This is a genomic window from Salmonella sp. A29-2 (assembly GCF_020150755.1).
Taxonomy (GTDB): domain Bacteria; phylum Pseudomonadota; class Gammaproteobacteria; order Enterobacterales; family Enterobacteriaceae; genus Salmonella; species Salmonella enterica.
Genome location: NZ_CP083731.1, coordinates 1441791 through 1903163, shown reverse-complemented (window position 1 = coordinate 1903163; position 461373 = coordinate 1441791). Strand labels below are relative to the sequence as shown.

435 protein-coding genes, 6 tRNA genes, 10 pseudogenes, 2 riboswitches and 1 other annotated feature (1 of these 454 cut by a window edge) are annotated in these 461373 nt (G+C 52.4%); of the genes and pseudogenes, 144 read left to right on the top strand and 307 right to left on the bottom strand.

The annotated features are described in order from the left end of the window. Positions 1 to 226: 226 nt before the first annotated feature. Positions 227 to 532 (bottom strand): annotated as a pseudogene (locus tag K8W53_RS09170) (integrase domain-containing protein); the annotation flags it as partial. Positions 533 to 608: 76 nt separating this feature from the next. Here K8W53_RS09170 and K8W53_RS09165 point away from each other — a divergent pair. Continuing rightward, entirely contained in the window at positions 609 to 818 is a 210-nt protein-coding gene (locus tag K8W53_RS09165) for a hypothetical protein (protein WP_058700200.1), read from the top strand. Between the two features lie 517 nt (positions 819 to 1335). On the opposite strand, the gene K8W53_RS09160 is transcribed toward K8W53_RS09165, so the two are convergent. From K8W53_RS09160 to K8W53_RS09140, 5 genes are all read right to left on the bottom strand, one after another. After that, a complete protein-coding gene (locus K8W53_RS09160; RefSeq protein ID WP_023226663.1) occupies positions 1336 to 1557 on the bottom strand; it encodes a helix-turn-helix domain-containing protein in 222 nt (73 codons plus the stop codon). Continuing rightward, a complete protein-coding gene (locus K8W53_RS09155) occupies positions 1554 to 2015 on the bottom strand; it encodes a hypothetical protein (RefSeq protein ID WP_052939446.1) in 462 nt (153 codons plus the stop codon). The genes K8W53_RS09160 and K8W53_RS09155 overlap by 4 nt, the downstream gene beginning before the upstream one ends. Before the next feature lie 805 nt (positions 2016 to 2820). Next, positions 2821 to 4083, bottom strand: a complete 1263-nt coding sequence (locus K8W53_RS09150; RefSeq protein ID WP_052939413.1) for a tyrosine-type recombinase/integrase — start codon at positions 4081 to 4083, stop codon at positions 2821 to 2823. A 166-nt stretch (positions 4084 to 4249) separates the two neighbouring features. After that, positions 4250 to 4325 (bottom strand) — tRNA-Asn (locus K8W53_RS09145). A gap of 140 nt (positions 4326 to 4465) precedes the next feature. After that, entirely contained in the window at positions 4466 to 5923 is a 1458-nt protein-coding gene (locus tag K8W53_RS09140) for an EmmdR/YeeO family multidrug/toxin efflux MATE transporter (protein WP_023223821.1), read from the bottom strand. Positions 5924 to 6082: 159 nt separating this feature from the next. Between K8W53_RS09140 and K8W53_RS09135 the strand changes: the two genes are divergently transcribed. Together K8W53_RS09135 and K8W53_RS09130 are read left to right on the top strand one after the other, a co-directional pair. Continuing rightward, positions 6083 to 6158: transfer RNA gene (locus tag K8W53_RS09135), tRNA-Asn, on the top strand. Positions 6159 to 6323: 165 nt separating this feature from the next. Next, entirely contained in the window at positions 6324 to 6626 is a 303-nt protein-coding gene (locus tag K8W53_RS09130; protein ID WP_023223822.1) for an Arm DNA-binding domain-containing protein, read from the top strand. An 18-nt stretch (positions 6627 to 6644) separates the two neighbouring features. Here K8W53_RS09130 and arsB read toward each other — a convergent pair whose 3' ends face one another. Genes arsB through K8W53_RS09105 form a run of 5 tightly spaced genes read right to left on the bottom strand, consistent with a single transcriptional unit; the run spans position 6645 to position 10759 of the window. Further along, complete coding sequence (gene arsB / locus K8W53_RS09125) at positions 6645 to 7694, bottom strand: ACR3 family arsenite efflux transporter (protein WP_001276038.1); 1050 nt, start codon at positions 7692 to 7694, stop codon at positions 6645 to 6647. Between the two features lie 17 nt (positions 7695 to 7711). Further along, positions 7712 to 9472, bottom strand: coding sequence for an arsenical pump-driving ATPase (arsA, locus tag K8W53_RS09120; RefSeq protein ID WP_058654903.1), 1761 nt, complete (start codon positions 9470 to 9472; stop codon positions 7712 to 7714). Between the two features lie 43 nt (positions 9473 to 9515). Further along, complete coding sequence (gene arsD, locus K8W53_RS09115) at positions 9516 to 9878, bottom strand: arsenite efflux transporter metallochaperone ArsD (RefSeq protein ID WP_000849418.1); 363 nt, start codon at positions 9876 to 9878, stop codon at positions 9516 to 9518. Between the two features lie 33 nt (positions 9879 to 9911). Beyond that, entirely contained in the window at positions 9912 to 10388 is a 477-nt protein-coding gene (locus tag K8W53_RS09110) for an arsenate reductase ArsC (protein ID WP_023223824.1), read from the bottom strand. Continuing rightward, positions 10385 to 10759 carry an ArsR/SmtB family transcription factor gene (locus K8W53_RS09105; protein WP_023223825.1) on the bottom strand — a complete coding sequence of 125 codons (375 nt, stop codon included), beginning with the start codon at positions 10757 to 10759 and terminating at the stop codon, positions 10385 to 10387. The genes K8W53_RS09110 and K8W53_RS09105 overlap by 4 nt, the downstream gene beginning before the upstream one ends. 413 nt (positions 10760 to 11172) lie before the next feature. On the opposite strand from K8W53_RS09105, the gene K8W53_RS23970 reads away from it, so the two are divergent. After that, positions 11173 to 11358 carry an Arm DNA-binding domain-containing protein gene (locus tag K8W53_RS23970; protein WP_001624696.1) on the top strand — a complete coding sequence of 62 codons (186 nt, stop codon included), beginning with the start codon at positions 11173 to 11175 and terminating at the stop codon, positions 11356 to 11358. 149 nt (positions 11359 to 11507) lie between these two features. On the opposite strand, the gene ldtA is transcribed toward K8W53_RS23970, so the two are convergent. The 23 genes from ldtA to pduF all read right to left on the bottom strand — a co-directional run bounded on the left by ldtA (position 11508) and on the right by pduF (position 31533). Next, positions 11508 to 12437, bottom strand: coding sequence for a L,D-transpeptidase (gene ldtA / locus K8W53_RS09100; protein ID WP_001252816.1), 930 nt, complete (start codon positions 12435 to 12437; stop codon positions 11508 to 11510). A gap of 77 nt (positions 12438 to 12514) precedes the next feature. Further along, complete coding sequence (gene cobT, locus K8W53_RS09095; RefSeq protein ID WP_023224567.1) at positions 12515 to 13585, bottom strand: nicotinate-nucleotide--dimethylbenzimidazole phosphoribosyltransferase; 1071 nt, start codon at positions 13583 to 13585, stop codon at positions 12515 to 12517. Positions 13586 to 13611: 26 nt separating this feature from the next. Continuing rightward, positions 13612 to 14355 (bottom strand): adenosylcobinamide-GDP ribazoletransferase, encoded by a 744-nt coding sequence (cobS, locus tag K8W53_RS09090; protein ID WP_023224568.1) that lies wholly within the window; start codon positions 14353 to 14355, stop codon positions 13612 to 13614. Next, complete coding sequence (cobU, locus tag K8W53_RS09085) at positions 14352 to 14897, bottom strand: bifunctional adenosylcobinamide kinase/adenosylcobinamide-phosphate guanylyltransferase (protein WP_000973193.1); 546 nt, start codon at positions 14895 to 14897, stop codon at positions 14352 to 14354. Before cobU ends, cobS begins: the two co-directional genes overlap by 4 nt. Further along, entirely contained in the window at positions 14894 to 16414 is a 1521-nt protein-coding gene (locus K8W53_RS09080; RefSeq protein WP_023224569.1) for a cobyric acid synthase, read from the bottom strand. The genes cobU and K8W53_RS09080 overlap by 4 nt, the downstream gene beginning before the upstream one ends. Further along, positions 16411 to 17226 (bottom strand): energy-coupling factor ABC transporter ATP-binding protein, encoded by an 816-nt coding sequence (locus tag K8W53_RS09075; protein ID WP_001808107.1) that lies wholly within the window; start codon positions 17224 to 17226, stop codon positions 16411 to 16413. Before K8W53_RS09075 ends, K8W53_RS09080 begins: the two co-directional genes overlap by 4 nt. Before the next feature lie 8 nt (positions 17227 to 17234). Next, complete coding sequence (locus tag K8W53_RS09070; protein ID WP_000147137.1) at positions 17235 to 17912, bottom strand: energy-coupling factor ABC transporter transmembrane protein; 678 nt, start codon at positions 17910 to 17912, stop codon at positions 17235 to 17237. Then, positions 17899 to 18180 carry an energy-coupling factor ABC transporter substrate-binding protein gene (locus tag K8W53_RS09065; RefSeq protein WP_000753212.1) on the bottom strand — a complete coding sequence of 94 codons (282 nt, stop codon included), beginning with the start codon at positions 18178 to 18180 and terminating at the stop codon, positions 17899 to 17901. Before K8W53_RS09065 ends, K8W53_RS09070 begins: the two co-directional genes overlap by 14 nt. Before the next feature lies 1 nt (position 18181). Continuing rightward, positions 18182 to 18919 carry a cobalt ECF transporter S component CbiM gene (gene cbiM, locus K8W53_RS09060; RefSeq protein ID WP_000764336.1) on the bottom strand — a complete coding sequence of 246 codons (738 nt, stop codon included), beginning with the start codon at positions 18917 to 18919 and terminating at the stop codon, positions 18182 to 18184. Then, entirely contained in the window at positions 18916 to 19629 is a 714-nt protein-coding gene (locus K8W53_RS09055) for a cobalt-factor II C(20)-methyltransferase (RefSeq protein WP_001013552.1), read from the bottom strand. Before K8W53_RS09055 ends, cbiM begins: the two co-directional genes overlap by 4 nt. Continuing rightward, positions 19626 to 20420, bottom strand: coding sequence for a sirohydrochlorin cobaltochelatase (gene cbiK, locus K8W53_RS09050; RefSeq protein ID WP_000709784.1), 795 nt, complete (start codon positions 20418 to 20420; stop codon positions 19626 to 19628). Before cbiK ends, K8W53_RS09055 begins: the two co-directional genes overlap by 4 nt. Positions 20421 to 20422: 2 nt before the next feature. Further along, positions 20423 to 21214: a cobalt-precorrin-6A reductase gene (locus K8W53_RS09045; protein ID WP_001001983.1), complete on the bottom strand. Its 792-nt coding sequence runs from the start codon at positions 21212 to 21214 to the stop codon at positions 20423 to 20425. Beyond that, complete coding sequence (locus K8W53_RS09040) at positions 21211 to 21936, bottom strand: precorrin-3B C(17)-methyltransferase (RefSeq protein WP_023224774.1); 726 nt, start codon at positions 21934 to 21936, stop codon at positions 21211 to 21213. Before K8W53_RS09040 ends, K8W53_RS09045 begins: the two co-directional genes overlap by 4 nt. Continuing rightward, positions 21936 to 22991: a cobalt-precorrin 5A hydrolase gene (gene cbiG, locus K8W53_RS09035; RefSeq protein WP_001098914.1), complete on the bottom strand. Its 1056-nt coding sequence runs from the start codon at positions 22989 to 22991 to the stop codon at positions 21936 to 21938. Before cbiG ends, K8W53_RS09040 begins: the two co-directional genes overlap by 1 nt. Continuing rightward, entirely contained in the window at positions 22972 to 23745 is a 774-nt protein-coding gene (locus tag K8W53_RS09030) for a cobalt-precorrin-4 methyltransferase (RefSeq protein ID WP_023219321.1), read from the bottom strand. Before K8W53_RS09030 ends, cbiG begins: the two co-directional genes overlap by 20 nt. Further along, entirely contained in the window at positions 23729 to 24307 is a 579-nt protein-coding gene (locus tag K8W53_RS09025) for a decarboxylating cobalt-precorrin-6B (C(15))-methyltransferase (protein WP_023224775.1), read from the bottom strand. Before K8W53_RS09025 ends, K8W53_RS09030 begins: the two co-directional genes overlap by 17 nt. After that, positions 24297 to 24902, bottom strand: coding sequence for a cobalt-precorrin-7 (C(5))-methyltransferase (locus K8W53_RS09020; RefSeq protein WP_000958833.1), 606 nt, complete (start codon positions 24900 to 24902; stop codon positions 24297 to 24299). The genes K8W53_RS09025 and K8W53_RS09020 overlap by 11 nt, the downstream gene beginning before the upstream one ends. Further along, complete coding sequence (gene cbiD, locus K8W53_RS09015; protein ID WP_023224776.1) at positions 24896 to 26035, bottom strand: cobalt-precorrin-5B (C(1))-methyltransferase CbiD; 1140 nt, start codon at positions 26033 to 26035, stop codon at positions 24896 to 24898. The genes K8W53_RS09020 and cbiD overlap by 7 nt, the downstream gene beginning before the upstream one ends. Further along, positions 26035 to 26667 (bottom strand): cobalt-precorrin-8 methylmutase, encoded by a 633-nt coding sequence (locus K8W53_RS09010; RefSeq protein WP_023224777.1) that lies wholly within the window; start codon positions 26665 to 26667, stop codon positions 26035 to 26037. The genes cbiD and K8W53_RS09010 overlap by 1 nt, the downstream gene beginning before the upstream one ends. 10 nt (positions 26668 to 26677) lie before the next feature. Then, positions 26678 to 27637 (bottom strand): adenosylcobinamide-phosphate synthase CbiB, encoded by a 960-nt coding sequence (gene cbiB / locus K8W53_RS09005; RefSeq protein WP_000153647.1) that lies wholly within the window; start codon positions 27635 to 27637, stop codon positions 26678 to 26680. Continuing rightward, on the bottom strand, positions 27634 to 29013 hold the full coding sequence (locus tag K8W53_RS09000; RefSeq protein ID WP_023224778.1) for a cobyrinate a,c-diamide synthase: 1380 nt from the start codon (positions 29011 to 29013) through the stop codon (positions 27634 to 27636). Before K8W53_RS09000 ends, cbiB begins: the two co-directional genes overlap by 4 nt. Positions 29014 to 29109: 96 nt before the next feature. Next, positions 29110 to 29285, bottom strand: a riboswitch (cobalamin riboswitch). Positions 29286 to 29610: 325 nt separating this feature from the next. Further along, entirely contained in the window at positions 29611 to 30522 is a 912-nt protein-coding gene (gene pocR / locus K8W53_RS08995) for a transcriptional regulator PocR (protein ID WP_023205654.1), read from the bottom strand. 216 nt (positions 30523 to 30738) lie between these two features. Then, positions 30739 to 31533, bottom strand: a complete 795-nt coding sequence (gene pduF / locus K8W53_RS08990; RefSeq protein WP_001000023.1) for a propanediol diffusion facilitator PduF — start codon at positions 31531 to 31533, stop codon at positions 30739 to 30741. Positions 31534 to 32057: 524 nt separating this feature from the next. Between pduF and pduA the strand changes: the two genes are divergently transcribed. From pduA to pduX, 21 genes are all read left to right on the top strand, one after another. Beyond that, positions 32058 to 32342, top strand: a complete 285-nt coding sequence (gene pduA / locus K8W53_RS08985) for a propanediol utilization microcompartment protein PduA (protein WP_001183618.1) — start codon at positions 32058 to 32060, stop codon at positions 32340 to 32342. Beyond that, positions 32339 to 33151, top strand: a complete 813-nt coding sequence (gene pduB / locus K8W53_RS08980; RefSeq protein WP_000097500.1) for a propanediol utilization microcompartment protein PduB — start codon at positions 32339 to 32341, stop codon at positions 33149 to 33151. Before pduA ends, pduB begins: the two co-directional genes overlap by 4 nt. 18 nt (positions 33152 to 33169) lie before the next feature. Then, on the top strand, positions 33170 to 34834 hold the full coding sequence (gene pduC, locus K8W53_RS08975) for a propanediol dehydratase large subunit PduC (protein ID WP_001256896.1): 1665 nt from the start codon (positions 33170 to 33172) through the stop codon (positions 34832 to 34834). 10 nt (positions 34835 to 34844) lie between these two features. After that, on the top strand, positions 34845 to 35519 hold the full coding sequence (pduD, locus tag K8W53_RS08970) for a propanediol dehydratase medium subunit PduD (RefSeq protein ID WP_000405049.1): 675 nt from the start codon (positions 34845 to 34847) through the stop codon (positions 35517 to 35519). Between the two features lie 14 nt (positions 35520 to 35533). Then, the gene (gene pduE / locus K8W53_RS08965) at positions 35534 to 36055 is read left to right on the top strand and encodes a propanediol dehydratase small subunit PduE (protein ID WP_001090597.1); all 522 of its coding nucleotides are present in this window, start codon (positions 35534 to 35536) and stop codon (positions 36053 to 36055) included. A 15-nt stretch (positions 36056 to 36070) separates the two neighbouring features. After that, positions 36071 to 37903, top strand: a complete 1833-nt coding sequence (pduG, locus tag K8W53_RS08960) for a propanediol dehydratase reactivase alpha subunit PduG (RefSeq protein WP_023195868.1) — start codon at positions 36071 to 36073, stop codon at positions 37901 to 37903. Further along, on the top strand, positions 37893 to 38243 hold the full coding sequence (pduH, locus tag K8W53_RS08955; RefSeq protein ID WP_000377964.1) for a propanediol dehydratase reactivase beta subunit PduH: 351 nt from the start codon (positions 37893 to 37895) through the stop codon (positions 38241 to 38243). Before pduG ends, pduH begins: the two co-directional genes overlap by 11 nt. 18 nt (positions 38244 to 38261) lie before the next feature. After that, the gene (gene pduJ / locus K8W53_RS08950; protein ID WP_001057755.1) at positions 38262 to 38537 is read left to right on the top strand and encodes a propanediol utilization microcompartment protein PduJ; all 276 of its coding nucleotides are present in this window, start codon (positions 38262 to 38264) and stop codon (positions 38535 to 38537) included. A gap of 3 nt (positions 38538 to 38540) precedes the next feature. Then, entirely contained in the window at positions 38541 to 39023 is a 483-nt protein-coding gene (gene pduK, locus K8W53_RS08945) for a propanediol utilization microcompartment protein PduK (protein WP_001284384.1), read from the top strand. Continuing rightward, a complete protein-coding gene (locus K8W53_RS08940) occupies positions 39023 to 39655 on the top strand; it encodes a phosphate propanoyltransferase (protein WP_000356733.1) in 633 nt (210 codons plus the stop codon). Before pduK ends, K8W53_RS08940 begins: the two co-directional genes overlap by 1 nt. Beyond that, the gene (pduM, locus tag K8W53_RS08935; RefSeq protein ID WP_001012966.1) at positions 39652 to 40143 is read left to right on the top strand and encodes a propanediol utilization microcompartment protein PduM; all 492 of its coding nucleotides are present in this window, start codon (positions 39652 to 39654) and stop codon (positions 40141 to 40143) included. The genes K8W53_RS08940 and pduM overlap by 4 nt, the downstream gene beginning before the upstream one ends. 3 nt (positions 40144 to 40146) lie before the next feature. Continuing rightward, a complete protein-coding gene (gene pduN, locus K8W53_RS08930; protein WP_000549825.1) occupies positions 40147 to 40422 on the top strand; it encodes a propanediol utilization microcompartment protein PduN in 276 nt (91 codons plus the stop codon). Positions 40423 to 40431: 9 nt separating this feature from the next. Next, the gene (pduO, locus tag K8W53_RS08925) at positions 40432 to 41442 is read left to right on the top strand and encodes a two-domain cob(I)yrinic acid a,c-diamide adenosyltransferase PduO (protein ID WP_052939416.1); all 1011 of its coding nucleotides are present in this window, start codon (positions 40432 to 40434) and stop codon (positions 41440 to 41442) included. Further along, positions 41439 to 42833 (top strand): CoA-acylating propionaldehyde dehydrogenase PduP, encoded by a 1395-nt coding sequence (gene pduP, locus K8W53_RS08920; RefSeq protein WP_023224247.1) that lies wholly within the window; start codon positions 41439 to 41441, stop codon positions 42831 to 42833. Before pduO ends, pduP begins: the two co-directional genes overlap by 4 nt. A gap of 11 nt (positions 42834 to 42844) precedes the next feature. Beyond that, complete coding sequence (gene pduQ / locus K8W53_RS08915) at positions 42845 to 43957, top strand: 1-propanol dehydrogenase PduQ (protein ID WP_052939417.1); 1113 nt, start codon at positions 42845 to 42847, stop codon at positions 43955 to 43957. Continuing rightward, the gene (gene pduS / locus K8W53_RS08910; RefSeq protein WP_052939418.1) at positions 43954 to 45309 is read left to right on the top strand and encodes a cobalamin reductase PduS; all 1356 of its coding nucleotides are present in this window, start codon (positions 43954 to 43956) and stop codon (positions 45307 to 45309) included. The genes pduQ and pduS overlap by 4 nt, the downstream gene beginning before the upstream one ends. A 2-nt stretch (positions 45310 to 45311) precedes the next feature. Then, positions 45312 to 45866, top strand: coding sequence for a propanediol utilization microcompartment protein PduT (gene pduT / locus K8W53_RS08905; protein ID WP_000075772.1), 555 nt, complete (start codon positions 45312 to 45314; stop codon positions 45864 to 45866). Continuing rightward, positions 45866 to 46216: a propanediol utilization microcompartment protein PduU gene (gene pduU / locus K8W53_RS08900; protein ID WP_000441103.1), complete on the top strand. Its 351-nt coding sequence runs from the start codon at positions 45866 to 45868 to the stop codon at positions 46214 to 46216. Before pduT ends, pduU begins: the two co-directional genes overlap by 1 nt. 4 nt (positions 46217 to 46220) lie before the next feature. Next, positions 46221 to 46673 carry a propanediol utilization protein PduV gene (gene pduV, locus K8W53_RS08895; RefSeq protein ID WP_000826278.1) on the top strand — a complete coding sequence of 151 codons (453 nt, stop codon included), beginning with the start codon at positions 46221 to 46223 and terminating at the stop codon, positions 46671 to 46673. Further along, a complete protein-coding gene (pduW, locus tag K8W53_RS08890; protein ID WP_000120647.1) occupies positions 46658 to 47872 on the top strand; it encodes a propanediol utilization propionate kinase PduW in 1215 nt (404 codons plus the stop codon). Before pduV ends, pduW begins: the two co-directional genes overlap by 16 nt. Positions 47873 to 47965: 93 nt before the next feature. Continuing rightward, positions 47966 to 48832: an L-threonine kinase PduX gene (gene pduX, locus K8W53_RS08885; protein ID WP_133177176.1), complete on the top strand. Its 867-nt coding sequence runs from the start codon at positions 47966 to 47968 to the stop codon at positions 48830 to 48832. A gap of 33 nt (positions 48833 to 48865) precedes the next feature. Here pduX and K8W53_RS08880 read toward each other — a convergent pair whose 3' ends face one another. The 8 genes and pseudogenes from K8W53_RS08880 to K8W53_RS08845 all read right to left on the bottom strand — a co-directional run. Beyond that, positions 48866 to 49201 carry a DUF496 family protein gene (locus K8W53_RS08880; RefSeq protein WP_000450405.1) on the bottom strand — a complete coding sequence of 112 codons (336 nt, stop codon included), beginning with the start codon at positions 49199 to 49201 and terminating at the stop codon, positions 48866 to 48868. 244 nt (positions 49202 to 49445) lie between these two features. Beyond that, the gene (locus K8W53_RS08875; RefSeq protein ID WP_001200858.1) at positions 49446 to 50504 is read right to left on the bottom strand and encodes an FUSC family protein; all 1059 of its coding nucleotides are present in this window, start codon (positions 50502 to 50504) and stop codon (positions 49446 to 49448) included. Between the two features lie 118 nt (positions 50505 to 50622). Continuing rightward, a complete protein-coding gene (gene sbmC, locus K8W53_RS08870) occupies positions 50623 to 51090 on the bottom strand; it encodes a DNA gyrase inhibitor SbmC (protein ID WP_000384326.1) in 468 nt (155 codons plus the stop codon). Between the two features lie 150 nt (positions 51091 to 51240). Further along, positions 51241 to 52413 (bottom strand): serine-type D-Ala-D-Ala carboxypeptidase DacD, encoded by a 1173-nt coding sequence (gene dacD, locus K8W53_RS08865; protein ID WP_000925044.1) that lies wholly within the window; start codon positions 52411 to 52413, stop codon positions 51241 to 51243. A gap of 123 nt (positions 52414 to 52536) precedes the next feature. Further along, positions 52537 to 53301, bottom strand: a complete 765-nt coding sequence (gene phsC / locus K8W53_RS08860) for a thiosulfate reductase cytochrome B subunit (protein WP_001092545.1) — start codon at positions 53299 to 53301, stop codon at positions 52537 to 52539. Then, complete coding sequence (gene phsB, locus K8W53_RS08855) at positions 53298 to 53876, bottom strand: thiosulfate reductase electron transport protein PhsB (RefSeq protein WP_001016242.1); 579 nt, start codon at positions 53874 to 53876, stop codon at positions 53298 to 53300. Before phsB ends, phsC begins: the two co-directional genes overlap by 4 nt. A gap of 14 nt (positions 53877 to 53890) precedes the next feature. Continuing rightward, the gene (gene phsA / locus K8W53_RS08850) at positions 53891 to 56167 is read right to left on the bottom strand and encodes a thiosulfate reductase PhsA (protein ID WP_052939419.1); all 2277 of its coding nucleotides are present in this window, start codon (positions 56165 to 56167) and stop codon (positions 53891 to 53893) included. A 259-nt stretch (positions 56168 to 56426) separates the two neighbouring features. Next, positions 56427 to 56519: pseudogene (locus tag K8W53_RS08845) on the bottom strand (heavy metal-binding domain-containing protein); the annotation flags it as partial. Between the two features lie 266 nt (positions 56520 to 56785). Between K8W53_RS08845 and sopA the strand changes: the two are divergent. After that, the gene (gene sopA / locus K8W53_RS08840) at positions 56786 to 59134 is read left to right on the top strand and encodes an SPI-1 type III secretion system effector HECT-type E3 ubiquitin transferase SopA (RefSeq protein ID WP_052939420.1); all 2349 of its coding nucleotides are present in this window, start codon (positions 56786 to 56788) and stop codon (positions 59132 to 59134) included. Between the two features lie 129 nt (positions 59135 to 59263). Here the strand turns inward: sopA and K8W53_RS08835 are convergent. After that, a pseudogene (locus tag K8W53_RS08835) lies at positions 59264 to 59341 on the bottom strand (hypothetical protein); the annotation flags it as partial. Positions 59342 to 59476: 135 nt separating this feature from the next. Here K8W53_RS08835 and sbcB point away from each other — a divergent pair. Further along, positions 59477 to 60907 (top strand): exodeoxyribonuclease I, encoded by a 1431-nt coding sequence (gene sbcB, locus K8W53_RS08830; protein ID WP_052939421.1) that lies wholly within the window; start codon positions 59477 to 59479, stop codon positions 60905 to 60907. 131 nt (positions 60908 to 61038) lie between these two features. Here the strand turns inward: sbcB and plaP are convergent, their stop codons facing one another. From plaP to K8W53_RS08810, 4 genes are all read right to left on the bottom strand, one after another. After that, positions 61039 to 62397 carry a putrescine/proton symporter PlaP gene (gene plaP / locus K8W53_RS08825; RefSeq protein WP_001519005.1) on the bottom strand — a complete coding sequence of 453 codons (1359 nt, stop codon included), beginning with the start codon at positions 62395 to 62397 and terminating at the stop codon, positions 61039 to 61041. Beyond that, complete coding sequence (gene yoeI / locus K8W53_RS08820; protein WP_096335044.1) at positions 62387 to 62449, bottom strand: membrane protein YoeI; 63 nt, start codon at positions 62447 to 62449, stop codon at positions 62387 to 62389. Before yoeI ends, plaP begins: the two co-directional genes overlap by 11 nt. Before the next feature lie 233 nt (positions 62450 to 62682). Continuing rightward, positions 62683 to 63597: a LysR family transcriptional regulator gene (locus K8W53_RS08815; RefSeq protein ID WP_023224239.1), complete on the bottom strand. Its 915-nt coding sequence runs from the start codon at positions 63595 to 63597 to the stop codon at positions 62683 to 62685. A gap of 45 nt (positions 63598 to 63642) precedes the next feature. Then, positions 63643 to 64467 (bottom strand): SDR family oxidoreductase, encoded by an 825-nt coding sequence (locus K8W53_RS08810; RefSeq protein ID WP_000754712.1) that lies wholly within the window; start codon positions 64465 to 64467, stop codon positions 63643 to 63645. A gap of 162 nt (positions 64468 to 64629) precedes the next feature. Here K8W53_RS08810 and hisL point away from each other — a divergent pair, with 162 nt between their 5' ends. From hisL to hisIE, 9 genes are all read left to right on the top strand, one after another. Then, on the top strand, positions 64630 to 64680 hold the full coding sequence (hisL, locus tag K8W53_RS08805) for a his operon leader peptide (protein ID WP_001364200.1): 51 nt from the start codon (positions 64630 to 64632) through the stop codon (positions 64678 to 64680). Next, positions 64656 to 64779 (top strand) — a sequence feature (His leader region). (Overlaps the previous gene by 25 nt.) Before the next feature lie 46 nt (positions 64780 to 64825). Further along, on the top strand, positions 64826 to 65725 hold the full coding sequence (hisG, locus tag K8W53_RS08800; protein ID WP_000886600.1) for an ATP phosphoribosyltransferase: 900 nt from the start codon (positions 64826 to 64828) through the stop codon (positions 65723 to 65725). A 102-nt stretch (positions 65726 to 65827) separates the two neighbouring features. Then, positions 65828 to 67132 carry a histidinol dehydrogenase gene (gene hisD, locus K8W53_RS08795; protein WP_023224423.1) on the top strand — a complete coding sequence of 435 codons (1305 nt, stop codon included), beginning with the start codon at positions 65828 to 65830 and terminating at the stop codon, positions 67130 to 67132. Continuing rightward, entirely contained in the window at positions 67129 to 68208 is a 1080-nt protein-coding gene (hisC, locus tag K8W53_RS08790) for a histidinol-phosphate transaminase (RefSeq protein ID WP_052939422.1), read from the top strand. The genes hisD and hisC overlap by 4 nt, the downstream gene beginning before the upstream one ends. Beyond that, positions 68205 to 69272 carry a bifunctional histidinol-phosphatase/imidazoleglycerol-phosphate dehydratase HisB gene (gene hisB, locus K8W53_RS08785; protein ID WP_000080051.1) on the top strand — a complete coding sequence of 356 codons (1068 nt, stop codon included), beginning with the start codon at positions 68205 to 68207 and terminating at the stop codon, positions 69270 to 69272. The genes hisC and hisB overlap by 4 nt, the downstream gene beginning before the upstream one ends. After that, positions 69272 to 69862: an imidazole glycerol phosphate synthase subunit HisH gene (gene hisH, locus K8W53_RS08780; RefSeq protein ID WP_001103591.1), complete on the top strand. Its 591-nt coding sequence runs from the start codon at positions 69272 to 69274 to the stop codon at positions 69860 to 69862. The genes hisB and hisH overlap by 1 nt, the downstream gene beginning before the upstream one ends. Further along, entirely contained in the window at positions 69862 to 70599 is a 738-nt protein-coding gene (gene hisA / locus K8W53_RS08775; RefSeq protein ID WP_000586409.1) for a 1-(5-phosphoribosyl)-5-[(5-phosphoribosylamino)methylideneamino]imidazole-4-carboxamide isomerase, read from the top strand. Before hisH ends, hisA begins: the two co-directional genes overlap by 1 nt. Further along, positions 70581 to 71357, top strand: a complete 777-nt coding sequence (hisF, locus tag K8W53_RS08770; RefSeq protein ID WP_000880125.1) for an imidazole glycerol phosphate synthase subunit HisF — start codon at positions 70581 to 70583, stop codon at positions 71355 to 71357. Before hisA ends, hisF begins: the two co-directional genes overlap by 19 nt. Further along, the gene (gene hisIE, locus K8W53_RS08765; protein ID WP_000954846.1) at positions 71351 to 71962 is read left to right on the top strand and encodes a bifunctional phosphoribosyl-AMP cyclohydrolase/phosphoribosyl-ATP diphosphatase HisIE; all 612 of its coding nucleotides are present in this window, start codon (positions 71351 to 71353) and stop codon (positions 71960 to 71962) included. The genes hisF and hisIE overlap by 7 nt, the downstream gene beginning before the upstream one ends. Positions 71963 to 72042: 80 nt before the next feature. On the opposite strand, the gene wzzB is transcribed toward hisIE, so the two are convergent. From wzzB to K8W53_RS08550, 43 genes and pseudogenes are all read right to left on the bottom strand, one after another. Next, positions 72043 to 73026, bottom strand: coding sequence for an LPS O-antigen chain length determinant protein WzzB (gene wzzB / locus K8W53_RS08760; RefSeq protein ID WP_000215266.1), 984 nt, complete (start codon positions 73024 to 73026; stop codon positions 72043 to 72045). A gap of 142 nt (positions 73027 to 73168) precedes the next feature. Continuing rightward, on the bottom strand, positions 73169 to 74335 hold the full coding sequence (gene ugd, locus K8W53_RS08755) for a UDP-glucose 6-dehydrogenase (RefSeq protein ID WP_000704825.1): 1167 nt from the start codon (positions 74333 to 74335) through the stop codon (positions 73169 to 73171). Positions 74336 to 74571: 236 nt separating this feature from the next. After that, positions 74572 to 75978, bottom strand: a complete 1407-nt coding sequence (gene gndA, locus K8W53_RS08750) for an NADP-dependent phosphogluconate dehydrogenase (RefSeq protein ID WP_000043532.1) — start codon at positions 75976 to 75978, stop codon at positions 74572 to 74574. A 163-nt stretch (positions 75979 to 76141) separates the two neighbouring features. Beyond that, positions 76142 to 77572, bottom strand: coding sequence for an undecaprenyl-phosphate galactose phosphotransferase (locus K8W53_RS08745; RefSeq protein WP_000373565.1), 1431 nt, complete (start codon positions 77570 to 77572; stop codon positions 76142 to 76144). Between the two features lie 78 nt (positions 77573 to 77650). Then, positions 77651 to 79087: a phosphomannomutase gene (locus tag K8W53_RS08740; RefSeq protein WP_052939423.1), complete on the bottom strand. Its 1437-nt coding sequence runs from the start codon at positions 79085 to 79087 to the stop codon at positions 77651 to 77653. 7 nt (positions 79088 to 79094) lie between these two features. Then, the gene (locus K8W53_RS08735) at positions 79095 to 80516 is read right to left on the bottom strand and encodes a mannose-1-phosphate guanylyltransferase/mannose-6-phosphate isomerase (RefSeq protein WP_000040079.1); all 1422 of its coding nucleotides are present in this window, start codon (positions 80514 to 80516) and stop codon (positions 79095 to 79097) included. A 14-nt stretch (positions 80517 to 80530) separates the two neighbouring features. Further along, a complete protein-coding gene (locus K8W53_RS08730; protein ID WP_001529342.1) occupies positions 80531 to 81688 on the bottom strand; it encodes a glycosyltransferase family 4 protein in 1158 nt (385 codons plus the stop codon). Beyond that, entirely contained in the window at positions 81675 to 82685 is a 1011-nt protein-coding gene (locus K8W53_RS08725) for a glycosyltransferase family 4 protein (protein WP_001060529.1), read from the bottom strand. Before K8W53_RS08725 ends, K8W53_RS08730 begins: the two co-directional genes overlap by 14 nt. After that, positions 82685 to 83884 (bottom strand): O-antigen polymerase, encoded by a 1200-nt coding sequence (locus tag K8W53_RS08720; protein WP_052939424.1) that lies wholly within the window; start codon positions 83882 to 83884, stop codon positions 82685 to 82687. Before K8W53_RS08720 ends, K8W53_RS08725 begins: the two co-directional genes overlap by 1 nt. Before the next feature lie 93 nt (positions 83885 to 83977). Beyond that, positions 83978 to 85021, bottom strand: coding sequence for a glycosyltransferase family 2 protein (locus tag K8W53_RS08715; RefSeq protein WP_001100430.1), 1044 nt, complete (start codon positions 85019 to 85021; stop codon positions 83978 to 83980). A gap of 1 nt (position 85022) precedes the next feature. Further along, a complete protein-coding gene (locus K8W53_RS08710) occupies positions 85023 to 85637 on the bottom strand; it encodes an acyltransferase (protein WP_023224551.1) in 615 nt (204 codons plus the stop codon). 46 nt (positions 85638 to 85683) lie between these two features. Beyond that, entirely contained in the window at positions 85684 to 86646 is a 963-nt protein-coding gene (locus K8W53_RS08705; protein WP_023224550.1) for a glycosyltransferase family 2 protein, read from the bottom strand. Then, positions 86639 to 87979 (bottom strand): hypothetical protein, encoded by a 1341-nt coding sequence (locus K8W53_RS08700; protein WP_023224549.1) that lies wholly within the window; start codon positions 87977 to 87979, stop codon positions 86639 to 86641. Before K8W53_RS08700 ends, K8W53_RS08705 begins: the two co-directional genes overlap by 8 nt. Then, positions 87979 to 88860, bottom strand: coding sequence for a CDP-abequose synthase (rfbJ, locus tag K8W53_RS08695; protein ID WP_000887842.1), 882 nt, complete (start codon positions 88858 to 88860; stop codon positions 87979 to 87981). Before rfbJ ends, K8W53_RS08700 begins: the two co-directional genes overlap by 1 nt. Before the next feature lie 13 nt (positions 88861 to 88873). Further along, on the bottom strand, positions 88874 to 90187 hold the full coding sequence (rfbH, locus tag K8W53_RS08690) for a lipopolysaccharide biosynthesis protein RfbH (protein ID WP_000126351.1): 1314 nt from the start codon (positions 90185 to 90187) through the stop codon (positions 88874 to 88876). A gap of 26 nt (positions 90188 to 90213) precedes the next feature. Beyond that, complete coding sequence (gene rfbG, locus K8W53_RS08685; RefSeq protein WP_000565903.1) at positions 90214 to 91293, bottom strand: CDP-glucose 4,6-dehydratase; 1080 nt, start codon at positions 91291 to 91293, stop codon at positions 90214 to 90216. Between the two features lie 4 nt (positions 91294 to 91297). Continuing rightward, positions 91298 to 92071 carry a glucose-1-phosphate cytidylyltransferase gene (gene rfbF, locus K8W53_RS08680; protein WP_052939425.1) on the bottom strand — a complete coding sequence of 258 codons (774 nt, stop codon included), beginning with the start codon at positions 92069 to 92071 and terminating at the stop codon, positions 91298 to 91300. Then, a pseudogene (locus K8W53_RS08675) lies at positions 92068 to 93061 on the bottom strand (CDP-6-deoxy-delta-3,4-glucoseen reductase). Before K8W53_RS08675 ends, rfbF begins: the two are co-directional and overlap by 4 nt. Positions 93062 to 93066: 5 nt before the next feature. Next, positions 93067 to 93618 (bottom strand): dTDP-4-dehydrorhamnose 3,5-epimerase, encoded by a 552-nt coding sequence (rfbC, locus tag K8W53_RS08670; protein ID WP_000973713.1) that lies wholly within the window; start codon positions 93616 to 93618, stop codon positions 93067 to 93069. Next, positions 93619 to 94497, bottom strand: coding sequence for a glucose-1-phosphate thymidylyltransferase RfbA (gene rfbA / locus K8W53_RS08665; RefSeq protein WP_023224546.1), 879 nt, complete (start codon positions 94495 to 94497; stop codon positions 93619 to 93621). Between the two features lie 47 nt (positions 94498 to 94544). After that, a complete protein-coding gene (gene rfbD / locus K8W53_RS08660) occupies positions 94545 to 95444 on the bottom strand; it encodes a dTDP-4-dehydrorhamnose reductase (protein WP_001023659.1) in 900 nt (299 codons plus the stop codon). After that, on the bottom strand, positions 95444 to 96529 hold the full coding sequence (gene rfbB, locus K8W53_RS08655) for a dTDP-glucose 4,6-dehydratase (RefSeq protein WP_000697846.1): 1086 nt from the start codon (positions 96527 to 96529) through the stop codon (positions 95444 to 95446). The genes rfbD and rfbB overlap by 1 nt, the downstream gene beginning before the upstream one ends. Before the next feature lie 376 nt (positions 96530 to 96905). Beyond that, positions 96906 to 97799, bottom strand: a complete 894-nt coding sequence (gene galF, locus K8W53_RS08650) for a GalU regulator GalF (RefSeq protein WP_000981469.1) — start codon at positions 97797 to 97799, stop codon at positions 96906 to 96908. Positions 97800 to 97976: 177 nt separating this feature from the next. Then, positions 97977 to 99380 carry a colanic acid biosynthesis protein WcaM gene (gene wcaM, locus K8W53_RS08645; protein ID WP_023224545.1) on the bottom strand — a complete coding sequence of 468 codons (1404 nt, stop codon included), beginning with the start codon at positions 99378 to 99380 and terminating at the stop codon, positions 97977 to 97979. Between the two features lie 10 nt (positions 99381 to 99390). Beyond that, complete coding sequence (gene wcaL, locus K8W53_RS08640; protein ID WP_023224544.1) at positions 99391 to 100611, bottom strand: colanic acid biosynthesis glycosyltransferase WcaL; 1221 nt, start codon at positions 100609 to 100611, stop codon at positions 99391 to 99393. After that, complete coding sequence (gene wcaK, locus K8W53_RS08635; protein WP_023224543.1) at positions 100608 to 101888, bottom strand: colanic acid biosynthesis pyruvyl transferase WcaK; 1281 nt, start codon at positions 101886 to 101888, stop codon at positions 100608 to 100610. The genes wcaL and wcaK overlap by 4 nt, the downstream gene beginning before the upstream one ends. A 21-nt stretch (positions 101889 to 101909) precedes the next feature. Beyond that, the gene (wzxC, locus tag K8W53_RS08630; protein ID WP_000058679.1) at positions 101910 to 103388 is read right to left on the bottom strand and encodes a colanic acid undecaprenyl disphosphate flippase WzxC; all 1479 of its coding nucleotides are present in this window, start codon (positions 103386 to 103388) and stop codon (positions 101910 to 101912) included. Positions 103389 to 103489: 101 nt separating this feature from the next. After that, positions 103490 to 104884 (bottom strand): undecaprenyl-phosphate glucose phosphotransferase, encoded by a 1395-nt coding sequence (wcaJ, locus tag K8W53_RS08625; RefSeq protein WP_000183163.1) that lies wholly within the window; start codon positions 104882 to 104884, stop codon positions 103490 to 103492. A gap of 53 nt (positions 104885 to 104937) precedes the next feature. Next, a complete protein-coding gene (cpsG, locus tag K8W53_RS08620) occupies positions 104938 to 106308 on the bottom strand; it encodes a colanic acid biosynthesis phosphomannomutase CpsG (RefSeq protein ID WP_023224542.1) in 1371 nt (456 codons plus the stop codon). A gap of 110 nt (positions 106309 to 106418) precedes the next feature. Next, complete coding sequence (cpsB, locus tag K8W53_RS08615) at positions 106419 to 107861, bottom strand: mannose-1-phosphate guanyltransferase (RefSeq protein ID WP_000605946.1); 1443 nt, start codon at positions 107859 to 107861, stop codon at positions 106419 to 106421. Continuing rightward, entirely contained in the window at positions 107858 to 109081 is a 1224-nt protein-coding gene (gene wcaI, locus K8W53_RS08610) for a colanic acid biosynthesis fucosyltransferase WcaI (protein WP_052939426.1), read from the bottom strand. Before wcaI ends, cpsB begins: the two co-directional genes overlap by 4 nt. Then, on the bottom strand, positions 109078 to 109551 hold the full coding sequence (locus K8W53_RS08605; RefSeq protein WP_052939427.1) for a GDP-mannose mannosyl hydrolase: 474 nt from the start codon (positions 109549 to 109551) through the stop codon (positions 109078 to 109080). The genes wcaI and K8W53_RS08605 overlap by 4 nt, the downstream gene beginning before the upstream one ends. Before the next feature lie 2 nt (positions 109552 to 109553). Continuing rightward, positions 109554 to 110519: a GDP-L-fucose synthase gene (fcl, locus tag K8W53_RS08600; RefSeq protein WP_001041704.1), complete on the bottom strand. Its 966-nt coding sequence runs from the start codon at positions 110517 to 110519 to the stop codon at positions 109554 to 109556. Positions 110520 to 110521: 2 nt separating this feature from the next. Next, positions 110522 to 111643 carry a GDP-mannose 4,6-dehydratase gene (gene gmd, locus K8W53_RS08595; protein WP_000048160.1) on the bottom strand — a complete coding sequence of 374 codons (1122 nt, stop codon included), beginning with the start codon at positions 111641 to 111643 and terminating at the stop codon, positions 110522 to 110524. 23 nt (positions 111644 to 111666) lie between these two features. Continuing rightward, positions 111667 to 112221, bottom strand: coding sequence for a colanic acid biosynthesis acetyltransferase WcaF (gene wcaF / locus K8W53_RS08590; RefSeq protein WP_023224539.1), 555 nt, complete (start codon positions 112219 to 112221; stop codon positions 111667 to 111669). A gap of 15 nt (positions 112222 to 112236) precedes the next feature. After that, positions 112237 to 112983 (bottom strand): colanic acid biosynthesis glycosyltransferase WcaE, encoded by a 747-nt coding sequence (gene wcaE, locus K8W53_RS08585; RefSeq protein ID WP_052939428.1) that lies wholly within the window; start codon positions 112981 to 112983, stop codon positions 112237 to 112239. Between the two features lie 12 nt (positions 112984 to 112995). After that, complete coding sequence (gene wcaD, locus K8W53_RS08580; protein WP_000091392.1) at positions 112996 to 114210, bottom strand: colanic acid polymerase WcaD; 1215 nt, start codon at positions 114208 to 114210, stop codon at positions 112996 to 112998. Continuing rightward, positions 114185 to 115402 carry a colanic acid biosynthesis glycosyltransferase WcaC gene (gene wcaC / locus K8W53_RS08575; RefSeq protein WP_052939429.1) on the bottom strand — a complete coding sequence of 406 codons (1218 nt, stop codon included), beginning with the start codon at positions 115400 to 115402 and terminating at the stop codon, positions 114185 to 114187. The genes wcaD and wcaC overlap by 26 nt, the downstream gene beginning before the upstream one ends. Continuing rightward, positions 115399 to 115887, bottom strand: a complete 489-nt coding sequence (gene wcaB / locus K8W53_RS08570) for a colanic acid biosynthesis acetyltransferase WcaB (RefSeq protein ID WP_000888725.1) — start codon at positions 115885 to 115887, stop codon at positions 115399 to 115401. The genes wcaC and wcaB overlap by 4 nt, the downstream gene beginning before the upstream one ends. A gap of 2 nt (positions 115888 to 115889) precedes the next feature. Next, the gene (gene wcaA, locus K8W53_RS08565; protein ID WP_000205695.1) at positions 115890 to 116732 is read right to left on the bottom strand and encodes a colanic acid biosynthesis glycosyltransferase WcaA; all 843 of its coding nucleotides are present in this window, start codon (positions 116730 to 116732) and stop codon (positions 115890 to 115892) included. An 86-nt stretch (positions 116733 to 116818) separates the two neighbouring features. Next, complete coding sequence (gene wzc / locus K8W53_RS08560) at positions 116819 to 118978, bottom strand: tyrosine-protein kinase Wzc (RefSeq protein ID WP_000137220.1); 2160 nt, start codon at positions 118976 to 118978, stop codon at positions 116819 to 116821. Beyond that, a complete protein-coding gene (wzb, locus tag K8W53_RS08555) occupies positions 118975 to 119424 on the bottom strand; it encodes a low molecular weight protein-tyrosine-phosphatase Wzb (protein ID WP_000482224.1) in 450 nt (149 codons plus the stop codon). The genes wzc and wzb overlap by 4 nt, the downstream gene beginning before the upstream one ends. A 5-nt stretch (positions 119425 to 119429) precedes the next feature. Beyond that, a complete protein-coding gene (locus K8W53_RS08550; RefSeq protein ID WP_000978077.1) occupies positions 119430 to 120569 on the bottom strand; it encodes a polysaccharide export protein in 1140 nt (379 codons plus the stop codon). Between the two features lie 674 nt (positions 120570 to 121243). Here K8W53_RS08550 and K8W53_RS08545 point away from each other — a divergent pair. After that, positions 121244 to 122824 (top strand): TerC family protein, encoded by a 1581-nt coding sequence (locus K8W53_RS08545; protein ID WP_000454714.1) that lies wholly within the window; start codon positions 121244 to 121246, stop codon positions 122822 to 122824. An 85-nt stretch (positions 122825 to 122909) separates the two neighbouring features. Here K8W53_RS08545 and asmA read toward each other — a convergent pair whose 3' ends face one another. From asmA to udk, 3 genes are all read right to left on the bottom strand, one after another. Then, on the bottom strand, positions 122910 to 124766 hold the full coding sequence (gene asmA / locus K8W53_RS08540; protein WP_023224533.1) for an outer membrane assembly protein AsmA: 1857 nt from the start codon (positions 124764 to 124766) through the stop codon (positions 122910 to 122912). A gap of 38 nt (positions 124767 to 124804) precedes the next feature. Further along, the gene (gene dcd / locus K8W53_RS08535; protein ID WP_001234783.1) at positions 124805 to 125386 is read right to left on the bottom strand and encodes a dCTP deaminase; all 582 of its coding nucleotides are present in this window, start codon (positions 125384 to 125386) and stop codon (positions 124805 to 124807) included. Positions 125387 to 125476: 90 nt separating this feature from the next. Then, the gene (gene udk / locus K8W53_RS08530) at positions 125477 to 126118 is read right to left on the bottom strand and encodes a uridine kinase (protein WP_000132082.1); all 642 of its coding nucleotides are present in this window, start codon (positions 126116 to 126118) and stop codon (positions 125477 to 125479) included. Positions 126119 to 126448: 330 nt separating this feature from the next. Here udk and K8W53_RS08525 point away from each other — a divergent pair, with 330 nt between their 5' ends. Continuing rightward, positions 126449 to 129439 (top strand): MASE1 domain-containing protein, encoded by a 2991-nt coding sequence (locus K8W53_RS08525; protein WP_052939430.1) that lies wholly within the window; start codon positions 126449 to 126451, stop codon positions 129437 to 129439. On the opposite strand, the gene alkA is transcribed toward K8W53_RS08525, so the two are convergent. Further along, positions 129407 to 130276, bottom strand: coding sequence for a DNA-3-methyladenine glycosylase 2 (gene alkA / locus K8W53_RS08520; RefSeq protein WP_023224531.1), 870 nt, complete (start codon positions 130274 to 130276; stop codon positions 129407 to 129409). The genes K8W53_RS08525 and alkA overlap by 33 nt on opposite strands. Before the next feature lie 133 nt (positions 130277 to 130409). On the opposite strand from alkA, the gene yegD reads away from it, so the two are divergent. Next, on the top strand, positions 130410 to 131762 hold the full coding sequence (yegD, locus tag K8W53_RS08515; RefSeq protein ID WP_000469637.1) for a molecular chaperone: 1353 nt from the start codon (positions 130410 to 130412) through the stop codon (positions 131760 to 131762). Between the two features lie 95 nt (positions 131763 to 131857). Here the strand turns inward: yegD and K8W53_RS08510 are convergent, their stop codons facing one another. Beyond that, positions 131858 to 131917 carry a type I toxin-antitoxin system Ibs family toxin gene (locus K8W53_RS08510; RefSeq protein ID WP_105887528.1) on the bottom strand — a complete coding sequence of 20 codons (60 nt, stop codon included), beginning with the start codon at positions 131915 to 131917 and terminating at the stop codon, positions 131858 to 131860. Positions 131918 to 132199: 282 nt separating this feature from the next. Between K8W53_RS08510 and mdtA the strand changes: the two genes are divergently transcribed. The 10 genes from mdtA (at position 132200) to K8W53_RS08460 (ending at position 148208) form a co-directional block, all read left to right on the top strand. Beyond that, the gene (gene mdtA, locus K8W53_RS08505) at positions 132200 to 133441 is read left to right on the top strand and encodes a multidrug efflux RND transporter subunit MdtA (RefSeq protein WP_000678816.1); all 1242 of its coding nucleotides are present in this window, start codon (positions 132200 to 132202) and stop codon (positions 133439 to 133441) included. After that, a complete protein-coding gene (mdtB, locus tag K8W53_RS08500; RefSeq protein WP_052939431.1) occupies positions 133441 to 136563 on the top strand; it encodes a multidrug efflux RND transporter permease subunit MdtB in 3123 nt (1040 codons plus the stop codon). The genes mdtA and mdtB overlap by 1 nt, the downstream gene beginning before the upstream one ends. After that, a complete protein-coding gene (gene mdtC / locus K8W53_RS08495; RefSeq protein WP_023224593.1) occupies positions 136564 to 139644 on the top strand; it encodes a multidrug efflux RND transporter permease subunit MdtC in 3081 nt (1026 codons plus the stop codon). Then, entirely contained in the window at positions 139641 to 141053 is a 1413-nt protein-coding gene (locus tag K8W53_RS08490) for an MFS transporter (RefSeq protein WP_000137818.1), read from the top strand. Before mdtC ends, K8W53_RS08490 begins: the two co-directional genes overlap by 4 nt. Continuing rightward, complete coding sequence (gene baeS, locus K8W53_RS08485) at positions 141053 to 142456, top strand: two-component system sensor histidine kinase BaeS (RefSeq protein ID WP_052939432.1); 1404 nt, start codon at positions 141053 to 141055, stop codon at positions 142454 to 142456. The genes K8W53_RS08490 and baeS overlap by 1 nt, the downstream gene beginning before the upstream one ends. Next, positions 142453 to 143175, top strand: coding sequence for a two-component system response regulator BaeR (baeR, locus tag K8W53_RS08480; RefSeq protein ID WP_000137854.1), 723 nt, complete (start codon positions 142453 to 142455; stop codon positions 143173 to 143175). Before baeS ends, baeR begins: the two co-directional genes overlap by 4 nt. 268 nt (positions 143176 to 143443) lie before the next feature. Continuing rightward, positions 143444 to 144646 (top strand): PcfJ domain-containing protein, encoded by a 1203-nt coding sequence (locus K8W53_RS08475; RefSeq protein WP_023224589.1) that lies wholly within the window; start codon positions 143444 to 143446, stop codon positions 144644 to 144646. Next, a complete protein-coding gene (locus K8W53_RS08470; RefSeq protein ID WP_052939433.1) occupies positions 144646 to 145362 on the top strand; it encodes a DUF1266 domain-containing protein in 717 nt (238 codons plus the stop codon). The genes K8W53_RS08475 and K8W53_RS08470 overlap by 1 nt, the downstream gene beginning before the upstream one ends. Positions 145363 to 145372: 10 nt before the next feature. Then, the gene (locus K8W53_RS08465) at positions 145373 to 147484 is read left to right on the top strand and encodes a DUF4034 domain-containing protein (RefSeq protein WP_001650030.1); all 2112 of its coding nucleotides are present in this window, start codon (positions 145373 to 145375) and stop codon (positions 147482 to 147484) included. 4 nt (positions 147485 to 147488) lie between these two features. After that, entirely contained in the window at positions 147489 to 148208 is a 720-nt protein-coding gene (locus tag K8W53_RS08460; RefSeq protein ID WP_000586675.1) for a tetratricopeptide repeat protein, read from the top strand. Positions 148209 to 148338: 130 nt separating this feature from the next. Here the strand turns inward: K8W53_RS08460 and K8W53_RS08455 are convergent, their stop codons facing one another. From K8W53_RS08455 to K8W53_RS08430, 7 genes and pseudogenes are all read right to left on the bottom strand, one after another. Beyond that, complete coding sequence (locus K8W53_RS08455) at positions 148339 to 149019, bottom strand: hypothetical protein (RefSeq protein WP_052939434.1); 681 nt, start codon at positions 149017 to 149019, stop codon at positions 148339 to 148341. 95 nt (positions 149020 to 149114) lie between these two features. Next, positions 149115 to 149780 (bottom strand): hypothetical protein, encoded by a 666-nt coding sequence (locus K8W53_RS08450; RefSeq protein ID WP_023224587.1) that lies wholly within the window; start codon positions 149778 to 149780, stop codon positions 149115 to 149117. Between the two features lie 461 nt (positions 149781 to 150241). After that, positions 150242 to 150527 (bottom strand): annotated as a pseudogene (locus K8W53_RS08445) (ISAs1 family transposase); the annotation flags it as partial. Between the two features lie 390 nt (positions 150528 to 150917). Continuing rightward, positions 150918 to 151361 (bottom strand): hypothetical protein, encoded by a 444-nt coding sequence (locus K8W53_RS08440; RefSeq protein WP_000646714.1) that lies wholly within the window; start codon positions 151359 to 151361, stop codon positions 150918 to 150920. A 551-nt stretch (positions 151362 to 151912) separates the two neighbouring features. Further along, positions 151913 to 152332, bottom strand: coding sequence for a hypothetical protein (locus K8W53_RS08435; RefSeq protein ID WP_000502180.1), 420 nt, complete (start codon positions 152330 to 152332; stop codon positions 151913 to 151915). 428 nt (positions 152333 to 152760) lie between these two features. Next, a pseudogene (locus K8W53_RS23965) lies at positions 152761 to 152958 on the bottom strand (hypothetical protein). Positions 152959 to 152982: 24 nt separating this feature from the next. Next, the gene (locus tag K8W53_RS08430) at positions 152983 to 153600 is read right to left on the bottom strand and encodes a hypothetical protein (RefSeq protein ID WP_001650044.1); all 618 of its coding nucleotides are present in this window, start codon (positions 153598 to 153600) and stop codon (positions 152983 to 152985) included. 163 nt (positions 153601 to 153763) lie between these two features. On the opposite strand from K8W53_RS08430, the gene yegQ reads away from it, so the two are divergent. After that, positions 153764 to 155125 (top strand): tRNA 5-hydroxyuridine modification protein YegQ, encoded by a 1362-nt coding sequence (yegQ, locus tag K8W53_RS08425; protein ID WP_052939447.1) that lies wholly within the window; start codon positions 153764 to 153766, stop codon positions 155123 to 155125. 450 nt (positions 155126 to 155575) lie between these two features. Next, positions 155576 to 156622: a type III secretion system effector arginine glycosyltransferase SseK2 gene (gene sseK2, locus K8W53_RS08420; protein WP_077908720.1), complete on the top strand. Its 1047-nt coding sequence runs from the start codon at positions 155576 to 155578 to the stop codon at positions 156620 to 156622. A gap of 35 nt (positions 156623 to 156657) precedes the next feature. On the opposite strand, the gene K8W53_RS08415 is transcribed toward sseK2, so the two are convergent. Together K8W53_RS08415 and steD are read right to left on the bottom strand one after the other, a co-directional pair. Beyond that, on the bottom strand, positions 156658 to 157074 hold the full coding sequence (locus K8W53_RS08415; protein WP_001555792.1) for a CesT family type III secretion system chaperone: 417 nt from the start codon (positions 157072 to 157074) through the stop codon (positions 156658 to 156660). Positions 157075 to 157195: 121 nt separating this feature from the next. Then, positions 157196 to 157531 carry a type III secretion system effector SteD gene (gene steD / locus K8W53_RS08410; protein WP_031607508.1) on the bottom strand — a complete coding sequence of 112 codons (336 nt, stop codon included), beginning with the start codon at positions 157529 to 157531 and terminating at the stop codon, positions 157196 to 157198. Positions 157532 to 158095: 564 nt separating this feature from the next. Here steD and yegS point away from each other — a divergent pair. Beyond that, on the top strand, positions 158096 to 158995 hold the full coding sequence (gene yegS, locus K8W53_RS08405; RefSeq protein ID WP_001273393.1) for a lipid kinase YegS: 900 nt from the start codon (positions 158096 to 158098) through the stop codon (positions 158993 to 158995). Between the two features lie 52 nt (positions 158996 to 159047). Here yegS and fbaB read toward each other — a convergent pair whose 3' ends face one another. After that, entirely contained in the window at positions 159048 to 160100 is a 1053-nt protein-coding gene (gene fbaB, locus K8W53_RS08400) for a class I fructose-bisphosphate aldolase (RefSeq protein ID WP_000129590.1), read from the bottom strand. A gap of 253 nt (positions 160101 to 160353) precedes the next feature. On the opposite strand from fbaB, the gene K8W53_RS08395 reads away from it, so the two are divergent. From K8W53_RS08395 to K8W53_RS08385, 3 genes are read left to right on the top strand one after another with little or no spacing between them, the layout of a single operon-like run. Continuing rightward, positions 160354 to 161625 (top strand): nucleoside permease, encoded by a 1272-nt coding sequence (locus tag K8W53_RS08395; RefSeq protein WP_000858692.1) that lies wholly within the window; start codon positions 160354 to 160356, stop codon positions 161623 to 161625. Further along, entirely contained in the window at positions 161622 to 162626 is a 1005-nt protein-coding gene (locus K8W53_RS08390; RefSeq protein WP_000642793.1) for an ADP-ribosylglycohydrolase family protein, read from the top strand. The genes K8W53_RS08395 and K8W53_RS08390 overlap by 4 nt, the downstream gene beginning before the upstream one ends. Further along, the gene (locus K8W53_RS08385; RefSeq protein ID WP_001012667.1) at positions 162623 to 163588 is read left to right on the top strand and encodes a PfkB family carbohydrate kinase; all 966 of its coding nucleotides are present in this window, start codon (positions 162623 to 162625) and stop codon (positions 163586 to 163588) included. The genes K8W53_RS08390 and K8W53_RS08385 overlap by 4 nt, the downstream gene beginning before the upstream one ends. Here K8W53_RS08385 and K8W53_RS08380 read toward each other — a convergent pair. The 3 genes from K8W53_RS08380 to thiM are packed head-to-tail and all read right to left on the bottom strand — an operon-like array spanning position 163562 to position 165928. Beyond that, entirely contained in the window at positions 163562 to 164308 is a 747-nt protein-coding gene (locus tag K8W53_RS08380) for a GntR family transcriptional regulator (protein ID WP_000434057.1), read from the bottom strand. The genes K8W53_RS08385 and K8W53_RS08380 overlap by 27 nt on opposite strands. Positions 164309 to 164343: 35 nt before the next feature. Next, positions 164344 to 165144 (bottom strand): bifunctional hydroxymethylpyrimidine kinase/phosphomethylpyrimidine kinase, encoded by an 801-nt coding sequence (gene thiD / locus K8W53_RS08375; RefSeq protein WP_001188957.1) that lies wholly within the window; start codon positions 165142 to 165144, stop codon positions 164344 to 164346. Next, positions 165131 to 165928, bottom strand: a complete 798-nt coding sequence (gene thiM, locus K8W53_RS08370) for a hydroxyethylthiazole kinase (RefSeq protein ID WP_023218961.1) — start codon at positions 165926 to 165928, stop codon at positions 165131 to 165133. Before thiM ends, thiD begins: the two co-directional genes overlap by 14 nt. A 31-nt stretch (positions 165929 to 165959) precedes the next feature. After that, positions 165960 to 166056: riboswitch (TPP riboswitch) on the bottom strand. Between the two features lie 281 nt (positions 166057 to 166337). Here thiM and rcnB point away from each other — a divergent pair. Next, a complete protein-coding gene (gene rcnB / locus K8W53_RS08365; RefSeq protein WP_023224585.1) occupies positions 166338 to 166652 on the top strand; it encodes a Ni(II)/Co(II) efflux transporter accessory subunit RcnB in 315 nt (104 codons plus the stop codon). Between the two features lie 41 nt (positions 166653 to 166693). Here rcnB and K8W53_RS08360 read toward each other — a convergent pair whose 3' ends face one another. The 6 genes from K8W53_RS08360 to apbC form a co-directional block, all read right to left on the bottom strand. Beyond that, a complete protein-coding gene (locus tag K8W53_RS08360) occupies positions 166694 to 167701 on the bottom strand; it encodes a fimbrial protein (RefSeq protein ID WP_058654906.1) in 1008 nt (335 codons plus the stop codon). Positions 167702 to 167709: 8 nt separating this feature from the next. Next, complete coding sequence (locus K8W53_RS08355) at positions 167710 to 170190, bottom strand: fimbrial biogenesis outer membrane usher protein (protein ID WP_052939437.1); 2481 nt, start codon at positions 170188 to 170190, stop codon at positions 167710 to 167712. Between the two features lie 12 nt (positions 170191 to 170202). Next, positions 170203 to 170883, bottom strand: coding sequence for a fimbria/pilus periplasmic chaperone (locus K8W53_RS08350; protein ID WP_017441993.1), 681 nt, complete (start codon positions 170881 to 170883; stop codon positions 170203 to 170205). Positions 170884 to 170929: 46 nt separating this feature from the next. Then, positions 170930 to 171475, bottom strand: coding sequence for a fimbrial protein (locus tag K8W53_RS08345; protein WP_017441994.1), 546 nt, complete (start codon positions 171473 to 171475; stop codon positions 170930 to 170932). Positions 171476 to 171753: 278 nt separating this feature from the next. Beyond that, a complete protein-coding gene (locus K8W53_RS08340; RefSeq protein ID WP_001543027.1) occupies positions 171754 to 172035 on the bottom strand; it encodes a DUF2574 family protein in 282 nt (93 codons plus the stop codon). A 266-nt stretch (positions 172036 to 172301) separates the two neighbouring features. Then, the gene (gene apbC, locus K8W53_RS08335; RefSeq protein WP_023224582.1) at positions 172302 to 173411 is read right to left on the bottom strand and encodes an iron-sulfur cluster carrier protein ApbC; all 1110 of its coding nucleotides are present in this window, start codon (positions 173409 to 173411) and stop codon (positions 172302 to 172304) included. A 164-nt stretch (positions 173412 to 173575) separates the two neighbouring features. Here apbC and metG point away from each other — a divergent pair, with 164 nt between their 5' ends. From metG to K8W53_RS08320, 3 genes are all read left to right on the top strand, one after another. Continuing rightward, on the top strand, positions 173576 to 175609 hold the full coding sequence (gene metG / locus K8W53_RS08330; RefSeq protein WP_000195330.1) for a methionine--tRNA ligase: 2034 nt from the start codon (positions 173576 to 173578) through the stop codon (positions 175607 to 175609). Between the two features lie 240 nt (positions 175610 to 175849). Continuing rightward, a complete protein-coding gene (locus K8W53_RS08325; protein ID WP_000703137.1) occupies positions 175850 to 176308 on the top strand; it encodes a YehR family lipoprotein in 459 nt (152 codons plus the stop codon). A 171-nt stretch (positions 176309 to 176479) separates the two neighbouring features. Then, entirely contained in the window at positions 176480 to 177010 is a 531-nt protein-coding gene (locus K8W53_RS08320) for a YehR family lipoprotein (protein ID WP_023224581.1), read from the top strand. A gap of 56 nt (positions 177011 to 177066) precedes the next feature. On the opposite strand, the gene K8W53_RS08315 is transcribed toward K8W53_RS08320, so the two are convergent. Genes K8W53_RS08315 through K8W53_RS08305 form a run of 3 tightly spaced genes read right to left on the bottom strand, consistent with a single transcriptional unit; the run spans position 177067 to position 179982 of the window. Beyond that, positions 177067 to 177534: a DUF1456 family protein gene (locus tag K8W53_RS08315; protein ID WP_000950413.1), complete on the bottom strand. Its 468-nt coding sequence runs from the start codon at positions 177532 to 177534 to the stop codon at positions 177067 to 177069. A gap of 46 nt (positions 177535 to 177580) precedes the next feature. Next, a complete protein-coding gene (gene btsR / locus K8W53_RS08310; protein WP_000598637.1) occupies positions 177581 to 178300 on the bottom strand; it encodes a two-component system response regulator BtsR in 720 nt (239 codons plus the stop codon). Further along, positions 178297 to 179982, bottom strand: coding sequence for a sensor histidine kinase (locus tag K8W53_RS08305; protein ID WP_000272850.1), 1686 nt, complete (start codon positions 179980 to 179982; stop codon positions 178297 to 178299). Before K8W53_RS08305 ends, btsR begins: the two co-directional genes overlap by 4 nt. A 222-nt stretch (positions 179983 to 180204) precedes the next feature. Here K8W53_RS08305 and mlrA point away from each other — a divergent pair, with 222 nt between their 5' ends. After that, positions 180205 to 180936, top strand: coding sequence for an HTH-type transcriptional regulator MlrA (gene mlrA, locus K8W53_RS08300; protein ID WP_023224580.1), 732 nt, complete (start codon positions 180205 to 180207; stop codon positions 180934 to 180936). A gap of 59 nt (positions 180937 to 180995) precedes the next feature. Continuing rightward, a complete protein-coding gene (locus tag K8W53_RS08295; protein WP_001261696.1) occupies positions 180996 to 181103 on the top strand; it encodes a protein YohO in 108 nt (35 codons plus the stop codon). On the opposite strand, the gene K8W53_RS08290 is transcribed toward K8W53_RS08295, so the two are convergent. The 5 genes from K8W53_RS08290 to bglX form a co-directional block, all read right to left on the bottom strand. Further along, the gene (locus tag K8W53_RS08290; protein WP_000824854.1) at positions 181084 to 181815 is read right to left on the bottom strand and encodes an ABC transporter permease; all 732 of its coding nucleotides are present in this window, start codon (positions 181813 to 181815) and stop codon (positions 181084 to 181086) included. The genes K8W53_RS08295 and K8W53_RS08290 overlap by 20 nt on opposite strands. Next, complete coding sequence (locus tag K8W53_RS08285; protein WP_023224579.1) at positions 181799 to 182746, bottom strand: ABC transporter ATP-binding protein; 948 nt, start codon at positions 182744 to 182746, stop codon at positions 181799 to 181801. Before K8W53_RS08285 ends, K8W53_RS08290 begins: the two co-directional genes overlap by 17 nt. Continuing rightward, positions 182739 to 183908 (bottom strand): ABC transporter permease, encoded by a 1170-nt coding sequence (locus tag K8W53_RS08280; RefSeq protein ID WP_052939438.1) that lies wholly within the window; start codon positions 183906 to 183908, stop codon positions 182739 to 182741. Before K8W53_RS08280 ends, K8W53_RS08285 begins: the two co-directional genes overlap by 8 nt. A 3-nt stretch (positions 183909 to 183911) precedes the next feature. Further along, complete coding sequence (locus K8W53_RS08275; protein ID WP_000155869.1) at positions 183912 to 184829, bottom strand: ABC transporter substrate-binding protein; 918 nt, start codon at positions 184827 to 184829, stop codon at positions 183912 to 183914. Between the two features lie 180 nt (positions 184830 to 185009). Further along, positions 185010 to 187307 (bottom strand): beta-glucosidase BglX, encoded by a 2298-nt coding sequence (gene bglX / locus K8W53_RS08270; protein ID WP_023224576.1) that lies wholly within the window; start codon positions 187305 to 187307, stop codon positions 185010 to 185012. 266 nt (positions 187308 to 187573) lie between these two features. On the opposite strand from bglX, the gene dld reads away from it, so the two are divergent. After that, positions 187574 to 189304, top strand: a complete 1731-nt coding sequence (gene dld / locus K8W53_RS08265; protein WP_000095234.1) for a D-lactate dehydrogenase — start codon at positions 187574 to 187576, stop codon at positions 189302 to 189304. Between the two features lie 57 nt (positions 189305 to 189361). Here the strand turns inward: dld and pbpG are convergent, their stop codons facing one another. Both pbpG and K8W53_RS08255 read right to left on the bottom strand, forming a co-directional pair. Continuing rightward, positions 189362 to 190309, bottom strand: coding sequence for a D-alanyl-D-alanine endopeptidase (gene pbpG / locus K8W53_RS08260; protein ID WP_052939439.1), 948 nt, complete (start codon positions 190307 to 190309; stop codon positions 189362 to 189364). Between the two features lie 165 nt (positions 190310 to 190474). Next, positions 190475 to 191062: a Yip1 family protein gene (locus K8W53_RS08255; protein WP_001017057.1), complete on the bottom strand. Its 588-nt coding sequence runs from the start codon at positions 191060 to 191062 to the stop codon at positions 190475 to 190477. Positions 191063 to 191220: 158 nt separating this feature from the next. On the opposite strand from K8W53_RS08255, the gene K8W53_RS08250 reads away from it, so the two are divergent. Then, complete coding sequence (locus tag K8W53_RS08250; RefSeq protein ID WP_001523476.1) at positions 191221 to 191790, top strand: DedA family protein; 570 nt, start codon at positions 191221 to 191223, stop codon at positions 191788 to 191790. A 48-nt stretch (positions 191791 to 191838) separates the two neighbouring features. On the opposite strand, the gene K8W53_RS08245 is transcribed toward K8W53_RS08250, so the two are convergent. Together K8W53_RS08245 and mdtQ are read right to left on the bottom strand one after the other, a co-directional pair. Beyond that, the gene (locus tag K8W53_RS08245) at positions 191839 to 192600 is read right to left on the bottom strand and encodes an SDR family oxidoreductase (RefSeq protein ID WP_023224573.1); all 762 of its coding nucleotides are present in this window, start codon (positions 192598 to 192600) and stop codon (positions 191839 to 191841) included. A gap of 65 nt (positions 192601 to 192665) precedes the next feature. Further along, positions 192666 to 194102 (bottom strand): multidrug resistance outer membrane protein MdtQ, encoded by a 1437-nt coding sequence (gene mdtQ / locus K8W53_RS08240; protein ID WP_042949018.1) that lies wholly within the window; start codon positions 194100 to 194102, stop codon positions 192666 to 192668. Between the two features lie 317 nt (positions 194103 to 194419). On the opposite strand from mdtQ, the gene yohP reads away from it, so the two are divergent. Next, entirely contained in the window at positions 194420 to 194503 is an 84-nt protein-coding gene (yohP, locus tag K8W53_RS23960; protein WP_000698460.1) for a small membrane protein YohP, read from the top strand. Between the two features lie 57 nt (positions 194504 to 194560). Here yohP and dusC read toward each other — a convergent pair whose 3' ends face one another. The 6 genes from dusC to K8W53_RS08205 form a co-directional block, all read right to left on the bottom strand. Continuing rightward, entirely contained in the window at positions 194561 to 195499 is a 939-nt protein-coding gene (gene dusC / locus K8W53_RS08230) for a tRNA dihydrouridine(16) synthase DusC (RefSeq protein WP_023201579.1), read from the bottom strand. 108 nt (positions 195500 to 195607) lie between these two features. Beyond that, positions 195608 to 196801, bottom strand: a complete 1194-nt coding sequence (locus K8W53_RS08225; protein ID WP_023224572.1) for a 3-hydroxybenzoate 6-monooxygenase — start codon at positions 196799 to 196801, stop codon at positions 195608 to 195610. Positions 196802 to 196815: 14 nt separating this feature from the next. Beyond that, a complete protein-coding gene (maiA, locus tag K8W53_RS08220; RefSeq protein ID WP_000781195.1) occupies positions 196816 to 197460 on the bottom strand; it encodes a maleylacetoacetate isomerase in 645 nt (214 codons plus the stop codon). 8 nt (positions 197461 to 197468) lie between these two features. Continuing rightward, positions 197469 to 198170 carry a fumarylacetoacetate hydrolase family protein gene (locus K8W53_RS08215; RefSeq protein WP_000170626.1) on the bottom strand — a complete coding sequence of 234 codons (702 nt, stop codon included), beginning with the start codon at positions 198168 to 198170 and terminating at the stop codon, positions 197469 to 197471. Between the two features lie 15 nt (positions 198171 to 198185). Continuing rightward, positions 198186 to 199223, bottom strand: coding sequence for a gentisate 1,2-dioxygenase (gene gtdA / locus K8W53_RS08210; protein ID WP_001289853.1), 1038 nt, complete (start codon positions 199221 to 199223; stop codon positions 198186 to 198188). A gap of 11 nt (positions 199224 to 199234) precedes the next feature. Then, positions 199235 to 200593 carry an MFS transporter gene (locus K8W53_RS08205; protein ID WP_023223813.1) on the bottom strand — a complete coding sequence of 453 codons (1359 nt, stop codon included), beginning with the start codon at positions 200591 to 200593 and terminating at the stop codon, positions 199235 to 199237. Between the two features lie 125 nt (positions 200594 to 200718). On the opposite strand from K8W53_RS08205, the gene K8W53_RS08200 reads away from it, so the two are divergent. From K8W53_RS08200 to preA, 8 genes are all read left to right on the top strand, one after another. Beyond that, positions 200719 to 201627, top strand: a complete 909-nt coding sequence (locus tag K8W53_RS08200; RefSeq protein WP_000024658.1) for a LysR substrate-binding domain-containing protein — start codon at positions 200719 to 200721, stop codon at positions 201625 to 201627. A 131-nt stretch (positions 201628 to 201758) separates the two neighbouring features. Then, complete coding sequence (locus tag K8W53_RS08195; protein ID WP_000045719.1) at positions 201759 to 202157, top strand: CidA/LrgA family protein; 399 nt, start codon at positions 201759 to 201761, stop codon at positions 202155 to 202157. Next, positions 202154 to 202849, top strand: coding sequence for a CidB/LrgB family autolysis modulator (locus K8W53_RS08190; protein ID WP_023195580.1), 696 nt, complete (start codon positions 202154 to 202156; stop codon positions 202847 to 202849). The genes K8W53_RS08195 and K8W53_RS08190 overlap by 4 nt, the downstream gene beginning before the upstream one ends. Positions 202850 to 203002: 153 nt before the next feature. Beyond that, on the top strand, positions 203003 to 203887 hold the full coding sequence (gene cdd, locus K8W53_RS08185; protein WP_000553526.1) for a cytidine deaminase: 885 nt from the start codon (positions 203003 to 203005) through the stop codon (positions 203885 to 203887). A 176-nt stretch (positions 203888 to 204063) separates the two neighbouring features. Next, positions 204064 to 204783, top strand: a complete 720-nt coding sequence (gene sanA, locus K8W53_RS08180; protein ID WP_000920081.1) for an outer membrane permeability protein SanA — start codon at positions 204064 to 204066, stop codon at positions 204781 to 204783. Then, complete coding sequence (locus tag K8W53_RS08175; RefSeq protein ID WP_000605187.1) at positions 204780 to 205025, top strand: DUF2542 family protein; 246 nt, start codon at positions 204780 to 204782, stop codon at positions 205023 to 205025. Before sanA ends, K8W53_RS08175 begins: the two co-directional genes overlap by 4 nt. 204 nt (positions 205026 to 205229) lie before the next feature. After that, positions 205230 to 206471 (top strand): NAD(P)-dependent oxidoreductase, encoded by a 1242-nt coding sequence (locus K8W53_RS08170; protein WP_001136405.1) that lies wholly within the window; start codon positions 205230 to 205232, stop codon positions 206469 to 206471. Next, positions 206465 to 207700, top strand: a complete 1236-nt coding sequence (gene preA / locus K8W53_RS08165) for an NAD-dependent dihydropyrimidine dehydrogenase subunit PreA (RefSeq protein ID WP_000956095.1) — start codon at positions 206465 to 206467, stop codon at positions 207698 to 207700. Before K8W53_RS08170 ends, preA begins: the two co-directional genes overlap by 7 nt. A 74-nt stretch (positions 207701 to 207774) precedes the next feature. Here the strand turns inward: preA and mglC are convergent, their stop codons facing one another. From mglC to folE, 6 genes are all read right to left on the bottom strand, one after another. Further along, positions 207775 to 208785 (bottom strand): galactose/methyl galactoside ABC transporter permease MglC, encoded by a 1011-nt coding sequence (gene mglC / locus K8W53_RS08160; RefSeq protein WP_001275101.1) that lies wholly within the window; start codon positions 208783 to 208785, stop codon positions 207775 to 207777. A 15-nt stretch (positions 208786 to 208800) separates the two neighbouring features. Then, positions 208801 to 210321, bottom strand: a complete 1521-nt coding sequence (gene mglA, locus K8W53_RS08155) for a galactose/methyl galactoside ABC transporter ATP-binding protein MglA (RefSeq protein ID WP_023207067.1) — start codon at positions 210319 to 210321, stop codon at positions 208801 to 208803. A 133-nt stretch (positions 210322 to 210454) separates the two neighbouring features. Then, complete coding sequence (gene mglB / locus K8W53_RS08150; protein WP_001036942.1) at positions 210455 to 211453, bottom strand: galactose/glucose ABC transporter substrate-binding protein MglB; 999 nt, start codon at positions 211451 to 211453, stop codon at positions 210455 to 210457. Between the two features lie 498 nt (positions 211454 to 211951). Beyond that, entirely contained in the window at positions 211952 to 212974 is a 1023-nt protein-coding gene (galS, locus tag K8W53_RS08145) for an HTH-type transcriptional regulator GalS (protein WP_000628634.1), read from the bottom strand. 149 nt (positions 212975 to 213123) lie between these two features. Next, positions 213124 to 214266 (bottom strand): DUF418 domain-containing protein YeiB, encoded by a 1143-nt coding sequence (gene yeiB, locus K8W53_RS08140; protein ID WP_023224104.1) that lies wholly within the window; start codon positions 214264 to 214266, stop codon positions 213124 to 213126. A 14-nt stretch (positions 214267 to 214280) separates the two neighbouring features. Further along, on the bottom strand, positions 214281 to 214949 hold the full coding sequence (gene folE / locus K8W53_RS08135; RefSeq protein WP_001139611.1) for a GTP cyclohydrolase I FolE: 669 nt from the start codon (positions 214947 to 214949) through the stop codon (positions 214281 to 214283). Between the two features lie 329 nt (positions 214950 to 215278). Between folE and fghA the strand changes: the two genes are divergently transcribed. Beyond that, positions 215279 to 216136 carry an S-formylglutathione hydrolase gene (gene fghA, locus K8W53_RS08130; RefSeq protein WP_000425488.1) on the top strand — a complete coding sequence of 286 codons (858 nt, stop codon included), beginning with the start codon at positions 215279 to 215281 and terminating at the stop codon, positions 216134 to 216136. Here the strand turns inward: fghA and K8W53_RS08125 are convergent. Together K8W53_RS08125 and K8W53_RS08120 are read right to left on the bottom strand one after the other, a co-directional pair. Next, on the bottom strand, positions 216125 to 216514 hold the full coding sequence (locus K8W53_RS08125) for a helix-turn-helix domain-containing protein (protein ID WP_000876817.1): 390 nt from the start codon (positions 216512 to 216514) through the stop codon (positions 216125 to 216127). The genes fghA and K8W53_RS08125 overlap by 12 nt on opposite strands. Before the next feature lie 4 nt (positions 216515 to 216518). Further along, a complete protein-coding gene (locus K8W53_RS08120) occupies positions 216519 to 217886 on the bottom strand; it encodes an L-serine ammonia-lyase (RefSeq protein ID WP_052939441.1) in 1368 nt (455 codons plus the stop codon). A 216-nt stretch (positions 217887 to 218102) separates the two neighbouring features. On the opposite strand from K8W53_RS08120, the gene serB reads away from it, so the two are divergent. Then, entirely contained in the window at positions 218103 to 218990 is an 888-nt protein-coding gene (gene serB, locus K8W53_RS08115; RefSeq protein WP_000022914.1) for a phosphoserine phosphatase SerB, read from the top strand. 32 nt (positions 218991 to 219022) lie between these two features. Then, the gene (locus tag K8W53_RS08110) at positions 219023 to 220345 is read left to right on the top strand and encodes an MFS transporter (protein WP_023224101.1); all 1323 of its coding nucleotides are present in this window, start codon (positions 219023 to 219025) and stop codon (positions 220343 to 220345) included. Positions 220346 to 220388: 43 nt separating this feature from the next. Here K8W53_RS08110 and cirA read toward each other — a convergent pair whose 3' ends face one another. The 3 genes from cirA to yieE all read right to left on the bottom strand — a co-directional run bounded on the left by cirA (position 220389) and on the right by yieE (position 225248). Then, positions 220389 to 222380 (bottom strand): catecholate siderophore receptor CirA, encoded by a 1992-nt coding sequence (cirA, locus tag K8W53_RS08105; RefSeq protein ID WP_000488252.1) that lies wholly within the window; start codon positions 222378 to 222380, stop codon positions 220389 to 220391. A 345-nt stretch (positions 222381 to 222725) separates the two neighbouring features. Then, positions 222726 to 224195: a lysine-specific permease gene (gene lysP, locus K8W53_RS08100; RefSeq protein WP_000534999.1), complete on the bottom strand. Its 1470-nt coding sequence runs from the start codon at positions 224193 to 224195 to the stop codon at positions 222726 to 222728. A 189-nt stretch (positions 224196 to 224384) separates the two neighbouring features. Beyond that, positions 224385 to 225248 (bottom strand): DNA-binding transcriptional regulator YeiE, encoded by an 864-nt coding sequence (yieE, locus tag K8W53_RS08095; protein WP_000548316.1) that lies wholly within the window; start codon positions 225246 to 225248, stop codon positions 224385 to 224387. A gap of 120 nt (positions 225249 to 225368) precedes the next feature. Between yieE and K8W53_RS08090 the strand changes: the two genes are divergently transcribed. Then, a complete protein-coding gene (locus tag K8W53_RS08090) occupies positions 225369 to 226418 on the top strand; it encodes a YeiH family protein (RefSeq protein WP_000137966.1) in 1050 nt (349 codons plus the stop codon). A 78-nt stretch (positions 226419 to 226496) separates the two neighbouring features. Beyond that, the gene (nfo, locus tag K8W53_RS08085) at positions 226497 to 227354 is read left to right on the top strand and encodes a deoxyribonuclease IV (RefSeq protein ID WP_023224099.1); all 858 of its coding nucleotides are present in this window, start codon (positions 226497 to 226499) and stop codon (positions 227352 to 227354) included. 64 nt (positions 227355 to 227418) lie between these two features. Here the strand turns inward: nfo and fruA are convergent, their stop codons facing one another. The 3 genes from fruA to fruB are packed head-to-tail and all read right to left on the bottom strand — an operon-like array spanning position 227419 to position 231192. After that, positions 227419 to 229107: a PTS fructose transporter subunit IIBC gene (fruA, locus tag K8W53_RS08080; protein WP_000854408.1), complete on the bottom strand. Its 1689-nt coding sequence runs from the start codon at positions 229105 to 229107 to the stop codon at positions 227419 to 227421. Positions 229108 to 229123: 16 nt separating this feature from the next. After that, entirely contained in the window at positions 229124 to 230062 is a 939-nt protein-coding gene (fruK, locus tag K8W53_RS08075; RefSeq protein ID WP_000091249.1) for a 1-phosphofructokinase, read from the bottom strand. After that, complete coding sequence (gene fruB, locus K8W53_RS08070) at positions 230062 to 231192, bottom strand: fused PTS fructose transporter subunit IIA/HPr protein (RefSeq protein WP_000487287.1); 1131 nt, start codon at positions 231190 to 231192, stop codon at positions 230062 to 230064. Before fruB ends, fruK begins: the two co-directional genes overlap by 1 nt. A gap of 369 nt (positions 231193 to 231561) precedes the next feature. On the opposite strand from fruB, the gene setB reads away from it, so the two are divergent. Then, positions 231562 to 232743, top strand: coding sequence for a sugar efflux transporter SetB (setB, locus tag K8W53_RS08065; protein ID WP_000551926.1), 1182 nt, complete (start codon positions 231562 to 231564; stop codon positions 232741 to 232743). Positions 232744 to 232807: 64 nt separating this feature from the next. Here the strand turns inward: setB and K8W53_RS08060 are convergent, their stop codons facing one another. The 3 genes from K8W53_RS08060 to K8W53_RS08050 all read right to left on the bottom strand — a co-directional run bounded on the left by K8W53_RS08060 (position 232808) and on the right by K8W53_RS08050 (position 234239). Further along, the gene (locus K8W53_RS08060; protein WP_023224387.1) at positions 232808 to 233473 is read right to left on the bottom strand and encodes a GNVR domain-containing protein; all 666 of its coding nucleotides are present in this window, start codon (positions 233471 to 233473) and stop codon (positions 232808 to 232810) included. 1 nt (position 233474) lies between these two features. Further along, positions 233475 to 233597, bottom strand: a complete 123-nt coding sequence (locus K8W53_RS08055; protein ID WP_001519564.1) for a membrane protein — start codon at positions 233595 to 233597, stop codon at positions 233475 to 233477. A gap of 387 nt (positions 233598 to 233984) precedes the next feature. Continuing rightward, the gene (locus tag K8W53_RS08050; RefSeq protein WP_010989043.1) at positions 233985 to 234239 is read right to left on the bottom strand and encodes a YkgJ family cysteine cluster protein; all 255 of its coding nucleotides are present in this window, start codon (positions 234237 to 234239) and stop codon (positions 233985 to 233987) included. A 323-nt stretch (positions 234240 to 234562) separates the two neighbouring features. Here K8W53_RS08050 and yeiP point away from each other — a divergent pair, with 323 nt between their 5' ends. The 9 genes from yeiP to yejF all read left to right on the top strand — a co-directional run bounded on the left by yeiP (position 234563) and on the right by yejF (position 245582). After that, the gene (gene yeiP, locus K8W53_RS08045) at positions 234563 to 235135 is read left to right on the top strand and encodes an elongation factor P-like protein YeiP (protein ID WP_001136822.1); all 573 of its coding nucleotides are present in this window, start codon (positions 234563 to 234565) and stop codon (positions 235133 to 235135) included. Between the two features lie 211 nt (positions 235136 to 235346). Further along, positions 235347 to 236333, top strand: a complete 987-nt coding sequence (locus K8W53_RS08040) for a CobW family GTP-binding protein (protein ID WP_023224388.1) — start codon at positions 235347 to 235349, stop codon at positions 236331 to 236333. 29 nt (positions 236334 to 236362) lie between these two features. Next, positions 236363 to 237082, top strand: a complete 720-nt coding sequence (locus K8W53_RS08035; protein WP_000178095.1) for a phosphatase PAP2 family protein — start codon at positions 236363 to 236365, stop codon at positions 237080 to 237082. 413 nt (positions 237083 to 237495) lie between these two features. Continuing rightward, the gene (gene mepS / locus K8W53_RS08030; protein ID WP_000241015.1) at positions 237496 to 238068 is read left to right on the top strand and encodes a bifunctional murein DD-endopeptidase/murein LD-carboxypeptidase; all 573 of its coding nucleotides are present in this window, start codon (positions 237496 to 237498) and stop codon (positions 238066 to 238068) included. Between the two features lie 325 nt (positions 238069 to 238393). Beyond that, positions 238394 to 239950: a cyclic di-GMP phosphodiesterase gene (locus tag K8W53_RS08025; RefSeq protein ID WP_000957763.1), complete on the top strand. Its 1557-nt coding sequence runs from the start codon at positions 238394 to 238396 to the stop codon at positions 239948 to 239950. Between the two features lie 106 nt (positions 239951 to 240056). Next, positions 240057 to 241862, top strand: a complete 1806-nt coding sequence (locus K8W53_RS08020) for an extracellular solute-binding protein (protein WP_000561742.1) — start codon at positions 240057 to 240059, stop codon at positions 241860 to 241862. Positions 241863 to 241871: 9 nt separating this feature from the next. Next, complete coding sequence (locus K8W53_RS08015) at positions 241872 to 242966, top strand: microcin C ABC transporter permease YejB (RefSeq protein ID WP_023224391.1); 1095 nt, start codon at positions 241872 to 241874, stop codon at positions 242964 to 242966. After that, positions 242966 to 243991: an ABC transporter permease gene (locus K8W53_RS08010; protein WP_001137761.1), complete on the top strand. Its 1026-nt coding sequence runs from the start codon at positions 242966 to 242968 to the stop codon at positions 243989 to 243991. The genes K8W53_RS08015 and K8W53_RS08010 overlap by 1 nt, the downstream gene beginning before the upstream one ends. A gap of 1 nt (position 243992) precedes the next feature. Further along, positions 243993 to 245582: a microcin C ABC transporter ATP-binding protein YejF gene (yejF, locus tag K8W53_RS08005; protein ID WP_000203619.1), complete on the top strand. Its 1590-nt coding sequence runs from the start codon at positions 243993 to 243995 to the stop codon at positions 245580 to 245582. Between the two features lie 3 nt (positions 245583 to 245585). Here the strand turns inward: yejF and K8W53_RS08000 are convergent, their stop codons facing one another. The 3 genes from K8W53_RS08000 to rsuA all read right to left on the bottom strand — a co-directional run bounded on the left by K8W53_RS08000 (position 245586) and on the right by rsuA (position 248234). Further along, positions 245586 to 245930: a YejG family protein gene (locus K8W53_RS08000; RefSeq protein ID WP_001094639.1), complete on the bottom strand. Its 345-nt coding sequence runs from the start codon at positions 245928 to 245930 to the stop codon at positions 245586 to 245588. A gap of 390 nt (positions 245931 to 246320) precedes the next feature. Further along, a complete protein-coding gene (locus tag K8W53_RS07995) occupies positions 246321 to 247511 on the bottom strand; it encodes a Bcr/CflA family multidrug efflux MFS transporter (RefSeq protein ID WP_000213349.1) in 1191 nt (396 codons plus the stop codon). A 27-nt stretch (positions 247512 to 247538) separates the two neighbouring features. Continuing rightward, on the bottom strand, positions 247539 to 248234 hold the full coding sequence (gene rsuA, locus K8W53_RS07990; protein WP_001234836.1) for a 16S rRNA pseudouridine(516) synthase RsuA: 696 nt from the start codon (positions 248232 to 248234) through the stop codon (positions 247539 to 247541). A 151-nt stretch (positions 248235 to 248385) separates the two neighbouring features. Between rsuA and K8W53_RS07985 the strand changes: the two genes are divergently transcribed. Then, complete coding sequence (locus K8W53_RS07985) at positions 248386 to 250146, top strand: DEAD/DEAH box helicase (RefSeq protein ID WP_000578121.1); 1761 nt, start codon at positions 248386 to 248388, stop codon at positions 250144 to 250146. Between the two features lie 124 nt (positions 250147 to 250270). Next, positions 250271 to 250555 carry a 50S ribosomal protein L25 gene (rplY, locus tag K8W53_RS07980; RefSeq protein ID WP_000494192.1) on the top strand — a complete coding sequence of 95 codons (285 nt, stop codon included), beginning with the start codon at positions 250271 to 250273 and terminating at the stop codon, positions 250553 to 250555. Positions 250556 to 250663: 108 nt separating this feature from the next. Here the strand turns inward: rplY and K8W53_RS07975 are convergent, their stop codons facing one another. Beyond that, positions 250664 to 251284 carry a hypothetical protein gene (locus K8W53_RS07975; protein WP_000033429.1) on the bottom strand — a complete coding sequence of 207 codons (621 nt, stop codon included), beginning with the start codon at positions 251282 to 251284 and terminating at the stop codon, positions 250664 to 250666. Between the two features lie 27 nt (positions 251285 to 251311). After that, positions 251312 to 252319, bottom strand: a complete 1008-nt coding sequence (gene yejK, locus K8W53_RS07970; protein ID WP_058654896.1) for a nucleoid-associated protein YejK — start codon at positions 252317 to 252319, stop codon at positions 251312 to 251314. A 179-nt stretch (positions 252320 to 252498) separates the two neighbouring features. On the opposite strand from yejK, the gene K8W53_RS07965 reads away from it, so the two are divergent. From K8W53_RS07965 to K8W53_RS07945, 5 genes and pseudogenes are all read left to right on the top strand, one after another. Further along, the gene (locus K8W53_RS07965) at positions 252499 to 252726 is read left to right on the top strand and encodes a YejL family protein (protein ID WP_001135904.1); all 228 of its coding nucleotides are present in this window, start codon (positions 252499 to 252501) and stop codon (positions 252724 to 252726) included. Positions 252727 to 252757: 31 nt separating this feature from the next. Next, the gene (gene yejM, locus K8W53_RS07960) at positions 252758 to 254518 is read left to right on the top strand and encodes an LPS biosynthesis-modulating metalloenzyme YejM (RefSeq protein WP_000256155.1); all 1761 of its coding nucleotides are present in this window, start codon (positions 252758 to 252760) and stop codon (positions 254516 to 254518) included. A 73-nt stretch (positions 254519 to 254591) separates the two neighbouring features. Next, positions 254592 to 254668, top strand: a tRNA-Pro gene (locus tag K8W53_RS07955). Beyond that, positions 254624 to 254716 (top strand): annotated as a pseudogene (locus tag K8W53_RS07950) (hypothetical protein); the annotation flags it as partial. The gene K8W53_RS07955 and the pseudogene K8W53_RS07950, both read left to right, overlap by 45 nt. Further along, positions 254710 to 254913 (top strand): putative MsgA-like virulence protein, encoded by a 204-nt coding sequence (locus K8W53_RS07945; protein ID WP_023224394.1) that lies wholly within the window; start codon positions 254710 to 254712, stop codon positions 254911 to 254913. The pseudogene K8W53_RS07950 and the gene K8W53_RS07945, both read left to right, overlap by 7 nt. A 191-nt stretch (positions 254914 to 255104) precedes the next feature. Here K8W53_RS07945 and pagL read toward each other — a convergent pair whose 3' ends face one another. Then, positions 255105 to 255668, bottom strand: a complete 564-nt coding sequence (pagL, locus tag K8W53_RS07940) for a lipid A 3-O-deacylase PagL (protein ID WP_161400183.1) — start codon at positions 255666 to 255668, stop codon at positions 255105 to 255107. An 817-nt stretch (positions 255669 to 256485) separates the two neighbouring features. On the opposite strand from pagL, the gene narP reads away from it, so the two are divergent. Further along, positions 256486 to 257133: a nitrate/nitrite response regulator protein NarP gene (gene narP / locus K8W53_RS07935; RefSeq protein ID WP_001115500.1), complete on the top strand. Its 648-nt coding sequence runs from the start codon at positions 256486 to 256488 to the stop codon at positions 257131 to 257133. Between the two features lie 43 nt (positions 257134 to 257176). Here narP and K8W53_RS07930 read toward each other — a convergent pair whose 3' ends face one another. The 15 genes from K8W53_RS07930 to napF form a co-directional block, all read right to left on the bottom strand. Then, complete coding sequence (locus tag K8W53_RS07930) at positions 257177 to 258220, bottom strand: cytochrome c-type biogenesis protein CcmH (RefSeq protein ID WP_058655112.1); 1044 nt, start codon at positions 258218 to 258220, stop codon at positions 257177 to 257179. Next, on the bottom strand, positions 258217 to 258774 hold the full coding sequence (gene dsbE / locus K8W53_RS07925; RefSeq protein ID WP_001533716.1) for a thiol:disulfide interchange protein DsbE: 558 nt from the start codon (positions 258772 to 258774) through the stop codon (positions 258217 to 258219). Before dsbE ends, K8W53_RS07930 begins: the two co-directional genes overlap by 4 nt. Next, positions 258771 to 260702: a heme lyase CcmF/NrfE family subunit gene (locus K8W53_RS07920; protein ID WP_000982525.1), complete on the bottom strand. Its 1932-nt coding sequence runs from the start codon at positions 260700 to 260702 to the stop codon at positions 258771 to 258773. The genes dsbE and K8W53_RS07920 overlap by 4 nt, the downstream gene beginning before the upstream one ends. Next, a complete protein-coding gene (ccmE, locus tag K8W53_RS07915; protein ID WP_001053618.1) occupies positions 260699 to 261178 on the bottom strand; it encodes a cytochrome c maturation protein CcmE in 480 nt (159 codons plus the stop codon). The genes K8W53_RS07920 and ccmE overlap by 4 nt, the downstream gene beginning before the upstream one ends. After that, complete coding sequence (ccmD, locus tag K8W53_RS07910) at positions 261175 to 261387, bottom strand: heme exporter protein CcmD (protein WP_000074110.1); 213 nt, start codon at positions 261385 to 261387, stop codon at positions 261175 to 261177. The genes ccmE and ccmD overlap by 4 nt, the downstream gene beginning before the upstream one ends. Next, positions 261384 to 262121, bottom strand: coding sequence for a heme ABC transporter permease (locus K8W53_RS07905; RefSeq protein WP_072643080.1), 738 nt, complete (start codon positions 262119 to 262121; stop codon positions 261384 to 261386). Before K8W53_RS07905 ends, ccmD begins: the two co-directional genes overlap by 4 nt. A 51-nt stretch (positions 262122 to 262172) precedes the next feature. After that, entirely contained in the window at positions 262173 to 262832 is a 660-nt protein-coding gene (gene ccmB / locus K8W53_RS07900; RefSeq protein ID WP_000990036.1) for a heme exporter protein CcmB, read from the bottom strand. Next, complete coding sequence (gene ccmA, locus K8W53_RS07895) at positions 262829 to 263446, bottom strand: cytochrome c biogenesis heme-transporting ATPase CcmA (RefSeq protein ID WP_071667785.1); 618 nt, start codon at positions 263444 to 263446, stop codon at positions 262829 to 262831. The genes ccmB and ccmA overlap by 4 nt, the downstream gene beginning before the upstream one ends. Positions 263447 to 263466: 20 nt before the next feature. Next, positions 263467 to 264069: a cytochrome c-type protein NapC gene (napC, locus tag K8W53_RS07890; RefSeq protein ID WP_000431778.1), complete on the bottom strand. Its 603-nt coding sequence runs from the start codon at positions 264067 to 264069 to the stop codon at positions 263467 to 263469. A 9-nt stretch (positions 264070 to 264078) separates the two neighbouring features. Further along, complete coding sequence (gene napB / locus K8W53_RS07885; RefSeq protein ID WP_000835182.1) at positions 264079 to 264528, bottom strand: nitrate reductase cytochrome c-type subunit; 450 nt, start codon at positions 264526 to 264528, stop codon at positions 264079 to 264081. A gap of 115 nt (positions 264529 to 264643) precedes the next feature. Next, entirely contained in the window at positions 264644 to 265513 is an 870-nt protein-coding gene (napH, locus tag K8W53_RS07880) for a quinol dehydrogenase ferredoxin subunit NapH (RefSeq protein ID WP_023224382.1), read from the bottom strand. After that, the gene (gene napG, locus K8W53_RS07875; RefSeq protein WP_023224383.1) at positions 265500 to 266195 is read right to left on the bottom strand and encodes a ferredoxin-type protein NapG; all 696 of its coding nucleotides are present in this window, start codon (positions 266193 to 266195) and stop codon (positions 265500 to 265502) included. The genes napH and napG overlap by 14 nt, the downstream gene beginning before the upstream one ends. A gap of 6 nt (positions 266196 to 266201) precedes the next feature. Beyond that, positions 266202 to 268688, bottom strand: a complete 2487-nt coding sequence (gene napA, locus K8W53_RS07870; RefSeq protein WP_000778097.1) for a nitrate reductase catalytic subunit NapA — start codon at positions 268686 to 268688, stop codon at positions 266202 to 266204. Next, complete coding sequence (gene napD, locus K8W53_RS07865; protein WP_001260058.1) at positions 268685 to 268948, bottom strand: chaperone NapD; 264 nt, start codon at positions 268946 to 268948, stop codon at positions 268685 to 268687. The genes napA and napD overlap by 4 nt, the downstream gene beginning before the upstream one ends. Next, positions 268938 to 269429: a ferredoxin-type protein NapF gene (napF, locus tag K8W53_RS07860; RefSeq protein WP_052939448.1), complete on the bottom strand. Its 492-nt coding sequence runs from the start codon at positions 269427 to 269429 to the stop codon at positions 268938 to 268940. The genes napD and napF overlap by 11 nt, the downstream gene beginning before the upstream one ends. Before the next feature lie 413 nt (positions 269430 to 269842). Between napF and eco the strand changes: the two genes are divergently transcribed. Next, complete coding sequence (eco, locus tag K8W53_RS07855) at positions 269843 to 270337, top strand: serine protease inhibitor ecotin (protein WP_001550295.1); 495 nt, start codon at positions 269843 to 269845, stop codon at positions 270335 to 270337. A gap of 199 nt (positions 270338 to 270536) precedes the next feature. Here the strand turns inward: eco and K8W53_RS07850 are convergent, their stop codons facing one another. From K8W53_RS07850 to K8W53_RS07830, 5 genes are all read right to left on the bottom strand, one after another. After that, positions 270537 to 272180 (bottom strand): multidrug ABC transporter permease/ATP-binding protein, encoded by a 1644-nt coding sequence (locus tag K8W53_RS07850; protein ID WP_023224385.1) that lies wholly within the window; start codon positions 272178 to 272180, stop codon positions 270537 to 270539. Between the two features lie 75 nt (positions 272181 to 272255). Beyond that, the gene (alkB, locus tag K8W53_RS07845) at positions 272256 to 272906 is read right to left on the bottom strand and encodes a DNA oxidative demethylase AlkB (RefSeq protein ID WP_023212363.1); all 651 of its coding nucleotides are present in this window, start codon (positions 272904 to 272906) and stop codon (positions 272256 to 272258) included. A 2-nt stretch (positions 272907 to 272908) separates the two neighbouring features. Continuing rightward, on the bottom strand, positions 272909 to 273970 hold the full coding sequence (gene ada, locus K8W53_RS07840; RefSeq protein WP_000975972.1) for a bifunctional DNA-binding transcriptional regulator/O6-methylguanine-DNA methyltransferase Ada: 1062 nt from the start codon (positions 273968 to 273970) through the stop codon (positions 272909 to 272911). Between the two features lie 80 nt (positions 273971 to 274050). Beyond that, positions 274051 to 275103: an FAD:protein FMN transferase ApbE gene (apbE, locus tag K8W53_RS07835; RefSeq protein WP_000784307.1), complete on the bottom strand. Its 1053-nt coding sequence runs from the start codon at positions 275101 to 275103 to the stop codon at positions 274051 to 274053. A gap of 114 nt (positions 275104 to 275217) precedes the next feature. After that, entirely contained in the window at positions 275218 to 276354 is a 1137-nt protein-coding gene (locus K8W53_RS07830) for a porin OmpC (RefSeq protein ID WP_000865526.1), read from the bottom strand. Between the two features lie 727 nt (positions 276355 to 277081). Here K8W53_RS07830 and rcsD point away from each other — a divergent pair. Continuing rightward, entirely contained in the window at positions 277082 to 279751 is a 2670-nt protein-coding gene (gene rcsD, locus K8W53_RS07825) for a phosphotransferase RcsD (protein WP_000083205.1), read from the top strand. 16 nt (positions 279752 to 279767) lie between these two features. Further along, positions 279768 to 280418 carry a response regulator transcription factor RcsB gene (gene rcsB, locus K8W53_RS07820; protein ID WP_001061919.1) on the top strand — a complete coding sequence of 217 codons (651 nt, stop codon included), beginning with the start codon at positions 279768 to 279770 and terminating at the stop codon, positions 280416 to 280418. Positions 280419 to 280520: 102 nt separating this feature from the next. On the opposite strand, the gene rcsC is transcribed toward rcsB, so the two are convergent. The 4 genes from rcsC to K8W53_RS07800 form a co-directional block, all read right to left on the bottom strand. Continuing rightward, a complete protein-coding gene (gene rcsC, locus K8W53_RS07815) occupies positions 280521 to 283367 on the bottom strand; it encodes a two-component system sensor histidine kinase RcsC (RefSeq protein WP_000876075.1) in 2847 nt (948 codons plus the stop codon). A gap of 117 nt (positions 283368 to 283484) precedes the next feature. Further along, complete coding sequence (gene gyrA / locus K8W53_RS07810) at positions 283485 to 286121, bottom strand: DNA topoisomerase (ATP-hydrolyzing) subunit A (protein WP_001281216.1); 2637 nt, start codon at positions 286119 to 286121, stop codon at positions 283485 to 283487. Between the two features lie 409 nt (positions 286122 to 286530). Continuing rightward, positions 286531 to 287733, bottom strand: a complete 1203-nt coding sequence (locus K8W53_RS07805; RefSeq protein ID WP_000705581.1) for a mandelate racemase/muconate lactonizing enzyme family protein — start codon at positions 287731 to 287733, stop codon at positions 286531 to 286533. Between the two features lie 14 nt (positions 287734 to 287747). Beyond that, entirely contained in the window at positions 287748 to 289073 is a 1326-nt protein-coding gene (locus K8W53_RS07800) for an MFS transporter (RefSeq protein WP_000098078.1), read from the bottom strand. A 49-nt stretch (positions 289074 to 289122) separates the two neighbouring features. On the opposite strand from K8W53_RS07800, the gene K8W53_RS07795 reads away from it, so the two are divergent. The 5 genes from K8W53_RS07795 (at position 289123) to yfaE (ending at position 294956) form a co-directional block, all read left to right on the top strand. After that, positions 289123 to 290007, top strand: coding sequence for a GntR family transcriptional regulator (locus K8W53_RS07795; RefSeq protein WP_000944714.1), 885 nt, complete (start codon positions 289123 to 289125; stop codon positions 290005 to 290007). An 82-nt stretch (positions 290008 to 290089) separates the two neighbouring features. Beyond that, on the top strand, positions 290090 to 290818 hold the full coding sequence (gene ubiG, locus K8W53_RS07790) for a bifunctional 2-polyprenyl-6-hydroxyphenol methylase/3-demethylubiquinol 3-O-methyltransferase UbiG (RefSeq protein WP_001091009.1): 729 nt from the start codon (positions 290090 to 290092) through the stop codon (positions 290816 to 290818). Between the two features lie 355 nt (positions 290819 to 291173). Then, positions 291174 to 293459, top strand: a complete 2286-nt coding sequence (gene nrdA, locus K8W53_RS07785) for a class 1a ribonucleoside-diphosphate reductase subunit alpha (protein WP_001076494.1) — start codon at positions 291174 to 291176, stop codon at positions 293457 to 293459. 112 nt (positions 293460 to 293571) lie between these two features. Continuing rightward, complete coding sequence (gene nrdB / locus K8W53_RS07780; protein ID WP_000332026.1) at positions 293572 to 294702, top strand: class Ia ribonucleoside-diphosphate reductase subunit beta; 1131 nt, start codon at positions 293572 to 293574, stop codon at positions 294700 to 294702. Beyond that, positions 294702 to 294956, top strand: a complete 255-nt coding sequence (yfaE, locus tag K8W53_RS07775) for a ferredoxin-like diferric-tyrosyl radical cofactor maintenance protein YfaE (protein ID WP_000533921.1) — start codon at positions 294702 to 294704, stop codon at positions 294954 to 294956. Before nrdB ends, yfaE begins: the two co-directional genes overlap by 1 nt. A gap of 1 nt (position 294957) precedes the next feature. On the opposite strand, the gene K8W53_RS07770 is transcribed toward yfaE, so the two are convergent. Continuing rightward, positions 294958 to 296148: an MFS transporter gene (locus K8W53_RS07770; protein ID WP_039520738.1), complete on the bottom strand. Its 1191-nt coding sequence runs from the start codon at positions 296146 to 296148 to the stop codon at positions 294958 to 294960. Between the two features lie 161 nt (positions 296149 to 296309). Here K8W53_RS07770 and K8W53_RS07765 point away from each other — a divergent pair, with 161 nt between their 5' ends. After that, positions 296310 to 297188: a LysR family transcriptional regulator gene (locus K8W53_RS07765; protein ID WP_023224207.1), complete on the top strand. Its 879-nt coding sequence runs from the start codon at positions 296310 to 296312 to the stop codon at positions 297186 to 297188. A gap of 115 nt (positions 297189 to 297303) precedes the next feature. Here the strand turns inward: K8W53_RS07765 and glpQ are convergent, their stop codons facing one another. Both glpQ and glpT read right to left on the bottom strand, forming a co-directional pair. Continuing rightward, positions 297304 to 298374, bottom strand: coding sequence for a glycerophosphodiester phosphodiesterase (glpQ, locus tag K8W53_RS07760; RefSeq protein ID WP_000858952.1), 1071 nt, complete (start codon positions 298372 to 298374; stop codon positions 297304 to 297306). A gap of 4 nt (positions 298375 to 298378) precedes the next feature. Further along, positions 298379 to 299737, bottom strand: coding sequence for a glycerol-3-phosphate transporter (gene glpT, locus K8W53_RS07755; RefSeq protein WP_000948739.1), 1359 nt, complete (start codon positions 299735 to 299737; stop codon positions 298379 to 298381). Between the two features lie 272 nt (positions 299738 to 300009). Here glpT and glpA point away from each other — a divergent pair, with 272 nt between their 5' ends. The 4 genes from glpA (at position 300010) to sseL (ending at position 305522) form a co-directional block, all read left to right on the top strand. Next, positions 300010 to 301638, top strand: a complete 1629-nt coding sequence (gene glpA / locus K8W53_RS07750) for an anaerobic glycerol-3-phosphate dehydrogenase subunit A (protein ID WP_023195766.1) — start codon at positions 300010 to 300012, stop codon at positions 301636 to 301638. Next, positions 301628 to 302887: a glycerol-3-phosphate dehydrogenase subunit GlpB gene (gene glpB / locus K8W53_RS07745; protein WP_023224210.1), complete on the top strand. Its 1260-nt coding sequence runs from the start codon at positions 301628 to 301630 to the stop codon at positions 302885 to 302887. Before glpA ends, glpB begins: the two co-directional genes overlap by 11 nt. Next, positions 302884 to 304074, top strand: coding sequence for an anaerobic glycerol-3-phosphate dehydrogenase subunit GlpC (glpC, locus tag K8W53_RS07740; protein WP_001285726.1), 1191 nt, complete (start codon positions 302884 to 302886; stop codon positions 304072 to 304074). The genes glpB and glpC overlap by 4 nt, the downstream gene beginning before the upstream one ends. A gap of 425 nt (positions 304075 to 304499) precedes the next feature. Then, complete coding sequence (sseL, locus tag K8W53_RS07735; protein ID WP_023224211.1) at positions 304500 to 305522, top strand: SPI-2 type III secretion system effector deubiquitinase SseL; 1023 nt, start codon at positions 304500 to 304502, stop codon at positions 305520 to 305522. Between the two features lie 233 nt (positions 305523 to 305755). On the opposite strand, the gene K8W53_RS07730 is transcribed toward sseL, so the two are convergent. From K8W53_RS07730 to K8W53_RS07700, 7 genes are all read right to left on the bottom strand, one after another. Continuing rightward, positions 305756 to 305932: a competence damage-inducible protein A gene (locus tag K8W53_RS07730; protein WP_023203574.1), complete on the bottom strand. Its 177-nt coding sequence runs from the start codon at positions 305930 to 305932 to the stop codon at positions 305756 to 305758. Between the two features lie 5 nt (positions 305933 to 305937). After that, entirely contained in the window at positions 305938 to 306741 is an 804-nt protein-coding gene (gene yfaU / locus K8W53_RS07725; RefSeq protein WP_000992941.1) for a 2-keto-3-deoxy-L-rhamnonate aldolase, read from the bottom strand. A 25-nt stretch (positions 306742 to 306766) separates the two neighbouring features. After that, the gene (locus tag K8W53_RS07720; protein WP_000028931.1) at positions 306767 to 308056 is read right to left on the bottom strand and encodes an MFS transporter; all 1290 of its coding nucleotides are present in this window, start codon (positions 308054 to 308056) and stop codon (positions 306767 to 306769) included. 55 nt (positions 308057 to 308111) lie between these two features. Further along, positions 308112 to 309317, bottom strand: coding sequence for an L-rhamnonate dehydratase (gene rhmD / locus K8W53_RS07715; protein ID WP_001530644.1), 1206 nt, complete (start codon positions 309315 to 309317; stop codon positions 308112 to 308114). 13 nt (positions 309318 to 309330) lie between these two features. Beyond that, entirely contained in the window at positions 309331 to 310113 is a 783-nt protein-coding gene (locus tag K8W53_RS07710; protein ID WP_000894173.1) for an IclR family transcriptional regulator, read from the bottom strand. A 249-nt stretch (positions 310114 to 310362) separates the two neighbouring features. Next, on the bottom strand, positions 310363 to 311559 hold the full coding sequence (locus K8W53_RS07705) for a nicotinamide mononucleotide deamidase-related protein YfaY (protein WP_023223908.1): 1197 nt from the start codon (positions 311557 to 311559) through the stop codon (positions 310363 to 310365). Between the two features lie 114 nt (positions 311560 to 311673). Further along, on the bottom strand, positions 311674 to 312216 hold the full coding sequence (locus K8W53_RS07700; protein ID WP_001670658.1) for a YfaZ family protein: 543 nt from the start codon (positions 312214 to 312216) through the stop codon (positions 311674 to 311676). Between the two features lie 278 nt (positions 312217 to 312494). Between K8W53_RS07700 and nudI the strand changes: the two genes are divergently transcribed. Then, positions 312495 to 312920 (top strand): nucleoside triphosphatase NudI, encoded by a 426-nt coding sequence (nudI, locus tag K8W53_RS07695; protein ID WP_001249905.1) that lies wholly within the window; start codon positions 312495 to 312497, stop codon positions 312918 to 312920. 44 nt (positions 312921 to 312964) lie between these two features. Here the strand turns inward: nudI and pmrG are convergent, their stop codons facing one another. Continuing rightward, complete coding sequence (gene pmrG, locus K8W53_RS07690; RefSeq protein ID WP_000879258.1) at positions 312965 to 313570, bottom strand: lipopolysaccharide core heptose(II)-phosphate phosphatase PmrG; 606 nt, start codon at positions 313568 to 313570, stop codon at positions 312965 to 312967. Between the two features lie 298 nt (positions 313571 to 313868). On the opposite strand from pmrG, the gene arnB reads away from it, so the two are divergent. The 7 genes from arnB to arnF are packed head-to-tail and all read left to right on the top strand — an operon-like array spanning position 313869 to position 321221. Continuing rightward, positions 313869 to 315008, top strand: a complete 1140-nt coding sequence (gene arnB, locus K8W53_RS07685; RefSeq protein ID WP_052939450.1) for a UDP-4-amino-4-deoxy-L-arabinose aminotransferase — start codon at positions 313869 to 313871, stop codon at positions 315006 to 315008. 2 nt (positions 315009 to 315010) lie between these two features. Further along, positions 315011 to 315994: an undecaprenyl-phosphate 4-deoxy-4-formamido-L-arabinose transferase gene (gene arnC, locus K8W53_RS07680; RefSeq protein WP_000458893.1), complete on the top strand. Its 984-nt coding sequence runs from the start codon at positions 315011 to 315013 to the stop codon at positions 315992 to 315994. Continuing rightward, positions 315991 to 317973, top strand: coding sequence for a bifunctional UDP-4-amino-4-deoxy-L-arabinose formyltransferase/UDP-glucuronic acid oxidase ArnA (gene arnA, locus K8W53_RS07675; protein ID WP_052939451.1), 1983 nt, complete (start codon positions 315991 to 315993; stop codon positions 317971 to 317973). The genes arnC and arnA overlap by 4 nt, the downstream gene beginning before the upstream one ends. Then, complete coding sequence (arnD, locus tag K8W53_RS07670) at positions 317970 to 318869, top strand: 4-deoxy-4-formamido-L-arabinose-phosphoundecaprenol deformylase (RefSeq protein WP_000169760.1); 900 nt, start codon at positions 317970 to 317972, stop codon at positions 318867 to 318869. Before arnA ends, arnD begins: the two co-directional genes overlap by 4 nt. Further along, on the top strand, positions 318866 to 320512 hold the full coding sequence (gene arnT, locus K8W53_RS07665) for a lipid IV(A) 4-amino-4-deoxy-L-arabinosyltransferase (RefSeq protein WP_052939452.1): 1647 nt from the start codon (positions 318866 to 318868) through the stop codon (positions 320510 to 320512). Before arnD ends, arnT begins: the two co-directional genes overlap by 4 nt. Further along, the gene (gene arnE, locus K8W53_RS07660; RefSeq protein WP_000580685.1) at positions 320509 to 320844 is read left to right on the top strand and encodes a 4-amino-4-deoxy-L-arabinose-phosphoundecaprenol flippase subunit ArnE; all 336 of its coding nucleotides are present in this window, start codon (positions 320509 to 320511) and stop codon (positions 320842 to 320844) included. Before arnT ends, arnE begins: the two co-directional genes overlap by 4 nt. After that, the gene (arnF, locus tag K8W53_RS07655) at positions 320844 to 321221 is read left to right on the top strand and encodes a 4-amino-4-deoxy-L-arabinose-phosphoundecaprenol flippase subunit ArnF (RefSeq protein WP_000538692.1); all 378 of its coding nucleotides are present in this window, start codon (positions 320844 to 320846) and stop codon (positions 321219 to 321221) included. The genes arnE and arnF overlap by 1 nt, the downstream gene beginning before the upstream one ends. On the opposite strand, the gene pmrD is transcribed toward arnF, so the two are convergent. The 9 genes from pmrD to K8W53_RS07610 form a co-directional block, all read right to left on the bottom strand. Beyond that, positions 321216 to 321473, bottom strand: coding sequence for a signal transduction protein PmrD (gene pmrD, locus K8W53_RS07650; RefSeq protein WP_000455132.1), 258 nt, complete (start codon positions 321471 to 321473; stop codon positions 321216 to 321218). The genes arnF and pmrD overlap by 6 nt on opposite strands. Before the next feature lie 97 nt (positions 321474 to 321570). Next, on the bottom strand, positions 321571 to 322938 hold the full coding sequence (gene menE, locus K8W53_RS07645; RefSeq protein ID WP_000144654.1) for an o-succinylbenzoate--CoA ligase: 1368 nt from the start codon (positions 322936 to 322938) through the stop codon (positions 321571 to 321573). Next, on the bottom strand, positions 322935 to 323897 hold the full coding sequence (gene menC, locus K8W53_RS07640; RefSeq protein WP_058654682.1) for an o-succinylbenzoate synthase: 963 nt from the start codon (positions 323895 to 323897) through the stop codon (positions 322935 to 322937). The genes menE and menC overlap by 4 nt, the downstream gene beginning before the upstream one ends. Next, positions 323897 to 324754 (bottom strand): 1,4-dihydroxy-2-naphthoyl-CoA synthase, encoded by an 858-nt coding sequence (menB, locus tag K8W53_RS07635; RefSeq protein WP_000640013.1) that lies wholly within the window; start codon positions 324752 to 324754, stop codon positions 323897 to 323899. Before menB ends, menC begins: the two co-directional genes overlap by 1 nt. A gap of 14 nt (positions 324755 to 324768) precedes the next feature. After that, positions 324769 to 325527, bottom strand: coding sequence for a 2-succinyl-6-hydroxy-2,4-cyclohexadiene-1-carboxylate synthase (menH, locus tag K8W53_RS07630; protein WP_000979137.1), 759 nt, complete (start codon positions 325525 to 325527; stop codon positions 324769 to 324771). Beyond that, on the bottom strand, positions 325524 to 327194 hold the full coding sequence (gene menD, locus K8W53_RS07625) for a 2-succinyl-5-enolpyruvyl-6-hydroxy-3-cyclohexene-1-carboxylic-acid synthase (RefSeq protein WP_000116391.1): 1671 nt from the start codon (positions 327192 to 327194) through the stop codon (positions 325524 to 325526). Before menD ends, menH begins: the two co-directional genes overlap by 4 nt. Positions 327195 to 327279: 85 nt before the next feature. Then, the gene (menF, locus tag K8W53_RS07620; protein ID WP_000555676.1) at positions 327280 to 328575 is read right to left on the bottom strand and encodes an isochorismate synthase MenF; all 1296 of its coding nucleotides are present in this window, start codon (positions 328573 to 328575) and stop codon (positions 327280 to 327282) included. Between the two features lie 100 nt (positions 328576 to 328675). Further along, positions 328676 to 328981, bottom strand: a complete 306-nt coding sequence (gene elaB, locus K8W53_RS07615; protein ID WP_001519663.1) for a stress response protein ElaB — start codon at positions 328979 to 328981, stop codon at positions 328676 to 328678. Between the two features lie 54 nt (positions 328982 to 329035). After that, positions 329036 to 329497, bottom strand: a complete 462-nt coding sequence (locus K8W53_RS07610; RefSeq protein ID WP_000568155.1) for a GNAT family N-acetyltransferase — start codon at positions 329495 to 329497, stop codon at positions 329036 to 329038. Between the two features lie 60 nt (positions 329498 to 329557). Here K8W53_RS07610 and rbn point away from each other — a divergent pair, with 60 nt between their 5' ends. Both rbn and K8W53_RS07600 read left to right on the top strand, forming a co-directional pair. Next, positions 329558 to 330475 (top strand): ribonuclease BN, encoded by a 918-nt coding sequence (gene rbn, locus K8W53_RS07605; protein ID WP_000419093.1) that lies wholly within the window; start codon positions 329558 to 329560, stop codon positions 330473 to 330475. A 65-nt stretch (positions 330476 to 330540) separates the two neighbouring features. Then, on the top strand, positions 330541 to 331542 hold the full coding sequence (locus K8W53_RS07600; RefSeq protein ID WP_000368558.1) for a chemotaxis protein: 1002 nt from the start codon (positions 330541 to 330543) through the stop codon (positions 331540 to 331542). Positions 331543 to 331582: 40 nt separating this feature from the next. On the opposite strand, the gene K8W53_RS07595 is transcribed toward K8W53_RS07600, so the two are convergent. From K8W53_RS07595 to lrhA, 17 genes are all read right to left on the bottom strand, one after another. Then, complete coding sequence (locus K8W53_RS07595; RefSeq protein ID WP_023195611.1) at positions 331583 to 333397, bottom strand: vWA domain-containing protein; 1815 nt, start codon at positions 333395 to 333397, stop codon at positions 331583 to 331585. A 701-nt stretch (positions 333398 to 334098) separates the two neighbouring features. Further along, complete coding sequence (locus K8W53_RS07590) at positions 334099 to 342759, bottom strand: autotransporter-associated beta strand repeat-containing protein (protein ID WP_064507094.1); 8661 nt, start codon at positions 342757 to 342759, stop codon at positions 334099 to 334101. A 608-nt stretch (positions 342760 to 343367) separates the two neighbouring features. Then, complete coding sequence (nuoN, locus tag K8W53_RS07585) at positions 343368 to 344825, bottom strand: NADH-quinone oxidoreductase subunit NuoN (RefSeq protein WP_000156667.1); 1458 nt, start codon at positions 344823 to 344825, stop codon at positions 343368 to 343370. Between the two features lie 6 nt (positions 344826 to 344831). Beyond that, positions 344832 to 346361 carry an NADH-quinone oxidoreductase subunit M gene (gene nuoM / locus K8W53_RS07580; RefSeq protein ID WP_000926428.1) on the bottom strand — a complete coding sequence of 510 codons (1530 nt, stop codon included), beginning with the start codon at positions 346359 to 346361 and terminating at the stop codon, positions 344832 to 344834. 76 nt (positions 346362 to 346437) lie between these two features. Further along, entirely contained in the window at positions 346438 to 348279 is a 1842-nt protein-coding gene (gene nuoL, locus K8W53_RS07575) for an NADH-quinone oxidoreductase subunit L (protein ID WP_001056582.1), read from the bottom strand. Next, on the bottom strand, positions 348276 to 348578 hold the full coding sequence (nuoK, locus tag K8W53_RS07570; protein ID WP_000612687.1) for an NADH-quinone oxidoreductase subunit NuoK: 303 nt from the start codon (positions 348576 to 348578) through the stop codon (positions 348276 to 348278). Before nuoK ends, nuoL begins: the two co-directional genes overlap by 4 nt. Next, positions 348575 to 349129, bottom strand: a complete 555-nt coding sequence (gene nuoJ, locus K8W53_RS07565) for an NADH-quinone oxidoreductase subunit J (protein WP_000393522.1) — start codon at positions 349127 to 349129, stop codon at positions 348575 to 348577. Before nuoJ ends, nuoK begins: the two co-directional genes overlap by 4 nt. Before the next feature lie 10 nt (positions 349130 to 349139). Further along, positions 349140 to 349682, bottom strand: coding sequence for an NADH-quinone oxidoreductase subunit NuoI (gene nuoI / locus K8W53_RS07560; protein WP_000172747.1), 543 nt, complete (start codon positions 349680 to 349682; stop codon positions 349140 to 349142). Positions 349683 to 349696: 14 nt separating this feature from the next. Next, positions 349697 to 350674 (bottom strand): NADH-quinone oxidoreductase subunit NuoH, encoded by a 978-nt coding sequence (gene nuoH / locus K8W53_RS07555; RefSeq protein WP_000118515.1) that lies wholly within the window; start codon positions 350672 to 350674, stop codon positions 349697 to 349699. Next, the gene (gene nuoG / locus K8W53_RS07550) at positions 350671 to 353397 is read right to left on the bottom strand and encodes an NADH-quinone oxidoreductase subunit NuoG (RefSeq protein WP_023225012.1); all 2727 of its coding nucleotides are present in this window, start codon (positions 353395 to 353397) and stop codon (positions 350671 to 350673) included. Before nuoG ends, nuoH begins: the two co-directional genes overlap by 4 nt. Positions 353398 to 353427: 30 nt before the next feature. Further along, the gene (nuoF, locus tag K8W53_RS07545) at positions 353428 to 354765 is read right to left on the bottom strand and encodes an NADH-quinone oxidoreductase subunit NuoF (RefSeq protein ID WP_000800048.1); all 1338 of its coding nucleotides are present in this window, start codon (positions 354763 to 354765) and stop codon (positions 353428 to 353430) included. After that, positions 354762 to 355262 (bottom strand): NADH-quinone oxidoreductase subunit NuoE, encoded by a 501-nt coding sequence (gene nuoE / locus K8W53_RS07540; RefSeq protein WP_000545038.1) that lies wholly within the window; start codon positions 355260 to 355262, stop codon positions 354762 to 354764. The genes nuoF and nuoE overlap by 4 nt, the downstream gene beginning before the upstream one ends. Before the next feature lie 2 nt (positions 355263 to 355264). After that, positions 355265 to 357067 carry an NADH-quinone oxidoreductase subunit C/D gene (gene nuoC, locus K8W53_RS07535; RefSeq protein WP_000247855.1) on the bottom strand — a complete coding sequence of 601 codons (1803 nt, stop codon included), beginning with the start codon at positions 357065 to 357067 and terminating at the stop codon, positions 355265 to 355267. Between the two features lie 86 nt (positions 357068 to 357153). After that, positions 357154 to 357816 (bottom strand): NADH-quinone oxidoreductase subunit NuoB, encoded by a 663-nt coding sequence (gene nuoB / locus K8W53_RS07530; protein WP_000386728.1) that lies wholly within the window; start codon positions 357814 to 357816, stop codon positions 357154 to 357156. Between the two features lie 15 nt (positions 357817 to 357831). After that, positions 357832 to 358275 carry an NADH-quinone oxidoreductase subunit NuoA gene (nuoA, locus tag K8W53_RS07525; RefSeq protein WP_000062993.1) on the bottom strand — a complete coding sequence of 148 codons (444 nt, stop codon included), beginning with the start codon at positions 358273 to 358275 and terminating at the stop codon, positions 357832 to 357834. 394 nt (positions 358276 to 358669) lie between these two features. After that, positions 358670 to 358822 carry an STM2329 family putative cytoplasmic protein gene (locus K8W53_RS07520; protein ID WP_001121022.1) on the bottom strand — a complete coding sequence of 51 codons (153 nt, stop codon included), beginning with the start codon at positions 358820 to 358822 and terminating at the stop codon, positions 358670 to 358672. A 79-nt stretch (positions 358823 to 358901) separates the two neighbouring features. Next, complete coding sequence (gene lrhA / locus K8W53_RS07515) at positions 358902 to 359840, bottom strand: transcriptional regulator LrhA (protein WP_000606288.1); 939 nt, start codon at positions 359838 to 359840, stop codon at positions 358902 to 358904. A 931-nt stretch (positions 359841 to 360771) separates the two neighbouring features. Between lrhA and alaA the strand changes: the two genes are divergently transcribed. Together alaA and yfbR are read left to right on the top strand one after the other, a co-directional pair. Continuing rightward, on the top strand, positions 360772 to 361986 hold the full coding sequence (gene alaA, locus K8W53_RS07510; protein WP_000074540.1) for an alanine transaminase AlaA: 1215 nt from the start codon (positions 360772 to 360774) through the stop codon (positions 361984 to 361986). A 93-nt stretch (positions 361987 to 362079) separates the two neighbouring features. Continuing rightward, positions 362080 to 362679, top strand: a complete 600-nt coding sequence (yfbR, locus tag K8W53_RS07505; RefSeq protein WP_000813882.1) for a 5'-deoxynucleotidase — start codon at positions 362080 to 362082, stop codon at positions 362677 to 362679. A 90-nt stretch (positions 362680 to 362769) separates the two neighbouring features. Here yfbR and K8W53_RS07500 read toward each other — a convergent pair whose 3' ends face one another. The 4 genes from K8W53_RS07500 to yfbV form a co-directional block, all read right to left on the bottom strand. Then, positions 362770 to 364596: an SLC13 family permease gene (locus tag K8W53_RS07500; RefSeq protein ID WP_001012857.1), complete on the bottom strand. Its 1827-nt coding sequence runs from the start codon at positions 364594 to 364596 to the stop codon at positions 362770 to 362772. A 76-nt stretch (positions 364597 to 364672) separates the two neighbouring features. Then, positions 364673 to 365350: a sugar phosphatase gene (locus K8W53_RS07495; protein WP_001555201.1), complete on the bottom strand. Its 678-nt coding sequence runs from the start codon at positions 365348 to 365350 to the stop codon at positions 364673 to 364675. Then, positions 365343 to 365837, bottom strand: coding sequence for a YfbU family protein (locus K8W53_RS07490; RefSeq protein ID WP_000426135.1), 495 nt, complete (start codon positions 365835 to 365837; stop codon positions 365343 to 365345). The genes K8W53_RS07495 and K8W53_RS07490 overlap by 8 nt, the downstream gene beginning before the upstream one ends. Positions 365838 to 365919: 82 nt before the next feature. Then, a complete protein-coding gene (gene yfbV, locus K8W53_RS07485; protein ID WP_000106617.1) occupies positions 365920 to 366375 on the bottom strand; it encodes a terminus macrodomain insulation protein YfbV in 456 nt (151 codons plus the stop codon). A 339-nt stretch (positions 366376 to 366714) separates the two neighbouring features. On the opposite strand from yfbV, the gene ackA reads away from it, so the two are divergent. The 3 genes from ackA to yfcC all read left to right on the top strand — a co-directional run bounded on the left by ackA (position 366715) and on the right by yfcC (position 371876). Continuing rightward, positions 366715 to 367917, top strand: a complete 1203-nt coding sequence (gene ackA, locus K8W53_RS07480; RefSeq protein WP_000095689.1) for an acetate kinase — start codon at positions 366715 to 366717, stop codon at positions 367915 to 367917. Positions 367918 to 367993: 76 nt separating this feature from the next. Further along, a complete protein-coding gene (gene pta / locus K8W53_RS07475; protein WP_000086692.1) occupies positions 367994 to 370138 on the top strand; it encodes a phosphate acetyltransferase in 2145 nt (714 codons plus the stop codon). 217 nt (positions 370139 to 370355) lie between these two features. After that, positions 370356 to 371876, top strand: a complete 1521-nt coding sequence (gene yfcC, locus K8W53_RS07470) for a putative basic amino acid antiporter YfcC (RefSeq protein WP_023223772.1) — start codon at positions 370356 to 370358, stop codon at positions 371874 to 371876. A 48-nt stretch (positions 371877 to 371924) separates the two neighbouring features. Here yfcC and K8W53_RS07465 read toward each other — a convergent pair whose 3' ends face one another. The 5 genes from K8W53_RS07465 to K8W53_RS07445 all read right to left on the bottom strand — a co-directional run bounded on the left by K8W53_RS07465 (position 371925) and on the right by K8W53_RS07445 (position 375906). Continuing rightward, positions 371925 to 372878, bottom strand: coding sequence for a transketolase family protein (locus tag K8W53_RS07465; RefSeq protein WP_000593026.1), 954 nt, complete (start codon positions 372876 to 372878; stop codon positions 371925 to 371927). Further along, the gene (locus K8W53_RS07460) at positions 372871 to 373701 is read right to left on the bottom strand and encodes a transketolase (RefSeq protein WP_001103267.1); all 831 of its coding nucleotides are present in this window, start codon (positions 373699 to 373701) and stop codon (positions 372871 to 372873) included. The genes K8W53_RS07465 and K8W53_RS07460 overlap by 8 nt, the downstream gene beginning before the upstream one ends. After that, entirely contained in the window at positions 373698 to 375089 is a 1392-nt protein-coding gene (locus K8W53_RS07455) for a PTS ascorbate transporter subunit IIC (RefSeq protein ID WP_001522266.1), read from the bottom strand. The genes K8W53_RS07460 and K8W53_RS07455 overlap by 4 nt, the downstream gene beginning before the upstream one ends. 20 nt (positions 375090 to 375109) lie before the next feature. Beyond that, positions 375110 to 375382 (bottom strand): PTS sugar transporter subunit IIB, encoded by a 273-nt coding sequence (locus K8W53_RS07450; RefSeq protein WP_000699818.1) that lies wholly within the window; start codon positions 375380 to 375382, stop codon positions 375110 to 375112. Between the two features lie 80 nt (positions 375383 to 375462). Beyond that, positions 375463 to 375906: a PTS sugar transporter subunit IIA gene (locus tag K8W53_RS07445; RefSeq protein WP_000901810.1), complete on the bottom strand. Its 444-nt coding sequence runs from the start codon at positions 375904 to 375906 to the stop codon at positions 375463 to 375465. A gap of 252 nt (positions 375907 to 376158) precedes the next feature. Between K8W53_RS07445 and K8W53_RS07440 the strand changes: the two genes are divergently transcribed. After that, the gene (locus K8W53_RS07440) at positions 376159 to 377178 is read left to right on the top strand and encodes a LacI family DNA-binding transcriptional regulator (RefSeq protein WP_000026949.1); all 1020 of its coding nucleotides are present in this window, start codon (positions 376159 to 376161) and stop codon (positions 377176 to 377178) included. A gap of 5 nt (positions 377179 to 377183) precedes the next feature. Here K8W53_RS07440 and yfcD read toward each other — a convergent pair whose 3' ends face one another. The 3 genes from yfcD to yfcF are packed head-to-tail and all read right to left on the bottom strand — an operon-like array spanning position 377184 to position 379046. Beyond that, positions 377184 to 377738, bottom strand: a complete 555-nt coding sequence (gene yfcD / locus K8W53_RS07435; RefSeq protein WP_000230214.1) for an NUDIX hydrolase YfcD — start codon at positions 377736 to 377738, stop codon at positions 377184 to 377186. Between the two features lie 56 nt (positions 377739 to 377794). Continuing rightward, positions 377795 to 378346, bottom strand: coding sequence for a phosphodiesterase (gene yfcE / locus K8W53_RS07430; RefSeq protein ID WP_000772458.1), 552 nt, complete (start codon positions 378344 to 378346; stop codon positions 377795 to 377797). A gap of 55 nt (positions 378347 to 378401) precedes the next feature. Next, entirely contained in the window at positions 378402 to 379046 is a 645-nt protein-coding gene (gene yfcF, locus K8W53_RS07425) for a glutathione transferase (protein WP_000043010.1), read from the bottom strand. Positions 379047 to 379188: 142 nt separating this feature from the next. Here yfcF and yfcG point away from each other — a divergent pair, with 142 nt between their 5' ends. Beyond that, positions 379189 to 379836: a GSH-dependent disulfide bond oxidoreductase gene (gene yfcG / locus K8W53_RS07420; protein WP_023223771.1), complete on the top strand. Its 648-nt coding sequence runs from the start codon at positions 379189 to 379191 to the stop codon at positions 379834 to 379836. Positions 379837 to 379961: 125 nt separating this feature from the next. After that, positions 379962 to 380855 carry a TIGR01777 family oxidoreductase gene (locus tag K8W53_RS07415; protein WP_001166274.1) on the top strand — a complete coding sequence of 298 codons (894 nt, stop codon included), beginning with the start codon at positions 379962 to 379964 and terminating at the stop codon, positions 380853 to 380855. Between the two features lie 51 nt (positions 380856 to 380906). Here the strand turns inward: K8W53_RS07415 and hisP are convergent, their stop codons facing one another. The 10 genes from hisP to K8W53_RS07365 all read right to left on the bottom strand — a co-directional run bounded on the left by hisP (position 380907) and on the right by K8W53_RS07365 (position 391436). Next, a complete protein-coding gene (gene hisP, locus K8W53_RS07410) occupies positions 380907 to 381680 on the bottom strand; it encodes a histidine ABC transporter ATP-binding protein HisP (protein ID WP_001293591.1) in 774 nt (257 codons plus the stop codon). A 13-nt stretch (positions 381681 to 381693) separates the two neighbouring features. After that, positions 381694 to 382401 (bottom strand): histidine ABC transporter permease HisM, encoded by a 708-nt coding sequence (hisM, locus tag K8W53_RS07405; protein ID WP_000569771.1) that lies wholly within the window; start codon positions 382399 to 382401, stop codon positions 381694 to 381696. Beyond that, complete coding sequence (locus K8W53_RS07400) at positions 382398 to 383084, bottom strand: histidine ABC transporter permease HisQ (RefSeq protein WP_000965498.1); 687 nt, start codon at positions 383082 to 383084, stop codon at positions 382398 to 382400. Before K8W53_RS07400 ends, hisM begins: the two co-directional genes overlap by 4 nt. A 180-nt stretch (positions 383085 to 383264) precedes the next feature. Continuing rightward, the gene (hisJ, locus tag K8W53_RS07395; RefSeq protein ID WP_023223770.1) at positions 383265 to 384047 is read right to left on the bottom strand and encodes a histidine ABC transporter substrate-binding protein HisJ; all 783 of its coding nucleotides are present in this window, start codon (positions 384045 to 384047) and stop codon (positions 383265 to 383267) included. Between the two features lie 237 nt (positions 384048 to 384284). Next, a complete protein-coding gene (argT, locus tag K8W53_RS07390) occupies positions 384285 to 385067 on the bottom strand; it encodes a lysine/arginine/ornithine ABC transporter substrate-binding protein ArgT (protein WP_000754418.1) in 783 nt (260 codons plus the stop codon). A gap of 288 nt (positions 385068 to 385355) precedes the next feature. Next, a complete protein-coding gene (locus tag K8W53_RS07385) occupies positions 385356 to 385925 on the bottom strand; it encodes a UbiX family flavin prenyltransferase (protein WP_000825680.1) in 570 nt (189 codons plus the stop codon). 26 nt (positions 385926 to 385951) lie between these two features. Then, on the bottom strand, positions 385952 to 387358 hold the full coding sequence (locus tag K8W53_RS07380) for an amino acid permease (protein ID WP_023223769.1): 1407 nt from the start codon (positions 387356 to 387358) through the stop codon (positions 385952 to 385954). 63 nt (positions 387359 to 387421) lie between these two features. Beyond that, positions 387422 to 388525, bottom strand: a complete 1104-nt coding sequence (locus K8W53_RS07375) for an alanine/ornithine racemase family PLP-dependent enzyme (protein WP_000281907.1) — start codon at positions 388523 to 388525, stop codon at positions 387422 to 387424. Position 388526: 1 nt separating this feature from the next. Next, positions 388527 to 389948, bottom strand: coding sequence for an APC family permease (locus K8W53_RS07370; protein ID WP_000072512.1), 1422 nt, complete (start codon positions 389946 to 389948; stop codon positions 388527 to 388529). Positions 389949 to 390038: 90 nt separating this feature from the next. Next, positions 390039 to 391436: a diaminopimelate decarboxylase family protein gene (locus tag K8W53_RS07365; RefSeq protein WP_023223768.1), complete on the bottom strand. Its 1398-nt coding sequence runs from the start codon at positions 391434 to 391436 to the stop codon at positions 390039 to 390041. Positions 391437 to 391646: 210 nt separating this feature from the next. Between K8W53_RS07365 and K8W53_RS07360 the strand changes: the two genes are divergently transcribed. Next, on the top strand, positions 391647 to 393074 hold the full coding sequence (locus tag K8W53_RS07360) for a sigma-54 interaction domain-containing protein (protein ID WP_000168923.1): 1428 nt from the start codon (positions 391647 to 391649) through the stop codon (positions 393072 to 393074). A gap of 35 nt (positions 393075 to 393109) precedes the next feature. Here the strand turns inward: K8W53_RS07360 and purF are convergent, their stop codons facing one another. From purF to pdxB, 9 genes are all read right to left on the bottom strand, one after another. Continuing rightward, the gene (purF, locus tag K8W53_RS07355; RefSeq protein ID WP_000334205.1) at positions 393110 to 394627 is read right to left on the bottom strand and encodes an amidophosphoribosyltransferase; all 1518 of its coding nucleotides are present in this window, start codon (positions 394625 to 394627) and stop codon (positions 393110 to 393112) included. A 37-nt stretch (positions 394628 to 394664) separates the two neighbouring features. Then, positions 394665 to 395153, bottom strand: coding sequence for a colicin V production protein (cvpA, locus tag K8W53_RS07350; RefSeq protein ID WP_000262102.1), 489 nt, complete (start codon positions 395151 to 395153; stop codon positions 394665 to 394667). Positions 395154 to 395463: 310 nt separating this feature from the next. Beyond that, positions 395464 to 396138, bottom strand: coding sequence for a cell division protein DedD (gene dedD / locus K8W53_RS07345; protein WP_000157037.1), 675 nt, complete (start codon positions 396136 to 396138; stop codon positions 395464 to 395466). Continuing rightward, positions 396128 to 397396 (bottom strand): bifunctional tetrahydrofolate synthase/dihydrofolate synthase, encoded by a 1269-nt coding sequence (gene folC, locus K8W53_RS07340; RefSeq protein WP_023223767.1) that lies wholly within the window; start codon positions 397394 to 397396, stop codon positions 396128 to 396130. Before folC ends, dedD begins: the two co-directional genes overlap by 11 nt. Positions 397397 to 397463: 67 nt before the next feature. Then, positions 397464 to 398378, bottom strand: coding sequence for an acetyl-CoA carboxylase, carboxyltransferase subunit beta (accD, locus tag K8W53_RS07335; protein WP_000118383.1), 915 nt, complete (start codon positions 398376 to 398378; stop codon positions 397464 to 397466). A gap of 149 nt (positions 398379 to 398527) precedes the next feature. Beyond that, positions 398528 to 399187 carry a DedA family protein gene (locus K8W53_RS07330; protein ID WP_000364318.1) on the bottom strand — a complete coding sequence of 220 codons (660 nt, stop codon included), beginning with the start codon at positions 399185 to 399187 and terminating at the stop codon, positions 398528 to 398530. Between the two features lie 48 nt (positions 399188 to 399235). Beyond that, positions 399236 to 400048, bottom strand: a complete 813-nt coding sequence (truA, locus tag K8W53_RS07325; RefSeq protein WP_000016631.1) for a tRNA pseudouridine(38-40) synthase TruA — start codon at positions 400046 to 400048, stop codon at positions 399236 to 399238. Further along, positions 400048 to 401061: an aspartate-semialdehyde dehydrogenase gene (locus tag K8W53_RS07320; protein ID WP_001634998.1), complete on the bottom strand. Its 1014-nt coding sequence runs from the start codon at positions 401059 to 401061 to the stop codon at positions 400048 to 400050. The genes truA and K8W53_RS07320 overlap by 1 nt, the downstream gene beginning before the upstream one ends. Positions 401062 to 401128: 67 nt before the next feature. Beyond that, positions 401129 to 402265, bottom strand: a complete 1137-nt coding sequence (gene pdxB / locus K8W53_RS07315) for a 4-phosphoerythronate dehydrogenase PdxB (protein ID WP_000699176.1) — start codon at positions 402263 to 402265, stop codon at positions 401129 to 401131. 103 nt (positions 402266 to 402368) lie between these two features. Between pdxB and flk the strand changes: the two genes are divergently transcribed. Further along, complete coding sequence (gene flk / locus K8W53_RS07310; RefSeq protein WP_000553395.1) at positions 402369 to 403370, top strand: flagella biosynthesis regulator Flk; 1002 nt, start codon at positions 402369 to 402371, stop codon at positions 403368 to 403370. On the opposite strand, the gene K8W53_RS07305 is transcribed toward flk, so the two are convergent. Next, on the bottom strand, positions 403367 to 404545 hold the full coding sequence (locus K8W53_RS07305; protein ID WP_023223766.1) for an MFS transporter: 1179 nt from the start codon (positions 404543 to 404545) through the stop codon (positions 403367 to 403369). The two genes, flk and K8W53_RS07305, sit on opposite strands and share 4 nt — an antisense overlap. A gap of 179 nt (positions 404546 to 404724) precedes the next feature. Continuing rightward, the gene (locus K8W53_RS07300) at positions 404725 to 405099 is read right to left on the bottom strand and encodes a hypothetical protein (RefSeq protein ID WP_001051266.1); all 375 of its coding nucleotides are present in this window, start codon (positions 405097 to 405099) and stop codon (positions 404725 to 404727) included. 172 nt (positions 405100 to 405271) lie between these two features. Here K8W53_RS07300 and K8W53_RS07295 point away from each other — a divergent pair. From K8W53_RS07295 to K8W53_RS07285, 3 genes and pseudogenes are all read left to right on the top strand, one after another. Continuing rightward, positions 405272 to 405403, top strand: a pseudogene (locus K8W53_RS07295) (helix-turn-helix domain-containing protein); the annotation flags it as partial. Continuing rightward, a pseudogene (locus K8W53_RS07290) lies at positions 405349 to 405666 on the top strand (hypothetical protein); the annotation flags it as partial. The pseudogenes K8W53_RS07295 and K8W53_RS07290, both read left to right, overlap by 55 nt. After that, positions 405666 to 406184 (top strand): YbjP/YqhG family protein, encoded by a 519-nt coding sequence (locus tag K8W53_RS07285; protein ID WP_017441451.1) that lies wholly within the window; start codon positions 405666 to 405668, stop codon positions 406182 to 406184. The pseudogene K8W53_RS07290 and the gene K8W53_RS07285, both read left to right, overlap by 1 nt. 66 nt (positions 406185 to 406250) lie before the next feature. On the opposite strand, the gene K8W53_RS07280 is transcribed toward K8W53_RS07285, so the two are convergent. Next, positions 406251 to 406907 (bottom strand): CPBP family intramembrane glutamic endopeptidase, encoded by a 657-nt coding sequence (locus K8W53_RS07280; RefSeq protein ID WP_001142914.1) that lies wholly within the window; start codon positions 406905 to 406907, stop codon positions 406251 to 406253. Between the two features lie 97 nt (positions 406908 to 407004). Beyond that, positions 407005 to 408219, bottom strand: a complete 1215-nt coding sequence (fabB, locus tag K8W53_RS07275) for a beta-ketoacyl-ACP synthase I (RefSeq protein ID WP_000817161.1) — start codon at positions 408217 to 408219, stop codon at positions 407005 to 407007. 159 nt (positions 408220 to 408378) lie between these two features. Between fabB and mnmC the strand changes: the two genes are divergently transcribed. Next, positions 408379 to 410379 carry a bifunctional tRNA (5-methylaminomethyl-2-thiouridine)(34)-methyltransferase MnmD/FAD-dependent 5-carboxymethylaminomethyl-2-thiouridine(34) oxidoreductase MnmC gene (gene mnmC / locus K8W53_RS07270; protein ID WP_023223764.1) on the top strand — a complete coding sequence of 667 codons (2001 nt, stop codon included), beginning with the start codon at positions 408379 to 408381 and terminating at the stop codon, positions 410377 to 410379. A gap of 51 nt (positions 410380 to 410430) precedes the next feature. Here mnmC and K8W53_RS07265 read toward each other — a convergent pair whose 3' ends face one another. Genes K8W53_RS07265 through prmB form a run of 6 tightly spaced genes read right to left on the bottom strand, consistent with a single transcriptional unit; the run spans position 410431 to position 414977 of the window. After that, on the bottom strand, positions 410431 to 410706 hold the full coding sequence (locus K8W53_RS07265; RefSeq protein WP_000559749.1) for a YfcL family protein: 276 nt from the start codon (positions 410704 to 410706) through the stop codon (positions 410431 to 410433). 32 nt (positions 410707 to 410738) lie between these two features. Beyond that, complete coding sequence (locus K8W53_RS07260) at positions 410739 to 411287, bottom strand: elongation factor P hydroxylase (protein ID WP_001066345.1); 549 nt, start codon at positions 411285 to 411287, stop codon at positions 410739 to 410741. Beyond that, complete coding sequence (locus tag K8W53_RS07255) at positions 411287 to 412096, bottom strand: sulfite exporter TauE/SafE family protein (protein WP_000368599.1); 810 nt, start codon at positions 412094 to 412096, stop codon at positions 411287 to 411289. The genes K8W53_RS07260 and K8W53_RS07255 overlap by 1 nt, the downstream gene beginning before the upstream one ends. Continuing rightward, entirely contained in the window at positions 412096 to 412920 is an 825-nt protein-coding gene (gene mepA / locus K8W53_RS07250) for a penicillin-insensitive murein endopeptidase (protein ID WP_000750429.1), read from the bottom strand. The genes K8W53_RS07255 and mepA overlap by 1 nt, the downstream gene beginning before the upstream one ends. Before the next feature lie 3 nt (positions 412921 to 412923). Continuing rightward, positions 412924 to 414009, bottom strand: coding sequence for a chorismate synthase (gene aroC, locus K8W53_RS07245; protein ID WP_000918457.1), 1086 nt, complete (start codon positions 414007 to 414009; stop codon positions 412924 to 412926). Between the two features lie 35 nt (positions 414010 to 414044). Further along, entirely contained in the window at positions 414045 to 414977 is a 933-nt protein-coding gene (gene prmB / locus K8W53_RS07240) for a 50S ribosomal protein L3 N(5)-glutamine methyltransferase (protein WP_001542449.1), read from the bottom strand. 165 nt (positions 414978 to 415142) lie between these two features. Here prmB and smrB point away from each other — a divergent pair, with 165 nt between their 5' ends. Beyond that, entirely contained in the window at positions 415143 to 415694 is a 552-nt protein-coding gene (smrB, locus tag K8W53_RS07235) for an endonuclease SmrB (RefSeq protein ID WP_000730794.1), read from the top strand. 99 nt (positions 415695 to 415793) lie between these two features. Here smrB and sixA read toward each other — a convergent pair whose 3' ends face one another. The 4 genes from sixA to K8W53_RS07215 all read right to left on the bottom strand — a co-directional run bounded on the left by sixA (position 415794) and on the right by K8W53_RS07215 (position 420407). Continuing rightward, positions 415794 to 416279: a phosphohistidine phosphatase SixA gene (gene sixA / locus K8W53_RS07230; protein ID WP_001195800.1), complete on the bottom strand. Its 486-nt coding sequence runs from the start codon at positions 416277 to 416279 to the stop codon at positions 415794 to 415796. 208 nt (positions 416280 to 416487) lie between these two features. Then, positions 416488 to 418635 carry a fatty acid oxidation complex subunit alpha FadJ gene (fadJ, locus tag K8W53_RS07225; RefSeq protein WP_000214135.1) on the bottom strand — a complete coding sequence of 716 codons (2148 nt, stop codon included), beginning with the start codon at positions 418633 to 418635 and terminating at the stop codon, positions 416488 to 416490. Then, positions 418635 to 419945: an acetyl-CoA C-acyltransferase FadI gene (gene fadI / locus K8W53_RS07220; protein ID WP_052939460.1), complete on the bottom strand. Its 1311-nt coding sequence runs from the start codon at positions 419943 to 419945 to the stop codon at positions 418635 to 418637. The genes fadJ and fadI overlap by 1 nt, the downstream gene beginning before the upstream one ends. Before the next feature lie 177 nt (positions 419946 to 420122). Next, a complete protein-coding gene (locus tag K8W53_RS07215; protein ID WP_000030904.1) occupies positions 420123 to 420407 on the bottom strand; it encodes a YfcZ/YiiS family protein in 285 nt (94 codons plus the stop codon). A gap of 370 nt (positions 420408 to 420777) precedes the next feature. On the opposite strand from K8W53_RS07215, the gene fadL reads away from it, so the two are divergent. Beyond that, positions 420778 to 422085 (top strand): long-chain fatty acid transporter FadL, encoded by a 1308-nt coding sequence (gene fadL, locus K8W53_RS07210; protein ID WP_023231219.1) that lies wholly within the window; start codon positions 420778 to 420780, stop codon positions 422083 to 422085. A gap of 60 nt (positions 422086 to 422145) precedes the next feature. Here fadL and mlaA read toward each other — a convergent pair whose 3' ends face one another. Then, the gene (gene mlaA / locus K8W53_RS07205; protein ID WP_000776787.1) at positions 422146 to 422901 is read right to left on the bottom strand and encodes a phospholipid-binding lipoprotein MlaA; all 756 of its coding nucleotides are present in this window, start codon (positions 422899 to 422901) and stop codon (positions 422146 to 422148) included. Between the two features lie 288 nt (positions 422902 to 423189). On the opposite strand from mlaA, the gene K8W53_RS07200 reads away from it, so the two are divergent. From K8W53_RS07200 to K8W53_RS07190, 3 genes are all read left to right on the top strand, one after another. Next, positions 423190 to 424131, top strand: coding sequence for a formate/nitrite transporter family protein (locus tag K8W53_RS07200; RefSeq protein ID WP_000377779.1), 942 nt, complete (start codon positions 423190 to 423192; stop codon positions 424129 to 424131). A 75-nt stretch (positions 424132 to 424206) separates the two neighbouring features. Continuing rightward, positions 424207 to 424281, top strand: a tRNA-Arg gene (locus tag K8W53_RS07195). Between the two features lie 163 nt (positions 424282 to 424444). Continuing rightward, complete coding sequence (locus K8W53_RS07190) at positions 424445 to 425614, top strand: tyrosine-type recombinase/integrase (protein WP_001749026.1); 1170 nt, start codon at positions 424445 to 424447, stop codon at positions 425612 to 425614. A gap of 62 nt (positions 425615 to 425676) precedes the next feature. Here the strand turns inward: K8W53_RS07190 and K8W53_RS07185 are convergent, their stop codons facing one another. From K8W53_RS07185 to K8W53_RS07175, 3 genes and pseudogenes are all read right to left on the bottom strand, one after another. Continuing rightward, the gene (locus K8W53_RS07185) at positions 425677 to 427533 is read right to left on the bottom strand and encodes a phage head-binding domain-containing protein (protein WP_061371595.1); all 1857 of its coding nucleotides are present in this window, start codon (positions 427531 to 427533) and stop codon (positions 425677 to 425679) included. A gap of 100 nt (positions 427534 to 427633) precedes the next feature. After that, positions 427634 to 428513, bottom strand: a pseudogene (locus K8W53_RS07180) (P22AR C-terminal domain-containing protein). 232 nt (positions 428514 to 428745) lie between these two features. Next, on the bottom strand, positions 428746 to 428886 hold the full coding sequence (locus tag K8W53_RS07175) for an Arc family DNA-binding protein (RefSeq protein WP_000865490.1): 141 nt from the start codon (positions 428884 to 428886) through the stop codon (positions 428746 to 428748). Between the two features lie 105 nt (positions 428887 to 428991). Between K8W53_RS07175 and K8W53_RS07170 the strand changes: the two genes are divergently transcribed. Genes K8W53_RS07170 through K8W53_RS07155 form a run of 4 tightly spaced genes read left to right on the top strand, consistent with a single transcriptional unit; the run spans position 428992 to position 430345 of the window. Beyond that, positions 428992 to 429240, top strand: a complete 249-nt coding sequence (locus K8W53_RS07170; protein ID WP_021514397.1) for an Arc family DNA-binding protein — start codon at positions 428992 to 428994, stop codon at positions 429238 to 429240. Between the two features lie 2 nt (positions 429241 to 429242). Next, the gene (locus tag K8W53_RS07165) at positions 429243 to 429521 is read left to right on the top strand and encodes a hypothetical protein (protein WP_000132668.1); all 279 of its coding nucleotides are present in this window, start codon (positions 429243 to 429245) and stop codon (positions 429519 to 429521) included. 7 nt (positions 429522 to 429528) lie between these two features. Then, positions 429529 to 430089, top strand: a complete 561-nt coding sequence (locus K8W53_RS07160; RefSeq protein ID WP_023150349.1) for a hypothetical protein — start codon at positions 429529 to 429531, stop codon at positions 430087 to 430089. A 28-nt stretch (positions 430090 to 430117) separates the two neighbouring features. Then, positions 430118 to 430345 (top strand): hypothetical protein, encoded by a 228-nt coding sequence (locus tag K8W53_RS07155; protein ID WP_042019175.1) that lies wholly within the window; start codon positions 430118 to 430120, stop codon positions 430343 to 430345. On the opposite strand, the gene K8W53_RS07150 is transcribed toward K8W53_RS07155, so the two are convergent. The 37 genes from K8W53_RS07150 to K8W53_RS06965 all read right to left on the bottom strand — a co-directional run bounded on the left by K8W53_RS07150 (position 430342) and on the right by K8W53_RS06965 (position 455860). Beyond that, positions 430342 to 432465 carry a hypothetical protein gene (locus K8W53_RS07150; protein WP_080195632.1) on the bottom strand — a complete coding sequence of 708 codons (2124 nt, stop codon included), beginning with the start codon at positions 432463 to 432465 and terminating at the stop codon, positions 430342 to 430344. The genes K8W53_RS07155 and K8W53_RS07150 overlap by 4 nt on opposite strands. Further along, positions 432450 to 433799, bottom strand: coding sequence for a DNA transfer protein (locus K8W53_RS07145; protein WP_033555246.1), 1350 nt, complete (start codon positions 433797 to 433799; stop codon positions 432450 to 432452). The genes K8W53_RS07150 and K8W53_RS07145 overlap by 16 nt, the downstream gene beginning before the upstream one ends. 10 nt (positions 433800 to 433809) lie before the next feature. Continuing rightward, positions 433810 to 434502 carry a hypothetical protein gene (locus tag K8W53_RS07140; protein WP_004015040.1) on the bottom strand — a complete coding sequence of 231 codons (693 nt, stop codon included), beginning with the start codon at positions 434500 to 434502 and terminating at the stop codon, positions 433810 to 433812. A 2-nt stretch (positions 434503 to 434504) separates the two neighbouring features. Further along, a complete protein-coding gene (locus K8W53_RS07135) occupies positions 434505 to 434960 on the bottom strand; it encodes a DUF2824 family protein (RefSeq protein ID WP_000627703.1) in 456 nt (151 codons plus the stop codon). Continuing rightward, a complete protein-coding gene (locus tag K8W53_RS07130; RefSeq protein WP_000774920.1) occupies positions 434960 to 435661 on the bottom strand; it encodes a hypothetical protein in 702 nt (233 codons plus the stop codon). Before K8W53_RS07130 ends, K8W53_RS07135 begins: the two co-directional genes overlap by 1 nt. A 3-nt stretch (positions 435662 to 435664) precedes the next feature. Then, positions 435665 to 437083, bottom strand: a complete 1419-nt coding sequence (locus K8W53_RS07125) for a packaged DNA stabilization protein gp10 (protein ID WP_001750868.1) — start codon at positions 437081 to 437083, stop codon at positions 435665 to 435667. Then, positions 437043 to 437543, bottom strand: a complete 501-nt coding sequence (locus tag K8W53_RS07120; protein ID WP_001166097.1) for a packaged DNA stabilization gp4 family protein — start codon at positions 437541 to 437543, stop codon at positions 437043 to 437045. The genes K8W53_RS07125 and K8W53_RS07120 overlap by 41 nt, the downstream gene beginning before the upstream one ends. Next, positions 437527 to 438087, bottom strand: coding sequence for a hypothetical protein (locus K8W53_RS07115; protein WP_000538672.1), 561 nt, complete (start codon positions 438085 to 438087; stop codon positions 437527 to 437529). Before K8W53_RS07115 ends, K8W53_RS07120 begins: the two co-directional genes overlap by 17 nt. Before the next feature lie 40 nt (positions 438088 to 438127). Then, positions 438128 to 439423 carry a P22 phage major capsid protein family protein gene (locus K8W53_RS07110; RefSeq protein WP_052909388.1) on the bottom strand — a complete coding sequence of 432 codons (1296 nt, stop codon included), beginning with the start codon at positions 439421 to 439423 and terminating at the stop codon, positions 438128 to 438130. Continuing rightward, positions 439423 to 440334 carry a scaffolding protein gene (locus tag K8W53_RS07105; RefSeq protein ID WP_052940620.1) on the bottom strand — a complete coding sequence of 304 codons (912 nt, stop codon included), beginning with the start codon at positions 440332 to 440334 and terminating at the stop codon, positions 439423 to 439425. Before K8W53_RS07105 ends, K8W53_RS07110 begins: the two co-directional genes overlap by 1 nt. 13 nt (positions 440335 to 440347) lie before the next feature. Next, complete coding sequence (locus K8W53_RS07100) at positions 440348 to 442525, bottom strand: portal protein (RefSeq protein ID WP_058654737.1); 2178 nt, start codon at positions 442523 to 442525, stop codon at positions 440348 to 440350. Next, positions 442525 to 444024, bottom strand: a complete 1500-nt coding sequence (locus K8W53_RS07095; protein WP_058654739.1) for a terminase large subunit — start codon at positions 444022 to 444024, stop codon at positions 442525 to 442527. Before K8W53_RS07095 ends, K8W53_RS07100 begins: the two co-directional genes overlap by 1 nt. Then, positions 444002 to 444490, bottom strand: coding sequence for a DNA-packaging protein (locus K8W53_RS07090; RefSeq protein ID WP_000729924.1), 489 nt, complete (start codon positions 444488 to 444490; stop codon positions 444002 to 444004). Before K8W53_RS07090 ends, K8W53_RS07095 begins: the two co-directional genes overlap by 23 nt. 3 nt (positions 444491 to 444493) lie before the next feature. Beyond that, complete coding sequence (locus tag K8W53_RS07085) at positions 444494 to 444898, bottom strand: hypothetical protein (RefSeq protein ID WP_015995317.1); 405 nt, start codon at positions 444896 to 444898, stop codon at positions 444494 to 444496. A 2-nt stretch (positions 444899 to 444900) separates the two neighbouring features. Continuing rightward, positions 444901 to 445143, bottom strand: coding sequence for a DUF2560 family protein (locus K8W53_RS07080; protein ID WP_000808100.1), 243 nt, complete (start codon positions 445141 to 445143; stop codon positions 444901 to 444903). Positions 445144 to 445503: 360 nt separating this feature from the next. After that, a complete protein-coding gene (locus K8W53_RS07075) occupies positions 445504 to 446190 on the bottom strand; it encodes a Rha family transcriptional regulator (RefSeq protein WP_016048832.1) in 687 nt (228 codons plus the stop codon). 212 nt (positions 446191 to 446402) lie between these two features. Further along, a complete protein-coding gene (locus K8W53_RS23840) occupies positions 446403 to 446870 on the bottom strand; it encodes a lysis protein (protein ID WP_058654742.1) in 468 nt (155 codons plus the stop codon). A gap of 88 nt (positions 446871 to 446958) precedes the next feature. Beyond that, positions 446959 to 447456 (bottom strand): lysozyme RrrD, encoded by a 498-nt coding sequence (gene rrrD, locus K8W53_RS07060; RefSeq protein WP_023205065.1) that lies wholly within the window; start codon positions 447454 to 447456, stop codon positions 446959 to 446961. After that, positions 447434 to 447637: a phage holin family protein gene (locus K8W53_RS07055; RefSeq protein WP_023135295.1), complete on the bottom strand. Its 204-nt coding sequence runs from the start codon at positions 447635 to 447637 to the stop codon at positions 447434 to 447436. Before K8W53_RS07055 ends, rrrD begins: the two co-directional genes overlap by 23 nt. 245 nt (positions 447638 to 447882) lie before the next feature. After that, positions 447883 to 447958, bottom strand: a tRNA-Thr gene (locus tag K8W53_RS07050). Between the two features lie 8 nt (positions 447959 to 447966). Then, positions 447967 to 448038: transfer RNA gene (locus tag K8W53_RS07045), tRNA-Asn, on the bottom strand. Between the two features lie 63 nt (positions 448039 to 448101). Beyond that, positions 448102 to 448620 carry an antiterminator Q family protein gene (locus K8W53_RS07040; protein ID WP_058654744.1) on the bottom strand — a complete coding sequence of 173 codons (519 nt, stop codon included), beginning with the start codon at positions 448618 to 448620 and terminating at the stop codon, positions 448102 to 448104. After that, on the bottom strand, positions 448617 to 448796 hold the full coding sequence (locus K8W53_RS07035; RefSeq protein WP_001650242.1) for a hypothetical protein: 180 nt from the start codon (positions 448794 to 448796) through the stop codon (positions 448617 to 448619). Before K8W53_RS07035 ends, K8W53_RS07040 begins: the two co-directional genes overlap by 4 nt. Next, on the bottom strand, positions 448777 to 448980 hold the full coding sequence (locus K8W53_RS07030; protein WP_000149880.1) for a phage NinH family protein: 204 nt from the start codon (positions 448978 to 448980) through the stop codon (positions 448777 to 448779). Before K8W53_RS07030 ends, K8W53_RS07035 begins: the two co-directional genes overlap by 20 nt. Continuing rightward, a complete protein-coding gene (locus tag K8W53_RS07025) occupies positions 448977 to 449201 on the bottom strand; it encodes a hypothetical protein (RefSeq protein WP_000036319.1) in 225 nt (74 codons plus the stop codon). The genes K8W53_RS07030 and K8W53_RS07025 overlap by 4 nt, the downstream gene beginning before the upstream one ends. After that, a complete protein-coding gene (locus K8W53_RS07020) occupies positions 449198 to 449803 on the bottom strand; it encodes a recombination protein NinG (RefSeq protein WP_063809526.1) in 606 nt (201 codons plus the stop codon). Before K8W53_RS07020 ends, K8W53_RS07025 begins: the two co-directional genes overlap by 4 nt. Next, a complete protein-coding gene (locus K8W53_RS07015) occupies positions 449796 to 449972 on the bottom strand; it encodes a protein NinF (RefSeq protein ID WP_000950941.1) in 177 nt (58 codons plus the stop codon). The genes K8W53_RS07020 and K8W53_RS07015 overlap by 8 nt, the downstream gene beginning before the upstream one ends. Continuing rightward, positions 449965 to 450909, bottom strand: coding sequence for a DNA cytosine methyltransferase (locus K8W53_RS07010; protein WP_063809525.1), 945 nt, complete (start codon positions 450907 to 450909; stop codon positions 449965 to 449967). The genes K8W53_RS07015 and K8W53_RS07010 overlap by 8 nt, the downstream gene beginning before the upstream one ends. A gap of 2 nt (positions 450910 to 450911) precedes the next feature. Next, positions 450912 to 451088 carry a NinE family protein gene (locus K8W53_RS07005; protein WP_023228651.1) on the bottom strand — a complete coding sequence of 59 codons (177 nt, stop codon included), beginning with the start codon at positions 451086 to 451088 and terminating at the stop codon, positions 450912 to 450914. Beyond that, complete coding sequence (gene ninD / locus K8W53_RS07000; protein WP_000679702.1) at positions 451055 to 451228, bottom strand: protein NinD; 174 nt, start codon at positions 451226 to 451228, stop codon at positions 451055 to 451057. The genes K8W53_RS07005 and ninD overlap by 34 nt, the downstream gene beginning before the upstream one ends. Then, positions 451225 to 451662, bottom strand: a complete 438-nt coding sequence (locus K8W53_RS06995; RefSeq protein ID WP_000736922.1) for a recombination protein NinB — start codon at positions 451660 to 451662, stop codon at positions 451225 to 451227. Before K8W53_RS06995 ends, ninD begins: the two co-directional genes overlap by 4 nt. Before the next feature lie 77 nt (positions 451663 to 451739). Next, a complete protein-coding gene (locus tag K8W53_RS06990; protein ID WP_080195638.1) occupies positions 451740 to 453620 on the bottom strand; it encodes a toprim domain-containing protein in 1881 nt (626 codons plus the stop codon). After that, entirely contained in the window at positions 453617 to 454114 is a 498-nt protein-coding gene (locus tag K8W53_RS06985; RefSeq protein ID WP_223533969.1) for an NUMOD4 motif-containing HNH endonuclease, read from the bottom strand. Before K8W53_RS06985 ends, K8W53_RS06990 begins: the two co-directional genes overlap by 4 nt. A gap of 107 nt (positions 454115 to 454221) precedes the next feature. After that, positions 454222 to 455070 (bottom strand): replication protein, encoded by an 849-nt coding sequence (locus K8W53_RS06980; protein WP_079917462.1) that lies wholly within the window; start codon positions 455068 to 455070, stop codon positions 454222 to 454224. Further along, entirely contained in the window at positions 455057 to 455218 is a 162-nt protein-coding gene (locus K8W53_RS06975; protein WP_176208616.1) for a hypothetical protein, read from the bottom strand. Before K8W53_RS06975 ends, K8W53_RS06980 begins: the two co-directional genes overlap by 14 nt. A 34-nt stretch (positions 455219 to 455252) precedes the next feature. After that, positions 455253 to 455534, bottom strand: coding sequence for a CII family transcriptional regulator (locus K8W53_RS06970; RefSeq protein WP_080195633.1), 282 nt, complete (start codon positions 455532 to 455534; stop codon positions 455253 to 455255). A gap of 110 nt (positions 455535 to 455644) precedes the next feature. Beyond that, the gene (locus K8W53_RS06965; RefSeq protein ID WP_000182204.1) at positions 455645 to 455860 is read right to left on the bottom strand and encodes a transcriptional regulator; all 216 of its coding nucleotides are present in this window, start codon (positions 455858 to 455860) and stop codon (positions 455645 to 455647) included. 110 nt (positions 455861 to 455970) lie between these two features. Between K8W53_RS06965 and K8W53_RS06960 the strand changes: the two genes are divergently transcribed. Together K8W53_RS06960 and K8W53_RS06955 are read left to right on the top strand one after the other, a co-directional pair. Further along, the gene (locus tag K8W53_RS06960; RefSeq protein WP_000712403.1) at positions 455971 to 456660 is read left to right on the top strand and encodes an XRE family transcriptional regulator; all 690 of its coding nucleotides are present in this window, start codon (positions 455971 to 455973) and stop codon (positions 456658 to 456660) included. An 88-nt stretch (positions 456661 to 456748) separates the two neighbouring features. After that, the gene (locus K8W53_RS06955) at positions 456749 to 457672 is read left to right on the top strand and encodes a hypothetical protein (protein ID WP_080195634.1); all 924 of its coding nucleotides are present in this window, start codon (positions 456749 to 456751) and stop codon (positions 457670 to 457672) included. A 35-nt stretch (positions 457673 to 457707) separates the two neighbouring features. On the opposite strand, the gene K8W53_RS23835 is transcribed toward K8W53_RS06955, so the two are convergent. The 4 genes from K8W53_RS23835 to K8W53_RS23955 all read right to left on the bottom strand — a co-directional run bounded on the left by K8W53_RS23835 (position 457708) and on the right by K8W53_RS23955 (position 460185). Continuing rightward, positions 457708 to 457842, bottom strand: a complete 135-nt coding sequence (locus tag K8W53_RS23835; protein WP_258204019.1) for a hypothetical protein — start codon at positions 457840 to 457842, stop codon at positions 457708 to 457710. A gap of 81 nt (positions 457843 to 457923) precedes the next feature. Next, positions 457924 to 459459: an IS66 family transposase gene (gene tnpC / locus K8W53_RS06950; protein WP_001000406.1), complete on the bottom strand. Its 1536-nt coding sequence runs from the start codon at positions 459457 to 459459 to the stop codon at positions 457924 to 457926. Between the two features lie 49 nt (positions 459460 to 459508). Continuing rightward, positions 459509 to 459856 carry an IS66 family insertion sequence element accessory protein TnpB gene (gene tnpB, locus K8W53_RS06945; RefSeq protein WP_000609174.1) on the bottom strand — a complete coding sequence of 116 codons (348 nt, stop codon included), beginning with the start codon at positions 459854 to 459856 and terminating at the stop codon, positions 459509 to 459511. After that, positions 459853 to 460185, bottom strand: coding sequence for a transposase (locus K8W53_RS23955; RefSeq protein WP_050586387.1), 333 nt, complete (start codon positions 460183 to 460185; stop codon positions 459853 to 459855). Before K8W53_RS23955 ends, tnpB begins: the two co-directional genes overlap by 4 nt. A gap of 549 nt (positions 460186 to 460734) precedes the next feature. Here K8W53_RS23955 and K8W53_RS06935 point away from each other — a divergent pair. After that, complete coding sequence (locus K8W53_RS06935) at positions 460735 to 461037, top strand: regulator (RefSeq protein WP_080195636.1); 303 nt, start codon at positions 460735 to 460737, stop codon at positions 461035 to 461037. 20 nt (positions 461038 to 461057) lie between these two features. On the opposite strand, the gene K8W53_RS06930 is transcribed toward K8W53_RS06935, so the two are convergent. Continuing rightward, positions 461058 to 461373: the 3' portion of a super-infection exclusion protein B gene (locus tag K8W53_RS06930; RefSeq protein ID WP_080195637.1), read on the bottom strand. The gene runs 263 nt beyond the window's last position; 316 of the gene's 579 nt are visible here — the last part of the coding sequence; its start codon lies beyond the right edge, outside the window; the stop codon is at positions 461058 to 461060.

Sequence of the window (461373 nt, the reverse complement as noted above, 5' to 3'; positions counted from 1 at the left end):
AACTCTATTTCAAGGGGCATACTGTATAAATTTTCATTGATTCTGGATAATTAGCCGAGACGCGTCTGATACAGCTGTAATTGAGGATCGAGGGGCGCTGAGGGATAAACACACCTATGCCTTCCTTAAAAGTACCTTTACCTTGTGCGTCATGCTCGGCACAAAGAGAAGCAGTGAAGGATGTTGTCACGAAGTAACATTTTATCTCGTATCATTCATGAAAATGCTATTCCTCACGCCCATACACCTGTTTAACCCAGCGCCCACGTCCGTCGCCATGCCCCAAGTCCATCGCCACCATTGCCAGTGCCTCTTTCCTGCTGAACCCCTGCGCCAGATAGTGATGAATGGCATCCTGTGCCCACGCATAACGCAGCGAATGCGGGGAATATGCGCCAGTCAGACCCATACGCGCCGCCTGGTTGTGCCAGTAGTCCATCGCGCTTTTCAGATCCGGCTTGTCGATTAGCCGGTTATTACGGCTTTCAGCAATAGCCAACGCATTATCCAGTGCCTTTTTGACTGCGCCAGAACGATACCTTCACGCCGGAGTGGCAGTTTGTTGAGGTATAGGGAGTTTCAGACTGTACGCGGTACAGGCTGCCTGCGTGAGCAGTGGATTCTCCGGGGCGTCAGCCCCCCTCGGTATCGATCTTTTTCTCCTCTTTCTTGCTGACAGCGGCCCCAAAAAAGGCGTGTCAGATTCGGAAATGAGCGCCGGAACCCCAAAAACAGGGGCATGGCGCGGTGTGGTGGTTGTGCGTCACTTTGTCGCTCTGCGCGACGAAAGTGACGCACTGGTCGGGTGCAGTGCGTGAAAGATCGCGGATTCTGGTGCAGTTTTACGGTCACGCGGCAGCAAATGCCTTGCGGCAAATGCAGGCCGCAGCCCGTAAAAGTTAAAGGCGCTGGTAGTCAGCAGAAGTGAGTCAGCCGGATAGTTTCGGCAACGTTAATGCATCAGCCAGTAAGGGCCGACGGCGTAAGGTGGTGGCGGTGGATCTGTCTTGTGTAGGAACTTCTGGCCTCTGGCGCAGATGCTTTTGCGTCCCGGTGTTTTCAGAGGTATGCACCGGTAAAGGGAGGTTTAGCCATACTGACAATGTCAGGCGCTTCTTTCAGGCCGGAAGCGTCAAGGGCGCCCGAAGGCATTAGTGCAGGAGGGAGATTACGCCATTATTTATGGCGCAGAAAGAGGAAACTCATTTTTTTTGAAAAAAGAGTTTCCTCTTGATTTTTGCATTATTTTATAAATGAAAACTGACGCGCTTCGCTTGTCTTCTCCCGATCTTCCGCCAGCAAAGCTGACAGAAGATCGGGAGAGCCGGTTTAGCTTCAACGGTATTCCGGCTTACGGTAACGTGACGGCCAGATTTGTTCGGGCGCAACGCCTAACTTTTCAGCTATCAGTCTCTCACCTTTGGGCCAGTGCCTTATCAGTGCATTCGCCAGCGTGGAGGATGCCAGCCCCGCTTGACGGGAAAGTGCAGAAAGCGACGTTCCCCGCTTTTTCAGCGCCGCGATGATGTCGGCGGGATGCCAGTCTTGTAACATCATGCGGCCACCTCGTCGATAAACTTCACGCCGTCGGCAGTACGCAACCAGCGCGGGGTTTTCATTTCCGCAGCGAAGTAGCTGAACAGATCAAACAGCAACCAACTGAGGAATTTCTCCGTTTCAGAGGAAAATCCCTGTCCTGCCAGCGTTTGGGTCAGGGCAAGGCAGTAGTTACAAAGCTCTGTGCATTCAGGCCCAAACCGGGGGGAACTCGCCGGAAGAGTATCAACGGTCAGGCTTTCAACAAGATGGGGAGGGACAGGTTCTAACAGCGTGGGCTGTAGCAGCGTCAGAGCGGCGTTGAGTCTGCCGCAGAGCGCCATTTTTAACGCTATATCTTTACTTTCAATCAGGGTTTCGGCGAAGTTTTCGCAGTGGTCGGCAAGAACGGTGAAGTCCGTGGCGGCATTGAAGGGAACTGCAAGTAACGGGTGTGTTTCGGTGGGGATCGTAGCCATAATGGCAGCCTCTTTGTGTGGTTTTGCAAACCTCACCAGACCGCTGTCAAACGGGGTGGTGAGACGTAACAGGGTTGACAGACCGGCCACAAAGAAACCGGCGAGCGCGAACGCTCCCCCGCTACGCCCCACCATAATATGGACGTAACTCGGTTCATTACGGACACAAAAAAACCGCATTAAAAAATGAGCGGCTGTCCGCTTCGTGGTTCAGGCTGTCAAACCCGGCACCCGCTTTTGCAGGTACGGGTGAAAGATACCGCGATTAGCTGCCAACATCAAGAGACACTCTGGAAGGCCGATCGCAGAAAATAAAAAACCCTGCTGGTGAGGCAGGGTTCTCTATTTTTTTTCGCTCTCAGGCTGCGGATGGCGGCCTGAGCGGCGTTGCGTGATAATACAATCCTAGCGGAGTAAGTTTAACCCGCTTTGTTTCCCGTTGCAAACAAACGCTCCCGGTCTTTATAATGCCAGACGCTGGGGTTATCACGCTTCAGGCCAGACCGATTTCAAGCCCTGACTGCCGGACGGGTGGTGCCGCAGGCAGTGCCCCGGTCTGGAGCGTGATAATACAATCCTAGCAGATGTAATCCTGCACCGACAGGCAGTGTAAGGGTAAGATGCAGGCGTTGCGCTCCTTTCAAAAGGAGAGCGGATGGACATGTTGATGCGTAAGCTGATTGTGCTCATCGCCGTGCTGGAGCTTTTATTGGCTCTGCTGCGGCTGATTGATCTGCTGAAGTAATTCACGGATTGAAACGCACTTAAGGGGGAACACCCATTCCCCCTTTAACAAAAATTTCTATTACGATGCTTTTTTCAGCCTATTGGCAAACTGATACGGTGAAATATACCCGCTAGTATTTGCGTCCAGATAATCCGCCCACCATTGCATCATCGCAATCCGTTCTTCCAGATACTCGGCCTTATGAATATAGGCAGCCCGCACGCTGTTTCTTTCCTGATGGCTCATCTGCTTTTCAATGGCTTCTTTACTCCACAGCCCTGACTCACTCAGCGCACTACACGCCATTGCCCGGAAGCCGTGACCGCAGATGTCTTTTTTGGTGTCGTAGCCCATCACGCGTAACGCTTTGTTAATGGTATTGTCGCTCATGCATTTATCCTGATCGTATTCGCCGGGGAAGATAAACGTCAGATGACCAGAGAGCGCTTCAATTTGCTTTAAGACAGCAATAGCCTGATCGGACAGCGGAACGATGTGCTGTGTTTTCATTTTTGTACCGCGATGAGAAAATTTGACGTTCTCGATCTGCTCCCGTTCTTCCGGGATTACCCATAACTTCTGCTGCCAGTCGATTTCACTCCAGCGGGCAAAGCGCAGTTCGCTGGAGCGCACGAAAAACAGCAGCGATAATTTAAGGGCATAGCGTGTCAGCAGCCTGCCGGGGTAGCTATCCGTCCGGGATAACAGTTCAGGCAGCTTCTCAAGGGGCAGGGCCGGGTAATGCTGCGTTTCCGGCGGCGTAAATTCACCGTCCAGATCCAGCGCCGGGTTTGATTTGATTAGCTGCTTTTTCACCGCATAGCGCATGATCTCCGTGACGTAGTTTTTCAGCCGTGCGGTGATCTCCAGAAAGCCTTTGCTCTCGACCTTGCGCAAGGTAAACAGCAAATCTTCCGTGACGATCTGATCGATGAATTTGTCCCCGATATCCGGGAAAACATACATTTCCAGCCTGCGCCGGATGGTCATCGCATAATGTTCAGACCAGCGTCGGTGATCGGCGTGCCAGTTCATGGCGATCTGGCGGAAGGTATGTCCGTTTTTCTTTTTCTGCTGAGCAATCTTCTTATCAGCGGCAGGATCGGCCCCTTCACGCACTCTGGCGCGTGCGGCATCACGTAGCTGACGCGCTTTGAACAGGGAAACATCCGGGTAGGGGCCAAAAGCCAGCTTTTTCTCTTTGCCATCGACGCGGTACTTCATGTACCAGAGTTTTGAGCCGTTGGGTTTGATCAGCAGGTAGAGTCCTGAACTGTCGGTAATTTTGAAGGATTTCTCGGTGGGTTTGATCTTGCGGATAGCGGTATCGGTTAATGCCATAGGAGGGGGCTCCATTTACTCAACGAACCGTGAGGCCCCGATTAAGCCCCCAAAAACCATGGATGTCAAAAAACCCGGTAAACCTTCTCAGGTCAACCGGGTAAAGATAAGTTATTGTTTTTTTTAAACGTCTCCGGACTCGCTGGGATATCCCGAAACTAAAATTTGGCTCCTCTGACTGGACTCGAACCAGTGACATACGGATTAACAGTCCGCCGTTCTACCGACTGAACTACAGAGGAATCGTTTGAACGGGGCGAATATTAACGAGGTGCCCCTGGCTTGTCAAAGCCTGTTTTCACAAAAAAAGTTCGTTTGCTGCTTTATTCCACACTTCGGTTAAAATTCACCGTTTCCTGATGATTTTCACAGCAAAAAGCGCTTACTCCCTCTTTACGCGCGGGTATCTCCACAGCCAGCGCCCGCTTACCAGACGCCAGTAAAACAGTGCGCCGCGCACGGCCCAGTCAAGAAACATCCCCAGCCAAACCCCTACAACCCCCATACCCAGCACAATACCAAGCGTATACCCTGCCACAACGCGACAGCCCCACATCCCCAGCATCGATACCCACATCGCAAATCGCACATCGCGCGCGCCTTTAAAACCCGACGGCAGCACCCACGCGGCCGCCCAAATTGGCATAAAGGCAGCATTAAGCCAGAGCAGAACTTTCACTACCTCTTTTACGTCCTGCTCCTGGGTATAAAATGAGGCAAACAGACCCGCGAACGGCGCCGTCCCCCAGGCGATTGCCGTAAGTACGATAGTCGACATCCAGAATACATGGCGCAATTGACGCTCTGCCTGACCAATTTGCCCGGTACCAAGACGCTTACCGGTGATAATAGTCGACGCCGAACCAAGGGCGTTACCCGGCAGGTTGATAAGCGCCGCCACGGAAAAGGCAATAAAGTTACCCGCGATAACGTTAGTGCCCATTCCGGCGACAAACATTTGCGTCAGTAGTTTGCCACCGTTGAACAGCACTGATTCAATGCTCGCCGGAATACCGATACCCATCACTTCCCAGATAATGCCGAAATTCAGCGGCTTCAGATAGCTTTTCAGCGGAATGCGCAGCGCCGGATTAAAACCAATCATCAGCACCCAAATAATCGCTACCGCGCCGATGTAGCGCGAAATGGTTAATCCCAACCCCGCGCCGGCAAAACCCAGCCCTTGCCAGGAGAAAGCCCCGTAAATCAGGATGCTGCTGATGATAATATTGAGTATGTTCATCCCGCCGTTAATCATCAACGGGATTTTCGTATTCCCTGCCCCACGCAGCGCGCCGCTACCGATTAGCGCAATTGCCGCAGCCGGATAACTCAGCACCGTCAGTTCAAGGTACGTTAACGCCAGCCCCTTTACTTCTGGCGTCGCCTCGCCTGCGACAATATTAATAATTTCACTGCCGAAATAATGAATGACCACTACCAGCACAACGGCAAATAGCGTCATAATCACCAGCGACTGGCGCGCCGCCGCCCTTGCCCGTCGCCTGTCGCGCTTGCCCAGGCTAAAGGCAACCACCACCGTAGTACCAAGATCGATAGCCGCAAAAAAAGCCATAATTACCATATTAAAACTGTCGGCAAGCCCCACGCCCGCCATTGCTTCCTTGCCCAGCCAACTGACGAGAAAAGTACTGAGCACGCCCATTAGCAAAACACAGGTATTTTCCAGAAAAATGGGGATAGCAAGTGGGGTGATTTCACGCCAGAACAACACTTTGTAGCTCTTGCGTTTGGCATACCAGGGCGTACGGACGACAGCCTGGCGTAAGGCAGTGGAGACGTTCAAAATGGACCTTAAAGAAGAGAGTTGAAACCACATTTCAATAATGAGCGAGAAATCGTAAGGCTGCAAAGCTTTTTGCAGAAAAAATGTCTGCAAATGCAACAAAGTGATGAGATAACCCGCAATCGAATCTGTAAGAGGTTAAATGGGGTTTGACAAAAATTTTTCCGCCGCTAATATACGACCCCACACGATTCCTCTGTAGTTCAGTCGGTAGAACGGCGGACTGTTAATCCGTATGTCACTGGTTCGAGTCCAGTCAGAGGAGCCAGATTTTAGTTTCGGGACATCCTGGTGAGTCCGGAGACGTTTAAAAAACAAGAAGTTATCTTTACCCGGTTGACCTGATAAGGTTTGCCGGGTTTTTTGACACCCATAGTTTTTGGGGACTTAATCGGGGGCCTCACGGTTCGTTGAGAAAATGAAGCCCCCTCCGATGGCATTAACCGATACCGCTATCCGCAAGATCAAACCCACCGAGAAATCCTTCAAGATTACCGACAGTTCAGGACTCTACCTGCTGATCAAACCTAACGGCTCGAAACTCTGGTACATGAAGTACCGCATTGGCGGGAAAGAGAAGAAGCTGGCTTTTGGCCCCTATGCGGTGAAAAAACAGTTAATCAGGTCGAACCCTGCGCGAAATCTGGATGGTGAGTTCACGCCGCCTGAAACACAGCATTACCCGGCCCTGCCCCTTGAGAAACTGCCTGAATGTTTGCCGCGAACGGATAATTAGAGAGGGATAATATCTCCGCTAAGCTCTCTCATACCACCCTTTCGAACGATTCACCACCCGCACAACCAGCAGCATCACCGGCACCTCAATGAGCACCCCAACCACGGTCGCCAGCGCCGCACCGGAATGAAAACCAAACAGGCTAATTGCCGCTGCGACAGCCAGTTCAAAGAAGTTCGATGCGCCGATCAGGCTGGATGGACAGGCAATATTGTGCTTTTCGCCCACCAGTCGATTCAACCCATAGGCCAGTGCCGAGTTAAACAGCACCTGAATCAGAATTGGCACCGCCAGCAGGGCAATGACCAGCGGCTGTTGCAGAATGGCTTCGCCCTGAAACGCAAACAGTAACACCAGCGTTGCCAGTAATGCCGCCATTGACCACGGGCCGATTTTCGTCAGCGCATTATCGAATGCCGCTTGTCCCTTGCGTAGCAGGGCCTTACGCCAGAGCTGGGCCAGAATAACCGGCACAACGATGTACAGTACCACGGAGGTTAACAGGGTGGCCCACGGCACGATGATTGAGGACAAGCCGAGCAGCAGCCCAACAATCGGCGCAAAGGCGAAAATCATGATGGCATCGTTCAGCGCCACCTGCGACAGCGTGAAATAAGGGTCGCCGTTGGTGAGTCGGCTCCAGACAAACACCATTGCCGTACAGGGCGCGGCGGCCAGCAGAATAAGCCCGGCAATGTAGCTGTCAAGTTGATCGGCTGGCAGCCACGGCGCAAATAAATAACGGATAAACAGCCAGCCGAGCAGCGCCATTGAGAATGGTTTAACCAGCCAGTTGATAAACAACGTTACGCCGATCCCGCGCCAGTGCGCTTTGACCTGACCCAGCGCCCCAAAATCAATGCGCAGCAGCATAGGAATAATCATTACCCAGATAAGTAAACCGACCGGCAAATTGACGCGGGCAATCTCCAGACCGCCGATAACGCGAAAGACGCCCGGCATTACCTGCCCGAGCAGAATACCGATGGCGATGCAGAGCGCAACCCAGACGCTCAGGTAACGTTCAAACAGGTTCATGGCCGGAGCGGCCTGGGTTTGTGCGGACATAGCAGACTCCTTTGGGTTTATTTTCCCGTTGTGCTCAGTTGTAGTGAACGCTCAACGCCGACAGGCTCTTCCGCCTGTAGCGGCACCAGCGCACAGCGTCGGGCATGGTGGGTACAAACGGCATCAATCTGCGACCGTTCGCGTTCGGCACGCTGGCGCAGCAGCGGCGATGTAGTCGGCGTATTGATCAGGCTGTTATTAATGACCCAGCCCCACGGTTCAATCCCCGCGCGACGCAGGTCGTCCTGCAAATGAGCGGCTTCCAGCACCGGCGTGGTTTCCGCCAGCGTGGCGATGAGAACTTTCGTCTGCTCGCTGTCCTGCAGGCGCATCATGGGCGTCAGTACGGGCTGACCGTGCTCACCGGCCAGTCGGGCAATCTCACGGTGGTAAGCGCCGGTGGCGTCAAGCAGTAGCAATGTATGGCCGGTTGGCGCTGTATCCATAACGACAAACTGCTTACCCGCTTCCTGAATGATGCGTGAAAAAGCCTGAAACACGGCAATTTCTTCCGTACAGGGAGAACGCAGATCTTCTTCAAGAACGGCACGCCCCTGTTCGTCGAGGTTTTTACCCTGCTCAGCCATCACCTGCTGCCGGTAACGCTCGGTTTCAGCCTGCGGGTCGATACGGCTGACGCTCAGACCGTCGAATGAGCCGTCCAGCGTGTCAGTCAGGTGCGCCGCCGGATCGGATGTGGACAGGTGAACAGGATAGCCGCGACGAGCCAGTTCAACGGCAATCGCCGCTGCCAGCGTAGTTTTCCCCACGCCGCCTTTGCCCATCAGCATGATCAGGCCATGTCCCTGCGACGCGAATCCGTCGATCAGTGATGACAACGAAGGAAGATCTACGGGGGAGATATCTCCGACTTCCGCCGGGGTGCCAGTTGAACTGTCGTCCAACAGACCCCGTAATGCCGCCAGCCCCACCATATTGAACGGTTTTAACGGCAGGCGATCGCAGGGCAATGCGCGCAGGTTATCAGGTAAATGTTGCAGCGCCTGTTGTTCACGCTGATACAATGCCTGCGCCAGCTTATCGCGTGCGGTTTCCTGCTCAGGCAACAGGCCGTTAATGACCAGATACTGCTGCGTCAGACCGATGGCGGCCAGTTCGTCATAGGTACGCGATACTTCTTTCAGCGTTGCGGTTTGTGCTCTGGCGACCAGCACCATCCGCGTCAGTTCCGCATTCGCCAGTGCGTCTACGGCGGCGCGATACTGGCTGCGCTGTTTTTCCAGCCCGGCCAGCGGGCCGAGACAGGACGCACCGTGCTGGCTGTTGTCGAGATAACCGCTCCATGCGCCGGGCAGTTGCAGCATTCGTAGCGTATGTCCGGTTGGCGCGGTGTCGAACACAATATGATCGTACTCATTGCGCAGTTGCTGATTAGTCAGCAGCGCGGTGAATTCGTCAAAGGCGGCAATCTCGGTGGTACAGGCACCGGAGAGCTGTTCCTCAATACCCGCCACGATATCGTCCGGCAGAATTCCACGCACCGGTCCAACAATGCGTTCACGGTATACCGCTGCGGCAGCAGATGGATCGACTTCCAGCGCAGCCAGTCCGTTGACCGCTGCAATCGGGGTTATCTGATGACCGATAGTCTGTTCAAATACCTGCGCCACATTGGAAGCCGGATCGGTGCTGACCAACAGTACACGTTTGCCAGAGGCGGTCAGATGAATCGCGGTAGCACAGGCCAGCGATGTTTTACCCACACCGCCTTTACCGGTAAAAAACAAAAAGGGGGGCACCTGCCGAAGCATCAGCATAAAAAAGACTCCTTTAAATTAAATAAAGCGGGAAATCAGTCCATCAGCAGCACTTATCGCCACCGCAACAGGAGGAAGTCGCTGGCGTAAAACTCGAATAGACGGTAAGCCCCATCCAGCGCGCCAGTTCCTCTCTGCGAGGGTAACGACCAGCCAGTGCGACTTCACCATCCACCAGAATCAGCGGTAGCGCCTCTTTGCCGGAACGGGCCAGAAAGCCTTTAACGATTTCGTTCTGTGCGAAGAGCAATGGTTGCTGTGCCAGATTGAAACGCTCAATATTGACGCCCTGCGTTCTGGCCCACTCAAAATCAGCGGCGAACGCTACCAGCGCCGGATCGGTTTCCGGGCCACAGACACCGGAAGAACAGCATAAAGCGGGATCGAAAATCTGAATCGTCTTCATTTGACTCTCCATCAATTATTGAAATACAGGTCGTTAAAAAATTTCGCCAATACGATCCAGTTCGACTTTCAGACGAGCGCGATCGTGCAGCAATTCATTCAGCGGTAGCGCCAGAAAGGCTTCAATACGCGCACGTAATGTCTGGTAAGCAGTGACAAAAGCCGCATCGATTTCGGCATCGCTACCGGTAGCATGAGCCGGATCGTCAACGCCCCAATGGGTACGCATCACGTTACCGAGCCAGGCCGGACAGGTTTCTCCGGCAGCGTTTGAACAGACTGTCACGACAATATCCGACGTCTGCGGCAGGCCATCCCACGATTTGCTGAAATAACCTTCTGTTGAAATACCTTCCCGCGCCAACAACGCCAGTGCTCGGGGATGTACGTAACCCGCCGGGTGACTGCCTGCGCTCATGGCGCGCCATCCGGCTGGAGCCAGATGGTTAAACGTGGCTTCGGCCAGCACGGAACGGCAGGAGTTGCCGGTACAGAGAAAAAGTACGTTCATGATTTACTCTTTTTCGTGGTGTTGAGTGGGGGTAAAACGGCTTCTGAGCAGGAAGAAGCCGAACGAAAATCCGCGCATTGTTCCGGGTGGCCTGAGCAGCACTCCTCGGTCAGCCAGCCGATTAAATCCAGCATCAGTGGGATGTTGGCACGATAACGCTGGTAACGACCTTCCTGTTCTACCGTCAGCATCCCGGCTTGCGTCAGCGCCTTTAAATGAAACGATAAGTTAGTCGGCGGGATATCCAGCGTTGAAGCGATCTCCCCGGCAACCATGCCCTCGGTACCCATTTTTATCAGTAGGCGATATACGTCCAGACGTACACTGGAGGAGAGGGATTCAAAGATGGTTGTGGCAGTTTGTTTGTTCATAATGTGGGGCGGCCCTCTATGATTCAATATTTCAATCATTATTGAATAATCGAATTAATTCAAGTATCCGTTAATAATATCTAGTGGAAATGGCAAGATGGGGGGAAATAATCCCACTTTTAAAATGTGATAAAAATCACATTCTTAGTGCATCATTACGATCGGGGCTTTTATAAGGGCCTTATTTTGAATTTAGAAAATAAATATTTTATTATTCAATGAGATAAAAAACGCACCCAGTCAGAGGAGCCAAATTCCTGTTTTCAGGCATCTCAGCATGTCTTAATAGTATTTTGATTCAGAGAGTTAGCGTAGAAAACTGTCTCAGTGCATATTGATTTATCTCTCCGCATCGGGACAAATTGGTGGTCTGATTTGGGGTCATTTCAGTTAGATAAAGGAGTGATCACCACATGCCCCTTACTGACAGTAAAATCCGCGCTACTAAACCTTCACCAACTCCCTTTAAACTGACCGCTTCTCACGGTCTGTATCTGCTTGTCAGTCCGGGCGGTTCATGCCTCTGGTATCTCAAATATCATTTCGACCGAAAAGAATACTCGGCGCGGTGGATAAGAGAGCCTTGCAGACGCATATGAAAAACCTCCGGCGATGCCGGAGAAAAGATTTATGACTTTGAGCTTAATCGGAGGGCTAGCGGTTCGTTGAGAAAATGAAGCCCCTGCCATGACACTCACTACTAATACAGATACTCCAGCCCATGAAAACCAGCAATGCGACAGGATATTTAAAGGCCAGGCCTGCCCGCGCTAATGTTGACCGGCATTCCGGAACGGCGCTCCAGCACCTCATTAACCCGCGAAGTATCAACGTCATCCCCTTTGATAAACGTGCGCAGCACTGGCGTAACGGGCAATGGAACTTTTTTGTCTGACTCAAATTCAGCACGGTTGCGAGAAAGCGGTTCGTGTACCTCCAGCCAACGACTGCCATCCGGCTCTACCGAAAATTTAACGGGCCTGTCGATAATCTGAACGCGGGTTCCTACAGGAACATGGTCGAATAAATATTTAATATCGTCATTGCGTAAACGGATACAGCCCTGACTGACGCGAAGGCCAATGCCAAAGTTAGCGTTAGTGCCATGGATGGCATATAACCTGCCGATATATATTGCGTATAGCCCCATAGGGTTATCCGGCCCCGCAGGCACCATCGCGGGCAGCGTTTTTCCCTCTTTAGCATATTCCCGACGCGTATTAGCCGTTGGCACCCAAACCGGGCCATCTTGTTTGCGTTCAACCGCAGTTACCCAGTTGCGCGGCGTTTCACGGCCAGCCTGACCAATACCAATAGGTAGCACCTCAACCGTATTCGTGCCTGCGGGATAATAATAAAGGCGCATCTCGGCGACGTTTACCACAATACCTTCACGAACGGTGTCAGGCAGAATCAACTGCTGCGGCACCACCAGTGTGGAACCAGACTGAGGTAAAAACACATCCACGCCGGGATTCGCTTCAAGCATATTACTCAGCCCCTGACCGTAGCGGGCGGCAAATGACTCTAAGGGCTGAGTATTGTTCTGCGGTACGGCGATTGTGACAGGCTGTCCTACCAGACGACTGCCTTCGGGCGGCAACGGATAGCTTATAGCCAGCGAGAAATGGCTTACCAACAAGACGAAAAACGGAAAAAAAGGTGTGATACGACGCATTATATCCCTTCCTTTGTCGCGGCAGGTGTGCGTTAAGTATAGCTTTTTTCTCACATGGCTGGTGTTGTGCGCCCGGGTTATGTTGCGTTTGCGTTCCCCTCCGGCAGGACAATATTACTGGCCGCCAACTCCCCCATGTTGTGGAACATGGCGCACGCGGCTTCCACGATCGGCATCGCCAGCGCCGCGCCGCTTCCTTCACCTAACCGCATCGCCATATGCAAATAGGGTTCCATAGACAAATGCGCGAGCGCGATGCGGGCACCCTTTTCCGCCGAAAAGTGCGACGGGATCAGATAAGGTCTCACCGCAGGCGCAATCTGACAGGCCGCCAGCGCTGCCGAGTAGGAAAGAAAGCCATCCAGCAATACGGGTAAGCCACACCTTGCCGCACCAAGCATCACGCCGGTCATCCCGACCAGATCGAAACCACCCACCTTCGACAACACATCAATGCCATCGCGCGGATTGGGCTGATTAATCGCAATCGCCCGCCGCACGACGTCCACTTTATTATCGATGCGGGAAGGCGGAAGATTCGCGCCAATCCCCACCACCTCTTTTGCATCACTTCCTGTAAAAACGCTGACCATCGCGGCGGCTGGCGTGGTGTTCGCCATTCCCAGCTCCCCTACGCCAAATAAGGTCACGCCGCGTTGCGCCAGGCCGCAGGTGTAGCGGGAAACCTCCAGCAAAAGCGCTTCAGCCTGCGAGCGACTCATCGCCGGGCCAACGGCAATATTTCCGCAGCCGCGCGCGACGCGCATATCAACTACGCCAGGAATAGGTTCGGCATCAATACCGACATCAATGACATGCACCTTCGCACCGGCCTGAGCGGCAAGCACGCATACGCCGGTTGTTCCCCGCGTCATATTCGCCGCCTGAATCGCCGTCACGATTTTGGGCGAAACCGCTACGCCTTCATCCCAGACGCCATGGTCGGCGCACATCACCAGCACCGCCTTTTCACCCACCTGCGGCGTACCGTTAAGACCCGGCATTCCCGCGAGCTGAACGGCTAAGGTTTCCAGTCTGCCCAGGCTGCCCGGCGGTTTGAGCAGGCCGTCAATATGTTGCTGCGCACGCGCCATCGCCTCGGCGTCCGGCGCAGGAATGTCACGGAGTAAAGCGTGTAGTGTCTGCATAAGATGTCTCGTCCGTAATAATCGGCTCATAACAGAGCCAGCAGAAAGATCAGTTCGCCAAGTTCGATCGCCGCGCCCAGCGTATCGCCGGTTTGACCGCCAAGCGTACGTTTAAGCAACTGGCCAAGGATGAAAATCGCCGCGCATGTGACCACCATTGCGGCCAGTCCTTGCATACCAGGCAGTAATACCGTGGCGACGATTACCGCCAATCCCAGAGTAATGCAGGTTTGCCGTCCGCTGACTTTACCGATAAATACATTGCCAAGCCCCTCTTCACGGGCGTAGCGATGACGGTACATCAATAAAACGGCGCTGCCGCGTCCGGCCGCACAGGCCGCCGCCAACGCCGCCAACATTGGCGTTCCACGTAACGCCAGTTCGCTGACCACCAGAATTTTTGCCAGTAGCACAAAAATAAGCGCCAGCCCGCCATGGGTTCCCAGACGACTATCGCGCATAATCTCCAGCATTCGCTCACGACGGCGCGCGGAAAAAATGCCATCGCAGGTATCGGCCAACCCATCCAGGTGAAAACCACCGGTCAGCAGCGCCAGCGCCAGAATACAGAACAACGCCGCTAGCGGAATACCGCACCAGGATTGCAGGAGGATGAAAATCAGGCCGCTTACGCCCCCCAGAATCAACCCGATAAAGGGAAACATCACGATCCCACGCGAATACTGCTCGAAATCCAGTCCCTGCGACCAGCGTGACGGCACGGGCAAGCGGCTAATAAAAGCGAGCATGGCCCAAAACAGCTTACTCATTTAATTTTGACTCCAATACCTGAGACTACCAGCCAGACCTCATCCGCCGCTGCCGCCAGTCGTTGGTTGACCCGACCGGCAATATCACGAAAATGGCGCGCCAGACGGTTTTCCGGGACGATCCCCATTCCCACCTCATTTGTCACCAGTACCACTTTCGCCGGGCAGCGCTGGCAGGCTGCAATTAAAATCTGAATTTCATCGTCAATGGCGCGCTCCATCGCCGCGTAATCCCACTGTTCGGGATCGTTCTCGCCTCCCAGCGCAAACAGCAGATTCGTCACCATGGTGGTAATACATTCCAGCAAAATCGCGTCGTCAGGGGCAAGATCCGCGGTAATCAACGTATCAAGATGCCGCCAGCATTCTGCGGTCCGCCAGTGTGCCGGCCTGCCATCTTTATGATGCTGAATTCTCGCCGCCATCTCGTCATCAAGAATCTGCGAGGTGGCGATATACAGTACCTGCGGCGCATCGCCAATTAAGGTTTCAGCATGACGGCTTTTACCACTACGCGCCCCGCCCGTCACCAGAATCATCATACCGGCTCCTGATGTTGTTGCATGATGGTATAAATTTTATCAATATCAATATGTTGCCGCATCGCTTCCGCCAGCAGATCAAATTGCCGCGCTTTATGCTCCGCATAACAAAAAGTCGTTTCCCACGGCGTAAGTCCTTTTCGCGCCCGTAACCCATTGACCACCGCACGGGTAAACGCATCGCTGTCAAACAGGCCGTGAAGGTAAGTGCCAAACGCCAGTCCATCGGCGGTGACCGCGCCATCCGCCACAGAGCATCCATTTTTCTGTAACGTCATGGCCGTACAGCATCCTTCCTGTAGCACCGTTTCCCCCATGTGAATTTCATAACCGCGTACCGGTAGCCCCGCCGCGGCAGCCAGCCAGCCGGGCAGCTCGCCTGACATTGTCGCGTTAACCTGCGTCGTGGTTTTATCCTGTGCAAAGCGAGTGATTGTATTAAGCAGCCCCAGGCCCGGCTGCGTACCCAGCTCCGACTCCACCTCATCCACAATGGTGTCGCCCAGCATCTGGTAGCCGCCGCAAATCCCCATCACCGGCACGCCCTGCCGATGTGTCTGCAATACCGCATCCGCCATCCCGCTTTCGCGCAGCCAGGCGAGGTCGCTCAGCGTATTCTTACTGCCCGGCAGGATCACCAAATCAACGTCTGCCAACGCTTCCGGGCGGCGAATATAGCGTATGCGCACATCCGGCTGCGCCGCCAGAGCGTTAAAATCCGTAAAGTTAGAAATATGTGGCAGTTGCACAATGGCAATAGTGATATCACGGGGGGCGTTACCGCGATATTTATCGTTTTGCAGCGCGACGCCATCTTCATCTTCCAGATCCACATCCAGCCATGGCATCACTCCCAGGACCGGGACGCCGGTAAGCGATTCGATTTGTTCGATACCGGAATAGAGTAGCGCCACGTCGCCGCGGAATTTGTTGATAATGACGCCCTTTACTCTGTCACGCTCCTGTTTATGCAGCAGCGCCAGCGTGCCATAAATAGCGGCGAATACGCCGCCCCGGTCGATATCCGCCACCAGAATAACCGGACACTGGGCCATTTCCGCCATTCCCATATTGACGATATCGCGATCGCGCAGATTGATTTCCGCCGGGCTTCCGGCGCCTTCCAGCACAATAACGTCATATTCCTGCGCCAGGCTGTTATAGACCGCAAGGATTTGCTCACGCAAACGCGGTTTATAGTCATGGTAACTCACCGCATCCATATTGGTCGCCACTTTCCCCATCAGCACGACCTGCGCCTGGCGATCGCTGGTCGGTTTGAGCAGCACCGGATTCATACGCACATCTGGCGTGATCCCCGCGGCTTCCGCCTGAAAAATTTGCGCCCGCCCCATCTCTTTACCATCCGGCGTAATACCAGAATTAAGCGCCATATTTTGCGATTTAAACGGCGCGGTACGCAGACCATCCTGATAAAAAATGCGGCATAAACCCGCCGCCAGCACACTTTTGCCGACGTCGGATGCCGTCCCCTGCAACATAACTGCCTGCGTCATGACGCCTCCCTGAATACGCACTTTTGCATTCGATGAAAAAACTCCGTTTCTGTTTTACACAGCGGCAGTCCCAGTTGAGTATGAAGTTTGACCAGCCAGGGCTGGGTTAGCCCCGCTTGTTCCATCGCTTCCGTACACGCGAAAACCTCGCCAGGCGCGCCATGCGTCAGGATCTGGCCCTGGCGTAATACGTATACGGCATCGCTAATTTCATAAATAAGATCGATATCATGGCTGGAGATAATGACATGATTTCCCTGCGCCACAATCCGCCTGATGATAGCAATCATCTGAGTGCGCCCTGCGGGATCGAGACCAGCAGTGGGTTCATCCAGCAATAGATAGCGCGCCTGTAGCACCAGCGCTCCGGCGATAGCCACACGTTTTTTTTGCCCATGACTCAAACACTGAATGGGCTGATGGCGAAAATGTTGGGCGTCAACCAGCGTTAGCGCCTCGTCGACGCGGCGCGTGATTTCCGCCTCCGGCACCCCCAAATTACGTAAACTAAACGCAATGTCGCTATCGATATCAGTATAAAAAATCTGCTGTTCAGGGTCCTGAAAAACCGTCGCAACTTGCTGGCGCAGCGCCAGTAGTCCGCGCTTGCTGTAATCCAGCGGTTTTCCCTGCCACAACACGGCCCCTTTTTGCGGACGCAACAGGCCGCTCAGGTTCATAAAAAGCGTAGACTTCCCACAGCCGTTGGCACCCACCAAACCGGTAACAGGCGAGAGCGAAAAATCCAGATTTAACCCTTTAAGTACCGGCTCATCCTGATAACGAAACCACAGGTCTGAAGTGGCAAGCATAATAGTCCTTACAGGTGAAAATCACCCTGATACAGTTTGATATCCAGCGTGGTAGTCATTTGCTGATAACGCATTAACACCCGCGTAAACAGGAGTCCAGCCAGCATTGCCAGAGATCGATAGCCGTTCGGCAGGCTGCAATAACCAAAACGCAGCGTTTGCGCGCGACGAATTGCCACCGCCTCATCCAGAAGAATAAAGAGAAAGCGCCACGTTAACAGGATTTGCTCGGTAAGCAGGCGTGGAATATGCGCGCGCTTAAGCAAGCTAATTAACTGCGGAAACGGTAGGTTCATCACCAGCCACAACGTCGCGGACAGCGCCGTCAGGCTACGCCAGAACGTTTCATTCGCCGTAACCACGCCCGCACGGGTAATCCCGATCCAGTACGGCCCGACAGAGATGCCAGCCAGCAGCATTTGCGGCTCGCGGCTGATGCTGAAGATAATCGTTATCACGCCGACCAACAAAAATCCAAAAGGTATCGCCATCCATCGACACCAGCGCCAGAGGGATATGCGCAATAGCCAACAGCTCAATCCGGCAATGATCAGCAGCTCAATGCCCTGCCCTACAGGCGGCAGAACAAACGCCAGTATCATCATCGCCAGCCACAGCAAAAACTTGCGCTGCGGCGCAACGTGTGCCCAGCGGCTTTGATAGCTGAGTCGATCAAGCCCGGTCATCACGGCGTTGTTTACCTTTGCAATACCCCAGGATATAAAAAATCACCGCCGCGCCAAGAGAGCCCTGAAGGGTAAACAGCAGGCTTTCAATTTCACCGCTGGCAGGTTCATATAACGGCTGAAACCAGGGTTTATACTGCGGCGCAATAGCCTGAATCTGGCTTTCCGCTTCGCCGTCTGAACCGCCATATTCACCGCCATGGTTAATAAAAAACGGCAGAATCACCAGCGCCACCACCATCGCTAACAACATCAACGTTTTTTTCATTTTAATGTCCTTGTACGGTAATCACTTGCCGTTTGGTTAACTGGTCATAAATCATGACGGTTAATAAACCTTCGGCAATGGCGACAGGAATCTGTGTGAGGCAGAAAATCCCCATAAACTTCACAACAGACCCTGTCGCTCCGGCATGGGGATCGGGAAACGCAACGCCAAGCTGGACTGAAGTCACAAAATAGGTCGCCAAATCCGCCAGCATCGCGCACAGAAAAACGGCGACATCACGGCGCAGTCCGGCACGGCAGGCCATTTTCCACACCAGATAACCGACAACCGGGCCAATCACCGCCATCGACATTCCATTTGCGCCAAGCGTCGTCAGGCCGCCGTGCGCCAGCAATAGCGCCTGAAACAACAGCACAACCGCGCCGAGAATCGCCACCACCCCGGGCCCGAACAAGATAACCGCCAGACCAACGCCGGTCGGATGTGAACAACTCCCCGTTACCGACGGAATTTTGAGCGCGGACAGGACAAAAATAAACGCGCCGCACAGCGCCAGCAGTACCTTCTGATGATTATCCTCCTGCACAATACGCCGTAAGCGCACCAGCCCATACCACAAGCAGGGTAAAAACAGTAACCACCAGGCCAGCGCCCACACTGGCGGTAAAAAGCCCTCCATGATATGCATCGCAAACGCCTGTTGCGGGACAACCATCAGCAATAGCGCTGCAGCCAGTCCACTGAAAGACAACTGTCGAAGCTGCTGTTCAAGTTTCATTCTGCATACTCCCACTGTTTATTGACCAGAATGGTCGAAAAATAGGGCAACGGTCGATCATCGTTGACCTCGTGGAGATGGCGCCAGCACTGCTCGCCGGGCAGTGTGGCCTCGGACATCATTAAGGCGCATTCCAGCAGGCCAGCCTGCGCCAGCAAAGCTTTAATACGGGCGAACCGGCCATACACTTTCATCAACACCAGGCTATCATGCTGTTGTAGCGCCTGGGCTATTTCCGCTTCCGGCGCGGTACAAGAAATAACCGCCAGCGATTGCCGTTCTATGGCGAGCGGCATTTTCGCGCGGGCGGCTATCGCGGCGAAGGACGTGACGCCGGGGACAATCTCCAGCCACTCCGGGCAGCCGATTCGCTGGAGTAAAAAAATCCAGGTACTGAATAGCATCGCATCGCCCAGGGTAATAAAACCGACCTGTTTACCTGCTTCCACCTCTGCGGTAAGCGCGGCGGCAACCTCGTTCCAGACCGCTTCTTTCTCGGCGCCGTCAGCGCTCATAGGGAAATGGCAACAACGTACTTCCGTCTGCTCGCCGAGATAGTCGCGCACAATCGACAGCGCCAGACTATCGCCCCCCTTACGACCGGCGGGCGCATACAGAATGTCCAGCGAGCCAAGAATCCGCGCTGCGCGGACGGTTATCAGGTCGGGCGCGCCTGGCCCGGTGCTTAATGCGTATAATTTACCGTTCATGCCGCCTCCTCTACCGCCATGTTCAGCGCCTGGTGCAAATGCGCGACAAACATCGCCCGGATAGCCGGGTTTTCTCCCAGCCCGCTCAGCCACGGCGTCGCCGGAATGCCCGCCGCGTTAAAGCGCATTTTCCATGAGTCGCCGTCGTCTGAAGCCATATCATTAATGGCGTGATCGCCCGCCACCAGCATTAATGGCATCAAATGTACGCCGGTGACGCCTTCGTCACGCAGGCTGTCGATCAGAATGTCGACCTCCGGGTAGCTTTCTACGGCGCCGACGCGCGCCGGGAAGCGCTGCGCGGTCATCATATGATCGAGACAGGCATAAGCTGCGAATGCGTGATGGCTGGCGCCGTGGCCCATAAAAACGACTTTCTCCGTTTGTCTGAGCGATGGCATCTGTTGTCGCAACGCCTGCATTAGCTGCACATAATCGTTATGGCTGCTCAGCAGCGGCACGCCCAGCGTCAGGCGAGTGAATAACGGACGCAAGAGTTGTACTTCACGGACAATTTTTTCATATTCGTCGCCGTTAATAATGTGCAACGACTGAATCGCCACGTCCTGATATCCCTGTGCGGCAAGCTTTTGCAAAGCCTGTAATGGCGTATCGATGTCGATACCGTCACGCTGGCGAAGCTTGCGAATGATCATTCCGGAAGTGAAGGCGCGAAACAGGTCGCGATCGGGACAGGACGCCGCCAGATCACGTTCGCACGCCACAATGTTTTTTTCACAGGTGTCGTGATAGCTGGTGCCAAAACTGACTACCAGAAGCGCTTTTTTCATTTTTACTCCTTAGCTGCGGCCAGCCAGCGCGATAAACGCTGCGCAAAGGCGGCCTGGCTTTCCAGTAACTCATCACCCGTCACAAGCGGCGTCGGGCGCGCAATAACGATGCAGGGAATGCCCGCATCCAGACAGGGCTGAACTTTTTCCTGATATCCCCCCTCCGCGCCGGACGCTTTGGTAATGACCACGTCGGCCCGGCACTGGTGGTAAAACGCGGCGTTAAAATCAGCGCTGAACGGCCCACACAGAGCGAAAATTTCTCCAACGCCGAACCCCAGTTCGCTGCAGCGTTGAATCACCTCCGCCACGGGCAGTACGCGCGCCAGCAACGTTTTTTCCGCCAGCCCGGCACGCCAGACGGCCAGATCTTTACTGCCGGTCGTCAGTAACACGCGCGGACCAAAACGCCTCGCTATCTCGCAGGCATCGGCAATACTGCGCGCCGTATAGAGAAGCGGATGCGTCAGATTGCTAAGCTGCTCCGGACGCTGATAACGACTTAACAACACGCCCGCCGTTTCACAGGCGCGAAGGAGGTTATGGCTAACCATTTCTGCATAAGGATGCGATGCATCTATTACCCAGCGAGTACGGTTTTCTTTTAGCCAGGCGACCATCTGCCCGTATTCCAGACGACCACAGCGCACCTGTCCTTTAATGTCGCCAGCCAGCGCTTTTCCGGCTGGCGTCGCAACAGATAAGGTGTACGCGACGTTCGCCGCATCCAGTTGTCGGCATAACGCGCGCGCATCGCTGGTGCCGCCCACCACCAGCACTTCCCCCTCATTCACAGCGTGTAACCTCGCGGCGTTACCATCAGCCCATCCTGAACATAGGTCGTTTTATTACCAACGATGACCAGACTGGTCATATCTACCGGTTCAAAATCCATATCGCCGAGCGTAGTCAGCCATTTTTCCTCTTTCTTACGTCCGGCGGATTTCACCACGCCAACCGGCGTTTGCGCGCTTTTACTGGCGGCAAGCAGGTCAAACGCGCGCGCCAGATGCCCTTCGCGCCCGCGGCTGCGCGGGTTGTAAAAACAGATAACAAAGTCTGCCTCTCCGGCGGCAACGATGCGTTTTTCAATCACCGGCCACGGGGTCAGCAGGTCGCTGAGGCTGATATGGCAGAAGTCATGCATCAGCGGCGCGCCCAGCAGCGAGGCGGCGGCGATGCTGGCGGTCATGCCAGGAATGAGCCGCACCTCGACGTCCAGTTTTTGCTTGCCGACCAGTTCCAGCACCAGACCCGCCATGCCGTAAATACCGGCGTCGCCGCTGCTGATGAGCGCTACGTTATGCCCGGCCTGCGCCAGTTCAATAGCCGCCTGGCAGCGTTCAATTTCCTTACACATGCCGGTCTTGATCACCTGTTTGTCGCCGGTGAATGCTTTAACCAGATGGGTATAGGTTTTGTAGCCCACAACGATTTCCGCCGCCTGAAGCGCCTCAATCGCCTCCATCGTCATCATTGCCTGCGAACCGGGGCCAATACCAATTACGCTCAACATCAGTGTGCAACTCCTAAAGTAATAGTGACGCCCTGTTCTCGCAGGGTCTCGCCTAACAATTGTCCCTGGCTTAATAACCACGCAGCCGGGCCGGATACGCTGCCAACGCCCACCGTTTTTCTGACGAAGCCAGAACCGGGAAAATGGTGTTCGAATTCGCGCAACGCTTCGGCGGTAAAGGTTTTAAAAGGCACGCGGCAGCAGGAGGCGAGCTGAATAAGCCCCGGCTCCCCTTTTTTGAGCGTGACGCTGCCAATCGCTTTTAACGCCAGCGGATCGAGTTTCTGCGCTTCAAGCTGGCGCGCCAGTAATGTCGCTAACAGGGGAAATGGCGTATCGCGGCGACAGCCAATTCCCGCCACCACACGCTGGGGCACCAGTTTCCAGTGCGGTACGGGAAGCTCAGGGAGGTCATTACGCAAAGAGACGCAGATAAGCGCATCCAGTTCAGGCAGCCGCTGCAAATCATCAACAGGGATAAAACCGCGAATATCACACTGGCCGATCTCTTCCGTTAGTTCGGCATCCCACCATAACCCTACACGTTGATGACTGACCAACATCTGGTTAACGGTTTTTACCGCCGTTCGAAGATCGGACATGCGGGCGTTAAGCTGGAAAGCTAAGGTGTCCAACGCGGACATCTCATTGACATCCGTTGCCGTGGTAATCACCGGATCGGCGCCTAACATTCCTGCCAGGTAGCGCGTCAAGGCATTGGCCCCGCCCGCATGACCGGAAAGCAGGCTAATGACATGCTGACCTCGTTCATCAATGACGACCACCGCCGGATCGCTGAACTTGTCGTTCACTAACGGCGCCAGGACACGAACGGCAATGCCGGTCGCGCCAATAAAAATAAGCGCGGTATAAGTGGTAAAAGCCTGCCGGGCGGTATTAGCGAATCCGCCATCGAAGGGAATAAATCCCTCTTCCCGCAGTTTTTCACTGGTAAAGCAGGTTAACGGCAGCATCGCGGCGAGTCTCTTTGCCAGCGCCACGCCGCCGGGCGTCAGGCAAAACAACGCAATGGATTCAGGCTTTACGGTATTCATGGCTAAAGTCCGCTGCATAAAGTCTTGAGTAGTGATACTCCTTACCCAGAAAATTCCCGACCAGGATTAGCGCCGTCTTACGGATGCCAGCATCACGTACTTTGTCGCTAATATCCGCTAACGTGCCGCGAACGGTCTGACTTTCCGGCCAGGTAGCCTTATAGATGACCGCGACAGGCGTAGTTGCCGGATAACCGCCGGCAATGAGACGTTCCGACACCCGATGAATACGCTGAACGGAAAGATAAATCGCCATCGACGTCTGGTGACTGGCGAAAGCCTCCAGTTGTTCGCGCGCCGGTACTGGCGTACGCCCTTCCAGACGGGTAATAATGAGACTCTGCGATACCTCCGGTACGGTATATTCCACACCCAGCTCCGCCGCAGCACCGAGAAACGCGCTGACGCCAGGCACTACCTGCCAGTCGATACCACGGCGAGTTAACTCTTCGCCTTGCTCACGTACGGAGCCGTACAGCGAGACATCGCCCGTTTGCAACCGCACCACCGTTTTTCCCGCTTTCACGCCCGCAGCCATCAGCTCGATAATCTGCTCAAGATGCAGTTCGGCGCTGTCGTAGCGTTCTGCCTGCGCGGGGCAGTAATCCAGCAGTTCGGTATTGATCAGCGAACCGGCATAGATAACTACCTGCGCCTGTTGCAGCAGGCGGTAGCCTTTAAGCGTGATCAGCTCGCGATCGCCCGGCCCGGCGCCGACGAACCATACACAGCGTGGATCAAATGTCTCTGACATGGTTTTCTTCCTTCTGACAGGCGATAACAAAAACAGGGTTGTTCGGTTTGAAATAGTGTCCCGCCCCCAGCGGCGTTAACGATGAAAGCTGAAGCTGTACACAGTCCATTCGACATGCGCCGATGTGGGCAAGATGCGCCAGCGCGCTATGAAGGTTTTCCTGCAAGATAAAGGTCATCACCAGACGGCCACCGGGATGCAGATGGCCCATCGCCCAGTCAATCAGCGCCGTCAGATGCCCGCAGCTGCCGCCCATAAACACCGCATCGGCTTTCCCGGTTATGGTCATTGGCGCTTCGCCGGGGAGAATATCGATATTGCCGCAGGCAAAGCGCTGACGATTCTCATCAAGCAGCCGTAGCGCGGCAGGATTACGCTCGATAGCCGTCACCTGCAACGAAGGAAATTGCAGCGCCGCTTCAATTGAGACGCTTCCCGTTCCCGCCCCGACGTCAATCAGGTGACTGGCGCGGTGGAGCTCAAGTTTCGACAGTGCCAGCGCCCGTACCGCCTCTTTGGTCATTGGCACGTTCTCGCCGCGCAGAAAAAGCTCATCTTTCATCCAGGATCACCACTGCATTCATTTCATAGTCGGCGTTGACCGCACTGACGGGTAGCCAGTGGATCCGCTCATTTTCCATCGCCAGATTTTCACCAATCACCATTAAGCGATGCCCTTTACCGCGCGCGACCAGCTCCCGCGCGATTTCCCGCGGCCCGCAGCGGGCATCCGTGACCATCGCCACTTTGCGATGGTTCGCCAACTGCTCGAAGCTGACGCAACGACCGTGGCTACTGGTCAACCACATGTCATTCATATCAATTCCAGCCTGTGCGCACAGATACTGTACGGCGCTGATGCCAGGGATAATACGAACCTGTTCGATACCAAAATGCGCCACCAGGCGTGTACCGATGCCATAAAACAGCGGATCGCCGGAGGCCAGCACCACGATCCCTTTATCCCGACGGGCGGCAATCCATGACAACAACGCGCCAATATCCGCGCCCAGCGTAAATCGTTCGCCGCCAAACGCCGGAAACTGCGCCAAATGGCGTTTACCGCCTGCCAGCGCATCGGCGTGGTCTATCGCTTCCAGCGCCGCAGGCGTCATCAAATGCCGTCCAGCGGGCCCCATTCCCACGACCGTTAACATTGCAGCTCCTTAGCAATCTCGTCGACGGGACGATTACTGCCGAGAATATGGTTATCAAAAGAAAACAGGATGGCGTCGCAGACAGGCGGCGTTTTGGTAAAACGCAGCATCTGCATGACTCGCAAACAAATACGCCTGGCAAGATGGTTATAGATATGCCCGAAGCCATATGCTTCAATGTGCTCCATTGCCGCTTCGGTGGTATCGCAATCGCCGACCAGGGTGAGTAACTCCAGCGGCGCGCCCAGTAAAGCTAAATGCGCGACCAGCGTTTCCATGCGCGCATCGGCAATATGGCTATGGGTATGAAAGATCCCGGCGGCGATTTTGATCAATTTTCCAGGATGACCCACCAGCACTATCTGGCAAAATCCCAGCCGTACCGCCTCTTCAATCATGTAGCCGACAAAATTGCTCATGGTGACGACTGCCTGTGTGTCGACGCCCATTTGTTCGCGAACAAACCGTTCGCCGTGGTTGCCCGGCACGAGTATCACCCGCGTTAATCCTGACGCCCGTTTGATCTCCAGCTCCAGCGATAGCGAGCGTTTCCAGCTTTCTTCCGACATCGGCGTCACAATGCCGGTAGTGCCAATAATGGAAATGCCGCCAAGAATGCCAAGCCGCGAGTTATACGTTTTTTGCGCCCGCGCTTCGCCTTCCGGGGCAAAAATCTCCACATCGGCCCCACGCGCCGGGCCTATCGCTTCGCGCACCGCTGACTCAATGGTATGGCGCGGCGTACGATTGATGGCGGCGCTCCCGAGCGGCAGTCCAATCCCTTTACGCGTTACCGTACCAATACCTTCGCCGCCAGTGAGCGTAATCTCACCGCTGTCGTTGAGCGTAACGCGGGCAAAAATCAGCATTCCGTGCGTGGCATCCACGTCATCGCCGCCATCTTTACGAATTGCGGCTATCGCCTGCTGGCCTTCAATGTGCGGCGACTCCACGTTCAGGCATAGCGTGACGCCCGACGGCGTGACGATGGAGACCTGATGAATCAGATGTTGACGTAATACCATCAGCGCGGCGACTTTTGCCGCCGCCGTCGCGCAGGAACCGGTGGTATATCCTTTACGTAACGCTTTACCGTGGCGCCAGACCGGCGCGTCAAAAGAAAGCTCGCTCATCAGGCCTCCCGGAGGTGATAGAGCAACGCATTGACGATAGCGGCAGCCACGTTACTGCCGCCTTTACGCCCTAACGCGGCAACCGCGGGGAAATGGCTATGGGTGAGCGCCTCTTTGGACTCCGCCGCGCCGACAAAGCCTACCGGTACGCCCACCACGCCGCTCACCGTCACGTTATGTTCAAGCAAACGGAACAGGGCCGTCGGCGCATTACCGAAAACAAAGAGCTTGTTTTTCTCCTCCTCGGCGATAGCGATATCGACGGCGGCCATTGAACGGGTAATCCCCTGCGTTTGTGCGGCGCGCACCACGCGCGGATCGCTGATATAACAGCGACACTCGCCGCCAAACGTCGCCAGTAATCTTTTATTAATGCCGGACAGCGCCATCGTGGTATCGGTATAAATAATGCACGGATGGCGTAACGCATTACAAAGCTGCTCCAGCGCATCGGCAGAGAACCACAAAATGTCCAGCCAGTCGAAATCGGCGGTGGTATGAATAACCCGCTTGATAATGGCCTCATGGAGCGGACTGGCGAAACGGTAATCAGGACGCGTTTCGCGAATAATGTCGCTAATAATGGTGAAACTGTTGGCCTCAATGGTTTGGGGCTGCTGGATATAATGCATACTGTCGTCCTCAGGCCACGCCAGATAACCCGCACCGCGCCGCAATAAACAGCGCCAGCGCCAGGGTTGAAGCGACCCACATCAATCGAATCGTTCGGGAAATATCGTCCACGGAAATATCGCGCTGCGCGTCGCCTATCCAGGGCTTGTCCACACGCTCGCCAAAGTAGTTATTTGGGCCACCGAGCTGGATTCCTAAGGCGCCGGCCACACACGCTTCCGACCAGGCGCAATTTGGGCTACTGTGGTTATAACGGTCACGCCAGCCAATACGCAGCGCCCGCCAACCACTCAGGCGACACAGTCCTGCCGCAATGCCCAGCAACAGCCAGCTCAGTCGGGCAGGAAGATAGTTCGCTACGTCGTCCATACGGGCGCTGACCATACCAATCGCCCGGTATTTTTCATGTTTGTAGCCCACCATTGAATCCAGGGTATTGACGGCTTTGTAGGCCATCGCCAGCGGCGCGCCACCGAGAAAGAGGAAAAAGAGCGGCGCGATAATGCCGTCAACGGTGTTTTCTGCAACCGTTTCCACCACGGCGCGATTGATCTGCGCTGGCTGAAGTTGCGACGTATCGCGCCCGACGATCCAGGAGAGTTTTATTCGGCTTTCCGCAAGGTCGTTCTTCCGTAACGGTCGTTCAACCTCCTGCGCGGCGTGGGCCAGAGAGCGTCCGGCCAGCGTGGTAAAGATCATCCAGACTTCGACGCTCCAGCCAAACCAGGGGTGAATCCGCTGCGCCAGCGCCAGTACGCCCCATGCCACGCCCCAGGTCGCCCCGACAACCACAACCCACATTACGCCGCCGCCAATCCGCAGCGCTTTATCGCCGGGACAATAGCGACGCACAATACGCTGCACAAACGTGATTAAACGACCTATCCAGCGTACCGGATGGGGCCAGTGTTGAGGGTCGCCGATGATAAAATCCAGCACCCAGGCGATACACCAGGCAAGAATCGTCATAATACGCGCCTCGCCGCCGCCAGCCAGTGCTGCAACATTTCCAGACGCTGGGCGAAATGGACGTGCAGATAGCTGGCAAACGTGTTGCCTGTCTGCCAGCCGCCAGTCCATTCCTGTAACACGCGGCCATCGCGAACCTTACGACAGGCCATAACGGCGGGTGTTTCGGGGATAAAATCTGAGTAGTGAAATTCATGGCCGCGCACTATCTCGCCAGGCGCCGCCAATAGCGTTGGCTGCATAGCCTGCGCCTCACAGTAACCAAAGCGGGTAAGTCGCTTACCCATTTTGCTGTGACCGGGGATAATATTCGCCATCTGATGAATTTCCCCGCCGCTATCCTCCAGAGTGCTCCCCAGATACATCAGACCACCACACTCCGCGTAAATCGCCACGCCGCGCTGATGCGCCGCCCGCAAATGTTTTAACATCGCCGTATTTGCCGCCAGATCCGCGGCGTATAATTCAGGATATCCACCGCCCAGCCAGATCATCTGACAATCAGGCAATGCGCGGTCATGCAGTGGGCTAAAACGCACAATGTTAACGCCGGCACGCCCCAGCAAATCGATGTTATCGGGATAATAAAAGTTAAAGGCCTCATCATCCGCCAGAGCAAGCGTCAGCCCTGCCCCCGCTGTGTTATCGGGGCGCTCAGGCCACATTCCCGTCGGAAGCGCTGATAACACGCTCAGCGAGAGTAGCGCATCCACATCCACTGTTTGTTCCAGCGAGGCGGCAAAATCATGCCATGATTGCTGATTGACGAGGGATTCTCTGGCGGTAATCAACCCCAGGTGGCGTTCAGGTAATGCGACGCCGTCGCAAGGAGGGACATACCCCAGTACCGGCAGTGAGCAATAATGTTCAATGGCATTTTTGAGGAGCTGATAGTGGGCGTCGCTAGTGACGCGATTCACAATCACGCCCGCGAGGTTGAGGGTCGGGTCGAAGTGCTGAAATCCCATAACGGTAGCCGCAAGCGACGTTGAAACAGCCTTGCCGTCCACCAGTAGGATGACCGGGCAACCAAGCTGTTTGGCCATCGCGGCTGTGCTGCAGTAATTGGGGTCGACGCCATAGCCGTCATACAGCCCCATGACGCCTTCAATGACAGCGATATCCGCCTGCCGCATTTGTTCGCAAAATAAGGCGTTGAGAACAGGAGGAGGAAGAATGAAACTGTCAAGATTACGGGACGCCACGCCACAGATAGCGGTATGCCAGCCGGTATCAAGGTAATCTGGCCCAACTTTAAACGGCTGTACGCGCAGCGCGCGTTTTTGCAGCAGCCTCAACAAACCAAGCGTCACCGTGGTTTTGCCGCAACCGCTTCCTGTGCCTGCAAGAATAAATGCGTGATGCCTTGCCGCCATTACCCTGATCCTGTTCAGGGTGGTAGGGGTATACAGGTACGCGCATGTTCAGTCTTTCGACTGTACGCGTCTTCGCAACCCACTTCCCACCGAAGTTGTTGGTTATCACCGACAGGCAGGTCTTCTGGCTTAGCGTCCTCCTCGCCCGTCCTTCCCAATCTTGCGATCAGTGGTCTTTACGGGGTCGTCAGCATCACAGCAGCGGGGGCTGCGGGGGATTTTCACCCCCTTCCCTACCACAAATGTGGCAAACCTGTTGGTTTACGTTATGGCTGTACGGCACACCCATAACGGCAATTAATAATGTGCTACGTTTTACATTTCTGTGAGCAATAGCCTGAGCGGTTGCTCATCTGACGTTAATCTACTCATCCTTATCGGTATATTGACGATAAAACGTATCGACAAAGCGTAATAAAACTTATCTTTCCTGACACTGTACTTCATCACAAAAATAAAAACTGGTGCAGTTTATGCCCTAAATTTTATTATTTTGTTGCGCTATGACAATTTATTGTTACACCAGATAAATTTTCTTTCTGAAATGATTAAGATACAAAAGACTATCAAAAATCGGCAATAGCAAAATATTGCTATTCATAACGATGGAGGATGAGAATTCTCATTTATCTGCTGGCGATAAGCCTGCGGCGTAACCTGATAGGTCTGGCGGAAGACTTTGCAAAAATAGCTGGTTTGCGAAAAGCCTAAATTACGCGCAATACTGGCAATACTCCAGTCACTATGGCAAAGCAATTCTCTGGCGCTAACCATTCTCTGGCGGTTTACCCACGCATTAAATCCGATTCCCTGATATTTCTTGAATAGTTTACTGAAGTAATAGGGGCTGAGATAGACATGTGAGGCGACATCCTCAAGACGAAGATCGTCGGACAAATGCGCATCAATATAGCGAAGCGCTTTTTTCATTTTACTGTCATGCGGAGTGGGACTACGAGCGGTTTTATTTGCCTCCGATTGCTGCGGATTGTCTTTGATAACCACGAAATTGAGCTGTTTTTTCAGGCAATTCTCAACAATCAGTTTAAGAAGATCGGCGGAAGCGATAACGCGTGAATAGTCCATCTCTGGCACATTCCGAAATTCATTCAAGAGCTCAGGGTCAGCCTGCCAGCGATCGTCAACATTAAGAATGTTTACCAGCTCCACGTCATTACTTAAACGAACCTGCCCGCATAAAACAAAGCCAACTAAATGCCCTGCGATTACCAGCGGAATAGAAAAATCCGTTAGACCGGCATGACAACGATAAATACAGGGTTGATCGGACTTCGATGCCTCCAGTCCCCCGCAGCGATCGCTCATACGACAACGTGTACTATGCTGGGGATGCTGCCGCATCAACTGACAAAACGGCGTGAAATTGAATAGCTCAGATATTTCATCACCATGAATATTGACAACCACAACCGCCAGACCGGTGGCTTGTGCAAAATCCTGTGCGATTTTATTAATGAGTTCTGAGTTCAGAGCGCTCGCAGAAATCATGATAAAACCCCTCAGTTAATTTATTGTTATAAACAAAACACATTATTTACATTCACTTTTTATTAGCATTATCCTGGCCCTGATAAAAAGTACAATGACAATATCAAAAGTCTCCCATTGCTGGGAGACGTTTTGATCAGTTCGTGAAAGCAGATCACGAAATTATCTCACCTGTTTTTACGATACATCATTGCTATGAATCTGGTTCGCATTTTCTTACAGTTCACAGCGGTTACAAGGTAAATTCTTACCAATAAAATAGCGATATATGGCTGCTCCGGCACAGGCGCCGATAACAGGCGCGACAATCGGCACGATAAAATAAGGGATCTCTCGCCCACCGCTCATCGCCATGTTCCCCCACCCCGCTAACCATGTGAACAGTTTGGGACCGAAATCACGCGCCGGGTTCATTGCAAAACCGGTAAGGGGTCCAGTAGACGCGCCGATAACGGCAACCAGTATCCCAATAAGCAAAGGCGCAAGCGGCCCTTTAGGAATGCCATTGCCATCATCCGTCAATGCCATGATCATGCCCATCAGAATCGACGTAATGACCACTTCCACCAACGCAGCCTGCCATACATTTAGCGCTGCGGCCGGATAGGTACTGAAAATGCTGGCTAATTGCAAACTTTCGACGCTACCGCGCACCATATGATGCGCAGTCTCAAATTCAGTAAAAAGGCTACTATAAAGCACATACGCCAGCAGAGCGCCGCCAAAAGCGCCGGCAAACTGGGCAATAATATAAGGCAATACTTTCTGTTTGGGGAAGCAAGCAAACAGCCACAGCGCAATCGTCACCGCAGGGTTAAGATGTCCGCCGGAGATTCCGGCAGTAAGGTAAACGGCCAGTGAAATTCCAAGCCCCCAAATAATGCAAATCTCCCATAATCCGAGGCTGGCGCCTGCGACTTTGAGCGCGCTCAAACAACCGATACCAAAAAACAAAAAGAGTCCGGTGCCTAAAAATTCCGCACCACATTGCGCCTTTAGAGAATCATTCATGTGACACCTTCTGAGCAAAGTTCGTGTCCTGGCCAGCGCAAGTTTCGGCTGGCGGTAGTGTACAGCTAACCTCACTATAAAAAGTGCCGCCTGTAAATTGTTGGCAACCTGCGGGCCTGCCTTCCGGAAAAATCGTGTTGCGATAGCAAAATTTTGCTTTTCCGATATTTTTATCAGCCCATCACACGGGAAATTTGAGCTATAAAATACGCCTGTGGAAATAATAAAATATTGCACAAGCCAACTTATCAATTTCGAATAAGCATCACATTTTGCGTCTTTCGCCATATCAAATAAAAATACTCTCGTCACTAACAAAAATGTAAAAATGAAATAATAAAAACAAAATAATCATATAGACAATAATAAATTAAATGTAATTTATCAATAAGTTACAAAAGCAAAAGACAATTTAGTCATATTGCTTTCCCATTATTTTCTGATGCTCAATAGCAAGTCAGCCATTCTTTTTCCTCGCATCTTCTTATAGTCCCAACTATCGGAACACTCCATGCGAGGTCTTTATGCAACAAGAAGCACTAGGAATGGTAGAAACCAAAGGCTTAACCGCAGCCATAGAGGCCGCTGATGCAATGGTTAAGTCAGCCAATGTGATGTTAGTGGGCTATGAAAAGATTGGCTCCGGGCTGGTAACCGTCATCGTGCGCGGCGATGTTGGCGCGGTCAAAGCGGCCACCGATGCAGGTGCCGCAGCCGCACGCAACGTGGGTGAAGTGAAAGCCGTACACGTCATCCCACGCCCTCACACCGATGTAGAAAAAATATTACCGAAGGGAATTAGCCAATGAGCAGCAATGAGCTGGTGGAACAGATCATGGCGCAGGTGATTGCCCGTGTGGCAACGCCGGAACAACAGGCCATCCCTGGTCAACCCCAACCTATACGAGAGACGGCTATGGCAGAAAAAAGCTGCAGTTTAACGGAATTTGTCGGGACCGCCATTGGCGATACCCTGGGCCTGGTTATCGCCAACGTCGATACCGCCCTGCTGGACGCGATGAAGCTTGAGAAGCGCTATCGTTCCATCGGCATTCTCGGCGCCCGCACCGGCGCAGGCCCGCACATTATGGCGGCGGACGAAGCGGTGAAAGCCACCAACACCGAAGTGGTCAGCATTGAGCTGCCGCGCGATACCAAAGGCGGAGCGGGCCACGGTTCGCTGATTATTTTAGGCGGTAACGATGTATCCGACGTCAAGCGCGGTATCGAAGTCGCGCTGAAAGAGCTGGACCGCACCTTCGGTGATGTTTACGGCAACGAAGCCGGACATATCGAGCTGCAGTACACCGCTCGCGCCAGCTACGCGCTGGAAAAAGCGTTCGGCGCGCCGATTGGCCGTGCCTGCGGCGTCATCGTCGGCGCTCCGGCTTCCGTCGGCGTACTGATGGCTGATACCGCCCTGAAGTCAGCCAACGTTGAAGTCGTGGCGTACAGCTCTCCGGCGCACGGCACCAGCTTTAGTAACGAAGCCATTCTGGTGATTTCCGGCGACTCCGGCGCGGTCCGTCAGGCGGTGACCTCCGCCCGCGAAATCGGCAAAACCGTCCTTGCGACCCTCGGTTCTGAACCGAAAAACGATCGCCCGTCCTACATCTGATACCCACGAGGCTGATTCATGAGATCGAAAAGATTTGAAGCACTGGCGAAACGCCCTGTGAATCAGGACGGCTTCGTTAAGGAGTGGATCGAAGAAGGCTTTATCGCGATGGAAAGCCCGAACGATCCAAAACCGTCGATTAAAATCGTTAACGGCGCGGTGACCGAGTTGGACGGAAAACCGGTTAGCGAATTCGACCTGATCGACCACTTTATTGCTCGCTACGGCATCAACCTGAACCGCGCCGAAGAAGTGATGGCGATGGACTCGGTCAAGCTTGCCAATATGCTGTGCGATCCTAACGTCAAGCGCAGCGAAATCGTTCCGCTGACCACCGCCATGACCCCGGCGAAAATTGTTGAAGTGGTTTCGCATATGAACGTGGTTGAGATGATGATGGCGATGCAGAAAATGCGCGCACGCCGCACGCCGTCTCAGCAGGCGCACGTCACCAACGTCAAGGATAACCCGGTGCAAATTGCCGCCGATGCCGCCGAAGGCGCATGGCGCGGGTTTGACGAACAAGAAACCACGGTTGCGGTAGCACGCTACGCGCCGTTCAACGCCATCGCGCTGTTGGTCGGCTCTCAGGTTGGTCGTCCGGGCGTACTGACGCAGTGCTCCCTGGAAGAAGCCACCGAGCTGAAGCTCGGCATGCTGGGCCACACCTGCTACGCCGAAACCATTTCCGTTTACGGCACCGAGCCGGTCTTCACCGACGGTGACGATACGCCATGGTCGAAAGGCTTCTTAGCCTCTTCCTACGCCTCTCGCGGCCTGAAAATGCGCTTCACCTCCGGCTCCGGCTCCGAAGTGCAGATGGGCTACGCCGAAGGCAAATCCATGCTGTATCTGGAAGCGCGCTGCATCTATATCACCAAAGCGGCTGGCGTTCAGGGGCTGCAAAACGGCTCCGTAAGCTGCATCGGCGTACCGTCTGCCGTGCCGTCAGGCATTCGTGCCGTGCTGGCGGAAAACCTGATCTGCTCTTCGCTGGATCTGGAATGCGCCTCCAGTAACGACCAGACCTTCACCCACTCCGATATGCGTCGTACCGCGCGCCTGCTGATGCAGTTCCTGCCGGGTACCGACTTTATCTCCTCTGGTTATTCCGCGGTACCGAACTACGACAACATGTTCGCCGGTTCCAACGAAGATGCGGAAGACTTTGACGACTACAACGTTATCCAGCGTGACCTGAAAGTGGACGGCGGTCTGCGCCCGGTTCGCGAAGAGGACGTTATTGCCATCCGTAACAAAGCCGCCCGCGCGCTGCAGGCCGTGTTTGCCGGAATGGGACTACCGCCGATTACCGATGAAGAAGTTGAAGCCGCGACCTATGCCCACGGTTCGAAAGATATGCCGGAGCGTAACATCGTCGAAGACATCAAGTTCGCCCAGGAAATCATCAATAAAAACCGCAACGGTCTGGAAGTCGTTAAAGCGCTGGCGCAGGGCGGGTTTACCGACGTGGCCCAGGACATGCTCAACATCCAGAAAGCCAAGCTAACCGGCGACTATTTGCACACCTCCGCCATTATCGTCGGCGACGGACAAGTGCTCTCTGCGGTTAATGACGTCAATGACTATGCCGGTCCGGCAACAGGTTATCGCCTGCAGGGAGAACGCTGGGAAGAGATTAAAAACATCCCTGGCGCTCTTGATCCCAACGAGATTGATTAAGGGGTGAGAAATGGAAATTAATGAAAAATTGCTGCGCCAGATAATTGAAGACGTGCTCCGCGATATGAAGGGCAGCGATAAACCCGTCTCGTTTAATGCGCCTGCGGCATCCACAGCACCACAGACCGCTGCGCCTGCGGGCGACGGCTTTCTGACCGAGGTGGGCGAAGCGCGCCAGGGCACTCAGCAGGACGAAGTCATTATCGCCGTCGGCCCGGCATTTGGCCTGGCACAGACTGTTAATATCGTCGGCTTACCACATAAGAGCATTCTGCGCGAAGTCATTGCCGGTATTGAAGAAGAAGGTATCAGGGCGCGCGTGATTCGCTGCTTTAAATCTTCCGACGTGGCGTTCGTCGCCGTGGAAGGTAACCGCCTGAGCGGCTCCGGCATCTCCATCGGCATCCAGTCGAAAGGTACTACGGTTATCCACCAGCAGGGGCTACCGCCGCTCTCCAACCTGGAGCTGTTCCCACAGGCGCCGCTGCTGACGCTGGAAACTTACCGTCAGATTGGTAAAAACGCCGCCCGCTATGCGAAACGCGAATCACCACAGCCGGTCCCTACGCTGAATGACCAGATGGCACGCCCGAAGTACCAGGCAAAGTCGGCCATTTTGCACATTAAAGAGACCAAGTACGTCGTGACGGGCAAAAACCCGCAGGAACTGCGCGTGGCACTTTGATAAAGGATAACTCCATGAATACCGACGCAATTGAATCGATGGTTCGGGACGTATTGAGCCGCATGAACAGCCTGCAGGGCGATGCGCCAGCAGCGGCTCCTGCGGCAGGCGGCACGTCCCGCAGCGCAAAGGTCAGCGACTACCCGCTGGCGAACAAACACCCGGAATGGGTGAAAACCGCCACCAATAAAACGCTGGACGACTTTACGCTGGAAAACGTGCTGAGCAATAAAGTCACCGCTCAGGATATGCGTATTACCCCGGAAACCCTGCGCTTACAGGCGTCTATCGCCAAAGATGCGGGCCGCGACCGGCTGGCGATGAACTTCGAACGCGCCGCCGAACTGACCGCGGTACCGGACGATCGCATTCTTGAAATCTACAACGCCCTTCGTCCGTATCGTTCAACGAAAGAAGAGCTGCTCGCTATTGCCGACGATCTCGAAAACCGTTATCAGGCAAAGATTTGCGCAGCTTTCGTTCGTGAAGCGGCAGGGCTGTACGTTGAGCGTAAAAAACTCAAAGGCGACGATTAATTACAGGGGTATGTGATGCGATATATAGCTGGCATTGATATCGGCAACTCATCGACGGAAGTCGCCCTGGCGACTCTGAATGAGGCTGGCGCGCTGACAATCACCCACAGCGCGCTGGCGGAAACCACCGGGATCAAAGGCACGTTGCGTAACGTGTTCGGCATTCAGGAAGCGCTCGCCCTCGTCGCAAAGCGCGCGGGGATCAATGTCAGCGATATTTCGCTCATCCGCATTAACGAAGCCACGCCGGTGATTGGCGATGTGGCGATGGAAACCATTACCGAAACCATCATCACCGAATCGACAATGATCGGCCATAACCCAAAAACGCCGGGCGGAGCAGGCCTTGGTGTGGGTATCACGATTACGCCGGAGGAGCTGTTAACCCGCCCGGCGGACTCGTCCTATATTCTGGTGGTATCGTCAGCCTTTGATTTTGCTGATATCGCCAATGTTATCAACGCCTCAATGCGCGCCGGATACCAGATTACCGGCGTCATTTTGCAGCGCGACGATGGCGTACTGGTCAGCAACCGGCTGGAAAAATCGCTACCGATTGTCGATGAAGTGCTGTACATCGACCGCATTCCGCTGGGGATGCTGGCGGCGATTGAAGTCGCCGTGCCGGGAAAGGTTATCGAAACCCTCTCCAACCCTTACGGCATCGCCACCGTATTTAATCTCAACGCCGATGAGACGAAAAACATCGTCCCGATGGCGCGCGCGCTGATTGGCAACCGTTCCGCCGTGGTGGTTAAAACGCCATCCGGCGACGTCAAAGCGCGCGCAATACCCGCCGGTAACCTGGAGCTGCAGGCTCAGGGTCGTACCGTGCGCGTGGATGTTGCCGCCGGTGCCGAAGCTATCATGAAAGCGGTGGACGGCTGCGGCAAGCTCGACAACGTCACCGGCGAGGCCGGGACCAATATCGGCGGCATGCTGGAGCACGTACGCCAGACCATGGCCGAGCTAACCAATAAGCCCAGCAGCGAGATTTTCATTCAGGATCTTCTGGCCGTTGACACCTCGGTTCCGGTGAGCGTCACCGGCGGTCTGGCCGGGGAGTTCTCGCTGGAGCAGGCCGTCGGCATCGCCTCGATGGTGAAATCAGACCGTCTGCAGATGGCGATGATTGCCCGTGAAATTGAGCAGAAGCTTAATATCGACGTGCAGATCGGCGGCGCTGAGGCTGAAGCCGCCATTCTGGGCGCGCTGACCACGCCGGGTACCACCCGACCGCTGGCGATCCTCGACCTCGGCGCGGGCTCCACCGATGCCTCCATCATCAACCCTAAAGGTGAAATCATCGCCACCCATCTCGCCGGGGCAGGCGACATGGTCACGATGATTATTGCCCGCGAACTGGGGCTGGAAGACCGCTATCTGGCGGAAGAGATCAAAAAATACCCGCTGGCTAAGGTCGAAAGCCTGTTCCACTTACGCCACGAGGACGGCAGCGTCCAGTTCTTCCCGACGCCGCTGCCTCCCGCCGTGTTCGCCCGCGTCTGCGTGGTGAAACCGGACGAACTGGTACCGCTTCCCGGCGACTTAGCGCTGGAAAAAGTGCGCGCCATTCGCCGCAGCGCCAAAGAGCGCGTCTTTGTCACCAACGCCCTGCGCGCGCTGCGCCAGGTCAGTCCAACCGGCAACATTCGCGATATTCCGTTCGTGGTGCTGGTCGGCGGCTCGTCGCTGGATTTCGAAGTTCCGCAGCTGGTCACCGATGCGCTGGCGCACTACCGCCTGGTCGCCGGGCGAGGAAATATTCGCGGCAGCGAAGGCCCAAGAAACGCGGTGGCCACCGGCCTGATTCTCTCCTGGCACAAGGAGTTTGCGCATGGACAGTAATCACAGCGCCCCGGCTATCGTCATTACCGTTATCAACGACTGCGCCAGCCTCTGGCACGAAGTGCTGCTGGGCATTGAAGAGGAAGGCATCCCTTTCCTGCTTCAGCATCACCCAGCTGGAGATGTCGTTGACAGCGCCTGGCAGGCGGCGCGCAGCTCGCCGCTGCTGGTTGGCATTGCCTGCGATCGACACTCGCTGGTCGTGCATTACAAGAATTTACCCGCATCGGCGCCGCTTTTTACGCTGATGCATCATCAGGACAGTCTGGCCCATCGCAATACCGGTAATAACGCGGCACGGCTGGTCAAAGGGATCCCTTTTCGGGATCTCCATGCTTAATCACAGGAGAACGGCAGTATGAATAACGCACTGGGGCTGGTTGAAACAAAAGGTCTGGTCGGCGCCATTGAAGCCGCCGATGCAATGGTTAAATCCGCCAACGTACAGCTGGTGGGCTACGAAAAAATTGGTTCTGGCCTGGTTACCGTCATGGTTCGCGGCGACGTCGGCGCGGTTAAAGCAGCCGTAGATGCCGGCAGCGCAGCGGCAAGCGTCGTGGGTGAAGTGAAATCCTGCCACGTTATCCCGCGTCCGCACAGCGATGTTGAGGCCATTTTACCGAAATCAGCCTAATCGATGGCGAATAAGGAGCACCGCGTGAAGCAATCACTGGGATTACTTGAAGTTTGTGGTCTGGCACTGGCTATCAGCTGCGCCGATATCATGGCGAAATCCGCTTCTATCACGCTGCTCGCCCTCGAAAAGACCAATGGTTCAGGCTGGATGGTGATTAAAATTACCGGTGATGTGGCCTCCGTTCAGGCGGCTATCACCACCGGTGCGCATTTCGCCGAACAGCGGAATGGCCTGGTGGCCCACAAGGTTATCGCCAGGCCCGGAGAAGGGATCCTGCTCGCAGAGACGCCTCCCCCCTCCGTCATAGAACCTGAGCCTGAAGCGTCAGAGATGGCCGATGTCGTTTCTGAAGCGCCAGCCGAAGAGGCCCCGCAGGAATCAGAACTGGTCAGCTGCAACCTGTGTCTGGATCCAAAATGTCCGCGCCAGAAGGGCGAACCTCGTACGCTTTGCATCCATTCCGGCAAGCGAGGTGAAGCGTAATGGATAAAGAGCTTCTGCAATCAACGGTCAGTAAAGTTCTCGACGAGATGCGCCAGCGGCCTATTCCGCTGGGCGTCTCAAACCGTCATATCCACCTGTCCGCACAGGATTATGAGCGGCTGTTTCCCGGCCATCCCATCAGCGAGAAAAAAGCGCTGCTGCAGCCGGGACAATACGCCGCGGAGCAAACCGTCACTCTGGTGGGACCGAAAGGGCAGCTCAAAAATGTGCGCCTGCTCGGCCCGCTGCGCTCGGTAAGCCAGGTGGAAATTTCGCGTACCGATGCGAGAACGCTGGGGATTGCCGCGCCGCTGAGAATGTCCGGCAACCTGAAGGGGACGCCGGGCATCCGCCTGGTCAGCCCCTTTGCCGAACTGGAGCTGCCTTCCGGGGTTATCGTCGCGCAGCGGCATATCCATATGTCGCCGCTTGATGCGCTGATCCTGCGGGTTTCCCACGGCGATATGGTCTCCGTGGCGATTGAAGGCGACGATCGCGGGCTGATTTTCAACAACGTGGCGATTCGCGTTTCACCGGACATGCGCCTCGAAATGCACATTGATACCGATGAAGCCAACGCCGCTGGTGCCGATAACCCGCAGGCCTTTGCCCGGCTGGTAGGCCCGCGATGAACGGCGAAACTCTGCAGCGCATTGTCGAGGAGATTGTCTCCCGGCTGCAGCGCCGTGCCCAGAGCACGGCGACGCTGAGCGTTACGCAACTTCGTGATGCCGACTGTCCAGCACTGTTCTGTCAGCACGCGTCGCTGCGCATCCTGCTCGTCGACCTGCCGCTGCTGGGTCAGCTTGCGGATGCAGAAACCGACGATGCCGCCGCCCGGAAAATTCACGACGCGCTGGCGTTTGGCATCCGCGTACAGCTCAGCCTGCACAGCCAGTTGCTGCCGGTTATCCCGGTAAAAAAACTGGCTCGTCTGCCGCTGGTATTCACCGACGAGCACGGACTGCCGCTGGTTCTGCATGCGGGTTCGGTGCTGAGCTATCGCGATGTCGCGCTGCTAAGCCGGGGGCGTGTGGTTGTCCACCGCAAATGCATCGTGACCGCCATGGCGCGTGACGCGGCCAATGCGCGGAATATTCAATTAATTAAGCAGGAGTAAATCATGCATCTGGCACGAGTCACGGGCGCGGTTGTCTCCACGCAAAAATCACCTTCTTTGATTGGGAAAAAGCTGCTGCTGGTGCGTCGGGTCAGCGCCGATGGCGAACTCCCCGCCTCGCCTACCTCCGGCGATGAAGTGGCCGTGGACTCCGTCGGCGCGGGCGTCGGCGAACTGGTTTTGCTCAGCGGCGGCTCCAGCGCCAGGCACGTTTTTTCCGGGCCAAATGAGGCCATCGACCTCGCCGTTGTCGGCATTGTAGATACGCTTTCGCGTTAAGGGGCGGTTATGGCGATTTATACCCGAACAGGTGACGCTGGCACCACATCACTGTTTACCGGCCAGCGGGTGAGCAAAACCCACCCGCGGGTTGAAGCCTACGGCACGCTGGATGAGCTGAACGCCGCGCTGAGCCTGTGCGCCTGCGCCGCTGCGGATGAAAATCACCGCACCTTACTCGAGGCCATCCAGCAGCAACTTTTTTGGTTTAGCGCAGAGCTGGCCAGCGACAGCGAGCAGCCGTCGCCCAAACAGCGCTACATCAGCAGCGAAGAGATTTCGGCTCTGGAAGCCGCTATCGATCGGGCAATGGCCCGCGTCGAACCGCTGCACAGCTTTATTTTACCCGGACGCTGCGAAGCCGCGAGCCGCTTACATTTTGCCCGCACGCTGGCGCGCCGCGCCGAACGCCGTCTGGTTGAACTGGCAACTGAAGTCAACGTACGCCAGGTGCTGATGCGCTACATCAACCGCTTATCGGACTGCCTGTACGCCCTGGCCCGCGCGGAAGATAGCGATGCGCACCAGGCCAACATCATCCGTGAAGTTAGCAAGCGCTATCTGGCTGCCAGCCAGCCGACCCGCAGCAAGGAGACAACGCCCGTGGCCCTCTCATTCCACGATCTGCACCAGCTCACCCGCGCCGCCGTTGAACGCGCGCAGCAACTGCAGGTTCCGGTAGTCGTCAGCATCGTTGACACGCACGGCACGGAAACTGTGACCTGGCGGATGCCGGACGCCCTGCTGGTCAGCAGCGAACTGGCGCCGAAAAAGGCATGGACCGCAGTGGCAATGAAAACGGCGACCCATGAGCTGAGCGATGTCGTTCAGCCGGGCGCCGCGCTTTACGGTCTGGAAAGTCATTTACAGGGAAAAGTGGTCACCTTTGGCGGCGGTTACGCCCTGTGGCGCGACGGCATATTAATTGGGGGTCTTGGCATCAGCGGCGGCAGCGTTGAGCAGGACATGGACATAGCACAGACCGCCATCGCGGCTATTAACGTGGGAACTCATCAATGAATACTTCTGAACTCGAAACCCTGATTCGCACCATTCTTAGCGAGCAATTAACCACGCCGGCGCAAACGCCTGCTCAGCCTCAGGGCAAAGGGATTTTCCAGTCCGTGAGCGAGGCCATCGATGCCGCGCACCAGGCGTTCTTACGTTATCAGCAGTGCCCGCTAAAAACCCGCAGCGCCATTATCAGCGCGATGCGTCAGGAGCTGACGCCGCTGCTGGCGACCCTGGCGGAAGAGAGCGCCAATGAAACGGAGATGGGCAACAAAGAAGATAAATTCCTCAAAAACAAGGCTGCGCTGGACAACACGCCGGGCGTAGAAGATCTCACCACCACCGCGCTGACCGGCGACGGCGGCATGGTGCTGTTTGAATACTCACCGTTTGGCGTTATCGGTTCGGTCGCCCCAAGCACCAACCCGACGGAAACCATCATCAATAACAGCATCAGCATGTTGGCGGCGGGCAACAGTATCTACTTTAGCCCGCATCCGGGGGCGAAAAAGGTCTCTCTGAAGCTGATTAGCCTGATTGAAGAGATTGCCTTCCGCTGCTGCGGCATCCGCAATCTGGTGGTGACTGTAGCTGAACCCACCTTCGAAGCGACCCAGCAGATGATGGCCCACCCGCGAATCGCGGTACTGGCTATTACCGGCGGCCCCGGCATTGTGGCAATGGGCATGAAGAGCGGTAAGAAGGTGATTGGCGCTGGCGCTGGCAACCCGCCCTGCATCGTCGATGAAACAGCGGACCTGGTGAAAGCGGCAGAAGATATCATCAACGGCGCGTCATTCGATTATAACCTGCCCTGCATTGCCGAGAAGAGCCTGATCGTAGTGGAGAGCGTCGCCGAGCGTCTGGTGCAGCAAATGCAAACCTTCGGCGCGCTGTTGCTAAGCCCTGCCGATACCGACAAACTCCGCGCCGCCTGCCTGCCAGAAGGCCAGGCGAATAAAAAACTGGTCGGCAAGAGCCCATCGGCCATGCTGGAAGCCGCCGGGATCGCTGTCCCTGCAAAAGCACCGCGTCTGCTGATTGCGCTGGTTAACGCTGACGATCCGTGGGTCACCAGCGAACAGCTGATGCCGATGCTGCCGGTGGTAAAAGTCAGCGATTTCGATAGCGCGCTGGCGCTGGCCCTGAAGGTTGAAGAGGGGCTGCATCATACCGCCATTATGCACTCGCAGAACGTGTCGCGCCTGAACCTCGCGGCCCGCACCCTGCAAACCTCGATATTCGTCAAAAACGGCCCCTCTTATGCCGGGATCGGCGTCGGCGGCGAAGGCTTTACCACCTTTACTATTGCCACACCAACCGGTGAAGGGACCACGTCAGCGCGTACTTTTGCCCGCTCCCGGCGCTGCGTACTGACCAACGGCTTTTCTATTCGCTAACCGAGGTCGCGATGAATACCTTCTCACTACAAACGCGGTTGTACAGCGGTCAGGGCAGCCTGGCGGTGCTCAAGCGCTTTACCAATAAGCACATCTGGATAATCTGCGATGGTTTTCTGGCGCGCTCTCCGCTGCTGGATACCCTGCGTAACGCGCTGCCCGCAGATAACCGCATCAGCGTCTTTAGCGAGATAACGCCGGACCCCACCATCCATACCGTGGTGCAGGGCATTGCGCAAATGCAGGCCCTGCAGCCGCAGGTGGTAATTGGTTTTGGCGGCGGCTCGGCAATGGACGCGGCAAAAGCGATTGTCTGGTTTAGCCAGCAGAGCGGCATCAATATCGAAACCTGCGTAGCGATCCCGACCACCAGCGGCACCGGTTCGGAAGTCACCAGCGCCTGCGTAATTAGCGACCCGGATAAAGGCATCAAGTATCCGCTGTTCAACAATGCGCTGTATCCGGATATGGCGATCCTCGACCCGGAGCTGGTGGTCAGCGTACCGCCGCAGATTACCGCCAACACCGGCATGGACGTTCTGACCCACGCCCTGGAAGCGTGGGTTTCACCGCACGCCAGCGACTTTACCGACGCGCTGGCGGAAAAGGCCGCCAAACTGGTGTTCCAGTATCTGCCCACGGCGGTGGAAAAAGGCGACTGCGTGGCGACGCGCGGGAAAATGCACAACGCTTCAACGCTCGCCGGGATGGCCTTCAGCCAGGCGGGGCTGGGGCTTAACCACGCGATAGCCCACCAGCTTGGCGGACAGTTTCATCTGCCGCACGGGCTGGCCAATGCGCTGCTGCTCACGACGGTGATCCGCTTTAACGCGGGTGACCCGCGCGCCGCCAAACGCTACGCGCGGATGGCCAAAGCTTGCGGTTTTTGCCCGGTAGAAGCCAATAACGTTGCGGCAATCAATGCGCTGATTCAGCAAATCGAACTGCTTAAGCAACACTGCGCCCTTCCCTCACTGGCCGTTGCGCTTAAAGAAGGAAGATCCGACTTTTCCGCACGCATTCCGGCGATGGTGCAGGCCGCGCTGGCTGACGTTACGCTGCGCACTAACCCGCGCCCGGCCAATGCCGAAGCCATTCGGGAACTGCTGGAGGAACTGCTATGAGTACCGCCGTCAACGTCGTTGAAATGTCCCATAGCGCCGATGAAATTCGCGAGCGCGTTCGCGCAGCGGGCGTTGTGGGTGCGGGCGGCGCAGGTTTTCCCGCTCACGTCAAACTACAGGCGCAGGTAGAGATTTTTCTGGTGAACGCCGCCGAGTGTGAACCGATGCTCAAAGTTGACCAGCAACTGATGTGGCAGCAGGCCGCGCGTCTTGTTCGCGGCGTGCAGTACGCGATGACGGCAACCGGCGCGCGCGAAGGGGTGATAGCCCTGAAAGAAAAATACCGCCGGGCCATCGACGCCCTCACCCCGCAGCTGCCAGCCGGTATCCGCCTGCATATCCTGCCGGATGTATATCCCGCGGGCGATGAGGTGCTGACTATCTGGATGGCAACCGGCCGCCGGGTCGCCCCGGCTGCGCTACCGGCCAGCGTCGGCGTGGTCGTCAATAACGTGCAAACGGTGCTGAATATTGCCCGGGCGGTCGAGCAGCAGTTTCCGGTCACTCGTCGCACGTTGACCGTGAACGGCGCGGTCGCCAGACCGTTGACCGTTACCGTTCCTATCGGCATGTCACTGCATGAAGTGCTGGCGCTGGCGGGCGGCGCAACGGTCGACGACCCTGGTTTTATTAACGGCGGCCCGATGATGGGTGGCCTGATTACCTCTCTTGATAACCCGGTGACGAAAACTACCGGCGGCCTGCTGGTGCTCCCCAAAAGCCATCTGCTTATCCAGCGGAGAATGCAGGACGAGCGCACGGTGCTTTCCGTCGCGCGCACCGTCTGCGAACAGTGCCGACTGTGTACCGATCTCTGCCCACGGCATCTGATCGGCCACGAACTCTCTCCGCACCTGCTGGTGCGGGCAGTGAACTTTCACCAGGCTGCCACGCCGCAGTTGCTGCTGAGCGCCCTTACCTGTTCGGAATGCAACGTTTGCGAAAGCGTGGCCTGCCCGGTGGGGATCTCGCCGATGCGCATCAACCGCATGTTAAAACGCGAGCTACGGGCGCAAAACCAGCGCTACGAAGGGCCACTGAACCCGGCCGACGAAATGGCGAAATATCGCCTGGTGCCGGTGAAGCGGCTGATCGCCAAACTGGGACTAAGCCCCTGGTACCAGGAAGCGCCGCTGGTTGAAGAAGAGCCGTCAGTAGAAAAAGTCACTTTACAGCTGCGCCAGCATATTGGTGCCAGCGCAGTACCGACTGTTGCCGTCGGCGAGCGCGTGACGCGCGGGCAATGCGTTGCCGATGTCCCGGCAGGTGCATTAGGCGCGCCGATTCACGCCAGCATCGACGGCATTGTTTCGGCCATCAGCGAACAGGCCATCACGGTTGTAAGAGGTTAACCATGTCTCAGGCTATAGGAATTTTAGAACTCACCAGCATCGCCAAAGGCATGGAGCTTGGTGATGCCATGCTGAAAAGCGCCAACGTCGATCTACTGGTCAGCAAGACCATCTGCCCAGGTAAGTTTTTACTGATGCTGGGCGGCGATATCGGCGCTATCCAGCAGGCCATTGAAACCGGTACGTCGCAGGCCGGCGAGATGCTCGTCGACAGCCTGGTGCTGGCAAATATTCATCCCAGCGTACTTCCGGCCATCAGCGGCCTGAACAGCGTCGATAAGCGCCAGGCGGTAGGTATCGTCGAAACCTGGAGCGTGGCGGCCTGCATTAGCGCCGCAGACCGGGCGGTGAAAGGCTCAAACGTCACCCTGGTGCGGGTGCATATGGCCTTCGGCATCGGCGGTAAATGCTACATGGTGGTGGCGGGCGACGTTTCTGACGTCAATAACGCCGTGACGGTTGCCAGCGAAAGCGCGGGCGAGAAAGGGTTGCTGGTTTACCGTTCGGTGATCCCGCGCCCGCATGAAGCCATGTGGCGACAGATGGTGGAGGGATAATGGAAAGACAGCCGACAACGGATCGCATGATTCAGGAATACGTGCCGGGGAAACAGGTCACCCTCGCGCACCTGATTGCCAATCCCGGCAAAGATCTCTTTAAGAAGCTGGGCCTGCAGGATGCGGTCTCCGCCATTGGCATCCTTACCATCACGCCGAGCGAGGCGTCGATTATCGCCTGCGATATCGCCACTAAATCCGGCGCGGTGGAAATTGGTTTTCTCGATCGCTTTACCGGTGCGGTGGTGCTGACTGGCGACGTTTCCGCCGTGGAATATGCCCTTAAGCAGGTAACGCGCACGCTGGGCGAAATGATGCAGTTCACCACCTGTTCGATCACCCGGACGTAACGTCATGAAGCGTTTGATGTTTATCGGCCCCAGCCAGTGCGGGAAAACCTCGCTGACCCAAAGCCTGCGCGGCGAAGCGCTCCATTATAAGAAAACCCAGGCCATTGAATGGTCGCCGATGGCCATCGACACGCCGGGCGAGTACCTGGAGAACCGCTGCCTGTATAGCGCCCTGCTAACCAGCGCCTGCGAGGCCGACGTTATCGCCCTGGTGCTGAACGCCGACGCCCAGTGGTCGCCCTTTTCTCCGGGGTTTACCGCCCCGATGAACCGCCCGACGATTGGCCTGGTCACCAAGGCCGATCTCGCCGAGCCGCAGCGTATTTCGCTGGTTGCGGAATGGCTTACGCAGGCTGGCGCCCGGCAGATTTTTATTACCAGCGCGTTGAATAATTCGGGTCTCGACGCCGTGCTGGATTTTCTGAATTCGAAGGAACCTTTATGTCTTACAAAATAATGGCCATTAACGCCGGCAGCTCATCGTTAAAATTCCAGCTGCTGGAGATGCCGCAGGGCGACATGCTCTGTCAGGGGCTGATTGAACGTATCGGTATGGCGGATGCGCAAGTGACAATTAAGACGCACAGCCAAAAATGGCAGGAAACCGTCCCCGTTGCCGATCATCGCGATGCGGTAACGCTGCTTCTGGAAAAGCTGCTGGGTTATCAAATCATTAACAGTCTGCGGGACATTGACGGGGTGGGCCATCGTGTGGCGCACGGCGGTGAGTTTTTTAAAGACTCGACGCTGGTCACGGATGAAACGTTAGCGCAAATCGAACGTCTTGCTGAACTGGCCCCGCTTCACAACCCGGTAAACGCGTTGGGTATTCACGTTTTTCGTCAACTGTTGCCTGATGCCCCTTCCGTAGCCGTGTTTGATACGGCATTTCACCAGACGCTGGATGAACCCGCCTATATTTACCCGCTTCCCTGGCATTATTATGCTGAACTGGGGATTCGCCGTTATGGCTTTCATGGCACCAGCCATAAGTATGTCAGCGGCGTTCTGGCGGAAAAGCTGGGCGTACCACTCAGCGCATTACGGGTGATTTGTTGTCATCTTGGAAACGGTAGCAGCATCTGCGCCATCAAGAACGGGCGTTCGGTCAATACGTCGATGGGCTTTACGCCGCAGTCAGGCGTGATGATGGGCACCCGTAGCGGAGATATTGATCCCTCTATTCTGCCGTGGATAGCCCAGCGCGAAAGCAAAACGCCGCAACAGTTGAATCAGTTATTAAATAATGAGTCAGGCTTGCTGGGCGTTTCTGGCGTGTCGTCTGATTACCGCGATGTCGAACAGGCAGCCAATACCGGTAACCGGCAGGCTAAACTCGCTCTCACTCTGTTTGCCGAACGCATTCGCGCCACTATTGGCAGCTATATTATGCAAATGGGAGGACTGGATGCGCTGGTATTCACTGGGGGAATTGGCGAGAACTCAGCGCGCGCCAGATCGGCGGTTTGCCATAATTTGCAGTTTTTAGGCTTAGCCGTTGATGAAGAGAAAAATCAGCGTAATGCGACATTTATCCAGACGGAGAACGCCCTGGTGAAAGTCGCCGTCATCAACACCAACGAAGAGTTAATGATCGCACAAGACGTTATGCGCATTGCGCTACCGGCCACGGAAGGGCTTTGTGTACCAGCCTGAGAGGGTTATACGACGCATTGCGGCAAGTCATGGTAATAACGCTTTTACCATGACACTATGCGCGCACACTATTCGTACCTGAAAGGTGATAACGTGGCTGTTGCGCAATGCCCCGCCTCATGCGGAGAACTTATCCAGGGATGGATTCTGGGCAGTGAGAAACTGGTCTCCTGCCCCGTTGACTGGTACAGCACCGTAGCAGTCACGGCTGCGCCGCCGTTGGTAAACGAGCGCCCATTGTCGCGGGCGATGGTGGAGCGCGTTCTGGCGCACTGGCAGTATCCTGCGCACTGGAGTAACGAGATTCGCGTCGATGTGCGTTCGTCAATTCCCGTTGCCAAAGGCATGGCCAGCAGCACCGCAGATATTGCCGCTACGGCAGTGGCAACGGCGCATCATCTTGGCCATTCGCTGGATGAAACTACCCTTGCACAGCTTTGCGTCTCAATCGAACCCACTGATAGCACCGTTTTTCATCAGTTAACGCTGTTTGATCATAATAATGCGGCCACGCAAATCGCCTGCGAGCCACCGCCGCCAATCGATTTGCTGGTACTGGAAAGTCCGGTCATACTGCGCACGCAAGATTACCACCGTCTCCCTCGCCAGCAGAAATTAATAGCAAGTTCAGCAACCTTGCAGCAGGCCTGGAATCTGGTGCAGGAAGCCTGTATAACGCAAAATCCGCTCCGACTGGGTGAGGCGGCTACGCTTAGCGCTATCGCCAGCCAGACGCTGTTACCTAAGCCAGGATTTACCGCCCTGCTGTCGCTGGTCGAAGAGTGTGATTTATACGGATTGAACGTGGCACATAGCGGTAGCGTGGTGGGTCTGATGCTGGACCGGAAACGTCATGACATTGCGCGCCTGAAAGGTAAGCTGGCAGAGAAAAAACTTACCCGACACTGGCCAAAACAACATTTACTCAAGATGGTCACAGGCGGGGTCAAACTGCAGTGAGAGCCTGATATACGCTCCCACTGCCGTAGCGCATTATTCGGCTTTTACATCGGCGTGTTTCATTTCGCCCATCGCTTTCAGCTTTTTGGAAATGTCGCGACGCTCTTTGGAGATTTCGGCATTTTTAATGATGTAGTCATCAACGCGATCTTCATAGTCGCTTTTCATGCTGGCGATGATACCCTGAATCGCCTCAACGCTCATACCTGGCTTGATGTAGTCGCTCAGGTTGTCCAGCAGCAGCACACGCTTCTGGTTGTCACGGATCTTCTTCTCAATGTCCTGAATTTCACGTTGCAGTTTATTTTTGCGACGGAACAGACGAACAAACTCCAGCACGTCCTGGAAAGAAGGCTTGGTTGTTTCCATTTTTACACCCCTGATAATGTGAGATTCGGATTCGTTAAGCAACTGCTAGTGGATAAACATTACGTTTATCCCCGTCATACTTCAAGCCGCCAGAGGAAACACCGTTACGTCGCCGCCTGTGGAAACCTGAAGGTTCGGGGATAAAATCGTTGCCAGTAGCACTCATTTTATCCTTATATTAGTATCATACTCTTAATCTTTGCTGAATCGAAGCAGCAACAAATTCATTCGCCCCATCTGCTTTTTATTTGCGCAAAGCCCGGCAGATCAAATGTGAAAGCAGTTCCAACTGTCGGGCCGTTTCCATACTTAGCCAAACATAGCCGTGGATGGGGGTTTCAGCCACCGCGTCGCCCTGCTGCTCGTTCATTAGCTGTCGCAACTCGGCAGCAATATCATTCAGTTTACCGGTGTTTGCCAGTACCGGCTGCGGGTTGCCTTCAAACAACGCGTGGGCGATCGTTAGCAAGGTTTGCTGCGTCATCTGCTGGGTTTCACGCAATGTGTGCGCGTTAAGCATCACAAAATGGCTGGCGCGCGTCGCCCAGTGGGCATTGATTTGTAATTCAAGCATACAAACCAGGTTGCGGTTGATGGTCTGAATGGCCTCGAAAATAGATTTTTGTATCCGGGTTTCTTTACTGGCTGGCGTTATCAGCCCGCGCATTTTGACGACATCGTTCAGCAACCGTTGCAAATGTTTATCCAACCGGGGGCGCTCCAGCAAATTCGGCGACAGCGCTGCCTGATACACCCGATTATACGCCGTGACGCAATGCGCCAGTTGGATGCGCCAGTGCAAAAAGGCGCGCTGGGGCCAGATGCCGGTAAACAACATCGCCAGTAGCGACCCCAAAATCACATCCCCGCCACGCCATAATGCCGTATTCATATCACCAGCGGGAGCGCCGACAACAACGGCGAGCGTTATGCCTATCAGTAGCGCCTGATACGGTTTTTTCCCTAAGGCCAGCCAGCCGCACAAAAACATCGCTATCGCACACCACACCAGCATCAGCGGTAAGGAAAAGAGCTCCAGGCGTAGCGCCACCAGCCCTAACGCCGCGCCCAGGATCGTACCGCCTATGCGCTCAAAAGCACGAGGCACTACATTTCCCCAGAATGAGATGGGCCCCATAATCACCACTAACGTGATGAGCGGCCATGTGCCCTCGGGAATAGAAAACAGACGAACCAGCAGAAAGGTAAGAATGAACGCCAGGGCGATACGTATGCCGTGCACGATGCGATAATGACGGTACAACCGTATTTCAAAAGGGCTTAATGACTTATCGGCACGCACGCTTGCGCTCCTTACGGGAATGGCAAAAAATGCATTGTACCTGCTTTATAGCAAAAATAGCGCACTGGCGGACGGAACACATTATCCGTCCGCTCTTTTCAGCCAGGAAACCAGTCGATCACTTCCGCTGTACCGGAATATACATTTCAATATCCCAGTATCCATCTTCCATGCCGTTATTCAGATAGGTTTCAAAACAGGGCGCAGAGGCTATCTGATAAGCGCTATCCTGCTCCAGGACGTCAAAAAACCGTTCCCACGGCTTCGCAAAGTCACGGTCTTCCACTCGCGCGACAGCAGTGGCATATTCGCCGCCTTCAATGGCGGTCACGATTACGCCTTCACTATTGTCCGGCAGGATGAAATTCTCTGCCACGGACACCACGGTATCGCAGCGGAGTTTTTCTGCAGGTACGACATCTGGATTGTCGTAATAGACGGCAATCCATTCAACTGGCACGATCCGCTGTCGATCCACCCACGTCATCAGTTGTTCAAAACCCTGCTTCACGGTGTGTTCCCATGGACCGACCATGTGGAAACCGGCTATCTTGCGTTTTTGTTCCTGCCTGATTTCGTAATCCATGCTGCCTCCGTCACTTCACTATACTGTATGAATGTACAGTATAGTGACAGCCTTTTACGGTCACAAGGACAGTGTGATCATTTTGTGAGCAACCTCGCAATCCCGCCCTTTTGACACCTCAGATGACGGTGAACGGTGTGTGACAACGGCTTACGCTTTATGCTGAAAATAGTCGCTCAGACGAGAGAACATACCGCCTTTACCCACCGATTCCAGAGTGACCAGCGGCCACTGAGCGATCAGTTTATCCCGATCGTAGAGCTCTATTTCACCTACCCGTTGATGGGCGGCGATTGGCGCCTCCAGCTCTTTTCTATCCAGCACATATTTTGCTTTGATATGCGGAATTTCCGCTTTGGGCAGCGCCATCCAGAAATCCTGTTCCGTACCCAGCGCAATCTTTTCTTTGTCTCCATACCAGATTCGCTCGCTGCCCACTTTTTTACCGCTGTGCAAAATCTGCACCGTCGCAAAGTTTTGCTGGCCCCACTGCAACAGTTTTCGCGCCTGTTCCTCACGACCTTTCGAACTTTTCGCTCCCATCACGACGGCGATAAGTCGGCGCTGCCCGTCCACCGCCGATGCGATAAGATTAAATCCCGCCCCCGATGTGTGTCCGGTTTTAAGCCCATCGATATGCATGGTCTTATCCCATAACAAGCCGTTGCGGTTCTGCTGCGTGATGCCGTTCCAGGTCAGGCTTTTCTCGCTGTACATGTGATAAAATTCAGGTTCGCCGTGAATAATCGCCCGGGAGAGTACGGCCAGATCATACGCGGAGCTATGTTGTCCCGGCGCATCCAGACCGTGGACGGTTTCAAAATGGGTATCCTGTAAATTGAGTTTTTTCACATAGCTGTTCATCATCGCCACAAACTGCGGCTGCCCGCCCGCGATATAATCCGCCAGCGCCACACAGGCATCGTTACCGGAATCCACAATTAAGCCACGGCTTAAATCGCGTACCGACACGCGATCCCCTTCTTTTAAAAACATCAACGAGGAGCCGACAAACACCGGATTATCCTTCGCCCAGGCGTCGCGCCCAACGGTGACGATATCGTCAGGGCTGATACGATGACTATCGATGGCGCGATCGACGACGTAGCCCGTCATGAGCTTGGTAAGGCTGGCGGGATTACGTTGCTGGTGTTCATTACCGGCGGTAAGAACCTGTCCCGTAGTGTAATCCATCAACACCCAGGCGCCTGCATCAATGGCTGGCGGTTGGGGAGCAAAACTTACGGCATCGGCCGCAAGCGCAGGAGAAAGGTGCATCGCGAATAAAGAAGCGGCAATAAACAAACGGCGTTTCAACAGCATGTCCTCAGGATGGTCTCAATTTGCCGTTCTTTTTACGGAAGTTCAGTTAAACAAACATGGATAAATTGCAAGAAAATGTGACACAAGGCACATTTTCTTGCTGACATTATTTTATGGATACGCTTAGACGGCGGACTTATCCCCGCGCGGCGCGGTACGATGACGATGATAGCCGTCAACCATGCTACGGAAAATTTGTCCCGGCGTGTCGCCAAGAGTACACAGATAGAGATGCGCGCAAATAAACAGTAAGCCGATGATAGCAAGCGCCATATGCAACACCAGCATCACAGGGCCCAGACCCGCAACCTGCGGATAGAGACACAGCAAACCGGTGATGATTAACAGCGGTACCAGCGCGTACATAATCGCCAGATATGCCAGTTGTTGCAGTGGATTGAACTTATTCTGCTCTGTTGCCGCGAACGGATGCGCTTCCCCTTTCATGATGCCAAAAAGGTAAAAACGCGTCTGGCGTATGCAGCGCGTTACCAGTCCGGAAAAATTTACCCGATAGTGACGCCCGTTACCTGTGGTGAGATTGATCAGCACAAACCCGACCCAGAAAGCCAGTAAGGCAAAACCACACCAGGTATGCACTTGTACCATTAGCGCTACAGGGCCGAGAGAAAAATGACCAAATAAACCGCTGAACAGTAATAAAACAAACAGTAACGCATTTCCCCAATGCCAACGGCGAATTGCCAGCGAGTAGAGATAGTCACGATGCTCTTCGCCGCCCGCCGTTTTTGGCGCCAGCATCCGGCGCAATAACGCATGGATAACCAGCCCAACAAGCATGAGCAGCACCACGACGCCTGCGTAAATTAACCACAGCGGCCAATAATCTGGCGCATAATGTAGTTCCGCTCCCCAGATAGTATTCATGCTTTACCCTCCTGATGGACTTCTTTACGACGGTACAGACTGACCGCGCCGCTACGCGCCTCCTGCTGGCGATAGACCTCTTTCTGACCGACCCAGCGCTGGATCTCGCTCTCATCCAGTCTGCCGAATTTCAGCGCGTCCGTTGGGCAAACGGATACGCACGCCGGAGACTGGCCAGCCGCCAACCGCGTGTCGGCACAGAAGTTACACTTGTCGGCGACACCGGTTTGCGGATTCAAATAGCGCACATGGAAAGGACACGCGGCAACACAATAATCGCAGCCAATACAGCGCGATTTATCCACCTGCACGATCCCGTTTTCATCACGATATGACGCTCCGGTAGGACAAACGCTGACACATGGCGCATTTTCACAGTGCTGACAGGAGACGCGGACAAATTGAAAATGGGTTAGTGCGTTGGATGACTGTTCAGGGGCGCGAATTTGTACCTGTACGCGGCTAAATCCCTCCGGTACGTCATTAAGCACTTTGCAGGCAACGGTACACGCCTGGCAGCCGATACAACGTTTTTCATCATGCAGCATGACGTACTGATTCGTTAAATGATTCATGGTTCCCTCCTCCCTCATGCCCGGCTCAGCGTCACGCCTGCGGTATGCACTACCGTACCGGATACCGGACTCGTCACGTGCGGCAGTAAATTGCCACAGTGGATACCGTGTGTCGTCGCCGCCGTTTTGGCCCCAGCTTTAGCGCCAAATCCCATATAGACAAAAAGCGTGTCCGGGCGGATTCCGGGCGTCACCAGCGCTTTACCTTTCTCTTTACCCGTGGCATTTTCCAGCCAGATCTCATCGCCGGTCTTAATGCCTTTTTCTTGCGCCGTTTGCGGATGGACCCAGACCGCGTTATCCCACATTAGCTCGCTGAGTAAAGGTACGTACTGCGTCGCGCCATTGGTATGCACGGCCACCTTGCCCTGAATGAAGTAAAGCTCATTCTCTTTTTTAAGCGCAAAGTTACGAACGCGCGGAACGCCGTAGCCTGGGAGCAATTCCTCCAGGGTTGCGGAATAAAGTTCGATTTTGCCGGAGGGCGATTTGAAGCGAAGCTGTTCGCCATAGGTGTTGTCGCTGTCCGTCGCGATAGCGCCGGGGTAACGCGCCGTAAACTGACGAACGGATTCTGGTTCGCGTAATAGCAGCGGAACGCCCCATTCGAGATACCCTTTCTGTCGCAGTTCCTTCGCTAAAGCATGGTCGCCGTTCAACTGATAGAGTTGGCGCGTCTGCATATCCTGCCACGGATAGTACTGCCCTAATCCCAACTGCTCGCCAAGCTCTTTCCAGATTTGCCAACTCGGACGCGCCTCGCCAATCGGCTCTACGACCTGTTGGCGCAGAGCGTAAGCCGGGTGCAGTCCCGACATATCCGATACCTCTTCGTCCCGTTCGAGATAAGTGCATTCCGGCAGCAGATAGTCGGCATACGCCGCGCTCTCGCTCAAATAGACATCGCAACTGACCACCAGATCCAGTTGCTCAACGGTTTTTACCAGGTCCGAACGACAGGTGACGGTCTGGAAAGGATTATGCCGCGACATAATCCACGCCTTTATCGGGTAAGGCTTCTGGGTTAACACCGCGTCAATAATGCTTTGCACCACGCCGCCGCCAGCGGCGATATATTTAAACTGCGGTGCGATCAAATCGATGCGTTGCGCCGTCGGTTTCGGCATATTTTTAATGTTGAGTTTCGCCAGCGTTGGCGCGACCTTTTCTCCGGCCAGTTTATTGTAAACAGACGCGTTTTTTTTCTGATATAGCCCGCCTTCGCGCTCAATATTACCGAGCAGCACATTAAGCGTAAAAATCATACGCCGCATATCGATCTCTTCCTGCGAGAACGTCGCGCGATGACCAGGACTGACAATAGCGTGAGGCGCGCAGGCGGCCAGTTCGCGTGTCACCCGGACAATAACGTCGGCTGGGACATCGGCCTGCGCGGCGGCCCATTCCGGCGTCGTCTCTTTTACCGCCTGTGCTAACTGTTCAAATCCGCTGGTATAACGCTCAACAAAAGACGCATCGTAGAGTTGTTCATCAATCATGACGTGGCACATCGCCAGCAGAACCGCTAAATCCCCCCCGGGACGAATAGCGTGCCACTCATCCGCCTTGCTGGAAAATATCGACAAACGCGGATCGAAGCTCACCATTTTGGCCCCCTTCTCCTGCGCGGTCATTAACTCATGGGTATCGGCAACTTCAATCCCTTCATACAAATTGTGGCCAAACGAAACCAGATAGCGCGTGTTAGCGATATCCATCGCCAGATCGCCGCCCATCATCACTTTTGCCGCAATGGCTTTCCCGGCAGGGCATGTTGAGGCGTGAGTAAAGGTATTAGGCGAACCAAAGGCCGTAGCCAGATGGAAAAGATGGCTGGAGAGCGAGCCCGATTTGGAAGAGAAAGCCACGCTCTCGGGGCCATGCTGCGCTTTGATGGCATTCATTTTCGCCGCGATTTCCTGGTAAGCCTGTTGCCAGCTAATCACCTGCCATTCACCGTCGCCGCGTGGCCCGGTGCGTTTCATAGGTTTTACAATCCGTTGCGGGTCATTGACCAGGCTGACGCCGCTCCCGCCCCTGGCGCATATGCGCGTCCCCTGCTGCGGCGCAGAAGGATTGCCCTGGATAAAAACGGTCTTGTTATTGACTACCTGCGCCTGAATAGGGCAACGAAAGGAACACATTTCGCACAAGCTTGGCGTTAGCGTGGTTTTACCGTTAATGCCAGCAATCGGGTTGCGCGCCAGCGCCCCGGGCGGAAAAGCGCCCAGTGCGCAGGCAGAGCAGCCGATGCCTACCCCCTGCAAAAAAGAACGACGACTAATGCTCATATAACCTCCTGTTATTAGATATAGCTGAAGATTATATTTAATTTGTATTATGAAATGTCGGCTTCAATCACAATTTGAAATAGTTGTTAAAATGAGCATACCAACACGATAACACCTTTTATTTTATAAATATTTTACATTTCCTGAACACGCACATGGACTCTCATTGAATAATCAGCAGAATTACCAAACAACCCGCTGTTAATTATAAAAATGATACAATTCCAATAACACGTAATAATATTTAAAAGAAAACGATTATTTCCTGAAAAGCGATTTCACGCGCTTTACGCAGTTCTTTCTCATACGCGCCGGAATGTCCGCCGACGATATCCCGAATGCCGGCGAAAAACGCTGACTGCGCATCGAAGCGGGTTTAGTTTTTCGCGCACACGGGCTTCGTTACCCGACCCGCTCTCTTATGCCTGGATTTTTCCGCAGATACGTCAGCGTCCCACAATACGGTGACATGATGACAGGATGGACACTTTCTGAAAGAAACCTGCCAGATAACATGGTGAATTGTGATCTCCATCGCCATACCGACATATGAAGCTTACTTTTAAGGCGTTAAAAATCCAGACCGTTTTTCCATAATGATGTTGATAAGGAATTCTAATGAAGATATCATCAGGCGCAATTAATTTTTCTACTATTCCTAACCAGGTTAAAAAATTAATTACCTCTATTCGTGAACATACGAAAAACGGGTTCGCCTCAAAAATAACCAGTGTTAAAAACACGCATGCTTCTTTAAATGAAAAACTTAAAACAGGAAAGAGCTCATCGATTGAGTTCGCGTTACCACAAAAAATAAAAGACTTCTTTCAGCCGAAAGATAAAAACACCTTAAATAAAACATTGATTACTGTTAAAAATATTAAAGATACAAATAATGCAGGTAAGAAAAATATTTCAGAAGAAGATGTCTCAAAAATGAATGCAGCATTCATGCGTAAGCATATTGCAAATCAAACATGTGATTATAATTACAGAGTGACAGGTGCGGCCCCGCTCCCCGGTGGAGTCTCTGTATCAGCCAATAACAGGCCCACGGTTTCTGAAGGTAGAACACCACCAGTATCACCCTCCCTCTCACTTCAGGCTACGTCTTCCCCGTCATCACCTGCCGACTGGGCTAAGAAACTCACGGATGCAGTTTTACGACAGAAAGCCGGAGAAACCCTTACGACCGCAGATCGCGATTTTTCAAACGCAGATTTCCGTAATATTACATTCAGCAAAATATTGCCCCCCAGCTTCATGAAGCGAGACGGCGATATTATCAAGGGGTTCAACTTTTCAAATTCAAAATTTACTTATTCTGATATATCTCATTTACATTTTGACGAATGCCGATTCACTTATTCGACACTGAGTGGTGTAGTCTGCAGTAATACGAAATTTAGTAATTCAGACATGAATGAAGTGTCTTTACTGTATTCAATTACTACACAACAACAGCCCTCTTTTATTAATACAACATTAAAAAATACGCTTATACCTTACAAAGCCAACCTCTCCGACGTTATTTTAAATGAACCGGATAATTTATCACCTCCGTCAGTGTCAGGGGGCGGAAATTTTATTCGTCTAGGTGATATCTGGCTGCAAATGCCACTCCTTTGGACTGAGAGCGCTGTGGATGGTTTTTTAAATCATGAACATAATAATGGTAAAAGTATTCTGATGACCATTAACAGCCTGCCCGATAAATACAGACAGGAAAAAGTCCGGGCAATGGAAGACCTGGTGAAGTCATTTCGGAGTGGCCGCTTATCAGAGGAACGTATCCGGCCAGTTGAAAGTTCGCTGGTGAGCGTACTGGCCCACCCCCCCTATACGCAAAGTGCGCTTATCAGCGAGTGGCTCGGGCCTGTTCAGGAACGTTTTTTTGCCCACCAGTGCCAGACCTATAATGACGTTCCCCTGCCGGCTCCTGACACATATTATCAGCAGCGCATACTGCCTGTGTTGCTGGATTCGTTTGACAGGAACAGCGCCGCCATGACCACTCACAGCGGACTCTTTAATCAGGTGATTTTACACTGTATGACAGGCGTGGACTGCACTGATGGCACCCGCCAGAAAGCTGCAGCGCTTTATGAACAGTATCTTGCTCACCCGGCGGTGTCTCCCCACATCCATAATGGGCTCTTCGGCAATTATGACGGCAGCCCGGACTGGACAACCCGCGCTGCAGATAATTTCCTGCTGCTTTCTTCCCAGGATTCAGACACGGCGATGATGCTCTCCACTGACACGCTGTTAACAATGCTAAACCCTACTCCTGACACTGCATGGGACAACTTTTACCTGCTGCGAGCCGGAGAGAACGTTTCCACCGCGCAAATCTCTCCGGTAGAGTTATTCCGTCATGACTTTCCGGTGTTTCTCGCCGCATTTAATCAGCAGGCCACGCAGCGACGCTTTGGGGAGCTGATTGATATCATCCTCAGCACTGAAGAGCACGGGGAGCTGAACCAGCAGTTTATTGCCGCCACGAACCAGAAACATTCCACCGTGAAGTTGATTGATGATGCCTCAGTGTCGCGTCTGGCCACCATTTTTGACCCCTTGCTTCCTGAAGGCAAACTCAGCCCGGCACACTACCAGCACATCCTCAGTGCTTATCACCTGACGGACGCCACTCCACAGAAGCAGGCGGAAACCCTGTTCTGTCTCAGTACCGCATTCGCACGCTATTCCTCCAGCGCCATTTTCGGCACTGAGCATGACTCTCCGCCGGCCCTGAGAGGCTATGCGGAGGCGCTGATGCAGAAAGCCTGGGAGCTGTCTCCGGCGATATTCCCATCCAGCGAACAATTTACCGAGTGGTCCGACCGTTTTCACGGCCTCCATGGCGCCTTTACCTGTACCAGCGTTGTGGCGGATAGTATGCAACGTCATGCCAGAAAATATTTCCCGAGTGTTCTGTCATCCATCCTGCCACTGGCCTGGGCCTAGTCCAGCCTCAACCCGCATGAAATTAAGGGACACAGCGTTGTGTCCCTCTGTACATAGACCCGTTTTAGTCCATGCATTTTTTGAGATCCCGGCCAGATTGCCCCTGGCCTAAATTCCATACAGTACTAAATCAGAATCAGTAATTTCAGATGAACCGGAATATGGTTTACCATAGAGGGAGCGTAGCTTAGTGTCGCTGATGATCATTTTAGTATTTTGTACTCACCATCGCATGTACCAACATTAGCAACAATATCAATTGGTGTACAAATACAATCAATCAACGACAAAATAAAAGAATAAAATATTTCATATACAGATAACATCAGGCGTGTACATCAAGTGACAGTTAAAAACGACAGCATACAGAGCACATTCCTCTTCCACGATTACGAAACCTTCGGTACGCATCCGGCCCTCGACAGACCTGCGCAATTTGCCGCGCTCCGTACGGATAACGACTTCAACGTTATTGGCGAGCCGGAGGTGTTTTATTGCAAACCCGCCGATGATTATCTACCGCAGCCCGGCGCGGTGCTGATTACCGGCATCACGCCGCAGGAAGCGCGTGAGAAAGGAGAAAACGAAGCCGCTTTCGCCAGACGCATTCATGCGCTGTTTACCGTTCCTAAAACCTGCGTTGTGGGCTACAACAATGTACGTTTTGATGATGAAGTCACGCGCAATATTTTTTATCGCAACTTTTACGATCCCTACGCCTGGAGCTGGCAGCATGATAATTCACGTTGGGATCTATTGGATGTCATGCGCGCCTGTTATGCGCTGCGCCCGGAGGGAATTAACTGGCCGGAAAACGACGACGGCCTGCCCAGCTTTCGTCTGGAACATTTAACCCAGGCGAACGGGATCGAACACAGCAACGCGCATGATGCGATGGCGGATGTCTACGCCACTATTGCGATGGCGCAACTGGTGAAAACACGCCAGCCGCGGCTGTTTGATTATCTTTATAGCCACCGCAGTAAACATAAACTGGCGGCGCTGATTGACGTTCCGCAAATGAAGCCGCTGGTGCATGTCTCCGGCATGTTTGGCGCGTGGCGCGGTAATACAAGCTGGGTCGCGCCGCTGGCGTGGCATCCTGAAAACCGTAATGCGGTGATCATGGTCGATTTAGCAGGCGATATTTCTCCTCTTCTTGAGCTGGACAGCGACACCCTTCGCGAGCAGCTTTATACGGCCAAAGCCGATCTTGGCGATCACGTCGCAGTGCCGGTAAAGCTGGTGCATATCAATAAATGTCCGGTACTGGCGCAGGCGAATACCTTGCGCCCGGAGGATGCCGACCGGCTGGGAATTAACCGCCAGCACTGCCTGGATAACCTGAAAGTGTTGCGTGAAAACCCGCAGGTCCGCGACAAAGTGGTGGCGATTTTTGCCGAAGCCGAACCTTTTGCCGCCTCGGATAACGTTGATGCCCAGCTTTATGATGGTTTTTTCAGCGATGCCGATCGCGCAGCCATGAAAATCGTACTCGAAACCGAGCCGCGTAACCTGCCCGCGCTGGATATTACCTTTGTCGATAAGCGCATTGAGAAGCTGCTGTTTAATTACCGCGCACGCAATTTTCCCGGTACGCTGGATGACGCAGAGCAGCAGCGCTGGCTGGAGCATCGCCGTCAGGTGCTGACGCCAGAGTTTTTACAACAGTATGCCAATGAATTGCAGATGCTTTCTCAGCAGTATGCGGAAGATAAAACGAAGCTGGGGTTGCTGAAATCACTGTGGCAGTACGCAACTGAGATTGTGTAATTGACCAATGCCTGACGGGCATTGTTAATCCAGAGCGGATAAAGAGTGACGCCGCCATCCGGTAAACATGCTGGATGACAAAAAACCGGAGGCACTGCCTCCGGTTTTACTATTGCCGATAATACGTGCGATTACGCGACGTCTTCGTACTGTGGAACCGGGTTGCGGAAGCTTTTAGTTACGCACGCCAGATAAATCAGCCCGATACCCGCCCAGATCAGGCCCAGTACCATTGAGCTCTCTTCCAGGTTAACCCACAACGCACCAACCGTGAGCGCGCCGCACATCGGCAGGAACAGATACTGGAAGTGATCTTTCAACGTTTTATTACGCTTCTCACGGATCCAGAACTGCGAAATCACCGACAGGTTAACAAAGGTAAACGCGACCAGCGCACCAAAGTTAATCAGCGCCGTCGCCATCACCAGGTCAAAATTAATCGCCAGCAGCGCGATCGCCCCGACCAGGATGATGTTCATCGCTGGCGTACGCCATTTCGGATGAACGTAACCGAAGAAGCTTTTCGGGAATACGCCGTCGCGCCCCATTACGTACATCAGGCGCGCTACGCCTGCATGCGCTGCCATACCGGAAGCCAGCACGGTGATAGTAGAGAAGATCAGCGCGCCCACCTGGAAGGTTTTACCCGCCACGTACAGCATGATTTCCGGCTGAGACGCATCCGGATCTTTAAAGCGAGAGATATCCGGGAAGTACAATTGCAGGAAATAGGTTGCAAAGATGAAGATCAGGCCGCCAATCAGCGCGGTCAGGAAAATCGCACGCGGGATCACGCGCTCAGCATCTTTGGTCTCTTCCGACAGGTTACTGATGCCGTCAAAGCCGGTAAAGGAGAAGCACAGGATCGTCGCTCCCGTAATCATCGGGATAACGTGCGCATCGCCGGACCAGAACGGACGGGTGCTCGCCAGCGTACCGGCGCCTTCGCCTTCAAATACGCCATAAACCACCATGCCCAGAATGACCGCAATCAGCACTACCTGTAGCACTACAATCACGGTGTTGAAGTTAGCGACCGATTTGAGGCTGCGCAGGTTAAAGGCCGTCATAAAGGCCACCAGCGCCACAACAAACACCCATGACGGAATGGAGGGCACCAGCGCTTCAAAATAAATTTTCGCCAACAGAATGTTGATCATCGGCGCGAACAGATAATCGAGCAGAGAAGACCAACCCACCATAAAGCCAACGGTCGGGCTGATGGATTTCTGGGCATAGGTATACGCCGAACCCGCGGAAGGGTAGCGACGCACCAGTTTCCCGTAGCTCAACGCCGTAAACAGAATCGCGATTAACGCGAATGCATACGCCGTCGGTACGTGACCGTCAGTGAGGCCTGAAACGATACCAAATGTATCGAACAGCGTCATCGGCTGCATATAGGCAAGACCCATCATTACAACCGGAACTAACGTAAGCGTTTTACGTAATTCCACGCGAGAGGTGTTTGGAGTAACGTTATGCGACATGGTCATTCTCCTTTACGGCGAATGCCGTCGCGTAAGCAAAAAATTGCCCCATTTTCTGGATTCCTCAGCGACAACAACTGTCGATTTTTAAGTAAGTATCTATCCGGTACGAAGCCCGGCCTCTTGGTATTGAATGATGTGTTTGAAGCAAAAAAATAACCGACGCGTATTAAAACGTCGGTTAGTGTCATTTTTTGCAAGCGGCGTATTCTGCCCTAAATTGAAGTGAAATGACAAGAGAATGCGAGCGCGTTCAAAAAATTATTTTTCATAAGCGATTGATTTTTAAACCGGCGATTTTGCATACACCCCAGTAATAGCATTATTTGCTAAAATTTCATCCCGCCACCAGCCGCTGGCCAGCCCGGCGGTCTGTTCATTCCAGCCAACCCACACCGGTTCATAGACGATTTGCGCTACAACTTTCTTCTCTATAAGCGCGCCGCTTTCCAAAAATCGCTGCGCCAGATAACGCGGTAAATAGCCGCATCCCAGGCCGCTAATTTGCAGCTCCAGCTTGGTTTTAAAATCAAACACGGTAATCGCTTCCTGAGCGTCGAGCAGTTCAGACCCTATTGATCGCGAGGAATGGACGCTATCGCCAACCACAATCGCGCGAAAACGTTTGATCGTCTGGCGGCTAAGCGGTTCCTCTTCATGAACCAGCGGATGATGCGGGGCGACAGCAAACACCAGTTCAAGATCGCCCAGTCTTGCAAAGCCAAAGCCGGTGTCAGGCGGCGGCGCGCGCATGGCGCCAACGATGATATCCGCCCTTCCCTGCGTCAGCGTCTCCCATGAACCGCCGAGAACGCCATTGACAAATTTAAGGCGCGTCACGCTGTGGCGTTGATAAAAAGCGTCGATAAGCGGGGCCAGAAGAGAAAAGGGAAAGGTATCATCCACACCGATGACCAGTTCGTTCTCCCAGCCTTCATGCAGTTTAATCGCCTGCTTTTCCAGCTCGCGAACGGTGTGCAGCACTTCACGGCCTTTTTCCAGTAGCATTTTACCGGTTCGTGTAAATCGCGCGCGATGCCCGCTACGGTCGAGCAGTTGGATATTAAGATCGTTTTCCAGCTTATGAACGGTATAACTGAGGGCGGACGGCGTTTTAAATAATTTTGCCGACGCCGCCGCGAAGCTGCCTTCTTTTTCTAACGCATCAAGAATAATCAGAACGTCCAGCAGTGGTTTCATACTCGTCCCCTTGCGCTATATGGCGACCACCTGCTGGACAGCGACTCACTCCATCGGCATCACCAGCGGATCGGGATATTGATATTCAAATCCCAGCTCATTACAAATCCGGCTACCGTCGATAATCTTCCCTTTGCCGTTGTCCGGTGCGTCACGAAAATGCGGCGGCGCCATTCCCAGCAAGCGCGTCATTTGCGGATAAAACACATTGCGGGCTGGATGCGCCGGCGCACATATATTATAGATGTGCCCTCCTTTCGGCGCCTGTAGCAAGAGGGTAATTGCGCCAACCACGTCTTCAAGATGCACCAGATTGACCCCGTGTTGACCATCCGGCGCGGTTTTTCCGGCAAAGAAACGACCGGGATGGCGTCCAGGCCCGACCAACCCCGCCAGCCGCAGAATATCCACTGACGTGCCCGGCAGATTATGCAGCCAATCTTCCAGTTCCTTCAGGGTACGCCCGCTGGCCGTGACCGGATTACGCGGCGTATTCTCTTTCACCACGCCTTGCGCATCGCCGTAAACAGACGTCGAACTGGTAAAAATAATACGCGGGATACGATAAGCCAGCGCGCTGTCGACCAGCTCCTGCATCGCCTGCAGATAAAAATCCTCTCCCGGACCGCTACGGCGCGCGGGCAGTGTTATCACCAGCGCATCGACATCCAGCAGAGCGTCAAGATCGTCCGCCTCACAGACCAGCTCCGGCTCCAGACGCAGCGGATAGCTTTCAATTCCACTCATACGGGCCGCTTCCACCCCGTCAAGGGTGGTTTTGCTGCCGGTAACCTGCCAGCCTCTCGCTGCCAGCGACATTGCCAGCGGCATGCCTAACCAACCTAAACCGACAATTGCGACCTTTTTCATCCATTTTCTCCTGACTTTAACGCCTCATACATAAGGCTACGCCAGCCCGCCGTGACTGACAATTCATACTATAAATGCGAAATGAAAAAAGCGCTTGCTTTAAGGCGTAAAAGTGGTTTAGGTTAAAAGGCATCAAATGAATAAGCATTCATCGGAATTTTTATGACACGCGTTCAATTTAAACACCACCATCATCACCATCATCCTGACTAGTCTTTCAGGCGATGTGTGCTGGAAGACATTCAGATCTTCCAGTGGTGCATGAACGTATGAGAAAGCCCCCGGAAGATCATCTTCCGGGGGCTTTTTTTTGGCGCGCGATACAGACCGGTTCAGACAGGATAAAGAGGAACGCAGAATGTTAGACAACACCCGCTTACGCATAGCTATTCAGAAATCAGGCCGTTTAAGCGATGATTCACGAGAATTGCTGGCCCGCTGCGGCATAAAAATTAATTTACACACTCAGCGCCTGATTGCGATGGCGGAAAACATGCCGATTGATATCCTGCGCGTGCGTGATGATGACATTCCGGGTCTGGTGATGGATGGCGTGGTCGATCTCGGCATTATCGGCGAGAACGTGCTGGAAGAAGAACTACTCAACCGCCGCGCGCAGGGCGAAGATCCGCGCTATTTTACCCTGCGCCGTCTTGACTTCGGCGGCTGCCGTTTATCGCTGGCAACGCCGGTTGACGAAGCCTGGGACGGCCCGGCGGCGCTGGACGGTAAACGTATCGCTACCTCTTATCCGCACCTCCTCAAACGCTACCTCGACCAGAAAGGCGTCTCTTTTAAATCGTGTCTGTTAAATGGTTCTGTCGAAGTCGCGCCGCGCGCGGGGCTGGCCGACGCTATCTGCGATTTGGTCTCTACCGGCGCGACGCTTGAAGCTAACGGCCTGCGTGAAGTCGAAGTTATCTACCGCTCTAAAGCCTGTCTGATTCAGCGCGACGGTGAGATGGCACAGAGCAAGCAACAGCTGATCGATAAATTGCTGACCCGTATTCAGGGCGTGATTCAGGCGCGCGAATCGAAATACATCATGATGCACGCGCCAAGTGAACGCCTGGAAGAGGTTATCGCCCTGCTGCCAGGCGCCGAAAGGCCGACAATTCTGCCGCTGGCGGGCGAGCAACAGCGCGTGGCGATGCACATGGTCAGCAGCGAAACGTTGTTCTGGGAAACCATGGAGAAACTGAAAGCGCTTGGCGCCAGCTCGATTCTGGTACTGCCGATCGAGAAGATGATGGAGTGATCTGACGCCTGATGGCGCTGCGCTTATCAGGCCTACGTAATGCGTTGATATTTTGGGTTCTGTAGGCCGGATAAGGCGGAACCCTGTGATGGAGTAAAGACCATGAGCTTCAATACCCTGATTGACTGGAACAGCTGTAGCCCTGAACAGCAGCGTGCGCTGCTGACGCGTCCGGCGATTTCCGCCTCTGACAGTATTACCCGGACGGTCAGCGATATTCTGGATAATGTAAAAACACGCGGTGACGATGCCCTGCGTGAATACAGCGCTAAATTTGATAAAACAGAAGTGACAGCGCTACGCATTACCCCTGAAGAGATCGCCGCCGCCGGCGCGCGTCTGAGCGACGAATTAAAACAGGCGATGGCAGCTGCCGTCAAAAATATTAAAACGTTCCATTCCGCGCAGACGCTACCGCCTGTAGATGTGGAAACCCAGCCAGGCGTGCGTTGCCAGCAGGTTACGCGTCCCGTCGCGTCTGTCGGTCTGTATATTCCCGGCGGCTCGGCTCCGCTCTTCTCAACGGTGCTGATGCTGGCGACGCCGGCGCGTATTGCGGGATGTCAGAACGTGGTTCTGTGCTCGCCGCCGCCCATCGCTGATGAAATCCTCTATGCGGCGCAACTGTGTGGCGTGCAGGAAATCTTTAACGTCGGCGGCGCGCAGGCGATTGCCGCTCTGGCCTTCGGCAGCGAGTCCGTACCGAAAGTGGATAAAATTTTTGGCCCCGGCAACGCCTTTGTAACCGAAGCCAAGCGTCAGGTCAGCCAGCGCCTCGACGGCGCGGCTATCGATATGCCTGCCGGGCCGTCTGAAGTGCTGGTGATCGCCGACAGCGGCGCAACACCGGATTTCGTCGCTTCTGACCTGCTCTCCCAGGCAGAACACGGTCCGGATTCGCAGGTGATCCTGCTGACGCCGGATGCTGACATTGCCCGCAAGGTGGCGGAGGCGGTAGAACGTCAACTGGCGGAGCTGCCGCGCGCGGACACCGCCCGGCAGGCCCTGAGCGCCAGTCGTCTGATTGTGACCAAAGATTTAGCGCAGTGCGTCGCCATCTCTAATCAGTATGGGCCGGAACACTTAATCATCCAGACGCGCAATGCGCGCGATTTGGTGGATGCGATTACCAGCGCAGGCTCGGTATTTCTCGGCGACTGGTCGCCGGAATCCGCCGGTGATTACGCTTCCGGAACCAACCATGTTTTACCGACCTATGGCTATACTGCTACCTGTTCCAGCCTTGGGTTAGCGGATTTCCAGAAACGGATGACCGTTCAGGAACTGTCGAAAGCGGGCTTTTCCGCTCTGGCATCAACCATTGAAACATTGGCGGCGGCAGAACGTCTGACCGCCCATAAAAATGCCGTTACCCTGCGCGTAAACGCCCTCAAGGAGCAAGCATGAGCACTGAAAACACTCTCAGCGTCGCTGACTTAGCCCGTGAAAATGTCCGCAACCTGGTACCGTATCAGTCCGCCCGCCGTCTGGGCGGTAACGGCGATGTCTGGCTGAACGCGAATGAATTCCCGACAGCGGTGGAGTTTCAGCTCACCCAACAAACGCTTAACCGCTACCCGGAATGCCAGCCAAAGGCCGTGATTGAAAACTACGCGCAATATGCTGGCGTAAAGCCGGAGCAGGTGCTGGTCAGCCGCGGCGCGGATGAAGGGATCGAGCTGGTGATCCGCGCCTTCTGCGAACCGGGGAAAGACGCCATTCTCTACTGTCCGCCTACTTACGGTATGTACAGCGTCAGCGCCGAAACCATTGGCGTAGAGCGCCGGACGGTTCCCGCGCTTGAAAACTGGCAGCTGGATCTACAGGGGATTTCCGACAACCTTGACGGAACAAAAGTGGTATTCGTTTGTAGCCCCAATAACCCCACCGGGCAACTTATCAACCCGCAGGATCTGCGCACGCTGCTGGAGTTGACACGCGGTAAAGCGATAGTCGTCGCCGACGAAGCTTATATTGAGTTTTGCCCGCAGGCCACGCTGACAGGCTGGCTGGTTGAATATCCTCATCTGGTTATCCTGCGCACATTGTCGAAAGCTTTTGCGCTGGCGGGTCTGCGCTGCGGCTTTACGCTGGCTAATGAAGAGGTGATCAACCTGCTGTTAAAAGTGATCGCCCCTTATCCGCTTTCTACGCCAGTGGCGGATATCGCCGCCCAGGCGCTGAGCCCGCAGGGAATAAACGCAATGCGCGATCGCGTGGCGCAGACAGTGCAGGAACGTCAGTATCTGGTGAATGCCCTGCAACAGACCGCCTGCGTAGAACACGTCTTTGACTCTGAAACCAACTATATTCTGGTGCGGTTTACCGCCTCCAGCAGCGTGTTTAAATCCTTATGGGATCAGGGCATTATCTTACGCGATCAGAACAAACAACCTTCTTTAAGCGGCTGCCTGCGGATTACGGTCGGCACCCGCCAGGAAAACCAGCGCGTCATTGACGCCTTACGTGCGGAGCCAGTATGAGTCAGAAGTATCTTTTCATCGACCGGGACGGAACCTTAATTTCCGAACCGCCGAGCGATTTTCAGGTAGACCGCTTTGATAAACTGGCCTTTGAGCCAGAGGTGATTCCCGTATTGCTGAAGCTGCAAAAAGCCGGTTTTAAGCTGGTGATGATCACTAACCAGGATGGACTTGGCACGCAAAGCTTCCCGCAGGCGGACTTCGACGGACCGCACAACCTGATGATGCAGATTTTCACCTCTCAGGGCGTACGCTTTGATGAGGTGCTGATCTGCCCTCACCTGCCCGCAGACGATTGCGAGTGCCGCAAGCCCAAAGTGAAGCTGGTGGAGCGTTATCTTGCGGAACAAGCGATGGATAGCGCCAACAGCTATGTGATTGGCGATCGTGCGACCGATATCCAGCTCGCTGATAATATGGGCATTACTGGTTTACGCTATCACCGTGAAACGCTGAACTGGACGATGATTGGCGAACAGCTAACGAAACGCGATCGTTATGCGCATGTGGTCCGCAACACCAAAGAGACACAGATTGATGTCAGCGTCTGGCTGGATCGCGAAGGCAACAGCAAGATTAATACCGGCGTCGGCTTCTTTGACCATATGCTCGATCAAATCGCCACCCACGGCGGCTTTCGTATGGAGATTACCGTTAAGGGCGATCTCTATATCGACGATCACCATACGGTAGAAGATACCGGACTGGCGCTCGGTGAGGCATTAAAACTGGCACTCGGCGACAAACGCGGTATCTGCCGTTTTGGCTTTGTACTGCCGATGGATGAATGTCTGGCGCGCTGCGCGCTGGATATTTCCGGTCGTCCGCATCTGGAATATAAAGCTGAATTTACCTACCAGCGTGTGGGCGATTTGAGCACAGAGATGATTGAACACTTTTTCCGCTCACTCTCTTACACGATGGGCGTCACTCTGCATCTCAAGACTAAGGGTAAGAACGATCACCACCGTGTCGAAAGTTTGTTTAAAGCCTTTGGTCGGACGCTACGCCAGGCTATTCGCGTGGAGGGCGATACATTACCGTCCTCGAAAGGAGTGCTGTGATGAACGTCGTCATCCTTGACACCGGCTGCGCCAATTTAAGCTCGGTAAAATCCGCCGTGGCGCGCCACGGTTACACCCCGGTGGTCAGCCGCGAAGCGGAAATCGTATTACGCGCTGACAAACTCTTTCTGCCTGGCGTCGGCACGGCGCAGGCCGCTATGGATCAACTGCGCGAACGTGAACTGATCGACTTAATTAAAGCGTGTACTCAGCCGGTACTGGGTATCTGCTTAGGGATGCAACTGCTGGGTCGTCGCAGCGAAGAGACGCGCGGCGTGGATCTGCTGAACATTATCGAGCAAGACGTGCCGAAAATGACCGACTTTGGTCTGCCGCTGCCGCACATGGGCTGGAATCGCGTGTATCCGCAGGCGGGCAACCGGCTGTTTCAGGGCATTGAAGATGGCGCCTATTTTTACTTTGTTCACAGCTACGCGATGCCGGTCAACCCGTGGACTATCGCCCAGTGCAATTACGGCGAGCCGTTTACCGCGGCGGTACAGAAAGATAATTTCTTCGGCGTACAGTTCCATCCGGAACGTTCGGGCGCGGCGGGCGCACAGTTGCTGAAAAACTTCCTGGAGATGTAATGATTATTCCGGCATTAGATTTAATTGACGGCACCGTGGTGCGTCTCCACCAGGGCGACTACGCCCGGCAGCGGGATTACGGTAACGATCCCCTGCCCCGTTTGCAGGATTACGCCGCCCAGGGCGCCGGGGTGCTGCATCTGGTAGATCTGACCGGCGCTAAAGATCCGGCTAAGCGACAGATACCGCTGATTAAAACCCTGGTCGCGGGCGTGAACGTACCTGTTCAGGTCGGCGGCGGCGTGCGTACCGAAGAAGACGTTGCGGCATTACTGAAAGCTGGCGTTGCCCGTGTGGTCATCGGTTCAACGGCGGTGAAATCCCCTGACGTGGTGAAAGGCTGGTTTGAACGTTTTGGCGCGCAGGCGCTGGTGCTGGCGCTGGACGTTCGCATAGACGAACACGGCACCAAGCAGGTGGCGGTTAGCGGCTGGCAGGAAAATTCCGGTGTCTCGCTGGAACAACTGGTGGAGACCTATCTCCCCGTCGGCCTGAAACATGTACTGTGTACCGATATTTCTCGCGACGGCACGCTGGCGGGCTCTAACGTTTCGCTGTACGAAGAGGTATGCGCCAGATATCCGCAGATCGCCTTTCAGTCCTCCGGCGGTATTGGCGATATCGATGATATTGCCGCCCTGCGCGGCACCGGCGTGCGCGGGGTGATTGTCGGGCGCGCGCTGTTAGAAGGGAAATTTACCGTTAAGGAGGCCATCCAATGCTGGCAAAACGTATAATTCCGTGTCTGGATGTTCGTGATGGTCAGGTGGTAAAAGGCGTACAGTTTCGCAACCATGAGATCATTGGCGATATCGTTCCGCTGGCCAAACGCTATGCCGACGAAGGCGCGGACGAACTGGTGTTCTATGACATTACCGCCTCCAGCGATGGCCGCGTAGTCGATAAAAGCTGGGTGGCGCGCGTTGCCGAGGTGATCGACATTCCGTTTTGTGTAGCGGGCGGTATCCGGTCAATTGACGACGCCGCCAAAATTCTTTCTTTCGGGGCGGATAAGATCTCTATCAACTCCCCGGCGCTGGCTGACCCAACGCTGATTACCCGTCTGGCTGACCGTTTTGGCGTACAGTGCATTGTCGTCGGGATTGATACCTGGTTTGACGACGCCACGGGGAAATATCATGTTAACCAGTATACCGGCGATGAAAACCGTACCCGCGTGACGCAGTGGGAGACGCTGGATTGGGTGCAAGAGGTACAACAGCGCGGCGCGGGGGAAATCGTCCTGAATATGATGAACCAGGACGGCGTGCGTAACGGTTACGATCTGACGCAGTTGAAAAAAGTCCGTGACGTTTGCCGCGTGCCGCTGATCGCCTCCGGCGGCGCGGGCACGATGGAACACTTTCTTGAGGCATTCCGTGATGCCGATGTCGACGGCGCGCTGGCCGCCTCCGTTTTTCACAAGCAAATCATCAATATTGGCGAATTAAAAGCGTACCTGGCAGGCCAGGGCGTGGAGATCAGGATATGTTAACAGAGCAACAACGCCGCGAGCTGGACTGGGAAAAAACCGATGGCCTGATGCCAGCCATCGTGCAACATGCGGTATCCGGCGAAGTATTGATGCTGGGCTATATGAACCCACAAGCGCTGGACAAAACCATTGAATCCGGCCATGTCACGTTCTTCTCACGCACGAAACAGCGTTTATGGACCAAAGGCGAAACCTCAGGCCATGTGCTGAATGTCGTCAGCATTGCGCCGGATTGCGACAACGATACACTGCTGGTGCTGGCAAATCCTGTCGGGCCGACCTGCCACAAAGGTACCAGCAGCTGCTTTGGCGACGCCAGCCATCAGTGGTTATTCCTGTATCAACTGGAGCAGCTACTGGCAGAGCGCAAAACCGCTGATCCGGCCAGCTCTTACACGGCGAAACTGTACGCCAGCGGTACTAAACGTATTGCGCAAAAAGTTGGCGAAGAAGGTGTAGAAACCGCGCTGGCGGCCACCGTCAATGATCGTTTTGAATTAACCAATGAAGCGTCTGATTTGATGTACCACCTGCTGGTGCTGTTGCAGGATCAGGATCTCAACCTCACCACCGTGATCGACAATCTTCGTAAGCGTCATCAATAAGCGTAAAAAAACCGGGCAATGCCCGGTTTTTTAATGAGAAATTTTACCTTTCGAAGCCGACCACCATCCGGCAAAGAAGCTTACAAGGCTTTTGGCTTATAGCTACGTAGCGCATTGCGCCCCAGCACAATCCCGGCGCCGATCATCCCGCCCAGCAACACAGCCAGCACGAGGGTAATGGCTGTTTTCGGGCTATCGCGACGGACCGGCAGCGTCGGCTTCATCACATAACGATAGACGTGCACCGTATCGGCAGTCACTTTCAGATTTTTAATGTCCAGCAGTGTCTGCTTCGTCTGGTAATAGGCCGGAGAAAAGACCAGTGGACGCGTCGCTTCGTTCTGTATCATCGATTTTAGCGCATCGCTCCCCAGCAGGAACATCGTGTCCTGGGTAACATCCTGGGTTTGCTGAATCTGCGGCTGCGTGATTTTGGCCTCATCCGCATAGCGCAACGCTTCTTCGATTTGCTTAATACGCAGATCTTTTTGTTCCTGCGCCACAACTTCCTGCGTCTCAAGAGACTCCTGCAACGTTTTGGTTTGCAGCGTGATGTTATCTTTCAGGTCAACTTCCAGTTCCTTAGCGACCTCTTCATCCACCTGTTGGATATATTCCGCCAGCCGACGCTGCGCCCCTTCAGCGGTAGTACTCACATAAGAAACCGAGAGTGGCAGCGCCTGCCCCTTTACCGACTGTTCAATGGTGAGCTTTTCCCGCTCTTTCTGATTATCCAGCGCTTCCGATAATGCGGAAAACGCAGAGCTAAAGCGGCTTATAAAATTCGCCTGCACTTCAGAGATTTTGGGGGCATTCCCGCCATACAAGACGTTGAGCGCGTTGGTATAGGTGGCAACCTGCGCGGCATCAGGTTGGGTAATAATCGCCGTGGATGTCCATTTTTCTTTGGCTATCATCAGGTAGCCTACGGCCAGCAAAATGGCGATAACAACGGCTACAATAATGGTCATCTTCCCACGCCATAACTGTAGCAATAACTCAATCAAATCAATCTGTTCCGGATCGTTCCCACGCCCGGAAGACGTATTACTATCCACTGTCATAGATACCCTAACTAAAAAAAGGATGAAGCTGGAGACAGTGTAGTCATAAAGCAAATATATGCCATAGGATTAATGATAAAAATCAGACATTATTTCCATTTGGTCAATAAATCATCGGGACTCATCAGCCCCGATTGCCTTATTAATCACTACCGAAAAGATCGCGGGTATACACTTTTTCAGCGACATCCAAAAGCTCTGCCGCCATCCTGTTGGAAATAATGACATCCGCCTGCTGTTTAAAGCAGTGCAAATCACGCTCAAGGCGTGAGTTAAAGAAAGTATCTTCTTCCATTACCGGCTCATAGATGATGACCTCTACGCCTTTCGCTTTAATGCGCTTCATAATCCCCTGAATCGATGAGGCGCGGAAGTTATCGGAGCCACTCTTCATAATCAGGCGATAAATGCCTACCACTTTAGGCTTTCTGGCTAGGATAGCGTCGGCAATAAAATCTTTACGCGTACGGTTTGCTTCAACGATAGCGGAGATAATATTATTAGGCACCGACTGATAATTGGCCAGCAACTGTTTGGTATCTTTTGGCAAACAATATCCGCCATAACCAAAAGAGGGATTATTATAATGATTGCCAATACGCGGGTCGAGGCACACCCCTTCAATAATTTGTCGGGTATTTAATCCTAACGTTTCAGCATAGCTGTCTAATTCATTAAAATAAGCGACTCGCATAGCGAGATAAGTATTGGCGAAAAGTTTAATAGCTTCCGCCTCAGTGGAGTCCGTAAACAGCGTTGGAATCTCCTGTTTAATAGCGCCTTCCTGGAGTAATGCGGCAAATTCTCTGGCGCGCTCAGACTGTTCCCCAATCACGATACGGGAGGGATAAAGGTTATCGTAAAGGGCTTTACCCTCACGTAAAAACTCCGGAGAGAAAATGATATTTTCTGTCGCAAACTTCTGACGCATTGCCGCCGTGAAGCCAACCGGCACCGTAGACTTAATAATCATCACGGCTGCGGGGTTGATGCTGATCACATCCTGAATGACCGATTCCACACTGGACGTATTAAAATAGTTGGTTTTGGGATCGTAATCCGTAGGCGTAGCAATGATGACGTAATCTGCATTCTGGTACGCATCAAACTTATCCAGCGTTGCCCTGAATCTGATGTTATCTTCCTTTAAAAATTGCTGAATTTCTTTATCAACAATCGGAGATATCCGATCATTTAACAGTTCAACACGGGAAGGAACAATGTCTAACGCCACCACATCATGATGTTGTGCAATAAGCAAACCATTAGACAAGCCAACATAACCCGTCCCGGATATCGTGATTTTCATTATTCGCTCTCAGAATTAACTTAATTATGAATCATGATGTATTTCGCATCCTGATAAGATATTAAAGTTTTAACGCCTGAGTATATAAAGTGCAACGCAGACGAAAACAATTCAGATTATCTTCATTACGATAAACACAGATTATTAAGTTAATATTAAGCAAAAGCGATAAATCAATAAGAATAGAGATAAAAAAAAGCCCGGTATTAAACCGGGCTTAAACATTTTTGCAGAAATTATTCCAACCACTCGGTATGGAAAATGCCTTCTTTATCAGTACGTTTATAGGTGTGCGCACCAAAGTAGTCACGCTGCGCCTGAATTAAGTTAGCTGGCAGTACTGCGGCGCGATAGCTGTCATAGTAGGCCACTGCCGCAGAAAATGTCGGCACCGGAATGCCGTTCTGCACCGCGTAAGCCACAACATCACGCAGCGCCTGCTGGTACTCATCAGCAATTTTCTTGAAGTAAGGCGCTAACAGCAAATTGGCAATACCGGCGTTTTCTGCGTAAGCATCGGTGATTTTCTGCAGGAACTGAGCGCGAATGATACAACCCGCACGGAAAATCTTAGCAATCTCGCCGTAGTTGAGATCCCAGTGATATTCATCAGACGCGGCGCGTAGCTGCGAGAAGCCCTGCGCATAGGAGACGATCTTGCCAAGATACAGCGCGCGACGCACTTTCTCGATAAATTCCGCTTTGTCGCCTGCCGGCTGCGCTTTCGGCCCGGAGAGCACTTTAGATGCGGCAACACGTTGCGCTTTCAACGAAGAGATGTAACGCGCAAAGACGGATTCGGTAATCAGCGACAGCGGTTCACCCAGATCCAGCGCGCTCTGGCTGGTCCATTTACCGGTCCCTTTGTTGGCGGCTTCATCAAGAATGACATCCACCAGGTAGTTTCCGTCTTCATCTTTTTTAGTGAAGATGTCTTTAGTGATGTCGATCAGATAGCTGCTCAGCTCGCCGTTATTCCACTCAGTAAAAGTGTTCGCCAACTCTTCATTGCTGAGATTCAGGCCGCCTTTCAGCAGGGAGTAAGCTTCAGCGATAAGCTGCATATCGCCATATTCAATACCATTGTGGACCATCTTGACGTAGTGACCAGCACCATCGGCGCCGATATAGGTCACGCACGGTTCGCCATCTTCCGCCACAGCAGCAATCTTCGTCAGGATCGGCGCCACCAGTTCATAGGCATCTTTCTGACCGCCAGGCATGATAGATGGCCCTTTCAGCGCGCCCTCTTCACCACCGGAAACACCGGTACCGATAAAGTTAAAACCTTCCGCAGACAGCTCGCGATTGCGACGGATTGTGTCCTGGAAGAAGGTGTTACCGCCATCAATAATGATATCGCCTTTTTCCAGATACGGTTTCAGCGAATCGATAGCTGCATCAGTACCTGCGCCCGCTTTCACCATTAACAGGATACGACGAGGCGTTTCGAGGGATTCAACAAACTCTTTCACCGTGTAATAAGGCACCAGCTTTTTGCCGGGATTCTCGGCAATCACTTCTTCGGTCTTTTCACGGGAGCGGTTGAAAACGGAGACGGTATAACCACGGCTTTCGATGTTGAGCGCGAGGTTGCGCCCCATCACTGCCATACCGACGACGCCGATCTGTTGCTTGGACATTACATACTCCTGTCAGGTGTGGAAACCCTGCCACAAACGGTCATGGCAGGTTAAAGGTGAATAGTATGTTAACTCAAAGGTATGATATTAAGGTAGCGATTGATGCGTTCAGATTTTACGCAGGCTATTTTATACAATTATTATTCAGTACTTCTCGGTAAGCTTAATACGCACCATCTCGCCGCAAAACAACTTTCGCTGTTTTAAACAGAATGGCAATATCATTCCAAAGCGTCCAGTTTTTAACATACCAGGAATCAAAATAAACACGAGTGTCATAATCAACATCATTACGCCCACTCACTTGCCATAGACCTGTCATGCCCGGCTTTGCCATCAAATAATAATCAACATCATCACAATAACGCTCCAGTTCATCCGAAACGATAGGTCGTGGTCCAACCAGACTCATATCACCTTTTAGTACATTAAAAAGTTGTGGCAACTCATCAAGGCTAGTTTTACGTATAAATCGACCTACAGCTGTGATTCGAGGATCATTTTTCAGTTTAAAATCTTTTTCCCATTCAGCTCTGGCAATAGGATCGTTAGCCAAAAGTTCTTTTAGTACCTCTTGAGAATTCATAACCATAGAACGAAATTTGTAGCATGGAAAAAGTTTTCCATGCCGGCCTACTCGCTGGTGACCATAAATAGCCGGACCACCATCTCGAGTAACTTTATACCACAGATAAATCATAAGTGGTGATGCAATTATAAGAATCATTATTGAACAAACAATATCAAATGTCCGTTTGAGAAAACGGGACGACCTTTTAGCCAAGTTATTTTGTATCCTTAATAACATAACTTCATGGCTAAAGATAAAAGACATATCTGTATTATATAACGGCAATCCTCTAAACGAGGGGACGACAGTAACAGAACGACAATGATGTTTTGAAAGTTCACGTAGCCAAAAATGTGTTTTCTCCAACTCGGTGTATTCATAAGCAAGGATATAATGGACATCACCTGTACGATTTAAATCCCAAATAGTCTCAGTATCCTTTATCACCGGCAACATATTTATTTCAGCATCTGACGCATCCGTATCAAAAAAAGCGATAACATCAAACCCCATCATCTCCTCACTTTGCAGCGCAGAATATGCACCACGAGCATTCTGTCCGCTCCCCAGGATGATAGTTTTTTTCTTCCAGATACCTAGCTTGTTCAATAAATGCTTTGTAAGTGCGCGAAAAAAAGGCACCAGGATTATGGCAAAAGTCCAACAAAACACCCAGACATAGCGTGAAAACTGCCATTTTGTAAAAGCAATTAAAGCCAAATCAAACACAGCAAAAATAACGATAGTACGAATAACCTCTTTCAACTCATACCAGAATGGCTTTCGATATGTATAGTGACGCAGCCGAACCCAAAACCATCCAACGCATACTATAGATAGAATAAAATGTGATATAAATCGATTATCCAATTGCTCTTGTGGTACAAATCGCTGAACTTCATCAAAGATTAAATATACAACACCTAGCGATGCCCATAAGGCTACATTAAAAAACAATAAATCTGATATAGCCAATAATATTTTGCATAAATTTGGGTTATACTTATTATCAAAACGATCCATTTAATCCTCACCCTCAACCTGGGTACCAGATAACCAGACAAAGTATTACTGGAAAGAAACGCTCTATATCAACAGCCATTAAGCTCTACCCAGTTTGCTTTTGATATTAGAGAGAACAGTTTCAACAATATTACATGCATCCTCTTGCGAGTCAGCCTCCGCATAGCAACGCAACTCAGGGGCATTGCCTGAAGGTCGCAAATGAATAATATTATTGTTATCGATAGTGATTCTAAAGCCATCAGTAACATCAGAATGTAATATATGATGTTTATTAAAACCAATATACTGCAAAAAATCCTCTTGATCTGTCAGACCAAGATTTATTAGAGACATACTTGTTTTAACACTTATATCCTGTAATCTGTTTGAATAGGTATAGCGAGCAGGAAGTTTTTTAACAAGCTCACTAATACTTTTGTCCTTGCTACCAAACAGAAGCATAATGGCAGGTAATAAAGCATCACGTGTTGGTAATGCCTTAAGTAAACGCTGATTAATATAAACATTGCTACCTAGCAGAAAGCCACCATTCGCTTCAAAACCAGCTATACAATTATAGTTTGCAGATAATTTAGCAAATGCTGCAATCACATAGGGTGAACCAATCTTTGTTCGTTCCACATGTTTAAAAAAGTTACCAGATGAGATTGTACTGTTGCAGCTTACAGGAATAGCGACTGCATCAGCAGCTAATTCGAGAGAGCACAGAAGGCCTAATATATCTCCTCTTAACCAATTTCCATATTCGTCAGCTATCAGAGGGCGATCTCCATCACCATCAGTTGAAAATATAGCATCTAACTGATATTTTTTTGCCCATGTGATTGCTTTATTTCTATCATCTTCACTTACAGCTTCAGTATCAATAGGAACAAATTCGTCGCTCCTTGCTAAACTAACAACTGTAGCACCCAACATTTTGAATAACGTCTTATAGAGATCACGACCCGCACTAGAATGCTCATAAATTCCAATGCGCTTATTTTTTAAGAATGGCATTGGAAATAATGAGGTATATCGTAGAATATAATTTCTAGCAGCGATTGTGGAAATTGTCAATTGTTCAAGCTTAGGCTTCATAAATGAGGCTTCAACATGAATAATAGCATTCTCATCATCTTTAGTAATTTCACCATCTGGCCTATAAAATTTCAGGCCATTACGGTCAAAAGGGATATGACTGCCAGTAACCATGATTGCAGGTACTTTATCGGAAATTGATTGATGAGCTAAAGCAGGTGTTGGAATTACGCCATAGTAAACGGTTTTAATTCCTTTTTCTTGCAAAGCAGCAGCACAAGCTTGAGCCATCGCGTAACTGCTTGGACGATTATCAATTGCGAGCGCAACCGTTGTAAATGAGAATCTTTGCTGCATTACTGTCAAAAAGGAAATGGTAAATGCTGCGCAAACTTCGGGTGTAAAATCGGTAACAAGGCCGCGGGCACCACTGGTTCCAAAATTAATTCCAGATTTGTTGATAACATCGTAAGTATTATATATATTTTTCATCAATTCATTACTCCAGATATCCAGAATGTTTCTCCAGGCGAATAATATCATCCTCCGCAAGATAGGTGCCAGATTGAATTTCTATTAGTTCTAATGGAATAGTCGCGGGGTTTTTTAACGTATGAACTGTATTAGCAGGTATAAATGTTGATTCATTCTCCGAAATTGTAAAAATTTCTTCCCCCTTAGTAATACAAGCAGTACCAGATACCACTATCCAATGCTCAGCACGATGGAGATGCATCTGAGCAGCAAACTTCGCGCCTGGTTTAACAGTTATTCTTTTAACTAAATAATTATCGCCACTATGAATTACGCTAAATTTTCCCCACGGTCGGAAAACCTCTAAATGTTTTTTATGTTCGTTTCTATTATTAGCTTTTAAATAATCAACAACTTTTTTAACATCCTGGACTGAATCTTTATCAGATACTAATAAGGCATCTGCTGTCTGCACGATAACTAAATTATTTACTCCGATTGTACTAATAAACGATTTTTCAGAATAGATATAATTATCTTTACTATTATATGCAAAAATATCGCCATGTAATACATTACGTTGTGGATCTTTCTTAGAAATATCCCACAGTGAAGACCATGACCCCACATCTGACCAGCCGGCATTCATCGGTACGACAACTGCATGCCTAGTATGTTCCATTACCGCATAATCGATAGAATCACTAGGGCACATTGCGAATGCTTCTTTATCAATACGGATAAAATCAAGATCAGGATTAATACTCCCTACCGCATTTTCACATGCTTGGTAAATATCGGGGGACAGATCCTTTAATTCTTGTAAGTAACTACTTGCACGAAAAAGGAACATACCGCTGTTCCAATAATATTTCTCTGATTCTACATAATGACGCGCTGTATCGAAATCAGGCTTCTCTACAAATTCGGCTACAGAAAAAGCATCTTCCCCGATTGCTTCACCTCTACAAATATAACCGTAGCCAGTTTCGGCCTGTGTGGGTACAATACCAAACGTTACTAGCTTACCTTGTGTTGCAAAAAATTCAGCGTGATTGATAGCTTTAAGAAACACTTTCTCATCGCGGATGACATGATCCGCAGCAAGGACAAGCAAAAGCGGGTCTTCATCGACGACATTCTGAAGTGAACAAAAAGCGGCCAGCGCTATAGCTGGGGCTGTATTACGCCCCACTGGCTCTAATATGATGTTATTTGCTAGTTTATTTATAGCTCGAAGTTGTTCAGCGACAAGGAAGCGGTGACTATCATTACAAATGACTAAAGGTTCTCCAGCCAAAAGAGGAGTCAATCTTTTAATGGTGTTTTGCAGCATAGATAATTCACCATCTACGCTTAAAAACTGTTTCGGATGCTCTTCACGTGAAAGTGGCCACAAACGGCTACCAATCCCACCGGCCATTATTACTGGTATTAATTTAGACATTCAATAAACCATAATTAACGTTTAATAATCTGTTCTGTTTTGAAAAGATTCCACTTTTCATTAACAAAGTTCTTAAATTCTTGTTCAAATCTTGATCGAGAAAATTTTTCTGCATTTTTTCTACAAGCCTGAGATGTAAAAAATGATGCATTTTTTTCAAACTCACTAACAGCTTCATGCAAAGAAGCAATATTCTGTTCCTTGAAGAAAATGCCAGTCGGTTCCTCTATACCTAGTGGGCGAACGGTTTCTAAGGCCCCTCCCTTCCCAAAGGCAATAACAGGGGTACCGCAAGCTTGAGCTTCGACAGGTATTATTCCAAAGTCCTCTTCCGCTGCAAAAACAAACGCCCTGGCGCTCTGCATATACTCTTTTAAAACAGGAAAAGATTGATAACCGAGCAATTTTATATTGTCTGTAGCCTTGCTCTTTATTTTTTTCATCTCCGGTCCATCACCAATAACTACTAATTTCTTTTCCGGCATTTTACTAAAGGCTTCGACAATAAGATCAATACGTTTGTAGGGTACCATACGGGATGCTGTGAAATAATAGTCTTGCTTTTCATTTTTTACTTCAAAATTATCCACATCTACAGGCGGATATATAACTGAAGCCTCACGTCTGTATACTTTTTTAATTCTACGCGCGATATATTGAGAATTAGCTATAAAATGATCAACCCCATTTGCGGTTCGAGAATCCCAAATTCGTATTTTGTGAAGAAGCCATTTTGCTAACCAACCTTTAATTCCTTTATTCAGGTTAGACTCATTAAGGTACTGATGCTGTAAATCCCACGCATATCGAATAGGAGAATGAACATAGCTAATGTGAAGCTGATCTGGTCCGGAAATAACACCTTTTGCAACGGAATGGGCGCTACTAATGATGATATTAGCATCTGATAAATCAAGTTGTTCAATAGCCAGTGGCATTAGTGGTAAATATTTCTGGTAAAATTTTTTAGCTTTAGGTAAATTTTGAATAAATGTGGTAGTCGCATATTTCCCCAGAAAATGTCTTCTTTGTTCATCCGTTAGAAAATCAACCACCGAATATAACTTCGCTTCAGGGAAAATATGCAGGATGGCAGATGATACCTGTTCGGAGCCTGCATAACTTAATAACCACTCATGAACGAGAGATATTTTTATTTCATTTATTTCCATCACATGCCTCTGTCAGTACCATTTCAATCTCACTAACCACGTTTTGCCAATTGAACCTCTTTGCCCGCAAAAGCCCCTTTTGGATTAAATGCTTACGAAGTTCAGAATCATTAATTAACCTCGAAATTCCTTTAGTAATAGCATCTTCCGAAAGAGGGTCGACAAGAATCGCTGCATCTCCAGCCACCTCTGGCAATGATGAAGTCAGAGAAGTTAATACAGGAATACCACAGGCCATGCTCTCCACTACAGGTAATCCAAAACCTTCATATAAAGAAGGGAAAACTAATCCTAACGAGCCCTTATATAACGATGGTAAATCTTTTTCAGACACGAACCCAAAGAACTTTACACGTTCACTTAAACCATGTTGTATTATTAGTTTTTCTAAATCATTACAAGGATTACCAGTAAAAACGAGTTTTATTGCTGGATCAATATCTGCTTTGGCAAAGGCAGATATAACACACTTCTCATTCTTATGAGTTTTTCTGTTTCCTACACATAGCAAATATTTATAGCCTAAATTCAATGGTTTTACATCGGCATTAAATAGACTAGATACCCCATTATATACCGTGACTATTTTATTAGGGTTTACACCTGACCATGCTACTATTCTTTCTTTTGAAAAATTCGAAACTGTGAATATTTTATATGCTTTTCTACAACCGCGCTTTATTATAAAATTATAAAATAACCTCTTAAAAAGAGAGGAATTATCATTTAAATCCAGATGATTTAGATCATGTATTGTTATTATGAACTTTTTCGAACAAAAAAGTGGTGGGATATAGCCAGGAAGAAAAACCACATCAGTTTTCTTTCGCAGAAAAATATTGACTGCTAAACCTAATGGGGCCAGCGGAGAAGCACATTTTCTATATAGTTCCTCCTTAGATATATCACATAGTAGTTTAGAAATTTCATCAGTAAAACGTCCAATACCCCCTTTATTAGACCAACTAATATCCATCAAAACCTTTTTATTATTCATTATCGCGTGCACCGTCTATTTGTTAATTTTAAAAATGGAATCAAAGCTAAAACTGTCCAATAATATATAGAAAAAGTTGATGATGAAGGTGCTGAACTTAACGCTGCACTTATAAAATATATACTTCCAAAGAGAAAATATAATCTATAGTGCATATTGCTATAATGACTGCCATATATTCTATTTAGTAAAGTTGAAGAATAAAATTGACTTGCTAGATAAATAATATTTATGATTAAGCCAATAATACCAGTCTCAAGGGCGATCCAGAAAAAATAATTATCCGTATTTAACCTATTATCTTTTACCGAAAGCATGTTTCCTGAACCTTGAGTACCCAGACCTATACCTGATGGATGTTCTGACAGGAAGTTTAATGAATTAATTGCCATATCTATCCGTCCCTGTGTAGATCCACGCGATGCCTGAGACGAATCTGTAAACCTGCCGATCAAAATTTCTGTATAGTTGTCAAAAATATTAGTAGAAATTGCTAAAACGGGTATAATTATTACAAATAAAGTTATTCCACAAAGAAGCATCTTCCGATTTGAAATTATATAAAGTGCGTAAATAAGCGCAGCAACAAGTATTGCTCCTCTAGTAAGACTCATGCAGATCGCTATAAATAGCACAAAACTAATAATAAGCATCAATAATCTTTTATATCCTTGGGAAAAACACTCCATACATAACAAAACACCTAATGTGAGCATATATCCAAAATTGAGAGCATCACTAAAACCGCCTGTAGCCCGGACCATCCCATCATAGCTATTAATTAAGTTTAATTGTTCTCCTGCATAATGCTCATCATATCCGAGCAATTTAATGAACTCTCCATTCATTAGTACATCAATAATAGATATTGTCGCAACTATAAACATTAGAAAAATTATGTAGCAAACTATTTTTTCAATATTTAAGGATTGCGGGTATGACACTTTTAAAATCACTAATGCTATGAAAACTGCCGGGAATAAAATATAACTCCGCCCCCCCATAATTGCTTGAATTTTATCCGGTGAGAATATAGTTAACGCTATTACCCATAGTATTACCGCCGACCATGAAAAAATAGTAAAAATCAACGGAAAATAAGTTTTTTTCCTATCAATGACAAATCGAACTAGCACTAACGCCACAAAAAATACATTGAGTACATCCCTTAGGATTGCTCCTGGTGGAAATGGCAGCATACCCACCATCCACGAACTAATATATGGAGAAAATAAGTTAACGCCTAATATCGCAGCAAGAAGTATATTCATAACATTTTTTGAAAGTGGAGGTTAAATACCAAGACGCGGAGTACCGCCTTTTTTGCTACGAATGTATTTAATTAAAGCATCATAGCCCCTCCGTTTTAGTACATACCCTAAAAAGGCATGCACATAGAAAAGCTTTTCATTTGAAAAGCCCATTTTCCGAAATTTATTTATCATTTTAATATAAGTATAAAGAGGCAAGTCGAGTTGATCTCGAATATAAGGATAAAAATAGTTCGCTAAGTCTTTTCTAATTCCAGCATAAACGCCATCAATTTTTGTTGTATCTTCTATATATTTTGCAATTAGCAACAAGCCTTCAACCATATGTATACGGCCCTCTGGTTTATACCCCCCAGGGGTGAAAACTCCTTTTTCAGTTCCAGCGTTACCAAAGTCAGGAGCCTCTGTATCCCTCGACAATGTCATCACGTCGCTAAAATAGTATCCCTGACCTTCAGCCATTAGCATACCAGCAAGGTACATTTGATAATATAAACGCCCATCAAATAAATCACTCGATAGTTTTTTTGCTTTTTCAGCATTGACAATAAAGCCTGAAATAACTCCAACTCTACGGAAGAAAAATTTAATGGCATCAGCCCCCGGCTGAAATAAAGTATCGTCTGTTAAATGACGAACAGTATCACATAACTCATTCGGATTTTCCTTAAACCAACCATACGCTCGCGTAGCCAATACAATTTCAGGATTAGCCTTCAAAACTTTCACTATTTTTGATAACGCTCCATCTGCTAATAGATCATCGTTGCCCATGATCATGCAATATTTACCTGTCGTCAAACTAATGCATTTTTTTAAATTCTTATCATAGCCTAAATTATCTTCATTGAAATTAACATAAAGATTTTGTTTATTATTTTTTGCTTTATAGTTTTCGATAATAGAGTTTATCTCATCTCTCTGTGGAGATTTATCTTCACAAACAATGACCTCAAAATCATTATTCTTTAAACAATAATCTTGATTATATATGCTATCCAGTAGTGGCTCTAAAAACTCAGCTCTATTATAAGACGGTATACAAATACTGATAAAAACATTCATTTTAAAATACCTTTATTACTTTAGCAGGAACCCCACCAATTAAACATGGCTTATCGACTTTTAAATCCTTGACGACTGAATTAGCTGCGATTACACAGCCATCACAAATTTCACTACCAGCCAGAATTACTGCATTATCTCCAATCCAGCAGCAATTACCTATTTTAATAGGAGCAATATCACCTAATGGCTTATTTGCTGGCGGTTCTATTTTCGGACTGCATACTTTATAACTGCCATGGCTATGATCGCCTATATAAACTTTGCTACCAATTAATATATCATTTTCTAAAATTAAACATGATACGCAAGAAATATGAACATTATCACTTAAACATATACGTTCACCTATGTACAAATAAGGTTCAAATTTTTCATCACCATAATTGTATACAGCTTCAATCCAGCAGTTATCACCAACCCGCATACTACCCCATTTGGAAGAGGTGTTATTTTTTGCAGAGTAAGGTTTGACATTCAATTTAAAATTCTTCCCAACCATTTTAAAGTCATATCCGCTAAGCAGAACAAGAAACTTCGCTTTTAATTTCCGCCTAACTTTACTCAATAATGATATGATAAGATTTAATTTTAATCTTAAAATATAGACAAACATTAGATAGTCCTATAAGTCGTTTTCAGCAAACCACCTTGAATAATTTTTATTTATGCATTAAAACCGTCTTTATAATATATTTTATTTTTCTAAATAAAGGCACAGTTTTAGGATATAGATAGAAAAACCTAAGCCCATATTTATATATAATTAAATCTATAAATGCACTATCGCAATCTCTTAAATAATTATTTGTAGCAAAATTTTTGGTTTTATCTTCATCGCCTATGAAGTTAAGTAGGAATAAACATGCTGATGCGCGAACTCTTTTACTTACACGGTGCTCTCTGGGATAAAAAACATCAAAGATTGTCGCAAGATTATTAGAAAAAACCTTATATAAATGATATCCACCTGAATTATCTGGCTCAGCCTCAATTATATTATTATGGATAACTGCGAACTCTCCACCCTGTTTAAGTAATGGCAATTGCCATGTTAAATGCATAAGATATTTTCCAGTAGTTTGCGGACTGAAAATACCAACGGCTTTGACAATTGCATCAGTTTTCTTACATATCATTCCAGAAATAAACGTGAACATAACTTTCACTTCTGAAATAAAATCTACATCATTTGTGTAGAATGACGTCCTCACATCAGCATTATAATTTAACTCAGTCTTTGCTGCTGAGTTTACATACACCATATCTAATGCAGGCCGGGTCTTTAATATCGAAAAAACCTTCGAAATACCATTTTTGACTATTAGATCATCATCGCCAATCATCCAAAGATATTTTCCATTTGATAACTCAAAACATTTCTGGAAGTTACCATCCATTCCTAAGTTTTCTTCATTTAGATGATAAGTACTATTTCTTATTTTATCTAAGCCACTCTTGGCTATTCTTGCTGTTTCATCTGTTGAAGCATTATCACAAACAATAACCTCGAGTTCATCATGACAATAGTTCTCCTGTTGAATTATACTATCAAGTAAACGAGCCAAACATGAAGAGCGGTTATATGTCGGAATAGCAATAGTAAGAAGAGGTTTTTTACTCATAAGAACTCTTGAATCTTTTAAAGATTATATAAGTTTGAGGAACAAAATATAACCACGTTAGTGCTGCATACATTAACATGTAGAACCTCGAGTACTCTAAATATGCAACAAACAACATTGTAGTTATAGTCAAGAGAGCCATTATACATGATGCCAATGTCATTTTTTCAGTTTTATGCGCTCTTATATAGGTTGCAAAGCAAGCTACAATGTGATTACCAATAATTGCTAAAGATAAAAAGAAAAAATCCTGCAATCCCAAAAACCGCTCGCCAATGTTTGAACCAGATAATTTCAATAACCATAATGAAATGTATACACCAGTTAACCCTGTCAAGACAAAAAAGGATGATTGCATTACTGCACTTTTGAACGATTTACTCAGTTCCGCAAGTTGTTTGTTGGAAACCATTACTCCCCATTTTGGATATTTAGTGGATATCCAAGCCAGGCCCGTAGCCATTACCATATTGCATAATGTTAAAGACATCCCTAACTGCCCTGCATATATAGCCCCGAAATATTTGAATGCAATGGGGGTCATAACAAAATAAATAAAATACCCTGACATCCAACTTAGAGCAATTCGCCATTGCATAGGAAATATTTCATTAACCCATGAAATACCACCTTCAGTATATTTATTTTTATGCCTTAAAGATTGCAGGAAAATTTTTTTAAAATACTTATATGAAAATATGGAGAAGATGATAGTCCCTGAAATAGCTATTGCAGACGTAGCATATAGTCCAAAGCCACTAATAAGTAAGCTTACTGCCAATATACCAGCTAACAGCGACTGATACATTCTCATTTTATTCACATCAGTAATTAACCCACTCCCTTCAGCGACAGAAAGTACAGAAACAAGAAAAATATTAAAAGCTGTAACTATTGTTAATAATAACCATGCCCCTTGCCAAGGTACACCTAAGCCTTCTTTTTGCGTAAAAAAAACATACCCGATGGGACCGACTATTAATATTATTAGCAAAGCTATTACTGCATACCATTTTATTGCCAACCGAAATAACGATAGGTAACGTTGCTTATTTTTACTTTCACCTATAATATCTCGTTCAGAATAATCATATTTTAACGCTGACATTTCGTGGCTAGCGAATTGAATGATTACCGTTGATAGCCCCAATTCAAATATTATCTGTAGTGCCACTACTGAATTAAATGTATAATAATAGCCCTGTGCGTCTTTAGATAAATAGTGTGATATTAACATTATTAACAGCAAACCCGTTAATACAGATATTATCTTACCAAAAATAACATAACGAATTGCTTTATCTACACCTAACATTCTAATAATACGATTCATTAATCTTTCATACTCAACATTTTTTTCACACCCTTCTCAATAGAAAACTCGGCACTCCAACCTAATTGAGTCAAGAAAGAGGTATTTGCATGTGACTCCATAATCTCATCATCACGCATCGCAACTGCACCATAATTTATCTTACTACTACTATGCGTTTCTTTTTTTATTATCTCAAACACTTCTTTTAGCTCTATCGATTTTCCAGTCCCCACCTCGACATCATAGTGTCCAGCGTTAAAACCCTCCTTTAAAATTTTCAAATAGGCCGAAACAACATCGTCTATATAAATAAAATCTCTTTTCTGCCTGGCGATCGTACAATCAATATCTTCATTGTTTTTCATTTTTTTGATAATATACGGGATTATTTTACCTGCTTTATCCCTCTCACCGTAAACATGTTCTAAACGTAAATTTATAAAACAAACGTCTGGATGTTCCTCTACGTATATTTTTGATAGTTCTACAAAATGTCTTTTAGATGCCATGTAAGAACGCATATATCCATAGTGCTTCTCATATTTCCCAAAAAAAGAGTCAGTAGAAATAAAGAATTTAGTTTTAAGCGCTGGCATTAACTCAAGCAGTCTTGTTGGTAACAGGACATTACATTTATATTGTTCAGATATAGGGGTTCTGTTTCGACCATAGTCTGTTGCAATATGGACAATCGCATGAATATTCATAGATGATTGACATATTTTTTCTATATCTTGTATATTCAACCATTCAATCAAGGTATTGATAATCGTTGGCTCGGTTATAGGACGCTTTAATGCAATAATACTATAACCTTCCTTTATGAGACTATGTAGTAGATGGGTACCTACAAAGCTAGTAGCGCCAGTCATTAGGATTTTCTTATTCACATCAAGCATCCTATTCTAAAAATTAGAAATTTAAACCAAAAAATTCTTCAAACTTACTTACGACATAATCTAAATGCTCTGTAGTCAAGCCTGGATAAATACCAATCCAGAACGTTTGATTCATTATACGGTCGGTATTTGTCAACTCACCCACTACACGATATTTCACATTAGCAAAATACGGTTGGCGAATCAGATTTCCAGCAAACAGTAAACGTGTACCGATTTTTGCTTCATCAAGGAATTTCACCAGTTCGACACGGTTAACACCGCTAGTTTCTTTCAGGGTGATAGGGAAGCCAAACCAGGATGGGTCTGATTTCTCTGTTGCTTCTGGTAATTCGAGGAATTCAGTGCAAGATTGCAAACCCTGTTTCAAATAGGAAAAGTTAGCTTTACGCTGCTCTACAAACTCTTCCACGCGTTCTAACTGAGCCAGACCACATGCTGCCTGCATGTCCGTGATTTTGAGATTATATCCGAGGTGGGAATAAGTATATTTGTGATCATAGCCTTGAGGAAGTGACCCCAATTGCTGACCAAAACGTTTACCGCAGGTGTTATCGCATCCTGGCGCACAATAACAATCCCGGCCCCAGTCACGGAACGACTCAATAATTTTCTTTAGTTCACCTGACCTGGTGAATACAGCACCACCTTCACCCATTGTGATATGGTGAGCCGGATAAAAACTAACGGTTCCGATGTCACCAAAGGTACCTACCATCTGGCCTTCATAAGTCGTCCCAAGGGCATCACAGCAGTCTTCAATCAACCATAAGTTATATTTATCGGCAATCCGACGAACTTCACTCAGGTTAAATGCATTACCGAGTGTATGAGCGATCATTATCGCTTTTGATTTCTCAGTAACTGCAGCTTCAATGAGAGAGGCATCGATATTATATGTCGGGATATCAACATCCACGAATACCGGTATTAAACCATTCTGGATCGCCGGGTTAACTGTAGTCGGGAAGCCAGCAGCGACAGTAATAACCTCATCACCAGGTTTGAGAGCACGCTCGCCTAATTTTGGGGAAGTCAGCGCAGTCAGTGCCAGCAAGTTTGCCGAAGAGCCAGATGTAGTCGTTAAAACATGAGGAACCCCAATAAATTCCCCAAGTTTTTTCTCAAAGGCATCATTGAAACGACCAGTAGTTAGCCATCCATCAAGAGACGCCTCAACCATCAATTGTAACTCTTTGGCACCAATAACCTTCCCGGAAGGAGGCACAACGCTTGTACCTGCAACAAAAGGTTTCGGGCTCAATGCCTCATTCGCATACTGAGCGACAAGCTGAGAGATTTGCTCACGCAGGTTATTTGCTGTCATTACTTTGATTCCTTAAACTTATTTTCTTAACGAGTAGTTGCAGACATATAGTCGCTGATTTCACGCTTTGAACAAATCAACATATCTTCGCCGCGAATCCATGCTTTATGCCATTTTACGATGCGACCAAGTGTTTCAGTCAATCCCCAACGCGGATGCCATCCTAATTGCATATTTGCTTTAGAGCAATCCAGTTTCAGGTAATGTGCCTCATGAGGATGATTCTCACCATCCAGTAACCAGCTTGCATCATCACCCCAAAGCGTGACCATCTTGTCAACAATAAATTCGACCGTCTTCGCATCTTCATCACGCGGGCCGAAATTCCATCCTTCAGAAAACTTAGCACCTTCTGTATATAAGCGTTGCGCCACCACAATGTAACCAGAAAGAGGCTCCAGTACATGCTGCCAGGGACGGATAGAATATGGGTTTCGAATAATAACCTGCTGGTTATTTTCAAATGAGCGCAGAATATCGGGAATTAAACGGTCTTTAGCCCAATCGCCTCCGCCTATGACATTACCAGCCCTCACAGACGCCAAACCAACGCCATGTTGCTCATAATTTGCAGGATTGAAGAATGAGTTCCGGAATGCAGACGCGACTAATTCTGCACAACCTTTACTATTAGAGTATGGATCGTACCCTCCCATGGGTTCGTTCTCACGATAGCCCCACACCCACTCACGATTGTCGTAGCACTTATCACTGGTGATATTTACGACTGCCTTTATGTTACCTACTTGCTTAACTGCTTCAAGCAAATGGACAGTACCCATAACATTTGTTGAGTATGTTTCGATTGGCTGTTCATAAGATAGGCGCACTAAAGGCTGGGCTGCCATATGGAAAACAATTTCTGGCTTAAATTCTGCAATAGAATTGCGCAGCTTTTCAAAATCACGAATGTCGCCAATATGAGATTCCATAAGATCATTAAGACGCACTATCTCAAATAAACTTGGAACAGTTGGCGCATCAAGTGCATAGCCTTTTACAATTGCACCCATTTCAGTCAGCCATAGCGAAAGCCAGCTTCCTTTAAAGCCAGTATGGCCGGTAACGAATACACGTTTACCTTGCCAAAAATTTTTATCAATCATCTAGTTACTCCCAGGTTTTCCACGGAGCTTTACCTTTTTCCCACAGCCCTTCGAGGTAAACTTTATCACGTAGGGTATCCATCGGCTGCCAGAAACCTGGGTGTTCAAAAGCCATTAACTCCCCCTGTTGTGCCAATGTCATTAATGGCTCTTGTTCCCAGGTTGTTGCATCGTTATCGATGAGATCGATAACCGATGGATTCAACACAAAGAAACCACCATTGATCATTGCCCCATCGCCTTTCGGTTTTTCCTGGAATGACCGGACCTGACCAGCTTGGATATCTAATGCGCCAAAGCGTCCTGGTGGAAAAGTAGCTGTTAAAGTCGCTTTCTTACCGTGAGCCTTATGGAAATCGATAGTCGCTTTGATATCAAGGTCGGCAACGCCATCACCATAAGTAAACAGGAAAGCCTCGTCATCTTTTACGTATTCAGCAACACGTTTCAGACGACCACCAGTCATTGAAGAATCACCCGTATCAACCAATGTGACATTCCATGGTTCAACACGTTTATGGTGAACTTCCATATGGTTTTCAGCCATATGGAATGTTACATCTGACATGTGAAGGAAGTAGTTCGCAAAATATTCTTTAATCACATATCCTTTATAACCACAGCAGATAATAAAATCCTTGATACCATGCACAGAATACATTTTCATAATGTGCCAAAGAATAGGCTTGCCACCAATTTCTACCATCGGTTTTGGTTTTACAATTGTTTCTTCACTTAGTCTGGTACCAAGTCCACCAGCCAGGATGACCGCTTTCATAAATTACCCTCAATATTATTTAGATGCAGTAAATGCATCAGAATAGAAATGTTCTACAGAGAGATTTTTCATCATAAAGTCCTTTTTACTGGCATCGATCATCACAGGTGAACCACATGCATATATATCGAAGAACTCTAGAGAATCAAAATCATCCATCACGGCATGATGGACAAATCCCTTTCTCCCCCCCCATTCGGCGTCATCACCAGAAACAACAGGGATATAGTGAACGTTGTCGTACTGTTCACTCCACTGCTGCGGTAATGCAGAGTAAAAATCTTTACTATCTTGCATTCCCCAGTAAATGTAGATCTCACGACGACATTTCCCCTGAATGAGATGCTCAACCATTGATTTAACTGGAGCGAATCCAGTACCGCCTGCAAGGAAGATTATAGGTCTGTCACTTTCACGAATAAAAAATGTTCCGCAAGGCCCTTCAATGCGCATAAGAGTATTTTCTTGTAACTCCCCAAAAATGAGCGAGCTCATCTGACCATTGGGAACATTCCTTACATGCAACTCAATACCATTCGACTCATCACTATTAGCGATAGAATAACTGCGAGTTACACCTTTATAATGTAAATTGATATACTGCCCTGGAAGGAAGCCAATTTTTGCTGTTGGTGGTGTGCGTAACTTCAAAGTCATAACATCGCCTGAAACCAGTACAGCACTATTTACCTTGCATGGGACAATTTTTTTTGTCTGTCCAGCTAGTTCAGGAAAAAAATGCGCATTTAGCTCAAGGGCGGTTTTAGGTTTACAGCAGCAAGTTAGTATTTTATCACCCTGTCCAAAAATATTACCTTTGGAGTCAACAACTTCTCCCGCCAACAAATCGGACTCACAGATACCACAATCACCCGCTTTGCAGCTATGTTCAAGATGGATGCCAGCCGATAGCGCAGCATCGAGGATTGATTCATCCTCTCTTCCGGAAAATTCAATATTTGATGGAAAAATCTTAATAATATGAGACACGATGCTTACTCTGTTAACAAGGCTTGATGCAGTAAAGGTGCTGCAGCATCTTTTGCTGAAAGCTCAGGCAGCTGAGAAAAAGGCCATTCAATACCTATTGTCTCATCATTCCATAGAATGCTACCTTCCGATGAAGGTGAATAATAATTAGTTGCTTTGTACAAAAACTCTGCATAATCACTGAGAGTAACAAAACCATGAGCAAAACCTTCTGGAATCCAAAGCTGTCGCTTATTCTCAGCAGATAGATTTACGCCAACCCACTGACCAAAAGTAGGCGACTCTTTTCGGATATCGACCGCAACATCAAAAACCTCACCGATAGCACAACGAACTAACTTACCCTGTGCATTTGCTCCTCTCTGAAAATGCAGCCCTCTGAGTACGTTCTTTTTGGATTTTGAATGATTATCTTGAACAAATGTAATTTTACGTCCAATCAACTTTTCAAAGGTCTGCTGGTTATAACTTTCAAAAAAGAATCCCCTCTCATCACCAAAAACTTTAGGCTCTAAGATCAAGACATCTGGTATTGCTGTTTTAATCACAATCATCACTTATAAACCTTTCACCATCGTCAGCAAATATTTGCCATAATCATTTTTTAATAATGGCCCAGCCAATTCTATAACCTGTTGTGCATTTATAAAATTTTTACGAAATGCGATCTCTTCCGGGCAGGACACTTTTAGCCCCTGGCGTTCTTCGATGGTTGCAATAAAATTACTGGCCTCTATCAAACTCTGATGCGTTCCCGTATCCAGCCAGGCATAACCGCGCCCCATCATAGCGACAGACAATCTTCCCTGCTCCATATAGATACGGTTAATATCCGTGATTTCTAACTCACCGCGAGCGGAAGGCTTAAGATTTTTCGCCATCTCCACCACGCTATTATCATAAAAATACAGCCCCGTTACCGCGTAATTACTCTTCGGTTGTAACGGTTTTTCCTCCAGACTAACGGCTGTGCCACTTTGGTCAAACTCAACCACACCGTAGCGCTCCGGATCGTTTACATGATAAGCAAAGACGGTAGCACCACTTTCTTTATTAACGGCAGCTTCCATTAGCTTTGGTAAATCATGACCATAGAAGATATTGTCACCCAGTACTAATGCACAATCATCATGACCAATGAACTCTTCACCAATAATAAACGCCTGTGCTAAGCCATCCGGGCTTGGCTGTACTTTATATTGAAGATTCAGCCCCCACTGGCTGCCGTCTCCCAGTAGTTGTTGAAAACGCGGCGTGTCCTGTGGCGTACTGATGATCAGGATATCCCGAATGCCTGCCAGCATAAGCGTGGAAAGGGGATAGTAAATCATCGGTTTATCATAAATTGGTAGCAATTGCTTACTTACCGCCATGGTCACCGGATAAAGACGAGTGCCGGAGCCCCCCGCTAAAATAATGCCCTTACGCGTTTTCATTTCCATTTCTCATTCATAGAAAATGCCCTGATGGGCATTTAAATTTATCAGATGGTTGTCGTCGTAAACATTTCAGTCAGCATACGCTTAACTCCTAATTCCCATTGCGGCAGAATAAGGCCAAAATTACGCTGAAACTTTTCAGTATTGAGACGCGAATTTCCAGGTCTGCTCGCCGGCGTCGGGTAGGCGCTGGTCGGCACAGCATTAAGCTCAGTCAGCGCAAGCGTTATCCCTGCTTTGCGCGCCTCGTCAAAGACTAAGGCCGCGTAGTCATGCCAGGTTGTGGTTCCCCCGGCAACCAGATGGTAAAGACCTGCGACTTCTGGTTTCTTTAACGCCACACGGATCGCATGCGCCGTGCAGTCAGCCAGTAATTCCGCACCGGTTGGCGCACCGTACTGATCGTTAATGACTGAAAGTGTCTGACGCTCTTTCGCCAGACGAAGCATTGTCTTTGCGAAATTATTGCCCTTACCTGCATAAACCCAACTGGTGCGGAAGATAAGGTGCTTAGGGCAGTTATCCTGCAGGGCCTTTTCTCCCGCTAGTTTGGTTTTGCCATAGACATTCAGCGGCGACGTAGCGTCCGTTTCCTGCCATGGGATATCGCCGGTACCAGGAAATACATAATCGGTTGAATAATGCACTACCCATGCGCCAGTTTCGTTGGCTGCTTTAGCGATGGCTTCCACACTGGTGGCGTTAAGTAACTGCGCCAGTTCTGGTTCAGACTCTGCTTTATCTACTGCAGTATGGGCTGCTGCGTTAACAATCACATCGGGACGAAGCTTACGAACGGTTTCGGCAACGCCTTTCGGATTGCTAAAATCACCGCAAAACTCTTTTGAATGGACATCCAGGGCAATCAGATTCCCCACTGGCGCCAGAGAACGTTGCAACTCCCAGCCTACTTGCCCTGTCTTACCAAAAAGTAAGATATTCATTACTGGCGTCCTTCATAGTTCTGTTCTATCCAACTCTGATACGCCCCACTTTTAACATTGTTTACCCATTGAGTATTTGCAAGGTACCATTCCACTGTTTTACGAATACCGCTTTCAAAGGTCTCCAGCGGTTTCCAGCCTAATTCGCGGCTAATTTTACCTGCATCAATGGCATAACGACGATCATGGCCCGGACGATCGGCGACATAAGTGATTTGTTCACGATAAGAAGTCGCTTTGGGTACAATCTCATCCAGCAGATCACAGATGGTAAATACCACATCGAGATTTTTCTTCTCATTGTGTCCACCAATGTTATAAGTCTCCCCTGCCTTGCCTTCAGTCACTACCATATGAAGCGCGCGAGCATGATCTTCTACATATAGCCAATCGCGAATCTGATCCCCTTTGCCATAAATTGGCAAAGGCTTTCCTTCCAGCGCATTCAAAATGACCAACGGAATCAGTTTTTCAGGGAAGTGATAAGGGCCATAGTTATTAGAACAATTGGTAACGATCGTTGGTAGACCATAGGTACGCCGCCAGGCACGGACTAAATGATCGCTGGATGCTTTTGACGCAGAATAGGGGCTACTTGGCGCATATGCCGTCGTTTCAGTAAATAACGGCAGCGTAACGCTGTTTTCAACTTCATCAGGATGCGGTAAATCGCCGTAAACTTCATCAGTGGAAATATGATGAAAACGAAAATTATTTTTTTTATCTTCGCCAAGCGCCGACCAGTATTTACGCGCAACTTCAAGAAGTACATAGGTGCCGACGATATTGGTTTCAATAAATGCTGCCGGCCCGGTAATCGAACGGTCCACATGACTTTCCGCAGCCAAATGCATCACCGCGTCCGGCTGGTACTGCTCAAAAATACGCGTTATTTCAGCGGAATCACAAATATCCGCGTGTTCAAAATTGTAGCGATTACTTTCAGAAATATCAGAAAGGGATTCAAGATTACCGGCGTAGGTTAATTTATCAATATTAACTACAGTGTCCTGTGTATTCTTAATAATATGGCGAACAACAGCTGATCCAATAAAACCTGCCCCGCCAGTAATAAGTATCTTCACTTTTCTATTCCATAAGGCGTATTTAATGTGGTATTTAATTTGCCAATAAAAATTAATTGCTCAAGTCGTTACACACGCTACCGCCCCTGGCTCATCAGCTACCAGTGCACTGCGTACATATCGACTTGTTACAAACCTCGCCCAGCAGGGCAAAGCTCACTAAAACTTAAACGCTAATTGTCTTATTAATTGCATCCGGAAACAAGGATTAATCTTATAAAATCAACATTAAAATGCTCCAGATAACCCCTTGTTACTTAAGCCCTTTATAGAAAACTAAAACGGCAGTCAACACTCGTTTCAGCCAACTTGCCGCTTCGAATGTTCACTGCCGTTATTATGTTTATCACCAACCATTTATCACGGTTGTTAATACTTATTCATGCAGAAGCTGCTCTATGCTCTTACGGAACTTCGCTCCTTCTTTCAGGTTGCGCAGCCCGTACTTCACAAATGCCTGCATGTAGCCCATTTTTTTACCGCAGTCATAGCTGTCACCCGTCATTAGCATCGCGTCAACCGACTGTTTTTTCGCCAGCTCAGCAATGGCATCGGTGAGCTGGATGCGGCCCCAGGCGCCCGGTTCGGTTCTTTCCAGTTCCGCCCAGATGTCGGCTGAAAGCACATAACGGCCTACCGCCATCAAATCGGAATCCAGCGTCTGCGGCTGATCCGGTTTTTCGATAAACTCCACAATCCGGCTGACTTTGCCTTCATTATCCAGAGGTTCTTTCGTCTGGATAACGGAATACTCCGATAAATCACCTTTCATGCGCTTCGCCAGCACCTGGCTGCGACCCGTTTCATTGAAACGCGCCACCATCGCCGCAAGGTTATAGCGCAGCGGATCGGCGGTAGCATCATCAATAATAATATCCGGGAGTACCACAATGAAAGGGTTATCGCCCACGACCGGACGCGCGCACAGAATAGAGTGCCCCAGCCCTAACGGCTGTGCCTGGCGAACGTTCATAATCGTCACGCCCGGTGGGCAGATAGATTGCACTTCCGCCAAAAGCTGACGCTTAACGCGCTGTTCAAGAAGTGATTCAAGTTCATAAGAGGTGTCGAAGTGGTTCTCAACGGCGTTTTTAGACGCGTGAGTCACCAGTACGATTTCTTTGATCCCTGCAGCCACAATCTCATCGACAATGTACTGAATCATCGGTTTGTCGACGATCGGTAGCATCTCTTTTGGGATTGCCTTGGTGGCAGGCAACATATGCATACCCAAACCCGCTACCGGTATAACTGCTTTCAAATTCATCATTGTTTCTTCCACCTGTAAAATGGTTGCTGAATTATAGCTCTTTAGCTTGTTTTCGCCAGCATGAATTACTCTGCTGCCAGGGATAATGATGGCACGCTCTACATTACGTCTTAGTCGGCCCCATAACATTAAGTATGAACAACTTTTTCCCAGGAATTTTCGTAAAAATAGCGATACTTACCCTCCCCGCTTCGGCAGCGAAAAATTCACTGCTTCGACATTCACGGTTTGGTGATTAATCCTGTCGATATCCACGGAACTCTGCCCGTTTTCATTGATGGCATGAACATTAGCGAGGGAAAGCAGCGTGTCCTGGCGGGCCATAAATTGACCACGGACATCTTTACGCAAATCGAAGTGCATTTTTAACGCCGGGCCAATCGCTGAAGTTTGCATCACGTTGATATTGCGCAGAAAGAGGTGCTGCGGTTGATTATGCAGTTCCAGCGTAGCACGCGTCATCCGTACGTTGGTGATAGCGACAAACGAAGGAGCGTTGCCGGAGGAAATTTGAATGCCGCGTAATTTATAAGCAACCTGGCGATTATCCAACCGAATAGCGTTTAATTTAAAGTTTTGCGGAATTGACAGGTATTTTCCTTTAACAACGCCATAGCCGATAAGCATCCCGGCACTATTCGTCATATCAATATTATCAATGACGAAATTATCACAGCCATAAATTGCGATCGTTGCGTTATCAATACCCGCCTTTTTACTGAAATCGGGCGTGATGTTTTTGGCTTTGACATTGCGAATGACGAAATGTTTGCCATTTTCTACGTGCACCAGCTGTCGGCAATCAGATCCGGTAATATTGGCCACCACAAAGTTTTTTACTGCCTGATCTTCAGGATAACTGTTGTCATAGGTGCTACCCGCCAGCCCGATGCCGATCCCCCAGTTGATTTTGCCATTGGTACAATCAATGCGTTCGATGACATGATCGGAAATCAGGATGTCGCGGTCGTGAATCGCGACATTCCACTCAATGGCGTCCCCCTGTAAATCGCTAAAGCGGCTATGCGTAATCCGCGCGCCGTCCATTTGGTTATGAAATCCCTGGCGGAGAATGGCGTAGTTGGCGTGGGTAACGGTGATGTCATCGATAATGAGATTACGCATCACCTGCGGTTCCTTACCACCGATGAAAATTTGCGCGACGGGGCCAAAGCCGCTCATCGTCACGCCTTTAATCACACAGTCCGACCCGCGAACATCCAGCGTCACATTGTGCAGACTGCCGCCCTGCTCCCCCACCACCTGACACCCGTCCTGCAAAATAAACCGTCCCCGGCCATTCCCACGCACCGCGCCCTGTACCCGCAGCGTTTTTCCCGCCGGAATCGTTATCGCCGCATTGATATTTTCACACACCCATCCTGGCGGTACGACCACGGTCTGTCCGTCGGCGAAGGCCTGTTTGAACGAGGCGATACCGTCATCCGCCGGATAATCCTTAATATCGACGGTCTCGCGAGGTTCACGCGCCTGTACCGGCAAGGCGCGCAGAAAAGGAAGAACAGCAAGCGCAGAACCTGCCGTCAGGAGGGTACGTCGGGAGAATTTAGTCGCGGGCATACCACCTCGTTTATATCGTTTGTAGCAGGCTGGCTAACTGGCGATTAATCGCCTGCTGATTAAAATCTTGCGCCACTTTTTCACGGGCGCGCGTGATCACCGACTCCAGCGTGTCGTGGTCAATCCGGCTGAACTCAGCGAGTCGGGCCGCCAGCGCCTGCGCATCGTTTTCCGGCACCAGCCAGCCGGATTTGCCGGCCTCCACCAGTTCCGGAATACCGCTATGCACGGTAGACACCACGGGAATCCCTACCGCCATCGCCTCCATCAGCGCTACCGGAATACCTTCCATATCGCCATCCGTACCGGTAATCGACGGCAGCAAAAAAACATCGGCGTCATCCAGCATCGCCTTCACTTCATGGCTCGGTTTAAACCCCGGCATCTCAATGACATCCTCTAGCTGATACTGCTCGATGAGCGTGCGCAGCCGACGTTCCCACGGGCCAATCCCCAGAATGCGGTAGCGAAACGCCACGCCCTGCGCTTTCAGTTGCCGACAGGCTTCAATCGCCACATGCAGGCCTTTTTTCTCAGTCAGGCGCGCGACGGAAATCAACTCCAGCGGCATCCCTGGCGCTTTCACCGGACGATGGGTAAAACGCGTCATGTCGACGCCCATGCGCGAAACGGCAATCTTTTCCGGCGGACAGCCCATACTTTTCAGGCGACCGGCCCACAGTTCGCTGATAGGCAGCATCAGATCGCCACGACGAAACAGCTGCTGATACTCCGGCGTGTAATGACTGAGCACTTCGCGGCTGGAAATATCAATCCCGTGGAAAATAGTCGCGATTTTGCCGCGAAGCACGCCCAGTTCGCGTAGTTTGGCCGCCGTCACGCCCGCCGGACCAAAGTGCGCGATGAACACATCCGCCACAAAAGGCTGGCTCACCTGCGCGCAAATCGCGGAAAGGATCAAATTGCGTGATTCATCGCCATAGCGGGTAAAATTGAGCGCTTTCCAGGTCGCCGCCCGATGCAGCCCCGGCAGCGTTTTACATGCCCGGTAGCGCAGTTTCGCCAGCCGTCCCTGGGGCTCATCCTGTAACCAGCGGGTTTTCGCCGCCAGGCCATACTTCTCCCAGGCGGCGTGAGTATGTTGGGTATCGCCTTTTTGTAACGCGACAATCTCCACCTCATGGCCCATATCAATAAACGCAGTAATCTGATTCAGCACAAAGGTTTCCGATGAGAGTGGAAATTTCAGCAGAAAAAAGCTGACTTTCATTGCGCCTCCCGAATTCTGTCGAGAACGGATTTGATCATCGTGAACCCTTTCGCCCGCTCCTCGGTAACGGCGTTAGCCACTTTTGCCTTTAGCGCAGGCAATTGATTGAGCGTATCGGCCACCACGCTTTGTAATGAACCGTTCAGCAAGTGACGGATATCGATAGCCAATTCCGCCAGGCCTAGCTGCTGCATAATCCCGGCGGATTTATGTTCATAATTAATGGCGATGGCGGGTGTGCCAAAATTCATGGAGATAATGGCGGAATGCAGGCGCGTCCCGATGGTCAGTACGCAGGAGGCGAGGATCTTTCCGATTTCCACGTCATTGAGTTCGTCCATCGCGATATGGAAATGCTCTGAGTCGTTTACATACTTCGCCATCCGTAACGCAACCATCCGGTCATCGCGGTTATAGCGATCGATACTGGTGCAGGTTGACAGCGCCAGTACCTGATAACCGTCCGCAATCAGGCGATTCACGACCTGGGCAAATGCCTGCTCATAGGCCTGCTGAGTGGTGCCCAGGCGTTTATCAAACGGCTCCAGATCGCGCAACGTAATCGCGACGGTTTTGCGGCGCGCGGTGACGTCCAGCCAGTGCTGCACAGCATAACTGGCAACAAACTCGTCGTGACGGCGTTCGACTAACCAGGCGGTATCCACCCCCTGCTCCACTTTCCGGGTATCGATCTGCGCGGCGGTCATCAGATCGCGGCTGACGGTTTCACGTAGGATCAGCGCACTGGTGCGCCCAAAAACATAATTGGCGAGCTGGTTAAAGTCAGGATTCTGGAAAGGGCCGACGCTATGTCCCACCATATAAATTGGTTTGTTCGCCATAAACGTGCACAGCGGATATTCAAAGTGAGTCAAACCGTATAAGTCGACATAGTTTGAACCGCCCACCTGGATGACGGCGTCATACTGCGCAATAAATTGCGCGAATTCGGCAAATTCCGGCGCGATAGCAAAATTACGCAGCGATCCTTCCTGGGCGACTTTAGACAATAAAATTTTATGCTGAAAACGACGGCGTAATACTTTTTTCACCCGACCGTTAAGCCCTGCCGCCGCCTGCTGTTTCTGGCTTAACTGATACAGCGGGTCGGCAATAATCGGGCGCCCCTGCAACCAGGCGGAACTCACCGGGAAACGGCTCATCACATCCATCTCCGCCTCTGGCGCCTGTTGACGGATGGCATCAAGCAAACCGCGCATAATGGCGCTATCACCACGGTTGCCGCATGTGTGGTTGCCTAAAATTAATAATTTCATAAATAGCCTCTTATATCCCCGTCATCCGACACGTAATAACTTTTTCATTTTTGCACTGCCAAAAAGCTGATTTTTAATTTCCATCACCAGCGCATTGCGTGAAAAAATAATCATTAAAATAAAACTCAAAATACCGACCATAACCTGTAGCGCGAATACCCCCGACAACGGTAAATAACCGTCGACCAGCTTTCCTGCGCCGTAGCTGGTAATAAATGTTGGCAATGAGAGATAAAACGGTAGCCACAGGCTGAGAATATACTGACGATAGCTGGAGCCGAGTACCGGCTTAATCATCACGAAATAGCTCAGAATGGTGTTGATGATTTGCACCACCAGGAACCCCAGCGTCACGCCAATCGCCCCCGCCAGATGGCCGCCAATGAGAATTGCCGGGATAAACAGAAACGTTTTAAAGACGTTGAATTTAAAGCTGATATCCACGCGCGCTTTCGCCATCAGCAGCGAACCAATCGGGTTGCCGACCGAACGCAGCAGCCCTACCACGCACAGCAATTGCAGGATCGGGATAATGCTGTTCCACTTCTCGCCAAACACTAACGGCACAAAATTGTTCGCCACTACCATCAGACCCAACAGCGCGGGAAAATTGATAATTCCCACCACGGAAAGCAACTTATAGAAGTTGACGCGCAGCTTCTCGGTATCGTCCTGGATTTTGGCGAATGCCGGAAATAGCACGCGAGTAATGATGGGATTAAGCTTCGCCGGCGGCACAACCGCCACGTTGTACGCGAGGTTATATCCCCCGGCGACGCTTGCGCCGAGAATTCTCGCCAGTACCAGCGTCGATAAATTCGTGTTGATGTAATTGACGATACTGTCCGCCGTCAGCCACGCGCCAAAACGCAGGTTCGTGGACACCGATGCCAGCGAAAAATGCAGCCCCGGACGGTAAATCTTGCGGCCAAAGTAACCAAACAGCAGCGTTCGCACCGCACTGTTCACCAGATAGCCGAGAATCGCGGTTAACGCCAGCGGCCAGTAATGGGCGCTAATCACCGTAAAGGTGAACCCCGCCAGCACGGAGGTCGTTTCGATCATGCCGATCTTATTGAACTCCAGCTCTTTTTGCATCAGCGCGCGGAACTGCTGCCCGTGAGGGATCACGATAAACGCCAGCGACAACGTTTTGATTAACGGCGCGAGATCCGGGTTATGCAAAACATGGGCAATCGCATCGCTCAGCCAAAAGACCACCGCAAATACCACAATCCCAAGCCCAACGTTTAGCCAGTAAAGCGTGGTCAGCTCCAGATGCCCAATCGTTTTACGCTGGATAATCGAGTTCGCGATGCCAAAGTCCGAGATCGTGTCGGCCAGCGCGATAATCACCAGCGAGACGGTCAACAGGCCAAACTGGTGGTTGTCGATGATCCGCGCCAGCACCGTCATCTGAATTAACCCCAGACCGATAATCACTATCGTGGCGATAGCCGACCATTTAGCGCCGCTGATCGTTTTTTGTCGTAAACTCATTCTTTTCTCCAGAACCTGTTCACAAGGCGTCATTGGCGCAGCCAGATTGAGCACTGCCCTGGTTCAATATGGCAAGTAAAATAGCCTTGTGGGTCAGGTTCTTAATACGCCGCTTTATTAACAAACCCTTTAAAAATCGTCAGAAAAACGATTTTGATATCGAACCAAATACTCCATTCACGGATGTATTCCAGGTCGAACTCCACGCGTTTTTCCATTTTCTCCAGCGTATCGGTCTCACCGCGCCAGCCATTAATTTGCGCCCAGCCGGTGATGCCCGGCTTCATCTTGTGGCGTAGCATGTAACCTTCAATCAACTGACGATACTGTTCGTTATGCGCCACCGCGTGCGGGCGAGGACCGACGATAGACATCCCGCCGGTTAATACGTTGATAAACTGCGGTAATTCATCCAGCGAGGTACGACGCAAAAAGTTACCTACCCGGGTGACGCGCGGATCGTTTTGTGTCGCCTGGGTAACGACCTTATCGTTCTCCATTACCTTCATTGAGCGGAACTTCCAGACCTTGATCGGCTTGCCGTCCATCCCGTAGCGCGTCTGACGGAAAATCACCGGCCCGGGCGAGCTCAATTTGACCGCCAGCGCAATGCAGCACAGTACCGGTGAGATGAGCAGCAGAATCAGCGACGCCAGCACGATATCCTCTGCCCGTTTAAGCAGACGGTTAATCCCTGATAGCGGCGTGTCATATAGCGGAACGACCGGAACGCCGCTCATCTCCTCCACGCGCGAGTGGAGAATATTAAAGGTGAACACATCGGGAATAAGGATCACCGAGCAGGTGGTGTCGGCCAGCTCGCGCACCAGTTTTTTCACCATGGCGCCGTCGCTCATTGACATGGCGATATAAACATTGTGAATTCGCGAGGCTTTCGCATCGTCAATTAACTGCTCAAAGTTCCCGGCCCAGTCAGCAGAGACGCCGCCCGGTTTGGGATCGTGATAGACGCCCACCACCTCAAAACCCAGCCACGGCTCATTACGGAAGCTATCCAGCAACGCCTGGCCCGCAGGCAAATCTCCGGCGACGGCGACCCGGCGAGTGTTATAACCACGATTGCGTAGCCAGCCCGCGCCGAAACGAATAAATGAACGGCATAACACTAAGCCCAGGCTGGACAGCGCATACCAGGCCAGCCAGGTGGCGAGGCGGTTGTCAAAGTCGTCATTAAACGCCACCAGACCGGCGCTGAAGATCAGGCTCAGCGTCCAGTTTTGCAGTAACAGCGTTAACTCTGTCGACATTTTGACGCCGCGCCAGGAGCGATAAAAATCGGTCATCCCGCCCAGCATTTGAAAAACAACCAGCGTAATCAGCGCCACCAACAGGTGCATGTACAGGAATGGCAGTCCACTGACTTCACAGATGAACCACAGCCCGCCAAACATGATGGTGATATCTGAAAAGCGTTGCACCATAGAGATTAACGATGCATTGGTTTTGGCTCGTTCGCGCTTTTTTAGATTTGTCATCGTTGTTCCTGTGATTGGCCCCTTACCCGCAGGCGGTAAGGGGAGATCTGACGTTACTGATTCAGCAGCGCCAGCAGAGTGCGTGTTCGCGCTTCCATCAGCGGAATATCGCCGCGTGATTCCACATTCAGGCGCACCACCGGTTCGGTGTTTGACGAGCGCAGGTTGAAACGCCAGTCGGCGAACGACATGCTGAGGCCGTCCGTGCGGTCCACCGCCTGCGCCTCTTCCGCGAAGTGCGCTTCCACCCGCGCGATGGCCGCCGCCGGCTCCGCCAGCCTGCTGTTGATTTCCCCGCTCGCCGGGAACGCCACCATCCGGTCGCGGACCAGTTCACCCAGCGACTGCCCCTTCAGGCACACCAGCTCCGCCACCAGCAGCCACGGGATCATCCCGCTGTCGCAGTAGGCAAAATCACGGAAATAGTGATGCGCGCTCATTTCCCCGCCATAAATGGCATCCTCCGTACGCATCCGCTCCTTGATAAAGGCGTGCCCGGTTTTTGACATCACCGGCGTCCCGCCCGCCGCCGTCACCACTGCCTCCGTGTTCCAGGTCAGGCGCGGGTCGTGGATAATCTTCGCCCCCGGGTGTTTTTCCAGAAATGCTTCCGCCAGCAGCCCGACGATGTAGTACCCCTCGATAAACTGCCCTTTCTCATCGAACAGGAAGCAGCGGTCGAAGTCGCCGTCAAAGGCGATGCCCATGTCCGCCCCGTGTTCAATAACGGCCTTGCGGGTGTCGTCGCGACACTCCGGCAGCAACGGGTTGGGAATGCCGTTCGGGAAGGTGCCGTCCGGGGTGTTGTGGATTTTGATGAACTCCACCGGCGCGCCCAGCGCCTTCAGACGCGCTTCGATGGCGTCAATGACCGGCCCCGCCGCGCCGTTGCCGGAATTCACCACCAGCTTCAGCGGGGTGAGATTGTTAACACTGATGTAGGCGAGCAGGTGGTCGATGTAGGCGTCGCGCAGGCTGATTTGTCTGTAGCTGCCGCGCGCGGCCTCGTTCACCGGCGGGAAGTCGCCCGCTTCCGCCAGACGCTGAACGTCGCGCAGACCGGTGTCGCCGCTTATCGGGCGGGCGCCCTCGCGCACCAGCTTCATGCCGTTGTAGTCCATCGGGTTATGGCTGGCGGTCACTTCAATACCGCCGTCCACGCCGAGGTGGAAGGTGGCGAAGTAAATCTCTTCGGTGCCGGACATACCGATATCCAGCACGTCGACGCCCGCATCCTGTAACCCTTTCGCCAGCGCCAGCTTCAGCGCCTCGCTGGTCAGGCGCACGTCGCCGCCCAGCACGATGGTCTTCGGTTTTAAATATTCGCCGTAGGCGCGGCCAATCCGCCACGCGATATCTTCATTGAGCTCTTCGCCCAGCCTGCCGCGAATGTCGTAGGCCTTGAAACAGGTTAATTTTGTCATGTTTTTACCCTTCTTCAGGCAACAGTTAGCCCTGACCGTAAATGGCCAGCATCGTTATTGTTATTCATTGCCGGATGGCGCGTTGCGCTTACCGGGCATAATTGCAGGCGTCAGACCCGCCCGTAACGGTCCTCGAACCGCACCACGTCGTCCTCTTCGAGATACGAGCCGGAACGCACTTCAATTAAATCGAGCGGTATTTTTCCCGGATTTTCCAGGCAGTGGGTCGCCCCCAGCGGAATATAGATGGACTCGTTTTCACCGAGCAGCTTAACCTCGCCGTTGATGGTGACTCTGGCGGTCCCCGCCACCACCACCCAGTGCTCGGCGCGGTGATGGTGCATCTGCACCGACAGTCCTTCCCCCGGCTTGACGGTAATGCGCTTCACCTGATAGCGCTCGCCCGCGTCGATGGAGTCGTATTTGCCCCACGGACGGTAAACCTCGCGGTGCATGTGGTGCTCATGGCGTCCGTCGGCCTTGATCTTCTCCACCACCTTTTTCACGTCCTGCACCGCGTGGCGATCGGCAATCAGCACGGCGTCTTTGGTCTGCACCACCACCAGATCCTTCACGCCGACGGTGGTCACCAGGCCGGATTCGGCGTAAACGTAGCTGTTTTCCGTTTTATGGCTGATGACGTCGCCGTGGTGGACGTTTCCCTCCGGGGTGTGGGCGCTGATTTCCCACAGCGAGGACCACGAGCCGACATCGCTCCAGCCCGCGTCCATTGGCATCACCACCGCGTCCGCCGTCCGCTCCATCACCGCGTAGTCAATGGACTCTTCCGGACAGGCGAGGAAGGCCTCTTCATCCACGCGGATGAAGTCAAGATCCGGATCGACGCCGCGCATCGCCTGTTCACAGGCGGCCAGAATATCGGGGCGGAACTTTTTCAGCTCTTCCAGATAGCGTCCGGCGCGGAACAGAAACATGCCGCTGTTCCAGTAGTAATCGCCGCTGGCGACGTAGGCCTGAGCGGTTTCCAGCCCCGGCTTCTCAACGAACTGCGCCACCTCAAAAGCCACCGCATCCGTCGCGCCCGGCACGACATCACCGCGCCGGATATAGCCATAGCCGGTTTCCGGCAGATCCGGCACGATACCGAAGGTCACCAGTTTGCCCGCGTCGGCATAGGGCATGGCGCCGCGCACCGCGTCGCGGAAGGCCTCTTCATTGGCGATCGCATGATCCGCCGCCAGTACCAGCATCAGCGGATCGCAGTCCGTATGCTGGCGCGTCGCCGCCAGCGCCGCCAACGCAATCGCCGGCGCGGTATTGCGCCCGGCGGGCTCAAGAATAATGTTCTCCGTCAGCTTATTGAGCTGGCGGAGCTGTTCAGCAACGATAAAACGGTGCTGTTCGTTGCAGATAACCACCGGGCTTTCGCACTCCACGCCGTTCAGACGGCAAATGGTGGTTTGCAGCATGGTGAGATCGCCTTTCAGGCACAAAAACTGTTTTGGATAAAGCACGCGAGAAAGCGGCCACAATCGGCTACCGGAGCCACCGGCCATCACAACCGGGTAAAGTTTTGTCTGACGCATTATCATCCCCGAATATCTGCAATAAATTGGCGTAGCACGTTCTCTTTATTGAGCGTGCGTTCGGCGTATTCACGTGCCGTCGTGTTGTTTTTCGGCATGGCGAGCGCCTGGCTAATCCCGTCGACCAGCGCGTCGGTTGACTCCGGCTCCACGCAAACGGCGATGCCCGGATAACGCGCGCAAAGTTGTCCTAATTCGGTGTGCGGCTCAGCGGTAATTACCGCATTGCCGCCGACCGCCAGAATGTTAGTCAGCTTGGAGGGCAGTACCGCATCCGCCGCGCCGCGCTTTTGCACCACCAGATGGCAGTCGCCCATTTTCAGCAGAGCTGGTAAGGCGTCGTAATGCTGCAGCGGGAGGAATTTAATATTTGGCAGGCCGCGTTCGCGGGCCATGTTCTCCAGCCGCGCCTTGCCGCCCCCCTGGCCGACAATCGCGAAAATCAGCGGGCGATCGCGTAATCGTTCCGCGGCGTCAATTACCTTTTCCAGCCCTTGTTTTTCGCCGATATTGCCGGAATAGAGCACAATTTTTTTGCCATCTGGCAAGCCAAGCTGCTGACGCAAAGCCGTCACGTCAGCGTCATTAACGTCCTGAAAGCGCGCCACTTCCGACCAGTTCGGAAAAAAGAGGATTTTTTCCGCCGCGACGCCCTTTTCCCGCGCTTTATTCATCATGGAGCGAGAGATGGTCGAAACATTATCAACGTTACGCAGCGCGCTGCGTTCAAAGGCCGTCGCTAACCGCGCTACGCTGCCGCGCTTGCCTTTTCCCGCCATTCCTAAGCCGAGCATGGCGTCCACTTCGTAATCCTGAATATGCAGAACGGTACGTGCGCCGGAGAGTGTCGCCAGCAGACGCATTCCCGGCGTACAAAAGAGCGTCGGTACAACGCCGATAATCCGATCCGGCTTCCAGCGACGCTGCGCCATCAGTGGGAAAAAACTGCTCAATGCAAAGCTCCCCAGATGAAGTAGTCGTTTTAGGGTGGAGGGCTGTTTCGGCACATACAGCGGGCAACGCCAGACGGTAGCCTCGCCCTCTTCCCGGCGATAGCGCCAGGCGGAATAGCGCTCGCCGACCTTCCACTGCGGGTAGTACGGCGGCGCAGTAATGACCCGCACCTCATGGCCTTCCCGCGCCATCCACGCCACCATTTCGCCGGTATATTTGCCGATACCGGTCAGTTCCGGCGAATAGTTAATGCCATAGACCAGGATCTTCATAGGCCCACCGCCGGCGCGTCAGGAGAGAAGTAGGCCCGACTGTTCTCATGAACATTATCGCTTGCCAGAAGCTGTTCCGGCGTCAGCCAGCGGTAACTGCCATGCTGGGTCTCAGGCAGGCGTAAATCGCTCTCCGCCACGCGCAGACGAAAGCCGAGCACGATGTAATGAGTTGAAAAATCCTCACCGGAAAAGTTGTCGTCATAGAAGTGCTGCCAGACGCCATAAAACGTCCCTGCCGCCAGCGGCAGGCGCACGCCCAGTTCCGCCTGCGTCAGGCGTGCAAAGGCGGCTTCCAGCGTTTCGTCTTTGCACACCCGCCCCCCCGGCACAAACCAGTAGCCCTGCGCCGGACGGTTGAGACGCTGGCCCAGTAAAATTTCCCCCTGGCCGTTTTCCACAATGAAATCGAGGGAGATGAGGGGCGTGGTCCGCACCACGGCGGCGAAATCTTCCTGACGTAAAAACATTGTCACCCCCGGAACCGTTGCTGATTCTCAAGGAACCACTGGTAAGTACCGGCAAGCCCTGCCTCCAGTGAAATTTCGTGATACCAGCCAAGCTGATGCAGGCGCGTGACGTCGAGCAATTTACGCGGCGTGCCGTCCGGCTTCGCGGCGTCGAACACCACCCGGCCCTGGTAACCCACCACCTTTGCGATGGTCTGCGCCAGCTCGCGGATGGTGCAGTCCACGCCAGTGCCGACGTTAATGTGCGACAGCATCGGGTCGGTGTTCTCCTGCCACACCTCGCGCGCCAGCTCCATCACGTGAATGCTGGCCGCCGCCATATCGTCAACGTGCAGAAATTCGCGCATCGGCGTACCGCTGCCCCACACCACCACCTCCGGCGCGTGGCTCTGCGCAGCCTCATGAAAGCGGCGCAGCAGCGCCGGGATCACATGTGAATTGTCCGGATGGAAATTGTCATGCGGGCCGTACAGGTTGGTTGGCATCACCGAACGGTAGTCGCGACCGTACTGCCGGTTGTAGGACTCGCACAGTTTAATCCCGGCGATCTTGGCGATGGCATACGGCTCGTTGGTCGGCTCCAGCGTCCCCTGCAGCAGCTCGCTTTCCGCCATCGGCTGCCTTGCCAGTTTCGGATAGATACAGGACGAACCGAGAAACAGCAGTTTGTTCACGTTGTGCAGGTGCGCGGCGTGAATAATGTTGCTCTCTATCATCATGTTTTCATAAATAAAATCCGCCGGATACGTGTTGTTGGCAACAATGCCGCCCACTTTCGCCGCCGCCAGATAAACCTGGTCGATACCCGCTCCGGCAAAGAACGCCTGTACCGCGCGCCCGTCGAGCAGATCCAGCTCATCGCGGGTGCGCAGTACCAGTTCCACGTCGCCGCGCTGCGCAAGCTGCCGTACAATGGCGGAGCCCACCATCCCGCGATGGCCCGCCACAAAAATTCGTTGCTTATTCATTCTCAGGACTCCAGCGCGATGGCCACCTCGTAACCGTGAGATTTCAGCAGTGAGTGTTTTTTCGCGGCCTCCAGATCGTTCGCCACCATCTCGGAGACCATCTCCGACAGGGTGATTTCCGGTTTCCAGCCCAGTTTCTCATGCGCTTTGGACGGGTCGCCCAGCAGGGTTTCCACTTCCGCCGGACGGAAATAACGCGGATCAACGGCCACAATCACATCGCCCGGTTTCACGCCCGGCGCATCGTGTCCGGTAACGGATACCACGATCCCTTTCTCATTAATGCCTTCGCCTTCAAAGCGCAGTTTTATCCCCAGTTGCGCCGCCGCCAGCTCCACAAACTGGCGCACGGAATACTGCACGCCGGTGGCAATCACGAAATCTTCCGGCTGCTCCTGCTGTAACATCATCCACTGCATCCGCACGTAATCTTTCGCATGACCCCAGTCGCGCAACGAGTCCATGTTGCCGAGATACAGGCAGGACTCCAGTCCCTGCGCGATATTGGCGATGGCGCGGGTGATCTTACGGGTAACGAAGGTTTCGCCGCGACGCGGAGACTCGTGGTTAAACAGAATGCCGTTACAGGCGTAAATACCGTAGGATTCACGGTAGTTGACGGTGATCCAGTAGGCGTACAGTTTCGCCACCGCATAGGGAGAACGCGGGTAGAACGGCGTGGTCTCTTTCTGCGGGATTTCCTGCACCAGCCCGTACAGTTCCGAGGTGGAGGCCTGGTAGAACCGCGTTTTCTTTTCAAGACCGAGGAAGCGAATCGCCTCCAGCAGGCGCAGCGTGCCCATCGCATCCACATCGGCGGTATATTCCGGCGACTCAAACGACACCGCCACGTGGCTCATTGCGCCCAGATTGTAGACCTCATCCGGCTGCACTTCCTGTAAAATGCGGGTCAGGTTGGAGGCGTCGGTCAGGTCGCCATAATGCAGATGAAATTTCGGGTTGCAGCTGTGCGGGTCCTGATAAATATGGTCCACGCGCTCGGTATTAAACGATGACGCGCGGCGCTTGATACCATGCACCTCATACCCTTTTTCCAGCAGAAATTCTGCCAGGTAAGACCCATCCTGTCCGGTTACGCCAGTAATGAGAGCGACTTTTGACATTTTCATTTCCTCAAATAGTCCCGTTAGGGAGTAACTTTCTGAACGCGCTGGCGCGTTACCACTGCGGGATTGCCCCGACAAATCGCATTTGCCGGTAATGATTTAAATACGCTGCTGCGCGCGCCGACGACGGTGCCATGACCTATCGTCACGCCGGGCGCGACAAAAACATCGGTTGCCAGCCAACATTTTTCGCCAATAACAATCGGCGCGGCGTTAATATCGAAATGGGCGCTGGTATAATCATGGCTACCGGTGCACAAATACCCTTTTTGTGAAATGACCGCATGTGCGCCAATATTAATTTCACCCAACGTATATAACACAGCGTCGTCGCCTACCCAGGCATAATCGCCGACGGTTAATTTCCACGGATAGGTAATTTTTACTGACGGTCGAATAACCACATTCTGTCCAATTTTGGCGCCAAACAGACGCAGCAAAAAGGCTCGCCAGCGATACAATATTTGCGGCGACCCGGCGAATAATGTCGCCTGTACCGCCCACCATAATTGTACTTTTAGCGCATTAGCGCCGCGGAACCCCTTCGGCACCGTAAAGCCGCTAAGATCCTGCATAATAACTCCCGGTGATTAGACTTTGTTATACCGCGCTTTTGTTTTACCCGTCGTTTTCAGACGTAATAAATAGGATAATTGCGCCCAAAACCCTGGCACACGTAATATTTTTCGCTGTACGTTTTTTGCATCCTGACATAATTCCAGATTATTCGAGGTTGACACGCCGCCCATCGAAAATTCAGATACCAGTCCGTTAATTCGTCGAAAAGGATAGCCTGCTTTATAGAGACGGGCCGCCAGCGCATAATCTGAAGAGACATGATATTGCAGATCATAAGGATACTTTTTTAACGCTGCCGTCGGGAAAAATATTGCCTGATGGCTGGCTGGCAAACTATGGTAGATATAATACCCGGATTTAGCCTTCCGGCGTATTTTATGCCCGCCGCCGAAATCCAGCAGCGCGTCGCCAATATACATCGCCTCGCCCTTTTGTCGCGCCAGTTGGCGGACAAACAGCGCGGCATCATCATGGAACGCATCACCGGAATTAAGAAACAGGGTATAGCGCCCCTGCGCCAGCGCAATGCCTTTGTTCATGGCATCATAAATACCGTGATCCTTTTCACTGATAAAACGCAGGTTAAACTCACCGTGACGTTTTTGCAGAAATTCGCGCGTGCCGTCCTCCGAACCGCCATCCACTACGATCCATTCAAATGACAGGCCCGGATCGCGCGCCAGATTGCGCAGCGAGCGCCAGGTTTTTACCACCCCTTCGTAATTGCGAAAGGCGACGGTAACGACGCTTAAAAACATGCCACCACCCCGTTATGAAATTTTTAACGCCTTGCGCAAAATGAACGGACAGACGATTAAAAAAGCATATTCCGGGCTAAATATTGAACCGGTAAAAAACAGCGACACCGGCGTAAAAAGATAGAGCTGCACCCGAAAATTACGATTATCGCCAAACGCATTTAGCGCCATTTTTAAAACTTTCCCCATATACCACAGCGTCATTAGCACTGCGAACCAGGAAAAATAAATAATCAGCAGATACAATCCATTGTCTATGGTTTTCCCGACATCCGCACCGTTAAAGATTCCGAATGATGCAACATATTCATAAAGTGAGCCAAATCTGACTACACCATCAATATGGGTCAAGGAATATCCGACCATGACTAACGGGCCCACAATACGATAATAAGAAGATGAGCCTTCCGTCCCTAAATCGCCAAGTCGTGTCGCGATATAAGGAAATGCAATAATTACCCCAACCAAAAACAGGGTTAATGAGACCAGCGCCAGTGGAAGTTTTTTCTTTATCGCATCCTTATTCAAATATTGGAACGCCCACTCCAGAAGGTAAAACAAGATAAAGGTCATTACCCCTGAAAATGATCCTGATAATATTATCCCTGCCAGAATCATAGCATCGCTTTTCGGTGTTTTGATACCAAACTGTTTGATGCTCAGCCAAATTGAGATTAGTGCCAAAGCGAAAAATGCCGGTTCAAAATAAAGCGCAGTGGTACGCTTACCGCCAAATTTTATGAAGTTCAGTACGTAGCTATTACTGTAAATGAGATATTTCGAAATTCCTTCCATAATACTGCTGCCGCCGGTAAGGATAATTTGCGCCATCTCAACCGCGGCGAGCGCGACCACTATACCCACCACCAGATAAAAAAAACGCAAAATCTTTCGGTGGTTATGCGCGGAAATGGTTTTGAATCGGATACTCCAGACCATCCCGATAATGACCACAATATAGACAAACAGCATCGTGGACGTGACATATTTACCGGCATTCAGCGACTGGCCGAACAAGAAGTTAAATGCCGTAAGCCCCGCGCCGATGCCTAAGGCGATCATCAATTTTTTTACGCTAATGCGTTCCACAAATAACAGCAGCAACAGCGGTAAAAAAGTGACGATGGTAATGGGAAAGCTTTCCCCCAGTTGGGCAATCTTGACATTGACCAGTAGGTAGATCAGCGGCAGCAGCAGATAGCTACAGATTCTGATAGAACGAGACATACTCCTCCAGCATCTGTTGACCGCTGTACGCGACGCGGCTACGCATACGAAAGGCGTCCAGCGTGGCGCCAAATACCGCCTGAGCAATCTCTGGCTTACGCCGCTGCGCCAGGCGCAGGACATCTGTAGCGGCAAAAGTCTGGCCGCCGGATTTCGCTAGCACCTCCTGCGCCGCCTCGCTGTGGGTGGCGATTACCGGTACGCCGATCGAGAGCGCTTCACACAAGATCAGCGGATAGTTATCGACCCGCGAGCTAAAGACCAGCGCGTCCATCTCATTGAGCGCGCTCATTAATTTGCGCTTATCGGTTTCAAAACCGTGATTAACAACGTTTTGGCTGGTAAAAGGCGAAAATTTACCGAAGGTGTGCAGTTCAATTTTTTCGCCCAGCGCCATCATGTCGTGTACCAGACGCTGGTCAGTTTTGCCGTCGTAACGCAAGTCATGCGCCACAATGGCGATCCGCGGTTTGCCCGGATTCAGCGGCACAGGTGATAGCTGCGCGAGAATCGCCTCGGTCGCCAGATCGATACCGTTGTTAATCACCCGGCAGAGTCCCGCGCCATAAACGCTGTTAAAGGCCTCGGCCACATGCTGGCTCGGCGAAATAAACTGGCAGCCCAGCCGCAGCATGTCCCGAAAGCGCTGACGTTTGCCGCCAATAAGCTGGTGCGCCCGATCCACCCTGACCGGCGGATAATTGCTTAGGGTCGGACATTTTTGGCAGCCGCTTTTCCAGCCCTCGCAACCGTCGGTGAAGGCGCAACGCCCGGTGACGCTCCAGTGATCGTGCAGCGTCCAGACCAGCGTGACGTCCGGTTTTTGCGCTTTGACTTTTTCGCAAAACGTCACGATATCCGCCAGGTTTAGCCAGTAACTGTGGAGAACATGAAAATGCAGCACCAGCGGGCCGGATGTCTGGATAACCGTGCGGTAAAGATTGTCGAGATTGCCAAACAGATCGCGATTCAGGAAACGAAACAGCGCGATATTAGCGATTGCCGTGCCGCGCGGCGTCTGTTTTATCACCTGCGGATAACGGTGGTGGCTGACGCTTTTTTTTCCGCCTTTGCCATAACCATAAACAAAATGCGACGTCAGCCCTTTTTGCAGCGCCCGCAGATGGAGATCCAACGCCACTCCCGCCGCGCCGCCTTCCGCCAGCCGTACATTAAATTGCAGAATATTCATGTGCTGACCTTCACCCGTGCTTTTTCTCCCACCACCAGCGCATGGTCCGGAATACTGTCAAGCACCACGCTACCCGCGCCAATCGTGACGTGATTACCAATAGTAATATCGCCAAGCAGGATGACATTCGCCCCCAGCTCAACGCCGTTACCAATCACCGGGCAAGCCAGGCTGTCCGCACCGCGATTGCCAATGGTGACGCCGTGGCGAATGGTAAAATCGTCGCCGGCGACGACATGTTTGTTAATCACTACCGCGTAACCATGATGGATAGTGAACCGCCGACCAATGGTCGCGGCGGCCTGGATTTCATACCCGAACAGGCATTCCGTGATCACGCGATACAGCACCAGCACCGGCGCGGCCCACAGATTATTCAGCACATTCTTTTTGCGCCAGACGGAACAAAAATGAGCGATACGGTAGGCCAGCACCATGCAACAGGGGCGTAAGCTCCAGCTATTCGCGCGTAAGTCTTCCAGCATCGTTATCGCCCCCGCAACCCGGCCGCCAGGCGTTTGCTATTACGCACAGAGAGCAACGTCAGCAACGTGCGCCAGGTCATTCGCTTATTGCGAATTTGGTACAGGGTAAAAAGCTGGTATTTTTTACTGGCGCGATCGAATTTATCTTTGTGCTTACGATAAAAATGGAAATAGCCGGAGAACTTTTTCGGCGAAGAGGTAATCTGCATCTCGCCGTGGTTGATATGTAAAATTTGCGTCGCCTCTTCGACTTTCCACGGTTCGCCATACTCCACCACCATGCGCAGAAAAATGTCGTAGTCCTGCGCCGCCTTGAGTTCGGTATCGAACAAACACGCTTTAAAACGCCAGGCCCAGGTAAAAACCTGATTGCCAATAATATTGCGCTTGTAGAATAAGCGGCGCGAATAAGGAGATTTCGGATACAGCGGCAGGCTGGCAGGCTGAGAGTAGACCTCGCCCTCGCACACATAGTCGTTGGCATACAAAAAGGCGTGTGTAGTTAACTGGTGTTTATGGGCCAGAAACACGCTCAGACGGTTTGGCGTCCATTCATCGTCATCATCAATACCGGTAATGTAGTGTCCTTGCGCCTGCATAATGGCCTGGTTGCGAACCGCGCAGGCGCCGGTATTCCTGGCGTTATGGGTATAACGGACGCGCGGGTCGTTCAGCTCCTCAACAAATTGTTGTAGCTGCTGATAAGACGAGGAGCAATCATCCACGATGATCATCTCCCAGTGACGGTAGTCCTGACGTAGTACTGATTTAATCGCCCGGATAGCCAACTGCTGCCTGTTCCAGGTTGGCATATAAATTGAGATCAGCGGATTGTCTGTTGTCATGCTTATTCCCCAGATAGTTTTGCCGCATGGCGCTACGCTTGTCCGGCCTACAGTCACAGGCCGCGCCATCCGGCACGCCTTATTTTTTATTTGGAATCTGACTGGTATTCATACTCGTAATAGCCATAATCCTGGTAGCCCGTCGCCCGGCGGAAAATGGAGTTGAGAATGACGCCTTTGACCTGAATGCCATTCTGGTCAAAACGGCTCAGACTGGTTTCCACCTCTTTTAAAGTGTTGACGGCATAACGCGCCACCATCAGCGTCGTCCCGACGTGACGACCCACAATCGCGGCGTCCGTCACGGCCAGAATCGGCGGCGTGTCGATTAATACCAGGTCGTAGCGGCTGCTTGCCCAAGCGATCAGCTCGCCGAAGCGCTCGCTCATCAGCAATTCCGATGGATTAGGCGGTACCTGACCGCGCGGAATAAGATCAAAATTAGCGATCGCCGTGGGTTTCGCGCAGGAGGCTATCTCGCCTTTGCCCGCCAGAATGTCAGATAAGCCGTCCACGTTATTGGTGCCGAGCAGTTCATGGGTGTAGCCTTTGCGCATATCGCAGTCGATCAGTAATACCCGTTTATGCGTCTGGCTGATGACGGCCGCCAGGTTGGCGCAAACAAAGGTTTTGCCGATAGAGGGGCTGACGCCTGTGAGCATGAGTACATTATTTTGCGCCTGCATCATGGCGAAATGCAGGCTGGTGCGCAGGCTGCGAATCGCCTCAATCGCCAGATCGGTCGGATTGCCCACCGCCAACAGTTGGCTCTGCTTATAACGCTTAATCCCTTTAATGGTTTTGACGCTATCACGCGCTTTTTGCCATTCCGACAGCGGAATACTGGCATAGACGCTGATCCCGTGCTCCTCCAGCGCCTGCGGGCTTTCGATACCGCGATTAAACAGTGAGCGCAGCAGCACGCCGACAATCGATAACATTAATCCCAGAATAATGCTGCCGAGAATAATCAACGCCTTTTTCGGCTTCAGCACGCCCGGCTGGGTAATCGCCGGGTCAACGATGCGCACGTCGCCAACGGTGCTGGCTTCGGTGATTTTCAGCTCCTGCTGTTTATTAAGCAGTTGCATATAGACCTGCTGGCCGGACTCCACATCGCGGGTCAAACGCACAATCTCCTGCTGGGTTTTCGGCATTGCCGTCACCCGCCCGTTCAGTTTGGCTTTTTCATCTTCCAGCGCTTTACGTTTTTCCAGCAGGGTGCGGTAAGCCGGATGCGCTTTGGTAAAGAGCTTGGAAATTTCCGCCTCTTTAAACGTCAACTCATTCAACTGGGCGTCGATATTAACCATCGAATCGAGCACCGCCTTCGCCTCCAGCGGTAAATCCACCGAGTCTTTATCCTGGCGGAAAGCGTTTAGCTTGTTTTCCGCCACATCCAGACGGCTGCGGACTTCCGGCAGTTGTTTTGCCAGAAACGCCAGGCTCTTCCCCGCCTCTTCAGATTTCCGCGCAATATCCTGTTGCAGATAGTTACGGGTAATACTGTTGAGAATTTCGCGGATCTGGTCGCGATCCTCTCCCGTGAACGTCAGGCTCAGAACGCCGGTATCTTTGCCGGTTTCCGTTACGGTGAGGTTATTTTGCAGGTTATTAATCATGCCAAGCGTTGAGAATTTACTCACCGTAAATTCTGTATCAGGACGGGCGTCAATCGCCTCTACCTGCATCGTCACGCCGTCTTTATTGAGTGGCTGGCCCACAACGCCCTGCGCGCTAAATCCGCCGTCGCTGACTAACTGATAACGTTTGTCGCCCAGCACTTTGAGGGTGAAGATCTGTCCGCTCATCGTCTCTGGTCGGGTGAATGTCGTGACTTTCACCATTTCATTGTGACGTCCCATCAGCCGTTCCCACCCGGCGCCAAAGAGCGGAAAGGTGTTTTTGGTGACGGCAATATCCAGATCCAGATCGTCAACGGTCTTCCCCAGCACCAGGCGCGATCGAATGAGCTGAATTTCCGCATCGGAAGCCGGCGGCTTATTCGCTAATGCGCTGTTGATATCCTGTACCAGCGAATTACCGGCGTTTTGTTCAATCTGCACCAGCGCATCGGCGCTATAGATGGGCGTGGCGAAGAACGTATAAATTACCGCGCACAGCGCAAATATGGCCGTCGTCCCCAACACCCACCAACGCGCTTCAATCACCGTTCCGACCAGACGCCCGATATCGATTTCATCGCTACCCGTAACCGCCGCAGATTGTTTTACTTTTTCTGTCATGGTTTTCCCTGCTCTGCATTCAGTGCCTGCGCCCACTGGCGGGCAGACCTTTCCAGTAATGTGTACACCGCCTCAAACGCATCGCGGCTTTTGCGATACGGGTCCGGTATTTCACGCTCGCTGTCCCAGTGACCAAACAGCATTACCTTGCCGCGCATTTCCGGCGCAATGTCGCACAGGGCGGCGATGTGACGTTTCTCCATCGTCAGAATCAGGTCATATTCCCGGCACAGACGCGCGGAAATTTGCCTTGCGCAGTGATTTTCCAAAGACAGATCGTGGGCGCTCGCCACGCTCGCCGCCGCAGGATCGGCTCCTTTGCCGACCAGCGCGCCTAACCCGGCGGACGCAACCGTCAGCGAGGGATGAAAGCGCTTTAGCAAACGTTCTGCCGTCGGGGAACGGCAAACATTCCCCACACAGACCACTAAAATTTTGTTAAACATAACGATTACCAGGAATGAATGTCGCTGGCCGTATCCGTCATATAACGGACACCGCTAATGGTCGGCAGCAACTGATTGATCAGACGGTTCCAGCGAGCAACCGGCGCGGTCGTGACGTACACCACATCGTAAGGCTGAAGTCGGAATTCCGTCGCCATCACCAATGACGTGGCGTCAGACATATCAAGCTGGTAGATATTGGCGATCTTGCCGCCGCGTCCCCCCTCGCCTTTCAACGGACGAATCACAAAAATGCCGCTGGCGTTGGAGGTGGTCAGATCGATGCCTTCCGCATTGCCTAATGCTTCGGTGAGCGTCATGCCGCTGAAATCCATTTTGAGGGTGCTCTGTTTTTTCACTTCGCCCATGACAAAGACTTTCAGATCGTCATTGCGCGGCACATACAGAATGTCGCCAGGGTAGAGCAAGCGGTTCTGGCTAAGATCGCCATTTTGCATCAGCGCCTGTAGCGAAATGCGCTGTTCTTTGCCGTTGTGCGTCAACACGACGTTGCGCCAGTCCGCCATATCGGTCAGACCGCCCGCGGCGTTAATCGCATCCAGGACGGTTAGCGGTACGTTAGTAATGGCCTGCTGACCGGATTTATTCACCTGGCCGGAGATATACGCTTTTTGCGAGCGGAAAGCGGCGATATTGACATCCACCTGCGGGTCCGCGATGTACTTCGCTAAACGCCCGGTAATATCGCTGCGAATCTCTGACAAAGTTTTACCGACGACGCTAACCTTGCCAATGTAGGGATAAAACATGGTGCCGTCCGGCTGTACCCAGTTGCCGGTATCGCTTGAGCTACGGTACTGGCCTGCTGGCGTGGTCAATTCCGGGTGATCCCAGACGGTGACATTCAGCACATCGCCAGGCCCGACGCGATACTGATAGCTGGCGATCTCCTGGTCCAGCGACATATTCGGTTGCGCGACATTGGGCCGCGGGCGTAATTGCTCAACCAACCGTGGCGTCAGCGGATACACATTGACCATCCGGTCGAGATCAAAGTCAGCGTCTTGCTGTTTGATCACATCTTTCCCCATAGTAGACATATTGCTGCCCGGAAGTACTGTGCAACCACTTATCAAGCTGAGCGACGCCAATAATGGCATCAATTTCATTTTGGATTTCATCATTGATTATTTATCACTTTGGCAGAGTCATTATCCTGTGCAATTTAAATAGCGGCTTCGTCCGTGCACATTTACCTTGCAGTTAATGGCAGAGAAAATTAACTGGCATCATTCTGAAAAAAAATCAATTCATCCGCAGGCTATTGACAGAATAATAAAGGCTTATATTCAGGCTTTCAGGCACGCTACCGCCCCTGGCTTTTTAGCTACCAATACACTGATTATTCTAAATTTTCGCATTCCCCTCCGATTTCATCCTCGTTCAGATAAAAATCTTCAGCGAAATAAAGGTTACGTATTAATAGTTTTCTCGATGTCGTGACAGGATATTTAAGAGCGCTATCTTAATCCTGCAAGAATTGTTGCAGCTAACCTAATGACAGGCAAGGTAACAAACCCGCCATTCTATATTTTTAAGATTAATATTAAATGAATTAACAGATGATTTTAGGATTTTATTGATGTTGACAATATTTATTTACCCCACTCCACCTGCGATATTTCCTAAATATATTCTTGACATTATTTAGTTTCCGACAGAAACATTACGGCTATTTTAAAGTTATTTTATAGCCGCGTAACAAAGATAAATTGCTCTGCGGCATTGCATTTTTCCGCCGTATTATCCATGATCGAATTGTGACAATTGTCATATTACAGAAGGTATTGCTCTTACTATGGAATGGATTGCCGATCCGTCAATCTGGGCCGGACTGGTGACGTTAATCGTTATCGAACTTGTTCTCGGCATTGATAACCTGGTCTTTATTGCCATCCTCGCTGAAAAACTACCGCCGGGGCAGCGCGACCGCGCGCGCATTACCGGCCTGATACTGGCGATGATCATGCGCCTGCTGCTGCTGGCGTCAATCTCGTGGCTGGTCACCTTGACTAAGCCGCTCTTTAGCGTACAGGCGTTAAGCTTCAGCGCCCGCGATCTGATTATGCTGTTTGGCGGCTTCTTCCTGCTCTTTAAAGCCACCATGGAGCTCAACGAACGGCTGGAAGGGAAAGATAGCGCCAACCCTACCCAGCGTAAGGGGGCGAAATTCTGGGCGGTGGTCGCGCAAATTGTGGTGCTGGACGCTATCTTTTCTCTCGACTCCGTGATTACCGCCGTGGGGATGGTCGATCACCTGGCGGTCATGATGGCGGCAGTGATAATCGCCATTAGCCTGATGCTGCTCGCCAGCAAGTCACTGACCCGATTTGTGAACAACCATCCCACCATTGTCATTTTGTGTCTTAGCTTCTTGCTAATGATCGGCTTTAGCCTGGTGGCGGAAGGGTTTGGTTTCCATATTCCGAAAGGGTATCTGTACGCGGCTATCGGCTTCTCGGTGATGATCGAGGCGCTCAACCAACTGGCTATTTTTAACCGCCGCCGTTTTCTTTCCGCTAACCATACGCTGCGCCAGCGCACAACGGAGGCCGTGATGCGGCTGATTAGCGGTAAAAAAGAGGATGCCGAACTGGATGCGGAAACCGCTGCGATGCTGGCAGACCATGACGACAGCCAGATTTTTAATCCGCAGGAGCGCAGGATGATCGAGCGGGTGCTGAATCTCAACCAGCGCACCGTAAGTAGCATCATGACGTCGCGTCATGATATCGAGCATATCGATCTCAACGCGCCGGAAGCGGAAATCCGCGCTCTGCTGGAAAAGAACCAGCATACGCGTCTGGTCGTGACGGGTGAAAATGAACAGGAAGATTTACTCGGCGTCGTCCACGTCATCGATCTGTTGCAACAATCGCTGCGCGGCGAACCGCTCAACCTGCGGGCGCTGATTCGCCAACCGCTGGTTTTCCCGGAAACATTGCCGCTGCTGCCTGCGCTGGAGCAGTTCCGTAACGCCAGAACCCATTTTGCCTTTGTCGTAGATGAGTTTGGCTCGGTTGAAGGCATTGTGACATTAAGCGATGTCATGGAGACTATTGCCGGTAATCTGCCGAATGAAGTCGAGGAAATTGACGCCCGCCACGATATTCAGAAGAACCCGGACGGTTCCTGGACAGCAAACGGCCATATGCCGCTGGAGGATTTGGTGCAGTACGTGCCGCTACCGCTGGATGAAAAACGGGAATACCATACGATTGCCGGATTATTGATGGAATATTTGCAGCGCATACCGCAAACCGGTGAAGAGGTTCAGGTGGGCGATTATTTGCTGAAAACATTGCAGGTAGAAAGCCATCGAGTGCAGAAAGTGCAGTTAATTCCGCTGCATAACGGCGAGCCAGACTCGGAGATGTAACGTCTGTTCGCCTGCCCCGGCCTGCTTACCAGGCAGGCCGGAGGCGCGTTAGCCTCGCCATCCGGCTCTGCCCTTTGGCCAAAAACTACAGCTTATTCAGCAGCTTCTTCACATCTTTACCGTTGCGGGTATCTTTATTGCGATCCGCCCAGTCGTTGAGCCGACGCTTCGCCTCATCCTGTAAATGCTTGCGCAATAACTGATCCACTTGCAGGGTATAGTTCAGCTCCTGCCACTTGCCATAGACGCGCAGCGGCACCGGCGTCTCTTTCAGGAAGGTGATCAGGTTGCTATCGCCGTTCCAGCCGCCCAGCACACGCAGATTAAATTGCGTATCACAGCTCTGCTTAACCAGATCCAGCGTTCCGCTGCCGGTTAACGCCAGCATAGAAGATTGCCCGACCATGTCGTCGAGCGTCAGCGTGCCCTTATTTAGCGTCAGATCGGTCGTGAAGCGATCCAGTCGGGTCGCGTTGTCCATATTTTCCTGCGACTGCTGCGCGTCGCCGCCGCTTCGCTCTACGGCCTGCTGCACCAGTTGCTGGAAATTCATTCCTTCGAGGCGCGTATTGCTCATGTCAACATGCGCTTTTCCTTTCCAGCTATGGCGAAATGCCTCTGCGTCAATATCCGCCCCGGAGAAATCGCCAACCAGCGACATCTTACCGGTCAGGCTAATCGGATAATTGAAGGCTTTCAGGATAGTCCCAATCTCAACATGGTTGAGGCGAGGGTGGAATTCGATGCGCGGACTGGCGGTGCGGGCGTCCAGCGTGCCGGGCAGCGACATCTCTCCGTCGGCCAGTTTCCCCTGCAACTCGGTGATATCCAGCAATCCGGCCTGATTAGACATCTTCGTCGAAACCTGGGTAAAGTCCATTCCCCGCCAGCGAACTGAATCCGCCTGTAAAGCAATCTCCGCCGTAAAGCTTTGCAGCCCCTGATAAGGCGGCGCACCAACACGCGACGCGATAACTGGCCTGGTCAGGGGGAGCGTATTTTGCCCCTGCGACACCGCGCCGCCTGTCTGAGCCACGGCGCTATGATGCGGCAACAGGTTGTCCAGATTAAGCTTGCTGGACCGGAGGTCAATTTGCCATTCCGGCTGCTCCGCCAACGTTACCTGAACATGCCCGGTCAGCGAACTGTCATTCGCCGTTAAATTTAAGTGGTTAAATGAAAGACGTTTTTGCGCCTCCTGCCACTGCGCCTGTAATTGTCCCTGCCCCTCAATCCCCTGCGCCGGTAGATCCGCGCCCTGCAATTGCCAGCGCAGTTGCTCAATACCCGCGGTTAAATTATGCGGATAATCGGAAGCATCCACCGTTCCGCTGAATGATAAAGCAAGATCCCGCTGATCGCGGTTCACGCGTCCCGAAAAATCAAACGTGCCGCGATGCTCGGCATCTTGTTCCATATTCAGACGAATATCGCGCACCGTGACCTGATCATCATTTTCATGCTGGAAAACCAGCACGCTGTCGGCAACGCGCAGGCTACGAATATCAAACGACCAGCCGCGATCTTCCGCTACGTCCGGCAAGGTATTATCTTTCGGCGCGACCGGCGCATCATCGCTGCGTACCGCTTCCGTTTGCGGCGTCAGTTGAATCACCCCGCCCTTCAGCATCACCTGCTTAACATGAAGCTGATGACTCAACAGCGGCCATAAAGCGACATCCAGGCGCATATTGTCAGCCCGCACCAGCGGTTCGCTGGCGCCTCGCGCCGTTAGCGTCATTCGCCCGGAAAGGATGCTGAGTTGCGGCCATACGTGCCAGCGCAGCGGCCCGTCCAGTTGCAACTGATATTCACTACGCGCGGCAACCTGCTGCACCATATAGGCGCGGAAATCATTCGGATTGACCAACAATACCAACGCAGAGAATCCGGCCACCAGCACGACCAGGAGAATCATCAGCGTCGTCAGAAATCGTCTCATGCTACCCTCAATGGACCGGCAGTATTGCGCCGAATGGCTCAGTCTTTATCAATCCGGCTGGCGACAGCGCCCTGCTGATCGCGATATTTGGCATCCTGACGGCGGTTATAAGGCCGCGCCGCCGGGCCGGACAGCGGCTCAAAGCTCAGCGCGCCGATGAGCATACCCGGACGCAACGCCAGCGGCAGCTTCCCGGAGTTGTAAAACTCAAGCACAATGCAGCCCGACCAGCCGGGATCGATACGGTGCGCCGTCACATGCACCATCAGTCCCAAACGCGCCAGCGAGGAACGACCATCCAGCCAGCCCACTAAATCCGGCGGCAGGGTAACGGATTCAAAGGTAACGGCCAGCGCCAACTCGCCCGGATGCAGATAAAATGCCTCGCCGTCCGGCAAAACGATTTCATCGCTCATCACGCGATCCAGCGCCGCGCTGACCTCATCTTTCGGCCCGCTCAGATCGATAAACGCCGCCGTATGGCCACGGAAGGTTCGAAATTTATTGCCAAGACGTACATCGACCGTCGCGCCGTTAATGCGCTCTACGGGAGGTCGCGGGGTGATAGACAAACGGCCTTCATCCAGCCAGGCTTCAATATCTCGGTCGCATAAACGCATGGCACTTTCTCCTTTCGCGCATCAAGCCCTTAAATCAAGCACATCAAGGGCTAACCAGGTTATCACTGAACGGTACACAATTCGCCAGATTTATTCAAAGAACTGGCTGATTTTCGCTTTCAGAATATCAATAGCGATGCGGTTTTTACCGCCGCGCGGCACGATAATATCCGCATATTGTTTGGAAGGCTCAATAAATTGCAGGAACATCGGACGCACCGTTTTCTGATATTGCGCCATCACCGAATCCATTGAGCGACCACGCTCGTTCACATCGCGTTTGATACGGCGCATCAAACAGATATCCAGCGGCGTATCGACAAAAATAGAGAAGTTCATCTCTTCACGCAAACGCGCGTCGGTCAGTAACAGAATACCTTCAAGAATAATCACTTTCTTCGGTTCTACGCGAACCGTTTCCTGCATACGGGTATGCTCAACATAACTGTATACCGGTAATTCAATCGCCGAACCGCGCTTGAGCGCCTGAAGATGCTGAAATAGCAGGCTGTGATCCATCGCATTCGGATGGTCATAGTTAGTTTTTACGCGTTCTTCCATCGACAGATGGCTTTGATCTTTGTAATAACTGTCTTCGGGAATAACGCCAATATGTTCGTCACCCACTTGTTCACGCAATTCGCGGTAAAGGGTACTGGCAATAAGACTCTTGCCGGAAGCCGATGCGCCAGCGATACCGATAATGACGCACTGATGAGACTGATCAGTCATAAATTTAGCGACCTGATTAACCTGGATGTAAGGAAGGGGGGCGCCGAAACGCCAAACGCGGCAATTATAGGGATTTCAGCAGCGCGATACCAGTCCGGCGCTATGCCACGGTGAATTTGTTGGCGGCGCATTCGACGTCGCGACGTAAAAGCGTTCAGTTTTAACGCGGGCAGCGGTTTTATCGACCCGTCTGGAGGAGGAATACGCCGGGAGCCACAATTTATATTCAGCCAGCGTATAAATCATTACGCGTTTATACTAGCATAATCACAGAGTAAACTGACGCGTCCGGTATTCCGCGACGTTACCGGCGATTCGGATAGAGTGGTAATGAGTAAACCATCCCAACATGTTTTCGTTACCGTCCCCCACCCGCTATTGCGTCTGGTCAGTTTAGGCCTGGTCGCGTTTGTCTTTACGCTCTTTTCGCTCGTATTATCGCGTGTCGGCACCCAACTCGCGCCGCTGTGGTTCCCCACCTCCATTATGATGGTCGCGTTTTACCGCCATGCGGGCCGTCTGTGGCCAGGGATCGCGGTCGCCTGCTCGCTCGGCAGCATCGGCGCCTCACTGACTTTATTTCCTGCCGCCTCGCTTAACTTTAGCTGGACGGCAATAAATATTATCGAGGCGGCCACTGGCGCGATACTGCTGCGAAAACTGCTCCCCAGCTACAACCCCTTACAAAATTTGAATGACTGGTTTCGTCTGGCTATCGGCAGCGCCGTGATTCCGCCGCTACTCGGCGGCATGTTATTTTGGCTGATAGCGCCGGAAGCGGTCGCCTCGAAAGCGTTTCTGATTTGGGTATTATCGGAAGCCATCGGCGCGCTGACGCTGGTACCGTTAGGTTTACTGTTTAAACCACACTATCTATTGCGTCATCGCGACCCGCATCTGTTGCTGGAAACGCTATTGACGCTGGTCATTACACTGGCGCTAAGCTGGCTCGCTATGCGCTATATTCCGTGGCCGTTTACGTGCGTTATCGTCCTGTTGATGTGGAGTGCGGTGCGCCTGCCGCGAATGGAGGCGTTTTTAATTTTTTTAGCTACCGTTATCGTGGTCTCGCTCATGCTGGCCAATGACCCCACGCTGCTCGCCACGCCGAAAACCGACGTGATGGTCAATATGCCGTGGCTGCCTTTTTTAATGATCCTGCTGCCTGCCAATATGATGACGATGGTGATGTACGCGTTTCGCACGGAACGCAAACATATCACCGAGAGCGAATCCCGCTTTCGCAACGCGATGGAGTATTCCGCCATTGGTATGGCGCTGGTCGGTACGGAGGGTCAGTGGCTACAGGTCAATAAATCTCTGAGCCATTTTCTTGGCTATAGCCAGGATGAATTACGCACGATGACATTTCAGCAATTGACCTGGCCGGAAGACCTGAATAACGACCTTGAACAGCTAAACATGCTGGTGCGCGGCGACATCAATAGCTATTCCATGGAAAAACGCTACTACACCCGCAACGGCGATGTCGTCTGGGCGCTGCTGGCCGTCTCACTGGTTCGTCATAAAGACAATAAACCTCTCTATTTTATTGCTCAGATTGAAGACATTAACGATCTCAAGCAAAGCGAGCAGGAAAACCAGCGGTTGATGGAGCGTATTACACAGGCGAACGAGGCGCTGTTTCAGGAAAAAGAACGGTTGCACATCACGCTTGACTCTATCGGAGAAGCGGTGGTGTGTATTGATGTCGCGATGAATATCACCTTTATGAACCCGATCGCCGAGAAGATGAGCGGCTGGCGGCAAGAGGATGCTTTAGGCGCGCCATTATTAACGGTTCTGCGCATTACGTCAGGTGATAAGGGGCCGCTGCTGGAGGATATTTATCGCGCCGACAGGTCGCGATCGGACATGGAACAGGAGATAGTGCTCCATTGTCATAACGGCGGCAGCTACGATATTCATTACAGTATCACGCCGCTCAGTACGCTTGACGGCGATAAGATTGGTTCGGTTCTGGTTATCCAGGACGTTACCGAATCACGAAAAATGTTACGCCAGCTCAGCTACAGCGCAACGCATGACGCCCTCACCCATCTTGCCAACCGCGCCAGTTTTGAAAAACAGCTTCAACAGCGCCTGCAAACAATACAGGAATCGCCTCAACATCATGCGCTGGTGTTTATCGATCTGGACCGTTTTAAAGCGGTTAACGACAGCGCGGGACATGCCGCCGGCGATGCCTTATTGCGCGAGCTCGCGTCACTGATGCTCAGTATGCTTCGATCCGGCGATCTTCTGGCCCGTCTGGGTGGCGATGAGTTTGGCCTGTTGCTGCCGGATTGTAATAGTGACAGCGCGCGTTTTATCGTGACGCGGCTTATCAACGCCGTTAATGAATATCACTTTATGTGGGAAGGACGCCTGCATCGGATCGGCGCCAGCGCCGGGATCACAATGATAAATGAACATAACTGCCAGCTCACAGAGGTCGTGTCTCAGGCCGATATAGCCTGCTACGCCGCGAAAAATAGCGGTCGCGGCCGTCTGACCGTGTACGAACCGCAGCACGCATTAACCTCCTCAAAGGGAATGATGCCGCTGGAAGAACAGTGGCATATGATTAAAAATAACCACCTGCTGATGCTTGCCAGAAACGTCGCGCCGCCGCGTACGCCGGAGGCCACCAGCTTTTGGCTGGTCTCACTCAGGCTGTGGACCAGCGAAGGGGAAGTGTTGGAAGAGCGCGCGTTCCGGGCAGGGTTAGCCGACTCCGCGCTGCATCACGCGCTTGACCGACGGGTATTCCATGAGTTTTTCCACCATGCGGCGACCGCCGTCGCCAGCAAGGGATTAAGCGTTGCGCTGCCGCTGTCCGCCGCGGGATTATACAGCGCGACCCTTATTGATGAGCTGCTGGAACAACTGGAGCATAGCCCACTGCCGCCACGGTTATTACATCTGATTATCCCGGCTGACGTTATCGTTAAGCAGGCGCAGACCGCCGCTGCGACTCTGCGAAAACTGCGGCAACGCGGCTGCCAGGTGATTCTCAGCCATGTCGGGCGCGATTTACAGCTGTTTAATTTACTGCCCCCGCATATCGTCGATTATTTACTGCTGGATAGCGACCTTATCGCCAACGTTCATGAAAGTTTAATGGATGAAATGCTGACCTCGATCATCCAGGGACACGCCCAGCATCTGGACATCAAAACGCTCGCCGGGCCGGTACAAAATCCACAGGTGCTGGATACGCTCTCCCGTATTGGCGTGGATCTGATTTATGGCGACACTATCGCCGAAGCGCAACCGCTGGATTTGTTACTGAATACCAGCTATTTCGCTATCCATTGACGGTTGCCAGCCGTGGGTATACCAGATATGCAGTAGCGCGTAGGAACGCCACGGTTTCCAGCGCTCCGCGTAGCGACGGATCTGCGCGGCCGTCATCCCGGCAAAGCGCTGCTTAATTAAGTAATCATCGGGCAAAAAGATATCTTTTGCCTGCCAACCGCGCAGGGCGAAATAGTTCGCCGTCCAGCGGCCAATTCCCGGAAACGTTTGTAAATTTTTAACGCTCTGCTCAATATCCGGCGGCGCGGCGAGCGCCAGTTTTCCCGCCAGCGTCGCCTGCGCCAGATGAATCAGCGCTTCGGCGCGCCGCAGAGGCATCCCCAGAGCTTTAAGCGCCAGCGGATCGGCCAACGCCAGCGTTTCCGGACCGGGAAAACAGACATAATCGGGCGCATCCGGCAACGCCTCGCCATAGCGGCGCGCCACTTTCGCTGTCAACCTGGCCGCCATCGCGACACTCACCAGTTGCCCCAATATCGCCCGCACGCCTTGTTCAAACGTATCAACCGATCCCGGTAAACGCAGCCCCGGTCTGTCCTCGCCCAGTGGCCCCAGCACGGCGGCAACCTGCGCGGGCTGGCAGTCAAGATCAAACAGACGCGAAACCTTCGCCAGACACGCCGGCGCGACGGGAAGTAATCCGGCGCTCACGCTGACCTGCACAGTGTGGGTGGGCAGATTGGGCCTCACGCTGACCAGTCCGCGATGCTCGCCCACCACCAGGCTGCGCGCATAAAAGCCCTCGCCTACCGTTTCCACGCCGTCCACCGCACGCGCGGCAAGAAAGCCCAACATCCACGACCAGTCGTAAGGCGGCTGCCAGCTCAGGGTAAACATACTTTTCTCCTTTATTTGACCTTTCAGCATAAACGCTAATCGCACGTAACGCCTTGCTTTCATATTCCAGTTGTCGCCGCGACGACATTTCGCTAAAGTCACGCCCCTTCTTCACTGGCATGGGGATTTTAAGGTGTTTATCGGATTTGATTACGGTACGGCAAACTGCTCGGTCGCCATTATGCGCGACGGGCATCCACAGTTGCTGACAATGGAGAATAACAGCGTATTACTGCCGTCTATGCTGTGCGCGCCGACGCGCGAAGCGGTGAGCGAGTGGCTGTATCGCCATCATGATGTGCCGGCAACGGACGAAGAAACCCAGGCGCTGCTGCGCCGCGCGATACGCTACAACCGCGAGGAAGATATTGAGGTTGGCGCGCAAAGCGTACAGTTTGGTCTGGCGTCGCTGGCGCACTATATTGACGATCCCCAGGAGGTCTGGTTTGTCAAATCGCCGAAATCCTTTTTAGGCGCCAGCGGCCTGAAACCGCAGCAGGTCGCGCTGTTTGAAGATTTAGTCTGCGCCATGATGGTACATATTCGTCATACGGCGCACAGCCAATTGCCGGAGGCCATTACCCAGGCGGTGATCGGTCGCCCGATCAACTTTCAGGGACTGGGCGGCGATGACGCGAACCGCCAGGCGCAGGGTATTCTGGAGCGGGCGGCAAAACGCGCCGGTTTTCAGGAGGTGGTATTCCAGTATGAACCGGTTGCGGCGGGCCTGGACTACGAGGCTACGCTGCGGGAAGAGAAGCGTGTGCTGGTCGTGGATATTGGCGGCGGCACCACCGACTGCTCCATGCTGCTGATGGGGCCGCAGTGGCGTCAGCGCGCCGATCGTGAAAACAGCCTGTTGGGGCACAGCGGTTGCCGCGTGGGCGGAAACGATCTGGATATCGCGCTGGCCTTTAAAAATCTGATGCCTTTGCTGGGCATGGGCGGCGAAACCGAAAAAGGCATCGCCCTGCCGGTGCTGCCGTGGTGGAACGCCGTGGCGATTAACGACGTCCCGGCGCAAAGCGATTTTTACAGTAGCGCGAATGGTCGTCTGTTGAACGATTTGGTTCGCAACGCGCGTGAAGCAGACAAGGTCGCGTTGCTGCTCAAGGTCTGGCGTCAGCGGCTTAGCTACCGCCTGGTACGCTGCGCGGAAGAGAGCAAAATCGCCCTTTCCGGCCAGGCGGATGTTACGGCGAGGCTGCCATTTATCAGCGACGACCTGGCGGTCGCTATCAGCCAGCAAGGACTGGAAGCGGCGCTGGATCAACCGCTGACGCGTATTCTGGAACAGGTGCAACTGGCGCTGGACAGCGCGCAGGAAAAACCGGATGTCATCTATCTGACCGGCGGCAGCGCCCGTTCGCCATTGATTAAAAAAGCGCTTTCCGAACAGTTACCGGGCATACCCGTCGCTGGCGGCGATGATTTCGGCTCCGTCACCGCAGGACTGGCGCGCTGGGCGGAGGTCGTTTTCCGCTAAGCGCCTCGCAAGCCCAGCGCTGATGGATTGACATTATTCTTGATGTGGCTTAACGTCAGGAGTGAGGGTAAGGGAGGATTCCTCCCCCTGGTGTCTTAGTAAGCTGGTAGGCTAATCACTAAGAGTATCACCAGTATGATGACTACCTTCATCATAACCCTTTCCTTATTTTGGCCCCTTCCTCGGGAGGGGCTTTCCCGTTTCAGCGTCCTGCTGAAATCGGTGGCTTACCTTCATTGCCGTGCCGCCACTTTACCGCACTCCGGCGCGTTAACGATTTTCACCGATGAGAGTTGCGTAGCGCCTCGTAAAGCGAGTCGCCATTCAGAATAATCCCGACCGTGTTCCATAATTCCTCCATTTTTCTCCCTTCCCTGCTGACTACAATAGAGGAAGCAACATTCCGCAAAACGTTTCAGGATGAGAAACTTATACCGATGAAAGGCAGTAATACTTTCCGCTGGGCAATAGCGATTGGGGTTGTAGTGGCCGCCGCCGCATTCTGGTTCTGGCATAGCCGTAGCGAAAGCCCGACCGCCGCGCCGGGCGTCGCCGCGCAAGCGCCGCATACCGCCGCCGCAGGTCGCCGCGGTATGCGCGACGGCCCTCTGGCGCCGGTACAGGCCGCGACCGCGACCACGCAGGCCGTACCGCGCTATCTGAGCGGGCTGGGTACCGTGACCGCCGCGAATACCGTTACGGTGCGTAGCCGCGTGGATGGTCAACTCATCGCCCTGCACTTTCAGGAAGGTCAGCAGGTCAACGCAGGCGATCTGCTGGCGCAAATCGATCCCAGCCAGTTTAAGGTCGCCCTGGCGCAGGCTCAGGGACAGTTGGCGAAAGATAACGCTACGCTGGCGAATGCGCGTCGTGATCTGGCGCGCTATCAGCAACTGGCAAAAACCAATCTGGTTTCCCGTCAGGAACTGGATGCGCAACAGGCGCTGGTCAACGAAACCCAGGGAACCATTAAAGCGGATGAAGCCAATGTCGCCAGCGCGCAGTTACAGCTCGACTGGAGTCGTATCACGGCCCCGGTCTCGGGACGCGTGGGTCTGAAACAGGTGGATGTCGGCAACCAGATTTCCAGCAGCGATACCGCAGGTATTGTCGTCATTACGCAAACGCACCCGATTGATCTCATTTTTACTCTGCCGGAAAGCGATATCGCGACCGTGGTTCAGGCGCAGAAAGCGGGGAAAACGCTGGTCGTAGAAGCCTGGGATCGGACTAACTCGCACAAATTGAGCGAAGGTGTGTTGCTCAGTCTGGACAACCAGATTGATCCCACGACGGGAACGATCAAAATTAAAGCGCGCTTTACCAATCAGGACGATACGCTGTTTCCCAATCAATTTGTGAACGCCCGGATGCTGGTCGATACCGAACAAAATGCCGTTGTGGTGCCTGCCGCGGCGGTGCAAATGGGCAATGAGGGCCACTTTGTGTGGGTGCTGAACGACGAAAATAACGTCAGCAAGAAGCGGGTAAAAATCGGTATTCAGGATAACCGAAACGTGGTGATCAGCGCTGGCTTGTCGGCAGGCGATCGCGTCGTTACCGATGGTATTGATCGGCTGACGGAAGGCGCAAAAGTCGAGGTCGTTGAGCCGCAAACCACCGTGGCGGATGAAAAATCCCCTTCCCGCCATGAAGGTCAAAAAGGAGCGCGCGCCTGATGCAGGTATTACCTCCGGGCAGCACGGGCGGCCCCTCGCGTCTGTTTATTCTGCGCCCCGTGGCCACCACTCTGCTGATGGCGGCGATTTTACTCGCCGGGATTATTGGCTATCGCTTCCTGCCCGTCGCCGCTTTGCCGGAGGTCGACTACCCCACTATTCAGGTTGTTACGCTCTACCCTGGCGCCAGCCCGGATGTCATGACCTCCGCCGTCACCGCGCCACTTGAGCGCCAGTTCGGCCAGATGTCAGGGCTGAAGCAGATGTCGTCGCAAAGCTCCGGCGGCGCATCGGTGGTGACGCTACAGTTTCAGTTGACGCTGCCGCTGGACGTTGCCGAGCAGGAAGTACAGGCGGCGATTAACGCAGCCACCAATTTATTGCCTTCCGACCTGCCGAATCCGCCGATTTATAGCAAAGTCAACCCGGCGGACCCGCCGATTATGACGCTTGCCGTCACCTCAAACGCGATGCCGATGCCCCAGGTAGAGGACATGGTAGAAACCCGCGTGGCGCAGAAGATCTCGCAGGTCTCCGGCGTCGGACTGGTGACGCTTGCCGGCGGGCAGCGCCCTGCGGTACGCGTAAAACTGAATGCTCAGGCTGTCGCCGCGCTCGGTCTGACCAGCGAAACGGTCCGTACCGCAATTACCGGCGCCAACGTCAACTCGGCGAAAGGCAGTCTGGATGGCCCCGAACGGGCGGTGACGCTTTCTGCTAACGATCAGATGCAGTCTGCCGACGAATACCGCAGGCTTATCATCGCGTATCAAAACGGCGCGCCGGTACGGTTGGGCGATGTCGCCACCGTCGAACAGGGGGCGGAAAATAGCTGGCTCGGCGCATGGGCGAATCAAGCGCCGGCTATCGTGATGAACGTTCAACGCCAGCCCGGCGCCAATATCATTGCGACGGCAGACAGCATTCGCCAGATGCTGCCCCAGCTTACCGAGAGCCTGCCGAAATCGGTGAAGGTCACGGTCCTGTCCGATCGCACCACCAATATTCGCGCTTCCGTGCGCGATACCCAGTTTGAACTGATGCTGGCGATCGCGCTGGTCGTCATGATTATCTATCTGTTTTTACGTAATATTCCTGCCACAATTATTCCCGGCGTCGCCGTACCGCTGTCGCTTATCGGCACCTTTGCGGTGATGGTATTTTTGGATTTTTCCATTAATAACCTGACGCTGATGGCGCTCACTATCGCCACGGGTTTCGTGGTGGACGATGCGATTGTGGTGATTGAGAACATCTCGCGCTACATCGAAAAAGGAGAAAAACCGCTGGCGGCGGCGCTCAAAGGCGCGGGCGAAATCGGCTTTACCATTATTTCCCTCACCTTTTCACTGATTGCGGTGCTGATCCCGTTGCTCTTTATGGGCGATATTGTTGGTCGACTGTTCCGCGAATTTGCGGTGACGTTAGCGGTAGCGATTTTAATCTCCGCCGTCGTCTCTTTGACGCTCACGCCCATGATGTGCGCGCGTATGCTCAGCCAGCAGTCTCTGCGTAAACAAAACCGCTTTTCCCGCGCCTGCGAGCGGATGTTTGACCGCGTGATCGCCAGCTACGGACGCGGATTAGCGAAAGTGCTCAACCATCCGTGGCTTACATTGAGCGTGGCATTCGCCACGCTCCTGCTCAGCGTTATGCTGTGGATAGTCATCCCGAAAGGATTCTTTCCGGTACAGGATAACGGCATTATCCAGGGGACGCTGCAGGCGCCGCAATCGTCATCGTATGCCAGTATGGCGCAACGTCAGCGCCAGGTGGCGGAGCGGATATTACAGGACCCGGCGGTGCAAAGCCTGACGACTTTTGTTGGCGTAGACGGCGCTAACCCCACGCTCAATAGCGCGCGCCTGCAAATTAACCTCAAGCCGCTGGATGCGCGTGATGACCGCGTGCAGCAGGTGATCTCCCGGCTGCAAACCGCCGTGGCGACGATTCCCGGCGTGGCGCTGTATCTCCAGCCGACGCAGGATTTAACCATCGACACGCAGGTCAGCCGCACACAGTATCAGTTTACCCTGCAGGCCACGACGCTCGATGCGCTCAGCCACTGGGTGCCAAAACTGCAGAACGCGCTACAGTCGTTGCCACAGCTCTCTGAGGTAAGCAGCGACTGGCAAGATCGGGGATTAGCGGCCTGGGTGAATGTCGACCGCGACAGCACCAGCCGTCTGGGTATCAGCATGGCGGATGTGGATAACGCGCTCTACAACGCGTTCGGACAACGCCTGATTTCAACGATTTATACCCAGGCGAACCAGTACCGCGTCGTGCTGGAACATAATACCGCCAGCACGCCGGGCCTGGCGGCGCTGGAGACGATTCGCCTGACGAGCCGCGACGGCGGCACCGTACCGCTCAGCGCGATTGCCCGCATTGAGCAGCGCTTCGCTCCGCTCTCCATCAATCATTTAGATCAGTTCCCGGTTACGACATTTTCGTTTAACGTGCCGGAGGGCTATTCGCTCGGCGATGCGGTGCAGGCGATTCTCGATACGGAAAAAACGCTCGCCCTGCCAGCGGATATTACAACGCAGTTTCAGGGCAGTACGCTCGCCTTCCAGGCGGCGCTGGGCAGCACCGTCTGGCTTATTGTCGCCGCCGTGGTGGCGATGTATATCGTGCTCGGCGTGCTGTATGAGAGTTTTATCCATCCGATCACGATTCTCTCAACGCTGCCTACGGCGGGCGTCGGCGCGCTGCTGGCGCTGATCATCGCTGGTAGCGAGCTCGATATTATCGCCATTATCGGCATTATTTTGCTGATCGGCATCGTGAAGAAAAACGCCATCATGATGATTGACTTCGCCCTCGCCGCTGAACGCGAACAGGGGATGAGTCCGCGCGACGCTATCTTCCAGGCCTGTCTGCTGCGTTTTCGACCGATTCTGATGACCACGCTGGCGGCGTTGCTCGGGGCATTGCCATTAATGTTGAGTACCGGCGTTGGCGCGGAATTACGTCGCCCGTTGGGGATCGCGATGGTGGGCGGCCTACTGGTCAGCCAGGTATTAACTCTGTTTACCACACCGGTGATTTATCTCCTGTTTGACCGCCTGTCGCTGTACGTGAAAAGTCGCTTTCCGCGCCATAAAGAGGAGGCGTAGATGCGCTTTTTCGCCCTTTTCATCTACCGTCCGGTCGCCACCATTTTGATTGCCGCCGCCATTACGCTGTGCGGCATTCTGGGCTTTCGTCTGCTGCCGGTCGCCCCGCTGCCGCAGGTCGATTTCCCGGTGATTATGGTTAGCGCCTCGCTGCCGGGCGCCTCGCCGGAAACCATGGCTTCGTCGGTGGCGACGCCGTTGGAACGTTCTTTGGGACGCATTGCAGGCGTCAATGAAATGACTTCCAGCAGCTCGCTCGGCAGTACGCGCATTATTCTCGAATTTAATTTCGATCGTGATATTAACGGTGCGGCGCGCGACGTGCAGGCCGCCATTAACGCCGCGCAAAGCTTGTTGCCAGGCGGAATGCCCAGCCGCCCGACTTATCGCAAGGCCAACCCGTCCGACGCGCCGATTATGATTTTAACGCTCACCTCGGAGAGCTGGTCACAGGGCAAACTGTATGATTTCGCCTCTACCCAACTGGCGCAAACCATCGCGCAAATTGACGGCGTCGGCGACGTTGACGTCGGCGGCAGCTCCCTGCCCGCAGTACGTGTAGGCTTAAACCCGCAGGCGCTCTTTAACCAGGGCGTCTCGCTGGATGAGGTCCGCGAAGCGATCGACAGCGCCAACGTACGCCGACCGCAAGGCGCAATTGAAGATAGCGTCCACCGCTGGCAAATCCAGACCAACGACGAACTGAAAACCGCCGCCGAATACCAGCCGCTGATTATTCACTATAACAACGGCGCGGCGGTACGCCTGGGCGACGTCGCCAGCGTCACCGACTCGGTGCAGGATGTCCGTAACGCCGGGATGACGAACGCTAAACCCGCTATTTTGTTGATGATCCGCAAGCTGCCGGAGGCCAACATTATTCAGACGGTCGACGGCATCCGGGCAAAACTGCCGGAACTGCGGGCAATGATCCCCGCCGCTATCGATTTACAAATCGCCCAGGATCGTTCGCCGACGATTCGCGCGTCGCTGCAAGAGGTAGAAGAGACGCTGGCTATCTCTGTCGCACTGGTGATCCTGGTGGTGTTTTTATTCCTGCGTTCCGGGCGCGCCACGCTAATCCCCGCCGTCGCCGTTCCCGTTTCGCTCATCGGCACCTTCGCCGCCATGTATCTGTGCGGCTTCAGCCTCAACAATCTGTCGCTGATGGCGCTGACTATCGCGACCGGATTTGTCGTTGATGATGCCATTGTGGTGCTGGAAAATATCGCCCGCCATCTGGAGGCGGGAATGAAACCTTTGCAGGCGGCATTACAGGGTACGCGGGAAGTCGGGTTTACGGTCATCTCCATGAGTCTGTCGCTGGTGGCGGTATTTCTGCCGCTGCTGTTAATGGGCGGTCTGCCAGGGCGATTATTACGGGAATTCGCCGTTACCCTCTCGGTGGCGATTGGCATTTCGCTGGTGGTCTCGCTCACGCTGACGCCGATGATGTGCGGCTGGATGCTTAAATCAAGCAAACCGCGCACCCAACCGCGTAAACGGGGCGTTGGCCGTTTGCTGGTAGCTTTGCAACAGGGTTACGGCACGTCGTTAAAATGGGTGCTTAACCATACGCGTCTTGTCGGGGTGGTTTTTCTTGGCACCGTTGCGCTGAACATCTGGCTTTATATCGCCATCCCTAAAACATTCTTTCCGGAGCAGGACACCGGCGTGTTGATGGGCGGTATTCAGGCTGACCAGAGCATCTCTTTCCAGGCCATGCGCGGCAAGCTGCAGGATTTTATGAAAATTATTCGCGACGATCCGGCGGTGAATAATGTCACTGGTTTTACCGGCGGCTCGCGGGTGAATAGCGGCATGATGTTTATTACGCTGAAGCCGCGCGGCGAACGCAAAGAGACGGCGCAGCAAGTCATTGACCGACTGCGGGTCAAACTGGCAAAAGAACCCGGCGCCAGGCTGTTTCTGATGGCGGTACAGGATATTCGCGTCGGCGGGCGGCAGGCTAACGCCAGTTACCAATATACGTTGCTGTCTGACTCTCTGGCGGCGCTGCGCGAGTGGGAGCCGAAAATACGCAAAGCGCTCTCGGCCCTGCCGCAACTGGCGGACGTAAACTCCGACCAGCAGGATAACGGCGCGGAGATGAACCTTATCTACGACCGCGACACCATGTCACGGCTGGGCATTGATGTTCAGGCCGCAAACAGTCTGTTAAATAATGCTTTCGGCCAGCGGCAAATTTCCACCATTTATCAGCCGATGAACCAGTATAAAGTGGTGATGGAAGTCGATCCGCGCTATAGCCAGGATATCAGCGCGCTGGAGAAAATGTTCGTTATCAACCGCGACGGAAAAGCGATCCCCCTCTCTTATTTCGCCCAATGGCGGCCCGCCAATGCGCCGCTGTCGGTGAACCATCAGGGACTTTCCGCGGCGTCCACGATTGCCTTTAACCTGCCGACCGGCACATCGTTATCGCAGGCGACGGAGGCCATTAATCGCACCATGACGCAGCTTGGCGTCCCCCCGACGGTACGCGGCAGTTTTTCCGGAACGGCGCAAGTGTTCCAGCAGACCATGAATTCGCAGCTTATTTTGATAGTGGCGGCGATCGCTACCGTCTACATTGTGCTGGGGATACTGTACGAAAGTTACGTCCATCCGCTGACCATTCTCTCTACTCTGCCATCGGCAGGCGTTGGGGCGCTTCTGGCGCTGGAGCTCTTCAATGCCCCTTTCAGCCTAATCGCCCTGATAGGGATCATGCTATTAATTGGCATTGTGAAGAAAAACGCCATTATGATGGTCGATTTTGCGCTTGAAGCGCAACGAAGCGGCGGCCTGACGCCGGAACAAGCCATTTTCCAGGCCTGCTTGTTACGCTTCCGTCCAATAATGATGACCACGCTGGCGGCGCTGTTCGGCGCACTGCCATTGGTGTTATCTGGCGGAGACGGTTCGGAATTACGGCAGCCGTTGGGGATAACCATTGTCGGCGGTTTGGTCATGAGCCAGCTCCTGACGCTCTATACCACGCCAGTGGTGTACCTCTTTTTCGATCGTCTGCGGCTGCGTTTTTCGCGTAAAAATAGCAAACCGGTAGTAGAGATATGACAGAACTTCCTGACAACACCCGCTGGCAACTCTGGATTGTGGCATTCGGCTTTTTTATGCAGTCGCTGGATACCACCATCGTCAACACTGCGCTGCCCTCCATGGCGAAAAGCCTGGGGGAAAGCCCGCTGCATATGCACATGGTAGTGGTGTCATATGTTCTTACCGTCGCCGTGATGCTCCCCGCCAGCGGCTGGCTGGCAGATAAAATCGGCGTGCGTAATATCTTCTTTGCCGCCATTGTGCTGTTCACGCTGGGTTCGCTGTTTTGCGCCCTCTCCGGCACGCTTAATCAACTGGTATTAGCGCGGGTTTTACAAGGCGTAGGCGGCGCGATGATGGTGCCGGTCGGACGCCTGACGGTCATGAAAATCGTGCCGCGCGCGCAATATATGGCGGCGATGACCTTCGTCACCCTGCCGGGTCAGATCGGGCCGTTACTCGGCCCCGCGCTGGGCGGGGTGCTGGTGGAATATGCTTCATGGCACTGGATCTTTCTGATCAATATCCCGGTGGGAATTGTCGGCGCTATGGCGACCTTTATGCTAATGCCAAACTACACCATAGAGACCCGGCGCTTTGATCTGCCGGGGTTCCTGCTGTTAGCTATCGGCATGGCGGTACTCACGCTGGCGCTGGACGGTAGTAAAAGCATGGGGATCTCGCCCTGGACATTAGCCGGACTTGCTGCGGGCGGCGCGGCAGCCATTCTGCTCTATCTCTTCCATGCCAAAAAAAACTCAGGCGCGTTATTCAGCCTGCGATTGTTCCGCACGCCCACGTTTTCACTGGGGTTACTGGGCAGTTTTGCCGGGCGTATCGGCAGCGGTATGCTGCCGTTTATGACGCCGGTCTTTTTACAAATTGGTCTTGGTTTTTCACCGTTTCATGCCGGTTTGATGATGATCCCCATGGTGCTGGGCAGCATGGGAATGAAGCGGATTGTGGTGCAGATAGTTAACCGTTTTGGCTATCGTCGGGTTCTGGTAGCGACCACGCTCGGACTGGCATTGGTTAGCCTGTTGTTTATGTCGGTCGCGCTGCTCGGCTGGTATTATCTCCTGCCGCTGGTACTGCTTTTGCAGGGAATGGTGAACTCGGCGCGCTTTTCTTCCATGAATACCTTAACGCTAAAAGACCTTCCCGATACGCTGGCCAGCAGCGGCAATAGCTTATTATCGATGATTATGCAGCTCTCGATGAGTATCGGCGTCACTATTGCCGGAATGCTGCTGGGTATGTTTGGCCAACAGCATATCGGGATAGACAGTAGCGCCACACATCACGTCTTTATGTACACCTGGTTATGTATGGCGGTTATTATCGCGCTACCGGCGATAATTTTTGCCCGCGTGCCGAACGATACACAGCAAAACATGGTCATTTCACGGCGTAAAAGGAGCCTGTAATGAAAGTCTGGCGGCCCGGAATCACCGGCAAGCTGTTTCTGGCGATCTTCGCCACCTGCATCGTGCTGCTGATCAGTATGCATTGGGCCGTGCGCGTCAGTTTTGAACGCGGATTTATTGACTATATCAAACACGGCAACGAGCAGCGGCTACAAATGCTGGGCGATGCGCTGGGCGACCAGTACCAGCAACACGGCAACTGGCGTTTTTTACGTAACAATGATCGCTTCGTTTTCCAGATTCTGCGTTCATTTGAGCATGACAACGACCGCGATAAACCCGGCCCCGGTATGCCGCCGCACGGTTGGCGCACCCAGTTCTGGGTCGTCGATCAAAATGGCCGGGTGCTGGTCGGCCCACGCGGTCCGGTGCCGCATGACGGTACTCGCCGCCCCATTCTGGTCAATGACGTCGAAGTCGGCGCGATTATCGCCTCTCCTGTCGAGCGGCTGACGCGCAATACGGATATTAATTTTGATATACAGCAGCGGCGCGCCAGTTGGATGATCGTGGCGTTATCAACCTTGCTGGCCGCGCTGGCGACGTTTTTGCTGGCGCGTGGCCTGCTCGCCCCGGTCAAACGGTTGGTCGAGGGTACGCACAGGCTGGCGGCGGGGGATTTTACCACGCGCGTGACCCCAACCAGCGCCGATGAGCTGGGAAAACTGGCGCAGGACTTTAACCAGCTTGCCAGCACGCTGGAAAAAAACCAGCAGATGCGCCGCGACTTTATGGCGGATATTTCCCACGAACTGCGCACGCCGCTGGCGGTATTGCGCGGCGAACTGGAAGCCATTCAGGATGGCGTTCGCCAGTTCACGCCAGAATCGGTTACCTCGCTACAGGCGGAAGTCGGTACGCTTACCAAACTGGTTGACGACCTGCATCAGCTGTCGTTGTCTGACGAGGGCGCGCTGGCTTACCAAAAAACGACCGTCGATCTTGTTCCCCTGTTGGAAGTCGCTGGCGGCGCGTTCAGAGAGCGCTTTACCAGCCGGGGGCTAACGCTACATTACGCGTTGCCGGATAGTATGACCGTCTTCGGCGACCCGGATCGCCTGATGCAACTGTTTAATAATCTACTGGAAAACAGTCTGCGCTACACCGACAGCGGCGGCGGCCTGCATATTTCCGCCGAACAACGCGACAAATCATTATTCCTGACCTTTGCCGATTCTGCACCGGGCGTCAGCGATGAACAGTTACAAAAGCTTTTTGACCGTTTTTACCGCACGGAAGTGTCCCGTAACCGCGCCAGCGGCGGTTCTGGACTGGGGCTGGCGATATGCGTCAATATTGTACACGCGCATAACGGTCATCTTCACGCCGCTCATTCGCCTTTTGGCGGGGTTAGCATTACAGTAGAGTTACCGCTGGATCGCGATTTACAGAGAGAAGTATGACTGAATTACCCATTGATGAAAACACGCCGCGCATTTTGATTGTTGAAGATGAACCCAAGCTAGGACAGCTGCTTATTGACTACTTACGCGCGGCGAGTTACGCCCCCACGCTCATCAATCATGGCGACAAGGTACTGCCGTATGTGCGTCAAACGCCACCGGATCTGATCCTGCTGGATCTGATGCTGCCGGGTACCGATGGTCTGACGCTATGCCGGGAGATTCGCCGTTTTTCCGACATCCCCATTGTGATGGTCACGGCCAAAATCGAAGAGATCGACCGGCTGCTTGGGCTGGAAATCGGCGCCGATGATTATATCTGTAAGCCTTACAGCCCGCGCGAAGTCGTGGCCCGCGTGAAAACCATTTTGCGCCGCTGTAAACCGCAGCGCGAACTCCAGCAGCAGGATGCCGAAAGCCCGTTAATGATTGATGAAAGCCGCTTTCAGGCCTCCTGGTGTGGTAAAGCGCTGGATTTAACCCCCGCTGAATTCCGCCTGCTAAAAACCTTATCGCTTGAACCGGGTAAAGTTTTTTCCCGCGAGCAGTTGTTAAACCACCTCTACGACGACTACCGTGTGGTGACCGATCGTACTATCGACAGCCACATTAAAAACCTGCGCCGTAAACTGGAATCGCTGGATGCCGAACAGTCATTTATACGCGCGGTCTACGGGGTGGGATATCGCTGGGAAGCAGATGCGTGTCGCCTGGTATAATGATTATTGGCATAACAATAACAAGGTCGTAAGACGATATTTTCCGCCAACGCTATTCTGGCGGAATTAACACACTGCCCTCTTTCCTTTGGCCGAGCGGTATCCCGAAAACCACGACGAACGCGATCGGGGACAATAAATTATTTGGCCGCTCTTTTTAGTTTACCGATATACTGTGAGTAGTTTTTTAAACTTATTGCGCATTAATTCATTAAGTGAATCTAAAAATACATAAACATAATACCAGCTTAATTATACATGGATTTTTATGACAGAAACGTCATCTCACCGCTATAAACCACGCAATATAATAAATGCGCCAAATGTAAAATCGTCTATTTTTTCCCGGTGCCAACAACGCGGCGACAGCGAAAATATCCAGCGCTGGTTAAGCAACCATTTTTATCGTTGGATCATTGGTGACTTTCCTCATGTTTACCCTGTGCGCTCCGTCGCCGATTATGCCGTTTATTTTAGCGCTGATGCAGAAATCCCCGCCTGGCTGGCGCCAAAACTGGGTGGCGATGAGCGCTTTTACTACCTTAACGTTCAGCACCCGCAACTCGTGGCAATGGAAAGAGATTTAGTGGAATTTCTTTCGCGGCAGGAAGGAACGCGGCTGGAAACTAAACTACAGCGCATCAACTGCTTTACCGTGCTGGCAATGCGCGAAGCGGAGCATCAAAAAATGCAGCGCCTGCGTGAACAAGGTTGGTATCCCTCCAACAGCGAGGCGCTAAAACCGGTGATGGCGGTGAATAACGGTGTGCTGGTTGAGCTTGATGCAACAAACCCCCGCCTGCGCAGTGAGATGGCGTATGAATCCTGGCATATGCAACACTGCGTCGGAGATTTTGATAATAAAGGCGCGCTTTCCGGCGGCTACGGTGATTACTACGCCCGGCAAATTGAACAACAAAAACTTCGCCTGTTCAGCCTGCGCGACGACAATAATATTCCCCACGTCACAATAAGCCTGGTGGTTGGTAATAACGGCCTGAGTATTGATCAGATTAAAGGTAAGCAAAATCGCCATCCTATTAAGAAATATGCTAACGATGTTTTATCTCTGTTACGCCATCTGCAACCACTTCCTGAGCGCCACGCCGATTGTGAAGGGATGGGAATAGTTTATGAATCGACACCGGAATATTCAGATTGGAAATTTATTACGCATATTCATGACCTCAATTTTCTGCTCAATGTGTTGCATGACAATTTTCATTTAATGGAGCACTTCCCCACTCCCCCGGTAGCTTTACAGTGGCTACTGCTGCACAGCGCCCCGGAGGCGCTGCGCTACCTTCAGGTTGTTGATCCTAACGTGGCGACGGCTGCGGAAATGCTGTTTCCGCATCATGAATGGCACCCTACGCTTGCCGGGAAAAACACCAGTAGCGAACCTTTCGAAATTGAAAGCCTGACGCTACAAACCACGCGCTATCTTTCTGCAACCAGGGAGGAGCGCTAATGTTCTGGATTGTTCTTATTATTGCCGCCCTATTTTTTAGCTGGCGCAACTACAAAAAAAACAAACCGCTGATTGCGGCCCGTATCGCCGAGGAGAAAGAAAAAGATCGTCTGAAGGATCTGCGTCGCGATACCCGACGGCGGCAATGGGCGCTGGCGCTAGCCGATATCCTCGCCCGGCGCAACGGGCTACCGATCAAAGGCGTTGAGCTGGTCTTCAAACTTGACGATGACAAACACCGCTATCTGGCACAGCAGGTAAAAAAAGAGCTGGGCTTGAGCGAAAACCTCGACGGCGCGGCGTTACGCCACAAGGTCGAGGATATCTTACGCCGCTGGCCTGCGGGCATCGGCAGCTCGCCGCGCACGTTTTATCATCATCTGGCGGCCCAGGGCCAGGTCCGCGACGCGCTGGCTTTCGACTGCATGCGCACCGCCTTTCTGACCCGCTGTATCGCCGGGCTCGGCTGGTGTGACGTACATCTGGCCTGGCTGGTGTTATTACTTAACGCCCAGCGCGCTCAGGACTGTTTTGATTCCTGGGAGGATTACGCCACCGCCTACGTTCGTGCCCGCCGGGTATGGCTCACGCTACGTGACACGCCAACAGCGCTTGCCGGACGGGATTTACAGGAAGCCACCCATTATCTGCAAGACCCTGTCAGCCGCTGGCGACAACTGCCGTGGAATGAATTCAAAATTTTCGAGCCGATTTAAAGGACGCTTTATGGAACAGGATGATCGTCTGCTCAACGCTATGTTTGAGATGTGCAACCACAAAAATCCCCTCAATGACGGGCAACGCGAATGGCATATCGCCGATATTTCCGGCCTGCTGCGTGAAGAACGCTATGACGAACTGGACGAACGCTACAACCAGGCGCTGACGGAGAGCTTTACCAGCCGCGAAGCGGAAAAGCGCTATTTCTTCGCCTGGAATCAAATGGACAACCCTTTTTACGATATGGACACGCTGGTTGAGGCTGGGCCGCAAGGATTAGCGCTGATCAAAAACTGGCAGCGCGCTCGTCCCCGCTCCACTCACGCCTGGCTTGCCGAGGCGCAATACTGGAATCACCGTGCGTGGCTGTATCGCAGCTATGGCTGGGCGAGAGAAACCACCCGAGCGATGTGGATCTGCGCCGCCGCCTGCAACGAACGGATGGTCATCGCCGCGCTCAATGCTATCGACTGTGAACCGCGCCAGTGGATGGCGGCGGCCCTGACCAGCACCAACTCAAAAGTCTTCGGCCAGCCCGAGTGGCTGGTTGAGTTCCTCGTGGGCGCGGATGTTGCCGGGCAGCCATTAATGGAAGATCTGGCTGAATATCATCGCCATTCACCGCAGGAGGTGGACGCGCTGATGGCCCATTCCGGGCTGTCGTTTGCCGACGCGGTTTGCCCAAATTTGCCGCGCCCGTCCGTGCTGCCGGAGTGCAATGACGATGCCGGGCAAAAATACTGGCTCGCCGTCTGCCTGGCTATTTTCCCGACAGCATTTTACGTGCTGGATGAATATATCCCGTTTCGTATGCCACGCTGGAGAGGGTCTCACGAGGAGATCCGCGAATTTCTGGAATCAAGCGTATGCGATCACCTTTCTGCCGCAGAACGTGAACATCTGGAGCTATTGATCTGGTGGGACGATCACCGCGATCTGCGCATTAAAGAGGTTGACTCCCCGGCAGAACAGGAACGTATTATCGCCAAAGCCGAAGAGATTAGCCTGCGAGCGCATATTCAGGAATCTCGCCACAACGCGCTGGAGTGGCTGCGGGTCTGCTATAGCGATCTGGACGATAATGACGCGCTCTGGCGAACCCTTCAGCGTTCGATCATGGAAAAAGTTAAGCTCAACAATTATTTCTCTGATGACACGATAAAGTTCGCCCTGCGCGATTTTCCTGACACCTGGTGGATGTATAATTTTCTCTGTCAGAATGCGCAGCAAACGGAATTCGCAGTGCCGAAAATCCGTCGTGGCTACTTTCAGTACGCCGGGTTATTGGGTTTCGAAAAGGATGAGGCGCAAGGTCTCGCCTGGCTCGATAGCGTCGCCGACATTCAATATAACCATAACTGGCGGGCGGCCATTAAAAATTTCAACTGGTTCGGGCTCCCGGAACATTTCGTGCCGCTGGCAGAGCTGGGCGCGCAAAGAAATATACCCGCCGCGCTAAACCTGCTGGGCCTTGAACACAATAATAAAGAGAACAACGGCCTACTACCTTACGATCCTGCCATCGCGTTAGGGTATTTTCAGCGCGCGGCGGAGATTTTGCACCGGCAGTTAGCGCTGCGCGAGAGCACCCCGTACAAATTAATAGATAACGGAGGCTATACCGACTATGAAAATGACCTGCAAAATATTCATTTCAGCATTGGCATCTGCAACCAGCGTCTGAGTAAACAAGAACCTGATACCGAAAAACGTTCCGCTTATGAAAAAGAACTGCTCGATAATCTCTGGCTGGCGCATCAGTTCGGGCATAAAGAGGCCTGGGGCTTGTTCCTGCTGAATATTTTTGAAGTGAAGGATATTACGCTGGCGCATAAGCATCTGGAACTGGTGCAACAAGAGGCCAACAAAGGCACGCTACATGCTATGGTGACCCTATCGCGTCTGCACGGTAATAAACACGATCGAACTCTGTTTAATATGAAGCTAAGCGCACGCTGGGCGCATTTTGCCTTCACACTTTACCCGGATAATGAAATCGTTATGGACTGCCTGGACCACCTGCATTTCGATTCTTTCTGGAAACGCTTTCGTTTCGCCTGGTATACCGTCCGTATCCCGAATTCAGAGCTGCCGGGACAGGTCAACTCAATGGTGTAATGGAGTGATAATACAAAGAAAATCTCTATTTCTTTGCGCCCTGCTTCTACTCTGCGCCACCGCCAGGGCTGAAATTACGGAGCAGCAGATCGAGGCCGACTGCGCAAAAATTCCAGTTTTTGCCAGCCAGGGCGAACAGCTTTACAAGACCCAAAAGTATGCCAAAGCGCGCGACGCTTTTGAACAGCAGGCCGCATGGAGCGAAAGCTGCGCCCTTGACGACAGCGCCATCGCGACGGCTTACAACAACGTGGCGCTAACCTGGATACGCGAAGGCGAGTGGCGTAAAGCCCGCGCCTGGCTGATGCTAAGGCCGAATGATAGCAAGTCGATCTACAACCTGAAACTTATCAAAGATAAGCTATCGGCCCTGCCGCCACCGGTTTTTGCGGCGGGGGAATACTGGCGCTATGCCGGACGCGCCTCCTGGAATGTGCTTAGCGTGAAGGCATTACCCACCCCATCGCGCTATCAGGTTAATTTTCAGGGTTACTGGTTCGGTTTAATGGGGATCTACTTCGGCCCCAATATCGGCGAGTTCTCCGCAACGGTAACGCTGGAAAACGATAAAACCATCGTGGCGCTTCGGGAAGGCGATGATATTCACTGCGACATTTCGCTGGCTTTTTCTTCTGAAACCATTGATGCCAGCACCGATACGTTTGTGGACTGCGGTTTTGGCGCAAATGTCCGCGCCGACGGGCACTATCTGCGCGTTGAATAAATCTGGCGTGGAAACTGAAATTTTATGATTAACCTGAGATCGGTTGAAATTAACAATCTATTTATAATTCTCATAACGTTCCTCATTCTTTCCTGCTATCCATATTACCTCAACACCTCCATTACAATTATTAATGTCGTAAGCATGGTATATTTAACGCTCGCTTCTTTTTTTTACCCTGTGATACTTCATTTCTGGATATCAATTTGAACCGACCATTTTCCATTTGATATTGTTCCTTTATATAAATCTGAGGCACCTGATCTTTAAACTTTATAGTTACAAGATGACCATCTTTGCTGTCCTCATACCACCTATATATAACATAACTATCAATGCTTATTGTGTAATTCTGGCGGATGACAAAATCAGAAAAACGCACGATATCTTCATAAGCAAAAAAGCTACTAAGTAATAAAGCATCCACCAGGTTTCCTTTTGCATCATAACTATTTATTTGTACATTAAGTAATAACGTATCAGACTCTCCAATTTTATTATAAATTATCAATTTGTAAGTATTACCATCATGTTCAAAGTACCCTAATTCATAATAACGGACACCATCACCAATATACGGAGAAAGAAAATTCTCACCTTTTACCGGCACCTTAATTTCCTGTTGATTAAATAAGTTAGTTTTCTCTTTATATTCACCTGGTAATTTTAACTCCATTACATTATCATCGGAATTAATATCCTTATAATAACAAGCCAATTGCGTAAACTGCGTGGAATCAACAGGAAGAACCAATTTCTTACTCTTTTGATTATTACAACCAACACTTGTTAAAATGATGCTAAGCAACATTACCGAACGCAGGAAATATAAAGAAAAAGTTAATCTATAACTATTCATAGTCGGCAGTAACTTTCGTAATACACATCACCCTGTCTCATCTCTCATTATTTAAAGAGTTCTCTGGTAAAAGCCAGTTCAGTATTTGCTGATATCAACCTGTCAACCAGTGGATAGAACCACTCTGGCGCATCCCATTTACTGAAATCAGCCTGATGTTCTATGGCTAATGGCGTCTTTAATAATGGATGATCAATTTCTGGCGTGGTAAGACCATGTGCTGCACGAAATTTTTTCACTGCCTGATATTCAAAAGGCCAGAGAAAAAGTTCCTGTGGCTCTATTTCATAACCGTTAAGAGCATATTCATTTTCTGTAGTCTCTGTACGCGCAGACCATTTCAGATGGCAGTCACAAAGCTCAGCCAACCACTCTTTTAGTACCGCTTCATCCTGTGAGTAAAGAGCCTCTTTCACAAAATCATAATAGAAACGCTCAACTGGAATACCATGCGACTGCCAGTCAACCGTCTGCTTATGTTCACTGGCTAGCATTTCAATTGCCAGAACAATGGTCTTTTGAGGCAATAGATTTCTCGCTCGTTCTGCTTCAAAGTTCTTTAATCCTTTAATAAAAAGAGGATAGAAGCGACGGGCAACATCAATTTTATTGGTAGCAATCTGAAGAAGTAAGGGAATTCCCTGATTATATAGCAGTTCATCAGAAACAAATACTTTATCTGGTTGTTCAAAATAGCCACAAAACAATCCCATCGCATCAAATGCAACAGAAGCACATAGTAAATTATTTTTATTTTATTTTTAAAATAGACATTCCAAGCGTAAAGGTACAGAAAAGACCTTGAATTATTAAGGAAAAATAGATTGAAAGAGGATAATATTTCTTCCTCACCATACTTATCTATTATTTTAAGGTCAGTGGAAATAGTTCTTTCTGTAATATGAGTATATCGTTCCACATCCATACTTGCAGAGTTATCACTATTAAAATACTGAGATATCTCATTATATCTGCTCATGTAGCGCCCTTATTTTTTCACATCTGGATGGACTGGAATATCCACACCAAAAAATTTTTTAACTGTTTGCCCCACTCTTTCATCACTAAAAAAACGAAAGTGAGGACATTCCTTCAGGACAGGCATCATTCGAGACTAATCTGTAGTTTTCATCAATATCCTGCCCGGACACAACCCCCTCCTTACAGGGCAAGATTACGAAACCCCGCACCCCGCAAGGACTGACGCGAGGTACTCTCTGTCCATCGCCACATCCAAACGCCAGTACAATTTATTTCTCACATTCCAATGATTTCTCATCGCATTAGAAAATTTTTCTGCTGTTAAATCTTCTGAACATATATAATATCTCACCTAACATTTCCGGTTCTTTCTTTCCGCTACGTTTCTCTGAACGAAAAGATACCGTCACACATAGTTTTTTAACCCCTCATTCAAATGTAAAATCAATTATCTCATCAGGAACATCACTGACAATATGAGTCACATGTTATTTAACATTAAATGAGAAATATATTTCTTTGTAATCTTTAAATAAGGGTGAATCCCCTACGCCCATAAAAATGAACATTATGTTTGTTGATGATAATGCCACCTCTGCCTGAATGCACTGTTCTATCAGGGAAAGATCATAACAACCATAACTCAAACATTAATTTATGAATTTAGTAATAACGCAACATTAATCTGTAAAATCCAGCACTGACTTGTATTTAAAAAGTTGTATTTAACGTGCTAAATATACGATTCCTAGTTATTTTATTCTTTATCCAGGCGTGTGCAAAAATATACTTTCATACTCTCGTCATGATGCTGAAGGTTAAATTTAATTCATTTTAAAAGGCTAAAACCCGGATGAAGATCTACCTCGTCACCAAATCAATTTACCACCACCACCTATATAACTTCGGCCTGGATATGGAAGTATAAACATGTCATCACATTTTTCCCTGGAACACCCCCAGTATATCGTTTCCTTACCATCGGACCATTCTGCCGTGGCAGCAGCATTAATAGAAAAATGCCACTTTTTCTTATTATAAATCAACTCACCCGTTATTTCACAGGGAAACCAGAGCCAAAATCCAGTCATGGTATCACTCATTTCCTTATATTTATCACTTAACAAAAATATTTTTTCTATCTGACTTGCATTTAAAACCCATTTATTGCATAAGTTTCTATCCCCAGGCTCTTTATTATAAGGACTCATATAATGGGACTGATTTATTTTTAATATCTTCATATCAGCAAAACAATAACTCACAGAGGATAAAAATAGAATCACAAAAATAATCACATTATTCGCTTTCATATTAACACTCTATCCAGAGTCGAACGCATACCTTTGTCGTTTAGTCGAGCGGCGGCGGGCATATAGTTTTCCTCATTATATATTGATGTGATTTTGTATCATTGCAATTATAATATTAAAGTTACCTTACTCAGTTTAGTAAAAAAAGGCAGAACATGTTTGACGTCAATATTATTCAACACTTCTATGAAGAAGTACAAATTCAAACTAACAGTTTGCACTTGCTTTTTGAATAAATAATGAGAAATTTTTTATCTGACTTGTTCTTTGCCCTAATTACTACAAATCCGTGAGTTTGTACTCGATTTCACATTATTGTCGATAGTCAGGAATTATTGATATATAATTCAGTAAATTTGACAAATTCGTTTCAGAATGACCTTGCTTTTATGTGAACTTCATTCATTTTTCAAACCATCTCATATAATCTTTTCATGCAAATTTTCTTGTCATACACATTGAAAACATATAACAAAAATATGTTCACGACATATCCAATTAATATTTCATACCATCATTAACTTCATCATCATAATTTATGAAATATAGAATTATTTTAGTGTGATACGTTTGAGTGGCAACCATTCACCAGGCTGAGAATATGAAAACATTTTTCCTTTTATATAATATGCTTTTCCTTTATTGCTTATCTCAAATTGCGGTGATGGATATGGACATGCATTTTCCTCGTCGCCGTTATAGTATAATGCCAAAACACCAGAATTGATTTTTAAAGAGTAGTCACCAATGCATGTTATCCCCGCATGCCAGGTTGTCATGGATAAAGAAGCACGATTATTTTTACTATCTATCTTTAAATTATATTGTAAAAAAACCTGACTCCCATCATTTAACTCCTCGCCAAGTTCCTCGACTCTAAAGTTACCATCCCATTGAGTTTGAGTAATCGCAAAAGTATTTGCGCTCCATAAGCAAGAAAAAATAAATAGATACTTTATAAAATCGCCCATACCACTAACCCCTGATTTAATATGTAGAAGGTATCAATTCAGTATTCAGCATTGCCACACTATACACAAAATCACTCAAGTTGCATCAAGGCGGCAAGGATTTGCTATTGCGCAATGCGTAAAAAACAAAAATATATTTTTCATAATAAAATCTACTAATAAGTAGATTAAATGGATTCCATCTTATCAATACGTAATTATCATTTTCTGTTCAACCTCAACCTGATTTCCTCTTAGTACTGAGCATCGTCTGCGATCGTTAATTCTACCTCTGATGATATCTCGTTAAAAAATAACGCTACCGCCATACCCTGGTTTACAAACCTGCACACCCTAAGATTACTCTCTTATTTGCATTAAGAATATCATTGTGTTTTTTTTCGGAATATATAAAGATTCCCCATAGTGGATACATAACGTGAGCCAAATTAGTTAAAGACGTAATCACTGACGCTATAATAAGTCAAATGACCTTTAGTATTTTCTTTAATGCATGTTGCCGAGGTAATTTCAAGTTTATTTTTAGTGAGTTAGTTTAATATTCAAGAAATGCTTTATTTAAATCCTGAATATTGGGGGCAGTGTCATAACATCCTGATAGCAGAAAGATATAAATAAGCAGCTATTTACCCTGATTAAACATATATGCCTCACGCACTACAATCTTCCGTAACCAAATCCAGCAGTGTTAAACTCCACCCTTTGCCCAAGCCATGAAGCTCGCTCAGATGAAAAATCAAACCATCACCCCATTTTTTCGGCACTGCCACCACTCGCTCTGATTGCAGCTCAAGCCGCCTGGCGTTTGCTATACGGGTATCAGACGCCTGATCCCCATTATCCGCTCCATTCACCATGCTAAACGTCAGCAGCGCATTATCAGAACCGGTATAGCTGACAAAAAAACCGGCGTGATCCCATCCCTTTTCACAAACGTACTCAACCTCCGTGTGGTGATCAAATTCGTTATCCACAGGAATATGCTCTGAAAACCAACCTACCTGCCCCAACAGGTAGTTAAAACCGGGTATCGGCTTATTAATATCAAAACTTTTCATCCACTTATAATCAACCCCAGCCCCAATTCGGTACAGCACATACATCCCAACTTTTTTATCAATCAGGGTATTAATTTTCGCGTTGTCTCGCTGCTGAAAAGCGATAATCACCTGTCTTGCCGTCTCTTCAAACGACGGAGCGGCACAAACGGGATGCGCGACCATTCCCAGCAGACTCAACGCGATGGCCGTGCGGCTCATTTTCATCATTGGCTCTCCATTAACATCCGGTGTTCTATTAGCGCCAATATACTCTCGCAATATTTACTCGGCCTGTCCGTAAGCGTACAATGCCCGCCCTTAAAGTGAGGACTCTCCTCAAGCCGCCTCATCAGGTGAGGCGGATCTGACCTGTCATCAGAACGAGAAAATGATGTTTAAACCAGAACTTCTTTCGCCGGCGGGAACGCTGAAAAATATGCGTTACGCTTTCGCTTACGGTGCCGATGCCGTCTATGCGGGCCAACCACGCTACTCTTTACGCGTGCGTAATAACGAATTCAATCACGAAAATTTGCAGCTTGGCATCAACGAAGCCCACGCGCTCGGAAAAAAATTCTACGTGGTGGTGAACATCGCCCCGCATAACGCCAAGCTCAAAACCTTTATCCGTGACCTGAAACCCGTCGTCGAGATGGGCCCGGATGCGCTGATCATGTCCGATCCAGGGTTGATTATGCTGGTACGCGAGCACTTCCCGGCAATGCCGATTCACCTGTCGGTACAGGCTAATGCCGTAAACTGGGCGACGGTAAAATTCTGGCAGCAGATGGGACTGACCCGCGTGATCCTCTCCCGCGAGCTGTCGCTGGAAGAGATTGAGGAAATTCGCCAGCAGGTGCCGGATATGGAAATAGAAATTTTCGTCCACGGCGCGCTATGCATGGCCTATTCCGGCCGCTGCCTGCTTTCCGGCTACATCAATAAACGCGATCCGAATCAGGGCACCTGCACCAATGCCTGCCGTTGGGAATATAACGTGCAGGAAGGAAAAGAAGACGTTGTCGGCAACATCGTGCATAAGCACGAACCGATTCCGGTACAGAACGTTGAGCCGACGCTCGGTATCGGCGCGCCGACGGATAAAGTGTTTATGATAGAAGAGGCCCAAAGACCGGGCGAATACATGACCGCGTTCGAAGACGAGCATGGCACCTATATCATGAACTCAAAAGATTTGCGCGCTATCGCCCACGTGGAGCGCCTGACGAAAATGGGCGTCCACTCGCTGAAAATCGAAGGCCGCACCAAATCCTTTTATTACTGCGCCCGTACCGCGCAGGTCTACCGTAAGGCCATCGACGACGCCGCCGCGGGTAAACCCTTCGACCCTACGCTGCTGAAAACGTTGGAAGGTCTGGCTCATCGCGGCTATACCGAAGGTTTCCTGCGTCGCCATACGCACGACGATTACCAGAATTACGAGTACGGGTACTCCGTTTCCGAACGCCAGCAATTTGTCGGCGAGTTCACCGGCGAGCGTAAAGGCCAACTGGCGGCCGTGGCGGTGAAGAATAAATTCTCCGTTGGCGATAGTCTGGAGCTGATGACACCGCAGGGAAATATCAATTTCACCCTGGAACAGATGGAGAACGCCAAAGGCGACGCTATGCCGGTGGCGCCTGGCGATGGCTATACCGTCTGGATGCCCGTCCCGCAGGACGTTACGCTGGATTACGCACTATTGATGCGTAATTTCTCAGGCGAATCAACGCGTAACCCCCATGCTAAGTAGTTAATTGCGGTTATTTTTTCATGGCGGGAAGATTCTTAGAAATTGATCACATACCGCTTCGCTCAATGCGGGTATTATTCAACGCGCTGAAAAACATAACCCATAAATGCTAGCTGTACCAGGAACCACCTCCTTGGCCTGCGTAATCTCCCTTACGCAGGCTTATTTTTTGCGTATAATCAATAAAAAAGTGGTACTTTCCGCCATATCCAAAATTGACCACACTAACCAAAGCGCAAATGGGCGCTTAGGTTTACAGACCTCCCCTATTCATGGCCAGCCAGCAAGTCACAATCCTCCCCGCATCCGGTCAGACTCAGGACTTAGCATTCTGACGTTTACGTTTAATATCAGTGAATTAAATCAATAACTGCTTTGTGAGAACTTACACAAAAAGTTTCCAGGTTATTAAATTAAGGTTAAAAACTGATAATTTAAGCGTGTAAAAATATGGCACGTTTTAATGCCGCTTTTACAAGGATTAAAATAATGTTTTCCCGGATTAGAGGTTTGATTTCATGTCAAAGTAATACTCAAACCATCGCACCTACGCTCAGTCCACCTTCATCAGGCCATGTAAGTTTTGCCGGGGTTGATTATCCTCTATTACCACTCGATCACCAAACGCCGCTCGTTTTTCAGTGGTTTGAACGCAATCCAGATAGATTTGGTCAAAACGAAATTCCCATTATCAATACGCAGAAAAACCCTTATCTTAATAATATTATCAATGCTGCTATAATAGAAAAAGAAAGAATTATCGGTATTTTCGTTGATGGCGATTTTAGCAAGGGACAAAGAAAAGCATTGGCAAAATTGGAACAAAATTATAGAAACATAAAGGTTATTTATAATTCTGACCTTAATTATAGCATGTATGATAAAAAGTTAACGACGATTTATTTAGAAAACATCACCAAACTGGAAGCTCAGTCAGCAAGTGAACGAGATGAGGTCTTGCTTAACGGGGTAAAAAAAAGCCTGGAAGATGTCTTGAAAAACAATCCGGAGGAAACGCTTATTTCATCTCATAATAAAGACAAAGGGCACTTATGGTTTGACTTCTACAGAAATCTTTTCCTGCTAAAAGGAAGCGATGCTTTTCTGGAAGCTGGTAAACCTGGTTGTCATCATCTGCAACCAGGCGGCGGTTGCATATATCTTGATGCAGATATGTTACTTACTGATAAACTCGGTACTTTGTATTTACCTGATGGTATCGCTATCCATGTAAGTCGTAAAGATAATCATGTTAGCCTTGAAAATGGGATTATTGCTGTTAACCGCAGCGAGCATCCAGCATTAATAAAAGGACTCGATATTATGCACAGTAAACCTTATGGCGATCCCTATAATGACTGGCTCAGTAAAGGGTTGAGGCATTATTTTGGCGGTTCTCATATACAAGATTATGACGCATTTTGCGATTTCATTGAATTTAAACACGAAAATATCATTATGAACACAAGCAGTTTAACTGCCAGTTCTTGGAGGTAATCATGATAGCCTTGTTTTACACGCTCTTCCCACCGTCACGTATAATCGGTATCCAGAGTTATTCCTTTATCCTGTAAAATGTGATACAGATTCTCCATTGATCTAATAACCACCTCAATTTCACATTCAAGTTTCTCTACAGAACTTTCATTGAGTGAGAAGTTGAGAGCCAGTAATAATGATTGTGAGTTATTATCATAACACAAATGTGGTCCATTATTCTCTGCAAACCATAAATTAGCATTGAGAAATTCAAAAGCAAGATTATTATTATCCGGAGGTCTTCCGCAAAAACCGTATATCATTATATACTCACTGTTAGTGCTTGTTAGTAAGATACGGTAACGGTTATCTATAATAAATGAGCATAATCTGTTTTCGTCAAAGGCAATTGAATCGGCATTTAATTTCAGTGAAAACTGTCTTAATAAGCGATCGGCTCTTGAATACATAACACCCCATACTCTATCTAAAGCGTTTCTATATAAGTCATAAGCCTCTGGTCTGGACGCTTAACACCCCGTGTCATCTCCGGAATTCATCTTTTCCCTATGACTTGCTGTGTTTGCTCATTTATGGCCAGGCTGGCCGGATTCTGACGCCATTTGCGCTAAGGTATAGTCCGGCGCATATTCCCATCATACCAATTCCCCCAATGCCAAACGATGCGCCTAAAACCGTCAGAGCGGTAGTATATGCAGCACCACTACTGACACTGGCAACAGCCCCTGAGCATACCCCACTGAAAATACCTGTAAACAATGCCGTGGTTCCTACGCATATTAAACATCTGGGTTTATTGCCGTGAGCGTTAAACTCAACGATTTCAGCTGCCGGACTTTCTTCATTACACCGTTCAGAAGGGGAGAGCAATGGCGTTTGCGCATTCACGCCTGAAGTAACATTCATATAAACCTCTTCATGCACATGCCTGTTTATGTTTATGAGAAAAGCGATACCTCAGGCAACGGTACGACTATAAGACACCGTGCTAAGTCATCATCTAAATAGGATTTATTTGATAACAAGAATAGTGTACTGCTAATAGTGCGCCTTGTTCCTGCCAAAGCAGTCTAAAGAACATTTCGATTTTATGCTATTAAAAAGTATGTTTGGTAATAAATATCAGGTTATTATCTGATATTGTGGTATTTGAAATTAATACTGATAACTGACGTATGTTCGTCTTGTTAATTCTCCGTTTCGTTATTAAAGGCGCTATATCGGAAAGCGTCTGACTACCCCTTGTGGTTTCCTTGCACTCTTACAAGCGATACTCAATGCGCATACCGGCATCTCTCTTGTCGCCATTTGCCTTAAACCATGCTTCGCTTACCGCTGCGTACAGCAGGAAGAAAAACGGTAAAGCAATAAGTGCGCAACATTTCAATTTTCATCCTGTTCTGACCTCGCTTTTTCATTTCTGCTATACACTTTCTGGAGATTGTTGTTCAACCTATTAAGGCATAACGGATGGCTAACTTTCCCGCCAGCTTACTGATCCTCAATGGCAAAAGCGCTGATAACCAGCCGCTACGTGAGGCCATTACTCTACTTCGCGACGAAGGTATACAGATTCACGTTCGGGTAACCTGGGAAAAAGGCGACGCGCAGCGTTACGTTGATGAAGCCCGTAGACTGGGCGTTGAAACGGTGATTGCCGGCGGCGGAGACGGTACCATTAATGAAGTGTCGACCGCGCTCATCCAGATCCGCGACGGCGTAGCCCCTGCACTGGGCCTTTTGCCGCTCGGCACTGCCAACGATTTTGCCACCAGCGCCGGTATTCCTGAAGCGCTGGACAAAGCGCTGAAACTGGCGATTGCCGGAAACGCGATGGAAATTGATATGGCCAGGGTCAATGATAAAACCTGTTTTATCAATATGGCGACGGGCGGTTTTGGCACCCGCATTACCACCGAAACGCCGGAAAAACTTAAAGCCGCGTTGGGCGGCGTCTCCTATCTTATTCACGGTCTGATGAGAATGGATACGCTGACCCCTGACCGCTGCGAAATACGTGGCGAAAACTTTCACTGGCAGGGAGATGCGCTGGTGATCGGCATCGGCAACGGTCGTCAGGCCGGCGGCGGGCAGCAATTATGTCCCACCGCGCTGATTAACGACGGGCTGTTACAGCTACGGATTTTTACCGGCGAAGAACTGCTGCCGGCGCTGTTTTCCACGCTCACGCAGTCAGATGACAATCCGAATATTATTGACGGCGCCTCAGCGTGGTTTGATATTCATGCGCCGCATGAAATCACGTTTAATCTGGATGGCGAACCACTCAGCGGGCAAGAATTTCATATTGAGGTGCTGCCTGGCGCATTACGCTGTCGGCTGCCGCCAGACTGCCCGTTACTACGTTAATAATACCTGTCGCTGGCCGGATGCGCTCACATCCGGCTTTTCTTCGTTGAACTCAGGCGATGGTGACTTTGCTATCCAGATAGACATCCTGTACGGCGTTAATCAACTTCACGCCATCAGCCATCGATTTCTTAAAGGCTTTACGTCCCAGAATTAGCCCCATTCCACCGGCTCGTTTGTTGATCACCGCGGTACGAACCGCGTCGCCGAGATCAGTATCGCCGCCGTCCGCGCCGCCGGAGTTGATAAGCCCGGCGCGTCCCATATAGCAGTTCGCCAACTGGTAACGAACCAAATCAATCGGGTTATCGCTGGTCAGTTTGCTGTACACGCGATCGTCGGTATAGCCGAAGTTGACCGCTTTATAACCGCCATTATTCTCGGCCATTTTCTGTTTCACAATATCCGCACCAATCGTAGCGGCCAGATGGTTGGCTTGCCCCGTCAGGTCAGCGGATACATGGTAATCGACGCCGTCTTTTTTAAAGGAAGAATTACGCAGGTAAGCCCACAATACGGTCACCATACCCAGCTCATGCGCACGCTCAAAAGCGGCGGAGATCTCTTCAATCTGGCGACGGGACTGTTCCGAACCGAAATAGATCGTCGCGCCTACCGCCACGGCGCCCATATTGAACGCCTGCTCAACGCTGGCGTACAGGGTCTGATCGTACTCTGTCGGATAGCTCAATGTTTCGTTGTGATTCAGTTTGACCAAAAACGGAATACGGTGCGCATAGCGCCGTGAAACCGAGGCCAGTACGCCGTAGGTAGAGGCCACGCAGTTACAGCCGGCCTCAATCGCCAATTCAACAATATTTTTTGGGTCAAAGTAGCGCGGGTTGGCCGCAAAAGAAGCGCCGGCGGAGTGCTCCACCCCCTGATCGACGGGCAGTATCGAAAGGTATCCTGTTCCCGCCAGGCGTCCAGTATTATAGAGCGTCTGCATATTACGCAGAACGGCTGGTGGACGATTATTGTCAATCATCACCCGGTCAACGTAATCCTTACCGGGTAGATAAAGCTGATCGGAAGGAATGGTCATACAACGATGCTGTAAAAGGCTGTCGGCGTCTTTGCCAAGCAACTGCGCAATATCAGTCATAGCTATGCTCCCGTAAGTTCCGATAGGGTATCGGAAGGTGAATAGTCCTGCCCCGCAGATTGCGGGTCGCAATAAGCCTGGTACTGACCGACCATTTTTGCCAACTTTAGCGCATTTTTTCGGCGCTATCTGCTGACTCGATTCACGTCCGAAAAAGTGTTAGATCGGTCAAAATTAATGCTCAATGGTATTTAAAAGGTATTATTAAGTGGTATTGTCGTGGCGTACCTTACCTGTCATGAAGGATTCAAAAATGAAAACGACCTTTAAACTGTCGTTCATGATGTTCGTGGAGTGGTTTATCTGGGGCGCCTGGTTCGTCCCCCTGTGGCTATGGCTAAATAAAAGCGGGTTTTCCGCCGGTGAAATAGGCTGGTCTTATGCCTGTACCGCCATTGCGGCGATCCTGTCGCCGATTCTGGTCGGCTCCGTTACCGACCGTTTTTTCTCAGCGCAAAAAGTCCTGGCGGTACTGATGTTTGCAGGCGCCGTGCTGATGTATTTCGCGGCGCAGCAAACCACCTTCGCCGGATTCTTTCCGCTGCTTCTGGCCTATTCATTGACCTATATGCCGACCATCGCGCTGACAAACAGCATTGCCTTCGCTAACGTACCGGACGTTGAACGCGATTTTCCACGCATTCGCGTTATGGGAACCATTGGGTGGATAGCCTCCGGCCTCGCCTGTGGATTCCTGCCGCAAATGTTAGGCTATAACGATATTTCCCCCACCAACATTCCACTGCTCATAACCGCCGCAAGTTCAGCGTTGCTGGGCGTATTTGCGTTCTGTCTGCCAGACACGCCGCCAAAAAGCACCGGCAAGATGGATATTAAAGTGATGCTGGGGCTGGATGCGCTGGTCCTGCTGCGCGATAAAAACTTTCTCGTTTTCTTCTTCTGTTCCTTCCTGTTTGCGATGCCGCTGGCCTTCTACTACATCTTCGCTAACGGCTACCTGACAGAAGTGGGAATGAAGAACGCCACCGGCTGGATGACGCTCGGCCAGTTCTCTGAAATCTTCTTTATGCTGGCTCTGCCCTTTTTCACTAAGCGCTTTGGTATTAAAAAGGTATTATTACTTGGTCTTATTACCGCTGCGATCCGCTACGGCTTTTTTGTCTATGGCGGTGCGGAAACGTACTTCACTTATGCCCTGCTGTTCCTCGGTATTTTGCTACACGGCGTGAGTTACGATTTCTACTACGTCACCGCCTACATTTATGTCGATAAAAAAGCGCCGGTTCATATGCGTACCGCTGCGCAAGGGCTTATCACCCTCTGCTGTCAGGGATTCGGCAGCCTGCTGGGCTATCGTCTCGGCGGCGTGATGATGGAAAAAATGTTTGCTTATCCGCAACCGGTTAACGGTCTGACATTCAACTGGGCGGGCATGTGGACGTTTGGCGCAGTGATGATTGCCGTCATCGCGCTACTGTTTATGATTTTCTTTCGCGAATCGGACAAAGAGATCACTGCTATTGACGATCGCGATATTGCGTTGACACAAGGGGAAGTAAAATGAAAGCAGAACGTATTCTCGGTGCTCTTTACGGGCAAGCGTTAGGGGATGCGATGGGAATGCCCTCTGAGCTGTGGCCGAGAACGCGCGTCAAAGCGCATTTCGGCTGGATTGACCGCTTTCTGCCCGGGCCAAAAGAGAATAATGCCGCCTGCTATTTTAACCGCGCGGAGTTTACGGATGATACCGCAATGGCGCTCTGCCTGGCCGACGCGCTACTCGAATGCGAAGGCAACATTGATCCCGAGATTATTGGGCGTAACATCCTCGCCTGGGCAGAACGCTTTGATGCGTTCAATAAAAATGTACTCGGCCCGACGTCAAAAATTGCGCTGAATGCGATTCGCGACGGCAAACCCATCGCGGCGCTGGAAAATAACGGCGTGACTAACGGCGCGGCCATGCGCGTTTCGCCGTTGGGCTGCCTGTTGCCGCCAACTAACCTGACAGCCTTTATAGCAGAAGTAGCGTTAGCCTCCAGCCCGACGCATAAATCCGATCTGGCGGTGGCTGGCGCCGTGGTTGTCGCCTGGGCCGTCTCGCGAGCGGTTAACGGCGACACGTGGCAAAGTATTGCCGACTCGCTCCCCGCCGTCGCCCATCAGGCGCAGACAGCGCGTATTACCACGTTTAGCGCCTCGCTATCGGCACGTCTGGAACTGGCGCTAAACATTGTCCGCCACGCCGACGGCGTCGAATCTGCCAGCGAACAGCTCTATCAGATCATCGGCGCGGGAACCAGCACCATTGAATCGGTTCCCTGCGCTATCGCCATGGTGGAACTGGCGAATACCGATCCTAACCGCTGTGCCGTGCTGTGCGCTAACCTCGGCGGCGATACCGACACTATCGGCGCGATGGCTACCGCCATTTGCGGCGCGTTGCACGGGGTAAGCGCCATTAACCCCCAGTTAAAGCAAACGCTGGACGAGGTTAATCAGCTGGATTTTGCGCGCTATGCCGTTGCGCTGGCGAGTTATCGTCAACGGCGGGAGGCACTATGAACGGCGCACGGTTGCTGACATTATTACCGACCCTGCATACCCGGCGTCCGCTCACCGTTATCGGCGCGGCAGTGATCGATATCATTGCCGACGCCTGGACGTTGCCGCGTCGCGGAGGCGATATTGAACTGCAACAACAGAGCGTCAATGTCGGCGGCTGTGCGCTGAATATTGCCGTGGCGTTGAAACGACTGGGGATTGACGCCAGCAATGCGCTGCCGCTGGGCCAGGGCGTGTGGGCGGAGAGGATTCGCCGCCGTCTGGCAAAAGAGGGATTATCCAGCGTGATTGACGCGGTTGAAGGAGATAACGGCTGGTGTCTGGCGTTAGTCGAACCGGATGGCGAACGCACGTTTATGTCTTTTAGCGGCGTGGAAAACCAGTGGAATGCAGACTGGTTGTCGCAGCTCAGGACACCGCGGGGCAGTCTTGTCTACCTGTCCGGCTATCAACTGGCCTCGTCCTGTGGCGAACCAATGATCCAGTGGCTGGAAACCGTCGACGATGTCACGCCTTTTATCGATTTTGGCCCACGAATCGGTGATATTACAGACGATGTAATGGCGCGCATTATGGCCTGCCGACCCATCGTCTCCCTCAATCGCCAGGAAGCCATCATCGCCGCGGAACGCGCCGGACTTGCGACCGATACGCGCACTTTCGGCGAAGCATGGGTAAAACGCTTTTCCGCGCCGCTGGTGGTGCGCCACGATAAAGACGGAGCGTGGTATTTTAGCGCGCAATCTTCCGGCGTTGTGCCAGCGTTTCCGGCAACCGTGGTGGATACCATCGGCGCGGGCGACAGCCATGCTGGCGGCGTGCTGGCAGGACTGGCGTCAGGCTGGCCGCTCGCGGATGCCGTACTGCTGGGAAATGCGGTGGCAAGCTGGGTGGTCGGGCATCGCGGCGGCGACTGCGCGCCCACGCGCGAGGCGCTACTCCTCGCACACAAAAACGTATAGGTCGCTACGACAATAACTGATGCTGTATTCAATAGGCCGCTGCTGCTGATCGAGCGCCACCTGCTTAATCACCAGCACCGGCACTTTACCATCCATTTGAATATGCGACTGAAACTCATCATCCGGCATCCGGGCGCTAACGCGAGATCGGGTACGCTGAGGGTAAATGTGCTGGCGACGAAAATAGTCATACAGAGAAATACCAATCGCGTCGACATCATGAATCAGATGCGCGGGCACCCAGGACTCTTCAATCGATACCGCATCCTCATCAACATAACGAATGCGTTTGAGTAAAAAGACGTCGCTGCCTGCGGGGATCGCCAGATGCTGCGCGACCTCATCCGGACAACTTATCACGCGTTTGTTAACCCATAGCGTATCCGGTTTTTTGCCGCGCAAGACAACCTGCTGAGAAAATCCCCGCGCCTCTTTCAGGGAATATTCAAAGATATTATTGATTTGCGTACCGTAGCCACGGGCGCGCGTGACGACACCCTCTTCTTCCAGCGCCTGCATCGCTTTCCGTACCGTGATGCGCGAGACGCCGGTAAGCTGGCTGAGATCGCGTTCGCCAGGCAAAATATTACCGTGCTCAAGAATACCGCTGCGCACGGCATCCTTTACCGTCTGGGCGAATTTCATGTATAGCGGCGTATTATCCGCCGCTGAAATTCGTTCATTCAGTTGCGCGATGAGCCGGGTATGCGCTTGTTCCATTTATCTTTCCTGACGACGGGTCTGTAGGCAGTATACTACCACCACGCGTGGAAATGATGTACCGGACCAATGCCCTTCCCCACTTCCAGCGTGTCTGCCTGCGCCAACGCCGCCGAAAGCCATGCCTTCGCCTCGTTTACCGTCTCTCCCCAACTGCGATGCCGGGGCCGTAACGCCGCCAGCGCCGCCGACAGCGTACAGCCCGTCCCATGCGTATTTTTGGTGTTCACACGCGGCGCGCTAAAACGTTGCTCACCCTCACGGGTAAAGAGCCAGTCCGGGCTTTGCGCATCCTCTAAATGCCCGCCTTTCATTAATACCGCTTCACACCCCATCGCCAGTAACGCCCGCCCCTGCGCCAGCATCTCCTGTTCCGTACGCGCATGGGGCGCATCCAGCAACGCTGCGGCTTCCGGCAAATTAGGCGTAATCAGCGATACCTGCGGCAACAGCCGGACGCGTAATGTTTCTATCGCAGAGGGCGAGAGCAGCGGATCGCCGCTTTTCGCCAGCATCACCGTATCCAGCACCACATTACGTACATGATGGCGCTGTAACCGTTCCGCCACGGCCTCGACAATATCGGTTTCCGCCAGCATCCCGATTTTTGTGGTATCAATGCGCACATCGCTGAACACGGAATCAAGTTGAGCGGCGACAAAGTCCGGCTCTATCCGGTACACCGACTGTACGCCACAGGTATTTTGCGCCACCAGCGCAGTGATGACCGAACAGCCATATGCGCCCAGCGCGGAAAAGGTCTTGAGATCCGCCTGGATACCGGCCCCGCCGCTGGGATCGGTGCCGGCAATCGTCAGCGCGTTAATTCGTTGCATTGGCCGCCTCCACATCCAGATGATAGAGCGCATCAAGAAAAGCCGGGATGAAGCTGCCCGGTCCTTCGCTACGCTCTGCCGCGGCCTGTCCAGCCAGTTTCATCCAGCAGCAGGCCGACGCAACATTGTCCAGCGCGGCGCCCGGTAACGCGCAACTGGCGGCGACGACCGCCGACAACGCGCAGCCGGTGCCTACAATGCGAGTCATTAACGGATCGCCGCCGGGAATGCTCAGCGTGCGCTGACCGTTAGTGACGTAATCTATCTCTCCGGTAACCACAACGATGCAGTCTATCTGACGCGCCAGCGCCTGCGCCGCAGGCAGTGCGGCCAACGCCGCCTCGGTGGTATCTACGCCGCGTCCGCCCAGCGCCATGCCGGATAACGCCAGGATTTCCGAGGCGTTGCCGCGTATTGCCGCCGGGCGCAGGGGCAAGAGATCCAGGCAAAATCGCCGACGAAATTCCAGCGCGCCCACCGCGACAGGATCAAGCGTCCACGGCGTTTTGGCATCATAAGCGCTTTCTACCGCCCCACGCATCGCGTCAGCGCGTGAGGCGGTTAATGTTCCGACATTAACCAGCAAGGCGTTGGCGATGGCGGCAAACGGTCTGGCCTCGACGGGATCAATCACCATGGCGGGTGAAGCGCCCAGCGCCAGCAGCGTATTGGCGGTAAACGTTTGTACGACGTCATTCGTCATACAGTGCGTAAGCGGGGAGAGCGCGCGAAAGTGTTTTAACGTATGCGCCGCAAGCGTGCGGCAGTGCAGGTCAGGCTGCATGGTTCAGCTCCTGCCCGCGTGAAGAAGGGACACGAGCAGTGTCAGACTTCCCTACGCTGGCATTATCCAGATCAGGTGGTACGGGTATTTCTCAGCCTTCACAAAGAAGGGCACCCCGAGTCGTCAAGCCCCACCGTGTTAAGCGGGGTTTCGCTATTAAGCATACTGTCTGCGCCAGACAATGTAAATTTACAGCCAGCGGCGGACGATAATTTCAGCGTTATCAGATAGTTCTCAAAACCTATTCGGTTCTGGCAAACTTGCTGGCGGATATGTTGCTGCACGACGCTTTCGTTTACACTTTTTACGAAAAGGGGCGTGAGATAACAAAATAGCGCTTGTCAGATACGCCACCAGCAGAAATGATACACACGATGTTAACTGACCCGCATATGTGGAGGGTAAAAGTATGAAAAGTAAGTTGCTGCCTTGCGCGCTGTTGCTTACAACCAGTTTTGCATGGGCCGCCCCCGCGACAACGGGCATTGATCAATATGAGTTAAAAAGCTTTATCGCCGACTTCACCCACTTCAAGCCCGGCGATACCGTTCCGCAGATGTACCGCACCGATGAGTATAATATTAAACAGTGGAAATTACGTAATCTGCCCGCGCCAGATGCCGGTACTCACTGGACCTATATGGGCGGCGCGTATGTACTGATTAACGATACCGATGGAAAAATCATCAAAGCCTATGATGGCGAGATTTTTTATCATCGATAAAAAAGCACACTCTCCGTTAAGGAGAGTGTGCTTAGCATTGATTACTGATAACTTGTAATAATATAAACACTACTTTTTACATTGCCCGGTTGGACGTTACCATATTTATAGTATTGTACACCCAGCTTCAGTTCTGAAGCTTCAGTCATTTCTTTATTATACCCTAACAGTTGCCTTTTCTCATCAGAGTTTACATGAATAAGGTTATCATTAAGGAAAATTTTAAACCCAACATTTTTTGCACTATCGGCGCTTGTTAATTCATTTGCCAAATAATCTCCATTGGTTGCTGAAACGGCAGAAAAATGATAATTTACAATACTTGTCGTCATTCCCAGCCCTCCATCACATGTAAATTTCAGTGCATCAGGAAAGTATTCGACCTGAGCATTACCAGCCAACAGATCACTTAATGAAATAGGAGGCAACGTAATCTCATTATTAGACAAAGAACATGTTGTCTTAGTAAAAAATATTTTTATCGGCACTTTAAAACTATATTCATGATTGGTGTTATCATGATTACAAATAGCTGCTCCATGACAATCCAATGGTTTGACTTTGATATAATTTCCTAACAAAAAAGCTTCACCTGCAGATTTGGCTTCAATACTATTATCATCTGCCTCCACTTTTACCACCTTAGCCAACACCTTGTATTTTAAGTTATTGTTTAGTTTACTGGCTTGAGAAGTCTCATTGGCTTTTTGTTTTCCTGTTTGGCTACCATCAACAAACAATGTCACATCAACATACAACCTATGTCCGCTATCATCTTTTATTTTATATCTTACAGTCTCCCCATTACCACTTGAATACGTTGTCTTAAAGCGGTTTTCTACAGCAGTCCCTCCCAAACAATGGAATCCAGAGAAAGAATCTGGAAATACCATTGATACTTCTTTTTCAAAAACATTCCTGCTATCTAATTTAATTTCAATTACATCCTCTATTTTTGTATTACTAGCAGATTCCGGATTTATAATATAACAATACGCTTGCAAATTTGAAGATATAAAAATCATAAACAACATCAATAAATATCTCATGACATTCCTCACCGACAAATATAAACTTTACTTTCATCAATCGTTTTGCCGAAAGTGATTGAGCATGAAAGTCCCTGTTGTTTATCAATCGCCACATTTATTTCCGGCGGTACTTCATTGGTGCGAATAAAGAGCTGGCTTCCCTGGCCTACCACGCCAATATTATGTCCATGAATATCCTCTACTTCGTAACCAAAGGTCAGCGGTGAACCATCGGGACGCTGCGCCCGGATATACCAAGGTTTACGTTGGTCGGTATCAAACGTCGCCAGAACGACTGCCCCCCGATATGGGGCTGTATTACGCCGATTCCCTTGCAGATCGGTTTTACTATTAGTATTGGAAACATCCAGCATCAAGTGGTTTTCACGATACGGCGTTAAACCATCGTAGACCACCACGCCATTACGGTTGGTGGTGCGGTATTTCTGCCCATTAACATACGCTCCTTCCAGACCCGGCGCATGCAACACGGCAAACGTTTCCGACAGTCGGTTGGCTAAATTCACGCCCCCAGACCAGGCCACCAGCCCCCCGGAAATACTGCCGCCAGTTTGTGTATATTTAGACGACTGACTATAGCTGCCGTTAAGCGTCGCAACTGGCGCATTCCACGTCAGATTTCCGCCAGCCGTTGTCTCACTGTCCTGCCGTTGATGGCTGAGATTCACCCCATAGTTAAACTGATCGCGACTGCCTGCGGTGCCGGAAAGCCCGGTATTATTTGACGCAAAACCGTCATCATCAAAGGTCGTTGAGTTAGACACATACAAATGCCTGCGCGGAGCGCTAATATCATCTCCCCAATCGAACGGAATAGAGATAAAGACGTTAAAACGCTTATCTTCGTGATGATCTTCATCGTAAGTCTGGCTGGCGGAAAAGGTATAGCTAATCCGTTGCCAGCTATTGGAATAGCTCAGTTGATAATCTTTACTGTTACCGCTACGCCCCCAATAATCACGCCACAGCGTGCTCAAAGATACAGAGCCCCAGCCCTGCGGCAAAGATTGGCTGACGTTCGCCGAAAAACTGTTCTTACGACCAAAATCGTTCTGATAATAATCCGCAATGTCGTACACATCATTTTCATCACGATCATAGCTGTCTTTGTTATTGGCCCAAACGTGATCGTTAAACGTTCGGTAATCTCGTGACGAGTAACGATAGGCAGCAAGCCCAAAACGGGTGGCGGTTTGCGTCAAATACTTGTTATAGGCAATCTGGTAACTTTGCCCGTCAAACACATCACCATTGTCTTGCTTGCTATGCGATTGTGTCATATCGACGGAAATCGCGCCGATACGCGTATTCCAGCCAGTACCCAACGTAAATGCATTGTAGTTATCCGCCAGCATGGTGCCGCCGTACAGCGTTAAGAGATTATTCAGCCCGTATTGGTAGCTCATCTGCGCAAAATCGGTCTGGTTGCTGGCGCCTTCGATATGGCTACGCCCTGCCGCAAAATCATATTTTGAAACACCCGGCTGCAACATATTGGGCACCGCAGCATAGGGCACCAGATAGGTTGTTACCGATCCGTCAGCCTCTTTGATGCTAACATCAAGATCCGCACCGCCGCCTGCCAACTGTAAATCCGCAATAGAGAACGGGCCTGGCGGAACCTCTTTCTGGTAAACCACAAAACCGTTCTGTTCGATGGTGACCAGCGCGTTACTTTGCGCAATCCCCTGCACCAGCGGCGTAAAATTCTGTTTTGAGTTCGGCAGCATCTGCATATCGCGATACAGCCGTACGCCACGAAAACGCACCGCATCGAAAATATCTGATGAGGTATACATATCCCCGGCACGCAGAGTGCCCAGAATTTGTGGGATGCCGCGCTCCAAATACAGGGTGTTGCTTTTCCACTCCCCGCTGCTGTCATCGGTTTTGTTATAGCTGGCATCGGAATGCAGCTGCCAGCCCAGCAGGTTTAACCCGCTGGTGAAACGCGCGTAGGTACTTTTACTGTTGCCAGAATCCTTATAGTCGCTGTAATACTGGCTGGCATAGTACGAGGTATAGAAGGCATTAATGCCACGATCCCAGTTTTCCGGAGGAACATACCCTTGCTCAAGTTCATCGACAAACGCCTGCGGAACGCTAAGATCCAGACGAAACGTGCCAATATTCCAGGCATAACTGCCCCCTTGTACCGCCTGCTTCAAGGTTGGGCATTCATTCTGCTTGTCCAACGCTTGTATATTTATCCCCAGACGCGTTAATGCATCGCGGGATAAACAGGTGTCATCCGGATTATCCTTAATAGTAATATCATACTTACCACGCCACTGCTTATTGACGTAGATGTCAATATCATATTGGCCTGGCAGGGGTTGGTTATCATCGAGGCGAAAATCAGAAACCCTCTCACCTTTCATTCCACCCATCATAAAATTTGTATCAAACGTTTCTTCTGCGGCATGGGCGTCAATGCCGAGTAGCAACAGTAATACCGCCGAAGCAATCGGAGTCATCCTTAACATAACCAGCTCCTGTTATTTTAAGCTGACGTTATCGCTAATATAATTACCGTGATCGTCAATAATGGTCATTTTATACTGATTGGCATTAGCACTTTTTAATGCCACATCTGCACTGGAGAACGGTGCAAGCATAATACTTTCATTATTTATTTTAACACCATTAACTTTAACTTCTATTATCGTGACCCAATTAGCTGTATCATTCTGAATAGAATAACTACTAGCAGTACGTTTCATGGACAGTTTCTGAAAAGTACCTCTATTAACTGGGGCAATTCCTTTAGGCCGATAGAATAATTTGATGCGATTCTGCATTGCAAATTTCAATACATTTTTACCGGTACTATTTGGATTGTTTGGTGGAATATCCAGTACGTTGAGATAAAACAAACTTTCTTTATTATTTGGTAGCATATTTGGCATTTTTTTAATTTTAATCTGCTGACCTGAATCCCCAGCCACCTTCGCAACAGGAGGTGTTAGCAAAAATGGAACCTTAATCTTTTCCGGTGGTAACGATGTATCTCCATCATCAATCCACGACTGAACCAATGAAGAACGCCCACCCTGATTCATTAACTGCACCAGTACTTCATTTTTCTCTGCTGGATAGATAATGCGAGTACCGTAAATAACCACACCGGCATTTGCCGTTGAAATGAAGAACAGCGAAAAAAAAAGAAGTTTTTTCATGGGTAACTACCTTATAAAAGGCCGGCAGGTTATGCCGGCCTACAAATCAATTATATGCAGCTTGCAGTGTTACGGTAGCGTTCACATCCCCTGACGTTACTGCGTCAGTACCTTGCTTAGCATAATAAACATCCAGTGGAATCGTATAGATCTTATCTGAGTCAAAATCTGTGGCTCCCACGATGATATTATTTGAGCTATGATCAACAGCTTTGTTTTTATATTTCAAAGCAAAACCGACACCTTTAGCACCATCAGGTAACGTATTTCCAATTACACCTTCAGCATCTAAAGTTGGTGCCTTGACAGTAATATTCAGACTTTTTCCTTCTTCAATACCTGGGCAGTAAATTTTGAGATGTGTGGTCTGTTCCGTGATTGGTGTATAAATCGAACCGGGACTCATCGTATCAAATACATTAGTTTCAACCTGACTTAACACCACATCCTCTGAATTATTTCCTGACACAAACTGGCATGATGTTCCAACTACTGTGCCAATAATGTTTAAAGTTCCGGTATCTTCAGCAAACGCCCCAGCACTCATAAATACAGCAGACAGTACAGCAGCAGAAATAATTGAACGTTTCATAGTATCTTCCTTAATCAAATAATTTCTATTTGTTAAGAGGGTTAACTCTTGGATTTAAATTCGCACACCAAAAACGTTACTGCAATGTAAACGTGTTGTTTTATTGATTTAAAACAAGTTACAAATATCAATATAGTTGTAGCAAATAAGTGAAGGTGAGTACTATTTTAAAATCTAATAAATTAGCGTAATTAATTGACAATAATTATTTGTATCGCAAATAAAAAAGCCTCTATCATTCATCAAAATGATAAAGGCTTAATAAACAATATATTTTCTTAGTCGTAGCGATTTAACACTATCTGTCGTGTGGAATCCCCAGGAACAGCGACAATTTCAGTAACAATGCCTTGTGCAGGAGTGGGGGTAACATTGTTAATATCTGTATGATGAAGAGTCTGACCACATCGCTGCTGCACCGTATTATTCACAACATCAGTACTGCATGTTGGTTCAACAACCCTCCCGGTAATGGTTAAGGTTGCCGTATCAGAAGCCAAAGCCTGTAAACTCATTCCATAAGCCAAAGTTATAAATCCCAAGAATAAACTTTTCTTCATTGCGTTCATTATTCCTGTTTTAAGTGGAAAACAGCGTACAAGCCATTTTTCCGTTGAATTATGTATTAACGTCCCTGCTAAAACCAATTGGAATGGTAGATTAATGAGATAGGTTTGATCAATTCAAATGATGCATTGAGGCGAATTATTCAGAAAAAGACATGGATTATACAGGCAGGATAAACAATATTACGCAGCTTTTCCATTCCATATATTCACCACATCAATATATCATTGATGCGGTGAATAAAATTTAACGCCAGAAATTACACCGCGCGGAAGGCGATTTCTCCCGGAATCACTTCACCCTGCCAGTAAAGCTGTGCCGCAACGCGATCGGCCAGTTCGCGATAGATCGCGGTAAAGTCGCTCTCCGGACGGCTAACCACCGTCGGCGTACCGCGATCAAGATCTTCGCGCAGACTAATATGCAGCGGCATCTGACCCAGAAGCTGAGTATGGTATTTTTCCGCCAGCTTCTGCGCGCCGCCCGTGCCGAAGATCGGTTCGTGATGGCCGCAGTTGCTACAAATATGCATACTCATATTTTCCACAATGCCGAGCACCGGCACTTCCACCTTCTCGAACATCACGATACCTTTTTTGGCGTCGATTAACGCGATATCTTGCGGCGTAGTCACCACCACCGCGCCGGTAACAGGAATGTTCTGCGCCAGCGTTAGCTGAATATCCCCGGTTCCCGGCGGCATATCCAGTACCAGATAATCCAGATCCGGCCACAGAGTCTCCTGCAACATCTGCATCAGCGCCTTACTGGCCATTGGGCCGCGCCATACCATTGCGTTATCGTCAGTTACCAGATAGCCGATCGAGTTGGTCGCCAGGCCGTGAGACATAATCGGCGCCATATGCGTACCGTCTGGCGATGTCGGGCGCTGATCTTCTGCGCCAAGCATGGTTGGGATCGACGGACCGTAAATATCGGCATCGAGAACCCCGACCTTTGCGCCTTCAGCCGCTAACGCCAGCGCCAGGTTTACCGCCGTGGACGATTTACCCACCCCGCCTTTACCGGAGCTCACGGCAATGATGTTTTTCACGCCATTAATGCCAGGCTGATTTTTGACGCGTTTCAGCGTCGCAATGTTGTACGACAGTTTCCAGTCGATCGCTTTTGCGCCTGTAATACGTAACAGATCGGCGCTGCATTGCTCTTTTAATACCTCAAACGCGCTGTTCCAGACGAACGGCATGACCAGCTCAACGTGCAGCGTATCATCCATCCAGGCGACGTGGTGCAACGCCTTAAGCGTGGTGAGGTTATGCTTCAGGGTTGAGTGCTGAAAATTCGCCAGCGTCCCGGCGACCATCGCTCGCAGGGTATCTGGTGATTTGGCCTGGGATTGTTCGTTCATCCCGACTCCTTTTGTAGTTCTGAAAAGTACGATTGTAACTTTGTAGTTTACTCCAGCGGTAACAATTATTCATTTACGGATAAATGCCCTTATCGATTGGCGCAGTAATTACCATTTTGGTACTATCAAAGCCCTTTTTTACAACAGAAGAAGTAATACCCACTATGACTCAAGTCGCGAAGAAAATTCTGGTAACGTGCGCGCTGCCGTACGCCAACGGCTCTATCCACCTCGGCCATATGCTGGAGCACATCCAGGCTGATGTCTGGGTCCGTTACCAGCGAATGCGCGGCCATGAGGTTAACTTCATCTGTGCCGATGACGCTCATGGCACGCCGATCATGCTGAAAGCGCAGCAGCTTGGTATTACGCCGGAGCAAATGATCGGTGAAATGAGCCAGGAGCACCAGACCGATTTCGCCGGTTTTAATATTAGCTACGACAACTACCACTCAACGCACAGCGACGAGAATCGCGAGCTGTCCGAGCTGATTTATACGCGCCTGAAAGAGAACGGTTTTATTAAGAACCGCACTATCTCTCAACTCTACGATCCGGAAAAAGGCATGTTCCTGCCGGACCGATTTGTGAAAGGCACCTGCCCGAAATGTAAATCCGCAGACCAGTACGGCGATAACTGTGAAGTGTGCGGCGCAACTTACAGCCCGACCGAACTTATCGAACCGAAATCCGTGGTGTCCGGCGCGACGCCGGTAATGCGTGACTCCGAGCACTTTTTCTTTGATCTGCCGTCATTCAGCGAAATGCTGCAGGCGTGGACCCGCAGCGGCGCGCTGCAGGAGCAGGTGGCGAACAAAATGCAGGAGTGGTTTGAATCCGGCCTGCAACAGTGGGACATTTCCCGCGACGCGCCGTATTTTGGTTTCGAAATCCCGAACGCGCCGGGCAAATATTTCTACGTCTGGCTGGACGCGCCGATTGGCTATATGGGCTCCTTCAAAAATCTGTGCGATAAGCGCGGTGACACGACCAGTTTTGATGAGTACTGGAAAAAAGACTCCGACGCCGAGCTGTACCACTTTATCGGCAAAGACATCGTCTATTTCCACAGCCTGTTCTGGCCTGCCATGCTGGAAGGCAGCCACTTCCGTAAGCCGACCAACCTGTTCGTTCACGGTTACGTGACGGTGAACGGCGCGAAGATGTCTAAGTCTCGCGGCACCTTTATTAAGGCCAGCACCTGGCTGAAACACTTTGACGCCGACAGCCTGCGCTACTACTACACCGCGAAGCTTTCTTCACGCATTGACGACATCGACCTGAACCTGGAAGACTTTGTCCAGCGCGTCAATGCCGATATCGTCAATAAAGTAGTCAACCTGGCCTCGCGTAACGCCGGTTTTATCAATAAGCGTTTCGACGGCGTGCTGGCGGCTGAACTGGCCGATCCGCAATTGTACAAAACCTTTACTGACGCCGCTGCGGTGATTGGCGAAGCATGGGAAAGCCGTGAATTCGGCAAAGCTATCCGTGAGATTATGGCGCTGGCCGACATCGCTAACCGTTATGTTGACGAGCAAGCGCCGTGGGTGGTGGCTAAACAAGAAGGCCGCGACGCGGATCTGCAGGCCATTTGCTCAATGGGCATCAACCTGTTCCGCGTGCTGATGACGTATCTGAAACCGGTACTGCCGACGCTTTCTGAACGCGTTGAAGCCTTCCTGAACAGCGAACTGAACTGGGATGCCATCGAACAGCCGCTGCTCGGTCACAAGGTCAACACCTTTAAGGCGCTCTACAATCGCATCGACATGAAGCAAGTTGAAGCGCTGGTTGAAGCGTCTAAAGAAGAGGTGAAAGCCGCAGCTGCGCCGGTTACCGGCCCGTTAGCCGACTTCCCGATTCAGGAAACCATCACCTTTGACGATTTCGCCAAAATTGACCTGCGCGTAGCATTGATTGAAAACGCTGAGTTCGTAGACGGTTCTGACAAATTGCTGCGCCTGACGCTGGATCTGGGCGGCGAGAAGCGTAACGTCTTCTCCGGCATTCGTTCCGCCTACCCGGACCCGCAGGCGCTGATTGGCCGCCAGACGGTAATGGTCGCCAACCTCGCGCCGCGTAAAATGCGCTTTGGCGTCTCCGAGGGAATGGTGATGGCCGCAGGACCTGGCGGGAAAGATATCTTCCTGTTAAGCCCTGATGACGGCGCGAAGCCTGGCCAACAGGTGAAATAAGCAACAAGCCGGAGCATGCTCCGGCTTTTTTAACCGCTTAATCCTGACTGGCATATCGCCCCCTCCGCGCGTTTTAACTTTTTCCTTAATAAGCAATAGCGCTAAGACTCCATATCCGGACTGCTAAATAACGGCTAAAAGTCATATTCTATCTCTCCCTGATACATTGCTATTACTGGGTTAAATTAATTCATTGAAATTATTTTAAAAACCCAATCATTATATAAAATGGAGTTTTAGATGAAAATTTCTGGCAAGTTATTGTCCGCGGCTTTGGCTTCCGTACTGGTGTTCTCTCTTGCTGGCTGTGGCGATAAAGAAGAATCAAAGACCTTTAACGCAAACCTGGCGGGGACAGAAATTTCAATTACTTACACCTATAAAGGTGACAAAATCATTAAGCAGACGTCTGAAAGTAAAATCAGCTATGCCACTGTAGGCGCTAAAACGAAAGAAGATGCCGCCAAAATTCTCGATCCGCTGAGCGCGAAATATAAAAATATCGCCGGAGTGGAAGAAAAATTAACCTATGAAGATACCTATGCCCAGGAAAACGTCTCTGTGGATATGGAAAAAGTGGACTTTAAAGCGTTACAGCAAATCTCAGGGACGATGGTGTCCGGCGATACCAGCAAAGGTATCAGCATGAAACAAACCCAGACGCTGCTGGAAGCTGCTGGTTTTAAAGAAGCGAAATAACTGGCAGGCATAATGTATTGCATCGACTGGTAAAGTCGCTCAGGGCGCTGCTTCGGCAGCGTCTTTTCTTTATGAATTCCGAAAAAAGACAGCCTCGCTGTAAGTCCCCTCGCCAAAGCCTATAATCCCTGAATTCCTGGCCACACCAATACTTAACGACAAGGAATTGTTATGCAGGTTCTACGTCTTATGGCACTGCCACTATTCGCGCTCTCTCTATCGGTTAGCATAACTGGCTGCGATCAGAAAAACGATACTCTCCAGGGAAAGCAAAATAACATGACAGCGTTTATCAAGAAGATAGCCGCTAGCAAAGAGTCAGAGGAAACACAACGCTATGTAGGTAATCTCAACGGTATTGAAATAAAGTTAACCTATTACTACAAAGGGGATATCGTTTTACGTCAAATATCTGAACATAAAATACTTTATAAAACCCTGAAAGCCAATAATAAAGAAGAAGCACAAAAAATGCTGAGTCAAGTCGGCGAAGCTTATCAGGGTATGCCGGGTTTGACTGAACGAATCGACTATTATGATAGCTATGCTACGGAATATGTGGATATTGATTTTACCCAGGCAAAAATAAGCGACCTCTGTAAATTGCCAGGATCATCAATTGACAACTGTTCCGCGTACTATCTGTCAATGATTCGCTCGCAGAAACTGTTGGAAGAGAGCGGGTATCATAGAATCAATTAGTATAATAATGCGTTTTCCCGGTCAGACAGGACGCTGCCGGGAACAATACCGCAGAATTACTTCGCCGCGTGTTCACGGGCCGCCAGACCGCGCAGAAAATAACGCATAAACTGATCGCCGCATTCGCGGAAGTTCTTATGATCCGGCGCGCGCATCATCGCGGTGATCTCTGGCATTGAGACACGAAACAACTGACCGGTAAGTATCGCCAGGATATCATCTGTTTTTAGCGAAAAGGCAATACGCAGCTTTTTCAGCACAATATTGTTGTTGATACGACGTTCCGCCGTCAATGCAGGCGCCGCCTCATCTTTGCCGCGTTTTTCATAAATGAGGCCATTGAGAAATGAGGACAACACGATATCCGGGCAACGCTGAAACCCCTCTTCCTCTTCTTTGCGCAACCAGATTGCAATCTGCTCCGGCGTAGCATCAACGTTACCCAGCGCCAGGATACGCGCCAGATCGGTATTATTAGCTTTTAAAATGTAGCGCACGCTACGCAGAATATCGTTACTCAGCATGAGGCCTTCGGTCGTTTCTATGGCAAAACGATATTCTAACAGTCTTTTACAGGCCAATCGCCTCTTTTAAACTTTTCAGATAGCGACGGCTTACCGGCACCGTCAGGCCGTTGCGTAAAATCAGCTCTGCCTGCCCATTATCCTCCAGCCGAATTTCCTGCAAATGGGCCATATTCACCAGAAACTGACGATGACAACGCAGTAGCGGCGTCCGGCTTTCCAGCGTGCGCAGCGTCAGCTCGGTAAACCCCTCTTTACCTTCACTGCTGGTCACATAAACGCCGCTCATACGGCTACTGACAAAGGCGACATCATCCATTTGCAACAAATAGATCCGGCTGTGTCCGGTACAGGGAATGAATTTAAGCGCCTGCTGGTTTTCCGGCAACAACGAAACATCCTGTTTACTGCGCTCCTGACGCAGACGATGTAACGTTTTTTCCAGCCGTTTCTCCTCTATCGGCTTGAGCAGATAATCAAAAGCGTGTTCTTCAAAGGCTTTGATGGCGTATTCGTCAAACGCGGTTAAAAAAACGATATACGGGCGGTGTTCCGGGTCAAGCATTCCTACCATCTCCAGTCCACTGATACGCGGCATCTGAATATCCAGAAACAGCACATCAGGTCGCAGCTTATGTACCGCGCCAATCGCTTCTACCGCGTTCGCGCACTCTCCCACAATCTCAATGTCATCCTGCCCCTGGAGCAAAATCCGCAGATTTTCCCGCGCTAACGGCTCATCATCCACAATCAGCACTTTAATCATGCGTCCTCCTCCAGTGGAAGTCGTAATGTAATTCGGGTAAAACAGTCCGGCTCGCAGGCCACGCTAATACCATAATCATCGCCAAAGTGTTCGCGCAGACGTTTATCCACCAGACTCATCCCCAGCCCGCTACTGCCGGCGGAAGGCTGATACAGTCCCGCATTATCTTCAATATCTAACATCAAATGCTGCCCTTCGCGCCGGGCGCGAATAGCGACGTTGCCGGTATCAAGCAGTTGCGACGTGCCATGTTTAATGGCGTTCTCAACAATCGGCTGTAACGTAAACGCAGGCAATTTCTGACGTGAAAGCGTCGATGGAACATCAAGCTGTACCTGCAGACGCGACTGAAAACGCGCTTTTTCAATTTGCAGATAAGCGTTTACGTGTTCAATTTCATCCGCCAGCGTGACGATTTCCGACGGGCGTTTTAAATTTTTGCGAAAAAAGGTCGACAAGTACTGCACCAGTTGGCTGGCCTGTTCGCTGTCGCGGCGAATCACCGCTTTAATGGTATTGAGCGCATTAAACAGAAAATGCGGATTCACCTGCGCGTGCAACAGCTTGATCTCTGACTGCGTCAGCAACGCCTTCTGCCGTTCATACTGCCCGGCCAGGATCTGCGCAGATAAAAGCTGCGCAATACCCTCTCCCAGAGTGCGGTTAATTGAGCTGAACAGCCGGTTTTTCGCTTCGTACAATTTAATGGTGCCCATGACTCGCTGATTTTCGCCACGCAGCGGGATCACCAGCGTCGAGCCGAGTTTACACTGCGGGTGTAGCGAACAGCGGTACGGCACTTCGTTGCCATCGGCATAAACCACCTCTCCGGTTTCAATTGCTTTCAGCGTATAACCTGATGAAATGGGTTTGCCCGGTAGATGGTGATCGTCGCCAATACCGGTAAAAGCCAGCAGTTTTTCGCGATCGGTGATGGCGACGGCGCCGATATCCAGCTCCTGATATAACACCTGCGCCACCTTCATACTGTTCACTTCGTTAAATCCCTGACGCAGAATCCCCTCCGTTGACGCGGCGACCTTCAGCGCGGTAGCAGAAAATGCCGAAGTATATTTTTCGAACATGGCGCGCTTATCGAGCAAAATACGCATGAACAGCGCGGCGCCAACGGTATTCGTCACCATCATCGGCGCGGCAATATTACTGACCAGATGCAGGGCATCGTCAAACGGCCTGGCTATCAGTAAAATGATCAGCATCTGCACCAGTTCGGCAACACACGTAATTGCTCCCGCCGTCAGCGGGCTAAACACTTTGTCCGGGCGTCCGCGACGTATGAGAACGCTGTGTACCAACCCGCCCAGCAGCCCTTCGACGATGGTGGAAATCATACAGCTCAGCGCCGTCATGCCGCCCATAGAATACCGATGTAACCCACCGGTCAGACCGACCAGCCCGCCGACGACCGGCCCGCCGAGTAGGCCGCCCATCACCGCGCCAATCGCGCGGGTATTGGCAATCGAATCTTCGATATGTAGCCCAAAATAAGTGCCCATAATGCAGAAGATAGAAAACGTGACGTAACACAGGAGCTTGTGCGGCAGTCGAACCGTGACCTGCATAAGCGGGATGAACAGGCGCGTTTTACTCATTAGCCACGCAATGACCAGAAACACGCACATCTGCTGAAGCAGCAGCAACACCAGATTAAACTCGTACATACCCGCAAACCACACTTCAATTAAAAGCGCGTAACATACATTGAGTACGATTAACTTTCTTTGAACTGTTGCATAAAAATATGAATTCGTGAATACGATCACTTAAACGCCGCGCCGCAACCCGCTACTTCGCGTTTTAATGCATAAAAAACAGGCAAAACTTCCTGGTTCCTAAAAGAGCGTCTAAAGTTAAACCGGGACCTCGCGAGCAAGGGTGAAACGATGGCGCTTTACACAATTGGTGAAGTGGCTTTGCTTTGTGATATCAATCCTGTCACGTTGCGCGCGTGGCAGAGACGTTATGGACTTTTAAAACCACAGCGAACGGATGGCGGTCATCGTCTGTTTAACGATGCCGATATCGACAGAATCCGCGAAATCAAGCGCTGGATAGATAACGGCGTCCAGGTCAGCAAAGTCAAAGTGCTGCTCAGTAGCGACAGTAGCGAACAACCTAACGGCTGGCGCGAACAGCAGGAGATCCTGCTGCACTATCTGCAAAGCAGTAATCTGCACAGTTTACGGTTATGGGTCAAAGAACGCGGTCAGGATTATCCAGCCCAAACATTGACCACTAACCTGTTCGTCCCGCTGCGGCGACGGTTACAGTGCCAACAACCCGCCCTTCAGGCGCTGCTCGGCATTCTTGACGGTATCCTGATCAACTATGTTGCGCTCTGCCTGGCGTCTGCGCGTAAGAAACAGGGAAAAGATGCGTTGGTGATCGGCTGGAATATCCATGATACCACCCGCCTGTGGCTGGAAGGTTGGGTCGCCAGCCAACAGGGATGGCGAATCGACGTGCTGGCGCACTCGCTTAGCCAGTTCCGCCCGGAACTATTTGACGGCAAGACGTTACTGGTATGGTGCGGAGAAAACCAGACGCTGGCGCAGCAGCAGCAACTCCTGGCATGGCGCGCCCAGGGACGCGACATTCATCCCCTTGGCGTTTAAACAGCAGCTAACAAATTCGCTTTAATGTATACTCCTTTTATTAACATAAGGAGTACATAATGCGCGTAGCGAAAATCGGGGTGATCGCCCTTTTCCTGCTGATGGCTATTGGCGGTATCGGCGGCGTGATGCTGGCAGGTTACAGTTTTATTTTGCGTGCCGGGTAAGCGCGCGTGTCAGCCTTTCAAACAGGCGATCGATAATGATCGCCGCCAGCGCCACCAGCAGCGCCCCCTGGATAACATAGGCCGTATTAAAGCCGCTAAGCCCGATAATGATCGGCGTGCCTAACGTACTGGCCCCCACCGTTGAAGCGATGGTCGCCGTACCAATATTGATAATCACCGAGGTTCGGATGCCCGCCAGAATCACCGGCGCGGCCAGCGGCAGCTCAACCTGATACAACTGTTGGCGACGGCTCATTCCCATACCGCTGGCAACGCTCATCACGCTGGCAGGCACCGCGCCCAGCCCTGCCAGGGTCGCCTGCAGGATGGGCAACACCCCATACAGGATCAAGGCGATAATGGCCGGTTGCTGACCAAAACCCATGACGGGTACCGCGATCGCCAGTACCGCGACCGGCGGAAAGGTCTGCCCGACGGCGGCGATAGTCTCCACCAGGGGACGAAACTCTTTCCCACTTTCTCGCGTGACCGCAATCCCTGCGCCGACGCCCACCACGACGGCAAACAAACTTGAGATGCCTACCAACCAGAAATGGGCGAGCGCGAGGGCGGCAAAACTCTCCTGTTGGTAGACCGGGCGCGGTAAATCGGGAAACAGCGCGGCGAAGAACGGCTGGCTATAAGGCAATCCAAACAGAAGAAGCAAGAACAGAACAATAAGCCAGAGAAGCGGATCACACAGTCGTTTCACGGGGGGACGTCTCCGAAAGCAGATCGCGGAAATGGAGCGTACCGCAGGGCTCGCCCTGCTGATTCGCCACCGGCAGGACGTCGCACCGACGGGCGACAAACATCGATAGCGCATCGCGTAGCGTCATCTCTTCCACCAGCGCGTCGCCGCTGAGCTGTTCATGCCGGCGTACATAATCGCCTACGCTACGTAACGAAAGCAGCCTTACGCCCAGCTCGCTGCGGCCAAAAAACGCCTGCACGAAATCATTTTCCGGCGAGGTCAGCATAGAAAGCGGCGATCCCTGTTGGATAACGTGGCCCCCGTCCATCAGCACCAGATGGTCGGCGAGGCGTAGCGCCTCGTCGATGTCGTGCGTCACCAGTACGATAGTGCGTCCCAGTAGCTGATGAATGCGGGTCATCTCCTGCTGCAGTGCGCCGCGCGTTACCGGATCAAGCGCGCCGAAAGGCTCGTCCATCAGCAATACCTGCGGATCGGCAGCCAGCGCCCGCGCAACGCCGACCCGCTGCTGTTGCCCGCCGGAAAGCTGATGCGGATAACGATCGCGCAGCGCGCTTTCCAGACCCAATAATGCCATCAGTTCATCAATACGAGCGTTAATCCGCGCACGCGACCACTTTTGTAGTTGCGGTACGGTGGCGATATTTTGCGCCACCGTCCAGTGGGGAAAAAGACCGATAGACTGAATGGCATAGCCCATGCGACGGCGCAGTTCAAGCACCGGCAGGCTGCGGATCTCTTCCCCGGCAAAACGGATCGTTCCGCTATCATGCTCTACCAACCGGTTAATCATCTTCAGAGTGGTCGATTTTCCCGAACCGGAGGTGCCAATTAACACCGAAAAGCTGCCTTCGCTAAAGTGCAAATTGAGGTCGCTAACAGCCTGTTGATCGCCGAAGGTTTTACTGACATGGTTAAATTCAATCATCGGTTGCTCCCTTCAAAAACGCGATCCATAAATCAAACAGCGCGTCGATCACTACCGCCAGCGCAATCACCGGAATGACGCCCAACAGGACTAAATCAATGGCGCTGCTCAATAGCCCCTGAAACACCAGCGCGCCGAAACCTCCCGCGCCAATCAGCGCGGCGACAACGGCCATTCCCACTGTCTGGACCATGACTACCCGCAGGCTACGTAAAAAGACCGGCAGCGCCAGCGGCAGTTGCACATGCCTGAAGCGCTGGCCGCTACTCATTCCCATTGCTCTTGCGCTCTCCAGCACATCGCGCGGCACCTGATTGAGCCCGGCGACCACGCCGCGCACCAGCGGCAATAACGCATAGAGCACCAGCGCTATCAGCGCAGGCGTCATGCCGGTTCCCGCGACGCCGAATGCGGCAAGCCACGGAAACTGTTTCACCAGCCCGGCCAACGGCGCAATCAGCAGGCCAAACAGCGCGACGGAAGGGATAGTCTGGATTACATTCAGCACGGTAAACACCGGCCCCTGGCGTGAGGCGGAAAAATAACACCAGACGCCCAACGGTAGTCCGATCGCCAGCGCCGGCAGCACCGTGCCCGCCAGTAACATTAAATGTTGCGCCAGCGCGGCATCGAAAACATCCTGGCGATTGGTATACTCTTTCAGAAGCGAGAGGTTGTCGAACGTGCCTGAAAACAGCAGCGCCAGCGGGACAATGACAATTTGCGCGTGCAGCAACCAGCGCCACAGCGGCCCAACGGTAATACGGCGGATCGCATCGCTACAGGCCAGCAGCATCAGACCGAGGCCCAGCCACAGTCCACTTCCCAGACTGGTACGCGCCAGCGGGCTGCCCTCCTGCGCCAACTGGGTCGCCGCCCTGCCGACTCCCCACAGCATGACAATAAAAAGCGTCTGCGCCATCATCAGCGTCAGTACGCTACCGCGTTTACCGGGTACAAAGCACAACGTAAACAGCGCGCATCCCGCGCCAGTCAGCATCCAGATGGTCGCCGGCCAGATCTCCCATAACTGGCGCCCCTCGCCGCTCACCAGACGATTCGGGGCGTAATTAATGAAAGGCAGCGCGACAGCAAGCAGGGTCAGAACAACCAACAGCAACAGCACACGATTAACCGTGATTTTTTTGGCAGCATCACTCACAGATTACTTCACCCACCCTTTTTGTCGGAGGTAATCAGCGGCGACTTTTTTCGCATCCAGCCCTTCTACGGCGATTCTGGCGTTCAACTGTTGCAGCGTTTTCTCATCAAGGCTGGCGAAAACGGGCTGCAGCCAGTCGGCTATCTGCGGATAGGCCTGTAACACCGATTCACGCACTACCGGCGCGGGGGCATAGATAGGCTGGACGCCTTTCGGGTCGCTCAGGGTTTGCAGACCCAGCGCGGCGACAGGGCCGTCGGTGCCATACGCCATCGCGGCGTTAACGCCGGATGTTTGTTGCGCGGCGGCTTTGATCGTGACCGCCGTATCGCCGCCCGCCAGCGACAAGAGCTGGTTCTGATTCAAGGTAAAATCATAGGCTTTTTCAAATGCCGGCAGCGCATCCGCCCGTTCGATAAATTCCGCAGACGCCGCCAGTTTAAAAGTGCCGCCCTCTTTCAGATAACGGCTGAGATCGGCAAGCGAGGAGAGTTTATTTTTTTCCGCGATGTCCTGACGTATCGCGATGGTCCAGGTGTTGTTGGCCGGCGCAGGCGTCAACCAGACCAGCTTATTCTGCTCCGCATCCAGTTTTTTGACTTTCTCAAAGCCTTGCTTTGCATTTTTCCATGCCGGATCGTTTTCATCTTTAAAAAAGAACGCCCCGTTACCGGTGTATTCCGGATAGATATCCAGCTCTCCGGCGGTAATCGCGCCACGAACGACTGGCGTCGTCCCGAGCTGAATTTTATTGACCGTTTTAACGCCGTGGCTTTCCAGTACCTGCAAAATCATGTTGCCGAGCAGCGCGCCTTCGGTATCAATCTTTGACCCGACCGTCACGGGCGATGCCGCCTGTAGAGGTAAACTCACCGTCGCCAGCAACGCCAGCGAACTTACCCATAGCTTTGAGATCGTCATGATGCTTTCCTCATCCTTTTACGGCCTTTTTCAGAGACTTGAGAAAAAAGCATAGTTGAAAAGTCTGCGTTTAACCTGGGATTTTCCGCCAGTGTAAGTGACGTGGCAGGCAATAAAAGGGGGGACAGGAAAAGTCATTGCCAGACAGGGCGCAGCTATCGCGCCCTGTTGACGGCAGGCTTACAGTAGCTCGAACGATCCTTGTTTAACGCGAGCGGAATCCACGCCGATAAAGACGTTGAACTTGCCGGGTTCCGCGTCATATTTCATCTGCTGATTCCAGAACTTCAACGCCTCGATATCAATCGGGAAACTCACGGTTTTACGTTCGCCGGGCTTGAGGGTGATTTTTTCAAAGCCTTTTAATTGCTTCACCGGGCGGCTCATTGACGCCGTGACATCCTGTAAGTACATCTGGATGACCGTAGCCCCTTCGCGTTTACCGGTGTTCGTGACCTCTACGCTGGCCGTGACTTTGCCGTCGCGTTGCATTGTCGGTGAGGAGAGCGTGACGTCAGACACCGTAAATGTGGTGTAGCTCAGACCGTAACCAAACGGATAGAGCGGGCCATTTGCTTCGTCAAAATAACGTGAGGTGTATTTGTTTGGCTTTTCAGGATCATACGGGCGTCCCGTATTGAGATGGCTGTAATAGACCGGAATTTGTCCCACCGAACGCGGGAAGGAGATCGGCAGCTTGCCTGACGGGTTGTAATCGCCAAACAGCACATCGGCAATGGCGTTGCCGCCTTCCGTCCCGGCAAACCAAGTCTCCAGAATCGCATCGGCCTGTTGATCTTCTTTTACCAGCGCCAGCGGTCTGCCGTTCATTAATACCAGTACCAGCGGCTTACCGGTGGCTTTCAGAGCGGTGATTAAGTCGCGCTGACTCTGCGGAATGGTGATATTGGTACGGCTGGAGGCTTCATGCGCCATCCCCTGCGACTCGCCTACCACTGCGACCACCACATCGGCCTGTTTCGCCGCCTGCACCGCCTCATCAATCATCGCCTGCGGTGAGCGCGGATCGATTTTCACTGCCTCTTCATACAGGTTTAAGAAATCGACGATATCTTTATCGTTAGTGATATTCGCCCCTTTGGCATAGAGGATCTTCGCCCCGTCGCCGACGGCATTTTGAATACCCGCCAGCACCGTCACCGACTGATTCGCAACCCCAGCAGCAGACCAGCTTCCCATTACATCACGTTGACTGTCGGCCAGCGGCCCAACAACGGCAATGGTGCCCGATTTTTTCAGCGGCAGCGTTTCCAGCCGGTTTTTCAGCAGTACCACACTTTCCCGCGCCACTTCCCGCGCCTCTTTACGATGCAGGCGGCTTTCGGCATTGGTGTCCGCCGGGTCGCTCTCTTTCGGCCCCAGATGGCTATAGGGGTCGTTAAACAATCCCATGTCATATTTTACGTTGAGCACATGGCGCGTCGCGTCGTCCAGTTCCGCCATCGTCACTTTGCCCGACTTAATCAGACCCGGCAGATATTTGCTGTAATACTCATCCGCCATGCTCATATCCACCCCTGCCTTTAGCGCCACGCGCACCGCATCTTCCGGGTCGGCCGCGGTACCGTGTTTAATCAGTTCTTTAATAGCGCCGTGGTCGGAAACGGTAATTCCCTTAAAGCCCCACTCATCGCGCAGGACATCTTTCAATAACCAGGAATCTGACGTCGCAGGCGTGCCGTTCAGCGAGTTCAGCGCCACCATCACCGCGCCGCTCCCCGCATCCAGCCCCGCTTTGTAAGGCGGCATATAGTCATTAAACAGACGCTGGGAACTCATATCCACGGTGTTGTATTCTTTACCGCCTTCAACGGCCCCATAGGCGGCAAAATGTTTCACGCTGGTCATCACCGAATAGCGATCCGCCGGACTTTTGCCCTGCATCGCTTTCACCATGGTTTCGCCCATGATGGAGGTTAAATATGTATCTTCGCCAAAGCCTTCGGAGGCGCGTCCCCAACGCGGATCGCGGGAGACATCCACCATCGGCGCCCAGGTCATATTCAGACCGTCGTCCGCCGCTTCATACGCCGATACGCGTCCTACGGTTCTTACCGCATCCAGATTAAAAGAAGAAGCCAGACCGAGGCTTATTGGGAAGACGGTTCGCTGGCCGTGTACCACGTCATAGGCAAAAAAGAGAGGAATTTTCAGGCGGCTCAATGCCATCACCTGATCCTGCATTTGACGGATATCCTGGCGGGTGACGGTATTGAAAATCGCCCCTACCTGCCCGTCTTTGATCATCTCGCGAATCGCTTCTTTCGGGTTATCAGGGCCGACGCTAATCAGACGTAACTGACCAATTTTTTCATCGACAGTCATTTTCTTGAGTAAATCCGTGACGAACGCGTCGCGCGCTTCGGGCGTCAGCGGGTGATTGCCAAACAGGTTTTCCGCCAATGCTGGCTGCATCGCCAGACTCACAGCAACACCTACTGAACATAACCATTTCATGTTGAGTCTCTCTTTATCTTTATCCCGACGAGGCGGTAAAAACAGAATAAAAACCGCAGTTTGCCATAAGCCTAAACGCGAGAGGAGAAGAAAGCGAAGGTTATTCTCCTAATTTTCCACACAGTCGAATACGCAACCGCCAGCAAATGGTATCAAGGCGGCAAATGAATACCACCAACACAGAGACAATTTGAATGAGAAAGCGTATTGTCATACCAAGCGCTATGCTTAACGCTGATATTTTGTCCCACCACAAGGAGTGGAGAATGTCTTCCATAACAATGACTGATAATAAAACGTTCCTGAATGAGCTGGCCCGCCTGGTAGGCCATTCTCACCTGCTGACAGACCCCGCCAAAACCGCCCGCTATCGCAAGGGTTTCCGTTCCGGTCAGGGCGACGCGCTGGCCGTTGTTTTCCCGGGTTCGTTACTGGAACTGTGGCGTGTGCTCAACGCCTGCGTTAACGCTGACAAAATTATTCTGATGCAGGCCGCCAACACCGGTCTGACGGAAGGCTCCACGCCGAACGGCAACGACTACGATCGCGATATTGTGATTATCAGCACCCAGCGGCTGGATAAGCTGCACTTACTGGATAACGGCCAACAGGTTCTGGCCTGGCCCGGTACGACGCTCTATGCGCTGGAAAAAGCGCTTAAACCGCTGGGCCGTGAACCGCACTCGGTGATTGGTTCGTCGTGTATCGGCGCGTCGGTCATCGGCGGCATCTGTAATAACTCCGGCGGCTCGCTGGTGCAGCGCGGCCCGGCCTATACCGAGATGTCGCTCTTTGCCCGTATTGACGAGCAAGGCAAACTGCAACTGGTCAATCATCTGGGTATCGATCTTGGGCATACCCCGGAGCAGATCCTGAGCAAGCTGGATGATGAACGGATTAAAGATGAGGATGTGCGTCACGATGGTCGTCATGCGCACGATCACGACTATGTGACGCGGGTACGAGATATCAACGCCGATACGCCCGCCCGCTATAACGCCGACCCGGACCGTTTGTTTGAATCTTCCGGCTGCGCCGGAAAACTGGCGGTTTTTGCCGTTCGCCTTGATACCTTTGCAGCGGAAAAAAATCAGCAGGTTTTTTATATCGGCACCAATCAGCCCGCGGTACTGACTGAAATCCGTCGGCATATTCTGGCGAACTTCGACAATCTGCCAGTGGCGGGAGAATATATGCATCGCGATATCTACGATATTGCGGAGCAGTACGGTAAAGATACCTTTCTGATGATCGATAAACTCGGCACCGACAAGATGCCATTCTTTTTCACGCTAAAAGGCCGAACCGATGCGATGCTGGAAAAAGTAAAATTTTTCCGTCCGCATTTCACCGACCGCGCGATGCAGAAATTCGGCCACCTGTTTCCCAGCCATCTGCCGCCGCGAATGAAAAACTGGCGCGATAAATATGAGCATCATCTGCTGTTAAAAATGGCGGGAGACGGCGTCGCAGAAGCGCAACGCTGGCTGAATGAATTTTTTAAATCCGCTGAGGGCGGTTTCTTCACCTGTACGCCGGAAGAAGGCAGCAAAGCCTTCCTGCACCGCTTCGCCGCTGCTGGCGCGGCGATTCGTTATCAGGCCGTACACGCTGATGAAGTGGAAGATATTCTGGCGCTGGATATCGCCCTGCGCCGCAACGATACCGACTGGTTCGAGCATCTGCCGCCGGAAATCGACAGCCAACTGGTACATAAACTCTATTACGGTCACTTTATGTGCCACGTTTTTCATCAGGACTATATCGTGAAGAAAGGCGTCGACGTCCATGCGCTGAAAGCGCAAATGCTGGAGCTGTTGCAGGCGCGCGGGGCACAATACCCAGCGGAGCACAACGTTGGACATCTGTATAAAGCGCCGGAAACGCTGACGCGTTTTTATCGGCAAAATGACCCAACCAACAGTATGAACCCCGGTATCGGCAAAACGAGTAAGCGGAAATTCTGGCAGGAAAATACGCCCGACGAAACGCATTAACACCGTGCGGTTTACCGTGAAGCCCGGCGGCGCGATGCCTGCCGGGCCTGCGGCGACTTAATCGTTCTGTGCGGTTTGCGCCCCGGCACTGGCGCTGGCTGCCGCCATTTGCGCGGCTTTTTGCTTTTTATAGCTCAGCGCGGCAGCCGGAACGGGCATGACTTTACCGGTTTCAATCCATGTACGCAGGCGACTGGCGTCCGCAAAGTGGGTATATTTGCCGAACGCGTCCATGACCACCAGCGCGACCGGTTTGTTATTGATCACGGTACGCATCACCAGGCAATGCCCCGCCGCATTGGTAAAGCCGGTTTTCGTTAACTGGATATTCCAGTTATCACGGTAGACCAAATGGTTGGTATTGCGAAACGGCAGCGTATACGACGGATGCGAGAATGTCGCCATATCTTCGCGCGTGGTGCTTAGCTGGCCAATCAGCGGGTATTGCTTCGTGGCAATCAGCAATTTTGTTAAATCCCGCGCGGTCGAGACGTTATGAATCGACAGCCCCGTCGGCTCAACGAAGCGGGTATGCGTCATGCCCAACGCTTTCGCCTTCGCATTCATCGCTTTAATAAACGCGTTATAACCGCCGGGATAATAGTGCGCCAGGCTTGCCGCCGCACGGTTTTCGGATGACATCAACGCCAGCAGCAACATATTTTTGCGGCTAATTTCGCTGTTCAGGCGCACGCGGGAGTAAACCCCTTTCATTTCCGGCGTCTGGCTGATATCGACCTTCAGTATTTCATCCAGCGGCAATCGCGCGTCAAGCACGACCATCGCCGTCATTAATTTGGTTATCGAGGCAATCGGACGCACCAGATCCGGGTGGTTCGAATAGATCACTTTATTGGTGTTGAGATCAACAATCATTGCGCTACCGGAGGCAATCTCAGGTTGAGACGCCGCGGTTGTCGCTGCCGTTTTCGCCACGGCCTGCGGGGCAAAAGGTACGGCCAACATCAGAGCAAGGCTCAGGAATGAAGCTCGGAATTTCAGCATGATGAGATTTCTGATAATGATTCACGCGCGTCGTAACGCACACCGCCTGAGCTAAGATTATACTCAAGCTAGCAGTGGCATCATAGCGGCACGCCAGCGTTGCCGCTACAGAAGAATCGTCAGCAAATGCTGCATTGCTGGCTTTTGCGCCAGCCCTTTTTCGCATCAGAACAGGCGGTAGCCGTATCCCCACAAGATCACAGTGATCGCCAGTAGCACCTCCAGGACCAGCACGCCGATAGCGAGCGTCGAACTGGAGAAGCTTAATCCTTCCTCTCTATTAATGTTAAGGAAAGTCGGAATACCCAAATACAGCAAATAGCCGGTGTAAAAGAGCGCGACAGCGCCGACCAAAGCGCATAGCCATACCAGGGGATAGAGCGCCACCAGACCACTTAAAAACAGCGGCGTCGCGACATAGCCGGCAAAAACCATACAGCGCGCAAGCGATGGCCGTTGCGGATAGTTTCGCGCCATCCACCAGATGACGCGTCCCATCACCGCGACGCCCGCCAGCATCACGCCGTAGAACAAGACCGCCAGCGCAAAAGCGGTAAACAGCGAGAGTTGTAACACGTTTCCGTCGCCAAAATTCCAGCCGATTTGCGTCGTGCCGATAAAGGCGCAGACGACGGGAATCGCCGCCATCAGCAAAACATGGTGCGTATAGTGATGCGAAACGGTTTCGTTTTCGCTTTTGATCACCTGCATTTCCCGATCGGGATGGGAAAAAAGCCCCCATACATGGTTCATACTGCCCCCTTCTGCTGCCTCAGATGCCAGTATGTTCAAGTATAATTCAGTTTCTGGTTATTTTATGAGCAATGGCAAAATAGTCTTCGGCAAAACGTCGGCTTTGCCGCGCACGCCTCTTGCCAGGGTGTATGCTTAATGCCGGAGGTGGTTTACGCATGGATATCAACACGCTTATTACGCATTATGGCTATGCGGCGCTGGTTATCGGCAGTATGGCCGAAGGTGAAACCGTTACCCTGTTGGGGGGCGTCGCGGCGCATCAGGGATTACTCAAGTTTCCGCTGGTGGCGGCGGCCGTCGCGCTGGGAGGGATGATGGGCGATCAGCTACTTTACCTGTTAGGACGATGCTATGGCGGGAAGATCCTGCGTCGTTTCCCGCGTTATCATACGAAGATTCGTCGCGCGCAGAAAATGATCCAACGCCATCCGTATCTGTTTGTGATCGGCACGCGTTTTATGTACGGCTTCCGGGTGGTTGGCCCGCTGCTGATTGGCGCCAGCCGCCTGCCGCCTAAAATTTTTCTGCCGCTGAATATTGTAGGCGCGCTGATCTGGGCGCTGCTGTTTACCACGCTGGGATATCTTGGCGGCGAGGTGATCGCGCCATGGCTGCACGACCTCGATCAGCATCTCAGGCATGGGGTCTGGCTGATTCTGGCCATCGTCCTGGTGGTGGGCGTGCGCTGGTGGCTGAAAAGACGCGGCAAAGCGGAGGCCCGTTAAACCCGATGGTATCCGGATGGCATAACGCCGCCATCCGGCACCCGGCGTTTATTTTGCGTTGAATTGCGGATTCGCCAGCATAAACCCGCCGTCGACAATCAGCGACTGACCGGTGGTATAGCTTGCTCCTTCCGAACACAGCCAGGCGACGAGGCTGGCTATTTCATGCGTAGAACCCGGTCGGGCGATAGGGATCGAGGGTTCCGATCCCGGCTCAATATCGCTGTCATCCATATCATTCATCGGCGTGGCGATAGCGCCTGGCGCGACGGCGTTGACCAAAATATGATGCTCAATCAGTTCCAGCGCCATGGATTTAGTCAATCCGCCCAGCGCATGTTTCGCCGCGGTATAGGCGCTGGCTTGCGGAAGCGGCGTATGCTCATGGACGGAGGTGATGTTGATAATGCGCCCTCCCTCTCCTTGTTTAATCATATGCCGGGCGGCGATCTGCGCGCAGAGAAACGCGCCGTCGACGTCCACGGTAAAAATTTGCCGCCACTGCGTAAACGGCATATCAATAAACGCGGATTTGGTCATCGCCCCGGCATTATTGACCAGCACGTCAACGCGCCCCAGGCGCTGGATAAGATGTTCAATGGCCTGCGCGCCCTCGGGTAACTGGCTCAGGTCAAGATGAATGGTCTCAGCCCGCACACCAAATTGCGACGCTTTTTTCGCCGTCTCCTGCGCGCCGCGTTCATCGGAATGCCAGGTGATACCAATATCAAAACCGTTTTGTGCTAATAACAATGCACACGCTTTGCCAATTCCCGAATCTGATGCCGTTACAATTGCGACTTTGGTCATATTCCTCTCCGGATGATTCATACACAGCCTAAGTATAGGAACCCTGTCTGAATCATTCGGAAAAATCAGGAATGATAACCGCCGCCCAGCGCGCTGGTAAGCTGAATAGAGGCATCCAGCCACTGGCCCTGCAACAGCAAGCCGTTACACTGCTCGCGCAGTGCCGGGATTTTGGCCTCGCTCACGCGGGAACCCGCAATAATACCGGCATTAAAGCGCGCTTGCGCCAGACCGACCACACGCTGCGCATCATGCTCAATCTGCTGCTGATGCTGGTTTTTCTGCGCCAGCGTCTCTACCTGACTGGCGGCGCGCGCCACATCATTAACCGCATCTACCACCGCTTTGTTGTAGTTGGCGATAGAAAGGTTGCTTTGCGCTTTGGCGATATCGAGGTTGGCATTCAGCCTGCCGCTGTCGAAAATCGGCAGCGTCAGCCCGCCGGTAATGCCATATTGCTGTGCGGAATGGCGGAACAGATCGCTCAGATGTAACGCATCCTGCTGTAAAAAAGCCATCAGATTGATATCGGGATAAAACGCGGCCTTCGCGGCGTCAATGCTGCTCAACGAGGATTCAATGTACCAGTGCGCGGCCTGTAGATCCGCCCGGCGCGCCAGCAACGAATACCCCAGTTGCGACGGTAACTGGCTTTCAACGGCGGGGAGACTCACCTGACGCAGCTTGAGCGCCGCCGATTGCGTATTGGTTAACGCGCTGAGCCGCGCTTCAATCACCTTCATTTTACCGTTAACGTCATTCAGCTGCTGCTGGGTTTTGCTGGCGTCGATATCGGTCTCGACCCCTTCAACAGAAGAAGTAATACCGTGTTGATACAGCTCCCGGTTTACCGTCACCACGTTTTGCTGCTCTTGCTCGATTTGCATCAGCACATTTTTCAGCGCCGCCTGCGTCTGCCACTCCCAGTAGAGTCGCGCCACGCCGCTTGCCAGCAATTGTCGGGTCTGCTCCTGCTCCGCTTCGCGCGCTTTGACCGCCCCGATTCGCGCGGTAACTTCAGCGCGGTTTTTCCCCCATAAATCCAGATCCCAGCCCGCCGTCAGGCCGAATGTACCGTTGGTATACCACGGCCCGGTCGTTCCCGCCGCGGGGTCGGTAATCGCGAATGGCCCCATCAGTCCTTCCGCGGACATTCGCTGGCGCTCAATGTCGGCAGAAAAGTCGAGCTGCGGGCCGTCCTGCGCCTCAACCGCTTTCGCCTGCGCTTCCGCCAGTTGAATACGCTGTTCAGCCACCTGCATATCCGGCGAATGCTGTATGGCATTATCAATCAGCGCGTCAAGCTGCGTATCGTGATACGCCTTCCACCACTGGCTATCCGGCCAACCGTTTTTCAATGCCGCCGGCAGGCTGGAATCAACATGAGAAGAGGGCGTCTGCTGGGTCAGCGACTGGCGGGTATCGTGCATGGGGGCGCAGCCCGCCAGCAAAATAAAAAGCGGTAAGCTCGCTGTCGCGGCAAGGAAAGAATTACGATTCATGGAGGTGTTCTGATAAAAAAAGGTGCGCAGAGAGTACGTCTTACGACGATCTATTTTTTAGTTACGCGTGGCAATACATCATCAGACAACAAAAGACATATTTTGAAATTTATATGATTAGCAAATAATTTCATCTGATACATTTTTTGATGTAATGATTCAATGTAAAGTCCCATTAACCCGTTAATAAATGAACGATTTTGCTGCAATACGCGCCAGCAGCCTTCATGAGTTAAACGTCGCCGCGCCCAACAAAGCAGCAGATGGCTTAATACTTTCCTATACTTTGTTTGTATTTACCAATAAAGGGACAAACAATGAAAATTCTTCTATGGGCAATCTTAATTATTTTTCTGATTGGGCTGTTGGTGGTAACGGGCGTGTTTAAGATGATTTTCTGATTCCTGCGCCGGGCAGCGATAGTATCTGTCCGGCACACGTTCTGGACGCTGTAGAGATTAGATTTTAATAGCCTGAATCGCCCGCGCAATCTCGGACGAACGGTTTAACGCCCGAATCGACTGAAAGAGTTCCGTCGCCTCAATATATTCCTTACGTAAATATCCCAACCACTGTTTAATACGCGCGACATGGTATAAACCGGTATCGCCCTGCTTTTCCAGTCGGGTATATTTTTGTAATAACGTTACCACTTCCGGCCACGGCATACGCGGTTCGTTATACTTCACCACCCGGCTCAGGTTAGGAATATTTAACGCCCCACGGCCAATCATCACCGCATCGCAGCCGCTGGCCGCCATACATGCCTGCGCGCTCTGCCAGTCCCAGATTTCGCCATTCGCGATAACCGGAATAGTCAGACGCTGGCGTATTTCGCCGATCGCCTGCCAGTCGATATGCTCGGCGCGGTAGCCCTGCGCTTTGGTACGGCCATGCACCACCAGTTCACTGGCGCCGGCCTGCTGCACCGCATCGGCGATTTCAAATTTTCTATCGCCGCTATCCCAGCCGAGACGCACTTTTACCGTCACCGGCAGATGCGACGGTACCGCGGCCCGCATCGCTTTCGCGCCCTGATAGATGAGTTCGGGATCTTTGAGCAATGTCGCGCCGCCGCCGCTGCCGTTCACCACTTTTGACGGACAGCCGCAGTTCAGGTCCACGCCATACGATCCCAACGCCGTCGCCCGCGCGGCGTTTTCCGCCAGCCACTGCGGGTGCTGGCCCAGAAGCTGAATACGCACCGGCGTGCCGGACGGCGTGCGGCTGGCGTGATGCAACTCCGGGCAGATGCGATGAAACACTTTTACCGGCAGCAGCTGATCCACCACGCGCACAAATTCGGTGATGCAGAGATCGTAATCATTCACTTCGGTCAGCAGCTCGCGCACTAACGCGTCGAGCACGCCTTCCATCGGCGCCAGTAAAACACGCATATCGGTATCCACAGCAAAAAAAGAGGCGCTATCATAACGCCTCTCTGCGATGAGCAAAACTTTTTGCCGGGTGGCGGCGCAAACGCCACGCTACGTCACGTAAAGCGCTCAACGCGGCTCAAGACAGTTATCTTCTTTCCAGCCGTACAGCCATTCGATACCGCGATAAAACGCCTCCTGCGATTTTCCTTTCCACAACAGATTACGTACCTGACGCTCCACCCCGGCGGCGTGATAGAGACGCCCCATCTCGCGGGTAGACCAGACGATACGCGCCGTGCGGGGAATACGCACCGACTCATACAGCGCAAATGCCTGCTGCGCGTCGCCGTCGCAGCGTTCCAGCGCTTTGCCCAGCGTGACGGCGTCTTCCAGCGCCATACAGGCCCCCTGGGCCATATATTGCGCCACCGGATGCGCGGCGTCGCCCACCAGAGTGATACGCTCGGTTCCCCATTTCGCGACCGGCTCGCGATCGGCGGTCGACCAGCGGCGCCAGGAGGTCGGCTTATCCAACATCTGACGCGGGCGGGGATGAATACCGGCAAAATAAGAGAGCACCTCTTCTTTACTGCCGTCTTTCACGCCCCACTCTTCTTGCTGGCGGCTGTGGAATGTCACCACCAGATTGTACTGTTGGCCTCCACGGAGCGGATAATGGACCAGGTGACAATGCGGGCCTGCCCACAGCACCGGTGCGTTAATACGTAAATCGTCCGGCATATCGTCGCAATCAATCACCGCCCGATAAACTACATGCCCCGTTACGCGCGGCGCATCGCCGAGTAAACTTTGCCGCACGACCGATTTAACGCCGTCGCAGCCCACGAGAATATCCGCCGTCCAGCTATTTCCCTGCTCATCAAACACCGTAACGTCATCCGGCGTCTGGCGGATATCGACAATATGGGTCGAGGTACGATACTCCACGCCAGGGTGCGTCAGCGCCGCTTCCCATACCGTTGCATGAATATCTACCCGGTGAATTACCGCATACGGCCCGCCAAAATGGTCGCGGAACGCCTGTCCGGTTTCAATGCATACCACTTCTTCGGCATTCACGGCATCCATCATGGTAATGTGATCGGTAAACACCGCACGCTGGCGGGCAACATCGCCCCCCCCGAGACTATCCAGCGCCGAAAAAGCGTTCGGCCCAAGCTGAATACCCGCGCCAATCTCGCCAATTTCGTGCGCTTTTTCCAGCAGCATGACTTTTATTCCCTGGCGCGCCAGCGACAGCGCGGTCGCCGCGCCGCCGATTCCGCCACCTACAATAATTGCGCTTGTCACGTGAGTCATGGTCATTCTCCTTTTCAGGCCGGGATTTTATCTTGTTGATTTTCCGGCGCGGCGGCAATAAACGCCGGTAGCTGTACGCAGGCGTCATAAACGGCTTTACAGCGCGGATAGCCTGATAAATCGCAGCCCATCCTGAGCGCATTCGCCCACTGCGGAATCAGGCAGCAGTCCGCAAGGCCTGGCGCGTCGCCCACGCAGAATCGTCCGGACTGACTTTTACGCAATAGCTGCTCTACCGCGCTTAACCCTTGCTGTATCCAGTGGGCGTACCAGCGTTTTTTATCCTCTTCGCTAACCTTCAGCTCATCGGTCAGGTAGCGCAACACGCGCATGTTATTGATTGGGTGTATATCGCAGGCGATAGCGTAGACAATTTCCAGCGCCTGGCTGCGCGCCGGGTCGCTCGTCGGCAGCAGCGGCGTTTGCGGAAAATGTCGGTCCAGCCAGTCGACGATGGCCAGTGATTGCCCCAACGATTCGCCGTCATCAGTGACCAGCGTCGGCACCAGGCCTACCGGATTCATCCGTCGGTAGGCCAGCTCATTCTGCTGGCCGATACGAATATTGACGCCCACCGTCTGGTAATCAATCCCCTTTAACGCCAGCGCAATACGTACACGATAAGACGCCGAACTATTAAAGAAACTGTACAGCTTCATCGTTCACCTCAGACAATTTTCACAGCAATCGGCGTCAGACCTTCTACGTTCCCGGTGATAACATCCCCTTTCACCACTGCGCCCACCCCCTCTGGCGTACCGGTGAAAATCAAATCACCTGGCTGCAATTCAAAAAAGCCGGACAAATAGCTGATGGTTTCATTCACCGACCAAATCAGGTGACGAATATCGCTGCGTTGATGGTCTTCGCCGTTAACCTGTAGCCAAATAGGGGCGTTATCCACATTATGCGTTTCAGCGGCTTTGTGTAATGGCGCAATGGGCGCGGAGAGATCGAACGCTTTGCCGATTTCCCACGGGCGTCCCATCTGACGCATTTCCATCTGACGATCGCGACGCGTCATGTCCAGACCGGTGGCGTATCCCCAGACATATTCATGGGCTTTTTCGAGCGGAATATCGCTCCCCTTTTTACCAATCGCCACCACCAGCTCAATTTCATAATGGTAGTTATCGGTCTGCGCCGGATACGGCAGTTCCAGGGTATCCCCCTCCGCTACCGGGACGACAGCGTCCGCTGGTTTACAAAAGAAGAACGGCGGTTCGCGATCGGGATCAAAGCCCATTTCACGGGCATGGGCGGCATAGTTGCGACCCACGCAGTAAACGCGACGTACCGGAAACTGCTCATCGCTGCCCGCCACGGGTACTGTCACCGGGGCCTGCGGCTGGAATACATATTTGGTCATGTTCTCTCTCCCTAATTAATAACGTGCTTCGCGGAACAGCCCCAGGGCTTCCTGAACCGGCTTGTCCGAAAAGCTGAATAACACCGTGTCTTCGCTGCTGCGAAACGACACCTCATGCCAGGTCGGCGCCACAAAAATGTCTTTTGCGGAAAAATGAAAAGTTTCGTTGCCGATAGTGACCAGTCCTGCCCCTTCAACGACGTGGTAGATAGTGCTGTCGGTGCTCCGCGCCACACGCGAGGCAAAGCCTTTTGGCAGCAGTTGCAGGAACGCGCCCATCGACGGCATCGGATAACCGCCGGTGACGGGATTAACGTAACGCAGCTTGTAACCTTCCCACTCATCCGGATCGCCCATACGGGTCAGATCGTGCAGCGCCTCGCGGCTGCGGTCGTAACGGTAGTTGAAAATCGGCGACGAGTTCCCGCGCTGGTGGCGCAGCGGCAGCATATTCGCTGCATAGCGCGGCAGATAATCGCCCTCTTTTCGCGTCACCGGCTGCTGATCTTCGGGATAGTCTTCCGCAAAACCACAGCCCAGGAGATTGACTAACGGCAGATCCAGACCATCCAGCCATACCACCGGCTCTGATCCCGGATTACCATGATCGTGCCAGCGCCACTGCGGCGTCAGGATAAAATCGCCGGTATGCATTGGCGTGCGCTCGCCGTCCACCGCGGTAAATGCGCCTTTACCTTCGACGATAAAACGCAGCGCCGACTGGTTATGGCGATGACTCGGCGCGACTTCGCCGGGCAGGATCAGCTGTAAACCAGCGTATAAGGTCGCCGTGATCGACGACTGACCGCGCAATGCCGGATTTTCCAGCACCAGCACCCGGCGGATCGCCTCTTTCGCGCCAATGACATTGCCGCTTTCCATCAGTAGCGGACGAATTTCCTGATAATTCCAGTAGGCCGGCGCGCAGTTGGCGTTTGGCGTCTGCGGTACCAGGTGATGTAACGATTCCCACAGCGGCGTCAGATTCTGCCCGGAAATATGCTGGTAATACTGCTGACGGCTATCTTTTACGTTCTGATTTATTTCAGACATGGAGATTCTCCTTATTCGTTTACGACGCTGGCACGCGGCAGGTCGTCAGGTACAGAAATCGAAAGGCGGACAACCACCGTCAGCAGGGTAAGCATTACCGCGCTGATAGCCGCCGGAATAGCAATGACAAAAAACAACGTATCGAAAGAGAAATTGAGGGCCATCATCATGCCGCCGGAGAGCGAACCGACAATCGCCCCGCAGCGTCCAATGGCGTTCGACCAGCTCACGCCCGTCGCCCGGCTTTGGGTGGGGTACAGCGTCGCCGTCAGAGCATTAAGCCCGACCTGGGAACCGCTAATACCGATGCCGGTACCAAAAATCGCCAGCGCCATCAGCCAAAGGCCGTTTTCGCTCAGGCCTATCATGACAATGCAAACCGCGCCCAGCGCATAGCTCACCGCCAGTACCCGGAACGGGTTAAGCCGGTCCATCAACACGCCGAGTAACAGCGCGCCAAGCGTGCCGCCAACCTGGAATGCGGCAGTCACCCACGACGCCTGTTGCAGATCAATACCGCGATGGTTAAGTAACGTCGGCATCCAGCTGGAAAGCAGATAGATAATGAGCAGGCTCATAAAGAACACCACCCATAACATCAGGGTAATGACAAGCTGTCGCCCGGCAAAAAGCTGGCGAATACTGCCTTTGGCGACGGCTGCCGCCTCATGCAGAAAGAATTGCGTATCGTGATAGCGCTCGCCGGTAATGGCGCTGACCGTCCGGGCGACAACGGCTTGCGGTAGTTGGCGACGTACCTGCCAGCGGGGAGATTCCGGCAGCGCGAACAGCAGGCCGAAAAACAGCATCAAAGGCAAGATGCCGCCTAGCGCCAGAATTCCGTGCCAGCCAATCAGCGGCACCAGTTGCGCGCTCACAATCCCGCCCATCGCCGACCCCAGGGTAAAACCGCAGAACATCAGCGTGACCAGCGCTCCGCGTCGACGAGCGGGAAGGTATTCCGACGTCATGGTGATGGTATTCGGCATCGCTCCGCCCAGTCCCAGACCGGTTAAGAAGCGCAGCAACACCAGGGTTTCTATATCCGGCGAGAAAGCGGAAAGCAGGCTCAATGCGCCGAATAGCGCCACGCAAAGCTCAATGACCCGCTTGCGGCCAAAACGATCCGCCAGCGGCCCGCATAGCAGCGCGCCGGCCGTAAGCCCCAGCAGCCCTGCGCCAAACAGCGGCGCAAGTTCGCTGGCGCTTAGCTGCCAGTGAGTACGAATATCCGGGGCGATGAAGCCAATCGCGGCGGTGTCGAAACCGTCGAGCATAACCACCAGAAAACAGCAGATGATAACGCGCCACTGCATTTTGCCGACGGGCGCGGCATCAATAAGGGCTTGTAGATCACGTCGTTGAGTCATAGCTAATGCCTCAGTGCAGGGAGATAGATGTTGTTTTTATGTTTGCTATGTTACGAGTTTGTAGAGTGAGCGATAAAATGTACAATGGCTTTTCAGGCAGAGACATAACCTGGAGGTTATAGCGAATGGCGAACTGGGCGCAGAAATTGAAATTACATCACCTGCAAACGCTGGTTGCGCTGGGCGAACAGGGCAACCTGACGCACGTCGCCCGGATGATGAATATCTCCCAGCCGGCGCTATCGAAGTGGTTATCTCAACTCGAAGATGAGATAGGCATCACGCTTTTTGAGCGCCACAGTAAAGGGCTACGGCCCTCGGAAGGCGGTAAATTACTGCTCCAGCACGCCCAGCGCCTAATTAACGATCTGGAGCGTTCACAGTATGAAATCGCCCGTTTCAAGCAGGGCGGCCTGGTTGGCAGCCTGAAGATCGGCTGTTCGCCCGTGGCGACTGACTGCGTATCACAGGCGATTCTGAGCCTGCTTAACGAAATGCCGACGCTGCATCTGAATATTGAAGAAAAGGTAATGACGCCGCTGCTGCACGATTTGCTTGCCGGTCAGGTGGATGTGGTGGTAGGGCGTGTCGGCGGCCGCGCCCTGCAACTGCCGCTTAATTATCAGGTACTTTATACCGAGCCGGTCTGCTTTGTGGCGCGTCCGCACCATCCGCTGGCCGCGCGAGCGCAGATCGCCTGGAGCGATCTGGCGCACTGGCGATGGATAGTCTGGCCAACCGGCACTCCTATTCGCATCAGTATTGATAACGCCCTCGTCGATAACGGCGTCATGCTCCCGGAAAATACCATTGAATCGGCGTCAATGAACGTCAGCACCAATTTGCTGCAAAGCAGCGATATGATCTCTATTCTTTCTTTACGGCTGGCGCAACGCTATGCCAGCCAGGGGCAACTGGCGATTTTAAACTTGCCAAAAATTGAGCAAAAAGGCAGCGTAGGGATGTTCTGGCGTAAGAATGAGACGCCGTCTTTGGCCCTGAGTCGCTTTTTGTATTTTTTAGCCCAGGTTTAACGCCGCCGACCAGGGGCATTGCCCGATGTTCCTGCTGTCTATACCCACTATGCTAAGAATTCATGATGTGATCGGTAGCACGTTTTAACGTTTAATTGTATGATGAATCCATCTCATCAAGGGCTTTAAACATGAGTAAGTCACTGAATATTATCTGGCAATATATACGCGCTTTTGTATTGATTTATGCCTGTTTGTACGCAGGCATTTTTCTTGCATCACTGCTTCCTATCACTATTCCCGGCAGCATTATTGGGATGTTAATTCTGTTTGTGTTGCTGGCGCTGCAAATTCTGCCGGCAAAGTGGGTTAACCCCGGCTGCTATGTGCTGATTCGTTATATGGCGTTGCTGTTTGTGCCGATTGGCGTTGGGGTCATGCAATATTTTGATTTACTGCGCGCGCAATTCGGCCCGGTGGTGGTCTCTTGCGCTATCAGTACGCTGGTCGTTTTTGTGGTCGTAAGCTGGAGTTCACATCTGATACACGGTGAACGTAAAGTGGTTGGGCAGAAGGGAACGAAAAAATGATGACATATATCTGGTGGTCGTTACCGCTGACGCTGGTGGTATTTTTCGCCGCCCGCAGACTGGCGGCGCATTTTAAAATGCCGTTGCTGAATCCGCTGCTGGTGGCAATGGTAGTCATTATTCCTTTTCTGTTGCTGACCGGTATTCCCTACGAGCACTACTTCAAAGGCAGCGAAGTACTTAACGATCTGCTGCAACCGGCGGTGGTAGCGCTGGCCTATCCCCTTTATGAACAGTTGCACCAGATTCGCGCGCGTTGGAAATCCATTATTAGCATCTGTTTTGTCGGCAGTCTGGTAGCGATGATTACCGGGACATCCGTTGCCTTGCTGATGGGCGCAACGCCTGAAATCGCGGCATCGGTACTGCCTAAATCCGTGACTACGCCTATCGCGATGGCGGTGGGCGGCAGCATCGGCGGCATCCCCGCGATCAGCGCGGTATGCGTAATTTTTGTCGGTATTCTGGGCGCGGTGTTTGGCCACACGCTGTTAAACGCGATGCACATCCGTACTAAGGCCGCACGCGGGCTGGCAATGGGGACCGCCTCACATGCGCTCGGTACTGCGCGCTGCGCCGAGCTGGATTACCAGGAAGGCGCGTTTAGCTCCCTGGCGCTGGTGATCTGCGGCATTATTACCTCGCTGGTAGCGCCCTTTTTGTTTCCGCTCATTCTGGCGGTAATGCGCTAACGACGGGACAAAAGACCGGGTTAAAATTTGCGATACGTCGCGCATTTTTCATTTAAGTTTCACAAGTTGCACAAGCAATGAGATTTAGATCACATATTAAGACATAGCAGGCCCGTAAACTACGGTTCCATTACATTGTTATGAGGCAACGCCATGCATCCACGTTTTCAAACTGCTTTTGCCCAGCTTGCGGATAATTTGCAATCAGCGCTGGCCCCTATCCTGGCGGACCACCATTTTCCCGCCATGCTGACCGCAGAGCAGGTCTCGACGCTTAAAAATACGGCGGGACTGGACGAAGACGCGCTGGCTTTCGCACTGTTACCTCTGGCGGCGGCCTGCGCCCGTACCGATTTGTCCCATTTTAACGTCGGCGCGATTGCGCGCGGCGTTAGCGGCAACTGGTATTTCGGCGCGAATATGGAGTTCCTGGGCGCCACCATGCAACAAACTGTGCATGCTGAACAAAGCGCGATTAGCCACGCCTGGCTACGCGGCGAAAAAGGGCTCGCCGCCGTCACCGTTAACTACACCCCTTGCGGCCACTGTCGCCAGTTTATGAACGAGCTGAACAGCGGTCTGGATCTGCGCATTCATCTGCCGGGCCGCGCGCCGCATACGTTACGCGATTATCTGCCTGACGCTTTCGGGCCAAAAGATCTGGAGATCAAAACGCTGCTGATGGACGAGCAGGATCATGGCTTTACGTTAACGGGCGATACGCTAACGCAAGCGGCGATTACGGCAGCCAATAAGAGCCATATGCCTTATAGCCACTCACCGAGCGGCGTGGCGCTGGAATGTAAAGATGGCCGTATTTTCACCGGCAGCTATGCGGAAAACGCCGCCTTTAACCCTACGCTTCCCCCGCTGCAAGGCGCGCTAAACCTGCTGAGTCTCAATGGCTATGACTATGCGGATATTCAGCGCGCGATTCTGGCGGAAAAAGGCGATGCGGCATTAATTCAATGGGATGCCACCGCCGCAACGCTGAAAGCGTTAGGTTGCCATAATATTGACCGCGTGCTTCTCGGCTAAGCAAATGTGCCGGATAGCGACGCACTGGCGTCTTATCCGGCCTGACTCTCCTCTCCCGCGACTCGATACAAGGGAAATCATGCTGAAAATCTCCGCAATCAGACGGCGGTTTCTTGCGCTACGTCTTCGGGTACAGTAGCCTGATCGTACTTTCATCCTGGTATCGAGTTTCCTGCATGTTAAAGCGCGTGTTTTACAGCCTGTTGGTCCTGGTAGGCTTGCTGCTGTTGACGGTGCTTGGCCTCGATCGGTGGATGAGCTGGAAAACAGCGCCCTATATCTATGACGAGCTACAGGATCTTCCCTACCGCCAGGTTGGCGTCGTGTTAGGGACAGCCAAATACTATCGTAAGGGTGTCATTAATCAGTACTATCGTTACCGTATTCAGGGCGCGTTAAACGCTTACAATAGCGGTAAAGTCAATTACCTGCTGCTCAGCGGCGACAATGCCCTGCAAAGCTATAACGAACCGATGACCATGCGCAAAGACCTTATCGCGGCGGGCGTCGATCCTGCGGACATTGTGCTTGATTACGCTGGCTTCCGTACGCTTGACTCCATTGTGCGTACCCGCAAAGTGTTTGATACCAACGACTTTATTATCATCACTCAGCGCTTCCACTGCGAACGCGCCTTGTTTATTGCGTTGCATATGGGCATTCAGGCGCAGTGTTACGCGGTACCTTCACCCAAAAATATGCTGACAGTGCGCCTGCGCGAATTTGGCGCCCGCTTTAGCGCGCTGGCGGATCTCTATATTTTTAAACGCGAACCGCGTTTTTTAGGCCCGCTGGTACCTATTCCCACGCAGCATCAGGTGCCGAATGACGCCCAGGGGTATCCGGCCGTTACGCCGGAACAATTGCTTGAACTGGAAAAGAAAAAAGGGAAATGATCATGGATGTACAGACGATATTTGTCATATTAGCCTTTCTGCTACTCCCGCTTTTTTGCTTCCGTGAGGCCTGGAAAGGCTGGCGAACCGGCGCGGTAGATAAAGTTGTCAAAAATGCGCGAAAACCGGTTTATGTTTATCGCCATGCCGATCCCGTACAATATTGGTCTTATCTTTTTCTTTATACCGGTTGCGGTTTTTTATTTACTGGAATGATTATTTATCTTCTTTTTTATCGTTAATCTATTTATTATCCCTTTAAAATTGAGAATAGTTATTATTATGATATAAGGAACAAATGCTGTTTTGCATTCTGGTTTCATTTTTTTGTGAATTCTTTCACAGAATACCCTTCTTTCAATGCTTAGGCTGGCGGTAGATTTTAGATCATTAAAACGCGTTATTTGCGTTTCGCCTTAATTTATTCAAGCATTAAGGAAGATTATATGCCGCAACAAAATTATCTGGATGAACTCACGCCTGGTTTTACGCCATTACTGGCAATAAAAGAGGCTTCACGTTGTTTATTATGTCACGATGCGCCCTGTAGTCAGGCTTGCCCGGCGCAAACCGATCCGGGGAAATTTATTCGTTCTATTTACTTTCGCAATTTTAAAGGCGCAGCGGAAACTATCCGGGAAAATAACGCGCTTGGCGCTGTCTGCGCCAGAGTCTGTCCGACGGAAAAATTATGCCAGCGCGGATGTACACGTTCCGGAATAGATAAACCTATTGATATTGCACGCCTGCAACGTTTTATTACCGATTTTGAACAGCAGACTGCCATGCAGATTTATCAGCCCGGGAGTAAAACACGCGGGAAAGTCGCGATTATTGGCGCGGGTCCGGCAGGTTTGCAGGCAAGCGTGACGCTCACGCATTTAGGCTATGACGTCACCATTTACGAAAAACAGCCGCAGCCCGGCGGATGGCTGCGTCACGGCATCCCGGCATTTCGTCTGCCGCAAAGCGTACTCGATCAGGAAATTGCCCGCATTGTAGAAATGGGCGTCAATATTAAATGTAATTGTGAGGTGGGCGGGTCGCTATCGCTTGCGCAACTCAAAGCCGAATATCGCGCCGTGCTGATGACCGTCGGGATGTCCTGTGGCTCTGATTTACCGTTATTTGAGCAAGCCAGTCACGTAGAGATTGCCGTTGATTTTTTACAGCGCGCCCGTCAGGCCGACGGCGATATTAGCGTTCCGCGTAGCGCATTAATTATTGGCGGCGGCGACGTAGCGATGGATGTCGCCAGTACGTTAAAAATTCTCGGCTGTCCTTCCGTCACCTGCGTGGCGCGGGAAGAATTAGCCGAATTCCCCGCCAGCGAAAAAGAATTTACCAGCACGCAGGCATTAGGCGTATCGATTATTGATGGTTTTACGCCTGTCGCCGTCAGCGGAAATAAAGTGACCTTCCACCATGTACGCCACTCAGGAGAACTGACGCTGGAAGCGGAAAATATTATTTTGGCCGTGGGGCAGCACGCGCGACTGGATACCTTTGCGGAGATAAAAGCGCAGCATAATATTATCGACACGCACAATTATCAAACCGACGACCCGGCGATCTTTGCCGCTGGCGATATTGTTAAAGGTGATAAGACCGTCGTTTATGCGGTAAAAACCGGAAAAGAAGCCGCTCAGGCTATTCATCATTATTTAGAGGAGGCCTGCTCATGTTAACAAAAGATTTGTCTGTTACCTTTTGCGGCGTTAAGTTTCCCAATCCGTTTTGTCTTTCTTCTTCTCCGGTAGGCAACTGTTATGAGATGTGCGCCAAAGCCTATGATACCGGCTGGGGCGGGATCGTTTTTAAAACCATTGGTTTTTTTATTGCCAACGAAGTCTCTCCACGTTTTGACCACCTGACGAAAGAAGATACCGGTTTTATTGGTTTCAAAAACATGGAGCAAATTGCTGAGCATCCGCTGGAAGAGAATCTGGCCGCCATTCGACGGCTAAAACAGGATTATCCGGATAAGGTGCTGATTGCTTCCATCATGGGGGAAAATGAGCAGCAGTGGCAGGAACTGGCGCGTCTGGTTGAAGAAGCCGGCGCGGATATGATTGAGTGTAACTTCTCTTGCCCGCAGATGACCTCGCACGCCATGGGAAGCGATGTAGGGCAAAGCCCGGAGCTGGTTGAAAAATACTGCCGCGCCGTAAAACGCGGTTCATCTTTGCCAATGCTGGCGAAAATGACGCCGAATATTGGCGATATGTGTGAAGTCGCGCTGGCCGCCAAACGCGGCGGAGCCGACGGTATCGCCACCATCAACACCGTGAAGTCCATTACTAACATCGACCTGAACCGCAAAATCGGGATGCCGGTGGTTAACGGTAAATCCAGTATCTCCGGTTATTCAGGAAAAGCGGTGAAACCCATTGCGCTGCGTTTTATCCAGCAGTTGCGAATGCACCCTGAACTGCGCGATTTCCCGATTAGCGGTATCGGCGGCATTGAAACCTGGGAAGACGCTGCCGAATTTCTGCTGCTGGGCGCGGCGACCCTACAGGTGACGACAGGCATTATGCAATACGGTTACCGCATTGTAGAAGATATGGCGAGCGGCCTCAGCCACTATCTGGCCGATCAGGGATTTGCCTCATTACAGGAGATGATCGGGCTGGCGAATGGCAATATTATCCCGGCGGAAGATCTGGATCGCAGCTATATCGTCTATCCGCGGATTAATCAGGAGAAATGCGTCGGCTGCGGACGTTGCTATATCTCCTGCTATGACGGCGGCCATCAGGCGATGGAGTGGGATGAACACAGCCGCACGCCGCATTGCAATACGGAAAAATGCGTCGGTTGTCTGCTGTGCGGTCATGTCTGCCCGGTCGCCTGTATTGATTTAGGCGAGGTCAAATTTAAAAAAGGCGAAAAAGAGCACGCGTTAACGCTGTAGCTCGCGGTATGAAGCCCGGCGCGCAGTTTCGCTGCGCCGGGTTATCTGATAAGCAAAGTAATAGGTCTGGATAACTACTTCTTACGCGCGTATTTCAGCGAGTCCAGCGCCACGGCGAAAATGATAATGCCGCCTTTGATAATGTACTGCCAGTACGGGTTTACCCCGATATAGGTCAGGCCATAGTTGATGACGGTAAAGATAATGACGCCGGTCACCACGCCGAAGACCGTCCCCACTCCGCCGCTAAACGATACGCCCCCGACAACGCACGCGGCAATCGCATCCAGTTCATACATAAAGCCGAGGTTGTTGGTGGCAGAACCAATACGCCCTGCTTCCAGTAAGCCGCCGAAGGCATAAAACACGCCGGAGAGCGCATAAATCATCAGCAGGTTCAGCGCCACGTTTACGCCAGAAACTTTCGCCGCCTCCGGGTTGCCGCCAATAGCAAAAATGTTTTTACCAAAACGGGTCTTATTCCACAGCACCCAGACAAACGCTACCGCAATCAGAGCGTAAAAGGTGATGTATGAGAGCCGGAAACTGCCCATCGCCACAAAGCCCTGTGCAAAGGTGGAAAAGCCGCTGTCAAAGCCGGAAATGGGCGAAGCGCCGACAAAGTCATAGTAAAGGGAGTTGATCCCATAAACGATAATCATCGTGCCAAGCGTGGTAATAAACGGCGTCACGTTCAGGTAAGCAATGATGATGCCGTTCACCAGGCCAATCACCGCGCCAATCGCGCAGACAATCAGGATGACCAGCGCAATCGGCATGGTCGCCATTTCCGGAAACACTTTATTGGCGTTTTCCATTGATTGCAGTAATGTTGCCGCCACGACCGCCGCCAGCCCTACCTGACGCCCCGCCGACAGGTCTGTCCCCTGGGTGACGATGAGTCCCGCCACGCCCAGCGCGATAATAATACGTACCGAAGATTGCGTCAGAATATTACTTAAATTCAGCAAACTTAAAAAAGTCGGGTCCTGGAAAATAATAATCGCCAGCAGCACTAAAAGAACGACGTAAATTCCGCCCTCTTTCAGCCAGGTCAAAAAGCTTTTCTTGTTTAACGCACTCATAAGGAGCCCCTGATCTTAAAGGTGCAAAGAAGCAAGACGCAAAATTTCGTTTTGCGTTGTTGTTTTAGTATCGACAATGCCGGAAACGAGACCGTTACTCATCACCAGGATACGATCGGTAATCCCTAACAGCTCCGGCATTTCAGAAGAGATAATGATGATCCCCTTGCCTTTTTTCGCCAGTTCCGCAATAAGCTGATAAATTTCAAACTTTGCGCCGACATCAATGCCGCGGGTCGGTTCGTCCAGCATTAATATTTCCGGCTGCGTTAATAGCCAGCGACCAATGATCACCTTTTGCTGATTGCCGCCGGAAAGCGAACCAATTTGCGTGCGATGCCCCGGCGTTTTTACCCGCATGGAATCAATGACCCATTGGGTGTCGCTTTTCATCCGGGAATTATCCAGTAACCCCACTTTATTTTTATAATTACGGATATTCGAAATTAATGAGTTAAACCCGATATCCAGATAGGCGTAAATTCCGGTGGAACGACGCTCTTCCGTCACCAGCGCAAAACCGTGGTTAATCGCTTCGTTCGCAGTGTGATTATTAATTTTCTTGCCATGTAAAGTGATTGTCCCGGACGACTTCTCACGAATGCCAAACAGCGTTTCGACGATATCGGTACGCTTTGCCCCAACCAGACCAGCAATGCCCAGAATTTCGCCCTTGTGCAAATCAAAGGAGACATCGCGAATGGAAGGCTGGCGCAGCGAGGTCAGGTGACGGACCTCCAGAATCACATCGCCCGGCTTATTTTCTTTATCCGGAAAGCGCTGGTTCAGGGAACGCCCGACCATCATCGCAATGATCTTATCCATATCCAGCCCTTCCAGCGGCTGGGTGGCAATCCACTGACCGTCGCGCAAAATAGTAATTTCATCGCACAATTGAAAAATTTCTTCCATTTTATGCGAGATATAAACAATTCCGCAGCCACGTTCTTTCAGCTTGCGAATAATGGTGAACAGATGATTAACCTCTTTCTCAGTTAACGATGAGGTCGGTTCATCCATAATAACGATCTTAGCATTATAGGAAAACGCCTTCGCAATTTCGATCATCTGCATTTGCGAAACGGATAACGTTCCCACGCGCGCGCGCGGGTCAATATCGATATCCAGCTCATCAAATATCGCTTTGGTATCCTGGTACATTTTATCCTGGTCGACAAACATACCTTTGGTGGGATAACGTCCCAACCACATGTTATCCATGACCGAACGTTGCAATACCAGATTTAACTCCTGGTGTACCATCGAAATCCCATTCTCCAGCGCTTCTTTCGCCGAATGGAAGTTCACTTCTTTTCCCTGAAATACAATGCTGCCGGAGTCTTTTTGATAAATACCGAAAAGACATTTTAATAATGTTGATTTGCCTGCGCCGTTTTCGCCCATTAATGCATGAATAGAGTGCGGACGAACGTTTAAGTTGACATTATCAAGCGCTTTCACGCCGGGAAATGATTTGTTAATGCCACGCATTTCCAACAAATATTCACCCGACGACGGAGAGATCGTGCTGCCCATAATGATACCCTGTCGGCCTTTTTAATTATGACTATCCGCGCCGGATGGCAAAAGAAATACGTTATCCGGTCTGCGGCGCGTCACCCTTCCACGGTTTCAGGGCGCAACAAAATTGCGCCCACAGACGGAAAAGTTATTTTTGGGTAAATTCGCTCAGATTGTCTTTGTCCACGCCGACATAAGGCACGCGCACGATTTTGTTCTCAATCTTCCAGTTGGTGCCGTCAGCCGCGCCCTTGCCTTCGGCGAGGTTTTTCGCCAGATCGAATGTCGCTTTCGCCTGATTGTTGGCGTCATTCAGTACCGTACCGGCCATCGCGCCCGATTTCACCAACGCCAGAGCTTCCGGTAACGCATCGACGCCAAAGACCGGAATCGACGATTTATTATGCGCTTTCAGCGCCTCTACCGCGCCCATCGCCATCGCATCGTTATTCGCGATAACCACTTCAATCTTGTTAGCGTTCGGGCCAGACAGCCAGGCATCCATCTTATCTTTTGCCTGCGCGGTATCCCACATGGCGGTGTCTAACGCCAGTTGCTCGGTCTGAATACCTTTATCATTTAATTCTTTCACCACATACGTCGTACGGGCTTCCGCATCCGGGTGCCCCGGCTCGCCTTTCAGCAGAACATACTGAATTTTACCGTCTTTATTCAGATCCCAACCCTGATTCGCCTGCCAGTGTTTGGCAATCAAGTCGCCCTGAATCACACCGGATTCTTTAGAGTCAGTCCCGACATAATACGCCTTGTCATAGCTGTCCAGCGCTTTGCGGGAAGGCTCTTTGTTAAAGAACACCACCGGCACATTTTGCCCGCGCGCTTTCTCAATCACCGTACCGGCGGCTGCCGGGTCGACCAGGTTAATCGCCAGAGCTTTAACCCCTTTCGCCAATAAAACGTCAATTTGATCATTCTGTTTAGATTGATCGTTTTGCGAGTCATTCATCAGTAGCTGAACATCCGGCGCGGATTTGCCATCTTTTTCAATAGCCTTACGCACCACGGACATAAAGTTATCGTCATATTTATAAATCGTCACGCCAATACGAGTATCAGCCGCGTGCGCGTGCGCGCCGAATAACAGACTTGCCATCACGGCAGAAAGGGTCAGTACCTTCTTATTCATGGTAGCTCCGGTTTTATTATGTAGGGTATAGCGTAAAAAAATGCCCGGCTGTTCAGCATGTTAACGCGTGTTACTGAACGCCGAAGCGTATTTAGAGCCTATCCCACCAGGCGTTATTGGCGCAGCCAGTTTGGACACGGACAGCGCGCAAAAACCGGAGCGTACACGTAGTACGTGAGGTTTGACTCGCTACGCTCGCCCTTCGGGCCGCCGCTAGCGGCGTTCAAAACGCTAACGCGTTTTGGCGAGCACTGCCCAGGACCAAAATGGCAAGTAAAATAGCCCTAATGGGATAAGCTCTTATTCAACTCTTTATTTTTGTCCGGTAGTCGCGGGATATTGTGATAACGGTTTTTATAAGCGAAATACCCCAGCAAAACTGACAACTAACTGTTACACATTAGTTACAGTGCGACAAACGTTGTCATCATAGCTATCACAATGTTAATAAACTGTGAATTTACTCACAGATTGAAAACGGTTACATGCGGGGCGTAATCAGTTAGTGATCAGTACCGCATTCTGTCGCCACGCCACCGAATGGCGCCGTACCAGGGTCGGCATAAAGCAGTGCGTCGCCGTGATATCCAGCGTGCCTGCGGCCCCCTGTAACGCCAGCTCGGTCGCGATTTTCGCCATAGAAGCAATAGGATAGCGCACGGTAGTCAACTGAGGATCGGTATAACGAGCAATAGGGATATCATCGAAACCGATGACAGACAGATGCAAGGGAATGGCGATGCCGTTATCTTTTAACGCCGTCAGCGCGCCCGCCGCCATGTTATCGTTATAGGCAAATACCGCCGTCAGTTGCAGATTGCGTCCCAGCAACTCAACCATTGCCGACTCGCCGCCCTGCATATCCGGCGTGCCGGTGCCAATCCAGCTCTCCGACGCAGCAACCCCCTGCTCTTGCAGCGCGTGTAACCACCCTTCTCTGCGCATCGCGTCATCTTCAATACGGTGGCTGGAGGCCAGGTAGCCGATGCGTTGATGTCCATTATTCAGCAACATTCGGGTCGCCATTCTGGCGCCGCTCACATTGTCGAGACAGACACAACGATGCGCATAACCCGGCACGATACGGTTAATCAGCACCATACCGGGGATCTGATCCATAAAGTCGCTCAGCTCGCGATCGGTTAAGGCTTTTGAGTGAACAATCAATGCGTTACAACGCTGACGGATCAAGACTTCAATCGCATGGCGCTCTTTTTCCGCCTCATGATAACTGTTGCCAATGAGAACATATTTCTGGTGCTGCTGCGCGACCAGATCTACGGCTTTCACCAGAGCGCCGAAAAAGGCATCGGAAACATCCATGACCACGACGCCGATGGTATCGCTCACCTGAGTGGCCAGCGCTTGCGCATTCGCATTTGGCCGATACCCCAGCAGGGTGACGGCCTGCATAACGGCGTCACGGGTGTCGGGACTGACCAACGCGCTGTTATTCAGTACGCGGGAAACGGTCGCTACAGACACGCCAGCCTGGCGCGCTACATCACGAATGGTGATCATATTCACTGCCCTGTTTGAGTTCAAAAATGCTCACAAATGCCCCGTTAGCAGGCGGCTATTTTGTCAGCACCCTGCCCAGGGCTGCGTGAGAAACATCACAGGGATGGAAACGGTTACAGCCATTTTGTTAATGAATGTGATCCAGATCGTTATCTGAGCGATCCTGACGCGCGCAACGTGAGTTGACGCCATAACCACTCGACCGGTCCCTGTCGCCAGAAACGTAGCCAGATGACGGAAAAGAGAAGGTTTATTGCCCATACCGGAACGACAAAGAACAAGAGTTCCAGTCGATTGAATTTCATAAATAAGCCAAACTGATAAAACAGTGTGGTACAGATGATCGTCTGCAGCAGATAATTGGTCAGCGCCATTCGCCCTACGCAGGCAATGGCAAGCGTCAGTCTGCATCGGCTAAGCTGCGGCCAGAAGCCAAACATCAGCGCGGCATAGCCCAGCGTTTGCAACGGCGCGCTCAGTTCGCGCGGCGCCTGCAATAAGAAGGCACACCAGCGGTACGCCCAGTCCAGCCGCCATTGTAAAATGACCGCAGGCAGGTTGATCATTAGCCCTAACGCCACCAGCAGAACCCCAGTACGACGATAGTGCCGCAGACTGTACTGACCTTTCAGCCAGCCGCTACGCATTAGCGCGGCGCCCAGCAGCATCATACCTGCCAGTTGCCAGCCATACTGCGCGCCGAGCGCCAGTAAACTATTCGACAGCATCTCTGCCCGGTTGCTGATAGCCTCCATGCCGCCGTTCAGCTTCCAGTATTTTTCATACAATATTGCCGACGCATCCGGCGTCCAGGCGCGGCTGGTTTCGCTACTCGATACCACGCCCAGCAGCAGTAGCACGCCAATCCCGACCAGATAAAGGAGTATGCCGGTATTGAACAGGCTTTTTACCGAAGGCGCATCGCGTATCAGTCGCCAGCAAATTAACCCGACCAGACCGTAGGCCAGCAGAATGTCGCCGTCCCAAAAGAATAACGCATGGATAAAACCTAACAGTACCAATAGCGTCAAGCGCGACTGAATCCACTGTTTACCACGCGGAAGCAGCATTTGTAGCCCCGCGCCAAACAACAACGCGAACAGCGTAAGAAACTTAGCCTGCGCCACAATATCGAGAATCGCCCAGGACCAGGCGTCTTCGGGAACGATCGCGCCGTACCAGGCGGGATTGAGATAAGCCGCCTTCGGCAATCCAAAGGCGCTAATGTTAAGAAGCAGGATACCGAGGATAGCGACGCCACGTACAAAATCCAGCGTGACATTACGCTCCATCGTCTCCGCCTTAATCATGGATGATGGCGAACGGCACGCAGAAACTCCTGGCGCGTATTCTGGCTGGACTTAAACAATCCGCCCAGCGACGTCGTCGTCGTGGCGCTGGTTGCGTCACGAATACCGCGCGCTTTCACGCAGTAATGCACCGCATCAATCGATACCGCTACATTATTGGTGCCGAGCAAGGTTTGCAGCGCCGTCAGAATTTGTTGGGTCAAACGTTCCTGAACCTGCGGACGCTGGGCGAAGAATTGCACGATGCGGTTAATTTTCGACAGGCCGATCACGGAATCTTTGGGGATATACGCGACGGTCGCTTTGCCATCAATGGTCACGAAGTGATGTTCACAGGTGCTGGTCAGCGTGATATCGCGGACGGTGACCATTTCATCCACCTTCATTTTATTTTCAATGAGGGTAATTTTCGGGAAATTGGCATAGTCGAGGCCAGCGAAAATCTCGTCAACGTACATCTTAGCGATACGATGCGGCGTTTCCATCAGACTGTCATCGCTCAAATCGAGATTCAGCAACTGCATAATCTCAGTCATATGCCCTGCGATAAGGCTTTTTCGCGTTTCATTATCCAGTTCATCCATAGGCGGGCGCAGCGGCGTTTCCAGCCCCCGGGCAACCAGCGCGTCATGAACCAGGGCCGCTTCTTTACTGAGTGATGGCATTAATCGTGTTCTCCTGCAGGTGTGGCGCCTCTGCCCTGCATGGGGCAAAGTTTGTCAATATTGTGACAGTGTGATTATTGTGCGTGAGGTAGCGCACATAATCCAGTATTCACGCCCATAATTGTTGAAATTGTCGCTGCCTTTCATGACATCTTTTCCGGTGCGAGAATGCTGGCAGGACAAAGGGCATATTTGTTAACGCAACGTTATTTAAATGATGAAGCATGTTTATGTATTACGGAAGTGAAAGTTACTCACAACGCGGTGAATAATCTGTATTATGAAGAATCTGCATACCTTATCAGGTTCACCATAAAAGGAGCCCTCGCATGGAAATGCTCGAAGAGCACCGATGTTTTGGCGGCTGGCAGCAGCGCTGGCGTCATCATGCCGCCACGCTAAACTGCGCCATGACATTCAGCATTTTTCTTCCGCCGACTCAGGATAATGAACCGCCTCCGGTACTGTACTGGTTGTCCGGGTTGACCTGCAATGATGAGAATTTTACCACCAAAGCAGGCGCGCAGCGTATCGCAGCAGAACTGGGCATTGTATTGGTGATGCCGGATACCAGTCCACGCGGTGAACAGGTCGCCGACGATAGCGGATACGATTTAGGCCACGGCGCCGGGTTTTATCTCAATGCCACACAGCCGCCCTGGGCCAGCCATTATCGCATGTACGATTACCTGCGCGATGAGCTTCCGGCGCTTATCCAGACACAGTTTAACGTCAGCGACCGTTGCGCCATCAGCGGGCACTCGATGGGCGGCCACGGCGCATTAATCATGGCGCTGAAAAATCCGGGCAAATACACCAGCGTCTCTGCTTTTGCGCCTATCGTCAACCCCAGCCGCGTGCCGTGGGGAATCAAAGCGCTTACCGCTTATCTCGGCGAAGATGAATCAGCCTGGACTGAGTGGGATAGCTGCGAATTAATGCTGGCCAGCCAGCCGCAGGACGCCATTCCTGTGCTCATCGATCAGGGCGACAGCGATCAATTCCTCGCCGATCAGCTTCAGCCCGCCGTACTGGCGGAAGCCGCGCGGCAAACCGCCTGGCCGATGACGCTACGAATCCAGCCTGGCTACGATCATAGCTATTATTTTATTGCGTCCTTCATCGAGGACCATCTGCGCTTTCATGCCCGGTATTTACGGGACGAGCGTGAGACGTCACCAACATAATGAATTTTCCAGCGCCGCGCTGTAATTCACCTCCTCCGACTGCGGCGCGGAAGATTTATTATTTAAATCCGCGGCCTGCTGGCGTACCTGAAGGCGGCCGCTGCCCTCTCCGCCTTCATAACTTTCGTGAAAATTACGCAGCTCGGATTCAAACAGCACCGCATCAAGATTATGCAACTTATCCAGCGCCCGCAGGAGAGAAATTAACGTATCAAGATTGAGCCCTCCCCCCTTCTCGATACGCTTGATGGTAGCGATGCCAACGTGCGCGCGATCGGCAAGCTGCTGCTGGGTCATCGAAAGAGACAGACGCGTCTCCTTTAAGCGGGCGCACAACGACAGGATAATCTCATCGTTATTCATCGTATTGTATTTCACGCTGTTACCCTCTCTTGCGCGGCTGAATTTTCCCCAGCGAACCATGATACGTTTCACGGTATTTAGCGCTCATGTCTTTACCGGTCTCGTACATCGCAGCAATGATCTCATCGAGCGAAATACAGGGTTCGCTTACGCGACTCATCGCCATCGTCGCCGCGTTTATCGCTTTCACGGCAGAGATGGCGTTTCTCTCTATGCAGGGAATTTGTACCTGCCCGCCCAGCGGATCGCAGGTCAATCCCAGATGATGTTCCATGGCAATTTCAGCGGCGCTCAGCGTTTGCTCCACGGATGCGCCCATCAGTTCAGCCAGGCCCGCCGCCGCCATTGAGCACGCCACGCCGATTTCCCCCTGACAGCCAACTTCAGATCCCAGAATAGAGGCGTTTTGTTTAAACAACATCGCGATAGCGGCGGCGGTCAGGAAGAAACGGGTCAGATCACCGGGCTCCAGCGGCGTGACAAATTTATCATACCAGCAGAGCGCTGCCGGAATGATGCCGCACGCGCCATTAGTTGGCGCGGTAACAATCTGTCCGCCGCTGGCATTTTCTTCGCTTACCGCAATCGCGAAGGCATTGACCCAGTTCAGCGCGGTTAAAAAATCGCTGGCGGAGCGGTTAGCCTGTAACGTCTTATGTAACGCACAGGCGCGCCGCGGTACCTGATAGGGACCGGGTAATACCCCCTCAGTATGCAGGCCGCGATAAACCGCCTGCTGCATCACGTCCCATATTTGCGCCAGATAATTCTGCAACGTCTGTGGCGAGTGGCGGCACAGCTCATTTTTCATCATCAGCGCCGCCACGGACAGGCCGTTACGCCGACACAGCGCCAGCAACTGCGCGGCATGACTAAATTCAAAGGGCGACACTGTACGCAAAGGAAGCGATGGCGTCAGCGGCTCGCCATGTTTACGAACCTGCCCGGCGCCGGTAGAAAACCAGGTCTCTTCATACACCGTAAAATAATCATCCCTGGCGCGAAACGTCATGGCATAAGGATGGCCAGGATGCGCCTGGTGATTGGCGATAATCTTGACTTTTATCGTGATTCCGCCCGCGTCGGAGAGCGGGAGTTCGATTTTGTTTTCATTTTCCGCACGCTTAATCACCGCCATATGCGAACGGAGATCGACATTCTCCGGCTGGCAACCCAGCAGCCCAAGATAAAGGGCGGTATCCACATTGTGGCACTTGCGGCTTAACGATAACGCGCCATACAGCTCGATTTCAATTTCCCGAATTAGCGGCAACGTCTCTTGTTCTCTGAGCAATGAAATAAAGTGACAGGCGGCGCGCATCGGCCCTACGGTACGTGAGCTGGATGGACCTATTACTATTTTGAATATATCAAGGCAACTCTCCATCGTTATATCAATCCTTTCAGTCTCATTCACGTTCAGTAATAAATAACATCCTCGCACAGTTGGCATATCAAAAGTGATACCTTTTGTGTCTGAACTTTACCTGGTATCAAAAACAACGCTTTTTTAGCCCTTTTCTGGCTGTGATATCTGTGATAGCACGAGATTCCACGCCGCAAAAGAGCCATTATAATACCCGTAAATTAAGGGAGTTATCATATGAGCATTATTTATTTTATTACTACACAGGATATCGATACGTTTCAGAAAAAATTACAGGAAACGTTATTTAATGCCGTCACCATGCCGTTTCCGCTATTATTTGATAAACGTTATGCCGCGCTTATCAATACCGCTTATTTAAAGCTTACGCTGCCAGCGGAATGTCTGACGCCTGAATTTTATCGCTATTTACGCGAACTCTCATTGCAATGGCAGTTTGATTTTTTTATTAAGCCGCAGCCACTGCCTGCTAACGGTATTATCGCGTTTGATATGGACTCGACATTTATTGCGGAAGAAGGCGTGGATGAAATTGCCCGCGAGCTTGGCATGTCGACGCAAATCACCGCCATTACCCAACAGGCGATGGAGGGCAAGCTTGATTTTAACGCCAGTTTTACCCGACGTATCGGAATGTTGAAAGGCACACCGAAAGCAGTGCTGAACGCCGTATGCGATCGCATGACCCTTTCGCCAGGCCTGTTAACTATTCTGCCAGTCATCAAGGCCAAAGGATTTAAAACCGCGATTATCTCCGGGGGACTGGATATATTCACCCAGCGTCTAAAAGAACGGTATCAACTAGATTATGCCTTTTCGAATACGGTTGAAATACGCGATAACGTTCTGACGGATAACATTACTTTGCCGATTATGAATGCCGCAAACAAAAAACAGACGCTGGTTGACCTGGCTGCCCGGTTAAATATTGCCACGGAGAATATTATTGCCTGCGGTGATGGCGCCAACGATCTGCCGATGTTAGAACATGCTGGCACCGGTATTGCCTGGAAAGCGAAGCCGGTTGTACGGGAAAAAATCCACCATCAGATTAATTATCACGGTTTCGAATTGCTTCTTTTTCTTATTGAAGATGAATTATAACGCGACTCACCTCGCCGGAAGGGAATTTTAAAATGAGTATAAAAACATTTATTTTCAGCCAGCCCGATAAGCCGATTGTAAAAGAGAAAAAAGAGATAGACCAGACCTATAAAAAATTTCGTTTTGAGATTATCGCCTCGGTCTTTATCTCTTATGCCGTCTTTTATCTTACCCGTAAAAACTTCTCCGCCGCGATGCCGGCCATGCTGACGGAAACGTCGCTGACCGCAGAAGACTTCGCCATTATGTCTTCTATTTTTTACATTCTTTATGGCGCGATGAAGTTTGTCGGCGGGATGCTGGTCGATAAAATTAACCCGAAAGCCATGACCGGCCCGGTGCTGATTGGCGTGGGGATTGTAAATATTCTGTTCGGCTTTTCCGACAGCGTGGCGGCATTCTACGTGCTGTACAGTCTCAACGCGATATTACAGGGCACCAGCTTTCCGCCGATGGCGAAAATTATGGCTTCGTGGTTTTCGAAAAACGAACGGGGACGCTGGTGGGCTATCGTTGAAGCGGCGCACAATATCGGCGGCAGCCTCGCGCCGCTGCTGACCAGCTTTGCTATCGCCTTTAGCGGTAGCTGGAAAATGGGGTTTTATGTTCCCGGCGCCATTTCGCTGCTGATGGGGATAGTGGCGCTATTTACCATTAAAGATCGTCCCGGTACGTTAGGTTTGCCCAACGTGGGGCAGTGGCGTAACGACCCGACGGAACTGGCCCAGGTCAAGGCCAGCCCGGTCAACCTGAGCTTCTGGCAGGTTTTTGTGAAATATATCCTGACCAATCCACTGGTATGGATCATTATTATCGGTGATATGTCGGTTTATATTGCGCGCACTATTCTTAACGACTGGCCGCAGATTTACTATTCGCAGGTTCACGGCTGGAGTCTGATAAAAGCGAACTCGATTATTTCCTGGTTTGAGGCGGGCGGACTGGCAGGTGGGTTGCTGGCAGGCTACTTGTCTGACTTTATGTTCAAAAGTAACCGCTGGATGACCGGGTTAATCTTCGCGTTAGCGCTGTGCATATGCATCGTGCTGGTGCCGCTGGTTCAGGATACCTCTTACACCCTCACCGCGATTCTGTTCACCATCATGGGCTTCGCCTTATACGGACCGCATATGCTTTTTGCCGTCGGCTGTCTGGATGTGACCCATAAGGATGCGGCGGGATCGATTACCGGCTTTCGGGGATTGTTCAGCTATGTCGGCGCGGCAATGGCCGGTGTGCCGGTAATTATGGTGAAAAATAGCTGGGCGTGGTCGGGCGTTTATATCTATGCGTTAATCGCCATTCTGCTAACGACTCTGTCGCTGGCGCTGCTCTCCAGGCTGCATCGGTTATAACATTCTGGCGACAGCGGCAAAACGCGGCTGTCGCCAGTCTCTGTCAGAAACGGTAATCCACCGCCATAAAGTAACGACGTCCGTCTTCGGTATAACCGTAGTCGTCGCGTTTGAGATCTTTATCGCCCACGTTCAGAACGCCCGCACGCAGTTTAACGTTTTTCGTCGCCTGCCATGCCGCGCCGGTATCCCAGACCACGTACCCGCCCGGCGTTTTCGCCGTTGCGCTGTCGGCCCGCTTACGCCCGGTATAATTCCCTGATACGTAGAATGACCAGTCTTCGAGCTGCACCGGTTTCCAGTCCAGCGTACCGTTCGCGGTGTGGAACGGCAGATCGGAAAGCGGCTTGTTCCCGCCATTACTGACGTCGCGTCCGTCGTTATAGGTGTAATTCAACGACAGTTTCCACGCCTCGTTAAACGGAACTTTCAACTCGGTTTCCACGCCCTGAATACGCGCTTTATTCACGTTGTAATAACGGAAGACCGGAACGCGCTGTCCCCGACTGTTGGTTTCGAAACCGACAAAGTTGGAATAGCCGGGCGCGGCGTTAACGTCAGGGGTACGACTAATGCTGATGCGATTGTCCACATCGTTACGGAACGTGGTAACGCTCGCTTCCACGCCCTCCAGTATGCCTTCTTCGCCACGGTAATAAAGGCCGAGCTCCCAGCTTTCACTGGTTTCAGGTTTCAGATCCGGGCTACCGATAATGCGGCATCCGCCACGGCAGGAGTTGGTCGCCCAGTCCGGACTTAATTGCAATAGCGACGGCGCTTTAAAGGCCGTGGCCCACCCACCTTTCACCGTCAGGGTATCCGTTGCGTTATAGACCAGATAAGCACGCGGGCTCCAGTGATCGCCATAGGTTTCATGGTCATCCATACGAATACCGGTGGTCAGCGCCAGCGGTTCGAAGATGCGCCACTCATCTTCAAGGAACAGAGCGTACTGGCTGGCGGAGGTTTTAGTACTGGAACCGCCGGTCAGGTTCACCGCATCGCTCAGTTTATCGTGACGCCATTCGCCGCCGAAGGTGAGGAACTGGTTGACAGACGCTAACGGCAGAACGTATTTCCCGTCAATCGAATTGCTTTCTGACGTGATAGGGCTACTGTTGCCGGGGTTTTTGTTTTCCACCTTTTCGCCGTAGAACTTGAGCTCGCTGTTGCCGAGATCCCAACGTCCGTTATGGCTCAACGCGTAGTTTTGCCGTTCCAGACGATTTTTATCCAGCGAGTCGGAGTCCCGGTCCTGGCGATCAAAACCGTAGCCTGCGGTAACGTCATGATTTTCGTTTGGTGTCCAGGCAAACTCGACGTTTCCATCCCGGCTGGTAAATCCTTCAATGCGCGGCGTTTCACCCGTAGCGGTGGTGGCGGAACTCTGCTGCTCGTCTTTTTCGCGTTTCGCCAGGCTACCGTAGGCTTTCATTCCCAGCACGCCGTCGATCAGCGGACCGCTGGTAAAGAACTGACCGTTATAAGTATCGCCACGGTCGCGATGTTCCTGAATAGTGGAGTCAACCGTGACGCTGCCGTGCCATTTCTGACCAATTTTTTTGGTGATAATGTTGACCACGCCGCCCAGCGCATCGGAGCCATACAGCGAGGACATGGGGCCACGCACCACTTCAATACGTTCGATAGCGTCAACCGGTATCCAGTTCAGATCAAAATCATTATGGCGGAAGACCGCGTTACGGGAGTTAACGCGCTTACCGTCGATCAGGATCAGCGTATAACTGCTGTCCAGACCACGAATACTCACGCCTTTACGGTTATCCCCTTCGTTAGTGAGCTGTACGCCCGGCACCTCTTTCAGGACATCTTTCAGGTTTTGCACGGGCCTGCGCTGTAAATCTTGCTGGGTAATGACGCTGATACTTGCTGGCGCATCTTTCAGATTTTGTTCGATGGCGGACGCGGTAACGACCATGGTTTCACCATCATCCGTTGCCGCGGCAACCGGCCAGGCCAACGTAACTGCGGACATACAAAGCCCTACCCGAACGAAAGGGTTAAACCTAAACATTCCATTTCTCCATGAGGTAAATACGACAAAAAAAATCGGTTATCGCTCACAACGCATTACGTTTCGCCTGCGATAACGGTTATCACGGCGAACTCTTTTTATGCAGGCGAGTCGGGCTCATGAGTGACGGTCGCGCCCGAATCTTCATCCTTTCTGATTTCGAGCGTAACGATAAAGCAAACGATAATAATTATCAATTTAATTGTTAATAATTATATCATTTGAACCAATCATAAAGAAAAAACAAAAAACCCTCTCGAATGAGAGGGTTAGAAGGGTCAGGTTCAGGCAGTCCGTGCCGGATAGCGGCATAAAGCCTATCCGGCCTATGACGAGAATACCGCGTTACTTTTTAACGCGTTCCGGGAAGTGCATTTCACTATAGCGCACGAAATGCGTACCTTTTATCAGCTTGTAGCCGAACCAGATAAGCAGGAACAGCGGAATACCGATATAGGTCGCCGCGACGCCGCCCCAGTCGATGGTATCTTTCAGGAATGCTTCATAGTTCTGCCCCAACGTAATAATCAGGCACAGTACAAAGGCGAAAATCGGCCCCAGCGGGAAGAACCCGGAACGGTACGGCAAATCATTCACATCATACCCTTGTATCACGTAACCGCGACGGAAGCGATAATGGCTAATGGCAATCCCCAGCCAGGCGATGAAGCCCGTCATACCGGAGGTGTTCAACAGCCACAGATAGACCGTCTGGTTGCCGAACATTGAGGTCAAAAAGCAAAGACCGGCAATCACGGTGGTGGCATAAAGCGCATTGCGCGGTACGCCGCCGCGGGACAATTTCGCAAAAATACGCGGGGCCTTACCGTCACAGGCCAGGGTGTAGAGCATACGGGTCGAGGCATACATCCCGGAGTTACCCGCAGACAGTACCGCCGTCAGGATAACCGCATTCATTATCGCCGCCGCAGACAACAAGCCCGCATGCTGGAACACTAAGGTAAACGGACTGACGCTAATGTCTTTGACGTCGTTACGCAGCAGGTTTGGATCGGTATAAGGAATGATCAGGCTGATAATCAAAATCGCGAAAACATAAAACAGCAGAATACGCCAGAACACCTGACGCACCGCGCGCGGAATATTCTTCTCCGGGTTTTCAGATTCCCCGGCGGCAATACCAATCAGCTCAGTTCCCTGGAAAGAGAAGCCCACGATCATCGCGACGCCAATCATTGCCGCAAAACCGCCAGCAAAAGGCGCATCGCCCGTCGTCCAGTTGCTCCAGCCGACCGGCTCGACACCTTTAAAGATACCGATAATCATCGCTACGCCAACGATGATGAAGATAATAACGGTCGCGACTTTAATTAACGAGAACCAGTACTCCGCTTCGCCAAAACCGCGCACGGAAATGTAGTTCAGCAAGAAAATGACGCAGAGGAATAGCGCGCTCCAGATCCAGCCCGGCGTGTCCGGGAACCACCAGCCCATCACCAATTGCGCGGCAACCAGGTCAACAGCGATAGTCACCGCCCAGTTGTACCAGTAGTTCCAGCCCAGCGCGAAACCAAAGCCTTCTTCCACATAGTTCTGACCATATGTCGCAAACGAGCCAGATACCGGCATATAGGCCGCCAGCTCGCCAAGACTGGTCATCAGGAAGTAGACCATCAAACCAATCAGAATATAAGAAAACAGCGCGCCGCCTGGCCCCGCCTGAGAAATTGTCGCACCAGATGCAACGAAAAGACCTGTCCCGATGGAGCCGCCAATGGCAATCATCGTCAGGTGACGCGCCTTTAATTCGCGACGTAGCGCGGGCGCTTCTGTGGTTTTAGTTTTGGAACCCATGTGAAAATGCTATCCATCCAAAAAATGAGGCGCGATTGTAACAGACGAAATACTATCCTTCCGACACAAATGCGCGGTTATAAGAGACCTTCATGACCGGCCACGGATTATAAGTAAAGCAGAGAATAACGTATACGTAAGCGGATACTAAAAATGGCGATGCCGCCCGGGCAGCCCTCCTCTTCACCTTTATTCACAGTAACTCAAAAAACGCTGCAACGCGTTAGAAAGATGTTTCTGCCGATGATGAACACGCCACAACGTGCGCACCAGGCGCGGTAACGGCACCGCGACTTCGCCCAGGGTTCCCGCCTGGAGTTGTTCAGCAATCACCCGGCGCGATAAACAGCTTATCCCCAGTCCATGACGCACCGCATGTTTGATCGCTTCTGAATTCCCCAACTCCATCGCCATATGAAAGCGCGGCAAATGCGACAACAGCAAATAATCGACAATTTCCCGCGTACCGGAACCGCGCTCGCGTAAAATCCATGGGGATGCCGCAAGCTGTTCCAGCGTCACCGGCCCCTGCGTCAGCGGCGAGGACGGCGCGGCAAAGACCACCAGCTCATCTTCCAGCCACGGCTCAGAAATAATCTCTGTACTGTGACATGGTCCTTCAATCAGGCCGATATCAACCCGAAAATCCAGCACCGCGTTAATCACGTCCTGGCTGTTTCCCACGCTGAGTTCCAGCGGTAAGGCCGGATAATGCTGGCGATAGCGGGCAATCATGGCGGGTAAAATGTAATTGCCGATGGTGCTACTGGCATAAACCCGTATCGCGCCGTTATCCTCACGAAATAGCTGCTCAATTTCTACCGCTTGCTCCAGCAATGCCAGCGCGCGCGGGTATAACAAGCGCCCGTGTTCGTTGACCACCAGCCGTTTCCCCACCCGATCAAACAACTGTACGCCGAGCTGACCTTCCAGATCGGTGAGCGCGGCGCTAACGGCGGACTGCGATAATGACAGCATGACCGACGCCTGGGTTGTTGAACCGCTTTTCAGTACTTCAGCAAACACTTCAAGTTGTCGTAGCGTAATATGCATAGTCGTATCCCACCGATAGCGTTTCACTTACCACTTATAAAGATTAATTATAAATATATAATCAATTTTATTTTTAAACCAGATCACCGTAACCTTATTGTCCATATACAGGAGAAGGTTATGACAGAACTCACCTTGCAGAATCATCGTCGTACAATGTGGCATTTTATACCGGGGCTCGCTCTGAGCGCCGTCATTACAGGAGTCGCCCTGTGGGGCGGCGCTATCCCTGCCGTTGCAGGCGCGGGGTTCAGCGCTCTGACCCTGGCTATCCTGCTGGGTATGGTTATCGGGAATACCGTCTATCCACAAATATGGAAACAATGCGACGGCGGCGTGCTGTTTGCAAAACAACATTTACTGCGTTTAGGGATTATCCTTTACGGCTTCCGCCTTACCTTTTCACAAATCGCCGACGTGGGTATTAGCGGTATTGTGATTGACGTATTAACGCTTTCCAGCACGTTCATGCTGGCCTGCTTCTTAGGCCAAAAAGTCTTTGGTCTGGACAGGCATACCAGCTGGCTGATTGGCGCCGGTAGCAGTATCTGCGGCGCGGCGGCGGTACTGGCGACAGAACCGGTGGTAAAAGCGGAAGCCAGTAAGGTTACTGTAGCCGTCGCGACTGTCGTTATTTTCGGCACCATCGCTATTTTCCTTTACCCGGCAATGTATCCGCTGCTGGCGCACTGGTTCAGCCCGGAAACTTACGGCATCTATATCGGCTCAACCATGCATGAAGTCGCGCAAGTGGTCGCAGCGGGTCATGCCGTTAGCCCGGATGCGGAAAATGCGGCAGTTATCGCTAAGATGCTGCGTGTCATGATGCTGGCGCCGTTCCTGATCATTCTGGCGGCACGCGTTAAACAGCTTTCACCGGCGACCGGCGCGGAAAAAAGCAAAATTACCATTCCGTGGTTTGCTATTTTCTTCATCGTAGTGGCGATCTTCAACTCTTTCCACCTGCTGCCGAAAGCCGTAGTGGATATGCTGGTGACGCTGGACACAGTGCTGCTGGCGATGGCGATGGCGGCGTTGGGTCTGACCACTCACGTTAGCGCATTGAAAAAAGCGGGGGCGAAACCGCTGCTGATGGCGCTGGCATTATTCGCCTGGCTGATTATTGGCGGTGGCGCCATTAACGTCCTAATCCATAGCCTTATCGCATAAATTATTACGTTTCACGCCTGTTAACCCGTTATCATAGCGTTCGTAATGAACCGTTAGCGGGTTTAACAGGAGTCTTTTATGAAATACATCGGAGCGCACGTCAGCGCTGCTGGCGGTCTGGCTAACGCCCCTGCCCGCGCGGCTGAAATTGGCGCAACGGCCTTTGCGCTTTTCACAAAAAACCAGCGTCAGTGGCGTGCCGCCCCCCTTACTCCCCAGGTCATTGATGACTTTAAAATCGCCTGTGAAAAGTATCATTTCTCGGCGGCGCAAATTCTTCCCCACGATAGTTACCTGATTAATCTGGGCCATCCGGTCAGTGAAGCGCTGGAAAAATCACGCGATGCCTTTCTCGATGAAATGCAGCGCTGTGAACAACTCGGCTTAACCTTGCTTAATTTTCATCCCGGTAGCCATCTGATGCAGATTGCACAGGAGGATTGCCTGGCGCGGATCGCGGAATCCATCAATATTGCCCTCGCGCAGACCGAGGGCGTTACGGCGGTTATCGAAAATACAGCCGGTCAGGGCAGTAATCTGGGGTTTGAGTTTGAACAGTTAGCCACCATCATCGACGGCGTGGAAGATAAGTCGCGCGTTGGCGTCTGTATCGATACCTGCCATGCCTTTGCCGCCGGATACGATCTGCGTACGCCAGAGGCGTGCGAAAAAACGTTCGCCGAATTCGGGAAAATTGTCGGATTTCAGTATTTGCGCGGAATGCACCTGAACGACGCCAAAAGCGCCTTCGGTAGCCGCGTTGACCGCCATCACAGTCTGGGTGAAGGCAATATCGGCCACGATGCGTTTCGTTGGATTATGCAGGATGCGCGTTTTGACGGTATTCCGCTGATACTGGAGACCATCAATCCTGATATCTGGGCGGAAGAGATTGCGTGGTTAAAAGCCCAGCAAATTGCCGAAGCGGTGGCCTGACGCTCAATGTTCTTCAGGTAATAAAAAAGGCAGAGCGCGCTCTGCCTTTTTTAGCGTGTTTCTCTTATGCCGCTTTTGCCGCGACTTCCGTCTCCGGACGTTTCAGGACGGCATAAGCCAGCCCTGCCACCAGCGTACCGGCCACAATTGCCAGCAGGTATCCCAATACCGGCGTAATTGCGCCTGGGATAAGCAGAACAAACAGACCGCCATGCGGCGCCATCAATTTTGCGCCTACCGCCATAGAAATAGCCCCGGTCAACGCGCCGCCAACGATACAGCACGGCAGTACACGCATCGGGTCGCGTGCCGCAAACGGAATAGCGCCTTCAGTGATAAAGCACAGCCCCAGCACCAACGCCGCTTTACCGCCTTCCTGCTGCGCTTTGTCGAACTTACGACGCGCCACCATCGTTGCCAGACCCAGCGCTAACGGCGGTACCATACCTGCGGCCATGATCGCCGCCATCGGCGCGTAAGTTTGCGTACTCAGCAGACCAACGCCAAACGCATACGCCGCTTTGTTCACCGGGCCGCCCATGTCGGTACACATCATCCCGCCGAGAATCGCGCCCAACAGTACCGCGTTTGCGGTTCCCATGGTTTGCAGCCAGTGGGTGAGCCCTTCCAGAATCCCGGCAACCGGTTTACCGATCAGGTAAATCATCGCCAGCCCCACCACCAGACTGGAAATTAACGGGATGATCAGGATTGGCTTCAGCGCTTCCATACTTTGCGGAAGTTTCAGTTTGGTACTGATAAGCTTCGCCATATACCCGGCAAGGAAGCCGGCAATGATCCCGCCGATAAAACCGGAACCGGTGCTAACCGCCAGCATACCGCCAATCAGACCTGGCGTAAGGCCTGGGCGATCCGCGATGGAGAAAGCGATATAACCCGCCAGTACCGGCACCATCAGCGCAAACGCCGAACCGCCGCCAATCTGCATCAGCGCCGCCGCCAGCGTGTCCGGCACCTTAAAGGCTTCAATACCAAAAGCGAAGGAAAGCGCAATACACAGTCCCCCGGCAACCACCATAGGCAGCATGTAAGAAACGCCCGTCAACAGATGCCGGTATGCGCCAGCGCTCTCTTTCTTCCCTTCGGTCGCCGCTTGCGATGCCTTACCCGCCGGTTGATACGGCGTCGCTTCCGCTACGGCTTTATCCAGCTCCTGCGCCGTCTTTTTCAGCGCCAGGCCGGTCGACGTGCGGTACATTGGGAGACCGGCAAACTTCGCCAGATCCACTTCGATATCCGCCGCCACAATCACTAAATCCGCTTCCGCCACCTCTTCCGGGGTGATGGCATTGCCGGCCCCCACGGAGCCGCGCGTTTCGACTTTTACCCACCAGCCGCGTTTTTTCGCTTCTGTTTCAATGGCTTCAGCCGCCATAAAAGTATGAGCGACGCCGGTCGGGCAGGCCGTTACCGCGACCACGCGTTTCGGACCGCCGCTCGCCGCAGGAGCAGCCGCAGCAGGGGCGCTGTAAGGGGTCGCATGGCTTTTGGCTTCACTCAGAAACAGTTCCGGATGCGCGACGGCGCGGCCAATATCCCCCAGCCAAACCTTTTTGCCGTTCAAAGCATTGTCGTTCGGCAGAGATTCGCCCAATACGATCGCCAGCTCAGCATCATTCGGATTGTCGATAATTTCCAGATTTGCTTTATGCGCCGCCGCTCCAAGCAGGGTTTTCGCCATGTAAGCGCGAGCCTGGCCGAGATTAGCGTCAATTATCAGCAGCGTTTTCATTATGCCTCTCCTGCTGTCAGTTAAACGGTTGTAAGTCGACACGCGCCATCATTGCGGCCAACTGAGGACGATCGGTAATACCCACATTGCTCTGGCTGACCGCCAGCGCGGCAACCGCCGTCGCCAGACGCAGCGTATGTTCGCTGGACTCGCGCATCAGCAGGCCGTAAATCAATCCGCCAACCATGGAATCGCCTGCGCCGACGGTACTTACCACGTCAACCGCCGGTGGTTTAGCGATCCATTCTCCTGAGGCGTTAACCCACAGCGCGCCTTCCGCCCCCAGCGAAATCACCACATGGGCGATACCCTGTTCGCGTAACGCGTGCGCCGCATCAATCACATCTTTCATTTCCGGGAGCTTACGACCCGCCCAAATTTCCAGTTCGCGGCGATTCGGTTTCACCAGCCACGGCGCAGCTTTAAGACCGGCGACTAACGCTTCACGGCTACTATCAAAGATAATGCATGGACACTGGCTGCGCAGACGCGTCATCCAGTCGGTGAACGCTTCCGGACTCACGCCAGCCGGTAAGCTACCGCTGACGCAGACCATATCGAACTGGCCCAGCCAGCTCAGGGAGTCGTTAACAAAGCGTTCCCAGTCTGCGGGGGTCACGTCAAAGCCGGAAAAGTTGAAGTCGGTCACTTCGCCATCTTTTTCCGTCAGCTTCACGTTGATGCGGGTCCGGCCCTGAACCACCTGAAAGCGGTTAGCGATGCCCAGTTCGCTGAATAATTGCTGAAAACCGTCCTGGTTATCTTTACCGAGAAAACCGCCGACGGTGACGTCGATGCCTAAGTCTTTCAGCACTTTGGCAACGTTAATGCCTTTGCCCGCCGCGTGCAGACCCGTGGTTTTCACCAGGTTCACTTCGCCGCGTTCGATTTCAGGGCAAAACCCAACCAGATCGTAAGCCGGATTAAGGGTAATGGTGGCGACACGCCTGCTCATTATGCGCCCTCCCCGAGACCGGCGGCGATCGCATCGCCAATCGCTTTCAGCGCCTGTTCAGCATCTTCACCCTGCGCGGTAAAGCGCAGACGATGGCCTTTCTTCACGCCTAACGCCACCACTTTCATCAGACTACGTCCGTTTGCCGGTTTGCCGGTTCCATCAAGGTTTGTCACGGTAATTTCACTGTTAAATTGTTTAATCGTATTCACCAGCATGGTGCCCGGACGGGCATGGAGACCATGCTCATTACGCACTACAAATTCCGCGCTCAGTACGTCATCCGTCAGCGCATCATCACTGGTCAGCAACGCCAGCAGCGTCGCGGCGTCGGCGCTCAGCAGACGATCGGCTTTATTGTTCAGCAACAGGTCGCCGAGGCGTTTTAACACGGCAATCGGCTGCTCGTCGTTCATCGCGACAGTGACTAATAAGGCTGCTTTTTCACCCTCTACGTCAAACGCCTGGGTCGCACGGCTTACCGCAACAGCGCTGCGCAAATTGCCTTCCGCGCTGTCGTTCAGCCAGATGCCTTGTCCCAGATTCATCGGACTATCGTTAATCGTTTTTGCGACGAACGCCGCATCAACCGCTCCCGCCTCTTTCAGACGCGCCGCATTTAGCGCCTGCAATGTGACCAGCGAGCTGGCGATGACATCCAGCGTCATCGTCTCGTTATCAAGTTTTAATTGTTCACTTTGCTTCTCGCCCATCAGCAATGCGCGCAGCTCTTCCGCCGTTGTCGCGGATTTCAGCTGTTCAGCCACGGAGTCATCGCTCAGCACATGCGTCAGCTGACGCAGCAGGCCAAGGTGTTCGTCCGAACTGGCGGCAATACCAATCGCCACGTAGGCGACCTGGCCTTCTCCCCAGGTAACGCCCTGCGGAAATTGAAAGACCTGGACGCCGGTTTTCAGCACCTGATCGCGCGTGTCTGTTGTGCCATGGGGAATCGCAATACCATTGCCAAGAAAGGTCGAGGTTTGCTGTTCGCGCGCCAGCATACCGTCAACATAGCCGCCCGCCACATTCCCCGCCTGCGCTAACGCGGCGGCGATTTGCCGAATGGCCTCTTCTTTATTTCCGGCCTGCTCGCCCGGATGAATGTCCTGAACCGATAACTGGAACATGTGTCTCCTCTCCTGCTGAATTGAAACGATTCAGCCACTATGAGAAAAAAAGCGCCAATCTGAGTTATCAAAAAAACCAGATCGCGCTGAAACGTTTCAAGAAGTCTGGATCTTTCTGCTTCAGCACGCAAGAAAAGTTACCGGTTTTGTAGCAATTTTTTGAGGTGAAGCACATTTTTTCTCCAACAGACCCTCAATAGCTGACGCATAAAAGGCTTCAGCTTTTTTCTTTCAGCTTGCGTCAGCACCCCCCTGGTAACAAACTGGAATGCTATTTTGATTTTTCGTGTCGATTTTGATTCAGACGCCTGTTTATTTTCTGACGGGCAGCGTAAACTCCGCCTCTCTTCACACCACTGATATAGAAACATGCACAACAGTCCCGCCGCCGCTGCGCCTAAATCGTTTGACCTGGCGTCTACCGCCTTTTTGATCGTCGCTTTTCTCACCGGTATTGCCGGTGCGCTACAGGCGCCGACGCTCAGTATTTTTCTGACGGATGAGGTTCACGCCCGTCCCGGCATGGTGGGATTCTTTTTTACCGGCAGCGCGGTTATCGGCATTATCGTGAGCCAGTTTCTGGCGGGTCGCTCAGATAAAAAAGGCGATCGCAAAAAACTGATCGTTTTCTGTTGCGTGCTGGGCATGTTGGCCTGCGTGCTGTTTGCCTGGAACCGCAACTACTTTATTTTGCTGTTTATCGGCGTCTTTCTCAGTAGCTTCGGCTCTACCGCCAACCCGCAGATGTTTGCGCTCGCCCGTGAACATGCCGATCGTACAGGTCGTGAAGCGGTGATGTTCAGCTCAATCCTCCGCGCCCAGGTCTCATTGGCCTGGGTCATTGGGCCGCCGCTGGCCTATGCGCTGGCGATGGGTTTTAGCTTTACGGTGATGTATTTGAGCGCGGCGGTAGCTTTTATCGTCTGCGGCGTCATAGTGTGGTTCTTTTTACCGTCAATGCGCAAAGATGCGCCGCTGGCGACCGGCACGCTGGAAGCACCGCGTCGTAATCGCCGCGATACGCTGTTGCTGTTTGTCATCTGTACGTTAATGTGGGGAACTAACAGCCTGTATATCATTAATATGCCGCTGTTTATCATCAATGAGCTGCATCTTCCGGAAAAACTTGCAGGCGTGATGATGGGCACCGCCGCCGGGCTGGAGATTCCCACAATGCTGATTGCAGGTTACTTCGCCAAACGGCTGGGAAAACGCCTGTTAATGTGCATCGCCGTTGTCGCCGGACTGTGCTTTTATGCGGGTATGTTGCTGGCGCACGCACCGGCAACGTTGCTCGGCTTGCAGTTGCTGAACGCGATTTACATCGGCATTCTTGGCGGGATTGGCATGCTCTATTTTCAGGATCTGATGCCAGGCCAGGCGGGTTCAGCCACCACGCTGTATACCAATACCATTCGCGTCGGCTGGATCATTGCCGGTTCGCTGGCGGGAATCGCCGCAGAAATCTGGAATTACCATGCGGTCTTCTGGTTTGCGTTAGTCATGATTGTCGCCACCATGTTCTGCCTGGCGCGTATTAAAGATGTTTAACTTGCAAGCCTGATACTTTTACTCTTCGACACATTTCAGCGCAGAGTTTATCTCTGCGCAATGTTCATGCGCGGTCATTCATTGTCTTTTTCTCAATACGATATTCTGTTAGCGCCCTCCTACATAAAAGACCGGTTATTGAGAAAATTACGCCCATCAGCCCGCAAAGGACCAACACCAGCCGCATCTTATATTTTGGTGTAACAGCAACATCTATCACTTCAATGTTAGCATTATTTTTAACCGCCTCCGACAACAATGATAGCTTTGCATATGTTTCCGTTTGTAACATATTTTTATGCACGCTATAACGTTTAATGTCACCGTCATCGATATACCATGCTGCCATTTTATCGACACTATTTTTCAGGGTGGAAATAATATTATTGACGCTTTCTTCCCTCCCCTGCGCCTTAAAAAGGACAAGCTGGTTTTTCGCGTCAAAACTTATTTTATTTTTATAGTTCGCAGGCAAGAAACGGCTAAACTGGTTAAGGATAACCGTTGTTTTACATTGAATATCATTAGTATAGCCACATAACGCATAGGTAGCAGGCGTATCCAGATTAGGTTTGATCGTAATACTCACAACCTTTGTATCATGCTGCACGCTCACAAAAACATAGCCAATGGCGACAAAAATAAAGGTAGCGATCACCATACTTAGCCATTTTCTTATAAGGAATAAGGAAACGTCGACTAAATCAATTTCACTATTTTCTCCCCGCATTTCACATCCCTTTTAAAACGCTAATAGTCAACCCGAATACTGAAATAACAAAAAGCAACACCAGCGTAAAAATAAACGCCCTGGCTGCGAACGTATATTTCTTCATAAGATAAAACCCACACATAAGAATTCGAGTATTTTAAAGGAAAATAACAACACATTCACACTGGTTATATCGATCGGTAAATACATCAATGATAGATATAAACTATCAAATTCATGATATCGATCGTTATAAATAATTAAAATCGATCAAAATTCCTCTTTTTAATAGATAAAAACTATCGTATAAATAAAATTGATCGTTTTTGTTTTATGTGACGGTTTATTCGGTACACGTTCAGGCACCAACGGGGTTGAGCGGCGGCATCTACCGCTTCAGAAGCCACGAAATAAGGGAATCATGTATTACGCTATTTAATGGTAAAAGGAGGTAATTTGAGGCGCAGCTTTTGCAGACTATTTCGGGATATAACGTAAGCCCCTGCACGTTTATCAAAAACGGCTTAGCTCATGGTAAGGTTTTCTGCTCGAGTTCCAGCAAATAAATAATGGCCTCTTCCCGGGTCGTTAAACACATGTCCCCTGTCGGTTGCAAACCAGAGCACACTTTTGGGCGTAAAGGCGAGCCAAAGATAAGGCACAAGTTATCTTCCGAAAGCTGCACGCATCTGGTATTCATCGGCTTGCCATACGGCATTCCGGGTATCGGCGACGAAATTGAAGGCGCAATACAGCAAGCGCCACAACCGCTACGACAGTCCATGCTCAGCCCTCTATTTATAACCAAATGAAAGATAACAGAATTTGTCCAAAGAAAAATCCAGATTTAAAATGTGGACGTCATCATGATCAGGCCTGCCCTCAGACATTCCGAAGACAAGGCTGGAAACAGAAGGGACAACACAGCACACTTCCCCCCTCCGGGCGACATGCCATCGCGTATTCTCGTTGAACGCGGAGCGGAAAGCGGGCGAACAGTATCACCTTTTTTGCACCAGCAAAAGTGACAATTCCACTTGCCTGGACGGCCCGGCGCGAGTAGTTTTACGCGATATTTTAGATAATCTCTACAACAGGATCTCCTCGATGCCAAGAGCGAACGAAATCAAAAAGGGTATGGTACTGAACTACAACGGCAAATTGCTGATTGTGAAAGATATCGACATTCAGTCGCCTACCGCCCGTGGCGCCGCCACACTGTATAAAATGCGTTTTTCCGATGTCCGCACCGGTCTGAAAGTGGAAGAACGTTTCAAAGGCGACGATATCGTTGATACCGTCACCCTGAGCCGTCGCGGCGTTGACTTTTCTTATGTCGATGGCAACGAATATGTGTTCATGGATAAAGAAGACTATACGCCGTATACCTTCACCAAAGATCAGATTGAAGAAGAGTTGCTGTTTATGCCTGAAGGCGGAATGCCGGATATGCAGGTTCTGACCTGGGACGGCCAACTGCTGGCGCTAGAGCTTCCGCAGACCGTGGATCTGGAAATCGTCGAAACCGCGCCGGGTATTAAAGGAGCGTCCGCCAGCGCACGTAACAAACCCGCGACATTAAGCACCGGTCTGGTGATTCAGGTTCCCGAATACCTGAGCGCAGGTGAGAAAATCCGCATTCATATCGAAGAGCGCCGTTATATGGGGCGCGCGGATTAAGTTTCGCATTTTTCGGCTGCGCCCCAGGGCGCAGTCTGACCCTTTTCTTTATTGACTGTTCTGCACCAGGAAAGAGAAACGTTAAAAATTTAACATTTTCTGCTCTTAAGATGGCAGAAGCACGACTTCGTCAACTCAGCGCTTCTCTTTTTCACGTTTATTCGCCAGGATTATTAAAGTTGTTATGTTGTATCAATATTCTGGAGCTGACGTGACCAAAACCAATCTTATTACTGGATTTCTCGGTAGCGGAAAAACCACCTCTATCCTTCATTTATTAGCTCATAAAGATCCGGCTGAAAAGTGGGCCGTCCTGGTTAATGAATTTGGTGAAGTGGGTATTGACGGCGCGCTGCTTGCCGACAGCGGCGCACTGCTAAAAGAGATCCCCGGCGGCTGCATGTGCTGCGTCAATGGATTGCCTATGCAGGTGGGGCTCAACACGCTGCTGCGCCAGGGTAAACCTGACCGGTTGCTGATTGAACCAACCGGACTGGGGCACCCAAAACAGATTCTGGATTTATTAACTGCGCCGGTTTATGAGCCGTGGATTGATTTACGCGCCACGCTCTGCATCCTGGACCCTCGTCTGCTACTGGACCAACAGAGTGTCGTCAATGAAAATTTCCGCGATCAGCTCGCCTCAGCCGATATTATCATCGCCAATAAGACCGATCGCGCCACGGCGCAGAGCGATGCCGCCCTGCAACAGTGGTGGCGACAGTACGGCGGCGATCGTCAACTGATTCATACCGAACATGGACAGATAGACGGTAAGCTTCTGGATTTACCGCGACAAAATCTGGCGGAACTGCCGACCAGCGCCGCGCATTCTCACACTCATACCAGTAAAAAAGGACTCGCCGCGCTAAATCTGCCCGCCCAGCAGCGCTGGCGACGCAGCCTCAATAGCGGACAGGGTCATCAGGCCTGCGGCTGGATTTTCGATGCCGATACCGTGTTTGACACCATTGGCCTCCTTGAATGGGCGCGTCTGGCGCCGGTGGGCCGGGTGAAAGGCGTTATGCGCATACAAGAGGGGCTGGTACGCATCAATCGCCAGGGCGATGACCTGCACATCGAAACACAGAGTGTCGCGCCGCCGGATAGCCGGGTTGAACTTATCTCAAACACAGAAACCGACTGGAATACGTTACAGACGGCCTTGTTGAAGCTTCGTTTAGCGACGCACGCGTAAGGTTGCCACCGTTTAAAAACTATGGCGAAATGACGATGAAAACCCGCTATTCCTTGATAATTCTGCTTAATGCCGCCGGTCTGGCGCTGTTTTTGTCATGGTATCTTCCCGTCAATCACGGCTTCTGGTTCACCATTGATTCCGGCATATTCCACTTCTTTAACCAGAAACTGGTGGAAAGCCACGCGTTCCTCTGGTGGGTCGCTATTACCAATAATCGGGCGTTTGACGGTTGTTCGCTGCTGGCGATGGGCGGACTGATGCTCAGTTTCTGGCTAAAAGAAAACGCATCGGGCCGGCGGCGCATTGTGATAATCGGATTGGTCATGCTGCTAACAGCGGTGGTGCTTAACCAACTCGGTCAGGCGCTGATCCCCGTCAAGCGCGCCAGCCCAACGCTCTCTTTTGAGCATATTTATCGCGTCAGCGAGTTGCTGCACATCCCGACAAAAGACGCGTCAAAAGACAGTTTCCCAGGCGATCACGGTATGATGCTGCTGATATTTTCCGCCTTTATGCTGCGTTATTTCGGCAAAACTGCGGGGATTATCGCCCTTATTATATTTGTGGTTTTCGCGTTTCCGCGCGTTATGATTGGCGCTCACTGGTTCACCGATATTGTGGTCGGGTCGCTCACGGTTATTTTGATTGGCCTCCCCTGGTGGCTGATGACCCCGCTCAGCGACCGGGCGATAGCGCTTTTTGAGAATTATCTCCCGGGCGGAAATAAACAAATTTTAAACAAATAACCTATGTAATTAACATTACCTTCAGCGATAGTTTTACATCGTTGAAGGTAATTTATGATGATATTTCCCCAGCCCATCATTTTTCGGTCATATTATTCCTCTTCAAAATGAACGGGTTGCACGATTTTTAAACGATTTGCGCTTAATTTGACCCGTGCTGATAGTTCACTTTTCGTATCATAAATTCTTATAAAAAATCACGCGAAATCGCTCGCAATGACAGCAACAATCGGGTAATCTCAAACTCGTTTTGCCTCGCCAGATAATTATTCTCATTGCGAATAAATTTGTGCGTTCCGCCACAGATTTGTGCACAAAGAATTGTCTCAAGCTGTGCAGGTAATTAGTCTCATCACGTTTGGCATTTTTATAACGATATTTATCGTTAAGGACTTCAAGGGAAAACAAACAACATGGTCAAATCTCAACCGATTTTGAGATATATTTTGCGCGGGATTCCTGCGATTGCAGTTGCGGTTCTGCTTTCTGCTTGTAGCACAACCACCAATACCGCAAAGAATATGCATTCTGAGACGCATGCTGTGGGCAATAGCGATAGCTCTTCACTGCAAGCCTCTCAGGATGAATTTGAAAATATGGTGCGTAACCTCGACGTTAAGTCGCGGATTATGGATCAGTATGCTGACTGGAAAGGCGTGCGTTACCGCCTGGGCGGCAGCACTAAGAAAGGCGTCGACTGTTCCAGCTTTGTACAGCGCACCTTCCGTGAACAGTTTGGTTTAGAGCTTCCGCGTTCAACCTATGAACAGCAGGAAATGGGCAAAGCAGTTTCACGCAATAACCTGCGTACGGGCGATCTGGTTCTGTTCCGCGCCGGTTCCACTGGTCGCCATGTCGGTATTTATATCGGCAATAACCAGTTTGTCCATGCGTCTACCAGTAGCGGCGTCATTATCTCCAGTATGAACGAACCGTACTGGAAAAAACGCTACAATGAAGCGCGTCGAGTTCTGAGCCGCAGTTAATCTTCATCAGGCAGCACCTCCCTTGGCTTACCTGATGAGACGGCATAAAAAGCACTGCTTCGGCAGTGCTTTTGCTTATTATCCCTTCTGAACCCGTTTTACCGAATAGCGACGTGTCGCCTCTTATCCAGCCTACAACACACGAACATAGGCCTGATAAACATAGCGCCATCAGACATTCAGGTCGTTTCCGCCAACGACTACTGCGACAATACGCTTTCCTGCGCATCACAGAAAAGCATGACTATCCGGGGTAATCCAGGCTATAGTCTTATAAATCAACCAGTTTAACCGGCATCCGCCTTTTCAGGTCACACCAGGAATTATGCTAACACGCGACTCCTCTTCCGGTCGGAAAATCCTGCTTACCTGTATCATTACGGGGATGGCGGCAGCATTACTTATTGGTAGCCTGCAATTTTTCCTGTCGTGGCATAAACGGGATGTTAAATACAATACGCTCCTTTCTGATGTACAACATTACCTGGCCAGCTATTTCGCCGACCTGAAAGCCACCACCGATATTCTTCAGCCGTTGACGATCAACACCTGTCAGCAGGTTGGCGCAGAACTCACCTCAAGAGCCGCTTTTAGCCTTAATGTCCGCGCCTTCTTATTGATTAAAGATAAAAAAGTGTTCTGCTCTTCCGCCACTGGCGCCATGAATATGCCGCTTCAGCAACTGGTACCGGATATAGATATCCGCAAAGACGTTGCTATGGCGATTCTGCCCGGCACGCCAATGATGCCCAACAAACCGACAATGGTGATTTGGTATCGAAACCCATTATTAAATGACAGCGGCGTATTCACATCGCTGAATATTAACCTGACGCCCTACTTACTCTATACCACGCGCCAGGACGATTTTAACGGCATCGCGCTGATTGTCGGCAATACCGCGCTGTCGACCTTTTCTTCGCGTCTGCTGACCGTCGCGGAGCTGCCGGGCACGCCTTCACGACAGGCAACTATCAACGGCCTGCCGCTTAAAATACAGCTTTATGCCGATAGCTGGACCTACAATGACTTGTGGTATGCGTTGATGCTGGGCTGCATTAGCGGCATCGTAGCGGGGTTTATCTGTTACTTTATCTATGCCCTCCGGACGCGACCGGGCAAAGAGATTTTAACGGCGATCAAACACGAGCAGTTTTATGTGGTTTATCAGCCCGTCGTCGATACTCGTACGCTAAGCGTCACCGGGCTTGAAGTCTTACTGCGCTGGCGTCACCCTACGGCAGGCGAGATTCCGCCGGATGCCTTTATCCACTATGCCGAAGCGCAGCAACTTATCGTACCGTTAACGCAGCATCTGTTCGAGCTGATCGCCCGCGACGCGCCCACGCTACAGAAGGTGATGCCCGTCGGTGCCAAATTTGGCATTAACATCGCGCCGGAACATCTGCACAGCGACAGTTTTAAAGAGGATATGCACCGGCTCAGGGACGCCCTGCCCGCGCACCATTTTCATATCGTGCTGGAAATCACTGAACGCGATATGCTCCAGCAGTATGAAGCGGCCAAACTGTTCGAATGGCTGCATTCCGCCGGGTTTGAAATCGCTATAGATGATTTCGGTACAGGCCATAGCGCCCTGATTTATCTGGAGCGATTTACTTTAGATTATCTGAAAATCGATCGCGGTTTTATCCAGGCGATCGGCACGGAAACCGTCACGTCTCCGGTTCTGGATACCGTGCTGACGCTCTCCAGACGCCTGAATATGCTGACGGTGGCCGAGGGCGTTGAAACGCCGGAGCAGGCCCGTTGGCTACGCGATCACGGTGTTAATTACTTGCAGGGGTACTGGATTAGCCGTCCTTTACCCCTAAAAGATTTCGTGCTGTGGATGTCGGCGCCTTCCGTGCCTGAATGGTAGTCCCCTTACGGTTTTAACGGATTCACATCAGACGCAACGTCACTTATTATTCAGCGAAACGCCTGCCGGTTTGCAGCGGGCAATACGATAAGGAAACCGCCTTCAGATGATTGCGCGCGTAATGCTTCTGCTTGTCGCACTGGTTAGCGCTGGCGCCCAGGCCCAGGAAATCAAAGAAAGCTACGCTTTCGCCGTACTCGGCGAACCTAAGTATGCTTTTAACTTTGATCACTTTGATTATGTGAATCCTGCTGCGCCGAAAGGCGGTCAGATGACGCTTTCCGCCATTGGTACGTTCGATAATTTCAATCGCTATTCGCTGCGCGGCAATCCCGGCGTACGTACCGAAGCCCTTTACGATACGCTTTTTACCACCTCGGATGATGAACCCGGAAGCTATTACCCGCTGATTGCCGACCATGCCCGCTATGCCGCCGACTATTCCTGGGTGGAAATCTCGATTAACCCCCGCGCTCGTTTTCACGATGGCACGCCCATTACCGCCCGCGATGTGGCCTTTACCTTTCATAAGTTTATGACCGAAGGCGTACCGCAGTTCCGTCTGGTCTATAAAGGTACTACCGTGAAGGCGATTGCGCCTTTAACCGTGCGAATTGAGCTGGCGAAGCCTGGTAAAGAAGACATGCTTAGTCTGTTTTCACTACCGATCATGCCCGAAAAATTCTGGAAAAATCACAAACTCAGCGATCCACTTTCAACGCCGCCCTTAGCCAGCGGGCCATACCGGATTACTCAGTGGAAAATGGGCCAGTACATTGTCTATTCACGCGTCAAAAACTACTGGGCGGCTAATCTGCCGGTCAATCGTGGACGTTTTAACCTCGACACTATCCGCTACGATTACTACCTTGATGACAATGTCGCTTTCGAGGCGTTTAAAGCGGGCGCATTTGATCTACGGCTGGAAAACGACGCTAAAAACTGGGCAACGCGCTACATCGGTAAAAATTTCGATAATCATTACATCATTAAAGAAGAGCAGAAAAACGAGTCGGCGCAGGACACACGCTGGCTGGCCTTTAACATTCAGCGCCCGGTATTTAAAGACCGGCGGGTACGTGAAGCCGTCACCCTAGCCTTCGATTTTGAGTGGATGAATAAAGCGCTGTTCTATAATGCCTGGAGCCGAACCAACAGTTACTTCCAGAATACCGAGTACGCCGCCAGAAATTACCCTGACGCCGATGAACTGGTATTACTCGCACCGATGAAAAAAGATCTTCCTCCTGAAGTCTTCACTCAGATCTATCAGCCGCCGGTCTCTAACGGCGACGGCTACGATCGCGAAAATCTTCTTAAAGCTGACGCCTTGTTGACGCAGGCCGGATGGGTGATCAACGGACAGCAACGGGTCAATAGCGTCACCGGTAAGCCTCTGACGTTTGAACTTCTCCTTCCTGCCAGCAGTAATAGCCAGTGGGTTCTGCCCTTCCAGCATAATCTTCAGCGTCTGGGCATTACGATGACTATCCGTCAGGTTGATAATTCTCAACTCACCAACCGGATGCGTAGCCGCGACTATGACATGATGCCGAGGCTATGGCGGGCGATGCCCTGGCCCAGCTCCGATCTACAAATCTCATGGGCGTCGGAATACATTGACTCCAGTTATAACGCTCCCGGCGTACAAAGCCCGGTGGTGGATAAACTGATCGCGCAAATTATCGCAGCGCAGGGTGATAAAGCGAAACTGGTGCCGCTGGGACGGGCGCTGGATCGCGTGCTGACCTGGAACTATTACATGCTGCCGATGTGGTATATGGCGCAAGACAGGCTCGCCTGGTGGGATAAATTCTCCCATCCGGCGATTCGCCCGGTATATACCATCGGGTTAGATACCTGGTGGTATGATGTCAACAAAGCCGCCAAACTACCGGCAGCCAGGAGGTAGTAAGAATCAATGGGCGCCTATCTTATCCGCCGTCTGTTACTGGTGATCCCCACGCTATGGGCCATTATTACCATTAACTTTTTTATCGTGCAGATCGCTCCCGGTGGCCCTGTCGATCAGGCTATTGCCGCGATTGAATTTGGCCAGGGCGGCGCGTTGCCCGGCGCCAGCGGCGAAGGCGTTCGCGCCAGTCATGCGCAAACCGGCGTCGGCAATATCAGCGACAGCCATTATCGCGGCGGCCGGGGACTCGATCCGGAGGTGATCGCGGAGATCACCCATCGCTACGGCTTCGACAAACCGCTGCATGAGCGTTATTTCAAGATGCTACGGGACTATCTCTCTTTTGACTTCGGCGACAGTATGTTTCGCAGCGCATCCGTACTAACGCTGATCAAAGATAGTCTTCCCGTCTCCATTACCCTGGGATTATGGAGCACGCTGATTATTTATCTGGTGTCTATCCCGCTGGGGATCCGCAAAGCCGTCCATAACGGCAGTCGCTTTGATGTGTGGAGCAGCGCGTTTATCATTATCGGTTATGCGATCCCCGCCTTTCTGTTCGCTATTTTATTAATCGTCTTTTTTGCCGGCGGCAGCTACTACGATATCTTTCCGCTACGTGGCCTGGTCTCCGCCAACTTTGACACGTTACCGTGGTACCAGAAAATCACCGATTATTTGTGGCATATTACGCTACCGGTGTTGGCGACCGTCATCGGCGGTTTTGCCGCCCTGACGATGCTGACGAAAAATTCGTTTCTCGACGAGGTGCGTAAACAGTATGTCGTTACCGCTCGCGCTAAAGGCGTGAGTGAAAAAAACATTCTCTGGAAACATGTTTTTCGTAACGCCATGCTGCTGGTGATCGCCGGGTTTCCCGCCACTTTTATCAGTATGTTTTTCACCGGCTCGCTGCTAATTGAAGTCATGTTCTCGCTCAACGGCCTGGGGCTGCTGGGTTATGAAGCAACCGTTTCGCGCGACTATCCGGTGATGTTCGGCACGCTTTATATCTTTACCCTGATTGGCTTATTACTGAATATCCTGAGCGATATCAGCTATACGCTGGTCGATCCACGCATTGATTTTGAGGGACGATAATGCCGCGATTAAGCCCGGTCAATCAGGCCCGCTGGGCGCGTTTCCGCCATAATCGCCGGGGCTACTGGTCACTATGGATTTTCCTGGTAGTGTTCAGCCTGAGCTTATGCGCGGAACTGATTGCTAACGATAAGCCATTGCTGGTGCGCTATGAAGGCCAGTGGTATTTTCCGCTGGTAAAAAATTACAGCGAGCGCGATTTCGGCGGCCCGCTGGCGACAACGGCAGACTATCAGGACCCCTGGCTACAACGGCAGCTTGAGAATCGGGGCTGGGTGTTGTGGGCCCCCGTACGCTTTGGCGCCAATACCATTAATTTTGCCACCACGCAGCCTTTCCCCTCCCCGCCTTCGGCGAAAAACTGGCTGGGCACCGATGCGAATGGCGGCGACGTTTTCGCCCGCATCCTGTACGGCACCCGCATTTCTATTTTATTCGGCCTGATGTTAACAATTTGCTCCAGCGTCATGGGCGTACTGGCGGGCGCGCTACAGGGCTATTATGGCGGCAAAGTCGATTTATGGGGGCAACGTCTCATCGAAGTCTGGTCGGGGATGCCGACCCTGTTTCTGATTATTTTACTTTCCAGCGTAGTGCAGCCTAACTTCTGGTGGCTGCTGGCCATAACCGTGCTGTTTGGCTGGATGAGTCTGGTGGGCGTGGTGCGCGCCGAGTTTTTACGGACCCGCAATTTTGACTATATCCGCGCCGCGCAGGCGCTTGGCGTCAGCGATCGTGACATTATCCTGCGCCATATGTTGCCTAATGCGATGGTCGCTACCCTGACATTTTTACCGTTCATTTTATGTAGCTCCATCACCACCCTGACGTCGCTGGATTTTCTGGGATTTGGTCTGCCGCTTGGCTCCCCTTCTCTCGGCGAACTTCTTTTACAGGGGAAAAACAACTTACAGGCTCCCTGGCTGGGGATCGCCGCCTTTCTGTCTGTCGCCATTCTGCTATCGCTGCTGATTTTTATCGGCGAAGCAGTACGCGACGCCTTTGATCCTGCTAAGGCGGTATAAGATGACATCTCCATTGCTTGCGATTGAAAATTTATCGGTAGGTTTCCGTCAGCAACAGCACGTGCGCCCTGTCGTTAACGCCATTTCGTTACAGGTGAACGCCGGGGAAACGCTGGCGCTGGTCGGCGAGTCCGGGTCAGGAAAAAGCGTGACGGCGCTTTCCATTCTGCGTCTTTTGCCTACCCCTCCCGCCGTCTACCTCTCCGGCGATATTCGCTTTCACGGCGAATCATTGCTTCATGCCAGCGAGCAGACGCTACGCGGCGTACGCGGCAATAAAATCGCCATGATTTTTCAGGAACCGATGGTTTCACTTAACCCACTACATACGCTGGAAAAACAGCTCTATGAAGTGCTGTCGCTCCATCGGGGAATGCGTCGGGAGGCGGCAAGGGCGGAGATGATCGGTTGTCTGGATCGGGTCGGTATCCGCCAGGCGAGCCAGCGTCTGCGCGATTATCCGCATCAGCTTTCCGGCGGCGAACGCCAGCGCGTCATGATAGCCATGGCGCTGTTAACACGGCCGGAATTACTGATCGCCGATGAGCCGACCACCGCCCTCGACGTCTCCGTACAGGCGCAGATCTTATCTCTACTGCGGGAACTCCAGCGTGAGCTCAATATGGGATTGCTGTTTATCACCCATAACCTCAGCATTGTAAAAAAACTGGCGGATTCAGTGGCGGTAATGCAACACGGCAAGTGCGTAGAGAACCAACGCGCCGACACGCTGCTCTCCGCGCCGACCCATCCGTACACGCAAAAACTACTCAACAGCGAACCCACAGGCGATCCGGTTCCGCTCCCCGCCGGGCAGACGCCGTTGCTGGAAGTGGACAGGCTGCGCGTCGCCTTCCCGATCCGCAAAGGCATTCTGAAGCGCGTCGTGGATCATAATGTGGTGGTTAACAATATCAGTTTCACCCTGCATCCAGGCGAAACGCTGGGTCTGGTCGGCGAGTCAGGATCGGGAAAAAGCACCACCGGTCTGGCGCTGTTACGGCTTATCCGCTCCGAAGGCCGCATCGTATTTGACGGTCAATCGCTGGATACGTTAAACCGCCGCCAGCTTTTACCTGTTCGCCACCGTATCCAGGTCGTATTCCAGGACCCAAACTCATCGCTAAACCCGCGTTTAAACGTGTTGCAAATTATCGAAGAAGGCCTGCGCGTCCACCAGCCTACGCTTTCAGGCGCGCAGCGCGAACAGCAGGTGAAAGCGGTCATGATGGAAGTCGGCCTGGACCCGGAAACACGGCATCGTTATCCCGCTGAGTTTTCCGGCGGTCAGCGTCAACGTATCGCCGTCGCCAGGGCGCTGATTTTAAAACCGTCCCTTATTATTCTGGATGAACCGACCTCATCGCTGGATAAAACCGTTCAGGCGCAGATTCTTGCCCTCCTGAAATCGCTCCAGCAAAAGCACCGTCTGGCCTATATCTTCATTAGCCACGATCTGCATGTAGTACGTGCGCTGTGCCATCAGGTTATCGTGCTGCGACAGGGGGAGGTGGTTGAACAGGGGCAATGCGAGCGCGTGTTTACCGCACCGCAACAGGCCTATACGCGTCAGCTACTCGCGTTAAGCTGACGCCTAAAAAGGATTATTGTTAGAAAAAGGTTCCGCTATCGCCACGCCGAAATTTTTCAGCCGACAGGTGGCGGCAAACTCATCCTGACGATTAACGAACAGGCACGGCTCCCCTTCGCACTCCAGCACGGAGCAAGGAACTTCAATATCGCTTAGCGCCTGGCTGAGCTTATGCATCACTGACCACGCGCTATCGCCTGCCGGACTCAACAGTTTAAGCGCCACCAGACTATTCTCGGTGCTCTGCCCGTTTTGCGGAATCGGTTCAACCTTTGACCCCGCAAAACCCGCCGACCAGCGATAGTTTTGCGGCAGACGGTGAACAATTGAGAGCTGTAATGTATTCACTTTCTTTCCCCGGAAGCACAATTACTTCACAATTTACTTACATTTATATTAACACATCATTGACAACCCGTCCTTAAACAGATTGCTAACGCCCTTCTCTCCGTCAGTGGCTCTACAGCAAGCGGGAGTTAAAATAGTTTTACCGACGCGGAGATAGCGGCGGGCTATATGTACCCGTTTCTGCGATCTAACTCAACCTTTTTAACTACAATGATGTGACTTTTTACATAAATGGATTTTACATAAAATAAACATAAAGGAGGAAAATGATGAATTGGTAATTGATATACATCAACTATGAAAGCCGTTTGGCTTTGCCATCGTGTAGCGGATAGCATCCCCCAACGCCGCCTGCGCATTCTTCGGCGCCATTGAGGGACAGCGCGCCCGTCACCGTTTTTTGGGACGGCTGGCGTAGAGATAAAACAGAATGGAACAGGCGGCGCAAAGCGCAATCGACCAGATCATCGGCCACGCACTGGTAAAGGTAGCCAGCGACAGCAACGCGCCGACGATAGCGCCAATACCAAAGCGGAAAGTGCCCGCCAACGAAGACGCCGTTCCGGCCATATGCGGAAACTCATCCAAAATGACCGCCATCGCATTGGACGAAACCATCGACACACAGCCGACAAACGCCGCAACGCCGACTACCAGCGCCCAGAATCCAATGCCCATCAGCGCGCTGAAAACCATCCACACCGCCATCGCAAACTGAATCCATAGCCCGGCCCGAAACATGTTTAGCGCCCCTACCCGTCTGACAAAACGGCTGTTGATAATCGTCATCACAAACAGAAATACGATGTTCAACGCGAAGTAGTAGCCGAAATCCTGCGGCGGAACATGATTAATTTCGATATAGACAAACGGCCCCGCGCTCAAAAAAGAGAACATACCGGCAAAACTAAACCCGCTCGCCAGCATATAGCTCAGTACGCGTTTGTGGCGAAACAACGCAGCAAAGTTACCTATTGTGGTACGAATATGAAAAGGCTGACGCCGCTCAACGGGCAACGTCTCTTTAATCAGAGCAAAGATCATGACTGACGCCAGAATCGCCGCAATGGCCAGTATCCAGAAGATATAGTGCCAGCTTAACCATACCAACACCCAGCCGCCGACAATGGGCGCCATTAACGGCGCTATCGTAGTGACCAGCATGACAAATGACATCATGCGCGAAAACTCTTCCTTTGGATAAATATCCCGCATCAGCGCATTGATGACGACGCTTGCCGCCGCAGCCGCCAAACCGTGAAAGAAACGCATCACGATCAGTTGATCGATAGTCTGCGCCAACGCACAGGCGACCGCCGCAGCGGCAAATACCAGCGTCCCGCCCAGGATGACCGGCTTACGCCCGAGGCTATCCGCCATCGGTCCATAGATAAGCTGACCCAGCGCAAACCCCAGAATATAGGTGCTGAGCGTCATCTGCGCGCTACCGGCAGGCACGCCGAATTGCGCAGAAATCACCGGCAGCGCTGGAAGATACATATCAATCGACAGCGGCATTAACATGGCCAACAGGCCAAGAATAAAGACAATGGCAAAGGAAGAGTGCTGCCGGGTGGTCACATCGAACTCCTGAATTTAACGAGATAGTTAGCCGACGCTGGCGATTTCTTCTTCAGTCAACGGGCGGTACTCGCCGGGAGCCAGATTCTCATCCAGCGTAATGGCGCCAATCCGTTCGCGGTGCAGTTCCACAACGCGATTGCCTACTGCGGCAAACATCCGCTTCACCTGATGATAACGGCCTTCGCTGATGGTCAAACGGACCTGCACAGGCGTTATCACCTCCAGCGTAGCGGGTTTAGTGAGATCTTTTTCATTATGCAACTGCACGCCTTTCGCAAATTGCGCTGCCGTATCGTCGGCCACCGGCGACTCCAGGGTCACCAGATAGGTTTTTTCACAGTGATGGCGCGGCGACGTAATGCGGTGCGACCACTGACCGTCATCTGTCATTAACACCAGACCGGTAGTATCGATATCCAGACGTCCTGCGGCATGCAGCTTATACGCCACCGGCTCATCCAGGAAATACAGCACCGTTGGATGATCGGGATCATCGGTTGAACAAACGTATCCCTGCGGCTTGTTAAGCATAAAATAGCGTGGCCCGTGTTGCTGCGCTAAGGGATTGCCGTCATACGCAACCGCATGTTCCGGGAGCAGTTTGAAGGCCGCATTTTTAATGATGTCGCCATCGACGGTAACGCGGTTACCACGAATTTCACGCCCGGCAATAGCGCGGCTGACGCCAAGCTGCTGAGCGATAAATTTATCAAGTCGCATGTGTGTGATTTAGCCTGTAATAATACGGAAATCGGGCATTCTACCCGAAAAAAGGGGATTGCTATCCGCTCAGTATAGCGGGCTAACTATATCCCTCAAGGGAAATGATTCATGGCATACTATTCCCGGAACCGTTTAACGTAGTGAGACCATGATTTTTACACTCCGCCCCTACCAGCAAGAAGCCGTAGACGCCACGCTCAGCCACTTTCGCCGCCACCGTACGCCCGCCGTGATTGTTCTGCCGACCGGCGCAGGTAAAAGCCTGGTGATCGCCGAACTGGCGCGCGTCGCCCGCGGACGGGTACTGGTGCTGGCGCATGTGAAAGAGCTGGTCGCGCAGAACCACGCCAAATATTGCGCGCTGGGGCTGGAAGCGGATATTTTCGCCGCCGGACTCAAACGTAAAGAGAGTCAGGGCAAAGTCGTGTTCGGCAGCGTACAGTCGGTGGCGCGTAATCTTGACGCCTTCCAGGAGGAGTTTTCGCTGTTGATTGTCGATGAATGCCACCGCATCGGTGACGATGAAGACAGTCAGTATCAGCAAATCCTCACTCACCTGAGTAAAGTTAATCCTCACTTACGTCTGCTTGGGCTCACCGCCACGCCTTTTCGCCTCGGAAAAGGCTGGATTTATCAATTTCATTATCACGGTATGGTGCGCGGCAACGACAACGCTCTGTTTCGCGACTGTATTTATGAACTGCCGCTGCGCTATATGATTAAACACGGCTATCTGACGCCGCCTGAGCGGCTTGATATGCCAGTGGTCCAATACGATTTCAGCCGCCTGCAGGCCCAAAGCAATGGGCTGTTCAGCGAAGCCGACCTGAACCGCGAGCTGAAAAAGCAGCAGCGGATTACGCCGCACATCATCAGCCAGATTATGGAATTTGCGCAAACGCGCAAAGGCGTGATGATTTTCGCCGCCACGGTCGAACATGCGAAAGAGATTGTCGGTCTGCTTCCGGCGGACGACGCGGCGCTGATTACCGGCGATACGCCAGGGCCCGAGCGCGACGCGCTGATTGATAATTTCAAGGCGCAGCGTTTTCGCTATCTGGTTAACGTCTCGGTGCTGACCACCGGCTTTGACGCCCCACACGTTGATCTCATCGCGATTCTACGTCCCACGGAGTCAGTTAGTCTTTACCAACAAATTGTCGGGCGTGGTCTGCGCCTTGCGCCGGGAAAGACCGATTGCCTGATTCTTGATTACGCAGGCAACCCGCACGACCTGTATGCCCCGGAGGTCGGTAGCCCGAAGGGAAAAAGCGATAACGTCCCTGTCCAGGTATTTTGCCCGGCCTGCGGCTTTGCCAACACCTTCTGGGGGAAAACCACTGCCGACGGCACGCTGATTGAACACTTTGGCCGTCGCTGCCAGGGCTGGTTTGAGGATGACGACGGCCATCGCGAGCAGTGCGATTTTCGCTTTCGCTTCAAAAACTGCCCGCAGTGTAATGCCGAAAACGATATTGCCGCCCGACGCTGCCGGGAATGTGACGCTATTCTGGTCGACCCGGACGATATGTTAAAAGCGGCGCTCAGGCTCAAGGATGCGTTAGTCCTGCGCTGTAGCGGAATGACGATGCAGCATGGGCAGGATGAGAAAGGCGAATGGCTGAAAATCACTTACTATGACGAGGACGGCGCGGATGTCAGTGAGCGCTTCCGCTTGCACACGCCCGCCCAGCGTACCGCTTTCGAACAGCTATTTATTCGCCCGCATACGCGCACGCCTGGCGTTCCTTTACGCTGGATCACGGCGGCGGATATTGTCGCGCAGCAGGCGCTGTTGCGGCATCCCGATTTTGTGGTCGCGCGGATGAAAGGCCAGTACTGGCAGGTGCGTGAAAAAGTGTTCGACTATGAAGGCCGCTTCCGCCGGGCGCACGAATTACGTGGTTAATTGTACTTTTCATTGATGTAACGGCGATTTGAGTATAGAATCCCGCCCGCCTTTGCATACGCAAAGCAGATCACTTACCTGTTGCTGGGTCGCCTGTAGCAGGAATTATTAAAGAGAGATTTAAATGTTTACTATCAACGCAGAAGTACGTAAAGAGCAGGGTAAGGGTGCGAGCCGCCGCCTGCGCGCCGCTAACAAGTTCCCGGCAATCATCTACGGCGGTTCTGAAGCCCCGATTGCTATCGAACTGGACCACGACCAGGTGATGAACATGCAAGCTAAAGCTGAATTCTACAGCGAAGTTCTGACCCTCGTTGTTGACGGTAAAGAAGTAAAAGTTAAAGCTCAGGCTGTACAGCGTCACGCTTACAAACCGAAGCTGACTCACATCGACTTCGTTCGCGCGTAATCGCCTGGAAGTTGAAGAAAAACCCCGCCCCGGCGGGGTTTTTTTATGCGTTTAATTGAATTTGACGACATGCAGAGCAACGAGAACCCACTTTGCTTTTCTGCTTTCTTACACCTCGCCACATTCAATTAGCGCCTCCCCTAATCGAGGATCTGTAGTTTCCGCCGCGGTATTCATACCTTTAAGCCGATTGAATAATGCCCGTTGACGAACGCTGGCACTTTCTGGTTTCCATGGCAAAATTCGTATTGGTATCGTTTGCCCGTCATTCAACGCATCAAATACCTTTTCATTGGTCAGTAAGTCGCCGCAGCTCCATGTCTTGCTATCAAACTGAAAATCAAATAAGACATGGAGCTCCAGTTCATCTACACGCACTTGACGCTTTGCATTATCGATGCGTATTTCCACCTTCTCTTTATGCGTCAAAGTTGCATCAAGATTGAGTCCATACCGTTTCAACTGCCCCTTGTCGTAATAGTAACGTATGCTGGACCAGGTTGATTTAAAAGCAAATCCAGTAATGAATAAACCACTTAACAAGAACAGCGGGCATATGAACAAGCTCAGTAACCAGTTGGCACCATAAGTATAAAACAGTACCAACGAGAGAACGGTGAACACCATGCCGAGCACCAACATCATCAAAAATGCGACAATGTGCGCATACAAAACCTGCCGAAATAAACTGAAATTAACAGGCGGCTTCTGTCGTATTCCTTTACTCACTACGGCGTCCTTTTATGTCGTATGCCTTTATTTCCCGCCCGACGTGCGTCGCTGCAACTGGTCGCGCAGATTCGGCGGCGTCCCTTTGATAGTCAGGGTATCGGTCGCCGGGTCCCAGAAAATCCGCTCGCCCAGCAGCATCGCATCAAAGTTAATCGTTAACCCGCCGCCGCTGCCGGCATATTTGGTTAGCTGGCGCAGCGTACTGCGATCCGCCGGAAAGCTCTCTTCCAGCTCATAGCCTTTTTCGGCGGTAAATTCGCTGAAGCTGACTTCACTGACGCCGGAAAGCTCTTTAGATAGGGACTCCAGCTCAATCTCTTCCCCGGCTTGTAACTGCTCGTTGCAGTAGCTGTACACCTGCTGGCGCACGTTCTGACGTTCTGCTTTATCCAACTGCGCTTCTGCGGTGAAATCATCCACTGCCTGCAACAGGCCGCGATTCTGCGCTTTGGCGTTCAACCCTTCGCTGGCGCCGAGGAAATCCATAAAGAAGTCAGCGACCTTGCGCCCTACCCGACCTTTCAGGAACGTCAGATAGCGGGTCGATTGCGGATTAGTTTCCCACTCGGTAAGATCGATACGCGCCACGATATCCGCATGGTTGATATCAAGATAATGCGTCGGGTCAATGTCCAGATTTTCATTGACCCGCATACTACTCAGGTTGTTCAGTACCGTAACCAGCAGATACTCCACCGCCAGGTAGCGATAATGGCAGAACAATACAATGCCGCCGTCCGCAAAGGGATATTTCGCCAGCTCGTCACGCAGGCGTCCGGTCGCCGCCCGGCTAAAAGCAAGAAAATCTTCTTCCCCCTGACGTTGCAACCGCAGCGCTTGCGCCAGTTCACTCTCTTCGCTAAACAGGCCATACGCCTTATTCTTGGCGCTATAGACCCGATGCAGTTCAGCCACCATCTCGACAACGGTGGTTGTCGGCTCCAGCAATGAATCGCGCAAGACCAGCTCAAGATTTTGCTCATCGCGCTTGATAAGCTGGTGCAGGGCAATCTGGTTGATATCCAGACTCATGATAAACTCTCCTTTAAGACCGGGCGGTATTCAACCACCGCCTGCCGGAAGACGCAAGCAATCGCCCTGTCATTTCAGGCGTTATCCGTAACGCGAATGATTTAGGGGATAAAAATGCAGAAAAAAAACTGTTGCTACGGTAATATGTTGCCCTTTCATGAACAAACAGATTTTGATTTATGCCACAACTCTCCCGCTATAGTGATGAACATGTTGAACAACTGCTGAGCGAACTGCTCAGTGTACTGGAAAAACATAAGGCGCCGACCGATCTTTCCCTGATGGTGCTGGGAAATATGGTCACCAACCTTATCAACACCAGCGTTGCGCCGGCTCAACGCCAGGCGATTGCGAACTCTTTTGCCCGCGCCTTGCAGTCTTCGATTAGCGAAGACAACGCGCACTAAAAAGCCGACTCCGGAGAAACAAGCGACAGGTATGGTAACTCATCGTCAGCGCTACCGTGAAAAAGTCTCCCAGATGGTTAGCTGGGGGCACTGGTTCGCTCTGTTCAATATACTGTTGGCTACGTTGCTCGGCAGCCGTTACCTGTTTGTCGCCGACTGGCCGACAACGCTTGCGGGTCGCATATACTCCTACCTGAGCATTGTCGGGCACTTTAGCTTTCTGGTGTTCGCCACCTATTTGCTTATTCTTTTTCCGCTCACGTTTATCGTGATGTCCCAGCGGCTGATGCGGTTTTTATCAGCCATTCTGGCGACCGCGGGTATGACGTTGTTGCTTATCGACAGCGAAGTCTTTACCCGTTTTCACCTGCATCTTAATCCCATTGTCTGGGAGCTGGTCATCAACCCTGACCAGAACGAAATGGCGCGCGACTGGCAGCTTATGTTTATTAGCGTGCCGGTTATCTTATTGATTGAGATGCTATTTGCGACATGGAGTTGGCAAAAGCTGCGCAGTCTCACGCGCCGTCGCCATTTCGCAAGGCCGCTTGCGGCATTCTTTTTCGTCTCCTTTATCGCATCGCATCTTATCTACATCTGGGCAGACGCTAATTTTTACCGGCCGATTACCATGCAGCGGGCAAACCTGCCGCTCTCTTATCCGATGACGGCGCGACGTTTTCTTGAAAAACACGGTCTGCTGGATGCGCAGGAATATCAGCGCCGTCTGGTAGAGCAAGGCAATCCGGAAGCGGTCTCCGTACAGTACCCGCTCAGCAATTTGCACTATCGCGATATGGGCACCGGTCAGAATGTGCTGCTCATTACCGTAGACGGCCTGAACTATTCCCGCTTTGAGAAGCAGATGCCGGAGCTGGCTACATTTGCCGAGCAAAACATCGACTTCACCCGTCATATGAGTTCAGGGAATACCACTGATAACGGTATTTTCGGCCTGTTCTATGGCATATCGCCAGGCTATATGGATGGCGTGTTATCCACCAGAACCCCTGCGGCGCTCATTACCGCGTTGAATCAGCAAGGCTATCAACTGGGACTGTTTTCTTCGGATGGCTTCGCCAGCCCGCTCTACCGTCAGGCATTACTGTCCGATTTCTCGATGCCGACAGCGCAGACGCAGTCTGATGCGCAAACGGCCAGCCAGTGGATAGACTGGCTTGGGCGCTACGCACAGGAAGATAACCGCTGGTTCTCATGGGTATCGTTTAACGGTACTAACATTGATGACAGTAATCAGAAGAATTTTGTTAAGCGTTACGCCAGCGCCGCCAGCGACGTGGATGCGCAAATCAATCGGGTTCTGAACGCGCTGCGAGAGGCCGGTAAATTCGACAATACCGTCGTGATCATTACCGCAGGACGCGGCATACCGTTGACGCCGGAAGAAAATCGCTTCGACTGGTCGCAAGGTCATCTGCAAGTACCGCTGGTGATCCACTGGCCGGGGACGCCTGCGCAGCGTATTAATGTGCTTACCGATCATACCGATGTGATGACCACGTTGATGCAACGCCTGTTACATGTCAGCACGCCAGCGAACGAATATTCACAGGGCCAGGACATCTTTACCGTTCCACGTCGTCATAACTGGGTAACGGCGGCAGACGGCAGTACGCTGGCAATCACGACGCCGCAAATGACCCTGGTGCTCAATAATAACGGTCATTATCAGACCTATGACTTACACGGCGAGAAGATCAAAGATCAGAAGCCGCAGCTCAGTCTGCTGCTGCAAGTGCTAACAGAAGAGAAACGTTTTATCGCTAACTGATTAATTATAAATCAGTTAGCACCGTTTCCCCTTGCATTCGCGTTGGAAAGAGGTAGTATTAGCACCCACAAGTCGGCACGTAGCGCAGCCTGGTAGCGCACCGTCATGGGGTGTCGGGGGTCGGAGGTTCAAATCCTCTCGTGCCGACCAAAATTCCCCTTAAAAACCAGCCTCTCAGGGCTGGTTTTTTTATGCCTGCAATTAAAAAGTTAGCTGATGCCAGAGACGTTATTTTGCATGAACTGATTTTGCATGAACTGATCGGACACCTTTCTTGTGCAGTGGTCAACGTAAAGTCAATGCAGGCAAATAACGTAAACCATGTTTGTACTAAAACAGAAAAAGCGCATCTATACCCTATGCTGGAAGAAATGTTCGCAGTGGCAGGTAAATGAGTAAGCAATCTGTCGCAGCAATAATAAAACGTTCTGGTAAGGTAAACGGCCTACCACTTCTTTGTCACTAACAATTAGCCTCCCTGTCGCCATAGGGTCGATAACGATCGGCTATTCACAACACGTTTTGTAGACAACGTACGGTAATGAATTACTCCTTCAGCCAGCAACTCGCTAATTGTTATTCAACTTCAGAAATTATAACTAATTGAAGCACCTACAAAATTATGCCCTGAATTTTTATCCGTAAGTGATCCATTCGAGAAATGCCGGATATAAGCTTCTGTAGAAAAAGCCCCAAAGTTCCAGCCAAGAAACGCTTTTTCTCCAAAGGTAAATGCAGAATTGACACGCATATCATCTCGCGACTTAGATTTTATATAAGCCCCCAGACCAATACCGGTATAGATGCCAGCGAAATGAACCAGCGCCACATCCTTCGAGATACCCAATACGCCCTGGTTATATTTATTGCAGGGAACGCTGCCAGAATGTTTACTGCAATCATCACTACCCTTAGCCTTAAATCCTCCTAACTCCAGATTATTTCTTGCCTGTAAAAAGAAAAAATCGCTGGGTTCACTGTATGTCAGAAAAGCCGTATATAAGTGCTCAACCCCTCCTCTCCTTATACTTTCTCCCGCAGCAAAAGAGATCTGATGCTTGTTGCCCTTGCCAAAAAAAACATTATCATTAGCAGAACATGCGAATGCGCAAAGTGATAATATATATATAAATATTCTCTTCATATACACTCCACCACCATTTCAATGTCAATAGTTATTTTTAACCGGCTAACATATTTAAAATTTTCTACCCCACGCTTACGCTCACAGAAACGGCTGATATAGCATCCAGTATTAATATTATTTTCATAATTACTCCAACCAGCATTTTTGATGCAAACAGGCTGGACATGGACTGTGTGCAGAAATCAAAACATACTCACTACGCTCTCCCCTTGAGTCGCCCCAACGGGTGCTCAAAACGCCGCGAGTGTTGTTCAGGCACATCCAGGATAAGTTATAAGTGAATGACTCTCATTCCTGACCACATTTTCATTTATGATAAGAATATCGTCAGAATCTCTTTATCGCATAAAAATACCTCTGCTATTGACTTAATATTTAATTTAACAATGTCGCGGTTTATTCGTTCTGCTCAGATGTATTTCATTGACATTAATAAAACCATAAATAAATTCAATTAAAATAATTTGTTAATAATGAAAAGCTTTAGACGCTATGACTTTTAATAAGGAATTTCCTGCCAGTAAAGATAGTCTGGACTTACGGGGGCAAGGGCGCAGCTACATATGCCACACTTCTGTTATGTCACATTGTCCGAAAAAAGCGTCCAGACCAGTATTCAACTTCAGGGAGTATTCTGTTTTCTCTCACAACGGGTTGTTTTATCCTTTCTATCGTTCAGCTAATGACTAGCCTGTCACAGGTTTTACTACTTACCCATGCACTAATTAGGGTAAAATTTACGCGCTTGACAATGTGGCAAATCTGGACGATTTCCGCGCTGAAAACAATAATCATTCTAATAAAACTCAGGAGATATAGCATGCCTGAAGTAACACCTTTTCAGGTGCTTATTGTGGACGACCATCCACTTATGCGGCGAGGTATTCGTCAATTACTGGAACTGGACCCGGCTTTTTATGTCGTTGCCGAAGCGGGTGACGGGGCGAGTGCGATCGATCTGGCGAATCGCATTGAGCCCGATCTGATCCTGCTGGATCTGAATATGAAAGGTCTGAGCGGGTTAGATACCCTGAACGCGCTACGCCGGGATGGTGTGACGGCGCAAATTATTATTCTTACCGTCTCGGATTCCGCCAGCGACATCTACGCGCTGATCGACGCCGGCGCCGACGGTTATCTGCTCAAAGATAGCGATCCGGAAGTGCTGCTGGAGGCCATTCGCAAAGGCGCTAACGGCGGTAAAGTCTTTAGCGATCGGGTCAATGAATATCTGCGTGAGCGCGAACGGTTTGGCGCGCAGGAAGATCCCTTTAGTATCCTGACCGAACGAGAGTTAGATGTCTTGCATGAGCTGGCGCAGGGGCTTTCTAACAAACAGATTGCGTCAGTACTGAATATTTCTGAGCAGACGGTTAAGGTGCACATTCGTAATCTACTTCGCAAACTAAACGTGCGCTCGCGCGTCGCGGCGACCATTCTATTTTTACAAACACGCGGAATGCAGTAACAAGCCAGGCCCGGTGGCGCCACGCCACCGGGCCGTCAGGGTCTTATTTCTCCTGCGCCAGCCGGATACTGCGCTCTATCACCGCCCGCCGGGCGTCACCCGCCGGCAGCAGCTTCAGCATCATCTCCCAGGCCGCCACCGCCTCGCCGAAACGCTGCTGCTCAAAGGCGCTGAACGCATACAGGCTTAACACCCGAATATCCGTGTGGTCACGGCTCACCAGCCGGCGCAGCAGCTCCCCGCCGCGGCGGTTATCCTCCGGGTCGGACGAGCGCGTCAGCGCCTCCGCGTAGCCCAGCGCCGCATCGCGGTTTTTCGGGTCCAGCCGGTACGCGTTCGCATAGGCCCCGGTGGCGGTACCGGCATTACCCAGTACCATGCCAATGCGCCCCAGCATGAGCCAGCCCTCAACATTGCCGGCATCATTCTGCAGGCGGGTGCGCAGCCCCAGCGCCAGCCGCGCCATCTCCTCCTCATTCAGCGGCTGCGCCTGCGGGTCCAGCGCCCGCGCCAGCAGCCCCGGCGTCTGCGCCGTCGCCTGCTGCCAGGCCCTGACCTGCTGATAGCTGCCGGTCTGTGAGTAACTGATGGCGGCCACGACCAGCGCCATAACCACGCCCGGAAGATACCCCCCCACCCCTGCGCGCGGTCCCGCCGCCGGAATGGCGTCAGCCAGGACGTCCTGTCTGATACGCACCCGCCGGCGCGTGCGGGCGACGATTATCCACCCGCCCGCCACGATGGCGGCCAGCGGCAGCACCCACAGCAGCACCGTCAGCGGGGTCAGCGGCGGGTCGTAGGTGACGAAGTTGCCGTAGCGCGCCACCATGTAATCGATGATTTCCTGGCGGCTCTTCCCCTCCTGCATCAGGTCATACACCCTGCGGCGCATGTCGGTGGCTATCATCGCGTTCGAGTCCGCAATGCTGTTGTTCTGGCATTTCGGGCAGCGCAGCTGCTCCGTGAGCTGGCGGAACTGCTGCTCCTGCGCTTCATCTTTAAACGGCATCACGTCGGTGGTCGCCCGCGCTGACCCGGCGATAACCAGCGCCAGCATCAGCATCACCATGCCCGGTAACAGTCTCATTGCGCCGCCTCCCGGCTGTATCTGTCCCACAGCGGTTTCAGTTCACTTTCCCATACCCGGGCATTCAAATCGCCCGCATGGCGGTAGCGGATAATCCCCCTGCCGTCGATGAGGAAGGTTTCCGGCGCGCCGTACACGCCCAGGTCCAGCCCCAGCATCCCGTCGCTGTCCGATAAACTCAGCGCATACGGGTTGCCCAGTTCCTTTAACCAGGCCACCGCCTTCGCCCGGTCGTCCTTATAGTTCAGCCCGACCACCCGGATACCCTGCGCAGAAAGCCGGTTCAGGTACTGATGCTCGGCGCGGCAGGTCGGGCACCAGGTGGCCCAGACGTTAAGCAGCACCGGTTTCCCCTGCGTCAGCACCTCCGCCTGGTAGTACTGACCCGGTGTCTCCAGTGATTCCAGGCGGAACGCCGGCACCGGCTTTCCGGTCAGCGCCGATTCGAGATTCGTCGGGTCATCCCCCTGCGCGTTGCGCGCCAGCTGCCACAGCAGCGCCGCGGCAATCAGCAGAAAAATCAGCAGCGGTAATAACAGTACGTTGCGTTTCATCCGGCCTCCGGCAATGGTTTACGGCGGCGGTAGCGCGGGTCCGCCAGGCACAGCAGCCCGCCCAGCGCCATCAGCAGTCCCCCGGCCCATATCCAGCGGACAAACGGTTTGTAGTACAGGCGCACGGCCCACGCGCCGTTGTCCAGCTCCTCCCCGAGCGCGGCGTACAGGTCGCGGGTCAGCCCGCCGTCAATCGCCGCCTCGGTCATCACCATCCGGCTGGTGTTGTAGAGCCGTTTCTCCGCGTGCAGCACCGCCTCCGGCTCGCCGTGGCGCGTCACCCCGATGAGGGCCACCCCGCCGCGGTAGTTGGGGCCGGTGATGTCCCGCACCTCCCGGAAGGTGAAGCGGTAGTCGTGAATGGTCACGCTGTCGCCCGCCCGCATCCGCACGTCACGCTCCACGCTGTAATTCTGGCTGAAGGCGATGCCGGTAATCGTCACCGCCAGCCCGAGGTGCGCCGCCACCATTCCCCAGTAGCTGAGAGAGGTTTTCGTGCCGCGGGACACGCGCTGTACGGCTTCGGCCACCGCCAGCACCGCAATCCAGCAGGCCATCGCCATCCCCACCGCCGTCATGGCGATGATTTTATCTTCCAGCAGCCATGGCAAAAGTACCGACAGCACCAGGGTGGAGACCAGGGCGGTGAGCAGCAGTTTCCTGATGTTACGCGGCCGGTCCCGGCCCCAGCGCACCAGTGGCCCCACCCCCAGCAGCAGGGCAAAGGGGACCATCAGCCAGGTGAACATGGTGTTAAAGAACGGCTCCCCCACCGAAATGCTGCCCAGCCCCAGCTGTTTGTGCACCAGCGGCAGCAGGGTGCCCAGCAGCACCACCAGCATGGCGGCCATCAGCAGGACGTTGTTGCCGAGCAGCAGCGACTCGCGCGACCACAGCGCGTTGTTCACCCGCGAACGCACCCTGTGCCCGCGCACCGCGAACAGCAGCAGCGAGCCGCCGGTGACCAGCACCATAAAGGCGAGAATAAACATTCCGCGCGCCGGGTCGGAGGCGAAGGCGTGCACCGACACCAGCACCCCGGAGCGCACCAGGAAGGTGCCCAGCAGGCACAGCGAGAAGGCGCAGATGGACAGCAGCAGCGTCCACGCCTTGAAGCCGGCGCGCTGTTCCGTGACCGCCAGCGAGTGCAGCAGGGCGGTGCCCGCCAGCCACGGCATAAAGGAGGCGTTCTCCACCGGGTCCCAGAACCACCAGCCGCCCCAGCCCAGCTCGTAGTAGGCCCACGCCGAGCCGAGCACGATGCCCAGCGTCAGGAACACCCACGCCGCCAGCGTCCACGGACGGGCAAAACGGGTGAACGCGCTGTCCAGACGCCCGCTCAGCAGCGCGGCGATGGCGAAGGCGAAGGCCACCGAGAAGCCGACATAGCCCATGTACAGCAGCGGCGGGTGGAAAATCAGCCCCGGGTCCTGCAGCAGCGGGTTCAGGTCGCGCCCCTCCACCGGAAAGGCCGGCAGCGTGCGGGCGAACGGGCCGGAGGTGAACAGGATGAACGCCAGAAAACCGGCGCAGACCATCCCCATCACCGCCAGCACCCGGGCGACGATATCCGCCGGCACCCGCCGGCTGAACACCGCCACCGCCAGGGTCCAGCCGCTCATCAGCAGCACCCACAGCAGCAGCGAGCCCTCGTGCGCCCCCCAGGTGGCGGCCACCCGGTACCACACCGGCAGCTGCGTGTTCGAGTTGCCGGCGACATAGGCCACGGTGAAGTCGTTAACCACAAAGGCGTGCACCAGCACGAAAAACGCGCCCGCCACGCAGATGAACAGCAGCCAGGCGAACACCCCGGCCGACGCCATCATCCGCGCGTCGCCGCGCGCCACGCCCCACAGCGGGTAAACGGACAGCAGCAGCGCCACGCCGAGCGCCAGGCACAGCAGTGCGTGGCCGTATTCAGGCATCATGATGAGGTGTCCTTATCAGCGCGTTGCGGGCGGCGGTGGTTTTCCTGCATCGCCTTTTCCACTTCCGGCGGGGTGTAGTTCTCGTCATGCTTGGCCAGCACCTCGTGCGCCAGGACGTGGTTGCCCTTCTCCAGGGTGCCCTGCACCACCACCCCCTGCCCCTCGCGGAACAGGTCCGGCAGTATCCCCTCATAGCTCACCGTCACCGACCCTTCGGCGTCGTAGAGGCTGAAGTTCACCTTCAGCGAGTCCGGGTCGCGCCTGACGCTGCCGGGCATCACCATCCCGCCGACGCGCAGGCGCTGGCCCGCCGCCGGCAGCTGCTGCGTCTCGCGCTTGCCGTAGAGGATTTCGCCGGGGGTATAGAACAGGTCGATATTCGCGCGCAGCGCGTACAGGACCAGGGCGGTGGTCAGCCCCAGGCCCGCCAGCACCGCGCAGACCACCCATAGCCGGTTTTTACGTCGCAGGTTCACGCCGCCTCCTGTTGCGCCTGTGCGGCGCGCATCCGCGCCTCGCGCGCCCGCTGCTGCGCCACGCCGCGCAGAATGGCCCGGCGCTGCAGCACCGTGTGCAGCGCCAGCAGCGCCAGCGGCGCCACGGTCATCGCCACCGCCAGCCAGACAAAAAAGGCGTACCCGCCCATGGCGAAAAAATCGCTCCACGATGAAAATGCCGGACTCACCGGTGCCCCCTTTTCAGTATCAGTTCGCTCACCCACGGGCGGCGTTTTTCCATCAGTAAAATCAGGTTGCGCATCCGCATCAGCGCCAGCGTCATAAAGAGCAGCAGGTAGCCGGCGATGGCCCAGCGCAGCGGCGAGCGCATCGCCGGGTCGATACTCTGCTGCATCCGCGTCGAGCCCTGGTGCAGGGTGCTCCACCACTCGACGGAATAGTGGATAACCGGCAGGTTCACCACGCCGACCAGCACCAGAATGCCCGCCGCGCGCCCGGCCATTTTACGGTCGTCAAAGGCGTGCCACAGGGCGATGACCCCGGCGTAGAGAAACAGCAGCACCAGCTCCGAGGTCAGGCGCGCGTCCCACACCCACCAGGTGCCCCACATCGGTTTGCCCCACGCCGCGCCGGTGACCAGCGCGATGAAGGTGTACACCGCCCCCACCGGCGCCATCGCCGCGACGGCAAGGCTGGCCATTTTCATCTGCCAGACCAGCCCGGTAAACGCCGCCACCGCCATCGCCGCATAGATACCCATTGACCAGATGGCCGCCGGGACATGCAGGTACATAATGCGGTAGCCCTCCCCCTGCTGGTAGTCCGCCGGGGCGAAACCAAAGCCCCGGGCCCAGCCGGTGGCCAGCGCGATGATGCCGGCCGCCGCCAGCCACGGCACGAGCCTGCCGCAAATCTGATACAGCCGGGGCGGCGCCGCCAGCTGATGAAGGGTTTTCCACATCGTTGTCACCTGACCTCCTGAAACCAGTAAAATGTCCGTCGCGCCGGGGCGCTACTGCACGCTGAGGCGCAGCGCCGCCGCGGTGGCGAAGGGGCTTAACGTCGCGCTGCCCGCCAGCAGCGCCCCCAGCACCGCCAGATAGCCGTCAGCGGGTAAATGCATCGATGCCGCGTCCATCGCCGCGGCGGCGAAAATCAGCACCGGGACACTGAGCGGCAGCACCAGAATGCCCAGCAGGACGCCGCCGCGCCGCAGGCCGGCCGTCAGCGCAACGCCCGGCGCGGCGAGAAACCCCAGCGCCGGCGTGCCGAGCAGCAGCGTCAGCGCCATGATTTTCCAGCCGTACACGTCCATCCCCAGCAGCAGCGCCACCAGCGGGGAGAGCATCATCAGCGGCAGGCCGGTCACCGCCCAGTGGGCCAGCACCTTCGCCAGCACCACCGCCGGCAGCGGCACCGGCAGCAGCATCAGCTGCTCCAGGCTGCCGTCCTGCAGGTCGTCGCGAAACAGCCGCTCCAGCGCCAGCAGCGAGGCCAGCAGCGCCGCCACCTGGATGATGCCCGGCGCGATACGCGCCAGCAGCTGCGGCTGCGGCCCGACGCTTAACGGAAACAGGGTGATGACCATCAGGAAGAACCACAGCGGGCCGGCGATGTCCGCGCCGTGGCGGAACGCCACGCGCAGCTCGAGACAGAAGACACGCCACATCACAGCCCTGCCCCCCCGCCGGTCAGCGCCAGGCGGCGGACGGTATCCGCGGCCCCCGGCAGCGGCTGGTGGGTGGTGAGAATGACCATCCCGCCCTGCGCCGTGTGTGCCGCCATCCGCCGGGTGAGGCGCGCCACGCCGTTAACGTCAATGGCGGTGAACGGCTCGTCGAGCACCCACAGCGCGGCGCGGGTCAGCCACAGGCGGGCCAGCGCCACCCGGCGCTGCTGCCCGGCCGAGAGCCGGGCGACCGGCACGTCCTCAAATCCCGCCAGCCCGGCCTGCGCCAGCGCCTCCGGGAGACGCGCGCCGTCGCCGGGGTGGAAGAAGTGCAGGTTCTCCCGCGCCGTCAGGCGGGTTTTTATCCCCGGCTGGTGCCCTATCCACAGCAGGCCGGAATGGAAGCTGTCGCGCACGCGGCGCAGGGGCTCGCCCTGCCAGTACACCTCGCCGCCGTCCGGGCGCGCCAGCCCGGTCAGCAGGCGCAGCAGGGTGGTTTTTCCGGCGCCGTTGCCACCGGTGACCTGCACCCACTCCCCGGCCTCCACGGTGAACGACAGCCCGCGAAACAGCGTCCTCTCGTCCCGCTCGCAGTACAGATCTCTGGCTTCAAGCATTCCCACTCATCAACGTCCTGTCAGAAACCTGGTTTAACATCACGCATATCCGGCAGTTTATGCGCGATCCCTTTGTGGCAATCGATACAGGTCTGTCCGTCTTTGACCGCCTGATCGTGCATTTTCGCCGCGACGCCTTTTTGCGCGGTCAGATCCATAAAGTCGAAATTGTGGCAGTTACGGCATTCCTGCGAGTTGTTGTCTTTCATGCGCCGCCACTCATTTTGTGCCATTGTCAGGCGATGAGCTTCAAATTTCTGCGGTGTATCTATCAGCCCAAATACCTTCGCGTACAGCTCTTTACTGGCTTTGATCTTACGGATCATCTTCGGCCCCCACTCATGCGGCACATGGCAGTCAGGACAGGTGGCACGAACGCCGCTACGGTTGTTGTAGTGGACGGTTTCCATATACTCCTCATACACCGTGTTGCGCATTTCATGGCAGCTAATACAAAACTCTTCGGTGTTAGCCTTTTCCATTCCGGTATTGAAGCCGCCCCAGAAGATGATGCCGCCGATAAAACCGATTAACAGCAGCGTCCCCAACGCCAGGCGGCTGGGGCTGCGCCACCATCGCCAGACGCGCTTTATCCAGCCGGGTTTACGGTTAGAATTTTCCATAATGACCTCTTATTTCCCGTAACCTTGCGAGGGGGTAAAGGTATTGTCGATAATCGGCGCGGTATCAGACTGCGGTACGTGGCACTGCAGGCAGAAATAACGACGCGGCGCGACGTTGCCCGACACTTTACCGTCGCTGTCCATAAAGTGCGTCGGACTGATACGCGGCGCGCCCGTCGTACGATAACTTTCCACACCGTGGCATTGCAGACAGCGGTTGGTATTGGTCGTCACCTGGTAGCCCTCGACGCTGTGCGGGATCATCGGCGGCTGGTTGACGTAATTTAGCGGCATACGTTCCTGCTCTTTCGGCATACGAATCGCCCCTTCCTGCGTCCCGGATACTTCCGGCGACTGGCTCAGATCCACTCCGTTTGCCGCCCAAACCGCACCACTTACCACCAGGGCAAGCGTGGCCATCCATTGACACAGCGCTTTCATCAGGTCATGGCTTTTCATTGTTTCGCTCCCGAACTCCATCGCATTTACACTTCATCCTTCGAGCTGCCTCTTTGTTGGCTGCGCTCCAAAATCCCAGTCACATCGTTATCTATGCTCCTGGGGATTTCCTCGCTTACCGCCGCGGTGCATCCCGAATGATGTTGCGTATCGTTATTGTAAAAACATCCTCAGAACAGACATCCACGCAGCGACCGCAGGTCATGCAGTCGCGGTGAGTGACCTGCGCCGGGCTTTGCTCATCCAGCACCGGCGCACGTAGCACATGCGGTTCCGGGCAAACATGAAAACAATCCATACAGCGATTACATTTCTCACGTTTTTTGGCCGTCACGGTCACTACGCCTTTACTGCCCAGCACGCCATACAGCGCGCCCATCGGGCAAATATGCCCGCACCAACCGTGCTCAACGACTAATAAATCAAATAAAAACAAAGCAATAATCAGCAACGCGCCGCTACTAAATCCCATAATCAGACTACGACCTAACAGCGACACGGGATTAATCCATTCCCACAGCAGCGTGCCGGTCAACGCCGAACCGATTAACACCACCACCAGAAGGACGTACCGTATATGGCGTGGAATCGTCGCAGACTGGTTCAGGTCAAATTTCCTGCGCATCCAGTTAGCCAAATCGGTAACGGGGTTTAGCGGGCAAACCCAACTGCAAAATAATCGCTTTCCCGCCAGCGCATACAGCACAGCGATAATCACTGCTCCCGTCAGCGCCACGGTAGCGGGAAGATGTCCACTGGCGAGACTTTCCAGGGTAATCAGCGGATCGGTCAACGGGAGGGTATCGAACAGCAAACTACTGCTGTAGTTGCCATGCAAAACCCAAAAGCCCAGCCACGGGCCGCTGAGAAACATCCCCAGCACCATAAACTGGCTGATACGGCGTAACACCAGCCAACGGTGGCTACGCCACCAGCCTTTTTTCGCCAGCGCTTCTCGCCCGGCGTCGCGTTTACGATTTGCCATCTTTCCCCTCCAGCCAGCCGAAGCGGTAATGGTGTCCTAACTCCCCTTTCGCCAATGACAACGGCAACACTTTTATCGCTGGTTGCTCCAGTACGCAGACTTTTTCGCATTTGCCGCAGCCGGTACAGGCTTCGCTGTGTACGGTGGGCAGAAAGCGCGCATGTTTGCCGGTGCGCATGTTGCGATCCAGCTCCAGCGTGATGGCCTCATCGATTTTCGGGCATTCGCGGTAGCAAACGTCGCAGCGCAGCCCCTGAAAGTTGAGGCAGTTTTCCTGATCCAGCAGCACCGCCAGCCCCATACGCGAGTCATCAATGGAGGCGATATCTTTATTCAGCGCCCCGCTGGGGCAGACTTTGGCGCACGGAATGTCTTCACACATTTCACAGGGGATGTCGCGAGCGACGAAATAGGGCGTGCCTGCCGATAGCCCGGAGGCCAGCGTCGCCAGTTTTAGCGTGTCGTATGGACACGCCTGAACGCACTGCCCGCAGCGCACACAGGCGCTGGCGAAGGCATTTTCATTCAGCGCGCCAGGCGGACGCAGCCGCACGCCCGATGCGCGCGCGGTTTGCTGTTGCAAGCCCAGCGCCACGCCAACCGCCGCCAGCCCGCCCGCAGTGCGCACAACATCACGCAGAAAGCGGCGGCGGCCATTTTGGGGTTTCGCTGTACGGGACATAACGCGTTACACCTTCGCCAGCTTAACGGCGCACTTCTTGAAGTCCGTCTCTTTAGAGAGCGGGTCCGTCGCATCCAGCGTCAGGTTGTTCACTAGCTGAGCGGCATCGAAGAACGGCATATACACCAGTCCCTGCGGCGGACGGTTACGTCCACGCGTTTCGACAATCGAAATCACTTCGCCGCGGCGGGATGACACTTTAACCTTATCCCCACGACGCAGATCGCGCGCTTTCGCATCCAGCGGGTGAATAAAGACCACTGCTTCCGGGAAGGCGCGATGCAATTCAGGCACGCGGCGCGTCATACTGCCGGTATGCCAGTGTTCCAGCACGCGACCGGTGGAAAGCCACAGATCGTACTCGTTGTCCGGCGACTCCGCCGCAGGTTCAAATGGCAGCGCGAAGATCACCGCTTTGCCATCCGGTTTACCGTAGAATTTGTACCCTTCCCCCGCTTTTACATACGGGTCGTTGCCTTCGCTGTAACGCCATTGCGTCTCTTTGCCTTCGACGACCGGCCAGCGCAGACCGCGCGCGTTGTGGTAATCGTCGAACGGCGCCAGATCGTGACCGTGGCCACGTCCAAACCAGGCGTATTCTTCAAACAACCCTTTTTGCAGATAGAAGCCCAGCTCACGAGACTCATCGTTTAACTGATCCTCTTTCAGCTCGCTCAGCGGGAATTTGCTGACCGCAGGCGTGGCGAACAGAACGTCATACAGAGTTTTACCGCGCAGCTCCGGCTTCTGGGCCAGCAACGCCTCCGGCCAGACCTCCTCGGTTTTAAAACGACGGGAGAACTGCACCAGTTGCCAGAGGTCGGATTTAGCTTCGCCCGGCGCTTTAATTTGCTGACGCCAGAACTGCGTGCGGCGTTCGGCGTTGCCGTAAGCGCCTTCTTTCTCAACCCACATGGCGGTCGGCAGGATCAGATCCGCAGACAGCGCGCTCACCGTCGGGTAAGGATCGGAGACAATGATAAAGTTACGCGGATCGCGCCAGCCCGGCATCCGATCTTCATTGATGTTCGGCCCGGCCTGCATATTGTTATTACACATTACCCAGTAGACGTTCAGCTTGCCGTCTTTCAACGCGCGATCCTGCGCCACCGCATGTAAACCCACTTTTGCCGGGATAGTGCCAGCAGGGATCTGCCAGTGTTTTTCGCAGATATCACGGTGTTTTTCGTTCGTCACGACCATGTCTGCGGGCAGACGGTGTGAGAAGGTTCCCACTTCACGCGCCGTACCGCAGGCGGAAGGCTGGCCGGTCAGCGAGAAAGGACCGCAGCCAGGCTGGGAGATTTTTCCGGTCAGCAGATGGAGGTTGTAAACCAGGTTATTCGCCCACACGCCGCGGGTATGCTGGTTAAAACCCATCGTCCAGTAAGAGATCACGCGCTTATTCGGATCGGCGTAGAGCTGCGCCAACTGTTCCAGCTGATCTTTCGGCACGCCGGTCATTTCAGCGGTCTTGTCCAGCGTATATTCCGCCACGAAGGCTTTATACTCGTCGAAGCTCATCGGCTCGGAAGCGTCGGAGCCCGGATTCTTCGCCGCTTTTTCCAGCGGGTGCGTCGGGCGTAAGCCGTAGCCGATATCCGTCGCCCCTTTACGCAGGTTCACATGCTTTGTGAAGAAATCCTGATTTACCGCGTTGTTCTGAATAATGTAATTCGCGATATAGTTAAGGATCACCAGATCGCTTTGCGGGGTAAAGACAATACCGTTGTCCGCCAGTTCAAAGCTGCGGTGCTGGAAGGTGGAGAGGACAGCGACCTTCACATTCGGGTCGGACAAACGGCGGTTAGTGATGCGCGACCATAAAATCGGGTGCATCTCCGCCATGTTGGAACCCCACAGCACAAACGCATCGGCCTGCTCAATATCGTCGTAGCAGCCCATCGGTTCATCCATGCCAAAGGTACGCATAAAGCCCACCACCGCCGAGGCCATGCAGTGACGCGCGTTCGGGTCAATGTTGTTAGAGCGGAAACCAGCCTTGAACAGTTTCGCGGCGGCATAGCCTTCCCAGATGGTCCATTGACCCGACCCAAACATGCCGATCGCTTCTGGTCCTTTCTCTTTCAGGGAGGTTTTAAACTTCTCTTCCATCACATCGAAGGCCTGTTCCCAGCTCACCGGCGTAAACTCGCCGTCTTTGTGATAGCTGCCGTCTTTCATGCGCAGCATCGGCTGCGTCAGACGATCTTTACCGTACATGATTTTGGGCAGGAAGTAGCCTTTAATGCAGTTCAGACCACGGTTGACCGGCGCGTCGGGGTCGCCCTGGCAGGCGACCACACGGCCCTGCTGCGTTCCCACCAACACACCGCAACCCGTTCCGCAAAAACGGCACGGCGCTTTATCCCATTTGATGGCTTCCTGCTGCCCGACAACGGCGCGGGCGACGCCCGGCACGCTCAGACCGGCAGCCGCCGCAGCGGCCGCAACGGCGTTAGCTTTCATAAAGCTACGACGACTGAGTTTCATGGTGTTTCCTCACCTTGCTCATCCTGCTGGTGATAAACCAGCGACACCGCCAGTACGCCCTCGACATTGCGTACTGACTCAATTGTTTGCATCAGCGTTTCACTCTGATCTGCTTCCGCCACCACGATCAGTTGCCCGCTTTCAACGTCGCTTAACGCGACTTCGCAACCCGGCAACGTGTTCAACTGTGTGCCAATGGCGGCGATGTTCTGACTTTTGGCCTGCACGACCAGGCTACAGACCTGCCAGTTAGTGCGCATGGTGGTTCTCCGCTTTGATGGCTGACACGGGACAGATAGCCACACACGCCCCGCATCCGTTACAGGCCTGCGAGTCAAGCTGCGGCTGGTAAATACCGGATAGCGTGGGACGAAAGGTAATGGCCATAGGTTCACAACTGTCCTGGCAACGATGGCATTCAACCGATTGCCTGGCGAGGCAGTTTTCCGTGAGCGTAAAAATCAGATCCCAGGCCCTGGTGTGGCGCGGAAGAAAAAGCGATTCAGTACAGGCCTGCGCACAGGCATAACAAAAGCTGCACTCGCCCCGTTTGAAATCTACGCTCGGATATCCCCCCGCCCCTCGCTGCAGGATGTCGGCCTCACACGCCTGGATGCAGGCGTCGCAACGCAGACAATGTGCGAAAAAATAGGTTGTTTCTCTGGCCCACGGCGGAAGAATCCCATTGCTGGCGTTGCGCCAACTGCCGGTCAACATGCTTCGACGGGATAAATCAACCATGATATCGCCCTTCCATAACGACACGCTTCCATAGGGAGTGAATACCAATAAAAACCGTACAATTTATGAGTAGTTGTTTTTGTAAATAAGATATTTCAGGATGTGTAAGAGATGCATACCCCGATAGAGGTAAATGCTGTTGCCGGATCAAAAGAGTGCCAGGTAAAGACCCGTAAACGTGCTTTTTCTCACATTTCAATGAGTTATATAGATGCTTATATAACGAAAATCACTAATAGTTGATAATTTCATTTACATTATCAATATCGGAATATTCCACTATATAAAAAGACGCTATTTTATTAATAATCTTGAAAATATGAGTAAATACAGATTAATAGATAATATGAATGTGTTAATCTGTTGCCCGTGCATACCGAAAACAGCAGAAAGGAAATACTGTGAACAATCAAATGAAGATGTTTGTCCCTGCCGTCGTCTTCGCCGCCCTCGCCAGCGCCTCTGCCTGGGCTAACAATAGCGATACCGCCCAGCCGCTGGAAAAAATCGCCCCCTATCCGCAGGCGGAAAAAGGAATGAAGCGGCAAGTGATAACCCTTACCCCTCAGCAGGATGAATCTACCCTCAAAGTGGAACTGTTGATTGGCCAAACGCTGAATGTGGATTGTAACCAGCATCGCCTCGGCGGCACGCTGGAAACAAAAACGCTGGAAGGCTGGGGCTATGACTATTATGTCTTTGATAACGTCACCTCTCCGGTATCAACCATGATGGCCTGCCCTGAAGGTAAGAAAGAGCAAAAATTCGTCACCGCCTGGCTGGGTGAAGACGGGATGCTGCGCTACAACAGCAAGCTGCCGATCGTGGTGTATACCCCGGCGAATGTGGACGTGAAATACCGCATCTGGAAAGCGGACGCTAACGTACAGAACGCCGTCGCGCGATGATGTTACGCTGCCCGGTCACACTTACCGGGCATCTGAACACGCCGGCTCACGCAGCGCTCCGGGGTTCTTTTCAAAACACGTCTGGAAATCCGCTCGCCCGCCGCAAAAAATACCCCGATGCCTGGTGGCGACGCGTGGCATCTTATCAGGCCTACCCGCGTGCGGACGTAGGGCTGCCATCAGGCGGTTCATCCGGCCATTACGCAGTACGCGCAACCGCATCACGCGAGGCGGCGTCACGTTCGTCGCCGGTGAGTTCGGTTAGCTGTCCGTTGCGCATTTCAAGCAGACGATCGGCGTGAATAAAATAGTGATCATCATGGCTGATGGCGAAGATGGTTTTGCCCATTTCCTGCATTAACGGCAACAGTACCTGATAAAATTCCCGGCGGAAATGCGGGTCCTGATCGGCGGCCCACTCATCCAGCAAAATAATATCGCGCTCTTCCGCCAGCGCCAGCAGCAGCGCAATGCGCTTTTTTTGCCCTTTCGACAGTTTAAGATTCAAAATGCGCCCATCGTTTAGCTCCAGCTTGTGCGTCATTTTCAGGTGCTCAAGCCACTTTTCGACCAGCGCGGGATTGGCGGGTTTCCCCTGCGGCCCCAGCAGGCGGTCGAATAACCACACATCGGTGAACACCGCAGAAAACAGTTTGCGATAATCTTCCGGCTGCCCGGCGGCAATAGGTTGACCATCAAGTAAAATCGTTCCCGATTGCGGCTGGTATAATCCGGTCAATAACATGGCCAGCGTCGATTTCCCGCTACCGTTGCCGCCAATTAAAAACAGCAGTTCGCCGCGGTGAATCGTCAGGTTGATGGGCCCCACGGAAAACGCGTTATCCTGATAGTGGAAAACCACGTTGCGCAGCTCCAGCGTCTTCCAGTCGGGAAAGGCTTTCGGCTGCGGAAAATCAGGCTTATACGGGGCGAGCGCGAATTTATTCAGTTTATTAAACGCCACCTGGGCGGTCAGTAGGGTTGGCAACGCCCCCACCGCAGACAGCAGCGGCGTGCGCAGGAACAGCAACGTCAGTGAATAGGTCGCCGCGACGTTGGTATCCGCCCAGCCGAGACTATTCGCCATCCAGAAGACCAGGCCTATCGCTCCCAGCATCATGATATTCGACCAGTTGACGGCGCTCAGGTGAAAAGTATCGGCACGGATAATGTGATGACGGTACTCTTTGGCGTCCGGGGTATAACATTGCTGAAAAATCTGCTCCGCACGCTCGCGGTTTAGCGTCAGCTCTTTGCGTCCTTCCAGCACCGTCTGATAGTCGTTGTACAGCTTATCTTCGGTCTCGCGCAGGGTCGCCATATGCTGGTAAACCCGCGCCACCAGCACGAATCCGCCCCAGATAGTGACCGCCATCCAGATAGCCGTAACCAGCAGCATTTTTGTCGATAGCATCGCCAGATACGCCGCCGAGCCGACGGTGAGGATAATGCCCTGCACCAGCTCAGGCAGACGCACAAAGGCGATAGTAATATTGCGAATATCGCTGGCCAGACCGGCCAGTAAAGAGGCGCTGCCCAGTTGCTCAATGCGTTCAACGTGCGTATCCAGAATGCGCTTGATAAATTCGCTGCGCAGGCGGTAAACGAAATGGTGTCCCAGAGTGGTGAGCGCCAGTTGGGAACCTAATGTGACGACCATTAGCAACAGGAGCAGACCGAGAAATTCCGGCAGCACCATGACGGTGGTGTCCACCGTTTCAATCAGGCGCTGATTGATAAACGCGATCAGGCCAATCCCCAGCGCCGCGCTGGCGAGGCTCAGCGCCATCACGCTAATAAATGGCCAGCGGTACTGCCGCCAGACAAGAATAAGAAGTTCCATGCATACAACCCGGACCGATAATAACAGCCCGCAGTTTAACTAACTCCACCTGCACAGCAATAATAATTCTTATTTTTATTCTTTTTCAGCCGCCTGGCGGAAGGTGAGATTGTAACGAAATTCACCGGTCATGGGATGAAAGCCCACTTTAAGCGGCTGGATACCATGATAAAACAGCCGGGACTCGCCGCCCCAGACCACGATATCGCCATGCTCCAGTAAGATCCGCTGGAGCGGATCGCTGCGACGCAGGCCGCCAAACTGAAAAACCGCCGGCACCCCCAACGAAACTGAGACAATAGGCGCGCGCAGATCCGGCTCGTCTTTATCCTGATGCAGCGACAGTTTTGCGCCGGGCGCGTAGCGATTGATCAGGCAGGCGTCCGGTTGGAAGCTCGCATACCCTGCCGCGATTGCCGCCTGACGACATACGCTGGCAAACGATAACGGCAGCGCAGGCCAGGGTTTATCGGTCAACGGATCGCGCACAGCATAACAATAACCGTGACGATCGGTGGTCCACCCTAACGCGCCGCAGTTGGTCATCGCCACCGACATGGTGTAGCCGCCCGGCGTCACCATCTGACGAAACGGAGACTGACTGGCGACAAACCCGATATCGTCTAATAGCGACTGCGCCGCGCGAAACGCAAAGCGGCGCAACACCACCGCGCCAGGCGCCAGGGGCTCTTGCCAGGGCGCTTCATCAGCAAATAGATCCAGCATTGCTACTCCTCTTTTTGCGCTTCTCGCTTTAATAGCTGCGCTTTTCGACGCACGCCCCAACGATAACCGGAGAGCGCGCCATCGCGACGCACGACCCGATGACACGGGATCACCATCGCCAGTTTATTCGCGCCGCACGCGCTGGCGACCGCGCGTACTGCCGTGGGTTTGCCGATAGTCGCGGCAAGCTGTTGATAGCTTACGGTTTCGCCGCAGGGAATCGCGCATAACGCCTGCCAGACCTGCTGTTGAAACGCGGTTCCCTGGATATCCAGCGGCAACGAGAGCAGCACATCGCGTGTGTTGATAGCCGCGACAACCTGCCGCACCCGTTGCTGAAAAGGCGCGTCAGCAGGTTCGTGGCGGGCCGCCGGGAACAGGGTGTGTAATTCAGCCAGTAGCGCCTCGTCGCTATCACCGGGGAGAATCGCGCAAATCCCCCGCTCGCTCTCCGCCACCAGGCACCGTCCGTAAACCCAGTCCGTCAGCGCATAGCGAACGGAGACATTATCGCCGCCTTTGCGAAACTGTTTTGCCGTCATGCCCAGCGTCTGGTCGGCATGACGGTAGTAGCTACTGCTATCCGGGAAGCCAGCGCGGTAAATAGCCGCCGTGATCGGCTCTCCTTTCGCCAACGCCTCACGCAGCCGCCGGGCGCGCCACGCCTGCTGCCACCCTTTCGGCGTCATTCCGGTGCTCGCTTTAAACAGACGGTGCAGATGAAACGGGCTCATCGCCACCGCCTGCGCCAGAGACGCCAGCGTTACCGGCGTCTCCTGCTCAAGCAAACGGCAGGCGCAGGCAATCTTATCCAACCGCCGTTGCTGCGCGCGCGCATTATCCGGCTGACAGCGCTTGCAGGGGCGAAAACCGGCGTCCAGCGCCTGCTGCGCGTTGGCAAAAAAGCGAACATTTTTACGTAACGCCCGCTTCGAGCGACAAGAAGGGCGGCAAAAAACGCCGGTGGTTCGCACCGCAAAAACGAAACGCCCATCCGCGCTGGCATCGCGCGCCTGCACCCGCAGCCAGCATTCATCATCGGTAAGTAACGCTTTTTTCATCATAGACTCCTTCATTAAGCATAGTGCTTGCTTACATGCAGTGTGTCCGTAAATCCGCCCACAAAAACCCGTAATCTTGCGTTTTAATTCTTATCGCTCACTAGGAACGTTTTGAACTGCGGCGACATCCAGGTTTTAAAGCCTTCACCTTCTTTCATGATCATAAAGACCGCCAGCCCTTCTCGCCGCACGACCTCTTGCGCCTTTTGCGTACCAAGCACCATCAGGCCGGTGTCCCAGCCGTCCGCTTCCAGCGCCGTTGGCGCGATGACCGTAACCGATACCAGGTTGTGTTCAATGGGGCGCCCCGTTTGCGGATCGATAACGTGCGAGACACGCTTGCCATCCAGCTCATAATAGTTGCGGTAGCTGCCGGAGGTGCTGATGCCATGCCCGTTGATATCCACAATCGCCTGCACCGCGTTTTCCCGGTCGGTCGGCTTCTGAATCGCGACGCGCCACGGCTGCCCCTGCGCATTCATCCCGCGACTGCTTAATGCGCCCCCCACCGAGACCAGATAACGCGCAATGCCCTCCTGCTCCATCAGTCGCGCCAGATGATCCGCCGCATAGCCCTCCCCGACCGTGGAGAGATCAACATAAAGATCCGGCAGATCTTTTTGCAAAAACTGATGTCCAGCCCTGTCGATAACCTGCAAATGTTGCAGGCCTGTTTTCGCTTTTGCCGCATCGATTTGTGCTGGTGTTGGGATATGCAGCGGCTGCCGATCCGGCCCAAACCCCCACAGATTGACCAGCGGGCCCACGGTGATATCCATCGCGCCATCCGTCTTCGCGCCAATACGTAGCGCCGAGGTCACGATATCCGCCATGGCTTCGCTGACCGGCCAGGGCGCAAGACTGCGTGAATGGTTAAAACGCATCAGCGCGGAGTCATTTTTATAGGTAGAAAGCAACCAATCATCAGCATCAAGCTGAGTCTGGATTTTAGTCTGTAACTCTGCGGCGCGTTTCGCATCGATGCCAACCACGCTCACCCGCCAGAGGGTCCCCATCGTTTTACCTTCCAGCACCTGAGCGGCAGGTGACGCTGTTGTCGTTTCGGGAGCCTCATCGCAGCCCATAAGTAAAAAAGCCGCCGCCAGACACACGGCCCGGCAAAAAGTCATTTTCATCGCTGTTTATCCTCATTCGAATGGACGCAAGCGTATATCAAAACGTCGTATTTGTACGCCGGAATAAGGCATGAAAAAAGGGCCCGCAGGCCCTTTAGCAACATCTTTTGCTAATTAGAACTGGTAAACCAGACCCAGCGCTACGATGTCGTCGGTGTTGATGCCCGCATCGCGGGTAAAGTCGTTTTTATCCAGCAGGTTGATTTTGTAATCAACATAGGTGGACATGTTTTTGTTGAAGTAGTAAGTCGCGCCGACATCAACGTATTTTACGATGTCCTGGTCGCCATAGCTGGCGCCGTAGCCGTTGCTGATGTCCTTACCTTTAGACTGCAGGTAAGCCACAGACGGACGCAGACCAAAGTCGAACTGGTACTGAGCAACCACTTCAAAGTTCTGCGCTTTGTTGGCAAAACCGTAAGAGGTGGACGGGTTGCTACCGTTAGAGGTACCAAAACGGGTTGCGTTATAGGTCTGAGAATACTGCGCTGCCAGATAGATGTTGTTCGCATCGTATTTCAGGCCACCGGTGTAAACCGTGGCGCGATCGCCGTTACCATACAGGCGAGCGTTAGCGGTGTTGTTCTGATCGGCAGTACGTTTAGACGTGGTGATAGCGCCACCGACAGAGAAGCCTTCGCCGATTGCATAAGTCAGCGATCCGCCGTAACCGTCACCGTTCTGGTTCAGCAGGCTGCGACCGTTGGTGTTTTCACCGCTCACGCTGCCGTTTTTGCCCTGATACTGCAACGCGAAGTCCAGACCATCCACCAGGCCGAAGAAGTCGGTGTTACGGTAGGTGGCATAGCCGTTACCACGCTGCTGCATAAAGTTGTCAGCGCCGTAGGTGTCGCCGCCGAACTCCGGCAGAACGTCGGTCCAGGAGGTCACATCATAGGTTACGCCGTAGTTACGACCATAATCGAAGGAACCTGCGTCAGCGAATTTCAGACCCGCAAACGCCACACGCGTCCAGGAGTCGTTGCTGCCTTCAGTCTGGTTGCCCTGAATCTGATATTCCCACTGGCCATAACCGGTCAGTTGATCGTTAACCTGCGTTTCGCCTTTGAAGCCGATACGCATGTAGGTCTGGTCGCCGTCGCTGCCTTTGTCGTCAGAGAAGTAGTGCAGGCCATCAACTTTACCAAACAGGTCTAATTTGTTGCCGTCTTTATTATAAATTTCAGCCGCATTCGCTGCGCCCGCCACCAGCAGAGCTGGTACCAGGAGGGACAGTACTTTAACTTTCATGTTATTAACCCTCTGTTATATGCCTTTATTGCTTTTTTATGCCACTGCTTACTGGTTAACCCTCATTAACCAGTCGGCAAGTCCATTCTCCGCAAAAATACAGAATAATCCAACACGAATATGATACTAAAACTTTTAAGATGTTACAGTTATCTACATAGATGTTTCAAAATATGAATTTTACGGAACTTTTTTAAAGCAAAAATCAAGTAAAAATAAGCACAAATAGACAAAATATATTCATGAGACTTTTAAAATCAATGGGTTAAATTGATGAAATTCATAGCACTGAATGATAAAACAGAATCTTCATTCGCAACTAAAATAGTGACCGCTATCATCATTAACTTTATTTATTACCGTCATTCACTTCTGAATGTCTGTTTACCCCTATTTCAACCGGATGCTTCGCATTCGGTTTTTTTTACCCTTTTTCAGACACACCCGGCTGATTTATGCTACCTGCCTAAAATTATCACGGTTATTCACTACCCTCGCTGCTCTACCGTTCGTAAGACATTAGCAAATAATTTCTTGATATTTAGTGCTAAACATTTATAAGTAGTCTTTATATTTGTACCGTTCTGCGAAGGTTGTACGCTTTTCCCGTCCCGCCGACGGAGCGCGTGTTAAGTTGCCCGGCATGACGTAAGAGTCTGGAAATTCATTCATTACCCTTTATACTGCCCTTCACCTTCAGCGTTGCTTTTACAGGTCGTAAACATAAATGAGTCAGTCTGACACAACGGTCTCTACCCGATTCTCCCTTCTACCGGGAAGCATTACCCGTTTCTTCTTATTGCTGATCATTGTGCTGCTGGTAACGATGGGCGTTATGGTACAGAGCGCCGTCAACGCCTGGTTGAAAGACAAAAGCTATCAAATTGTCGATATCACCCACGCTATTCATAAACGCGTGGATACCTGGCGGTATGTTACCTGGCAAATTTATGACAACATCGCCGCGACCACTACGCCATCGACAGGTGAAGGACTTCAGGAAACGCGTCTGAAGCAGGATGTGTATTATCTTGAAAAGCCGCGACGTAAAACTGAAGCGCTGATTTTCGGTTCCCATGACAGCGCCACGCTGGAAATGACGCAGCGTATGTCAACTTATCTGGATACGCTGTGGGGCGCGGAAAACGTGCCGTGGTCCATGTATTACCTCAACGGACAGGATAACAGCCTGATTCTTATCTCTACCCTACCGTTGAAAGATCTCTCTTCCGGCTTTAAAGAGTCCACTATTGGCAATATCGTCGATTCCCGCCGGGCAGAGATGTTGCAGCAGGCGAATGCGCTGGATGAGCGCGAAAGTTTCTCCTCATTGCGAAAACTGGCCTGGCAAAACGGTCACTATTTTACGCTGCGCACGACCTTCAATCAGCCAGGACATCTGGCAACCGTGGTGGCGTTTGATCTGCCCATTAATGATTTAATCCCGCCGGGAATGCCGCTGGACAGTTTTCGGATAGAGCCTGACGCAACCCAGGCGACGGGGCGAAGCAGTGAAAAGGAAGCGCCTGATAGCGTCACGATTAGCTTTAACGGTTCAAAAATTGAGATCTCCTCAGCGCTTAACTCTACCGGAATGCGCCTGATCTGGCAGGTACCGTTCGGTACGCTTTTGCTTGATACGTTGCAAAATATTTTGCTGCCTTTACTGCTGAACATCGGGCTGCTGGCGTTGGCGTTATTTGGCTACGCTACGTTCCGTCATCAGCCGGGACGGACGACGGAATCGACATCTGGCAACGCGGCGAATAACGAGCTTCGCGTCTTACGCGCCATTAATGAAGAGATCGTTTCTCTGCTGCCGCTGGGTCTGCTGGTCTACGATCAGGAAGGAAACCGCACCGTGATCAGCAATAAAATCGCCGATCATCTGTTGCCGCATCTTAACCTGCAAAATATTACCAGCATGGCGGAACAGCATCAGGGCGTGATTCAGGCGACAATTAATAACGAACTGTATGAGATCCGTCTGTTTCGCAGCCAGATCGCCCCCCGCACGCAGATCTTTATTATCCGCGATCAGGACCGGGAAGTGCTGGTGAATAAGAAGCTTAAACAGGCGCAGCGTTTGTATGAGAAGAATCAGCAGGGCCGCGCCGCCTTTATGCAAAATATCAGCAACACGCTTAAAGAGCCCGTACGCCAACTGGCGGTTAACGCCGCGGCAGTCACCACGCCGGAAAGCCTGAAACTGGCGGATCAGGCGGATGTATTGGTACGTATGATCGATGAAATCCAACTGGCGAATATGCTGGAAAATGACGCATGGAAGAGCGAAGCAACGCTGTTCTCCCTGCAGGATCTTATTGACGAAGTCGTGCCGGAAGTGCTGCCCGCCATTAAGCGTAAAGGGCTGCAACTGCTGATTAATAACCATCTTAGCGGCAACGATGAACGCTGGGGCGATCGCGACGCCCTGCGCCGAATTTTGCTGCTGTTGATTCAGTATGCCGTCACAACGACCGCTATGGGTAAAATTACGCTTGAAGTCGAGCAGGATGAATCTATCGCGGAGCGTCTGACTTTCCGTATTCTGGATACGGGCGAAGGTGTAACGTTAAACGAGATTGATAATCTGCATTTCCCGTATATGAATGAAACGCAGGGCGATCGTTACGGCAAAGCGAATCCGCTCACCTTCTGGCTGTGCAATCAACTGGCGCGCAAACTGGGCGGTCATCTCAACATTAAAGCGCGAGAAACGCTGGGCACGCGCTATACCGTTCATGTCAAAATGCTTCCTCACGATCAGCATACTCAGGTCGAAGAGCGCCTGCTGGACGACGTGAGCGTGATGGTCGATGTGACGTCCAACGAGGTTCGCGCGATTGTGCTGCGTCAGTTAGAAAACTGGGGCGCCACCTGCATCACGCCGGATGAAAGGCAGATAAGTCAAGAATATGATCTCTTTTTAACGGATAATCCGTCTAATCTTACTGCCTCGGGCTTGCTTTTAAGCGATGATGAGTCAGGCGTGCGGAAAATTGGCCCGGGTCAGTTGCGCGTCAACTTTAATATGAGCAATGCTATGCAGGAAGCTGTACTACAACTTATCGAAGAGCAGCTGGCGCAGGAAGAGATTCCCGCCTCCCCGCTCGGCGGAGATGAAAATGCCGAGCTTCATGCCAGCGGCTATTATGCGCTATTTGTAGACACAGTACCGGATGATGTTAAGAGGTTGTATACTGAGGCGGCAACCAGCGATTTCGCTGCGCTGGCCCAAACGGCCCACCGCCTGAAAGGGGTGTTTGCCATGCTTAATCTGGTACCCGGCAAGCAGTTATGTGAAACGCTGGAACATCTGATTCGTGAGAAAGATGCTCCAGGTATAGAAAAATATATCAGCGACATTGACGCCTACGTCAAAAGCTTGCTGTAGCAAGGTAGCCCAATACATGAACAATATGAACGTAATTATTGCCGATGACCACCCGATTGTACTGTTCGGTATTCGCAAATCACTTGAACAAATCGAGTGGGTGAATGTTGTCGGCGAATTTGAAGATTCCACAGCATTGATCAACAACCTGCCGAAATTAGATGCGCATGTGTTGATCACTGACCTCTCCATGCCGGGAGATAAATACGGCGATGGGATCACCTTGATCAAGTACATCAAGCGTCATTTTCCGAGCCTGTCTATTATCGTTCTGACCATGAACAACAACCCGGCGATCCTGAGCGCCGTGTTGGATCTTGATATTGAAGGGATCGTACTCAAGCAGGGTGCGCCAACCGATCTGCCTAAGGCGCTGGCCGCGCTGCAAAAAGGCAAAAAATTCACCCCAGAAAGCGTTTCTCGCCTGCTGGAGAAAATCAGCGCAGGCGGTTACGGCGACAAGCGCCTGTCGCCAAAAGAGAGCGAAGTATTACGCCTGTTCGCCGAGGGTTTCCTGGTCACCGAAATCGCCAAGAAGCTCAACCGCAGCATTAAGACCATCAGCAGCCAGAAGAAATCGGCGATGATGAAACTGGGCGTAGAGAATGATATCGCGCTGCTCAACTATCTCTCTTCCGTCACCCTGAGTCCGACAGACAAAGAATAAATCGCTTTTATGTTACCCAGCCTGATGGCGCTACGCTTATCAGGCCTACCAGTCGACTCATCTTTTGCAGGCCGGACAGGCGACGCCGCCATCCGGCATTTTTTATGCCCGCGTTTTACGTACCCGCTCGGCATACACCGCCAGCGTCTGTTTCAACACATCCAGCGTCACAGGCTTCGACAAACAGCTGTCCATACCGGACTCCAGGCAACGTTGTTTCTCTTCCGCCAGCGCGTTCGCCGTCACGCCGACGACAGGCAGCGTCAGCCCAAGCTGACGGATACGCTGCGTCAGGCGATAGCCGTCCATGTTCGGCATGTTCACATCGCTCAGAACAATATCGATAGCATTTTTACTCAGCACATTCAGAGCGTCCACGCCATCATTGGCTGTCTTACACTGATATCCCAGCGATCCCAGTTGATCGGCCAGCAGACGGCGATTGATCGGATGATCGTCAACGACCAGAATCATCATGTCGTCATTTGAATCTGCGGTTTTATCCGTCGTCGGCAATGCGCTGGAAAGCGCTTCACTATCCAGCTCAATACTATAGATACGCGCCAACAGCGCGGGCAACTCATGCACCGACGCCACACTATGCACCCACTCGCCCGGCGCTCTTTCCAATGGAATCCCGATATGACGGCGGCAAAAGACGACCGCCGCCCTCCCCTGCCAGGTATGCTCCAGCGCGTCATCGACAATCAAAATATCGTCCGCGGCGGGTTCTTGCCCTTCATAACGCTGCGTATGAACGCCGCTACGCGCCAGACTGGTCTCAATAAACTGGCACAAAGAAGTATTGCGCACCGCCAGCCAACAGCAGGTTCCGGCGAGTCCTTCCACGCTCTTTTTCACAGGGTATTGCGCGCCATAAAGCGGGATGCGCAGCGTAAACTGGCTTCCCATGCCCGGCTCCGAATCGACGGAAATATCGCCGTCCATCATGCTGATCAATTTTTCGCAAATCGCCAGCCCCAGACCGGTCCCCTGAAAGTTACGCTGTACGCCGGTTCCCACCTGGAAGAAGGGATCGAACAGGCGAACCACCTCTTTTGCCGGAATACCAACCCCGGTATCCCGCACGCGAATGCTGAGATAATCCCCATCACAGCGCACATGCAGCACGATGCAGCCAATATCGGTAAACTTAATGGCGTTGCTCAACAGGTTTGAAATGACCTGCTGTAAACGCATCGGGTCGCCGTTCAGCGATACCGGCACGTCAGGCTCAATAAAACAATACAGGCCGAGCTGCTTACGCACCACCAACGGCAGATAATTGGCGGTGATATGGTTCATCACCTCTCGCGGTGAAAATTCACGCGGCTCAATCTTTAGCTGTTCCGACTCAATTTTCGAGAAGTCGAGAATGTCGCTGATAATTTTCAGCAACAGACTGGAGGAGTTATTCATCGCCGTGACCAGACGATCCACGCCTTTTGGCAGCTCTTTGGTTTGCAGCAGATCGAGATTGCCAATGATACCGTACAGCGGTGTGCGCAATTCATGGCTGACCGTCGCAAGGAACATGGATTTAGACTGGCTCGCCTGCTCCGCCGCCTGCGCCATCTCTTGCAGCGACTCTTCCATTTTGACGCGCGTACTCACATCTACCAACACGCAAATCGCGACGTTTTCATTGCGATAGCGGGAATGGACGAAGCTAATTTGCAAATTGGTATTATTGCTGGTCAATACATCAACAAAGTTGACCTGCTGGCCGCAAATGATTTGCGTCAGGCGCTGTCTGTCTTCATGCGTGAGCATGTTCAGGTAGGTGTGCGCCAGTTCGTTACTCAGAATATTGACACCATCAATAGTGCGCAGAATACAGATCCCCACCGGCGCGGAGGCAACGATTTTACGGTTGAACTGTTCATGTTCTTCCAGACGCTGAGCATCGCTCTCCGCCGGAATAAAAATTCGCCGCTCATACATCCGCGCAAGCGTAAACAGCCCTGCGCCCACCAGCACGTTCAGCAGGATAGCGTTCAGGATAAGAATACGAATACGCTCCAGGACTAAATCTACAGGCACAGAATAGACAATACTGAGCGAGGATGGCGGCAGGCTTTTTTTGAGTACCAGTTCGCGAAAACCTGGCGTATAACCAAACCAGGAACGCTCCTGCATCCAGCGCGGCTCCGCTTTAATAATGCCGTCAGGACCGGTCAACGAAATCAGCGAATGGCCGTTCTCATCAATAATGGTGACGCCCATCGGCAAACTGCCCGGCGTGAAAAAATTTTCCATGCGGATGGACTGCTCGACGCCCAGCAACGCTTGCAGACGGTTGGCCAGATACACCGGCGTCAGCGCATAAAAGTAGCCCACGCCCTGACGCGCGCCCTGGCTTATCCAGAAAAGGTTATTCCCACTTTCTTCCTGCGGCGCGTTGCGGTATTTCATAATCCGCTCATGTAACGCTTTTAACGCATCATCGCGCTCCACGGGCATTTCACGCAGGCCGAAATTCGCCATACAGAGGTTATCGCTGCCAATCAGGAAAACGCGGTTAAGATCATACGCCGCTGAAAAGTTGTCGCGCCAGTAACGCATAAACCAGGCCAGCGACTCCAGCGAACCGCGCCAGGCGGAGCCCATCGCCGCACAGTCTGAGTCGGCGAATAGCGGTTCAAAGTCCGGCACCACCATTTTGTCATCACGCGCACGCGACGACATGACGCCGTTTTCCGCCGTTAAACGGTTCTCGGCGATATATTTGAGCTCTTTCATCACGTCCGATGTGCGCTGGATAAAACGCTGCGCCTGATCGGAGCTAAGGTTGAACTCCTGACGAATTTCAGATTCCCGCTGGTGCAGGGCATTGACGATGTAAAACACCGAAACAAAGGCGATTAAGAGCCAAATGAGTAACGCTAACGCTCTGAATAAGTAGCGCGAGACTTTCAGCGTAGTTCGAAAGGAAGCAAGGTATTTCAAAGGGGCGAAGCTCCGCCTCAGGATGTAAATAGAGTGTGACTAAGGTAGCGGTAAATGACGTAGCCCGCAACGGCAAAGAAAAAGGGCCGGATATCCGGCCCTCGCACAGCAATAACATTACTCGTCAGCGTCATCCGCAACGTCGTCATCGCTTTCCGCTTCCGGGGCGATATCCTCATCCCCTTCCGCCACGCTGCCGTCGATAGCGTCGAGTTCTTCGTCATCTACCGGTTCAGCAACGCGTTGCAGACCCACCACGTTTTCATCTTCCGCCGTGCGGATAAGGATAACGCCCTGGGTATTACGTCCCACTACGCTGATCTCGGACACACGGGTACGCACCAGAGTACCGGCATCCGTGATCATCATGATCTGGTCGCAATCGTCTACCTGTACCGCACCGACAACGGAACCGTTGCGCTCGGTCACTTTGATAGAGATAACGCCCTGCGTCGCACGAGACTTGGTCGGGTACTCGTCCGCTGCGGTACGCTTCCCGTAGCCGTTTTGCGTTACGGTCAGAATAGCGCCTTCGCCGCGTGGGATGATCAGAGAGACGACTTTATCGTCTCCCGCCAGCTTAATACCGCGCACACCGGTCGCGGTACGCCCCATCGCACGGACGGCGTCTTCTTTGAAGCGCACCACTTTACCCGCGGCCGAGAACAGCATGACTTCGTCAGAACCAGAAGTCAGGTCAACGCCAATCAGCTCGTCGCCGTCGTTGAGGTTCACCGCGATAATACCGGCGGAACGCGGACGGCTGAATTCGGTCAGCGCCGTTTTCTTCACGGTACCGCTGGCGGTCGCCATAAAGACGTTGACGCCTTCTTCGTACTCACGAACCGGCAGAATCGCGGTGATACGTTCGTTGGCTTCCAGCGGCAGCAGGTTGACGATCGGACGACCGCGCGCGCCACGGCTGGCTTCCGGCAGCTGATAGACCTTCATCCAGTACAGACGGCCCCGGCTGGAGAAGCAGAGGATGGTGTCATGGGTGTTGGCCACCAGCAGGCGGTCGATAAAGTCTTCTTCTTTAATACGCGCGGCAGATTTACCTTTCCCACCACGACGTTGCGCTTCGTAATCCGTCAGCGGTTGATACTTGACGTAACCCTGGTGAGACAGCGTCACGACAACATCTTCCTGGCTAATCAGATCTTCGATATTAATATCGGCGCTGTTGGCGGTGATTTCGGTACGACGCTCATCGCCGAACTGATCGCGAATTAACTCCATCTCTTCGCGGATCACTTCCATCAGGCGATCGGCGCTGCCCAGAATGTGCAGCAGTTCAGCAATCTGCTCCAGCAACTCTTTGTATTCGTCGAGCAGTTTTTCATGCTCCAGGCCGGTCAGTTTCTGCAAACGCAGATCCAGAATCGCCTGCGCCTGCTGTTCAGTCAGGTAGTACTGACCGTCACGCACGCCAAATTCTGGCTCCAGCCATTCCGGACGCGCGGCGTCATCACCGGCGCGCTCCAGCATCGCAGCAACGTTGCCCAGGTCCCACGGACGCGAAATCAGCGCCGCTTTCGCTTCCGCCGGCGTCGGCGCGCGGCGAATCAGTTCGATAATCGGGTCGATGTTAGCTAGCGCAATCGCCAGAGCTTCCAGGATATGCGCGCGGTCACGGGCTTTACGCAGTTCAAAAATAGTCCGACGCGTCACCACTTCACGGCGGTGGCGCACGAACGCTGAAATGATATCTTTCAGGTTCATGATCTTCGGCTGGCCGTGATGCAGCGCCACCATGTTAATACCGAAGGAAACCTGTAGCTGGGTCTGGGAGTAGAGATTATTAAGCACCACCTCGCCCACCGCATCGCGTTTTACTTCAATCACGATGCGCATCCCGTCTTTGTCGGATTCGTCACGCAGCGCGCTGATGCCTTCCACGCGTTTATCTTTCACCAGCTCGGCGATTTTCTCGATCAGGCGCGCTTTGTTCACCTGATAGGGAATTTCATGGACGATGATAGTTTCACGGCCCGTTTTCGCGTCAGCTTCAACTTCCGCGCGGGCGCGAATGTACACTTTGCCACGACCGGTGCGGTAGGCTTCTTCGATACCACGACGACCGTTGATGATCGCGGCGGTCGGGAAGTCCGGACCCGGAATATGTTCCATCAGCCCTTCAATGCTGATGTCTTCGTTGTCGATATACGCCAGGCAGCCGTTAATCACTTCCGTCAGGTTGTGCGGCGGGATATTCGTCGCCATACCAACTGCTATACCGGAAGAACCGTTCACCAGCAGATTCGGAATTTTGGTCGGCATGACGTCCGGAATTTTTTCCGTACCGTCATAGTTATCCACGAAATCCACCGTCTCTTTTTCGAGATCGGCCATCAGTTCGTGGGCGATTTTCGCCAGACGGATCTCCGTATAACGCATTGCCGCCGCGGAGTCGCCGTCAATAGAACCGAAGTTACCCTGACCATCCACCAGCATGTAACGCAGCGAGAATGGCTGCGCCATACGAACGATGGTGTTATACACTGCGAAATCGCCGTGGGGATGGTATTTACCGATTACGTCACCAACGACACGGGCAGATTTTTTATAGGCTTTGTTCCAGTCATTGCCCAATACGTTCATGGCGTAAAGTACGCGACGGTGTACCGGCTTCAGGCCATCTCGGACATCCGGCAGCGCACGGCCAACAATGACCGACATCGCATAATCCAGATAGGAGCTCTTCAGCTCTTCCTCAATGTTGACCGGTGTAATTTCTCTCGCAAGGTCGCTCATCTAACCGCTATCCCTCTACTGTATCCCGGATTCAAAGGTCGCAAATTATAACACATTCGCCCACGTACTGGTAAACGGAATGCAGCCAGACAATGCTTTATTCGGGTGCCGCATGCTCTCTTCATTTATAAGCGTGGTCTCGGCGTTTATTGGCGATCGGCTTCAGAGGCGACACAGGGGAGATCGGGGCCTGGCCAGCAAGAGGCTGGAAAATCAATACCTCCCGTGTATACCCGTCATACTTCAAGTTTCATGTGCGTTGGCGGCGAGTTACTCGGCCCATCCCTGGGCCTCGCCCCGTCGGGGTTAGCGCAAGCGCTGTTCAAGACGGTTAACCATTTTATCCTGCAACTCGAATTATTTAGGGGATATGCCGGGAGGCATAAACCATAATCAGTATCACCAGATGCTATTTAATCACATAGGCCAGATATTCTTTCACTACCTCATCGTTTAATTCCTGACCCAATCCGGGCTGTTCCGGCGCGACATAATAGCCATTTTCCGGTTGATAATCGTGGGTACAAAGTTCCCGAATAGATGCTTTCATCGCATTGGTATGATGCTCATGAATAATAAAGTTGGGAATTGCTGTTTCCATATGCAGCGCGGCTACCGTGGAAACAGGACCGCCGCAAACATGCACCTGTACAGTGGTGTCATAAATATTAGCATAGTCACAGATTTTCTTTCCTTCGGTAATTCCGCCGCAGAGACACAAATCAGGTTGCGCTACGGCAATAGACTGCTTCTCCAGTAATTCCCTGTATCCCCATCTTGTGTAGGAACGCTCGCCAGTGGCGATTGGAATCGTTGTTGAACGGGAAACTTTCTGCATATTATCAGAATTTAATGGATGGATCGGTTCTTCATAAAGAAAGATACGATACTTTTCTATCGCCTTCGCAAATTGAATAGCTGAGTTTGTACCGAGAAGAGAATGGATTTCCACGATAATATCAGCATCATCCCCCATTGCTTCACGCATAGCGGCAATTCGCGCTTCCCCCATTTTTAATTGATCGGCCAGTAACAATCCTGAATAGTTACGATTTTTATTCTGAAAAACACAGTCATCGCCATTACGATCGATTTCGAGTGGATCCACTTTAATCGCATCATATCCATCGTCAAGAGCCGCACGCGCCGCCTCAGCATATTCATCAGGTGTCACTAATATCTGGCGTTTATCCCCCCAACCAAATTGTAACTGACTAGCATAGGTTCTTAATTTTTCATTAGTTTTCCCGCCAAGGAGCTGATAAACAGGTACACCTAAATATTTACCTTTGATATCCCAAAGAGCAATATCAATAGCGCTCATTCCGGCATAAAAAACGTTCCCGCCCCCCATCCCCCAAAAAGTCTTTCTGAAAAAGAACTCCCAAATTTTTTCGATATTTAGTGGATCTTCACCCACAATCAATGGCGCCAGATCTCTGATGATCCCTACGCCAGCTTTAGCGCCTGCGCCATAGGCCAGTCCTACTTCGCCAATACCACTTAATCCTGAGTCGGTATTCACCCGAATAAGTACTGGATTATAGGAGGACATCGTTTGATCTCTTTTTTTTAATTCACAGTCAAAAACTTCAATAGACGTAATTTTCATAATTTCTCCATTTATCAGGTTCGTGATACAACATTTGTTTGTTGGCTTTTTTCTTTTTTCACATCAATTTTCATTAACGCCAGAACGGCTACCGCAGCGAAGCAAAGTATTGCCTCTACAATAAATATTCCTGTCGCACCATAATGAGTAGAAACGAATCCCAGTGACTTATTAATCAGGAATCCGCCAAGACTTGAACATGAGTTAATAAACGCAATGCTGATAGCCAACCCTGACGGCGACAATAATGCAGAAGGCAGCGCCCAGTAAGGTCCGTAATAGCTGAGGATCCCAACACCATAGAACGTTAGCCCCAGCATTCTCAGCGACATTGAGGGGACAAGAGCAATCATCAGAAAACCACAGCCTGCCAGAAACATGGGTAATGCAGCATGCCATTTTCGTTCATTCTTTTTATCGGAATGCCAGCCCCACCAGGGCATGCTGAACATAGCGAAAATAAACGGAATACTCATGATTAAACCAACGTCAGTATCCGTAAAATCAGCTGAAAATCCCTTCACCAACCCCGGCAACCAATAGTTTGCCGCCAGAGCAGCCGCCTGAATCAACATGTAGGCGAAAGAAAGCTGAAGCAAAACTGGATTTTTGATTACGGAAAGAAAGGATGAGTTGGTATTTTTATTTAATGCAGCTGCGGTTTCATTGTCAGTGCGTAATTTATTAACTAAGGCCGATATCTGCTGTGGCGTAAGCCATTTAGCCTTTTCTGGACTGTCAGGCAGTAAATAAAATGTCAGGATGCCAAGGAATACGGTAGGGATACCTTCAATAGCAAAAAGCCAGCGCCAGCCTTCATAATCCGGGGTATTCAAATGCTCGATGATCCAACCAGACATCGGCGCAGCCAATACCGATGCTACAGCAATAGATAACATGAAGAAACTATTGACTTTTCCGCGTTCACGAGCCGGGAACCAGCATGCAAGATAATAAACCATGCCCGGGAAAAAGCCAGCTTCAAATACCCCCAAAAAAATGCGAGCCAGCAAAATATGTTGAGTATCTTTAGCAAAAAAAATCAGCCCTGTTACCGCTCCCCAGCCGATAATAATGGAACTAATCCATTTTCTTGCACCAAGCTTTTGCAAGCCAATGCTACTCGGAATTTGAAAGATTAAATATGATATGAAGAATATAGAAGAAATATTAGCGAAATCCTCAGGCGTAATACCGAGAGATTCATTCATGCGTAATGCAGCAAACCCAATATTGACACGATCCATATAGTTAAAAAAGTAAAGAATAAAGGCCAAAGGAATGATTTTCCTTTTTACAATACGAATTGCATCGTATAAATTTTCTTGTGGACTACTCATTTTGCATCACCTTTTATGATTCAATGAATAAGGGTATTGACCGGAATCGATGTTACGTAAAAAACAATACAATTCAAAAGCTAATGTGTCATATCTGATATATCAGCAAGCAAACTTAATGAAATATACAATAACAACAATAAAGTATGTAAATTTTCTTATATCTGATATATTAGATCCGTTAATTTTGAATAAATTAATTACAATGGAGCCGGGTTTAACCATGGAGGAGAAGAAAATGAAAAATAGATTAAAGCGTGACTTTAGTCACATATCAATTGAAATACCCAAATCCATCACCCAGGTGATTAAAGAGAAAATAAGGGAGATGATTATCCATGGCGATTTCGATCTTGGGCAAGCGATCAGTGAAAATGAACTATCAAATATTCTGATGGTAAGTAAAACACCAATTCGTGAAGCTTTTATTTGGCTGAGCTATAATGAAAACCTGGTCAACATCATTCCCCGCAGTGGGACATTTGTTTTTTCTGTCACCGACGAGGATATCAATGATCTCATCAAAATGAGGGTTATCCTTGAACAGGGCGCAATTCGTGAAGCGATGGAGAAAAATGCTAACAATGTCATAGTCGAATTAAGCAATATTTTATCGAAGTCAGCAAAAATTAATGCAGAGCGAGATACGCAAGCTTACCTCAAACTGGATCATGATTTTCATTATGTTTTTGTGAAATATGCCGATAATAAATACATTTCACAAGCACACCTGTTGATCTCAGCACGTTTATTGGCAATTCGCTACAGACTGGATTTTACCGCTGAATATATCACCAGCTCTAACCGTGGACATGCCACTATTTTGGATATGTTAAAAAACAACAACGTCGAGGGCGTCTGTAATTTTATCACGCACCACATCGGTAGCGGTTTTACAGAACGCGCAAGAAAACTTCTTGCGCTGAAAGCGTAATAAAGACGGCAGTAGATATAACGCAGCGACTTTGCACCTGCTATACTGCCCCGATAGATCAATAGCGGAATCTCATGTACTCATGAACACTGAAAAACCGTCGGTAGCTCACAACGTTGACCATAATGAAATCGCCAAATTCGAAGCCGTCGCGTCGCGCTGGTGGGATCTGGAGGGCGAATTCAAGCCATTGCATCGCATCAACCCTCTACGCCTTGGCTACATTACTGAGCGCTCAGGCGGCCTGTTTGGTAAAAAGGTGCTCGACGTCGGCTGCGGCGGCGGCATTCTGGCGGAAAGTATGGCACGCGAAGGCGCAACCGTCACCGGGCTGGATATGGGCTTTGAGCCTTTGCAGGTCGCCAAACTGCATGCGCTGGAAAGCGGCATTGAGGTAGAGTACGTGCAGGAGACGGTTGAGGAACATGCGGCAAAACACGCCCAGCAATACGACGTCGTCACCTGTATGGAAATGCTGGAGCACGTTCCCGATCCGCAATCGGTCGTCCACGCCTGCGCCCAACTGGTTAAACCCGGCGGCGAGGTGTTCTTCTCAACGTTGAACCGCAATGGGAAATCCTGGCTGATGGCGGTCGTCGGCGCTGAGTATATTCTGCGCATGGTGCCAAAAGGCACGCACGACGTGAAGAAATTCATTAAGCCTGCTGAACTGTTAAGCTGGGTAGATGAAACCGTCCTGAAAGAGCAACATATCACCGGGCTGCACTACAACCCAATAACCAATACTTTCAAACTCGGTCCCGGAGTAGACGTTAACTACATGTTGCATACCCGCGCTAAAAAAGCCTGACATCAAAGAATTTTCCTATAAGGGTTGCGTTAGATCATCGAGCGCAACCTTTCTCTTCGATGAAGAAATCAGCATTCGATCAAATTTTGATTTTTTTTTATGAATTGTTGACATCCTCTCCAGGCCTTATCAGACGCGCATTTAGCGATTCTTACGCTTTTGCAACCGCAATTTAACGCCAAAATCAACTCTTGTACTCAAAAGAATCCCTACTAGAATACTCACCATATAGCGTTTCACTTATCGATCACCCCCTATATATAGTATTTATCCACAGAGTTAGTCACAACGTGGCGTTGTGGATAAGCGGGGGGATATTTTTCTTTCACGGACAGGTAAACAGGTAGAAAACCACATGAATCAGAGTCTGCTGGTGACAAAGCGTGACGGCCGTACTGAGCGCATCAATCTCGACAAAATTCATCGCGTGCTTGATTGGGCGGCAGAAGGACTGAATAACGTATCGGTTTCTCAGGTCGAGCTACGCTCGCATATTCAGTTTTATGATGGGATTAAGACCTCCGATATCCATGAAACTATCATTAAGGCCGCCGCAGACCTGATCTCTCGCGATGCGCCGGATTATCAATACCTGGCTGCGCGTCTGGCGATTTTCCACCTGCGTAAGAAAGCCTTCGGCCAGTTTGAGCCGCCCGCACTTTACCACCATGTGGTAAAAATGGTTGAGCTTGGCAAATACGACAATCATCTGCTGGAAGACTACACGGAAGAAGAGTTCAAGCAGATGGATTCGTTTATCGTTCACGATCGCGATATGACCTTCTCCTACGCTGCCGTTAAGCAGCTGGAAGGGAAATATCTGGTGCAAAACCGCGTGACCGGCGAAATCTATGAAAGCGCACAGTTCCTCTACATTCTGGTAGCGGCCTGCCTGTTCTCGAACTACCCGCGTGAAACGCGTCTTGACTATGTAAAACGTTTTTACGATGCGGTCTCTACGTTCAAAATCTCGCTGCCGACGCCCATCATGTCCGGTGTGCGTACCCCAACCCGTCAGTTCAGCTCCTGCGTACTGATCGAGTGTGGCGACAGTCTGGATTCCATCAACGCCACCTCCAGCGCTATCGTGAAATACGTTTCTCAGCGCGCCGGTATCGGTATCAACGCTGGCCGCATTCGTGCGCTGGGCAGCCCGATTCGTGGCGGCGAAGCGTTCCACACCGGCTGTATTCCGTTCTACAAGCACTTCCAGACGGCGGTGAAATCCTGCTCGCAGGGCGGCGTGCGCGGCGGCGCGGCGACACTGTTCTACCCGATGTGGCACCTGGAAGTGGAAAGCCTGCTGGTACTGAAAAACAACCGTGGCGTGGAAGGTAACCGCGTACGTCACATGGACTACGGCGTACAGATCAACAAACTGATGTATACCCGCCTGCTGAAGGGCGGCGACATTACGCTGTTCAGTCCGTCCGATGTACCCGGGCTATACGATGCGTTCTTCGCCGACCAGGACGAATTCGAACGCCTGTACGTGAAATATGAAAACGACGACAGCATCCGCAAACAGCGTGTGAAAGCGGTCGAACTGTTCTCGCTGATGATGCAGGAACGCGCCTCTACCGGTCGTATCTATATCCAGAACGTTGACCACTGCAATACTCACAGTCCGTTCGATCCGGTTGTCGCCCCGGTACGCCAGTCTAACCTGTGTCTGGAGATTGCCCTGCCGACCAAACCGCTGAACGATGTCAACGATGAAAACGGCGAAATTGCGTTATGTACGTTGTCTGCATTCAACCTGGGCGCCATTAAAACTCTGGACGAGCTGGAAGAACTGGCTATTCTGGCAGTACGCGCTTTGGATGCTCTGCTCGATTATCAGGATTACCCGATTCCGGCTGCCAAACGCGGCGCAATGGGCCGTCGTACGCTGGGCATTGGCGTGATTAACTTCGCCTACTGGCTGGCGAAAAACGGTAAGCGTTATTCCGACGGCAGCGCCAATAATCTGACGCATAAAACCTTCGAAGCCATTCAGTACTATCTGCTTAAAGCGTCCAACGAACTGGCGAAAGAGCAAGGCGCCTGCCCATGGTTCAACGAAACCACCTATGCAAAAGGCATTTTGCCGATCGACACCTACAAAAAAGATCTGGATGCGATCGTCAACGAACCGCTGCACTACGACTGGGAACAGCTGCGTGAGTCGATCAAAACCCACGGTCTGCGTAACTCCACGCTATCGGCGCTAATGCCGTCGGAAACGTCATCCCAGATCTCCAACGCCACCAACGGTATCGAACCACCGCGCGGCTACGTCAGCATCAAGGCCTCGAAAGACGGTATTTTGCGTCAGGTCGTGCCGGATTATGAGCATCTGAAAGACGCTTACGAACTGTTGTGGGAGATGCCGAACAACGACGGTTATCTGCAACTGGTGGGTATCATGCAGAAGTTTATCGATCAGTCGATTTCCGCCAATACCAACTACGATCCGTCACGTTTCCCGTCAGGAAAAGTGCCGATGCAGCAACTGCTGAAAGATTTGCTCACCGCGTATAAGTTTGGCGTGAAAACTCTGTACTATCAAAATACCCGCGACGGCGCGGAAGATGCGCAGGACGATTTGGCGCCTTCTATTCAGGACGATGGCTGCGAAAGCGGCGCTTGTAAGATCTGATGAATAGTGCCGGGTAGCGCTATGCTTACCCGGCCTACGATTGTACGGTTTGTAGGCCGGATAAGGCGCTTGCGCCGCCATCCGGCGCTCATCCCATAAAGGATTCACTTCAATGGCATACACCACTTTTTCACAGACGAAAAACGATCAGCTCAAGGAACCCATGTTCTTTGGCCAGCCGGTCAACGTTGCACGCTATGACCAGCAGAAATATGACATCTTCGAAAAACTGATCGAAAAGCAGCTCTCTTTCTTCTGGCGTCCGGAAGAGGTCGACGTCTCCCGCGATCGTATCGATTATCAGGCGTTGCCGGAGCACGAAAAACATATCTTCATCAGCAACCTCAAATACCAGACGCTGCTGGATTCCATTCAGGGACGTAGCCCGAACGTCGCCCTGCTGCCGCTCATTTCCATCCCGGAGCTGGAGACGTGGGTAGAGACCTGGGCGTTTTCTGAGACGATTCACTCACGATCCTACACCCACATTATTCGTAACATCGTCAACGATCCGGCTGTCGTTTTTGACGATATCGTGACCAATGAGCAAATTCAGAAGCGCGCCGAAGGGATCTCCGCCTACTACGACGAACTTATTGAGATGACCAGTTACTGGCACCTGCTCGGTGAAGGCACCCATACCGTTAATGGCAAAACGGTTGTCGTGAATCTGCGTGAGCTGAAGAAAAAACTGTATCTGTGCCTGATGAGCGTGAACGCGCTGGAAGCCATCCGCTTCTACGTCAGCTTCGCCTGCTCTTTCGCATTTGCCGAGCGTGAACTGATGGAAGGCAACGCCAAAATTATCCGTCTGATCGCCCGTGACGAAGCTCTGCATCTGACCGGCACGCAACATATGCTGAACCTGTTGCGTAGCGGCGTGGACGACCCGGAGATGGCGGAAATCGCCGAAGAGTGTAAACAGGAATGTTATGACCTGTTCGTGCAGGCGGCGCAGCAGGAAAAAGAGTGGGCGGACTATCTGTTCCGCGACGGTTCGATGATCGGCCTGAATAAAGATATCCTGTGCCAATACGTTGAATATATTACTAATATTCGCATGCAGGCGGTGGGGCTGGATCTGCCGTTCCAGACCCGCTCCAACCCAATCCCGTGGATCAATACCTGGCTGGTGTCCGATAACGTTCAGGTCGCGCCACAGGAAGTGGAAGTTAGCTCTTATCTGGTCGGACAAATCGATTCGGAAGTCGATACCGACGATCTGAGTAATTTCCAGCTCTGATGGGACGCGTCACGCTGCGTATCACTGGCACACAACTGCTGTGCCAGGATGAACACCCTTCTCTGCTGGCCGCGCTGGAATCGCATAACGTTGAGGTGGAGTATCAGTGCCGCGAAGGTTATTGCGGCTCCTGTCGTACCCGGCTGGTTGCCGGTCAGGTTGACTGGATTACGGAACCTTTAGCGTTTATCCAGCCGGGAGAGATTTTGCCCTGCTGCTGCAGGGCAAAAGGCGATATCGAAATCGAGATGTAACTCAGTGCAACTCGCTGGTGGAAACCAAAGGCATCACGCCACGTTTTTTCATCTGCACGGCATACAGTGCGCCAGCGAGTACCACCAGCACCGCGCCAGCGACATAAATCATACGATAGCCAACCGACTCAACCATCATTCCCATGATAAAGGCGCCAATCGCCATTCCGGCATCCATCGCGTTAAAGAACAGTGAATTCGCCACGCCGATTTTATGCGGTTCAACCGAGCTGATAATTTGCGTCTGGAAAACCGGCGTGACCGAACCGTAGCCGATACCGATGAGACCGCCGGAAATAATCATCATGATGCTGCCATTGGTGTAGCCCAGCGCCACCAGACCGATGGTAAAAGCCAACAGGCATGGGAAAACAACATATTTCGGCCCTTTTTTATCACAAATATTCCCGGTGAAGGTACGGCATATCATCAGGAAAATCGCGTAGCACAGCAGGAAATTACTGGCCGCCGCCATTAAATCCAGCTCACGCGCATACAGCGCCAGGAAAGCCGAAACGCCGGCATAGGAGAAAGTCATAAAAAAGGTGACCATCGCAAAAGGCAAGGCGGCGCGGTCAAACATCGCGGCAAAACCCAGATTCGGTTTCGAACCATCGGCATGACGAATTACCGGAGGGACCGTCACAATCAGGGAAAGCACAATCCCTAACGCCGCTACAGCGGAACAAAGCCAGAATGCGGCAGTGAACGCGTTCCAGCGGGCCATATTCAAACCGATCCACGGTCCTACGACCATCGCCAGGCCCATCGCTAAAGAGAAAAAGCTGATGCCCTCTCCACGTCGGGAGGCCGGAATTAACCGCGCTGAAATAGTTCCTTTTACCGTGGTAATAACACCAAACGTAATCCCATGAAGTACGCGGATAAAGAGCAGCGACTCGATAGAATGGCAAACCGGATACAGCGCGGTAATCACCAAAAAAGCCAGAGAAGAGAGCACCAGAATCTTTTTATTCGAATATTTTCCCACCCACTGTCCGGCAAATGGCCGAATAACAATTGCCGCGGCCAGGAAACATGTCACTAACAGCCCGGCCTTATCTGCAGAAGCATGCAGGCGGTCAGCGATATAAATGGGTAATAAAGTTAGCAGTACATAAAAAACAAAAAAGATAATAAAACTTACTATGGTGATTGCCCAAAAATCCTTCGTCCATAATTTTTCTTTCATTCTTAACGACCCGCTCAGATGGCGCACGCAGGCAACGCTCAGCTCAACTGAACACCTATCAGGTGCGTCAAAATGTGATGTATTCGATAGAATCGCAGTATAAACAAGTGCACTCTATTAGAAAAATTAATCGTTTTAATTATATTGATTAGGTTTTACTAATGACATTAACCCAAATCCACGCCCTGCTTGCCGTACTGGAGTACGGCGGATTTACCGAAGCCAGCAAACGGCTATACATGACGCAATCCGCCGTCAGCCAGGCCATCTCCGCGCTTGAGGAGGAGCTCGGCGTTGATATATTGATTCGTGAGCGTCGTAAAGAGATTGAGCTTACCGCCGCCGGTAGCCGCATCGTCAAGCATTTACGCGCGATCCAGCGCGACGTCAACGCGGTAAAAGAGATTGCCGAACAAGAAAAAAAGAACCCGGCCCGTACGCTACGGATTGGCTGTTTTCCCAGCGCCTGCGCCTGCATTTTACCCGGCGTCATTCGCTATTTTGAAAGCCATCATCCAAATGTAAAAATTATCCCCTATGAAGAGAACAGTACGGCTATTATTGATTCGCTGCAGGACGGAAGTATTGATGCCGGTTTCGTTCCTTTTCCGGTCAACGGTATGTATTGCGTCCCCATTTACCGGGATAAATTCACCGTAGTGGTGCCTGAAAATCATCCCCTGGCGGCCAATAGTACAGTAACGGTCGAAGAACTGATGGACGAACCACTTATTGTCAGTAAAGGTCGTTATGAATTAAGCATTATGGCGTTGTTTAAAGAAAAGGGTATTGAGCCGATATTTAAATATGAATTTAACCATCCCGATACTGCGCTGAATTTTATTCGCCAGGGATTAGGTATCGCCTTATTGCCAGAATTAACCTTAAAAGCCACGACAGGAAAATTATGCTCCGTGGCGCTGGAACCCACCTTTTATCGACAAATTTCCCTGTTAGCAAAAGAACCGCCGGTAGAAGGAAGTCCGCTATTTTTATTACAAAAATGTATGGAAACACTGACCGATGAGGGGTTGCTATAAAACAACCCCGCCTGATGGTATTGCGTTTACCAGACTTACGCTGGCAAACGTTGCGCCAGGCCGGATGAGGCGTTTATGCCCTCATCCGGCGCGTCACTTCTACTATGGCAAACCTTTAGTCATTTTTTTGCAGGAACATGACCGCCTTATCCGGGAAGTCAGTGAACAGCCCGTCGACGCCCGCCTTGTTATACAGGATGTCGTACAACTGATTGACGTCTGTGGCATAGTCCGGCAATTGATCGGCACGCACAGTGTAAGGATGCACTACCATCTTATTCTGATGCGCGTCTTGCACCATTCCAGTCAGCTTGATATTCCCTTTCGTTGAGCCTTCCGCGACCAGCATATGGTAATCCGGACCAATACCGTCCGCATATTCCGCCACCTGCTTCATGGCGCCCGGCTTAAACATCCAGTCGTAGTTGTAATTTACCCAACGACCGTCCGGCTGTTTCTGCTGTGTTTCATTCCAGTCGGTATACGCAATAAGTTGAACCAGATTGAGATCCATCCCCATTTTGGGTTCCAGTTCATTCTTAATACGTTTCAGCTCAGCGACATCAAAACACTGCAAATAGACATTGTCCTGCTTGCCGGTGTAACCATACTTCTTCAGCACTTCCAGCGTTTTCGCGGCAATATCTTTCCCTTCCTGATGATGGAACCACGGCGCTTTAATTTCCGGATAAATACCGATATTTTTACCGGTAGAGTGATTTAATCCCTGAACGAATTCAATTTCCTCTTCAAAGGTATGAATGCGGAAATCAGATTTTCCCATCGGGAAACGGCCCGGATAAGTTTGTACTTTTTTGCCGTTTTCAATATCAAACCCTTCGGTAAACTTCAGGGATTTAATTTCATCCAGCGTAAAATCGATAGCGTAATAGCGCCCATCTTTACGCGCCCGGTCCGGAAAACGGTCAGCGACGTCAGTCACCCGGTCAAGGTAGTGGTCATGGAGGACGACCAGATGGTCGTCCTTTGTCATCACTAAATCCTGTTCCAGATAATCTGCCCCTTGCGCATACGCCATCGCTTTCGCCGGTAGCGTATGCTCCGGCAGATAACCGCTGGCGCCACGGTGGGCGATAACGACTTTTTCAGCCGCCACGGCGCCGCTTCCGATGGTCATTCCTGCCAACATTAACGCCACGCTAAGGTTTTTCAGTGTGGTTTTCATGTTATTAGCCTCCGTTGCGTTTTAACTGCAGCTCATCATGATGGCGTTTTTCACCAATCATCACGACCACCAGCAGGATTACCGCCAGAATGCTGCCGCCAATCATCACCATAAAGCCGCCATCCCAACCGAAGAAGTCAACGGTATAACCCACAATGGCGCTTGCAGCGACAGAACCGCCCAGGTAACCAAACAGACCGGTAAAGCCCGCCGCCGTACCCGCCGCTTTTTTCGGCGCCAGTTCCAGCGCGTGCAGACCGATCAACATTACCGGGCCGTAGATCAGGAAGCCGATGATAATCATACAAGCCATATCAACGTTCGGGTTTCCTGCCGGGTTCATCCAGTAAACGATGGTCGCGATAGTCACCAGGGTCATAAAGAACACGCCCGTCGCACCGCGGTTGCCGCGGAAGACTTTATCCGACATCCAGCCACACAGCAGCGTGCCCGGAATACCCGCGTATTCATACAGGAAATAGGCCCAGGAGGATTTATCCAGTGCGAAATGCTTCACTTCTTTCAGGTAGGTCGGCGACCAGTCGAGGATACCGTAGCGCAGCAGGTAGACGAACACGTTGGCGATAGCGATATACCACAGTAATTTGTTCGGCAGTACGTACTGCATGAAGATCTGCTTCGCAGTCAGCTCTTCTTCCGCTTTTTCGTTGTAGTCGTCCGGATAGTCGTTTTTATACTCTTCGATAGGCGGCAGACCGCAGGATTGCGGCGTATCGCGCATCATTGCGAAAGCGAACAGCGCCACCACAATCGCGCCAAAGGCTGGCATATAGAGCGCCGCTTTCCAGTCGTTAAACCACGCCATCCCCAGCAGGAACAGCAGTGGCGGGATCCCGCCGCCGACGTTATGCGCACAGTTCCAGACCGACACAATGCCGCCGCGCTCTTTCTGCGACCACCAGTGAACCATCGTACGTCCGCACGGCGGCCACCCCATCCCCTGGAACCAGCCGCAAAGGAACAACAGTACAAACATCACGGCGATGCTGGATGTCGCCCACGGTACAAAGCCCATAAACAACATGACTGCTGCGGCCAGAATCAACCCTGCCGGCAGAAAAACGCGCGGATTCGAGCGATCGGACACCGAACCCATTATAAATTTCGAAAAACCATAAGCGATGGAAATCCCGGACAGCGCAAAGCCCAGATCGCCGCGTGAAAAACCCTGTTCTACCAGGTAGGGCATCGCGAGGGCAAAGTTCTTGCGCACCAGATAATACGCGGCATAGCCAAAGAATATCCCCAGGAAAATCTGCCAGCGTAATCGGCGATAGGTCGGATCAATCTCCGCCGCTGGCAAGCGCGCTTTATGCGGCGCTGGTTTAAAAATACTCAACATATTGTAGCCTCCGTGGCCCGTATTTTATTTAGAGGTAAACACCGCAGTTCGTTCAAACAACCCCGCTGCTCCCAGTGTGGCCGGGATGTTAAGTAAAGATACGTCACGTTAATGTGAATTACAGCACATATTGTTACAGATTTATGACTAATGTTCAGAAAGGCGCACGAAATCACGTTTCATTTTCGAATAGTGAGCGATTATGCGCGAAATCAAACATTCCATATGATTTGTATGGCTAAATGATAAAAAACGAACTGTGAGGAAAAACAATGAAAACTCGCGACTCGCAAGCAAGTGACGTGATTATCATTGGCGGGGGAGCAACAGGCGCAGGGATCGCCCGCGACTGCGCGCTGCGCGGTTTACGTGTCGTTCTGGTGGAGCGGCATGATATAGCGACCGGCGCGACCGGGCGTAACCACGGGCTGCTGCACAGCGGAGCTCGTTATGCGGTTACCGACGCGGAATCCGCGCGCGAGTGCATTAGTGAAAACCAGATTTTAAAACGGATCGCCCGCCATTGCGTCGAACCGACGGATGGTCTGTTTATTACGTTGCCGGAAGATGATCTTGCGTTTCAGGCCACCTTTATTCGCGCCTGTGAAGCGGCAGGCATTCGCGCTGAAGCCATCGATCCGCAGCAGGCTCGCATCATCGAACCTTCCGTTAACCCTGCGCTCATCGGTGCGGTAAAAGTGCCGGATGGCACCGTGGACCCTTTCCGCCTTACCGCCGCCAATATGCTGGATGCCAGAGAACATGGCGCAATCGTGTTAACGGCGCATGAAGTGACCGGGCTCATTCGTGAAGGCGCAACGGTCTGCGGCGTCCATGTGCGCAACCATCTCACTGGCGAAACCCAGACGCTTCACGCGCCGGTGGTGGTCAATGCGGCAGGTATCTGGGGGCAACGGATCGCCGAATACGCCGACCTGAGTATTCGCATGTTCCCGGCGAAAGGCTCGCTGTTGATCATGGACCATCGGATCAACCAGCATGTCATTAACCGCTGCCGGAAACCATCGGATGCCGACATTCTGGTACCTGGCGATACGATTTCACTGATCGGCACCACCTCTACCCATATTGATTACAATGAGATAGACAGCAACCGCGTCACCGCAGATGAAGTCGATATCCTGCTGCGTGAAGGGGAAAAACTGGCCCCTGTCATGGCGAAGACGCGTATTCTGCGCGCGTATTCCGGCGTCCGCCCGCTGGTGGCCAGCGATGACGATCCCAGCGGTCGTAACGTCAGCCGCGGTATTGTGTTGTTCGACCACGCCGAACGCGACGGGCTTGATGGCTTCATTACCATTACCGGCGGGAAGCTAATGACTTACCGCCTGATGGCGGAATGGGCGACCGATGCCGTGTGCCGCAAGTTGGGCAATACTCGCCCCTGCATCACGGCGGATACGCCGTTGCCTGGCTCAAAAGAGTCTACGGAACATACGCTGAAACGCATTATCTCGCTTCCCGCGCCGCTACGCGGATCGGCGGTTTATCGGCATGGCGATCGCACGCCGGGGTGGCTGAGCGAAGGCCGCCAACACCGTAGCCTGGTCTGTGAATGTGAGGCCGTCACGGCGGGGGAAGTGCAGTATGCCGTCGAAAACTTAACCGTGAATAGCCTGCTGGATCTGCGCCGTCGCACCCGCGTAGGGATGGGCACTTGCCAGGGCGAGCTATGCGCCTGCCGCGCGGCCGGGCTATTGCAGCGTTTTAATGTGACGACCGCGGCGCAATCTATTACGCAACTCTCTGAATTTCTGAATGAGCGCTGGAAAGGCGTACAACCTGTCGCCTGGGGAGACGCGCTGCGCGAAAGCGAATTCACGCGCTGGGTTTATCAGGGATTATGCGGTCTGGAGAAGGAGCACCAGGATGAAATTTGATACGGTTATTATGGGCGGCGGTCTCGCCGGTTTGCTATGCGGACTGCAACTCCAGCAGCATGGATTACGCTGCGCCATCGTCACCCGCGGACAAAGCGCGCTGCATTTTTCCTCCGGCTCGCTGGATCTACTCAGCGCCCTGCCCGACGGCCAACCGGTAACCGACATTACTGCCGGGCTTGATGCGCTGCGCCGCCAGGCGCCTGAACATCCTTATTCGCGTTTAGGCGCGCAAAAAGTCCTTACGCTGGCGCAACAGGCGCAAACGCTACTTAACGCCAGCGGCGCGCAGTTATACGGCGACGTACAGCAGGCGCACCAGCGTGTCACGCCGCTTGGCACATTGCGTTCAACCTGGCTTAGCTCGCCGGAAGTACCGGTCTGGCCGTTATCCGCACAGCGAATTTGCGTCGTCGGCGTTAGCGGATTACTGGATTTCCAGGCGCACCTTGCGGCAGCGTCGCTGCGCCAACGCGACCTCAACGTGGAAACCGCAGAAATCGACCTTCCGGAACTGGACGTACTGCGTGATAACCCGACGGAATTTCGCGCGGTCAATATTGCGCGTCTGCTTGATAACGAAGAAAAATGGCCACTGCTGTACGACGCGCTGTCGCCAATAGCGACAAACTGCGACATGATCATCATGCCCGCCTGTTTCGGGCTGGCGAACAATACGCTGTGGCGCTGGCTTAACGAACGTCTGCCCTGCGCGCTCACGCTGCTGCCGACGCTGCCGCCATCGGTGCTCGGTATTCGTCTGCACAATCAGCTCCAGCGCCAGTTTGTTCGTCAGGGCGGCATCTGGATGCCGGGCGATGAAGTGAAGAAAGTCACCTGCCGTCGCGGTACCGTGAGCGAAATATGGACCCGCAACCATGCCGATATCCCACTGCGCCCGCGTTTTGCCGTACTTGCCAGCGGTAGCTTCTTTAGTAGCGGTCTGGTTGCCGAGCGTGAAGGGATCCGCGAACCTATTTTAGGGCTCGACGTACAGCAAACGGCCACCCGCGCCGAATGGTATCAACAACATTTCTTCGACCCACAGCCCTGGCAGCAGTTTGGCGTCGTGACGGATGACGCTTTCCGCCCCTCCCTTGCGGGCAACACGGTAGAAAATCTGTATGCAATAGGTTCTGTGCTGGCGGGATTCGATCCTATAGCTGAGGGATGCGGCGGCGGCGTCTGCGCAGTCAGCGCCCTCCAGGCCGCGCACCATATCGCTGAGCGTGCAGGAGAACAGCAATGAGCGACACACGTTTTGAAAGTTGTATTAAATGTACGGTGTGCACCACCGCGTGCCCGGTCAGCCGCGTTAATCCTGGCTACCCTGGCCCTAAACAGGCCGGACCGGATGGCGAACGCCTGCGTCTGAAAGACGGCGCACTGTATGATGAGGCGCTGAAATATTGCATTAACTGCAAACGGTGTGAGGTCGCCTGTCCGTCGGACGTGAAGATTGGCGATATCATCCAGCGCGCCCGCGCGAAATACGATACGACGCGCCCGTCATTGCGTAACTTTATTCTCAGCCATACCGATCTGATGGGCAGCGTTTCAACGCCGTTCGCGCCGGTGGTCAATACCGCCACCGCATTAAAGCCAGTGCGCCAGTTGCTTGATTACGCGCTCAAAATCGATCATCGCCGCACCTTACCAAAATACTCTTTCGGCACCTTCCGCCGCTGGTATCGTAGCGTGGCGGCGCAGCAGGCTAAATACAAAGATCAGGTCGCCTTTTTCCATGGCTGTTTTGTGAATTACAACCATCCGCAGCTCGGAAAAGATCTGATTAAGGTGCTGAACGCAATGGGTACCGGAGTACAGTTATTGAGTAAAGAGAAGTGTTGCGGCGTACCGCTGATCGCTAACGGTTTTACGGATAAAGCTCGCAAGCAGGCTATCAGCAATGTAGAGTCGCTACGCGAGGCGATTGCCGTCAAAGGTATTCCGGTCATCGCCACGTCATCCACCTGTACGTTTGCGTTGCGCGATGAATATCCTGAAGTGCTGGACGTGGACAACGCCGGGCTGCGCGAACATATCGAGCTGGCCACCCGCTGGCTATGGCGCAAACTGGATGCCGGGAAAACGCTGCCGCTTAATCCTTTGCCGCTGAAAGTGGTCTACCATACGCCGTGTCATATGGAAAAAATGGGCTGGACGCTTTACACGCTTGAATTATTGCGGCAAATTCCGGGGCTTGAATTGACGGTACTTGATTCACAGTGCTGCGGCATTGCCGGTACGTATGGATTTAAAAAGGAAAACTATCCGACATCACAGTCCATCGGCGCGCCGCTGTTCCGCCAGATTGAAGAGAGCGGCGCCGACATTGTCGTCACCGATTGTGAAACCTGTAAGTGGCAAATTGAGATGTCTACAAGCAAACGCTGCGAACATCCCATTACGCTACTGGCCCAAGCGCTCGGCTAAGTAAAAAGCGCCGGAGCCCCTCCGGCGCTATTACCCTACTCACCAGGGCCGATTTTCCATCAGACATATACCCTTCATACTTCAAGTTGCTTATGTATTGGCTACGGATTATTTTGGGTATAAACGCGGATGTCTCTTTGCAATAACCTGCCCTATTTGGTTAACCATGACCGCTAACCCATGGTGGCATGACAGATAACGACGTTACTGTGTATAGAGCAATATCTCTTGTATCGACGCGTTACCAGCCCCCTTTAAAGAGGGGGATAACTGAATATCCCCAATAATAATTGAGTGTTATGTGAATAATAAGAAAATCAGGTCTATGCCTGATTTAATATATCCCCCACTAATAATAATATTTTTACAAATAATTATACATGACATCATATTCGCTACTTTCACCTATCAGGAAACAGAGCAAAATGAATATATGTGTAAATTCACTTTACCGATTGAGCACACCGCAATTTCACAGCCTATATGCAGGAGAGGTGAGCGATGAGACGCTTGCGTTGTTGCTTAGCTCAGTAGAGAACGGTGATCAGAATTGTATTGATCTGTTATGCAATCTTGCGTTACGCAACGATGACCTGGGACATAGAGTTGAGAAATTTCTTTTTGAATTCTTTAGCGGAAAAAGATCGGGCTCACCAGATATAGATAAAAAAATCAATCAGGCTTGCCTTGTATTACATCAAATTGCCAATAACGATATAACAAAAAATAATACTGAGTGGAAAAAGCTACATACCCCTTCCAGATTACTTTATATGGCCGGTTCCGCGACAACCGACCTTTCTAAAAAAATAGAAATAGCACATAAAATTATGGGCAACCAGTTCGCTCAGACAGATAAAGAACAGGTTGGAGTTGAAAATCTTTGGTGTGGTGTGCGAATGATGTCTTCAGATGAGTTGGCAGCTGCAACGCAAGGTCTGGTTCAAGAATCACCTTTTCTCTCGGTAAACTATCCCATTGGGCTTATTCATCCTACCACCAAAGAAAATATATTAAGCACTCAGCTACTTGAAAAGATTGCTCAATCAGGATTATGTGAAAATGAAATCTTTCTGATAAATACAGGAGATCACTGGCTTCTCTGTTTATTTTATAAACTTGCAGAAAAAATAAAATGTCTCATATTTAACAGTTATCATGATTTAAATGAAAATACTAAGCAAGAGATTATAGAAGCAGCAAAGATTGCAGGTATATCAGAAAGCGATGAGGTTAATTTTATCGAAATTAATTTACAGAATAATGTACCCAACGGCTGTGGTCTATTTTGTTACCATACAATTCAACTCTTATTGAATGCCGGGCAAAACGATCCTGCTACCACACTACGAGAATTTGCGGAAAATTTCTTAACGCTTTCAGTAGAGGAACAAACACTATTTAACACCCAAACCCGGCGACAAATATATGAATACAGTCTCCAGTAATGGTGAGTACTTAGAGCCTATCCCATTAGGCTATTTTATTCGCCATTTTGGGACCGGGCAGTGCTCAAAATCCTCACGTACTACGTGTACGCTCCGGTTTCTGCACGCTGGCCGGCCCCAAACTGGCTTCAACAATTACGCCTGGTGGGATAGGCTCTTATCCTGAAATGATGCTCTGCGAAGAATTTATAAGTATATAAGGGTGGGAAGGCCAGGCCTTCCCACTAAAAGTTCTATGCCGTCAATGATTCAACCACGTCTATCCAGCCATGCTCGCTGGTAATGTCCTCGCCATTAAGCCAGCGGCGCAGCATATTTAGCGCCATCACCGCACAGACCTCCTGACGTATTGCCAGACTATACCGATTGGCGCTAAAACGCACGCGTAAGGCATACGTGCCATCCGGCATTTTTCTCAATAACTACGTTTTGCCGTGCTTACTGACTGAACAGATTTAAACATCGCCAACCTGCTGTCCAGCGCCTCGGTGTAGAGCATCGTATCTACCCCGACCGCGACAAAATTCGCGCCCCACGCCAGACATTTCTGCGCCATTGCCGGATCGACCGCCAAAAAACCCGCCGCTTTTCCGGCGGCGCGAATACGATAAATACACGCTTCAATGATCCGCTGCACTTCCGGGTGTCCGGCATTATCGGGGTAACCCAATGAAGCAGAGAGATCTGCCGGACCGATAAAGACGCCATCAATGCCTTCAACCTCCAGAATCGCGTCAAGGTTTTCCAGCGCCACTTTGCTTTCAACCTGCACCAACAGGCAGAGCGACTCATTGGCCTGTGCCATATAGTTGTCGATTCTCCCCCAGCGCGCCGCACGCGCCACGCTCGCGCCAACGCCTCGTTGCCCCAACGGCGGGTATCGGGTAGCGGAAACGACCTGGCGCGCCTGTTCTGCGGTGTCAACCATCGGGATCAGTAGCGTTTGCGCCCCGATGTCCAGTACCTGTTTAATGAGCGCTTTACTTCCCTCGATCGGGCGAATCACCGGCTGGCTGGCATATGGGGCGATGGCCTGTAACTGATGATACAAGTCCTGCACCGTATTAGGCGCGTGCTCGCCATCTATTAACAACCAGTCATAACCCGACGTCGCCGCAATCTCCGCCATATAAGAGGTGGTTGAACTGAGCCACAAACCAATTTGCGTATCCCCTTTACGTAATCCTTCTTTAAAAGGATTTGATAACAATGCGTTCATAGCGATCCTTACAACGTAGATAAGATTAATGATGCGCAGCGCCGGATTGCGCCACCGGACGATTAACGCTCAGCGTGAAGATAATTAATGAGCCAATGATGGCGACTCCGGCCAGCGTCAGCAGGCCCGCCGCATCGCTGGCAAACAACGTTTCCGCTTTTACGCGCAGAATTGGGGCAATAAAACCGCCCACAGCGCCAAACAGATTAACGAAACCAATTCCTGCCGCCAGAGCCGTACCGGAAAGTAGCTGCGTCGGCATGGTCCAGAATACGGGCTGAACGGCAATAAATCCTACTGCTGCAACACAGAGCGCCAGAATAGCGAGCACCGGAGAAACCAGACCTGACAGGCCAATGCCAATGCCCGCAGCCAGTAGCGTCACTGCCGCAACGTTACGGCGATCGCCGGTACGGTCGGAGTAGCGAGGAATAAGCCATGTGCCAAGCAAAGCCGCCACCCAGGGAACCGCTGTTACCACCGAAGCGGTAAAGCCCACTTTAGTGCCCAATAGCGCGGCAACCTGGGTCGGCAGGAAAAAGATGAGTCCGTATACCGCCACCTGAATCGTCAGATAAATAATAGCCAGTTGCCAGACGCGTCCATTACGCAGCGCATCCGCAAGCCTTGACGTGACCTTTTTCTCTTCTTCGCTCGCCAGTTGCCTGATAAGCGCGTTCTTTTCTTCCAGGCTAAGAAAACGCGCCTGCTGCGGAGTGTCATCAAGCCAGAAAAAGGTGAATATCCCTGCGCCAATCGCCAGTAGGCCTTCGATAACGAACATCCAGAACCATCCCGGGTGCCCCATAAAACCATGCATCTCCAGCAGAGCGCCGGAGAGCGGCGAACCCAACGTTAACGCCAGCGGCGCGCCCATATAAAATAGCCCCATAATGCTGGCACGGTTACGCTGCGGGAACCATTGTGAAGTTAGATAGATCATGCCGGGGAAAAATCCAGCCTCCGCCGCGCCCAATAGCGTGCGGATTATCAGAAATTTTGCTTCACTATCCGCCCAGGCCATCGCAGCAGAGAGAAAGCCCCACAGCAGGGTAGTCGTGCCGATCCAGGTTCTTGCGCCAAATTTGCGCATCAGCAGGTTAGCCGGTACGCCAAGGAAAGCGTAAACCACAAAGAAAATACCGGCCCCTAGCGCGTAGGCTTCATTACTTAGCCCGGTATCTATCTGATAGGTCTCTTTGGCAAAACCAATATTTGAACGATCCAGAAACGCCAGTACATACAGCGCCAACATAAAAGGAATTAAACGTGCGCGGTTTTTCTTCACTACGCCGTCAAGTAAAGTGATGCTCATAGCAATATCCTCAACAGGATGAGGGCGTTGCCGTACAAAGGCAACGCACGAGTTATTAGTGGCTATAAGGGCGTTTCAAGTGACAGTCACGGTTAAGCTCGACGCCGAAGCCCGGCTTATCCAGCACTGATTTATGGATGCGTCCATTCACCGGCACCGGCTCATCCAGGAGAATCGGGTCAAATTGCGGACGCAGGGTGGAGCAGTCCGGGCTGGTCATCAGGAACTCGCTGAAAGGGGTATTAGTGAAAGTAATAACTGCATGGTGCGAATAGACAGACGAACCGTGCGGCACCACCAGTTGCCCGCGCGATTTGGCAAGCGCGGCGATCTCAACCAGCGTGGTTAATCCGCCGCACCAGCCAACATCCGGCTGCATAATATCAATGCCGGTTTCTGCCAGAGTGCGGAAGGATTGCAGCGTACCATGGTGTTCGCCGCTGGTAACCATCATCCCTGCAGGCGCGTTGCGTTTTAATTCGCGATAGCCTTCATACTGCTGCGGCGGCAGACACTCTTCAATCCATTTGAGATTAAATGGCGCACAGGCGTGAGCCAGTTTAGTCGCATAGTTCACATCCTGACTCATCCAGCAGTCGAGCATCAGCCAGAAATCCGGCCCGCACTTTTCACGCATATCCGCCACCATCGCGGCATCTTTACGGATCCCCGCATCACCATCGTGCGGTCCCCAGTGAGTCGGCATTTTACCGCCGATAAAGCCCATTTCTTTAGCCAGATCCGGGCGTGCGCCGGTGGCGTAAAACTGAATTTCATCGCGTACCGCTCCGCCCAGCAATTTATAAACCGGCAGCCCAACCACCTTGCCAAACAGATCCCACAGCGCCAGATCCACACAGGAAATCGTGTTCATCACCAGACCGCCGGAACCGGAGTAGTACATGGTCGCGCCGAGCATCTGATCGTGAATAAGTTTGATATCGCTTACGCATTTGCCTTCAATAAACCGGTTAAGATGTTTTTCTACGATAAAACAGCCCATCTCCCCTGCTGTCGAAACGGCGAACCCCGTCTGCCCATTTTCCGCCTCTACTTCGACGATCAGCGTCCCTAACACGTTGATCCCAAAAGACTGACGAGACTGCTCATAGTCGCGATATTTGCTCATGGGAGTGGCGATATGGTCATCAATCCAGTGATTTCCTCCCTGGTCGTGATAATCCCCGCCGCCAGCCCCTTTCTCTGCGGTAGCGCCCCCAATAAACCAGGCTCGAACGTGTTTAATTTTAGGAAGAGTCATAATATTCTCCATTTTAAGATGCGAGTGAGTCGAAGGGACTTTTCCATCCCAACAGGCGTGAAATATCTTTGGCACAGGCAATAGCTTTACCGGCCAAATAATCAAGATTCTCTTCGTTGATTTGCAGGCGTGTGCCGACCACTGAAATTGCCGCGGTCAGTTCGTTTCTGGCATTAAATACCGGTGCGGCAACGCAGCGGACATCCGGATAATCCTCCCCGTTATCAAAGCTCCATCCACGCTGGCGAATGCGTTCCAGCTCATCATTCAATTGTTGCGGCTCGGTGATGGTGGTCAGCGTGGCTCGCTCCCATACCATTTTTTCAATAATGGCTTTGCGTACGGCGGCCGGCTGCCATGCCAGCAGGCATTTGCCGATGCCGGAACGATAAAGAGAGAGGCTTTTCCCCTCATGCGAGCGCACGCTGATAGTGGATGAGGATTCCACTTTCAGTATGTAATACGCATTTTCGTGGTCAATGATCCCCAAGTGACACAGCAGCCCGGTTTCATCCATCAGTTGTGTTAGACGAGGACGCGCCAGCTCCCGCAGATCCATCTTGCTGAGCGCATGACCCGACAATTCAACGAGCTTAGTCCACAGGCAGTAGTTCTCCTGATGATCGAGGCTAATAAATCGCTGACGTTTTAATTCATTCAACAGCAGGTACGCGGTGCTTTTTGGAATACGCAGCGTTTCAATAATGATTGCCGCGCTGCATGGGCCAATACGCGCGATCAAATTGAGGATGTCGATTGCGCGAGTAAGAGCCGGGACTTTACTTGATTCCAACATATTGGACTCCAGTCTGAGACACTGGAATCAGTGTGAAAGGTCAGCAGGGAAAAAATTGTGAAGCGCGTCAAAGCTTATCCGCCTTCCAACGGAGTGGAAGGGTTAACCATATAAATGTGAATTAACGCACGTATTACTTTGTATTCAGTACAATTGGCTGGACAAAAAAGCAGATAATATTGCCGGATAATGGCATAGCGGCCTTATCCGGCTCACGATGTCGTTCCCATCGCAGATAAGAGAAAGGGATTATGATGTCAATGATTCAACCACGTCTATCCAGCCATGCTCGCTGATAATGTCCTCGCCATTAAGCCAGCGGCGCAGCATATTTAGCGCCATCATCGCGCAGACCTCCTGACGTATTGCCAGACTATACCGATTGGCGCTAAAACGCACGCGTAAGGCATACGTGCCATCCGGCGTCGCCAGCGCGAAATTAAGATGTTCGTTTTCCAGCCCCGACACGGCCAGCGCCAGACCGGCATAATGATTGCTGCGCCGTTCTGTCGTCCAGTGCGCCGTTTGCGCCAGCGTCTCTTCCTGAGAAGGAACGACTTCACTGGCAAGAACAGGCGCCCCGGCGCGGGAAAGCTGTAGCGCCAGTAAACCGCTGGTGTATTGCTCGCTCAACGTCAGACTCAACTGCCTTTCCTGCAGTCGGCGGGCTATTTGCGCCGGCAGGTTTTCCGTACCTTCGAAAATCAGACTCTGCCCGGCAACCCGTTTGACCTCTGGCCATAACGCCAGCATCGCCTCCCGTTGCGTCGCCGGGCCGGTCAATTTCAGTTCAATGATCGGCATTGATGAGCGATACCCCATCGTCACGCCGGGCGGCAACGGCAGTAAATCGAGACGCTGCGCGAGGTCACTTTCTGAACGTCCAAAAGTCGTTAACCGCAGGCAAAGCGGCGGCTCCGGCAGCGAAAAACGCGCGCGTAACCGCGGTAAGATTTCCTTCTCCACCATAACCTTAAATTCCGACGGTACGCCGGGGGTGAAAAACATCAGGCAGCGGTTGAGCTGTAGCGCAAATCCACAGGCCGTGCCGACCGGATTATTAATAAACTCCGCGCTGGCAGGCAGTTCCGCCTGTTTACGGTTGCTCGGCGCCATCACGCGACCGCGCTGCTGAAAGTAACGTTCCATTTCGGTCAGCCACGCCTGGTGTAGTACTAATCCTTCGCCTTTTGCCGTTGCCGCGGCGAGCGCGCTTAAATCATCGCTGGTCGGCCCTAACCCGCCATTAACAATCAAAACATCAGCATGTTGACTGCGTTCACGCAAGATAGCGACCAGACTGTCCAGATTATCGCCTACCGTATTTCGCCGTGATAACGGAACGCCCTGATGAAAGAAAAAATCAGCCAGCCAGGCGGCATTGGTGTCAACGATTTGTCCGTGCAACACCTCATCCCCGGTGGATAGCATTTCCACATTTAGCATTGTGTTCTCCTGCTCTTATGATGAAAACACTATAACGCAAAGAGGAATAGGACGTGGAAAGAAGAATGACGGGAAAAGGAGGAATATGGCGCGACGATTGCCGCGCCGTTAGCATCAAAAGCTGGCGTTTACGCCAACATAAGGGCCGTCAGCAATCGCATTATCGCGGTTGCCGTCTTTACCCGCCAGGTTCAGGTAACGATAACCGGCTTCAATGCTCAGCGGGCGCATAATGGTGAAACGCGCGCCTGCATTCGCTTCTTCATAACTGTCGATACCGCTGGACAGCGAATCTGGTGAATAATAATACTCGCCGAACAGACGGAAGCTGTTGCCGATTTTCCATTGTAGCCCACCGCCGACAGCCGCCGCATAGCCTTCATCGCTGTCTTTCGGATTGGTATAAATACCTTTACCGCCTACCGTCGCCAGCAGCGGTCCCACCGGAATGTTCAGCCCCAGACCCACGCCCGCAGCATCGCCATCATCATCGTTGTGCATCCAGTTGCCGCTTAGCGCCAGTCCCGTCGATTCCGTACCAAAACCCACGCCAATGTTGGTGTAATCTTCGCCCGCCTGGCCGCTAATACTGATGGCCTGCGCCGATGCAGAAACGAACAGCATTCCGGCAAAACCTAATAATATGCTTTTTTTCATTTTTACCCTTTCCAGCAAGCACATAAAGAAAAACTCCCCAAAACGGCAGAATTGTACTGCCAGACGCTGAGGAATCAATGCACTAAGAAACCATTCCAAAAACATATTGTAACGAAATACTACTTTCGCCATGACGCATCATTGCGCCATCACATGGCGACGCCTGCATCAACAAAATTAACAAAAAACGCAGTCTGCGTTATCGCTTCCATTTTTCACAAAGAATTTCGCAGAACGATTTGTTAAGCTGATGACCTGGTGGTTTAAGGAAGCGACTTATGCGTCAACGAACTATAGTTTGCCCATTAATTCAAAATGATGGCTGTTATCTGCTGTGCAAAATGGCCGACAACCGCGGCGTCTTTCCCGGTCAGTGGGCGCTGTCGGGCGGCGGGGTCGAGCCGGGCGAACGCATTGAAGAGGCGCTGCGTCGGGAGGTTCGGGAAGAACTCGGCGAACAACTGATTCTGAGCGATATTACGCCGTGGACCTTCCGCGACGATATCCGCGTTAAAACCTACGCTGATGGCAGACAAGAAGAGATTTATATGATTTATCTCATCTTCGACTGTGTTTCCGCTAATCGCGATATATGTATTAACGACGAATTTCAGGACTACGCCTGGGTCAAGCCAGAAGAACTGGCGCTGTATGATTTGAATGTAGCGACACGCCACACATTAGCATTGAAAGGGTTATTATAATGACGACAGCCGCTTCAGGCTGTCTTTACGCTTTTAACATGCGGCTAGCCGGGAACAAATTCACCATCTAAAAAGAGTTTTCCGTTTTCCGCATGCATAACGAGCGCATTAAGATAGTCCGGATCAAACTTTACGCCGCGCTTATTTTTTGCAATATACGTTAAACAATGATTATGGGTAAAAATGACTATATTTTTATTCTGCGACTTTTTCAGTAACGTATTGATTGAAGCATAAATACCGCTGCCGCAATCCATCATTTTTTTATCCACCGTAAGCGACCTGCCCGCAGAAAACCAGGTTGCCGACTGGATGGTGCGCACCGTATTACTGGAATAGAGATTGTAATTTTGTATATCGGCACTAAAGGCTTTACCCAGCGCTCTGGCATCTTGCGCACCGTTGACCGTAATCCCCGTGCTGTCTGACAGGCAGGTATTATCGGAACGATCGCACCGCTCGGCATGGCGGAATAACACGACTACCGGATGCTGCTTCGCCAGCGCCGCCAGCGCTTTACCGTTAATCTGCGGTAGACCGTTACCACTCCAGGCATGTTGTGAGGTCAACCCGGCGATAATAACCAACGCCCCCGCCAGAGTCGCGAGATAGCGTTTGTTTTTAATAAAGCGTAGGGTAAATGCCAGCACATTAACCTCTCAGGCAGACAGTGCAGCTAACTTAATAGCAATACGATTAAAATGAAATTCCGCAACGGAAGACCAGGCCAGAAACATAAAAACAGCTTTTGGGCATGCATAAAATGCCTTAAACTTTCGGCGAAAGCAAAGCATAATTCCGTTAAAAATTATCTTTTTACTTCACCTTAATTTCTTAATGTTAATTTAATATTCATCCAGTAGGGTTCAGCTAAATGCGTTAAAAAATAAGCCCTTTTCTATTGCCGAAATATTTGAAAAGCGGCTTTCAATGGCTGAAGGAAAAATGATGTCGGACTTTTTGCCTTTCTCCCGTCCGGCGATGGGCGCGGAAGAGCTCGCTGCCGTTAAGACCGTACTGGACTCAGGTTGGATAACAACCGGCCCGAAAAATCAGGAACTGGAAGCGGCGTTTTGTCGGCTAACTGGCAATCAATATGCTGTTGCCGTCAGTTCAGCCACTGCCGGTATGCACATCGCGTTGATGGCGCTGGGCATTGGTGAAGGCGACGAGGTCATTACACCGTCAATGACGTGGGTTTCTACGCTAAATATGATCGTTTTACTCGGCGCGAACCCCGTCATGGTCGATGTCGATCGCGATACGCTGATGGTCACGCCTGAACATATCGAAGCCGCGATTACGCCACAAACCAAAGCAATTATCCCCGTCCACTACGCTGGCGCGCCCGCCGATCTGGACGCTATTTACGCTCTTGGCGAGCGTTATGGCATTCCAGTGATTGAAGACGCGGCGCACGCGACAGGAACCAGCTACAAAGGTCGCCACATTGGCGCCCGGGGCACCGCGATTTTCTCCTTCCACGCCATTAAGAACATTACTTGCGCTGAAGGCGGTATCGTCGTCACGGATAACCCGCAATTCGCCGATAAACTGCGCAGTCTCAAGTTTCACGGGCTTGGCGTTGATGCCTGGGATCGGCAGAGCGGAGGACGCGCGCCACAAGCGGAAGTCCTGGCGCCGGGCTACAAATATAATTTGCCCGACCTCAACGCCGCTATCGCGCTTGTTCAGTTACAGAAACTGGATGCGCTTAACGCTCGACGCGCCGCCATCGCAGCGCAGTACCACCAGGCAATGGCAGACCTGCCTTTTCAGCCTCTGAGCCTTCCGGCGTGGGAACATATTCACGCCTGGCATTTATTCATTATCCGGGTCGATGAAGCCCGCTGCGGTATTACCCGGGATGCTCTGATGGCATCGCTGAAAACGAAAGGCATCGGCACAGGGCTGCATTTCCGCGCCGCGCATACGCAAAAATATTATCGCGAACGTTTCCCAACGCTCACGCTGCCTGACACCGAGTGGAACAGCGAGCGGATCTGCTCACTGCCGCTCTTCCCGGACATGACCGAGAGTGACTTTGATCGGGTCATTACCGCCCTTCATCAGATAGCAGGACAATAAGCATGTTTGACGCCGCCCCCATAAAAAAAGTCTCGGTGGTTATTCCTGTCTATAACGAACAGGAAAGCCTGCCGGAATTGATAAGACGCACCACCACCGCCTGCGAGAGTCTGGGCAAAGCGTGGGAGATTTTATTGATAGATGATGGTAGCAGCGATAGCTCGGCGGAGCTGATGGTTAAGGCGTCCCAGGAGGCCGATAGCCATATCATCTCTATTTTACTCAACCGTAACTACGGTCAACATGCAGCGATTATGGCGGGGTTTAGCCATGTAAGCGGCGATCTTATCATTACGCTGGATGCCGATCTGCAAAACCCGCCGGAAGAGATCCCACGTCTGGTGGCGAAAGCCGATGAAGGGTTCGATGTGGTAGGCACTGTGCGCCAGAACCGACAGGACAGCCTGTTTCGCAAATCGGCGTCAAAAATCATTAATCTACTGATCCAGCGCACAACGGGCAAAGCGATGGGCGATTACGGCTGCATGTTACGCGCCTATCGCCGCCCTATTATCGATACCATGTTGCGCTGCCATGAACGCAGCACCTTTATCCCTATTCTGGCCAACATTTTCGCTCGTCGGGCTACCGAGATCCCGGTGCATCACGCTGAACGTGAATTTGGCGACTCTAAATACAGTTTTATGCGTCTCATTAACCTGATGTATGACCTGGTGACCTGCCTGACGACGACGCCGCTGCGCCTGTTGAGCCTGCTGGGTAGCGTTATCGCCATCGGCGGGTTTAGCCTGTCGGTATTGCTTATTGTACTTCGCCTGGCGCTGGGACCGCAGTGGGCGGCGGAAGGCGTATTTATGCTCTTTGCCGTTCTGTTTACCTTCATCGGCGCGCAATTCATCGGTATGGGACTGCTGGGCGAATACATCGGTCGCATTTATAACGATGTCCGCGCCCGCCCCCGTTATTTTGTTCAACAAGTTATCTACCCGGAAAGCACGCCGTTTACTGAGGAAAGTCACCAATGAAAGCCGTTATTTTTGCCTATCACGATATGGGATGTCAGGGCGTGCAGGCCGTACTGGATGCCGGGTATGAGATTGCCGCGATTTTTACTCATGCCGACAATCCTGCGGAAAACACCTTTTTTGGCTCCGTCTCCCGGCTGGCGGCAGAATTAGGGATTCCGGTTTATGCGCCGGATAACGTAAACCATCCTATCTGGGTCGACCGCATCGCTGAGCTTGCGCCGGATATTATTTTTTCGTTCTATTACCGCAACCTGTTAAGCGAAGAAATTCTGCACCTCGCCCCGGCTGGCGCGTTCAATCTGCACGGTTCTCTATTGCCTGCCTATCGTGGCCGTGCGCCGCTAAACTGGGTTCTGGTTAACGGCGAAAGCGAAACGGGCGTAACGCTGCATCGTATGGTCAAACGTGCCGACGCCGGAGAGATTGTCGCCAGTCAACGCGTCGCTATTGCGCAGGACGATGTTGCGCTTACCCTGCATCATAAGCTATGTCAGGCCGCGCGCCAGTTGCTTAATAGCATCCTGCCCACCATGAAATGCGGCGATATACCTTCTGTTCCCCAGCGTGAGTCTGACGCTACGTATTATGGTCGCCGCAGGCCGGAAGATGGCCTTATCGACTGGCACAAACCGGTTTCCACGGTGCATAACCTGGTGCGGGCGGTAGCCGCCCCCTGGCCCGGCGCGTTCAGCTATAACGGCTCGCAAAAATTCACTATCTGGTCTTCCCGAATTTGTCCGGATGCGCAGGGCGCGCTTCCCGGCTCGGTAATTTCGGTCTCTCCGCTGCGGGTCGCCTGCGCCGATGGCGCGCTGGAGATTATTACCGGCCAGGCCGGAGACGGTATTACTGTACAGGGCTCGCAGCTTGCACAGACGCTTGGTCTGGTGGCGGGCGCGCGTTTGAACCGTCCACCAGCGACCAGCGGTAAACGTCGCATTCGCGTTCTCATCCTCGGCGTCAACGGTTTTATCGGCAATCATTTGACCGAACGGTTACTGAATGAAGAGAATTACGAGGTCTACGGTATGGATATCGGCAGCAACGCCATTAGCCGATTCCTGCTCCACCCTCGCTTTCATTTCGTGGAGGGAGATATCAGCATCCACTCAGAATGGATCGAATATCATGTCAAAAAATGCGATGTCGTACTGCCGCTGGTAGCAATTGCTACCCCGATTGAATACACCCGCAACCCGCTGCGCGTCTTTGAACTTGATTTTGAAGAAAACCTGCGGATTATCCGTTATTGCGTAAAATACCGTAAACGCGTGGTTTTTCCGTCTACCTCTGAAGTGTACGGCATGTGTACGGACGCCTCTTTTGACGAGGACAAATCGAATCTGATCGTCGGGCCGGTGAATAAGCCGCGCTGGATTTACTCCGTTTCCAAACAGCTTCTCGACCGGGTGATTTGGGCTTATGGCGAAAAAGAGGGATTGCGCTTCACGCTTTTCCGTCCCTTTAACTGGATGGGACCGCGGCTGGATAGCCTGAACGCGGCGCGTATCGGCAGTTCACGCGCGATAACGCAGTTGATTCTGAATCTGGTAGAAGGGACGCCGATAAAGCTTATCGACGGCGGTCAGCAGAAGCGCTGTTTCACCGATATTCGTGACGGGGTCGAAGCATTATTCCGCATTATTGTGAATGATGGCGATCGGTGCGATGGCAAAATCATTAATATCGGCAATCCTGACAACGAAGCCAGTATTCAGGAACTGGCGACGCTGTTGCTCGACAGTTTTGATAAGCATCCACTGCGCTGCCATTTCCCACCGTTTGCCGGTTTCCAGGTCGTCGAAAGCCGTAGTTATTACGGCAAGGGTTATCAGGATGTCGCACACCGGAAACCCAGTATCGACAATGCCAGGCGCTGTCTGGGCTGGGAACCGTCTATTGCGATGCGTGATACGGTTGAAGAAACGCTGGACTTCTTTCTGCGTAGCGTAGATATCGCGGAACGCGCATCATGACGAAAGTCGGTTTACGCATTGATGTTGATACCTTGCGAGGAACGCGTGAAGGTGTTCCCCGGCTGCTGGCGACATTGCATCGCCACGGCGTTCAGGCCAGCTTTTTCTTCAGCGTCGGGCCGGACAATATGGGACGTCATCTTTGGCGTCTGATAAAACCGCGATTTTTATGGAAAATGCTACGTTCAAACGCCGCTTCGCTCTACGGCTGGGATATCCTGCTGGCCGGTACCGCCTGGCCGGGAAAAAATATCGGCAACGCCAATGCCGGGATTATTCGTGAAACGGCAACATACCATGAGACGGGACTACATGCCTGGGATCACCATGCGTGGCAGACTCACAGCGGCCACTGGAGTATCCGCCAGCTTGAAGAAGATATTGCGCGCGGCATAACGGCGCTTGAGGCCATTATCGGAAAACCCGTCACCTGCTCAGCCGCGGCCGGCTGGCGAGCGGATGGGCGCGTTGTTCGTGCGAAAGAGCCGTTCAACCTGCGGTATAACAGCGATTGCCGTGGAACCACCTTATTCCGTCCGCTACTGATGCCGGGCCAGACAGGGACGCCGCAAATCCCCGTCACCTTACCCACATGGGATGAGGTTATCGGCCCCGCCGTTCAGGCGCAGTCGTTCAATACCTGGATTATCTCTCGTATGTTGCAGGACAAAGGCACGCCGGTATATACCATCCATGCGGAAGTCGAAGGTATTGTCCATCAGCCGCTGTTTGAAGATTTGCTCGTTCGTGCACGTGACGCGGGGATCACCTTTTGTCCTCTGGGCGAACTGCTGCCGACATCGCCTGAGTCTCTGCCGTTGGGGCAAATTGTACGTGGACACATCCCTGGCCGTGAAGGTTGGCTGGGGTGCCAACAGGCAGCGAGCGCCTCATGATGAAATCGATACGCTATTATCTGGCTTTCGCCGCATTTATCGCGCTCTACTATGTTATTCCTGTCAATAGCCGCCTGCTCTGGCAGCCGGATGAAACGCGCTATGCCGAAATAAGTCGGGAGATGCTGGCGTCTGGCGACTGGATCGTGCCGCATTTTCTGGGATTACGTTATTTTGAAAAACCGATAGCCGGTTACTGGATAAACTGTCTGGGTCAGTGGCTTTTTGGCGCTACCAATTTTGGCGTGCGGGCTGGCGCTATTTTAACGACATTGCTGGCTGCAGCGCTGGTGGCGTGGCTGACGTTCCGCTTATGGCGGGATAAACGTACCGCGTTGCTCGCCTCCGTTATCTTTCTCTCCCTCTTTGCCGTTTACAGTATCGGGACGTATGCGGCACTCGACCCGATGATCGCGCTTTGGCTTACGGCCGGGATGTGTTGTTTCTGGCAGGGGATGCAGGCCACGACCCGAACGGGCAAGATTGGGATGTTTTTGCTACTGGGCGCAACCTGCGGTCTGGGTGTATTAACTAAAGGGTTCCTCGCCCTGGCCGTACCGGTGGTGAGCGTGCTGCCGTGGGTTATTGTTCAGAAACGCTGGAAGGACTTTTTGCTATACGGCTGGCTGGCGGTCTTGAGCTGCTTTGTGGTTGTCCTTCCCTGGGCGATCGCCATTGCGCGACGCGAAGCCGATTTCTGGCATTACTTTTTCTGGGTGGAGCATATCCAGCGATTCGCCATGAGCGATGCCCAGCATAAAGCCCCTTTCTGGTACTATCTGCCGGTACTGCTCGCGGGAAGTTTACCGTGGCTGGGGTTACTGCCTGGCGCGCTTAAACTGGGCTGGCGCGAGCGAAACGGCGCATTCTATTTGCTCGGATGGACGATCATGCCGCTTCTCTTTTTCAGCATTGCGAAAGGGAAACTGCCCACCTATGTTCTTTCCTGTTTCGCACCGATAGCGATACTCATGGCGCGCTTCGTCCTGCATAACGTAAAAGAAGGCGTCGCCGCGCTGCGTGTCAACGGCGGGATCAACCTGGTGTTCGGGTTAGTCGGGATCGTCGCAGCGTTTGTCGTCTCCTCATGGGGCCCGCTGAAATCGCCGGTGTGGACGCATATCGAAACCTATAAAGTGTTTTGCGTCTGGGGCGTCTTTACTGTTTGGGCGTTTGTGGGCTGGTATAGCCTCTGTCATAGCCCAAAATACCTATTACCCGCGTTTTGTCCGCTGGGACTGGCGCTGCTGTTCGGCTTTTCCATCCCCGACAGGGTGATGGAGTCCAAACAGCCACAGTTTTTTGTCGAAATGACCCAGGCGCCTTTGGCATCAAGCCGCTATATTCTTGCCGACAACGTCGGCGTCGCCGCCGGTCTGGCCTGGAGTCTGAAACGAGACGATATTATGCTCTACGGGCACGCGGGCGAACTCAGGTATGGTCTTAGCTATCCTGATGTACAGGATAAATTCGTTAAAGCCGACAATTTTAACGCCTGGCTCAACCAGCATCGTCAGGAGGGCATTATTACGCTAGTACTTTCAATAGCCAAAGATGAAGACATCAGCGCTCTTTCCCTTCCCCCTGCGGACAATATTGATTATCAGGGGCGTCTGGTGTTAATTCAGTATCGGCCTAAATGATCGGCGTCGTTCTGGTGCTTGCCAGTCTGCTCAGCGTTGGCGGTCAGCTCTGCCAGAAGCAAGCGACACGGCCATTGACGGCGGGCGGACGCCGCCGTCACCTGATGCTGTGGCTGGGCCTGGCGCTAATATGCATGGGCGCAGCGATGGTGCTGTGGCTGCTGGTGCTACAAACCCTGCCGGTGGGAATTGCTTACCCGATGTTGAGTCTGAATTTTGTCTGGGTCACGCTGGCGGCCTGGAAAATCTGGCATGAACAGGTTCCGCCCCGCCACTGGTTGGGCGTCGCATTGATTATCAGCGGCATTATCATTCTGGGGAGTGCGGCATAATGGGCGTAATGTGGGGACTGATAAGCGTTGCGATTGCCTCCCTCGCCCAGTTGAGTTTAGGATTCGCCATGATGCGGCTGCCATCGATAGCGCATCCACTGGCGTTTATTTCCGGACTGGGCGCATTTAATGCCGCGACCCTGGCGCTATTCGCCGGTTTGGCGGGGTATCTGGTTTCCGTCTTCTGCTGGCATAAAACATTACACACGCTCGCGCTCAGCAAAGCCTATGCGCTACTGAGTCTCAGCTATGTGCTTGTCTGGGTAGCCTCAATGCTGTTACCCGGTTTGCAAGGCGCTTTCAGCCTAAAAGCGATGCTCGGCGTATTGTGTATTATGGCGGGGGTAATGCTGATTTTTCTGCCCGCCAGATCATGATGGCTTGCGCGTCAACCGCTGCCATTCGTCGCAGGAATAACAGCGTGCATCAACGATTTTTAAGGTCTGGTGTTTTTCCCGATTAATACAATACTGCGCATCCTGTAAAGGCGACAGGATATCGCCGGGACTCAGTAATATCATGGAATTCGCCTCGGCGATCATTTTTAGCGAACCGCCGCTATCGCACAGCACCAGAACATGGCACGCCCTCTTTTTGACATAATGCGATTTCTTAACCAACCATTCCATAGCGCCCCCGTTTCACGCTGATTGTTCATAACACGTTACACATCAACGGATAAACAAAACGGCAATAGCGATGGAATGGTTGTATATTAACCTAACATTAATTTTTACAGTTCTCACACACCCACTGCTGGAGCGCACGGCGAGATATTTTAATCCCTCCGTTTTTCAGTTCTGACGGCAGCGTCAACCAGCGAACCGGCTGCTGAAAACGCGCCAGCTTATCACGAACCCATTCAGCGAGGTTCACGTCTCCGGCCTGCGATGCATACTCCACAACCGCAACGGGACGATGACCAAACTCTTTATCTTCTACCGGCACGACGAAGGCTTGTTGCACCAGCGGATGCGCGTTAATAACGCGTTCAACTTCCTCCGGCTGAATGCCTTCGCCGCCGCTAAAGAACAGGTTGTCCAGCCGCCCGGCGATGGTTAGCCTGCCGTGGTTCAGCTCGCCGCGATCGCGCGTGGCAAACCAGCCCTCGTCATTAACCAGCGGGATCAGTTTGCCATCACGCCAGTAACCTTCCGCCATACTGGCGGCGCGCAGCCAGACTTCATTATCGACGATTCTGATCTCTCTGCCGGGAAGCGGCGCGCCCACATCATCCGAACCATCGGCCTCTTTGGCGCATACCGTAGACGCGAACTCCGTGAGCCCATACCCGCACCAGCAACGAATCCCTTGTTTGCTGGCCTGGTCGGTGAGTTCAACCGGAATCACCGCGCCGCCGAGCAAAACGGCTTTCAGCGTCACCGCCGCCCGATTCGCCAGCAGCCGCCATAGCTGCGTCGGCACCAGCGAAGCATGAGTACACCCTGCCAGCATCTGCTCCAGCGGTTGCTTATCGCGTACCGTCATGCGCGCCCCGGCGAAGAGCCAACGCCACATAATACCCTGCCCGGATACATGAAACAGCGGCAGCGATAGCAGCCAGTCATCCTGCGGGCCAAACGGCATTAGCGAAAGCACCCCCTGCGCGCTGGCAAGATGCGCCTGGCACGTATGTACAGCCGCTTTTGGCAATCCTGTGGAACCCGATGTCAGCGTCATGGAAACCAGACGCTGCGGTTGCCAGGCCACGGCATACGCCGCTGTGCTCTTTTGTATCTGCAACGCGGTTAATCCGGAAAACGCGTTTTCGCCTTCCAGTGTCAGCGCAAAACGCAGCGTTAACTTCGGCACCAGCGCCTCCAGCAACGTCTGGGGCAACTGCGGATTGACGGGCAGAACCCGCGCGCCGCACTGCATCAGCGCAAGCCATGCCAACAGAGTGCGCGGCTGATTCCCGGCGCGCAGCAGAACACCGTCGCCCTCGCGTACGCCCTGCGCGGCAAACCCGTCCGCCAGCGCATCAATACGCTCACAGAGGGCGCGCCAGCTGAGCACTTCATCGTTCAGGCGCAAAGCGGGCGCCTGACTGCGAACCTGACGCCAGTGGCGCCACGGCCAGTCCGTGAATGTCATAACAGTCGTTCCAGCTCATCACGCTTCAGACAAGGCAACGCGCTACCGGGCCAGGGACGAACCTGTTGCGCCTGCATCAGATGCAAGGTATCCAGTCCGGGCAGCGTTCCCGGCGTCAACCAGGCGGCAATCCGCGCCAGTTGCGTCAGGCCGAGGCTGGACTCGATCGAAGAGCTGATGACCGCCGTCAGTCCCAACGCATGGGCGGTAGCGACTTGCTCACGCACTTTATCAAGCGATCCGGTCAGCGTAGGTTTGATAACCACAGCCTTGACGCCCTCTTCGGCTTCAAAGGTGAAATCCGCTTCGCGCAGACTTTCGTCCCAGGCAATCGCGATGCCGGTTTCACGGGCAAAGGCGCGGGAATCATCCCGCGTCTTACACGGTTCTTCGAGAAAGGCGATACGAGCGCGGTAGTCCGGATTAACATACTTTGCGAACTGTTGGGCTTTTAGCGGCGTCCAGGCGCGATTCGCATCCAGACGCAGATGCAGATCCGGGATCGCCTCCAGCAGCAAATTAACCACCATGCCGTCGCGTACCGCTTCATAGAGACCCACTTTGACCTTAGCGATTTTCTCGCCGGGCATATCGGCAAGCCGCAGCACCAAATCGTCAGGATCGCCAGTGCATAACGGCGCGGCGCGATAGTCCGCCGCCTCCGGCAAGACGCCAGTCAGTTCCGCCAGCGCGCAGCTTGCGCCAAACGCGACCGAAGGCATCTCCGGTAATCCCTCGCTCCCCTGAAGCCAGCCGTTCACCCACGTCAGGAGCGCCATCTGCGCCTCTTCCCACGTTTCCTGACTGAAGCCCGGCAGCGGAGAGATATCTCCCCATCCCTCACGCTCGCCGTCACGCAGACAAACATACAGCCCGTCGCGAGTTTTTAACCGCCTGTCGCGCAGAACCACCCCCGCGTCCATGGGGATCTGCCAGCGGTATACCTGCGCGCTACGCATTATGGGTTCCGTTTGAATTTGCTGAAGTCAGGCTGACGCTTCTGGTTAAAGGCGTTACGGCCTTCCTGCCCTTCTTCGGTCATGTAGAACAGCATGGTAGCGTTGCCGGCCAGCTCCTGCAGCCCGGCCTGACCGTCACAATCGGCATTCAGCGCCGCTTTCAGGCAACGCAGCGCCATCGGACTGTTTTGCAACATTTCGCGGCACCAGCGCACGGTCTCTTTTTCCAGATCCGCCAGCGGCACAACGGTGTTAACCAGCCCCATATCCAGCGCCTGTTGCGCATCGTACTGGCGGCACAGGAACCAGATTTCACGCGCTTTCTTCTGACCAACGATACGCGCCATATACGAAGCGCCCCAGCCGCCGTCAAAGGAGCCGACTTTCGGACCAGTCTGGCCGAAGATGGCGTTTTCCGCCGCGATGGTCAGGTCACACATCATGTGCAGCACATGACCACCGCCAATGGAATATCCCGCGACCATCGCGACAACCGGTTTTGGACAGGTACGAATCTGGCGCTGGAAATCCAGCACGTTCAGGTGATGCACGCCGGAGTCATCCTGATAACCGCCGTAATCGCCGCGCACCTTCTGGTCGCCGCCCGCGCAAAACGCTTTATCGCCTTCGCCGGTCAGAATAATCACGCCCACGTTGTCGTCGTAACGGGCATCCGCCAGCGCCTGAATCATCTCTTTGACGGTCAACGGACGAAATGCATTGCGCACCTGCGGACGATTAATGGTGATTTTTGCAATACCGTCGGTGGATTTTTCATAACGAATGTCGGTGTAACCCTCCGAGCAGTCGTGCCATTCTACCGGTGCGTAAAGCATTGTTTCATCAGGATAGATCATAGTGTGTCCTTTAGTCAGAGACGCAGAATCTGAGCCAGACTGTCTACCACGCCAGCGGGGTTTTCCCGATGCGCGTTGTGTCCGGCGTTACGAATAACATGGCATGTCGCCGCCACTTCCTGCGCCAGGGCGCGGAATTTGCTGTCGCGTTCGCCACATAAATAATAAAACGGAAATGCCAGCGCGTTGAGCGCCTCGCGTAAATCCGGCTGGGCGGCAAGCGATGTCGCCTCCAGCATCGCAGCCAGCGTTTCGCCGTTATTCTGGCTACGCAGCGCCGTCAACGTCTGCCTTTGCTGCGCCGTCAGCGAGGCGAACACCGGCTGCTGATACCAGTCGTGAAAAACCTCAGTCAGGGGTTCACGACGAAAACGCTCTGCCCAGCGCCCGTCGGACAATCGTCTTTCAGCGCGCGCCTGCTCATTTTGCAGCCCCGGATGACCGCCTTCAACCACCAGGCCGCACAGGCCGGGTATTCCCTGGCAGGCTGCCATCATCGCCACACGGCCGCCAAGGGAGTATCCCACCAACCAAAACTTTAGTATGTTGTAACTAATTAACGTGGCGCGCAGTAATCTGATGACATCGGCAAATCCGCCGACCGGAATAGCCGCAGATCCGCCATGTCCCGGTAAGTCAATATAAAGCCGTGAACAGCCGTGAAACTGTTCGCCAACCGGCTGCCATTCACGGCAATCGCCAGAAAAACCGTGCAGGAAAACCAGCGAGGGCGCCCCAGGCTGTCCGGGCATGTGCTGCGCGTGCAACATCATAGATGGCTTACCTGAGCCAAAAGTTGCTGCAGCGTCTGCGCGCCATCCGTATCGTTTACCACCAGCTCAATCACCGTTGCCGCCGGGGTTCGCCACGCGCCAGCCAGCGCAGACTCCAGTTCTTCCCAGTTTTCCGGGCGATGATAGCGCAGGTTAAACATGGCGGCCGCATGGTCAAAATGGACGTTTTGCGGCATCAAATAAAAGCGCTCACGTTTGCTTTGCGGCGTCGGCAGCAGGGAGAAGATTTGCCCGCCGTTATTGTTGACCACAATCAACACAAACGGCGCGGATACCTGACGTAGTAACGCCAGCGCGTTAAGATCGTACAGCGCGGATAAATCGCCGACGATAGCCAACGTCGATTTAGCGCTGGCGCGCTGCACGCCCGCCGCCGTGGAAAGCAGGCCGTCAATGCCGCTCGCCCCGCGATTGCTGTATACCGGATAGCCGGCCGGCAACTGTGACAGCGCGTCGATCAGACGCACCACCAGACTATTGCCCACGAACAATTGCCCCTGCTCCGGCAGATAGTCGCGGATACGGTGCGCCAGCTGCGCTTCGCCAAAGGTGTCTCGCTGGGCGACCACCCGTTGCCACGCCAGTTCCGCCAGACGCGGGATCTCTACACACCACGGTTTACGTTTTTCCGCCGGATGCAGTTCCAGCCAGTCGGCGATTTTCGCTACCAGTCTGCGTCCACGATGGTGCGCAGGGTCCAGACGCCCTTCAATATTGTCGATTACCCAGTACTCTTCCGGCTCGCAGGTTGCCTGCCATTGCAGTAAGCGTTTTCCGGTAAGGCTACTGCCAAGCTGGACGACAATTTGCGCCTGCTGCAGTTCGGTCACCGCTTTGGCGTTGCCGAGCCACAGGTCGGCGCACGGCAGCGGCTGCCCGGTTTGCGACAATACGTCGCCAATTAATGGCCATCCCAGAGTTTGCGCCCACTGCGCCACTTTTTTGCCTTCTTCCGCGCTCATACGCCCGGCGACGACAACGCCGCGTTTTTGTCGCCAGAAGAACCAGTCGCGCTGTTTGTCGCTTTCCAGTCGACGCGCTTCGCGCAGCCAGGGTTTTTCATCCTGCCACCAGTCGCCGAGACGCTGCTGCCAGACCAGACCGGTGTCATTCATATCGCCATACAGCGGTTCGGCAAAAGGACAGTTAATGTGCAGCGCGCCCGCATGAAGCATGGCGAGCGCATTGTCGATGGTCGACACCAGCCAGCGCGCCGGAATATCCTGCGTGGGACGCGGCAACGACAAAGTTTGGGAGGGGTGCGAGGCAAACATCCCCGCCTGACGGATCGCCTGGTTGGCGCCGCAGTCAATCAGCTCCGGCGGGCGATCGGCGGTAAGTAAAATGAGCTTCTCGCCCGTCAGACCCGCCTCAATCAGCGCCGGATAGAGGTTCGCCACGGCGGTACCTGAAGTGACAATAACGGCAACCGGCTGTTGGCTGACTTTCGCCAGCCCTAACGCCAGATGACCAAGCCCACGCTCATCAAAGTGCGTATGGTGAATAAAAGCAGGATTCTCTGCCGCCGCCAACGTGAGCGGCGTGGAACGGGAACCAGGGGCGATACAAACATGCCTGACGCCATGACGGGTTAAGGCTTCCAGGATGACCGCCGCCCAGCGCCGGTTAAATGCACTTACTGACATGAGTTTGTCCGGTATCAATCATTGGGACTAAGTATAAAGAGCTGCAAAAATGGATTATTGATATGGGTCGGGAATATGTGACTCATTACGCATCCATCTGCAATAAGGTACGTAACCCGGCCGCTTTATTATCTATTTCCTGCCATTCCTGTTCCGGATCGGAGCCGCGGACGATTCCCGCGCCGGCATACAATCGCACCACATTGGCCGTCACTTTGGCTGAACGTAACGTCACGCAAAACTCACTTTGCCGCGTGGAGAGATAGCCTGCCGACCCGGCATACCATTCACGTTCGAACGGCTCATATTGTTCTATAAAACAACGCGCGGGTTCACGAGGGATCCCGGCGACCGCTGCGGTAGGCTGTAACTGGTGCAGGCAGAGCGTGTCGTCCGCCTGATTAAGCGCCGTCCAGATACAGCGGCGCAAATGCTGTACCTTGCGCAGTCTGAGCACCTGCGGCGGCAGCACATCCAGCGAGTGGGTGCAGTTTTGCAGTCGCTGGCAGATGTCTTCGACAACCAGCATATTTTCTCGCTGGTTTTTATCGTCTTTCATTAACCATTCGCCAAGCTGCCAGGCTTTATGGTTATCCGGATGGTTCGCCACCGTCCCAGCCAGCGCTTCGGTACGCAGCGCCGTTTCACGCCGCCGCCAGAGCCGCTCCGGCGATGATCCCAAAAAGGCGGTATCGGCGGAAAAAGCCATAAAAAAGTGGTAGCAGTTGAGATTTAAACGACGACTGGACGCCATCATCGCGGCGGCATTGACCGGACGGGAGAATTGTAAGTCGGTGGCCCGCGCCAGCACAACTTTATCAAACGCCTCTTGCGCAATGGTGTGGGTGGCCTGCTGAATCAGCTTCACCCAACCGTCTTTGTCCGGCCAGTGTTGTTCGCTCGTGAGCGAAAGGCGTAGCGCCGGAACAGGCTTAATGCCGACCAGAGAAGCGAGAAACGCTTTCGCCTGGCGCGCATCATCGCGTAGCGAAACGTCACTGTGCAGATGTAAGCGTAAGGTCGCCGTACCCCCGCTACGTCGCCACTCCAGCCGCGGCAGCAATAAGTAGCCCTCTTTCGGCTCGAACGCATTCAGCCCCCAAATACGTAAGTCAGGCTGCGCGTGCTGACGTAAAAACCGTTGCGCCAGATCGAGCGATGAAAAGACGGTGATTGCCCCGAGAACGGCAGCTTCTTCGTCGCCATTGCGCTGTTGCCAGTAGAATTGCGGAAAGGATGACTGGCTGGCCAGCCAGCTCAATGCATCGAAGGCATCGTTTAAAGGGAAAGGCGCATCGAAAACGCAAAGCCCTGGCGTCGCCGGTATCTCTTGCGATAGCTGACGCGTCAGATTTTCCAGCGCAGTAGTAATAGAATGCACGCGGACCCTCCCTGTTAAAAACCCCACATTATACGGGGTACTGCCCTAAAAAAGCAGTACCTCATTTAGGGAGGGTTGCAATTCTGTTCAGTGGGGGGATTTAGCGCCGCGCCAGCAGCAGTCCAAGTACCAGTCCTACCGCCGCGCCTACGCCAATACCCTGCCAGGGTTTTTCATGAACGTAGTCATCCGCTTTATAAACGGCCTGCTTTGCCCGGTAATAATAGCTATCCGACGCATGGCTTACGCGGTTTTTCACCTCTTCCAGCGCTTGTTCCGCGCGGGCTTTCAGCTCAATGTATTTTTGATCGGCGGGATCGCCTGAGGAACGTAAAATCTCTTCCAGCGTTTCGCTGAGCAAAGTCAGATCATCATCAACACGTGATTCACCAAATTGATATGACATTCTCATTCTCCGTTGTGTTAACACCTGCTCCTAACTATAGTCAACGGTTTCGGTTTATGCCTGATGAACCTCCCGCGCCATTCCCCGGTGCGGAATGCCGTCTTCGTCATAAACATCGGTGACCGGAATAAAACCAAACCGCGCATAAAAAGGTTGCAGATGCGCCTGCGCCCCCAGATATAGCGGCTTATCCGGCCAGTGCCGCCCACAAGATTCCAGCGTTTTCGCCATTAATTGCTGGCCCAGTTTCGCCCCTCGCCAGGCATCGCTGACGATCACCCGGCCAATGACAACCGGGTCTGATTCGTTATCGCTTTTCAGAATCCTCGCATACGCCACCAGCTCATCCTGATGCCAGCCCAGAATATGCCGATTGTCGCCGACTAAATCATCGCCATCCACATCCAGGTAAGGACAGCGCTGTTCTACCACAAAGACCGCGCAGCGCAATTTGAGTAACGCGTAAAGTTGAGGAACGGTAAGTTCGCTATGGTGGAGATCCTGCCAGTCAATCATGATGCGCTCCTGTGTTGTGGTAATCTTGGGTTAAACGATAACCAAACGTGTATGGACAAGATGGAATTAATTTTTTTAGGTACGTCCGCAGGCGTTCCCACGCGCTCACGCAATGTAACGGCAATTTTATTACATCTGCAACATCCAACGCAGCCGGGAGTATGGCTTTTTGATTGCGGCGAAGGGACACAGCATCAAATGCTTAATACCGCGTTTCATCCCGGTAAGCTTGAGCGCATTTTTATCAGCCATCTTCACGGCGATCATCTGTTTGGCCTGCCGGGTCTGCTATGCAGCCGGTCGATGGCGGGGAATCCCCATCCGCTAACCGTATACGGGCCTCAAGGCGTGCGTGAGTTTATTGCAACCACACTGCGCCTTAGCGGTTCATGGACCGATTTTCCGTTGCAAATTGAAGAAATTAGCGCAGGCGATATTCTTGACGACGGTCTGCGTAAAGTGACCGCGTTCAGGCTGGAGCATCCACTGGAGTGCTACGGATATCGCGTTGTTGAACATGACAAGCCTGGCGCGCTGAATGCCAGGGCGTTAAAAGCCGCAGGCGTTACGCCCGGCCCGCTGTTTCAGGCGTTGAAGGCAGGAAAAACCGTCACGCTTGCCGATGGAAGGCAGATCAATGGCGCCGACTACCTTGCTCCCGCCGTGGCCGGGAAATCAGTGGCGATTTTCGGCGATACCGCGCCCTGCGAGGCCGCCCTCGCGCTGGCGCAAGGCGTGGATGTGATGGTCCATGAAACCACGCTGGATGCGTCAATGGAGGAGAAAGCCAACGCTCGCGGACACAGCTCCACCCGTCAAACCGCGACGCTGGCGCGGGAAGCTGCCGTCGGTCGGCTGATCATGACCCATATTAGCTCACGCTATGACGATAAAGGCTGTCAGCGCTTACTGGCGGAATGCCGCGCTATTTTCCCGGCGACGGAGCTGGCTTACGATTTTTCTGTTTTCCCGGTTTAGCGCTCCATTTTTTGTCCTCATTGCCGATAACACTAAAAAAGGCAGGCTTTCATAATGAGGTTAGGATGGACAATTTTCAGAAAGATATTGATGACAGGGCCAATTTAACCCTGTCCAACCGTTTTGAACTGCTGTTATTCCGTCTTGGTACATCGCTGCATGAACAGAAGTCAGAGCTGTTCGGCATCAATGTATTTAAGCTGCGCGAAATCGTACCAATGCCCGCCTTTACGCGCCCGGCAGGCATGAAAGCGCCGCTATTGGGCATGGTCAATATTCGGGATCAGGTCATTCCGGTGATTGATTTGCCAGCGGTAGCGGGCTGCAAGCCGGAAACCGGGCTGAATATTTTGCTGATCACCGAATATGCGCGCAGCGTACAGGCATTTGCCGTCGAGTCGGTGGAAAATATTATGCGTCTTGACTGGCAACAGGTGCATACCGCCGAGAAAGCCGTCAACGGTCGCTACATCACCAGTATTGCCTGCCTGGATGACAACAAAGAAACCAACAACCTGGCGCTGGTGCTCGACGTTGAGCAGATCCTTTATGATATTGTCCCCTCCAGCCACGATCTGCGCGCCACCAATCTGAAGACCAATAAATTTTATATTACCCCTGGCGCGGTAGCCATTGTGGCGGAAGATTCCAAAGTCGCCCGCGCGATGCTGGAAAAAGGGCTGAACGCAATGGGAATTCCGCATCAGATGCATGTGACCGGCAAGGATGCATGGGAGAGAATCCAGCAACTGGCGCAGGAAGCGGAGGCCGAAGGTAAGCCAATTAGCGAGAAAATCGCGCTGGTCCTGACAGATCTTGAGATGCCGGAGATGGATGGCTTTACGTTAACGCGTAAAATTAAAACCGATGAACGGCTGAAAAAGATCCCGGTCGTTATTCACTCTTCCCTTTCCGGCAGCGCCAACGAAGATCATATACGTAAGGTGAAGGCCGACGGCTACGTGGCCAAGTTTGAGATTAACGAACTCTCTTCGGTCATTCAGGAAGTGCTGGAGCGCGCAGCAACAAACAGCCAGGGACCACTGATCAGCCGCAAAAGCGCCTGACGTAACAGGGGATGCCTGCAGTACAGGCATCCCCTGACGCTTAGTGAGACAAGCCTTCCGCCAGTTTTACCAGTTTAATAAACTCCGCGCGATAGCCTTGTTTATCTTCTCCGCGCGCCTGTTCACCCCATTTAATAATTTGCGGCCAGGTCGTATCTGCCAGCGTTTCTGAGCCACGCAGTTTTTGCCCGAAAGCCGCTACCGCCGCGCGGAAACGAAAATCTTCAGAGGCGTCAGCAAAGCTCGGCATCTTTCCCATAACGACCGGGAACTCGGCTAATGTACTTTCGCTGCCCTGCGGCGCTTTCCAGCGCAATTTGATCCACGCCAGCTCGCTTGATTTTGTTGGCTTTGAGGCGGCTTTATCCTGAGCGTAGCGCAGTTTATCCACCGAGGCTTTCTGCCCGTTAAGCGTCAGTTCAAAGAATAGCGTGACGTGTTTACCCGCGCCGATATCACCGGCATCAACCTTATCGTTATTGAAATCCTCGTCGCGCAGTTGGCGTTTTTCATAACCAATCTGCCGGTACTCAGTCACCCACTGCGGATTAAATTCGATTTGCGATTTTACATCTTTGGCAACGGTGACCAGCGTTTGATGCATCTCATCTTTGAGGACTTTTTGCGCCTCGGAGAGGGAGTCGATGTAGCTGTAATTACCGTTACCCACATCAGCAATTCTCACCATCATGGCTTCGTTGAAATTGTCATCGCCGACGCCCAGCGTAGATAAAGTAATACCTTTCTCGCGCTCTTTTTTTACCAGCGCTTCGATGTCTTTGGGATCGGTAATACCGAGGTTAAAATCACCGTCGGTGGTCAACAAAATGCGGTTAACGCCGCCTTTGATAAACCCTTTTTCGGCCTGCTCGTAGGCTAGTCGTAATCCCGCTTCACCACCGGTACTCCCGTAAGCATCCAGATTATCAATTGCCGCTTTAATCGCGGTTGTGTTATTTCCCGCTGTAGACGCCAGCGCAACGTGAGTGCCGCCCGCGTAGGTCACAATCGTGATGTTATCCTGCGCACGCAGATCGTTCACCAACAGTTTTAGCGCCGACCGGATCAACGGCAGGCGTTCCGCTGGCTGCATAGAGCCGGAAGTATCAATGAGAAAAACCAGGTTGGCAGGTGGTAGATCTCTGGTCTGCATGTCCCGGGCCTGAACATCAACTTTTAATAGCGTACGCTGCGCGTTCCACGGCGAGGGAGCCAGTTCGTATTTAACCGCAAATGGCATCGGTATACAGGCCGCAATAGGTTTAGTGTTATCCTGCTTATCCGCAACGGGCTGAGGCGCGGGAAAATAGTTGAGCATCTCTTCTACCCGCACGGCTTCCGGCGGCGGCAGTTGTCCCTGATTCAGAAAGCGCCGCACGTTAGCGTAGCTGCCAGTGTCTACATCCAGACTAAACGTGGCGAGCGGCGCCTGACTTACCTGTTTAATCGGATTTTCGTCGTAGTGTTCGTAACGCGCGGTCCCCATTACATTACCGCCTTGTGCAGCGAACGCTTTTGATGCCACGGCACGTGTCCGCATTTCATGTTGCGGTGCTTCGGCTGTTGCCAGAGATCCCGCTTTGGCATCTGCCAGAGATGCCGCTTTGGCATCTGCCAGGGCTTTGGCTTCAGCTTTCGCTTTATATTCGGCTGCTTTTTTCGCAGCCTGTTGGGCGGCCTCGGCTTGTCTTTTCTGGACAGTGTCATCCCCGGCCTGAGCGCTATTTTCTTTCTGGATAGCCTGCTCCTGTTTTAACTCAGCCGGATTATTTCCCTGCGGGTCGGAGGGCTCCGGCCCACAGCCCGAGAGAACAACCCCACCCAACAACAGCATTAATGTTTTTCCATTAAGCATACAAATTCCTTTTCAATTATATTCGGGTAACTCTCTGCAGATGTCCTGCATTATATTCCGCTTTACTTTTATTATCTGCATGGCGAAAGTAGAAAATAACATTACCTGCGTTAATAACCACCAATAATAAAAAACATAATTATATTTTTGAGGCAAATAATATTTATGTTTAAGATGAACAACTTAATCAGTTGCTGGCGTTCGACCCACAGATTCTGCGTGAAGAACATTATTTACAGTGACCGGTTTACCAAAAGTGAATATATAAGATGGGGGACAATCTGCACTGTGCCCTCGCCGATACTTCCTTTTACAACCCGCCAGACACCAACCCATTAAGCCGTGCCGTTGCTCACGTTATTGATGGAAAGAGATTATATGCCGCCGTCACATGAAATAATGAACTGAGCGCGATCGGACGCCCTGAAAAACGCTGACAGAAATACGCTTCAGATCAAATTTTTCCCATTGAAGTCGATGAATAAACATTTATCCGGGAAACGGGTCACGAAAACAGTTGGGAGAGTTGTTCCACTGCTTGCGGAACCGGATACCGAATGTTGCGCTGCGCTCTACCCAACCTACGCCTGATGGCGCTTTGCTTATCAGGCCTACGAATTATCACATATTGATAACCCTATAGGCCGGATAAGGCGTAGCCGCCATCCGGCATAAATGTTGTACTATGCCTGGTCAGCAACCTACCAGTTATAGCGCATGTTCAGGCTAAAGCTGGCGTCGCCGTAGTCGTTCTTTCCCTTCTGACCGGCGGCCTGAGCGTAGACGCTTAGCCGTTCGCTGACGTTTGCCTGAATCCCCACTTTCACTTCCACGCGGTCGTTCGGCAAATCCTGCGATACCTTCGTGTCGCCAAAGGTGGCCGAGGCATTGTCGCTGGCGTGCAGCCAGTTGACCTCCATAAACGGCTGGATCCTGCCGCTCTCTTTGTACAGTTTACCGTCCACACGCACGCCTAAGCGCGTCGTCCAGCTATCATCGTTCTGGCCGCTGATGCGGGTACCGCCATCGTCAATAACCGTGTCGGCGCTGTAGCGCTGCCAGGTGACCTGCGCCTGCGGCGTCAGGCTGACCGTGTTGCGGTTGCTTAACGCAATATCATAACGATAACCCGTTTCCAGCGAGACGGCGTGCGCGGCGGAGTCGTAACGGCTGGCGCTGAGTCCGTCGTTATCCACGCTGTTGTTGTAAGCGCCGTACTGATACCAACTGTCGATGTAAGCCCCGCGATGGCTTTGCGCATCGGCAAACCAGGTGGCGTAGAGGCCGAGGTTGTAGCCGTCCACGCTACCGTTGGCGGAGAACTGGCTGCCGTCCGCCCCCCGGTTGCCGGTGCTGTCGGTGCTGGCGTTGATGTAGCTGCCCATCAGGCCAACGGTGACGCTCTGCGCGCCGTCGCTCCAGGTCAGGATGTCGCCGCCGAGCTGGAACTGCGAGTAGTCGCTGTCGATATCTACATTGCCGTTAACCGCCTGCGATTCGGCTTTACCGGCCTTAAAACGCATCCAGATGCTGCCGTCGGCGGAACGGTACTGGCTGCCTTCCCGGTCGTAGAGGGTCTGCATTTGCAGGTTGCGCGCCATCCACTGGTTGCCGAGATAAACGCCAATGTCGGCGCGGTACTGCGGCGCCACGGGCGTGACGTCGCCGCCGTCAGGCGGAGTGATATCGCCGTCATCGTCCGGCGGGGTGACATCGCCGCCATCGTCTGGCGGAGTGACATCGCCGCCATCGTCCGGCGGAGAGACATCGCCACCGTCGTCCGGCGGAGTGACATCGCCGCCATCGTCCGGCGGAGTGACATCGCCGCCATCGTCCGGCGGAGTGACATCGCCGCCGTCGTCCGGCGGGATAACATCACCGCCGTCGTCCGGCACGTCATCAGACTCGGAGCGCAAGTACCAGTCGCCGCCGTCTTGTTTCAGCGTATAGGTCCAGGCGTTAATATCAACATGCCCTTTGTAGAGCGTAAAATCACCGTCGGACTGACCGCCCACCTCAATAACTTCAATACCGTTAACTGTTTGTGCGCCCAGGCCATTGACGTTGGTGATATGCAGCGTGGTGCTGCCGGCGGTGTCGCCGGTGACGATCAGTTTATCGGTGGGCGAGCTGTCATCGCCCAGTTGGGTATTGAGATAGAGATGACCGTCGTTGCCGGTATAGTTTCCCGCGATCGTCAGCGTATTGTTGGGCTGGTCGCTGCCGCTTATCATCGCGCTGCTGTTGACGACATCGCCGTTGACGGTGAACGTATCGACAAAGTACAGGTTGCCCAGATTGTTAACATGGCCGTTCACCGTGGCGTTGTGGCCGCCAAAGGCGGCGTTCGCGGCGATATTAACCGCCTGCGCGCTCCCCGCAGAGCCGATGGTCGCCGTTTCGGCCAGCCATAGCACGCCCTCCTGCACGTCGGTGTCGCCGCTGTAGGTGTTTTGCGCCCCCAGGATCAGCGTGCCAGCGCCCCGTTTGATGAGCGATTTGCCGTCCCAGTAGGTGGCGCTGTCGGGATTGAGCGTGGCGTCAACGTCCGTCAGCGCGGTGTTCAGCGTGAAGCAGTGACCTTGCTCGCTCAGGGTGAAGGTACCGTGGGCGTCGGTGGCGGCGTTGTCGCTGTCGGCATACCAGGACAACGAGGCGGTTACGTCATAGCGGGTGTCGTCGGCGGCGTTCACGCGCCCATCGACGGTGAGAAAATCCACCTGTTTGGCGTCCATACCGGCTACGGTGAATTGCGCAAAATCGCTATTGATGGCGCTGTCCGTGTCAATCAGCGTGTAGGCGTACGCGTCGCGGGTCCAGGATTTCGCCACGTTGCCGATGCCGGTAATATCCAGCGTGCCGCCCAGGTTGGCGTGGTCGGCGGTGACGATGGCGCCGCTGTTGCTGTCGGTCAGGTGTACGGCCAGGGTGCTGTTCGCCTCCTGCGTTAACGTATTTCCCCGCAATGCGCTGTCTGCGCCAATTGCGGTGGTGGCGTTATCGTGAGTGGTGAGATTTGCCGTAACGAACTGGCCGCTGGCGTTCAGTTGCAGGCTGGCGTAATTGTCGATATCGCCGCTGCCCAGCGCCTCAACGTTGCTGGCGACCAGCGTACCGTCGCTGATAAGGGTGCCGCCGGTATAAGTATTGCTGCCGGAAAGCGTGAGCGTGCCGTCGCCGGATTTTTCCACGCGGCCCGTACCGCCGATGTTGTTGGTAAAGTCACCGCCGGTGTTCAGCTCCAGCGTGGCGTTATCGGTGACGTCGCCGGTACCCAGCGCGTTTACATCGTTGGCGACCAGCGTGCCGCTGCTGATAAGGGTGCCGCCGGTATAAGTATTGCTGCCGGAAAGCGTGAGCGTGTCGTCGCCGGATTTCACTACCTGGCCGCTACCGCTGATGGCGTTGTCAAAATCGCCGCCAGTGTTCAGTTCCAGCGTGGCGTCGTCGGTGACGTCACCGGTGCCCAGCGCATCAACGCTAGTGGCAACCAGCGTGCCGTCGTTGATGGTGGTGCCGCCGGTATAAGTATTGCTGCCGGAGAGGGTGAGCGTGTCTGCGCCAGATTTTACTACGTTGCCGCTGCCGCTGATGGCGTTATCGAACTTGCCGCCGGTGTTCAGCTCCAGCGTGGCGTCGTCGGTGACGTCGCCGGTACCCAGCGCCTCAACGTTGCTGGCGACCAGCGTGCCGCCGTTGATAAGGGTGCCGCCAGTGTAAGTATTGCTGCCGGAAAGCGTGAGCGTGTCGTCGCCGGATTTTTCCACCTTGCCGCTGCCACCGATGGCGTTGTTAAAATCGCCGACAGCGTTCAGCGCCAGCGTGGCGTTGTCGGTAACGTCGCCAGTACCCAGCGCGTTCACGTCGTTGGCGACCAGCGTGCCGCCGCTGATAAGGGTGCCGCCGGTGTAAGTATTGCTGCCGGAGAGCGTGAGCGTGTCGTCGCCGGATTTCTCCACGCGGCCCGTACCGCCGATGTTATTGATGAAGTCACCGCCGGTGTTCAGCATCAGCGCGGCGTTGTCGGTAACGTCGCCAGTACCCAGCGCGTTTACATCGTTGGCGACCAGCGTGCCGCCGCTGATGAGGGTGCCGCCGGTATAAGTATTGCTGCCGGAGAGCGTGAGCGCGTCGTCGCCGGATTTTTCCACGCGGCCCGTACCGCCGATGTTATTGATGAAGTCACCGCCAGTGTTCAGCGCCAGCGTGGCGTTGTTGGTGACGTTGCCTGTACCCAGCGCATCAACGCTAGTGGCAACCAGCGTGCCGCTGCTGATAAGGGTGCCGCCGGTATAAGTATTGCTGCCGGAAAGCGTGAGCGTCTGGTCGCCGGATTTTTCCACGCGGCCCGTACCGCCGATGTTGTTGGTAAAGTCACCGCCAGCGTTCAGCGCCAGCGTGGCGTTGTCGGTGACGTCGCCGGTACCCAGCGCCTCAACGTTGCTGGCGACCAGCGTGCCGCCGCTGATAAGGGTGCCGCCGGTATAAGTATTGCTGCCGGAAAGCGTGAGCGCGTCGTCGCCGGATTTTTCCACTTTGCCGCTGCCGCTGATGACGTTATCGAACGTGCCGCCGGTGTTCAGTTCCAGCACGGCGTCGTTAGTGACGTCGCCGCTGCCCAGCGCCTCAACGTTGCTGGCGACCAGCGTGCCGTCGCTGATGAGCGTGCCGCCGCTGTAGCTGTTGGCGCCGGAAAGCGTGAGCATCTTGTCGCCGGATTTGACCACCTGACCGCTGCCGCTGATGGCGTTGTCGAACGTGCCGCCGGTGTTCAGTTCCAGCACGGCGTCGTTGGTGACGTCGCCGGTACCCAGCGCCTCAACGTTGCTGGCAACCAGCGTGCCGCCGCTGATAAGGGTGCCGCCGGAATAAGTATTGGTGCCGGAAAGCGTGAGCGTCTCGTCGCCGGATTTCACCACCTGCCCGCTGCCGCTGATGGCGTTGTCGAACGTGCCGCCGGTGTTCAGCTCCAGCGTGGCGTCGTCGGTGACGTCGCCGCTGCCCAGCGCGTCAACGTTAGTGGCGACCAGCGTGCCGCCGCTGATGGTGGTAGCGCCGCTGTAGCTGTTGGCGCCTGAGAGCGTGAGCGTCTTGTCGCCGGATTTCACGACCTGGCCGCTGCCGCTGATGGCGTTGTCAAAATCGCCGCCGGTGTTCAGCTCCAGCGTGGCGTTATCGGTGACGTCGCCGGTACCCAGCGCCTCAACGTTGCTGGCGACCAGCGTGCCGCCGCTGATGGTGGTGCCGCCGGTGTAAGAATTGGCGCCAGAAAGCGTGAGCGTCTCGTCGCCGGATTTCACCACGCTGCCCGTACCGCCAATGTTGTTGGCGAAGTCACCGCCGGTGCTCAGCTCCAGCGTGGCGTTGTCGGTGACGTTGCCGGTCCCCAGCGCCTCAACGTTGGTGGCGACCAGCGTGCCGCCGCTGATGGTGGTGCCGCCGGTGTAAGTATTGCTGCCGGAGAGTGTGAGCGTCTTATCGCCGGATTTCACCACGCTGCCCGTACCGCCAATGTTGTTGGCGAAGTCACCGCCGGCGTTCAGCTCCAGCGTGGCGTTGTCGGTAATGTCGCCAGTGCCCAGCGCCTCAACGTTGCTGGCGACCAGCGTGCCGCCGCTGATGGTGGTGCCGCCGGTGTAAGAATTGGCGCCGGAGAGCGTGAGCGTCTTGTCGCCGGATTTGACTACCTGGCCGCTGCCGCTGATAGCGTTGGTAAAGTCACCGCCGGTGTTCAGTTCCAGCACGGCGTTGTCGGTGACGTCACCACTGCCCAGCGCCTCAACGTTGGTGGCGACCAGCGTGCCGCCGCTGATGGTGGTGCCGCCGGTATAAGAATTGGCGCCGGAGAGCGTGAGCGTCTTGTCGCCGGATTTCACCACGCTGCCCGTACCGCCGATGTTGTTGTCAAAATCGCCGCCGGTGTTCAGCTCCAGCGTGGCGTTGTCGGTGACGTCGCCGCTGCCCAGCGCCTCAACGTTGCTGGCGACCAGCGTGCCGCCGCTGATGGTGGTGCCGCCGGTATAAGAATTGGCGCCGGAGAGCGTGAGCGTCTCGTCGCCGGATTTCACCACCTGGCCGCTGCCGCTGATGGCGTTGTCAAAATCGCCGCCGGTGTTCATCTCCAGCGTGGCGTTGTCGGTGACGTTGCCGGTACCCAGCGCCTCAACGTTGGTGGCAATCAGCGTACCCTCGCTGATGGTGGTGCTGCCGGTATAGGTGTTTTCCGCATTCAGGATCAGCGTGCCTGCGCCGGTTTTGGTAAGCGACTGGCCGTTCCAGCCGCTGTTGGCGTCAACGTCTTCCAGCACCGTGTTGACCGTAAAGCTGTCGTCGGCATCCGCCAGGTTGAAGGTGCCGTGGGCGTCGATGGCGGCGTTGTCGCGATCGGCATACCACGTCAACGTCTCGACCAGATCATAGTGTGTGTCATTGACGTTTTTCTGCCCCACGACGGTAATGAACGCGTCCGGGTTCATGGCGTTGCCGTTGATAGTGATGTCGTCAAAATCGCCGCTAATGGCGTTGTCCGATTCGATAAGCGCCAGGGAGATCAGATCGTCGGTGCTGCGTATCGGCTCCTGGCTGGCTGGCGAGGCGACATTGAGCGTACCGTCCAGATTCACGTTTTTTGCGCGGATGACGGGGCCGCTGGTCTCCGTCAAATCGGCCGTTAGCGTGCTGCCGTCCTGCTGGGTCAGGGTATTGGCCTGTAGCGTGCTGCCCGCGCCGATTTCAACGGTGGCGCCGCTGTGGGTGGTGAGATCCGCGACGATAAAGGGATCGCTGGCGCTTGCCGCGTCCAGTTTGAGGTAAGCGCGGTTGTCGATATTGCCGCTGCCCAGCGCGCCGCCAGCGGTGGCGGTCAGCGTTCCCTCTGCAATGGTGGTGCCGCCGCTGTAGCTGTTGTTGTTACTGAGCGTCAGCTCGCCGCCGCCCTGTTTTACCACGTTGCCGCTGCCGCTTATGACGCTGCCGTAGGCGGCGGCATCGCTGCGGTTAAACGTCAGCGTGCCGTTGTCAACGATGTCGCCGTTAAACGCGCCCAGCGTGCCGCCGTTGCCAATCTGCAGCGTCGTGCCGCTATCGACGGTCGCGCCTTTGGCGGTCATCGCGCCGTTCAGTATCAGCGTGCCGGATTTTACCCAAAGCGCGCTGTTGGTTGTTCCCGAGAGGTTCATCGTCGCGCCCGACAGCGTCCAGTCGCCGCTGCTGGTCACGCTGTTCAGGCCGCTGATGCTGCTGCCCAGCGTACCCTCTCCGTCCAGAATCAGATTATTGTTGGCGCTGGCGCTGTTGTTGTCGTCGGTAATGCTGCCGGATATCTCCGTACCGGTATTGAGGGTGAGGGTGTTGTTCTTGCTGCCGCTGTTGATGAGAATGGCGTTGATTCCGCCGGTTATTTTCCCCTGACTGGTCAGGGTGTTGCCGGAGCCGTTAATGGTTACGCCATTGGTGTCGCCCAGGATTGCTCCCGCATTGGCGAGCTTATTATTGTTGCCGTGGAACTGAACGGCGGTATTTGCCGAGATGGAGCCGCCGGCCAGGTTATTGAGCGTGTGGCCCGTGGTGACGTAGACGCCGAATACCGAGGAGTCCATCGTGCCGCTGTTGTTAATCGTGACGGCGCCGCCGTGGGCATAGACGCTCGCGTCCCCGGCGCCTTTACCCGTTGTGGTAATGGTGCCGGTGTTGGTGATAGTGCCGCTGGCGCCGCTATTGTACTGGATGCCGTAAGACATATTGGAGCCGGTCGCCGTGATGCTGCCGCCATTGGTGACGTTGTTGGCGCCGCTGTTAATCAGGATGCCGTTGTCTTTGGCGACGATAGCGCTTCCGCTTTCGGTCGTTATCTGGTTATTGCCGCCAGCGATACTGATGCCGGTGCTGGTGGTGGTGATCTTACTTCCACTTTTGGCCGTGATCTGGTTGCCGCTGCCTTTACTGACGCGGATACCATTTTTGCCTGAAATTTCACCGCCTGAGGTGGTGACGATATTGTTATTGCCGCTGATAAGGAGGCCGTCGCTTACGCCGGTCATCTTCCCCTGGTTGGTGATGGTATTGCCGTTGCCATTAACCGCCACCGCCGTGTTGGCCGAGATTACGCCCCCAGCCTGGTTATTGAGCGTATGGCCTTTGGAACGTGCCGAGTCGAGATAGACGCCATAGACGGTGGAACTCATGGTTCCGCTGTTGTTGACGACGGTGCCGTCGCCGTTGCCGTGGACATAGACGCTGGCGTCTCCCGCGCCGCCGCCCGTGGTGGTAATGGAGCCGGTATTGGTGATAACGCCGCCGGAGGTACTTTCGCCATAATGGATGCCGTAAGTATTGGCGGTGCCATATGCGGAAATCGTGCCGTCATTGGTGACGAGGTTGTCGACGCCCACTTTAAGTTCCATGGCGGTGGACTTGATGCCGACGAGGCTGCTGTTTCCCGCCGTGATCACCCCGCCGACACGGTTGACCACTTCAAAATGAGAACCGTGATAGAGCGCAACGGTAATAAAATCAGACTGCATAAGGCCGCTATTATCAACAGAAACAGAACCACTCACCGCCATATCATTCAGGGTGTGGACATAAATCGCCGCATCCTCGATCTTGTTTGAACCATCGCTGGCCGTGGTGATAATGGTGCCGGTATTGACAATTGTACCGTAAGTACCGTCGCGAAACTCGACGCCATAAGAGCGCCAGGAGCCATCGGAGTTAATCATCCCGCCGTTGGTGATGTGGGCCTCGCCGCTCTGGACGATCACTCCGGAAACGCCCTCCAGCACCCCGCTTTCGCTGCTGACGTAACTGCCGCCATTGAGCATATAAACGCCGGCATATTCCTGGGGGATATCCTCAGGATCATGCTCATACGTTGCGTTGTTTTCGATTAGGGCATCGTTGATCACGCTGCCGCCGTTTTGAAGCATTATCGTTCCATCTTCGTTGGAACCGGTGATCGTCCCCTGGTTATGTACGCTGGTGGCGCCCGTTGACGAATCCAGGTTCATCGCCTGGCTGTCGGTCAGGCTGCTCCCCACGACAGCGCCGCTTTCAATCAGCAGATCCCAGTCGTTGCTGTTATCGCCGACGATGGCGGCGCTGGTCGCTGTGTCGGTGGCGACGGTATTGCCCGTTTCCACGACAAACGGCGTAGCGCCTGACAGGGTGTAGGTGGTGGTCTGGGAGGGAATAGAAACTCGCGTTTCCTCTGCGACGGCGGGGGCAGCATCCATCGCCAGCAGAGTTACCGCGCACGAGGCGCTGACGCTGACGATAGCGCGGCTACCGCTGCGCGCCAGTTCGGAGGTGACAATATACATGCCGCGGGCGGCGTTCCATATAATATTGTAGGTTTTGTTCACTTACTATGTCCTTATTTTCTTTTTGTCCTTTTTGTTTACCTCCGTGGAGCAGCACAAAACCCGGCTATATCGGAGTAACGTTTACGACATAATAAATCGGAATTTGTCATTTTATTAAAATTTATAAATGAACATTAGCATGACATGGTATGCAAATAAATTTATTTAACGATTATATGCACTTAGTGGTTGCAGTAATAATTAGTAATTCTACCGTTTGGATTCATGTAAATTAAATAAATCAAAATAACATTACTGCGAATTATATTAACAAAGCTGACTGGTTTTGAATTTTATCGCTTCGGTCTATTATTCAGGGGGAATATAGAGGAGATGTGAATATAATAGCGCCTGGCGGCGCTGTCGGATGGCTGACAAAGGAGAATACAACGTTGATGCCGGATGGCGACTACGCCTTATCCGGCATCTGGTTCTGTGTTCGTTGAAAAAGTGTTGGGTTTCGGCTACGCCTCACCCAACGAGTCCAGGGTCTCTATGCGTCACAGGTTTTCATAAGTTGGATGCAATCCAACATTTAGAGGCTCCGGTGTTGGCCATCAGCCTCAACCGCCGATAAATCGGCGGTTATTGACATCATCAACGCGGCATTACATCAGCGGCATCGCCAGTTGCACAAGGCTAATCAGCGGCTGCGGCCAGACGCCCAGTACCAACACCAGCAACGCGGAGATCAGCACCACGATACCGCCTGCGCTGTACTGCCAGTTTGTCGGCGCGTCGCGTCCCGGTTGCTGCGGCGCGTGCAGGTAGAGACTCACCGCAACGCGCAGGTAGTAGTACAAACCAATCGCGGAACCCACTACCACGGCGGCGACCAGCCACCACAAGCTGGCCTGAACGCCGACCGCCAGCACGTAGAATTTGCCGATAAAGCCCAGCGTCATCGGGATACCTGCCAGCGACAGCATCATCACCGTCATCACCGCGGCAAGAACCGGGCGGTGCCAGAACAGACCACGGTAAGAGTACAGGGAATCGGCATCAGGGCCGCGGAACGGGCTGGACATCAGGCTGACCACGCCAAACGCGCCGAGGCTGCTGAACAGATAACCGGCCAGGTAAACGCCAACCGCTTCCATCGACATCTCGCCGCTCTGCAGGGCAATCAGCGCCACCAGCAGATAGCCGAGGTGAGAGATAGAAGAGTAACCGAGCAGACGTTTGATGTTGGTCTGGCTCAGCGCCATCAGGTTACCAAAGATGATAGAGGCAAAGGCGATAATGCCCAGCACCACGCGTACCGCTTCGCTGTCGCCTACCGGCGCATAGAGGAACAGACGCATCACCACGCCGAAGATAGCAATTTTGCTCGCCGTCGCCAGGAAGGTGGAAACCGGCGCAGGCGCGCCCTGATAAACGTCTGGCGTCCACAGGTGGAACGGCACCAGAGAGAGTTTAAAGCCCAGACCGACAATCATCAGGCCAAAGCCCGCCAGCAGCAACGGCTCGTGCAGCATACCATCGCCGAGGCTCTTACCGAGCGCTTCGAAAGACAGGTTGCCGGACTGCGCATAGACCAGCGCCATCCCGAACAGCAGGAAAGACGAGGCGGCGGCGGAGAGGATGGTGTATTTGATACTGGCTTCCAGCGAGCGTTTCTGGCGGAAAGCATAACCAATCAGGCCGAACAGCGGCAGCGAGATCAGTTCAATACCAAGGAACAGCGCCGCCAGATGGTTAGCGTTCGCCAGCAGAATTCCGCCCAGGCTGGCGATTAACACCAGCAGGTAGAACTCTTCCTGGTTATCGTTATAGCCTTCCAGCCACGGGTAGGCAAAGGTACAGGTGGCGAGGCTCGCCAGCAGCACCAGCCCGGTGTAGAGCATCGCAAAGCCGTCAACGCGCATCAGCGGCGTGACGTCCATTGCCCCGGCCTGGCCGACAAACCAAAGCGAAACCAGAGCAGCGTTAAGCCCAATGACCGACAGCGTGGCATTGAGGAAGTGATTGCGTCGCCACGCAATGGAGAGCATCACAACCACCACCGTCAAGCCGACGATCAGCAGCGGTAGCAGCGCAATCAGGTGTTGTGGAGTTATTGTCATGGCGATTTACGGCCTTGTAGTAGTAACGGAATTAACAAACCACTGCTGGATGTTGCTCATCGCAGAATGCGAGGTATCCAGAATCGGCTGCGGATAGAAGCCAAGCAGTACCAGAAGCACCACCAGCAACAGAATGATAAACAGCTCGCGCAGCGACATCCCTGGCAGTTCCTGGCTGGCAATCTGGCTCTTCGCTTTACCGAAGTAAGCGCGATGCAGCATCGCCAGCGAGTATACAGAGGCGAATACCAGCCCAAAGGTGGAGATCACGGTAATCATCGGCACCACCTGGTAGCTGCCGAACAGAATCATAAACTCGCCGACAAAGTTACCGGTGCCCGGCATCCCGAGCGTCGCCACCGCAAAGAACATGGACAGCGCAGGCAACCACTTCATCTTGCCCCACAGGCCGCCCATCATACGCATGTCACGCGTATGCAGACGTTCGTACAACTGGCCACACAGAATGAACAGACCGGCTGCGGACAAACCGTGCGCAATCATCTGAATCACCGCGCCCTGGTACGCCAGCTGACTGCCGGTGTAGATAGCGATCAGCACGAAGCCCATGTGGGAAACGGAGGTATAAGCAATCAGACGCTTGATGTCGTATTGGGTAAAGGCCATCCACGCGCCGTAGAAAATGCCGATAACGCCAAGCCACATAGCGATCGGCGCAAACTCCGCCGACGCGTTCGGGAACAATGGCAGGGAGAAACGCAGCAGACCGTAAGCGGCGGTTTTCAGCAAGATACCGGCCAGGTCGACAGAACCGGCGGTCGGCGCCTGGGAGTGCGCATCCGGCAGCCAGCCATGCAGCGGCACCACCGGCATTTTCACCGCGAAGGCGATGAAGAAGCCCAGCATCAGCAGATATTCCACTCCGTGGGACATCGGCGTATTCAGCAGCTCTTCATAGTTGAAGGTCCACACACCGGTCGCGTTGTAGTGCACAAAGACCAGCGCCAGGATGGCAATCAGCATCACCAGACCACTCGCCTGGGTGTAGATGAAGAACTTGGTCGCCGCCGTGATGCGCGTTTTCCCGTCAGAAGCTTTGTGGCCCCACAGCGCTATCAGGAAGTACATCGGCACCAGCATCATTTCCCAGAAGAAGAAGAACAGGAACATGTCGATGGCCAGGAACACGCCGATAACGCCGCCTAAGATCCACATCAGGTTCAGGTGGAAGAAGCCCTGATATTTTTCGATTTCTCGCCAGGAGCAAAGCACCGCCAGAACGCCGAGCAGGCCGGTCAGCACCACCATTAGCAGCGACAGTCCGTCGAGCGCCAGATGGATAGAGATGCCAAAACGCGGGATCCACGGCAGGACAAATTCAGATTGCCACTGCGGAATACCGGCGGATTGCGTCAGTGAGTAGCCGCCCTGCAACCACAATTGCAGACCGAGCGCCAGCGTCAGCCCCATGGTAATCAGCGCTATCCAACGCGGCACCTTCACGCCAAAGCGTTCGGTCTGCCAGCACAGAAAGCCGCCGATAAAGGGAATCAATATTAGCCAGGGTAGTAACATGGCGATTTTTATTCCTTTTTAAGGCCTCTGACAGAGGCCTGATTTTCAACGAATTTGGATAAAATTCACTTTACGATCAACGCAGTACCATCAACAGTGCCAGCACCACAACCGCGCCAATGCTCATTGATGCCACATACCAGCGCAGATAACCGTTCTCGCTCAGTACCAGGCCTTTACCTGCAAAACGGGAAAGGATAGCCGGAATGTTCATCAACGCATTAAGCGGGTCGCGCTTCAGCAGCCAGGCGATACCGAGGAATGGCTTGACGAATACTTTGTCGTACAGCCAGTCAAAGCCCCAGGCGTTATACCACCAGGTCCCCAGCAGACGGCCCGGCGCGCTGTTGGCGATCGACGTCACCAGCGTGCGTTTACCCAGCCACAGCCATGCGGCAATCAGGATGCCGGCAATCGCCACTACGCCAGAGGTAATTTCCAGCGTCATGACGCGACCATGCGCCAGTTCAGTTGTCTGCGGCAGCACCCCCTGCAATGGCGGTACAATCAGCGCGCCAACAAAGGTAGACAGGATCATCAGGACAATCAGCGGCAGATGATGGGTAATCCCCTTCCCTGCATGAGCATGAATTTGTTCTTTCCCGTGGAATACGATGAAAATCATCCGGAAGGTGTACAGCGAGGTCATGAACGCGCCGACCAGACCCGCCACCATCAGATTGATATGGCCGTTCGCCATCGCGCCAGCCAGGATCTCATCCTTACTGAAGAAGCCGGCAGTGACCAGCGGCAGCGCCGACAGCGCCGCGCCCCCCACCAGGAAGCAGGCATACACCAGTGGAATCGACTTACGCAGACCGCCCATCTTAAAGATGTTCTGTTCGTGATGACAGGCCAGAATCACCGAGCCGGAGGCCAGGAACAGCAGCGCTTTAAAGAAGGCGTGCGTCATCAGGTGGAAAATCGCCGCATCCCACGCCTGTACGCCCAGCGCCAGGAACATGTAGCCAATCTGGCTCATGGTGGAATAGGCCAGCACGCGTTTGATGTCGGTCTGCACCAGCGCGGCGAAACCCGCCATGACCAGCGTAATCGCCCCGATAATGCCCACCAGATGCAGAATTTCCGGGGTCATCAGGAACAGACCATGGGTACGAGCGATCAGGTAGACACCGGCGGTCACCATGGTAGCGGCGTGGATCAGCGCGGAGACCGGCGTCGGGCCGGCCATCGCGTCGGCAAGCCAGGTCTGCAACGGTAGCTGCGCAGATTTACCGACCGCGCCGCCCAGCAGCATCAGCGTCGCCCACATCAGCATGTTGTTGCCGTCAGCAAAGTGCGCTGGCGCCAGCTCGACCATTTCGCGGAAGTTCAGCGTGCCCAGTTCGTTGTAGAGGATGAACAGCGCGAAGGCGAGGAATACGTCACCGACACGGGTCACCACGAAGGCTTTCATTGCCGCTGCGCCATTCTTCGGATCGCTGTAATAGAAGCCGATCAACAGATAAGAGCACAGGCCCACGCCTTCCCAGCCGAGGTACATCAACAGCAGGTTATCGGACAGCACCAGAACAACCATGCTGGCGATAAACAGGTTGGTATAAGCGAAGAAGCGGGAGTAACCCTCTTCTCCACGCATGTACCAGGACGCGAACATGTGGATCAGGAAGCCGACGCCGGTGACCACAGAGAGCATGGTCAGCGACAGGCCGTCCAGCACCAGGTTAAAACCGATGTTGAAGTTACCGACCGACATCCACGTCCACAGCGGCTGGCTGAACGCCTGTTTGCCGTTGGCGAAGAAATCCATCCCGACAAACGCTGTCACCAACGCCGCCAGACCAACGGAGCCCACGCCAATGGTCGCGGAGAGATTTTCCGACCAGCGTCCGCGAGAGAACGCCAGCAGTACAAAGCCAATCAATGGCAGAATAATGGTTAAGGCAAGCATGTTCATCCACGCATCTCACTTACTGAATCGATGTTCAGGTTCTGGCGACGGCGATGGAGTTGCAGCAACAGCGCAAGTCCAATACTCGCTTCCGCAGCCGCAAGGCTGATGGCGAGAATGTACATCACCTGACCATCGGTCTGGCCCCAGTAGCTCCCGGCGACCACAAAGGCCAGCGCGGAGGCGTTAATCATGATTTCCAGCCCGATCAGCATAAACAGCAGATTGCGGCGGATAACCAGACCGGTTAAACCCAGGACGAATAAAATCGCAGCGAGGATCAGTCCGTGTGTTAAGGGGATCATGCGCGCTCCTCCGTTTTTCTTTTCGCGCGGTCATCGGCGCGGTTGCTTAGCACTTCGCCCGCACGCTCTTCACGACCGACGTGGAACGCCACCACCAAGCCTGCCAGCAGCAGCATAGACGCCAGTTCGACCGCCAGAACATAAGGCCCGAACAGCGTAATGCCCACCGCTTTCGCGCTAATCGGCGTGCCGTCGATGCCCTGGTCGTTAACGCCCAGAATGGCGTACACAATGACCGCCAGCATAATGGCCGACAAAACCGCCGGACCAATCCACACCTGCGGCTTCAGCCACTGGCGTTCCTGTTCGATTTCGCTGCCGCCGAGGTTGAGCATCATCACCACGAACACAAACAGCACCATGATGGCGCCTGCGTAGACGATAATTTCCAGCGCACCGGCAAAATAAGCGCCCAGCGAAAAGAACACCCCGGAAATCGCCAAAAGCGATATCACCAGATACAACAGCGCGTGTACCGGATTGGTATGGGTGATCACTCGCAGGGTCGCGAGGATGGCTATCAGGCCACAGATATAAAAAGCGAATTCCATTGCCCTCTCCTTACGGTAACAGGCTCTTGACGTCGATAGGCTTGGCTTCGTTCTCTGCTTCGCCTTTATCTTTGCCGTCGATTGCCATACCCGCCATCCGGTAGAAGTTATATTCCGGGTATTTGCCCGGACCGGAAATCAGCAGATCCTCTTTTTCGTACACCAGATCCTGACGTTTGTATTCGCCCAGTTCGAAGTCCGGGGTCAACTGAATCGCCGTGGTCGGGCACGCTTCTTCGCACAGGCCGCAGAAGATGCAGCGTGAGAAGTTAATGCGGAAAAATTCCGGATACCAGCGGCCATCTTTGGTCTCCGCTTTTTGCAGAGAGATACAGCCTACCGGACAGGCTACCGCACACAGGTTACAGGCAACGCAGCGCTCTTCACCGTCCGGGTCGCGCGTGAGCACGATACGGCCACGGTAACGGGGCGGTAAATAGACCGGCTCTTCCGGATACATCCGCGTTTCGCGTTTGGCGAACGCATGCAGGCCGATCATCCAGATACTGCGTACCTGAGTGCCGAAACCTACTAATAATTCTTTTAAGGTCATGGTCTTTGTGTCCCTTATTGCGCCTGCCACAGAATGACAGCCGCCGTTACCAGCAAGTTGATGAGCGTCAGCGGCAGGCAAACTTTCCAGCCGAAGGACATTACCTGGTCATAACGCGGACGCGGTAACGACGCACGAATCAAAATGAACATCATCATGAAGAACGCGGTTTTCAGCGCGAACCAGACGAATGGCGGTAAGAACGGGCCATGCCAGCCACCGAAGAACAACGTTACCATCAGCGCGGAAACGGTGACGATGCCGATGTACTCCCCCACAAAGAACAGACCGAATTTCATACCGGAATATTCGATGTGGTAACCGTCCGCCAGTTCCTGCTCGGCTTCCGGCTGGTCAAACGGGTGACGGTGACAGACCGCTACGCCCGCGATGGCGAAAGTAACAAACCCAAAGAATTGCGGAATCACGTTCCACAGATGCGCCTGGTTATTGACGATATCGGTCATATTAAATGAACCGGCCTGCGCCACCACGCCCATCAGGGAAAGACCAAGAAACACTTCGTAGCTCACCGTCTGGGCAGACGCACGCATCGCGCCCAGCAGCGAGTATTTGTTGTTGCTCGACCAACCGGCGAACAGCACCGCGTAAACCGCCAGACCGGCCATCATCAGGAAGAACAGAATCCCGATGTTTAAATCGGCCACCACCCAATTAGGGCTAACCGGCACAATGGCGAAGGAGAGCAGCAGCGAAGTAAACGCGATCATCGGCGCCAGGGTAAAGATGACGCGATCCGAGAATTTCGGGATCCAGTCTTCTTTAAAGAACATCTTGATCATGTCCGCGACCAGCTGGAGCGAGCCGCCCCAGCCAACGCGGTTTGGTCCATAACGGTTCTGGAACAGACCCAGCAGACGACGTTCGCCAAAGCTCATGAAGGCCCCGCAGGTGACGACCACCAGCAGAATCACCACCGCTTTGAGAATGCTCAGCAGGATCTCAATCAGATCCGGTGTAATCCAACTCATTGTTGCGCCTCCCGCAGATCCTCAAGACGCGCGCCAGCCAGAACCGGCGCGATGCCAGGCATACCCATCGGCAGCCCTACCTGCCCTGCCGCTAACCCTTCAGAGATTTCAACCGGCAGCGTCACCGTATTGCCATCGTAGCTAAAGGAGACGCGCGTCCCGGCATTAACGCCCAACTTCGCGGCATCCGCCGGGTTAAGTTTGATATACGGCTGCGGCATACGGCTCTGGAAGACCGGAGAACGCTGAGACAATTCGTCGCTGCCAAACAGGTGGTAATACGGCGCAATACGCCACTGACCGTCTTGCGCCTGGAAGCTTGCCGGCACGGTAGTGAAATAATCCAGACCGCCCTCAGTCGCTTCAATCAAACGCACGCCCGGATCGCCGTGACGCAGTTTGCCGCCCACTTCATCCTGGAATTTGTTCCACGCCTGCGGGGAGTTCCAGCCCGGCGCCCAGGCGAACGGAATTTCAGATCGCGGGGCAGTCGGTTGGTTATTCCCTTCCATCGAGAAGGCGAACATGGTGTCTTTATCCTGCGGCTGACGTGGTTCATGCACGCTGATATTGGCGCGCATCGCCGTACGACCGCTGTAACGATGCGGTTCGCGCGCCAGCTTCTGCCCACGAATGCGGAAGGTCGCATCCGGCGCGGCGTCTTTAATGCCGGCAAATTGCGGCATGGCGGCAATGACCGCGTCGATCACGTGGTCAAGCTGAGTCCAGTCCACTTCGCGGTTTTCGACGGTGCTGTGCAGCGAATGCAGCCAGCGCCAGCTTTCCAGCATAATCGTCTTGTTATCGTAGTAGGCCGGATCATAAACCTGGAAGAAGCGCTGCGCGCGGCCTTCGTTGTTGATGACCGTACCATCGCTTTCGGCGAAGCTTGCCGCGGAAAGCACCAGATGCGCGTTTTCCATAATCGCCGTGCGCTGATGGTCAACCACCATCACCAGCGGCGCTTTGGCGAGCGCGGCGTTCACGCGCGTAGCGCTTGCATGACGGTGGAGATCGTTTTCCAGCACCACCACGGCGTCCGCGCTGCCGGTTTCCAGCTCGCCCAACGCATCATCAAGCGAACCGCCGCCCATCATACCCAGCCCCATGCTGTTCACGGAACGGGCAATCATAGTAATACCGACGTCGGCGCCACGGCCTTTCAGCGCTTTCGCCACGTTGGCGGCCGCCTGAATCACCTCACTGCTACCGGCGTTAGTGCCGGAGATAATCAGCGGTTTTTTCGCGCCGGCCAACGCCTGCACAATGACATCAATTTTGTTTTGTAAGTCGCTGTCGATACCGTCAACCGCAGGCGCCGTATTGTCCAGCGCATGAGCAATCGCAAAGCCCAGGCGCGCCTGATCTTCCACCGGCGCGCGATAGGTCCAGGCGGCGATATCATCCAGACGGGTGTCATCCACGTTGGTCACGAACAGCGGATGTTTGGCACGCTGGCCGATGTTAAGGATGGCCGCAATCTGCCAGTCGGCCACTTTCTGCGCCGCCGCCATTTCACGCGCTTTACCTTTCACCGCCTGGCGTACCGCCAGCGCAACGCGCGCGCCGGTCTGGGTAACGTCTTCGCCCAATACCAGTACCGCGTCATAAGATTCGATTTCCCGCAGCGCCGGGGTGTAAATGCCGCCTTCACGCAGCACTTTCAGCGCCAGTTGCAGACGTTCCTGCTCGCCGCGCGCGATACCGGTGTAGAAGTTTTCCGCACCAACCAGCTCACGCAGCGCAAAGTTGCTCTCAATGCTGGCGCGTGGCGAACCGATACCGATCACTTTCTTCGACTGGCGCAGAATATCCGCCGCGCCCTGCATCGCCTGCTCGGCGTTGAGAGTAATAAAGTCATCGCCACGGCGCTGAACCGGCTGACGCGGACGGTCTTTCAGGTTCACATAGCCATAGCCGAAACGACCGCGGTCGCAGAGGAAGTAGTGGTTAACGGTACCGTTGTAACGGTTTTCGATACGGCGCAGTTCGCCATAGCGCTCGCCCGGGCTGATGTTACAGCCGATGGAACACTGCTGACAGATGCTCGGCGCAAACTGCATGTCCCATTTACGGTTGTAGCGCTCGGAGTGCGTTTTATCGGTGAATACGCCGGTCGGGCAAATCTCGACCAGGTTACCGGAGAATTCGCTTTCCAGCGTACCGTCTTCCGGACGCCCGAAGTAGACGTTGTCATGCGCGCCATAGACGCCCAGATCGGTGCCGTCGGCATAATCTTTGTAGTAACGTACACAACGGTAGCAGGCGATGCAGCGGTTCATTTCGTGAGAGATGAACGGCCCCAGATCCTGGTTGCGGTGGGTACGTTTGGTGAAACGGTAGCGACGGAAACTGTGACCCGTCATCACGGTCATATCCTGAAGATGGCAGTTACCGCCCTCTTCACAGACCGGACAGTCGTGCGGGTGGTTAGTCATCAGCCACTCCACCACGCTTTCACGGAACTGTTTCGCTTCTTCATCGTCAATAGAGATAAAGGTACCGTCGGTGGCTGGCGTCATACAGGACATCACCAGGCGACCACGCGTATCTTCCGCGTTTTGGTATTGCTTCACCGCACACTGGCGGCAAGCACCGACGCTTCCCAGCGCCGGGTGCCAGCAAAAATACGGAATATCAAGGCCGAGGGACAGACATGCCTTTAGCAGGTTGTCCGCGCCGTTGACCTCGTATTCTTTGCCGTCTACATGAATCGTAGCCATTAGCATGCTTCCAAATTAAAAATCGTTAACTCACCAGCGCTCTTTGAGCAGGTTCGGCTGAATACCATTGATTAAATGGGTATTGCTGAACGGCTGCTTGATGCCAGCTTCGAATTCTTCGCGGAAATACTTAATTGCGCTTTGCAGTGGCTCAACCGCGCCCGGCGCATGCGCGCAGAAGGTTTTACCCGGTCCGAGGAAACGACACAGTTGCTCAAGTGTCTCGATATCCCCCGGCTGGCCTTCGCCACGCTCCAGCGCGCGCAGAATTTTCACGCTCCACGGCAGCCCGTCGCGGCATGGCGTACACCAGCCGCAGGATTCGCGGGCAAAGAACTCTTCCAGGTTACGCACCAGCGATACCATGCCGATTTCGTGGTCTACCGCCATCGCCAGCGCGGTGCCCAAACGGCTGCCTGCTTTACCGATGCTTTCGAACTCCATCGGCAGGTCAAGATGCGCCTCGGTCAGGAAGTCGGTTCCCGCCCCGCCCGGCTGCCAGGCTTTGAATTTCAGGCCATCGCGCATACCGCCCGCGTAGTCTTCGAGGATCTCGCGCGCGGTGGTGCCGAACGGTAATTCCCACAGACCCGGATTCTTCACGCGGCCCGAGAAGCCCATCAGCTTGGTACCCGCATCTTTGCTTTTCGAGATGTTCTGGTACCACTCCACGCCGTTGGCGAGGATTGCCGGGACGTTGCACAACGTTTCGACGTTATTCACACAGGTCGGCTTGCCCCATACGCCGGAGGTCGCCGGGAAGGGCGGCTTGGAACGCGGGTTCGCGCGGCGGCCTTCGAGGGAGTTAATCAGCGCCGTTTCTTCACCACAGATGTAACGCCCTGCTCCGGTGTGGACAAACAGTTCAAAGTCGAACCCGGTGCCCATGATATTTTTGCCAAGCAGCCCGGCCTCGGTTGCTTCAGCAATCGCACGGCGCAGATGTACAGCCGCTTCGATATATTCGCCGCGCAGGAAGATGTAACCACGATACGCTTTCAGCGCGAACGCGGAGATCAGCATGCCTTCCACCAGCAGGTGCGGCAGCTGTTCCATCAGCAGACGGTCTTTATAGGTGCCCGGTTCCATTTCATCGGCGTTACACAGCAGGTAACGGATGTTCATGGATTCATCTTTCGGCATCAGGCTCCACTTCAGACCGGTGGAAAAGCCCGCGCCGCCGCGCCCTTTCAGACCGGCGTCTTTTACCTGGCTGACGATTTCATCCGGAGACAGGCCGGTCAGCGCCTTACGCGCGCCTTCGTAGCCGTTTTTGCTACGATATTCATCCAGCCAGACCGGCTGTTTGTCATCGCGCAGACGCCAGGTCAGCGGATGGGTTTCGGGAGTACGGATAACGTTTTTCATTTATACCGCTCCAGTAGTTCAGGAATGGCTTCCGGGGTCAGATGGCTGTGAGTATCCTCATCAATCATCATGTTCGGCCCTTTATCGCAATTCCCCAGGCAGCAGGTCGGCAGCAGCGTAAAGCGACCATCAAAGGTCGTCTGCCCCGGTTTGATGTTGAGATTTTTTTCCAGCGCGGCCTGAATCCCCTGATAGCCGGTGATATGGCACACCACGCTGTCGCAGTAGCGAATCACGTGGCGACCGACCGGCTGACGGAAGATCTGGCTGTAGAATGTGGCGACGCCTTCGACGTCGCTCGCCGGAATACCCAGCACATCGGCAATAGCGTAGATCGCGCCGTCCGGCACCCAGCCACGCTGCTTTTGAACGATTTTCAGCGCTTCAATGGACGCCGCACGCGGGTCTTCGTAGTGGTGCTTCTCGTGCTCTATCGCTTCACGCTCTGCCGCACTCAGCTCAAAAGCCTCGGTTTGTGGTTGTTGATTCTCGTGCATAATTAGCGGTCCACATCTGACATAACAAAATCGATACTACCCAGATAGACAATCAGGTCGGAGACCAGGCTACCGCGGATCGCCGAGGGAATCTGCTGCAGGTGCGCAAAGCTCGGCGTGCGCACGCGGGTACGGTAGCTCATAGTGCTGCCGTCGCTGGTCAGGTAGTAACTGTTAATCCCCTTCGTCGCTTCCACCATCTGGAAGGACTCCTGCGCCGGCATCACCGGGCCCCAGGAGACCTGCAGGAAGTGGGTGATCAGGGTTTCGATATGTTGCAGCGTGCGCTCTTTCGGCGGCGGCGTGGTCAGCGGGTGATCCGCTTTGAACGGGCCTTCCGGCATGTTATCGAGGCACTGCTGAAGAATGCGCAGACTCTGGCGCAGCTCTTCCACTTTCAGCATCACGCGGGTATAGCAGTCGGAAACGCCGCCGCCCACCGGCACTTCAAAGTCAAAGTTTTCGTAGCCAGAGTATGGACGCCATTTACGTACGTCGAAGTCGATCCCGGTCGCGCGCAGCCCTGCGCCGGTGGTGCCCCACTCCAGCGCCTCTTTCGCGCCGTAAGCGGCAACGCCCTGCGAACGCCCTTTCAGAATGGTGTTACGCAGCGCGGCTTTCTCGTAAGAGTCCAGACGCTTCGGCATCCACTCAAGGAACTCTCGCAGCAGGCGATCCCAACCGCGCGGCAAGTCGTGCGCGACGCCACCGATACGGAACCAGGCCGGGTGCATACGGAAACCGGTAATGGCTTCCACCAGGTCATAAATTTTCTGCCGGTCGGTAAAGGCAAAGAAGACCGGCGTCATCGCGCCGACGTCCTGAATAAAGGTCGAGATGTACAGCAGATGACTGTTAATGCGGAACAGTTCAGAGAGCATCACGCGGATGACGTTCACACGATCCGGGACGGTGATCCCTGCCAACTTTTCTACCGCCAGCACGTACGGCATTTCATTGACGCAACCACCGAGGTATTCGATACGGTCGGTATAGGGAATGTAGCTATGCCAGGACTGGCGCTCGCCCATTTTTTCGGCGCCGCGATGGTGATAGCCGATATCCGGCACGCAGTCGACGATTTCTTCGCCGTCAAGTTGCAGGATAATACGGAACGCACCGTGCGCAGATGGGTGGTTCGGGCCGAGGTTGAGGAACATAAAGTCCTCGTTGTCAGTCCCGCGCTTCATCCCCCAGTCTTCCGGCTTAAAGGTCAGCGCTTCCATTTCCAGATCCTGCTTGGCTTTGGTCAGCTCAAACGGGTCGAATTCGGTCGCGCGCGCCGGATAATCTTTACGCAGCGGATGGCCTTCCCAGGTTTGCGGCATCATGATGCGCGTCAGGTGCGGGTGACCTTCGATATCAATACCAAACATCTCCCAGGTCTCACGCTCGTACCAGTTGGCGTTAGGGAAAAGTTTAGTGAAGGTCGGCACGCGCAGGTCGTTTTCAGACAACGCCACCTTGAGCATGATATCGCGATTACGCTCAATGGAAATCAGGTGGTAGAAAACGGAAAAATCCGCGGCGGGTAACCCGTCACGGTGCGTACGCAGGCGTTCATCCATGCCGTGTAAGTCAAACAGCATGACGTAAGGTTTCGGCAGTTTCTTTAAGAAATCGCCAACCTCCAGTAGTTGTTCACGCTTGACCCAAACAACGGGGATACCGGTGCGGGTCGCCTGAACGGTAAAGGCATCCGGCCCAAAACGGTTGCGCAGTTCGCCGATAACCGGATCATCAAGATGATCGCGGGTACTCCATGCAGCGTCTTGCGCGGTTAAGTCGGTCATATTGTTCACCATTGCAAATGGTCCGTGGTGGTCGGCAGTGCTTCGCGCTATTAAAATAGTGGTTAGCGAAGTGAAGTGCTGCTGCCGACAGGCGCAAATTAAATCTCGTCCGGGGTACGCAGGTTCGTGACGGCAATACGCTCGCCGCGTTTACGTTCGCGTTCTGGCTGCATATTGGCGCGATACACGCCCTGATCGCCCACCACCCATGAGAGCGGACGGCGCTCTTTGCCAATCGATTCTTGCAGCAGCATCAACGCCTGCATATACGCTTCCGGACGCGGCGGACAGCCAGGGATATACACATCCACCGGGATAAACTTATCAACGCCCTGCACTACCGAATAAATATCGTACATGCCGCCGGAGTTGGCGCAGGCGCCCATAGAAATGACCCATTTTGGCTCCAGCATTTGGTCATACAGACGCTGAATAACCGGGGCCATTTTGGTAAAGCAGGTACCGGCCACCACCATCAGGTCAGCCTGACGTGGCGACGCACGCAGCACTTCCGCGCCGAAACGGGCGACGTCATGCACTGCGGTAAAAGAGGTCACCATCTCTACATAGCAGCAAGAAAGGCCGAAGTTGTAGGGCCAAATTGAGTTTTTACGGCCCCAGTTAACCATGTCATGCAGTTTGCCCATGAACACGTTTTTGTTAACTTCCTGCTCCAGGGGGTCGGTTACGATCTCCTGTTTTTGCAGGGGGTAACGGTCATTCTCACCGTTAGGATCTATGCGGGTGAGCGTATAATCCATCTTAATGCCTCGCGGTTAGCGTTGACGATTAGCGATACTGTTCGTTTCCGGGTTCATACGCTCGCGGCGTGAACGCGCGGGCGTCCAGTCCAACGCGCCAATACGCGCCAGATAAACCAGACCAGCCAGTAACACAAAAATAAAAATTGCAGCTTCCACAAAGCCAACCCAGCCGCTTTCGCGGATAGAAGTCGACCATGCGAACAGATACAGCGCTTCAACGTCGAAGATAACGAAGAACATGGCTACCAGGTAAAACTTGGCAGACAGGCGTAAGCGGGCGGTGCCGACCGAGTCGATACCTGATTCAAACGGAACGTTCTTGTGCCTCGCGCGTGCGCGACCGCCCAAAAACCAACCGCCTACCAGCATCAGGCAGCACAGGCCAATGGCAACGATAAGAAAGATAGCGAATGCCCAGTGATGAGCGATGACTTCAGTGGATGTTGACATACTCATTGCTTACTCATCAAAAGTAGCGCCAGTTTCTCTGCTCTTTACGGCAGATGGGCGCCACATCGATTCATGGGGAGGAATAAAAAAAACCCTACAATTACTGTAGAAAATGATAAAAACAGCTAATTGATGTGGTTTTTTACTCCTTTCTATAACCTTTTGTCAACTTTAACAAAAGTTCCTTCACATTAATTTACATCAATTCATCATCATTAACATTAAGTGCCATCCTGGAGAAAATGACTCTTCGACCAGGGGGGATTTTATGTTGTTGAATCGTGTCCGTTGTGAAGCAAAAGAAATAACACACACCTATTTTGACAGGAATTTGTGAAGATGCCTCCCCCTAAATGGGAGTATTTTCTTGATCTGTGACACGCTTTTGTTAATTCACCCCCTAAAACAGCAACAATTTCTCTAGTTTTTTAACATGCAAATTCATAAAATGGATGTTCTGGTTATTTTTTACCCACATTGAACTGCGAATCGCTACTGGCTGATTTACCGCAACTTTTACAATTTGTGCGGTTAAGCGCGTACAGATGGGCACAAAAAAAGAGCCACTGAGCGTTTTTTCATCGCCAGCGGCTCTTTTTTACATTTACGACTTAGCGCCTTTTGCCGGCGAGCTACTCAAAACCCCCTTCCACCATCAGCGGATCATCTCCGCCCTCTGCAGAAAACTGGTTGTAATGCCATGGGTTTTGATAGCTTTCCATCGCATGGAAAATCACCATCGCCAGCTCGTTCTGGCTATTGGGATCGCGGCACAACAGATATTCCGTATCCGGCAAAGGCGGTAATCCGTCTGCGGCGCCCAGCACGCGAAGGTCGGGACTCATCATTTCGACAGGTCGAGCCGTTACGCCAAGACCGGCTTTAACGGCCGCGCGTACCGCCGGTAATGTAGACGCCACATAGGCCAGCCGCCAGGGAATACCCGCTGCATTTAGCGTCTCCAGCACCATATCGCGGAATGGACTGGGATCGTCCAGCAGGACTAGTGGTACGGGCTCTCCCCTTTGCAAAACATACTCAGCCGCACAATACCAATGGGTGGGCGAGGTCCGCAAATTCAGACAGTCCAGCGAATGAGGTTGGTTAGTCGTCACCACCAAATCTACTTCCTGCGATTTAACCATGTCCACCATATAGGCGTTGCGTTTTACCCGTACATCAAGCGCGAGTTTCGGATAAACCGAGCTGATTCGGCTAAGCAAAAAAGGCAGGATAGTATCAGCTGATTCATCAGAAGCGCCGATTGTTAACACTCCCTGAAGATTACTGAACATTAATGATGAACACGCCTCATCATTAAAACGCAGGATTTTTCTGGCGTACCCCAGAAGCTGGATACCGTGTTCGGTCAAAAGTTTGTTACGGCCATGGCGGGCGAACAATTCCTTTCCCACGAGTTGCTCAAGACGCTGCATTTGCTGACTGACCGCAGACTGAGTACGACATACCGCCGCCGCCGCCGCGGCGAAGGTGTTCAGATCGGCAACGGCCACGAACGTTCTCAGCAGATCGAGATCGAGGTTAATTATCGGACGATTTGCATTTATCATAATTTTTCACTTACTGGCGGGTCATATCGGGCTGACCTGGTTAATGCTGTGCATTCAGAAACAAGCAATTCCATTTGTAATGTGCATCCTTCGCAGTACCGCCTGGTTACCCAGGTAAATGTTAGAATGTAATTGAAAATACGACCAAAACACTTCTCTTACTTACTGATATAATACCAAATGCAACTGATCGGGATATATCAAAGAGAATGTGTCATACCTTTAGGCGTCTACAGATTTCTGCTAATGATGGACGTGTAAATCTTGTAACAGCGTCAAATAGTTTACCGAGACGCACAGATACAAAAACAATATATTGAACAATAGGTTATGTATAAAATCGCGTCATGATAATTAGCAGACAACGCAGACTACGCCCCCGTTTCGGATCATTATCTTAACCTAAAACCGCTATATTTATAAGTATTATTACGAATAATCTTAACCTGGGATATGTTATACTAATCGGACCAGAAAGATATTATTACGACTTTAGTAAATGCTTTTTAAATATTAAATAATAATTAATTAAGATTTCTACCATTCATTAATTATACTTAACAATACTTTCACACCCCCCGCCGCCGGAAAGGTCTAACCTTCACATTTTACCTTTAATACTCAGTATTTCCGAAATAGCCAGCGCGACACTAATGATGAATGCTTATCTCTCATAAAACAGATAATTTCTGACAACATAAAAAACCACATTACGCGCAATCACATAGAATAAAACACTATATATAAAGACAAAAATAGAAAATGCATCTAACCAAATGATTTTATGAAGTTTTAAACAGTACGAAAGCGCGTTAAAAATAAACAAAATCTTCTTCTGTTCACTCTTCAAAACTCACCGTCGTGGGAGTACATTGTTTCGTGCTGACTTCCACGGCAGGGAGTGGCAATAACAGCTAAAAGGTCAAGATTCATGTCCCCCATTGAAAAATCCAGCAAACTCGAAAATGTCTGTTATGACATTCGTGGCCCCGTTCTGAAAGAAGCGAAACGCCTTGAGGAAGAAGGTAATAAAGTTCTTAAACTGAATATCGGCAACCCCGCCCCCTTCGGATTCGAAGCGCCGGACGAAATTCTGGTCGATGTCATTCGTAATTTGCCGACGGCGCAAGGATATTGCGACTCGAAAGGGCTTTATTCCGCCCGTAAAGCGATTATGCAGCATTATCAGGCCCGTGGAATGCGCGATGTAACCGTGGAAGATATCTATATCGGTAACGGCGTTTCCGAGCTGATCGTTCAGGCGATGCAGGCGTTGCTTAACAGTGGCGATGAAATGCTGGTTCCCGCGCCCGATTATCCGTTATGGACAGCGGCGGTATCGCTCTCCAGCGGCAAGGCGGTACATTATCTTTGCGATGAATCTTCCGACTGGTTCCCGGACCTTGACGATATCCGCGCCAAAATCACCCCACGTACGCGTGGTATTGTCATTATTAATCCAAACAACCCTACTGGCGCCGTCTATTCTAAAGAATTGTTGATGGAAATTGTCAACATTGCGCGCGAGCATAATCTCATCATCTTCGCCGATGAAATTTATGACAAGATTCTCTATGACGATGCCGAGCATCACTCTATCGCCGCACTGGCGCCTGATCTGCTGACCATCACCTTTAATGGTTTGTCTAAAACCTATCGCGTCGCCGGCTTCCGCCAGGGCTGGATGGTGCTAAACGGGCCGAAAAAACATGCGAAGGGCTATATTGAAGGGCTGGAGATGTTAGCCTCAATGCGCCTGTGCGCCAACGTCCCGGCGCAACATGCTATTCAGACCGCGCTCGGCGGCTATCAAAGCATTAGTGAATTTATTCTGCCGGGCGGTCGACTGTATGAACAGCGTAACCGCGCCTGGGAGTTGATTAACGATATTCCCGGCGTTTCCTGCGTAAAACCTCGCGGCGCGTTGTACATGTTCCCCAGGATCGACGCTAAACGTTTTAATATTCACGACGACCAGAAGATGGTGCTGGACTTCCTGCTACAGGAAAAGGTGCTGCTGGTGCAAGGTACCGCCTTTAACTGGCCGTGGCCGGATCACTTCCGCATTGTGACGCTACCGCGTGAAGATGACCTGGAGATGGCCATCAACCGTTTTGGGCGTTTCCTCTCAGGTTACCATCAATAATCTTAAATTCAGGCTACTTCGGTAGCCTGAATTGCATCTTCATCCCCCTCCCCGCACAATGAAGTCTGCCGCAGTGAAAACAAAAGGTAATCTATGAAGCAGAGCCATTTTTTCGCCCATCTCTCCCGCATGAAGTTGATTAACCGCTGGCCGCTGATGCGTAACGTGCGTACGGAAAACGTCTCCGAACATAGTCTGCAGGTGGCGATGGTCGCCCATGCGTTGGCGGCGATAAAAAACCGTAAATTTGGCGGTCAGCTCAATGCTGAACGCATCGCGCTTCTGGCGATGTATCATGATGCCTCGGAAGTACTGACCGGCGATCTGCCGACGCCGGTAAAATATTTTAATTCCCAGATAGCCCAGGAATATAAAGCGATCGAAAAAATCGCCCAGCAAAAGCTGGTTGATATGGCGCCGGATGAATTACGCGATATTTTCGCACCGCTTATTGATGAGAATGCCTGGAGCGAAGAAGAACAGGCAATCGTAAAACAGGCCGATGCGCTTTGCGCCTACCTGAAATGCCTGGAGGAGCTCTCAGCGGGAAACAATGAGTTTGGACTGGCAAAAACGCGGCTGGAAAAAACGCTGGAATTACGTCGCAGCCAGGAGATGGACTATTTTATGGCGGTGTTCGTACCAAGCTTCCATCTCTCTCTTGACGAGATAAGCCAGGATTCACCGCTTTAGTTGCCGGATGGCGGCTAACGACTTATCCGGCCTACCGTTCTTCCCGTAGGCCTGATAAGCGTAGCGCCATCAGGCCTTTTCCAGCCTGGGTTAAAACGGAAACAACATTGGAATCATCACAATACAAACCGCCATCACAATAAGCGTGAACGGCACGCCAAGCTTCACAAAATCGCTAAAGCTATAGTTTCCCGGCCCCAGAACCAGAGTATTGACCGGCGATGAAACCGGCGTCATAAAGGCGGCGGATGCCGCCATCGCTACCGCCATCGCAAACGGATAGGGCGACACACCCATCGATTTCGCCGCCGCCAGCGCAATCGGCGCCATCAGCACCGCCGTTGCCGTGTTAGAAATGAACAGTCCTATGACGGCACACAGCACGAACAGGCATCCCAGCATCATATATGGCCCATAGCCGCCGCCGATATTCATTAACCCTTGCACGACCAGAGAGACGCCGCCGGTTTTTTGCAACGCCTGCGCAAACGGCATCATACCCACAATCAAGATAATACTCGGCCAGTGGATCGCTTTATATGCGCTTTCAGCATCAATACAGCGAAATTTTCCCATCAGCAGGCAGGCGATAATCGCCGCGATCGGGTTGGGAATTTCATCGGTCAACATCAGCGCCACCATCAGTACCAGGCAGAAAATGGCGTGCGGCGCCTGGCTGTGCGCAGGAGAGGCTTCGCTGACCTCGACCGGCATATTCAGCACTACAAAGTCGCGGCCTTTTTGCCCCAGCAGGCTGATTAACTTCCAGTTCCCCACGACCAGAATGATATCGCCCATCAATAACGGCTCATCGGCCAGCGACCCTTCCAGCGCGACACCGTCGCGTTTCAGGCCGACCACATTCAGCCCGTAACGTGTACGGAAGGCGATTTCACGCACCGACTTGCCAATCAGTTCAGACTCCGGAATAAGCGAAATTTCCGCCATCCCGACATCCAACGCCTGATCGGAAAAATATTCTCCACGCAATACCATCGGTTCCAGCAGTTGCTCGGCGCAGAACTCTCTGAGGTCAACCTCCGCCGCCGACATATCAATCAGCAGAACGTCGCGAGCGCGAAACTCCGATACGCCGTTCACATTGACGATAACCCGCCGAAAGCGCCGCCAGCGTTCAACGCCGATGACATTGGCGCCGTAACGTTCGCGCAGTTTAAGGTCGTCCAGCCGCTGTCCCACCATTGGCGAACCGGGGCGAATCGCCAGACGACGAGCGCGCCCCGTCAGACGGTACTCGCGGATAAGATCGCGGAAAGTGCGCCGCTTACCGGCCTGTTGTCCGGGCGCATCGCCTTTTAGCATGAAGCGCATCACCAGCATATAAACAATGCCGAGCGCCAACACCACTATCCCCAGCGGCGTCACGCTAAAAAAGTTGAACCCGTGCAGGCCTTCACGCAGCAGTTCACTGTTAACCACCAGGTTCGGCGGCGTCGCCACCAGCGTCATCATTCCGCTGATAAGCCCGGCAAAACTCAGCGGCATCATCAGGCGCGAAGGCGAGGTCTGCATATGCATAGAAACGCTAAGAACAACGGGGATAAAGATCGCCACCACGCCGGTTGAACTCATGAAAGCGCCAAGTCCGGCGACGGTGATCATCAGTAAAACCAGCATTTTGATTTCACTGCTGCCCGCCATTTTAACCAGCCAGGTACCAACCACCGTCGCAACGCCGGTGCGTACGAGGCCATCGCCAATAATAAATAAGGCGGCGATAAGAATGACATTCGGATCGCTAAAGCCGGAGAAGGCTTCCGGAAGGGTCAAGGTACCGCTAAGGACAAAAGCAACAATGACGAATAAAGCCACCGCATCCATACGTACTTTGCCCGTCGCAAACAACACGACGGCAATCGCCAGTAAAGAGAGAACCCAAATCAATTCACCGTTCACAACATATCCTTGTCAGATGAGAAGATAACGCGATTCTGCCATAAATATGCCCCGCCAAAGCGGGGCGATATCATGATCAGGTCTTTCTTAACACCACCACATCGCCGTTTGGTTGTTTAGCGACCGATAATTGCGTCAGGCTATCCAACGCAAAATCAACATCCGCCAGACGCGGCGTGTCGGCCGGCGCATTGACCGCAATGACGTGGCAGCCCGCAGCCAGTCCGGACAGCACGCCAGCCGGGGCATCTTCTACTACGACGCACTCCTGAGGGGCCAGGCCAAGCAGTTGTGCGCCCAGCAAATACGCATCCGGCTCCGGTTTGCCGCGTTTGACTCGTTCGGCGGTGACAAACACCTCTGGCGCTGGAAGGCCCGCGACCTGATGGCGCGCACGCGCGACCGGCATTGAACCGGAGGTGACGATAGCCCACGGAATGCCCGCTTTATTCAGGTGATTGAGTAAATCGACTGCCCCCGGCAGCGCGGTGATCCCTGCGGTTTCAGTGGCTTCTATTTGCTCCAGGCGCGTAAACTCAGCGGCAATTTCCGCCTCCGATTTACCCGCCATAAAATGCCGCAACGAGGTGATCGCCTGTTTGCCATGAATAAAGCCCAGCACCTCATCATGAGCAAGGTTAAAACGATCGGCCCAGCTACACCACGCGCGTTCGACGGCAGGTAATGAGTCAACCAACGTTCCATCCAGATCAAACAGAAAACCTTTACACTGCACGCGAGCCTCCTCAGGCATTAATGATTTGATTGATTTCATTCGCGCTCAGGTGGTACTGACGCGGGCAGGCATGCCAGACATTCAACATCCGCTGGTATTTTTCCCACATCGGCGTCTGGGCATTAAAGCCGTGCGTCCCGGCGTCAAAGTGAGTGTAGCGTCCTTCTATATTCACCATAAAACGGACATAGCCGAGGTAACGCGCTTCCGTCGCAGCGTCAAACCCCAGGAAGGTGACGCGACGTTCGTCGATGGCTTGCGTATCTTTGAGGTTGGTCCAGGAGACGTGCAGCGCATGGTACATCTCCATAATATCGATGATGGTACGACAGGTCTCTTCCGTCAGCTCGCCAAACTCGCGATCCAGCTCGCGCATCTGCAGGCCGTAGCCGCGTTCAATAATTGTTTGTAAGCGACGGTAACGCTCGGCGTTGGTGGGATCGAGCATCGTCATCATTTTGTACTGGTTAGACAAAATCAGACGTTGCGCGTTGGTCATTTCCATTTTGAACTCCTGTATCACGCTATAGCGATGAAAAAAAGAAGGCATTGGTATGCCTTCTTTTATATGCGTAATCCGGGGTCAATTACAAATCATCCAGGAAAGTTTTATCCAGTTGTTTGAAGGCGCGCTTAAGCGTGTCAGCTAATGCCTGGTAATCCGGCTTTCCTTCTACCGGCGCCAGCGCTTGTCCAGCCTCCTGCAATTTACCGCGAACTTCGTAAAACCAGTTAAGGATTGAAGGCGGCAACGGCGTCACGGAACGTTTCCCTAACCACCATAATCCCTGCATAGGCAAGCTCAGGGCGAACAGCGCGGTCGCCACGGCCGGACCTAACTGACCGCCCAGCGCTATCTGCCAGCATAATGTAAAGACGGCGACAGGCGGCATAAATCGTATGGCATAGCGCGTCATACGAATGACGCGGTTTTCGACGAAAACGGGCGCCAGCCGCTTTTCCATCGGCCACGTCTTCGCGTAGTGCTGCCCCCGGCGAAATAAGCTAAAAAAATTTACGGAGCGATTATCCGGTGTCGACATGGCCTACCTCAACTTCACATATAAAATTTAAAAAATTTGTGCAAAACAACAACTGCGAGGGACAACGTTCAAAACATTTTGTCTTCGATACCCACTATCAGGTATCCTGTGTCGGCCTGTCAAAGGCCGGTAGTTTAAAATCATTGAGTCGTCAATATTACACATAGTATGCCATTGGCTGAAAAATACGCAAAATGGCATAGACTCAAAGGTATTTCTTCCATCATGCCCAAAAAAACTCCTGCGCATGATGTTAATCATAAATGTCAGGGCTATCATGCGCTACGCTCTATGGCTCACTGACGTTTTTTTAGCCACGTATCATAAATAGGTACTTCCATGTCGAGTAAGTTAGTACTGGTTCTGAACTGCGGTAGTTCTTCACTGAAATTTGCAATTATTGATGCAGTTAATGGTGATGAATACCTTTCTGGTTTAGCCGAATGTTTCCATCTGCCAGAAGCACGCATCAAATGGAAAATGGACGGCAGTAAACAAGAAGCGGCTTTAGGTGCAGGCGCCGCTCACAGTGAAGCGCTGAACTTTATCGTTAACACTATTCTGGCACAAAAACCAGAACTGTCTGCGCAGTTAACTGCAATTGGTCACCGTATCGTACACGGCGGCGAGAAGTATACCAGCTCCGTAGTCATTGATGAGTCCGTCATTCAGGGCATCAAAGATTCCGCTTCTTTCGCACCGCTGCATAACCCGGCTCACCTGATTGGTATCGCCGAAGCGCTGAAATCTTTCCCGCAGCTGAAAGATAAAAACGTTGCAGTATTCGACACCGCCTTCCATCAGACCATGCCGGAAGAATCTTACCTGTATGCCCTGCCGTACAGCCTGTATAAAGAACACGGCGTTCGTCGCTATGGCGCACACGGCACCAGCCACTTCTATGTAACTCAGGAAGCGGCAAAAATGCTGAACAAGCCGGTAGAAGAACTGAACATTATCACCTGCCACCTGGGCAACGGCGGTTCTGTTTCCGCTATCCGTAACGGTAAATGCGTGGATACCTCTATGGGTCTGACCCCGCTGGAAGGCCTGGTCATGGGTACCCGTTCCGGCGATATCGACCCTGCGATTATCTTCCACCTGCACGACACTCTGGGCATGAGCGTAGATCAGATCAACAAAATGCTGACCAAAGAGTCCGGTCTGCTGGGTCTGACTGAAGTGACCAGCGACTGCCGTTATGTTGAAGACAACTACGCCACCAAAGAAGACGCAAAACGTGCGATGGACGTTTACTGCCACCGCCTGGCGAAGTACATCGGTTCTTACACCGCTCTGATGGACGGTCGTCTGGATGCAGTCGTGTTCACCGGCGGTATCGGTGAAAACGCCGCGATGGTTCGCGAACTGTCTCTGGGCAAACTGGGCGTACTGGGCTTTGAAGTCGACCACGAACGTAACCTGGCGGCCCGCTTCGGCAAATCTGGTTTCATCAACAAAGAAGGTACCCGTCCGGCGGTGGTGATCCCAACCAACGAAGAACTGGTTATCGCGCAGGACGCGAGCCGTCTGACTGCCTGATTTCACACCGCCAGCCTCGCTGGCGGTGCTGTTTTGTAACCCGTCCCCAAAAGACGGTAACGAAAGAGGATAAACCGTGTCCCGTATTATTATGCTGATCCCTACCGGAACCAGCGTCGGCCTGACCAGCGTCAGCCTCGGCGTCATCCGTGCTATGGAACGCAAAGGCGTTCGTCTGAGCGTCTTTAAGCCTATCGCCCAGCCTCGCGCTGGCGGCGATGCGCCTGACCAGACCACCACTATCGTTCGCGCGAACTCTACCCTGCCGGCGGCTGAACCGCTGAAGATGAGCCACGTTGAATCTCTGCTCTCCAGCAACCAGAAAGACGTGCTGATGGAAGAGATCATCGCGAACTACCATGCGAATACCAAAGACGCGGAAGTGGTGCTGGTTGAAGGTCTGGTTCCGACCCGTAAACATCAGTTCGCTCAGTCTCTGAACTATGAAATCGCGAAAACTCTGAATGCGGAAATCGTTTTTGTCATGTCTCAGGGTACCGACACGCCAGAACAGCTTAACGAGCGTATCGAACTGACGCGCAGCAGCTTCGGCGGCGCGAAAAACACCAACATCACCGGCGTTATCATCAACAAACTGAATGCGCCGGTTGATGAACAAGGCCGTACTCGCCCGGATCTGTCGGAGATCTTTGACGACTCTTCCAAAGCGCAGGTGATCAAAATCGATCCTGCTAAACTGCAGGAATCCAGCCCGCTGCCGGTTCTGGGCGCGGTGCCGTGGAGCTTCGACCTGATTGCGACCCGCGCTATCGATATGGCGCGTCACCTGAACGCCACCATCATTAACGAAGGCGATATCAAAACCCGCCGCGTTAAATCCGTTACGTTCTGCGCGCGTAGTATTCCGCATATGCTGGAACATTTCCGCGCAGGATCGTTGTTAGTGACCTCCGCTGACCGTCCGGACGTACTGGTCGCAGCTTGCCTGGCCGCGATGAACGGCGTAGAAATCGGCGCTCTGTTGCTGACCGGCGGCTATGAAATGGACGCACGCATTTCTAAACTGTGCGAACGCGCATTCGCCACCGGTCTGCCGGTCTTTATGGTGAACACCAACACCTGGCAGACTTCGCTGAGCCTGCAAAGCTTCAATCTGGAAGTCCCGGTTGATGACCATGAGCGCATCGAGAAAGTTCAGGAATACGTCGCGAACTACGTTAACGCTGAGTGGATCGAGTCGCTGACCGCCACTTCCGAGCGTAGCCGTCGTCTCTCTCCGCCGGCGTTCCGCTACCAACTGACCGAGCTGGCGCGTAAAGCCGGTAAACGCGTAGTGCTGCCGGAAGGCGACGAACCGCGTACCGTCAAAGCGGCGGCAATCTGCGCTGAACGCGGCATCGCCACTTGCGTACTGCTGGGCAACCCGGATGAAATCAACCGCGTCGCGGCATCTCAGGGCGTTGAGCTGGGCGCAGGTATTGAAATCGTCGATCCGGAAGTGGTGCGTGAAAGCTATGTCGCTCGCCTGGTTGAGCTGCGTAAGAGCAAAGGCATGACCGAACCGGTTGCCCGCGAACAGCTGGAAGACAACGTGGTGCTCGGCACGCTGATGCTGGAGCAAGACGAAGTCGACGGCTTGGTTTCCGGCGCGGTTCATACCACCGCCAACACCATCCGTCCGCCGCTGCAGCTTATTAAAACGGCGCCGGGTAGCTCCCTGGTCTCTTCTGTGTTCTTTATGCTACTGCCGGAACAGGTTTACGTTTACGGCGACTGCGCAATCAACCCAGACCCGACTGCAGAGCAGCTGGCAGAAATCGCGATTCAGTCTGCGGATTCCGCCATTGCCTTCGGTATCGAACCGCGTGTGGCAATGCTCTCCTACTCCACCGGCACCTCTGGCGCGGGCAGCGACGTAGAGAAAGTACGTGAAGCGACGCGTCTGGCGCAGGAAAAACGTCCTGACCTGATGATCGACGGTCCGTTGCAGTACGACGCCGCGGTCATGGCTGACGTAGCGAAATCCAAAGCGCCGAACTCGCCGGTTGCGGGTCGCGCTACCGTGTTCATTTTCCCGGATCTGAACACCGGTAACACCACCTACAAAGCGGTACAGCGTTCTGCCGACCTGATCTCCATCGGGCCGATGCTGCAGGGTATGCGCAAGCCGGTGAACGACCTGTCCCGTGGCGCGCTGGTTGACGATATCGTCTATACCATCGCCCTGACGGCAATTCAGGCTTCTCAGCAGCAGCAGTAACAGTAAAAGCCAATGCCGGATGGCGGCGTGAACGCCTTGTCCGGCCTACAGGTGAAATACCGTTGTAGGCCGGATAAGACGCGTTAGCATCGCCATCCGGCATTCTGCTATTTACCCTGCAAAGCGGAATTTTTTGCTTAACTGCGCTGCATCAATGAATAACTATTCCCTTCTTCTCATACTTAGCCTCTTTGCTTTGCAACAGGGATAGTCTGTCATGTCTGTCGTTACAGAATCAAAAACAGCCAGAAAATGGGCAATGCCCGATACGCTGGTCATCATCTTTTTTGTCGCCATTTTAACCAGTATCGCCACCTGGGTCGTCCCCGTTGGGATGTTTGATAGCCAGGAAGTGCAGTATCAGGTCGATGGTCAGACAAAAACCCGCAAGGTCGTCGACCCGCACTCTTTTCGCATTGTGACCAATGAGGCCGGGGAAGCGCAGTATCATCGCGTACAATTTTTCACTACCGGCGATGAAAGACCAGGGCTGATGAATTTTCCGTTTGAAGGGTTAACATCCGGATCGAAATTCGGCACTGCCGTCGGCATCATTATGTTTATGTTGGTGATTGGCGGCGCATTCGGCATCGTGATGCGTACCGGCACCGTGGATAACGGCATTCTGGCGCTTATTCGCCACACGCGGGGCAACGAAGTCCTGTTTATTCCGGTGCTATTTGTCCTCTTTTCGTTAGGGGGCGCCGTATTTGGCATGGGCGAAGAGGCGGTCGCCTTTGCAATTATCATAGCCCCGCTGATGGTCAGGCTGGGCTATGACAGCATTACCACCGTCCTGGTGACCTATATCGCCACCCAAATTGGCTTTGCCAGTTCGTGGATGAACCCTTTCTGCGTAGTCGTCGCCCAGGGGATTGCCGGCGTGCCGGTACTTTCCGGCTCCGGGCTGCGTATTGTGGTCTGGATTGTCGCCACGCTGATTGGGCTGGTTTTTACGCTGGTCTACGCCTCACGCGTGAAAAAGAATCCGCTGCTGTCCCGCGTCCACGAATCCGATCGCTATTTCCGCGAACAGCAGGATGAAGTCGTCCAGCGCCCTTTCACCTTTGGTGACTGGCTGGTACTGCTGGTCCTGACCGGCGTAATGATTTGGGTCGTCTGGGGCGTGATTGTCCACGCCTGGTTTATTCCGGAGATCGCCAGCCAGTTTTTCACCATGGGCGTGGTGATCGGCCTCATCAGCGTTATCTTCCGCCTCAACGGTATGACGGTCAACGTGATGGCGTCCTCATTCACCGAAGGGGCGAGGATGATGATCGCACCCGCCTTGCTGGTGGGTTTTGCCAAAGGCATTCTGCTGCTGGTCGGCAACGGCGAAGCCGGGGAACCCAGCGTGCTCAATACGTTGCTTAACAGTATCGCGCATGGCATCAGCGGGCTTAATAATGCTATCGCCGCCTGGTTTATGCTGCTCTTCCAGGCGGTATTTAATTTCTTTGTCACGTCCGGTTCGGGCCAGGCGGCGTTAACCATGCCATTACTGGCGCCGCTCGGCGATCTGGTCGGCGTTAACCGTCAGGTGACGGTTCTGGCCTTCCAGTTTGGCGATGGCTTCAGCCATATTATCTATCCGACATCGGCCTCGCTGATGGCCACGCTGGGCGTGTGCCGGGTCGATTTTCGCAACTGGCTGAAAGTGGGGGCGTCGCTGCTGGGACTACTGTTTATTATGTCCAGCGTGGTCGTCATTGGCGCGCAGATGATGGGATATCATTGATCCAAAATGCCGGATGAGCATCAGCGCCATCCGGCAATATCTCCATGATTAAAGCAGTGATTTCGCGGCTTCTACAATCGCTTCGGCGGTGAGTCCGTACTCTTGTTGTAAGAAATCCTGCGTTCCTACCTGCCCATAACGCTCTTTGACGCCAACACGGCGCATCGGCACCGGGCAGTTTTCCACCAGCACTTCCGCCACCGCTGACCCCAGTCCATTATGGATGCTGTGGTTTTCACACGTGACGATACGCCGCGTTTTTTCCGCGTAGTTTTTCACCAACATGCGATCGATAGGCTTTAAGGTGAACATATCAATGACCGCGGCGCTCACGCCTTCCTGCTCCAGTTGGCGCGCCGCCTCCAGCGCCTCCGCCACCATAATGCCGTTGGCGATAAGCGTAATATCATCGCCCTCGCGCAGTACGTTGCCCTTGCCAATGGTAAAGGTAGAGCCTGGCGCATAGATACTCCGCGCCTGCTTACGGATGGTACGCAGCCAGTAAAAACCGTCCAGGTCCATTAGCTGGCGTAAAATATCCGCGAACATCACCGCATCCGTCACCTCCAGTACTACGGAGTGCGCCAGCCCGCGAACAATCCCCATATCTTCAAAAGACATATGGGTGCCGCCGTTATGGCACGCCGTCACTCCGGCATCGGAGGCGATCACTTTGACGTTGTTACGCTGATAATCCAGCGCCATAAAGAGCTGATCAAAACAGCGACGGCTGGCAAAAGCGGTAAAGGTATGCACAAACGGTTTGCGACCGGTCAGCGCCAGTCCCGCCGCCGTGCCAATCACATTCGCCTCCATAATACCGCAGTTAATGACATGCTGCGGGTAGTCACGCGCCACGCTGTCCATCGCCATTGAGCTCATTAAATCAGCCTCAAGCGCAATAATTGGGCTTCCAGCCTCAATCTGCCCGGCGACAAAACCGGCGTAAACTTTGCGCATTTCGATATCGTCTTTAAGCCCTGCGGGCGCAAGCTTAATCATGCATGACCTCCAGTTGATGAATGGCCTCATTGAGCGTCTGCTTCATGCCATCCGTCAGGCGTAAGTGGTGAGAATTCGTTAACTGCTCCAGGCATGGCACCCCCTGCCCTTTAATGCTGTCAAGGATCACAACCCGTGGCCGGGCATCGGCGGGCGGCACAGGCTGAACCACCGCCAGTAGTCCGGCGATATCATCGCCTTTGACGGTGACGACATCGAAACCAAACGCACGGAATTTCCCTTCCAGATCGAACGGATTGATAATCTCCTCCAGTTCGCCGTCAAGCTGCTGTTTATTCCAGTCAATGAAAACGGTCAGATTATTCAGGCGGTGGTGGGCAATAAACTGAAACGCCTCCCAGCACTGCCCTTCATTGAGCTCGCCATCGCCGACAATGCAAAATACCCGGTTGGGTCGCCGCGCCAGTTTATGCGACAACGCCATTCCGCCCGCAATAGAGATGCCCTGTCCCAGTGAGCCGGTCGTGGCGTCCACGCCGCGCGTTTTTAGCCGATCCGGATGGCTGGGAAGACGGGTGCCGTTCTGGTTAAGCGTATTCAGCTCTTCGCGCGGGAAATAGCCTTTAATCGCCAGGGTACTGTACAACGCGGGGCCCGCATGGCCTTTCGACAGTACGAAGTAATCGCGTTCCGGCCAGTCCGGGTCGGCAGGGTCGATTTTCATCACCGCGCCGTACAGAACCGCCAGAGTTTCCACTACCGACATGCTGCCGCCATAGTGACCAAAGCCAAGATGGTTTAAGGATTTGAGCGTGGCGACGCGAATGTCGCGCGCCAGTTGGGTGATTTCGGTTACGTTCATTCTTTCGCTCCGCTATTTTCCTGCACTTCGGCAGTCGCTTTTTTGTTTTTGGCCAACACGTTGTACGCCACCAGTAGCGCGAATAGCGCCACCACCAGCCCCGTGATAGCCATCGGCGACAGATAACGCGCCAGGTTGCCCAGCAAAATACCGATTACGCCAAAGTCAGCATCCGAGAACGTGGTATTGGCGAAGCCGATCGCGCCGAGAACCGGCAGTAACAGCACTGGCAGGAAAGTGATTAATAGACCATTAGCAAATGCGCCGATCATCGCCCCGCGGCGACCGCCGGTGGCATTGCCAAAGACGCCTGCGGTCGCGCCGGTAAAGAAGTGCGGCACAACGCCTGGCAGGATTAACACAAGCTTCATCTGTCCAAGCAGGAACAGCCCCACCAGCCCGCCGAGAAAACTGAACAGGAAACCAATCAGTACCGCGTTAGGGGCATAGGGATACACCACCGGGCAGTCCAGCGCCGGACGCGCGTTTGGCACCAGTTTTTCTGAAAAGCCGGTAAAGGCCGGAACAATTTCCGCCAGAATCAGACGGACGCCTTGCAGAATGATGAATACGCCGGCGGCGAAGGTGATTGCCATGATGATGGCGTACACCAGATAGTTTTGCCCGCCGCTAAACGTCGCTTCGACATACTCACGCCCAGCGCTGACTGCCATGATCAGATAGATAATCATCATGGTCAGCGAAATCGAGATAGAACTGTCGCGTAAAAAACTGAGGTTTTTCGGCAGGTTCATCTCTTCCGTGGAGCGGGAGCCTTTACCACACAGGCTGCCAATCCAGCCGGAAAGCACATATCCCAGGGTACCGAAGTGACCAAACGCAATGTCATCGGTACCGGTAATCCGCCTCATATAACGTTGGGCCAACGCCGGGAAGAAAGCCATCACCAGCCCCAGGATCAGCGATCCGGTGAAGACCAGCCCTACGCCCTCGAACCCCGCCACGGTCAGGATTACGCCAATCATACAGGCCATGTAAAAGGTGTGATGCCCGGTCAAAAAGATATATTTAAGACGCGTAAAGCGCGCCACGACAATATTGGCCACCATACCAAATGCCATAATTAACGCCGTGGACGCGCCATATTTCTCCAGCGCGATTGAGACTATCGCTTCATTATTAGGAATAATGCCCTGAATATTAAAAGCGTGTTCAAACATACCCCCTAGCGGATTTAATGAACCCACCAGTACGGTTGCGCCACCGCCAAGCACAATAAAACCTAAAATGGTTTTAATCGTGCCTTTCACCACATCGGAAAACGCTTTTTTCTGCGCCACCAGACCAATCAGCGCAATTAACCCTACAAGCACCGAGGGCACTTTTAAAATATCAACAACAAAATTCAGCGTTTCAAGGATAAACATATCCACCTCGCCAGCAATAATTATTGTTTAGCGAACCATGCGCGCAGCTGCGTTTCCAGTTCGTTGATGTCGATGATGTTATTGATCACCACCAGTTGGCTTTCCGGTACGCTGGCGCTGGCCGCAATATCTTTGGCCATTACAAAAAGATCGGCAGCCCCGGGCGTGGCCGATGAGAGATCGGAGTGTTCCACTTCAGCGTCAATATTGAGTTTCTTTAATACTTTTTTAATGTTCATTTCTACCATAAAACTACTACCCAGGCCGGAACCGCAAATTGCCATGATTTTCATTATTGTCACCTTTTAAAAGTAGAGTTGGTCTGCATCACGCACGGGCGTAATGTTATTTACCGCAAGAAAATGGAATAAAATCAGAAACGGTCAATAATCGTTTTAATGTCCTCCAGGTTTTTTGCCTGATGTAATTTTTCCATATCTACATCACTGGAAAATAATTCCGCCAGCGCCGATATCATTTCGATATGACTGTGCTTATCAGGCGCCGCCAGCATAATAATGATGTCAACCGGATCAAATTCGTCTGCGCCAAATGAAACGCCGCGCTGTAGTTTCAGTAACGATAAACCTAACCCTTTCGCCCCCTCTTCCGGCCTCGCATGCGGCATCGCTAACCCTGGCGCTAATACATAATACGGCCCAAGCTTTTGGTGCTGCTGAACAATCGCCGTAATGTATTCCGGTGCGATAACACCTGCGTCCAGCAGGGGTTTGCCGCAAATTTCCAGCGCCTGCGGCCACGTTTCCACGCTCTCCTGTAGCGTGATGGTTGCGTCAGATAACCAGGTTCCCAGCATGTTATTCGCCCCCACGGTGTATGAAATTATGAACAAACTTTATTCAAGCCATGCGATATTAGCTGCGATCGTTATCACAAAGATAGCGCTACCAGCGACTATTACTCAGAATTGTGATAGCGCTATCAAATTAAAATCATGGTGTGAAATCACAGCAAAAAAGCGGATTTAAGGCGTATACTGCCAGTCATGCGAAGCAAAGAACGACAATAAAAAAGCATCTCAACATGTTGTAATGACGCAGGAATTTGTATGTCGATACCCCGTAAACGGCGCAGTACCGGTAAAGTGACTATCGCCGATGTAGCCCAACTTGCCGGTGTAGGCACGATGACCGTATCACGAGCCTTACGCACGCCGGAACAGGTCTCTGATAAACTCCGGGAAAAAATCGAAGCGGCAGTGCATGAGCTGGGCTATATGCCTAATCTCGCCGCCAGCGCGCTGGCGTCTGCCTCCTCGCACACCATCGCGATGGTCGTACCGAACCTTGCGGAAGCGGGGTGTTCTGAAATGTTCGCCGGGCTGCAACAAATTTTACAGCCCGCAGGCTACCAGATTATGCTGGCGGAATCGCAGCATCGCGTGGAACAAGAGGAGAAGCTGCTCGAAACGCTGCTGGCCTCCAACATTGCCGCGGCGATTCTGCTTAGCGTCGAACATAGCACTACCGTACGCCAGTGGCTGAAAAATGCCTCTATCCCGGTGATGGAGATGGGCGCGATTCGCAGCGATCCTATTGATATGAATATCGGTATTGATAACGTTGCGGCAATGTATGAGCTGACGGAAATGCTGATTCAGCGCGGTTATCAGAATATCGGGCTGCTATGCGCCAATCAGGAACAGTGGATTTTTCAGCAACATCTGCACGGCTGGTACAAAGCGATGCTTCGCCACCATATGTCGCCAAACCGGGTGATTAATGCCGCCTTGCCGCCCAATTTTTCTACCGGCGCGTCGCAACTGCCGGAGTTTTTACTGGCGTGGCCGGAGCTGGACGCGCTGGTATGCGTATCGGATGAGCTGGCCTGCGGCGCGTTATACGAGTGCCAACGACGGCGGATCAAAGTTCCGGACGATTTAGCGGTGGTCGGGTTTGGTGATAGCGATGTCAGCCGGGTCTGCCAGCCGCCGTTAACCACCATGGCCGTACCGCACCGTAAGATTGGCAGTGAAGCCGGACGGGCGCTGTTGGAAAGGTTAAATCAGGGAAACTGGAGCGATCGAAAATCCATCGCCTCCAGTTTATGTATGCGGGAAAGCTGCTAAAACGCTTATTCCGTCTCTTCCGGTTTCTCCTGGAGCGCGGCTTCGTTTTTGGCGTTGCGGGTCATCCACAGCGCCAGCGCTTTGAGCGAATCTGGCGTAAACTCATCACAGCGCGCGGTGATCTCCTCCGGGGTCAGCCAACACACTTCGCTGACTTCATCTTCCTGAAGCGCGAAAGGCCCGTGGGAAACGCAGCTAAACAGCGCGCCCCAAACCCGGCAATGTGGGTCTTCAAAGTAAAACAGACCGTGTTCGGCAAACGGCACGCCTGCAATACCCAACTCTTCTTCCGCTTCTCGGCGGGCAGATTCCAGTAGCTGCTCATCAGCCTGGACCACGCCGCCTGCGGTAGCATCTAACATACCGGGCAAAAAATCTTTTGTTTCGGTACGACGCTGCACCAGAATTTTACCCATACCATCATGAACGACGATATACGTCGCACGATGCCGTAAGCGTTGCGCACGCATCTGTTCCCGGCTGGACTGTGCAATGACTTCATTGTCTTCATTCACAATATCCACCCATTCCGTACTTGCCAAACGACGCTGTTCCACCATCAGGAAACCTTCTTATTTCTGGCGCTCTTACGGCGCATTTACGTTTGTGAGGTAAATTACGAGTTAATTGCAACCTGCGCAATGATACTTTGATCATTGAGTGCGATTACGCTCAACACATTATCATCCAGAATACCGTAGCTTGCCGCATACCCGCCTTTCGGGATGCTCACTGACCCAGGATTAAAGTGATACAGTCCTTCCTGCTGTTGCGCCACCGGCAGATGCGTATGACCATAGACCAACACATCGCCAGTATGCAGAGCGGGCAGATTCGTCGGCCCGAAGAGGTGCCCATGCGTTAAAAATAGCCGCCTCTCTTGCGTCAATATTTGCTGCCACGGCGCAGTTATCGGAAAATGCAGCAGCATCTGATCCACTTCGCTATCGCAGTTGCCGCGCACGGCAATGATTTGCGTCGCCACCGCGTTCAGGCGTTCGGCGACCTGAGCGGGCGCATAGCCTTCAGGCAGCGCATTTCGCGGCCCGTGGTTAAGGACATCGCCTAATATCACCAGCCAACGCGCGCCGCTTTGCGCGAACCGCTCAAGCACGCGTTCCGTGGCGGGTAAAGAACCATGAATGTCCGATGCGAACATCAGTTTCATCGCTCACTCCTCGTTGTGAAAAACGGCGTTATGATACTGGAATATGAATAGATTTTCAGCCTGAACGCTTCGAGGAAAGCGCAATAAAACGCTGTACGGAAGCACGCTGCCACTGGAATGTCGCATACGCCGCCAGCGACGCCGGCACGTCATCGCCATGCAGCGCCAGACGATTGATCATCAATGCCAGATCGGTATCGGCAATGCACCATTCACCAAATAAATTTTGCGTCCCTTGCCCCAATAGCGCTTCAGCCGTCGCAAACAGTTTTGCCGCGCTGGCTTTTCCAGCCTCGCTTAGCGGCGCTTTTTTCGCCCCGGCAAACACCACGTCGGTAGGCCGTTCTTCGCGAAGCGGCAGTAAATCGCTGCGTAGCCACGCCTGAATCTGTCGCGCGCGGGCGCGTTTTTGTAAATCGTGCGGGTAGATACGCTCCCACTGCGGCGGCGCGAAACGCTCCTCCAGGTATTCCGCAATAGCGGACGACTCGCTCAGCTCAAAATTGTCGGCCTCAAGCACCGGTACGCGCTGCGTCAGCGCATATCCCCGCCAGCCAGGTTGCAGATGTTCTCCCTGGTCCAGATCGCGGGTTTTCAGAGTAAAGGAAAGCCCTTTTTCTTGTAATGCCACCCAGGCGGACAAGACGTAGGGAGAGAAAAAGTTCGCATCCGACCACAGCACAATAACAGGCTTACTCATAATGTCCTCTTGAGGGCGTATTAAGTTTCTTCCCAAAATATAGCGTCTTTCGCCTGCTGTCACCTGATGAAAACTCACACACATCAGGAGGCTTTCTATACTTAATTCAGCCCAGACTCTTTACGCACATGCAGGAGCCAAAATGATTGACCTTTACTACGCCCCCACGCCCAACGGGCATAAAATAACGCTGTTTCTGGAAGAGGCGGAGCTGGCGTATCGTTTGCTAAAAGTAGATATCAGCAAGGGCAATCAGTTTCGCCCTGATTTTTTGGCTATCTCTCCCAATAATAAAATTCCTGCCATCGTCGATCACGCCCCGGCAGACGGCGGTCAACCGCTTAGTCTTTTTGAATCCGGTGAAATTCTTCTCTACCTGGCGGAAAAAAGCGGCAAACTGCTTAGCGGGGAGCTGCGTGAACGCCATACCACGCTGCAATGGCTGTTCTGGCAGGTCGGCGGATTAGGGCCGATGCTGGGCCAGAATCATCACTTTAACCATTTTGCGCCGCAGGCCATCCCCTATGCGATTGAACGCTATCAGGTTGAAACGCAACGCTTATACAACGTCCTGAATAAACGCCTGGAAACCTCCCCGTGGCTGGGCGGCGACCACTACAGTATTGCGGATATCGCCAGTTGGCCGTGGGTTAACGCACATCAGCGTCAGCGAATCGATCTTGATAACTACCCGGCGGTGTATAACTGGTTTGAACGCATTCGCACGCGTCCTGCGACAGCGCGCGCACTGTTACAAGCGCAACTGCACTGTAACAGTACGAAAGCGTAACGCGGTAGCATACATCATGTATGATGTAGAGGTGTATACACGGAAAAAACCTGCGTCCGGCACCCTTATTCGTATTAAAAACCTGACATTAGGGAAGAGGAAATCCTCCCTACTCTGGAGGTCATATGCAGATTCTGATTACCGGCGGTACGGGCCTGATAGGGCGTCATCTCATTCCCCGGCTGTTAACACTGGGGCACCAGGTGACGGTCGTTACGCGCAATCCCGATAACGCGCGTCAGATTCTCGATTCCAGAGTGACATTATGGAAAGGGCTGGCGGAACGTGAGCACCTCAATGAGATTGATGCCATCATCAATCTGGCGGGCGAACCGATTGCCGACAAGCGCTGGACGTCGCAACAAAAAGAACGGTTGTGCCAAAGCCGCTGGGCTATCACGCAAAAGTTGGTGGATTTAATTCATGCCAGCGCTACGCCGCCCTCGGTGTTGATATCCGGCTCCGCCACGGGCTATTACGGCGATCTGGGCGACGTTGTCGTCACTGAAGATGAGCCGCCGCACAACGAATTTACGCATAAACTTTGCGCCCGCTGGGAACAGATTGCCTGTCGTGCGCAGAGCGACCAGACCCGCGTCTGCCTGCTGCGTACCGGCGTTGTCCTGGCGCCGCAAGGCGGGATTCTGGGGAAAATGGTTCCGCCGTTTCGCCTCGGACTCGGCGGTCCGGTGGGTAATGGTCGGCAATATCTGGCCTGGATTCACATCGACGATATGGTCAACGGCATCCTGTGGCTGCTGGATAACGATCTTCGCGGTCCCTTCAATATGGTCTCGCCGTATCCCGTCCATAATGAGCATTTTGCTCATGCGCTGGGTCGCGCGCTGCGCCGCCCGGCGATTATTCGCATTCCGGCGACGGCAATTCGCTTATTGATGGGAGAGTCGTCAGTGCTGGTGTTGGGCGGACAGCGGGCGCTGCCAAAACGGCTTGAAGCCGCCGGGTTCGCATTTCGCTGGTATGATTTAGAAGAGGCGCTGGCGGATGTGATTCGCTAGTTCCCAAAGCGCCGTATCCTGCCCGGTGAGCGATGCGCCGCCGGGCTTCTTTTATTTCAGCGAGCCTTTCAGGAATTGCTGTAAACGCGGGCTTTGCGGATTGCCGAACACCTGCTCCGGATCGCCCTCTTCTTCAATTTTCCCCTGATGCAGAAAAATAACGTGCGAAGAGACATGGCGAGCGAAGCCCATTTCATGCGTGACCACCACCATCGTTTTGCCTTCTTCCGCCAGTTGTTGCATGATGCGCAACACTTCGCCGACCAGTTCAGGATCGAGCGCCGATGTGGGTTCATCGAACAGTAAAACGTCAGGTTCCATCGCCAGCGCGCGCGCAATAGAAACGCGCTGCTGTTGGCCGCCGGAGAGATGGACGGGATATTTGCCCTGAGCGCGCTCATCAATCCCCACCTTCGCCAGATATTTCAACGCCCGCTCGCGCGCGTCGTGCTTGCTTAATCCCAGTACCTGAATCGGCGCTTCCATCACATTTTCCAGCACCGTCATGTGGCTCCAGAGGTTAAAGTGCTGAAACACCATCGTCAGGCGGGTACGCAACAAGCGTAGCTGATTTTTATCCGCCACTTTGAGCTGCCCGTCTTTGTCGCGCACCAGATTAATGTTCTGACCGTTCACGATAATCGCGCCTTCGCTCGGTTTTTCGAGGAAGTTAATACAGCGCAAAAAAGTGCTTTTACCGGAGCCGGACGAGCCGATGATGCTAATCACATCTCCGGCGCGGGCCTGCAGCGATACCCCTTTCAGCACTTCATGACCGCCGTAGCGTTTGTGCAAATCGATAACGTGTAATTTATTTTCTGACATCATGTTACTCGAATTATTTAGAGGACACGTGCTGCAACCAGCGTCTTTCCGCCCGACGGAACAGGCTTATCAGGACATACGAAATGAGTAAATACAACACGGCGGCAATGCCAAACGCGGTAAACGGCTGGTAAGTCGCTGAGTTAATATCGCGGGCGATTTTCAACAAATCCGGCACCGTCGCGGTAAACGCCAGCGCCGTAGAGTGCAGCATTAAAATCACTTCGTTGCTGTAGGCAGGCAAGGCGATGCGTAATGCCGACGGCAAAATAATGCAGCGATACATTTTAAATGACGAGAAGCCATAGGCCCGTGCCGCTTCAATTTCACCGTGCGGCACCGAGCGAATCGCCCCGGCGAAAATTTCCGTGGTATACGCGCAGGTATTCAGCGTCAGCGCCAGTACGGTACAGTTCAGTCCGCTGCGGAAAAACGCGTTAAGAAGATCGGTGCCTTTGACTATCTCCAGCGTATACATCCCCGAATAGAACACCAGTAGCTGTACGTACAGCGGCGTGCCGCGAAAAATATACGTAAACAGCCAGATGGGAAAACGGATGAATTTATTACTGGAAACGCGACCTACCGCCAGAATCACCGCCAGAAGACCGCCCATCACCACCGATGAAATTAACAGCCACAGCGTAATCGCCACGCCGGTAAAACGATAGCCATCCGTCCACAGCAGGGATTTCCAGTACTCCTGAATGATCTCAATCACAAATCGGCCCTCTTCACGCCCACGGAATAGCGACGCTCAAGTAAGAGCAGCACACCATTGGAAACGGTGGTGAATACCAGGTAGATAAGTCCACAGACCACAGCAAAATAGAAAGGCTCCCAGGTGCTTTTACCGGCAAGCTGCGTGGCTTTGACGACATCTTCCAGGCCCAGCAGCGACACCAGCGCCGTCGCTTTGAGTATCACCTGCCAGTTATTGCCGATCCCCGGCAGGGCGTAACGCATCATCGCCGGGAACATAATCCGCCGGAAGGTTTGCCCGTGGGTAAAACCAAAAGCCGTCGCCGCCTCGATATGGCCTTTCGGCACCGCCATAAACGCGCCGCGAAAGGTTTCGGTAAAATAGGCGCCATAGATGAAACCGAGGGTGATAATACCGGCCACCATCGGATCAATATCTATCTGGTCGATACCCAGCGAATCGGTCACCACGTTAAGCGCGATTTGCAATCCGTAAAATATCAGCAGCATTAAGACCAGATCCGGCACCCCGCGAATCAGGGTGGTGTACCCTTCAAAAATAAGCCCCGTTACCCGGTTTTGCGAAAGCTTCGCCCCCGCGCCGACGAGACCGATAAGCACGGCCAGCACCACGGAACTGAGCGCCAGTTCCAGCGTGACGATCGCGCCCTGTAAAATTACGCCTGAAAACCCGTACAACATGCAGCCTGTCCTGTTGTGTGTGGTGAAGTAAGAAGCCTCTTTTGCATTTTTGCCTCACATCACGCCGGATGGCGGCTGTGCCTTGCCCGACCTACGATGCTCCGTAGGCCTGACATGCACAGCGCCATCAGGCAATGCAGACAGTCAACATTCTTTGGGCTTTATCTGCACCGACGGTGATTAACCGCCATAAACATCAAAATCAAAGTACTTTTTCGCCAGCTTTTCGTAAGTACCGTCAGCACGCATTTCAGCAAAGGCTTTATTCAGCTCTTCGCGCAGCTCGTTATCCTCTTTGCGCAGCCCCATACCGGTTCCTACGCCGAATAACTTCTCATCTTTCACCGCCGGGCCGCCGAATTTATAGTCTTTTCCGACGGGCTGTTTAAGGAAACCTTCGCTGGCCGCGACCTCGTCCTGGAACGCTGCATCAATACGGCCAGCCGTCAGATCGGAATAAATGTTGTCCTGCCCCTGGTAAGAGACGATCTCAATCCCTTTCGGCGCCCAGTGCTCATTGCCGAAGGTCTCCTGCGTCGTCCCCTGTAGCACGCCGACGCGCTTGCCTTTCAGCGACGCGACGGTCGGCTGAATATCAGAGTTCTTCGCCACCACCAGACGGGAATCAGCGGCGTAAAGCTTGTCGGTAAACGCGATTTCCTGCTGGCGCTTTTCAGTGATGGACAGCGAGGACATGATGGCATCAATTTTCTTCGCTTTTAAAGACGGAATCAGCGCATCCAGCGGGTTTTCCACGAACGTACACTGTGTGTTGATACGTTTGCACAGCTCTTTGGCCAGATCGATATCAAAGCCGACCAATTCACCTTGTGCATTTTTGGATTCAAACGGTGCGTATGTAGGATCGGTACCGATACGAATCTTTTGTGGAATAGCGGCAAATGCTGCGGTAGCGCTGGAAAATGCCAGCACCAGAGAAAGGGATAACGCCAGTTTTTTCATAACTATCCTCAACAGACTGTCTTTCCAGGAGATCTTTACAGATCCGATGCGACTATCGTGCCATTAATCAGGCCGACAAGGCAAAGCATTCTACCTTGCCAGCCGGTTTATTTTGCATAAAAATCGATTAAGTATGCATTTATGCGCCTGTTCCGCAACGGCTTATGCACCAAAAAGGTGCAAAACATCTATTTTGCACCGTGATAGTTCCCCAGCGCGGCGCGTTATCCCCTTCCCTCAATCGCCGTAGACATTAAAATCGAAGTACTTTTTGGCCATTTTGTCGTAAGTTCCGTCCTGGCGCAGTTCGGTCAGCGCTTTATCAAACGCGGCTTTTAGCTCGGTATCGTCTTTGCGCAGCCCAACCCCCGTCCCGTCGCCAAAATATTTTTTATCCTTCACGGAAGGACCGGCAAACGCATACTCTTTGCCCGCTGGCTGCTTCAGGAAACCTTCGCTGGCGGCGACTTCATCCTGCAATGCGGCATCCAGACGACCGGCGGTTAAATCGGAATAGATAAGATCCTGGTTGGCATAAGCCACCACATCCACACCTTTTGTGCGCCAGTTATCATTGGCGTAAGCCTCTTGCGTGGACCCTTGCAGCACGCCGACATGCTTGCCTTTCAGCGATTCCAGCGTCGGCTGAATGGGAGACCCTTTTGCCGCAATCAGGCGTGAATCCGCCGCGTAAAGTTTGTCGGAAAACGCAATTTCTTGCTGGCGTTTATCGGTGATAGAGAGCGATGAAATAATGGCATCAATTTTTTTCGCTTTTAGTGAGGGAATAAGCGCATCAAAGTCGCTGGCGACCCAGGTACATTTCACCTGCATACGCTTACACATTTCATTACCGAGATCGATATCAAAGCCAATAAAGTCGCCTTTGGCATCTTTCGATGAGAAAGGCGCGTAGGTGGTATCTGTTCCAATACGAACCGTTTGCGGAAGCGCGGCGTAACTGGCCGCCGTCGCGCCCAGACCTATCAGCAAAGACAAAGCGAGAACGGTCTTCTTCATACATACCCCTCAAGTAGCGTTATTTTCTTATGTTTTACGTGGTGTTGTGTGTTTGCAGACTTTTTCATGCAGGTCTTATGCCATTTTCACGTCAGCAAAACGATTCGACGTTAAATTTGTTAATAAAACGTTGCAATATTGTCCTGATGTTGAAGATAGCAGGTATGACGGTTGAACCGCAGCGTTTCGGCGGCTTTTAACGAATTAAATGTTGAGGATATGATCGCGGTTACAAAATTGCCCTGAAACAGGGCAACAGGGACAATAATGCACGCTAAACAGACAACGCTATGCGCCCTGCCAGCGAACAAAAAGATCGTGCGGAAGGGGGATATCGAACTGATCCAAAACTCGGTTAACCGTTTGATTTATAATATCATCTAACGTCTGAGGAAGATGATAAAAAGCCGGAACCGGCGGCATAATCACCGCGCCTATCTCAGCGGCCTGGGTCATTAAACGCAAATGCCCGATATGCAGCGGCGTTTCGCGCACACACAGCACCAGAGGTCGCCGCTCTTTTAATATCACATCCGCCGCGCGGGTAAGCAGTCCGTCAGTATAACTGTGGACAATCCCCGACAGCGTTTTAATCGAACAGGGCAAGATAACCATTCCCGCCGTCGGGTAAGAGCCCGAGGAAATGCTGGCGGCAATGTCGCGCGCATCGTGCGTCACATCGGCCAGCGCCTGCACCTCGCGCAGCGAAAAATGGGTCTCCAGCGCCAGCGTTTGCCGGGCCGCCTGGCTCATCACCAGATGCGTTTCCACGCTATCGACATCGCGCAAAATTTGTAATAAGCGCACGCCATAAATCGCTCCGCTGGCGCCGCTAATTCCTACAATGAGTCGTTTCATGTTCTCTTACCGTTTACGAGCGCCGTTCATCCCACTGTGTTACGTAATCGGCTCAAAGTGGGTCTGAAGAGATACCATGACAAAAGAATCCCTATCATAAAAGCCAGCTCAACCAACATTATCACTACCCCTTGCTCACTAAACCAGGTGCCGACCATAATGGCAAAATTGGTGATAATGACAAATCGGGCCGTCCAGGGGAAAAGCGGCGATCGATAGCGTAGCAAATCGCTGGCGTACGTTCCATTACGCACCGATTGTCGGAAATGATACTGGCACCATCCGATGGTTATCCATGCCAGGCAACCCACCTGCCCGGTACTGGCGATCAGATATAAATAAAATTGCTGTGCGGGAATATAGCGGGTCAGCAACGACACCAACGCCAACAAGGCCGTGATTAAAATAGCATACACCGGCACGCCGCCGCCGTTCGTTTTACCAAAGCAGGCTGGCGCAAAGCGATCGCCCGCCATAGACCACAGCATACGCGAACTGGCGTAAATGGCCGAGTTAGCGGCAGAAACCGCGGCGGAAAAGATCACCAGCGTCATCAGCGTATCCGCCCCCGGAATGCCCGCGTGGGAGAATACCCATACAAAGGGACTTTGTCCATTTGGCGTCAGTTCATGCGGATAGACCAGCGCCAGCACCGCAATCGCCAGGCCGTAAAACAAAATGATTCTGAGACCGATCCCCAGGATCACTTTCGGTAAAATAATGTGCGGCGATTCGGTCTCCCCTGCCGCATTTCCTACCAGTTCCACCCCCTGGAAGGAGTAAATCACGATCGTCATACAGACCACAATTTGCTCCCAACCGTGGGGAAACCACATTCCGTCTGTTTTTAACGTCGGGTGCCAGTCACTATGGCCCATTAGCGAGTAGATCATGACCCCGCCCGCGCAGATAAACAGCACGATCGCGAAGACCTTAATGGCCGAAAGCCAGTATTCGCATTCGCCAAAACTTTTTGCGGAGGTAAGATTGATGGCCGTCAGGATGAGCAGAATCGCCAGGCAGAACATATATACCGGAACCGCGGGGAAAAACTGGTGAGCAATAAACCCTGCGGCAGTGAGGTCGGCCGCCAGGGAAAAGACCCAGCTAAACCAGTAAAGCCAGCCAATGGTATAGCTCCAGCAAGGTGACGGCATAAACATCAGCGCGTAATGTTGAAATGAACCGGAGTGAGGAAAGGCGCATGATAATTCGCCAAGACACATCATCGTTGCCAGCATAATGGTTCCGGCAAACAGATAGGCCAGTAAGGTTCCCGCCGGCCCGACGCTGCTTAACGGTTCGGCAATGCCGATAAATAAGCCGGTGCCAATCGTGCCGCCCAGCGACATCATCAGCAGATGCCGTTTCTTCAGGTTACGCCGCAGACCGCCTTCAGGCTCTGCTGGCGGTGATTGTTGCAGGGTATCCATCGTTACTCCCTGTCTTTCGTGAGGTCAAAGATGCCGCCGCGACATAGCCGCGGCGGTTATGCGTTAACGCGTAAACCTCCAGGCGACGCCTTTGGTCTGGCAGGCCATTAACAGGCCCGTATAATCCAGCTCAAAGCGAACCACATCGCCTACTTTTAGCGACTGACGACAATCTTCAATATCCACCAGCGTATGATCGCTGGTTTGCCCTAAGATAGTGATAGCGTCGTCGCATGGCACACAGTTATCCGACGGCACATCCTGGCGACCAAACGCCAGCAATGCGCGTCGGCGTATGCCACGATCGACAAAGGTTTTACTTTGCAAAAAGGCATCGACGCCCAGCTCCCCAACCGGGACGGTCGGTTTACTGTTCAGTTCGATGATTTCCGCTTCCAGGATATACATATCGGAACAGGCTTTATCGACCGGTTTTGCGGAGTGGTGAAATTCATTCAGGTATTTCATGTCCACATATTCAATGCCGAATTCATGCAGTCCGCCGATGCGCAAATGATTCAGCCCCTGCGGCCAGATACCTTTATCCAGCAGGTGATAGCTGGTGCAGTTTCCCGCAGAAAGCCGCCGGACAGGAATACCGCTGTCGGCTTCCAGCCGGGCGGCCAGCGCCAGAAAATCCTCGCCATTTTTTACCGTTGGCAACACGGTGCCGTAACAATTAAAGTTGGTGCCCAGTCCATATAATTCCAGACCGGGCAGACCAGTAATCAGAGTCACGGTCTCAAGAATGCGTTGATATTCACCAAACCAGATACCCTCGCGTAAATCGCCCATATCCACCATCAGTAATACCTGATGCGTTTTCCCCTGGCGTTGGGCTTCTTGCGATAATGCCCGTAATACCACCGGCTCGCTATTTAAACTAATATCCGCGTAGCGCACCACATCTTCGATTTCACTCAGACACGGGCTGCGTAACAGGCAGGTCGTACATCCTGTCTCGCGTATTTTTTTCAAATTATAGGTTCGTGATTCAGCAATAACGGTAATTCCGCCGTTGAACACCGCCTGCGCGGTTTCCACGCAGCCGTCAAAAACTTTATTGACAGCCATCACGTCAATACCGCTACTTGCCAGCAGAGCTTTTTCCGTGCGGGCGTTTTCTTCCAGCTTGCGTAGATTTATTTCCAGAACTGGCATATACATTTTATTTTCCTCCCGCCATGCTTAAACGGGCATTACGTTTCTGCGCCCGATGGTAAATGTACTCCGCGACGACAACCGCCAGCACGGCTCCGCCAATAATTTTCCCGGCGTACTGGAAATATCCGCCCATATCAATTTGAGAAGGCGGAATAAATAACAGCGCAACGGCAAAGGCGATAGAAAGAAAGCCCAGCGCGGGTAAAATAGCCGGTAAAACCTTGCCCGGAATTTTAAAACTTCTTGGCGTATCCGGCTGAGTCTTACGTAAACGCCAGAACGCCGGGAACATCACCAGATAAGGAATAAAATAGGTGATGGTCGTTAGCGCCGTTAACATCCAGTAAGCCGCCGCAACGCTTGGCGAAATAAAAGTCGAAAAACACAGGACCGTGACAATAATCGCCTGTACAGTCAAGGCAAAGGCGGGCGTTTTCCACACCGGATGTAATTTGCCGATTCGGTCCCCCAGCAGATTATCTTCACGCGAGGCTTCCTGGAGCATATAAATCGGCCCCACCAGCCAGGAGTTAATCTGCCCGAGAGCGCCAAAAAACATACAGATGGCCATAACAGGAATTAACCACGGCATATGCAGCGTGTCCGCAGCAGCATGCATAGCCTGCATGACGCCTGCCACGATGTCGGTTTTCCCGGCGGGTAAAAGCGTGTTTAGCGCCCAGGTACCGACCATATAGATCCCAACGATAACGGCGGCGGAGACGGCCATCGCTCGCGGAAAATCACGCTGTGGATTACGGGTACGCCCGGCAATCATCGGGGCGACCTCCAGTCCGGCAAACGCAAACATCATGCTGGATAAGAAAACGATCGTATCCCAGTGTCCGAGATCCGGAATCCAGTTTTTCGCTGTAGTGTAGTCCGTCTGCATCTGGTGTCCGGTACATAGCCATACCACCGCCAGTAAAATGAGGATGGCGGAGGGAATAAATACGCCGCACCAGGCGCTGATGCTATTAATAATTTTTGTCCATTCCATCCCGCGGATATTCATCAGCGTTAATAGCCAGAAAATTACCGCGGAACCAATACCGATAAATGCTTTATTTTCCGCCAGGCCGCCGCCGATCATATAGCCCAACGCGGTAAAGCCGAATTGCAGCATTAATGGGAAAAACAGTACGCAGGAAAAGAGAAAACAAACCACGACAATCCATGCAATACGTTTACCAAATGCCTCTTTAATCCAGACAAATATCCCGCCATCTTTCGGCCAGCCGGTTGACAGCTCGCCGCATACCATCGCTAAAGGAAAAAACAAGCAGAATGCGGCTATCACCCATAACAACATGGCCGATGCCCCGTAAGGCGCCACGTTAGGGATTTGCCGCAAACTCAGAATAGCGATGACATTCATAAAGACAATGTCTTTGATGCCAAGTAAGCCAGAATTCGTGTTACTCATGGCCATCTCCTGTTATGCATTCAGGCATCACTGCCCTCTTCTTATCATCTGACGACGGGCTTCAGCATGAAACTGAAGCCCAAAACAGTATTAATAAATGTCGTACTTGACCATATCTTCGTAACTGTCTTCCCGACGAATCAGACGCGTCTCACCATTTTTATCGATCATCACCACCCCCGTGCGCGGACGGTTGTTATAAACGGTTTGACTTTCAATGGTGTATGCCCCGGCGTCAAGAAACGCGACAATATCGCCAGCATGAGTCTCCTTCGGCAGTAAAAACTCTTCGCCTTTCACTCCCATGTGGAAATAATCTCCGCCATCACACAGCGGCCCGGCTAATTTTATCCAGGCGTCGTGCGCTGCCGTCATGCGAGAGGCGTTATAGACATAAAAGAACCAGTCAAAATGCTGGCTGTCAGAGAGTACGCTGTAACCGGCGTCGACAAATTTCCATTCAACGTGGCATTCCACATTGCCGTTAAGATCGTAATTTGTTTTACGTTTTTCGCAGGAGACTTCCGTCAGTAAAACCGCCGCCGACCCGGTCACTTTACGTCCCGGTTCAATACATATTTCCACATCGGTACGCCATTTATGCACTTCGCGAATGACCGCATCGGCAAAATCCTGGGCGGTAATACCGGCATACATATTATCTTTTAACGGGTCGCCATTCTCGTCGTCATATTTATAGGGAACCGGAATTCCGCCGCCCACGTTGATCAAATCAAATTTAATACCGAGCACCTCTTCCAGGCGACGGGATTCATCCACCAGCACTTTAGTCGCTTTTGCGAAAGGCTCTGACTCCGGCACCTGATCGCCCACATGCATATGCAAGCCGCGCAAATGCACATAAGGCATCGCCAGAATGCGACGGCAGGTTTCTTCCGCCTGTTCCAGGTCGAGACCCGACTTCGCATGGAAAGCGGTAACCAGTTCCGCATGCGTCGCCGAGGGAACATTCGGCTCTACGCGGACGCAAACATTGGCGACTTTCTTCAGCTTGCGAGAGATGGCATCAATATGTTCCAGCTCATACAGGCTATCAACATTAATAAGATACAGATCGTTGGCGATGGCATATTCCAGATCGGCAGGCTTTTTCACCACGCCGTTGAAGACGATCTGATCGCCGCGAAAGCCTATCTCCAGACACTTGCGAACCTCATATTGTGAGTTTGCCTCCGCGCAAATTCCGGCGTCACGAATGGCTTTCAACACCCCCATGACCGAGCAGGTTTTTGACGCAAAGAAGGTTTTGGTATTTTTATGCGCCGCAAATGCCTGCTGGATTTCATGAATGTTACGAATAATCTCCGGCTCAGAAAACACATAGAACGGCGTGGGGTACTGGCGCGCCAGAGCGTCCAGATCGACCCCTTCAAAACACAAATGACCGTCTTTGTGCTGGAAACGGCGATCGCCGTTGATTACCTGCTCACGTAGCTGGTTGTAATTCTGCATAATCGAGTCAGTCATAACGCCCTCTGCTTAATGTTTATGGTAAAAATCCGCATTCTTTACAGGGATAAAGCAAAAGGCATGCCACTATTTTTTATCATAATAATCAATTGCTTATAAAAATAAGCTTTTTCTCATTTTCGTCATTGAGTTTGTTATTCATCACAACGACGAAAATTCGTCACTTTTATAATGACAACATGAACAATAGATATGAGGAATGCGTGTATGGCATCCACCAATCAGGAACTGGCCTCGGCGCTCAGGATGTTTTCCCGCTTTTTCGATTTGATTCATCAGCCGTTGGCCGTCATTAATGAGCGTGGTGAATACGTTTACTACAATCAGGAAAGCGCGGATCTGGACGGCTACAGTATTGAACGGGCAATGGGAAAACATATGCTGGATGTCTATCCGGGCATGAAAGAGACGCAAAGTACGATGCTTTCATCGTTAAAAAAAGGCGTGGAATACATTGGCCATTATCAAATTTATTACAATGCGCGAGGCCAGGCCGTTGACTATCAGCACACCACCGCGCCGCTCTATGCAAGCGATGGCGGCATGGTCGGCGTTATCGAAATCGGCAGGAATATGTCTGGCGTCAGGCGGCTCCAGGAGCAGGTGGTAGAACTGAACCAACTGCTGTATGCCGATCACCATGAGAAGCACCATGCCATTATTACCGAAAACCCGGAAATGCTCAGTAATATCGCCAAAGCCAAACGGCTGGCCGCCAGTAATATTCCGGTGACGATTGTCGGGGAGACGGGTACGGGTAAGGAGCTATTTTCCCGCCTGATACATCAATGCAGCAAGCGGGCGAATAAACCCTTCATCGCCCTGAACTGCGGCGCTCTACCGCCTACGCTTATCGAAAGTACGCTTTTCGGCACCGTGCGCGGCGCCTATACCGGCGCGGAAAATAGCCAGGGCTATCTGGAGTTGGCAAACGGGGGAACGCTCTTTCTTGATGAGCTGAACGCCATGCCGATAGAAATGCAAAGTAAGCTGCTGCGATTCTTGCAGGATAAAACCTTCTGGCGGCTCGGCGGACAACAGCAACTCCACTCTGATGTCAGGATCGTTGCCGCCATGAACGAAGCGCCCGTCAAATTAATTCAACAAGAACGCCTGCGGGCGGATCTTTTTTATCGGTTGAGCGTCGGAATGTTGACGTTACCGCCGCTGCGCGCCCGCCCGGAAGATATTCCCTTACTGGCGAATTATTTTATTGATAAATACCGTAATGATGTGCCGCAGGACATTCACGGACTAAGCGAGACGGCGCGTGCTGATCTGCTCAATCACGCCTGGCCGGGTAATGTCAGGATGCTGGAAAACGCGATTGTACGCAGCATGATCATGCAGGAAAAAGACGGGCTGCTGAAACACATCATTTTTGAACAGGACGAGTTAAATTTAGGCGTACCGGAAACCGCGCCGGAAAATCCCCTTCCCTCGTCACCCGATCCGCAGTATGAAGGGTCGCTGGAGGCACGGGTTGCCAACTACGAAAGGCATTTAATAGAAACCGCGCTGGATACGCATCAGGGGAATATTGCCGCCGCGGCCCGCAGCCTTAACGTATCGCGCACCACGTTACAGTACAAAGTACAAAAATACGCTATTCGCTTCGGCGTGGTGCGTAATTGACATCGGCCAGCGGCATCGCGCCGCTGGCAAAGCCATTAGCCTTCGTTATGCATTTCCAGGTTTTCCATTTCGTTCTGGAACAGCACCGCTTTGGCGTCGTCATTACGTAATGAATCCAGGAAGTCGAGGTATTGCTGGTCTACGTCTTTGGTGACATATACCCCGTTAAATACCGAACATTCAAACTGCTGGATATCCGGGTTTTCCGCGCGTACGGCTTCGATCAGATCGTTCAGATCCTGGAAGATAAGCCCGTCTGCGCCGATGATCTGACGAATCTCATCCACCTCGCGACCATGCGCGATCAGCTCATTGGCGGTCGGCATATCAATGCCATAGACGTTGGGGAAACGAATTTCCGGCGCGGCGGACGCCAGATAAACCTTCTTCGCGCCGGCTTCCCGGGCCATCTCGATGATCTGCTCTGATGTGGTGCCACGCACGATGGAATCATCCACCAGCAGGACGTTCTTATCGCGGAATTCCGCACGATTAGCATTGAGCTTACGGCGCACGGATTTACGGCGTAGCTGTTGACCCGGCATGATAAAGGTACGTCCCACGTAACGATTTTTGACAAATCCCTGGCGGTACGGCTTGCCGAGAATACGGGCAATTTCCAGGGCGATATCGCAGGAGGTTTCCGGGATAGGGATCACGACGTCGATGTCCAGATCTTCCCATTCACGAGCGATTTTTTCGCCAAGTTTGGTGCCCATATTCACACGAGCGCTGTAGACGGAGATTTTGTCGATAAAGGAGTCCGGGCGAGCAAAATAAACGTACTCGAACAGACAGGGGTTACTGACCGGATTATCCGCGCACTGGCGCGTGAACAGTTGCCCCTTTTCGGTAATATAGATAGCTTCGCCCGGCGCGACATCGCGCAGGAATTCAAAGCCCAGCGTATCCAGCGCCACGCTTTCAGAAGCGACCATATACTCCGTACGACCATCGCCAACGTCACGCTTGCCCAGCACTAACGGGCGAATGCCGTGCGGATCGCGAAAAGCCACCATGCCGTGGCCGATAATCATCGCCACGCAGGCATAGGCGCCGCGGATTTGACGGTTAGTCGCGGCAATCGCGGCAAAAATATTGTCGGCTTCCAGCGGATAGTGACGGAAGTTGTCGAGCTCGCTGGCGAAAATATTGAGCAGGATTTCGGAATCGGAGGTGGTGTTGATATGACGGCGCTTTTCTTCAAACAGCTTTTTACGTAGCTCGTGCGCGTTAGTCAGGTTGCCATTATGGGCCAACGTGATGCCATACGGCGAGTTAACATAAAAAGGTTGCGCTTCGGAAGCGCTGGAGCTGCCTGCGGTAGGGTAGCGCACATGGCCGATCCCCATGTTGCCCTGCAAACGCTGCATGTGGCGAGCTTCAAAAATATCGTTCACCAGCCCGTTTGCCTTACGCAAGCGGAAGCAGTTATTCGCATCAATGGTGATGATACCGGCAGCATCCTGACCACGATGCTGGAGCACTGTTAACGCGTCATAAATCGACTGGTTGACCGGCATAACACCGGCGATACCGACAATACCGCACATACGTCATTTTCCTCGTTAAGCCACATCTCAGAACCTGTTACGTCCTGGGCAAGAAACTCGACGAGCTTTGCAGATAGTCAAAGAACCATCTGATGATGAAGCTGAACTGCGGGATGAGCTGCGATTTGCTCCAGTCTTCGCTTTTCGACAAGCCGGTAAAGGTATCAAGGAAGAACAGAATGGCGGCGACAATCAGCGCGCCTCGCAGTGCGCCGAAACAGATCCCCAACACCCGGTCAGTTCCCGACAGGCCGGTCTTTTCTACTAGCTGACCTATCACAAAATTCACGATAGCGCCGACGATAAGCGTCGCGATAAACAGTACCGCGATAGCAATCCCATTACGAACCAGTTCGTCTTCAAAGCCCGTAAACCAGACAGACAGGTAAGTGTAGTAGTGACTGGCGACAAAGAAAGCACAACCCCACGTCACCAGCGATAACGCTTCACGAACAAAGCCGCGGATCAGGCTAACCAGACAGGAAAAAGCAATCACCGCGATAATGGCGTAATCAATCCAGACCATAGATGTCCCACGATTTTACGCCCTGTCGTCCTGTTCGGGGCGCATTCTAACAGAAAAAGAAAACGTTTGCGTAGGGATTTCCTTCCCACGCGTAAATAAAAATGGCGCTGAAAAAATATTCAACGCCATCACACTTTTTATCTCTTCGGGCACGACCAGAAGAGCTGCCATCGGCCTGATAAGCGCAGGATACCAGGTTTATTCCTTCTGCCGGATGACGGCGTAAACGCCTTATCCAGCCTACAGAACTTCGGCTATTACCAGGTGAACACCGTAGGCCTTAACGCTGCGCGCTCAGGCAAAACGCGCCTTAGTTCGGGCTATATCCCATCACCACGCCGCTTAACCCGGAAATCTGCTTGAGCTCGCCAAGCGATCCTTTCATCTTATCTTTCGACGCATCCGGCCCGACGAGAATACGGGTTATTTTACCCTGTACCGGCGTTGAGGGGGAAGTATAAACCCGGAACCCGGCGGAACGAAGCTTGCCGACTATCTCGTTGACTTTATCCGCGTTTTTCAGCGCGCCCAACTGTACGACATAGGCTTTGCCGGTCGGCGCAGGTTTATCGTCGGCGACTGGTTGCGGCGCGGGCGTCGGCGTGGAAGCGGCGACAACCGGCTGTTGCGGTTTAGGCTGCGGCTTCGGCTTTTCAACCGGCTTCGGTTTAGGCGTCTCCACCGGTATCGGATCAAGCTCGACATTGTTAGACGCCATGCGCGACGGGTCCAGAGACGGCGCTGCCGCATCTCCCGCCCGTACCTCTTCAGCCGCCCCTTCCGGCGGCTGTGTCGGCAGCGCCTGCGTTGCGGCAGGCATCATATCCGGCTCATCGCGGTCGCCAGGCTTCGGTACCAGTGGAATCGCAGCAAATTCATCCTGATAATGCTTTTTCTGTCCGTCCAGCAGACCGGGAAGCACAATAACCCCCAGCGCGACTAACACAATCGTGCCGACTAAACGATTCTGAAACTTACTCGCCACCGATTCTCCCCGCGTCTATCACTTCCATAACATGTGCGACGGTGTGGAACGATCCGCACACCAGCACGGTATCTTCTGGCTGCGCCGCGTCGATAGCGGCCTGCCATGCCTGCGCGACGCTATCATAGACATTCCCTTTCCCCAGATGTTCCAGAAGTTGTTCCGCCGTCGCGCCGCGCGGCCCCTCTAACGGAGCACAATACCAGTCGTCAACCACGCTTTTCAACCAGGCTAACGTGCCGGCGATATCTTTATCATGCAGCATACCAATCACCGCAAGCACGCGCCCGCGTTTCGGCAACATTTTCAGACGACCCGTCAGGTATTCCGCCGCGTGGGGATTATGGGCGACATCAAAGATAACGCGCGGCGACTCACTCACGATTTGAAAACGTCCCGGCAAGGTAGCCTGCGCAATACCGTCGCGAATCGCCTGCTCGTCAATGTTCAACCTGCTGGCGCGCAGCGCGGCCAGAGCGGTGGCGGCATTCGGCTGAGGAACCTGCGGCAACGGCAGTCCGGCAAGCGTGCCGTCGCCATCGGTAAACGCCCACTGGGTCGCTGTCACCTCATAACGCCAGTCAACGCCGCGACGCAGCAACAGCGCGCCGGTCTCCTGCGCGACATCCGCGATAGTTGCCGGCATTTCCGGTTCGCCGACGATAGCGGGTTTTTCCGCACGAAAAATCCCGGCCTTCTCGCGGCCGATACTTTCGCGATCCGGCCCCAGCCAGTCAGTATGGTCAAGCGCGATGCTGGTAATTACCGCTACATCGGCATCCACAATGTTTGTGGCGTCCAGGCGCCCGCCCAACCCGACCTCCAGAATCACCACGTCAAGGTTAGCCTGTTTAAACAGCCACAATGCCGACAACGTGCCATATTCAAAATAGGTCAATGAAATATCGCCGCGCGCCGCTTCTATTTCCGCAAAGGACGCGGTATGCGCGGATTCCGCTAATTCTTTCCCCTGCACGCGCACGCGCTCGGTGTAACGTACCAGATGAGGCGAACTATAGACGCCCACACGGTATCCCGCCGCGATTAACACCGACTCCAGCGTGCGACAGGTCGTACCTTTGCCGTTGGTTCCCGCAACGGTAAAAACGAACGGCGCAGGCTTGAGGATGTCCAGACGCGCTGCCACCTGGCTTACGCGCTCAAGGCCTAAATCGATACTCTTGCTGTGCAGGTTTTCCAGATAAGAAAGCCACGAGGCCAGGGGCGACGCAGCTTGAGGTATAGATTTGTTTTTCATTGATTCCGCTGCTTCTTTACGGTGAAAAGCAAAAGGGCAGAGCCTGCGGCCCTGCCCTTTTCAGTTATCAGGCCTCAGACTCCTGATCCGGCGCCGGAGGCACCACCACGCCTTCACGCGGGGCGTCCGGGTTCGGCGCGGGCAGATTCATCAGCTTCGCCAGAATGCTCGCCAGCTTCAGGCGCATTTCCGGGCGGCGGACTATCATATCAATAGCGCCTTTTTCGATCAGGAACTCACTGCGCTGGAATCCTGGCGGGAGCTTCTCACGAACGGTCTGTTCGATAACGCGCGGGCCGGCGAAGCCAATCAGGGCTTTTGGCTCGGCGATGTTGAGATCGCCCAGCATCGCAAAACTGGCGGAAACGCCGCCCATTGTCGGATCGGTCAATACCGAGATGTAGGGCAGACCACGTTCCTGCATTTTCGCCAGCGCCGCCGAGGTTTTCGCCATCTGCATCAGAGACATCAGCGCTTCTTGCATACGCGCGCCGCCGGAAGCAGAGAAACACACTAACGGACAGTTGTCTTCCAGCGCCTGTTCAACGGCGCGAACGAAGCGTGCGCCAACGACAGACCCCATTGAGCCGCCCATGAACGCGAATTCAAACGCGGCGGCGACAACCGGCATACCGTGAAGCGTCCCTTTCATGACCACCAGCGCGTCTTTCTCGCCGGTTTCTTTCTGCGCGGACGCCAGTCTGTCTTTATATTTTTTGGAGTCGCGGAACTTGAGCACGTCTTTCGGCTCCAGCTCGCTACCCAACTCCACAAGGGAACCTTCATCTAATAGGCTATGCAGGCGATTGCGCGCCGACATGCGCATATGATGGTCACACTTAGGACAGACCTCAAGATTACGTTCCAGCTCAGCGCGGTATAAAACCTGACCGCAGCTATCACACTTGGTCCACACCCCTTCAGGAATGCTTGCCTTGCGGGTGGGAGTAATGTTGCTTTTAATTCGTTCAATCCAGCTCATTGGTGACCTTTCTGCCTGAACCTTAGTCAGCTTTATTATAAGGGGCGCATAATGCCATTTTTGCCCCCAACAGACCATGAATGTTGCACATTAAAACATAACAGCCCGAAACTTTGGATAAAAAAGTGGTCGAACCGCTGAGTTACTTTCTATTTTGCGGCACGCGACGCAGCGCGCTTATGCCGGACAATCTCAATGACGCCAGGTAATATCGAAACCACGATAATCCCCACAATCAGCAGCTTAAGGTTATCCTGAATCAACGGTATCGTACCGAAGAAATAACCGGCGTAGGTAAAGAGCAGCACCCACAGCAGCGCGCCGATGACGTTATAGGCGGCAAAATGCCGATAGGACATGTGCCCCATCCCTGCCACAAACGGCGCAAAGGTTCTGACGATCGGCACGAAGCGAGCGAGAATGATAGTTTTACCGCCGTGTTTTTCATAAAACTGGTGGGTCTTATCCAGATAACTGCGGCGGAAAATTTTCGAATTCGGATTACTGAACAGTTTTTCGCCGAACAGTCGACCAATCGTGTAATTTACCGCATCGCCGACAATTGCGGCGATCAGCATTAACGCCACCATGACATGCACATTGAGATCGTTGGTTTCCAGCGAAGCCAGCGCCCCGGCGACAAACAGCAGCGAGTCGCCCGGCAGGAACGGCGTGACGACCAGGCCGGTTTCACAAAACAGAATCAAAAACAAAATAGCGTACACCCAGACGCCGTACTCCGCGACCAGCTCCGCCAGATGCACATCGATGTGCAGAATAAAATCAATAATAAAGTAGATCAGGTCCATATTTGTCTTTGCCTTTCTACCCGACACGTTTCGGGTGTACGATTCGGATTAGTCCGCCAGAAATAGCGGGCCCATTGGCGGTTTTGGAAGGTCAAACCGGTCAGGGTAATCCACCGCAACCAAATATAGCCCTTCCGCCTTCGCCGTTGCCGCCGCCAGCGTTCTGTCCCTGGCCGCTAACAGCTCTGCGATCCAGCTCTCCGGCTGGTTGTGAGCGCCTACTTCCAGCAGGCTGCCGACAATATTCCTGACCATATGATGAACAAAGGCATTCGCTTTGATATCGACCACCACATAAGGGCCGTGGCGAGTAACGTTGATGTGCATCACATTACGCCACGGCGTGCGCGACTGGCACTGCACTGCGCGAAACGAGGTAAAATCATTTTCACCAAGCAGACACTGCGCCGCGCGATGCATCCGCTCTGCATCCAGCGGCTCATAGTAATGCGTCACGCCTTTTGCTAACACCGCAGGACGCAGTCGATGATTGTAGATGATATAGCGATAACGGCGAGCCGTAGCGCTAAATCGCGCGTGAAAATCATCCGGTACAGTTTTCACCCAGCGCACGGCAATGTCACCAGGCAAATTCGCATTTACCCCCAGCGTCCATGCCGCATCTTTGCGCAATGCGGTCGTTTCGAAATGGACAACCTGCCCGGTGCCGTGAACGCCGGCATCGGTGCGCCCGGCGCAGAACACGTTAATAGGTTCATTTGCCACCTGCGAGAGCGCTTTTTCCAGCTTTTCCTGCACGCTGCGCACTTCATTCTGACGCTGCCAGCCATAATACTTGCTGCCGTCGTACTCAATACCCAGCGCAATTTTATAGACCGGCGATGATTGCTGTCCGGACATCAGTACAGATACTCCTGCACCAGCTTCTCCGCAATTTTAACGGCCATCAGCGCGCCGCCGAAACGCACGTTGTCCGCCACTGACCAGAACTGAATTTGTTCCGGCATACCGTAATCATTATGCACACAGCCAATAGAAAGCTGTGGATTGCCGGAAGCGTCGCCCACCTGCGTCGGGTAATCCGTCTCTTCTGATAGTACGATATCTTCACCGCGGGAAAACGCCTCGCGCGCCTCTTCCGCCGCCAGCGGACGGAGCGCTTCAAAGCTCACCATCTGCGCATGGCCATAGAACACCGGCGACTGCACGACACTGGCGGAGATCATCACGCCATCGTCCTGCAAAATTTTACGCACTTCATCGACGATACGACGTTCCTGGCGCACGCTGCCTTCACGATCCGGCAGCAGCGGCAGCATATTGAACGCCAACTGGCGGCCAAAGAAATCATCTTCATCAATCGGTATGCCGTTAAGCAGCTTCGCACTCTGTCCGGCCAGCGCATCGACCGCTTTTTTCCCCTGCGCGGACGCTGATAACATACTGGTGACGGCGATGCGCGACAGTCCCCCCTGATCGATTAACGGCTTGAGCGCCGCCAGCAGTTGACTGGTCAGACTATCGGCGACCGCAATCACGTTACGGTTACGGTAATCCGCCAGTACATACGGGTTAACTTCCGGCACGACCAGCGGCACATCAGGCTCCAGCGCGAACAGACCGCTGGAATCTATCACCAGGCAGCCTGCATTGGTCGCGTCGTCTATCCAGGCAGCCGATGCCTCTGCGCCGGCAACGAAAAACGCCAACTGCGCCTGCGTCCAGTCAAAGTCCGCCGCATCCTGGACAATGACCGACTTGCCACTAAAACGGAGGTGCTCGCCCGCGCTTTCATGACGCGCCAACGCATAAATTTCACCGACCGGGAACTGGCGTTCAGCCAGTGTTTCAAGCAGGGCTTCGCCTACGGCGCCCGTTGCGCCCAGAATGGCAATGTTCCAGCCTTCAGACATGGTGATTTACTCCAGAAATACATAAGCGTCCCTGTCGCATTATTCGACAGGGAGCATTAAGAAGACATTAATGTGCCGGGTGATGAACAGCGTTAAAACCTAGCTTACACAGCAAGGCGGCTGCCGTTTCGTCGTCACACATCACGTATAAAGACGACCATTCACGGCGCTCAAGATAATTTTTACGCAATTTATCAAATTCACCCGGAATTCCAGCGACTTTACGCAGTGGCGCATCGTCGCGGCGCACATCATACACCAAATGCGCCAGTCTTTTCAGCGTCGGTTGATCCAGCGGGCCGTGAAGCGTAATACGACCAAACTCAGGCGCAGGCAGTAATGTCTCCAGCGCGACATGCTGCTCGCGACCGATAAACGCGCTATACGCCTCAAAGACCTGGGTGGTGCCGCGCGCTTTGCCTTCCAGCGTATAGCCGGCAATATGCGACGTGCCGATATCCACGGCTTCCAGTAGCGCGACGTTAAGATCCGGTTCGCCCTCCCACACATCAAGCACCACGCTCAGCGGCTGCCCGGCATTAAGTCGCGCCAACAACGCGGCGTTATCCACCACCGGACCGCGGCAGGCGTTAATGAGAATGGCGCCGGGTTTCAGTCGACGGATCAGCGTCTCATCGGCCAGATGCAGCGTTTTGTACGGTCCGTCTTTATAAAGCGGCGTATGGAAAGTCAGGACATCCGCTTCCTGCACCAGCTCATCCAGCGTACGAAAATCACCCTCGTCCCCGCGTGCGGCGCGTGGCGGATCGCACAGCAACGTGCGGATACCCAACGCTTCAAGCCTGGTCTGTAGCCGGCTTCCGACGTTACCCACGCCGACAATCCCTATAGTGCGATCGCGTAACGAAAAGCCGTCACGTTCGGCCAGCATCAACAGCGCGGAAAACACATACTCCACCACGGCGATAGCATTACAGCCGGGCGCGGCTGAAAAACCGATGCCCGCCTGCTTCAGCCATGCCTCATCCACATGATCGGTGCCTGCCGTAGCAGTACCAACGAAGTTAATCGGCGTGCCGCTCAGCAGCGATTCATTCACTTTCGTGACCGAACGCACCATTAACGCATCGGCATGGTTCAATTCTTCAACGGGGATCGGGCGACCCGGCACTGCCTTTACCTCACCCAGGCGGCTAAATAATTCGCGGGCGTAAGGCATATTTTCATCAACGAGAATTTTCACGACTGTCGTACCTGTTTGAGAACGAGAGTTAACCGGACAAGTGTGCCATAATCTGGCCGCCAGGCATATATTGCTCAGATTTATGGTTAAAGGATAATTAATTATGCATCCCATCTCCGGCGCCCCCGCACAGCCTCCAGGCGAAGGGCGTAATCCTCTTTCCGCTGCGAGCGAGCAGCCGCTTTCCATGCAACAGCGTACGGTACTGGAAAGGCTGATCACGCGCCTGATTTCACTGACCCAGCAGCAAAGCGCGGAAGTATGGGCCGGAATGAAACACGATCTGGGGATAAAAAATGACGCGCCGCTACTGTCGCGCCACTTCCCCGCCGCTGAACAGAATCTTACCCAGCGTCTGGGCGTAGCGCAGCAAAATCACGCCAATCGTCAGGTGCTTTCACAGCTAACAGAGCTGCTTGGCGTCGGGAATAATCGTCAGGCCGTCAGCGATTTTATCCGTCAGCAATACGGTCAAACCGCGCTTAGCCAGCTTACGCCCGATCAACTCAAAAACGTGCTGACGCTCCTGCAACAGGGGCAGCTTTCCATTCCGCAGCCGCAGCAACGTCCGGCAACGGATCGGCCATTATTGCCTGCTGAACATAATACGTTGAATCAGTTGGTGACGAAGCTGGCGGCCGCGACCGGCGAGTCAAACAAACTTATCTGGCAATCAATGCTGGAACTCTCCGGCGTGAAAAGCGGCGAGCTCATTCCGGCAAAGCAGTTTACTCATCTGGCGACATGGCTACAGGCGCGGCAGACGCTGTCACTACAACACGCGCCTACGCTACATACGCTGCAGGCTGCGTTAAAACAACCGCTTGAGCCAGACGAGCTCACAGCGATCAAAGAGTATGCCCAACACACTTATCAAATTCAGCCGCAAACGGTGTTGACCACCGCCCAGGTGCAGGATTTACTTAACCATATTTTCCTGCGTCGCGTAGAGCGGGAGGCGGATGAGCTGGAACCGCTCTCTATTCAACCCATCTACCGCCCGTTCGCGCCGATGATTGAAACCGTAAAAAATCTGTCTGCGCGGCCAGGCCTGTTGTTTATCGCGCTAATAATTGTACTGGCGCTTTTCTGGCTGGTTTCTTAACCACGCCGGAACGATAATATCGTCACCAGGATGCCAACCACCGCGGAGATCGCTCCCGCGAGGAATACGGAAGGATAGCCGTATGACGTGGCCAGCATGCCCGCCAGCGGGCCGGTAACGCCGTAGGAGATATCCTGAAACGCGGCGTAGCCGCCGAGCGCCGTACCGCGTACCTGTGCAGGTACGCGTTTCACAACCTCCACGCCCAGCGCCGGGAAAATCAGTGAACACCCTGCCCCGGTGAGCGCCGCGCCTACCAGCGCTATCCAGGCCGTCGGCGCCAGCCACAAGAGCAGCAGTCCTGCCGTCTCAACCAGCAATGAGACAACGGCGACCTTCACGCCGCCAAAGCGATCCGGCATCCAACCGAACAATATGCGCATCAGTACAAACGCACCGCCAAACGCGGTCAGGGTGAATCCCGCCATCGTCCAGCCATTGCTGACAAAATAAAGTGAAATAAACGTACCGATGACGGCAAAGCCCACGCCCTGCAATGCCAGGCCCAGGCCCGGTTTCCAGATAAGCCCGACCACGCTCCACAGTGAAGGTCGCTCCCCCGTATGCGCAGGCACTTTACGCACGGTGCCGTTGAATGCCCAGGCCAGCAGCGGTAAAACCATCGTCGTCCCCGCCAGCGCCGCGAAGCCAAAGTGGCTATGGATCAGCAAGCCCAACGGCGCACCGGCCGCCAGCGCGCCGTAAATCGCCATTCCGTTCCACGACATCACCTTACCGGAACGCGTTGGGCCAACCAGCCCCAGTCCCCAGGTCAGGGTTCCGGTCAGCAGCTGGCTTTCGCCAAATCCGAGGATCAAACGCCCGACAATAAGCAGCGCGAATTTTATCGGCGCGGAAACTGGCAACAGCGCGGCCAGGAGCCAGGCGGCGCCCGCCAGCCCGCAGGCAAACATCCCCTGTAACGCCGATCGTTTAGCGCCATATTGATCCGCCAGCCGTCCGGCATAGCCGCGCGTCAGTACCGTCGCAAAAAACTGAATGCCCACGGCGATCCCAACCATCGTATTGCTATAGCCCAGTTCGTGATGGACAAAAAGCGGGATGACGGGTAACGGCAGCCCGACCGTCATATAGGTCAGGAAAACCGCAAAGGCGATGCGGAACAGCGAAAAATTCGCAGACGGGGTCGTTGTTTTTTGGCTAACTGCTGTCATGCATTACTCCAGAATGCAGAGTAAGGCGGGGAAAGGCCACGCCCCCCTCTACCTGAACGTCAGGATTAAGGTGCGTTGGATAACGTTAAACGCTTACGCATTATCGGAAGGATAATGTAGAAAGTGAAGTCTGCCTGTGAGACGCGAAACTTGTCAACCTTGAAATTGCAGCCAGGGTATCAACGTGGCGGCGTGTCATCAAACAGAAAGGGAAAGACCGCTTTCATTCCTCTCACCTTAAACCGTCCGGTCACCTGCTTGCGCTGTTCTGGCGTCAGTAACCTGAACATCATCTCCCAGATATCTTCAGGCTCCGCTTCCTGTAAGGAAATGGGTTCTGGCGTCGGTTCCTCTCCGCTGTCGTCCAGATAACGATGAACATAAAGAGGGAAAACAGATATATGAAACTCCTCGGCCTTTGATTTAACACGCTTACGCCTGACCCCCTCTTTCCCTTCGCTGTACTTATACAAACGTTCGCGAACCGCAGGCTCGCTTCCCGGAAACCCCGGTAAGCCAAGACATTCCTTAACCGTGAACCATTCCTTTGCCATCGGTTTCTTTCCTTTCCCCTGATGAAATAAAAATATTTCTTCTTTTTCGCGAAATTTTGCTTTCTTTCTGGCACTATTCTCAGAGTGAAAAAGAAAGTAACTTTCTTTTTATCACGCTAATTTTTACCTTAAAAATATCGGTGCCGATAACACATCTTCTTAGGATTACAGAATGGAACCAAAAAGCCAGGACTGGCATCGTGCAGATATTAAAAGTGCACTTGAAAAAAGAGGTATTACGCTCAGAGATCTTTCTCGTCAGGCTGGTGTGCGGAATTTACCCGAAAGGCAATTCAGGCGGGCGGTATCACGCTGGGGCATACATATCATGCGAAAGATTATGGCCCAATGTTAAGAAACGCCGGATTCACCGCTATTGGTACCTATGAAATGCCGCGCGAGGGTGACGTCATTATTATTCAACCTTACGCTGGCGGAAACCCGAGTGGTCACATGGCGATATATGATGGCACAGAGTGGTATTCAGATTTTAAACAACGCGATATGTGGGCCGGCCCGGGCTACCGGGCAGCCAGGCCCTCATATACCATCTACAGGAAGAATTAATGAAAACGTTCTCCCTTGTCGCGCTTATCCTGTTGCTTTGTAGTTGCTCTGCGCCTCATCACGACAGTACGCAGGCCGTGAAGCAATTCTATACCTCATGGATGACGACGTTCACGAACGATGTGAATCCCCCTGACGACACCACCGCCTTAATGCAACGTTACGTCGCTAAAGAGGTTATTCATCGCCTGGCGCTAATACAGTCCCTTTATGAACAGGAGATTGTGGGGGCTGATTATTTTATGTATGCGCAGGACTATGCGCCAGAGTGGATTCCACAGTTACGGGTTGGGAAGGCACACCCTTTCCTCGGCGGAGAAAAAGTGGATGTTCTGTTGGCTACAGAGTCAACGCCCATCCACCTGGAAGTTTATACCCGTTGGGAAGAGGGACGCTGGAAAATTTACCGCGTTCGGGATGCTGACAGGGGTTATGAACAGCCGATTTATGACGCAGGCGCCATCACCCAGGCTGAGGCCTGGTCAGCGAAAGCCGCGCCGGAATATAAGAAGCATTAAAAAAGGGAACCGCCATCGGTCTCTTGTTCGTACCGGAGAGGTTAAAGCGCCTCTTGCATCAGGCGCTTATTCCGTCGCTGAAAACAGTAAGCCGAAAATAACCCAGGCATTATTTAAAATATGAAGTATTATCGGTATCATTAGCCCACGGCTTCTCATTCGAACAACGCATAATATCGATGAAAAAACAAACAGATAAACAAAAGTCACCGCAAAGAGATATTGTGTATGCATAATTGCAAAAGCGAGTGAGGTAATAATAATACCGGAAACTCTTGAGTACCGACCCCAACCGATACTGCTGTTTAATAAAAACCCTCTGAATATAATTTCCTCCGCCACAGGAGCCAGAAAGCACATCGCCAGCGTGTTAAGAAATTTATGAAGAAAAAATTGCCTTGATAACTCGGCCATCCAGGGTTCCGGGCCACTAAAAGCATTGTAGAGAACGGTAAGGCACACCAGGGCCAGCGCCGGAAAAAAACATTCCACAAATGATAAGCGGCCCAATGATAAAAACGGGTAATACTTTGAATAAATACTCCAGGCGGCAATCGCATAGACAAAAACAATACTATATATAAAAGGCGCAGCCAGACCTCCCAAATAAAGCCAGGCATAGGAAGGCGAAAATGAGGCAAAAACAAAAATGCCAAGCAAACCAAATAAAACAGCCACACAACTCAAACTATGCCTAATTTTATCTAATGTATTAGTTGGCATTTATAGAATATCCATATAATTTGTTGTTCCCTGAATGAAAAAACAGGTCGCATTAGCGACCTGTTTCATTATTGATACTACAACGTAATAGTCAGGCTTACAACTTACGCATCACCAGCGTGGCGTTGGTGCCGCCAAAACCGAAGCTGTTAGACATTACGGTAGTCAGTTCACGCTCGGTCGTTTCGGTCACGATGTTCAGACCCGCAGCCTGCTCATCCAGCTCTTCGATGTTGATACTCGGCGCGATAAAACCGTGCTCCAGCATCAGCAGAGAGTAGATAGCTTCCTGCACGCCTGCGGCACCCAGCGAGTGGCCGGTCATCGCTTTGGTTGCAGAAATTGCCGGGCTGTTATCGCCAAACACTTCACGGATTGCACCGAGTTCTTTCACGTCGCCTACCGGAGTAGAGGTACCGTGAGAGTTCAGGTAGTCGATCGGCGTGTCTACGCCGTGCATCGCCATCTGCATGCAACGTACTGCGCCTTCGCCAGACGGAGCAACCATGTCTGCGCCATCGGATGTTGCGCCGTAACCGACGATTTCCGCATAGATATGCGCGCCGCGCGCCAGAGCGTGTTCCAGCTCTTCGACAACAACCATACCGCCACCGCCCGCGATGACAAACCCATCACGGTGCGCATCATAGGTACGGGACGCTTTTTCAGGCGTATCGTTATATTTGGTGGACAGTGCGCCCATCGCATCGAACTCACAGGCCATTTCCCAGCACAGCTCTTCGCCGCCACCAGCAAAAACGATGTCCTGTTTGCCCAGTTGGATTTGTTCAACCGCATTGCCGATACAGTGTGCGGAGGTCGCGCAAGCGGAGCTAATGGAGTAGTTCACGCCATAAATTTTAAACGGCGTAGCGAGGCAGGCGGAAACGCCGGATGCCATTGCTTTCGTCACCACATACGGGCCCACGGCTTTCAGACCACGCGGGCTACGCATGGCGTCTGCGCCAAAGACCTGGAATTTCGGGGAGCCGCCGCCGGAACCTGCAATCAGGCCGACACGCGGGTTATTCTGATAGACTTCCGGTGCCAGACCGGCGTCGGCCACTGCCTGCTCCATAGACAGATAAGCATAGATGGAGGCGTCGCTCATAAAGCGCACGACTTTGCGGTCAATGAGGCCAGTGGTATCCAGTTTTACGTTGCCCCATACCTGGCTACGCATGCCGGCGTCCTTCAGCTCCTGAGAGAAAGTGATCCCTGAACGTCCTTCACGCAGAGATGCCAGGACTTCCTGCTGGTTATTACCGATGCTGGAAACGATGCCCAGGCCAGTAATCACTGCACGTTTCATTCAATACCTCTGTAATTCGCACTATTTTTAAGTTTCGATTGGCACAATAGCGTACACTTGTACGCCGAACAAGTCCGATCAGCCATTTAGTACGGAAATTTGCGCCGTCAGGCACACATCGTTAAGATCGCGATACCGCCCGTCAGACGAGTAACTTACGTGAAACAATACGCCATACAACCCGCCACACTCGAATTTAACGCTGAGGGTACACCTGTTTCCCGAGATTTTGATGATGTCTATTTTTCTAATGACAATGGACTCGAAGAGACACGCTACGTTTTTCTTGGCGGCAATCGTCTTGCGGAGCGATTTCCCGTACATTCACATCCATTATTTATAGTCGCGGAAAGCGGTTTTGGCACCGGACTCAACTTCCTGACGCTGTGGCAGGCGTTTGACGGCTTTCGTTCTGCGCACCCACAAGCGACGCTGCAAAGGTTACATTTCATCAGTTTTGAGAAATTCCCGTTAACGCGCGACGATCTGGCGCTGGCGCACCAACACTGGCCGGAGCTCGCGCCCTGGGCAGAGCAGCTGCAGGCGCAATGGCCGCTGCCGCTCCCGGGGTGCCACCGCCTATTGCTGGATCGGGGCCGGGTGACGCTGGATTTGTGGTTTGGCGATATTAATGAGCTGACCGACCAACTGGACGCCACGCTGAATCAAACAGTCGACGCCTGGTTCCTCGACGGTTTTGCCCCGGCGAAAAATCCGGATATGTGGACGCCAAACCTGTTTAACGCGATGGCGCGGCTGGCGCGGCCCGGCGCAACGCTGGCGACGTTTACCTCGGCGGGTTTCGTCCGTCGGGGATTACAGGAAGCCGGTTTTACCATGCAAAAACGCAAAGGCTTCGGACGTAAACGCGAGATGCTTTGCGGAGTGATGGAACAACACCTCATGCCGACCCTTTCCGCGCCCTGGTTTTACCGCAGCGGAAGCGAAAAACGTGAAACGGCAATCATTGGCGGCGGCATCGCCAGCGCGCTGTTATCACTGGCGTTACTGCGTCGCGGCTGGCAGGTGACGCTCTATTGCGCGGACGACCAGCCCGCCCAGGGCGCCTCCGGTAATCGACAGGGCGCGCTTTATCCGCTCCTTAGCAAACATGACGCCGCCATTAATCGCTTTTTCCCGACCGCATTCACCTTTGCCCGTCGCCTGTATGATGCCCTGCCCGTCTCTTTTGATCATGACTGGTGCGGCGTGACGCAGCTCGGATGGGATGAGAAAAGCCAGCAGAAAATCGCCCAGATGCTGTCCCTGGCGCTGCCCGCCGGACTGGCCTCGGCGCTCAATGCCGAAGAGGCGGAACAGGCGGTTGGCGTGACGACACGCTGCGGAGGAATTACCTATCCGGCAGGCGGCTGGCTGTGCCCGGAACAATTAACTCGCGCAGTCATCGCACTGGCGACCGAACAGGGTTTACAAACGCGCTTTCGCCATACGCTCACGTCGCTCGTTGCGCAGGAGTCGCGCTGGCAACTGCGCTTTACGTCAGGTGAAACCGCCAGCCATGAGACCGTCGTTCTGGCGAACGGCCATCAGATTAACCGTTTTGATCAGACCCGGCCGCTGCCGGTGTATGCCGTCGGGGGGCAGGTCAGTCATATTCCCACCACCCCCGCCCTCTCGGCGTTGCGTCAGGTGTTATGCTACGACGGCTATCTGACGCCGCAAAATCCGCATAATCAGCAGCACTGTATTGGCGCCAGCTATCACCGGGGTGACGAAAGCACCGTCTGGCGCGAAGAAGATCAGCGTCAGAACCGACAGCGTCTGCTTGACTGTTTTCCGGATGCGAAATGGGCCACAAAGGTTGACGTTAGCGGCAACAGCGCCCGTTGCGGCGTGCGTTGCGCCACCCGCGATCACCTGCCGATGGTGGGCAATGTCCCGGATTACCACGCCACGCTGACGCATTACGCCGATTTAGCCGATAATAAAACGTCGGCGGCGCTTGCGCCTGTGTATCCGGGTTTATTTATGCTCGGCGCGCTGGGATCGCGTGGTTTGTGCTCAGCGCCATTATGCGCAGAAATTCTGGCGGCGCAGATGAGTAACGAGCCGATTCCACTGGATGCCAGTACGCTGGCGGCGTTAAATCCGAATCGGTTATGGGTGAGAAAGTTATTGAAGGGAAAAGCGGTGAAGTAATGGGCCAGTCAATAGCGGAAGGCGGCAAGCGTCGCCTTCCGGCCCACGGCGTTATTGTTTTGCCTTGTCGAACAAATTGTCCCACATCGCTTTGACTAACGCCTGATCGCGCGGCGACAGTTCGCCGGCGCCGATCGCTTTTTCCAGACTTTGGCTAACGTTGGCATAGACCGCCTCAACGGAGTGGTCATCACCGCTCTCCAGCTCGGCAATGGCTAACGTCAGGTGGCCACGCAGGTATCCACTGGCAAAAAGCTCATCGTCGCTGGCGTGCTCTACCATATCGTCAATTAATGCCAGAATGCGTGATTCAAACTCCGCGATCATCTTCTTTCCTCATTGTAAACGTGGCGCTGGCTTTAATTAAGCGCTTCCGGCCACGGGAACTGTTCCGCCTTAAGTTCGGGCGTGTGATAGTAATTCTGTAGCGCTTTGATGAAGCGGGCCGGACGTTCAGGAATGCCCTGCTCCAGATACGCCATTACCTGCGCATGAACCCGGCGCTGAAACGCCACGCGATCCGGCTCAATATCGCCTTCCAGATTGTCGCAACTGACGTTAAAGGGATACCCCGCCGCCACGCAAAACAACCAGTCGAAAGCCTGTGGCTTCACCTCAACGTCTTCGAATTGACTTTGGGTCTGCGCGTCGCGTCCGTCCGGGCAGTACCAGTAACCAAAGTCAACCAGTTCGCGGCGCGCCTTACCGGCGATACACCAGTGAGAAATCTCATGCAGCGCGCTGGCGTAAAACCCATGCGCAAAGACGATGCGGTGGTACGGTACCTGCGCGTCAGCAGGAAGATAGATCGGTTCGTCGTCGCCTTTAATCAGACGGGTATTAAATTCTTCGGCAAAGCAGCCGTTAAAAATCTCAATTAACTGTTCGTAATGGTGCGTATTGTTCATTAATTCATCCCCAACCAGTGGAGGATCTCCTGTCCGTGGCTATCATAAAGTAACCTGGCGCTCATTACCGCCGAGACAATAACGATCATCGGTCTGATAAGCTTTTGGCCTTTGCTCAACACCAGACGCGACCCCATTCGCGCCCCTAAAAACTGACCAACCAGCATCACGAAGCCCGTCGCCCAGATCACTTTGCCGCCGATGATAAATAACAGCAGGCCGCCAACGTTGGAGGTAGCGTTAAGCACTTTGGCATGTGCCGTGGATTTCGCCAGGTTATAGCCACATAAGGTGACAAACGCCAGAGCGTAAAACGACCCGGCGGCAGGCCCGAAAAAGCCGTCGTAAAACCCGACGCATCCCCCGGCTATCAGCGCGAACGGCAATCCATACAGGCGGCGCTGGCGATCTTCCTCGCCCAGCTTCGGCATCAATAAAAAATAGAGGCCGATGAAAATCACCAGGATGGGCAAGATCTGGCGCAAAATATCCGCCTGCACGTGCTGCACCAGCAGCGCGCCGCTCATCGAGCCAATGAACGTCATCAGAATATTGAGCTTTTGCTCGGCCAGGTTTACCACCTTACGGCGAATAAAATAGAGCGAAGACGAGAGGGAGCCGCCGCACGCCTGTAATTTATTGGTCGCCAGCGCGTTTGCCGGCGACATCCCGGCGGCCATCAGCGCAGGGATAGTGAGCAGCCCTCCGCCCCCGGCGATAGAATCGATAAATCCTGCCAGTACGGCGACAAAAAACAGCACCACCAGCAGCAGCGGGGAGACCATAAACAGATCATAAAAATTGTCCATCAGAGTACATGCTCATCCAGTAGCGCCTGGCAGGAAGGCGGCAGCGGCGGCGGTGTCTTCTTCTCAGGCTTTGTGGTGCCAGGTTTTGGCGGTTCGAACCAGCTTTGCAGTTCAGCGCCGCATCCATCGCCCGGCGGGGGTAAAGGTTGATCTTCGCACTCCAGGCTGTCGGCAGGGCAGCGTAAACGCACGTGCATATGCGCGCGATGCTGGAACCAGGGGCGTACTTTACGTAGCCAGTCACGATCGCTTCCGGCATCGAGGCAAAGCTGTTGTTTAATAGCCGGATTGACGAAAATACGGGTGACGTCATTGTCTTGTGCCGCCAGTTTGATCAGACTGGCGATATCCGACGACCAGCGCGACGGCACGACGTGTTTACCGTCGCGGGACACCAGATCTAACGCCTGCGGGCGCAATAGCTGCGCCTGGCTCCAGCGCGTTTTCGGCAACTGCAAGAAAATATCCACATCAAGCCCGGTCTGATGACTGGCGTGTCCGCCATTAAAGCGGCCTCCGGCAGGCATCCCCATGTCGCCTATCAGGACGGTTCCGAGCCCCCGTTGCTGCGCCTGATGACTCAACCGCTGGATAAACATGACCAAGTCCGGGTGGCCGAAATAACGGCGCTGATCGGTGCGCATCACCTGATAATTATCGGACTGTACCGGCAACGTGTCGGCGCCAATGATGCATCCGTTGGCAAAGCTACCGATAGACTGGGCGGCGCCGGGGACAGGATGGGTTATTTTCTGCCACGGCGTCGCCGCCAGGCTGGCGCTACTGACAAACCATGCCAGCAGCGCAATCGCGGTTTTTTTCATTTCTTACCAGCGTGGAATCTCTGTCTTTACATCCGCATTCTGTGCCCGATGGCGCAGCAGGTGATCCATCAGCACGATCGCCAGCATGGCTTCTGCGATCGGCACTGCGCGAATCCCCACACACGGATCGTGGCGCCCTTTGGTGATCATTTCGACTTCTTCACCCATCCGGTTGATCGTACGTCCCGGCACGGTAATGCTGGAGGTAGGTTTCAGCGCCATATGCGCCACAATGTGTTGCCCGCTACTGATGCCACCGAGGATGCCGCCAGCGTGGTTGCTCTGAAAACCCTGCGCCGTGATTTCATCGCGATTCTGGCTGCCGCGCAGCGCCACCACGTTAAATCCTTCGCCGATCTCCACGCCTTTCACCGCATTGATGCTCATCAGCGCATGGGCGATGTCCGCATCCAGTCGGTCAAAAACCGGTTCGCCAAGCCCTGCCGGCACGCCGCTCGCCATCACCGTCACTTTCGCGCCGATGGAGTCACCCTCTTTTTTCAGCGCGCGCATCAGTTCGTCCAGCGCGTCAAGTTTGTCCGCATCGGGACAAAAGAACGGATTAAGCTCAACCTGACGCCAGTCTTTAATCTCCAGCGGAATATCGCCCATCTGGGTCAGGCAGCCGCGGATTTCGATGCCGAACTTTTCCGCCAGGTATTTCTTGGCAATCGCCCCTGCCGCTACGCGCATCGCGGTTTCACGCGCGGAAGAACGTCCACCGCCACGGTAATCGCGCAGGCCGTATTTCTGCTCATAGGTGTAATCCGCGTGTCCCGGACGAAAAACATCTTTAATCGCGCTGTAGTCCTGCGAGCGCTGATCGGTGTTTTCAATCAGCAGGCCAATGCTGGTGCCGGTCGTCACGCCATCAAACACGCCGGAGAGAATTTTTACCTGATCCGGTTCGCGGCGCTGGGTAGTATAGCGCGAGGTGCCGGGGCGGCGTCTGTCGAGATCGTGCTGCAGATCGGCCTCCGTCAACGGGATGCCGGGCGGCACGCCATCGACGATACACCCAAGCGCCAGCCCGTGTGATTCGCCGAAAGTGGTTACGCGAAAGAGTTGTCCAATTGTGTTTCCTGCCATCACGGCTCCGTTATCGTTGTTGTCGTTTGCGTGTTTTAATCTTTATAAATATTGAAATGTTCACGGGCCGCGAGCAACTGCGCTTTGGTCAACATAAAAACGCCATCGCCGCCGTTGTCAAACTCCAGCCAGGTGAACGGCACATCCGGATACTGCTCCATCAGATGTACCATGCTGTTTCCGACTTCACAAATCAGAACGCCGTCATCGGACAGATAATCCGGCGCATTCCCCAGGATACGACGGGTCAATTTGAGGCCGTCAGTGCCGGACGCCAGCCCCAGCTCAGGTTCGTGGCGATATTCGTTCGGCAGATCGGACATATCCTCCGCATCGACATAAGGCGGGTTAGTGACAATCAGATCGTACTGAACTTTCGGCAGATCGCGGAACAGATCGGAACGGATTGGCGTCACGTGATGGATAAGACCGTGTTCTTCAATGTTATGCTCGGCGACAGCCAGCGCATCCGGCGAAATATCGACCGCATCAACCTCTGAGTCCGGGAAAGCATAAGCACAGGCGATGGCGATGCAGCCGCTGCCGGTACACATATCCAGAATATATTTCGGCTGTTGGCTAATAAGGCCGGCGAAGTGGTTATTAATCAGCTCGCCAATGGGCGAACGCGGCACCAGCACGCGCTCATCGACATAAAATTCGTGGCCGCAGAACCAGGCTTTATTGGTCAGGTAGGCGACCGGGATACGCTCGTTAATGCGACGAATCACTCGCTCGACAATGCGGTGTTTTTCGCTGGACGTCAGCCGCGCGGTCCGCATATCTTCCGGAATATCCAGCGGCAGATAAAGAGACGGCAACACCAGTTGCACCGCTTCATCCCACGGGTTATCGGTACCGTGTCCATACCAGATATTCGCCGCGCTAAAGCGGCTTACCGCCCAGCGCAACATGTCCTGAATGGTATGCAGTTCACTTACTGCTTCATCGACGAAAATTTTATCCACGTATTCCTCCAGGGCATGCTCGCATTAAATTCGGCGGCTAGTTTGCCACGAAGACAGGGATAAATCAGCATTGACGCGGCGGGAGAATACGAAAAATCCGTTTTGACCGTTCGGATATCCTCCGGGTCGGGTAAACTAAGGCAAAAGATCAGACGAGACCCACGAATGAAAAAGAAAACATCGCTCAGCGAGGAGGACCAGGCGCTGTTCCGTCAGCTGATGGTCGGCACCCGAAAGATTAAACAGGATACTATCGTCCATCGGCCACTGCGCAAGAAAATCACGGAAGTCCCTACCCGAAGGTTAATTCAGGAACAGGCTGACGCCAGCCACTATTTTTCTGATGAGTTCCAGCCGCTGCTCAATACGGAAGGGCCGGTAAAGTATGTCCGTGAAGATGTCAGCCATTTCGAGCTAAAAAAAATGCGTCGCGGCGACTATTCGCCGGAACTGTTTCTGGATTTACACGGCTTAACGCAGCTTCAGGCCAAGCAGGAACTGGGGGCGCTAATTGCCGCCTGCCGTCGGGAACATATTTTTTGCGCCTGCGTCATGCATGGACACGGTAAACATATTCTGAAACAGCAAACGCCGTTATGGCTGGCGCAGCATCCGCATGTGATGGCCTTTCACCAGGCGCCAAAAGAGTACGGCGGCGACGCCGCGCTGCTGGTGTTGATTGAAGTGGAAGAGTGGCAACCGCCCGAATTACCCTGATGCGGAATTGCCGGATGGCGGCGCAAGCGGCTTATCCAGCCTACGAACAGCCAGCGCTGTCGTAGGCCTGATAAGCGAAGCGCCATCAGGCAGCAAAGATTAAATCGCTTTCGCCATTTTCAGATTGCAGGGACTCATTTGCCAGTTGAATGTCCCCTTGCCGCTTTCATCAAGCGTAACGTTGGCAATTGCGGACGTCGTGAACATCGGCGGCGTTTCGCCCGGACAAAGCTCAGATACCAGGTATCCGACCAGAGGTAAGTGAGAAATCACCAGCACCGATCCGATCTCTTCATTGGCCAGCGCCTGGAGGTAGGCGCTGACCAGACCGACATCGCCACAGGGCGTTAGCTCCGGCAGGACATCCACCTGAGCCGGCAGATTCATACAATCGCCGACCACATCTAACGTCTGTTCGGCCCGAAGAAACGGACTCACCAGAACACGTTCGATATCCACTTTTTGACCTTTCAGCCAGTTCGCCATCAGGCGAGACTCGTCACACCCACAAGGGGTCAAGGGACGAACCGAATCACTGGCGGCATCGAGGGCTGCGTCGCCGTGACGCATGATAAAAACTTGCATATTGCACCGCTTTTGTTAACCAGTTTCACCAACACGCTTACCACATGCCCCTATTGGCTGCGGCAAAAATGCGGTGGCCGGCATTGTGCCTTATCCATTCACTGAATGAAACGCTGTTTTTTACCTCAATGGCGTAAGTATAGTCAATCCTTGATTATTATTTCGCCACTAAGGAGGCATTCAGTGCGGATTCATATTCTCTTTGACCTCAATTTCCCTGGTCAGTTTCCCCATTCGTCCAGAAATGCTCCCTGCGCTCCGCCATGCGCACTAATTGTTCACAAGGCGCGTAACGAGGACCGTAAAGTGCGGCCAGGCGCTGTAATGTCGCCACCATTTCACCCGGCCCGAGAGCATCCATATAGCGGAACGGGCCACCGAGAAACGGCGGAAAACCGATACCAAACACGGCGCCGATATCGCCATCGCGCGCGCTGCGAATCACTTTTTCGTCGAAACAGCGCGCCGCTTCGTTAAGCATTAACATGACACAGCGCTCTGCCACCTGCTGCGCAGATAGTCGACTCTGCCCTTGCACGCCAATAAGCTTATAAATAGCAGGGTCAACCTGTTTTTTGCTTTTACGCCCTTTTTCGCCATAAAGATAGAAACCGCGACCATTTTTTCTACCTTTGCGATCGTCATTCAAAATTGAAGCGACAACATTTGCAGGCGCGCTAAAACGTTCTCCATACGCCGCCTCAAGCACAGGAATAATTTTAGTGCCCGTGTCGATTCCTACCTCATCCAAAAGTTGGATTGGCCCCACCGGAAAACCAAATTTTACCAGGGCGGCGTCAATATGTTCGACGCGTTCGCCTTCAGTCAGCATCCGAATCGCCTCATTGATATACGGCGCAAGAATTCGGTTAACATAAAACCCGGCTTTATCGCTGACGACTATCGGGGTTTTACCCTGTTTTTTCGCCAGCTTAACGGTCGTGGCGATGGTCTGCGCGGAAGTAGACGCGTGAGGAATGACCTCAACCAGCGGCATTTTTTCGACCGGGCTAAAAAAGTGCAATCCAATCACCTGTTCCGGTCTGGCCGCATTCGCCGCAATATCGCCAATCGGCAGGGAAGAAGTATTGGAGGCAAAAATGGTGTGAGCAGCGCAATTTTGCTCCACTTCCGCCACCATCTGTTGTTTTAACGGCAGATCTTCAAACACCGCTTCAATGACCAGATCACGATGACTGAAACCACGGTAATCGGTAGAACCTGATATCAACGCCAACTGTTTATCGCGTTCGCTGGCTTTGATATGGCGGCGGCGTACTTTTGTTTCAAGCAGATCCCAGCTGTACTTCAGAGCATGATTGATCCCCTGAGTATTTATATCCTTAATTCGTACTGGCAAGCCGCCTTTACAGGCCGTAACCCAGGCGATACCGCCGCCCATTAACCCGCCGCCTAAGATGCCCACGCTGTTCAGCGGGCCGGGCGGCGCATCGCTACCGGGATCTTTTTTCACCTCGGTACTGGCAAAGAAAATAGCGCGCAGCGCCTGCGATTGAGGCGTCATCGCCAGCTCGCCGAAAGCGCGCGCTTCCGCGTCATAGCCGCTACTGCTGCCCTGCGCCAGTCCGGTTTCAATCACATCAATGATCCGCTCCGTCGCCGGATAATTACCCTGCGTTTTTTGCGCCGTCTTTTTACGCACCAGGCGAAATAACAGCGCGCGCCCCAGCGGCCCAGCCAGGATACGTTCACGGACCGGTAATGTCCGCTGCGCCAGGCGTTCTTTTTTAGCCAGCTCGACAGCCGCTTCCAGTAAAATAGTTTGCGGCACCACATCATCAACCAGCCCGGCTTTAAGCGCCTGTCTGGCGCGAAGCTGTTTACCTGTCAGGATCATATCCAGCGCGGTACTGACCCCCACCAGCCGTGGAAGTCGCTGCGTTCCGCCCGATCCCGGTAAAAGCCCTAACTGTACCTCCGGCAGTCCAAGAACGGTTTTAACGTCATCGGTACAGATGCGCCGATGGCAGGCCAGCGCCATTTCAAGGCCGCCCCCCAGACAGGCGCCATGAATGGCGGCGATAACCGGAACAGGCAACGCCTGGATCTCCGCCATCAGTTGTTGCCCCTGACGCGCCAGCGTTTCCGCTTCCTGCGCGTTTTGGCAGTGACCTATCATGTTGATATCAGCGCCAGCAATAAAGTTATCTGCTTTGGCTGAGATAAAAACAACGCCCTGCAACGCTTTGTTTTCCCGGATCTGCTTCAGGATGGCGCGTACCTGCGCGGCAAACTCCGCTTTCAGGGTGTTCACCTTTTCTCCAGGGACATCAATAGCGACAACCGCGACATTATCCAGACGCACGTTAAGCATAAAAGCTGATGTGGTAGTCATTATTCCGCCTCCAGAACCATCGCCGCGCCAAGACCGCCAGCCGCGCAGGCCGTGACCAGGCCAAAACCGCCACCCCGACGCCGTAACTCATGCAACGTTTGGGTTATCATCCGCGCGCCCGTTGCGGCAAAAGGATGCCCGTAGGCGATTGAGCCGCCAAGCACGTTGAATTTAGCGTCATCCACCTCCCCTATCGCCTGCGCACGACCAAGCACCTCACGGGCAAATCGTTCGCTGCCCAGCAGTTGTAAGTTCGCCAGAGTCTGAGCGGCAAACGCTTCATGCATGTCGAAAAGCGTCAGATCGGCCATCGTCAACCCGGCCCGCTCCAGCGCCAGCGGCGTTGACCAGGCCGGCCCCAATAGCATGTCCTGCCAGACATCAATAGCGGTAAAGGCGTAGCTGCGCAGATAACCAAGCGGGTGCAGCCCCAGCTCTTTAGCGCGGGATTCGGTCATCAGAATAACGGCGGCAGCGCCGTCGGTCAGCGGTGTACTGTTGGCGGCGGTCACGGAGCCATGTTTTCTGTCAAAAGCGGAACGCAGTTTAGCGTAGTCCGCCAGCGTGGAGGCGCCGCGAATGTTGTTGTCTTCTGCAAAGGGGTTTTTATACGGCGGCACATAGGTCGTCATCACTTCTTCCGCCAGTTTGCCCTCCGCCCATGCCTGCGCGGCGCGCTGATGTGAACGATGCGCCAGCGCGTCCTGCTGTTCACGCGTAATACCATACGTTTTCGCCATCTGTTCGGCGGTATCGCCCATGCGCAGACCGGTGGAATACTCAGCAACGGCGGGAGGAACGGGCAGCAGGTCGCGTAAGCGCAGACGAGAAAAAAGCGTCAGCCGTTGGCGGGTCGTCCGGGCTTTATTGACATCAACCAGTACCCGCGCCAGGGCTTTACTCACGCCTATTGGCAGTACCGACGACGAATCTGCGCCGCCAGCGATACCCGCGCGTATCGTGCCGGCCATCAGGCTTTCCGCCACATTCGCTACCGCCTGAAAACTGGTGGCGCAGGCGCGGCTTACGCTATAGGCATCGGTATGAACATTCATCCCCGTACCCAGCACAATTTCGCGCGCAATGTTGGGCGCTTCCGGCATTTGTACTACCTGACCAAAAACCAGTTGCTCAATGGCATCGGCTGGAATTTCACTGCGCGCCAGCAGCTCGCCTACCACCATCTTGCCGAGATCAACAGCGGGAATACCATGAAATGCAGTGGCCTGACGAGCAAAGGGGGTTCGTAACCCACTGACAATAGCAATGCGATCGCCCTGACGGGTGACCAACGGTAAAGCCTGACGCATAGTACTCCCCTGTAAAAAAATAAATTAGTGGTCTGACCTGATCACAGTCTTAACCAATTTTTTACATTTAGCCAAGCAGAGAGAAAAGAAAGTGGGAGCTAAGGCACAGTGAAGGGAAGCGACAAAAAAAGAAAACGCCTCCGCCAGATGATGACGGAGGCGTCGTGAATGAACGGATTAACGCAGGCCGAGCTGGAAGATCAGCGTTTCTGCTTCGCAGGCGAAAACAAAATCAATATCCAGACGAACGCCTTCGGATTCCTCGGTAAAGGTTGGCGTAATTTGGCAAGGTTCAGACTCCACGCTACGCGCTTTTTCGGTTAACGCCGCCAGCGTCTCTTCAGCCTCTGCGCGGGTAGCGAATACGCGGCTGTATGACGCGGTGCAATCGGAGTTGTCCATGATGGTTCCAACGTCCATACAGCAGCAAACCGGGGTTTCATCAGCACTGCATTTACTCATTGTAGATTTCCTCTGTATTTGCACCCAGGGTGCCAGATAAACGATGGGGATATTTTACGCTCCCGGCATTCGCCTCTCCAGTCGTTAATGGTGGGAAACGCGTTAAGTGACCGAAATCACACTTAAAAATGATCTAAAACAAAAATCGCGCGATCGGGTGACCGTTAAGCCCGCCGATTTTGCCAGCCAGATCTCGTTTCTAAGATCACAATTGAAAAAACTTATAAACATACTTGCAACATTCTAGCTGGTCAGACCTATACTCTCGCCACTGGTCTGATTTCTAAGTCGTACCGCAGACCCTACACTTCGCGCTCCTGTTACAGCATGTAACATAGTTTGTATAAAAATAATCAATGAGGTTATGGTCATGAGCCAGAAAACCCTGTTTACAAAGTCTGCTCTCGCAGTCGCAGTGGCAATCATCTCCACCCAGGCCTGGTCTGCAGGCTTTCAGTTAAACGAATTTTCTTCCTCTGGCCTTGGCCGGGCCTATTCGGGTGAAGGCGCAATCGCAGATGATGCGGGTAACGTTAGCCGCAACCCGGCGTTAATTACTATGTTTGACCGCCCGACGTTTTCAGCGGGCGCGGTTTATATTGATCCTGATGTTAATATTAGCGGGACATCGCCATCTCGTCGGACGTTAGATGCGGATAACATCGCGCCAACGGCCTGGGTGCCGAACGTCCATTTTGTCGCCCCGATTAACGATCAGTTTGGCTGGGGGGCTTCTATTACCTCTAACTATGGTCTGGCGACAGAGTTTAACGACACATACGCCGGCGGCTCGGTAGGCGGTACGACCGATCTTGAAACCATGAACCTGAATTTAAGCGGCGCTTATCGCTTAAATGAGGCCTGGAGCTTCGGCCTCGGCTTTGATGCGGTATACGCGCGTGCGAAAATCGAACGTTTTGCGGGCGATTTAGGCCAGTTGGTCGCGGCACAGAATCCGGCGCTGGCGCAGGTCGCGGGTCAGATTCCCAGCGACACCAAGATTGCCCACCTGAACGGTAATCAGTGGGGCTTTGGCTGGAATGCCGGTATCCTTTATGAACTGGATAAAAATAACCGCTACGCGCTGACCTACCGCTCGGAAGTCAAAATTGACTTTAAAGGCAACTACAGTAGCGATCTTCCCATCGCTATAAACCGCTTTAACCTGCCTATCCCAACGGCAACCGGTGGCGCGACGCAGTCAGGCTACCTGACGCTGAATCTGCCGGAAATGTGGGAAGTGTCCGGTTATAACCGTGTGGCGCCACAGTGGGCCATCCACTATAGCCTGGCCTATACCAGCTGGAGTCAGTTCCAGGAATTGAAGGCAAAATCGACCGCTGGCGATACGCTCTTTGAGAAGCATGAAGGCTTTAAAGACGCTTACCGCATTGCGTTGGGCACCACCTATTACTACGATGACAACTGGACGTTCCGTACCGGTATCGCCTTCGATGACAGCCCGGTACCAGCGCAAAACCGTTCTATCTCTATTCCGGACCAGGACCGTTTCTGGCTGAGCGCCGGTACGACTTACGCCTTTAATAAAGATGCGTCTGTCGACGTTGGCGTCTCTTATATGCATGGTCAGAGCGTGAAAATTAATGAAGGCCCTTATCAGTTTGAATCTGAAGGGAAAGCCTGGCTGTTCGGTACTAACTTTAACTACGCGTTCTAATCTCTTTCTGAAACGGATCAAAAAGGTGAGCATTGCGCTCACCTTTTTATTTACTGCCGTTTATTCCGAGTCGATCTCTTTGAGTTCGTCCTGAATCGCCTGCGCGTTCGGGTTTTCCTGCGGCTTGAGTTTTCCGCCATTGGCGATAAAGTCATGACGCTGGAAGTACGCCTCGCGCACCATAATATAAGGATCGGAAGACTGGCGCAGCAAACCATCGGAGTCCAGCAACTGCGCGCGGGTTTCTATCCCTTCGATAGTCCATTTTCCTATGGACATTGGCCAGGTCAACCACGAGAGCACCGGATACAAGGTATCCGCCATATCCCCGCCATCTTCACGCAGCGTGAAGCTGCCGTAGAACGGAAGTTGCATATAAGGCCCATACCCCACGCCATAATGGCCCAGCGTACTGCCAAAGCGATGCGGTTCAACGCGCTGCAGCTTAGGATTCGCCATTCCCGCGACGTCAATAAAGCCGCCCATCCCTAATAAGGTGTTCAGGAAGAAACGGGTGAAATGCACCATACCCTGATAAGGATCGCCCTGCAGGAAATAGTTCACCATGATCGCCGGTTCTTCGAGGTTGCCGGTGAAATTACTTAAACCGTTACGCGCAGGCTGTGGAACATAATCACGCCAGGCGACCGCGACCGGCCGAACAACATACGGGTCCAGCACATTAAAGTTGAAGTTGTACATGGTGCGGTTAAACCCTTCAAATGGGTCTGAACGCCCCTGCTGTTCTGTACCGGAACTCGCACACCCGACCAGCAGTGTGGTTCCCAGCGCCAGCGCCGACAGGCGAAGCTTCATAGATGTCTCCCTGTGAATTATGGCTATCGCTGATTGCCATCCATGACGGAACGCTACCGTATCCGCCTGTTTAGGTGTGAGCGATTTTAACAGCACGTCAAACGATGTCTATATGCGCGATCTCATTGCTCTGAGCATAGCCTGGTAACGCAACAACGTGACGGCCCTATTCTAACGAAACAGATAAAAACGAGCGTGATCATTTTTATTTTTTCGGAGAATGCCCCGGCCTGGGTAAATGAAAAACCGCTACGCTTTATTAATATGTGTTAATCAGCAGAGATCATCATGGATAGCCTTAACGACGATAAAATTAACCGGCAAAGCAGTGATCTGGAAGTTGAAAGCGAAGAAAAACAAAGCGGTAAAGAGATTGAAGTGGATGAAGATCGTCTTCCTTCCCGCGCCATGGCGATTCATGAACATATTCGCCAGGATGGTGAAAAAGAGATGGAACGCGATGCGATGGCTTTGCTCTGGTCAGCCATTGCCGCAGGACTTTCTATGGGGGCATCACTCCTGGCGAAAGGGATTTTCCACGTGCAGCTTGAAGGCGTTCCCGGCGGCTTTTTACTGGAAAATCTCGGCTATACCTTTGGTTTTATCATTGTCATCATGGCCCGCCAGCAATTATTTACTGAAAATACCGTTACCGCCGTATTGCCGGTAATGCAAAATCCCACTCTGAGTAACGTTGGCCTGCTGATGCGCTTATGGGGCGTAGTCTTATTGGGCAACCTTATTGGCACCGGGGTTGCGGCGTGGGCATTTGAATATATGCCTATATTTGATGAAGAGACCCGCGACGCCTTTGTCAAAATTGGTATGGAGGTCATGAAAAATAGCCCAACGGAGATGTTTGCCAACGCGATTATCTCTGGCTGGATCATCGCCACAATGGTATGGATGTTTCCTGCTGCAGGCGGGGCAAAAATTGTGGTCATTATTTTGATGACCTGGCTTATCGCGCTGGGCGATACCACCCATATTGTCGTCGGTTCCGTTGAAATTTTGTATTTGGTTTTCAACGGCACGCTGCCCTGGAGCGACTTTCTCTGGCCCTTCGCCCTTCCCACACTTGCCGGAAATATCTGCGGCGGCACCTTTATTTTCGCATTGATGAGCCACGCGCAGATCCGCAACGATATGAGCAATAAGCGTAAGGAAGAAGCGAGGCTACGCGGCGAGCGCCTGGAACGGGAGCGAAAAAAAGCGGAAAAACAGCGCTGAGTGGCGACGGTTTAACCAGTCAGGCGGCGCTACACTTACTCCGGCGAATAAAAAACGCTATACTGGCGCCGCGTTGTCCCCTTAGTTAAATGGATATAACGAGCCCCTCCTAAGGGCTAGTTGCAGGTTCGATTCCTGCAGGGGACACCACTTTTCAGTTCTTCCTCGTTCGTTACAGTTCTAGAATCCCCTTTATAATCACTACTTATACCAAAAATAAGTTCTTAGACGTTCGTAGCGGATCGTTGACTGCCGCACATTAATGCGGGCATATTGTGGGCACATGTTAAAATGACCACGGATTTATGCCCACATGCTCACAGTAAAGCAAATTGACGCAGCAAAACCTGCAGAAAAATCATATCGCCTTGCTGATTCTGGAGGCCTGTTCCTGTTCGTACCTCCATCAGGAAAAAAGGTGTGGCGAATGCGTTACCGTTTCGACGGCAAGGAAAAGACACTGGTCATCGGACCGTACCCGCAAATCTCTCTTACCGAAGCCAGGGCAAAACAATCTGACGCGAAAATGAAGCTGCTTGCTGGCGTGGACCCATCAGAACAGAAACAGGCTATAAAGAAGAAGGAAAAGGAAGAAGTAGCTGATTCGTTCGGTGATATCTTCAGGGAGTGGCATGCTCATAAATCGAAGGTATGGTCGAAAGGATATGCTGACGAAATGATGAACATGTTCACTGGCGATATATTGCCACTCATCGGACATCTGAGAATGGAAGAGGTGGAGCCGATGATGCTACTGAAGGTGATCAGGCTATTTGAGGACAGAGGGGCGATGGAACGTGCTGATAAGGCTCGTCGCAGGTGTGGCGAGGTTTTCAGCTACGCAATAGTAACCGGAAGAGCTAAATATAATCCGGCTCCAGACCTTGTTGGGGCAATGAAGGGTTACAGAAAAAACAACTACCCTTTCCTACCTATGCATCGCATTCACGAATTCCAGAGGGCGCTGAATGGGTATGGAGGCTGGGTTATAGGTAAGATTGCTGCTCAAGTTCTTCACTATACAGCAATGCGAACAGTGGAGTTACGTTCGTTGGTATGGTCAGGAATTGACTTTGAAAACAGGCTGATCACCGTTGACCCTGAAGTCATGAAAGGAAGAAAACTGCATGTCGTTCCAATGTCAGAGCAAGTTACAGCGCTTTTCAAATTCCTGCAACAAATCACCGGACAGTACGAACTTTGCTTCCCGGGAAGGAATGACAGGAAGAAGCCAATCAGCGAAAATGCCGTCCTTGGTGTAATCCGCGGCATAGGATATGAAGGGCAGACATGCGGACACGGTTTCAGACATCAATTCAGCACGGTACTCAACGAGAAGCACTGGAACAGCGACGCAATAGAGATGCAGCTGGCACACGTAAGCGGCGGGACGCGCTCAGTTTACAACCATGCTGCATATCTGGCTACCCGCAGAGAAATGATGCAATTTTGGGCGGACTGGCTTGATGAGAAGGTGTCGTAGGGAAGCAACACAAAGCCTTGCAATCCGATACAAAGCTTTGTGTGCCTCAATTATGTCTAACTTTACTTTGTTAAATATTGTCCAGAGAAATATACAGTTCCGCCAGTTGGTATCGAGGCGAACCCAGCTACGTTTAATTGACCGTTAGTTTCAATATAACACTCAACTGGGATCATAGAGCTTGTCGCGCTAACACCCCATGCCGGGACAGGCACTCGCTTCAAAGGCCTGCACGCAGCGATAGTGTTATACGCAACCGCAGCTGTTCCGCGAGTCAGTGAACCTGTGATCTGCACAGTCTTGCCGGTTAGCATCATGTCAAAATCACCAGTATCAGCCCACCCATTTACAGGATTACCGTCTTTTACGCCTGGATATCCTGAAACAAGAACCGTTCCGTTAACATAACCACGGACAAGAGAGGCATCAAAACCAATACCACCGAGGTAATCAACTCCAGCCTTCCCATTCTCATTAGCAAAGAGCACGCCGTGACTTAAACTGTTGCCTCCCAACGCATAGCCACTCTCAGTATTCCCCTTTGCGGATCCGGTTCCAATATTGATTTCTGCAGAGTCCGGGTGAACACGAATGCCGCCAGATGCATTGCTAATTCTGTGCTCACCAATAGTCCAACCAACACATTTATTATCAATGGTTAATGAATAATAGTTCCCATAGACATTGAATGCAGAGTATCTACCAATGCTGACGTTTGTTATGAAACCGGTATTGGCATCAGATGGTATAAATCCCCATGACGCGTTCTGCACAATTAACTCACCAATGCCAATTCTGTCGATTGTTACATCATCGTGGGCGTCGTAAATACCACCCATGGTGACGTCAGGCCAGCCAGCGTTGTCATAAAGACCAACTGCAATTCTTTCCATATAGTTACTGGCGCATGCGCCACCAGAATCTGATTTGAAGATAAATGCATCACCATATTGGCCGTAGCAATGAGCAATGCCGCCCTGCAAATTTTGACACTTAATCGTTAGACCATGAAAACCACCAATGCACTCAACGTAACCCAAGGTTACACCGGATAATTGCTCAAGAAGAATGCTGTGCGTTCCTGGCTTACTGGCAACGTTAACTGAACTCAGCGTCTTGACATTGTCAATTTCTATATTGGCGTTGGAACCAACACCATAGTGCACAAGAGCGTCCTCGTAAGTTTCCGTTGTATACACATTCTGAGACACATAAGCACCAACATCGATCCCAAGGTTGAAGGTTTTAAACCCTCTCGCTTGATTCTTTACCGCCCCTTGAATAACTGTCCCAGTTCCATCGATAAATCTGGTTTTATCATCAGATAACTGAGGCATCCCAGTGCCAACAATAGAGATATTTTCAACTGTGTTCCTGCCAGTTCCGTACAGGCCGGTAATGTTGTATGTTTTTTTACCAAGCCAAAACACAGTACCGGCTTCAGCCTCAGAAAGTGCTGCTTTCAAATCACCGTTATATGGCTCGTTGTCGACGACGACAAATTTAGCCGGAAGGTTATAATGCTCGGCCAGTCCACCAACCAAAAGATAACCGTCTGGTTGGCTCAGCCTGTATTCAAGCTGATCTGGGTCATACTTCAATACGTTAGCAATATAGTCAACCTGACAACCATAGGCATCATAGATAGCCATGCTATGACCCTTAACGGTGACAACTTTCACCAGTTGGCCGTTGTATACGATTTTACCGGCTGCGTTGATAATTAGCGGCTGAGTAATCTGGACGTGAGAGCCATCCTCATTTTCAATGTATACGGGTATCTGATTGGCAGGATTAACCGGATCTGTATCAATCTGACCAATGTAAATTTTCCCATTCGCAACAGCTTTAAACGAACGGGATTCAGTAAAGATTGGGCGAGGGTTAGAAACAACTACGTTGGCAGTGATATCTGTCATTTAATTTGCTCCAGATACAAGGAATCGCCGCAGCGTGGCTACGGTGAATTTTGGGCATAAAAAAACCCAGCCGAAGCTGGGTCGTTGCGTTGGTTATCTGTCAGTAGTTATGTACTGAAGGAGGTAATTCTTTATTCTTAAGTCTCATCCATGCGGAAAGATTCGTTGGTCCGTCTGGCTCATTAATATCAACATCTCGTGTGTGGTTTATTAAAACGTCTCTCGCCATTCCGATAACATACGAGAACTCATGACCGTAGTCGTAGCATCTGCCGGAATAGTTCGATTGAATTTGTTTTAGCGCCGGATACAGTTCGCGGAATAATGCCTGTGAGCGGATTGGCATAATCCCATAACCATACAAGGCTGTTTGCTTCTTTTGCAGAAAGCTCGTTGGTTTTCTTCTCTTGTTTGCCGATGAATTCGCCTTCAAGCACTACCCTGTGGATGTACTCTACGGCTTGCGGGATTTGTTCAATTGAAAGTTCATCAATGCTGTCAATACCAAAACGCTGATGAACCATATTGTATGCATCGTCATAGCGAAGTCCTTTCTTTCCTACCAGCATGTTTACTGCATCGCGTAGCGGTGTTCTTTCCTCAACAGTGGTTTTCTTTCCTTTTACATACTCGCCATGTTTGCGAATTGAAGGCAGAACTTCTGCTGTTACCCACTTGCGGAATTTGTGCGGGACCGAACCTTTATTGACTGCATCGCGGCAGCGCAGAACCAATGTATACATACCTGATTCGCTCACAATGCTTAGATTCTGCTTACCACCAAGGGTGTAACTTAAAGTTACTCCCTTTTCATCGTCATCAAGTGCAGTAAGCGCCTTGCGTGAGTTAGTCAAAGCTAAAGCATCACAAACATCTTTAGCTACAAACCACGGCTCGCCGCACTTGTTAATGACGCGAATTTCACTGTCGCCAAATTTGAAGATGGTGAAATCGTTTTGTGCCTTTGCTATACTTTTCATGTCAATATTTCCTAATCCGATTTGTTGATACCGAAGCCCTGACTGTTCCAGCAGTTGGGGCTTCACTGTTTTGATTTCTTTGCCGCATCAAGCATCACTTCTGAAAACGTGCGCTTGCCACTGAATACTCTTTCTCTTCTCAATTTTTCGTTCGTGCCAAATGATTCGCCATGAACAAAATTTGGTCTCAAAATGGTAAGCACAATCTCTTTGACTACTGCATCCAAGCAAATCACACTGTTACCCCCTCCCTCTTCAGGCTGTCCAGCACCCGTTTAATTACTTCTGCACTGAATGAGCGACACTCTTCCTTTGCTTTTTCTTCAAGAATTTTTTCTAGCTTCTCTGGCATACGCAGTGTTTTAACCTTCATTGTATCCTCCGTTGTATGTGGTACGCATACATAGTATTTAGGTACGCATTGATAGTCAATAGATACCTACATATCCTGTGGTAAAAAATTATTCAGGATGCGCCGATGTCTGATCGTAAGTACAAAAACCCTCAAGTGAATCTGAGGCTTCCTGTAGAGATAAAGGAACGTCTTATTGAACTGGCTGAGGCTAATTCTCGTTCATTAAATGCTGAGATGGTCGCGGCACTTGAAGCGTGGACCGAAAAAAATAAACACATTCAAGCACTAGACCTTGCAACTATAGCATCACGATTGATAGATCTTGAACACGATGTTGAGACGCTAAAGACCATGTATGGTAAGGATAAATAAATATGACAGATACCAAAGTGAACTTCAGAGAAACCATCTTCAAGGACTCAAGTGATGCTGTAAATGAGTATGCTGATGGATTTGCTTACTCGTCTTTTGGGGATGTCGGAGCAAGATTTGGTTCAATAGCATTTTTTAAGCATGTTTCAGACTGGGTTAATAATGAGGAGATTCAGCCAGTTAGATACCAAATTGCCAACATTCGCATGAGTGAAAATCAACTTCTTGAACTGGCTAAGTATATAGTTTCTCAACACGAAGAATCAAAAAAATTAAGCTGACAGAGCCATGATTACTTTTCCTGCCGTAAATGCTGATCATGCAGCGGAGAAAAAGAGAACACTTGGTCGTATGGGGTCGACAGGTGGCTTCGGAGAAAAGTCCAATGCTTCGCCTCCAGTTACCAAGAATGATATAACCAAAAACAATAATATCGCTTATCTTGGAAAACAATACACTGAGGAGCATGCTATGGGCAGCCCATCAAGAGAAGAGATTGACGCGAAGCTTGGTCAAAACAAAGCAGAAATTGAGTTAATATCTGCTAACATGCGCGCTGAAATTTCAGCTTTCAGAGAATTCCAATCTAAGCAATTTACAGCTATGAATCAGTCACTTAATGAAATTAAGGGACAGATATTCGCTAGCAATGGCGAAGTTGCAGGGCTCAAAGGTCAAATTGATGGCATTAAAACATCCATGACCGCGACCCAATGGCTCGTTGGTGCGGTTCTCGCTATGCTTGCGGTAATCATAACGCTTCCGCAGATTCAATCTTACTTCAAGGTTTCTGAGCCGACTGCGAAGGAAGCCGCTAGTGAAACCCATGATACCAAAATAAAGCAGTGATCTTACCAATAAAGCCTGGGAGGACAACATGAAGCAATGGCTCATCATAATTGCTGTTTTTTTGCTCATTTACACTGTTTTCCCAGCATTAAAAGCACCAATGCAAATAATTTCACTAGCAATAATTGCGATTGGTGCTTTCATTGCAGTAGCCGTACTTGTGTTTAAGGTTTTAAAGTTTTTAGTTTGGCTATCAAAAGATGATGGATGCAAAGTTCATCAAGAAAAAGAAGGCAAAATAACCAAAGTTGACTAACTGTCACTAGCGAGCCATGTAATAATCCCCGTGCGGGCAATGGTTTTTGCTTCATCTGTTGATAAGGTTTTCTCCCATCTCTTAAATGCCCCAGATTGCATCAGTTTCCTTTCTATTACGCGTCTCACTTCTGCTCTGTCTACTGGTGCGTTTTGCAGGCGAAATAGCATTGATTTAAACTCAGGAGAAGACAGTAGAGCATCAGCAGCCTTTATCCTGCTTGTTTTCCCTGACATCAATGCGGACGTTATCACCCCTGTTGCACCTACACCAGGAAGACCAGATAAGCTTGTAACACCTTCCGCCGCCGCAGCTTTTGAGGCTATTCCATAAATTTTTGCTAGACTACCCTTTTCCTTCAGAAAGTTATTAACTTGCTGATCCACAAGGCTGCTAGCATACTGCTTACCAGTATTGAGTCTATTCATAGCCTTGGCTGCTTGATAAATCGTATCAAGGCGCTTTGATGCATCTGTGCCAATAGCATCACGGAGAGCCTTCATATTGGCCCCATTGCGTGACATTCCGTTATACCATTTTACAAATCCATCAACCCCTAATTGCTGACCTGGTGATTTAGCATAGCTGGTAAATGCTTTATTCATTGAGGTGAGCGCAACTTCCTGCCGCATATCCTTTGGAATTGACTTCATTAATTGCCTAAAGTCACCACCGTTTCCTTTTGCCATATTAACAACGGCACTTTCAACTTTTGGAATTGCTGATTGCTGAAGTTTTCTACCCAAAACGGTTACGGCATCATCTTCAATGGATTTTCGTTTTTTTACCAACTCCTTACCAAGCGTCCATAACTCCCCTGCGCCATATTTTTCTGCGACAGCCTGTTGGTCATCTGTTATAGCTGCATATAACTTTTTAAGAACACCTGTTTCTTCATCCTTGAATGGACCAGAGCCTTTGCCAATAGCTTGCCCCACCTGCTTTCTAGCGAGATCTAAACGCCCATACGTTGGCAAGGTGTTTGGATCAAGTCGGTTCAATGTCCGCTTCATTATTGGAGATAATTCATCAATTCCCCCTATGTCATCAGCAAAATCCTCTAAAAAATTCAACGTATTAGTTGCCTCAATCCGGTCTCTTACCGGAACCTTTTCGGCAATTTTGTTGTAGATGTTATCTGACTGATTTTGTAATGATGAAATGGTTTTATCAAAATTATCTGCAAGCCTGTCAGAAACCAGTTGCTTATCAAGGCTTCCCCCAAATGAAGTTATCATTTCATCAGCTTTTCTTCCTAATTCAGTAATAAAACGCTTATGCGCCTCACTAATCTCCGTTCCAGGAAGACTTGCCACTGCATTATCAAGAGCCCTGACAGAAGGATTATTAGAGATCATGCCTGGAGTGGCATAATTTTCCAGTTCTAGCTCACGAATAGCATTTATCGCGTTAAAATCAGGATTAACTTCATCGGCGAAATCTTGAATAGCACGTTGCCCACCAATAAATTTATTATCCATTGCGCCAGCAGCTTTCTTTAACGTTGCTTTAGATGATTTACTACCCATCCCTACGGATGAACGATAAATATCCCCGGCACTATTTTTAATTTTTCCTGCAATCTTCCCAATCGCTGGACCAACAATCTCGGCTACAGGGCCAGCCACAGCGCCAATAGCAGCGCCGGAAGCAACATCGCTATTTGTTCCATTGGCTACAATAGCCCCTTCTCCAGCACCAAGCCCTGCGGCGGCAGCCAGCCTTGCCGCCCCTTTCGGAACCTGAGAAATAATCCCACCACCACTAACAAATGGTGCTGCTTGTCCAACGAACTCACCAACATCTTGTGCGGTTGATGGTTTTGCCGCTAACTTCTGCTGTAGAGACTGAATTGCGGCTTGCTCTTCTGGTGTCATATCCTGAAACAGGCCAACACCTTTACCAACATCCATCAATCCACTGAGAACGCCATACATAAAACGGTCGAAACCGTTAGCATTATTAACAACATTTTCCTGTCTGGAATTTTCCTCTGGTGAAACCAAAGGAGATTGCTGCTGTTCTGGTTGGGAATCAAGCACAAAGCCATCAGGAAGTTGTGAGTTATCAGGCTGTTCATCCAGAACAAACCCCTCTGGTAAACCTACATTGGTTGCCATTGTCCGTTCCTGTAAATAATTTTCTGACCAGTTTTAGGATTTTTCGCGGTCATACCTTCTCGAAATGTTTGACCGCCAGATGTTGCTTGTTGTGTCTGTTGTTGCGCAGGCTGCTGAATATCTTCATACAGCTTGGCTTTTCTGGATTGCAATTGCTTAGTTAGTCCGCTGGGGAGAGAATCTCCATAAGTTGAAAGATAATCATCCATTTGCTGGTTAAACTTTTCGCCTTCAGTATTTGCCATCAGTTTTGAGGTATTGATTAAGTCCTGGACTTGCTCATTATTCAGCATCTTGCCGTTAGATAATTGGCTAACATAGTTACCAAGTGTGCCGAATATTCCATCAGTGCGTTTTACCTGCACTTGCTCACCTTCGCGTACCACAGATTGCGGATCCAGCGATTTCATATAGTTGAAAATCATTCCCAACTGCGCGGCTGGAGTGTTGCGCTTCCCAAGGGCTTGTAGGTTGTCAGAAGCACTGCGCATTGCAGAATAATTCTTTGAGAACCCATTAATATCACTATTCAGATCTCGAACAAGTTTTGGGTCAATCTTTCCGCTTTCCTGTTGTTTCATCCCTAATTCCTGCAACTTCAGGGCTACGTTATCATTATGCATTTGTGCCCGCTGAGCCCTGTCTAGTTGAGCGTTTTGGATATTTGCCCATCCTCTCGCGTTCTCCATGTCAGCCTGACGGATGCTTTCATCCAATCGCCCTTTCTCAAGTTGGCGACCAACCATCTTATCCTGATAATCCAGCATTTTATCCGGACCAACAGCCCCTAGCGTCATAGTAGTCAGCATGTGTGATAGCTGCTCTGGATTCTGGATACCTGTCTGAATCATCCAGTCAGCATTAGCACCAACGCGATTTAACCTGTCCTTGTTGTCAGTAATGAATTTACTGTAGGCTTCCGGTCCCTGAGAAAGAGCGACGTTAGCCCTCATGGCTAAATCGCCCATATCGTTGCGTTGCTGCTCATTAAGACCGGAAAACGCCTGTTGTGCCTGTGCAACAAACGCTGGATTTTCCTGGGCAAACTTAAATAGTCCCGATGGATCACCAGAAGCCCATGCATCAGCGTGAACCTTATTGAACGCACTAATCGCTTTCTGTTGCTGTTCCTGCTTATAAATATCAGCAACTCCAGCCAGACCACGTAACGCGGTCAGACCAACGTTATTTGCACCTGATCGAGCCAGTTCATTGTTTTCGCGGATCAGACCAAGCGTTGCGTTAATGTCGCTTGCCTTTGGCGCATTCTCATTTTGCGCACCGATGCCAGCAAGAAACCCACCAGAATTAATACCCTGTTGCCACGTAGCCATTGATTAACCCTTAAAACAGTGAACCAAGAAGACCAAGACCGCCGCCAACAGCGGCACCAATACCAGTACCAATACCAGGCACAATGCTGCCAAGCTGTGCTCCAGCAATTGCTCCAGAGGCAGCCCCGCCTATTGCAGATTGAAGGCCGGAAGGTCTGTTAGCGTTTGCCGCCGCCAGTGCTGCGCTTTGCTGTGAAATCTGGCTCATGTTGTTGGCATATGTCTGCCCGGCGTTTGCCTGTCCCTGAAGAGCGCCAAGACCAATATTTGCCAGATTCTGGTAGTTGTTCATCTGACCAGACAGCCACTGCTGACCAAGCGTTGGTGCGATTGTTGCTAACTGATTACTGGTTGCGGTGGAGCCTAATCCACCTGTTGCTTCCGCTGCCGCCAGACTCTGATAGCGAGCCTGACCTGCAAGGTCTTTGTACTGCTGAGAGTTGTAATACTGGTTAAGCGCCTGACCTTGCCCCTCCAGAGACGATAAGTTCTCGAGGCTGCCGACATACTTCTCAGCCAGAGGAGTAAACGGTTTCAGGTTGTTCATGATGGTGTTGAACTGCTGATTCTGCAGGTCTGCGGCATACTTCTGAGCTTCTGCTGCATACTTTGCGCTTTTATCGGACCCACCTTTCCCGCCTTTTTCAGGGCAATAAGGTTCCTCTCCGCGCAGTTTTCTGCCCAGCTTAAATGCATATAACATGTTTATCTCCCGTGATTCAGGAAGTCGATTAGTTCTTCGCGTGTGGCGCTGTAAAACGTCACGTCATCCACGCCTTTGAAGTATTTCTTGATGGTTCCTACACGCTTAAGGCCAATCATTGCGCAGTACATCTGACCGTGGCGAAATTTGCGTGCAGCAAATGATGTAACGCACTGAACGGTGGTGTTGGCGAGAATGTATCGCCAGAACGTCAGCCCGATTTCCTTACTGAATCCTCTAATCTCAGGCAGATACATGGCGTGGCAGTCAAAGGTCAGCGGCTGAATCTCGTTGTAATACACGATGCCACCGAACTGACCATGTACGTTCACTTCGAAATAGCGGCACTCAGGCTTGTAGTCGTATCCGTCACCGTTGTTACTCCCGGCTATGATGTCGGGATGGTTGCCGACCGTTTCTATCAGGTCGATGTTTCGGGTGGGAGTGAATGTAATCATCAGTTGATCAATCCATGAGTTCGTATTGCATCTTCGAGAGCTTTGATACGCTGCCGCGCCTGCTGCAATCCGTTAGCCATAGCTGATACCTCAGACTGCGTATATGTGGCACTGACCGTGTATGCCTGGTTAGCGTTGAATGTGCCGAGAAGTGCTGCTCCGGTTGCTGCTGTCCATCCTGTCTGTCGCGCACCGATAACTTTAGTGCCGCCAACTGAATAGGACGTTGTCACGTTGAGAGGTGACGCCAGCGATTGAGAAGCAGTTGCTGACTTCGATACGTAATCAGCCTGCAATGAAGAAATAGTGCTTTCAGCAGCCGTAACCCTACCATCAAGAGCACTGACATCAGCCTGCAAGGTGACTATTTTGCCTTCAGCCGTGGTTAGTCTGACATCCAGTACCGCAATTGCATTGGCATTTGCAGTAATACGTATTTCATGGTCGTCTACGTCGATGCGTAACTGTTGAATTCTCTCTTCGTGGTCTGCAAGCTCAACATCCTGCTCATCGTTCTTTACCTGCGCGTCATAGGCGCCTTGCCCTGCTTCGTTTGCCTTTCCCGCAATAGCGCCAACATCAGTACCCTGATTTATGACATACAGAAGGTAAGACCGACTGAATATGTTACGAGGGAGAATAGATGCATCAATGCGTGTAGCCTGAACCACGACAGGCTTATTAAGTGACGGGTCTGCCATATGTTACTCCAGACGAATTTGACACCCGGATAGTGTTACAGGTGATTTGGTGATTACCCGCAGTTTGAATCCGATTAATCGACGAATACGACCTACACGCTTCCATAAAACTCTCTTGTCGTACACAAACGGCTCATTCTGCTCAATCATCTGTTCGCGACCGTAATTGATTCCGTCTGTGGTTGCAGACAGGAACAGGCGGTCAGCGTATTGAGCAACACCAGTGGATGATTCAACTTCGAGGTCGAAGCATCTGGCATTGTCCGCTTTGAATAGGGGTGTAAACAACAGGTGTTCTTGCTGCTTGTCGTACTGGCTACTAATGTCGAATTGCAACTGCCCTGTCACCGCTTCTGACTTGTCGCCACACGCAATCTGGTTTCCTTCGTACATGAAATCGATGGCACGATAAACATCGTCGTATAAACCTGTTTTCAGTACGCACCATTGCGGCCCGTTCTGGCTTGATGAGGCATCGTAAACCAGCACATGACGCGGGAGATGGATAATCAGCAGTTCATGCGAATCGAACCTCAACGCTTCCATCACCCCGGTTGCCAGTTCATCAGCCGTGTATGAGCGGATAATTTTCTCAATACTGGCCGTCGCAATTGGTGAAGCCTGCCCTGACCCGATGATGTAGACGGAAGGTGCGCCAGTAGCCGGGTGACTGATGAATGCATATGAATCAGCGAATGGCGTTTTACAGTATGTTCCGGCAATGCCCTTCTGTACCATCAGCGATGGCTGTGCGACATACAACGCAGCGCCAGCGGTGGTTGCACCAGTCAGGGAAAAATATTCAATCGTCGATGAACCAAAGCAGACAATGAAGTCTCGCCATGTGCCGATACCGATGATGCCGTCCGGCTGCGATTCTGCGCGATATTGTGCGCTGTATCGGTCAGGATGCGATTCGTCTTCAAGGTCAGTGATAAACCATGAATCAGTGCCGTCTTTTGACCACGCATAACGCCCACGTAAGCGAGTAATGTCACGGACTGAACCTAACTCATACTGCGTGAATCCGCTGTCTGCAGGCCAGTTTGCCATCGTCTTAACGGCGCCATCGTATCGGTACTCGATGAGCTGACCGTTCACACCTACCGCCTGAGAAGTACGACCGTGAGCAAGAGATACGCGGCCTGCCCCGGCAACGTCTCCGACTACGGTTTCGCCTTTGTAGAGCTTCCCACCACAGACGCGATATACGGCGTTCTGAGCGGTATTGTATTCAACACCACGCGATACACCATTTACATCGTTTCGCTTCGCTATGCCTGGGAATGAGCGTAAATAACCCGATGAGTTGAGGGCTTCTTTCGGTGTGGCCAACATATTGATTGGTAGGTAATCAATGTAGTCGGCATTCTTGAAGTCTTTACCCATTCCCTTCATCATGGGGAGTTGTTGAATCGGCATTCTGCTCTCCGGGGAAATAATGCCATTCGTTCAGATTGGCGAAACTGTTTCCACTGCCAGTTGGCATACGTGACGGGTAAGTAGCTCTTTTTGCTCTGGCGATGGCGGTCTGCTTATAGAGAAGCTCCTTCCCATATTTAGCGGTTGCGATAATTTTGGCGGTAGCCTCAAGCGCATAATCCGGCGCAATTCTGCAGGCCAGATTGTGGAATACTGCGCTGACTGCACTGGAGCGAAGGCCGTGGTCGTCACCTTCAGCGGGAGGATTATCATCACCTGAGAATGCATAGCCGGTGATGATGCCCTTTCCGTCCTGATACCATTCGGCCATCATCGCTTCGAGGTCATCTACGGCATCCTGCATAGACTGTGGCTCAACATCAGTGAGAGTTGCATCTGATGCTACACCAAGCTTACGCAGCGCCGCCCTGACCAGATCGCCTTTAGTCTTTATCTGCATCGCTTTCCGCCTTAGGCTTTGGTCCTGGCTTTTTGCGTTCTTTGGTTGCCGGTTCTTTCGGTCGCAGGCTTAGCAGACGATTCAACACATCATCTGCCGTGTGGCCGTCCCATTCCTTGCCAAACTCAATTTCCGTGCCTTTAGGCAGATGTTCAATTTCACTCTCTGGGAGGTGGTATGTTACCGCGCCTTCTGGGGTGTCGATGCCAGCTAACACCCATCCATCCCATTGCTCGCCGTCATGATGCTGGAAGCTCCACCATGCGCTTTCGCGGAAGGCATTCATTAGTGTTGAAAACAGGCGCACTCGATGTGCATATAGTTCGTTAAAGGTGTGGTATCCATCAGATACTTCACCCATGTCTTTCTTGACCACGCCTGAATCGCCGATTGGCTCGTCATTAGTCTCCGGCACCTCATTTGGATGCTTAACCCAACCATCGGCAAGGTGATCTTCTACGTCGCCGTCATCGACAACTTTAGCCTGAACTTCCTTGCCCCATACCTTCGTTCCACGACCCTGCTTATATAGCATTACGCCCATATGTCACCTCAAATAAAAAAGGGGCCTAAGCCCCTGTTAGTTACGCAGTCTGACCAGGCAGGCCAACACCGATTGCTTCCGGTCGTGTCGCGTTTACGCCGTACCACAGCGCAATACGGCACAGGCCGGACAGGGTGGAAATATCACCCTGCGTAGCGAAGATACCGTTAAGGCCGACATCCGGGATGCTGAATGAGGTAGTTTTCATACCTGCAAACAGTTCGTGGTTAGCCGGAATGGGCTGAGACACAATACGGATGGCGTCATCAGCCCAGAACACGTTGGTGCGAGCATCCTTAACGTTCAGGATGTTCACCGCCATTGCATCAGCCAGCGAGGTGTTAACGTTGGCGTATGCCCGTTGCTCAGGAGAAAGAGAAACATCATCCAGTGCTACAGGCTTCGGCGTGATTTCAACGTGAGTACCATCAACAACGCGAACTACGGAGAAAGTCGCGTCCTGCGCCAGTACGTTCTTAGCCATCTGACCAAGGAACTTCACGCCAGTAAAAGAAATTTTGTCGCCGCGTTTCAGGCCGGTAGTTGCAGACAGGGTGACGGTAGCAAAACGGTTATCAACGTTAACTTTGTTGCCATCGTTATCCAGTTGCCATGCGACAGGCTTGAAGGACTGCGCACCGGATACAGTGATGCCAGTTGCGGTGGATTTGGTCAGCACAGGAAGTTTCGGAGAGCGCAGGACATCATCGAAGCCAGCAACCTGACGCTGGATAGTGCCATCGCGGTACGCTTCTTCAGGAATGCGCCCGAAGATATCGCGCTTAGTCAGGTCATAACCCGCCTTTTTGTAGTCCTGTGGGTTGAAGAAGTACGATGTCCCCATGTCGCGGTTAAGTTCGCGGGAGAACATCAGCTCTTCTGCATCGGCCACAAAGTTCCATGCGTCTGCGGTATTAGTGCCGATTGCATCCGGCGAAGTGATAACCAATGACCCCATCTCGGCGGCCATGTTTGCGACTTTCAGCTCAACGTTGTTAGCCAGTTTGCGAGCTGCGGACTGGATGCGGTGACGATACGCAGTCTCGTCTCGCAAGTCATCTGCGCGTAACTGGAAGAAGTCGTTATCCGGCTCTCCCATGTTTACCGCGACGTTAAGCTCCAGTAACCCTGTCGCTTTATCAGTTAAATCCCAACCCTCCTGAGTGGGGGACTCCTGCTCTACAGGCATCCAGATGGTATTGCTGGAGCGCTGCATAGAAGCTGCGGGCGGGGTGTATTTCTTGGCTTTCTGCGCCATTGGAGTGATTGCGGAGATGGTTTCAATAATCTCATCCACCGCCAGTGTAACAATTTGACCTTCGTTAAGACCTGCCATTATCGGATTCCTTTAAGTTTTGCCTTTAGCTTGCGGTAGGTTTCCACATCTCCCTTGCTCGCAGCAGCATCCATTTGTTTACGAATGGCATCTTTATTTGCTGCGCTGACATCACCGGTAATCGGCTGGTCAGCAGGGGGAGCGGAAGAGATTTGTTTACCGCGAGGCTTGAGAGTTAAGCGTTCGGATAGTCGAGTGAGTTCAATCAGCGCGGACTGCCCATCCATCGCCAGTAACTGGCGGGCTTTCTCCGGGTTTGCACCCAGGTGATACATGAGCGCGGCGGACTTCTCCGGGAACAGGCGCATAATGTCGGCCCCAACCGCAGGCGGAACCAGTTGCATAAATGCGTCTTCTTTCTCCTGATAGTCAGGGATATTGAGCTTTTCCGCCGCGTCATAGTGTTTGCGGGCAGCTTCGACGTATTGCGCTGATTGCTGGGTAAACTCCTGAGTCTTGCGGCCCTGTTCTGCTACGGCATTGCTGCGGGCGTCCTGCGCTTTCATTAGCCATTCGGTATTAGCAGCATTGAAAGCGGCAAGCGCACGGCTGTTGTCATAGTCATATTTGGCCAGGCCTTCTTCTGACAGATAGGCATTAATATCCGGCTGAGGTGGAAGGTCAGGGTTTACCCGTAAACTCTCCGGCAATTCTCCGCGTTTAACTGCTTCCATCTGCTGCTCAAGCTCGCGCTGTCGTTTGCGCTCGATGCGGCGGCGGGCGAATTCTGCGTTCTTTGCCGGGTCTTGTTTTGGTGCTGTCTCATCGTCCTTCAGGACAATCTCAAAGCCCCCTTCCTGACCTGCATTGTCGTTGGCATTATCGACAACTAAGCTATCAGCAGATGCCGCTGCATAATCGCCGGACAGGGTTAAGTCTTCAGTTGCCTGAATTTCGGTGGTTGGTTCCATGATTAACTCTCTCTTATTGAGGTGTCTCGGCTACACTGCCGGAAGGTTGATTTTGTCTCTGCGATTGCAGGATGTTGGCAATGTCCATTCGCTGCTTGTGCGTCTGTTCATCGCCTTTAAGGAGTAACTCAGCATTTGCGCGAGCGTCTTCGCTGCGGTCCTGCTGGAATGAAGCAACAGTTTTAAGGAACTCCCTAAACTCAGATTGTTTATTGAGGTCCATGTTGTTGAAGATTTCTGCAATTCTGGCAGCGTTAAGCTGGTTCTGCGCTTCGACTTTAGCTGCATCGATTTGCAGGGACAGTGTCTGGTTCTGAGCTTTAGCCAGTTCAGCCTGCCCCTGCAGGAGTACGCCCTGAGCCTGAACCATTGCCGGGTCTTGTTGACCTTGTTTGGCTTGTTGCGCCTCTACTAACCATTGCTGCTCTTCAGGCGTTTCTGGTTTCTTAACGCCCATCTGAATAAGCTGCTTATTGGCATAGTCACGCATCATCTCGACACCTTTACCATCAAGCAGGGTAAAGTACTGAAGCAACAGCAGTTGATATTCTGGCGTTCCCTGTGGCGTCTTGCCGAGCAACTCAAGAATTTCTGCGCGGTTTTGCTGCTTCATGGACTGGAATGATGGCCCAACATCCGTGTAGCATTCATAGCGCCCCCTGATATCGTTCAGTACCTGTCGTTCACCAGTAGCAAGGTCAACAACCTCAGCCATTAGCTGAACCTCTTTTTCGCTGCCATCCTCAAGGGTGATTGTCACGTTGCGAGGGACATCATAGATGTCGTTAACTATCGACTGGTAAATCTCACCGTCACGGCGCATAGCGGTAGCCAGATTATCCTGAAACACGTATGTCTCAAGGTCAGCACGCATGTTTAGCTGGTTAACAGTGTCGTAGGCTACCTGTCCACCGTTTACCGCCTCTGCATCAACACCTAGCGTTGCAACCTCTTTTACTGCACTGGTTGCAGCTTCCAGCATATAGGCATTGGCCTGTGGAACTTCCGGATTTTCGTAATATGCCAGCGGCTGAGTTGGCATTTCTCCGCTGTTTTCATCAGTGCGATTGAGCAGGTAGTACGGGTAATCGTCGTTACCGTCGTACATATGCTCAAAGCCTGCAATCTGCTCAGGCCAGAAGAACGGCTTCTTCTTCGGAGTACGGGCCACGATATCGGCGTTGAAGGACATAATCATGTTGCGCAGACGCTGACCGTCTTTTGTCAGGCGGACGACACCCTCATACACTTCTTTATCTTCAACGAAGCCCCACTCTCCGAATACCGGAACAATGGGGATATGCTCGCCAGCAATGAGCTGCTTGTCTTTCAGTACTGCGGTGCAGGTGATAATCGATTTGTATACCCGGCGACGCTTAATCTGGCGCTCTGCAATTTTGATAAATCCACTATCAGCCAGGTCGTCGATGACGTCTTTAATATCGCGCTTAAAGTAGCTTACCGGCTCACCCGTAACCGGGTCTTGGTAGATATACGCCGTCTCTTTCTTCTCGACCACTTCGTAAAACTCAGCGATCTGAATTGTGTCCTGCGTCAGCCATGGAAACACCCAATCGTTGGGGTTCTGGAATGATGGAATATCATCAGCATCGAGGTCGTATTTTTCTGCGAAATCCTCCCAACCATTCTGGCTCATTGAGTGGATAACTGTGCAGTGACGGGCGTCAGACTTGTCCATCAGTTTGCTGTTGCTGTCCCAGATAACATGGGAGCAGGCACTATGGATAGGCTCTCGACGGATAACCTGATTGTTGCTAGTTGGACTTTGGTCTTCGTAGTCAGTGACCAGACGCCACGCACCCACGCCTGCTTCAATCTGCTCACGAACGGCTATGTTGACAGCAATTTTCGCCGTATTGTGCCGCATGTCGGTGCGATACATGCCCATCAACACATCAGCAGCGTCAGGACTTGCTCCATCCTTTGGACGATACAGAACATCAATAGGGTTCTGACGCATCTCAGAAACGAGCTTGCGCACCACTGGACGTACAACATCGAACTGCCCGCGATACTGCAGGGTTGTGTATTGTGATAGCCAGTCATCCCACTGAGATACGCGGGAGAAGAAGAGATCATTCTTGGCCTCCCTTCTGGCTTCATCGCTGGCTGTCCAGTCCGCATCAAAGCGCGACAGGATGCTCTCCAGCCTGTTTTTATTGTCGGCCATTATCGTCCTCTGCGTACTGGTCTAATCGGTGCGGGGATTTTCTTTTCTTTCGGCTTTCTGATATCGCGCATCATCCTGGCGAAGCGGCGCATCATGTAGCCGTAGCGAGTAGCATCGAGCACATCATCGTTGGTCTTGACAATCTTGCCGTTCTCATCGCGATGATATAGGCGGAACTCTTCAAAAAATGGTTCGCATGTGTTGAATACTTTGAATCTTCCTTCAAGCATCAGGTCACGAAGTTCACTAATGCCTGACTCTACTGAGTTACCGCCATCCGGGAACGTTGCGTGTTCGGGAAGCATAGAGAACCCGGCGTCCGCATATTGGGTTTTAAGTTGCTCACCACCGCCCTTTTCGTGTTGGTGACCGTCATGAGGCCACGCGACAGGTATTTTGTTAGCCCACGACTTAACAGCACCCCATGCCTGAACGGCAGTGTTCTCTGATTTCTTCCATACACGCGCCAGATAGAAAACATCTGCGTCTTTGTCCCACCAAAGCTGAATGTGAGCTTGCGGGTGGTTCCAGCCGAAGTCCTGAGCGTCGATAACATAGAAGTGATCGGGACACTCAAACGGCTGGCACTTAATCGTCTCTTCCGGTATCTGGAATATTCGACCGCTACCCATCGTAGGAATACCGCGAGCACGCGCCTCTCTCTCATGCTCAGGATAGGATGCGATGATTTGCTCTTTCTGCTCGTCGGTGTAGTGCTCAGCGTCATAGATTGTCATGTTGACCACTTTCTGCGACTTACTGGGATTCTTCAGGAACTTGGTAACAACGTCAGACATCCCCATCAGCGGGGTAAACGTCAGAATTGAGAATTGCCCGTATTTGTTTGTACGGGTAAGACCTTCGCCATAGATGCTATATGGCGGCTCTTCGTCAAACCAGACACCGTGAATTGTGTCGCCCTGCCAGCGGGCGCGGCCCTGTGAGTAAGGCTTAAAGTAGCATATTGAGATGCCATCTTCGACGCCTTCTGGCGTGTGGTGCTTAACAAGAAGGTGATCAACAAGATTAGGGAAGAACGGAGACTTCTTCCAGCTAATGATGTCCTCTTTCGGGATTGACCCATAGCCAGGTTCATCATTCTCTTCGACACGCCCGCACAGGATGCGTTGAGTCGTTTTGGTTACAGTCTCGTTTGTTTCACCGCCAATCCAGAAGACAACTGGCTCATAGAAACGCTTACCTTTCCACTCTCCGCCATATTTACCATCAGCCGGATAACCTTTCGTTCCCGGGTATCGCCCGGTAAGGTGAAACGCGACTTCAGCAGCGCCAGTAAATGACTTACCAAGCTGGTTACCAGCCATAAAACATCGCTCTGGATAGTCATGACCTGCGTCGATGAACTCACGCTGTTTGCTGTATGGCGTAAACTCATATAGCAAGTGTGTATTTCGGTAGTTCTCTTCTTCTTCGAGTAGCTCGAGCAATTCGATTTGCTCTTCGTCGCTCAGGTTATCAAGAATCGCGTCCAGTTCCACGGTTGAATAGCTCCTTGATACGAGAGCGGCGCTTATCGCGATCTCCCTTATCAGGTGTCACGTCTTCAACTTGCGACTGCTCTTTGAGGCCCAAATCGCGGGCGATGATGTTAGCGTTGAGAAGATCAGCGGCTGCGCCGGAGAATTTTTGGTCGTAGATGATTTGCTCTGCTCGCGTAACGACCTCAGATAAGTCTTCTCTCACCCTGTATTGTCGCCATGTCTCAAGCGTCACATCGAGGAATAGCGTTAGCCCAGTGATGGTCATCGCCCTCATCTTGGCGATAGGCTCTTGTGTAACTTCTCCTTGATATGAGAAAGCCTTCATCTCCCATAGTGGGTTAGCCTCCACCCACTCGAAGTATTCACAACAAGCAGCCCACAGCGCCTCAGGCGACTCGAATTTCGGGTTACGCCCATGACTACTGCGGGCCTCCCAGAATCGGTTGCCCTTTGGTGCTGCCATAAGTTAACTTCCTGATGTTGTTGCGATAGTCACGTTAGCCGAACCATCAAAGGACGTTGAACCTGTGACAGCGCCGGTTAGTGTGATAGTGCGAGCAGTAGATAACTTATCCGCCGTCTCTGCATTCGTTACTGAACCGCTTGCAGAAGTGTACTTAGCTTCAAATGCTGTCTTGCTCATATAGAGCAGCTCGCCGTACTGGCTCCGGAACAGATATCCGCCAACCTCTGGCTTGAATACGGCTACTGTTTGCGCTGACATGTACTGGTCAGCATACGGGCCGTCGAATTCTGCGTTTGCACTTCCGTCATTAGCGTATTTGATAGCTTTAATCGGAAGAGCAGACACATATACACCGTCAGCATCTTTGTAGAGAGGCCATGATGGCGTGAAATTTGGATTTGCCATGATTATACTCCGGCGGTGAACAGGTCTAACGCTTCTTTTGCCTCACGAATAGCCTTTTCTGCGCGAGCTAATGCCGTTCCTTCACCCTGCGCCAAAACCAGTTGGTCTTTGAACAGTTCGAAGTTCAGCTTACTTCCAGCAACGAATGCGATCGCTTTCTCTGCTGCTGCGGTATCGCTTTGAACTAAACGGAGGATATCGAGGTTCATCTGCTGTAATTCTGTCAATGCTGTAATCTCTGCCATTGTGTTGGCTCCGGTTGTTGGGATAAGCCATTGTCTAGACCACTCATTGAATGGCCTCTGCAATAACCGATGTCTTTCCATCAGTCCGCCACCACAAAGAATCTTTTTTGCCATAAGGCAGGAGGTTCATCTTTCAGTGGCTGCCAGTGTTATTTTCCCCACTTACTGGCTTGGGCTGTTTCGCGGTACTGCCATAACTGGTGGTACACAGATTTAGTTAAATCTGTTCTCGCCTGAACTATCTTTTACATACCCGTATTGTAGGGATGTAAATCACGGTTTCATTATCAAGCCCGCCCGTAGATAGGCTTTGTAATGGAGAGCCGTTGTGAAAGTGGCTCTCGAAGCTATTTCCGTAGCTTAGGCCGCCAGACGGTGCTGTTCTTCGATAAGGGGCTGACGATGATTACGTTCGAACATGCCGCGCAGCACTTCTTTGCGTTGTTCGAAGTCCCACCCCATGCTGATGAATACCGTGTTGGCACGCTGTAGCTCGGTGATGCAGTGAATTTGTTCCGGCGTCAGGTAATCGCGGATCGGCTCTTTCTTCCCGATTTCGTGATGCACGCGGAACTTGGCCGCCGTCATTCCCAGCGCCAGTCGGTTAATCAGGTCAGCTTCGTTGCTGAAGTGATGCGGGGCGATCTGCTTACCCTGAGCCTCTCGCTCATGTTTGATGGCGTCGGTCATGGGTTTGTACTCCAGGCGTGCAGAGTTGCGATCCATTTTCTTTTTCGCCAGCGCGCTACGCATAGTGAAGAATTCAGCTACCAGGCGCTTTTTGAATTCACGCACAACTTCATTGTTTCGCATGTATGTGATCAACAGCGTGGTTTGCTGTTCGTTTAACAGTGCTATTTCCTGCTTCTGCATGCCCCCATCCGTTTGAAAGGGTCGCATTTCAAATTCCACCCTTCCGAACTCTTCGAGGTCGCTTTTGTACTTCCTGATGAGCTGAATCACAGGCTTGTGATCCTTTTTGACGCCAGTAGCGATTACAGCGGAGTTAGTGACCAAGTCGAGCTTCTTGATTTCAACTAATTGCATCGGTAGTTACCTTTAAGTGATGAACCTTGTCACACAGGATTCCGGCCCACAGAAAGGCACCGATCACCAAACCAGCATCCTCAAGGGTCATCCTGAAAGGTTCTGTGTTCAGAAGTCGCGCGTGCGATGCGCGTTTACTGCGGACACAAAAAAGCCCCGCATTACGAGGCATTTTCATGAAAGTCACTTGTCAAATTTCTATGTGATGGAAATTATTTCAGGTATTGCGTCCTGATGTACTCCTGAAGCGTTCTCAGTGCTGTTTGGTCACTGATGATTCCGTCCCGGATACCGAGAACGTTTCGTCCAGCAACTGGAGAGAGTTCGACGGTGGCATCATTGCCCATGCCGGAGGCGCTGGAGGTTTCGGCTGAGGATGGCACAGAACATTTGCCTTTGACGAGCACCCGACCACCATTATCAAGCTTGCGCCGAAGAGCATCATTTTCAGCTTTCGCATCAGCTAACTCCTTCGTGTATTTAGCATCGAGTGCATCAGCATCAAGCTGGCGCTGCTGCATGTCAGTAATGGTGGCGTTCGCCTTCTCCAGTTCACTGGCCTTGTTATCGCGCTGCTCTTTGTAGGCGATGGCGTTATCACGGTAATGATTAACAGCCCACCCCATTGAAACCAGCAGGCAAATAACCACAGCGCAGATGATTGCGGTTAACCGACTCATGACATCAACACCCCAACGGCCAGAATCCACGGCCACGCATCGTTGCCATTGAATGCGAGCAACGCTGCCATGAAAAAGCAAATCATGCTCATTGCTGCCCCCACAAACAGACTTCACGCTCAATCTCACGGCGAGTCATCAGCCCTTTCCATTGCTTACCGCCAGCGTATGTCCAGCGCCGTAGCTGATCACATGCGCCTTTGATATCGCCCTGGTTTATTTTGCGAAGAAGCGTCGATGTTCTGAAATTGCCAGCACCCACGTTGTAGACGAACGAGTAAAGAGCGCCGCGCGTTGTTTCCGGTATATCGACTTTAATGTACGGGTTAATTTGTCTGGCGACCGTGGCAAGGTCTTTATTCAGGAGGGCTTTGCATTCTGCTTCGGTATACGTTTTACCGAGCATGATGTCTTTTCCGGTGTGTCCGTGACATACAGTCCATACACCAACAATATCTTTGTATGGTATGTAGCTGACACCTTCCAGACCATCGTTACCACTCTGACCTGTGATTAACACAGATGCTATAGCAATAGCCCCGCCACTTATCGCCGCTATTACGCTATTTCGTAGTGCCGGTGACATTGCCATTCAATCTGTCCTCACGCTCTTTGCGTTTGTAGTACCAGTTGATGCCAAATGTGCCGACAGTACAAAGAATACCAACGATTACAGCCCAGTCATTCAGGGAGAGAATGCCACCCATCGCAGTCAGTCCTCCGAAGCTGTAACTGAACCATTCTCTGATTTTGTCCATACGGTACATGCTCTACCCCCTTTATTGAGGGGATTTGCTCTATTGAATTAGGAATAAGGTCGATTACTGATAGAACAAATCCAGGCTACTGTGTTTAGTAATCAGATTTGTTCGTGACCGATATGCACGGGCAAAACGGCAGGAGGTTGTTATCGCAACCTCTTGCCACCCGCTTTCGCGAAGGTCATGTGTAGAAGGCCGCAGCATAACTATCACTGATTAGTTCAGGATGGCCAGTGGCTACGGCTCAGTTATGGTGCTGGTTAACGGACTTGAACCGCTACCCATTCGCTTACAAGGCGACTGCTCTACCATTGGAGCTAAACCAGCATGTTTGTCGGGACAGCGTGGACTCGAACCACGATAAGAAGGTTAACAGCCTTCCGTAATGACCTTTATACGACTGACCCAAATAAAAAAAGCCACCATTGCAACTTAAGAGTCACTAACGGCAGCTTACCCTCTAATTATGGCTAAATGGATAATTGCATGTCAAGACTTTTAACAACAACATGCTTAACTTTCTCAACACGTTTACGCATTTTGAAAGCATTTTGCATTGGCTGGTATAAAAAAAATAATGACGCTTTCAGGATGTCGTCAATTTCATTTCTACAGGTTGCCAGTGAAGGTTTTCTCCATCCCTCGCCACCACGTCCACACATCTTGCGTGGCTTTGCAGTCGCGTGATAGTAGGATGCAATTGCTCGCTTAGAGGAACCATGTGCGTAATAGCTAAGCAGAATGCCAAAGGCCTTTGTGTCGATGCGCATAACGGAATCTACGACCTGAGAAATCAACATTCCGTCATCATCATTGCACATTGGCCTTGTCATCACTCTTGATGGTTCTACCCTCTCCATAAACTGCGCTATAACGCTGCTCATGCGTTTTTCGAGTCTTCCTGAATAAACCCATGCCCCCCATAGCTCAAGCCACCCATTAAGCCAGTCATGCTGCTCTTTAGTGAGGTTCAATTCTCGTATACTCATGCAGCATTGCCTCCCGACGGCTTGTTCAATCCAAGCCGGTTCACCAGTTCACGCTCTCGCTCATGCAGATAATCCATCGCCTTCTGGTGTTGCTCCGTCATCTCTCTGACGCTGCGCAATTCAGCTTCGTCACGTTCACGCTGCTGTTTCGCCTGGTTAATGCTGGTTACGGTCATAGATACCTCTCCCGCCCTGATGAATCATTAAAACGCCGTTAACGATGGCGTGATGCCTGGCTTCTTTGTCGTACAGATAACGCCTGACTGTATTGCGGTGGCACGATAAGCGCCGTGCTACTTCTGTCTGGTTTCCATATGTCTCTATGAGCATGTCTGGAATGGTTTTGATAGTGTGTGTCATGCGGCCTCCCGGATAACCTGCTCATGACTCAGATATTGACCCCAGCAACTGACCAACAATCTCGCTTTCACAGCGGCTTTCTCTTCGTTGCGCCACCTGCAGAACCAGTTAACAGCGCCTTCCATTTCTTGCCTGACCTTGCCGGCATTGTCGAAATGCAGCGGATAGACAACATCATCGAAAATTGCCGCAGTGGTCATTGGGTATTGGATTTTGCTCATGCTGCCTCTCTTCTGCTGTCACGCAGGTCTTTAAGTTTCTGCTGATACTCCGCCTTAATCGCTTTGCATTCTTCGATAGTCCAGCGATGGCGGTTATGGTTTGATTCGATTTCGTCTACTGCTTCTTGCCCGATACGGTTAATCAGTTCGACGCGATACGGAACGAGATTTCCGCTTTTGTGCTGGTTGCACACCACGCATTGCTTGTGAATATTGCGTTCATCAAATCGGAGTTGAGGTGCCGCAGCAGTTGTCCGGTAATGCCCGGCATCCCACTGAGCAGACGTGAGCGTTCCGCACGAAATACATGGTAAGTCGCGGTCTCTTTCTCTGATGAAGGCGTTTACGGCTTGTTGGGCTTGTTTAATCCAGTAACTGCGGGGCTTTAAGGCGAGTTTTCGAATCTTCAGTTTATCTTTCTGTTTCTGCTCCTCTCGTCGTCGTTTCTTCTCTGCTGCTTTTTCCGCTTTTTCGCGTTCTTTGCTTCGTCTTTCCAGTGCTAATTGTGTTCCGTGTTCTGGGCTGCACCACCATTGATTTGAGAATGCTGGGTGAAACCATTCCTTACAGATTTTGCATTTCCTTCGCGCTGGTTTAGCCATCGTCTTTTTCCTCGTACATTGAGCTATTCGGATCGCTCATCAGTTCTGCGCAGCACGCTTCACACACATGAACTTCCAGCACATGCAGCTTCTGACCGCAGTTAGCGCACGTTAAAGCTCGATCGACGCTTTCTTTCTGGTATTGAATGGATTGTGATGGGCTAAGCATTAACAACCTCCGTACAAATTTTCACGAATGCTGTTGCTACTTCTGCATTGATTGCGTTTCCATATCCAATAATTCGCTGATCTTGATTGCGCTTTGCCATTCTTCCCAGTGTGGACTTGCCTCGTCCCAAGCTTTTGGCAATGCCATTAACCATCGGGAATGAGCCGGGTCTAACTGGACGATATTTTTCATCTCTACAGTAAAGCCAGTCCGAATCTCTCCAGAAGCCGTTAACCGGTAATGGGTACATAGTTTCACCGTCCCGGGAAGTTTCAAGCAGATTCTTTGGGTTCCGCTCTTGTCTTTTCCGCTGTAGCAATGCGTTGAACCTGTTGCATCGTTCGCTAAAGGAGTTTGCCATCCAGCTAGTCTCACGCATCCAGATAGGTTCTGAATTCCCCTGCGTGTCTCTGGCTGAAAGTTGATATTTGTCGTTGGAGTAGGCCACCCAATACAATCGCTGCCTGATGTGCGGAGAACCGAAGCCCGCAGCGCAAATATCGGTACCTGCAGAGGTGTAGTTCGCACCTTCCAAGTCAGTTTGTACAAGGTCGAGCCAAGCGAGGCCGTCTGCGCTTGCAACCTGTTCGCCAATAACGATGCCAGGATTGCATTTTTCAATAAGCCAGAAGAATGCCGGCCATAAGTGCCGCTCGTCATCAACCCCTTTTCCTTTGCCTGCCGAGCTGAAAGGTTGGCATGGGCAACTTCCTGTCCAGATACTCTTGTTGTCTGGCCATCCTGCTTTTCTAAGTGCATAGCTCCAAACTCCGATTCCTGCAAAAAAGTGGTGCTGGGTAAATCCTCGCAAATCACCTGGTGTGACATCTTCAATACTCCTTTCATCTACATAACCGGGGGCAATTTCTCCGGCGTCAATTAAGTTACGCAGCCATTGCGCTGCATACGGATCTATTTCGTTGTAATACGCAGTCATCGTCATTTCCTCGCACGATGTCTTAGCCACCGGATATCCCACAGGTGAGCCGTGTAATTGAAGGTTTTTACGTCAGATTCTTTTGGGGTTGGCTTGGGTTTATTTCTGGAGCGTTTCGTTGGAAGGTATTTGCAGTTTTCGCAGATTATGTCGGTGATACTTCGTCGCTGTCGTGCCATACGTCCTCCTTCGTCTCTGGCAGCGGGAAATTACCTACTGGCGACCGCTCACATCTGATACACCATTGGTGCCAATAAGGTTGATTTGGCCGGAATCGATAATCGTCTTTGCTTTCTCCGCAGCGGTAGCAGTGTTTCATGCGGCGTCTCCAAACCTCGCTTTCCATTCCAGTGCTAACCGGGCTTCGTCTGACCACTTAACGCCGCGCTCTGTACCGAATGCCTGTATAAGCTCTAATAGCTCCGCAAACTCGCTTACACGCATCCTGCTGGTTGACTGGCCTATTACTACAAAGCCATTCCCGGCAAGGTTAGGGACAACATCCTGCTGCTTTAATGCTGCGGTAAACACACACTTCCAGCTTTCAGCGTCAAGCCATCGTCCATGCCAGTTAACCTGACGTGAGACATCACCAAGGCAAGCCCAAAGCTTCCGATTTTGGTCTAAGCTGCGGTTGCGTTCCTGAATGGTTACTACGATTGGTTTGGTTGGGTCTGGAAGGATTTGCTGTACTGCGTGAATGGCATTTTGCTGATGTGCTGGAGATCGAATTTCAAAGGTTAGTTTTTTCATGTCTTCCCTCTCCCCCAAATAAAAAGGCCTGCGATTACCAGCAGGCCTGTTACAAGCTCAGTGATGTAGATGGTCATTTAGTACTCCGTAACATTCTCCTGCCTCCACACTTCGTCATACTCCGACTTCGGCATGTTAGCTATGTAGTTGTATGGTGACGCACCTTCCATTTGCAGGAACTGGTGAGACTGCTCGTCAAGAAATAACGGCACACCACCTTCCCACCCTTCCCCGTTTCGCTGCTTCTCAAGCATTAAAACAGATGCGGGCGCAGCAAGAAGTTGCTGGTCTTTCTCGTTAATTTGCTCGCCAGCCTGAACGCGCTGTAACGCTCTCTCGCGAGCTTTATTGCGCCAGATGATAAACAGGTTATCTGTCAGGTCTGTAATCGCCCCTGAACCTTTTACGTCCATCTTTCCGGTAGGTTTCTCCTCGCTGTCGCCCTTTCTGGAGTGAGTGACGAGAATAATGTGAGAGTTGGTTTTATTCTTGAAGTCGCACAGCGCGTCAACAAACGCCTTTTGCCCGTTGTAATCGTCATCGCCAATGCCGCACTTCATGAGGCTGTCGATGATGAATAACTGGATGCCGTATCGCCGTCTGGCGTATGTGAAAATTTCAATCAGGCGTTCAGCCTTGGCTGTACCTGTCAGGCCAAATAACCAGAGCCGGTCATCGTAAAACTTAAATGCTGATTCGATTTCCAGAACTGGCGGCATTTTGCAACATGTAGACTGCCGGGTCAGGCGTTTAAGCAGAATCCCGGGCTTCAGTTCGAGCGATGCGACGCATGTTTTTACCCCCTGTCTCATGGCCTCAAGTGCCATATGCCCGACAACCTCCGTTTTTCCATGACCGTTCACGCCATTGACAAGCGTTAACTCCGCCTCACGGAACTGGAAGTTATAAGCCAGCGTTTCCCACGGTGGGTTAAACAGATACTGCTGCTTGCCGTAAAAAGCATTGATAGTGTCCTGATAAAACTCACGTGCGCTGTAAAGTTCTTCCGGGTCGAAATATGACGCTGTTCCGATGTACTGCCAGATTTCATCCTCGGTGACGCCGTTCATCAGGCATTCGTTGATATCTTTGTGTGGCAGTGTAACCAGACGGCAGCGATGCTCACCAAGCCGGCTTGCGATTTCCCTTGCTGCTTCACGCCCGACATCGTCAACGTCCATCGAAATGAATATTTCTTCAAACCTGTCGAGGTTGTGGTATTCGAACTCAATCCACTGTTGCTTGGCGCCTTTCCCGCCACCGAAAGGGACAGATAGCGCCGGTATTCCGTATTGCGCATAGCTCATGCAATCAATTTCGCCTTCGCAAAGTACAACCGCCCTCACGCCAGCATCGAGAGCCTGCCACCCGAACAGGCAAGGTTCACAGTCACCTTCTGCCATGATGACTTTCTTCCCGTCCGGACGTTCAGTACTGATTCGCTTGACCTGCAGCAGCTCGCCATCGCGTTTGTACGGAAGCACCAGGGCATTCAGTTCACGTTCGCCATTCCAGACCTTTCCGCTGACAACCTCGTATCGCTTCGCGACTTCAGGCGATATTCCCCGCGATTGCAGGTACTCAAGATGTGATTCTGTTCTGGTAACGTAGCGGGCTATTTTCTTGCGGTCAGGTCTGGAGAATCTCTTCTCACGTCTGGCGTCGAAATGGTGATCGTCCTCCCTGATACCGAGAAATGCCTTCGCTTCCTGCATGGCCTGATGCAGGTTAATTCCACGACACGCCATCCACAAATCCAGCATGTCACCGCCGTCTCCCTCAGCAAAATCAGCCCATTTTTTCTTGCCGCTAAGGTTAACCTTCAGGCTGTTCCCCTTGTCGCCGTTGACGTTACCAGCAACCCATTCATGCCCGTCTTTCTTGCCGTTTGGCAACAGGTGCGGAGCCACCCTGTCAACCTGCGCCCAAAGCAGGTCGCTAAGTTCTGATGGACTCAAAGGTGCCTCCATGCGTTTCCTCTGCGGATTGTGGAAATTTGCATTTCACTCACTCCGTATTTAGTGGATAGTTCGCTTAGTTTCATACCAACAGAATTCCTGATATCAATCACATCAGTTTCAGAAAGTTTTGCCCTACCATTAAAAACTCCCTTTGCGCCTTTTTTCAGTCCGATGCTAAAAGCATGTTTTAAATTCTCTGAGCAGGTACACCATTCCAAGTTCCAAATGGCGTTATCCGATTTGTCGCCGTTGATATGATTTACTTCTGGCTTGCAATACGGATTTGGGATAAATAATTGAGCCACAAGACGATGAACTTTTAACGTCTTCTGAATCCCATCGGAACACAAAGTGACTCTTAGATAACCCTTGTTATCCGGAGATGGATTCAAAAACCTGCCTCTTAAATGTGAATAAACACGACCGTCTTTGGTTACAGAGTATTTACCCTCATAACCCGGGATATATTCTCCAACTTCTAGGCTCATCATGATTCCCTCAGATTGAGATTTTTAAACCAGAAATCGACAAACGAAATACTTAACCAGCCGTGGTTATAAGCAGCGACCAGTAGCGATTTGATTTTTGATTTCATGGTTCACCTGTCGAAAAACACGTAGCCAGTTTTCGATACGGTGATTGCGGATGATGGTTTGGATTGTGGTTGAATGGTTTCTGGCTTCTCGTCGTTCCAGCGCTGACCGTTCAGGTAGCTCGATGGTAACAACCTGTCGAATCCGAACTGCTTACCGTTCCTGCACGCGATATCTTCTGCCAGCATTGTGGCAAACTCGCTTGCCGTCCCCCTGGTGATTTTACGCCACTCCCTGAACTGCGTCCTGAAAGCCGAAGCTGCGTTTTTCTTCCCGGCTTTCCGCATTCCAGCACACCAGAATATTTCCTCGAATGCCTTGTCGGTTTCTTCGTGACGGCCAGATGATTTTTCACACTTCGTCCGAACACTTTCGGACATAATGTTTTTATCTTGTATTTCTTTCTTTTGAATAGTGTCTTTTGTGTCACCCTGTTTTGAGGGATAGCACTCCCTCAATTTGAGGGATGTTTTATCCCTCGTTTTAGGGGATTTTCCCTCATTTTGAGGGATGCGCCATTCTGAGATGTTTTTATTTGGTCCAAACATGCCGCCTTGCTGCTTGATAATATTCATTCTGACGAGTTCTAACTTGGCTTCATTGCACCGTTTGACGGGTAACTTTGTAATCTCGCTAAGTTGAGAATCTGTGATTCTGTCCATTGGTTTATTCCACCCATAGGTTTTACGCAGAATGGCAAGCAGCACTTTAAAATGTCGCTTGGTCAGATCTGCGCCTGAATAAGCCTCAAGCAGCATATTTGATAGTCTGGCGTAACCATCATCGAGATCTGCCACATTACGCTCCACGACCGGCTCTAACGGCCTGTAGTCTGCTAACTTAACGACGCCCATGTCGCACTCCTGCTTTGGCTAGTCTGTAAACACCAACAAAGCGCTCTGCGAACACCTTGTTATTTGCTGCTGCTACCACTAATCCCTCAGGTGAATCAGGGTGTCGAATCTCTTCTTTTTCCTGGTATTTCTTACGACGTTTTGGCATAATTACTCCTGTGGATTGATCCAGTCTTTCTACATCAGGCCTCGAAGAATTCGCCGTTCTTCGGGGTTTTTTCTTTTGTCAGGTAGGTAGCAAGTCGCCTGGTGAGCTCTGCCATTTCCTCGTCTTCGATTCCATACTCCAGAACCGCAAGCATCATGCTGACCTGAGAGAAGAAACCGTTCTTCCATCGGCTTACCTGGTATTCAGGAACACCCATAGCTTTAGCGAATGTCTTCTGCCCCATCATGGCTAACTTGTTGAGTAAAGTGGACTCAATGCGAGCCGCCTTCTTGCTTTTAGTTGCAACTACGTTCATTCAAAATATTCCTTAGAAATTAGATAGAGTTGGATTCGCAAATACACGCAAATCCGTTGAATAGATTTACCGCGTTGTCGGCGGTTCAGATTGGTAAAGAGCGTTGATACTTAACTTGCTGCCAGTAAGTCGGCTAAATCAGGACGAAGTTCTCTGGCTTTAATTCTTCCTCCTGTAGCTTTTACGATTGCTGCCACATACTTAGCGTCAATGCCGCCACCATGTAACCAACGCCATACAGTTGGCTGCTTAACTCCACACAAAGAGGCGAGTTTTTGCTGGCTTCCTGCAATGGCAACAGCTTTTTGTATTGCTTTGTTAGTCATTGCTTATTCCCTTTCGTATAACACACAACAAATAATAGCAATGAGTATTAACCAAAGCAATAGCAAAACGTGTTTTGACCATTAATACGCAAGCGTATAAATTGAATATTATGAAAAAAGAAACTCTCTCTGACCGTCTCAACAAGGCAATGGAACTGGCTGGTATGTCTCAAGGTGCTCTCGCTAAAGCGTCAGGCGTTGCTCAGCCAACGATCTGGCGTTTGACAAGTGGAAACGCTCGTGGGTCAACAAAGATTGTTGAAATAGCAAACGCGTTAGGTGTTAATTCGGAATGGTTGTCTACCGGGATTGGTCCTATGAAAAAAGATGGAACTACTCCGATAAACGCATCTCCATCTTCGAACACATTTAAAATCGATATCCTAGATCTTGAAGTTAGCGCGGGTCCTGGCGTTATCAATCGAGAATTCGTGGAAATACTCCGCTCGGTTGAGTATTCGCAGGATGATGCCAGACACATGTTCGATGGTAGAAAGGCTGAAAATATCCGCATCATAAATGTGCGCGGGGATAGCATGTCAGGAACTATTGAACCAGGAGATTTGTTGTTTGTAGACGTAAGCATCAAAAACTTCGATGGAGATGGGATATACGCCTTCCTCTATGACGATACTGCACATGTTAAGCGGCTCCAGAAGATGAAAGATAAACTATTGGTCATATCTGATAATAAGAGTTATTCAGCTTGGGACCCAATTGAAAGAGATGAAATGAATAGGGTTTTTGTCTTTGGAAAGGTGATTGGAAGCATGCCGCAGACATATAGGAAGCACGGTTAGCCAGCCAATGGCCTGATGAGATATTCGGGTGATGTAGAAAGACGAAATCATTAGCGCTTGCCCGCCACACTTTAACAAGGAAAATCAAATGGTTAATCAGATAAGGTCCATATCACCCCGCCAAGGAAACCTCCAGTTATTTCCTGTAAAAGAGGTTGAAGTTGAAGGCGTGGCCATGGGAGTTCTTAACGATGGAACGCCATATCTTACCGGCCGAGGATTGGCTGAAATGTGTGGCGTGCATCATAGTGTAATTCAGGATATTTCTTCTGATTGGGCTAGCGAACGCCTTAAACCTCGTGGAAAAAAAATCGACACTGTTCTCCTTGATCAGGGTATAGATGTTGACTCACTTTACATACCATCTTCAGAAACTAAGCGGGACCATTATCCATACCCTGATTATGTTTGCATGGCAATTCTTGAGTATTATGCGTTTGATGCAAGCCAAGCAAACAACGCCACAGCTCTTAGAAACTATCGTCTTTTAGCAAGGCAAACACTTCGTGAGTTTATTTTTAGAAGTGTTGGTATCGATCCAAGAAATCCAGTAAGCGGCGCCTGGAAGTGCTTCCAAGAGCGCATTATCCTTAATGATAAAATCCCAGCCGGGTTCTTCAGTGTATTCCGAGAGATGGTGGATATCACTGTGCCTTTGATTAATGCTGGATTTGAATTGGGCCCTAAAACTGTTCCCGATATTAGCGTTGGAACTCGATGGGCAAACCACTGGAAGCGCAACAATCTGAGCGAAAAATACGGGGAAATACAGAAACATCCTCATGTCTATCCGGACTGGTTTCCGCAGAGTATAGCCGGGAAAGTGCCAGCGAATATATATCCCGAAGAAGCTTTAGGTGAATTTCGCAGATGGCTTAGGGAAGACTATGTCCCAAAAGGTTTTAAGGATTATCTTGCTGATAAGGTCCAACAAAAAGTCATAGAAAACGCCAAAGCCATTGAGGTTTTAGAAAACCTACAAAGACCTGAGTTACCTAACAAGAAGAATTGATCAACGCCCGGCCATTGCGCCGGGTTTTCTTTGCCCTACTCTTTCGGCAGCCTCAGAACATCAATAGCCAGTTCTACGGCCAAATCTACATCCTCTTCCTGCCACAGTACCTGAATCATTTCTATCAGAGCTTCACGCGAAGGTTCGCGCTGCTCTACCAGTACCTGCATAACTGCCGTTCCCAGAACCTCCACCACCTGCGGGTGAAGCGTAAGCGTGCAGTGAGAACCGTATTGACGAAGTGAAGCTGGTCAGGCAGGCAGAGTAACCCGCCACGGGAGCAGAGCACCCACCCGGTTCACAGGCCAGTCGGCGATGACATCAAGTACATGATGCAGATAGCGTTCCGGATCCACGCCGTTTAATTTGCACGTCCCGATAAGACTGTACAGTGACGCACCGCGCTCACCACCATGATCCGAGCCGAAGAACAGCCAGTTTTTTCTCCCCAGACTGACCAGTCGTAGGGCGTTTTCGGCAATGTTATTATCCACCTCCACCCAGCCATCTTCTGCATAGCGGGTCAGCGCCGGCCACTGGTTCAGCGCATACCCGAACGCCTTCGCCAGTTCTGAGTGCCTTGAGAGGGTTTTCTGTTTCTCCCGCAGCCACCCCTCCAGTGACGCCAGCAGCGGCAGCACTTTTTGGTGCCGGACTGCCTGCCGTTCCTCTGCTCTTTTACCTCTGAGCTCCGACTCGATGGCATACAGCTCGCCGATCCGTTTCAGCGCCTCCTCCGTCAGGGCTGACGGGGTACGGACGTGAACATCGTGGATTTTTCGGCGGGCATGGGCCCAGCACGCGGCTTCCTTTATATGGCCGTCGCGGTAGAGCTCGTTGAACCCGGCGTAGGCATCAGCCTGCAGTACGCCACTGAAGCCTGCAAGATGGGTCTGAGGGTGGATACCTTTTCTGTCCGGGCTGTAAGCGAACCACACTGCGGGGGCCAGCGCTGATCCGGCGTTGCGGTCGTCTCGAACGTACGTCCATAAGCGCCCGGTCTTCGTCTTCTTATTGCCTGGCAACAGCACCGGGACAGGCGTATCGTCAGCATGGAGTTTGCCGTCGGTCAGGACATAGTGCTGAAGGGCTTCATCCAGCGGTGCCAGCAGACGACAACACGCATCCACCCAGCCCGACAGTACAGAACGACTCAACACTACACCCTGGCGGGCATAGATCTCCGACTGGCGATACAGCGGTGTGTGCTCTGCATACTTTGAGGTCAGCACTCGGGCCAGCAGCCCCGGTCCGGCGATCCCCCGTTCGATGGGGCGCGAAGGAGCCGGGGCCTGAACGATGCGATCGCACCGACGGCAGGCATGCTTTTCACGGACTGTCCGGATAACCCGGAAGGCGCTGCGCATCAGCTCCAGCTGTTCGGCGGCATCCTCACCCAGGTAACTCAGCGAACCACCGCACTCCGGGCAACACGGCTCAGTCGGCAGCAGCCGCTTCTCATCCCGTGGGAGTGACTCAGGGAACGGTTTGCGGGTGCGGGTCTGACGCAGCGGGCGCTGCACTGCCGGGTCATCCACCCGGCCGGTCAGCGTATCGCTTTCCTGCTGCAGCAGGTTCAGGTCAGCTTCCATTTGCGCGATACGGCGGGATACCTTTTCGGAACGACTGCCGAAGTTCATCCGGCGCAGCTTATCCAGTTGCGCCTGCAGATGGTCTATTTCGCGTTCCCGGTTGCTCAGCTTTTCCTGCAGGGCGTGGATCAACGCTTCCTGTTCGGCCAGGCGCTGTTTCAGCAGAAGGATGTCGTCAGAAGAGGTGTCGTTCATAAGCCTGTATTTTACCAGGCTTATTCTGCGACAACCAGGATAAAGAGCGCTACAACATGGTCAGGGATGTCAGTAACCGCTTTGGCTGTCGCCAGTCGATACCTTCCATCAGCATCGCCAGTTGCGCCGGCGTCAGGAACACTTTGCCATCGCGGGCTGAGGGCCAGGCGAAGCGACCACGTTCCAGTCGCTTTGTCAGCAGGCACAGACCATCGCCGGTGGACCAGAGCAGTTTTACCTGACTGCCGCTGCGTCCCCGGAAGATGAAGACGTGGCCGGACATCGGGTCATCTTTCAGCGCGGTCTGCACCTTTGCGGCGAGGCCATTGAAGCCGTTGCGCATATCGGTGATACCGGCAACCAGCCAGATTTTTGTGCCTGCGGGAAGATTTATCATACAGGCCCCCGCATCAGTTCGCGCAGGACAGTGCTCATGAGTTCAGCAGAGGGATGAGTCAGTGTTATTTCTCCTCCCCGACATTTTATGTGGCAGGTAGCGGGAGGAGAGCAGGATGGTAGTTCGAAGGTTGGGAGAGAAGAGCCCGCCTGAAGCTGCACGGGTATCAGGGCAGGAAGCGACGATGAGTTTTTTCGGGGCCGACAGACCCGCCCTTCACGCTGCCAGAGCCTTATCCATTTAAAGAGCAGGTTATCATTGACGTCATGTTTCCGGGCCAGTGCGGCAATACTGCCTTCTTCTTCAAGAGCCAGCCTGACCAGTTCCATTTTGAATTCAGGGGAATAGTGTTTCCGGGGAAGTCTTTCTTTAGCGCGCATGAGGTGTCCACCTGCAAAATAAGTGGGTGCTTAAGTTACAGGATCCTGGATTCGGGACCAGACGGTACTCAGACGACGCTTACGGTGAAGCTCCGCAAAGAACTCTTCCTCACTTTTCACACAGATTCCTCGCTCATTTTTTGTTCAGAACAGTATGGCATAGAGGATTTATAAAAATAAATTCATTTTGCTATCAACAACATAATAACAAAAACCATTAATCAATAGCAAAACGTATTGATATGAATAATACTCAATGCTATTGTTTAGCCATCAGCAGGACGCTGGTAGCCAAACGGAAAGTCAACGCTCTTTAACTTCGATGATGCGCTGACAAAGCGCGACAAGATACCAAACGAGATGGGTTTGGACTGGCGTGTGGTGGAGCTTAGGCCTCTAGCTGTACCGATCGGGCCGGACTGAGAAGCCACTTGAAATCCGGAAATTGAGACAGGTTCCGGCGCCAGTACCAAAGCCATTTCACATGAGGAATACATCATGACGGTTATCACCTACGGGAAGTCAACGTTTGCAGGCAATGCTAAAACTCGCCGTCATGAGCGGCGCAGAAAGCTAGCCATAGAGCGCGACACCATCTGCAATATCATCGATTCAATTTTTGGCTGCGATGCTCATGATCCTTCTCAGGAAGTTAAAGCCAAAAGAATTGACCGCGTTACCAAAGCCATTTCGCTTGCCGGAACGCGCCAGAAGGAAGTTGAATGTGGGGCAGTCTGCTTGCCAGATGTTGCGCTTTACGCAGCAGGGTATCGTAAGAGCAAACAAATAACAGCGAGGTAAAACATTTGTCGGTTAAGTCGTTATTTTTTGGCCTGCTCGTCCTGTGCGATAAGTTCATTCATAAGAATGTCTGACTTCCCGGCAAATCTCATGTAGCACTCATTAAAATACTTTTCCGGGATAATAAAACGGTCAATATCAGGATATCCAATAGCAGAAGGCAATCGAGTGATAATCCCTTTTTTGAGCAATGAAATTGCTTCAGGGCTTCCCTTTTCTGTCTTTAGCTGGTTATTAGCGGCTACAGCGAATGCCAAATACGCTCTTTCTCCAAGAGTTAACGAATCAAACAAATCCCGAACGACTTTTTCTTCTCTGTCCTTACGCCGCTGAGCA

Excerpts from the sequence above, each read along its gene's own strand:
- K8W53_RS09160 (WP_023226663.1), bottom strand. The coding sequence starts at position 1,557 with ATGATGTTACAAGACTGGCATCCCGCCGACATCATCGCGGCGCTGAAA.
- K8W53_RS09155 (WP_052939446.1), bottom strand. The coding sequence starts at position 2,015 with ATGGCTACGATCCCCACCGAAACACACCCGTTACTTGCAGTTCCCTTC.
- K8W53_RS09150 (WP_052939413.1), bottom strand. The coding sequence starts at position 4,083 with ATGGCATTAACCGATACCGCTATCCGCAAGATCAAACCCACCGAGAAA.
- K8W53_RS09140 (WP_023223821.1), bottom strand. The coding sequence starts at position 5,923 with ATGTGGTTTCAACTCTCTTCTTTAAGGTCCATTTTGAACGTCTCCACT.
- K8W53_RS09130 (WP_023223822.1), top strand. The coding sequence starts at position 6,324 with ATGGCATTAACCGATACCGCTATCCGCAAGATCAAACCCACCGAGAAA.
- arsB (WP_001276038.1), bottom strand. The coding sequence starts at position 7,694 with ATGTCCGCACAAACCCAGGCCGCTCCGGCCATGAACCTGTTTGAACGT.
- arsA (WP_058654903.1), bottom strand. The coding sequence starts at position 9,472 with ATGCTGATGCTTCGGCAGGTGCCCCCCTTTTTGTTTTTTACCGGTAAA.
- arsD (WP_000849418.1), bottom strand. The coding sequence starts at position 9,878 with ATGAAGACGATTCAGATTTTCGATCCCGCTTTATGCTGTTCTTCCGGT.
- K8W53_RS09110 (WP_023223824.1), bottom strand. The coding sequence starts at position 10,388 with ATGAACGTACTTTTTCTCTGTACCGGCAACTCCTGCCGTTCCGTGCTG.
- K8W53_RS09105 (WP_023223825.1), bottom strand. The coding sequence starts at position 10,759 with ATGAACAAACAAACTGCCACAACCATCTTTGAATCCCTCTCCTCCAGT.
- K8W53_RS23970 (WP_001624696.1), top strand. The coding sequence starts at position 11,173 with ATGCCCCTTACTGACAGTAAAATCCGCGCTACTAAACCTTCACCAACT.
- ldtA (WP_001252816.1), bottom strand. The coding sequence starts at position 12,437 with ATGCGTCGTATCACACCTTTTTTTCCGTTTTTCGTCTTGTTGGTAAGC.
- cobT (WP_023224567.1), bottom strand. The coding sequence starts at position 13,585 with ATGCAGACACTACACGCTTTACTCCGTGACATTCCTGCGCCGGACGCC.
- cobS (WP_023224568.1), bottom strand. The coding sequence starts at position 14,355 with ATGAGTAAGCTGTTTTGGGCCATGCTCGCTTTTATTAGCCGCTTGCCC.
- cobU (WP_000973193.1), bottom strand. The coding sequence starts at position 14,897 with ATGATGATTCTGGTGACGGGCGGGGCGCGTAGTGGTAAAAGCCGTCAT.
- K8W53_RS09080 (WP_023224569.1), bottom strand. The coding sequence starts at position 16,414 with ATGACGCAGGCAGTTATGTTGCAGGGGACGGCATCCGACGTCGGCAAA.
- K8W53_RS09075 (WP_001808107.1), bottom strand. The coding sequence starts at position 17,226 with ATGCTTGCCACTTCAGACCTGTGGTTTCGTTATCAGGATGAGCCGGTA.
- K8W53_RS09070 (WP_000147137.1), bottom strand. The coding sequence starts at position 17,912 with ATGACCGGGCTTGATCGACTCAGCTATCAAAGCCGCTGGGCACACGTT.
- K8W53_RS09065 (WP_000753212.1), bottom strand. The coding sequence starts at position 18,180 with ATGAAAAAAACGTTGATGTTGTTAGCGATGGTGGTGGCGCTGGTGATT.
- cbiM (WP_000764336.1), bottom strand. The coding sequence starts at position 18,919 with ATGAAACTTGAACAGCAGCTTCGACAGTTGTCTTTCAGTGGACTGGCT.
- K8W53_RS09055 (WP_001013552.1), bottom strand. The coding sequence starts at position 19,629 with ATGAACGGTAAATTATACGCATTAAGCACCGGGCCAGGCGCGCCCGAC.
- cbiK (WP_000709784.1), bottom strand. The coding sequence starts at position 20,420 with ATGAAAAAAGCGCTTCTGGTAGTCAGTTTTGGCACCAGCTATCACGAC.
- K8W53_RS09040 (WP_023224774.1), bottom strand. The coding sequence starts at position 21,936 with ATGTTGAGCGTAATTGGTATTGGCCCCGGTTCGCAGGCAATGATGACG.
- cbiG (WP_001098914.1), bottom strand. The coding sequence starts at position 22,991 with ATGAATACCGTAAAGCCTGAATCCATTGCGTTGTTTTGCCTGACGCCC.
- K8W53_RS09030 (WP_023219321.1), bottom strand. The coding sequence starts at position 23,745 with ATGTCAGAGACATTTGATCCACGCTGTGTATGGTTCGTCGGCGCCGGG.
- K8W53_RS09025 (WP_023224775.1), bottom strand. The coding sequence starts at position 24,307 with ATGAAAGATGAGCTTTTTCTGCGCGGCGAGAACGTGCCAATGACCAAA.
- K8W53_RS09020 (WP_000958833.1), bottom strand. The coding sequence starts at position 24,902 with ATGTTAACGGTCGTGGGAATGGGGCCCGCTGGACGGCATTTGATGACG.
- cbiD (WP_023224776.1), bottom strand. The coding sequence starts at position 26,035 with ATGAGCGAGCTTTCTTTTGACGCGCCGGTCTGGCGCCACGGTAAAGCG.
- K8W53_RS09010 (WP_023224777.1), bottom strand. The coding sequence starts at position 26,667 with ATGCATTATATCCAGCAGCCCCAAACCATTGAGGCCAACAGTTTCACC.
- cbiB (WP_000153647.1), bottom strand. The coding sequence starts at position 27,637 with ATGACGATTCTTGCCTGGTGTATCGCCTGGGTGCTGGATTTTATCATC.
- K8W53_RS09000 (WP_023224778.1), bottom strand. The coding sequence starts at position 29,013 with ATGGCGGCAAGGCATCACGCATTTATTCTTGCAGGCACAGGAAGCGGT.
- pocR (WP_023205654.1), bottom strand. The coding sequence starts at position 30,522 with ATGATTTCTGCGAGCGCTCTGAACTCAGAACTCATTAATAAAATCGCA.
- pduF (WP_001000023.1), bottom strand. The coding sequence starts at position 31,533 with ATGAATGATTCTCTAAAGGCGCAATGTGGTGCGGAATTTTTAGGCACC.
- pduA (WP_001183618.1), top strand. The coding sequence starts at position 32,058 with ATGCAACAAGAAGCACTAGGAATGGTAGAAACCAAAGGCTTAACCGCA.
- pduB (WP_000097500.1), top strand. The coding sequence starts at position 32,339 with ATGAGCAGCAATGAGCTGGTGGAACAGATCATGGCGCAGGTGATTGCC.
- pduC (WP_001256896.1), top strand. The coding sequence starts at position 33,170 with ATGAGATCGAAAAGATTTGAAGCACTGGCGAAACGCCCTGTGAATCAG.
- pduD (WP_000405049.1), top strand. The coding sequence starts at position 34,845 with ATGGAAATTAATGAAAAATTGCTGCGCCAGATAATTGAAGACGTGCTC.
- pduE (WP_001090597.1), top strand. The coding sequence starts at position 35,534 with ATGAATACCGACGCAATTGAATCGATGGTTCGGGACGTATTGAGCCGC.
- pduG (WP_023195868.1), top strand. The coding sequence starts at position 36,071 with ATGCGATATATAGCTGGCATTGATATCGGCAACTCATCGACGGAAGTC.
- pduH (WP_000377964.1), top strand. The coding sequence starts at position 37,893 with ATGGACAGTAATCACAGCGCCCCGGCTATCGTCATTACCGTTATCAAC.
- pduJ (WP_001057755.1), top strand. The coding sequence starts at position 38,262 with ATGAATAACGCACTGGGGCTGGTTGAAACAAAAGGTCTGGTCGGCGCC.
- pduK (WP_001284384.1), top strand. The coding sequence starts at position 38,541 with ATGGCGAATAAGGAGCACCGCGTGAAGCAATCACTGGGATTACTTGAA.
- K8W53_RS08940 (WP_000356733.1), top strand. The coding sequence starts at position 39,023 with ATGGATAAAGAGCTTCTGCAATCAACGGTCAGTAAAGTTCTCGACGAG.
- pduM (WP_001012966.1), top strand. The coding sequence starts at position 39,652 with ATGAACGGCGAAACTCTGCAGCGCATTGTCGAGGAGATTGTCTCCCGG.
- pduN (WP_000549825.1), top strand. The coding sequence starts at position 40,147 with ATGCATCTGGCACGAGTCACGGGCGCGGTTGTCTCCACGCAAAAATCA.
- pduO (WP_052939416.1), top strand. The coding sequence starts at position 40,432 with ATGGCGATTTATACCCGAACAGGTGACGCTGGCACCACATCACTGTTT.
- pduP (WP_023224247.1), top strand. The coding sequence starts at position 41,439 with ATGAATACTTCTGAACTCGAAACCCTGATTCGCACCATTCTTAGCGAG.
- pduQ (WP_052939417.1), top strand. The coding sequence starts at position 42,845 with ATGAATACCTTCTCACTACAAACGCGGTTGTACAGCGGTCAGGGCAGC.
- pduS (WP_052939418.1), top strand. The coding sequence starts at position 43,954 with ATGAGTACCGCCGTCAACGTCGTTGAAATGTCCCATAGCGCCGATGAA.
- pduT (WP_000075772.1), top strand. The coding sequence starts at position 45,312 with ATGTCTCAGGCTATAGGAATTTTAGAACTCACCAGCATCGCCAAAGGC.
- pduU (WP_000441103.1), top strand. The coding sequence starts at position 45,866 with ATGGAAAGACAGCCGACAACGGATCGCATGATTCAGGAATACGTGCCG.
- pduV (WP_000826278.1), top strand. The coding sequence starts at position 46,221 with ATGAAGCGTTTGATGTTTATCGGCCCCAGCCAGTGCGGGAAAACCTCG.
- pduW (WP_000120647.1), top strand. The coding sequence starts at position 46,658 with ATGTCTTACAAAATAATGGCCATTAACGCCGGCAGCTCATCGTTAAAA.
- K8W53_RS08880 (WP_000450405.1), bottom strand. The coding sequence starts at position 49,201 with ATGGAAACAACCAAGCCTTCTTTCCAGGACGTGCTGGAGTTTGTTCGT.
- sbmC (WP_000384326.1), bottom strand. The coding sequence starts at position 51,090 with ATGGATTACGAAATCAGGCAGGAACAAAAACGCAAGATAGCCGGTTTC.
- dacD (WP_000925044.1), bottom strand. The coding sequence starts at position 52,413 with ATGCTGTTGAAACGCCGTTTGTTTATTGCCGCTTCTTTATTCGCGATG.
- phsC (WP_001092545.1), bottom strand. The coding sequence starts at position 53,301 with ATGAATACTATCTGGGGAGCGGAACTACATTATGCGCCAGATTATTGG.
- phsB (WP_001016242.1), bottom strand. The coding sequence starts at position 53,876 with ATGAATCATTTAACGAATCAGTACGTCATGCTGCATGATGAAAAACGT.
- phsA (WP_052939419.1), bottom strand. The coding sequence starts at position 56,167 with ATGAGCATTAGTCGTCGTTCTTTTTTGCAGGGGGTAGGCATCGGCTGC.
- sopA (WP_052939420.1), top strand. The coding sequence starts at position 56,786 with ATGAAGATATCATCAGGCGCAATTAATTTTTCTACTATTCCTAACCAG.
- plaP (WP_001519005.1), bottom strand. The coding sequence starts at position 62,397 with ATGTCGCATAACGTTACTCCAAACACCTCTCGCGTGGAATTACGTAAA.
- K8W53_RS08815 (WP_023224239.1), bottom strand. The coding sequence starts at position 63,597 with ATGAAACCACTGCTGGACGTTCTGATTATTCTTGATGCGTTAGAAAAA.
- K8W53_RS08810 (WP_000754712.1), bottom strand. The coding sequence starts at position 64,467 with ATGAAAAAGGTCGCAATTGTCGGTTTAGGTTGGTTAGGCATGCCGCTG.
- hisG (WP_000886600.1), top strand. The coding sequence starts at position 64,826 with ATGTTAGACAACACCCGCTTACGCATAGCTATTCAGAAATCAGGCCGT.
- hisD (WP_023224423.1), top strand. The coding sequence starts at position 65,828 with ATGAGCTTCAATACCCTGATTGACTGGAACAGCTGTAGCCCTGAACAG.
- hisC (WP_052939422.1), top strand. The coding sequence starts at position 67,129 with ATGAGCACTGAAAACACTCTCAGCGTCGCTGACTTAGCCCGTGAAAAT.
- hisB (WP_000080051.1), top strand. The coding sequence starts at position 68,205 with ATGAGTCAGAAGTATCTTTTCATCGACCGGGACGGAACCTTAATTTCC.
- hisH (WP_001103591.1), top strand. The coding sequence starts at position 69,272 with ATGAACGTCGTCATCCTTGACACCGGCTGCGCCAATTTAAGCTCGGTA.
- hisA (WP_000586409.1), top strand. The coding sequence starts at position 69,862 with ATGATTATTCCGGCATTAGATTTAATTGACGGCACCGTGGTGCGTCTC.
- hisF (WP_000880125.1), top strand. The coding sequence starts at position 70,581 with ATGCTGGCAAAACGTATAATTCCGTGTCTGGATGTTCGTGATGGTCAG.
- hisIE (WP_000954846.1), top strand. The coding sequence starts at position 71,351 with ATGTTAACAGAGCAACAACGCCGCGAGCTGGACTGGGAAAAAACCGAT.
- wzzB (WP_000215266.1), bottom strand. The coding sequence starts at position 73,026 with ATGACAGTGGATAGTAATACGTCTTCCGGGCGTGGGAACGATCCGGAA.
- ugd (WP_000704825.1), bottom strand. The coding sequence starts at position 74,335 with ATGAAAATCACGATATCCGGGACGGGTTATGTTGGCTTGTCTAATGGT.
- gndA (WP_000043532.1), bottom strand. The coding sequence starts at position 75,978 with ATGTCCAAGCAACAGATCGGCGTCGTCGGTATGGCAGTGATGGGGCGC.
- K8W53_RS08745 (WP_000373565.1), bottom strand. The coding sequence starts at position 77,572 with ATGGATCGTTTTGATAATAAGTATAACCCAAATTTATGCAAAATATTA.
- K8W53_RS08740 (WP_052939423.1), bottom strand. The coding sequence starts at position 79,087 with ATGAAAAATATATATAATACTTACGATGTTATCAACAAATCTGGAATT.
- K8W53_RS08735 (WP_000040079.1), bottom strand. The coding sequence starts at position 80,516 with ATGTCTAAATTAATACCAGTAATAATGGCCGGTGGGATTGGTAGCCGT.
- K8W53_RS08730 (WP_001529342.1), bottom strand. The coding sequence starts at position 81,688 with ATGGAAATAAATGAAATAAAAATATCTCTCGTTCATGAGTGGTTATTA.
- K8W53_RS08725 (WP_001060529.1), bottom strand. The coding sequence starts at position 82,685 with ATGAATAATAAAAAGGTTTTGATGGATATTAGTTGGTCTAATAAAGGG.
- K8W53_RS08720 (WP_052939424.1), bottom strand. The coding sequence starts at position 83,884 with ATGCTGCCATTTCCACCAGGAGCAATCCTAAGGGATGTACTCAATGTA.
- K8W53_RS08715 (WP_001100430.1), bottom strand. The coding sequence starts at position 85,021 with ATGAATGTTTTTATCAGTATTTGTATACCGTCTTATAATAGAGCTGAG.
- K8W53_RS08710 (WP_023224551.1), bottom strand. The coding sequence starts at position 85,637 with ATGTTTGTCTATATTTTAAGATTAAAATTAAATCTTATCATATCATTA.
- K8W53_RS08705 (WP_023224550.1), bottom strand. The coding sequence starts at position 86,646 with ATGAGTAAAAAACCTCTTCTTACTATTGCTATTCCGACATATAACCGC.
- K8W53_RS08700 (WP_023224549.1), bottom strand. The coding sequence starts at position 87,979 with ATGAATCGTATTATTAGAATGTTAGGTGTAGATAAAGCAATTCGTTAT.
- rfbJ (WP_000887842.1), bottom strand. The coding sequence starts at position 88,860 with ATGCTTGATGTGAATAAGAAAATCCTAATGACTGGCGCTACTAGCTTT.
- rfbH (WP_000126351.1), bottom strand. The coding sequence starts at position 90,187 with ATGACAGCAAATAACCTGCGTGAGCAAATCTCTCAGCTTGTCGCTCAG.
- rfbG (WP_000565903.1), bottom strand. The coding sequence starts at position 91,293 with ATGATTGATAAAAATTTTTGGCAAGGTAAACGTGTATTCGTTACCGGC.
- rfbF (WP_052939425.1), bottom strand. The coding sequence starts at position 92,071 with ATGAAAGCGGTCATCCTGGCTGGTGGACTTGGTACCAGACTAAGTGAA.
- rfbA (WP_023224546.1), bottom strand. The coding sequence starts at position 94,497 with ATGAAAACGCGTAAGGGCATTATTTTAGCGGGGGGCTCCGGCACTCGT.
- rfbD (WP_001023659.1), bottom strand. The coding sequence starts at position 95,444 with ATGAATATCTTACTTTTTGGTAAGACAGGGCAAGTAGGCTGGGAGTTG.
- galF (WP_000981469.1), bottom strand. The coding sequence starts at position 97,799 with ATGATGAATTTGAAAGCAGTTATACCGGTAGCGGGTTTGGGTATGCAT.
- wcaM (WP_023224545.1), bottom strand. The coding sequence starts at position 99,380 with ATGCCCGCGACTAAATTCTCCCGACGTACCCTCCTGACGGCAGGTTCT.
- wcaL (WP_023224544.1), bottom strand. The coding sequence starts at position 100,611 with ATGAAAGTCAGCTTTTTTCTGCTGAAATTTCCACTCTCATCGGAAACC.
- wcaK (WP_023224543.1), bottom strand. The coding sequence starts at position 101,888 with ATGAAATTATTAATTTTAGGCAACCACACATGCGGCAACCGTGGTGAT.
- wzxC (WP_000058679.1), bottom strand. The coding sequence starts at position 103,388 with ATGAGTTTACGACAAAAAACGATCAGCGGCGCTAAATGGTCGGCTATC.
- wcaJ (WP_000183163.1), bottom strand. The coding sequence starts at position 104,884 with ATGACAAATCTAAAAAAGCGCGAACGAGCCAAAACCAATGCATCGTTA.
- cpsG (WP_023224542.1), bottom strand. The coding sequence starts at position 106,308 with ATGACAAAATTAACCTGTTTCAAGGCCTACGACATTCGCGGCAGGCTG.
- cpsB (WP_000605946.1), bottom strand. The coding sequence starts at position 107,861 with ATGATAATGCGTCAGACAAAACTTTACCCGGTTGTGATGGCCGGTGGC.
- wcaI (WP_052939426.1), bottom strand. The coding sequence starts at position 109,081 with ATGAAGATCCTGGTCTATGGCATTAACTATTCGCCGGAACTGACCGGT.
- K8W53_RS08605 (WP_052939427.1), bottom strand. The coding sequence starts at position 109,551 with ATGTTTTTACGTCAGGAAGATTTCGCCGCCGTGGTGCGGACCACGCCC.
- fcl (WP_001041704.1), bottom strand. The coding sequence starts at position 110,519 with ATGAATAAGCAACGAATTTTTGTGGCGGGCCATCGCGGGATGGTGGGC.
- gmd (WP_000048160.1), bottom strand. The coding sequence starts at position 111,643 with ATGTCAAAAGTCGCTCTCATTACTGGCGTAACCGGACAGGATGGGTCT.
- wcaF (WP_023224539.1), bottom strand. The coding sequence starts at position 112,221 with ATGCAGGATCTTAGCGGCTTTACGGTGCCGAAGGGGTTCCGCGGCGCT.
- wcaE (WP_052939428.1), bottom strand. The coding sequence starts at position 112,983 with ATGTTTTTAAGCGTCGTTACCGTCGCCTTTCGCAATTACGAAGGGGTG.
- wcaD (WP_000091392.1), bottom strand. The coding sequence starts at position 114,210 with ATGTCTCGTTCTATCAGAATCTGTAGCTATCTGCTGCTGCCGCTGATC.
- wcaC (WP_052939429.1), bottom strand. The coding sequence starts at position 115,402 with ATGAATATTCTGCAATTTAATGTACGGCTGGCGGAAGGCGGCGCGGCG.
- wcaB (WP_000888725.1), bottom strand. The coding sequence starts at position 115,887 with ATGCTGGAAGACTTACGCGCGAATAGCTGGAGCTTACGCCCCTGTTGC.
- wcaA (WP_000205695.1), bottom strand. The coding sequence starts at position 116,732 with ATGACAACAGACAATCCGCTGATCTCAATTTATATGCCAACCTGGAAC.
- wzc (WP_000137220.1), bottom strand. The coding sequence starts at position 118,978 with ATGACAGAAAAAGTAAAACAATCTGCGGCGGTTACGGGTAGCGATGAA.
- wzb (WP_000482224.1), bottom strand. The coding sequence starts at position 119,424 with ATGTTTAACAAAATTTTAGTGGTCTGTGTGGGGAATGTTTGCCGTTCC.
- K8W53_RS08550 (WP_000978077.1), bottom strand. The coding sequence starts at position 120,569 with ATGATGAAATCCAAAATGAAATTGATGCCATTATTGGCGTCGCTCAGC.
- K8W53_RS08545 (WP_000454714.1), top strand. The coding sequence starts at position 121,244 with ATGGAATGGATTGCCGATCCGTCAATCTGGGCCGGACTGGTGACGTTA.
- asmA (WP_023224533.1), bottom strand. The coding sequence starts at position 124,766 with ATGAGACGATTTCTGACGACGCTGATGATTCTCCTGGTCGTGCTGGTG.
- dcd (WP_001234783.1), bottom strand. The coding sequence starts at position 125,386 with ATGCGTTTATGCGACCGAGATATTGAAGCCTGGCTGGATGAAGGCCGT.
- udk (WP_000132082.1), bottom strand. The coding sequence starts at position 126,118 with ATGACTGATCAGTCTCATCAGTGCGTCATTATCGGTATCGCTGGCGCA.
- K8W53_RS08525 (WP_052939430.1), top strand. The coding sequence starts at position 126,449 with ATGAGTAAACCATCCCAACATGTTTTCGTTACCGTCCCCCACCCGCTA.
- alkA (WP_023224531.1), bottom strand. The coding sequence starts at position 130,276 with ATGTTTACCCTGAGCTGGCAGCCGCCTTACGACTGGTCGTGGATGTTG.
- mdtA (WP_000678816.1), top strand. The coding sequence starts at position 132,200 with ATGAAAGGCAGTAATACTTTCCGCTGGGCAATAGCGATTGGGGTTGTA.
- mdtB (WP_052939431.1), top strand. The coding sequence starts at position 133,441 with ATGCAGGTATTACCTCCGGGCAGCACGGGCGGCCCCTCGCGTCTGTTT.
- mdtC (WP_023224593.1), top strand. The coding sequence starts at position 136,564 with ATGCGCTTTTTCGCCCTTTTCATCTACCGTCCGGTCGCCACCATTTTG.
- K8W53_RS08490 (WP_000137818.1), top strand. The coding sequence starts at position 139,641 with ATGACAGAACTTCCTGACAACACCCGCTGGCAACTCTGGATTGTGGCA.
- baeS (WP_052939432.1), top strand. The coding sequence starts at position 141,053 with ATGAAAGTCTGGCGGCCCGGAATCACCGGCAAGCTGTTTCTGGCGATC.
- baeR (WP_000137854.1), top strand. The coding sequence starts at position 142,453 with ATGACTGAATTACCCATTGATGAAAACACGCCGCGCATTTTGATTGTT.
- K8W53_RS08475 (WP_023224589.1), top strand. The coding sequence starts at position 143,444 with ATGACAGAAACGTCATCTCACCGCTATAAACCACGCAATATAATAAAT.
- K8W53_RS08470 (WP_052939433.1), top strand. The coding sequence starts at position 144,646 with ATGTTCTGGATTGTTCTTATTATTGCCGCCCTATTTTTTAGCTGGCGC.
- K8W53_RS08465 (WP_001650030.1), top strand. The coding sequence starts at position 145,373 with ATGGAACAGGATGATCGTCTGCTCAACGCTATGTTTGAGATGTGCAAC.
- K8W53_RS08455 (WP_052939434.1), bottom strand. The coding sequence starts at position 149,019 with ATGTTGCTTAGCATCATTTTAACAAGTGTTGGTTGTAATAATCAAAAG.
- K8W53_RS08450 (WP_023224587.1), bottom strand. The coding sequence starts at position 149,780 with ATGGGATTGTTTTGTGGCTATTTTGAACAACCAGATAAAGTATTTGTT.
- K8W53_RS08440 (WP_000646714.1), bottom strand. The coding sequence starts at position 151,361 with ATGAAAGCGAATAATGTGATTATTTTTGTGATTCTATTTTTATCCTCT.
- K8W53_RS08435 (WP_000502180.1), bottom strand. The coding sequence starts at position 152,332 with ATGGGCGATTTTATAAAGTATCTATTTATTTTTTCTTGCTTATGGAGC.
- K8W53_RS08430 (WP_001650044.1), bottom strand. The coding sequence starts at position 153,600 with ATGATGAAAATGAGCCGCACGGCCATCGCGTTGAGTCTGCTGGGAATG.
- yegQ (WP_052939447.1), top strand. The coding sequence starts at position 153,764 with ATGTTTAAACCAGAACTTCTTTCGCCGGCGGGAACGCTGAAAAATATG.
- sseK2 (WP_077908720.1), top strand. The coding sequence starts at position 155,576 with ATGGCACGTTTTAATGCCGCTTTTACAAGGATTAAAATAATGTTTTCC.
- K8W53_RS08415 (WP_001555792.1), bottom strand. The coding sequence starts at position 157,074 with ATGTATTCAAGAGCCGATCGCTTATTAAGACAGTTTTCACTGAAATTA.
- steD (WP_031607508.1), bottom strand. The coding sequence starts at position 157,531 with ATGAATGTTACTTCAGGCGTGAATGCGCAAACGCCATTGCTCTCCCCT.
- yegS (WP_001273393.1), top strand. The coding sequence starts at position 158,096 with ATGGCTAACTTTCCCGCCAGCTTACTGATCCTCAATGGCAAAAGCGCT.
- fbaB (WP_000129590.1), bottom strand. The coding sequence starts at position 160,100 with ATGACTGATATTGCGCAGTTGCTTGGCAAAGACGCCGACAGCCTTTTA.
- K8W53_RS08395 (WP_000858692.1), top strand. The coding sequence starts at position 160,354 with ATGAAAACGACCTTTAAACTGTCGTTCATGATGTTCGTGGAGTGGTTT.
- K8W53_RS08390 (WP_000642793.1), top strand. The coding sequence starts at position 161,622 with ATGAAAGCAGAACGTATTCTCGGTGCTCTTTACGGGCAAGCGTTAGGG.
- K8W53_RS08385 (WP_001012667.1), top strand. The coding sequence starts at position 162,623 with ATGAACGGCGCACGGTTGCTGACATTATTACCGACCCTGCATACCCGG.
- K8W53_RS08380 (WP_000434057.1), bottom strand. The coding sequence starts at position 164,308 with ATGGAACAAGCGCATACCCGGCTCATCGCGCAACTGAATGAACGAATT.
- thiD (WP_001188957.1), bottom strand. The coding sequence starts at position 165,144 with ATGCAACGAATTAACGCGCTGACGATTGCCGGCACCGATCCCAGCGGC.
- thiM (WP_023218961.1), bottom strand. The coding sequence starts at position 165,928 with ATGCAGCCTGACCTGCACTGCCGCACGCTTGCGGCGCATACGTTAAAA.
- rcnB (WP_023224585.1), top strand. The coding sequence starts at position 166,338 with ATGAAAAGTAAGTTGCTGCCTTGCGCGCTGTTGCTTACAACCAGTTTT.
- K8W53_RS08360 (WP_058654906.1), bottom strand. The coding sequence starts at position 167,701 with ATGAGATATTTATTGATGTTGTTTATGATTTTTATATCTTCAAATTTG.
- K8W53_RS08355 (WP_052939437.1), bottom strand. The coding sequence starts at position 170,190 with ATGTTAAGGATGACTCCGATTGCTTCGGCGGTATTACTGTTGCTACTC.
- K8W53_RS08350 (WP_017441993.1), bottom strand. The coding sequence starts at position 170,883 with ATGAAAAAACTTCTTTTTTTTTCGCTGTTCTTCATTTCAACGGCAAAT.
- K8W53_RS08345 (WP_017441994.1), bottom strand. The coding sequence starts at position 171,475 with ATGAAACGTTCAATTATTTCTGCTGCTGTACTGTCTGCTGTATTTATG.
- K8W53_RS08340 (WP_001543027.1), bottom strand. The coding sequence starts at position 172,035 with ATGAAGAAAAGTTTATTCTTGGGATTTATAACTTTGGCTTATGGAATG.
- apbC (WP_023224582.1), bottom strand. The coding sequence starts at position 173,411 with ATGAACGAACAATCCCAGGCCAAATCACCAGATACCCTGCGAGCGATG.
- metG (WP_000195330.1), top strand. The coding sequence starts at position 173,576 with ATGACTCAAGTCGCGAAGAAAATTCTGGTAACGTGCGCGCTGCCGTAC.
- K8W53_RS08325 (WP_000703137.1), top strand. The coding sequence starts at position 175,850 with ATGAAAATTTCTGGCAAGTTATTGTCCGCGGCTTTGGCTTCCGTACTG.
- K8W53_RS08320 (WP_023224581.1), top strand. The coding sequence starts at position 176,480 with ATGCAGGTTCTACGTCTTATGGCACTGCCACTATTCGCGCTCTCTCTA.
- K8W53_RS08315 (WP_000950413.1), bottom strand. The coding sequence starts at position 177,534 with ATGCTGAGTAACGATATTCTGCGTAGCGTGCGCTACATTTTAAAAGCT.
- btsR (WP_000598637.1), bottom strand. The coding sequence starts at position 178,300 with ATGATTAAAGTGCTGATTGTGGATGATGAGCCGTTAGCGCGGGAAAAT.
- K8W53_RS08305 (WP_000272850.1), bottom strand. The coding sequence starts at position 179,982 with ATGTACGAGTTTAATCTGGTGTTGCTGCTGCTTCAGCAGATGTGCGTG.
- mlrA (WP_023224580.1), top strand. The coding sequence starts at position 180,205 with ATGGCGCTTTACACAATTGGTGAAGTGGCTTTGCTTTGTGATATCAAT.
- K8W53_RS08295 (WP_001261696.1), top strand. The coding sequence starts at position 180,996 with ATGCGCGTAGCGAAAATCGGGGTGATCGCCCTTTTCCTGCTGATGGCT.
- K8W53_RS08285 (WP_023224579.1), bottom strand. The coding sequence starts at position 182,746 with ATGATTGAATTTAACCATGTCAGTAAAACCTTCGGCGATCAACAGGCT.
- K8W53_RS08275 (WP_000155869.1), bottom strand. The coding sequence starts at position 184,829 with ATGACGATCTCAAAGCTATGGGTAAGTTCGCTGGCGTTGCTGGCGACG.
- bglX (WP_023224576.1), bottom strand. The coding sequence starts at position 187,307 with ATGAAATGGTTATGTTCAGTAGGTGTTGCTGTGAGTCTGGCGATGCAG.
- dld (WP_000095234.1), top strand. The coding sequence starts at position 187,574 with ATGTCTTCCATAACAATGACTGATAATAAAACGTTCCTGAATGAGCTG.
- pbpG (WP_052939439.1), bottom strand. The coding sequence starts at position 190,309 with ATGCTGAAATTCCGAGCTTCATTCCTGAGCCTTGCTCTGATGTTGGCC.
- K8W53_RS08255 (WP_001017057.1), bottom strand. The coding sequence starts at position 191,062 with ATGAACCATGTATGGGGGCTTTTTTCCCATCCCGATCGGGAAATGCAG.
- K8W53_RS08250 (WP_001523476.1), top strand. The coding sequence starts at position 191,221 with ATGGATATCAACACGCTTATTACGCATTATGGCTATGCGGCGCTGGTT.
- K8W53_RS08245 (WP_023224573.1), bottom strand. The coding sequence starts at position 192,600 with ATGACCAAAGTCGCAATTGTAACGGCATCAGATTCGGGAATTGGCAAA.
- mdtQ (WP_042949018.1), bottom strand. The coding sequence starts at position 194,102 with ATGAATCGTAATTCTTTCCTTGCCGCGACAGCGAGCTTACCGCTTTTT.
- yohP (WP_000698460.1), top strand. The coding sequence starts at position 194,420 with ATGAAAATTCTTCTATGGGCAATCTTAATTATTTTTCTGATTGGGCTG.
- dusC (WP_023201579.1), bottom strand. The coding sequence starts at position 195,499 with ATGCGTGTTTTACTGGCGCCGATGGAAGGCGTGCTCGACGCGTTAGTG.
- K8W53_RS08225 (WP_023224572.1), bottom strand. The coding sequence starts at position 196,801 with ATGACTCACGTGACAAGCGCAATTATTGTAGGTGGCGGAATCGGCGGC.
- maiA (WP_000781195.1), bottom strand. The coding sequence starts at position 197,460 with ATGAAGCTGTACAGTTTCTTTAATAGTTCGGCGTCTTATCGTGTACGT.
- K8W53_RS08215 (WP_000170626.1), bottom strand. The coding sequence starts at position 198,170 with ATGACCAAATATGTATTCCAGCCGCAGGCCCCGGTGACAGTACCCGTG.
- gtdA (WP_001289853.1), bottom strand. The coding sequence starts at position 199,223 with ATGTCTGAAATAAATCAGAACGTAAAAGATAGCCGTCAGCAGTATTAC.
- K8W53_RS08205 (WP_023223813.1), bottom strand. The coding sequence starts at position 200,593 with ATGACTCAACGACGTGATCTACAAGCCCTTATTGATGCCGCGCCCGTC.
- K8W53_RS08200 (WP_000024658.1), top strand. The coding sequence starts at position 200,719 with ATGGCGAACTGGGCGCAGAAATTGAAATTACATCACCTGCAAACGCTG.
- K8W53_RS08195 (WP_000045719.1), top strand. The coding sequence starts at position 201,759 with ATGAGTAAGTCACTGAATATTATCTGGCAATATATACGCGCTTTTGTA.
- K8W53_RS08190 (WP_023195580.1), top strand. The coding sequence starts at position 202,154 with ATGATGACATATATCTGGTGGTCGTTACCGCTGACGCTGGTGGTATTT.
- cdd (WP_000553526.1), top strand. The coding sequence starts at position 203,003 with ATGCATCCACGTTTTCAAACTGCTTTTGCCCAGCTTGCGGATAATTTG.
- sanA (WP_000920081.1), top strand. The coding sequence starts at position 204,064 with ATGTTAAAGCGCGTGTTTTACAGCCTGTTGGTCCTGGTAGGCTTGCTG.
- K8W53_RS08175 (WP_000605187.1), top strand. The coding sequence starts at position 204,780 with ATGATCATGGATGTACAGACGATATTTGTCATATTAGCCTTTCTGCTA.
- K8W53_RS08170 (WP_001136405.1), top strand. The coding sequence starts at position 205,230 with ATGCCGCAACAAAATTATCTGGATGAACTCACGCCTGGTTTTACGCCA.
- preA (WP_000956095.1), top strand. The coding sequence starts at position 206,465 with ATGTTAACAAAAGATTTGTCTGTTACCTTTTGCGGCGTTAAGTTTCCC.
- mglC (WP_001275101.1), bottom strand. The coding sequence starts at position 208,785 with ATGAGTGCGTTAAACAAGAAAAGCTTTTTGACCTGGCTGAAAGAGGGC.
- mglA (WP_023207067.1), bottom strand. The coding sequence starts at position 210,321 with ATGGGCAGCACGATCTCTCCGTCGTCGGGTGAATATTTGTTGGAAATG.
- mglB (WP_001036942.1), bottom strand. The coding sequence starts at position 211,453 with ATGAATAAGAAGGTACTGACCCTTTCTGCCGTGATGGCAAGTCTGTTA.
- galS (WP_000628634.1), bottom strand. The coding sequence starts at position 212,974 with ATGATCACCATTCGTGATGTAGCGCGCCAGGCTGGCGTGTCTGTAGCG.
- yeiB (WP_023224104.1), bottom strand. The coding sequence starts at position 214,266 with ATGGAGCGTAATGTCACGCTGGATTTTGTACGTGGCGTCGCTATCCTC.
- folE (WP_001139611.1), bottom strand. The coding sequence starts at position 214,949 with ATGCCATCACTCAGTAAAGAAGCGGCCCTGGTTCATGACGCGCTGGTT.
- fghA (WP_000425488.1), top strand. The coding sequence starts at position 215,279 with ATGGAAATGCTCGAAGAGCACCGATGTTTTGGCGGCTGGCAGCAGCGC.
- K8W53_RS08120 (WP_052939441.1), bottom strand. The coding sequence starts at position 217,886 with ATGGAGAGTTGCCTTGATATATTCAAAATAGTAATAGGTCCATCCAGC.
- serB (WP_000022914.1), top strand. The coding sequence starts at position 218,103 with ATGAGCATTATTTATTTTATTACTACACAGGATATCGATACGTTTCAG.
- K8W53_RS08110 (WP_023224101.1), top strand. The coding sequence starts at position 219,023 with ATGAGTATAAAAACATTTATTTTCAGCCAGCCCGATAAGCCGATTGTA.
- cirA (WP_000488252.1), bottom strand. The coding sequence starts at position 222,380 with ATGTTTAGGTTTAACCCTTTCGTTCGGGTAGGGCTTTGTATGTCCGCA.
- lysP (WP_000534999.1), bottom strand. The coding sequence starts at position 224,195 with ATGGGTTCCAAAACTAAAACCACAGAAGCGCCCGCGCTACGTCGCGAA.
- yieE (WP_000548316.1), bottom strand. The coding sequence starts at position 225,248 with ATGCATATTACGCTACGACAACTTGAAGTGTTTGCTGAAGTACTGAAA.
- K8W53_RS08090 (WP_000137966.1), top strand. The coding sequence starts at position 225,369 with ATGACAGAACTCACCTTGCAGAATCATCGTCGTACAATGTGGCATTTT.
- nfo (WP_023224099.1), top strand. The coding sequence starts at position 226,497 with ATGAAATACATCGGAGCGCACGTCAGCGCTGCTGGCGGTCTGGCTAAC.
- fruA (WP_000854408.1), bottom strand. The coding sequence starts at position 229,107 with ATGAAAACGCTGCTGATAATTGACGCTAATCTCGGCCAGGCTCGCGCT.
- fruK (WP_000091249.1), bottom strand. The coding sequence starts at position 230,062 with ATGAGCAGGCGTGTCGCCACCATTACCCTTAATCCGGCTTACGATCTG.
- fruB (WP_000487287.1), bottom strand. The coding sequence starts at position 231,192 with ATGTTCCAGTTATCGGTTCAGGACATTCATCCGGGCGAGCAGGCCGGA.
- setB (WP_000551926.1), top strand. The coding sequence starts at position 231,562 with ATGCACAACAGTCCCGCCGCCGCTGCGCCTAAATCGTTTGACCTGGCG.
- K8W53_RS08060 (WP_023224387.1), bottom strand. The coding sequence starts at position 233,473 with ATGCGGGGAGAAAATAGTGAAATTGATTTAGTCGACGTTTCCTTATTC.
- K8W53_RS08055 (WP_001519564.1), bottom strand. The coding sequence starts at position 233,597 with ATGTGTGGGTTTTATCTTATGAAGAAATATACGTTCGCAGCCAGGGCG.
- K8W53_RS08050 (WP_010989043.1), bottom strand. The coding sequence starts at position 234,239 with ATGGACTGTCGTAGCGGTTGTGGCGCTTGCTGTATTGCGCCTTCAATT.
- yeiP (WP_001136822.1), top strand. The coding sequence starts at position 234,563 with ATGCCAAGAGCGAACGAAATCAAAAAGGGTATGGTACTGAACTACAAC.
- K8W53_RS08035 (WP_000178095.1), top strand. The coding sequence starts at position 236,363 with ATGACGATGAAAACCCGCTATTCCTTGATAATTCTGCTTAATGCCGCC.
- mepS (WP_000241015.1), top strand. The coding sequence starts at position 237,496 with ATGGTCAAATCTCAACCGATTTTGAGATATATTTTGCGCGGGATTCCT.
- K8W53_RS08025 (WP_000957763.1), top strand. The coding sequence starts at position 238,394 with ATGCTAACACGCGACTCCTCTTCCGGTCGGAAAATCCTGCTTACCTGT.
- K8W53_RS08020 (WP_000561742.1), top strand. The coding sequence starts at position 240,057 with ATGATTGCGCGCGTAATGCTTCTGCTTGTCGCACTGGTTAGCGCTGGC.
- K8W53_RS08015 (WP_023224391.1), top strand. The coding sequence starts at position 241,872 with ATGGGCGCCTATCTTATCCGCCGTCTGTTACTGGTGATCCCCACGCTA.
- K8W53_RS08010 (WP_001137761.1), top strand. The coding sequence starts at position 242,966 with ATGCCGCGATTAAGCCCGGTCAATCAGGCCCGCTGGGCGCGTTTCCGC.
- yejF (WP_000203619.1), top strand. The coding sequence starts at position 243,993 with ATGACATCTCCATTGCTTGCGATTGAAAATTTATCGGTAGGTTTCCGT.
- rsuA (WP_001234836.1), bottom strand. The coding sequence starts at position 248,234 with ATGCGACTTGATAAATTTATCGCTCAGCAGCTTGGCGTCAGCCGCGCT.
- K8W53_RS07985 (WP_000578121.1), top strand. The coding sequence starts at position 248,386 with ATGATTTTTACACTCCGCCCCTACCAGCAAGAAGCCGTAGACGCCACG.
- rplY (WP_000494192.1), top strand. The coding sequence starts at position 250,271 with ATGTTTACTATCAACGCAGAAGTACGTAAAGAGCAGGGTAAGGGTGCG.
- yejK (WP_058654896.1), bottom strand. The coding sequence starts at position 252,319 with ATGAGTCTGGATATCAACCAGATTGCCCTGCACCAGCTTATCAAGCGC.
- K8W53_RS07965 (WP_001135904.1), top strand. The coding sequence starts at position 252,499 with ATGCCACAACTCTCCCGCTATAGTGATGAACATGTTGAACAACTGCTG.
- yejM (WP_000256155.1), top strand. The coding sequence starts at position 252,758 with ATGGTAACTCATCGTCAGCGCTACCGTGAAAAAGTCTCCCAGATGGTT.
- K8W53_RS07945 (WP_023224394.1), top strand. The coding sequence starts at position 254,710 with ATGCCTGCAATTAAAAAGTTAGCTGATGCCAGAGACGTTATTTTGCAT.
- narP (WP_001115500.1), top strand. The coding sequence starts at position 256,486 with ATGCCTGAAGTAACACCTTTTCAGGTGCTTATTGTGGACGACCATCCA.
- K8W53_RS07930 (WP_058655112.1), bottom strand. The coding sequence starts at position 258,220 with ATGAGACTGTTACCGGGCATGGTGATGCTGATGCTGGCGCTGGTTATC.
- dsbE (WP_001533716.1), bottom strand. The coding sequence starts at position 258,774 with ATGAAACGCAACGTACTGTTATTACCGCTGCTGATTTTTCTGCTGATT.
- K8W53_RS07920 (WP_000982525.1), bottom strand. The coding sequence starts at position 260,702 with ATGATGCCTGAATACGGCCACGCACTGCTGTGCCTGGCGCTCGGCGTG.
- K8W53_RS07905 (WP_072643080.1), bottom strand. The coding sequence starts at position 262,121 with ATGTGGAAAACCCTTCATCAGCTGGCGGCGCCGCCCCGGCTGTATCAG.
- ccmA (WP_071667785.1), bottom strand. The coding sequence starts at position 263,446 with ATGCTTGAAGCCAGAGATCTGTACTGCGAGCGGGACGAGAGGACGCTG.
- napC (WP_000431778.1), bottom strand. The coding sequence starts at position 264,069 with ATGGAAAATTCTAACCGTAAACCCGGCTGGATAAAGCGCGTCTGGCGA.
- napB (WP_000835182.1), bottom strand. The coding sequence starts at position 264,528 with ATGAAAAGCCATGACCTGATGAAAGCGCTGTGTCAATGGATGGCCACG.
- napH (WP_023224382.1), bottom strand. The coding sequence starts at position 265,513 with ATGGCAAATCGTAAACGCGACGCCGGGCGAGAAGCGCTGGCGAAAAAA.
- napG (WP_023224383.1), bottom strand. The coding sequence starts at position 266,195 with ATGTCCCGTACAGCGAAACCCCAAAATGGCCGCCGCCGCTTTCTGCGT.
- napA (WP_000778097.1), bottom strand. The coding sequence starts at position 268,688 with ATGAAACTCAGTCGTCGTAGCTTTATGAAAGCTAACGCCGTTGCGGCC.
- napD (WP_001260058.1), bottom strand. The coding sequence starts at position 268,948 with ATGCGCACTAACTGGCAGGTCTGTAGCCTGGTCGTGCAGGCCAAAAGT.
- napF (WP_052939448.1), bottom strand. The coding sequence starts at position 269,429 with ATGGTTGATTTATCCCGTCGAAGCATGTTGACCGGCAGTTGGCGCAAC.
- eco (WP_001550295.1), top strand. The coding sequence starts at position 269,843 with ATGAAGATGTTTGTCCCTGCCGTCGTCTTCGCCGCCCTCGCCAGCGCC.
- K8W53_RS07850 (WP_023224385.1), bottom strand. The coding sequence starts at position 272,180 with ATGGAACTTCTTATTCTTGTCTGGCGGCAGTACCGCTGGCCATTTATT.
- alkB (WP_023212363.1), bottom strand. The coding sequence starts at position 272,906 with ATGCTGGATCTATTTGCTGATGAAGCGCCCTGGCAAGAGCCCCTGGCG.
- ada (WP_000975972.1), bottom strand. The coding sequence starts at position 273,970 with ATGATGAAAAAAGCGTTACTTACCGATGATGAATGCTGGCTGCGGGTG.
- apbE (WP_000784307.1), bottom strand. The coding sequence starts at position 275,103 with ATGAAAATGACTTTTTGCCGGGCCGTGTGTCTGGCGGCGGCTTTTTTA.
- K8W53_RS07830 (WP_000865526.1), bottom strand. The coding sequence starts at position 276,354 with ATGAAAGTTAAAGTACTGTCCCTCCTGGTACCAGCTCTGCTGGTGGCG.
- rcsD (WP_000083205.1), top strand. The coding sequence starts at position 277,082 with ATGAGTCAGTCTGACACAACGGTCTCTACCCGATTCTCCCTTCTACCG.
- rcsB (WP_001061919.1), top strand. The coding sequence starts at position 279,768 with ATGAACAATATGAACGTAATTATTGCCGATGACCACCCGATTGTACTG.
- gyrA (WP_001281216.1), bottom strand. The coding sequence starts at position 286,121 with ATGAGCGACCTTGCGAGAGAAATTACACCGGTCAACATTGAGGAAGAG.
- K8W53_RS07805 (WP_000705581.1), bottom strand. The coding sequence starts at position 287,733 with ATGAAAATTACGTCTATTGAAGTTTTTGACTGTGAATTAAAAAAAAGA.
- K8W53_RS07800 (WP_000098078.1), bottom strand. The coding sequence starts at position 289,073 with ATGAGTAGTCCACAAGAAAATTTATACGATGCAATTCGTATTGTAAAA.
- K8W53_RS07795 (WP_000944714.1), top strand. The coding sequence starts at position 289,123 with ATGTTACGTAAAAAACAATACAATTCAAAAGCTAATGTGTCATATCTG.
- ubiG (WP_001091009.1), top strand. The coding sequence starts at position 290,090 with ATGAACACTGAAAAACCGTCGGTAGCTCACAACGTTGACCATAATGAA.
- nrdA (WP_001076494.1), top strand. The coding sequence starts at position 291,174 with ATGAATCAGAGTCTGCTGGTGACAAAGCGTGACGGCCGTACTGAGCGC.
- nrdB (WP_000332026.1), top strand. The coding sequence starts at position 293,572 with ATGGCATACACCACTTTTTCACAGACGAAAAACGATCAGCTCAAGGAA.
- yfaE (WP_000533921.1), top strand. The coding sequence starts at position 294,702 with ATGGGACGCGTCACGCTGCGTATCACTGGCACACAACTGCTGTGCCAG.
- K8W53_RS07770 (WP_039520738.1), bottom strand. The coding sequence starts at position 296,148 with ATGAAAGAAAAATTATGGACGAAGGATTTTTGGGCAATCACCATAGTA.
- K8W53_RS07765 (WP_023224207.1), top strand. The coding sequence starts at position 296,310 with ATGACATTAACCCAAATCCACGCCCTGCTTGCCGTACTGGAGTACGGC.
- glpQ (WP_000858952.1), bottom strand. The coding sequence starts at position 298,374 with ATGAAAACCACACTGAAAAACCTTAGCGTGGCGTTAATGTTGGCAGGA.
- glpT (WP_000948739.1), bottom strand. The coding sequence starts at position 299,737 with ATGTTGAGTATTTTTAAACCAGCGCCGCATAAAGCGCGCTTGCCAGCG.
- glpA (WP_023195766.1), top strand. The coding sequence starts at position 300,010 with ATGAAAACTCGCGACTCGCAAGCAAGTGACGTGATTATCATTGGCGGG.
- glpB (WP_023224210.1), top strand. The coding sequence starts at position 301,628 with ATGAAATTTGATACGGTTATTATGGGCGGCGGTCTCGCCGGTTTGCTA.
- glpC (WP_001285726.1), top strand. The coding sequence starts at position 302,884 with ATGAGCGACACACGTTTTGAAAGTTGTATTAAATGTACGGTGTGCACC.
- sseL (WP_023224211.1), top strand. The coding sequence starts at position 304,500 with ATGAATATATGTGTAAATTCACTTTACCGATTGAGCACACCGCAATTT.
- K8W53_RS07730 (WP_023203574.1), bottom strand. The coding sequence starts at position 305,932 with ATGCCGGATGGCACGTATGCCTTACGCGTGCGTTTTAGCGCCAATCGG.
- yfaU (WP_000992941.1), bottom strand. The coding sequence starts at position 306,741 with ATGAACGCATTGTTATCAAATCCTTTTAAAGAAGGATTACGTAAAGGG.
- K8W53_RS07720 (WP_000028931.1), bottom strand. The coding sequence starts at position 308,056 with ATGAGCATCACTTTACTTGACGGCGTAGTGAAGAAAAACCGCGCACGT.
- rhmD (WP_001530644.1), bottom strand. The coding sequence starts at position 309,317 with ATGACTCTTCCTAAAATTAAACACGTTCGAGCCTGGTTTATTGGGGGC.
- K8W53_RS07710 (WP_000894173.1), bottom strand. The coding sequence starts at position 310,113 with ATGTTGGAATCAAGTAAAGTCCCGGCTCTTACTCGCGCAATCGACATC.
- K8W53_RS07705 (WP_023223908.1), bottom strand. The coding sequence starts at position 311,559 with ATGCTAAATGTGGAAATGCTATCCACCGGGGATGAGGTGTTGCACGGA.
- K8W53_RS07700 (WP_001670658.1), bottom strand. The coding sequence starts at position 312,216 with ATGAAAAAAAGCATATTATTAGGTTTTGCCGGAATGCTGTTCGTTTCT.
- nudI (WP_001249905.1), top strand. The coding sequence starts at position 312,495 with ATGCGTCAACGAACTATAGTTTGCCCATTAATTCAAAATGATGGCTGT.
- arnB (WP_052939450.1), top strand. The coding sequence starts at position 313,869 with ATGTCGGACTTTTTGCCTTTCTCCCGTCCGGCGATGGGCGCGGAAGAG.
- arnC (WP_000458893.1), top strand. The coding sequence starts at position 315,011 with ATGTTTGACGCCGCCCCCATAAAAAAAGTCTCGGTGGTTATTCCTGTC.
- arnA (WP_052939451.1), top strand. The coding sequence starts at position 315,991 with ATGAAAGCCGTTATTTTTGCCTATCACGATATGGGATGTCAGGGCGTG.
- arnD (WP_000169760.1), top strand. The coding sequence starts at position 317,970 with ATGACGAAAGTCGGTTTACGCATTGATGTTGATACCTTGCGAGGAACG.
- arnT (WP_052939452.1), top strand. The coding sequence starts at position 318,866 with ATGATGAAATCGATACGCTATTATCTGGCTTTCGCCGCATTTATCGCG.
- arnE (WP_000580685.1), top strand. The coding sequence starts at position 320,509 with ATGATCGGCGTCGTTCTGGTGCTTGCCAGTCTGCTCAGCGTTGGCGGT.
- arnF (WP_000538692.1), top strand. The coding sequence starts at position 320,844 with ATGGGCGTAATGTGGGGACTGATAAGCGTTGCGATTGCCTCCCTCGCC.
- pmrD (WP_000455132.1), bottom strand. The coding sequence starts at position 321,473 with ATGGAATGGTTGGTTAAGAAATCGCATTATGTCAAAAAGAGGGCGTGC.
- menE (WP_000144654.1), bottom strand. The coding sequence starts at position 322,938 with ATGACATTCACGGACTGGCCGTGGCGCCACTGGCGTCAGGTTCGCAGT.
- menC (WP_058654682.1), bottom strand. The coding sequence starts at position 323,897 with ATGCGTAGCGCGCAGGTATACCGCTGGCAGATCCCCATGGACGCGGGG.
- menB (WP_000640013.1), bottom strand. The coding sequence starts at position 324,754 with ATGATCTATCCTGATGAAACAATGCTTTACGCACCGGTAGAATGGCAC.
- menH (WP_000979137.1), bottom strand. The coding sequence starts at position 325,527 with ATGATGTTGCACGCGCAGCACATGCCCGGACAGCCTGGGGCGCCCTCG.
- menD (WP_000116391.1), bottom strand. The coding sequence starts at position 327,194 with ATGTCAGTAAGTGCATTTAACCGGCGCTGGGCGGCGGTCATCCTGGAA.
- elaB (WP_001519663.1), bottom strand. The coding sequence starts at position 328,981 with ATGTCATATCAATTTGGTGAATCACGTGTTGATGATGATCTGACTTTG.
- K8W53_RS07610 (WP_000568155.1), bottom strand. The coding sequence starts at position 329,497 with ATGATTGACTGGCAGGATCTCCACCATAGCGAACTTACCGTTCCTCAA.
- rbn (WP_000419093.1), top strand. The coding sequence starts at position 329,558 with ATGGAATTAATTTTTTTAGGTACGTCCGCAGGCGTTCCCACGCGCTCA.
- K8W53_RS07600 (WP_000368558.1), top strand. The coding sequence starts at position 330,541 with ATGGACAATTTTCAGAAAGATATTGATGACAGGGCCAATTTAACCCTG.
- K8W53_RS07595 (WP_023195611.1), bottom strand. The coding sequence starts at position 333,397 with ATGCTTAATGGAAAAACATTAATGCTGTTGTTGGGTGGGGTTGTTCTC.
- nuoN (WP_000156667.1), bottom strand. The coding sequence starts at position 344,825 with ATGACAATAACTCCACAACACCTGATTGCGCTGCTACCGCTGCTGATC.
- nuoM (WP_000926428.1), bottom strand. The coding sequence starts at position 346,361 with ATGTTACTACCCTGGCTAATATTGATTCCCTTTATCGGCGGCTTTCTG.
- nuoL (WP_001056582.1), bottom strand. The coding sequence starts at position 348,279 with ATGAACATGCTTGCCTTAACCATTATTCTGCCATTGATTGGCTTTGTA.
- nuoK (WP_000612687.1), bottom strand. The coding sequence starts at position 348,578 with ATGATCCCCTTAACACACGGACTGATCCTCGCTGCGATTTTATTCGTC.
- nuoJ (WP_000393522.1), bottom strand. The coding sequence starts at position 349,129 with ATGGAATTCGCTTTTTATATCTGTGGCCTGATAGCCATCCTCGCGACC.
- nuoI (WP_000172747.1), bottom strand. The coding sequence starts at position 349,682 with ATGACCTTAAAAGAATTATTAGTAGGTTTCGGCACTCAGGTACGCAGT.
- nuoH (WP_000118515.1), bottom strand. The coding sequence starts at position 350,674 with ATGAGTTGGATTACACCGGATCTGATTGAGATCCTGCTGAGCATTCTC.
- nuoG (WP_023225012.1), bottom strand. The coding sequence starts at position 353,397 with ATGGCTACGATTCATGTAGACGGCAAAGAATACGAGGTCAACGGCGCG.
- nuoF (WP_000800048.1), bottom strand. The coding sequence starts at position 354,765 with ATGAAAAACGTTATCCGTACTCCCGAAACCCATCCGCTGACCTGGCGT.
- nuoE (WP_000545038.1), bottom strand. The coding sequence starts at position 355,262 with ATGCACGAGAATCAACAACCACAAACCGAGGCTTTTGAGCTGAGTGCG.
- nuoC (WP_000247855.1), bottom strand. The coding sequence starts at position 357,067 with ATGGTGAACAATATGACCGACTTAACCGCGCAAGACGCTGCATGGAGT.
- nuoB (WP_000386728.1), bottom strand. The coding sequence starts at position 357,816 with ATGGATTATACGCTCACCCGCATAGATCCTAACGGTGAGAATGACCGT.
- nuoA (WP_000062993.1), bottom strand. The coding sequence starts at position 358,275 with ATGAGTATGTCAACATCCACTGAAGTCATCGCTCATCACTGGGCATTC.
- lrhA (WP_000606288.1), bottom strand. The coding sequence starts at position 359,840 with ATGATAAATGCAAATCGTCCGATAATTAACCTCGATCTCGATCTGCTG.
- alaA (WP_000074540.1), top strand. The coding sequence starts at position 360,772 with ATGTCCCCCATTGAAAAATCCAGCAAACTCGAAAATGTCTGTTATGAC.
- yfbR (WP_000813882.1), top strand. The coding sequence starts at position 362,080 with ATGAAGCAGAGCCATTTTTTCGCCCATCTCTCCCGCATGAAGTTGATT.
- K8W53_RS07495 (WP_001555201.1), bottom strand. The coding sequence starts at position 365,350 with ATGCCTGAGGAGGCTCGCGTGCAGTGTAAAGGTTTTCTGTTTGATCTG.
- K8W53_RS07490 (WP_000426135.1), bottom strand. The coding sequence starts at position 365,837 with ATGGAAATGACCAACGCGCAACGTCTGATTTTGTCTAACCAGTACAAA.
- yfbV (WP_000106617.1), bottom strand. The coding sequence starts at position 366,375 with ATGTCGACACCGGATAATCGCTCCGTAAATTTTTTTAGCTTATTTCGC.
- ackA (WP_000095689.1), top strand. The coding sequence starts at position 366,715 with ATGTCGAGTAAGTTAGTACTGGTTCTGAACTGCGGTAGTTCTTCACTG.
- yfcC (WP_023223772.1), top strand. The coding sequence starts at position 370,356 with ATGTCTGTCGTTACAGAATCAAAAACAGCCAGAAAATGGGCAATGCCC.
- K8W53_RS07465 (WP_000593026.1), bottom strand. The coding sequence starts at position 372,878 with ATGATTAAGCTTGCGCCCGCAGGGCTTAAAGACGATATCGAAATGCGC.
- K8W53_RS07460 (WP_001103267.1), bottom strand. The coding sequence starts at position 373,701 with ATGAACGTAACCGAAATCACCCAACTGGCGCGCGACATTCGCGTCGCC.
- K8W53_RS07455 (WP_001522266.1), bottom strand. The coding sequence starts at position 375,089 with ATGTTTATCCTTGAAACGCTGAATTTTGTTGTTGATATTTTAAAAGTG.
- K8W53_RS07450 (WP_000699818.1), bottom strand. The coding sequence starts at position 375,382 with ATGAAAATCATGGCAATTTGCGGTTCCGGCCTGGGTAGTAGTTTTATG.
- K8W53_RS07445 (WP_000901810.1), bottom strand. The coding sequence starts at position 375,906 with ATGCTGGGAACCTGGTTATCTGACGCAACCATCACGCTACAGGAGAGC.
- K8W53_RS07440 (WP_000026949.1), top strand. The coding sequence starts at position 376,159 with ATGTCGATACCCCGTAAACGGCGCAGTACCGGTAAAGTGACTATCGCC.
- yfcD (WP_000230214.1), bottom strand. The coding sequence starts at position 377,738 with ATGGTGGAACAGCGTCGTTTGGCAAGTACGGAATGGGTGGATATTGTG.
- yfcE (WP_000772458.1), bottom strand. The coding sequence starts at position 378,346 with ATGAAACTGATGTTCGCATCGGACATTCATGGTTCTTTACCCGCCACG.
- yfcF (WP_000043010.1), bottom strand. The coding sequence starts at position 379,046 with ATGAGTAAGCCTGTTATTGTGCTGTGGTCGGATGCGAACTTTTTCTCT.
- yfcG (WP_023223771.1), top strand. The coding sequence starts at position 379,189 with ATGATTGACCTTTACTACGCCCCCACGCCCAACGGGCATAAAATAACG.
- K8W53_RS07415 (WP_001166274.1), top strand. The coding sequence starts at position 379,962 with ATGCAGATTCTGATTACCGGCGGTACGGGCCTGATAGGGCGTCATCTC.
- hisP (WP_001293591.1), bottom strand. The coding sequence starts at position 381,680 with ATGTCAGAAAATAAATTACACGTTATCGATTTGCACAAACGCTACGGC.
- K8W53_RS07400 (WP_000965498.1), bottom strand. The coding sequence starts at position 383,084 with ATGTTGTACGGGTTTTCAGGCGTAATTTTACAGGGCGCGATCGTCACG.
- hisJ (WP_023223770.1), bottom strand. The coding sequence starts at position 384,047 with ATGAAAAAACTGGCGTTATCCCTTTCTCTGGTGCTGGCATTTTCCAGC.
- argT (WP_000754418.1), bottom strand. The coding sequence starts at position 385,067 with ATGAAGAAGACCGTTCTCGCTTTGTCTTTGCTGATAGGTCTGGGCGCG.
- K8W53_RS07385 (WP_000825680.1), bottom strand. The coding sequence starts at position 385,925 with ATGAAACGACTCATTGTAGGAATTAGCGGCGCCAGCGGAGCGATTTAT.
- K8W53_RS07380 (WP_023223769.1), bottom strand. The coding sequence starts at position 387,358 with ATGGATACCCTGCAACAATCACCGCCAGCAGAGCCTGAAGGCGGTCTG.
- K8W53_RS07375 (WP_000281907.1), bottom strand. The coding sequence starts at position 388,525 with ATGTATATGCCAGTTCTGGAAATAAATCTACGCAAGCTGGAAGAAAAC.
- K8W53_RS07370 (WP_000072512.1), bottom strand. The coding sequence starts at position 389,948 with ATGAGTAACACGAATTCTGGCTTACTTGGCATCAAAGACATTGTCTTT.
- K8W53_RS07365 (WP_023223768.1), bottom strand. The coding sequence starts at position 391,436 with ATGACTGACTCGATTATGCAGAATTACAACCAGCTACGTGAGCAGGTA.
- K8W53_RS07360 (WP_000168923.1), top strand. The coding sequence starts at position 391,647 with ATGGCATCCACCAATCAGGAACTGGCCTCGGCGCTCAGGATGTTTTCC.
- purF (WP_000334205.1), bottom strand. The coding sequence starts at position 394,627 with ATGTGCGGTATTGTCGGTATCGCCGGTGTTATGCCGGTCAACCAGTCG.
- cvpA (WP_000262102.1), bottom strand. The coding sequence starts at position 395,153 with ATGGTCTGGATTGATTACGCCATTATCGCGGTGATTGCTTTTTCCTGT.
- folC (WP_023223767.1), bottom strand. The coding sequence starts at position 397,396 with ATGAAAAACAAATCTATACCTCAAGCTGCGTCGCCCCTGGCCTCGTGG.
- accD (WP_000118383.1), bottom strand. The coding sequence starts at position 398,378 with ATGAGCTGGATTGAACGAATTAAAAGCAACATTACTCCCACCCGCAAG.
- K8W53_RS07330 (WP_000364318.1), bottom strand. The coding sequence starts at position 399,187 with ATGGACCTGATCTACTTTATTATTGATTTTATTCTGCACATCGATGTG.
- truA (WP_000016631.1), bottom strand. The coding sequence starts at position 400,048 with ATGTCCGGACAGCAATCATCGCCGGTCTATAAAATTGCGCTGGGTATT.
- K8W53_RS07320 (WP_001634998.1), bottom strand. The coding sequence starts at position 401,061 with ATGTCTGAAGGCTGGAACATTGCCATTCTGGGCGCAACGGGCGCCGTA.
- flk (WP_000553395.1), top strand. The coding sequence starts at position 402,369 with ATGCATCCCATCTCCGGCGCCCCCGCACAGCCTCCAGGCGAAGGGCGT.
- K8W53_RS07305 (WP_023223766.1), bottom strand. The coding sequence starts at position 404,545 with ATGACAGCAGTTAGCCAAAAAACAACGACCCCGTCTGCGAATTTTTCG.
- K8W53_RS07300 (WP_001051266.1), bottom strand. The coding sequence starts at position 405,099 with ATGGCAAAGGAATGGTTCACGGTTAAGGAATGTCTTGGCTTACCGGGG.
- K8W53_RS07285 (WP_017441451.1), top strand. The coding sequence starts at position 405,666 with ATGAAAACGTTCTCCCTTGTCGCGCTTATCCTGTTGCTTTGTAGTTGC.
- K8W53_RS07280 (WP_001142914.1), bottom strand. The coding sequence starts at position 406,907 with ATGCCAACTAATACATTAGATAAAATTAGGCATAGTTTGAGTTGTGTG.
- fabB (WP_000817161.1), bottom strand. The coding sequence starts at position 408,219 with ATGAAACGTGCAGTGATTACTGGCCTGGGCATCGTTTCCAGCATCGGT.
- K8W53_RS07265 (WP_000559749.1), bottom strand. The coding sequence starts at position 410,706 with ATGATCGCGGAGTTTGAATCACGCATTCTGGCATTAATTGACGATATG.
- K8W53_RS07260 (WP_001066345.1), bottom strand. The coding sequence starts at position 411,287 with ATGAACAATACGCACCATTACGAACAGTTAATTGAGATTTTTAACGGC.
- K8W53_RS07255 (WP_000368599.1), bottom strand. The coding sequence starts at position 412,096 with ATGGACAATTTTTATGATCTGTTTATGGTCTCCCCGCTGCTGCTGGTG.
- mepA (WP_000750429.1), bottom strand. The coding sequence starts at position 412,920 with ATGAAAAAAACCGCGATTGCGCTGCTGGCATGGTTTGTCAGTAGCGCC.
- aroC (WP_000918457.1), bottom strand. The coding sequence starts at position 414,009 with ATGGCAGGAAACACAATTGGACAACTCTTTCGCGTAACCACTTTCGGC.
- smrB (WP_000730794.1), top strand. The coding sequence starts at position 415,143 with ATGAAAAAGAAAACATCGCTCAGCGAGGAGGACCAGGCGCTGTTCCGT.
- sixA (WP_001195800.1), bottom strand. The coding sequence starts at position 416,279 with ATGCAAGTTTTTATCATGCGTCACGGCGACGCAGCCCTCGATGCCGCC.
- fadJ (WP_000214135.1), bottom strand. The coding sequence starts at position 418,635 with ATGACTACCACATCAGCTTTTATGCTTAACGTGCGTCTGGATAATGTC.
- fadI (WP_052939460.1), bottom strand. The coding sequence starts at position 419,945 with ATGCGTCAGGCTTTACCGTTGGTCACCCGTCAGGGCGATCGCATTGCT.
- K8W53_RS07215 (WP_000030904.1), bottom strand. The coding sequence starts at position 420,407 with ATGAGTAAATGCAGTGCTGATGAAACCCCGGTTTGCTGCTGTATGGAC.
- fadL (WP_023231219.1), top strand. The coding sequence starts at position 420,778 with ATGAGCCAGAAAACCCTGTTTACAAAGTCTGCTCTCGCAGTCGCAGTG.
- mlaA (WP_000776787.1), bottom strand. The coding sequence starts at position 422,901 with ATGAAGCTTCGCCTGTCGGCGCTGGCGCTGGGAACCACACTGCTGGTC.
- K8W53_RS07200 (WP_000377779.1), top strand. The coding sequence starts at position 423,190 with ATGGATAGCCTTAACGACGATAAAATTAACCGGCAAAGCAGTGATCTG.
- K8W53_RS07190 (WP_001749026.1), top strand. The coding sequence starts at position 424,445 with ATGCTCACAGTAAAGCAAATTGACGCAGCAAAACCTGCAGAAAAATCA.
- K8W53_RS07185 (WP_061371595.1), bottom strand. The coding sequence starts at position 427,533 with ATGACAGATATCACTGCCAACGTAGTTGTTTCTAACCCTCGCCCAATC.
- K8W53_RS07175 (WP_000865490.1), bottom strand. The coding sequence starts at position 428,886 with ATGAAGGTTAAAACACTGCGTATGCCAGAGAAGCTAGAAAAAATTCTT.
- K8W53_RS07170 (WP_021514397.1), top strand. The coding sequence starts at position 428,992 with ATGTCTGATCGTAAGTACAAAAACCCTCAAGTGAATCTGAGGCTTCCT.
- K8W53_RS07165 (WP_000132668.1), top strand. The coding sequence starts at position 429,243 with ATGACAGATACCAAAGTGAACTTCAGAGAAACCATCTTCAAGGACTCA.
- K8W53_RS07160 (WP_023150349.1), top strand. The coding sequence starts at position 429,529 with ATGATTACTTTTCCTGCCGTAAATGCTGATCATGCAGCGGAGAAAAAG.
- K8W53_RS07155 (WP_042019175.1), top strand. The coding sequence starts at position 430,118 with ATGAAGCAATGGCTCATCATAATTGCTGTTTTTTTGCTCATTTACACT.
- K8W53_RS07150 (WP_080195632.1), bottom strand. The coding sequence starts at position 432,465 with ATGGCAACCAATGTAGGTTTACCAGAGGGGTTTGTTCTGGATGAACAG.
- K8W53_RS07145 (WP_033555246.1), bottom strand. The coding sequence starts at position 433,799 with ATGGCTACGTGGCAACAGGGTATTAATTCTGGTGGGTTTCTTGCTGGC.
- K8W53_RS07140 (WP_004015040.1), bottom strand. The coding sequence starts at position 434,502 with ATGTTATATGCATTTAAGCTGGGCAGAAAACTGCGCGGAGAGGAACCT.
- K8W53_RS07135 (WP_000627703.1), bottom strand. The coding sequence starts at position 434,960 with ATGATTACATTCACTCCCACCCGAAACATCGACCTGATAGAAACGGTC.
- K8W53_RS07130 (WP_000774920.1), bottom strand. The coding sequence starts at position 435,661 with ATGGCAGACCCGTCACTTAATAAGCCTGTCGTGGTTCAGGCTACACGC.
- K8W53_RS07125 (WP_001750868.1), bottom strand. The coding sequence starts at position 437,083 with ATGCCGATTCAACAACTCCCCATGATGAAGGGAATGGGTAAAGACTTC.
- K8W53_RS07120 (WP_001166097.1), bottom strand. The coding sequence starts at position 437,543 with ATGCAGATAAAGACTAAAGGCGATCTGGTCAGGGCGGCGCTGCGTAAG.
- K8W53_RS07115 (WP_000538672.1), bottom strand. The coding sequence starts at position 438,087 with ATGGGCGTAATGCTATATAAGCAGGGTCGTGGAACGAAGGTATGGGGC.
- K8W53_RS07110 (WP_052909388.1), bottom strand. The coding sequence starts at position 439,423 with ATGGCAGGTCTTAACGAAGGTCAAATTGTTACACTGGCGGTGGATGAG.
- K8W53_RS07105 (WP_052940620.1), bottom strand. The coding sequence starts at position 440,334 with ATGGAACCAACCACCGAAATTCAGGCAACTGAAGACTTAACCCTGTCC.
- K8W53_RS07100 (WP_058654737.1), bottom strand. The coding sequence starts at position 442,525 with ATGGCCGACAATAAAAACAGGCTGGAGAGCATCCTGTCGCGCTTTGAT.
- K8W53_RS07090 (WP_000729924.1), bottom strand. The coding sequence starts at position 444,490 with ATGGCAGCACCAAAGGGCAACCGATTCTGGGAGGCCCGCAGTAGTCAT.
- K8W53_RS07085 (WP_015995317.1), bottom strand. The coding sequence starts at position 444,898 with ATGGCAAATCCAAATTTCACGCCATCATGGCCTCTCTACAAAGATGCT.
- K8W53_RS07080 (WP_000808100.1), bottom strand. The coding sequence starts at position 445,143 with ATGGCAGAGATTACAGCATTGACAGAATTACAGCAGATGAACCTCGAT.
- K8W53_RS07075 (WP_016048832.1), bottom strand. The coding sequence starts at position 446,190 with ATGCAATTAGTTGAAATCAAGAAGCTCGACTTGGTCACTAACTCCGCT.
- K8W53_RS23840 (WP_058654742.1), bottom strand. The coding sequence starts at position 446,870 with ATGAGTCGGTTAACCGCAATCATCTGCGCTGTGGTTATTTGCCTGCTG.
- rrrD (WP_023205065.1), bottom strand. The coding sequence starts at position 447,456 with ATGTCACCGGCACTACGAAATAGCGTAATAGCGGCGATAAGTGGCGGG.
- K8W53_RS07055 (WP_023135295.1), bottom strand. The coding sequence starts at position 447,637 with ATGTACCGTATGGACAAAATCAGAGAATGGTTCAGTTACAGCTTCGGA.
- K8W53_RS07040 (WP_058654744.1), bottom strand. The coding sequence starts at position 448,620 with ATGAGTATACGAGAATTGAACCTCACTAAAGAGCAGCATGACTGGCTT.
- K8W53_RS07035 (WP_001650242.1), bottom strand. The coding sequence starts at position 448,796 with ATGACCGTAACCAGCATTAACCAGGCGAAACAGCAGCGTGAACGTGAC.
- K8W53_RS07030 (WP_000149880.1), bottom strand. The coding sequence starts at position 448,980 with ATGACACACACTATCAAAACCATTCCAGACATGCTCATAGAGACATAT.
- K8W53_RS07025 (WP_000036319.1), bottom strand. The coding sequence starts at position 449,201 with ATGAGCAAAATCCAATACCCAATGACCACTGCGGCAATTTTCGATGAT.
- K8W53_RS07020 (WP_063809526.1), bottom strand. The coding sequence starts at position 449,803 with ATGGCTAAACCAGCGCGAAGGAAATGCAAAATCTGTAAGGAATGGTTT.
- K8W53_RS07015 (WP_000950941.1), bottom strand. The coding sequence starts at position 449,972 with ATGCTTAGCCCATCACAATCCATTCAATACCAGAAAGAAAGCGTCGAT.
- K8W53_RS07010 (WP_063809525.1), bottom strand. The coding sequence starts at position 450,909 with ATGACTGCGTATTACAACGAAATAGATCCGTATGCAGCGCAATGGCTG.
- K8W53_RS07005 (WP_023228651.1), bottom strand. The coding sequence starts at position 451,088 with ATGGCACGACAGCGACGAAGTATCACCGACATAATCTGCGAAAACTGC.
- ninD (WP_000679702.1), bottom strand. The coding sequence starts at position 451,228 with ATGAAACACTGCTACCGCTGCGGAGAAAGCAAAGACGATTATCGATTC.
- K8W53_RS06995 (WP_000736922.1), bottom strand. The coding sequence starts at position 451,662 with ATGAAAAAACTAACCTTTGAAATTCGATCTCCAGCACATCAGCAAAAT.
- K8W53_RS06985 (WP_223533969.1), bottom strand. The coding sequence starts at position 454,114 with ATGATGAGCCTAGAAGTTGGAGAATATATCCCGGGTTATGAGGGTAAA.
- K8W53_RS06980 (WP_079917462.1), bottom strand. The coding sequence starts at position 455,070 with ATGGGCGTCGTTAAGTTAGCAGACTACAGGCCGTTAGAGCCGGTCGTG.
- K8W53_RS06975 (WP_176208616.1), bottom strand. The coding sequence starts at position 455,218 with ATGCCAAAACGTCGTAAGAAATACCAGGAAAAAGAAGAGATTCGACAC.
- K8W53_RS06970 (WP_080195633.1), bottom strand. The coding sequence starts at position 455,534 with ATGAACGTAGTTGCAACTAAAAGCAAGAAGGCGGCTCGCATTGAGTCC.
- K8W53_RS06965 (WP_000182204.1), bottom strand. The coding sequence starts at position 455,860 with ATGACTAACAAAGCAATACAAAAAGCTGTTGCCATTGCAGGAAGCCAG.
- K8W53_RS06960 (WP_000712403.1), top strand. The coding sequence starts at position 455,971 with ATGAAAAAAGAAACTCTCTCTGACCGTCTCAACAAGGCAATGGAACTG.
- K8W53_RS06955 (WP_080195634.1), top strand. The coding sequence starts at position 456,749 with ATGGTTAATCAGATAAGGTCCATATCACCCCGCCAAGGAAACCTCCAG.
- K8W53_RS23835 (WP_258204019.1), bottom strand. The coding sequence starts at position 457,842 with ATGCAGGTACTGGTAGAGCAGCGCGAACCTTCGCGTGAAGCTCTGATA.
- tnpC (WP_001000406.1), bottom strand. The coding sequence starts at position 459,459 with ATGAACGACACCTCTTCTGACGACATCCTTCTGCTGAAACAGCGCCTG.
- tnpB (WP_000609174.1), bottom strand. The coding sequence starts at position 459,856 with ATGATAAATCTTCCCGCAGGCACAAAAATCTGGCTGGTTGCCGGTATC.
- K8W53_RS23955 (WP_050586387.1), bottom strand. The coding sequence starts at position 460,185 with ATGGAACTGGTCAGGCTGGCTCTTGAAGAAGAAGGCAGTATTGCCGCA.
- K8W53_RS06935 (WP_080195636.1), top strand. The coding sequence starts at position 460,735 with ATGACGGTTATCACCTACGGGAAGTCAACGTTTGCAGGCAATGCTAAA.